The following is a 461,373-nucleotide window of genomic DNA, read 5'->3' as shown; positions in this document are numbered from 1 at the left end:
ATCCCGCCCACGTACCGCTCCCCTCGTCACACCTGCTCACATTTGCCGCCTGAGGCGACAACTGCGAACAAGTGCGACGAGTTACGGACGCGCGACGGGTTGGCGCGGAGATCACTCGAACCGGTGAGGCGGCCAACGGCCGCACCGCGCCTGCCGTTTGGCTACTTCTCGACCTCGGCGGCGAGCTTGGCGAGCAGGGCGTCGTAGATCCGGCCGAGCCCCTTGGGCGCGAAGGTCTTCTCGAAGAAGCCGCCGACACCGCCGGCCCCCTGCCAGGTGGTGACCACGACGACCCGGGACTTGCCCTCGCCGGCCGGGGTGACGCGCCAGGTGGTGACCATGGAGGAGTTGCGGTCCTTCTCGACCAGCTCGCCGTCGGTCGGCTCGGTGACCTCCAGCAGGCAGTCGCGGACGCGCTTGCTGGTGGCCTGGAGCTTCCAGTGCACGAGGGTGCCCTCGCCGTCGCCGCCCTCCCGGACCTCGTACTCGCTGAAGTGTTCGGGCAGCAGCTTCTCGCGGGTGCCGCTGTAGTCGGCGAGGGTGTCGAACACCGTCTCCGCGTCCGCTGCGACGATCCGCTCCGTCGTCGCCTCGACCTGCGCCATCGGGTTCCTCCAGGGCCTGGTTCTCGGGTTCGGGGCAAGCCAACCACCCCGCCGCCCGGCCACCAAATCGGGGGGCGCGAAGCGGCCCCGCACGACTCGTCCGCACGATCAAGGGAACAAGTGTTCTATTGTGTCGAACAGTGCTACCGAGGAGGCCGCAATGCGCTGGGAGAACCTCACGGGCTCCGACCACGCCCGGACGGCGGACACCGCGCTGTTCGGCGCGGACGCCGTCACCACCCGCACCTTCGACATGCCCGAGTTCCGCGGCATCACCTTCCACGAGGTGCGGGCCCGCTCGATCCTGAACCGGGTGCCGGGGGCCTCGCGCATGCCGTTCGAGTGGACGGTGAACCCCTACCGGGGCTGCACGCACGCGTGCGTGTACTGCTTCGCGCGCAAGACGCACAGCTATCTGGACCTCGACACGGGGCTCGGCTTCGACTCCCAGATCGTCGTCAAGGTGAACGCCCCCGAACTGCTGCGCCGCCAGCTGGCATCGCGCCGCTGGCAGGGCGAGCACGTCGCGATGGGCACCAACGTCGACTGCTACCAGCGCGCGGAGGGCCGCTACCGGCTGATGCCGGGCATCATCGAGGCCCTCACCGAGCGGGCGAACCCCTTCTCGATCCTCACCAAGGGCACGCTGATCCTGCGCGACCTGGACCTGCTGACCCGGGCCGCCCGGGTGACGGACGTGGGCATCTCGGTCTCGGTCGGCTTCACCGACACGGACCTGTGGCGCACCGTGGAGCCGGGCACGCCCGCCCCGGAGCGCCGGCTGGAGGTCGTACGGGCCCTCGGCGAGCGCGGCATCGGCTGCGGGGTGCTGATGGCTCCGGTCATCCCCTTCCTCGGCGACGAGCCGGCCCAGCTGAGGGCCACCGTGCGGGCCATCGCCGCGGCGGGCGCCACCTCGGTGACGCCCCTGGTGCTGCACCTGCGCCCGGGCGCGCGCGAGTGGTTCATGGTCTGGCTCCAACAGCACCACCCGCACCTGGTCCGCCGCTACGAACGGCTCTACGCCGACGGCGCCTACGCCCCGAAGTGGTACCAGCGCCGGATCACCCGCCAGGTGCACGACCTGGCCCGCGAGTACGGCATCGGACCCGCGCGCGCGGGGATGCCCCGGCGCATCGCGGAGCCGCAGCCCGCGCGGCCGGCCGGATCCGCGGCCACCGAGCCGGTGCAGTTGTCGCTCCTCTGAGGGCCTTGGGCACGAGCCCCGGATCGAAGAAGCCCGAGTAGCCGAAGAAGGCCGAGTAGGCGCATTGGAGGGCATCTTCCGACCCGATCGGGTCAAGTAGGGACCCGTCTCGTTCTTCCGTAGGCGCTCGCCGGGACCATCCGGCGAGGACCGCGACCCGCGCGGACCGCAGCCTCTCCGTCCTGGGAGTCCTGGGAGAACGCCATGAGACAACGCGCAGCCGTGCTGTGCGGCGCCGCAGTCATCGCCGCCGGGACCGTCACCGCCGTCCCCGCCGAGGCGGGCGCACCGCACCCCGTGTCCGCGGCGCCCGCGGCGGCGGCCCCGCACTGGGAGAAGTGCGCCACGGAGGACTACCCGACGCTCCAGTGCGCGTCCCTCAAGGTGCCGCTCGACCACGCGCGTCCGCGCGGGAGGCAGATCACGCTGGCGCTGTCCCGCGTCCCGCACACTGCCGGGACGTACCAGGGCCCCCTGCTGGTGAACCCCGGTGGCCCCGGCGGCAGCGGGCTGACGCTGGCCGGGTTCGTGGCGTCGTCGCTGCCCGCGAAGGTGGCCGCCCAGTACGACGTCATCGGCTTCGACCCGCGCGGCGTGGGCAGGAGCACTCCCGCGCTGGACTGTCTGCCGGGTCACTTCGACCCGGTGCGTCCCGACTCGGTGCCGGGCACGCCGGACGTGGAGCGGGCCAACCTGAAGCGGGCCGAGGCCTTCGCCGATGCCTGCGGCGACAAGTACGCGGACGTGCTGCCGTACATCGACACGGTCAGCGCCGCGCGGGACGTGGACGCGATCCGCGCGGCGCTCGGCGCCGAGAAGCTCAACTACTTCGGCTACTCGTACGGCACCTACCTGGGCGCCGTCTACGCCAAGCTCTACCCGCAACGGGTGCGGCGGCTGGTCCTGGACTCCGTAGTCGGGCCGGACGACGTCTGGTACGACGCCAACCTCAACCAGGACCTCGCCTTCAACGACCGCCACCGGGCCTTCCTGGCGTGGATCGCCGGGCACGATGCTGCCTACGGTCTGGGCACCGACCCCGAGCGGGTCGAGGCCGCCTGGTACGCCATGCGGGAGGCGCTGGCGAAGCGGCCCGCGGGCGGAAAGGTCGGCGCCTCCGAACTGGAGGACACATACCTGCCCGGCGGGTACTACAACGGCTACTGGCCCTACCTGGCCGAGGCGTTCGCCGCGTACGCGAACGACGAGGACACCGGCCCGCTGGTCGAGGCGTACGAGAACTTCGGGGCCCCGGACGCCTCCGGGGACAACGGCTACAGCGTCTACACCGCGGTGCAGTGCCGCGACGCCGACTGGCCGCGGGACTGGGACGCGTGGCGCGACGACAGCTGGGGCCTGTACGAGAAGGCACCCTTCATGGTGTGGAACAACGCCTGGTACAACGCGCCGTGCGCGTTCTGGCCCACACCGTCCCGGCAGCCGGTGGATGTCGCGGGCGGCGAGCTGCCCCCGGCCCTGCTGTTCCAGGCGACCGGCGACGCGGCCACGCCGTACGAGGGCGGCGTCACCGCGCACCGGCTGCTGCGCGGCTCCGCCCTCGTCGTGGAGGAGGGCGGCGGGAACCACGGCATCACGCTGAGCGGGAACGACTGCCTGGACGAGCACCTGGCCGCCTACCTGACCGACGGCACCGTGCCGCACGGCGACGGGGGCGAGGCGGACGCGGTGTGCCCGGCGCTGCCGGACCCGAAGCCGCTGGAGTCCAAGGCGGCTTCGACGTCCTCGCGGGGTTCGACCCTGCACGGGCTGCTCGGCTTCCGCGGCTAGCCGCCCGTTCGCACACCCCCTCGGGAGCGTTGTCAGTGCCGTGGTCCACGATGGACGCATGAGTGAGCTGACCAGGATTCCCGCTCCCGAGGGCGTCGCGCCCGCCGCGCAGTACGCCCATGTCGTCCTCGGCACCGGGCGGTTCGTGGCCGTCTCGGGGCAGCTCGCGCTGGACGAGGACGGCAGGGTGGTCGGCGCGGGTGACCCCGCGGCCCAGGCCCGCCAGGTCTTCGAGAACCTGCGCCGGTGCCTGGCCTCGGCCGGTGCGACCTTCGACGACGTGGTGAAGCTGACGTTCTTCGTCACGGACATGGCCCACATGGGCGCGATCCGCGCGGCCCGCGCCGCGCACATACCCGACGACCGGCTGCCGGCCGCCTCGGCGGTGCAGGTGGGCGCGCTGGTCCGGCCGGAGTTCCTCATGGAGATCGAGGCGTTCGCGGTCGTGGCGCCGTGAGCGGCCCGCAGGCGCGCGTGCGGGTGCGGGAGATGGTCCTCGCGGACTGCGACCGCGTATCCGTGATCCGGGTCCGGGGCTGGCAGAGCGCCTACCGGGGCCTGATGCCGCAGCCGCACCTCGACGCGATGGACCCCGCCGCCGACGCCGAGCGGCGTCGCAACCTGTTCGCCCGACCCCCCGAGGGCCTGGTGAACCTGGTCGCCGAGGACGAGGGCGGCGAGGTCGTCGGCTGGGCCTGCCACGGTCCCTACCGGGACGGCGAGGTGCGCACCGCGGACGCCGAGCTGTACGCCCTCTACGTCGACGCCGGACGGCTCGGCACGGGCGTCGGGCGGACCCTGCTCCAGGAGTCGGTGCGCCGGTGCGAGCGTGCCGGGCACACCCGCATGCTCCTGTGGGTGCTCAAGGGCAACACCCGCGCCCGGCGGTTCTACGAGCGGGCGGGCTTCCGTCCCGACGGCGCCGAGGAGCCGTTCGCAGTGGACGGCGTCGCGGTACCCGAGGTGCGCTACGCCCGGCCGCTGCGCGGCTGACGGCCGTCACCGCTCGGTCGCCCGCCGTCCGCTCACCGCTGTCCCGGGATGCGCGCCAGCGCCCGCACCGCCGCCTCGGCCAGCGCCGGGTGGGCGAGGGCGTCGTTCAGGACGGGTACGGCGCGGTCGTCGCCGAGGGCGCCGAGGCCCTCGACGCAGGCGAGCGCGACGCGCCGGTACGGGTCGTGCGGGCGCAGCCGCCGCTTCAGCGTGGTGATCAGCGCGGGCACCGACTCGGGTGCCCGCAGCTCGGCCAGCAGCCGCACCGGATGCAGGGCGTAGGCGACCCGCAGTTCGTTGGTGGCGAGGGCCGCGGCCGCGCGGGCGGTGCGCGGGTCGCCGAGGCGGGCCAGGGCGTGGGCGGCCGAGGCGCAGCGCGGCGGGTCGCGGTGGTTCAGCAGGAGCACGAGCGATTCGAAGGCCCGCCGGTCGCCCGCCACGCCCAGCCGGAAGGCGGCCAGTTCCCGGGCCCACAGCGGGTGTCCCGGCTCGGTGAGCACGGCGGCCAACTCGTCGTGGTCCCCGGTCGCCACGAGCCGGTCGTACTCCGCCCGCGCCCCCGGGGCGCCCGACGCCGCCGCCTCGGCCCGTAAGCGCTCCGTGAGCGCTCGCAACTCTTCGTCCATGACACCGAGGTTAGGGGCGTCACACCGGGCGTGGGACCTACATCACGAACACCGGGGGCTGGCGCGCTCGTTACCCGCGGGTTAACCTCAGACGAGCGGGTCACCCACCCGCAGCAACTCCTCACGGTGGTCTGGTGACGCAACCACCGGGAGGGCAGTCGGTCCGGTACCTCGGGTACCGCATCGGGACTCGGCCTCGGGACAGGGCCGGTCACAGGCCGCCGGACGCGTGCGCGCGCTCCACGACGGCACCGGGCGTGTGCGCCGTTCGAGCCCGGCAACACCCGCACTCCTCTCCTTCCCTTCTCACGCACCCGGTGCGCCGCGACGGCGCGTGGGGGCGCGTTCCCGTCGTCACCCCTCATTCCTGGAGTCCCGCGATGGCCACTCCCCTGTCCGACACCCCTCTGTCCCCGCTCCAGACGATCGCCGTCGTCGGCCTCGGCACGATGGGCACCGGCATCGCCGAGGTCCTGGCCGGGGCCGGCCGCGAGGTCGTCGGCATCGACGTCAGCGAGGCGCAGGCCGTCAAGGCGGTCGCCGCGCTGGAGACCTCCACCGCCCGTGCCGTCGAGCGCGGGCGGCTGACCGAGCAGGAGCGCGCCGCCGCCCTGGGCCGCGTCCGGACCTCCACCGACCTGCGGGCGGCTGCCGACGCCGACCTGGTGATCGAGGTGGTTCCGGAGTCGTACGAGATCAAGCAGCGGGTCTTCCGGGAGCTGGACGGGATCGTGCGTCCGCAGACGATCCTGGCGACCGGTACCAACGCGCTGTCCGTCACGCGGCTGGCCGCGGACTCGGCCCGCCCGGAGCGGGTGCTCGGCCTGCACTTCTTCAACCCCGCCCCGGCGATGAAGCTGGTCGAGGTGGTCTCCTCGGTGCTGACCGCGCCCGCCGCCGTCACGGCGGTCACCGACCTCGCCCTGGACCTCGGCAAGGAGCCGGTGGCGGTCGGGGACCGGCCAGGTTTCGTCGCGGACGGCCTGCTGTTCGGCTACCTCAACCAGGCCGCGGCGATGTACGAGGCGAACTACGCCTCCCGCGAGGACATCGACGCCGCGATGCGCCTCGGCTGCGGCCTGCCGATGGGGCCGCTGGCGCTGCTCGACCTGGTGGGGGTGGACACCGCGCGCACGGTCCTGGAGGCCATGTACGCCGCCTCTCGGGACCGCCTGCACGCCCCCGCGCCGATCCTCAGGCAGCTCAGCGAGGCGGGCCTGACGGGGCGCAAGGCGGGGCGGGGCTTCTACACCTACGAGGCGCCCGGCAGCGCGGTCGTGGTGCCGGATGCGCTGACCCCTGCCGAGCGCGGCGCCGAGCTGACCGGGCGGCCGGTCCGGGCGGTGGGGGTGGCCGGTTCGGGCACCATGGCGTCCGGCATCGCGGAGGTGTTCGCCAAGGCCGGGTACGAGGTGGTGCTGGCCGCCCGCAGCGCGGAGAAGGCGCAGACGGCCAAGGCCCGGATCGGCAAGTCCCTGGCCCGGTCCGTCGACAAGGGGCGCATGACCGCCGAGGCGGCCTCGCGGACCCTGGAGCTGATCACGCCGACGGGCACGTACGACGACTTCGCCGACGTCGACCTGGCCGTGGAGGCCGTCGCCGAGGACCTGGAGGTCAAGCGGCAGCTGTTCGGCACCTTGGACAAGGTCTGCAAGCCCGGCGCGGTGCTGGCCACCACCACGTCCTCGCTGCCGGTCGTCGCCTGTGCCCGCGCCACCTCGCGCCCGCAGGACGTGATCGGCATGCACTTCTTCAACCCGGCCCCGGCGATGAAGCTGGTCGAGGTGGTGCGCACCGTGCTGACCGCCGACGACGTGCACGCCACCGTCCACGAGGTCTGCGCCAAGGTGCGCAAGCACGCGGTGGACTGCGGCGACCGGGCCGGGTTCATCGTGAACGCGCTGCTGTTCCCGTACCTCAACAACGCGGTCAAGATGGTGCAGGAGCACTACGCGACCCTCGACGACATCGACGCGGCGATGAAGCTGGGCGGCGGCTACCCGATGGGCCCGTTCGAGCTGCTCGACGTGGTCGGACTCGATGTGTCGCTGGCCATCGAGAAGGTCCTGCACCGGGAGTTCCGCGATCCGGGGCTGGCGCCCGCACCGCTGCTCGAGCACCTGGTGGCCGCGGGCTGCCTCGGCCGCAAGACGGGCCGCGGTTTCCGCGAGCATGCCCGGCGCTGAGCGACCGGGCGACTGGTTCAGGCCCGAGGAGGACTGGGGCGGGCTGCTCGATCCGGCCGGGTCTCCCCCGCCCCGCGCGGGCGGGGGGACCCCCGGTCACGCGCATGATTGCGCCCGCATGCAGTACGTTCGGGTCATGTCCCAGCCCGCCAAGTCCTCACGTACCTCAGCCACGTCCGACGCGCCGGAGAGCGCGGCCGGCAACCGAGCCGCCGCCCAGCGGCTCAAAATGCGCCGGGAACTGGCGGCGGCGGCGATGGAGCTGTTCGCGACCAAGGGGTACGAGGCGACCACCGTCGACGAGATCGCGGCCCGCGCAGGGGTTGCCCGCCGTACCTTCTTCCGCCACTTCCGCTCCAAGGAAGAGGCGATCTTCCCGGACCACGACGACACCCTGGTGCGCGCCGAGGCGGTGCTCAACGCGGCGCCCGCGCACGAGCATCCGCTCGACACGGTGTGCCGGGGCATCAAGGAAGTCATGAAGATGTACGCGGCCCGGCCGGAGATCTCGGTCGCCCGCTACAAGCTGACGCGCGAGGTGCCCACCCTGCGCGAGGCGGAGATCGCGTCGGTGGCCCGTTACGAGCGCCTGTTCACCCGCTACCTGCTGGGCCACTTCGACGAGCACGCGCACGACGACGACGCCAACGACGACCCGCTGCTCGCGGAGGTCGCGGCGTCCGCCGTGGTCACCGCGCACAACCACGTGCTGCGGCGCTGGCTGCGGGCGGACGGGCAGGGCGAGGTGGAGGCGGAGCTGGACCACGCCTTCGCGATCGTGCGGAAGACCTTCGGCACGGGCATCGGGGCGGGGCGCGGCACGGCCTCCACCGCCCGTCCCGCCGCCTCCTCGGCCTCGGTGCAGGGCGAGGTGCTCGTGACGGTGGCGCGCACCGACGCGCCGCTGCACGAGGTGATGCGCACCATCGAGCAGGCCCTCAAGGAGCGCTGACCGCCCTTCCCGCACCTGTGACGACGGCCACCCATCGGGTGGCCGTTTTTGCATGTCGGCGTCCCTTTTTCACCCTCGGCGGGAGATGATTCGATCGATCATCGCTCATCTGTCACGTAAAGATTTCATCTGAGAGCATTTTCTGGCACTCAGTGCCTTGCGGGGTGACACGCGGTGTCATACGTTGAAGGTGTTCGGGCTGTCCCCGCACCTCATCCCCTGCGCGCCCGAACGCCTGCGTCACAGGCACACACCCTCACCTCAGCAGCACCGACGTAACCCTCAGCGCCCCGCCCTCAGGGCGCTCACCGCCGGAGGCAACACCGTGACCGTGAAGGACATCCTGGACGCGATCCAGTCGCCCGACTCCACGCCGGCCGACATCGCCGCACTCCCGCTCCCCGAGTCGTACCGCGCGATCACCGTGCACAAGGACGAGACGGAGATGTTCGCGGGCCTCGAGACCCGCGACAAGGACCCCCGCAAGTCGATCCACCTGGACGACGTGCCGGTGCCCGAGCTGGGTCCCGGCGAGGCCCTGGTGGCCGTCATGGCCTCCTCGGTCAACTACAACTCGGTGTGGACCTCGATCTTCGAGCCGCTGTCGACGTTCGGCTTCCTGGAGCGCTACGGCCGCACCAACGAGCTGGCCAAGCGGCACGACCTGCCGTACCACATCATCGGCTCCGACCTCGCGGGCGTCGTCCTGCGCACCGGCCCCGGCGTCAACGCCTGGCAGCCGGGCGACGAGGTCGTCGCGCACTGCCTCTCCGTCGAGCTGGAGTCCTCCGACGGCCACAACGACACCATGCTCGACCCGGAGCAGCGCATCTGGGGCTTCGAGACCAACTTCGGCGGTCTCGCCGAGATCGCGCTGGTCAAGTCCAACCAGCTGATGCCGAAGCCGGACCACCTGAGCTGGGAGGAGGCCGCCGCCCCCGGCCTGGTGAACTCCACCGCCTACAGGCAGCTGGTCTCCCGCAACGGCGCCGGCATGAAGCAGGGCGACAACGTCCTCATCTGGGGCGCCAGCGGCGGACTCGGCTCGTACGCCACCCAGTTCGCCCTGGCCGGCGGTGCCAACCCGATCTGTGTCGTCTCCTCGCCGCAGAAGGCGGAGATCTGCCGCGCGATGGGTGCCGAGGCGATTATCGACCGCAACGCCGAGGGCTACCGGTTCTGGAAGGACGAGCAGACCCAGGACCCCAAGGAGTGGAAGCGCTTCGGCAAGCGCATCCGCGAACTCACCGGCGGCGAGGACATCGACATCGTCTTCGAGCACCCCGGCCGGGAGACCTTCGGCGCCTCCGTCTTCGTCACCCGCAAGGGCGGCACCATCACCACCTGCGCCTCGACCTCGGGCTACATGCACGAGTACGACAACCGCTACCTGTGGATGTCCCTGAAGCGCATCATCGGCTCCCACTTCGCCAACTACCGCGAGGCCTGGGAGGCCAACCGCCTCATCGCCAAGGGCAAGATCCACCCGACACTCTCCAAGGTGTACTCCCTTCAGGACACCGGCCAGGCCGCCCACGACGTCCACCGCAACGCCCACCAGGGCAAGGTCGGCGTGCTCTGCCTGGCGCCCGAGGAGGGCCTGGGCGTGCGCGACCAGGAGAAGCGCGCGCGGCACCTCGACGCCATCAACCGCTTCCGGAACATCTGAGGGCGGCGGAGGCCACACATGACTGAGCGTCAGAAGGACCGGCCGTGGCTCATGCGCACCTACGCCGGTCACTCCACGGCCGAGGCGTCCAACGAGCTGTACCGGCGCAACCTCGCCAAGGGCCAGACGGGTCTGTCGGTCGCCTTCGACCTGCCGACCCAGACCGGGTACGACTCCGACCACATCCTCGCCCGCGGCGAGGTCGGCCGGGTCGGCGTGCCGGTCGCGCACCTCGGTGACATGCGCCGGCTGTTCCAGGACATCCCCCTGGAGCAGATGAACACCTCGATGACCATCAACGCCACGGCCATGTGGCTGCTGGCGCTCTACCAGGTCGTCGCGGAGGAGCAGGGCGCGGACATCACCAAGCTCCAGGGCACGACCCAGAACGACATCGTCAAGGAGTACCTGTCCCGGGGGACGCACGTCTTCCCGCCGGGGCCCTCCCTCCGCCTGACGACCGACATGATCGCGTACACGGTCTCCCACCTCCCCAAGTGGAACCCGATCAACATCTGCAGCTACCACCTGCAGGAGGCGGGCGCCACGCCGGTGCAGGAGATCGCGTACGCGATGTCCACCGCGATCGCCGTCCTCGACGCGGTGCGCGACAGCGGTCAGGTGCCGCAGGAGCGCATGGGCGACGTGGTCGGCCGCATCTCCTTCTTCGTCAACGCGGGCGTCCGCTTCGTCGAGGAGATGTGCAAGATGCGCGCCTTCGGCCGCATCTGGGACCGCGTCACCCGCGAGCGCTACGGCATCGAGAACCCCAAGCACCGCCGCTTCCGCTACGGCGTCCAGGTCAACTCCCTGGGCCTGACCGAGGCGCAGCCGGAGAACAACGTCCAGCGGATCGTGCTGGAGATGCTGGCGGTCACGCTCTCCAAGGACGCACGCGCGCGTGCCGTGCAGCTGCCGGCCTGGAACGAGGCACTGGGCCTGCCCCGCCCCTGGGACCAGCAGTGGTCGCTGCGCATCCAGCAGGTGCTGGCGCACGAGAGCGACCTGCTGGAGTACGAGGACATCTTCGAGGGTTCGAAGGTGATCGAGGCGAAGGTCGAGGAGCTGGTCGAGGCGGCCCTCGCGGAGATCGAACGCATCCAGGAGATGGGCGGCGCGATGGCCGCCGTCGAGTCCGGCTACCTCAAGTCCCAGCTGGTCGCCTCGCACGCCGAGCGCCGGGCCCGGATCGAGTCCGGCGAGGAGAAGATCATCGGTGTCAACGCCTTCGAGGGCACCGAACCCAACCCGCTGACCGCCGACCTGGACACCGCGATCCAGACGGTCGACCCGGCGGTGGAGGCCCGCGTCGTCGCCTCGCTGCAGCGCTGGCGCGACACCCGCTACCAGCCGCCCTTCAACCACCCGCGCCCCTGCAAGGCGCTGGAGAAGCTGAAGGAGGCCGCGCGCGGCACCGGCAACCTCATGGAGGCCACCCTGGAATGCGCCCGGGCCGGCGCCACGACCGGCGAGTGGGCCGGGGCGCTGCGCGAGGTGTTCGGCGAGTTCCGCGCACCGACCGGAGTGTCCTCGGCACCGGTCGCGGTCACCGCGGAGGAGGGCTCGGCCCTGTCGGCGGTGCGCCGCAAGGTGGAACTGACGGCGAAGGAGATGGGCGTCGGCAAGCTCCGCTTCCTGGTCGGCAAGCCCGGCCTTGACGGACACTCCAACGGCGCCGAGCAGATCGCCGTGCGGGCCCGTGACGCCGGGTTCGAGGTGGTCTACCAGGGCATCCGGCTCACTCCGGAGCAGATCGTGGACGCCGCCCTGGCGGAGGACGTGCACGCGGTGGGCCTGTCCATCCTGTCCGGCTCGCACGCGCAGCTGGTGCCGGACGTACTCGAACGGCTCCGTGTGGCGGGTGCCACAGACATCCCGGTGATCGCCGGTGGCATCATCCCGAACGGTGACGCCGAGGAACTGCGGGCCGCGGGAGTGGCCGCGGTCTTCACCCCGAAGGACTTCGACATCACCGGCATCATCGGCCGGATCGTCGACGAGATCCGGAACGCGAACAAGCTCGACCCCCTGGAGGTCCCCGCATGACCACGGTCAACCGTCTCCGCCCCCGGCGCTCCTGCCTGGCGGTCCCCGGAAGCAATCCCCGCTTCCTGGAGAAGGCCCAGGGCCTCCCCGCCGACCAGGTCTTCCTCGACCTGGAGGACGCCTGCGCCCCGCTCGCCAAGCCCGAGGCGCGGCACACCATCGTGAAGTTCCTCAACGAGGGCGACTGGACCGGCAAGACCCGCGTCGTGCGCGTCAACGACTGGACGACCGAGTGGACGTACCGGGACGTCGTGACGGTGGTGGAGGGCGCGGGCCCGAACCTGGACTGCATCATGCTCCCGAAGGTCCAGGACGCCCAGCAGGTCGTCGCCCTGGACCTCCTCCTCACCCAGATCGAGAAGACGATGGGCTTCGAGGTCGGCCGGATCGGCATCGAGGCGCAGATCGAGAACGCGCGGGGTCTCAACAACGTCAACGAGATCGCCCAGGCGAGCCCTCGCGTGGAGACCATCATCTTCGGCCCGGCCGACTTCATGGCGTCCATCAACATGAAGTCCCTGGTCGTGGGCGAGCAGCCGCCCGGCTACCCCGCGGACGCCTACCACTACATCCTGATGAAGATCCTGATGGCCGCCCGCGCCAACGACCTCCAGGCGATCGACGGCCCCTACCTGCAGATCCGCAACGTGGACGGCTACCGCGAGGTCGCGCAGCGCGCCGCCGCCCTCGGCTTCGACGGCAAGTGGGTGCTGCACCCGGGCCAGGTCGAGGCGTCCAACGAGATCTTCTCGCCCTCCCAGGAGGACTACGACCACGCCGAGCTGATCCTGGACGCGTACGACTACTACACGTCGGAGGCGGGCGGCAAGAAGGGCTCCGCGATGCTCGGCGACGAGATGATCGACGAGGCCAGCCGCAAGATGGCCCTCGTCGTCTCCGGCAAGGGACGCGCCGCCGGTATGCGGCGCACCAGCAAGTTCGAGATCCCGGAGGCGTGACGGCCATGCAGTTCGGACGCACCTACGAGGAGTTCGAGGTCGGGGCGACGTACAAGCACTGGCCGGGGAAGACGGTCACGGAGTACGACGACCACCTGTTCTGCCTCCTCACCATGAACCACCACCCGCTCCACATGGACACCAACTACGCCGAGAAGACGACGGACTTCGGCAAGAACGTGGTGGTGGGCAACTACATCTACTCGCTCCTGCTCGGCATGTCCGTCCCGGACGTCTCCGGCAAGGCGATCGCCAACCTGGAGATCGAGTCGCTCAAGCACGTGGCGCCGACCTTCCACGGCGACACGCTCTACGGGCAGACGACCGTCCTCGACAAGTGGCCGTCCAAGTCGAAGGGCGACCGCGGCATCGTCCACGTCGAGACCAAGGGCTACAAGCAGGACGGCACGCTCGTCTGCGTCTTCCGCCGCAAGGTGATGGTGCCGACCGAGACGTACGTCAAGGAGCGCGGCGGCGAGCAGCCGGGCCGCCCCGAGCTGAAGGAACAGGGGAAGTAAGCGATGGCCCGTCTCGCCCAGACCGCCGGTCTGACCGACGTCCAGCAGGAGATCCTCTCCACCGTCCGGGACTTCGTGGACAAGGAGATCATCCCGGTCGCCACCGAGCTGGAGCACCGCGACGAGTACCCGCAGGACATCGTCGACGGACTGAAGGAACTCGGCCTGTTCGGCCTGATGATCCCCGAGGAGTACGGGGGCCTGGGCGAGTCGCTCCTGACCTACGCCCTGTGCGTGGAGGAGATCGCCCGCGGCTGGATGTCGGTGTCCGGCATCATCAACACGCACTTCATCGTGGCGTACATGCTCAAGCAGCACGGCACGCGGGAGCAGAAGGACCACTTCCTGCCCCGCATGGCCGCGGGCGACATCCGGGGCGCCTTCTCGATGTCCGAGCCGGCGCTGGGCTCCGACGTCTCGGCGATCTCCTCCAAGGCGGTGAAGGACGGCGAGGAGTACGTCCTGAACGGCCAGAAGATGTGGCTGACCAACGGCGGTACGTCGTCACTGGTGGCCGTTCTGGTGAAGAGTGACGAGGGTCACCCCGAGGGCACGGCCCCGCACAAGTCGATGACGACCTTCCTGGTGGAGAAGGAGCCCGGTTTCGGCGAGGTCCGCCCCGGCCTCACCATCCCCGGCAAGATCGACAAGATGGGCTACAAGGGCGTCGACACCACCGAGCTGATCATGGACGGCCTGCGCATTCCGGCCAATCGGGTGCTCGGCGGCGTCACCGGCCGAGGTTTTTACCAAATGATGGACGGCGTCGAGGTCGGCCGCGTCAACGTGGCGGCCCGTGGCTGCGGCGTCGCTCAGCGTGCCTTCGAACTCGGTGTCCAGTACGCCCAGCAGCGTCACACTTTCGGCAAGCAGATCGCCCAGCACCAGGCCATCCAGTTCAAGCTCGCGGAGATGGCTACCAAGGTGGAGGCGGCGCATGCGATGATGGTGAACGCTGCACGCAAAAAGGACTCGGGCGAACGAAACGACCTGGAAGCGGGGATGGCCAAGTACCTCGCCTCCGAGTACTGCAAAGAGGTCGTGGAGGACGCCTTCCGGATCCACGGCGGATACGGCTTCTCCAAGGAGTACGAGATCGAGCGCCTCTACCGCGAGGCGCCGATGCTGCTCATCGGTGAAGGCACCGCCGAGATCCAGAAAATGATCATCGGCCGCCGACTGCTCGAAGAGTATCGATTCCAGGGTTAGATGTCCGGATACGGGGTGTTTTCTTGGAGAAGAAGGTCACACCCCGTAGGCAGTGTTCGGCCGCCGACTCGGCTTCCTGGCTTACCCAGTTGCGGCGCGGAGCCGCTACGATCGCCGGAAAGCCGCCGTCCCCCGTCATAGCGCGGCATCATCCGCTACGAAGGTCATCCATGCCCCACAGCCAAACCTCTGCACCTCGCGACAGCCTCGCCGGCGTACGCCTCGCGCGCGGAGCATCGCCGTGGCTTCTGCCGACCGTCGCCACCGCAGCCGTCAGCCTCCTGCGGGCCCGCCGTTCCGGCGCCGCCAAGGCCGTCGCCGTCCCCGCCACCGCGCTCGCGGCGGGGATGCTGTGGTTCTTCCGCGACCCCGAGCGCGAGATCACTCAGGGCCGGGTCGTCTCGCCCGCCGACGGTGTGGTGCAGAGCATCATGCCGTGGAAGGACGGCCGCACCCGCGTCGCGATCTTCATGAGCCCGCTCAACGTCCACGTCAACCGCGCCCCGCTGGCGGGCACGGTGACGTCGGTCGAGCACGTGCCGGGCGGCTTCGTTCCCGCTTTCAACAAGGAGAGCGAGAACAACGAGCGCGTCGTGTGGCACTTCGACACCGAACTCGGCGACATCGAGATGATCCAGATCGCCGGCGCGGTGGCCCGCCGCATCGTCCCGTACGTGCCGCAGGGCACCAAGGTCGAGCAGGGCGAGCGGGTCGGTCTGATCCGGTTCGGCTCCCGCGTCGACCTGTACCTGCCGGAGGGTGTCGAGGTGGATGTCGAGGTGGGCCAGAAGACGGTGGCTGGGGTGACTCGAATTGACCGTGGTTGATCCGCAGACCCAGGCCGGATGGGTGCCGGAGGCCGACGAGGTGGACGACGAGGAGGAGATGCCGCTCTCGCTCCGCCTGTCGATAGCCGACACGCTCACGCTCGGCAACGCCACGTGCGGCTTCATGGCGGTGTACTTCACCACCACCGGCATCCTCATCCCCCACCTCATGGGCAGCGACGAGTCGGGCATGGCCCGGCACAGCGCGGCCACCGCGGTCATCCTGATGCTGTGCGCGGCGATCTTCGACCTGTTCGACGGTCTGGTCGCCCGCAAGCTCCGCTCGTCCCCCATGGGCGCCGAGCTGGACAACCTGTCCGACCTCATCAGCTTCGGACTGGCCCCGGCGTACTTCGTCCTCGTCTACGGCATGGTCGCGGACGACGCCTACCAGCGGGTGGCGGCGGTGGGGGCGATCGTGGTGCTGCTGGCGGTGGTGCTGCGGCTCGCGCGGTTCTCCTGCGTGACGGTCAAGGACGGCACGTTCCAGGGCATGCCGTCGCCGTTCGGCGCGCTGACCGTGGTGTCGATCGTGCTGCTCGAGCTGCCGTTCGTGGCCACGCTGCTGGCGATCCTCGGCACGGCCTGGCTGATGGTGAGCCGGGTGGAGTACCCGAAGCCGCGGGGGCGCCTCGCGGTGGCGATGCTGTCGTGGATCGTCCTGTCGATGGGGCTGCTGGCCGGGTGGGCGTTCGACGCGCCGAGCGGGCAGTTGCTGTTGCAGACGGGGTGTGCGTTGCAGTTGGTGATGGGGGCGGTGATTCCGCTGTTCGCCACCGCTCGCCGGGTGAACAATTTCCGTGACAATCGGCGGGAGGCGCGGGCGGCGCAGTTGCCGTAGCGCTCCGCTGGGAACGGCCCCGGACCCGGGTTGGGTTCGGGGCCCTGTCTTTTTGTGCGCGACCGACGCCGGAGCGGGCGTCCCTGGGGGCTCCGCCCCCAGACCCCCGGGCCTATGCCCACCCACCACCCGACTCGGTGGGGACATGGGTGAGGTTTTCAGCCCGGGACTCGCCTACGCCAGGAAGTCCCGCGCGATCCCTTCCGCCACCCGCTCCAGGATCGGCCCCGCGTCCGCGATGCACTTCGCGACGTCCGGCTCGACATCCGTCAGCGGGTACGCCCGCCGGATCCCCGCCCGCCCCAGCGTCTCCGCGGGCAGCGCGAGACGCCCGCACACCGCGACGACCTCCTTGCCCGCGGCCCGGGCCGCAGCCGCGACGCCCGCCGGTGCCTTCCCGTGCAGGGTCTGCTCGTCCAGCGAGCCCTCCCCGGTGATCACCAGGTCCGCCCGGTCCAGCGCCGGCGCGAAGCCCAGCACGTCCAGCATCACCTCGATGCCGGGCCGGAACCGCGCCCCCAGCAGCATCGCGCCGAACCCGATACCGCCCGCCGCGCCCGCGCCCGGGGACGCGGCGTACTCGGCGGCCCGCGCGCCCACGCCCTCCGTCCGCTCCAGCACCTTCGCGAAGTGCGCGAGGGCCGCGTCCAGGGCCGTCACGTCGTCCGGCGAGGCCCCCTTCTGCGGCCCGTAGACCGCCGGGGCGCCCTTGGGCCCGGTCAGCGGATTGTCGACGTCGCTGGCGAGCACCAGCTCCACGTCGGACAGGCGGGGGTCGAGGCCGGACAGGTCGGCCGAGGCCAGCCCGGCGAGGCCGCCCCCGCCCGGCGCGACCGGCTCCCCGTCCCCGCCCAGGAACCGCGCGCCCAGCGCGGCCAGCATCCCGGCGCCGCCGTCGGTGGTGGCACTGCCGCCGACCCCGAACACGATCGTCCGCGCCCCCGCGTCCAGCGCGGCCCGCAGCAACTCGCCCGAGCCGTACGTGGACGCGGTCAGCGGTGCGAGGACGCCTTCCGGGAGCCGCTGGAGGCCGCTGGCCTCCGCCATCTCCACCACCGCGGTGCCCTCGCGCAGCGCGTACGCCGCCGTCACCCCGTCACCGAGGGGACCGGCGACCCGTACCTCCCGGCGCTCGAACCCGGCCGCGACCGCCGCGGCCACCGTGCCGTCGCCGCCGTCGGCGACGGGCAGCGCCTCGACCTGGACGTCCGGCACGACGCGGCGCAGTCCGGCCGTGACGCGCTCGGCGACCTCGACGGCCGTCAGCGAGCCCTTGAACTTGTCCGCGGCGACGAGTACCCGGCGGGTCCCGTCCACAGCAGCGTCAGCCACCTTGCTCTCCCCTTGCTCTTCGAGCCTTGCGCACGTCAAGGCAGTCGCGCCGCTGCGACCCTAACCGGAGGACGCCCGTGCCGTCATGCCCTGCCCACACCGTGGAACCGGCCGTACGCCCGTCCCGGGAGTGGGCCGGGCCCGGGCGCGGGCTCGTTACGCTTCCGGGATGACCACTGCTGACTACGCCACCTACATCGCCGGTCTGCCCCGTGTCCTCGCCGGTGCCGCCGCGGTCTTCCGGGACGCCGGGGGCCGAGTGCTGCTCGTCGAGCCCAACTACCGCGCGGGATGGACCCTGCCGGGCGGGACCATCGAGTCCGACGCCGGGGAGACCCCGCGGCAGGGCGCGTGGCGGGAGACCCTGGAGGAGATCGGCCTCGACGCGCGGATCGGCCGGCTGCTCGCGGTGGACTGGGCGAGCGGGGCGGGCAGGCCGCCGATCGTGGCGTACCTGTACGACGGCGGGGTCCTGTCGGAGGACGACCTCAAGGCGATCCGGCTGCAGGAGGAGGAGCTGCTGTCCTGGCGGCTGGTGCCGCGCGGGGAACTCGGCGACCACCTGCTCGGTTCCCTGCACGGCCGGGTGCTGGCCGCGCTGGACGTGCTGGCGGACGGCTCCGGCACGGCCGAGCTGGTCGACGGCGTACGGGTCGACCGATAGCCGTTCGCCGTCCCCACCCCGGCGTCCTACCCTCGACCGCATGACCGGCAAGCCCCTCGTCGCCATCCTCAGCGGTGCCGGCGTCTCCACCGACTCCGGCATTCCCGACTACCGCGGTCCGAACGGGCTGTGGCGGCGCGACCCCGAGGCCGAGAAGCTCGTCACGTACGCGTACTACATGGGCGATCCGGAGATCAGGCGGCGCTCCTGGCTGATGCGGCGCGACAGCGCGGCACTGCACGCCGAACCGAACGCGGCGCACCGTGCGGTGGCCGAGCTGGAGCGGCGCGGGGTGCCGGTCCGCGTGCTCACGCAGAACGTGGACGGTCTGCACCAGCTCGCCGGGGTCAGTGCCCGCAAGGTCCTCGAACTGCACGGCACCGCGCGCTCCTACGTGTGCACCGGCTGCGGGGCCCGTGGGCCCATGGCGGACGCCCTCGCCCGGATCGAGGCCGGGGAGGACGACCCGCCGTGTCTGGAGTGCGGCTCCGTCCTGAAGCCGGCGACCGTGATGTTCGGCGAGCGCCTCGACCCGGTGGTGCTGGGCGAGGCGGCCGCCATCAGCAAGGCGTGCCAGGTGTTCGTCGCGGTCGGCACCAGTCTCCAGGTGGAGCCCGCCGCCGGACTGGCACGCGTCGCCGTCGAGCACGGGGCCCGGCTGGTCGTCGTGAACGCGGAGCCCACGCCCTACGACGACCTGGCCGACGAGGTGGTCCGGGAGCCGATCGGCACCGCCCTGCCCGCGCTGCTGCGCGGGCTGGGCTGAGCCGCGACGGTCGCGAGGACGGTCAGAACAGGGTGTCGGCGAGGCGGTCGACCTGGTCGACGTCCGAGGACCAGCAGTAGAGCACGACCTCGTCGGCGCCGATGTCCCGGAAGGCGTCGACGGCGGCGCGGATCTCCCGTGCGGTGGTGAGCAGGCCCTTGGCCATGTACTCGGCGCGTCCGGTGAAGGCGTAGTAGTCGCGGAGGTTGTGCCGGGCCCGCTCCACCGTGGCGTCGGGACCCAGGGCGACGCTCGCCTGGGCGACCAGACGCGGTCGGCCCGGACGCTCGTACGTCCGCCAGACCCCCTCGACCTGGCGGAACAGGCCGGACATCTGCGCGGCGGGCAGCGCGGCGCCGAGGAAGCCGTCGCCGAAGCGGCCGACCCGTTCCAGGGCGGCGGAGGCGAAGCCGCCGAACAGCACCCGCGGCCCGCCGGGTGTGGCGGGGCGGGGTCCGATGGGGCCGACGTCCCCGCCGTAGGGCTCGCCGTTCCAGGTGCGGCGCAGGAGGGTCATCTGCTCGTCGAGGCGGCGGCCCCGGCGGTGCGGGTCGATGCCCGCGGCGAGGCAGTCGTCGGCCCGCCCGCCGACTCCGATGCCGAGGGTGAAGCGGCCGCCCGACAGGCGGTCGAGGGTCGCGGTCTGCTTGGCGAGCAGCGCGGTGTTGTGGAGGGGGGCGATGAGCACCTCGGTCTGCAGGCGGATGCGGGAGGTGGCGCCCGCGAGGGTCGCGAGGGTGATCAGGGGTTCGGGGTTGTCGAAGACGAGCCGGTCGAGCAGGCCGAGCGTGCTGAAGGGGAGCGCGTCGGCGCGCCGAGCCCATTCCGGCAGCAGGGCGGAGTTGTCGACGGGCGGGAGAGCGTGGTCTTCGAAGTCCGGTGAGGGTAACGGGCCCGGCGACGCGCGGGCAACGCGTTTTCGCCGGGGCCGTGTCTAGAACAGCGGCTCCGGTGCCGCCGCGCCGCGTTCGAAGTCCAGCAGCCGCTGCTTGCGCTCCAGGCCGCCGCCGTAGCCGGTGAGGTCGCCGCCGGCGCCGACGACGCGGTGGCAGGGGACGATGATGCCGATCGGGTTGCGGCCGTTGGCGAGGCCGACGGCGCGGGAGGCGGCCGGGTTGCCGAGGACGGCGGCGAGTTCGCCGTAGGTGCGGGTCTCGCCGTAGGGGATCTTCTGGAGCTGCGCCCAGACCGTGCGCTGGAACGGGGTGCCGTTCAGCCGCAGGCCGAGGGTGAAGTCCTTGAGTTCGCCGGTGAAGTAGGCCTCCAGTTGCTCCTCGGTCTCGGCGAAGGGGCGTTCGTCGCGTGCGCCGAAGGTCTCCTCCGGCGGGCGGTGGCGCTGGTCGGTCATGTAGAGGCCGCACAGGGCGCCGTCCTCGGCGACGAGGGTGAGTGCGCCGTAGGGGCTGTCGATCACGGTGTGCTGTTTCACGGGTTTCGCTCCGGCTCCTCGAACGGGCTCGAACGGACTCATAGGTCTCATAGGACTCGTAGGACTCATACGGGCAGGAAGTTGATCGGGTGGTCGTCGGTCGCCCAGAGGTACTGGACGGCGTACGCCCGCCAGGGCCGCCAGGCCGCCGCGCGGGCGGTGAGCGCGGCCGGGGTGGAGGGCAGGCCCAGTTCGGCGGCGGCGCGGCGGATGCCGAGGTCGGTGGGGAGGAAGGCGTCGGGGTCGCCGAGGGCGCGCATGGCGATGACGTCGGCGGTCCAGGGGCCGAAGCCGGGGAGGGCGAGGAGCCGGGCGCGGGTCTCGGCCCAGTCGGACTCGACGCCCAGGTTGAGCGAGCCGTCGGCCAGACGGGCGACCAGGGTGGTGAAGGTGGTGCGGCGGGTGCGCGGCATCGCCAGGGTCTCCGGGTCCACCGCGGCCAGCGCCCCGGTGGACGGGAAGAGGTGGGTCAGGCCGCCCTCGGGGTCGTCCACCGGATCGCCGTGCGCGGTGACCAGGCGGGCGGCGTGGGTGCGGGCGGCGGCGGTGGAGACCTGCTGGCCGAGCACGGCCCGGACGGCGAACTCCGCCTCGTCCACGGTGCGCGGCACGCGTCGGCCGGGGGCCTTGTCGACGAGGGGGGCGAGCAGCGGGTCGGCGCGCAGCTGGTCGTCGATCGCCGTCGGGTCGGCGTCCAGGTCGAGCAGGCGCCGGCAGCGGCTGATGGCGACGGTCAGGTCGCGCAGGTCGCTGAGGGTGAGGCGGCAGGCGATGTGGTCGGGGTTCGGGGTGAGGGCCACGATGCCGTGACCGTACGGGAGGCGCAGGGTGCGCCGGTACGCGCCGTCCTTCCACTCCTCCACGCCGGGTACGGCGGTGGCTGCGAGGTGGCCGAAGAGGTTGTCGGGGTTGAGCGGGGTACGGAAGGGGAGGCGCAGGGACAGGGCGCCGGGGGCGGTGGGCGCCGGGCGGTTCCTGGGGACGCGGGTGCGCAGTTCGCTCGGGGAGAGGGCGTAGACCTCGCGGACCGTGTCGTTGAAGGTGCGGATGGAGGAGAAACCGGCCGCGAAGGCGATGTCCGCCATGGGCAGCGGGGTGGTCTCGATCAGCAGCCGGGCGGTCTGGGCGCGCTGCGCCCGGGCGAGCGCGAGGGGACTCGCGCCCAGTTCGGCCAGGAGCTGGCGTTCGACCTGGCGGGTGCTGTAGCCGAGGCGGGCGGCGAGGCCGGGTACGCCCTCGCGGTCGACGACGCCGTCGGCGATCAGGCGCATGGCGCGGGCCGTGAGGTCGGCGCGCTGGTTCCACTCGGGCGAGCCGGGGCTGGTGTCCGGGCGGCAGCGCTTGCACGCCCGGAACCCGGCCTGCTGGCAGGCCGCCGCGCTCGGGTAGAAGGTCATGTTCCCGGGCTTGGGCGGCACCACCGGGCAGCTGGGCCGGCAGTAGATGCGGGTCGTCAGGACGGCTGTGAAGAACCAGCCGTCGAACCGCGCGTCCTTCGACTGCACGGCGCGCACGCAGCGCTCGGTGTCGGTGTGCATTCCCGTCTGCATACGTCCAGGATGGTGCACCCGCCGGGCTCGGGCTGGCGAGAATCCGACATCGACGTGCCCCGTGCTGCGGTCCCGCGGATCACTCCGGGCGCCACGCCGACTCGCGCAGCAGCCGCAGGCCGTTCAGGCCGACCAGCACGGTCGAGCCCTCGTGGCCCGCGACCCCGAGCGGCAGCGGCAGGTGGCCGATCAGGTCCCACAGGACGAGGACGGTGATGCAGACCCCGGCGACGGTGAGGTTCTGGACGACCAGCCTGCGGGCGCGCCGGGAGAGGTCCACGACGGCGGGTACGGCCGTCAGCTCGTCGCGCACGACGACCGCGTCGGCGGTCTCCAGGGCCAGGTCGGAACCGGCCCGGCCCATGGCGACCCCGGCGTGCGCGGCGGCCAGCGCGGGGGCGTCGTTGACGCCGTCGCCGACGAAGAGCACCTTGTGCCCGGCCCGCTGCCGCTCCCGTACGGCCTCGACCTTGTCCTCGGGCAGCAGTCCGGCGCGGACGTCGGTGATGCCGGTCGCGTCGGCCACGCGGGCGGCGGCGGCCGCGTGGTCACCGGTGAGCAGGGCGGGGGCGGTGCCGGTGAGGGCGGTGAGGCGGGTGGCGGCCCGGGCCGCGTCGGCGCGGAGGCGGTCGGTGAGGGCGAGGGTGCCCAGGAGGGTGCCGTCGCGGGTGACGCGGACGGTGGTCTCGGCGCCCGCGGCGCCCTCGGTGGGATCGGCGCGGCCGACGTGTACCGTGCGGCCGTCGATCACGGCCGTCACTCCGCGGCCGGGAGCCGCCGTGAAGTCCTCCGCGGGTGCGATGGTCAGGTGCCGGGCGCGGGCGGCGGCCACGATCGCGCGGGCCAGCGGGTGCTCGCTGGGGTGCTCGGCCGCGGCGGCGAGGGCGAGGAGGGCGTCCTCGTCCACGCCGCGACCGGGCAGCGGGCGTACGGCGGTCACCTCGGGGGTGCCCTCGGTGAGGGTGCCGGTCTTGTCGAGGGCGGCGGTGTCGATCTCGCCGAGGCGTTCCATGGCGACCGCCGACTTGACCAGGACGCCGTGCCGTCCGGCGTTGGCGATGGCCGAGAGCAGCGGCGGCATCGTCGCGAGGACGACCGCGCACGGCGAGGCGACGATCATGAAGGTCATGGCGCGCAGCAGGGCGTCCGTGAGGTCGGCGCCGAAGGCGAGGGGGATGCCGAAGACCGCGAGGGTGGCGACGACCACGCCGACCGAGTAGCGCTGCTCGATCTTCTCGATGAACAGCTGGGTCGGGGCCTTGGTGCGGGACGCCTCCTCGACCAGGGTGACGATCCGGGCGATGACCGAGTCGGCCGGGTCGCGCCCGACGCGGACGCGCAGCGCGCCGGTGCCGTTGAGGGTGCCGGCGAAGACGTCGTCGCCGGGGCGCTTGAGGACGGGCAGGGACTCGCCGGTGATGGTGGCCTGGTCGACCTCTCCGGCGCCCTCGACGACCGTGCCGTCGGCGCCGATGCGCTCCCCCGGCCGGACCAGGACCAGGTCGCCGACTGCGAGGTCGGCGGTCGGGACGGTCTCCTCGGTGCCTTCTCGCAGGCGGGTCGCGGTGGTGGGCGCGAGGTCGAGCAGGCCGCGCACGGAGTCGGCGGTGCGGGCGGTGGCCAGGGCCTCCAGGGCGCCGGAGGTGGCGAAGATGACGATCAGCAGGCCGCCGTCGAGGACCTGCCCGATCGCTGCCGCGCCGAGCGCCGCCACGATCATCAGCAGGTCGACGTCCAGGGTCTTCTCGCGCAGCGCCCGCAGCCCTTCGAGCGCGGGCTCCCAGCCGCCGGCGGCGTAGGTGAGCGCGTACAGCGGGCCGTACGTCCAGGCGGGGGCGCCGCCGAGGTCGAGGGGCAGGGCCAGGAGGAACGCGACGAGGGACACGAGCGTCCAGCGGGCCTCGGGCAGGGCGAGGACGCGGGTGCGACGGCGGGGCGCCCGGCGGACGGACGCGGGGACCGGGGTGGGGGCAAGCGTGGTGGACACGCGGCACACCATACAGGAACAGATGAAGACTCATTCATGCGTTCATGTGTAGTGAGTAGGATGAACCGCATGGGTCACGGAGCCGCCACCACCGCGCAGGACGCCGCACGCGTGCGGCTGGACGCGGACAACGTCGCCAAGGTCGCCACCACGCTCCAGGCCCTGTCCACCCCCTCCCGGCTGCTGATCCTGGCCCGGCTGCGCGAAGGCCCGCTGCCCGCCACCGAGTTGGCGGCGGAGGTCGGCATGGAGCAGTCCGCCTGCTCCCACCAGTTGCGGCTGCTGCGCAACCTGGGCCTCGTGGTGGGTGAGCGACGTGGCCGGTCGGTGGTCTACGCGCTGCACGACGACCATGTGGCGGGGCTGCTCGACCAGGCCGTGTACCACGTGGAGCACCTGCGGCTGGGGATCAGCGACACGGCTGAGTGAGCAGCCGCCGCATGGTCTCGGCCGCGCGGACGGCGGCGTCCGCGCAGCAGTTGTTGAAGAGCACGTGCAGTTCGTCCGTCTGCCGGGCGGCGCGCCGCAACCGGGGCACCCAGGCGGCGAGTTCGGTCACGTCGTAGTCGTACCGGAAGCGGTCCTCCTTGCTGCCCCTCCCCCAGGCCGCGCTGCGGCCGTGGAACCGTACGACGGCGAGGGAGGGCCGGGTGACCGGCGCGATGGGCGGCAGGGAGCCGGGCAGCCGCTGGGCCATGTCGGTGCCGACGGCCGACGCGCCGAGAGCGGACAGCGACGCGCGGGTGGCCTCCGCGCGCTCCGGCTCCCACCACCCCGGATGGCGGAACTCCACGGCGAGCGGCCACCCCTCGGTACGCAGGGCGCACGCTTCGAGCGTCGCCTCGGCCGGGTCGCCCGGCGCGAACCACGGCGGGAACTGGAACAGCACGGTGCCGAGCCGCCCGGCCTTGCGCAGCGGCTCGACCCCCTCGGCGAAGCGCCCCCACACCTCGTCCAGCAGGCCCTCGCTCGCCCGCCCGCGCCTGAGCGGGCCGGGGTCGGTTCCGCGCAGGTCCGCGGGCAGGGACTCCGCGCGCGTGGGGTGGCCGGTCAGCAGGGAGAACGCCTTGACGTCGAAGCGGAAGCCGTCCGGTGTGCGCTCCACCCACAGCTCGCTGTTGCGCCGGCTCGGCAGCGCGTAGTACCCGGCGTCCACTTCGACGACGGGCAGCCGCGAGGCGTAGTGCCGCAGCCGCCCCTCCGCGTCCCGGCGCCCGCGCGGGTACCAGCCGCTCGCCAGGAGCTGCCGGTCCGTCCACGAACAGGCGCCGACCAGAATGTCACCCATGGGAGCCCGGTTACCCCGGGCTCCCGTCGCGATCCGGGCCTATTCCGTCGCCGTGGGCCGCCGCGAGGCCCGCGTCGCGTCCCGGACGTCGGTGAGCGGGCGCAGCCGGTAGGTGTACGCGTAGTCCCGGTCGGCGAAGAGCTTGAACTCGTCGTGGGTGTGCGCGCCCCAACTGTTGTCGCCGCCGACACCCATCTGACGGTGGTTCAGGCGCAGGACGACCTCGTCCCTCGGGGTGAGCTGGTAGTCGTGCCGCACTCCGGCCGAGAGGTCCTCCGGCGTGAAGAAGGAGGCGTTGGCCTCCAGCAGGGGTTCGCCGGAGACGAGCAGGCCCACGCCGTTGCGGTCGGTGAGGGCGATCCAGCGGACGTCGGTCTTGTTGCCGTTCTCCTGCGGGCGGATGTACGGGGTCCACTGCTCGGCGACGGTCCCGGAGTACCGGCCGACGTCCGTACCGTCGTTGCGGTCCCAGTGGTTCTCCTCGGGGCCGCGGCCGTACCAGTGCACGCGGTCCAGGCTCCGCGGCAGGAACAGCATCGTGCCGACCTCGGGGATGTAGGGCAGGTCGGCGGCGCCCGGGTGCAGGGTGTTGTCGACCTTGACCTCGCCGTTGCCGAACACCGTATAGGTGGCGGTGTACGTGGACTTGACCGAGGTGGGGAGCGTGCCGCTGACCTTGATCTCGACGGCCCGGTCGCCGAGCGCGCGCACGGCGATGCCGGTGACCTCGCGGCGGGCGCCCGCGTCGCGCCAGGTCTGGTTGCGGGTGTGCTGGCCGTTGCCCTTGTCGTTGTCGGTGGGCGCGCGCCAGAAGTTGGGCACGGGCCCGGAGGTGATCAGCCGGGTGCCCTTCGCCTCGTAGGAGGTGAGGGTGCCGGTGCGCTTGTCGACGGTGACCGAGAAGCCCTTGCCGCTGATCCTGACGTCCTGCTCGCGGTCCTCGTGGCGCAGGGCCGGGACACTCTCCAGAGGGGCCGGGCGCACGGCGGGGGCGCCGCTCTCGACGGGGAGCTGCTGCCGGGCCACCTCGAACCCGGCCTTCGCCCACGGGGTGGACTCCTTGGTGGTGAAGGAGAGGTGCAGGAAGTACTCGGTGCCCGGGGCGGGGCGGTCCGGCAGGCGTACGGGGACGGTGATGTCCTTGCTGGAGCGCGGGGCCACGTCCAGCTGGTCCCGGGTCAGCTTCCCGCGCCGTACCACCTCGCCGTCGGCGACGAGTTCCCAGTGGCCGTCGAACTCGCGCAGGCGGGTGAAGAGGTACTCGTTGGTGAGGGTGACCGCGCCGGGTCCGCCGCCGGAGGTGCGGGCGGCGTTGATCGCCTGGTAGACGCGCTTGACCTCGGCGGCCTTGCCGGTGTGGCCGCGGTCGGCGGTGACGATGCCGTCCGCGACGAAGGCGCCGTCGTTGGGGTTGTCGCCCCAGTCGCCGCCGTAGGCGAGGAACGTCTTGTCCCCGGGCCGCTTCCGCTCGCTCTTCACGGTGGCGGCGTCGAACCAGAACCGCACGCCGTCGTCGCCGGGACCGCGGCTGTCGGAGGCCAGTTCGGCGGCGCCGAGGGCGCGGGCGTAGACGCGGGCGCGGCGGATGGTGCCGCTGAACTCCCTTACCTGGTTGTCGGCGTCGGTGGCGAGCGCGAGGGGCGCGGTGTTGCTGCTGGGGCGCCGGTCGGTGGTGCGGGTGGCCCGTTCGACGCCGTCGACGTAGAGGGTCAGGGTCCCGGCGTCGGCGTCGAAGACGCCCGCGAGGTGGTGCTCGCGGCCGGTCCAGTCGTCCGGCACGGTCCACGTCGCGGTGATCCACTGGCCCGCGGAGTGGATGACGAACTCCAGGGTCCGGCCGTTCTGCTTGAGCGCGTACTGGGTGTCGCCCTTGGCGAGGATCGGCTGGTGGTAGCCCGTCACGTGCGGGGTGACCCAGGCCTCCAGGGTCAGTGAGCCCGTGAGGTCGAGGCTGTCGTCGCGCTCGAAGACGGTGATGCCGGACAGGCCCTTGTCGCGGTCGAGGGTGCCGCGGGTGGCGAGGATCTCGCCGCGCAGCCCGGCGGGCCCGGCCTCGGTGAGCAGCGTGCGGGCGGGCACGGGCTCGTAGAGGGACTGGTCGACGAAGTCCCAGATCCAGCCGCCCTGGAGCACGTCGTACCGGCGGACGATGTCCCAGTACTTCTTGAAGTTGCCGGTGGAGTTCCCCATCGAGTGGGCGTACTCGATCATGACGTACGGCCGGGTGTCGGAGGTGTCCTTGGCGCGCTGCTCGACGCGCTGCGGGCTGTCGTACATCTCCGAGCGGATGTCGCTGACGCCGGGGCGGTCGTCGCCCTCGTACTGGATGACGCGGGTGTCGTCGTAGGAGCGGATCCAGTCGTGCATGGCGGTGAAGGTGGAGCCACCGCCCGCCTCGTTGCCCAGCGACCAGATGACGACCGAGGCGTGGTTCTTGTCGCGGTGCACCATGTTCTGGGCGCGCGCCACGCAGGCGGCGGTCCAGTCGGGGTGGTCGCCGGGGTACTCGTCGCGGATGCCGTGGGTCTCCAGGTTGGTCTCGTCGACGAGGTAGAGGCCGTATTCGTCGGCCAGTTCCAGCCAGTACGGGTTGTTGGGGTAGTGCGAGGTGCGGACGCTGTTGATGTTCATCCGCTTGATGATCCTGATGTCCTCGACCATGTCCTCGCGGGTGAGCGCGGTGCCGCGGGAGGGGTGCATCTCGTGGCGGTTGGTGCCGCGGAAGGACACCGGCTCGCCGTTGATCCGCATCAGCCCGTCCTTGAGCGCGAACTCGCGGAAGCCGACCCGGTGGGACACGGTCTCGGTCACCTTGCCCGCGGGGTCCCGCAGGCGCAGGACGGCCGTGTAGAGGTTGGGGTGCTCGGCCGACCAGAGCGCGGGCTTCGGCACGGCCTTCGCGGCCCGTACGGTGACGTCCTCGCCGGCGCGGGCCGTGCCGACGTCGACGGGCTGCTCAAGCGGCCGGGACCAGACGGCGTGGCCGCGCGCGTCGTACAGCTGGGTCTCGACGGTGTAGCGCCCGGTGCCGCCCTCGCCGTACGCCCGCACGCTCGCGGTGACGGCCAGTTCGCCGCCGGTGTAGGTGGCGTCGAGGGGGGTGTCCAGCTTGAAGTCGCGCAGGTGGACGGCCGGGGTGGAGTAGAGGTGGACCGAGCGGAAGATGCCGCTCACCCGGATCATGTCCTGGTCCTCCAACCAGTCTCCGTCGGAGTAGCGGTAGACCTCGACGGCGATCTGGTTGGTGCCCGGCTTGAGGTGGTCGGTGATGTCGTACTCGGACGGCGTGTAGGAGTCCTCGTCGTAGCCGACCAGTTCGCCGTTGATCCACACGTAGTGCGCGGACTTGACGCCCTCGAAGTGGAGGAAGGTGCGGCGGCCCTGCCAGTCGCGGGGGACGGTGAAGGTGCGCCGGTACTGGCCGACCGGGTTGTAGCGGGTCGGCGCGGCGGGCGGCTGCGGTTCCTCGCCGAGGCCGTTGGGGCCCCAGTACGGGTAGGTGATGTTCAGGTAGATGGGGAAGTCGTGGCCGTGCAGCTGCCACACGGAGGGGACCGGGATGGTCTCCCAGTCCCCGTCGTCCACGTCGGTGCGGTGGAAGTCGGCGTCGCGGTCCTCGGGGCGGTCGGCGTAGGCGAACTTCCAGCTGCCGTCCAGGCTGAGCCGGTAGGGCGAGCGGGCACGGTCACCGGCCAGCGCCTGCCGGACGTCCGCGTAGGGCGTGAGCGTGGCGTGCGGTGGCTGGGTGCCGAGGCGGAAGACTCCGAAGTCGTTCCACTCCGGGGGCCCGTCGGCGGCCGCCCGGCGTCCGGCCGCCCGCGCCGTGAGGGGCGTCGCGGACAGGGCGAGGGCGCCGAAGACGGCGGCGCCGCCCTCCAGGAGGCGGCGGCGGCTGACGACCGGGCGGGCAGGGCTGGGGGGACGGGCCGGGGACTGGGCGGGTGACACGGGCGAGTGCGGCATGACCGTGGCCTTCCGTGGGCTTCGGGGGCGGCTCAACGCACGGTGCTGTGAGAGCAGTTGCCGTGGGGGTGTATCACAACTGCCGGTGACGCGGCGACTACTGAGTCAGGGGTCACCCTAGAACCCGAACACAACCGAATCAATTACCCCGTCGGTCTTTGTTCGTTCCTGGTGGAGGGGTCTGGGTCAGGGTTGCCCATTCGACGGTGCGCTCGCACCAGCGGTCCAGCAGGACGCGGTCGTGGCCGACGGCCAGCAGTCCCGCTCCGGTCTCGGCCCGGTAGTCCTCCACGACCCGGACCAGGGCGGCCGTGGTCGAGGCGTCGAGCATCGCCGTCATCTCGTCGCACACCAGCCAGCGCGGGCGCAGCACCAGGGCTCGGGCGAGGCAGGCGCGCTGCAACTGGCCGTCGCTGACCTCGTGCGGGCGCCTGGTCAGCAGGTCGGCGGTCAGTCCCACGGTGGCGGCCAGTTCGGCGACCCGGTCGGCGGCCCCTTCCCGTCGGCCGGTGGCGCGCAGCGGTTCGGCGATCACGTCGGCCAGCGCGAGCCGGGGGTCCGCGGAGAGACGGGCCTGCTGGAAGACGACGCCGAAGGCGGTGCGCTGTTCCCGCGGGGCGCGGTGCCGCCAGTGCCGTACGGGGGTGCCGTCGAGGAGGAGTGTCCCGGCGTCGGGCCGGTGCAGCAGGGCCGCGACGCGGGCGAGGGTGGACTTGCCGCAGCCGCTGGGGCCGAGCAGCCCGACCGCCTCCCCCGGCGCGACGGTCAGGGAGACGTCCCGGAACACGGGCGTGTTGCCGCCGTATCCGGCGGTGACGGTGCGCAGTTCAAGCACGGTCGGCGGCCTTTGTGAGTACGGCGTGCGGGTGGTGGCAGGCCACCTGGCCGCGCAACGGGGGCAGGGCGGCGCAGGCGTCGGTCGCCCGGTCGCAGCGGGTGGCGAAGGCGCAGCCGTCGGGGAGGGCGCCGAGTTCGGGCGGCAGGCCCGGGATGGGCGCGAAGGCACGGTCGGGCAGCGCGTCGAGCAGGCCGCGGCTGTAGGGGTGGCGCGGGCCGGGGGTGCCGAAGAACGCGGTGGCTTCGGTGAGTTCGACGATGCGGCCGGCGTACATCACGGCGACGCGGTCGGCGATGCGCTCGGCGGCGGCCAGGTCGTGGGTGATCATCAGCAGGGCACGGCCGTCGTCGGGCCCGGCGCCCCCGCCCTCGGCCTGGTCGACATGGCGCCGCAGCTCGTCGACCGTGCGGTCCACCAGGTCACGGTCGAGCCCGGTGGTCGGCTCGTCGGCGAGCAGCAGGGGCGCGTCGCCGACCAGGGCGAGGGCGGTGGCGGCGCGCTGGGCGAGGCCGCCGGAGAGTTCGTGCGGGTGGTGGTCGAGGTGGTCCACCGGGAACGCGGCGCGCTCGGCGGCGGCCTCCGCTGCCGCGCGCAGGGCCCTGCGGCCGCCGCGGGTCCCGGTGAGTTCCGCGACCGTCTCCTCCAGTTGCGCCCGGATGGTGCGGACCGGGGTGAGGTGGGCGGCCGGGCTCTGCGGGACGAGGCCGATCCGCCGGCCCCGCACCGTGCGGGCGAGGGTCCGCTCGTCGGCGGCGAGCAGGTCCAGGTCGCCGAGGAGCGCGCGGCCCGCGGTCTGCGCGTTGCCGGGCAGCAGCCCGAGCAGGGCGGAGGCGAGGACGGACTTGCCGCAGCCGCTCTCGCCGATCAGGGCCAGGCACTCGCCGGGCGCCACGTCGAAGTGGGCGTCGGTGACGGCGGCGACCCGGCGCCCGCCCGGCATCAGGAAGCGCACCGACAGACCGCGTACCGACAGCACGGGGGCTCGCTCGGTCACAGCATCAGCTCCGATCGGCGACGGGGGTTGATCCGCTCCCGCCAAGCGCCCGCGAGCCCGGCGACGGCGAGGGTGGGCACGATGATGAACAGGCCGGGGAAGAGCGTCGGCCACCACTGCCCGGCGAGCAGCGAACCCCGGGCCTCCTGGATCAGGTTGCCGAGGCTCGCGGTGTGGGTGGGCAGCCCGAGGCCGAGGAAGGACAGCGCCGACTCGTGCCACATGGCGTGCGGCACCATCAGTACGGCGGCCAGCGCGGCCTGCGGCAGCACGCCCGGCAGCAGGTGCCGGACCGTCACCCGCCACCGGGAGGCGCCGCCGGAGACGGCCGCGTCGATGTGCGGACGGGCCCGCAGGGACAGCACCTCGGCGCGGACGATGCGCGCGGTGGACAGCCAGTGGGTGAACGCGACGGAGGCGACCACCGGCCAGACGCCGGGCCGGAACATCGCGACGATGAAGATGCCCAGCAGCAGGTGGGGCACGGAGGAGAAGGCGTCGACCACCCGCATGACGCCCCGGTCGACCCAGCCGCCCAGCGCCCCTGCGGTGGCGCCCACGGCGGTGCCGACGACCGTCGCGGTCAGCGCGGCAGCCACCCCGACGAGCAGCGAGACGCGCAGGCCGTACACGCAGCGCAGCAGCAGGTCGCGGCCGACGTCGTCGGTGCCGAACGGGTGGGCCCAGCTGGGGGCCTCCAGCTTGGCGGCCAGGTCGACGGCCTGCTGGTCGAGCTGCACCAGCGGGGGCACGAGCAGCACGGCGAGCACCGTCGCGGTCAGCAGCACGGCGGAGGTGTGCAGGCGCAGGGTGCGGGTGGAGCGGCGGTCGCCGCCGCGGGAGCGCCACACGGTGCCGGTCTTCCCGGCGGCGACATCAGTCATGGACTTCACATCTCACTGAGCTTCACCCTCGGGTCGAAGAGTCCGTAGAGCAGGTCGGCCAGCAGGTTCCCGGCGAGTACGGCGGCGGTGGCGAGGGTGGTCAGAGCGGCGAGCAGCGGGAAGTCCACGGCCGTGGCGGCCTCGACGGTGGCGGCGGCGATGCCCGGCCAGCTGAAGACGCTCTCCACCAGCAGGGCGCCGGTGATGAGTTCGGGAACGCGGGAGCCGATCAGGGTGAGCACGGGCAGCAGCCCCGAGCGCAGGGCGTGTCCGAGCAGGACGGTGCCCTCCCCCAGGCCGCGGGCCCGCGCGCCGCGCACCGGGTCCTCCGCGAGGGCGTCGGCGACGCCCTGCCGCACGTACAGGGTGAACCAGGGCAGTTGGGAGACGGCGAGGACACCGGCGGGCAGCACGATGTGCCCCGCGACCTGCCCCGGGGTGACCTGTTCGCTGGCGGTGTCGGTCAGACCGCCGGCGGGCAGCACGTCCCACTGGAGGGCGAACAGCCACACGGCGAGCAGCGCGATCCAGAAGACCGGCGCCGCCTCCAGGGTGTACGCGAGGGAGGTGACCGCCCGGTCCAGCATCGAGCCGGGTCGGCGGGCGGCCAGCACGCCGAGGAGCGTGCCGAGGGCCACGGCCACGGCGAAGGCGACGGCGCACAGCAGCGCGGACCAGGCGAGCCGCTCCCCGATGACCTGCGTCACCGGCTGCCGCAGCACGCTGGAGTGGCCGAGGTCGCCGGTGAGCGCGGAGGTCAGCCAGTGCCACCAGCGGACGACGAAGGACTCGTCCACCCCGAGGTTCTCGCGCAGCCGGTCCAGGGTCTCCTGGTCGGCGCCGAGCGCGGCGGTGCCGGCGTACGCCTTGACCGGGTCGAAGGGCGAGGCGGCGGCGATCGCGAACACGCCGAAGGTGACGACGAGGACGACGGGGACGGCGAACAGCGCGCGCCGTCCCGCCAGCCGTGCCATCGCGCCCCAGGGCAGTCGTCGGGCGGGGCGGATCACTTCTTCGGCTGCCAGTCCTGGATGTTCCACCAGGGCCCGCTGGCGAAGCCGTGCTCGTGCGGCTCCAGTTGGGTGGTCAGCCCGTCCCAGCGGTCGGCGAGGACGTAGAGGTGGTCGATGTGGGTGAGGAAGGTGTAGCCGGGGTCCGCCACGAGGGCCTGCTGGATCTTCTCGTAGGCGGCGGCGCGCACCTTCGGGTCCTGGCTGCGGCGCCCGCTGTCGAGTGCCTCGTCCACGGCCGGGTTGTCGTAGTGGGCCATGTTGTTGAAGCCGTCGCCGGCGAGTGCGGAGTGCAGCAGGGTGTAGAGGCCGAAGTCGGGGTCGCCGACGCTGCCGAAGCCCGCGAGGACCGCGTCCGACTTCATCCGCGGCTCGATGACCTCCCAGGTGGCGCCCTCGACCTTCACCTCGATGCCGGCCTTCTTGGCGTCGGAGGCGTAGGCGAGCGCGTGGTCCTGGCGGACCTTGTCGCCGGAGGGGTAGTAGAGGGTGAAGGAGGCGCGCTGTCCGTCCTTGGCGCGGATGCCGCCGGAGCCGGTCTTCCAGCCGGCCTCGTCCAGGAGGCGCTTCGCCCCGGCGAGGTCGTGGGGGCGCTCGATGCCGCTCTCGTACCAGGGGTCGTCGACGGGCAGCGGTCCGTACGCCGGCCGGCCCGCGCCGTCGAGGATCTTGTCGACCATGGCCTGCCGGTCCACGGCGGCGTCCAGGGCCCTGCGGATCGCGCGGTCACCGGTGACCTTGCCGGATGTGGGCAGGGTGACGGCCCGGAAGTCGTAGGACCTGGCCCGGTAGGTCCGCCTGCCGTCGTCCTTCTCGAAGGTGGCGGCGAGGTTGGGCGGCAGGACGGCGCCGTCGAGGTCGCCGGAGCGCAGCCGGGTGGCGCGTACGTTGTCGTCGGCGATGACGGCCATGGTGAACGACTTCACCGCGGGCTTGTCGCCCCAGTAGTGCGGGTTGGCCTTGAAGCCGAGCTTCTCGCCCTTGCTCCAGCTGGTGAGCACGTAGGGTCCGGTGCCGACCGGTTTGGTGTTGAAGTCGCCGGTGTTGGGGTCCTGTCCGCCCGCGATGTGCTCGGGGACGATGGGCAGGACGGTGCGGGCGGCGAAGGGCGTGTAGGGGTACTTGAGCGTGAAGACGACGGTGTCGTCCCCGCTCGCGCGGACGCCCTTGACGGCGTCGAGTTCACTGCGGGCGGTGTTGTTGGTCTTCTCGTCGAGGACGGTGCGGTAGGTGTACACCACGTCCTGGGCGGTCAGCGGTTCGCCGTCGCTGAACTTCACGCCGTCGCGCAGGGTGTACGTGTACGTCCGGCCGCCGTCGGTGACCTTCGGCAGCGCGGTGGCGAGCGCGGGCTTCAGCTTCAGGTCGGTGTCACGGGCGAGCAGCCCGTCGAAGATCTTGGAGTTTCCGTCCTTGCCGTAGCCGAGCAGCGGGCTGAGGGTGTCCGGCTCCGAGGCGACCCCGATCACGACGGACTCGGCCGCCTCGGCGTCGCCGTCCCCGCCCGAGTCGGAGGGCGCGGAGCAGGCGGTCGCACCGGCGGCGAACGCCACCGCGGCTGCGGCACTCCGTATCGGAAGTCTCCGATCGGTCCGACGGGTCCAACGGGTCCGACGGGCTGTCATGTCTCCCCCACGCTTGTTGTCGATGCGGGGCTATTGCACATCACTTGCAATAAAGCGTCAAGCCGGGTGGGAGAGCGCGCTGCGGCGACGGCTCGCGGACTCGAGGGCCCGGGTACGCCTCACACGGAGCCGATGCCCGCTCGGTGGCAACGGGCGGCGAGCCGAGCCGTGCAGGGCTGGCACATCTCCCAGTCGTCCTTTCCGGGGGCGGCCGCGGACACCGAACCGCTGTCGACGACTCCCGCGGCGAGGAAGTCCGCCATGCGCGTGTGGGCAACGGTGTAGGACGGGGCCTGAGAATGTACGTTCCTCCCGCACAGGTCGCAGGTGCCGACGACGGCATGCGGTGTCACGTTGGCCGGCCAGCGCCCGAAGACGTGCTCCCAGGCCGCGGCGGCGAACAGCACACCACCGGACGGGTCCACCGCACCGTTCCCGGCGGGCCGGGAGCCGTGAACCGCGTGGTCCCGCGCCTTGTCGCGGTCGAAGACGAAGAACTCGCCGCAGTCCTCGCAGATGCTCCACGCATGGCGCTGGCTCGCCGTGACGTGCAGGAGTTCGCCGAAATACCGCAACTGCTCCTGCTCGCTGAGCAAGTCGACCATGCCCTTGGTCAGCGAGAAGGCCGATTCCCAGTAGGCCTGGGACAGCACGATCGCCCGCGTCGGGAGGTAGTAGGCGTGCGTGCGCTCGAGCGGGTCGTTGCAACAGTCGCAGAGGCCGACGGCCCCGGTGCCGGCTGTCTTGCGACGGAACAGCCTGTCCTTGATCCACCCCACGGTGCGGCTCCTCTCGGTCGCCGCGAAACTACCCCGCGCGGGATTGTTCGGCGTGCTGGAGCGGCCTGCTGAACAATCCGCCCGAACGCCGCCGCGAGGATGTGCGCGGTGCTCAGCCCACCCGCGCCGCGAACGCCTCGTAGGCCCGGGCGTCGAAGAGGACGAAGCGGACCTCGGTGACCGCTGTCCGCGTGGCCCGTACCGTCTCGACGGCGATGCGGGCCGCGTCGTCCAGGGGCCAGTGGTAGACGCCGGTGGAGATGGCGGGGAAGGCGACCGTGCGGGCGCCCAACTCGTCGGCGGTGCGCAGGGATTCGCGGTAGCAGGAGGCGAGGAGGCCGGAGCGGTCCTCGGTGGCGCTGTGCACGGGGCCGACCGTGTGGATCACCCAGCGCGCGTCCAGGTCGCCCGCGGTGGTGGCGACCGCACGGCCGGTGGGCAGGCCCTTGCCGAGGTGCCCCGCGCGCAGTGCGCGGCACTCCGCCAGGATCGCGGGGCCGCCGCGCCGGTGGATGGCGCCGTCGACGCCGCCTCCGCCGAGGAGGGAGGAGTTGGCGGCGTTGACGATCGCGTCGGCGCTCTCGCGGGTGATGTCGCCCTGGACGAGGGTGATGTCGGTCATGTCTGCCTCAGCCGCCGCCAGACGGCCTTCGCCGCGTTGTGGCCCGACATGCCGTGGACGCCGGGGCCGGGCGGGGTGGCCGAGGAGCAGATGAAGACGGCCGGGTGCGGGGTGGAGTACGGGAACAGGGACAGCTTGGGGCGCAGCAGGAGTTGCAGGCCGGAGACCGCGCCGGAGGCGATGTCGCCGCCGACGTAGTTGGCGTTGCGGACGGCGAGTTCGGGCGGGCCGGCGGTGGCGCGGGCGAGGACGCGGTCGCGGAAGCCGGGGGCGAAGCGCTCCAGTTGGCGCTCCATGGCGTCGGTGAGGTCGCCGGTCCAGCCGTTGGGGACGTGGCCGTACGCCCAGAAGACGTGCTTGCCCTCCGGGGCGCGGGTGGGGTCCACGACGCTGGGCTGCACGGTGATGAGGAACGGCCGCTCGGGGGCGCGGTCCGTGCCGGAGGCGGCGTCCAGGGCGGCGCCGATCTCCGCGCTGTCGGCGCCGATCTGCACGGTGCCCGCACTCCGCGGTGCCTCGGCCGTCCAGGGGACCGGGCCGTCCAGCGCGTAGTCGATCTTGAAGACGCCGGGGCCGTACCGGTAGTTCGCGTAGTGGTTGCCGAGTCCGGCGATGCGGGCCAGGGCCGTGGGCGAGGTGTCGAAGACGTACGCCCGCGCGGGCGGCAGGTCGTCCAGGCGCTTGACCTCGTAGTCGGTGTGCACCGTGCCGCCGAGGTCCTTCAGGTAGGCGGCAAGGGCGTCCGAGATGGACTGGGAGCCGCCGCGGGCCACGGGCCAGCCGCGGGCGTGTGCGGCCAGCGCGAAGACCAGGCCTATGGCGCCGGTCGCGAAGCCGCCGAGCGGGGCCATGACGTGCGCGACGAGCCCGGCGAAGAGGGTCTTGGCCTTCTCGTCGCCGAAGCGGCGCATCAGCCACGTCGACGGGGGCAGGCCGACCAGTCCGAAGCGGGCGAGGGTGACCGGGTCGCGGGGCAGCGCGGTCAGCGGCAGGGACATGAAGTCCCGGGCCAGGTTGTCCCACCTGGGCAGGAAGCGCTCGACCAGCCTGCGGTACGCACCGGCGTCGCGCGGCCCGAAGGACGCGGCCGTCTCGCCGACCGAGCGGGACAGCACGGCGGCCGAGCCGTCGGGGAAGGGGTGCGCCATGGGCAGCCCGGGGTGCAGCCACTCGAGGCCGTACCGCTGAAGGGGCAGGTCGCGGAAGGCCGGGGAATTGATGCCGAGCGGGTGCGCGGCCGAGCACGGGTCGTGCCGGAAGCCGGGCAGGGTCAGCTCCTCCGTGCGCGCGCCGCCGCCCACGGTGCCCTGCGCCTCGAACACGGCGACCGAGAAGCCGCGGCGGGCCAGCTCCACGGCTGCGGTCAGTCCGTTCGGCCCCGCACCCACTACGACCGCATCGAGCATCGACGGCACCTTCGGACCCCTTCGTCTGCCGATGGCCACTGGGGATCAGGATATGCCCGGGGTCCGACAGCGCGCGGTCGCGGGTGGGCGGGGCCGCGGGCCCGGTGCCCTACCGGCGTTCGGCGCACGGACGGCCCAGAGGTCAGGCGGCCGCCGCGGCGCGGAACGTGCTGGGGCTGATGCCCTTGTGGCGTTTGAAGGCGGCGCTGAAGCCGAAGGCGTCGGCATAGCCGACGGACCTGGCGACCTGGGCGATGCTGAGGTCGGTGTCGGTCAGCAGCGCCTCGGCGTCGGCCATCCGGCATTCGGTGAGGTAGGCGAGCGGCGGGCGGCCCATCAGCTCGGTGAAGCGCTTGGCGAACAGCGCCCGCGAGACGCCCGCTTGACCGGCGAGCGACGCCACCGTCCAGGACCGGTCGGGCCGGCCGTGGAAGGCCCGCAGCGCGGGGGCGAGCACCGGGTCGTCCAGACCGCGGTACCAGCTGGGCGCGTCGGCGCCCGCCCGGTCGAACCAGGTGCGCAGCGTGCACACCAGGGCCCAGTCGAGGAGCCGGTCCATGAGCGCCTGGGAACCGGCCGAGAGCCGGGCGGCGTCGGCGGCGGCCGTCTCCAGCCAGGCGCAGACCTCGGCGTCCTCGCTGACGACCAGAAGGGGCGGCAGGGCGCGCAGGAGCCGCTCGTGGCGGTGGCCCGAGGCGCGGTAGGCGCCCACGACCAGCGCGGTCGCCCCCTCGGGGTCGGCGCCCCAGCGGATGCCGCCGAGTTCCTCGGCGGTGCACTCGGCGTCCGTGAAGCACGCGATCTCGTACTCGGCGTGCGGGCGGTCGGGCGTGGTGGGCCGGTCCGCGAGCAGGAACGGCGCCGGGCCGCGCACGATGGCCGTGTCGCCCGCGCCGACCGCCCGCCGGGTGCCGTCGGGCAGCAGCAGGGTGCCGCCGCCGCGCAGCACGCTGACCATGGTGAGCGGCGCACCGTCGGTGAAGCGGACGGACCAGGGCGCCGTCAGGACGGCGTGGCTGACGACCGAGCCCTCGGCCCGGATGCCGCTCAGCAGTGACGTCAAGGGATCCATACCGCCACCGTAGACGATCTCACATGTTTCCCAGACTTTCTCCCATGGATCATCTACTCGGCCGCGGCTGTACTGGACGCGTCGCAACGGACCGAGACCAGCCGGGAGACCCCGTGACACAGCCCAGCAGCCAGGCCAGGACCGCCCTCGTGGTCGTCGCGCACCACCGCGCCGACTCCCTCACCGCCCACACCGCCCGCCGCAGCGCCGACCGGCTGGAGGCCGCCGGATACCGCGTCGACCTGCTCGACCTGCACGCCGAGGGCTTCGACCCGCGGATGAACACGGAGGACCAGCCGGACTGGGGCGACCGGGAGAAGGCGTACTCACAGGAGGCGCGGGCCCATATGCGGCGCGTCCTGGACGCCGATGTGATCGTCGCCGTCTTCCCGGTGTACTGGCAGAGTGTGCCCGCCCTCCTCAAGGGCTGGATCGACCGCGTGTGGAACTACGGCTTCGCCTACGGCCGCAGCAAGCCGCGCCTCGCGGGCAAGCGGATGCTGTGGCTGGGCCTGGCCGGTGCCACCGCCGACGATCCGGTCACCGAGGGGATGCACGCCCTCCTGGAGGCCAACCTCAGCGAGGGCATCGCCTACTACTGCGGCTTCGCCCACTCGGCCGTCGGCCTGCTCACCGACGCCGAGGAGCGCCCGCAGCGCGTGGACGCGGCGGGCAATCTGCTGGTCGGCGACGCGGTCGCGGGGGCCGAGCGGGAGGCGCAGTACGCGGACTTCGACCGCCGTGCGCGGGAGTTCGTGGAGAAGTTCCTCGCCGAGGAGGGGGTGACGGCCTGACGGCGCCGGGGGCCGGCGCGGGCGGCAGCGCCGGGGATCAGGCCTCCCCCGCCAGCAGGGCCACCACCCGGCGGGCCGTGGCCGCGTCGCGGGCGGCGGTGAACGGTAGTTCGTTGCCCCCCGTGATGCGGAAGGGCTCGCCGGTGCGGGTCAGGTGGGTGCCGCCCGCCTCCTCGACCAGGAGGAGACCGGCCGCGTGGTCCCACGCCGCTTCCCAGGAGAAGGCGGTGGCGTCGGACTCGCCGCGGGCGACGGCCAGGTACTCCAGGCCGGCCGAGCCGCAGGGGCGGGGGGCCACGCCCGGGGTGCGCAGGGCGAGCAGGTCGCGCTTCTGCTCCTCGGTCGTGTAGTCCGGGTGGGACGTGGCCACCCGCAGCTCGCGGCCGGGCTCGGGCGGCCCCGCGTACAGCCGCTCGCCGTCCAGGAAGGCGCCCCGGCCCCGTACGGCCGTGGCGAGCCGGTCGTCGGCGGGGGCGTAGGTCCAGGAGGCGTGCACGGTCCCGCGGTGGGCGAGCGCGACCAGCGTGCAGAAGCCCTCCTCGCCGCGCACGAACTGCCGGGTGCCGTCGACCGGGTCGACGATCCACACCGGCGCCTCGCCGCGTATCGCCCCGTACGACGCCGGGTTCGCGTGCACCGCCTCCTCGCCGACCACCACCGAGCCCGGCAGCAGGCGGGCCAGGACCTCGGTGAGGTACAGCTCGGCCTTGCGGTCGGCGTCCGTCACCAGGTCGTGCGGGCCGGCCTTCTGGTCGACCTCGTGTGCCGCGAGCCGGCGCCAGCGCGGCATGATCTCCTGCGCGGCCGCCTTGCGGACGGCCTCCTCCACGTCGTCGGTGTGCCGGGCGAGAAACTCGTCGATGGTTTCGTTGTTCTCGATCATGACTCCATGAGAGCACGCGCCACTGACAATCCCCACCCGGGTGGTGTACTCCGGGTGGAATCGCGACGAACACCCGGCGTGGGCGTCAGCGGGGGCCGGTGGGCGTCAGCGGCCGACCGCGTACCCCTGCATGCCGCGCGGGTTCGCCGCCGCCGACAGCACGCCGGTCTCCGGGTCCCGCGCGACGGCGCACAGCCGGCCCTCCGACCACGCCTCGCCCACCGTCACGTCGTGCCCGCGCCGCCGCAGCTCCTCGACGACCTCCGCCGGCATCCGGGACTCCACGGTGACGGAGCCCGCCCGCATGCCGCGCGGGAAGAAGGAGCCGGGGAAGCTGTCGGTGTGCCAGTTCGGGGCGTCGACGGCGCCCTGGAGGTCGAGACCGCCGCGCACCCGTTCCCGCAGCGCGACCGCCAGGAAGAAGTGCGTCTGCCACTGGTCCTGCTGGTCGCCGCCGGGGGTGCCGAAGGCCAGGACCGGCACCCCGTCGCGCAGGGCGATGGACGGCGTGAGCGTGGTACGCGGGCGGCGGCCCGGCGTGAGCGAGTTGGGCAGGCCCTCCTCCAGCCAGGTCATCTGGAGCCGGGTACCGAGCGGGAAGCCCAGTTCGGGCACGACGGGGTTGGACTGGAGCCAGCCGCCGCTGGGCGTGGCCGAGATCATGTTGCCCCAGCGGTCCACGATGTCCAGGTGGCAGGTGTCGCCGCGGGTCCCTCCGTCGGCGGCGACGTCCGGCTCCCCCGGCACCGGGGACGTCGGACTCTTGGCGACCGTCGGCTCGCCGACCCCGAGGGCGTCGAGGCCCTCCCCCTCCACGGCCGCGACGAGGGCGTGCGCGCTGAGCCGCGGGGTGCGCCCGCCCGGGGCGCCGGGCCGCAGTTCGAAGGACGCCTTGCCGTCGACGAGTTGCCGCCGGACCGCGTTGTACTCGGGCGACAGCAGGTCGTCCAGCGGCACCCGGTCCGCGCCGTCCGCGTCGCCGTACCAGGCCTCCCGGTCGGCCATGGCCAGCTTGCAGCCCTCGACCAGCAGGTGGACGTAGTCGGCGCAGCCGTAGGCGGGCAGTTCGGGCGGGAGCAGCGCCAACTGCTGGAGCAGCACGGGGCCCTGGCTCCAGGGGCCGGCCTTGCACAGGGTCCAGCCGTTCCAGTCGTACGTCGCCGGGGCCTCGTAGTGGGCGGACCAGCCGGCGAGGTCGGCGGCGGTCAGGGTGCCGGTGTGGCGTGCGCCGCTGGTGTCCAGGGTGGGCCGCCCGGCCTGCCGGACGAGGGCCTCGGCGATGAACCCGGAGCGCCAGATCTCCCGCGCCGCGTCGATCTCCGCCTCCCGGCTCACCTCCTGGCTCACCTCCCGGCCCGCCTTCGGGTCCGCCGCGTCGGACGCCTCGGCCAGCAGCCGCTTCCAGGTGGCGGCGAGGGCCGGGTTGCGCAGCAGCTCGCCGGGGCGGGGCGGGCGGCCGTCCGGCAGGTAGACCTCGGCGGAGGAGGTCCACTCCGTCTCGAACAGCTCCCGGACGGTCTGCACGGTCTCCGTGACGCGCTCCACGGGCGCGTGCCCGTGCTCCGCGTAGCCGATGGCGTACTTCAGCACGTCGGCCAGTGACCTGGTGCCGTGGTCGCGCAGCAGGAGCAGCCAGGCGTCGAAGGCTCCGGGCACGGCCGCGGCGAGCGGTCCGGTGCCGGGCACCAGGTCGAGTCCGAGCCCCCGGTAGTGCGCGACCGTGGCCCCGGCCGGTGCCACGCCCTGCCCGCACAGCACCCGCACCTCGCCGCCCGCCGGCGCGAGCAGGATCGGAACCTCTCCGGCGGGTCCGTTGAGGTGCGGTTCGACGACGTGCAGCACGAAGGCTCCGGCCACGGCGGCGTCGTAGGCGTTGCCCCCGTCCTCCAGCACGGCCATGGCGGACTGCGAGGCCAGCCAGTGGGTGGAGGACACCATGCCGAAGGTGCCCTGGAGGGTGGGACGAGTCGTGAACATAGCGCCTCTCACCTCGCTGTTTACGTGTCGCGGCCCGACTGATGGGCACTCAGGACGCGTCCTGGGGAGAATCTGGGGAGTTTGCGCCGCGGCCTCCTCCCCCCGCTCCCCCAGAAGGCTATCGATCGCCCTGCGCCCCGTCTTCCCCGCCTCCGGCACGAAGTGGGCGTAGTAGTCGGGAGTGATGGTCGTCGACGTCCACGCCGACGATTGGGCGCGCAGGCGTGGTCCGGTTACTCGGAAGGGTCACCGGCGGAGGGGCAGCGGAATGCCGCCCGGGGCGGGCTCGTAGCAGCCGCGGATGGCGAATGACGGGAGCGGCGTGGTGTCACCTGGCGACCATCGGGTGACCGCTCCTCGGCCGGGCGATTTGTCAGGTCCCGGGGGATGGGAGACCGCGACGGCGAGCAATCAGCCGCCACACCCTCGCACCTCACCCGAACCGCGCCGGAAGGACATGTCAGGACCGCCACCCCACCCAAGGCTCCGACCGCATCAGGGGGCAAGGGCGTCGTCTCCAACCAGTCCGACAGCGGCAACTGGCTCGAAGCGTGCAGCGGGATGGGCGAGGACTGTTTGAACCTGAACGTGTGCGGGGGCCGGATCATACAGGCGCGGCACGCATAATATGGCGTCGCGCGGGTGGGTCAATATCTGTGGCCGGGGGTTCAGATTTCAAAGGAGCATGCGGATAGATTCTCTGCCGCAATAAGCAGCGTGGCGTTCTTCACCGCGCAGTGGCTGCTGTGGCGTGCTACTGTCGGTGTCAGTTGCAGTTGTGGTTCCCGAAACTTCAAGTGCTCCGGTCGGCTCTATGCCCCTGGAAGCGCTTTTGTATCTCCGGTCTTTTTCCGGACGGGGTGATCATCGCGGCGACACGGGGTTCGCACGGTGCGGATCCCGTATGCACTGCCCCAAAGGAGAAATGACATGGCTGCTGGTACCGTGAAGTGGTTCAACGCGGAAAAGGGCTTCGGCTTCATCGAGCAGGACGGTGGCGGCGCTGACGTGTTCGCCCACTACTCGAACATCGCCGCCCAAGGCTTCCGCGAGCTGCTTGAGGGCCAGAAGGTGAGCTTCGACATCGCGCAGGGCCAGAAGGGCCCGACGGCCGAGAACATCGTTCCCGCCTGACGCTGACTGTCACACACTTGTAGCTGGGGCCCGCATCCTTCGGGGTGCGGGCCCCAGCTGCATGCGTTTCCCGCAGTGATTCCACCTGTGGACTACAGCGCAGTGGATGCTCCGAATATCAGGCCCACAGCGCACCCAATCATTCCAGCGCCTGCGCCCGCACAATCATTCTGTTGGCCAGATGCGCTTTCAAGACCCACCGGTCCATTCTTGCGATTCTCCGTGCTGCTCATTGCCTCGGAATTCCTTGATATGTGCCGCATCAAGGAAGGTTCCGCATGAACCGCACACGCACGAACGACCGCTATTCCCGCGCCCGTAATGGCGGTGTCGACTCCGGAAAGGGTGGCAGCCGCTTCACCTCGTCGGCCGCGCGCCGGCCGGCCGGTCCGAACCGCTCAGGCGGTTACGGCCGTCGGCCCGCCGCCGTCCAAGGGGAGTTCGCTCCCCCTCGGACGATCACCCCCGCGCTGCCCGCCGTGGAGGGCTTCGCCGATCTCGACATGCCCGGTGAGCTGCTGGCCGCACTCGGCTCGGCCGGCGTCACCGTGCCGTTCCCGATCCAGGCCGCGACCCTGCCGAACTCCCTCGCCGGCCGCGATGTCCTGGGCCGCGGGCGTACCGGCTCCGGCAAGACGCTCGCCTTCGGCCTGGCTCTGCTGGCCCGTACCGCCGGGCAACGCGCCGAGGCACGGCAGCCGCTGGGGCTGATCCTCGTACCGACGCGGGAGCTGGCGCAGCAGGTCACCGACGCGCTCACCCCGTACGCCCGTTCCATGAAGTTGAGGCTGGCCACGGTGGTGGGCGGGATGTCGATCGGCAGGCAAGCATCGGCGCTGCGCGGTGGCGCCGAGGTCGTCGTCGCCACCCCGGGACGCCTCAAGGACCTCATCGACCGTGGCGACTGCCGACTGAACCAGGTTTCCATCACCGTCCTCGATGAGGCCGACCAGATGGCCGACATGGGCTTCATGCCGCAGGTCACCGCCCTGCTCGACCAGGTCCGCCCCGAAGGCCAGCGCATGCTGTTCTCCGCCACCCTCGACCGCAACGTCGACCTGCTCGTGCGCCGCTACCTGACCGATCCGGTCGTGCACTCCGTCGACCCCTCGGCCGGCGCCGTCACGACGATGGAGCACCACGTACTGCACGTCCACGGTGCCGACAAGCACGCGACCACCACCGAGATCGCCGCGCGCGACGGCCGTGTGATCATGTTCCTCGACACCAAGCACGCCGTGGACAGGCTGACCCAGGACCTGCTCAACAGCGGGGTACGGGCCGCCGCGCTGCACGGCGGCAAGTCGCAGCCGCAGCGCACCCGCACCCTGGCGCAGTTCAAGACCGGACACGTCACCGTGCTGGTGGCGACCAACGTCGCGGCGCGCGGTATCCACGTCGACAATCTCGACCTCGTCGTCAACGTCGACCCGCCGACCGACCACAAGGACTACCTCCACCGCGGCGGGCGCACGGCCCGCGCCGGCGAGTCCGGCAGCGTCGTCACGCTCGTCACCCCGAGCCAGCGACGCGGCATGGTCCGCCTCATGTCGGACGCCGGGATCCTGCCGCAGACCACCCAGGTCCGCTCGGGCGACGAGGCCCTCAGCCGGATCACCGGAGCCCAGGCACCGACCGGCATCCCGGTCGTCATCACCGCACCGGTGGCGGAGCGCCCCAAGAAGCGCGGTGCCACCTCCCGCGGCCGACGCCGCCCCGCCTCGGCGACCCGGCGTGCCCCCGCACCCCAGTCCACTGCCGGTGCGGCCGCCTAGAACCGTCCTGATCAGGAACCCCGCCCGTCTGCGCAGGAGGCACTCTTTGATGTTCGGACAGTTGCAGGATCGCTCCGTAACCGCTCGCCCATTGCACGGCACGGTGGCCGACGTCATGGACGCGGCAGGACCGCAGGTCTGGTACGACATGACCGTCGAGGTGGCGCTGTCCGTGATGGCCGCCGCCCGTGCGGAGCACCTGGTGGTGTGCGACGAGGATGCCCGGTGCGTAGGCCTGGTCACCCAGGCGCGGCTCACCGCCGTCCGGGACAGCTCCCGATACACCGACCGGCTCCGCCTGGGAGACATCACCGACGGCAGCGATCCCTTCGTCTCACCGTTGGCCACGAGGGAAGAAGCCGAGGACGCGGTGCCTTTGGGGCGGCTCGGGCTGGTGCCCGTGGTCGACAACCACGGTAACGCCCTGGGCGTCCTCACTCTCTCCCGCTGAACCGCCGGACGGCGGGTCGGTCCCGTCTCCTCTCCTGCCTGTGAGGCATCATGCGCTGTGTCATTGCCCGCTTCCCGTTCGACCTGACCAAGAGCGGCGTGCTGGAATCGATGAAGGGCATCAAACCCGAACCGGTCACCGGCGAGTCCGTGATCATCGGACGACGCCACTACCCCGCCAAGCAGGTCGGCCAGGTCATCACCCGCCAGGACCGCCGCGACTTCAGCGCCGGCGAGGTACTGAGGGCCATGGCCCTGCTCGGCTTCACCTGCCGCACCCTGCCCAAGGCCGCCCCCGCGCGCATCGACAGTCCGTTGCAGCAGGCTGCCGCGTTGCTCGGCGCCCCGCTGACCGTCTGACGGACGCGACAGGCGCGCGCTGACGCCAGAACAGAGGTGTGGGCCCGACCGGTGCGCCGGTCGGGCCCACACCGCATGCCGCACGCTCCGGTCGGTGTGCGAGTGGGGCGTCGGCACCGTGACGCAGGGACGATTCCTGCCGATGTTGGCGTGGTCGAGACGCCGCAGAACGGCCTCGCCCATCGGTCCCCAGATGGTAGACCGGCCCCCTTCGGCTAGCCTCTCCTGGACAGCCAGCAGGTGCGCCATACTGCGGAACGCGGCGCGGCGTCTCTCACCCCGAGTGGCCTCGGCCTCGTCGCAGAGACCGCTACCGCGCCTCCTCCCCCAGCCAATCGACGCGATGACGCCACGCACCGGTGCGGGCTCCGTACTGCTGGTTCCGGTTCATGGCCGACGGCTCAGCAAATGCGTGAGAGGACAGTTACGCGATACCCGCGTTCATGCAGGTCAGTCTTCCGGCATCTCGGCCCACACCCGGGCGGCCATTGCCTCGGCCTCGTCCTGCGGTGTCCCCGCCCGTACCAAGATGATCCCGCGAGACTGGTCCGGGAACGTGACCTCCCGCATTGCCGTACCCAACGGGCCCGTCGGATCGTCCGACATGGCGCCTCCCTTCGGCGGCTACCGCCCACGCTAAAGGGACGCTTCCCAGAAGACGAGGACCCTCGCCCAGACGGAGGACAGCCCTGGGTCGCAGAGAACAGGGCATCATCTGCCATCTGATGGACACCCAGCAGCACGATTCCGGCAAGGACGCCCCACGGGCCCCCTTCTGCTCCATGGAACTCACCATGGACAGCGCTTAACCCTGGTGTTGGCCGTAGAGCCCGGCCCGCCAAGTACTCCTTGCGGGCGGAACGGTACACGCGTCGGCACACCCCCGACGTCGAGGGCGGAAGTCTGTATCGATGTCTCCCGTGACACCTCCGCCCCCGGCGCTGGCATCAGCCCGTCCCGACCTCTCCCCCACCGATGTTTCCCACCTGCCGACGCGCCGCACTCCCGCGTGTCCGACATGGAGGTAATCAATTTCGAACCAGTGATGGGTGCCGGGGTGAGCCGGGCTGACGGGCCGCAGCCGAGGCACAAGCCCCGGTCAGACAGGATGACAGGATCAGACGTCGACGATCCAGAGACCGGGTCGCCCTGATGGACACGACGAGCGTCAAAGTCACAACCCTCCGCTCAGCCACATCCATAGCCTGCGACAGCGACAGGCAGTACCTCGAAGGTCTCGTATCAGGGCTCGCGCCCCGACCGCCGACACGGTGGTCCTGGTCGTCTCCGAACTGGTCACCAACGCCTTGCGCCACGGCACCTGCCCCATGGACCTGACCGCGCACCCGGACAGCATCGAGGTGGCTGTGCACGATCACGCCTGCGCGCCCCCGACCTGAACGAGGGCACCGGACGCTTCGGCTGGCCCATGGCCAACCGCCTCACCTGGAACGCTCCCTGTCGGCCGACCTGCTGCCCCCAGATCGCGTCGCTCACCCGAACCGTCCCGGCTGCAAGGACGTCCAGGTAGGCACCGAGCACGATGCCGGGATCCGCCGGGAGTTCGTGGAATGGCGAAGTACGCGTCAGCCGGCCCGAAGACCGACCGCCAGCGTCAGTTCAAGGACCCGGTGTGGCGATGCGAGGTCCGGAAACAGCTCCCGCAGCTGCGACATCCGGTACCGGACTGTCTGGGGGTGCACGAACAGCGCCGCTGCCACCTCGTCCCGCCTGCCCTGGTGCAGCAGCCACGCCCGCAGCGTTTCCTCCAGCCGCCGTGCGGTCGCGACAGGCAAGGTGCGCAACGGTGCGAGGGCTCGGGCACGCAGGTCTGCGAACGCGTCCACGTCGGCACTCAGCACCAGCTCGGGCAGGTGGTCCTCGGTGTCGCGGATATCAGAGGAGAGGGAGCGCGCGCGTGCGGCTCGTGCGTATGAGGCGGACGCACGAGTCCATGGCCGGGCCGGGCCGACCACGGCGGTGCGGTCGGTCAGCTGCCGCAAGAGATGTGGTCGGTCGGCATCGGGGACGAGCAGCACACCGGTGGCGTCCGGCAGATCGTCGAGGACGAGGGTGCTCGGGTCGAGCGCGCGGTAGGCAGGCCGGGCCTGGGCGGCGGGCAGCAGGACCGCCGTCAGCGTAATCGGAGGCTGCCATCCGGCCCGTTGAGCAGAGGCCAGCAGCACGTCCGGGCTCGCGCCGGCGAGGAGGTCGCGGGCCAGGTGTTCCAGGTGGCGCTCGTGGGCCCTGCCCCGGGCGGCCAGTTCGTCGGCGTGGCCCGCGGCGCTCGCGGCGGAGAGCTCGTCGATGTAGGCGAAGGTCAGCTCGGCGAACTTGGCGACCTCGGCGGCGGGCAGACCTGCGGACACGGCGCCCGCTGCCAGGCATCGCCAGGCCACGCGGGCGCCGACGCGGTAGGCGCTGAGCAGAGCGTCCATCGAACGGCCGTCGCGCACCTCGCCGCGGCCCAGCTCGTAGGCCGCGTCACCGCCGTCGCCGCCCGTGGCGTTCCCGCTCGCGAGGTCCAGGTAGTGCCCGAGGGCGGTGCGAACGGCTCGGCGGATGGTGCCGCCCATGCTGCCCGAAAGGGCGTTGGCGTAGGGAGGGACCTCATCGATGATCGCCTGGACGACCTCCTCGGCGGTGGCCTTCAGCGCGGCCCGAAGGGCGGTGACCGTCGCCTCATCCAGGGCCAGCTCGCTGGCCCACTGGGTTACACGACTCACGTTTTTATTCCCTGCGAACAATTCCACCCACCAGATTCACGTCCTACGGTCAGGACTTTACGCCCTGAGACGCAGCAAGCTGGAGTCATGACGAGTGCAGCCCTTCGCAGCAGGGCGTGGAAACTGCTGGAGATGGTCACGACGCCGCTGCTGCCGTCGGACTACCTCGACCTGGTCAGCCCACTGCGTGCGGGCGCTGACCTGCGGGGGCGCATCGAGGCCGTGCACCCCGAGACGGATGACGCCGCGACCGTCGTGATCAGGCCGGGACGGGGCTGGCGCGGCCACACAGCCGGTCAGTACGTGCGGATCGGGGTCGACGTCGACGGGGTGCGCCTTTGGCGTGCCTACTCCCTCACCTCACCGACGAACCGGCGGGACGGCCGCGTCACGATCACCGTGAAGGCGATCCCGGACGGCAAGGTCAGCAACCACCTGGTCCACAGGGCGAAACCGGGCACGCTGGTCCAGCTCGACCAGCCGACCGGTGACTTCGTGCTGCCGCAGACCAAGCCCGCCAAGGTGCTCTACCTGACGGCCGGCAGCGGCATCACTCCCGTGATGGGCATGCTGCGCGACACCGAGTTCGACGACGTCGTCATGGTCCACTGCGCGCCGCAGCCTCAGGACGTCATCTTCCGCGACGAGCTGCACGACCTGGCCGCGGACAAGAAGCTGCTGCTCACCGAGGTGCACACCGACACCGACGGCATACTCGACATCGCCCGTCTCGGTGAACTCGTACCCGACTGGGCCGAGCGCGAGACCTGGGCCTGCGGGCCCGCAGGTTTGCTCGACGCCGTCGAAGAGCACTGGACGGAGCACGGCGTACAAGAACGCCTGCACACCGAGCGCTTCCGCCCCAGCATCGTCGTCGCCGGTGACGGCGGCGAGGTCACGTTCAGCGCCACCGGCAAGACCGTCGACGCGGACGGCGTCACGCCGTTGCTGGACGTCGGCGAGGAGGCCGGCGTGCTCATGCCCTCCGGGTGCCGCATGGGCATCTGCTTCGGCTGCGTCACCCCGCTCAAGGCGGGCGCCGTCCGCGACCTGCGCACCGGCGAGCTCACCGAGGCCGAGCCGGGCGTCCTCATCCAGACCTGTGTGTCCGCCGCGGCGGGCCCCTGCGACATCGAACGGTAGGAGCACATTGACCGCCATCGACCCCACCGCCCATCTGACCGCGGAGCAGATCGAGGAACTCGGCCGTGAGCTGGACGCGATCCGCGACGAGGTGATCGCCGGCCGAGGCGAGAAGGACGCTGCCTACATCCGCAAGGTGATCTCGGCGCAGCGCAAGCTCGAGCTGGTCAGCAGGGGCGTCCTGCTGTTCTCGATCTTCCCGCCCGCGTGGCTGATCGGCACCGCCGGTCTGTCCGTGGCGAAGATCATGGACAACATGGAGATCGGCCACAACATCCTGCACGGCCAGTGGGACTGGATGCGCGACCCGAAGATCCACTCCACGACCTGGGAGTGGGACCACGTCTCGCCGGCCGACCAGTGGAAGCACTCGCACAACGAGCTGCACCACACGTACACCAACGTGATCGGCAAGGACAACGACCTCGGCTACGGCATCATGCGCGTCGACGAGGACCAGAAGTGGCACCCGTTCCACCTCGGCCAGCCGCTGTGGAACTTCATCAACGCCTGCTTCTTCGAGTACGGCATCGCGGCGTACGACCTGGAGCTCGGCAAGAACCTGAACAAGCGCCGCCGCAAGAACCCGGAGTTCCGCGCGCGGGCCAGGGCAGTGGGCCGCAAGATCCGCAAGCAGGTGCTCAAGGACTACGTGATCCACCCGCTGCTGTCGGGCCCGTCGTTCCTGCCCACGCTCGCCGCCACGTTCACCGCGAACCTGGTTCGCAACGTCTGGTCCCACTCCGTGATCATGTGCGGGCACTTCCCCGAGGGCGTGCAGGTCTTCGAGCGCCGGTCGATCAAGGGCGAGACGCGCGGCCAGTGGTACCTGCGCCAGATGATGGGCTCGGCGAACATCAGCGGCAGCAGGGCCATGCACTTCATGACGGGCAACCTGTCGCACCAGATCGAGCACCACTTGTTCCCGGACCTGCCTAGCAACCGGTACGCCGAGGTCGCGGTGAAGGTGCGCGCGCTGTTCGAGAAGTACGAGCTGGAATACGTCACCGGGCCGCTGCCCAAGCAGGTGTTCTCCGCGTGGCGCAAGGTCTTCCGGCTCTCTCTGCCGAACAAGAAGCCCGAGGTCAAGACGCCGGACCGTGAGCAGGAGCTCGTCGCCGCCTGAATTTACCCGCGCCTGGCTCACGAACCCGAGGTCAGGCGCCCTTGTCCGCAGGGGAATCTGCGGGCAGGTCAGCTGCGGGATGCCCGGCGCAGCGCTCGTCACCGGGCCGCCCGGGCCAACCCGGTGGGCCGGTGACGAGGCTGGACATCCGGACCGACTCGTCGCCGGGTTTCACCTCGTGCACATCGGCGTCCGCCCCCGGACACCTGCCCGGGTGTTGCTCAGGCGTCGATGATGACGGGGATGATGAGGGGCTTGCGGCGATGGGTGCGGAACGCCCAGTTCGCCACGGCGCGGGCCACGAGCTGTTCGAGCTGGCGCGCGTCCCCGACGCCTTCCTCGGCAGCGGTGGCCAGCGTCTTCTCGATGACGGGGATGACCGGCTCGAAGGTGGCGTCGTCGTGGACGAAGCCCCGGGCCAGGAAGTCGGGCGCCTCGGCGAGGGCGCCGGTGTCCGCGTCGACGATCGCCACCACCGTGACCACACCTTCGGCGGCGAGGGTGAGACGGTCCTTGAGGGACGCCTCGGTGGCACCGCCGACCTCCATGCCGTCCACGTAGACGTTGCCTGCGGGAACCTTGCCACTGACGGACGCCCGCCCGTCGACCAGGTCGACGACGACGCCGTCCTCGGCGATGACCACCCGGTCGGGGTCCACACCGGTGCGGATGGCGAGGTCGCCGTTGGCCCGCAGGTGGCGCCATTCGCCATGCACGGGCATGACATTGCGGGGCTTGACGATGTTGTAGCAGTAGACGAGTTCGCCGGCGCTGGCATGCCCGGAGACGTGCACCTTGGCGTTGCCCTTGTGGACCACGTGGGCACCCCACCGGGTGAGTCCGTTGATCACCCGGTAGATGGCGTTCTCGTTGCCGGGGATGAGGGAGCTGGCGAGCAGGACGGTGTCGTCCTTGCCGATGCGGATCATGTGGTCCCGGTTGGCCATCCGTGACAGCGCGGCCATCGGTTCACCCTGGGAGCCGGTGCACACCAGAGCGATCTTGTGATCCGGGAGCTTCTCCAGCTCCTTCGTGCTCACGACCAGACCGGAGGGGACCTTCAGATAGCCCAGGTCCCGGGCGATGCCCATGTTGCGGACCATCGACCGGCCGACGAAGGCGACCTTGCGGCCGTGCTGGTGGGCGGCGTCCAGGACCTGCTGGATGCGGTGCACATGGCTGGCAAAGCTGGAGACGATGACCCGGCGCGGCGCGGTGCGCATCACCTGCTCGATCGCCGGGTTCAACTCCCGCTCGGAGGTGGTGAAGCCGGGTACTTCGGCGTTGGTGGAGTCGGTGAGGAACAGGTCCACGCCCTCCTCGCCGAGGCGGGCGAAGGCACGTAGATCGGTGATGCGGTCGTCGAGAGGGAATTGGTCCATCTTGAAGTCGCCGGTGTGCAGCGCCATCCCGGCCCGGGTCCGGATCGCGACCGCGAGGCTGTCCGGGATGGAGTGGTTGACCGCCACGAACTCGCAGTCGAAGGGCCCGAAGCCACGCCGGTCCCCCTCCCGCACCCGCACCGAGCGCGGCCGGATGCCGTGCTCCTTGAGCTTGGCCTCCAGGAACGCCAGCGTCAGCTTGGAGCCGACGACCGGGATGTCCCTCCGCTCGCGCAGCAGATACGGCACGCCGCCGATGTGGTCCTCATGACCGTGGGTGAGGACCACCGCCACGATGTCGTCCAGCCGGTCCCGGATCGAGGTGAAGTCCGGCAGGATCACGTCTACGCCGGGCTGGGTCTCCTCGGGGAACAGAACCCCGCAGTCGACGATGAGCAGCTTGCCGGCGTGCTCGAACACGGTCATGTTTCGGCCGATCTCACCCAGGCCGCCCAGGGCGACAACCCGCAGCCCTCCTTCGGGAAGGGGAGGGGCGGCTTTCAGTTCGGGGTGTGGATGACTCATACCCTGACGGTACCCGGAGAGCGGGACAGGATGATCCCTTACCTCCTCCCGACAGGGTCGGGGCGCGATGGTGTGGTCTCGGGTGGGCACGAGCGTCCCGTCCACGATCGGTATGGTGCCCTTGTCGAAAGACCTGTGCGGCCGGAGCGCGATCATCGGCCCGAGATGGTCGATGATCCGGGTCAGAGACCCGACCCCGGGACCTATATATGCCGAAGGTGCCCTGGAGGGTGGGGCGGGTCGTGAAGTGCATACCTGACCTCGGTGCTTCTGTACGTCGACGGACCCGTGCAGCAGCGCATCGGGTCGCGGGGAGAATCCGCACAGAACGAGCGCGGGACCGTCTCCGCACGCAGGGCAGACCCGCGCCACCGACCGGCACCATCCCCCCTCACCAGGCCGGATTCGTCACCCCGGGCATGCGGCGGAACCCCGTGACGCACGGGGCGTCTCCGAGGCTGCTGAAGGGCGGTGCGGGCGCCATCCGTTTCAGAAGTCGCCGCTCTTGATCCGGTCGAAGGACGCGAGGAACTCCGGTGGCCCGTAGGCCAGTTCGGTGAAGACGCCGAAGTCACCGACCGTGTCGGCGTAGGAGAACCGGGCATCTCCCGACCGGCCCGACATCGCTACGGAGTGACCGTGGGCCGCCATCCCGGCCACCGTCTCCTCGAACTGCTCGAGGCCGCTCAGCAGGATGCAGACGTGGTGCAGCCCGGGGCCTCTGCTGTCGAGCCAGTCCTTGAATATGCTCTCGCCGGAGTCGTGCCGGATCAGCTCGATCATCATGTCGCCTGAGTAACCGAACGCGCAGGAGAACTGGAAATCTGCCGACCGGCCCCGATATGTCTTCTCGGTCACCTCCGCGGCCAGGTTCTCCCACACGAAGAAGCGCTTTATCCCGAACATCGTGGAGAACTTCTCGACCGCTTCGTCGAGGTCCTCCACGACATATCCGAGCTGCTGGATCCGGCCTTCCGGAAAGGCAGGTATGAGGAAGGTCACCGCGTTCCCACCAGCTGTTCTGTGACGCTCTTCAGGCGCAGCGCGTCCTCGGCGTCAAAAGCCTTCTTCCCGAGGTCGACCGGCTTCTTCTTCCAGCGCGCGACGAAAGGCTCGGCGGGCGGATTGTCGAGGAGCTCCACCATGGGCTTGATCGCCTTGTCCACGGGGGTCGCCGCGACGGCGAAGGTGGCCTTGGTCATCAGCCTGAGGGGAAGCGGCAGGGAGGCGGGCATGCCGGTGGAGACCACCCCGGGGTTGTAGCCGATGTACGTCACCGGGCCGCTGCCGTGCGTCGCCGCGAAGCCGACGCCCAGCAGGTCGTTGGCGCGGAAGGACTGCAGCGTCGCCTTGTTGCCGCTGTAGCCGCGCTCGAGCTGGAGATTGTCCCAGTGGACCGCGCCGAGGCCGACGCCCGGCGTGCCCACGTTCATGATCACGGGCTGTTTCGTGCACTGGAGCGCGTCCAGCAGGCCGTAGCTGAGAACGAACCGGCTGAGATAGGCGAGCGCGAAGCTGTGCTCGAATCCTTCCGGTGTCACCGAGCGCTTTCCGAAGAGTTTGTAGCGCTGGGCGCAGAGGACGAGTTTGTCCACGGACGCATAGGTGTTCTCGATTTCCTCGATCAGCCGCCGGGTGGCCGCGACAGAGGTCAGATCGACGGAGAGGAAGTGCGCCCGGTCGGCGGCGGAGATCTTGCGTGCCTCCTCGATTAACGCTTCACCCTTGGCCCGTGTGCTGCCGATGGCCAGGACCCTCGCACCCGCCTTCAGGTAATGCAGGGAGATTCCCCTCCCCAGGCCATCCGTTCCGCCCGTGACGACAACCGTCTGCATGGATTTTCTTCCTTCCGTGACAGGAGCCCGAACCGCAAGTCATCTCATGGTGACAAGGTCAGCGTAGAAGCTCTTGGGATACGATGTCAACGTTTGATGACCTGAGGAGTACCGCTATGGCAGCCGCCCCACAAACACACAAACGTGATCGCGCCGCGACCCGCGCGGCCCTGCTCGACGCGGCGCGCGTGCGCTTCGCCCGGCTGGGCTACGGCGGGACGACCATGCGCGACGTCGCCCAGGACGCCCATGTGGATCCCGCGCTCGTCTTTCGCTACTTCGGCTCGAAGCGCGCCCTGTTCGAGGAGGCGTGCGTGGATCACCAGGTCCTCGGGGAGATCATGTCGGGGCCGCTGGACGCCTTGCCCGCGGGCATGCTGAAGTCCGTCGTCTTCCAGGAGTGGGAGCAGTTCGCCGGCGAGCACCCCCTGGTGATGCTGCTGCGCTCGCCCTCGCACGCCCCCGCACGGACCCGTCTGGAGCAGGAGGCGCAGGCGGCCCACATCGAGGAGCTGATCAAGCAGGTCAAGGGCGAGGACGCGGCGCTGCGCGCGGAGATGCTGGTCGCCTGCCTGCTGGGCATGGGCATCATGCGCAGCGCCTTGTGCTCCCCCGCGCTCGGCTCGGCCACCCTGGAGGACGTTCTGCCGTACTTCGAGGGCGTCACCCGCGTCCTGATCGAGAACGCCGGTGACGCCCCGGCCGAGAGCGGCCGGGGCGACGGGCCCGGGACGTCCTGACCGCGCTGCGGCCGACCGCGCCCCGGGCCGGGCGCCGGTGCGACGGATGGGCTCAGACGATCGCCTGGGCGAAGCGGAAGAAGCCCTGAGGGTCGTACGCGCGCTTGACGGCCGCGAGCCGCTCGTAGTTCTCCGCGTAGTACGACCGCTTCCAGTCCCGCAGGGCGGGGTCGATGTAGTTCTGGTAGGTCTCCCCCAGGGAGTAGGGGTTCGTCGCGGCGAACCCGCCGTCGATCCAGGCCCGCACGGCGTTGCGCTCGTCCCGGTTCGGGTTGGCCGCCGTGGTGCCCACCGTCCAGTTCAGGGTGAACTGCGCGTCCCGGTGCACGTAGGCCGTCGCGGTGCGGTCCAGCGTGTTGGCCCGGCCACCGAGGGCGAGGGCCTGCACGAACCGGAGCTGGCCCGCGCGTGGTGAGGCGGTGAAGGCGGAGAGCACCTCGCTGATCCCGGCCCTCGGCAGGCCCGTCCCGAAGAGCCTGCTGCGGTCCAGGATGTACCCGCCGCGCGGCATCACCGCCTCCGGCGAGTAGCCCACCGTGTGGCACTGGGCGACCGTCTTGTCGGTGCACCCGAACCAGTCCAGCATCCCGTTCAGGAAGGTGAACCGGTTGCTGGTACGGCTGTCGGGGGCGCGCCCCACCCCGGCGGCGAGCGCGTCCAGGAGCGGCGTGAGTTCCTCGGGCGAACCGAGGAAGGAACCGTCGACCCAGACGGCCGGCTCGGCGCCGCCCGGGGCCGTGTCGAGCTGGCTGACGATCCAGCGGGACCCCAGCTTCCAGGGGGTCGTCGGCATCCACTGCTGCCAGGCCGTTATCACCCGCTCCACGTCGCTCCAGGCCCACGACAGCCGGAAGTTCACCATGTCCGTGGCGGCCGCGGCGCGGCGCTCGTAGCGGGTGACGATGCCGAAGTTGCCGCCGCCACCGCCGCGCAACGCCCAGAACAGGTCGGGGTGTTCGGTCGTGGAGCAGGTCACCGACCGGCCGTCGGCAAGCACCACGTCGGCGGAGACCAGGGCGTCGCAGGCCACCCCGAAGGATCGGGTCTGCCAGCCGATGCCGCCGCCGTGGAGGAAGCCGCCCGCCGCCACGGAGCCGTGCAGCCCGCTCGCCAGGGCCTGTCCGTAGGGGGCGAGCGCGGCGAGCGCGTCGACGGTCTGCGCTCCCGGGCCAAGCGCCGTGGTGTCGGCTCCCGGCACGATGGAACGCAGTCTCGACACGTCGATGACCAGGCCCGGAGTGGTGGAGAAGCCGCCGAAGCTGTGGCCGCCGCTGCGCGGGACCGCCGGGACGTCGTGCTGCTGGGCGAAGGCCAGACAGAGCCGGATGTCGGCGACGCTCTCGCAGTAGGCGACGGCGGCCGGGGCCGAGGCGTCGTACATGCTGAAGTACACCTGCTTGGCCTGCGCGTACCCGCTGTGGGACGGCAGGACCAGGTCCCCGTCCAGCCGGCCGCGCAGTCCGGTCCAGTCGGCGCGCGACGCGGCGGCCGCGGAGGAACCGACCGGTCCCGGCAGGGTTGCGGATGCGGCCAGGGCGAGGCCGACGGCCCCGCCGCGCAGGACCTGCCTTCGTGTTGCCATGACTGTGACTCTCCCGTCGTCGGATACGGCGGCGGCTCTCCCGCCGACACCGTCCGAACCTCCCACCGCCCGGTAAGTCCTTTCTAAAACAGGCCCGTCGGGCACCCGGCCCCCCGGCACGGAGCGGTAGAGGCGCGCTTTAGGGCCCGCACGGAGGCTGGGGGCGAGTGGAAGCGCGAGGGCGCATCGACGCGCCCGACGACGCGGCCGGGACCGACCCCGGCGCGAGGAGGAGGGACATCGGATGGGACGAGAAGCCGGCCGGACGGCCCACGACATCGAGGAGCTCAAGCAGTTCGTCGTGGTCCACTCCCGGACCCAGCGGCTGCCTCCGGACCTGTGTGAGGAGGTACTGGCCCGCATCGGGCACGACGGCGAGGGGCCCGGCTCCTGGACCGGGGAGTGGGCCGCCGCGGCGCGGGAGCTGGCGGCGCGGGACCTGCTGCTGGAGGCCTGCCAGTGCTGGAACACCGCGCGGTTCCCCTACGTCGACGGTCCCTCGCGCGCGCAGGCGCAGGCGGCCTGCTCCGAGACCTTCACGCGGTGGAGCGGCACCCAGGAGACGCCCGTCGAGCGCATCGAGATCAGCGTGCCCGACGGTGACGGCGACGGCGGCACGCGGTCCTTCGTGGCCCTGGCGTCCGGGCTCTCCGCCGCTCTGCCGCGTCCCCTGCTCGTGGTGACGGGCGGCATCGTGAGCGTCAAGGAGCAGTGGGCGCCCGCGCTGCTCCTGGCCGAGCAGCTCGGCCTGGCCATGGTCGCCACCGAGCTGCCCGGTGTCGGCGAGAACCGGCTGGTGTACGGCAAGGACAGCTGGCGCATGCTCTCGGCGCTGCTCGACACGCTCGCGGACCGGGCCGACGTGAGCCGCACCTACGCGTCGGCCATGAGTTTCAGCGGTCACATGGCGCTGCGCGGTGCCCTGCACGACCCGCGCATCCGCGGGGTGGTCACGGCGGGCGCACCGGTCAGCGGCTTCTTCACCGACCGCGACTGGTACGACCGCAGCGTGCCGCGCATCACCAAGGACACGCTCTCCCACCTGACGGGCATCCCCCGCACGGAGCTGTTCGACGCGCTGCGCGACTGGGAGCTGCGGCCCGGTGAACTCTCGGCGCTGACCATCCCGGTGGGATATGTGGTCAGCCTCCGCGACGAGATCATCCCCGGGTCGGATCCGCAGACCCTGAAGCGGTACGTCCCCGACCTCACCCTCGCCGAGCACGACGACGTGCACGGTTCGCCCGCACATGTGGAGGAGACCCGGACCTGGACGGTGCAGACGGTGCTGCAGATGCTGCGGACCGCCGCGAGCCCGCGGACCTGACGCCGGAAGAACGGCCCGGGCTCCGGCACATGTCGTGCCGGAGCCCGGGCCGTTCGTCGTTCACGCGGCCGGTTCGTCCGCCAGCCGCTGCCGGAGGTGGCCCACCAGCGCGGCGGGGGTGGGGTGGTCGTAGACCGTCGCGACCGGCAGGGGCAGCCCGGTGGCCCGGTGGAGGCCGTTGCACAGTTCCAGGGCGGTGAACGAGGAGAACCCGATCTCCAGGAAGGTCCGGGCGTCGTCGAGGTGCTCCGAGGCGTCGAGGCCGAGCGCCTGCCCCACGTGCGCCCGCACCAGTTCCGCGAGCCGCCGTTCCTGCTCCTCGCCCTCCAGCTCCGCCAGCCCGGCGCGCAGTTCCGCCTGGTCGGCGAGGGCTTCCGGGCCGTCCGCCGCCCCTGGTCCGGCCAGTCGGCCGCGAGCCTCGGGCAGGTCGCGGTACTGGGCGCCCGTACCCCACCGCATGGCGTGCGCGAGGTGGTCGTCCCAGTCGATGTCGGCGACACCGATGACCGGGCCGTGGGCGGCACCGGCAGGGCCGAGGAGGTTCGGCAGGCAGGCCAGCGCGCGTGCGGGATCGAGGTCCCGCAGCCCGCCCCGCGCCGCCGTGCCCCGCGCGTCGGACTCCCGCGGCCCCCAGGCCAGGAGCGTGGCCGGCAGCCGTCGCGCCTGCCGGTGCCGGATCAGGGTCTCGGCGTACGCGGCGTCGACGGCGGCGTGCCAGGAGCGCGGGTCGCTGCCGGTGAGCGCCGCGAAGTCGGCGAGGACGAAGAACCCCGTCAGCGGCAGGTCCAGGGTGCACTCGTGGAGACGGCGCAGCGCGGCCCCTCCCCCGGTGTGCACGACGACGCTCACGGCCGGCCCGTCGCCGGTCTCCGTGAGGACCGGGGCGAGCGCGGCGCGGTCGGACGGGTCGGCCACGTCGAGCCGCACGCGCGCCCCGCGCGTCTCGAGTTCCGCGCGCAGCGCCTCCCCCGCGCCGGTCTCGGACGCGAGGAGCCGGAAGTGACGGTGGCCCGCGTCGGCGAAGGCGAGGGCGGCGGCCTGTCCCGCGGTGGTGTCGGGCTCGGTGACCAGAACCGTCCCGTCGGTTTCGGCCGTGTCCCGCTCCGCCGCCGCGGGCCAGGGCACCCGCGCCAGGCGACGGACGTGGCGCCCCGAGGGCCGTACGGCGACCTCGTCCTCACCGTCGGCCGCCGCGAGGACGCGCTTGAGCTGGGCGAGGGTGACGGGGTCCAGGACGGCCGGGAGGTCGATCGTGCCTCCCGCGCCCTCGGCCGGCCGAAGACCGGGGAGGCGGCCGAGCCCCCACAGGTGTCCCTGCGCGGGGTCGGACGACGGGTCGCCCGGCCCGGTGGAGACGGCTCCGCGGGTGAGGGTCCACAGCGCGAGGTCCGCCCCGAGGGCCGCCAGCGCCTCCATGATCCGGCTGGTCAGGGCGACTGCCGCGGGGATCGCGGGGTGCTCGGGGTGCGGGCCCTTGGCGGCGGCCGGCGCGCACAGCACGCCCGCCACCTCGCCGTCCCGGCCGAGCCGCTCCAGCGCCTCGCCCAGCCGCTCGGTGACCGAGGCGGGCTCCTCGTCGGCGTCCGCGGCGAACGGCGCCACCCGTACTCCGGCCTCCGCCAGCGCCCGGTACAGGTCCGAGTGCTGGTCGTCGTCCTCCTGCCCGGGCTCGACCAGCAGCCAGCAGGAGTCACCGGCCGGGGCACCCGCCTGCAGTCCGGTGCTGGTCTCCGGCAGCCGCCTCCACTGCCACGCGTACGTCCATTCCCGCTGGCGGCGCCATCCGGCCAGGGTGGTCTGGAGCCGCGCCAGTAGTTGCCGCTCCTCGTCGCGGGCGCCGAACGTACGGGCCAGGAGGGCCGGATCGCCGTGTTCCACGGCCGACCAGAACGCCTGGTCGCCCGAGGAAGTCCACCCGTCGTCACCCGGTCCTGATGCCTGCCGGGGCTCGGCCTCCAGCCAGTACGGGCGGTGCTGGAAGGCGTACGGCGGCAGCCGCAGCCGACCGCCCGGGGCGTCCTGGCCGGTCGCCGCTCCGGGCAGCAGTGGCCCCCAGTCCACGTCCGTGCCGTGTGCCCAGGTCTCCCCGAGGGCGAGCAGCAGGGTGTCGGGTTCGGCGCGGTCGCGGCGCAGGGTGGGGACGAGCGTGAGCGGTTCGGCGTCCAGGCAGTCACGGGCCATCGCGCTCAGGACGGCGTCGGGGCCGATCTCGACGAACAGGCGCACCCCCTTCTCCTCCAGGGTCCGCACCCCGTCGTAGAAGCGGACGGCGTGCCGGACGTGCCGGGCCCAGTACTCGGGACTCATCAGCTCGTCGGCGCCCGCCACCCGGCCGGTCACATTGGAGACGACGTCGATGTCCGGCGTCGCGTACGTCAACCGGGCCGCGGCTGTGCGCAGTTCGGACGCGGCGGACTCCATGTGCGGCGAGTGGAAGGCATGGCTGACGCGCAGCCTCTTGGTGCGCCTGCCCTTGCCGCGCCAGACCTTGACCAGTTCGGCGACGGCGTCGGCGTCGCCCGAGACCACGGTGGCGGACGGCCCGTTGACCGCGGCGACGACCACCCTGCCGTCGTACGGGGCCAGTGTCTCCAGCACCTCGCTCTCCGGCGCCTCCACGGCGGCCATCGCGCCTCCCGCGTCCGCCGCCTGCATGGCCCGTCCCCGCGCGGCGACGAGCTCGCACGCGTTGTCCAGGTCGAAGACACCGGCGACATGCGCGGCGGCCAGCTCGCCGATGGAGTGGCCCATGACGAAGTCGGGACGCAGGCCGGTGCTCTCCAGCAGCCGGTACAGCGCGACCTCCACGGCGAACAGGGCGCACTGCGTGTAGAGCGTCTGGTCGAGCAGTCCCGCCTCGGGCGAGCGGGGCGCGGCGAACACGATGTCGCGCAACGGGTGGTCGAGGTGCCGGTCGAAGCGGGCGCACAGGTCGGCGAACAGCTCGCGGAAGCCGGGCACGGCGTCGCTCAGTTCCCGCCCCATGCCCAGCCGTTGGCTGCCCTGGCCGGTGAAGAGGAAGCCGAGCCGGGCGTCCTTGTCCGCGTCGCCCGTCGCCGTGGTGGGGCCGCTCTCGCCGCCGGCCACGGCCGCGACGGCGCGCAGCAGCCCCTCCTGGTCGCGTCCGACGACGACCGCGCGGTGGTCGAAGGCGGTCCGTGCGGCGAGGGCACGGGCCACCTCGCCGGGCTGCGGCTCCGCCCCGTCGTCGGCCCGGCCGCGCAGGTGGTCGTGCAGTCGCCGCGCCTGGGCCCGCAGGGCGGTGGCGTCCCGGGCGGACAGCATCCACGGCACGGTGGTCGCGGGTCCGGCCGACGCGGCGGTGGCGGTGGCGGGCGTCTCGACGCCGGTGGTGGCAGTGGTGGTGGCCGTGGCTCCAGTGGCGGCGGGCTCCGCGGTCTTCGGGGCCTTCGGGGCCTTCGGGGCCTGTTCGAGGACGACGTGGGCGTTGGTGCCGCTGATGCCGAAGGAGGAGACGGCGGACCGCCGGGGCCGGTCGCGGTCGGGCCAGGGCCGCGCCTCGGTCAGCAGCCGTACCTGCCCGGCCTCCCAGTCGACGTGCGGCGTCGGCTCGTCCACGTGCAGCGTCCGCGGCAGCATGCCGTGCCGCATGGCCTGCACCATCTTGATGACTCCGGCGACACCGGCCGCGGCCTGGGTGTGCCCGATGTTCGACTTCACCGACCCCAGCCACAGGGGCTGTTCGGCCTCCCGCTCCTGGCCGTAGGTGGCGAGCAGCGCCTGCGCCTCGATCGGGTCACCGAGCGTGGTGCCGGTACCGTGCGCCTCCAGGGCGTCCACGTCGGCGGCCGTCAGACCGGCGTCGTCCAGGGCCTGCCGGATCACCCGCTCCTGCGAGGGGCCGTTGGGGGCGGTGAGGCCGTTGCTGGCGCCGTCCTGGTTGACGGCGGTGCCGCGGACGACGGCCAGGACCTCGTGTCCGTTGCGCCGCGCGTCGGACAGCCGCTCCAGCAGCAGGACACCGACGCCCTCGCCGAAGCCGGTGCCGTCCGCGGCCGCGGCGAACGCCTTGCAGCGGCCGTCCGCGGCGAGCCCGCGCTGCCGGCTGAACTCGATGAACACGCCCGGCGTGGACAGCACCGTGGAACCGCCCGCGAGCGCCAGCCCGCACTCTCCCCCGCGCAGTGCCCGCACCGCGAGGTGGAGGGCGACGAGCGACGACGAGCACGCGGTGTCGACGGACACGGCGGGGCCGCGCAGCCCCAGGACGTACGACACCCGGCCCGACGCGACGCTGGCCGCGCTGCCGTTGCCGAGGAACGGCTCGTACTCCGGCGGCACCGTGTGCAGCCGGGCGCCGTAGTCGCCGTACATGATCCCGGCGAAGACGCCCGCGTCGCTGCCGCGCAGGTCCGTCGGGTCGAGTCCGGCGTCCTCCAGCGCCTCCCACGACGCCTCCAGCAGCAGCCGGTGCTGCGGGTCCATCGCGGTCGCCTCGCGCGGGCTGATGCCGAAGAACGGGGCGTCGAAATGGTGGGCGTCGTGCAGGAAGCCGCCGTGCCGGGCGTAGAACGTGCCGCTGCGGTCGGGATCCTCGTCGTACAGGTGGGCGAGGTTCCAGCCGCGGTCGACGGGGAAGTCGCCGATGCCGTCCGCTCCGGAGCGGACCAGGGACCACAGGTCGTCGGGGGTGCGCACGCCGCCGGGGTAGCGGCAGCTCATTCCGATGATCGCGATCGGCTCGGTCGCGGCGGCCTCGACCTCCGCGAGGCGCTTGCGGGTCTTGTGGAGGTCCGCCGTCACCCACTTCAGGTAGTCGGTGAGCTTCTCTTCGTTCGTCGGCACGTCGTCATCTCTCCGTTCAGGTCGCTCGCCGCGCTGGAGGTCCGCGAGGTGGGGGCACGGGTGGGGGCGGTCAGTGGACGTTGCGGCCCAGTTCCTTGTCGATGAAGTCGAAGATCTCGGAGGCCGTGCCCGTCTCGATGCGCTCGGCGGCGTCCACGTCACCGGCCTCCTCGGGGCTGGTCCGCTCCTCCCACTCGGAGAGCAGCCGGCGCAGTCGCGCGGCAACGGCGGTACGGTCGCCGGACTCGGCCGCCGCTCCGTCGTCTACGGCCGCCTCGCCCAACAGGGATTCCAGGCGGTCCAGTTCCGACAGGAGCGATACGGCGGGCGCGTCGTTCGTCCGCGAGGCGAGACGGGACCACAGGTGGTCGGAGAGTTCCGTCGGCGAGGGGTGGTCGAAGACGAGCGTGGCCGGCAGCCGTAGCCCGGTCGCCGCGTTGAGCCGGTTGCGCAGCTCGACGCCCGTCAGCGAGTCGAAGCCGAGGTCCTTGAAGGACTGATCGTCACCGAGACCGCCGGGCGAGTCGTGCCCGAGGACCGCCGCCACCGTGTCGCGCACCAACTCCAGTACCATCGTGTGCTGTTCGTCCTCGGACCGGCCCGCGAGCCGCTCGGTGAACGACCCCGCGCCCGCCGCGGCAGCGGACTCCGCCCGCCGCTCCACCGTGCGGACCAGTCCCCGCAGCATCGGGGAGAGCACCCCGGCCCGTGCCTGCGCCCGGAGCCCCGCGGGGTCCGTACGCAGCGCCACCAGGACGGGCGGGTTCTGCGCGGCACCGGCGATGGCCTGGTCGAAGAGGGCGAGTCCTTCCTCCTCGGACATCGGGACCAGGCCGCTCCGGCCGAGTCGCGCGATCGCGTCCTCGTCGAGGTGCTGGGTCATGTCGCTGGTGGTGTGCCAGAGGCCCCAGGCGAGGCTGGTGGCGGGTTGGTGGTGGGTGTGGCGGTGGGTGGCGAGGGCGTCGAGGAAGGTGTTGGCGGCGGCGTAGTTGGCTTGGCCGGTGTTGCCGAGGTGGCCTGCGGCGGAGGAGTAGAGGATGAAGTGGGTGAGGGGGGTTTGGAGTTGGGTGGTGAGGTGGTGGAGGTGGTAGGCGGTGTTGGCTTTGGGGGTGAGGGTGTGGGTGAGGTGGTGGGGGGTTTGGTGGTGGAGGAGGGCGTCGTTGAGGGTGCCGGCGGTGTGGATGATGGCGGTGAGGGGGTGGGGGTTTTGGTGGGTGAGGGTGGTGAGGAGGGTTTTGAGGGTGTGGGGGTTGGTGGTGTCGGTGGCGGTGATGGTGACGGTGGCGCCGAGGGTGGTGAGGTCGTGGTGGAGTTGGGTGGCGCCGGGGGCGTGGGGTCCGCGTCGGCTGGTGAGGTGGAGGTGTTTGACGTGGTGGTGGGTGACGAGGTGGCGGGCGAGGAGGGCGCCGAGGGTGCCGGTGCCGCCGGTGATGAGGACGGTGCCGTCAGGGTCGAAGCCGGTGGGGGCGTCGGTGGGTTGGGTGTTGGTGTCGGTGGGTTGGGTGCTGGTGTCGGTGGGTTGGGTGGGGGTGAGGTGGGGGGTGGTGAGGGTGTTGTTGTGCCAGGCGAGTTGGGGGTGGGTGGTGAGGGTGGTGGTGTGGGGGAGGTGGGGGGTGGGGTGGGTGTCGGTGTCGAGGAGGGTGATGCGGTCGGGGTGTTCGGTTTGGGCGGAGCGGGTGAGTCCCCAGATGGCGGCGTGGGCGAGGTCGGGGGTGGGGGTGGTGGCGTGGGTGGTGAGGATGGTGAGGTGGCTGTGGGTGTAGTGGGGGGTGGTGAGCCAGTGTTGGAGGGTGTGGAGGGTGTGGGTGGTGAGGTGGTGGGTGGCTTGGAGGGGGTCGCCGGTGGTGGGGGGCAGGTGGAGGATGGTGTGTTCGGGCAGGGGGGCGCCGTGGGTGAGGGCGTCGGTGAGGGTGTCCAGGTCGGGGTAGAGGGGTGTGTCGTCCGGGAGTCCGGGCAACGCCTCACCGATCACGGCACGGGTCGGGGGTGTTGAGGGCTCGGCTTCCTCAGCCACCTCAACCCACTCGCAGGCCAACAACGGGGCACGGTGCGCGTTGCGCGCCAGAGCGGCCAGTTGGGCGGCATCGGCCTCACGCGTGACCAGCGCCTCGATGTCCATGAGGGCGCTTCCGGACGCGTCGGTGAGCGTGATACGAGCCGTTCCGTCAGCACCCAGGGTCGCCTGCACCCGCGCGGCGTCGGCGCCCGTGCCGTACACCCGCACTCCCGTGAACTCATAGGGCAGGCGCAGCTCTTCGCCGTCGCTTCCCACCAGCAGGGAGTGGAGTGCGGTGTCGAGGAGGGCGGGGTGGAGGGTGTGGCCGGTGGTGGGGGTGTTGGGGGGGAGGGTGGTTTCGGCGTAGATGGTGTTGTGGTGGCGCCAGGCGTGGTGGAGGCCTTGGAAGGTGGGGCCGTAGTCGTATCCGAGGGTGGTGAGGTGGTGGTAGAGGTGGGTGGTGTTGAGGGGTTGGGTGTGGGTGGGGGGCCAGGTGGTGGGGGGTTGGGGTGTGGGGGTGGTGGGTGGTTGGGGGGTGAGGGTGGCGGTGGCGTGGCGGGTCCAGGTGGTGGGTTGGTGGGGGTCGGTGGTGTGGGGGTGGGTGTGGATGGTGATGGTGTGGGTGCCGTGTGGGTCGGGGGGTGTGAGGGTGAGTTGGAGGGTGAGGGTTTGGTCGGGGGTGAGGGTGAGGGGGGTTTCGAGGGTGAGGGTGTCGAGGTGGTGGTGGCCGAGGTGGTTGGCGGCGTGGAGGGCGAGGTCGAGGTGGGCGGTGCCGGGGAGGATGACGGTGCCGTGGACGGCGTGGTCGGTGAGCCAGGGGTGGGTGGTGAGGTTGAGGCGTCCGGTGAAGAGGGTGGTGTGGTCGGGGAGGTTGATGGCGGCGCTGAGGAGGGGGTGGTGGGTGGGTTGCTGGCCGAGGGTGGTGGCGTCGGTGGGGGTGGTGGTGGGGGTGTGGAGCCAGTAGGGGTGGTGTTGGAAGGGGTAGGTGGGCAGGTGGGTCCAGGTGGGGGTGGTGGGCCAGGTGGTGGGGTGGCCGTGGGTGTGGGTGGTGGCGAGGTGGTGGGTGAAGGTGTGGTGGTCGGGGGTGTTGCGGCGCAGGGTGGGGGTGGTGGTGTGGGGGTGGGTGTCGAGGGTGTGCTGGATGGCGGTGGTGAGGACGGGGTGGGGGCTGGTTTCGATGTAGTGGGTGTGGCCTGTGTTGTTGAGGTGGGTGAGGGTTTGGTGGAAGAGGACGGGGTGGCGGAGGTTGTCGGTCCAGTAGTGGGCGTTGAGGGTGGTGGTGTCGGTGATGTGCTGGGCTTTGAGGGTGGAGTGGAAGGCGATGGTGCCGTCGGTGGGCTGGGGGGTGATGGGGGTGAGGGCGGTGATCAGTTCGTGGTGGAGGGTGTCGACGTGGGGGCAGTGGGAGGCGTAGTCGACGTCGATGGTGCGGGCGCGGATGTCGCGTTGTTGGGCGGTGGTGACGAGGGTGTGGATTTGGGTGGGGTGGCCGGAGACGACGGTGGCGGTGGGGGCGTTGTGGGCGGCGATGTGGACGTCGTCGAGGCCGAGTTCGGTGATGAGGGTGGTGGTGTGGTGGGCGGTGGTGGGCAGGGAGGCCATGGTGCCGGTGCCGGCGAGGCGGCGCAGGATGCGGGCGCGGCGGGCGACGATGAGGGCGGCGTCGTCGAGGGTGAGGGCGCCGGCGATGTGGGCGGCGGCGATTTCGCCCTGGGAGTGTCCGATGACGGCGTCGGGCTGGATGCCGTGGTGCTGCCAGAGGCGGGCGAGGCTGACCATCATGGCCCACAGGACGGGCTGGATGACGTCGACGCGTTCCAGGCCGGGGGCGTCGTTTTGTTGGAGGATGACGTCGGTGAGGTTGTAGTCGGTGTGGGGGGCCAGGGCGTGGGCGCAGGCGGTGAGGTGGTGGGCGAAGACGGGGGAGTGGTGGTAGAGGTCGGCGCCCATGCCGGTCCACTGGGAGCCCTGTCCGGGGAAGACGAAGACGGTTTTGCCGGCCAGGGTGTGGTGGGTGACCAGGTGGGGGTGGGGGCGGTCGGTGGCGAGGGCGTCGAGTGCGGCCAGGAACTGGTCGGGGGTGTCGGCGGTGACGGCGGCGCGTTCCTCGAACGCGGTCCGCCCGTGGGTGAGGGTGTGGGCGACGGCATGGATGTCGAGACCGTCCCCCGCCTGACGCGCGTGAGCGGCCAGGCGCGCGGCCTGCTCCCGCAGAGCCGCGGGCGTTTTCGCCGACAGCGGCCACACCACCGGCCCCTGCGGCACCACCCCGGCCACCACACCGGACTCCTCCACCGGCTCTGCGGGTGCCTGTTCGAGGATGACGTGGGCGTTGGTGCCGCTGATCCCGAAGGAGGACACCCCGGCCCGCCGCGGGCGGCCCGCCTCCGGCCACTGCCTTGCCTCGTCCAGCAGCCGGACCTGGCCCGACTCCCAGTCCACGTGCGGGGTCGGCTCGTCCACGTGCAGGGTCCGGGGCAGCATCCCGTGCCGCATCGCCAGCACCATCTTGATCACACCCGCCACACCCGCAGCAGCGAGAGTGTGGCCGACGTTTGATTTCAACGAGCCGAGCCACAGGGGCTGTTCGGCGTCCCGGTCCCGGCCGTAGGTCGCGAGCAGCGCCTGCGCCTCGATCGGGTCACCCAGCTTGGTACCCGTACCGTGCGCCTCCACCGCGTCGACCTCGGCGGGAGCCAGCCCCGCGGCCGACAGGGCCTGCCGGATCACCCGCTCCTGCGACGGACCGTTCGGCGCCGTCAGACCATTGCTCGCACCGTCCTGGTTCACCGCCGAACCCCGGACCACCGCCAGCACCTGGTGCCCCCGCCGCCGCGCGTCCGACAGCCGCTCCAGGATCAGAACGCCCACGCCCTCGCCCCACCCGGTGCCGTCCGCGGAGGCCGCGAAGGCCTTGCAGCGGCCGTCCGGGGACAGGGCGCGCTGGCGGCTGAACTCGATGAAGTTCGTCGGTCCCGACATGATCGTGGCACCGCCGACGAGCGCGCGGGAGCATTCGCCGTTGCGCAGGGCCTGGGCGGCGAGGTGCAGGGCCACCAGCGACGACGAGCACGCCGTGTCCACCGTCATCGCCGGCCCCTCGAGGCCCAGCGTGTAGGCCAGCCGGCCCGAGGCCACACTGGTCGTGTTGCCCGTCGAGATGTAGCCCTCGTACCCCTCGGGTATCTCCTGGAGACGCGAGGTGTAGTCGCCGAAGATGACGCCGGCGAAGACGCCCGTGTCACTGCCGCGCACCGTGGTGGGGTCGATCCCGGCGTGCTCGAATGCCTCCCAGGCGGCCTCCAGCAGCAGGCGCTGCTGAGGGTCGGTGGCCACGGCTTCACGCGGGTTGATGCCGAAGAAGGCCGCGTCGAATCCGTCCACGCCGTCGATGAACCCGCCCTGCCGGACATAGGACTTGCCGGGTGTGTTCGGATCGGGGTCGTAGAGGCCGTCGAGGTCCCAGCCCCGGTCCGTAGGGAACGGCCCGATGGTGTCCGTGCCGTCCTCCAGCAGACGCCAGAGGCCGTCCGGTGAGGTGACGCCGCCGGGCAGGCGGCAGCTCATCCCCACGATCACCACCGGGTCGGTGTCGTCGGCGCGTTCCGCGCCCGCTGCCACCGCGCCGGTGACCGCGCCCGATGCCGAGTCGTCGTCACCGATCAGCTCACGCCGCAGGTGCGCGGCGAGGGCGGCAGGCGTGGGGTGGTCGAAGACGAGGGTCGCGGGCAGGCGCAGGCCGGTCGCGGCGTTCATGCGGTTGCGCAGTTCGACAGCCGTCAGGGAGTCGAAGCCCAGGTCCTTGAAGGCACGTCCCGGTTCGAGTGAGCTTCCCGCTCCGTGGCCCAGGACGGCTACGACCTCGTCCCGGACGATGCCGTGCAGGAGCCGGTCCTGTTCCTCGGAGCCGAGGCGCGCGAGCCGTTCGGTGAGGGACGCGGCTCCGGCAGCCGTCGCTCCGGCGGCGGCGCGGCGTCCGCTTCGGCCGCCGCCCTTGACCAGCGAGCGGAGTACGGAGGGGAGTCGTCCGGCGTCAGCGCGCTGCTTCAGGGCGTTCCGGTCCACTCGTGTCAGGACCAGGTCGGTGCGGCCCGACAGGAGCGCGGCGTCGAGGAGGGCCAGACCGTCCTCGGCGGTGAGCAGGCCGAATCCGCTGCGGGTGATGCGGTCGCGGTCGGCCTGTCCCAGCGCCGCACCCATCCCACCGTCCTGACCCGACTGATCCCACAACCCCCACGCCACCGACGTACCCACCAACCCCTGCGCACCCCGCCACCGCGCCAGCACATCCAAGAACGCGTTCGCCGCCGCGTAGTTCGCCTGTCCCGGACTGCCCACCACACCGGCCACCGACGAGAACAACACGAACGCCGCGAGGTCGTGCCCACGGGTGAGTTCGTGCAGGTTCCACGCCGCGTCCACCTTCGGCCGCAACACCTCCGCCAACTGGTCGGCCGACAGCGCCGAAACAGTGGCATCACGTACGACACCCGCCGTGTGCACCACCGCAGTCAGCGGATGCTCCTCCCCCACCGACCCCAGCACACCAGCCAACGCCTCCCGGTCCGCCGCATCACACGCCTCCACCCGAACCCGGGCACCGGCCTCCTCCAACTCCGCCACCAACTCCCGCGCCCCAGGAGCCTCCACACCCCGCCGACTCGTCAGCAGCAGATGCCGCACCCCGTGCTCGACCACCAGATGCCGCGCCACCAACGCACCCAACGACCCCGTACCACCCGTCACCAACACCGTCCCGTCGCCGTCGAAGGGACGCGGCACCGTGAGGACGACCTTGCCGGTGTGCTTGGCCTGGCCCAGGTGGCGGAATGCCTCGGGTGAGCGGCGGATGTCCCATGCCGAGACCGGGAGCGGCCGCAGGGCACCGCTGTCGAACAGCCCGACCAGCTCGGTGAGCATCTCCTGGATGCGGTCGTGTCCGGCGTCCAGCAGGTCGAAGGCCCGGTAGTCGACGCCGGCGTACTGCGCGCCGACGGTCTCCGGGTCGCGGATGTCGGTCTTGCCCATCTCCAGGAAACGCCCACCGCGTGGCAGCAGCCGCAGCGACGCGTCCACGAACTCGCCCGACAGCGAGTCGAGTACGACGTCCATGCCTCGTCCGCCGGTGTACCGGGTGAAGGTCTGCTCGAAGTCGAGCGTCCGGGAGTTGGCGATGTGGTCCTCGTCCAGGCCCTGTCCCCGCAGGGTGGCCCACTTGCCGGGGCTCGCGGTGCCGAAGACCTCGGCGCCCGCGTGCCGGGCGAGCTGGACCGCGGCCATGCCCACGCCGCCGGTCGCGGCGTGCACCAGGACCGATTCACCGGCCTGGAGCCCGCCGAGGTCGAACAGGCCGTAGTAGGCGGTGAGGAAGACGATCGGCACGGCGGCGGCCTGCGCGAACGTCCATCCCCGCGGAATCCTGGCGAGATAACGCTGGTCGGTGATGGAGACGGGACCGACGCCTTCGGTGAGCAGCCCCATCACCCGGTCCCCGGGCCGCAGACCGGTGGCGGCGGAGACGGCGGAGCCCACCTCCAGGACGACGCCGGCGCCCTCGCTGCCGATCGGAGCATCGCCCGGGTACATCCCGAGCGCGATGAGGACGTCACGGAAGTTCAGGCCCGCCGCGCGCACCGCCACCCGCACCTCGCCGGGAGCCAGGGGACGCTCCGCACCCGGGTTGGGCACGAGAGCGAGGTTCTCCAGGGTGCCCTTGGCACTGACATCGACGCGCCACGGCTCGTCCGGTCCCGGTACGGCGAGACCGGTGCCGTCGGCGGCGGGCGTGACGCGGGCGACGAGCAGCTCGTCGGCCCGGATGGCGGCCTGCGCCTCGTCGGAGGCCGCCAGGCCACGCAACGCCGCCCTGAGGCCGTCGGCCGTCGTCGCGGCGTCCACGTCCACGAGCGTGAAACCGTCCGGGACCTCCGCCTGTGCCGCGCGCACGAAGCCCCACAGGGCCGACGCGGCCGGGTCGCCCACGACGTCACCGGGCTGCGCGGCCACCGCGCCCGAGGTCACGACCATCAGCCGGACGGCGCCGAGCCGGTCGTCCGCGCGCCACGCCTGGAACAGGGTGAGCAGGCGAGCCGTGGCGGTGTGCACGGCCCCGACCGGGTCGCCACCGTCGGCCGACTCGGTACGGCACGGGACGAGGACGGCGTCCGGAAGCTCGTCACCGGCGTCCACGGCGGCGACGAGGGCGGCGACGTCCTCGTACGCGGGAAGGTCCGGGAGTACGGGCAGCTGGGCGCCCAGCGTCGCCCAGCGCGGTGCCTCGGCCCCGGCGTCGAGTCGACTGCTCTGCCAACTCAACTGGAACATCGCGTCGTTGATGCCATCCACCGCTCCGCGGAGCTGCTCGGTGGACACCGCGCGCAGCGTGAGGGCGTCGATGTGGGCGACGGGGGCGCCGGTGGGGTCGCTCAGGTGGAGACTGACCGTGTCCCCGGACTCGTCCACGGGCGTCAGCCGGACCCGCAGAGCCGTGGCACCGGTCGCATACAGACCCACACCCGCGAAATTGAACGGCAGCCGCACCTCCTCCACCGCTCCCCCACTCGGCGCCGCCAACGTATGCAACGCGGCATCCAGAAGAGCCGGATGAATCCCGTACCCCGACACCTCACCAACCCCCGGCAACACCACCTCCGCAAACCACTCCCGCCCCTGCCGCCACACCGCGCTCAACCCCTGGAACAGCGGACCGTACTCATAACCACGCCCCGCCAACCGCTCATACAGACCCGCCAACTCCACCGGCTCAGCCCCCGACGGCGGCCACACACCCTCCACCGCCTCCGGCACACCAACCACCGGACTCAGCACACCCGTCGCATACCGCGTCCAACCCCCCTCACCGGAACGGCCGAACACCCGCACCCCACGCCACCCACGCTCATCAGCCTCACCGACCGACACCTGCACCATCACCGACGACCGCTCCCCCAACACCAACGGAGCCTCGACCGTCAAATCCTCCAACCGGCCACAACCCACATAGTCCCCGGCATGCAACGCCAGCTCCACAAACGCCGTGCCCGGCACCAGCACCGCACCACCCACCACATGATCCGCCAGCCACGGATGCGTGGACAGCGAGATCCGGCCGGTGAACACGGTCAACCCGTCCTCGGCCAACGCCACCGCCGCACCCAGCAGACCATGACCCGCCGAAGCCTGCCCCAGACTCTCCACATCACCGGCACCCGACGCCGCATGCAACCAGAACCGCTCATGCTGGAAGGCATACGTCGGCAACTCCGCGACACCGGTCGAGGAAGCCTGCGGCCAGGTGACGGGCAGGCCGTGGCAGTGCGCGGCGGCCAGCGCGAGGCGGAACGCATGAGCCTGCCCGGTGCGCTGGAGCGGAACGGCCACCGCCTCGTCGGGCAGGAGGGTGGTCAGGACGGCGTCCGGGCCGAGTTCGACGAACACCTTCCCGCCCAGCTCCCGGGCCTGCTCGAGTCCGGCGGCGAAACGGACCGTGCCGCGCAGCTGTGCCACCCAGTACGAGGGATCGGCCAGCTCCTGCGCCGAGGCGACCCGGCCGGTCACGTTCGAGACCACCGGCAGACGCGGAGCATGAGCGGTGACCTGGGCTGCGGCCTGCGCGAACTCCTCCAGTGCCGTATCCATGTGCGCGGAGTGGAAGGCGTGACTGACGTGCAGGGCCTTCGTGCGCCGGCCCAGCGCCTCGAAATGCGCGGCGACCTCGGCGACTTCTTCCGTGTCGCCGGAGACGACCACGGACTGGGCGGCGTTGACCGCCGCCAGCGACACCCCCTCACGCCCCTCCAGAACCGCCGACACTTCGTCCTCCGAAGCAGCGATCATCACCATCGCCCCGCCGGGGCGGGCGGCCTGCATCAGCCTGCCCCGCGCCCCGACCAGCCGGCACGCGTCCTCCAGCGACCACACCCCCGCCACATGGGCGGCAGCCAGTTCACCGATGGAGTGCCCCAGCAGTACGTCCGGGACCAGGCCGTGGTGCTCGGCCAGCCGGAACAGGGCGACCTGCAACGCGAACAGGCCCGCCTGCGCATACCGGGTCTGGTTCAGCAGCTCCGCATCCGTGCCGAACACCACGTCCTTCAACGCGACCGGCAGCTCGAAGTGGTCGCACACCTCGTCGAACGCGGCGGCGAACACCGGCTCGCCCTGATACAGCTCCCGCCCCATCCCGGGACGCTGCGCACCCTGACCGGTGAACAGGAACACCGTCCTGCCACCGGTCACCGCCCCGCTCACCAGGGACGGGTGGGCCTCACCCGCGGCCAGTGCCTCCACCCCCGCGACCAGATCCGCCCGCGTCTGCCCCAGCACCGCAGCCCGCAGATCGAAACGGGCCCGCCCGTGCGTGAGAGTGCGCGCGACGGCCACCGCATCCAGACCCTCACCGGCGTCGCGCGCATACGCGGCCAGCCGGACCGCCTGCTCCCGCAACGCTTCGGGTGTCTTCGCCGACACCGGCCACACCACCGGTCCGGCGGTCTGCGTAGCCGGAGCCTCCTCCGTCCCGCCCTCCTCGGCGGGCTCCTCGACAGGGGCCTGCTCCAGGATCACGTGGGCGTTGGTGCCGCTGATCCCGAACGAGGACACCCCCGCCCGCCGCGGGCGACCCGACTCCGGCCACTGCCTCGCCTCGTCCAGCAGCCGGACCTGGCCCGATTCCCAGTCGACGTGCGGGGTCGGCTCGTCGACGTGCAGGGTCCGGGGCAGCACCCCGTGCCGCATCGCCTCGACCATCTTGATCACACCCGCCACACCCGCGGCGGCGTTGGTGTGGCCGATGTTGGACTTCACCGAGCCCAGCCAGAGCGGTTCGGCGTCCTTGTCGCGTCCCTGACCGTAGGTCGCGAGCAGCGCCTGCGCCTCGATCGGGTCACCCAGCGTGGTACCCGTACCGTGCGCCTCCACCGCGTCCACCTCGGCCGGGGCCAGCCGGGCACTCTCCAGGGCCTGCCGGATCACCCGCTCCTGCGACGGACCGTTCGGCGCCGTCAGACCGTTGCTCGCACCGTCCTGGTTCACCGCGGAGCCCCGCACCACCGCCAGCACCCGGTGCCCCCGCCGCCGCGCGTCCGACAGCCGCTCCAGGATCAGGACACCCACGCCCTCGCCGAACCCGGTGCCGTCGGCGGCGGCCGCGAAGGCCTTGCAGCGGCCGTCCGGGGAGAGCCCGCGCTGCTTGCTGAACTCCACGTAGAGGCGGGGGGTGGGCAGCACGGTGACGCCGCCGGCGAGCGCGACGCCGCACTCCCCGTTGCGCAGCGCCTGGGCGGCCAGGTGCAGGGCGACCAGGGAGGAGGAGCACGAGGTGTCGACCGTGACGGCGGGGCCTTCGAGGCCGAGGGTGTAGGCGAGTCGCCCGGAGACGACGCTGGTGGTGGTGCCGGTCAGCACGTATCCCTCGTACTCGGCGGGCAGTGCGCGGCCGGTGGGGGCGTAGTCCTGGCCGATGGCACCGATGAAGGCGCCCGTCCGGCTGCCCTTGAGCGTGTCGGGGGCGATGCCCGCGTGCTCGAAGGCCTCCCACGCGGTCTCCAGCAGCTGCCGCTGCTGCGGGTCCATCGCCTCGGCCTCGCGCGGGCTGATCCCGAAGAAGTCCGCGTCGAAACGGTCGGCGTCGTGGAGGAAGCCTCCCTTCGTGACGTAGGAGGTGCCCGCGTGGTCGGGGTCGGGGTCGTACACCTCCTCCAGGTTCCAGCCCCGGTTCGATGGGAACTCGGAGATGCCGTCGCCGTCCTGCTCCAGCAGCCGCCAGAGATCGCCGGGCGAGGTGATGCCACCGGGGTAGCGGCATGCCATTCCGACGATGGCGATCGGCTCCTGTTCCCGGGCCTCGGCTTCCTTCAGTCGCCGGCGCGTCTGGCGCAGATCGGCGGCAGTGCGCTTCAGGTAGTCCCGAAGCCTCTCCTCGTTGTCCACGGCCTTCCCCATGTCGCGAGGACCGTTCGCCGGGTTCTGAGCAACGTTCGCCATGCGAATTCCACTCCTGGGTACGACAGTTACGGCTGGTGAGCGGCGGCGGTGCGCCGTGGGGACAGGAACTCAGCCGTTTCCGAGTTCCTGGTCGAGCGCGTCGAAGAGTTCGTCGTCGCTCGCCGTACCGAAGTCCCGTGTCTCGTCGACGGAGTCTTCAGCGTGGTGCAGGTCGTTCCACTTCCAGAGCATCGCCTGGAGGCGCGCGGTGATGCTCCCGTACGCCTCGTCGTCGGGCTGGATGCCCGGTCCGAGTTCGGCGAGCGCGGCCTCGATCTGCTCCAGGTCGCCCACGATCCGCGTCGCCGGGTCCGCTTCTTCGGGGACCAGTGCGGTGCGCAGATGCCGGCCGAGCGCGGTGGACGTGGGGAAATCGAAGACGAGGGTGCCGGACAGCCTCAGGCCGGTCGCCTTGCCGAGGCGGTTGCGCAGTTCGACGGCGGTGAGGGAGTCGAAGCCGAGTTCCTTGAAGGCCCGGTCCGCTTCGATACCGGCGGTGTCGCCGTGGCCGAGCACGGCCGCCGCTTGTTCGCGTACCAGCTCGACGAGCAGTTGGACTTGCTGGTCCGCGGTACGGCCGGTGAGCCGATCGGCCCAGTTCGTCTCCGTGGCGGCCGCGCTCGCCGCCGTCCTGCGCGGCGCGGCGCGGCGCGGGGCCTGCGCTCCGACGAGGCCGCGCAGCAGGGGCGGCGTGTCGCCTCCGGCATCGCCCTCGGCGCGGGTCCGCAGTGCGTCGAGGTCGAACTGGACGGGGACGAGGACCGGTTCGTCGGTGTGCAGTGAGGTGTCGAAGACGGACAGGCCCGTGTCGAGCGGCAGGGGGACGACGCCGGAGCGTCCGAGCCGCTGCCGGTCACTGCTTTCGAGGGCGCCCGCCATGCCTCCGGCCTGCTCCCACAGGCCCCATGCGAGGGAGGTGCCGGGCAGTCCCTGGACGCGGCGGAGTGTGGCCAGGGTGTCCAGGAAGGTGTTGGCGGCGGCGTAGTTGGCCTGGCCTGCGGCGCCCATGACGCCTGCGGCGGAGGAGAACAGGACGAATGCCGCGAGGTCGTGTCCGCGGGTGAGTTCGTGCAGGTTCCACGCCGCGTCCACCTTCGGCCGCAGCACCTCCGCCAGCTGGTCGGCCGACAGCGCCGAGACCGTGGCATCGCGTACGACACCCGCCGTGTGCACCACCGCAGTCAGTGGATGCTCCTCCCCCACCGACCCCAGCACACGGGCCAACGCCTCCCGGTCCGCCGCATCACACGCCTCCACCCGAACCCGGGCACCGGCCTCCTCCAACTCCGCCACCAACTCCCTTGCTCCAGCGGCCTCCACACCCCGCCGACTCGTCAGCAGCAGATGCCGCACCCCGTGCTCGACCACCAGATGCCGCGCCACCAACGCACCCAACGACCCCGTACCTCCCGTCACCAGCACCGTCCCGTCCTGGTCGAGGGAGCCCGGCAGGGTCAGGATCAGCTTTCCGGTGTGGCGGGCCTGGCTGAGGAAGCGGAGGGCGTCGGGGGCCCGGCGCACGTCCCACGCCGACACGGGCACGGGGCGTACGGCGCCGGACTCGAAGAGTTCGACCAGGTCGCCGAGCATCTCGCGGATGCGCTCGGGCCCGGCGTCGAGGATGTCGTACGCGCGGTACGTCACCCCGTCGTGCGCGAGCGCCACCTCGTCGGGCGAGCGCTTGTCCGTCTTGCCCATCTCGAGGAAACGGCCGCCGGGGCCCTGGAGTCGCAGCGAGGCGTCCACGTACTCGTTGGCCAGGGAGTTCAGGACGACGTCCATCGTGCCCGTCCCGGAGGCCGAGCCCAGGGAGGTGCGGAACTTCTCCTCGAACTCCAGGTCACGCGAGCTCGCGATGTGCTCGTCGTCCAGGCCCTGTCCGCGCAGCGTGTCCCATTTGGCGGGGCTCGCCGTGCCGTACACGTCCACGCCCCAGTGGCGGGCGAGCTGCACGGCGGCCGTGCCCACGCCGCCGGTCGCGGCGTGCACGAGCAGCGACTCCCCCGCCTTGATCTCGGCGAGGTCCGCCAGACCGTAGTAGGCGGTGAGGAAGACGACGGGCGTCCCGGCGGCCTCGGCGAAGGTCATGGCCCGCGGCATGCGGACGACGAGACGGGCGTCGGTGACCGTGACCGGCCCGGTGCCTTCCAGGAGGATGCCCATGACCCGGTCCCCGGGACGTACCCAGGAGACGTTGGCACCGGTCTCCAGGACCACGCCCGCGCCCTCGCCGGCCACCGCCCGGTGGTCGCCGGGCACCATGCCGAGCGCCGTCAGCACGTCACGGAAGTTGAGGCCGGAGGCGCGCAGCGAGATACGTACTTCGTCGGGACCGAGCTCGCGCAGGGCGTCCTCGTGGGGCCGCAGGGCGAGTTGGTCCAGCGAGCCGGTGCCCTCCAGGGCGAGCCGCCACGGCACGGCGGCCGTGTCCGCTGTCTCGTGGGTGGGTTCTGGGAGGAGTCCGTCCGTCGTCCGCCGGGCCAGACGGGGGACCTTGACCGCTCCCTGGCGCACGGCGAACTGGCCGTCGTCGGCGAGGCCCTCGATGTGGGCGGTCACGGCGGCGAGCAGTGCCGGCGCCGAGTCCTGGTGCGCGTCGACGTCGGCGAGGAGGAAGCGGTCCGGGTTCTCCGTCTGCGCCGACCGCAGCAGCCCCCACAGCGGGGCGTGCACCAGGTCGAGGGCGGCTTCCCCGTACTCGACGCCGACCGCGTCGCGCGTGCAGACGAGGAGCCGTGCGTCCGACAGCCCGGGGGCGTCGAGCGCGATCCACTCCTGGGCCAGCTCGAGCGCCGTGGCCGCCACCTCGTGCACCGACTGCCGTACGTCGTCCGGCAGCCGCTCGGCGCCGAAGGAGGCGACGACCGCCTGCGGTGCCGCTCCGGCGTCCTCCGCGACGGCGGCCCGGAGCTCCGCCGGTCCTGCGTACTGCCTCACCCTCACGCCTGCCTCGGCGAGCGCGGGAGCGATTCCCAGGACGTCCGGGCCCAGGAGGGCCCAGTCGGCGGTCGGCGGAGTGGGGCCGACCGGAACCTGCGCCCGGACCCATTCCGTGACGAACACCGGTTCCTTCGCCTCGGACTCGCCGGCGCCCAGTGCCGCCAACTGGGCCGCGGGTACGGCTCGTGTTGTCAGTGCCGCGATGTGGGCGACGGGGGCGCCGGTGGGGTCGCTCAGGTGGAGACTGACCGTGTCCCCGGACTCGTCCACGGGCGTCAGGCGGACCCGCAGAGCCGTGGCACCGGTCGCAAACAGACCCACACCCGCGAAATTGAACGGCAGCCGCACCTCCTCCACCGCTCCCCCACTCGGCGCCGCCAACGTATGCAACGCGGCATCCAGAAGAGCCGGATGAATTCCGTACCCCGACACCTCACCAACCCCCGGCAACACCACCTCCGCAAACCACTCCCGCCCCTGCCGCCACACCGCGCTCAACCCCTGGAACAGCGGACCGTACTCATAACCACGCCCCGCCAGCCGCTCATACAGACCCGCCAACTCCACCGGCTCAGCCCCCGACGGCGGCCACACACCCTCCACCGCCTCCGGCACACCAACCACCGGACTCAGCACACCCGTCGCATACCGCGTCCAACCCCCCTCACCGGAACGGCCGAACACCCGCACCCCACGCCACCCACGCTCATCAGCCTCACCGACCGACACCTGCACCATCACCGACGACCGCTCCCCCAACACCAACGGAGCCTCGACCGTCAAATCCTCCAACCGGCCACAACCCACATAGTCCCCGGCATGCAACGCCAGCTCCACAAACGCCGTCCCCGGCACCAGCACCGCACCACCCACCACATGATCCGCCAGCCACGGATGCGTGGACAGCGAGATCCGGCCGGTGAGGAGGGTGGTGTCGTCTTCGGGGTGGTGGAGGGCTGCGGTGAGCAGGGGGTGGTCGGTGGTGTCCAGGCCGTGGGCGGTGGCGTCGCCGGTGTGGGTGGTGGCGGTGAGCCAGTAGCTTTCGTGCTGGAAGGCATACGTCGGCAACTCCGCGACGCCGGTCGTGGAAGCGAGCGGCCAGGTGACGGGCAGGCCGTGGCAGTGCGCGGCGGCCAGCGCGAGGCGGAACGCCTGGGCCTGCCCGGTGCGCTGGAGCGGAACGGCCACCGCCTCGTCGGGGAGGAGGGTGGTCAGGACGGCGTCCGGACCGAGTTCGACGAACACCTTCCCGCCCAGCTCACGCGCCTGCTCAACACCGGCAGCGAAACGCACCGTGCCGCGCAGCTGCGCCACCCAGTACGACGGATCGGCCAGCTCCTGCGCCGAGGCGACCCGGCCGGTCACGTTCGACACCACCGGCAGACGCGGAGCATGAGCGGTGACCTGGGCTGCGGCCTGCGCGAACTCCTCCAGCGCCGTATCCATGTGCGCGGAGTGGAAGGCGTGACTGACGTGCAGGGCCTTCGTGCGCCGGCCCAGCGCCTCGAAATGCGCGGCGACTTCGGCGACTTCTTCCGTGTCGCCGGAGACGACCACGGACTGGGCGGCGTTGACCGCTGCCAGCGACACCCCCTCACGCCCCTCCAGAACGGCTGATACTTCCTCCTCGGTGGCGGCGATCATCACCATCGCCCCGCCGGGGCGGGCGGCCTGCATCAGCCTGCCCCGCGCCCCGACCAGCCGGCACGCGTCCTGCAGCGACCACACCCCCGCCACATGGGCGGCGGCCAGTTCACCGATGGAGTGCCCCAGCAGTACGTCCGGGACCAGGCTGTGATGCTCGGCCAGCCGGAACAGGGCGACCTGCAACGCGAACAGGCCCGCCTGCGCATACCGGGTCTGGTTCAGCAGCTCCGCATCCGTGCCGAACACCACGTCCTTCAACGCCACCGGCAGCTCGAAGTGGCCGCACACCTCGTCGAACGCCGCGGCGAACACCGGCTCACCCTCATACAGGTCCCGCCCCATCCCGGGACGCTGCGCACCCTGACCGGTGAACAGGAACACCGTCCTCCCACCGGTCACCGCCCCGCTCACCAGGTGGGGATGCGGCTGCCCCGCTGCCAACGCCTCGACAGCCGACGCGAGTTCTTGCCGATCAGCGCCCACGGCGACGGCGCGCAGGTCGAAGTGGGCGCGCCCGTGCGTGAGGGTATGCGCGACGGCCGCCGTATCCAGATCCTCACCGGCGTCGCGCGCGTAGGCGGCCAGCCGGCTCGCCTGCTCCCGCAGCGCTTCGGGTGTCTTCGCCGACACCGGCCACATCACGAACCCGTCCGCACCCTGCTCGGGCTCCTGGGCGGAGGATTCGTCGGCGGGTGCCTGTTCCAGGATCACGTGGGCGTTGGTGCCGCTGATCCCGAACGAGGACACTCCCGCCCGCCGCGGGCGACCCGATTCCGGCCACTGCCTCGCCTCGTCCAGCAGCCGCACCCGCCCGGACTCCCAGTCCACATGCGGGGTCGGCTCATCCACGTGCAGGGTCCGGGGCAGCACCCCGTGCCGCATCGCCAGCACCATCTTGATCACACCCGCCACACCCGCGGCGGCCTGCGCATGCCCGATGTTGGACTTGACGGACCCCAGCCAGAGCGGCTCCGCGTCCTCGGCGCGGCCTTGGCCGTACGTGGCGAGCAGCGCCTGCGCCTCGATCGGGTCACCCAGCGTGGTACCCGTACCGTGTGCCTCCACCGCGTCGACCTCGGCGGGAGCCAGCCCCGCAGCCGACAGGGCCTGCCGGATCACCCGCTCCTGCGACGGACCGTTCGGCGCCGTCAGACCATTGCTCGCACCGTCCTGGTTCACCGCCGAACCCCGGACCACCGCCAGCACCCGATGCCCGTTGCGCCGGGCGTCGGACAACCGCTCCAGGACCAGGACACCCACACCCTCGCCCCACACCGTGCCGTCGGCACCGTCGGCAAATGCCTTCACCCGGCCGTCGACGGCCAGGCCCCGCTGGCGGCTGAACTCCACAAAGGTCGTCGGTGCGGCCATGACGGTGACGCCTCCGGCCAGGGCGAGCCGGCACTCCCCGCCCCGCAGCGCCTGGGCGGCCAGGTGCAGGGTGACCAGCGAGGAGGAGCACGCCGTGTCCACCGTCACCGCCGGACCCTCCAGACCGAACACGTACGACAGGCGACCAGACAGGACGCTGCCCGCGCTGCCCGTGCCGAGGTAGCCCTCCAGGTCCTCGGGTGCCTTGCCGACGCGGATGCCGTAGTCGTCGTACATGACACCGGCGAAGACACCCGTGTCGCTGCCGCGGACCGAGGCGGGGTCGATGCCCGCGTGCTCGAACGCCTCCCACGCCGCCTCCAGCAGCAGCCGCTGCTGCGGATCCGTCGCCAGCGCCTCACGCGGACTGATCCCGAAGAACCCGGCGTCAAAGCCGTCCGCACCATGCAGGAACCCGCCCCGCGACACGTACGACGTCCCCGGATGATCCGGATCCGGATCGAACAGCCCACCCAGATCCCAGCCCCGGTTCACCGGGAACTCCGACACCGCGTCCCCGCCCTCGGACACCAGCCGCCACAACCCCTCCGGCGAGGACACCCCACCCGGCAGCCGGCAGCTCATCCCCACGATCACCACCGGATCCGCCGCCACATCCACACCCGCACGGGGCACCACAGCCCCAACCGACGACACACCGTCGCCTACGAGTTCCGCGGCCAGGTGGGTGGCGAGGGCTTCGGGGGTCGGGTGGTCGAAGACGAGGGTCGCCGACAGGCGCAGGCCGGTCGCGGAGTTCATACGGTTGCGCAGTTCTACGGACATCAGGGAGTCGAAACCCAGGTCCTTGAAAGCTCGTGCAGGGTCCACTAGATCGGTGGAGGCGTGACCGAGTACGGAGGCCACCGCCTCCTGGACCACGTCGAGCACGGCGCGTCGCCGTTCGTCCGTGGTGAGTCGCGCGAGGGCCGTCACGTCAATGCCGACCACGGAGCCAGAGGTCTCGGTGCGGTGGCCGGACACCACGGCCCTGCGGGTGCTGCCACCGCGGATCAGCCCGCGCAGTACCGGGGCCAGCAGTCCGGCCTCGGCCTGCCGGTGCAGTGCGGCCTCGACGACGCGAGCGGCGACGACGGCGGATTCGCCACCGGTGACGGCGGTGTCGAGGAGTGCGAGTCCCTCCTGAGCGTCGAGGGGAGCGAATCCGCTACGGGCGATGCGGTCGCGGTCGGCCTGTCCCAGCGCCGCGCCCATGCCACCGTCCTGACCCGACTGATCCCACAACCCCCACGCCACCGACGTACCCACCAACCCCTGCGCACCCCGCCACCGCGCCAGCACATCCAAAAACGCGTTCGCCGCCGCGTAGTTCGCCTGTCCCGGACTGCCCACCACACCGGCCACCGACGAGAACAACACGAACGCCGCGAGGTCGTGCCCACGGGTGAGTTCGTGCAGGTTCCACGCCGCGTCCACCTTCGGCCGCAACACCTCCGCCAACTGGTCGGCCGACAGCGCCGAAACCGTGGCATCACGTACGACACCCGCCGTGTGCACCACCGCAGTCAGCGGATGCTCCTCCCCCACCGACCCCAGCACACCAGCCAACGCCTCACGGTCCGCCGCATCACACGCCTCCACCCGAACCCGGGCACCGGCCTCCTCCAACTCCGCCACCAACTCCCGCGCCCCAGCAGCCTCCACACCCCGCCGACTCGTCAACAACAGGTGCCGCACCCCGTGCCCGACCACCAGATGCCGCGCCACCAACGCACCCAACGACCCCGTACCACCCGTCACCAACACCGTCCCGTCGCCCACGTCGGCGAAGCCGGACGCTGTCGCGGAGGGGTGCTCCGGGAGGCGAGTGAGACGCGGCACGTAGGCCCGACCGTGGCGGAGTGCCGACTGGGGTTCTCCGCCGGCGAGGACCGCGGGGAGCAGAGCCAGGGACGCCTGATCGTCGTCGCAGTCGACCAGTACGATCCGTCCGGGCTGCTCTGACTGCACACTGCGCAGCAGCCCCCATGCGGCTGATGCGGCCAAGTCGGTGGGTACCACGTCGCCTGTCACGAGGTCGGCTCCGCGGGTCACGACCAGCAGACGCGCCGCCTCCAGCCGGGGGTCGTCGAGCCACTCCTGCACCTGCGCGAGCAGTCCAGCCGTCCGGGTGTGCACCGTCTCGGGCAACGAAGCACCGTCGTGCGTCCACAGCAGCGGCAGGACCGCGGCATCGACGCCCGCCTCCGCGAGAGCGGCGACGTCGGGGTACTCGGTGAGCTCCGTGAGGTCCGCGTTCCCCTCCATCAGCTCGGACGCCGCGAGGGACGGCGCGGCGAGCACACCCCACTTCTCTCCGGCCGGTATGCCGCCCGGCGCGAGCGTGGTGGACGTCCAGTCGAGGCGGGTCAGGCCGGGACCACGCCCGCGTGCGGAGGCGAGACTCTTCGGCGCCTCCCGCAGGACGAGCGAGTCGGCCGTCAGGACGGGCGCGCCCGAGGGGTCCACGGCTCGGCACCGGAAGGCTCCGGCAGCGCTGTCCGCCGGCGTCCAGTGGACGCGCAGTGAGTCGGCGCCCGTGGCGTGGAGACGGACGCCCGTGAGAACGAACGGGAGCATCGGTCCTTCCGTCGCCGTGTCCCGCGTCGTGGCCAGGGGGTGCAGCGCGGCGTCGAGAAGGGCCGGGTGAATGCCGTAGCCCGAGACCTCTGTGCCGGACGGCAGGTCGATCTCCGCGTACAGGTCGTCTCCGTCCTGCCAGAGAGCCGTCATCCCCTGGAAGACCGGGCCGTACTCGGTGCCGAGGTCTGCGACGCGCGCGTAGAAGTCGCCGAGGTCGACGGCCCGCGCGCCCGCGGGCGGCCAGTTCCCCCGCACGACGGTGTCTTCGCGGCCGATGTCTCCTCCGGTGACGAGGGTGCCGGTGGCGTGCCGGATCCACGTGCCGGACGGGGACTGCGCGGAGAGCCGGAAGGTGTGACGTCCGGCCGCCTCCGCGGTCTCGACGACCAGCTGAAGGCTGACGTGGTCCTCCTCTTCGAGTACGAGGGGGGCTTCGATCGTCAGCTCTTCCAGGTGGTCGCAGCCGACGTAGTCGCCGGCATGCAGCGCCAGCTCCACAAACGCCGTGCCCGGCACCAGCACCGCACCACCCACCACATGATCCGCCAGCCACGGATGCGTGGACAGCGAGATCCGGCCGGTGAACACGGTCAACCCGTCCTCGGCCAACGCCACCGCCGCACCCAGCAGACCATGACCCGCCGAAGCCTGCCCCAGACTCTCCACATCACCGGCACCCGACGCCGCATGCAACCAGAACCGCTCATGCTGGAAGGGGTAGGTCGGCAACTCCGCGACGCCGGTCGTGGAAGCGAGCGGCCAGGTGACGGGCAGGCCGTGGCAGTGCGCGGTGGCCAGCGCGAGGTGGAAAGCGTGGGCCTGTCCGGTGCGCTGGAGGGGGAGGGCCACCGTGTCGTCGGGGAGGAGGGTGGTCAGGACGGCGTCCGGGCCGAGTTCGACGAACACCTTCCCGCCCAGCTCCCGGGCCTGCTCGAGTCCGGCGGCGAAACGGACCGTGCCGCGCAGCTGTGCCACCCAGTACGAGGGATCGGCCAGCTCCTGCGCCGAGGCGACCCGGCCGGTCACGTTCGAGACCACCGGCAGACGCGGAGCATGAGCGCTCACCTGCGCTGCGGCCTGCGCGAACTCCTCCAGCGCCGTATCCATGTGCGCGGAGTGGAAGGCGTGACTGACGTGCAGGGCCTTCGTGCGCCGGCCCAGCGCCTCGAAATGCGCGGCAACTTCGGCGACTTCTTCCGTGTCGCCGGAGACGACCACGGACTGGGCGGCGTTGACCGCCGCCAGCGACACCCCCTCACGCCCCTCCAGAACCGCCACTGCTTCCTCCTCGGAGGCGGCGATCATCACCATCGCCCCGCCCGGGCGGGCGGCCTGCATCAGCCTGCCCCGCGCCCCGACCAGCCGGCACGCGTCCTCCAGCGACCACACCCCCGCCACAAACGCGGCGGCCAGCTCACCGATGGAATGCCCCAGCAGCACGTCCGGGACCAGGCCGTGATGCTCGGCCAGCCGGAACAGGGCCACCTGCAACGCGAACAGGCCCGCCTGCGCATACCGGGTCTGGTTCAGCAGCTCCGCATCCGTGCCGAACACCACGTCCTTCAACGCCACCGGCAGCTCGAAGTGGCCGCACACCTCGTCGAACGCCGCGGCGAACACCGGCTCGCCCTCATACAGCTCCCGCCCCATCCCGGGACGCTGCGCACCCTGACCGGTGAACAGGAACACCGTCCTGCCTCCGGTCACCGCCCCGCTCACCAGGGACGGGTGGGCCTCACCCGCGGCCAGTGCCTCCACCCCCGCGATCAGATCCGCCCGCATCTCACCCAGCACCGCAGCCCGCAGGTCGAAACGGGCCCGCCCGTGCGTGAGAGTGTGTGCGACGGCCGCCGCGTCCAGATCCTCACCGGCGTCGCGTGCGTACGCGGCCAGCCGGGCCGCCTGCTCCCGCAGCGCTTCGGGTGTCTTCGCCGACACCGGCCACATCACGAGCCCGTCCGCGTCCTGATCGGGCTCCTGGGCGGAGGATTCGTCGGCGGGGGCCTGTTCCAGGATCACGTGGGCGTTGGTGCCGCTGATCCCGAACGAGGAGACACCGGCCCGGCGGGGACGGTCGGTCTGCGGCCACTGCCTCGCCTCGTCCAGCAGCCGCACCCGCCCGGACTCCCAGTCCACATGCGGCGTCGGCTCATCCACATGCAACGTCCGGGGCAGCACCCCGTGCCGCATCGCCTCAACCATCTTGATCACACCCGCCACACCCGCGGCGGCCTGCGCATGCCCGATGTTCGACTTCACCGAGCCCAGCCACAACGGCTCCGCGTCCACACCCCGGTCCCGCCCATAGGTCGCCAGCAGCGCCTGCGCCTCGATCGGGTCACCCAACCGCGTGCCCGTACCGTGCGCCTCCACCACGTCCACCTCGGCCGCGGTCAGCCCCGCGGCCGACAGAGCCTGCCGGATCACCCGCTCCTGCGACGGACCATTCGGCGCGGTGAGCTGGCTGCTGGTGCCGTCCTGGTTCACCGCGGAACCCCGCACCACCGCCAGCACCCGATGCCCGTTGCGCCGGGCGTCGGACAGCCGCTCCAGGACCAGGACACCCACACCCTCGCCGAGCCCCGTGCCGTCGGCGGCGCCCGCGAAGGCCTTCACGCGGCCGTCGGGGGCGAGTCCCCGCTGACGGCTGAAGTCCTGGAGTGTGCTGGGCGTCGCCATGACGGTGACGCCGCCGGCCAGCGCGAGCCGGCACTCCCCGTTACGCAGTGCCTGGGCGGCCAGGTGCAGGGCGACGAGCGACGACGAGCACGCCGTGTCCACCGTCACCGCCGGACCCTCAAGACCGAAGACGTACGAGACACGACCGGATGCCACACTCCCCGCGCTGCCGTTGACGACGTATCCGGCGAGTCCGTCGGGCAGTTCCGCGGAGTGCAGGCGGACGCCGTAGTCGTCGTACATGACACCGGCGAAGACACCCGTGTCGCTGCCGCGGACCGAGGCGGGGTCGATGCCCGCGTGCTCGAACGCCTCCCACGCCGCCTCCAGCAGCAGCCGCTGCTGCGGATCCGTCGCCAGCGCCTCACGCGGACTGATCCCGAAGAACCCCGCGTCGAAGGCGTCGGCCTCCTGGAGGAAGCCGCCGCTGCGGGCGTAGCAGGTGCCGGAGCTGTCGGGGTCGGGGTCGTACAGGCCGGTGAGGTTCCAGCCGCGGTCGGCCGGGAAGGGCGAGATGGCGTCCGTCTCGTCGGTCAGCAGCTCCCACAGGCCCTCGGGCGAGGTCACTCCGCCCGGCAGCCGGCAGCTCATCCCCACGATCGCGATCGGCTCCTTGGCGCGGGCCTCGCTCGTGCGCAGGCGCTCCCGCGTCTCGTGCAGCTCAGTGGTGACGCGCTTGAGATAGTCGCGGAGCTTCGCTTCGTTCGTGTTCGCCATCTGCAGCCATTCCCTCGGGCGGTCGTGGGGGGGCGGTCGTGGGCCAGGAACTCGGGAGTGTCAGGAACGGGACGCCGTGGCGGCGCGGCCCCGCGGCATTGGCAACATCGCTGAATCGGCTAAGGGACCCCTTGGTGGGCTCTAAAGCCCGGTGGGCGGCTCCGCGGGTTCTTAGGTCGGCTTAAGACCGGGTCCGGACGATGGGCCGGGCAGCGCCCCCCGCTGCCGTGGCCCCTGTGTGTCACCGCACCTGTGTGTCAGAGCGCCTGTGTGTCACCACACCCGCGTGTCACCGCACCTGTGTGCCACCGCCCTTGCAAGTCATCACCACTGTGGGAGAGGACCGGATGGACGGCTCGGAGACTCGGATTCTTTCGGTCGGTACGGCCCTGCCCGGACCGCTCCTCGACAACGCCGCGTTGGCCCGGCGGTTCGGTATGGACGAGATCTGGGAGCAATGGATCGAGGCCTTCATCGGCGCGAGCACCCGGCATCTCGCCGTCGACCTGGAGAGTGGGGAGGTGGTCTCCTCGCTGACGGAACTGGGTGAGACCGCCGCGCGGCGGGCGTTGGAGAACGCCGGTCTGGAGCCGGGTGACGTCGACGTGATGGTGCTCGGGACCGCGATGCCGGACCAGTTGATGCCGACGACGGTGAACATGATCGCCGACCGGCTCGGGATCAACGAGGTGCCGACGTACCAGCTCCAGTCGGGCTGCACGGGCGCGGTCCAGGCGATGGATCTGGGCCGGCAGATGCTCCTCACCCCTGGTCGGCGGCATGCGCTGGTGATCGGTGGCGAGGTCTGTGCGAAGCACTACGACCTGTCCGTCGACGTCAAGAAGCTGGCGCCGGACGAGTTGGTGAACCTGCTGCTGTTCGGGGACGCGGCCGGTGCCGCGGTGCTGACCACGGACGAGGCGCCGCAGAGCCTGGTGATCCGCGGGCTGATGAACCGGCTGACGGGCCTGGGGCGTCCGCCGGGCCAGACGGTGGACTGGTTCGGGCTGATCGACCGGGATTCGGCCCGGCAGGCGGTGAGCGAGGACTACAAGGCCATCGAGGAGTCCGTGCCGGTGATGTCGGCGGAGATCCTGCGGGAGCTGCTCGACGACCTGGGCTGGACGGAGACCGATGTCGACTACCTGCTGCCGCCGCAGCTGTCGGTGAAGATGACCGGCCGCATCGTCGAGGAGCTGAACGTGCCGGGCGCGGAGGAGGTCAGCTGCGTGTCGGAGATCTCCAACACCGGTAACGCGCTGCCCTTCTTCCAGCTGGAACAGCTCATCCCGCAGATGGCCGAGGGCGACCGCGCCATCGGCATCGCGGTGGAGTCCAGCAAGTGGATCAAGGCCGGTTACGCCCTGGAGAAGGTCTGAGAGGTCGGCTCCCATGACTACAACAGCCATCCCCGAAAGTACGGACGCCTTCGCGGAGTTGCAGAAGCTGGGCGACGCCGACCGGCTCGTCGACGAGCTTCCGCGGGCTCTCGCCCTGGTGGGCTCGGTGAGCGAGGACGAACTGCCGCGGGCCGGGCGACTGCTCGCCGGTCTCGACGAGGACCGGGTGCGGCGGGTCCACCCCGGGCTGCCGACCGTGCGGATCGCGGTCACCGGGCACAGCACGCTCAACGCGCTGCTGCCCGCGTTGGTCGCGCAGTGTGCGCGGCACGGGTTGTGGACCCGGCCGCAGCTGTCCGACTTCGACGGTTACGTCTTCGACCTGACGGATCCGTCGAGCGAGCTGTACGCCCGCGATCCGGATCTCGCGCTGTGTGTGCTGGACGCCCGGGTGGTGCTGGACAAGCTGCCGAGCCCGTGGAGCGTGCAGGATCTGGCCGATGTCCTGGACGCGGAACTGGGTCTGCTGGAGGGGTTGGTGGCGCGGTTCGGTGCCACGGCGCGCGGCACGCTCGTGCTCAACACGCTGCCCCTGCCGCACGCGCTCACCGCCCAGTTGGTCGATCTGCGGTCACGGGCCCGGGCCGGCGCGCTGTGGCGGGAGGCCAACGCGCGGCTGCTGCGGCTGGTGGAGGAACACCCGCGGCTCGTCGTGCTGGATCTGGAGGCCGTGAACGACGCGGTGCGGGACCGGCCGACGGTCGCGGACACCCGGCTGAGCCTGTACGCGAAGGCGCATCTGTCACCCGAGACGCTGGGCTCGTACGCGCGTGAGGCCGGCCATCTGGCCCGCATGATCACGGGTCGGCTGCGCAAGTGCCTGGTCCTGGACCTGGACAACACGGTGTGGGGCGGCGTGCTCGGTGACGACGGGCCGGAGGGCATCGAGGTCGCCGACACCTACCGCGGTGAGGCGTTCCGCGCGTTCCAGCGGGTGGCGCGGCAGATCGCGTCGCAGGGCGTGCTGCTGGCGGCGGTGAGCAAGAACGACCTGGAGCCGGTGCGGGAGGTGCTGCGCGGGCATCCGGGGATGACACTGCGCGAGGAGGACTTCGTCCGGGTCGTCGCCAACTGGCGTCCCAAGCACGAGAACCTGCGCGAGCTCGCGGCCGATCTCAACATCGGCGTCGACAGTTTCGTCTTCGTGGACGACAGCCCCTACGAGCGCGGTCTGGTGCGCCGGGAGCTGCCCGAGGTCGCCGTCGTCGATGTCGACGAGGAGCCGGCGCTGCACGGTGAACGGCTGTTGCGGGACGGCTGGTTCACCGTGCGGGAGCTGACCGGTGAGGACCTGAGGCGTCCGGAGCGGTATCGGGACGAGCTGGTGCGCCGGGACTTCCTCAACGACTTCGACTCCCTCGACGACTATCTGCGGGAGCTCGGGGTGACGGTGCGGCTGGCCGCGGTCGGGGAACGGGATGTGGCGCGGATCTCGCAGATCACGTTGCGCACCAACCAGTTCAACATGACGGGCCGTCGGCTCCAGCCGGAGGACGTGCGTGCGTGGTGCGCGGACCCGGCGCGGCTGCCGTTGGCCGTGCAGGCCGCGGACCGGTTCGGCGACAACGGCGTCGTGGGCGCGGTGTTCCTGCGTTTCGAGGGCCGCACCGCGGTACTGGACAACTTCCTGCTCAGCTGCCGGGTGTTCTCGCGCGGGATCGAGCAGACCTGTCTGTCGGCGGTGCTGCGGTACGCCAAGGACCGCGGTGCGCGGGAGGTGACCGGGAGTTACGTGCCTACGGCGAAGAACGGCAAGGTGGCGGACTTCTACGAGCGGGCGGGCTTCGCAGCGCTCGACACCGGCCCGCACGGGGCGACGTTCCGCCACGACCTCGGCGTGATCGCCGATCCGCCGGAGCATGTGGCGCTCGTCGAGGACTTCGGCGAGCACAGTCCGAGCGACGAGGGAGACAACTGATGCGCAGTGTGGACGAGTTCGTGTCACTGGTCAGCGTCGAGCTGGGCATTCCGGTGACGCGGGAGACCGTCGGAGTCCCGTTCGACGCGCTGCCGAAGTGGGACTCGGTGCATCTGCTGTCCCTGCTGGTGCTGATCGAGCGGGAGACGCAGCGGCGGATCGCCGTCCCGGACGCCCTGGAGTCGACGAGTCTGCTGGATCTGTACGAACTGGCGGTCACCCCGTGATCCCCCCGGTCCTGACGCCGCCGGGTGCCGACACCGCCGTTCCGCCCGCTCCGGTCTCCGGAGCCACCGCGACGGTGGAACCGAGTCCCTGGCTGACGGTGCGGCCCGGGGCGGAGGCCGGGCTGAGACTGTTCTGCCTGCATCACGCGGGCGGCGCCGCGTCCTGGTTCCGGGACTGGCAGGCACGGCTGGGGCCTGAGGTGCAGGTCCTGCCGGTGCAGTTGCCGGGCCGGGAGCGGCGGGTGCAGGAGCCCCGGGTGCGGGACATGGACGTGCTCGTGCGCGAGCTGGACCGGGAGCTGGACCCGTATCTGTCGCAGCCCGAGGTGCCGTACGCCCTGTACGGGCACAGCATGGGTGCCCTGGTCGCCTACCGGCTGGCGCGCCACCGGGCCGCCGAGGGCCGCTCGATGCCGGTGGTACTGCTGGCGGGCGCTCATCCGGCGCCGCAGCGGCCGCAGCGGCTGCGGGAGGTGCCGGAGGTGTCCGAGGGCGAGCTGGTGGAGTGGCTGGTGGGCATCGGCGGGCTGTCCCGGCAGCTGCTGCACCACTCCGAGTGGCTGCGGTGGGCGTTGTCGCTGGTCCGGGACGATCTGGCGCTGTGTGCGAGCCATGATCCCGGGGACGTGGACCGGCTGCCGCTCCCGCTGCACGTGTTCACCGGCCATGACGATCCTCTGGTCACCGCCGGGGACGCGGAGGCCTGGGCCGAGCTGACGTCGGTCTCCTGCGACGTGCACCGGCTGCCGGGTGGGCACTTCTTCCCTCGCGACGCCGGCGTGGACGACTTCTTCGACCGTCTGTCGGGCGTCCTGTCCCACGGGACGCCCTTCGATCACCGTTCTCTTTCCGGAAGGACCTCTCCATGAATGCGAAGACGCCGATCGTCCCGGACCCGCCGGTCGCGCCGGACCGTACGGTGGTGATCGCCGGCGGGGGCCCGACCGGCATGATGCTCGCGCACGAGCTGGGGCTCGCCGGTGTGCCGGCGATCGTCCTGGAGCGCGAGGAGGTGATCGGCGACCACTCCCACAATCTCGGTGTGCATCCGCGGGCCGTCGAGGCCTTCGCACAGCGCGGCCTGCTGTCGGAGTTCGGCGACGACTTCGAGTCGTGGCCGAGGCTGCACTTCTCGATGCTGTGGCTGGACGTGCCCCGCTCCGGTGACGACTTCACCGTGATCATCGAGCAGCGCCTGCAGCAGGAGGTCCTGACCCGGCGTGCGGCCGAGCTGGGTGTGGAGGTGCGGCGCGGTCACGAGGTCGTGGGCGTGGAGCAGCGCTCGGACGGCGTCACGGTGACCGTGCGCTCGGGCGGCGAGGGCGGCGACGTCTACACGATCGAGTGCCGTTATCTGGTGGGCGCGGACGGCCCGCTCAGCACGACGCGGGAGGTCGCCGGGTTCGACTACGAGGAGAGCCCGCTGTCGTACTACGGCATCTTCGGTGACGTGAAGCTGCCGGAAGGTGCCGAGGCGGGCTTCGTCACGGACGTCAACTCCCGTGGGATCTTCTGCATCTGGCCGTTCCAGGAGAACGTCATCCGGGTCATGTCGATCGAGTTCGACGCCCGGCCCGACGATCCCTCGACGCCGGTGACACTGGAGGAGCTGACGAGCAGCATCCGCCGTGTCACCGGCGAGGAGATGAAGTTCCACGAGCTGCGCTGGGCCCACCGGTACGGCGGTACGACCCTGCACGCGCGCGACTACCGCAAGGGCAACGTCTTCCTGGCCGGGGACGCCGCGCACCGGCATTTCGTGCACGCCAACCACGGCCACAACACCGGGATCCACGACGCCGTGAACCTGGGCTGGAAGCTCGGTGCCGACCTCAACGGGTGGGCTCCGCGGGAGCTGCTCGACAGCTACAGCGCCGAGCGGCACCCGGTGGGCGAGCGGGCGTGCGGGCACGGTCAGGCGCAGTTGGAGATCATGCAGAGCATGGAACGGTCGCCGGGACTGCGCCGGCTGGTCGGTGAGCTGATCGAACTGGACGACGCGAACCGGCACTTCGTCACCCGGGTGACGAACGTGCGGTACCCGCTGTGGGACGCGGACGCGGCCGACGCGGCCCACCCGCTGCTGGGTGGCCGGGTCCCCGGCGCCCTTCTGGAGGCGGGCGGGCAGGACACGCACCCGCTGCACGCGGCGCGCGGCGTCCTGTTCGACCTGACGCCGGGCGGCGATGCCCCGGCCGCCGCGATCGCCGCGGACTGGAGCGAGCGGGTGTCCGTCGTCCCGGCCGGGCCGGTGGAGGGCGTCGACGCCACGGCCCTGCTGGTGCGCCCCGACGGATTCGTGGCCTGGGTCGGCGTCGACGACGTGCTCGACGGGTTGCCCGAGGCGCTGACCAAGTGGTTCGGGCTGCCCGGCTGAGCGGCGGCACCCGCCGGCCGGCGGGGCGGGGTCACAGCCTCGCCCCGCCGACCAGCAGAGCGGTGTCGGTGAGCACGGCCTGGTGCACGTCGCGCAGGGACTGGCAGGGTTCGAGGCCCAGTTCGCTGCGGAGGGTGTCCCGGGCCTTCTGGTACACGGCGAGCGCCTCGGCCCTGCGGTCCGAGCGGTACAGGGCGATCATCAGGTACCGGTAGAAGGCCTCGCGCAGCGGATGGTCGGTGACCAGGGAGTAGAGCCGGCCGATGACCTCGCGGTGGCGTTCGAGTTCGATACTGGACTCGACCAGCAGTTCGATGCACTCCAGGCGGACTTCGTTGAGCCGGGCCGCGTAGCCGTAGATGATCGGGCCGTCGCACAGGTCCAGCAGGGCCGGTCCGCGCCACAGCGCGAGCGCCCTGCCCAGGACGTCGGCGGCCTCGCTGTGCCGGCCCTCCCGGGCGCGGCGCCGCCCCAGCTCGACGAGCTGCTGGAATTCACGGGCGTCGAATTCGTCCCCGGCCAGAGTGAGCATGTAGCCCTGCGGTGTGGTGACGATCGGGTTGCTGTCGCACCGCGATTTCTTGAGGGTCTTGCGGAGCTGGGATATATAGACGTGGAGTGCGGCGCTGGCCCTTCGTGGTGCTTTGTTTCCCCACAATTCGGAGATCAACCTACCTGACGGCACGGTCTCATTGACACTGGCGAGTAACGCCGTGAGCAGAGTCTCGACTTTACGGGCCCCGATGGTGACCACGCGTCCCTCGTCGACTATGCGTAGTGTCCCCAGGATCTCGTAGCGCATTTCGTTCCCCCATCTTGAGATCTTCAGGTGCTCAGTCGTACGTCTCATTGTCTCCGTGCCCGCACGCGCGAGCCAACCCCACCCCTCCCCCTACAAACCCCTGAAGAGCCCCTGGCCAAAGGTTGCCGCCACGTTGCCGCCTCATCAACAAAGGAAAAACCCCGGTATCTACTACGGATACCGGGGTTTTCCTTGTCGTCCTGCCGAGAACAGACGCCTCAGGCAACCTGATTGAGGGGAATCCTGAGCTGCGGCGGTAGATCCTGCCGGCGAGCGATGTTGAGTTTCCGATAGACGCGGGTCAGATGCTGTTCAACCGTGCTTATCGTGACATGCAGTTGTGCCGCGATCTCCCGATTGGTGTGTCCGAATGCCGCGAGCGCGGCCACGCGCCGTTCGGACTCGCTGAGCTTCGACTGGGCGTCGTTCTCGCCCTCGAAGCGCACACTGGGGCCGCGGAGCTGTTCGGCGAGTTCCACGGCTCCGCACTCCTGGGCGAGCCGCCAGGCGCGTTGCAGAACGGACTCGCTCAGGTTCCGGTCGCCGGTGCTGCGGTGCGCATGGCCGAGATCGGCCAGTGCCCTGGCCAGTTCGTAGACGTTGCCGGACTTCTGCAGCTCCCCCACGGCGCGGGTCAGCAGCCGCCGCCGCATGGGGGCCTCGGCCGTCGAGGCGCGCAGGCGCAGGGTCATGCCCCGGGTGAGGGAGTTGCTGACCTCGACGCCGGAGGCCTGCTCGGTGATGAGCCGCTCGGCCTCGTTGTCCTCGCCCAGCCGCAGCCAGGCTTCGGCGGCGTCGATCCGCCAGGGGATCAGCCCCGGTTTGTCGATCCCCCAGGCGACCGTACGGCCCCCCACGCACAGGAAGTCGTCGAGGGCGGCCTGGGCGTGTCCGATGGCGAGGAGATAGCGGCCCCGTGCACGCAGGTAGCCGAGTCCGTCGAGGGTGTGGTGGACGCGTTCGGGCAGGCGCCGGCCCAGGTGGCGGGCCGCCTCCTCGTAGCGTCCGGTCGCCGTGGCGGCCAGGATGCGGCCGGCGACGGGGCCGGCGACGAAGACGCTGTCGGTGCCCATGGGGACGTCGGCCAGGGCCTCGGCGGCCTTCTGGTCGGCCTCGGCGAACCGGCCCTGGAGCAGCAGGACTTCGGCGTGGACGGCGTTCACGGCGGCCTGCCAGCCCGGCGCCCGGCGCCAGTCGGCCTCCTCGCTCAGGGTCTCGCACCAGCGGGCCGCCGCGTCGGTGCGGTCGGCGAAGGCGAAGGCCTTGACGGCGTTCAGCATGCCGGGCAGCCCCATGTCGCTGATGTGGGACCGGGCGCTGAGGGAGCTGCCGGCCACCCGGGGCGCGGGCCCGTCGCCGGTGCCCCAGCCCGGCAGGGTCCACAGTCCCGTCGTGACCAGCAGCGCGGGTTCGGCGGCGCCGTGCGCGAGGCTGACCCACAGCTCCCGCTCGGCCTCGTCCAGGGCGACGGTGGGCCGCGCGCCCCGCGGGGGGCCCGGGCGCCGGGGGGTGTGGTGCGTCCGGTCCACGACGGGCGCCTCCCGGACCTTTCTGAGTACGGTCCGGCCCCGGGCCACGGCCGCACCCAGCCGCCGCACGGTCAGGGCGCTCTCGGTGACGTATCCCCGGGCACGCGCCATCCGGGCCAGGCTCTCCAGGGAGAGCGCCGGCAGGTCGTGGCGGCGCGCGACGGTGAGGGCCTGGTCGAGGAGGGGTTCGGCCGCCGTGGGGTCGACGCGGTGGACGACTTCGGCGAGCCGGATCTGGATCTCGGCGCGTCGCGCGTCGTCGCCGCACCTGTCCAGCGCGGCTTCCAGATAGCGGACGGCCTTTGCGGCGAGGTCTCCGCCGAGGGCGCTCTCCGCGGCCTCCACCAGCACCTGCAAGCCCCACGCGAGCCCGTCGTCGCCGCAGGCCACGAGGTGGTCCGCGACGACCGGAACGGCCTCGCCCTCGTCGCGCAGGAGTTCCGCGGCCCGTCCGTGCAGCATGGCGAGCCGCTCGGCCGGGAAGGCCTCGCGAACGGCTCTCTCGACGGCGGGGTGCCGGAAGGAGGTGCCGGTGACGAGACCGGCGGCGCGCAGACAGGCGACGCCCTGTTCGGCGGTGTGCCGGTCCATCTCCAGCAGCCGGCTGATCCGGGGCACGGAGACGGAGGGGCCGAGTACGGCGAAGGCGGCCGCCGCGTCGGCGATGTCGGGGCCGCTCACCGCGAGGCAGGCGTGCACGGCCTGGGCGAAGGGGCCTCCCCGGTGTAATCGCAACGGGCTGTCGATGGGCTCCGCGGCGCGTTCCCTGCGGAATTCCTCGATCGCGGCGCGCACCAGAAGGGGATTGCCGCCGCTGAGCGCGCACAGTTCGTCCACGGCGCGGCTCGACGCCGCGGTGTCGGGCTGGTCGTCCACCAGACGCCTCACACCTGCCCGGCCGAGGGGACCCACGGCCAGCCGCACGAAAGCCGGCTGGCGCAGCATCTCGGCCTCGAACAGGCTGTCCTGCGGCTTCTGATGCAGGGGAATCGTCAGCAGAAAGGAAACCCGTGATCCGCGCGAACGGCGCAACAGGTACTTCAGGAAGTGCAAGGACACGTCGTCGACGTGATGGAGATCGTCCACGGCGATGACGACGGGACGGGACTTGGCGAGTTCACTCAAGGAGAGGAAAACGCTGTGCATCAGCGGCGGCCAGCGCACGTCGTCGACACGGAATTCCCGTGGGCCGTCCGCCGCGCATTCCGTGGCCACTCGCACCAGTTCCGCCAGTCTGGTACCGGCCTCGTCGGGAATGCCCACGTCTTCCATCAGCTGGCGCATTATGCCGAAGGGGAGCCTGCGTTCCTCGTACGAGCCGGTGGCCGCGAGCACCAACCCGCCGCGGCGCGCGGCTTCTTCGACGCCCATGTGCAGCAACTGGCTTTTGCCGCACCCCACGGGGCCCTCGATGAGTATGACGGTGTTCCGGGGACGTCGTTCCGAGTCGACGAACATCTCCGCCAAGGTACGTACTTCGGCGTCGCGTTCGATGAACCTCATGAACACCCCTCCGCGATACGAGTCCGTGGACACGTCCACAACGGCACCCGGTGCCCCCGGAACGTCCTAGGCAACGTACCACGAGAATCTGTCAGGAGCTGACAACTCTTGGGTAAGGCAACCGTCAAGGCACACGTGATCAGTCACAGCATGTGAGGAATTCGGAATTCGCTATTCCTGATGCCCCGCCCGGCGCCCGGGCGCCCGCGTCACGCATCGGCTTTAGGACCCGCCAAGGCCCTCTTTGGCCCCCCGGCGGACCCTGCTCAGGTCGGTCGACGCACCTGTCGGACCAAGATCGCCGTGCCCGCGCGCGGCAGCCAAGTCCTCCTCAGATCAAGGGCGGTTGAGCGTGAACTCCAGTGTGCCCGGACTCCCCGCGACCTCTGCCGAAGAGGCGAACCGAGACCCGCGTCTGCGAGCGATCGCCGTCATCGGCATGTCCTGCCGACTGCCACAGGCGCGCGACCTGGACGCCTACTGGCAGCTGCTGCGCTCCGGGACGAACGCCATCACGGAGACACCGCCCACGCGTTGGGACGCCGAGGCACTCCACGACAGCGAGTTCGCCACCCCGGGCAAGGTGACCACCCGGTATGGCGGGTATCTCGACGACGCCGACGTCCGCGGCTTCGACGCGGCCTTCTTCGGTATCAGCCCCCGCGAGGCCCAGGCCATGGACCCGCAGCAACGCATACTGCTCGAACTGGCCTGGGAGGCGCTGGAGGACGCCCGGATCGTCCCCGCGAGCCTCGACGCCACCGCGACCGGCGTCTTCGTGGGGTCGATGTGGGACGACTACACCACCCTGCTGCGCGACAGCGGACTGGAGTCCATCACCCGGCACAGCCTCATCGGCACCCAGCGCAGCGTCCTCGCCAACCGCATCTCCTACCACCTGGGTCTGACCGGCCCCAGCCTCACCGTCGACAGCGGCCAGTCCTCCAGCCTCGTCGCCGTGCACCTGGCCGTGGAGAGCCTGCGCCGGGGCGAGTCCTCCCTCGCCATCGCGGCCGGTGTCACCCTCAACCTGGTCCCGGAGAGCACCGTCACGGCCGGCAAGCTCGGGGGCCTCTCCCCCGACGGCCGCTGCTACACCTTCGACTCCCGCGCCAACGGCTACATCCGCGGCGAGGGTTGCGGCGTGATCGTCCTCAAGCCTCTCGCCCAGGCGCTGGCCGACAACGACCCTATCCACTGTGTGATCCGCGGCAGCGCCGTCAACAACGACGGGGGCGGCGCGAGCATCGCGACACCGCGCGCCGACGCCCAGGAGCGCGTCCTCCGACTCGCCTACGCCGATGCCCAGGTGCCCGCCGACCAGGTGCAGTACGTCGAACTCCACGGCACCGGCACGCCCGTGGGCGACCCCGTGGAAGCGGCGGCCCTCGGCGCCACGCTGGGCGGTGAGCGCGACGCCGACGACCCGCTGCACGTCGGCTCCGTCAAGACGAACATCGGTCATCTGGAGAGCGCCGCCGGGATCGCCGGGCTGATCAAGACGGCGCTCAGCATCAAGCACCGGACCCTCCCGCCCAGCCTCAACTACGAGTCGCCCAATCCGCACATCCCCCTCGACGAACTGCGGCTGCGGGTCCGGACCGAGACCGGTGCCTGGCCGCATCCCGAGCGGTCACTGATCGCCGGTGTGTCGTCGTGGGGCATGGGCGGCACCAACGCGCATGTCGTCCTGGAACAGGCCCCCGCCGAAGTACCCCGTGAAACGGTCCGGGTGGTGCCGGAAGGGCCGGTGGTGTGGCCGCTGTCGGCGAAGACCCCTGCGGCTCTGCGGGAGCAGGCCCGGCAGCTGGCCGCTCACGCGCGTCAGGCCGGGGACGGTCTCGACATCCATGCCGTCGCCCACACGCTGGCCCATGGGCGGACCGCGTTCGAGGAACGCGCCGCCGTCACCGCCGACACCCCCGACCAGTTCCTGGCCGCACTCGACGCCCTCGCCACCGACCGCCCCCACCCCCACCTGGTCACCCACCACACCCTGGACGGCAAAACCGTCTTCGTCTTCCCCGGACAAGGCTCCCAGTGGACCGGCATGGGCGCCGACCTCTACCACCACTCCCCCGTCTTCGCCCACCACCTCACCGCCTGCGCCCACGCCCTGGCCCCCCACACCGACTACAACCTCACCGACGTCATCCTCCAACAAAACGACGCCCCCGGCCTGGAACGCGTCGACGTCATCCAGCCCGTCCTGTGGGCCATGATGGTCAGCCTCGCCCGCCTCTGGCAGCACCACGGCATCCAGCCCGACGCCGTCATCGGACACTCCCAGGGCGAAATCGCCGCCGCCCACATCGCCGGCGCCCTCACCCTCGACGACGCCGCCCTCATCGTCGCCCGCCGCGCCCGCATCCTGCGCCGCCTCGCCGGCACCGGCACCATGGCCTCCCTGCCCACCACCGCCCACCACACCACCACCCTCATCACCGAACTCGGCCTCGACGACGTCCACATCGCCGCCCACAACGCCCCCACCGCCACCGTCGTCTCCGGCCACCCCACCCAAATCCACACCCTCGTCACCACCGCCCAACAACGCGACATCCGCGCCCGCACCATCGACGTCGACTACGCCTCCCACTGCCCCCACGTCGACACCCTCCACCACGAACTGATCACCGCCCTCACCCCCATCACCCCCCAACCCACCGACGGCACCATCGCCTTCCACTCCACCCTCAAAGCCCAGCACATCACCGACACCACCACCCTCAACGCCCACTACTGGACCGACAACCTCCGCCACCCCGTCCTCTTCCACCAAACCCTCACCCACCTCAACAACACCGGCCACACCCACTACATCGAAACCAGCCCCCACCCCGTCCTCACCACCGCCATCCAGCACACCCTCGACACCCACCCCCACACCACCACCCCCACCCTCCGCCGCAACACCCCCGACCACCACACCTTCACCCACCACCTCGCCACCACCCACACCCACGGCCACCCCACCACCTGGCCCACCACCCCCACCTGGACCCACCTCCCCACCTACCCCTTCCAACACCACCCCTACTGGCTCGACGCGGGATCCGTGCGGCAGGTCGAGCGCAACCGGGGCGGCATGGCCGTGGAACCGACCGCTGACGCCCCCGACGCCCAGGCTCCGGTCTCCCTTCTCGCCCAGCGGCTCGCGGGCGAGGAGTCCGTGGAGGAACAGCTCCGCATCGCGCAGGATCACGTACTCAGCCATGTCGCGTCCCTCCTCGGGCATGTCACTCCCGAGACCGTCGACTCCTCGCGCCCCTTCAAGGAACTGGGCTTCGACTCCCTGGCCGCTGTCGAGTTCAGGGGCCGACTGGGCTCGTCGGTCGGCCTGGCCCTGCCGGCGACCCTCACGTTCGACCACCCCACTCCCAGTGCGGTAGCCGGGTACCTGCGCGGCCGACTGCTGGGCGAAGAGGCCGACGGTGTGTCGTCGGTTGGGGCTGTGGTGCCCCGTGCGGGTGTGGATGTGGCGGCGGATCCGGTGGTGATCGTGGGGATGAGCTGCCGGCTGCCGGGTGGGGTGTCCTCGCCGGATGGGTTGTGGCGGCTGGTGTCCGAGGGCGGGGACGCGGTGTCGGAGTTCCCGGTGAACCGGGGCTGGGATCTGGGTGGGCTGTTCGATCCGGATCCGGATCATCCGGGGACGTCGTACGTGTCGCGGGGCGGGTTCCTGCATGGTGCGGACGGCTTTGACGCCGGGTTCTTCGGGATCAGTCCGCGTGAGGCGCTGGCGACGGATCCGCAGCAGCGGCTGCTGCTGGAGGCGGCGTGGGAGGCGTTCGAGCACGCGGGCATCGACCCCGCCTCCGTCCGCGGCAGCGACACCGGCCTCTACGTCGGAGCCACCTCCCTCGAGTACGGGCCCCGGCTGCACGAAGGGGCGCAGGACCTGGACGGGTACCTGCTCACCGGCAGCACGACCAGCGTCATCTCCGGTCGTGTCTCGTACGCCTTCGGTCTTGAGGGTCCGGCGGTGACGGTGGACACGGCGTGCTCGTCGTCGCTCGTCGCCCTGCACCTGGCCGCCCAGGCGCTGCGGGGCGGGGAGTGCCGGCTCGCGCTGGCCGGAGGCGTCACCGTCATGTCCACCCCCGGCATGTTCGTGGAGTTCAGCCGTCAGCGTGGGCTCGCCCCGGACGGCCGGGTGAAGGCGTTCGCCGACGGTGCCGACGGCACGGTGTGGGGCGAGGGCGTGGGTGTCCTGGTCCTGGAGCGGCTGTCGGACGCCCGGCGCAACGGGCATCGGGTGCTGGCGGTGGTCCGCGGTTCCGCGGTCAATCAGGACGGTGCGAGCAATGGTCTGACGGCGCCGAACGGCCCGTCGCAGGAGCGCATGATCCGGCAGGCCCTGTCGGCCGCCCGGCTGACCCCGGCCGAGGTGGACGTGGTGGAGGCGCACGGCACGGGTACCACGCTGGGTGACCCGATCGAAGCGCAGGCGCTGCTCGCGACCTACGGCCAAGGCCGCGGTGAGAACGCGGAGCCGCTCTGGCTGGGGTCCGTCAAGTCCAACATCGGGCATGCGCAGGCCGCCGCGGGTGTGGCGGGTGTGATCAAGATGGTCGAGGCGATGCGGCACGGGATGCTGCCCCGGACGTTGCATGTGGACGAGCCGACCCCGCATGTGGACTGGGAGTCCGGGCGGGTGCAGCTGCTGGATGAGGCGAGGCAGTGGCCGCAGACCGACCGTCCCCGCCGGGCTGGTGTCTCCTCGTTCGGGATCAGCGGCACCAACGCCCACGTGATCCTGGAACAGGCCCCCGCCGACGAACCCTCCGCCCAGGAGCCCGAGCAGGATGCGGACGGGCTCGTGATGTGGCCGGTGTCGGCGAAGACACCCGAAGCGCTGCGGGAGCAGGCGGCCCGGCTGGCCGCGTACGCACGCGACGCCGGTGAGGATCTGGATGCGGCGGCTGTCGCACACACTCTCACGCACGGGCGGGCCCACTTCGAGCTACGGGCTGCGGTGCTGGGTGAGACGCGGGCGGATCTGATCGCGGGGGTGGAGGCACTGGCCGCGGGTGAGGCCCACCCGTCCCTGGTGAACGGGACGGTGACCGGTGGCAGGACGGTGTTCCTGTTCACCGGTCAGGGTGCGCAGCGTCCCGGGATGGGGCGGGACCTGTATGAGGGTGAGCCGGTGTTCGCCGCGGCGTTCGACGAGGTGTGCGGCCACTTCGAGCTGCCGGTGGCGTTGAAGGACGTGGTGTTCGGCACGGATGCGGAGCTGCTGAACCAGACCCGGTATGCGCAGGCGGGCCTGTTCGCGTTGCAGGTCGCCCTGTTCCGGCTGGCCGAGCACCACGGCCTGGTCCCGGACGTACTGCTGGGGCACTCCATCGGTGAACTGGCTGCCGCCCATGTGGCGGGGGTGTGGTCACTGGAGGACGCGTGCCGGCTGGTCGGGGCGCGGGGCAGGCTGATGCAGGCCGCCCGCCCCGGCGGGGCGATGGTGATGATCGCCGCCTCCGAGGAGGAAGCAGTGGCGGTTCTGGAGGGGCGTGAGGGGGTGTCGCTGGCGGCGGTCAACGCCGCCCAGTCCGTGGTCGTCTCCGGCGACACGGAAGAAGTCGCCGAGGTCGCCGCGCATTTCGAGGCGCTGGGCCGGCGCACGAAGGCCCTGCACGTCAGTCACGCCTTCCACTCCGCGCACATGGATACGGCACTGGAGGAGTTCGCGCAGGCCGCAGCGCAGGTGAGCGCTCATGCTCCGCGTCTGCCGGTGGTCTCGAACGTGACCGGCCGGGTCGCCTCGGCGCAGGAGCTGGCCGATCCCTCGTACTGGGTGGCACAACTGCGCGGCACGGTCCGTTTCGCCGCCGGACTCGAGCAGGCCCGGGAGCTGGGCGGGAAGGTGTTCGTCGAACTCGGCCCGGACGCCGTCCTGACCACCCTCCTCCCCGACGACACGGTGGCCCTCCCCCTCCAGCGCACCGGACAGGCCCACGCCTTCCACCTCGCGCTCGCCACCGCCCACTGCCACGGCCTGCCCGTCACCTGGCCGCTCGCTTCCACGACCGGCGTCGCGGAACTGCCCACCTACCCCTTCCAGCACGAAAGCTACTGGCTCACCGCCACCACCCACACCGGCGACGCCACCGCCCACGGCCTGGACACCACCGACCACCCCCTGCTCACCGCAGCCCTCCACCACCCCGAAGACGACACCACCCTCCTCACCGGCCGCATCTCCCTGACCACACACCCGTGGCTGGCGGACGACGCAGACGCGGGCCGGGCTCTGCTGATGGAACTCGCTCTCCACGCGGTTCACGAGACGGATGGCGACCACCTCGAACAGTTCACCATCGAGGTACCTCTCGACCTCACGACTCAGGAAGCCGTACGCGTCCAGGTGGCGGTCGGCGCGCCGGACGACGCCGGTCGGCGTCAGGTCACCGTGCATTCCAAGGGAGAGGAGTGGGTCCGGCACGCCGTCGGTACCCTGTCCACGTCTCCCGCTGCGGCTCCCGAACCGATCTCGACATGGCCGCCCGCCGGGGCCGAGCCGATCGACTTCGAGGACTTCCCCGGACTGGACAACGTCTGGGGCAAGGCCGAAGACATCTACGCGGAGGTCTCGATCCCGGAGGACACGGAGATCACCGGCTTCGGCGTCCATCCCGTCCTCCTCGCGGCGGCACTTCGTTCCGCCGCGGTCGTCCGGCCTGTCGTTCCGACGACCGCTCGCGGACTTCAGCTCGTCGCCACGGGCGCGACCGCACTGCGCGTGCACTGGTCTCTGGCAGGCGACACCGCCAGGCTCGTTGCGACCGATCTCTCCGGCCTCCCAGTCCTGGCAGCGGACGCCGTCTCGCTCGACACCGACACGACCGGCCTGTCTCCGGCCAGGCGTAGGCAGGAAGACCGTCTGTACGTCACCGAGTGGGTTGAGGTGGCTGAGGAAGCCGAGCCCTCAACACCCCCAACCCGTGCCGTGATCGGTGAGGCGTTGCCCGGACTCCCGGACGACACCCCCCTCTACCCCGACCTGGACACCCTCACCGACGCCCTCACCCACGGCGCCCCCCTGCCCGAACACACCATCCTCCACCTGCCCCCCACCACCAGCGACCCCCTCCAAGCCACCCACCACCTCACCACCCACACCCTCCACACCCTCCAACACTGGCTCAACACCCCCCACTACACCCACAGCCACCTCACCATCCTCACCACCCACGCCACCACCCCCACCCCCGACCTCGCCCACGCCGCCATCTGGGGACTCACCCGCTCCGCCCAAACCGAACACCCCGACCGCATCACCCTCCTCGACACCGACACCCACCCCACCCCCCACCTCCCCCACACCACCACCCTCACCACCCACCCCCAACTCGCCTGGCACAACAACACACTCACCACCCCCCACCTCACCCCCACACCCACACCCACCGACACCAGCACCCAACCCACCGACACCAGCCCCCAACCCACCGACGCCCCCACCGCCTTCGACCCTGACGGCACCGTCCTCATCACCGGCGGCACCGGCACCCTCGGCGCCCTCCTCGCCCGCCACCTCGTCACCCACCACCACGTCAAACACCTCCACCTCACCAGCCGACGCGGACCCCACGCCCCCGGCGCCACCCAACTCCACCACGACCTCACCACCCTCGGCGCCACCGTCACCATCACCGCCACCGACACCACCAACCCCCACACCCTCAAAACCCTCCTCACCACCCTCACCCACCAAAACCCCCCACCCCCTCACCGCCATCATCCACACCGCCGGCACCCTCAACGACGCCCTCCTCCACCACCAAACCCCCCACCACCTCACCCACACCCTCACCCCCAAAGCCAACACCGCCTACCACCTCCACCACCTCACCACCCAACTCCAAACCCCCCTCACCCACTTCATCCTCTACTCCTCCGCCGCAGGCCACCTCGGCAACACCGGCCAAGCCAACTACGCCGCCGCCAACACCTTCCTCGACGCCCTCGCCACCCACCGCCACACCCACCACCAACCCGCCACCAGCCTCGCCTGGGGCCTCTGGCACACCACCAGCGGGATGATCGACAGTCTGGCCGCAGAGGACGTGGAGCGCTGGGCACGCCATGGCCTGCCCGCGATGACACCCGAACAGGGGCTCGCCCTCTTCGATGCCGCCATCGCCGGGGACGCACCGGTGGTCCTCGCCGCCCGGATCGACAAGGCGGCGCTGAGCGAGCGCGCCGCCTCGGGACTGCTGCCCCCGATGTTCAGCTCTCTCGTCCGCACGAAGGTGCGTCGGACCGTCACCGGGACGTCGTCCTCCCCAAGCGACCTGAGTTGGGCGGAACTGACGGCCCAGCTGCTGCCGGCTCAGCGGCGCGAGGCGGTCGAGAAGACGGTCCGGTCCGCCGTGGCGACGGTGCTGGGACACGCCAAGACGACGGTCGTCCCGATCGACCGTTCATTCAAGGAACAGGGATTCAGCTCGCTCAACGGGGTAGAGCTTCGCAACCACCTGAGCCGCGTGACGGGGCTGCGGCTGCCGACGACCCTCGTCTTCGACCACCCCACCCCCGCGGCCCTGGTGGCCTACGTCCTCGACCAGGTCTCCCCCGACGAGGATGCGGCCACGTCACAACAGCTCGACGCGGCTGTCCGGAGGCCGCACGGCACCGATCCCGACGACCCCATCGTGATCGTCGGGATGAGCTGCCACCTTCCCGGCGGGGTGTCGTCGCCTCAGGAACTCTGGCAGCTTCTGTCCGAGGAGCGGGACGCGATCTCCGAGTTCCCGACGAACCGCGACTGGGACATCGCCAACCTCTACGACCCCGACCCCGAGGTCCCCGGTCGCTCGTACACGAACAAGGGCGGCTTCCTCCACGATGCCGACCTGTTCGATCCGCAGTTCTTCGGCATCAGCCCCCGAGAGGCGCTGGCCACCGAGCCGCAGCAGCGTGTCCTGCTCGAAACCGCCTGGACCGCGCTGGAGAACGCGCACATCGCTCCGGACACCCTCAAGGGCACGGACACGGGCGTGTTCATCGGCGCGATAGCCCAGGAGTACGGTCCCAGCGCCGTCAACACCCCGGCGGAGACGGAGGGTTACCGCATCACGGGTACGACCATGAGTGTGGCCTCGGGCCGGCTGGCCTACACGCTGGGCCTCGAGGGGCCGGCGATGACGGTGGACACGGCGTGCTCGTCGTCGCTGGTGGCCCTGCACCTCGCCGCCCAGGCCCTGCGCAACGGCGAGTGCGGCATCGCCATCACCGGCGGCGCCACGGTCATGGCGAGTCCGGGTCACTTCATCGACTTCAGCCGCCAGCGAGGACTGGCCGTCGACGGCCGGGTGAAGGCGTTCGCCGACGGTGCCGACGGCACCGTGTGGGGCGAGGGTGCGGGTGTCCTGATCCTGGAGCGGCTGTCCGACGCCCGGCGCAACGGACACGAGGTCCTGGCCGTCGTCCGCGGCACCGCCGTCAACCAGGACGGCGCCAGCAACGGCCTCACCGCCCCCAACGGCCCCTCACAGGAGCGCATGATCCGGCAGGCCCTGACCTCCGCCGGGCTCACCACCGCCGACGTCGATGCCGTGGAGGCGCACGGGACCGGCACCAAGCTGGGTGACCCGATCGAGGCGCAGGCGCTGCTCGCGACGTACGGCCAAGGCCGCGGCGAGAACGCGGAGCCGCTCTGGCTGGGGTCCATCAAGTCCAACATCGGGCATGCGCAGGCTGCTGCGGGTGTGGCGGGTGTGATCAAGATGGTGCTGGCGATGCGGCACGGGATGCTGCCCCGGACGCTGCATGTGGACGAGCCGACCCCGCACGTCGACTGGGAGTCGGGCCAGGTGCGGCTGCTGGACGAGGCGAGGCAGTGGCCGGAGGCGGGCCGCCCGCGGCGGGCCGGGGTGTCCTCCTTCGGGATCAGCGGCACCAACGCCCACGTCATCCTCGAACAGGCCCCCGCCGAAGAACCCCGTGAAACGGTCCGGGTGGTGCCGCAGGGGCCGGTGGTGTGGCCGCTGTCGGCGAAAACGCCCGCGGCTCTGCGGGAGCAGGCCGCGCGCCTGGCCGCTCACGCGCGTCAGGCCGGGGACGGTCTCGACATCCATGCCGTCGCCCACACGCTGGCCCATGGGCGGACCGCGTTCGAGGAACGCGCCGCCGTCACCGCCGACACCCCCGACCAGTTCCTGGCCGCACTCGACGCCCTCGCCACCGACCGCCCCCACCCCCACCTGGTCACCCACCACACCCTGGACGGCAAAACCGTCTTCGTCTTCCCCGGACAAGGCTCCCAGTGGACCGGCATGGGCGCCGACCTCTACCACCACTCCCCCGTCTTCGCCCACCACCTCACCGCCTGCGCCCACGCCCTGGCCCCCCACACCGACTACAACCTCACCGACGTCATCCTCCAACAAAACGACGCCCCCGGCCTGGAACGCGTCGACGTCATCCAGCCCGTCCTGTGGGCCATGATGGTCAGCCTCGCCCGCCTCTGGCAGCACCACGGCATCCAGCCCGACGCCGTCATCGGACACTCCCAGGGCGAAATCGCCGCCGCCCACATCGCCGGCGCCCTCACCCTCGACGACGCCGCCCTCATCGTCGCCCGCCGCGCCCGCATCCTGCGCCGCCTCGCCGGCACCGGCACCATGGCCTCCCTGCCCACCACCGCCCACCACACCACCACCCTCATCACCGAACTCGGCCTCGACGACGTCCACATCGCCGCCCACAACGCCCCCACCGCCACCGTCGTCTCCGGCCACCCCACCCAAATCCACACCCTCGTCACCACCGCCCAACAACGCGACATCCGCGCCCGCACCATCGACGTCGACTACGCCTCCCACTGCCCCCACGTCGACACCCTCCACCACGAACTGATCACCGCCCTCACCCCCATCACCCCCCAGCCCACCGACGGCACCATCGCCTTCCACTCCACCCTCAAAGCCCAGCACATCACCGACACCACCACCCTCAACGCCCACTACTGGACCGACAACCTCCGCCACCCCGTCCTCTTCCACCAAACCCTCACCCACCTCAACAACACAGGCCACACCCACTACATCGAAACCAGCCCCCACCCCGTCCTCACCACCGCCATCCAGCACACCCTCGACACCCACCCCCACACCACCACCCCCACCCTGCGCCGCAACACCCCCGACCACCACACCTTCACCCACCACCTCGCCACCACCCACACCCACGGCCACCCCACCACCTGGCCCACCACCCCCACCTGGACCCACCTGCCCACCTACCCCTTCCAACACCACCCCTACTGGCTCCACACCCCCACCACCACCCCCACCGACGCCACCACCCTCGGCCAGCAACCCACCCACCACCCCCTCCTCAGCGCCGCCATCAACCTCCCCGACCACACCACCCTCTTCACCGGACGCCTCAACCTCACCACCCACCCCTGGCTCACCGACCACGCCGTCCACGGCACCGTCATCCTCCCCGGCACCGCCCACCTCGACCTCGCCCTCCACGCCGCCAACCACCTCGGCCACCACCACCTCGACACCCTCACCCTCGAAACCCCCCTCACCCTCACCCCCGACCAAACCCTCACCCTCCAACTCACCCTCACACCCCCCGACCCACACGGCACCCACACCATCACCATCCACACCCACCCCCACACCACCGACCCCCACCAACCCACCACCTGGACCCGCCACGCCACCGCCACCCTCACCCCCCAACCACCCACCACCCCCACACCCCAACCCCCCACCACCTGGCCCCCCACCCACACCCAACCCCTCAACACCACCCACCTCTACCACCACCTCACCACCCTCGGATACGACTACGGCCCCACCTTCCAAGGCCTCCACCACGCCTGGCGCCACCACAACACCATCTACGCCGAAACCACCCTCCCCCCCAACACCCCCACCACCGGCCACACCCTCCACCCCGCCCTCCTCGACACCGCACTCCACACTGTCCAGATCCTGGAGGGCGGCAAGGAACTTCGGCTCCCCTTCACCTGGAGCGGCGTCACCGTCTACGCGGAAGGGGCGACGGCACTGCGGGTTCAGCTCGCCGCGAAGGGCGAGCACGCGGTCACCGCACTGTTCACCGACGCGGCAGGCATGCCGGTGGCCTCGATCGAGGAGTTGACGCTACGTCCCGTCCCCAAGGAACAGTTGGCTCAGCTGCGGCAGAACCAGAGCAACGCGAACTCTCTCTTCACCGTCCGCTGGCAGGAGGTGGAAGAATCCACCGCCCCGGAGCCGAAGAACATCGCGGTGATCGGTGAGGCGTTGCCCGGACTCCCGGACGACACCCCCCTCTACCCCGACCTGGACACCCTCACCGACGCCCTCACCCACGGCGCCCCCCTGCCCGAACACACCATCCTCCACCTGCCCCCCACCACCGGCGACCCCCTCCAAGCCACCCACCACCTCACCACCCACACCCTCCACACCCTCCAACACTGGCTCACCACCCCCCACTACACCCACAGCCACCTCACCATCCTCACCACCCACGCCACCACCCCCACCCCCGACCTCGCCCACGCCGCCATCTGGGGACTCACCCGCTCCGCCCAAACCGAACACCCCGACCGCATCACCCTCCTCGACACCGACACCCACCCCACCCCCCACCTCCCCCACACCACCACCCTCACCACCCACCCCCAACTCGCCTGGCACAACAACACCCTCACCACCCCCCACCTCACCCCCACCCAACCCACCGACACCAGCACCCAACCCACCGACGCCCCCACCGGCTTCGACCCTGACGGCACCGTCCTCATCACCGGCGGCACCGGCACCCTCGGCGCCCTCCTCGCCCGCCACCTCGTCACCCACCACCACGTCAAACACCTCCACCTCACCAGCCGACGCGGACCCCACGCCCCCGGCGCCACCCAACTCCACCACGACCTCACCACCCTCGGCGCCACCGTCACCATCACCGCCACCGACACCACCAACCCCCACACCCTCAAAACCCTCCTCACCACCCTCACCCACCAAAACCCCCACCCCCTCACCGCCATCATCCACACCGCCGGCACCCTCAACGACGCCCTCCTCCACCACCAAACCCCCCACCACCTCACCCACACCCTCACCCCCAAAGCCAACACCGCCTACCACCTCCACCACCTCACCACCCAACTCCAAACCCCCCTCACCCACTTCATCCTCTACTCCTCCGCCGCAGGCCACCTCGGCAACACCGGCCAAGCCAACTACGCCGCCGCCAACACCTTCCTCGACGCCCTCGCCACCCACCGCCACACCCACCACCAACCCGCCACCAGCCTCGCCTGGGGCCTCTGGCACACCACCAGCGACATGACCCAGCACATGAGCGCGACCGACGCCCTCGTACTGGCGCGCAACGGTGTGCTGCCGATGTCCGAGGAAGAAGGGCTCGCCCTCTTCGACCAGGCCATCGCCACCGGGGAACCCGTCCTGGTGCCGGCGTCGATCAGCACGAACCAGGTGCGGGCCCGTCTGGAGTCGGGCGACGCGGTGTCGCCGCTGCTCCAGGGGCTGGTGAAGGTGCGCCCCCGGCTGCGGTCGGCGGCGACTGCCGCGGACTCCTCCGAGGAGGTGTCGGCGCCGCTGCCGCAGCGGCTCGCCGCGGTTCCGGCCGAGGAACGGCTCCCGGTGCTGCTGGACTTCGTACGGGAGCAGGCGGCGTCGATTCTCGGGCTCGACGGCGTGGAGGCGGTCGTCCCGCATCGCGGGCTGATGGATCTCGGGTTCGACTCGCTGACGGCCGTGGAGTTGCGCAACCGGCTCGGGCGGGCCGCCGGTCTGCGGTTGCCGACGACGCTCGTCTTCGACCATCCGACCGCGCAGGGCATCGCGTCGTTCGTGCTCGAAGAACTCTCCCTCGGCGAGGAGACCGGGAGTGGCTCGCCGCGGGCACTGCTCGACGGCGTCGCCTCGCTGGAAGCGGCCCTGCTCTCCGCGGAGCCGGACGACACCACGCGCGAGGAGCTGGCCGCACGGCTCCAGTCGCTGTTGCTGGGGCTGACCGACCGCGGCGATGCCCCGATCGCGCGTATCGGCGAAGCCTCGGACGACGAGATCTTCGAGTTCATCGACAACGAGCTCGGTCTCTGAGCGACAGGAAAAGCGGGAGCGACGGGTCCGAGGAGACCGCCGCACACACGGAGGCCGCCGGATGTTCCGGCGGCCTCCGTCGTTTCGTGCCCCGCGGGCGGTGGAGCGAGGTCAGCCGACCCCCGCCACGTGTCCGTCGGGACGGATCAGCACGGACCGGATGTCCTCCCAGCCCTCGCGCTCCTCGACCGGCCAGCCGTGCACGACATGCACGGCTCCCGGAGCCGCGGCCGGCACGGAGGACGCGGCCCCCGCCTCCGTGCGGACGAGCAGCACGTGGGCGGCGTCCTTCAGGTGGTCGAACAGGCGGCTCGTGGCACCCCCGTCCAGCTTCAGGGCCAGGTCGGGGACGCGCGTGCCGACGAGCGGGTGGGCGTCGGAGCCGGAGGGGGGCGGGTAGGCGTAGTCGAGCGCCGTGATCTGCCCGGCCAGGTACTGGTTGACCTGCGGGAACTCCAGAAGACGGGAGAAGAGGTCGCGCAGGTGCTGACCGCCGGGGGTGAAGTCGAAGACCATCGTGGTCTGCGCCAGGGTATTGGCGATGACGGCCTCTCCGACGGGATGGCGTTCGTCGTGGTACGTCTCCAGGATCTCCTCACCGGCGTCGCCGCGTGCCACCGCGGCGAGCTTCCAGCCGAGGTTGGTGGCGTCCTGGAGGCCCGTGTTGAGTCCCTGGCCGCCGAACGGGGAGTGGACGTGCGCGGCGTCCCCGGCGAGCAGGACCCGACCGGTGCGGTACCGGGCGGCGACACGGGCGGGGTTGCCGACGCGGGAGAGCCAGGTCGGCGAGTGGGCGCCGCAGTCGGTGCCGGTGAGGCGGAGGAGGACCTCGCGAAGTTCCTCGAAGGAGACGGGTTCCTCCTTGGTGACCCGGCTGGACTCCCGGTCGCAGACCATGATGCGGTGCCGGCCGGTGTCCGGGACGATGCCGCCCATGAACCAGCCGAGCCTGCTGCCGTCCGGTGCCGGAAAGTGCCGTATGCCCAACTGGCCCATCCAGGACGGGGGTTCGGCGAGTGTGACGTCGGCCAGGATGTAGGTGGCGGTGGTGCTGCTGCCGGGGAAGTCGATGTCGGCAAGCTTGCGCACCGCGCTGTGGGCGCCGTCGCAGCCGACGACGTAGCGGGCGGAGACGCTCTCGCCGTTCTCCAGTTTCAGGCGTACGCGGTCGGGTTGGGTGGTGAGTCCCACCACGGCGTTTCCTCGTTCGACGGTGACGCCGAGGTCACCGAGGGCCTCCTCGATGACCTCTTCCACGACGTTCTGGCGCACCGACAGGCCGTAGGGGTGCGTCGTGTCGAGTCCGGCGAGCTGGAGCCAGGGCAGCAGGCCAGCCACGTTCGCCACGGGGAGCTTGCGGGAGCGTTCACCGGCGACCCGGTCGAGCAGGCCCCGCATATCGAGGATCTCCAGGCTGCGGGCCTGGAGGCCGAACGCCCGGATGTAGGGGCTGCGTTCGGTGTCCCGCTCCAGGACCCGGACACTCGCGCCGCCGACGGTGAGTTCTCTTGCCAGCCAGAGGCCGACGGGACCGGCTCCGACGACGGCGACGTCCACGATGTCTTGTTCACTGGGCACTGAGGCTCCCGAGGGTCGGTGGGTCGGATCGGCCACAGGCTAGGGAGCGGTTCTAAAGGCCTGGAAAGGCCACGGAGTCGGGGCCTGGGCGGTCGTCCCGGCCGGTGGTGCGGCCGCACAGCAGTGCGACGCCGCGCGCGGCGACGACGGCTCCGGCCAGGGCCCCCGCGGTGCCCGGGATGCCGCCGTCGAGACGCTCGCCGAGGAGGGTCAGGCCGATGAGGCAGGAGAGCACGGGGTTGGCGAGCGTGATGAGGACGAGGGGCGCGCCGAGGCCGCCGCGGTAGGCGACCTGGGAGAGGAGGACTCCGGCCAGGGCCAGCGGCGGGACGAGGGCGGCGGACAGCGCGGTGGCCGGGTCGAGGAGGGCGTCGGGGCCGTCGTGGAGGACGGCGACGGAGAGGTTCTGGATGAGCGCCGAGCCGCCGGCGAACGCGACACCGGCGGCGACGGCGGTGCGGAGGCTGTGCGCGGGGTCGCGGGCGAGCAGGGCTATCGCCGCCGCGCAGGCGCCGGCCAGCAGGCAGGTCCGGGGCAGGTCGAGGAGGTGTTCGGCCGTGGGGTGCTGGGCCGCGGTGGCCGGGAGCAGGGCGGCCAGTCCGGCGAGGGCGAGGGCGACTCCCCGCCATTCGCGGCGTGCGACCCGGCGCCGGGCGAGGGCGGCGCCCATGGGCACGGCCAGGACGACGGAGAGGGCGCCGAGCGGTTGGACGAGGCTGAGCGGGCCGTAGCAGAGGGCCGCCACGTGGAGGAGGCCGCCGACGAGGTTGAGCCCGAGTGCCGTCAGGCCCTGGCCCCGGCGGAGGAGAGCGCGTCCGTCGCGCAGAAGACCGTGTTCGTCGCGGAGAAGACCGTGTTCGTGGGGAGAGGACCCCCGGCCGTGGCCGAGGTGACCGCTCGTGGTGGCCGTCGTACGGGCGGCGAGACGCTCCTGAAGGACGGCGCCGACCGCGTAGCAGGCGGCGGAGAGGACCGACAGGACGACGGTTGCTGCGGTGGTGTTCATGCCTCCCCCACTGGGCTGGTGCGCGCCGGACGCGCCGGGTGCGCCGGACCGCCGGATGCTTTCGTGGCCACGCGACCCCGACGGCGGGGGATGCGGAACGAGCGGAGCCCGGCGACCGGCCGGGGGATGTACCGGTCGCCGAGCCCGTTCTTCGCGCCGCCCCGTCCCCACGAGCCGGCGCGAAACCGGACGCCCGCCTCCGCTGGGCGAGCGGTCCAGGTCCCGGGGCGCGAGGCCCCGGGCGTCCGCGGTGCGGCCCGGACAGTGGGCCGGACCGGTGGCGTGTCCCGCGTCAGACGTGTACGGCGGTCTCGCCCGTGGCGCTGGAGCCGCGCCGGGTGAGCAGGGCGAGCAGCGCGCCGCACCCGGCGATGACGGCGGAGATGGTGAAGGCGAGGCCCATGCCGCTGATGAAGCAGTCGTGGGCGATGTCGGCGATGGTGTCGGCGACGTTCCGAGGGGACCCCTCGGGCACCGGTGCCAGACCGATGGAGACGGCGTCCTTCATGGCCTCCTGCTGTTCTCCCTCGACCTGCGGCAGGCCCGCCGCCGACCACTTGTCGGGGAGGCTGTCGCCGACGCGGGAGGCCATCACGGCACCCAGGACCGCGGTGCCGAGGCTGCCGCCGACCTGCATGGCGGCCTGCTGGAGTCCGCCGGCGATACCGGCGTGCTCCTCGGGGGCGTTGCTGACGATGACGTCGGTGCTGGCGACGATGACGGGGGCCAGGCCGAGGCCGAGGAGCACGAACCACAGGGACATCGAGAGGGTGCTGGCGTCGGTGTCGAGCGAGCCGAGGCCGAGGATCGCGGCGCCGGACAGGGCCATGCCGCCGGCCAGCGGGATCTTGGGGCCGTACTTCGCCATGAGCGCGCCGCCGAGCGGTGAGCCGACGATCATCATCGCGGTGACGGGCAGCAGGTGGACACCGCTCTCGACCGGGCTCATGCCGTGCACGTTCTGCAGGTAGAAGGTGATGAAGAACAGGCCGCCCATGAAGGCGAAGGCCATCAGGACCGTCACGACGGTGGCGGCGGACAGGGACACGGAGCGGAACAGTGCGAGCGGGATGAGCGGGTCGCGGGCCTTGGACTCCCGGAGGACGAAGAGGAGCGCGAGGACCAGGGACGCGGCGAGCAGTCCGAGGGTCTTGGCACCGCCCCAGCCCCACGCCTCGGCCTTGATCAGGCTGAAGATGAGGCAGAACATCGACCCGGACAGCAGGATGACGCCGGGGAAGTCGAACATCCCGCCCGAGGCGGCCTTCTCGGCGGGCGGCTTGCGCAGGACGAGCATGCCGAGCGCGAAGGCCACGACGCCGACGGGGATGTTGAGGAAGAAGACCGACTCCCAGTTGACGTGCTCGACGAGCAGACCGCCGACGATGGGGCCGGCGGCGATTGAGGCGCCGATCACCGCTCCCCAGATGCCGATGGCCATGTTGAGCTTCTTCGCCGGGAAGGTGGCGCGCAGCAGGCCGAGTGCGGCCGGCTGGAGCAGGGAGCCGCACATGCCCTGGAGGACGCGGAAGGCGATGACCAGGCCGGGGCTGCCGGACAGTCCGATGGCGGCCGAGGTGGCGGCGAATCCGGCGACTCCGACGAGGAACGTCTGCCGGTGGCCGAAGCGGTCACCGAGCTTGCCCGCGGTGATCAGCGAGACGCCGAGCGCGAGCAGATAGCCGTTGGTGATCCACTGGATCTGCTCCAGCGTGGCACCGAGGTCCTGCTGAATGGCGGGGTTGGCGACGGCGACGATCGTGCCGTCCAGGGTCACCATCATGGCGCCGATGCCGACGGTGAAGAGCGTGAGCCAGGGGTGACCGCGCAAGCCCTTCCGCTGCGGGCCGGGCTCCGTCTCGGCGGTCTTGTGTAAGGAGGAGGTCTGGGCCATGACGGCTCCGATTCGTGTCATGTCGTGACAGACAGCGGGGGCAACTGCCTGAGAAGATATGGCAGTCACTGACAAACGTCAATCTCTGCTAGTAGACAGTCGTTGCCAGGAATTTCTGGCATGATGGTGGGGGCGGCCATCACGAGGTGGCCCGCGACAGGCGTCCTGACTACGGGGGTTCAGGCGACGTTCCGAGCCATCGGCGAAGTTGAGGAGCTGGCGACAGGTGAGACTGGAAGCTGACGCGGGAGAACCCGGACTGCGGGCACGAAAGAAGCAGCTCACCCGCGACGCGCTGATCCGCTCGGCGATCGGCCTGTTCACGGAGCAGGGTTACGAGCGCACCACGGTCGACGAGATCGTCGCCGCCGTCAACGTCTCGCAGCGCACGTTCTTCCGGTACTTCAACGGCAAGGAGGACGTCGCCCTCGCCCCCGTCACCGAGATCGACGAGCGCGTCCTCGAACTTCTCTCCGAACGCCCCCCGTCGGAACCGCCGTTGGAGGCACTGCGCCGCTCGGTGCGGGAGACCTGGGCCGGGGTCAGGGAGCAGACCGAGCGGATCAGCGGGGTCACCGCACTCGCCCGGATCCTGCGCATCGTCGAGACCGCGCCCGGCCTGAGCGCCGCGCACGCCCAGCGCACCATGGCGTTCGAGGAACGCCTCGGCCGGGAGATCGCCCGCAGAGAGAACCTCGACTACGACTCCGACCCCCGTCCCAAGCTGGTGGTGGCCATCTTCACCGCGGTGACCCGGGTGGCCAGCCGCTGCTGGGGACTCGACGAGGACGCCGACCTCGACGCCGTCGCCAAGACCATCGAGGAGCACTTCGATCTTCTGCTGCCGACCCTGGAAGGGCCCTGGTCCCCCGGGGCCGACCAGGGTCACGGCAGCTGAGTGCGCCGTCCGGCGGCACCGCGGCAGAGTGCTCCGCCGGGCCGACGGCTCCTCGGCTCTCACCCCCGTCCTCTCAGTTGCTCCCGCAGCCGACGCTCGACCGCGGTCAGCGGCAGCTCGGGACAGAGCCGCTCGGGGTGGTACGGGGCGGGTCCGGCGAGGTCCGGCGGCGGCTCCGCCTCCGGCAGCGGCGGGATCCAGACCCAGAAGCTGCCGTAGTCGACCAGGGCCTCCCAGATCGCCCGGAGGCAGCGGGCACCCGGCGATCGCCTCTCAGGCGCCATTACCTCACGCTCCTCGCTCACGGCGGCGTTGTCGCGGCAGTGCCTTCGCAGGCAGCACCGTGCCGGTCGGCGCTTAAGCCGCGCTGAACGTCCGAGCGACCCCGCCGGGACGCGTGGATCGCGTGGATCGCGTGGATCGCGTGGATCGCGTGGATCGCCGGGAATCATCGACGGAGGAGATCATGTTCGACGAGCGGTCCGTGTCGGTGCACCGCCTCACCGCGATGACCCGGCACAGATTCCAGCTGGTGTGCTTCCCGCCGGACGGCCGGCTCACCGTCATCCACCGCACCGCGGCCCAGGCACTCGCGCCCTCCACCGAGGTCCTGACCGTGCTTCACGCGCCGTCCCGTACCGCGCCGTCCTGTGCCGCGCCGTCCTGTACCGCGCCCTCGGCGACGGACGCGGAACCGTCCCCCGCGCTGTGCGACCTGATCGCGGCGGAGCTGGCGGTGCGGCTCGACCGACCCACGGTCCTGTTCGGGCAGGGGCCGGGCGCGGTCGTCGCCCTGGAGGTGGCGCGCAGGCTCGAACTGGCCTTCCTGATCGACGGCATCCGCGGCGCACGGCTCGCGGCCCTGCTGGTCTCCTCGCAGCCGGCCCCGTGCGGTCGGCCACGCGCCGAGGAGACCACGGTCAACTGCCCCATCGGCGTCCTCCACGGCGACGCCGACCCCCGGCTCCGCCACGACGAGGCGGTGGACTGGGCACACCACGGCAAGCAGCGGTTCGACCTCCATCTGCTGCACGGCGGCAAGGACTACTTCGCGCACCGTCCGGCCGAACTCGTCAACGCCCTGTCGGACTACCTGCTCATGCTCGGCTGACGCGGCCCGGCGGAGCCGTTTGGCGGGATTTTAGACGCGGTTGCGACCGTGTCCGCATGAACTCAGCCGTACGCAACGCACGGAACACGGAGGCCTGGATCCGTCGGTTCCACCAAGGCCCCGACGACGGCCCGCGCCTGATCTGCCTGCCGCACGCGGGCGGCAGCGCCAGCTTCTACCACCCGTTGTCGGCCGCCGTCACCCCCCACGTCAGCGCCTACGCGGTGCAGTACCCGGGGCGGCAGGACCGCCGTCACGAGCCCTGCATCGACAGCATCCCCGAGCTCGCCGACGCGCTCTTCGAGGTGCTTGAGCCCTGGGCGGACCGCCCGCCGGCCCTGTTCGGCCACAGCATGGGCGCCACCCTCGCGTTCGAGGTCGCCGTGCGGATGGAGGAGCGCCTCGGCACGCCGCCCGCCGCGCTGTTCCTGTCCGGCCGCCGGGCGCCCTCCCGCTTCCGTCCCGAGCGCGTCCACACCCTCGACGACGCGGGGATCATCGACGAGCTGGCCACCCTGAGCGGCACCGACCCCCGTGTGCTGCGCGAGCCGGAGATCCTCGACATGGTCCTGCCGATGCTGCGCAGCGACTACCGCGCCATCGAGACCCACCGGGGCCGGCCGGGCGACACGGTCTCCTGCCCCATGACCGTCCTCACGGGGGACAGCGACGAGCGGGTCTCCGTGGAGGAAGCCGCCGCCTGGGCGGACCACGCCCGTGGCGGCTTCCGTCTGCGGACTTTCCGGGGCGGCCACTTCTACCTCAACGACCATCTCCGCGAGGTCGCCGCCATCCTCACCGACTCGCTCGCCGTCGCCCGGGCGGTCTGAGCGCGCCGCTCGCTCACTCCCCGGTGCCGGGGCCGCCGTCGAACTCCTCCAGCCCTTCCTTGATGCCGGTCAGCACGTCGGCGGCCTCGGCACCGTCGATCACCCGGTGGTCGAAGGCCAGGCTGAGCCTCATCACCTTCGCGACCTCCACCCGACCGTCCCGGGCGACCGGGCGGTCGGTCGCGCGTCCCACACCGAGCGTGATCGTGGTGCCGCCCACCGAGTGGAAGCCGTCCACGGGCCGGTGGCCCAGGGAGGTGACGGCGTAGGTGCCCATGAAACGGTCCCTGGTCGCCAGCGGCCGGACCGTCCGCCGGAACAGCGCCCGGCCCACCGGGCCGGGCAGCCGGTGCAGCATGCGCACCCCCTCGAACTCCGGAGCGCGGTCGGGGTCCACGTCCTTGAGGTGCTCCAGCTTCTTCTGGATGTCGAGCAGCTCCAGGCTGTCCAGGCCCGGCAGGACCGCGGACAGCACGACGCGTCGGCCGCCCATCGTCTTGTCGAGCGTGACCTTGGCGTTGGCCGCGCCGTACCGGGCGATCGTCGGCCGCAGCCGGCCCCTGATGGCGGCGTTCGCCTCGGGGTGCGCCGCCAGCACCCTCGACGACACGTGCAGCACATAGCCGAGGATCGAGTACGACTGTCCCGATTCCCGTGCGGCGGCGCGATGGCGTACGACCTGCGTCATGTCCACCTCGGTGTCGAGGAAGACGGGCGAGAAGGAACGGATCTCCCGCAGGAAGTGCAGCGTGTGGCGGCGCTGCGCCGCCACGGGTACGGCCGCCGTCCCCTTCCCCCCGGACGCTCCGGACCCGGTGTCGGACCTCTCGACCACGGTGTCGGCCACGGTCCTCTCCTCTCGTACAGAGATCAGTTCAACCGTCCGGGGAAGGGTCTCCGACCCTTCTTAAGCCGTTCTTGGCCGCCGTCGGACGCGGCGGACGGCGACCTGCCCACGGCCCTCGGGCTCCTGCCGTTTTGGGCCGCGCAAAGGACAGCTTTAGTCGCGTCCACCACGCTCGGCCGCATGAGAGGGGAGCCCATGAACGAAGGCGGCAGGTCGGAGTCAGGACTGCCCATCGAACCGGTGTACGGGCCCGACGCCCTGGAGGGCTGGGACGCGGCCGGGAAGCTGGGCGAGCCCGGGAAGTATCCCTTCACGCGGGGCGTGTACCCGTCGATGTACACGGGTCGGCCGTGGACGATGCGCCAGTATGCCGGTTTCGGCACGGCGACGGAGTCCAACGCCCGGTACAAGCAGCTGATCGCGAACGGCACGATGGGCCTGTCGGTCGCCTTCGACCTGCCCACCCAGATGGGCCACGACTCCGACGCGCCGATCGCGAGCGGCGAGGTCGGCAAGGTCGGCGTGGCCATCGACTCCATCGACGACATGCGGGTGCTGTTCGGCGGGATCCCGCTGGACAAGGTCTCCACGTCGATGACGATCAACGCCCCGGCCTCCCTGCTGCTCCTGCTCTACCAACTCGTCGCCGAGGAGCAGGGCGTGAGCGCCGACCGGCTCACCGGCACGATCCAGAACGACGTGCTGAAGGAGTACATCGCGCGCGGGACGTACATCTTCCCGCCCAAGCCCTCCCTCCGCCTGATCGCGGACATCTTCAAGTACTGCAAGGCCGAGATCCCGAAGTGGAACACCATCTCGATCTCCGGCTACCACATGGCCGAGGCGGGTGCCTCGCCCGCGCAGGAGATCGCGTTCACCCTCGCGGACGGCATCGAGTACGTGCGCACCGCGGTCGCGGCCGGCATGGACGTGGACGACTTCGCGCCCCGCCTGTCCTTCTTCTTCGTGTCCCGCACGACGATCCTGGAGGAGGTCGCCAAGTTCCGCGCGGCCCGCCGGATCTGGGCGCGGGTGATGAAGGAGGAGTTCGGCGCGCAAAACCCCAAGTCGCTGATGCTGCGCTTCCACACCCAGACCGCGGGTGTGCAGCTGACCGCCCAGCAGCCCGAGGTGAACCTGGTGCGCGTCGCCGTGCAGGGTCTGGGCGCGGTCCTGGGCGGCACGCAGTCGCTGCACACCAACTCCTTCGACGAGGCCATCGCGCTGCCCACCGACAAGTCCGCGCGCCTGGCCCTGCGCACCCAGCAGGTCCTGGCCTACGAGACGGACGTGACGGCCACGGTGGACCCGTTCGCCGGGTCCTACGTCGTGGAGAAGATGACCGACGACGTCGAGGCGGCCGCCCTGGAGCTGATGGGCAAGGTCGAGGACCTGGGCGGCGCGGTCAACGCCATCGAGCACGGCTTCCAGAAGAGCGAGATCGAGCGCTCCGCCTACCGCATCGCCCAGGAGACCGACTCCGGTGAGCGGGTCGTGGTCGGCGTCAACCGCTTCCAGCTCGACGAGGAGGAGCCCTACGAACCCCTCCGCGTCGACCCGGCCATCGAGGCCCAGCAGGCCGAGCGGCTGGCCAGGCTCCGCGCGGAACGCGACCAGACGGCCGTGGACTCCGCACTGACGGCCCTGAAGAAGGCCGCCGAGGGCGAGGACAACGTCCTCTACCCCATGAAGGACGCCCTCCGGGCCCGCGCCACCGTCGGCGAGGTCTGCAACGCGCTGCGCGAGATCTGGGGCACCTATGTGCCTTCCGACGCGTACTGACCACGTGCGCCGACCCCACGCGGCGACCGCAGGCCCGGCCTCCGCCCGCAGAGGACCGGTCGTCCAAGCCTTCAAGCACCGTTCCGACAGCAGCGCATGACGTCCCGACACCAGATGGAGGGTGATTCACCGTGGAGCAGCAGGCGAACGTGATCCTGCGAGGGGGCGGCCCCCTCGTGCCCGACGAGGAGCGGATCCGCTACGTGGCGGACCCCACCGAGCGTCTCAAGCTCTTCCTCGGCAACCGGTACGAGCACTACCAGCCCACCACTGCCCGGCAGCGGCACAGCGACGGCCGCGAACTGCTCGTGTTCAAGTGGGTCTACCGCACCTACGTGGCCGAGTAGCCCCCGCGTCCCCGCCGTCAGGCGCAGCGCAGTCCGGTCAGTTCCTCGGAGCGTGCCCAGATCCGACGGGCCTCGTCGGTGCTCCGCAGTCGGCTGTAGAGCTTCTGGCGCCCGGGCGGGCCGCCCAGCCGGCCCGGGCCGCCGGGGCCGTAGAGGGCTCCGCGTTCGGCCTGCGGCGACGTGGCGGCGTACAGCGCGGGGAGCTGCGCGGTGCGGACGGTGCCCAGGAGGATGCCGCGGGCGGACAGGACGCGGATGACCCGTACGCCCAGGGTGTCCTTCGCGCGGCCCACTTCGGGGCGGGCGGCGAGCAGGCTGGTGGGCGCGACGCCCGGGTGGGACAGGTTGCTGGTGATGCCCCAGTCACCGGCGGCGCTGCGGCGGTCGAGTTCCAGGCCGAAGAGGCCGAACGCGATCTTCGACTGGCTGTAGGCGCGCATGCCGTCGTAGGAGCGTTCCCAGTTCAGGTCGTCCCAGTTGACGGCGTTCCGGTTGGCCGCGACGCTGATCTGCGAGGTCACCCGCGCCCGGCCGGCCCGCAGCAGCGGCAGCAGGTGGGCGACGAGGGCGAAGTGGCCGAGGTGGTTGGTGCCGAACTGCAGCTCGAACCCGTCCTCGGTCGTCTGCCGCGCGGGCGGTGTCATGACGCCGGCGTTGTTGACCAGCAGGTGGATCGGGCGGTCCTCCGCCAGCAGGGTCTCGCCCAGCGCGGCCACGGAGGCGAGCGAGGACAGGTCGAGCGTGCGCAGGGACACCTCCGCGCCGGGCGCCCGCGCCCGGATCGCCTCCAGCGCCGTCTCGCCCTTGCGCGGGTTGCGGACCGGCAGGAGCACCTCCGCACCGGCGGCCGCGAGGCGGGTGGCGATGCCGAGCCCGAGGCCGTCGCTCGCGCCGGTGACGACCGCGCGCCGGCCGGTCAGATCGGGGACGGTGATGTCGAAGTCGGTGCGTGGCATGAGCTGGCTCCTGGGGGTGTCGTTGCTTCCCTCGTCGTGTCGTCACTTCCACCATGACCGGATCCGGCGACGGGATGCAGGGTCTGCCGATCCCCTGATCGGGCGGCCGAGGTTGGGGCTGCCTCATGTCTTTACGCAGGTCAGCGCCGGTTTCCCGGGCAGTCGGCGGGCGCCCGGGGCGCCGTAAGGGGGGATCGGCGGTCCGTGGCTGCGCCGCCGCGGCTGCGGGAGAAAGGGCGATAGAAAGGGAGGGGGAAGCGGCACAGGACGAGAGGGCCTCATGGAGATCGACCGGAGCGGACTCGCCGCCTTCCTGCGGCGCCGGCGGGAACTGCTGCAGCCGGAGGACGTGGGACTCCCGCGGGGACCGCGCCGCAGGACCAGCGGCCTGCGGCGCGAGGAGGTCGCGGCGCTGTGCCACATGTCGACCGACTACTACGCGCGCCTGGAACGGGAGCGCGGCCCGCAGCCCTCGGTCCAGATGGCCGCCTCGATCGCCCAGGGTCTGCACCTGTCCCTGGACGAGCGCGACCACCTGTTCCGCCTGGCCGGACACAACCCGCCCGTGCGCGGCGCGGCCGGCGAGCACGTCGGCCCGGGTCTGCTGCGCATCCTCGACCGCCTGGCCGACACCCCCGCCGAGATCGTCACCGAACTCGGGGAGACCCTGCGCCAGACGCCGCTCGGCGTGGCCCTGACCGGAGACACCACCCGGTACACCGGACCGGAGCGCAGCATCGGCTTCCGCTGGTTCACCCTGCCGGCCACCCGCGCCCTGTACGCGCCGGAGGAACACGCCCTGCTCTCCCGCATGTTCGCGTCCGGGCTGCGCCAGGTCGTCACGCTGCGGGGACCCGGCTCCCGGGCCGCCCACTACGCCGACCTGCTCCTGGAGCGCAGCGAGGAGTTCCGCACCCTGTGGGAGACGCACGAGGTGGGCGTCCGTCCCGGCCGGGTGAAACGCTTCCGCCATCCCGAGGTCGGCCTCCTCGAGCTGGACTGCCAGACGCTGCTCGACCCGGACCAGTCGCACCTGCTGCTCGTCTACACCGCCACCCCCGGTACCGAGAGCCACGACAAACTGCGCCTGCTGTCCGTCATCGGCGCCCAGCCGATGGGCTGACCGCACCGCGTACGCGCAGACTCTGTACGAACTCCGTTTTCCCGTTGTATGACTTCTCCCTATGTGATGGCGGAGGCGTTTACCCGGGGCGCACGCCTCGGATGTCGATTGACAACGTTGTCCACAGGGAGAGGGTCCGTGCTCGTCATGCCTGACAGATCCAAGAGACCGCCGATACGGTCGTCTTCCCGCCCCCGAGCCCTGCGGACCACGGTCGCCGCGGTGCTCGCCGGGGCGCTCGGCCTGGCCGCGCTGACGGGCGGCGGCACCGCCGTCGCCGTACCCGCCGCCCAGGCCGCCTCCTCGGCCGACGCGGCGTCCGGCGGGACGGACTACACGAAGCTCGTCGACCCGTTCGTGTCCACCGCGGGCGACGACGGCAACGACCTCCCGGGCGCCCAGGCACCGCACAGCCTGGCGAAGGTCAACCCGATGACGACCCCGGGCCGCAACCACTCGGGGTACGACTACAACGAGGACCACATCGCCGGGTTCACCGCCACGAACCTGGACGGTGTGGGCGGTTCGGGCGGCGGCGGCGACCTGCTGGTCGTCCCGACCTCGGAGCGGTACGACAGGCGTCCGGCCACGAGCACCTACGCCCACCCCTACAGCCACGACGACGAGTCCGCGTCGCCCGGCTCCTACCGGGTGGGCCTCGGGTCCCCCGCCGGGACCATCGACGCCGAGATGACCGCCACGACGCGCACGGCGCTCGAAAGGTACCGCTTCCCCGCCGGTTCGCGGCCCCAGCTCGTCCTCGACCTGGCGAACAACTTCACCAGCCGCACCCGCGCGACCCTGGAAGCGACGACGCTGAAGGACGGCACCACCGCGATCAGCGGGCTCGTCGCCGGGTCCTTCAACGGCGCCTCGTACCGCCTGTACTACTACGCCACCACGAACGTCCCCGTGACCTCGCTGCGCAGTTGGGGCGACGACGGCGCGCTGAGCGACGCGCCCACGCGGGACGGCACAGACACCGGCGCCGTGCTCGGGTTCGACGAGGCCGACGGCGACGACATCGAGCTGCGCGTCACGCTCTCGCCGATCAGCGCCGAACAGGCCGCGACCGACCAGCACCACGAGGTGGCGGGCCGTGACTTCGCGGACGTGCGCGCGCAGACGAGGGCGGATTGGAACCGCACGCTCGGCGCCGTCGCGGTGCAGGCCTCGAAGAAGGCCGACCCCGACTCGACGCTCACCCGGCAGTTCTACACGCACCTGTACCGCATGTACGCGCTGCCGGTGAACGCCACCAGCACCAGCGGCACCTACCGCGGCGTCGACGGCGCGGTGCACAAGGCGAACGGCTTCACGTACTACGACGGCTGGTCGACCTGGGACGACTTCCGCAAGTACTCCGTGGCGGCGTACATCGACCCGGCGACCTACCGGGACATGGTGCAGTCCGCGGTCATCCTCTTCGCCGACGCGCACGCCGCGGGCAAGAGCCTCGGCAGCCTCACCCACTCGGTGCCGACCGTGCGCTGGGAACGCTCGGCGGTGGTGATCGCCGACGCGCTGTCGAAGGGCTTCAAGGACTTCGACCGGCTCGACGAGGCGTACCCGGCGCTGAAGTCGTACACCGGGTACTACACCGGGACGCAGCTGCGGCAGGGCTACATCGCCGGTGATCCCGGTACGACGGTGCAGCGCGGCTACGACCAGTGGGCGCTGTCCGTCATCGCCGACGCGCTCGGCGAGGACGCGGACGCGAAGAAGCTGCGCGGGCAGGCGACCATGGCGATCGACAACCTGGTCAAGCCCGGCGCCTGGACGGCGGACGACGGCACCGAGGTCGGTCTGCTCACCCCGCGCGACGGCGAGGGCGACTGGCAGGGCGCCGACCACGAGAAGTTCGAGGAGGCCCGGCTCTACCAGGGCACCCTGTGGCAGTACCACTGGTACGACGCGTACGACATGGGCGGCCTCATCGAGGCCATGGGCGGCGAGAAGGCCGGCCGGGCCGCGATCCGGCACATGTTCGGCGAGGACTCCGACGCCGACGACGGCTCCACCATGCTGCACTCCAACGCCAACGAGATCGACCTCCAGGCCCCCTACCTCTTCAACTACGTCGGCGAGCCGAGCCTGACCCAGAAGTGGGTCCGCGCCATCTACACCGGTGAGACCTGGAACCGGTACATCGCGACGGGCTCCACGAACGAAGCCCCCAGCTCGGGCGGCGAGTTCAGGCCGCCGGTGAAGACCAAGGTCTACGAACTGGCGCCGGACGGCTTCCTGCCGACCATGGACAACGACGCCGGCACCATGTCGACCATGTTCGTCGCCGCCGCCCTCGGGCTGTTCCCGGTGACCGCGGGCTCCAGCCAGTTCCAGATCGGCAGCCCGTTCTTCGACTCGACGACGATCCGGTACGCCAACGGCGCCACCTTCACGGTCGACGCCGACGGAGTCTCGCCCACCGACTACTACGTGCAGCGCGCGACGCTGAACGGCAAGCGGTTCTCCAACACATGGCTCGACTACTCGCAGATCGTCGCCGGCGGCACCCTGAAGTTCGACATGGGCTCCGAGCCGTCGTCCTGGGGCTCCCGCACCGAGCCCGCGTACTCGCTGAACACCGACGCGGGTGGCGACGGTGACGGCTCCGCGCCCGGCAAGGGCACGACCGTCGTCTCCGCCCGCCCGGAGACCGTGGACACGGCCGCGGACGGCACCGTCAAGGAAAGCATCGAGCTTCGGCTGTCCGGCCGGGCGTCGTTCGCCGCACGCGAGGGCACCAGCCTCACTGGGACCGGCGCGGCCGGCATCACCGGCCTCCCGGACGGCGTGCGGGCCGACCTCAGGGTCACCGGCAGACGCACCGCCTCGCTGAAGCTCACCGGCGCCACCAAAACCGACGCGCGGTTCGGCATCACCTTCCGCGACCGGGCCTTCCCGCACGGCATCCCGGCCTCCACGGTGACCGGCACCGGCGTGTCCGTGACCGACCCGCTGGTCGTCTCGGCCGCGCCGGTGCACCGGAAGAACCTCGCCGCCCTCGCCGACGAGGCGTCCCTGGTGCGCGAGGGCAACTACTCCGACGGCTCCTACGGCATCTTCCGCGCGGCCCTGGAACGGGCCCGGACCGTCCTCGCGGACCCCGCCTCCCCGACCGGCACGCTGATGGCCGCGCACGACGCGCTGCGGTCCGCGATCGACGCGCTCACCCTGGACGAGGGCGGATACGCCGTCCTCCAGGCCGAGGACCCCGACCGGATGGAGGGCCCCAGCCTCGTGAAGGAGGCGTACTACTCGGACGGCGACCTCGGCGGCGTCACCGAGGGCGCCTGGGAGCAGTACACGGACCTCGACTTCGGCGGCGTCGCCCCGCGGAGCGTCTCGGTGCGCTACGCCAACTCCCAGGCACCGACCGCGAAACCGAGCAGCGTCGACATCCACGCCGGGGACGCCGACGGCCCCGTCGTCGCCACCGTCTCCCTGCCCGGGACCGGCGGCTGGCAGTACTACACCACCGTCCAGGCGGCCGTCACCGACCCGGGGGCCCTGCTGGCGGCGTCGAGCGCGACGTTCGTCTTCCACGCCCCGCCGGGGCAGCAGTGGGTGTCCAACTTCGACTGGCACCAGTTCTCGCCCCAAGCCGCCCCGTCGTCCTCCCCGGTCACGACCCTCGCCACGCTCACCACCGCCAACGCCACGGCAACCGGCGGCGGTTCGCTCCCGCTGAAGCTCTCCGGCGGCGTCTTCGAGAACGTGACGAACGGCGCGTGGGCCGAGTGGCGGGACACCGGCCTCGGTGACGGTGCCGACACCGTCACCGTCCGGTACGACAAGCCCCGGTCCCGCGCGGCGTCGGACTCGCACATCGAACTGCGGCTGGGCGCGAAGGACGGCACGGCGGCCGTCGACATCCCCCTCGACTACACCGGCTCGGGCTGGGGAACCGTCGCGACCACGAGCGTGCGGCTCGACCCGGACACCTTCGACGGCTCCCAGGACGTGTTCGCCGTCTTCGTCTCCAGCACCCAGACCGAGGCGCAGCCCTACGTCGCCAACGTGTACGCGCTCACCCTGACGCGGGAGGCGGACGCCCCGGTGGTGTTCGACGCCACGGCGTTCGAGGCGAACAGCGGCGGCGGACTGAAGAGCGAACCGGCCAGCTGGAGCGACGCGGGTTCCGCCACCAGCCTCGGCGGCACCTACGACGGCGCCTGGCTCGACTACGGCGACATCGACTTCGGCGACTCGCCCAAGAACACGCTCACCCTCACCTACGTCAACAACTCCGCCCGCTGCGGCACAGGTTCCGCCGTCCATCTGTACCTGGACTCCTTCGACCCGGACGCCCCCGGCACGCCGTACGCGACCGTCCCCCTGCCGGTCACCGGCAGCGCGTGGTCGTCGGGCGGGACGACCAGTGTGACCCTGCCGAAGGGGATCACCGGCACGCACGCGGTGCACCTGCGGCTGACGACCAACGCCGACTCCTCGCACCCGTACGTCGCCAACCTCGGCCGGATCACCTTCGACCACGTCGAGGCGCCCGCGGAGACGGACCTGTCCGCCCTGCGCAAGGCGATCGAGCGGTACGAGGGTCTCGCCGAGGACGCGGACCGGTACGGCACGATCGACTTCGGGGTGTTCCGGCGTGAACTCGCCGCCGCCCGCGACCTCCTCGGCGCCGAGGACGCCACCCAGCTGGAGGCAGATCTGCGGACCCGGAGCCTGACCCTGGCCGCGAACCAGCTGGTGCCGCTGCCGAGACTGCGGCTGGACAACCTGGTTGACACCGCGTCCGTCCTCGGCAACGAGCGCTACACGGACGCCTCGTGGCGTGCGTTCACCACGGCGCTCACCGCGGCGAGGACGGCCCTGGCGGACGGCTCGGCCCCGGACCGCACCCTCGGCGAACGGTACGCGGCCCTCGACCGCGCCATGTCCGCCCTCACCACGAAGCGCAGGACGGTACCGGCCGCGCCCGGCGCGGTGTCCGCGACCGCGTCCGGCACCGGCGTGCAGGTCACCTGGTCCGCGCCCGGCGACGACGGCGGTTCGCCGGTCACCGGCTACGAGATCACGCTCAGCGGCGGCCACCAGGTCGAGATCGCCGATCCGGACAGCCGGAGCACGGTGTTCACCCGGCTGAAGGACGGCACGTCGTACACGGCGCGGGTCCGGGCCGTGAACGCCCTCGGCGACTCCCCCTGGAGCGCACCGACGCAGCCCGCGGTCACGGGCGAGCACAAGCCCCAGGCGCCGACCGTCACGGGCGTGGTCACCGACGGCGAACAGGTCAGGGTGACCTGGCGGGCCGCGAGCGACGGCGGCTTCCCGGTCGTCGGCTACACCGTGGCCCTCGACGACGGAACGACGGCGCACGTGCCCGGCACCACCGGCTCCGCACTGCTCACGGCCCGGGGCGGGGCGGCGAAGGCCCACACCGCCACCGTGGCCGCGGTGACCGCGGCCGGGCGCTCGGACGACCCCGGCACGGCGGCCGCGACCACGGCCACCACCGCCTCCGACCCGGCGGACTACGAGCCGTCCCCCTTCCCGGACGACGTGCTCGACGCCGCCTACCCCTCGGACTCGTGGCCCGCGACCGACGACGGCGGCGACTACTTCAACCGGCTCCTCGGCGGCTTCGACGACCTCGGCTCCGCCACCCTCGGCGCCAACGAGAAACTGGCCGCGGGCACTTCACCCACCGCCGAGAACGACACGATCACCGTCGCCGTCAACAACGCGGCGACGCGGAAGCAGGTCGAACGGGCCGAGGTGGACGCGTCCAACAGCGCCACCGTCACGATGGCCGACGGCCTCGGCTCCCGGCTCGGCCCGCTGTACAGCGAGGCGCTGAAGGCCGGAGAGCTGCCCAAGACCAGCGCGCTGTTCTCCCGCGTCACCGAGAACCTCGACACCCACGACGCGGCGAAGAACCACTACGGGTACCTGCGCCCGTACGTGCGGCTCGGCTTCGCCGGGGACGGCGGCGCGATCTACGAGTCGCCCAACAGCTCGTACAGCGGCCTCGCGGGACAGGGCTCGTACCCGAGCGGCCACACCTACGGCGGCTACGAGGCCGGGACCATTCTCGCCACCCTGCTGCCCGACCTGGCACCGTCGATCCTGGCGCGCACCTCGGAGTACGGGGACAACCGGATCGTCCTCGGTTTCCACTACCCGCTGGACGTCATGGGCGGCCGCGTCACCGCGCAGGCCACCGTGGCGCACCGCTGGGCGGACCCCGCGTTCGAGAAGCTGCTGCGGCAGGCCCACACCGAGATCGAGAACGTACTGCTCGCGCGGTGCGAGGAGGAGGGCTACGGCGACACCCTCACGGCCTGCGCGGGCGACCCGTACGCCGGGCTGAGCACCGCACAGGACGTGGACCTGTACACACGGCGCCTGACCTACGGGTTCTCGCAGACCGGCGAGGCCGGGCAGGCCCTCGACGCGCCGTCCGACGCGGCGGCCCTGCTGATCACCGCCTTCCCGGATCTCACCGCCGAGCAGCGCGCCCAGGTCCTGGAGCAGACCGCGACGGACTCCGGGTACCCGCTGGACCTCACCGCGTCCGGCGGACCGGCCTGGCAGCGGATCAACCTGGCGGCGGCGATGGCGGCGGACGTGGTCGTGAACGCCGACGGGTCGGTCACGGTGACCGACTTCTCGGACGCGACCAGGGCCAGTGTGGCCGACGCCGCCACGCTCACCGTGGGAGGCGTGGCGCTCGACGGCTTCGATGCGGATGTGCGCACGTACGTCGTGGACTGGCCGGAGCACGGGAGGATCCCGGCCGTCGGCGCCGTACCCGCGGCGTCGGGCGCGCGGGTGAAGGTGGTCGGCGGCAGCTCCACCGTCTCGTCCTCGCAGCGCGGCTTCACCACCCGCACGATCACGGTGACCTCGGCCAACGGCGCGCACACCCGCACCTACACGGTCGGCTTCCGGCCGACGGAGCGGCACCCGCACCGGCCGGGCGCGGCCCGGGACTCCGGCGCCGGTACGGCCGTGGGCGGTGGCGGCCTGTGGACACCGGCCCGTGAGTGGGAACCGACCGCGGGATGACCGCGGGATGACCGCGGTGGACCGCCGCCATCCGGGTACGTCCGGGCGGCGGCGGTCCGTCGTTCTCAGGTCGGAGTCGGCTCCTCGGTGCGAGGTCCGTTGCCCTCCTGGGCGCGGCGCAGCGCGTCCTCGTCGGTGCGGGCGTCGTAACCGACGAGTCCGGGCAGCGCGGCGGTGAGCAGTCCCACGGCCGCGAGACAGGCCACCCCGCCGGTCCAGACCGCCGGGCGGGCGCCGGTCCACCCGGCCATCGCACCGGCGCGGACCTGGCCGAGCTGCGGTCCGATGCTGTAGGAGAGCACCTCGATGCCCGCGAGCCGGCCGCGCAGCCGGTCGGGGATGGTCTGGTTCCAGATGGTGGTGCGGCCCAGACCGCTCAGCATGTCCCCGGCTCCGGCCAGCGCGAGGCAGGCCAGCACCAGCCAGACGTTCGCGGTCCAGCCGGCCGCCGCGATGGCCAGCCCCCAGCCGGCCGCGCCGCACACCACCAGCAGGCCGTGGCGCCGGGTCCGGGAGACCCAGCCGCTGGTCAGGCTGACCACCAGCGAGCCGACGGCTCCCGCCGAGTACATCAGGCCCAGCGCCCAGTCGGCGTCGAGTTCGTCGGCGAGGAAGGGGAAGATGGTGTTCGGGAAGGCGAAGAGCATCGCCGCCAGGTCGATCGCGTAGGTGCCCAGCAGGACGGGCCGCGACCAGGCGTACCGGGCGCCTTCGGCGATGCCGCGCAGGGACGGTTTGGCCGCGTGCTCGACGGGCGGCACCGGCGAGAGCCGACGGCACATCAGGACCGAGGCGCAGAAGCAGACCACGGTGGTGGTGTACGCGGAGACGTTGCCCGCGTAGGCGACCACGAGGCCGGCCAGGGCGGGCCCGGCGATGGCTCCGGCCTGCCAGCGCAGCGCGTTCAGGGCCGCGGCGGCGGCCAGTTGGCCGTGCGGCACGATCCGGACCAGCAGCGAGTCGAGTGCGGGGCGCTGGAGTCCGGCGAGCGCGGCCACCCCGCCCGCGACCACGTACAGCGGCCAGAGCAGGGGCCGCGGCAGCAGCGCGTTCACGAGCAGGACGGCGGCCAGGAGGCCCAGGCCCGCCTCGGTGAGCACGATGACCCTGCGCCGGTCCACGGCGTCGGCGAGCGCCCCGCCGTAGAGCCCGAACACCACCAGGGGGACGAGTTCGACGGCGCCCATGACGCCGACGGCGAGCGGGGAGCCGGTCAGTTCCTTGATCTGGAGCGGGAGGGCGATCAGCGCCATCACGCTTCCGAGGTAGGTGACCAGTCCCTGCACCCACAGGAGCCGGAAGTCGCGGGAGGAGCGCCAGGGGGCGAGGTCGGGCAGCAGTGCGGTGAGCTTCGGGGTCATGGCCTTGCTTCGCTGTCTTCGGTGACGGTCGCCGTCGCGGTGGCAGTGACGGTGGCAGTAGCAGTGGCGGTGGCGGTGGCCGTCGTGTGGTGGCGTCCGATCGGCAGGACGAGGGGCCTGCCGGAGACCGGGTCCTCGATGACGCGGCTCTCCATGCCGTAGACGGACCGTACCGTGTCCTCGGTCATCACCTCCTCCGTATTTCCGGCGGCGTGCAGCCCGCCGGCGGCCAGGGCGATGAGCCGGTCCGCGTAGCGGGCGGCGAGGTTGAGGTCGTGCAGGACCATGACGATGGTGGTGCCGCGGGTCCGGTTGAGGTCGGTGAGCAGGTCGAGGACCTCGATCTGGTGGCTGATGTCGAGGAACGTGGTGGGTTCGTCGAGCAGCAGCAGGTCGGTCTGCTGGGCCAGCGCCATGGCGATCCACACCCGCTGGCGCTGACCGCCGGAGAGTTCGTCGACGGCGCGGTCCATCAGGTCGGTGGTGTGGGTGGCCTCCAGCGCGGCGGCGACGGCCTCGTCGTCCTTCGCCGTCCAGCGGGAGAAGGCGCGTTGGTGCGGGTGGCGGCCCCGGCCGACCAGGTCGAGGACGGTGATGCCCTCGGGGGTGACCGGCGACTGGGGCAACAGGCCGAGGGTCCGGGCGAGTTCCTTGGCCGGGGTGCGGTGCACCTCCCTGCCGTCCAGGACGACGCGTCCGGCGCGCGGGGCGAGCAGCCGGGACATGGAGCGCAACAGCGTCGACTTGCCGCAGGCGTTGGCTCCGACGATGACCGTGATCCGCCCGGCCGCGAGGGTCAGGTCGAGGCCCTCGATGACGACGCGGTCGCCGTAGCCGAGGGTGAGGTCCTCGGTGGACAGGGTGTGGGACGCGGTCACAGTGAGCCTCCGGCCCGGTTGGTGCGGACGATCAGGTAGACGAGGTAGGGCGCGCCGAGGACGCCGGTGACGACGCCCACGGGATAGCGGGTGTCGAAGGCGTACTGGCCGGTGAAGTCGGCGACGAGGACGAGCAGGGCGCCGACCAGTCCCGCCGGGACCAGCAGGGAGCCGCCGGTCCCCACCAGCCGGGCGGCGATCGGGCCGGAGAGGAAGGCGACGAAGGCGATCGGACCGGCGGCGGCCGTCGCGAACGCGATCAGCCCGACGGCGGCGACGATCACGACGACGCGGGTGCGTTCGACGCGGACGCCGAGCGCGGAGGCCGTGTCGTCGCCGAGGCTCAGGGCGCGAAGGTTGCGGGCCCGGGACAGCAGCACCGGGCCGAGCACGAGCACCGCGAGGACGGTGGGCACGGTCTCGTCCCAGGTGGTGCCGTTGAGGCTGCCGGTGAGCCAGCGCATCGCCTCCTGGAGGTCCCACTCCCCGGCCTGCGACAGGACGTAGGAGGTGACGCTGTCGAGCAGGGCGGAGACGCCGATGCCGATGAGGATGAGCCGGGTGCCGGCCACCCCGTCGCGGAAGGCGAGGGTGTACACCAGCAGCGCCACCCCGAGCGCGGCGGCGATCGCCACGACCGACACCTCGGTGCCGCCCAGCGAGAAGACGACGATGGCGATGGCGGCCGCGGTGCTCGCGCCCGCGCTGATGCCGATGATGTCGGGGCTGGCGAGCGGGTTGCGGAGCATGGTCTGGAAGGTGACTCCGGCGATGCCGAAGCTGAGTCCGGCGCTCAGCGCGAGCACCGCGCGCGGCAGCCGCAGTCTGCCCACGGTGAAGGAGGCGCCCGGCACGTCCTCCCCAAAGACCACGCGCAGCACGTCGTGGGCCGGGTAGAAGGTGTGCCCGGCCATGAGGGAGGTGACGAAAGCTGCGGCGACGAGGGCCAGCAGGGTCAGGACGAGGAGTCGGCGCCGCAGGGCGCCGCGGACGCGGGTGCGGGTGACGGTCCGCAGCGTGGACGGGGCGTCGACGGCGGGGGCGCTCACAGGGATCTGACCTTCTGTCGACGGACGATGTGGATGAAGAACGGGGCGCCGAGAATCGCGGTCAGGATGCCGACGTCGATCTCGGCGGGCCGTGCCACGACCCGCCCCAACACGTCCGCCGCCGTGAGCAGGACGGCACCGCCCAGTGCGGACAGCGGCAGCAGCCAGCGGTGGTCGACGCCGGCCAGGAGACGGCAGGTGTGCGGCACCAGGAGGCCGACGAAGGCGATCGGTCCGGCGACGGCCGTGGACGCGCCGCACAGCACGACCGCGCCGAGCGCTGCGACGGCCCGTACGAGGGCCACCCGTTCGCCGAGCCCGGCCGCGAGGTCGTCGCCCAGGGCCAGGGAGTTGAGGGCGCGGGCGCTGGCGAGGCAGAGCACGAACCCGACGGCGAGGAAGGGCAGCACGCTGCCGAGCTGCCCGTAGGAGGCACCGCCGACGCCGCCGATCTGCCACAGCCGGAAGGTGTCGGAGATGTCGTTGCGCGGCAGGACGACCGCGCTGACCAGCGAGGTGAGCGCGGCCGAGATGGCGGCACCGGCCAGGGCCAGCTTCAGCGGGGTGGCGCCGCCGCGGCCCAGTGAGCCGACGGTGTACACGAAACCGGCGGTCAGCGCGGCGCCGCCCATCGCGACCCAGATGTATCCGGAGGCCGAGGCGAGCTGGAAGTGGGCGATGGCGGTGACGACGGCCAGGGAGGCGCCCATGTTGACGCCGAGGATGCCGGGGTCGGCGAGCGGGTTGCGGGTGACGCCCTGCATGACGGTGCCGGACTGCCCCAGGGCGGCGCCCACGACGACGGCCAGGAGGGTGCGCGGGACGCGCTTGGCGACCGCCGCCTCCTCCAGGGTGCGGTCCGCCCCGCCGAGGGCCGCCCAGACGTCGGACCAGGCGACGTCGCGGGAGCCGAGGGCGAGGGAGGCGGTCATGACGACGAGCAGGACCGCGGCGAGGACGAGGAGCCAGATCACGCGTACGCGCGCCGAACGCCGGATCGGCAGGGCGTTCGGCGCGCGCAGGGTTCCGGTGGCGCTCACGCGGCCTTGTCCGCGGCCGCGGCGAGCGCCTTCACGTAGTCGTCCAGGACGTACGGGATGGACAGCGGCGTGGGGTTGGCGGCCGTCGCCAGCGGGGTGCTGCCGGGCAGCAGGTAGATCGAGCCCTGCTCGACGGCGGTCAGCTTGGAGGTGAGCGGGTCGTTCTTGAGTGCCTTGAGGAGTTCGCCCTTGTCGTCGCCGTAGCCGGTGACGATGTCGACGTCGTTGAAGTCGTCGATGCGCTCGGCGCTCTTGGTGAGCACGAACTTCTTGGTGTCCTCGGACGGCCCGGAGACGCTGGCCGGGATCTTCATGCCCAGGTCGGTGAAGAACTGGGTGCGGGTGTCGTGGGTGGTGTAGAAGCCGACCTCGCTGACGTCCTTGGAGGACACGTGGGTCATGAACATCGCCGACTTCCCCTTGATCCGGGGGTACTTGGCGACCGTCTCGGTGATCTGCCCCTCCAGGTCGCCGATCAGCTCGTCACCCTCGTCGGCGAGGCCGATGGCCTTGCTGTTCAGCCGGATGATGTCCCGCCACGGGGTCGCCCAGGCGGCCTCGGGGTAGGCCACCACGGGCGCGATCTCGCTGAGGGTCTCGTAGTCCTGCGCGGTCAGCCCGGAGTACGAGGCGAGGATGACGTCGGGCCGGGTGTCGGCGACGGCCTCGAAGTCGATGCCGTCGGTCTCGTCGAACAGCACCGGTGTCTTGGCGTCGAGTTCCTTGAGCCGTGCCTCGGTCCAGGGCAGTACGCCGTCCCCGTCGTCGTCGCCGAAGTTGGCCTTGGCCATGCCGACGGGGACGACGCCGAGGGCGAGCGGCACCTCGTCGTTGGCCCAGTTGACGGTGGCGACGCGCTTCGGCTTGTCGGGGATGACGGTGGTGCCGAGCGCGTGCTTGATCGTCACGGGGAACTGCCCGGGGGCGTCCGCGCCGGCGGCGTCGGCCTTGTTCTCGTCGTCCTGGCCACCGCACGCGGTGAGGCCGAGCAGCAGGGCCGCCGCGAGGGCGAGTACGCGAAGGCGGGGTGTTCTCATCGACCCGGTGTTCACTTTCGGGGAGTTGGGCACGGGAAGTCGGACAGGGCCAGTTAGGTAAGGCTTACCTGAACGTGCCCGCTCAGACTAGGCAGCCCGCGCACCCCTAGCAATCGAGCCTTTTCGACACCGCTTGTAGCGATCGGGACACCGATCGGGACACCGATCGGGGCATCGCACGGTCGGCGTGCCCCGCCCTCAGCGCGCCCGGAACCGGCCCGGGGTGGTCCCCGTCGTCCGCCGGAAGGCCGCCCCGAAGGCGCTCGCCGAGCGGTAGCCCACCGCGTCGGCCACCACGTCGACCTCGAACCCGCGCGCCAGCAGGTGCACGGCGTGCTGGGCCCGTACCGAGGCGACCCAGCGGGCGAAGCTCGTGCCCGTCTCGGCCCGGAAGGCGCGGGTCAGGGTGCGCGCGGAGCAGCCGAGGGCGGCGGCCCAGCCGGTCAGGGTGCGCTGGTCGGAGGGATCGGCGCGGACCGCGTCCACGATCGGCCGCAGCAGCGCGGACGTGGGCAGCTGCACCAGCAGCGCCCTGGGCGAGGGCCGCAGGACGTCGAGCACCATGGCCTCGGTGACGTCCCGGGAGCGCGGGGACAGCTGCGGCTCCCCCAGCCGGTCGAGGAGCAGCCTGAGCAGCGGGGTGATGTCCACGGCCACCGGCTCGTCGGGCAGTGCCGAGACCGTGCCGTGCCGGAAGAAGTGGGCCCGGTAGGAGGTACCGGCCACGGCGGAGGCCGAGTGCAGTCGCCCCGCGGGCATCCACAGGCCGAGCGTCGGGGTGATGCACCAGACCGTGGAGTCGACCACGGCGGTGGACGCCCCGTGCGCGTTCCACAGCAGTTCGTGCCACGGGTGGGAGTGCTCGTTCCAGGCGGTGTCGTCGGTGACGACCTCCTCGTACCCCTGGATGACGAAGGAGACGTCCACCGCGCCGGCGGCGAGCGCCGGAAGTTCCCTGGTGACACGCATGCGGCCCAGGCTAACCGGAGTCGGGAACGGACCCGTCCGCCCCTTCGGTGGCTCGGTGCCGGCGCGGTCCGGAAATGGGTGTGGGAACCGATGGACGCCCGCGCGGTGCGTCGCCGACGCTGCTGCGGTGTCCTTGTTCTGGAGAATCTCGCTGTTCAACTCGGTGGTGCTGGTCGCCGCGACCGCGTTGCTGCTGGGACCGGTCACCGTGTCGACGCCCGTCCTGCTCACCGAGGCCGCGATCCTCACGGTGGGCCTGGTGGTGATCCTGGTCGCCAACGTCCTGCTGCTGCGGATCGGCCTCGGGCCGCTGCGCCGGCTCGCGCACGCCATGACCACGACCGACCTGCTGCGGCCGCGGGTCCGCCCGAAGGTCGACGGCGACGGCGAGATCGCCGCGCTGATCACCACCTTCAACACCATGCTCGACCGGCTGGAGGCCGAGCGCGCGCTGAGCGCCGCCCGCACGCTGAGCGCGCAGGAGTCGGAACGCCACCGGGTCGCCCAGGAGCTGTACGACGAGGTGGGGCAGACCCTCGCCGCCGTGCTGCTGGACCTCAAGCGGGTCGCGGACCAGGCGCCCGGCCCGGTGCGCGAGCAGCTCTCTCAGGTGCAGGAGACGACCCGGGCCAGCCTGGACGAGATCCGCCGCATCGCCCGCCGCCTGCTCCCGGGGGTCCTGGAGGAGCTGGGTCTGAGCAGCGCCCTGAGGTCGCTGTCGGACGAGTTCACCGGGCCTTCGCTGACCGTGCGCCACGCGATCGCCCCCGGCCTGCCCGCCCTCGGCGACAACGCCGACCTGGTGCTCTACCGGGTCGCCCAGGAGGGTCTCACCAACGCGGCCCGGCACTCCGGCGCCCGCCTGGTGGTGCTCACCCTGGCGCGGGCGGGCGACGCCGTGGAGCTGCGGGTGCGCGACGACGGCCGGGGCTTCGACGGCTCCGGTGGGGCCGCCGAGGGAGCCGGCATCCGCGGCATGCGCGAGCGCGCCCTGCTGATCGGCGCCGATCTCGTGGTCGCTCCCGCGCGCGGGGGCGGCACCGAGGTACGGCTGACCGTCCCGGTGGGCGACCGGGTGGCCGCCCGGATCGGGTGACCCCCGGACCGGCGCGCGGCCGGGGCGGGGCCGCGCGGGAACACACCGGCCGGGCGGGCTGTTGTCCCCGGATGCGGAACGGAGGCGCAACGGTGCACGGTGAGTACAAGATCCCCGGCGGCAAGCTGGTCGTCGTGGACGTGGAGGCGGAGAAGGGCGTGCTGCGGCACGTGCGCGTGGCGGGCGACTTCTTCCTGGAACCGGACGAGGCGCTGGACGCCGTGAACCGCGCCCTGGAGGGCGCGCCGGCGGACACCGACGCGGCGGGACTCGCCGCGCGGATCGACGCGGCCGTGCCCGAGGGCACCGTCATGTACGGGCTGACCTCGGAGGGCGTCGGCATCGCCGTGCGCCGGGCGCTGGCGCACGCCACGGACTGGACGGACTACGACTGGCAGCTGATCCACGAGGGGCCCCAGGCCCCCGCCCTGCACATGGCCCTCGACGAGGTGCTGACCGCCGAGGTCGCCGCGGGCCGGCGCCCGCCGACGCTCAGGGTGTGGGAGTGGGGCGCCCCGGCGGTGATCATCGGCAGTTTCCAGTCGCTGCGCAACGAGGTGGACCCCGAGGGCGCCGCCCGGCACGGCATCGAGGTGGTGCGCCGCATCTCCGGCGGCGGCGCGATGTTCGTGGAGCCCGGCAACACGATCACCTACTCCCTGTCGGTGCCGGAGTCGCTGGTGCAGGGCCTCTCCTTCCAGGACAGCTACGCCTACCTCGACGACTGGGTGCTCGGCGCGCTCGGCGAGATGGGCATCCGCGCCTGGTACCAGCCGCTGAACGACATCGCCACCGACCAGGGCAAGATCGCGGGCGCCGCCCAGAAGCGCGTCGTGGGACCCGGGGGCGGCCCCGGTGCCGTACTGCACCACGTGACCATGTCGTACGACATCGACGCGGACAAGATGCTCCAGGTGCTGCGGATCGGGCGGGAGAAGATGTCCGACAAGGGCACGCGGTCCGCGAAGAAGCGGGTGGACCCGCTGCGCCGGCAGACCGGACTGGCGCGCGAGGCCGTGATCGAGCGGATGATCTCCTCCTTCGCCGGGCGGTACGGGCTGACCCAGGGGAAGGTGACGGACGAGGAGCTGGCCCGGGCCCGGGAGCTGGCCCGCGGGAAGTTCTCCTCCACCGAGTGGACCGCCCGCGTGCCCTGAGGCACATCTTGCCCCCTAGGCCCTGCCGCGCACCGCGACCAGGCCCGACTCGTAGGCGAACACCACGAGTTGGGCCCGGTCGCGGGCGCCCAGCTTGGTCATCGCGCGGCTGATGTGCGTCTTGGCGGTCAGCGGGCTGATCACCATGTGGGCGGCGATCTCCTCGTTGCTCAGACCGCGCGCGGCGAGCGCGGTGACCTCGCGTTCCCGGCGGGTGAGGCAGTCCAGGCCGGGTGCGGTGGTCCGGTCCGGGGGCCGGGCGACGAACTCGCCGATCAGGGTGCGGGTGACCGACGGGGAGAGCAGCGCCTCGCCGTGCGCCACCACGTCGATGGCCTGGAGCAGGTCGGCGGGTTCGGTGTCCTTGAGGAGGAAGCCGCTGGCTCCCGCCCGCAGCGCCTCGAAGACGTACTCGTCCAGTCCGTAGTTGGTGAGGATGACGACGCGTACGGCGGCGAGGGCCGGGTCGGCGGCGATGCGGCGGGTCGCCTCGATGCCCGTCATCACCGGCATCTGCACGTCGACCAGCGCCACGTCGGGCACCTCGGCGCGCACCAGCGCCACGCCCTGCTCCCCGTCGGCGGCCTCGCCGACCACCTCGATGCCCTCCTCGGCGTCGAGCAGCGCCCGGAACCCGGCCCGCATCAGTGCCTGGTCGTCGACGAGCGCGACCCGCAGGACGCCGCTCATACCGTCTCCCCCAGCGGGAGCCGTGCGTGCACCGAGAAGCCGCCCTCCGCGCGCGGGGCGGCGCGCAGGGTGCCGCCGAGGGCGCTCACACGTTCGTGCATGCCGGTCAGGCCGGTGCCCGGCACCGGCGGGCGGGCGGGGTCGGCGGCTCCGTCGTCGTCCACGGCTATCGTCAGCTCCCCCGCGGGTCCGTTCCTGTCTCCCATGGCCTCCCCCGTGTTCCGCGTGCCGTAGTCGATGCGGACCCGCACCTTCGCCGGTCCGGCGTGGCGGGCCGCGTTGGTGAGGGCCTCCTGCACGATGCGGTAGGCGGCGCGGTCCAGTGCCCGGGGCAGCGGACGTTCGTCCCCGGTGACGGCCAGGTCGACGGCGAGTCCGGCCGCGCGGGCGCGCTCGACGAGCAGGGCCGGGGTGCCGGTGGGTTCGTCGGCCCGCAACACCTGGAGGGCGGAGCGCAGTTCGCGCATCGCCTCGCCACTGGCCTCCTGGATGGCGAGCAGCGCGGGCGGCACCTCGTCGCCGCGTTTGCGGGCGAGGTGGACGGCGACTCCCGCCTGGAGTTTGACGATGGAGATGCTGTGCGTCAGCGAGTCGTGCAACTCCCGGGCGATCCGCAGCCGTTCCTCCCCGGCGCGGCGCAGGGCCGCCTCCTCCCTGGTGCGCTCCGCCTCCAACGCCCGCTGTTCGGTCTGGCGCAGGTACGCCTGCCAGTTGCGGTCGGCGAGCCCGGTCACGACGGCGCACAGGAACCAGCCGGCGAGCAGCCCGGCCCGCTCGGCCACGTTCTGCGTGCCGGGGCCGGTGGCCACGTATCCGGCCAGGAACACGGCGCTGCCGACCGCCGCGACGCCCCGGTGGCCGACCCGGGCCGCGGTGTGCACGGCGCCCAGGACGGGCAGCGCGGACAGCGGACCGGGGTGCGCGTGCACGACGTACGCCGTGCCGAGGACGGTGGCGACGGCGAGCACCGCGCGCGGGGCGGCGCGGTGGAAGGCCAGCGCCGCCGAGGCGAGGGCGACGAGCAGGTGGTCGAGTGCCGTGGTGTCCTCGTCGAAGGCGGCGACCGTCATGCCGAGCGCGCCGACCACGGCCGCGAGGACCACGTCGGCGAGCCGTTCGCGATCGATCCGACGCCCGCTCATGTCGGCACCCTATGCGTCGCCGTGGGCCGCCGCGTCGGCCCTGTGGACGGCTTCGGGACTACTCCCGGCGAAGTAGTCGGCCGCCGGCCGGGCCCCGGCGGCGCAGCGCCGATCGCCTCCGGCCGTACGACGACTCCGCCCGCCCCCGGGGCGCAGGCTGTCGCTCATGCCCACACCCTTCCGTCACACCGAACCGCTGCCTCCGAAGTCCGCCACCGGCCGCGTCGCCGAGGTCTACGCACAGGCCGCGCGGGACTTCGGCATCCCCGAACCCGCCCCTTTCGTGGTCCTCTCCTCGGCGCCCGCGCTCGTCGCCCCGGCCTGGGCGCTGATGCGCGAGTCCCTGCTCGCGGGCCCCGGCGACCGGACCGGCAAGGAGGTCGCCGCCTTCGGGGTGTCGCAGGCCAACAGGTGCCGGTTCTGCGTGGACGCGCACACCATGCTGCTGCACGCCACCGGCGACCACGCCCTGGCCGAGCGGCTGGCCCGGGGGGAAGAGCCGACGGACGAGCGGCACGCGCGCGTGCTCGACTGGGCGCGGCGCACCCGGGTCCCGGGCGCCGCGCGGGAGCCGTATCCGTTCCCGGCCGAGGAGGCTCCCGGCTACCTCGGCACCGTGCTGGCCTTCCACTTCATCAACCGTGTCGTGTCGTCCCTGGTGACCGAGAGGCTGCTCCCGGCCGACGCCCAACGGCTGCGGCCGGTACGGAGCCTGGCGGGCCGGTCGCTGTCCCGCACCGTGCGCCGGACCGCCGTGCCCGGCGCCTCCCTGCCCCTGCTGGACGGCCCCGGCCGGGGACCGGCGTGGGCGGCGGGGACTCCGGTCGGCCCGGCGTACGCGGCGCTCGCCACCGCCGCTTCGGCGGGCGCCGGTCTCCTGGACGCCGACGACCAGGACCTCGTGCGCGTCGCGGTGCGCGACTGGGACGGCTCCCACCCGCCCGTCGGCTCCGACCCGTTCCCCGACCGGCGGGAGCGGCCCGGCGCACGGCTGGCGCTGCTGGCCGCGCTCGCGCCGTACCGGATCACGGACGCGGACGTCGCGGCGTGGCGCCGTCCCGAGCACACCGACCACTGCCTGGTCCACCTCGTCGCGTACGGCGCGTTCGCCGCGGTGGACCGCGTCGAGACCGCCCTGACCGCCCCGGCCACTCGCCCCACCACTCGGGAGACCTCATGACCGTCACCGCCAACCCCCGCCAGGCCGAGGCCTGGAACGGTCCCGTCGGCACCCACTGGGCCGCCCATCAGGCCCGCTACGACGCGATGCTGGCCGGGGTGAACGACGCCCTGTTCGGCGCGGCGGCCGTCGCTCCCGGCGACCGTGTCCTCGACGTCGGCTGCGGGGCCGGTGCGACGACCCGGATCGCGGCCCGGCTCGCCGCCCCCGGGCACGCGGTCGGTGTCGACATCTCCGCGCCGCTGCTGGAGCGGGCCCGGGCCAGCACCGCCGCCGAAGGCCTCGCGAACGCGGCGTACGAGTGCGCGGACGCGCAGGTGCACCGGTTCCCGGCGGACGGTTACGACGTGGTCGTCAGCCGGGGCGGTGTGATGTTCTTCGAGGACCACACCGCCGCCTTCCGCAATCTGGCGCGGGCCCTGCGGCCGGGCGGGCGGCTCGCGTTCGTCTGCCCGCAGCCGCCCGGGGAGCACTCGGAAGAGGCCCGGGCGCTGGGTCTGTTCGCCCGCCTCGTCGGCGAGGAACCCGGCCCCGAGGCGGTCGCCGCACGCGGCGCGATGGCCTCGCTCTCCGACCCGGAACGCGTCCGGGACGTCCTGTCCGGGGCCGGGTACCGCGAGGTGACGGTCGCCCCGGTCACCGTGGAGACGGTGTGGGGCCGGGACGTCGCGGACGCCGTCGACTTCCTGCTGTCCCGCTTCCCGGGCCGCCCCCTTCCGGCCGGACGGCTGGCCGAACTGGAGGCGGCGCTGCTCCCCCACGCCTCGGACACCGGCGTACGGATGCGGGCGGGCGTGTGGCTGGTGACGGCCGTACGGCCCTGAGCGACACCGTTCGTCTCCGTCACCGACCGGCCACGCACCGAGTTCGGCCTTCCGCCCCACGGGGACTCGTGTGACACTGGCGTCCCGTCCGCAGTGCGGGCACCCTCCGCACCGTCCCCCACGAGAAGTGCGCCGTGCGTTCTCTTCCCCTGCCGCTCGCCCTGACCGCCCGTCTGGCGCCGGTCGCCGTGCTCGCCACGGCGGGCTGGGCGCTGTCGTCCGGGCCGGACACGTCACCGGCCGCGAAGGACAAGACGCCGCCCGACACCACGAACCGCTCGGCGTCCGCACCGGCGACACAGGCGGCGACGAAGACGTACGCCGCCGCACCGGCACCGTGCGAGGCCCTGGCCGGCAAGACGGTCACCTCGCTGGTGCCGGGCGCCAAGGCGGCCGGCAAGGAGATCCCGTCCACCGACAGCGCGGTGCGCCGCACCTGCTCCTGGAACGCGCTCAAGGGCTACGACTACCGCTGGCTGGACGTCTCCTTCGAGGTGATGGAGACGGACGACGCGGCGCGGAAGTCGTACAAGGAACGGGTCGCCGACCGCGGCGGCGGCGGTGCCGTCCCGGGCCTCGGCGACAGCGCCTACTCGGTCGTGAACCTCACCACCGAGGACAAGCAGCAGACCCGCGAGGGCACCGTACTGGTCCGCGCGGCCAACGCCCTGGTCATGATCACGTACAACGGCAGCGACTTCGAGTCGAAGAAGGCCCCCGGCACGACCGAGATCAACAAGGGCGCCATCAAGGCGGCCAAGGAGGCCGTGGCCGCCTTGCAGGACCGCTAGGGCCGAGCGGCGGGGCCGGCGGTCCCGGCCTTCGGCCGCGTGGCGGGCAGCAGCATCAGGGCCAGGTAGAGGAGCAGGGACGTGCCCAGGCCCACCGCCCAGCCGTAGTCGGCCAGGGGTTCGAGGAACGGTACGGGGCGGCCGTCGACCAGCGGGTGGAAGTCGGCGCCGCCGATGGCCAGGACGCCGCCGACGGCGAAGGCGAGCACCGCGCGCCAGTTCCAGCCGCCGCTGTACCAGTAGCGTCCGCCCCTGCGGTACAGGTCGACGAGGTGGAGGCGGGCGCGGCGCAGGATCCAGTAGTCGGCGATGAGGATGCCGGCCACCGTGCCGAGCAGTCCGCCGACCAGGCCGAGCCAGGTGAAGATGTAGCCCTGCGGGTCGGAGTACAGCTTCCAGGGGAAGATCAGCACGGCCAGGACGGACGTGATGAGCGCGCCCGCCCGGAAACTCACCTTGCGCGGGGCGACGTTGGAGAAGTCGAAGGCCGGTGAGACCAGGTTGGCCGCGATGTTCACGGACAGGGTCGCCACCAGGACGGTGACGAGGGCGAAGAGCAGGCCCACCACGTTGTCCGTCTTCGCGGCGAGTTGTACCGGGTCCCAGACGGGTTCGCCGTAGACCGCCTGGGAGCCGGAGGTGACCATCACGGAGAGGAACGCGAACAGGGTCATCGTCGTCGGCAGGCCGAGGGCCTGGCCGCGGGTCTGGGCCTTCTGGCTCTTCCCGTAGCGGGTGAAGTCCGGGATGTTGAGGGACAGCGTGGACCAGAAGCCGATCATGCCCATCAGGGAGGGCCAGAACAGCTTCCAGAAGTCGCCGCCCCAGCCCAGCCTGGACGGCTGGTCGAAGAGGGGGCCGAAGCCGCCCGCCTTGTCGGCCATCCACCACAGCATCACGAAGGCGCCGACGAGGACGAAGGGCGCCGCCCAGTTCTCGAAGCGGCGGATGGTCTCCATGCCCCGGTAGATGATGGCGACCTGGAGCGCCCAGAAGATCGCGAACGACAGCCACATCGTCCAGGCGTAGCCGCCAAACGTCGCCGCGTTCGTCCAGCCGTCGCCGATCAGCTTCCCGGCCAGGAAGTAGATCGCCTCGCCGCCGATCCAGGTCTGGATGCCGAACCAGCCGCACGCCACCAACGCCCGCACGACGGCGGGCAGGTTGGCGCCCCGGATGCCGAAGGAGGCGCGGGCGAACACCGGGAAGGGGATGCCGTACTTGGGTCCGGCGTGCCCGGTGAGCAGCATGGGTGCGAGCACGATCAGGTTGGCCAGGGCGATGGTGAGCACCGCCTGCTTCCAGTCCATGCCGACCGCGATGAGACCGGAGGCGAGGGTCCAGGAGGCCGTGTTGTGGGCCATGCCGACCCACAGGGCGGAGAAGTTGTACGTGGTCCAGGTGCGCCCCTCGACGGGGACGGGCAGCAGGTCCTCGTTGGCGTAGGGGCCGCTCGGCGGCGCGGAGCCCGGGGAGAGCTCCACGCGCCCGTCGGGCAGGGTGACTTGGGTGGACGGCGGTATGGCCGTGGGCGCGGTGTCGGTCATGGGCAGGCCAATCATGCGGTGGGACGGGAAAGGCCGTGCGGGCGGTGCCGAGGGGGGGTGCGCGGGTGCGCCCTGGGGCCCGCCCCGGAGCGCGGGGCGGGCAGGGTGGGGTCAGGCGTTGACGGCCGGGATGACCTTGGTGCCGTAGGCGTCGATCACGGCTTCCTGCGCGTCGTGCATGTCGTACAGCGCGAACTGGTCGACGCCGAGGGCGCGCAGGGCGGTCAGCTTCTCGATGTGCTTCTCGACCGGTCCGATCAGGCAGAACCGGTCGACGATCTCGTCCGGCACGAATTGGGTGTCGGGGTTGCCGCTGCGCCCGTGGTGGGCGTAGTCGTAGCCCTCGCGGGCCTTGATGTAGTCGGTGAGTTCGTCGGGCACGGCCCCGGTGTGGGCGCCGTACTTGGCGACCAGGTCGGCGACGTGGTTGCCGACCATCCCGCCGAACCAGCGGCACTGCTCAAGCGCGTGGGCGAGTGCCTCGGGCGAGTCGTCGGCGGTGACGTAGGCGGGGGCGGCGACGCAGACGGTTACCTCGGAGGGGTCGCGTCCGGCGGCCTCGGCGGCGTCGCGGACGGCCTTGACCATGTACTCGGTCAGGTAGAGGTCGGCGAGCTGGAGGATGAAGCCGTCGGCCTCCTCGCCGGTCGTCTTCAGGGCCTTGGGGCCGTACGCGGCCATCCACACGGGGACCTCGGCGCCGGGCCTGACCCACGGGAACCGGACGACGGTGCCACCGCCGAGGTCGGCCTCCTCTCCCCTGCCCAGCGCGCGGATGACCTTGATGGCTTCGCTGATGCGGGCGAGGGTGTTGGGTTTGCGTCCCGCGACCCGCATCGCGGAGTCGCCGCGGCCGATGCCGCAGACGGTGCGGTTGCCGAACATGTCGTTGAGGGTGGCGAAGGTGGAGGCGGTCACCTCAGGGGTGCGGGTGCTCGGGTTGGTGACCATCGGGCCGATCTTCAGGGTGCTGGTGTTGGCCAGCACCTGGCTGTAGATCACGAACGGTTCCTGCCACAGCACGGCGGAGTCGAAGGTCCAGCCGTGGCTGAAGCCGTTGTGCTCGGCCCGTTTCATCAGCTCCACGACGCGGGAGGCCGGCGGGTCGGTCTGCAGGACGAGTCCGAAGTCCATGGGCACCACTCCTAGTTCAGGTACTGACAGGTGGCGCGCGGGGTGTAGACGCCGTGGCCCTTGCGCCCGGTGTACTCCCGCTCGGTGACGACCGGTTCGCCGCGCGAGAGCACGGTCTCCACCCGGCCGGTGATCCGCCGCCCCTCGTACGCCGAGTAGTCGACGTTCATGTGGTGGGTCTCGGCGGAGATGACCTGCTCGGCGTGCGGGTCGTAGACGACGATGTCGGCGTCCGCGCCGGGCGCGATGGTGCCCTTCTTCGGGTACAGGCCGAACATCCGGGCCGGGGTGGCGCAGGCGATCTCGATCCAGCGGCGGCGGCTGATGTGCCCGTCGACGACGGCCTGGTGGAGCAGGTCCATGCGGTTCTCGACGCCCGGCATCCCGTTGGGGATCTTGGAGAAGTCGCCCCGGCCCAGCTCCTTCTGGCCGCTGAAGCAGAAGGGGCAGTGGTCGGTGGAGACCACCTGGAGGTCGTTGGTCCTCAGGCCCCGCCACAGCGCCGCCTGGTGCTCCTTCGGCCTCAGCGGGGTGCTGCACACGTACTTGGCGCCCTCGAAGCCGGGCTCGGCGAGGTTGTCGGTGGACAGGAACAGGTACTGGGGGCAGGTCTCGCCGAAGACGGGCAGCCCCTCGTCGCGGGCCCGGGTCAGCTCCGCCACCGCCTCCGTCGCCGAGACGTGCACGACGTACAGCGGCGCCCCGGCGACCTGCGCGAGCCGGATCGCGCGGTGGGTGGCCTCGGCCTCCAGGAGGGCCTTGCGGACCTCGCCGTGGAAGCGGGGGTCCGTCTCGCCGCGGGCGAGGGCCTGCTCGACGAGGACGTCGATCGCGATGCCGTTCTCGGCGTGCATCATGATCAGGCCGCCGTTCTCGGCGGCGCGCTGCATGGCGCGCAGGATCTGCCCGTCGTCGGAGTAGAAGACGCCGGGGTAGGCCATGAACTGCTTGAAGGAGGTCACGCCCTCCTCCACCAGCAGGTCCATCTCCTTGAGCGTCTTCTGGTTCACGTCGGAGACGATCATGTGGAAGGCGTAGTCGATCGCGCAGTTGCCCTCGGCCTTGGCGTGCCAGGCGTCCAGGCCCGAGCGCAGGGAGTGTCCGACGCTCTGGATGGCGAAGTCGACGATGGTGGTCGTGCCGCCCCAGGCGGCGGCGCGGGTGCCGGTCTCGAAGGTGTCGGCGGCGTAGGTGCCGCCGAAGGGCATCTCCATGTGGGTGTGCCCGTCGACACCGCCCGGAATGACGTACTTGCCACTCGCGTCGATGACCCTCTCGGCGGTGAACGTCTCGGCGGCCGGGGTGCCGGTCGCGGCGAGGGCGGCGACGCGGCCGTCCTCGATCAGGACGTCGGCGTGGATCTCGTCGGACGCGGTGACGACGAGGCCGCCGCGGATGACGGTACGGCTGCTCATGCTGCTGTTCCCTCCTGTCAGGGGCCCCGGCGGGCAGGTCAGGGCGCGGTCAGCGGGGAGTACGCGCCCGGCGCGCGGTCGCGGTAGAACTGCCAGCGGTCGCGGACCTCGCGCAGCTTGCCCATGTCGAGGTCGCGGACGACGAGTTCGGTCTCCTTGTCGCTCGCGACCTCGCCGACGAACTGCGCCTCGGGGTCGACGAAGTACGAGGTGCCGTAGAAGTCGTTGTCGCCCAGCTCCTCGACACCGACCCGGTTGATGGCGCCGACGAAGTACTCGTTGGCCACGGCGGCTGCCGGCTGCTCCAACTGCCACAGGTAGCCGGACAGACCGCGGGAGGTGGCCGACGGGTTGAAGACGATCTCGGCGCCTTCCAGGCCCAGCGCCCGCCAGCCCTCCGGGAAGTGCCGGTCGTAGCAGATGTAGACGCCGACCTTGCCGACGGCGGTGTCGAAGACCGGCCAGCCGCTGTTGCCGGGGCGGAAGTAGAACTTCTCCCAGAAGCCGCGCACCTGCGGGATGTGCGTCTTGCGGTACTTGCCGAGGTAGGAGCCGTCGGCGTCGATGACGGCGGCGGTGTTGTAGAGGACGCCGGGCTGCTCCTCCTCGTACATGGGGAGCACCAGGACGATGCCGTGCTCGCGGGCGAGCCGCTGGAAGCGCTCCACGGTCGGGCCGTCGGGGATGCTCTCGGCGTAGGCGTAGAACTCGGGGTCCTGGACCTGGCAGAAGTACGGTCCGTAGAACAGCTCCTGGAAGCACATGACCTGTGCGCCCTGGGCGGCGGCGTCGCGCACCGCCTGTTCGTGGACCTGGATCATCGATTCCTTGTCGCCCGTCCAGGCGGTCTGGAAGAGCGCGGCACGGATCACTCGGCTCATCTTCGGCCTCCACTCGCTGGGTGTCCGGTGAGCCTAGGAACCGCGGACGGCCCAATTGAGTGGCACGGTGTCACGTCTGCGGGGGTCGGGCATTGCACGGTGTCACCCCTGTTGCGCGTCGTGGGCGAGGAGCGCGATGTGGACGGAGGCCGCCTGCTCGAAGTCGTCGAGGTCGACGCCGAGGCGGCCCTGTATGGCCTCCAGGCGGCGGTAGAGCGCGGGCCGGGAGACGTGGTGGAGCTGGGCGGTGCGGGACTTGTTGCGGCCGGTGGCGAGGTAGGTGCGCAGGACGGGCAGCAGGTCCTGGTCGGGGCCGCGCAGCAGCCCGTCCAGCTCCCGTTCGGCGAAGGACTGCACGTGCGGGTCGTCGCGCAGCAACCGCACCAGGCCGCGCAGGTGGACGTCGCGCAGGCGTACGACGGGCGGCAGGTCCAGGGCGGTCGCGGAGTCCGCGACGGCGTCGGCGACGTGCTGGGCCTCGCGCAGACCCTCCGGTACGCCGGCCCAGTCGGCGCGGGCCTCGGCGGCGGCGACCACGGCGTGGCGGGAGTCCGGTTCCGCACGCAGCCGGGTCGCGAAGTGGGCGGTCAGGGCGCGGGCGTCCTGGTCGGGGGCGAGGCTGAGCAGGACGGCCACGCGGTCGTCGGCGAGCCCGGCGGCGATCCCCGGCAGTCCGAGCCGACGCAGCACCCGGGCCGGGCGGGCGGCGTCCCGCTCGTGGACGACGAGGGGGACGAAGACGCGCCGGTTGACCGGCAGTCCCGCGGCGCGCGCCCGGGGCAGCAGTTGCCGCGCCGGTACGGCCCCGCTGACCAGGTCGGTGAGCAGGCTCCGCGCGGACTGCTCCTCCCAGGAGTCCCAGGAGCCCGCGCACGCGGCCCCGTGGGTGCCGTCACCGGCGAGCATGCGGTGCAGGACGAGGGCCTCGGCGGCGCGGTCGGCGAGCAGCCGTCCGGCGGCCCGGTCACCGCCGTAGCCGCACAGCACCAGCCGCCCCCAGCGCTCCCCGCGGCAGCTCAGTTCGGCGCGGAGCCAGCCGTCGGCGGACCCGGCACCGGCCTGGCGGGCGATGCGTTCCCAGTCCCGCAGGACGTCGTCGACGGCCGCCCGCTCCCCCGCCGTGGCGAGGACGCGGTGGGCGAGGTTGGTGACGACGACCGGGCAGCCGGCGTGCCGGGCCACCTCGTCGAGCAGGCGCTGCACGGGGGCGCCCGCGGTGATCAGGCCGGTCAGTTCGGTGCGTACCGCCTCGGAGAGGCTGACGGCGGCGAACTTGCGCCGCAGCAGCCGGGACTGCACCTCCTCGGTGAGTTCGGCGAAGGGGAAGGGCCGGTGCAGGACGACCATGGGCAGCCCGCAGCGCTCGGCGGCCCTGCGCATCCCGTCGGGCGGGGCGGGGAAGGCGCGGCCGAGGCCGAGCACGACGGCCGCGGCCTCGGCCCGGTCCAGGGAGCGGATGTACTCGCCCTGTTTGTCCTCGTCACCGGCGAGGAGCACGCCGGTGGTCAGGACCATCTCGCCGCCGCTGAGCATCACGCCGACGTCGGCGGCCTCGGCGACGTGCACCCAGCGCACCGGCCGGTCGAGCCGGTGGGCGCCGGCCACCACCTCGGGCTGTCCGGCCCGCACCCGTTCGAGGCCGAGCACCTGACGGACCGACAGGGCCGGCTCCCAGGGCTCCCGGGGCTGCTGGGCCGGGGTCGCGGGGACGGTGGTCATGGCGGCGCCTCCTGGGCTCGGGACGCGGAACGCGGCGGTCAGACGCTCCGCAGGGCGCGTTCGAGGATCGCGGCGCCCTCCTCGGCCTCCGCGACGGTGAGGGACAGCGGCGGGGCGACGCGCAGCACGCTGGTGCTGTGGCCGCCGCCCTTGCCGACGAGCAGTCCGCCGGCGCGGGCCGCCTCCAGTACGGCGGACGCGGCCTCGGGGGCGGCCTCGTCGGTGCCGGGCCGGGTCAGCTCGACGCCGATCATCAGGCCGCGCCCGCGCACCTCGCGTACGTGCGGCACCTGGGCGGCGACGGCCCGCAGCCGTTCGATGAGGAGTCCGCCGACGCGGCGGGCGTTGCCCTGGAGGTCGTGCTCCAGCAGGTGGTTGAGGTTGGCGAGGCCCGCGGCCATGGTGAGCTGGGTGCCGCCGAAGGTGGAGATGCTGTTGGCGTCCAGGCAGTTCATGATCTCGGCGCGGGCGATGACACCGCCGATCGACGTGCCGTTGCCGATGCCCTTGGCGAAGGTGACGATGTCCGGCGGGCCGCTCCTGCCGTGCGCCTGCCAGCCCCAGAAGTGCTCGCCGGTGCGCCCCCAGCCGGTCTGCACCTCGTCGGCGATCCACAGGATGCCGCGTTCGTGCAGCACCTCGCGGAAGGCGGCGTACAGGCCGTCCGGCGGGGAGGTGAAGCCGCCGACGCCCTGGACGGGTTCGGCGATCAGCGCGGCGGGGGCGCGGGTGTGGCCGAGAAGGTCCAACAGGTCGTCGACGCAGGCGTCGATGAACTCCCGGTCCTCCAGGTGCGCGTAGGGGCCGCGGGTGCGCACGCCGCCGTGGACGTAGAGGGTCTGGAGCGGGGAGAGGGAGGTCGGGGACCAGCCGCGGTTGCCGGTGATGCCGACGGAGCTGAAGGAGCGGCCGTGGTAGCTGTTGCGCATCGCCAGGATCGTGTTGCTGCGCCGGTGGGTGGTGGCGAGCAGCAGGGCGGTGTCGTTGGCCTCGGTGCCGGAGGTGGTGAAGAAGACACGGGCGTCGGGGATGCCGGACAGCTGGGCGACGCGTTCGGCGAGTTCGACCATCGGGCGGTTGAGGTAGAGGGTCGAGGAGTGGATGATGCGCCCGGCCTGCTCGGCGACGGCCTTGGTCACTTCGGGCAGGGCGTGCGCGGTCATCGTGGTGAGGATGCCGCCGAAGAAGTCGAGGTACTTGTTGCCCGCGGCGTCCCAGACGTGCCGGCCCTCGCCGTGGGTGATCTCCAGCGGGTCCTCGTAGTAGAGGGCGAGCCAGTCGGGCAGGACGGCGCGGTGGCGGGCGTGGAGGTCACGGTTCACGGCCGCACCAGCCCCTCGTAGGCGTCGGGGCGGCGGTCGCGGTAGAAGGCCCACTGCTGCCGCACCTCGTCGATGAGGTCGAAGTCCAGGTCGCGGACGACCAGCTCCTCCTTGGTGTCGCTGGCCCGCTCGCCGACGAACTGCCCGCGCGGGTCGACGAAGTACGACGTGCCGTAGAAGTCGTTGTCGCCGTACTCCTCGACTCCGACGCGGTTGATGGCGGCGACGAAGTACTCGTTGGCGACGGCCGCGGCGGGCTGTTCGAGCTGCCACAGGTGGGCGGAGAGGCCGCGGTGGGTGGCGGACGGGTTGTACACCAGCTGGGCGCCGCCGAGGCCGAGTTGGCGCCAGCCCTCCGGGAAGTGCCGGTCGTAGCAGATGTAGACGCCGACCTTGCCGACGGCGGTGTCGAAGACGGGCCAGCCCAGATTGCCGGGGCGGAAGTAGAACTTCTCCCAGAAGCCCTTGACCTGCGGGATGTGATGCTTGCGGTAGGTGCCGAGGACGGTGCCGTCGGCGTCGATCACGGCCGCGGTGTTGTAGTAGAAGCCGGACTGCTCGACCTCGAAGACGGGGACGACGAGCACCATGCCGGTCTCGCGGGCCAGCGCCTGCATGCGGCGGACGGTGGGGCCGTCGGGCACGGGTTCGGCCCAGCGGTAGTGCTCGGGGTCCTGGACCTGGCAGAAGTAGGGGGCGTTGAAGACTTCCTGGAACCCGATGACCTGCGCGCCCCGCCGGGCGGCCTCGCGGGCGTGCTCCTCGTGCTTCGCCACCATGGACTCGGTGTCGCCGGTCCAGGTGGCCTGGACGAGAGCGGCACGTACGACGTTGGCCATGAGCTGCTCCTTCGACACGACGTCAGAGCCTCTACGCCCGTAGAGCAGGCCGTAGAGGGACGAACGTAAGCCTGGCCCCGGGGGCTTGCCAAGACCATCGTCGTCAAGGCGCGGTGTCGATCGTGTTTCGCACTCCTGTGGGTGAGTGCCGCCGCCTCAGGCCAACGCGGGCGCGCACCTGCCCACCAGCTCGTCCATGGACAGCCCCAGCGCACCGGCCAGCGCGGCCACCGTGAAGAACGCCGGGGTCGGCGCCCGGCCGGTCTCGATCTTACGCAGCGTCTCGGCGGAGATGCCTGCCTGGGCGGCGACCGCCGTCATGCTCCGCTCGCCGCGGGCCGCGCGGAGCAGGCGCCCGAGCTGCTCGCCGCGCTCTCGCTCTTCGGGGGTCAGAGGGGTGCGTACCATGTCGTCATTCTAATACCGGTTTCCCGTACCGGTCATGCCCCGCGGCCGATCGGTCGCCGCCACGCGCGTCCCCAATTAAAATACCGGTATAGTAATTGGCATGGTGGAACTGAAGACGGACACATCGATCGACGCCATGCACGCGGCCGGACAGGTCGTCGCGCGCGCCCTGACCGCCGTACGGCAGGCCGCGGACGTGGGCGTGTCCCTGCTGGAGCTGGACGCGGTGGCGCACGAGGTGCTGCGGGAGGCGGGCGCGGGCTCGCCGTTCCTCGGCTACCGGCCCTCCTTCGCCCCGACGCCGTTCCCGGGCGTCATCTGCGCGTCGGTGAACGACGCGATCGTGCACGGCATCCCGGACGGCTACCGGCTGCGCGACGGGGACCTGGTCTCCATCGACTGCGGCGCCCTCCTGGACGGCTGGGCGGGCGACTCGGCGCTCAGCTTCGTGGTGGGCACCCCGCGCCCGGCCGACGTGACGCTGATCGAGACCGCGGAGCGAGCCCTGGAGGCGGGCATCGGGGCGGCCGTCGTCGGCAACCGCATCGGCGACATCGCGCACGCCATCGGCACGGTCTGCCGGTCGGCCGGTTACGGGATCATGGAGGACTTCGGCGGCCACGGCATCGGCCGGCACATGCACGAGGACCCGGGGGTGCCCAACGAGGGCCGCCCGGGCCGCGGGCTCCCGCTGCGGCACGGCATGGTCCTCGCCATCGAGCCCATGCTGACCGCCGGCGGCCGCGACGACTACCACGCGGCCCCCGACGGCTGGACCCTGCGCACGAACGACGGCTCCCGCGCGGCGCACGTGGAGCACACGGTGGCCATCACGGACAGCGGCCCACGCGTCCTGACGTCGAGGGACGGCCTCTGAGAGACGACGCGACCGGGGCGGGGGCCCTCCGCCCGCCCCGGTTCCCGGCATGCCCGGCGGAACAGAACGTGTCATGTTGGGCATGACCGCACGCCTGCCGGGTTACCCGGCCCCGGCACGTCGATCAGCGATGCAGCGGAGGTCCGGACACGATGACCAGCGGCTACATGGGCCCGGAGGGCGACCCGTTCGCGGAATTCCTGGCACGCTTCTTCGGCGGGCCAAGGCCCCGGCAGATCGACATCGGCCGGCTGCTCAGCCAGCCCGCCCGGGAGCTGGTGCGCGGCGCCGCCCAGTACGCCGCCGAGCACGGCAGCCGCGACCTGGACACCGAGCACCTGCTGCGGGCCGCGCTCGCCACCGAGCCGACCCGGGGGCTGCTCAGCCGGGCCGGTGCCGACCCCGACTCGCTGGCCTCGCAGATCGACGAGCGGACCGGCCCGGTGCAGCACCCGCCGGGCGAGGTCCCGCCGCCCACGTCGCTCTCGCTCACCCCGGCCGTCAAGCGCGCCCTGCTGGACGCGCACGAGCTGGCGCGCTCCACCGGCACCGGGTACATCGGCCCGGAGCACGTGCTCAGCGCCCTGGCCGCCAACCCGGACTCGGCCGCCGGGCACATCCTGAACGCGGCCCGGTTCGCGCCCTCGAACCTGCCCACGGAGACGCCGGAGGCCGCGAAGGCCCGTACCGAGAGCGCGCGGACCACGAACACGCCGACCCTCGACAAGTACGGCCGCGACCTCACCGATCTGGCCCAGCAGGGGCGGATCGACCCGGTGATCGGGCGCGAGGAGGAGATCGAGCAGACCGTCGAGGTGCTCTCCCGGCGCGGCAAGAACAACCCCGTCCTGATCGGTGACGCCGGTGTCGGCAAGACCGCGATCGTGGAGGGTCTCGCCCAGCGCATCACCGACGGCGACGTGCCCGACGTGCTGATCGGGCGCCGCGTGGTCGCCCTGGACCTGACCGGCGTGGTCGCGGGCACCCGCTACCGGGGCGACTTCGAGGAGCGGATGAACAACATCGTGGGCGAGATCCGCGCCCACTCCGACGAGCTGATCATCTTCATCGACGAGCTGCACACCGTCGTCGGCGCCGGCGGGGGCGGCGAGAGCGGGTCGATGGACGCCGGGAACATCCTCAAGCCCGCCCTGGCCCGCGGCGAGCTGCACATCGTGGGCGCCACCACGCTGGAGGAGTACCGCAGGATCGAGAAGGACGCGGCCCTCGCCCGCCGCTTCCAGCCGATCCTGGTGCCGGAGCCCACCACCGCCGACGCGATCGAGATCCTGCGCGGGCTGCGCGACCGCTACGAGGCCCACCACCAGGTCCGCTACACCGACGAGGCGCTGGTCGCGGCCGTGGAGATGTCCGACCGCTACCTCACCGACCGTCGCCTGCCCGACAAGGCCATCGACCTGATCGACCAGGCGGGCGCCCGGGTCCGGCTGCGGGCGCGCACCAAGGGCACCGACGTGCGGGCCCTGGAGCGCGAGGTCGACCAGCTGGTGAGGGACAAGGACCAGGCGGTCGCGGACGAGCAGTACGAGCAGGCGACCCAGCTGCGGGACCGGATCGTCGGGCTGAAGCAGCGGATCACCGAGGCCACCGGCGACGGCCAGGCCGACGAGGGCCTCGACCTGGTCGTGGACACCGAGTCCATCGCCGAGGTGGTCTCCCGGCAGACCGGCATCCCGGTCAGCAGCCTCACCCAGGAGGAGAAGGACCGCCTGCTGGGCCTGGAGTCCCACCTGCACGAGCGGGTGGTCGGCCAGGAGGAGGCGGTCCGGGTCGTCTCCGACGCCGTGCTGCGCTCCCGCGCCGGGCTGTCCAGCCCCGACCGGCCCATCGGCAGCTTCCTCTTCCTCGGCCCGACCGGCGTCGGCAAGACCGAGCTGGCCCGGGCGCTGGCCGAGGCGCTGTTCGGCAGCGAGGACCGGATGGTCCGCCTCGACATGAGCGAGTACCAGGAGCGGCACACCGTCAGCCGCCTGGTCGGCGCCCCGCCCGGCTACGTCGGGCACGAGGAGGCCGGTCAGCTCACCGAGGTGGTGCGCCGGCACCCGTACTCGCTGCTGCTGCTCGACGAGGTGGAGAAGGCGCACCCGGACGTCTTCAACATCCTGCTCCAGGTCCTGGACGACGGGCGGCTGACCGACTCGCAGGGCCGGACGGTGGACTTCTCCAACACGGTCGTCGTGATGACCAGCAACCTGGGCTCGGACGTGATCACCCGGCGCGGTGCCGGGATCGGCTTCGGCGCGGGTGGCGCGGAGGCGGACGAGGAGGCCCGGCGCGAGCAGGTGCTGCGTCCGCTGCGGGAGCACTTCCGGCCCGAGTTCCTCAACCGGGTCGACGAGATCGTGGTCTTCCGCCAGCTCAGCGGCGAGCAGCTGCGGCAGATCACCAGCCTGCTCCTGGAGCAGACCCGCCGCATGGTGCACGCGCAGGGCATCACCGTCGACTTCACCGACGCGGCCGTGGACTGGCTGGCCGAGCGCGGCTACCAGCCCGAGTACGGCGCCCGCCCGCTGCGCCGCACCATCCAGCGCGAGGTCGACAACGAGCTGTCCCGGCTGCTGCTCGACGGGCGGGTCGCGGAGGGCGGCCGGGTGACGGTCGACGTCGAGGACGGGCGGCTGGCGTTCCGCACGCCGGAGCGGCCCGTCCCCGAACTCTGACTGCTTCTGCCGTCTACCTCTGCCGTACCGGTTCGACGACCATCGCGGAGCCGCCGCCGCGCCGTACCGTCTCGGCCGCGGCCAGCCACTTGCCGTTCGCCAGGCGCTGTACGGCGGTCGCGGCGCCGATCTCGGGGTTGGGTTTGAAGGAGTGCCCGAGGGCCTCCAGTTCCGCCCGGACGCCGCTGTCGTAGAGCCCGGGTTCCAGCTCGGTCTGGGCGGCGTTGCGCTGGCTGGCGCGCGGGGCGGCGATCGCGTCGACGAGCGGGAGTCCGCGGTCGAGGAAGCCGGTGAGGGTCTGGAGCACGGTGGTGATGATGGTGGCGCCGCCGGGCGAGCCGAGGGCCACGACCGGCCGGTGGTGCCGGTCCAGGACGATCGTCGGCGCGATCGAGGAGCGCGGGCGCTTGCCGGGCCCGGGCAGGTTCGGGTCGTGGACGGCCGGGTTGGCCGGGGCGAAGGAGAAGTCCGTCAGCTCGTTGTTGAGCAGGAAGCCGCGCCCCGGCACGGTGATGCCGCTGCCGCCGGTCTGCTCGATGGTGAGCGTGTAGGCGACGACGTTGCCCCACTTGTCGGCCGCCGTGAGGTGCGTGGTGTTCTCGCCCTCGTACGTGGTCGGCGCGGCGGTGCCGCCGCCCGCGCAGGGGGCCGGGTGCCTCGGGTCGCCGGGGGCGAGCGGGCTGGTGAGCACCGCGTCGTCCTTGATCAGGCACGCGCGCGAGTCGGCGTACCGCTGCGAGAGCAGCTCCTTCGCCGGTACGTCCTCGAAAGTGGGGTCGCCGACCCAGCGCCCGCGGTCGGCGAACGCGATGCGGCTGGCCTCGATGAAGCGGTGCAGGTATCCGGCCTTGTCCGCGGCGGAGAGGTCGGTGCGCTCCAGGATGTTGAGGGCCTCGCCGACCGTGGTGCCGCCGGAGGAGGAGGGCGCGATGGAGTAGACGTCCAGGCCGCGGTAGGAGGTCTTCGTCGGCGGCTGGAGCTTGGCCGCGTAGGCCGCGAGGTCCTTGGCGGACAGGTCGCCGGGGCGGGCGTTCCAGCCGGAGTCGGGGTCGACGGGCGGCTTGTTGACGGTGTCGACGACGTCCTCGCCGAGTTCGCCGTGGTAGAGCGCGCCGACGCCCTCGCGGGCCAGCTCGCGGTAGGTGCGCGCCAGGTCCGGATTCTTGAACGTCGAGCCCACGACCGGGAGTTCGCCGCCCGGCAGGAACAGCTCGGCGGTGTCCGGGAAGTAGCGGAACCGCTGCTCGTTGGAGGCGGTCTGGGAGCGGAAGGTCTCGTCGACGGTGAAGCCGTGCCGGGCCAGGCGCTCGGCGGGCTTCAGCACGGAGGAGAGCGTGCGGCTGCCCCACCGGTCGAGGGCCGTCTGCCAGGTGGCGGGCGTGCCCGGGGTGCCGACGGCCAGGCCGCTGGTGACGGCGTCGGCGAAGGCGAGCGGCTCGCCGTTCTCCGTGAAGAGCTTCTCGTCGGCGGTGAGCGGCGCGGTCTCGCGGCCGTCGATGGTGCGTACGGTGCGGGACTTGGCGTCGTAGTAGACGAAGTAGCCGCCGCCTCCCACTCCGGCCGAGTACGGCTCGGTCACGCCGAGCGCGGCGGCGGTGGCCACGGCGGCGTCGACGGCGTTGCCGCCCTTGCGGAGCACCTCGATGCCGGCGGCGGAGGCGTCCCGGTCGACGCTGGAGACCGCGCCGCCGTACCCGACGGCGACCGGGGTCTTGGGGGCCGCGGGCCTGCTCTGGGGCGTGGGTGGCGCGGCGGCCCCCACCGAGACCACCACGGCGGCCGAGACCGCCAGGACCGTCAGATTCCGTGCGACAGGGTGACGCATCCGCACCTCCAGGGAAAGGCCGTTCGGGCAGCTTAGTTGATCGTCATGGCCGCGTCAGGAGCACACGGCGAGCCCCGGCGTGCCGGGGCACCACGCCCGGTCGAACACCGGTACGCCGACGCCCGCTAGCATGCGCGCCCATGACTGACGACGTACGCAACATCGTCCTGGGTGTGCTCGCGGCGGGCATCAGCGCCACGCTGGGCTGGCTCGCCCGCACCTATCTGTGGAGGCGGAAACTCCGCCGCAAGCAGGCGTTCTTCGGGCTGCCGGACAGCTCCGAGTCGCTGCTCGTCGTCAACCGGGACCCGGCCGCCTCCGAACCGGCCGTCCACCGCTTCGACGTCTTCGCGCTGCTGGAACTCTCCGCGCTGATCAAGGACTGCGGCGCGCACGCCCAGGTGGTCACCCAGGACATGGTCGCCCAGGGCTTCGGCGAGCGTACGGAGTTCTGTGTGGGCGGCCCCGGTTCGAACCGGCGCATGGTCGCCCACATGGCGGCGATGCTGCCCGGGGTGCGGATCAACGTCGACCCGGAGCCCGGCCCGGACCGGGGCGCCTTCCAGATCGGCAGCGAGCGCTACCGGCTGGAGGCGGGGGTCACGGAGTACGTGCTGCTGGCCCGCCTGACCGCCGGGGACCGGCGCGAGGCCCGGCCCGCGTTCCTGTTCTGCGGCCAGCGCGCGATCACCAACCAGGCCGCCACCCGCTACCTGGCCCGGCACCACGAGAAACTGGCCCGCAAACACGGCAACAACTCCTTCGTGCTGCTGCTCAAGGTGGTCAACTCGCAGGCCTACGGCCCGGACGTGGTCGAACTGGTCGGCGACGTCACCCGGGCGGCGACCAGCCCCCTGCCGACCCCGGCCCCGGCCTCCCGCACCTCCCACCGGGCCTGAACACCCGGCCACTCTTCTCCCTCGCGGACGGCGCGGACCGTCACATGCCCGCGGTCGCGGTCACGACAGGTGCCGGATGATGTCGGCGACGGCCCGCGGCCGCGACAGGAACGGGTGGTGGGCCGCCTCCACCTCGACCACGTTGCCCGCACGGCGGGAGAACTCACGCTGCGCGGCCACCGGGGTGCCGCGGTCCTCGGTACACACCACGTACGTCGTGGACACCTCGTGCCACGCCGCCGCCCGGACGGGCTGCTGCGTCACGGCCAGCGTCTGCCGGACCAGAAGGGCCGCCGCGTCGCGGGCCAGGTCCGGCGGGCAGTCCTGGACGAACGTCTCGGCGAACAGCTCCGGCCGGGCGCCGAACGTACCGCCGTCGGGATCGAAGTCCAGGAATGGTGGGGGTACGTCGGCTCCGAACGTCGACAGGGACTCGCCGGGCTCGGGCAGGTAGCTCGACACCAGCACCATGTGGCGCACCGCTTCCACACCTGCCGCCGCCTCGGCGGCGACGATTCCGCCGTAGCTATGCGCCACGACCACGGTCGGCTCGTCTCCCCCGGTCAGGACCGCGCGCACCGCGGCGACGTCCTCGGCCAGCCCGGGGCCGTCCGGCCCGGCCGGCCGGTCACCCTCACCGCAGCTCGACAGCGCCGGGGCAACGCTGCCGATACCGTGCTCGCGCAGCGCCGAGGCCGCCAGGTGCCACCACCACGCCCCGTCACGAACACAGGCCCCGTGCACGAACACCACGCGCATCTCTTCCTCCTTGAATCCGGACGCAGGCTCCGCGATCAACGGTAGACGTAGCTCCAGTTACGTGAAAAAGTGCGCCGATGGGTCGACACAAGCAGCCCGAGATCCGCGACCGAATCCTCGACGCCTGCGTCGACCACGCGCTCGTGCACGGGCTTCCCGACCGCCTCGAGCCGTTCGCGGCGGCCTCCGGCACCTCGGCCCGGATGCTCATCTACCACTTCGGGACCAGGGACGCGTTGCTGCGGGAAACCCTGAGACGGGCACGGCGGCGCCAGCGCGACTTCTTCGGCGAGCTGGTCTCCCCGAGGCCCGAAGAGCCCTATCCGAGCACGCTGCGAAGGGCTTGGCGGGTCATGACCGGCCCGGCGGGCCGGCCGTACCTCACCATGTTCGGCAGACTCCGTGAGAACGCCGAGCAGCAGTTGTGGCCGGGCTTCCGCCGCGAGTCCACCACGGACTGGCTGCGGCCGTTCGAGGACGGCATGCGCAGCGTCGGCCGTCCTGAACTCGCCACCCTCGTACTGGCGGTCGTCCGCGGTCTCATCATGGACATCGAGACCACGGGTGATGTCTCGCGAGCCGACCGGGCCTTCGAGGACTTCCTCACCGCACTGGTCCTCGTCGCCGAGACTCCCGCGACGGCTGGGGAGCGCCACCCGGCCTGAACGGCGGCTCTACACGGGCGGCGAGCCGGTGGCGGGCCGCAGCGAGCCGATGGCCGTCAGCGGTCAGGACCGGCGCCCCCCGCGCCGTCGGCCGCCGCCGTACTGGCGCGCACGACCAGCACGGGCTCGACGGAGGCGGGTTCCGGCGCCGCGTGCGGATCCGCGATGTGCCGCAGCAGGTGGGCGACGGCGAGGGCGCCCATCTCGGCGAACGGCTGGGCCACCGTGGTCAGCGACGGCGAGCAGTACTCGGCGAGGGCGATGTCGTCCACCCCGACGACCGAGACGTCCTCCGGCACCCTGCGGCCCGCCTCGTGCAGGGCCCTGATCACTCCGAAGGCCATCTCGTCACTGGCCACGAACACCGCGGTGACGTCGGGGATCCTGCCCAGGACCAGCCCGTTGCGGTACCCGGAGGCAGGGGTCCAGTCCCCCTCCAGCACCGGCGGCACGGACAGTCCCGCCTCCTCCAGGGTGTCGCGCCAGCCGGCGCGGCGGCTGGCCGCGTCGAGCCACTCCTGGGGCCCCGACACGTGCCAGACGGTCTCGTGGCCCAGCTCGATCAGGTGCCGGGTCGCCAGGCGGGCCGCCAGGGTCTGGTCGACGGCGACGATCTCGGTGGCCGGCGTCCTCGATCCGTCGACGGTGACGGTCGGCACCGAGCGGGTGAGCCGCTCGATCCGCGGGCTCACGTGCACCAGCGGCACCGAGAGGATGACCCCCTCGACGTCCTGCTCCGCCAACCGGGACAGCGCGCCCTCGATGGCCGCGGTGTCCAGGGACGCCGTGGCGGCGGTACTGACCGCGTACCCGGCCTCGCGCGCCGCGGCCTCGATGCCGAAGAGCAGGTTCGCACGGGAGTAGAAGGTGGTCCGCAGCGTCACGACGCCGATGGTCCGGCTGCGGCCCGACGACAGCGTCCGCGCCGCGTTGTTCTTGCGGTAGCCGAGTTCCTCGACCGCGGCGAGCACCTTGGCGCGGGTGCCGTGCTGGACGTTGGGATGACCGGCCAGGGTGCGGGAGACCGTCTGGGCGGAGACTCCGGCGAGCCGCGCCACGTCGGCCATGCCGGGCTGCCGGACGGCGGTGTCGTCGGCCGTCCGCCTGCTCACGGGCGTCCGGTCGGCCGCCGACGTTTCCGATGACATCGCTCGCCTCTCCACGAAAACCGCGGCCGGAGCCGCCGTCCCAGGTAATGGTCCCGCCCCGGAGTCTAGCCAGGCACGACCCATTGGCATCGATAACATCCTCTGCCATAGTTCCGCCAACGCGGACCTCGCGCGGACCAGGTTTCTCTGAAGACGCCTCTGTCGACACGGAGAAGGGCTAGCGGCAACGAGATGGCAGCGACCACACCGAAGCGAGCGGCCAGAGTGAACACCCCGACAGCCTCATCATCTCCCCCACCGGGACGCGGACGACTGCCGCGCCCCGGTGCCGTCGTCGCGGCGCTGGGCCTCACGGCCGGTCTGCTGTCGACCGCCGCCCTGCCCGCGGGCGCGGCCCCGCCCCGGGCCGCCTCGGCCCCGGCGCCCGGGACGGCCACACCGGTGGAACTGAGCCGGGGCGGGCTGACCGTCGCCGTGGCGAAGGAGTTCCCGCAGGTCATCTCCTACCGGCTGGGGCAGCGCCGTCTCGGCGGGCAGGCAGCGGCCCTGGACAGCTTCACCGTCAACGGCGAGACCCACCGCGCGACCACCACGGTGAAGGCGAAGGGCAGCAGGGCGACCTACACCTCCACCTTCGAGGACCTGCCCGGCCTCACCATCACCTCCACCCTCACGGTCACCGCGGAGACGACGGTCGTCTTCGCCGTCGAGAAGATCTCCGGCGAGGCCGCGTCGAGCGTGCGCACCCTCGCGATACCCGGTCAGTCCCTGGTCTCCGTCGACTCCGCCGACCCGGGCGCCAACCTCGCCCGGACGAAGATCTCCACGGACTCGACGACGACCGCCGACCGCTTCATCCCCGTCACCGGCGACACCGCCCCGGACAAGGCGCCCGTAGGCACCCCGTACGCGTTCGTCGGCAACGCGCAGTTGTCCGCGGGCGTCATCACCAACGCGACCGAGGACTCGCCGCAGGACGACAACACCAACGGGAACACGCGCCTGTGGTCCCGCATCGTCGACGCGGGCGAAGGGCGGCGCCGGGCGGAGCTGTCGGTCGGCACGTACACCTACCACCCCGAGGGCGCCACCGATCCGCGCGTCGACACCTTCGAGCTGCCCCGGGCGACGGTGGTCCTCGCCGCCGACGCCAACCGGGACGGCACCGTCGACTGGCAGGACGGCGCCCTCGCCCACAGGGAGCACATGCGCCGCCCGCTCGGCGCCGACCGGGTGCCCGAACGCGTGGTCCAGCGCATCCCGTTCAACTTCGCGAGCCAGGCCACCAACCCCTTCCTGAAGACACTGGACAACACCAAGCGCATCTCCATGGCCACCGACGACCTCGGGCAGTGGGTGCTGGAGAAGGGGTACGCGAGCGAGGGCCACGACTCCGCCCACCCCGACTACGGCGGCAACGAGAACGTCCGCGCGGGCGGCTGGAAGGACCTGAACCGCCTCACCCGGACCGGCGCCGACTACAACGCGGACTTCGCCGTGCACGTCAACGCCACCGAGGCCTACGCACAGGCGAAGACCTTCAGCCAGGACATGGTCGAGGGGCAGCCGAACGGCTGGGACTGGCTCAACCAGGCGTACCACATCGACCAGCGAAAGGACCTGGGCACCGGCGCCGTCCTCGACCGGTTCAAGCGGCTTCGCGAGGAGGCGCCGGGCATCAGGACCGTCTACATCGACGCCTACTACTCCAGCGGCTGGCTGGCCGACGGTCTCGCCGCCGAGCTGCGCAAGATGGGCTTCGAGGTCGCCACCGAGTGGGCGTACAAGTACGAGGGCTCCTCGGTGTGGTCGCACTGGGCCGCCGACAAGAACTACGGCGGCGCCACCAACAAGGGCATCAACTCCGACATCGTCCGCTTCATCGCCAACTCCGACCGCGACGTGTGGAACGTCGACCCGCTGCTCGGCGGCGCCAGCGTCGTCGAGTTCGAGGGCTGGACCGGCCAGGACGACTGGAACGCCTTCTACCGGAACATCTGGACCGACAACCTGCCGACCAAGTTCCTCCAGCACTTCCAGGTGCTGGACTGGGACCGCGGCAGGTCCGCGCGGCTCACCGGCGGGGTGAGCGTGAAGTCCGTCGACGGCGAGCGGCGCATCTCCATGGACGGCAGCACCGAAGTCCTCAGGGGCGACACCTACCTGCTGCCCTGGCAGAACGCCGGGAAGGGCGACGGCACCTCGTCGCCCCGCGACGCCGACAAGATGTACTTCTACAGCGCCTCCGGCGGCGAGCACATCTTCGAACTGACCGAACAGTTCGCGGACCGCGAGGACTTCACCCTCTACGCGCTCACCGATCAGGGCCGGGCGAAGAAGACCCGCGTGACGGCCCACGACGGGCGGGTGAACCTCACCGCCGAGAAGGGGCAGCCCTACGTCCTGGTGCCGGACGGCGGCAGGGCAGCGCCGCACCGGAACGCCCACTACGGCCAGTTCACCGGCCTGTCCGACCCCGGCTTCAACGGCGGGGACCTCGACGACTGGAACGCGCGGGGCGGCGCCGAGATCGTCCGGGCCGCCAACGGCGACAACGTGGTCCGCCTGGGCGACGACGCCTCGGGCCTCACGCAGCGGGTCCGCGGTCTGACGCCGGGCCAGCGGTACACGCTCGGCGCGGACGTCGAGATCGGCCCCGGCGAGCGGCGGGAGACGACGCTGCGGGTGCGCGGCGGCCGGGACACGGAGGCGAGGACCTTCGACATCACCCCGGCCAGGAACCGGATGGCGTCCGACGAGAAGCGGGACACCTACTCCCAGCGGGCCTCGGTCTCCTTCACCGCGCCGCCCGACGGCACGGTCACCGTGGAACTCGGCGCCGTCGCCGGTGGCGCCCCGGTCGTCCTGGACGACGTACGCGTGATGGCGGACACCACCACCCCGCTCCCCCGCTCCGAGGACGGCACCGTCGTCGCCCACGAGGACTTCGAGGGCAACCAGCCCGGCTGGGGACCGTTCGTCAAGGGTGACGCGGGCGGTGTCACCGACCCCCGGACCAGCGTCAGCGACCTGCACGCGCCCTACAGCCAGAAGGAGTGGAAGAACACCTACTCCCCCTACGACTCCGGCACCTTGCGGGGCAAGGCCGTCGACGACGTGCTCACCGGCCGGCACTCGCTGAAGTCCCACGCCGAGAACACCGGGCTGGTCCACCGCACGACCCCCGCGACGGTGCCCTTCCAGGAGGGCCACAGGTACCGGGTCTCCTTCTCCTACCAGACCAACATCGAGGGGCAGTGGGCCTGGGTCACCGGCGCCGACCGGGTCGCCGACGGGAAGACCGCCTCCCGGGACATCACCCGTGACGTGCTGGCACCGGCCCTGGACACGGCGGCCTACTCCCGGGAGATCGTCGCCGGATGCGGGGACACCTGGGTCGGACTGCGCACGCTGGGCAGCGCCCGGGGCACCGATCTCGTCCTCGACGACTTCACCGTCACCGACCTGGGCGAGGCGGAGACCGGGGCCGCCTGCGCCGGTGTCACCGCGCCCTCCGGCGCCGAGCTGAGCCCCGGAGTGCCCGGGGAGTACGTCACGACGTTCACCAACCACGAGTCCACCGACGCCGACAATGTCGGCATCGCCCTCCAGGGGCTGCCGGAGGGCTGGAAGGCGGAGGTGAAGGAGAAGGACGGCAACCTCTTCGCGAGCGTGCAGCCGGGCGCGACCGTGCGCACCACCTGGCTCCTCACCCCGCCCGTCGGCACGGCCGACACCTCCGCCGCCTGGAAGGTGACGGCCACCTACGCCCATGCGGGCACCACCAGGACCGTCTCGTCCGAAGCGCGCGCCGCGGTGACCGCGGAGCCCGTTCTCGCACCGGGTTCGATGACCGCGACCGCCGACTCGGAGAACGGCTCGTCGGGGGCCGGTGAGGGGCCGGTCTCCAACGTCCTCGACGGTGACGCCGGCACCATCTGGCACACCGACTACACCGCCTCCCAGGCGCCGTATCCGCACTGGGTGACGCTGAGGCTCGGCGGCGCCGCCGACATCGACGGGTTCGGGTACCTGGGACGGCAGAGCGGGGGCCAGAACGGACGCGTCGCCGGCTACGAGGTCGCCGTGTCGGACGACGGCGAGGACTGGACGACGGTGGCCCGCGGCACCCTGAAGGACGTCCCGCAGACGCAACGCGTCTCCTTCGACCGGGTCCGCGCCTCCTACGTGCGGTTCACCGCGCTCGACGCGCTCAACGGGCAGCCCTACGCGGCCGCCGCGGAGCTGCGCGTGTACGGCGTGCCCGTGGACCTTCCCACCGGTTACCCGCCGGGGGAACGCCCCGTCGACGCCCGCTGAGCCACCGGCCGTGTGCGGTCCGCTCTCCCGAAGTGGCGGGCCGCACACGGCCGCCCCTGCTCAGGCCGTCAGTCGAAGGTCTCGACGTACTCCTCCGACGGCCCGAGTCCGGCGCGGTCGCGCAGGGCGAGGCGGTCGCCGAGGCGTTCGAGTTCCAGCACGGTCAGGGTGTTGTCGCCGGGACGCAGGAGCGGGCCGGGCAGGTAGAGCGTGGTCTGGGGTCCGATCTCCCAGTAGCGGCCCAGCAGGGTGTCGTTGACCCACAGGAACCCCTTGCCGAACCCGGGCAGGGCGACGAAGGTGTCCGCGGGCTCGGCCACGGAAAGGACCGCGGTGGCGAACCCCGCCCGGCCGTCCGAGGGGGCCGCCGCCATGGCTCGTGCCGTGTCCCGCGGGGTCCACGCGTCGAGCGGCAGCGGGCGCGACGTCCAGCCGTGCACCAGCCGGCGCTCCACCTGGACGCCGCCGAGGATGCCCTTGCCCTGGCCGAGCAGCGGCCCGTAGTTGATCCGCCCCTGGTTCTCCACCAGCAGCGCCAGCCGGACCCGCGCGCCGGTCCCGGAGACGGTGAAGGAGGCGCTCTCGCGGTCCAGTACGGCGACGGGTGTGTCGTCGACGAACACCTGGGCGCGGTCGTTCAGCCCCGTGACGGTCACCTCGTGGTCCCCCGGGGGCAGCAGCGGCTCGGCCTCGTAGAGCACCAGGCCGGAGGCCAGAGACAGTTCCTCGAAGCTCGGCGGCAGCGGTGCGGCCACCGGCTCGGACACCGCGCGCAGCGCGTCGAGCAGGCCCGCGTGCGGGGTGACCGGCAGCTCACGGGGGGCCAGCAGCGGTGGGTCGGCCGGGAGCGGGAGCCGGGGTGCGGCGCCGTCGAGCGCGGTGAGCCTGTCCCGCAGGGCGAAGAACTTCGGGGTCAGGGCACCGTTCTCGGCGATGGGGGCGTCCGAGTCGTAGCTGGTGACGGTGGGCTGGATGCCGTCGCCGTCGTGGTTGGCGCCCGCCCACAGTCCGAAGTTGGTGCCTCCGTGCGCCATGTAGAGGCTCACGGATCCGCCTTCGTCGAGGATGCCGCCGAGGTCCTCGGCCGCGCTCGCCGCCGACCGGACGTGGTGCTTCTCGCCCCAGTGGTCGAACCAGCCGTTCCAGAACTCGGCGCAGAAGAACGGCTCCCCGCTCCGGCGCGCACGCAGCAGCGCCGCGGCCTCGGCGGGACGCGAGCCGAAGGTCGCCGCCGCCAGCTCGCCGGGCAGGGCTCCGCCGTCCTGCATCAGCGGGGTCGGCCCGTCCGCGGTGTAGAGCAGTTCGGTGATGCCCCGGGCGACCAGGGCGTCCCGGATGTGGCGGACGTAGCCGTGGTCGTCGCCGTAGCTGCCGTACTCGTTCTCGATCTGCACCGCCACGACCGGTCCGCCCCGGTCGGCCTGGAGGTCCGCGACCCGGGGGATCAGCGCGTCGAACCACCGGTCGACCGCTTCGAGGAAGGGTCCGTGGGACGTACGCAGCCGCATGCCGGGGGTGCCGGTCAGCCAGGCGGGCAGACCGCCGTTGTCCCACTCGGCGCAGATGTACGGGCCCGGCCGCACGACGACGTCGAGGCCCTCGGCCTGGGCGAGCCGGACGAAGCGGTCCAGGTCGCGCGGGCCGTCGAAGCGGATGTCGCCGCGGGTGCGTTCGTGGAAGTTCCACGGGACGTAGGTGTCGACCGTGTTCAGGCCGAGGGCGGCCAGCCGCCGGAGCCGGTCGGCCCAGTGTCCGGGATGGACCCGGAAGTAGTGCAGCGAGCCCGCCAGAACGCGGTGCGGCTGCCCGTTCCGCAGCAGGCTGCCGTCGGCGTGGGTGAGGGTGGATCGCTGCACGGTTCCTCCTTGACCGTCGATGGCTGTGACTATGGCAGACGATGTTATCGATGCCAATCGTCGTCCAGACGCGATCAACAGGAGGAGGCGCGGGTCGGCGCACACTCCTTCCGGTGTGTGCGCCGACCGGTCGTGCTCAGCAGGCGCCGAGGTCCTCCCAGACGCCCCACTGGCCCGTGGTGCCGGGCTCCTCGCCCGTCACCCACCACTTGGCGCGCCAGGTGTGGCCGTCGTGGGCGACGGTCTCGCCGCCGTTGTAGACGCTCCCGGCGTTCCAGGCTCCGGCGGTGCAGTCGCCCGGCTGGTCGCCGCCGCCGTCGTCTCCTCCGCCGCCGTCCCCGCCATCGTCGTCACCGCCGCCGATGTTGACGTCGATGCAGGCGTAGAAGGCGTTGGCGGTGTCCGCGATGTTCCATACCGCGAGCACCTTCTGCCGCCCGCTGAACCCGCCGAAGTCCAGCGGGTGGCTGACCGAGGCGGGCGGCAGGGCGCCGTGCCCGTCGAACTGGGCGATCTTCCGGTCGCCGATGAAGTACTGCCAGTTGCTGGTGGCGTGCCGTGCCTCGATGGTCCAGGTGAAGGTGTGCGTGGTGCCGATCGGGGTGACCCGCCAGCCCTTGCCGTCGTCGTCCAGGTCGGCCCACCGGGCGTCCCCGCCACTGCAGTTGCGCAGTCCCTTCGGGCCCTCGACGCTCGCCGGTTCCCACTTGATCTGGCCGCACTGCACCACCCGGTTGGCGCACTGGTCCTGTCGGCTCCCCGGTGAGACCACCCAGCCGTGGGCGCTCGCCGTGGGGGCGGGCAGGCTCAGGGCCACCACGGGAGCGACCAGCGCTCCCACGGCGGCGGCCGTCCTTCTTTTCATGCGCATGACATCACTTTTCCCTTCGGTCCGCGTCGAATCAGCCTGCCCCGGCTTACGACGGTGCCGATGAGGCAACCCCGCCCGCAGGTCTAGACCTGCACACGTAGGTCTAGACCTTAGCGAAGGAGTGGGGGCCGTCAAGGGGGTGGGCGCCGCGCCAACTCCCAAGTCCGAGGGGCCCCTTGTGCCGGGCGGCCCCGTGTAGTGGGCTGTGCGCCATGAAGAAGAGAAGCATGGCGGCCCTGACCGCGATCGTGGTCGTGGCCTCCCTCGTCGCGGCGGCGCCCGGTCAACGGGCCGTGGCCGCCGGCTCCGGACCCGGCGACACGGTGCGATCCGCCGAGTCGACCCTGGTCAACGGCGTCGACCTCGACACGGTGACCATCCCCGAGTTGCAGGCCCGCATGGACCGCGGGTCACTGTCCTCGCTCAAGCTGACCCTCGCCTACCTGCGGCGGATCAAGGCCGTCAACCCGAGGATCAACGCCGTACTGCGCACCAGCCCGACGGCACTGCGCCAGGCGGCCGCCAGCGACCTGAGACACCGCCTCGGCAAGTCCCGGGGCCCGCTGGACGGCATCCCCGTCCTGCTCAAGGACAACGTGAACACCCGCGACATGCCGACCACCGCCGGGTCGCTGGCCCTCGCCGGGAGCCCACCGGACACCGACGCGGACCTGGTCGGGAAGCTGCGGGTGGCCGGCGCGGTGATCCTCGGCAAGACCAACCTCTCCGAGTGGGCCAACTTCCGCGCGGCGAAACCGACGTCGGGCTGGTCGGCGGTGGGCGGGCAGACCAACAACCCGTACGTCCTGGACCGCAACCCCTGCGGCTCGTCCTCCGGTTCGGCAGCGGCGCTCGCCGCGTCGCTGGCCCAGGTGGCGATCGGAACCGAGACGGACGGCTCCATCGTGTGCCCCGCCGGGATGAACGGCGTGGTCGGCCTCAAGCCCAGCCTCGGAGTGGTCAGCCAGTCGGGCGTCGTACCGATCTCCGCCGAGCAGGACACCGCGGGACCCATGGCCCGCAACGTGATCGACGCCGCGCTCACCCTCTCCGTGCTCGGCGGCCCTGACACCGTGCGCGCCGACGGCGCCGCGAGTCTCGCGGACGCGGTCGGCCGTCCCGGCAGCCTGCGCGGCAAACGGATCGGCCTGTGGCGGCTGCCGTCGCTCGGCGCCGAGGTGGACGCCCTCATGACCCGTACCGCGCAGCGGCTGACCGCCGCGGGGGCCGAGGTCGTCGAGGTGGACCTGCCCTACCAGGAGCGGCTGGCCGAACTCGAGTTCCCGGCGCTGCTGAGCGAGTTCCACCGGGACATCGACGCCCACCTCCCCACCCGCGGCGGACCGCAGGACCTGGCCGAGCTGATCGAGTTCAACCGCACGCAGCCGCGGGAGCAGACCTGCTTCGCCGGCCAGGAGCTGTTCGAACAGGCGCTGGCCGCGCCGCCCACCACCGACCCGGGGTACCGGGCGATGCGCGCGGAGTTGACCGACCTGTCCCGGCGGTCCATCGACGAAGTCATGGCAGCGCACGAGCTGGATGCCATCGCCTCCCCGGCGAACCCGCCCGCCTGGACCACCGACTGCGCGCGCGGCGACAACGACGTGATCCCGTCCTCCACCCCCGCCGCCGTCGCCGGGTACCCCTCGCTGTCCGTGCCCGCCGGCTTCGTCGGCGAGCTGCCGGTGGGGCTGCTCCTCATGGCCGGCGATCGCCAGGACGCCGAACTGCTGTCCCTGGGGGCGGCGGTGGAGCACCGGCTGGACGCCTGGCGGGCGCCCCGGTATCTGCCCTCGTCTCCGTCCGGCACCGCACGCTGAGCCGACCGGCGAGCGCGCGTCGTCGAGCAACGCCTCGACGCGGTCGCTCGCCGGTATGCAGCTGACCTTCTCCTCGCCCGCGAGCAGTGATCTCCGGCTGCACCCTGCGTAGTCCCCCGTGCGTTCGTGTCGTGTCCGCTCCGACCACCGCAACGTATCGAGACGAAGGGCACGAATGCGACCGACACGCACCTTTCGATCATTACCCCTATTTAAGGCGGGCTTTGCGGAAGGCATGACGACGGGCGACGGCGGCGACGGCCTCACGGTGCGCGCTACGACCCGCGCTTCGCCTCACGCCTCGGCGACTTCCCCGTACAACTGGGAGAGTTCGGGTACGCCGACCTCCGCCCACGCGTGGCCGTTCGCCACCACGTCGAACTCCCGGCCGGAGGCCAGCCGGACGACCGGCTGCCCGTCGGAGCGGATGGTCCAGGCGGCGCCGGGCACGGTGCGCACGATCACGGTGCCGAGGTACAGACCGGCGTCGTTGCCTAGCCAGGTGAGGATCTCCTCGTCGCTGCGCCAGCGTGGCAGCACCTGGTCCAACTGCTCCAGGGAGAGCGCGGAGTCGTCGAGCCTGACCCCCTCCCGCAGCGCCTGCGAGCGCAGCAGATCACAGTCGGCGAGCAGCTCGCCGATGCCCTCCGCGTCGTGCGCCCGGGGATCTTCGCGCCGCTTGCCCAGGAAGGGGAAGTTCATACCTCCACACTGTCATTCGTACCGCCAGGTGCACCACAGGGCACGCGGAAGTGGGCGCGGCGTGGGCGGCATGCGCGGGGTCTGCGGCTTGCTCGGCGTCTGCGGCTTGCGCGGCTACAGGTCCAGGTCCACGACGACCGGCGCGTGGTCCGAGGCGCCCTTGCCCTTGCGCTCCTCGCGGTCGACGTAGGAGTCGGTGACGGCCTTGGCGAAGGGCTCGTTGCCGTACACCAGGTCGATGCGCATGCCGCGGTTCTTGGGGAAGCAGAGCTGGCGGTAGTCCCAGTACGTGAAGGGGTGGTCGTACTTCAGCGGGCGCGGGACCACGTCGGACAGGCCGGCGCCGCGCAGGGAGGCGAGGGCGGCGCGCTCGGCGGGGGTGACGTGGGTGGCGCCCTCGAAGGCCGAGCGGTCGTATACGTCGTCGTCGGTCGGCGCGACGTTGTAGTCGCCCAGCACGGCGAAGGGGCGGTCGCCGGAGGCGTCGCCCTCGACGGCGGCGCGCAGGGCCTCGAACCACTGAAGCTTGTAGGCGTAGTGGGGGTGGTCCACCTCGCGCCCGTTCGGCACGTACACGGACCAGACGCGGGCCGGGCCGCAGGTGGCGGAGATCGCGCGGGGCTCCTGGACACCCTCGTAGCCCGGGTCGCCGGGCAGGCCCTTGACCACGTCGTCGAGGCCGACGCGGGAGAGCACCGCCACCCCGTTCCACCGGCCGGTGGCGTGGACCGCCGCCTCGTAGCCCGCCTCGCGCAGCTCGTCGAAGGGGAACTGCGCCTCGGCGACCTTGGCCTCCTGGAGGCACAGCACGTCGGTGCCGCTGCTCTCCAGCCAGGCGAGCAGCCTCGGCAGGCGGGCGGTGATCGAGTTCACGTTCCAGGTCGCGATGCGCATGTCCCACAACCTACCGGGCGGGACTGACAACGCGGTCCCGCCCTGGTCGGAGCCTCAGAGCCGCGCCGAGTCGCCGGGCGTCAGCCGCAGGTGCTCGGAGCCGCCCAGCTCGCCGATCTGGCGGTCGTAGATCGGGCGGGCGAGGTCGGTGAGGAGCGCGTCGTGGATGTCGTAGGCCCGCTGCGGCCTGACCTCGCGCACGTACTCGATCACCTCGGCGATCTTGTTCCAGGGCGCCATCACCGGCAGCATCAGCGTCTCGACCGGACGGTCGGGGACGGTGAGGGCGTCGCCGGGGTGGAAGACCTTGCCGCCGTCCACGAGGAAGCCGACGTTGGTGACGCGCGGGATGTCCGGGTGGATCACCGCGTGCAGCTCCCCGTGGACCTGTACGTCGAAACCGGCGGCGGTGAAGGTGTCGCCGTGGCCGACGGTGTGGACGCGGCCCGGGAACGCCGCCGAGATCTTCTCGGCGACCGACCTCAGCGTCCAGATTTCGGCGGCCGGGTTGTCCTCCATGGCGGCGCGCAGCCGCAGCTCGTCGAAGTGGTCCGGGTGCTCGTGGGTGACGAGGATCGCGTCCGCGCCGAGGGCGGCGTCCTCCTCGCTGAACCCGCCGGGGTCCAGGACGAGCGTCTGCCCGTCCTTCTCGAGGCGGACACAGGCGTGCGACTTCTTGGTGAGCTTCATGACTCCATCCTGCCGCCGCGCGCCCGCACCCCGCCCGAGGGGCTCACTCCGGTGGTGTCGTCTCCTCCCGGATGACCTGCTGGGCCACCCGGAACGCGCCGTTCGCGGCCGGTACACCGCAGTAGACGGCCGCCTGGAGCAGTACTTCCTTGATCTCGCCCGGGGTGAGGCCGTTGCGCAGGGCGGCCCGGAGGTGGGGGGCCAGCTCGTCCAGGTGGCCGCCGGCGACGAGGGCGGTGAGGGTGACGCAGCTGCGCGAGCGACGGTCGAGACCCGGACGGTTCCAGACCTCTCCCCAGGCGTACCGGGTGAGGAGCTCCTGGAAGTCCCCCGAGAACTCGTCCGCCTGCGCGAGCGCCTGGTCGACGTGCCCGTCGCCGAGGACCTCGCGGCGCACCTTGAGCCCCGCGTCGTACGGATCGGGCCGTCCCTGTGCCTGCGGCGGCACGGCGGGGGCGGCGGCGATCTCGGCGATGGGCGCGGTCTGCGGCGGCTGGGCCGGTGCCGGCTGGACGGACGCGGCGGCGGGCCCGGCGACCGGGACGGGATGTGCGGCGGGGTGGACCGGGACGGCGATCTGGCCGGTGGAGGTGGCGTCGGGGGCGGCCTGCCAGGCGGTGGTGAAGTGGCGCACCAGCAGGTCGGTGACGGCGGCGGGCTGCTCGACCGGGACCAGGTGGGAGGCGCCGGGGACGACCGCGAGGCGGGCGTCGGGGATGCCGGCGACCAGGGTGCGGGCCTCGGCGGGCCCGGTGACCTGGTCGTCGGAGCCGACGAGGACCAGGGTCGGGACGCCCACCCGGCCCAGCTCGCCGCGGACGTCGAACGCGGCGAGGGCCTCGCAGGCGGAGATGTAGCAGCCGGGGTCGGTGGTCCGCACCATCTGCACGGCCCACTCGGTGATCGCGGGCTGGGCGGCCGCGTACCCGCCGGTGAACCAGCGCTCCGGGGAGCTGCGGGCGATGGGGTCGAGCCCGTTGGTGCGCACGATCACGCCGCGCTGGCGGAACTCGTCGGCGGTACCGAACCGGGGCGAGGCGGCGATCAGCGCGAGGGAGGCGAGCCGCTCGGGGTGGCGCAGGGCCAGCTCGATGCCGACGGCGCCGCCGAAGGCGCACCCGGCGTACCCGAAACGCTGCACGCCGAGCCCGTCGAGGGTGGCCAGCAGACGCGTGGTGAGCTCGGCGACGGACCCCGCCGGGTGGGCCGGGGCACCGCCGTGTCCGGGCAGGTCGAACCGGAAGACCCGCCACTGCTGAGCCAGTTCGGGCACCTGCCGGTCCCACATGTGCCACGTGGTACCGAGGGACGGTCCAAGGATCAGAACCGGAGCGTCTTCCGGCCCGTCAAAGCGGTATTGCAGGATGTTGGGTGGTGTCTCGCTCACGCCCAGACCCTCTCACGTCTCACGAAATCTCACACAGCCCGGGGAGGCCGGCGGCTCCATGCACCCGCGGCTCGACTCGTCGGGCACCGCCGACGGCCTCGTCGATCGAGTCTGACCTTTCAGTGTGTACACGCGCGCCTGACGCAGCGTGACCTGCCGACCGCACTCTCTCCTGGTCCTCGCGTCGACGCGCTGCCTCCTCCATCAGTACAGCTGCTAGCTGTTCCGAGTTTGCAGCAAGGCATGTGGTGCCGTTCTGAAGGACGGGTCGAGGTAGCGGGAGACCTTTCGGGCCGCTCCGATCGCCACCTGAGAACCACCCTCGGGAAACGCCGCCGAAGGCACGCACGCCCCTCCGCCTCACCGTGCAGGCCATCCCATGTGGTGGTGGCTTAGCGGAGGTTTTCCACGTCTGGCTTCACTTACCACTTCTTCGTAGTCTTCACGTTCGTGTGCCCGGCCCACCGGGCCAGGATGTGATCCGGCACGCCGTTGTTGGCAAGGTGGTGAGGCAGGAGGCACGAGCGTCGTAGAGACGTACTCTGCGCAGGCCAAGAACCTCCATGAGCCGGTACGCGCGCCTGCGGAGTTGCCTGATCGTGAAAGCCCTCCCCGGTCTCGTGCACCACGACGTACCCGCAGTCCGAGTAAGAAGTGATTTCGGGGGCGGTGAAGGTGGGGCGCCGTAGGAGATCTCGTGGGGTGAGCCGAAGGGGTCGTTGAAACGGGCCAGGCCCAGTACCTGCCGCTCGGCGCGGTCCTGCGGGCCCACCCCGCAGAGCAGAGCCTCACGTGCCACCGTCAGCCGCAGCGGATGCGCGTGCCGGGCACGCCCTTCTTCCGGACCCTGTTGTTCGAGATCTTGAGGTGGTGTGGGCAGACCGAGGCTGGCTCTCAGTCGACGCGGCGGTGAACGTGGCACGTCGAAGACCGTGCCGGACTCCGACGCATCCGCCTCCACGACCTGCAGCACTCGACCCTGCCCCTACTTCTGGAGCAGGACATCGACCTCGTCGTAATCAAGGAGTTGTTGGGCCACGCCCACATCGGCGTCACCGTCGGCGTCTACGCCCACGTAGGACTCCGCCTCCAACGCCAAGCCATGGTTACCCTCGGCCCGACCGACGACGACCCTGCCCCCCCGTAGCCCGTCGTCCTCTGACGTCGTCAAACGTCGCAGAGCCCTCATCGATAGCGATGTCGATGAGGGCTCTGTCGCGCTCCTACCAGACTTCGGCAACCCAGTCGCATGTCACGGAGAAGTATTCGGAACATCCCACCCGGCTCACTCCGCTACGACCCGACGTCAGACCGACGGTTGAGCATTCGACTGAGGCTGTTGGCCTGAAGTGTTGACCTATGAGTGCGGGCAATCAACTACCGCCCCCTGGGCTTTCCCACTGCGCCCTGTTCACTCCGTCCGAATCCGGCACTACGGCGCACCAATCACCCATCAATCTGTCCGCCAGCATGAGTGAGAAACCCTCATCCATAACCTCGGAGAGCGTATCGGCGCCACCGGGGTAGGCCCGATAGGGCAACTCACCGGGCAGCAGCGGGGCTACGAAGGCCGTGAAGTCGTCCTCCAATATCTCAAGCCTAGGTCGCAACACCGGATCGATACTGACGCAAACCAGTGAACGTGGTCGCATGAGTCGGGCCAGCTCGGCTACGTTCTCCCGACTTACGCGGAACCATCGGCACCCGGAGGCACCGTACGCCCAGCGCTCGCACAACAAGGTGAAGCGCTCGGAGACCTTCGCCACCGTCTCCCAAAAGTTCTCGTCCGCTATGGCACCAACGGGATTCGAGATCGCTGTCGGCTCAGGAACTGCGTCGCGCCACTGGAGAATCGCGTCCTGGCAATGGAGTCTTGCCAGATCAGTGGCTACCGCTCGCGTCGTGAAAAGGTGTATAGCCCCATCCCATCCCGACTCAATCTGAAGCCGCCCCGGGATGGAAAGCTGACAATACGGACCGCGCCCCGCTGCCATCCCCTCGGCAAGATCAATCGCCTGCGGGAACCGGACCTCCGCGCCGTTGCGAAGGCCGAGGTGCCTGTCAGGAAGGGGTTCATTCACCAGTAGCTCGCCGACCTCTAGGAGGTCAATGCCACTCTTCGCGATCACCGCTCCGAGCACCTGGCGCAGTGCTGCCACATACGAACTCCAGGCACCTGCGTCTGCCAACTCCTCTCTCACTCGCTCACTGCGAGGGCTAATGATCAATTCCTTGCTCATTTCGCCAGCCATGTCAGCCCTCGCAGCTCTCCTTTAGGCCCGATGTCCAGTCCGTAGGTTCCATCTCGAGCCGAGTCCTTAGTCGACTGGAAGGGATTCCGAAAATTCGCCCCCTTGAACACGGCATCCTTATTGTGGCCGGTTCGGTCGAAGGTGATGTACCGAGGCTGACCGCCCCCCGCCTTCTTGTTCTCCCAGATCGCGGTCTTACCTGCGGACACCTGCTTGGTCTTGGTGTATCCCAAGTACTTGGCAATGTCGTCGCCTTGCGCACGTGTGAGCGCGTTGAGATTGCAGCTGCTGTTATGAACGAGTACCGGGGTCTCACCGGCCAGCACATAGTACGTGTGCAGGTCGTCGACTGTGAAGTTGTAGGTTTTCGCCCGCTTGGAGAACGGACGGTTGGCAGTGACGATCACCGTTTCACCGTCGTCGGTGAGGAGCGTCATGCCCTTTCTGAGGTCGCGTGCTTCTACCCAGTCCTTCTTGGATGGGGACCAGAAGGGATGTTCGTGTGTGGCGGTGAGTTTTTCTATGCCATTCTCTGTGGCTATAGAGAGCTCGTTGAATTTCTTATCGTTCTCGGTGACGATGAGTTGTGTGACGCGGCGAGGTCCTGATTCTCCCGTCAGCGGGTCGGCGGCTTGCACCTTGTCGCCGACTTTCACATCTTCGATGTCTTTAGTGCGCCCGTCTGCCATCAGTACGTCTGTTCCCGCTAGGAAACAACGGGTGCAGTCGTATTTGACACCCTTCCACTTACCCACGCGGGCGGCCAGGAGTATGTCGAACCCGATGTTTCCGCAGATCGGGCAAGTATCGAGCGTGTCGATGTTTTTGACATGCTTCCAGGTACCGTAATATTTCCCGATCTGCGCGCACAGATCGTTCATGCTGAAGGTACAGCGTTCCCTGAGGTGCAGTTCGAAGCTCAGGTTGTACCCGAGGATATTGCCCCACTGGCCGATCTTGTTCTGAACGAATTGAAGACTCGGGTACTTGCCCCAGTACTTTTTCACCAGCTCCATGGGCGGCGGAGGTGCCTGGCCGTCACCCAGGTCCGTCACGCTGGGAGCACCGTTCCTGTTCTCGGTTGTGCCGCTCTCGCCGCCTCGGCCGGCGGTCTCCTTGTCGGAGTCTGCCGGGTCGCCGTGGAAGGCATCCGGATCCTTGTCCAGGGGGTTCTGTCCGAACCCGCCGCACACGTCCTTCGGGCAGAGGCCGTCGGGGTCGCTCGACGTGGCGGGGTTGTTGTTGGCGTAGGTGTAGCCGTTCAGCTGCTGAGAGCTGGTGAGGTTCATCACCGGATCGACACTGATGAAGCGTCCGATTGCCGGGTCGTATTCTCTGGCGCCGAGGTGTGTGAGCCCGGTGTCGGTGTCCTGTGTTCCTCCGACGAATCCCTTGTCGCCGACCCATGGACGGTTTTCCGGGGTCCGGGGTGCACCGAAGAGGGTGGTTTTGCGTCGGGTGACTATTTGTGCGGCGTCGGCGGTGATCTGGGTGGTGTTGGTGCCGTGGTGGTCGTTGACGAGGAAGGTCAGTTTGCCGTTGGTGCGTACGGCGATGGTTTTGTCTTCTGCCGTGTAGTAGCGGGTTCCGGTGACGTTTCCGGTTTTGTTGAGGTGGAGTTCGTTGCCGCCGGGCAGGTACAGGGTGGTGCCTGTCGTGTCGCGGCGGATGATGCGCTGGCCGTCAGGGTCGTAGAGGTACTGGCTGACGTCGGTGTCCTGGGTGACGGACTTGAGGTGGCCTTCGTCGTCCCATTGCAGGGACTGGGGCGCGGCCGTGCCGACCTTCCGGGTTTTGGTGTTGCCTGCCTCGTCGTAGGAGAAGGTCTCTTCGTGTGCATTGGTGCCTGTCTGGGTCACCTTGGGCAGGTTGTGCTTGCCGACCGTGGGGGCAGCGTAGGTGCGCACGGTATCGGCAGTCGGACCGGATGTGGTCTTGTGCTGGGTTTCGGTTTTCCGGTTGCCGACGGCGTCGTAGGTGTAGCTGGTCCAGTAGGCGTCCTGCCCACCGACGACCGTGTTGGACGGGTCGGTGGCGCATTGTGCGCCGGTGTTCGTCCAGGCTTCGGTGACGCGGGTAAGAGCGTCGAGAGTAAGGCACTGCGTGTCGGTGGTGCGGTTGGTGTCCTGGCCGTAAGCGGCGGCGATGGAGGTGACGTTGCCGGCGGGGTCGTAGCTGTACTTGGTGTCTTCGACACGCTGGGGTGCGACTTCTCGGTCGGTGTAGGCGCGTGTCAGGTCGCCGGTGTGCTCGTCGTATTCACTGGTGACCCACAGGTGCTGAGCGAATTCGCCGTACTCCTGCCGGGTGTTGCGTCCGTAGTGGTCGTAGGTGTTGGCCGAGACGAGTTGGGCGTCGGGCACTCCGACGGTTTTGAGCAGCCCCGAGGTGGCGGTGTAGGTGTTACTGACGGTTTCGCTTGGCAGGCCGCCCATGGCGGGCTGCTTCGTCCACATCACCTGGCCGGTGTTGAGGTTGTAGGAGGTGGTCCACTTGTAGGTGCCTGCCAGGCTGCCCTCGCTGGCCGGGATTGTGACCTGGGTGATGACCGGCTGGTAGAGGCTGTTGTACGAGGTGATGGAGGACTCGTATGCCTCTCCGTCGATGTAGCGGGTTGCCTTGGACAGCTGTCCCTTGGCGGGGGTGTCGTAGGTCCACGTGGCGAGCGTGGTGGTGCCCTTCTTCAGGGCGGTCCTGCGGCCGAGGACGTCGTAGTCGGTGTGCAGCGTGATCTGGCGGGCGTCCTTGGTGTCAGTGACTCGGTCGCCCTGGTCGTAGGTGGTGACCGCTGCACCCTTGTCGGGGTCGTTGCTGGTGGTCTGACGGCCGCGTACGTCGTAGCCGTACGTCCACGCGGCCCCGGATGGATCGGTGACCTGCTTCAGCAGTCCGCGGTGGTCGTAGGTGTACTTGGTCGACTGGGACGCGGTGCGCTCGGCGTTGGTGTACTCCTTGAGCTCTGTGGTGCGGCCCAGGGCGTCCACGACCGTGGTGGTGGCGGTCCCGCCCTTGGGCGGGACGACGGTGGTGGTGTCGCCTGTGTAGGTGGTGACGGTTCGCTTCGTTTCGTCACCGAACTTACGTGAGATCACCGTGGTGATCCGGCCAGCGCCGTCGTACTGGACATCGGTCGAGGCGGGATACTTCAGCTCCTGCCCCGTCACCAGGATCGGTTCTGCCGCACCCTCGGTGTAGTAGGTGCCGGAAGAGCGCCAGGCGAGGCCACGGGTGTCGTAGAAGGTTTCCGAGACCAGGCGGCCAGAGCGGTCGGGTGACGTCGCTTGCGTCTGTATGTCGCGCAGGAGCCCGTCGGCAAAGGCATATGTGGTCTCGTACTGTGAGTCGAAGGTGAGGGTCCTGGTGGTGGTGACCGTCGGGCCGTCGGCGCGGACCTGATAGGTGAAGTCGTAGTTCGGAGAGTCCGGGTAGGTTTCCGCTGAACGGGTGGGCAGCCATACCTTGCGGACCCGGCCGAGTCCGTCGTATGCGGTGGTCGTGACCTTGCTGTTGGCGTCCTTCACCTGCGTGGGCTGACCACGGAGGGGCTCGAGGCTTGTGGTGGTCGTGTGTCCGAGCGGGTTCGTCACGAGCGACTGGGTGGGCACTTCACCGGTGGTCGGCGTGTAAGCGCTGGTAGTCACCTCGCCGTAGGCATCCCCAGCGGCGGTGGCCCGTCCGTAGACGTCGTAACAGAGTTGGTCCTTGGCCGTCCCGCAGGTGCTGGGCACCGAGGAAACGGTGTCGTAACCGTCCCCCTTGCCATTGATGCGGTCGGTCTTGGTGACCAGGCCCTTGGTCGGTGCAGCGCCGAGGGCACCGTTGTCGTAGAAGGCGCGGGTGTCGTCGATGACGTCGTCGGGGCGCGTGATGGTGGTGCTGGTGCACTCCTTGGCCAGGGTTTCCGTTCGGGCCACCATGGTCAGGAGGTGCTTGCCCGTGTTGCGGGCGTAGGTGGTGAGGGTGCACCGTTCGTCGCCGCCCTTGGCGGCGTCTCCGGTTTCCGAGACGGACTTGACCATGCCGTACTGGTCGAACTCGGTGGTCTTCTCGGTGACGCGTGTGCCTGTGGAGACGGAGGTTCTGCTCGTGACCTTTTGGGTGCCCGTCTTGCGGGACTCGAGAGCGGGAAGGCCCGTCCGGGTGCGGGTGGCCGCCGGTTCGGAGCGCCATGGGATGTACGAGGTGGCGGAAACCAGTTTGGTGGTGTCGTCGCCGTTGTAGGTGGCTTGCTCCCGGATCATGCCGGCGAACTGTGTGCGGTCGGTGACGGCGGTACCGGCTGAGTCCTTGACGTCCTGGCCATCGACGCCGCGGAAATAGCGCGTCTCGGACAGCGTCTTGGCGTCGTACCCCGCTCCGGTGCGGACCTGTACCCTGCCGTATCCGCGGGGGACGGAGTAGGTGCGGTCTTCTGCCTTGGTGAGCTCGTCGGTGCTCTTGGTCCAGGCGGCGCCTCCCAGGTAGGAGTAGGAGGTCACTTTGTCCGGCGTGGAGGCGAGGTTGTCGCCTTCGATGATCTGGGTGGCGACGTACGAGTTGAACCAGTCGTCCTTGGCGTCGTCGCCTTCGAAGGCCCACTTGACGTGGTAGCAGCGTGTGGAGTTGCTGTCGTCCGTGGCCGGCAGGGTGGTGACGGTGCAGTCTGGTTCGGAGTAGTTGACCGCGACGGTGCCGCCCGCCTCGGTGGTGATCTGGTACAGACGGAGACGGACGAAGGGGGCCAGGCCGTCACCGAGCTTGTCGACGCGGTTGGCCTTCTGTTCGCCGGCGAAGGTGACCGGTGGCAGGCTGACTGCGCTGCCTGCCTTGCCCGTGCGGGTGATGGACTCCAGCCACATGGGAGTGGAGACGCCGTCGCCGGATGCGGGGAAGCCCTGCTCAAGCGCCCAGGAGTCGACCTCCTTGTAGGCGCCGCCGGTGAGGACCTTGGTGGTGATCGTCTTCAGGCGCTTGCGTGACCAGAAGCTGGGTGAGTACTGGTCCTTGCACTCAGTCGCGTCCGGTTTGCAGTACAGGTCGAAGGGGACGTCTGGCCAGTTCGTGGCGTTGGTCTCGTTGAATGTCGTGCACGCTGACAGGCATCGTTCGTCCACCCCGAAGTGGACTTGTCCCATGGCCTTGCCGGAGAAGACGGCGTCGTCGCGCAGGCCGTAGTCGATGTGGTCGAGGTAGGCGGAGCGGTCGTAGGGGGTGACGGTGGCCTTGCCGGTGGTCTCGGAGACGTTGCGGCCGTAGTTGTTGGCCTCCTGCTTCCAGTAATAGGCCATCGCGTTGCCGCGGACGTCGACGACGTAGTCGAGCTGCCAGCGCCATGCCTGCTGGCACCACGCGTCGGCGAAGGCTGCCTTGTAGCAGGGCTCGCCCTCGTGATTGCCGAAGACTGGCACCGTCAGGGCTGAATTGGTCTCCGGGTCGTCCTTAGTCTTCGGATCGTCCGTATCGTCGCCGTGGTCGCTCCAGCCCGGCAGGTGGTTGAGGCCGAAGTAGTACTGGGTTCCGTCAGTGGTGGTAATGCGCCAGTGCTCACCGGCGCCGTCCTTGCCCGCCGTGCCCTTGTCGTCGTTGGCAGCTCCCGTGAGCTTCTCCACCTTCTCGCCGGCATCAGACTCCGGATGCCAGCCCTTGCCTTGCTCGTAGACGAGCTCGGTGGTCTTGCCGCCCAAGGAGAGGGTCGCGTTGTCGTTGTACCAGCACAGGTCACCGACCCTGGTCGTGTTGGTGGCGTCCTTCTTGTCGTCGTTGCAAGGCTTGTAGCGACGCTCGATGTAGCCCGGCTCCCAGGCCCAGCCGTCGCCCAGCCAGGACGGCTGGTTGTTGGACGCTGCCGTCTTCCCGTCCACGGACTGCGAGCTGTAACCGAGGCTGATGGTGGGCTGCATGCCGCCCGGAACCGAGGGAACGGTGATCGGATACGCCCAGTTGAACGAGCCCGTCGCACCCCCTGCCGACCAGGAGCCCGAAGGCGTCAGCGACGTCGCCTTGTAGTTCCCCGTAGGCCCGGCGGCCTCTGCCGTGGCAGCAAGTACCGTCGGTTCCGCCGTCCGGCTGTCAGCTGCCTTGAAAGTGACGGGGGCGGTCAGCGCGCCTGCCGTGGTGTCGTTGGTGGTCGGCAGCTCCGTCTGAGTGCGGCACTTGGAGACGTGAGGCGTGGTCAAGGCGCACGACGGTAGTCTGACCAACCGCAGGCGTGCGGCCCAGTCGCCGCCGTAGGCGCCGCGGAAGGAGGAGTAGTCCACCTTCACAGTCGCCGATCCCTGCTTGGTGCTGGTGTCGATGCGTCTGGCGGACAGCAGCACGCCGTCGACGCCTGCCTCTCGTGTCTTGTCCCGATCGGCGACTGACACCCGTACCTTGGCGGGCAGCTCGCTATGGGTACGAGTGGTACCAGGTGCTTCGCCGATGGACACCGGCAGCTTGCCCGCGCGTCGGACTGTGTCCTCGCGTGGCATGACATCGGCTGAACCTGCAGCCGGCCAGGAAACCGTGGCCGGCTTCCAGGCGTGTTGCTTGGCCGCGTCCGGGCGCTTCCTACCGCCGATGACGACAGATTCGACTGGGACTGCCGGTGGCTGTCTCAGCCTGGGTAGATCGACCCCGGGTTTCGCCTCGGCTGCTACTACGGCAGCTGGCGGCAGCACTCCAGTGATCACGGCTGCAGCCAGAATCATCACAAACCCACGCATGCCGGAACGGCTCACGCCCCACCCCTCACCCTCACCAAAATTCCGCCAGACATTAACAGGAGATCCACTTCCTCCACCAGACCCTTCTTGAATGTTGACTACACCTATCGGAAATTACATATACAGAGAGGCCAATTCAGAATCGACACCGAAATAAGGACAACTAGCCATGACTCCACCCTGTCAGCCCGTCAATTTGCCCACTATGCCCCGCCACACGGGGCTTCATCCGACCCTCGAATCACCATCTGCCGCGCCATCTGGGCGAGCGGACAGGCAGCATCCAGATATAGAGTCGCGGCCACGTTCTTCACGTTTGAAAGGGTGGTGTGGTGATTTCGCCACGTGATAGACATGCGCACGGTTCTTGGCGTAGACGGTTTCTGGCCATTTCTCTGGCGACGGCCGTCGCCGTTCCAATGGCACTGAACGTCCCCTCGGCCTCCGCGGTCCCGTCTTCGCCGACTGCCACTGCTGGAACCGCCTCGGATCCGGTGGCGGACGGGTCGAAGAGCGAGGAGGACTACGCGCTCGAGCAGGCCGTTGCCACGGGGCAGCCCTACGAGCTGCTCTCGGCGCGGACCGAGTCCTCGGACACCTGGGCCCTGCCCGACGGCACATGGTCGGTGAAGCGGCACGGCACGCCGGTACGGATGCTGCGGGACGGCGCCTGGGTTCCGACCGACCCGACGCTCGCGTTCACCGGTGACGGCAGGGTGGCACCGAACGCGTCAACTGTCGCTGTGTCCTTCTCCGGCGGCGGGTCCGGCGCGCTACTGACGGGTGTCAAGGACGGTCGGACGCTGTCGCTGACGTGGCCGAAGCCGTTGCCCAAGCCGACGCTGGCGGCGAACGTGGCCACGTACAGCGAGGTCTTGCCAGGTGTCGATCTGCAGCTCAAGGCCGAGGTGGAGGGCTTCTCGCAGCTGCTGGTCGTCAAGACACCCGAGGCAGCGCGCAACCCGGATCTCAAGACCCTCACCTACGAGCTGGACACCGTGGGCGTGACGGTATCGACAGACTCCGAGACGGGCAGTGTCACGGCGACGAACCCGGCAGGACAGACCGTCTTCACGAGTCCGTCGCCATTGATGTGGGACTCGACGACCATCACCTCGGCAGATGACACACTCAAGACGGCGGCCATGTCCGCGGCCGAGGGGGAGGCGCCCGCGGACCAGTTCGTGCCGCCGCCCGGCGCGCAGGATGCGCAGATGGCCACCACGGTCGACGGCGACACCCTCAACATCACACCGGACCAGGAACTGCTGACCGGAACGGACACGCAGTACCCGGTGTACATCGACCCTTCCTGGTCCTGGGGTGAGCGGCAGAACTGGACGCGGGTCTACAAGGCGTATCCCAACACCTCATTCTGGAACACCAAGGACGTCGTCCGGGTCGGCTACGAGGCCCAGACAGGCGGATCCAACCGTGTGTCCAGGTCGTTCTTCCAAATGGACGTCGGCGACCTCAAGGGCGCCAAGGTCAAGTCCTCCACCTTCCGCGTCCGCAACACATGGTCCTGGTCATGCCAGGACCGCCCCGTCCAGCTCTGGCACGTGGGATCGATCTCCAAGAAGACCACGTGGAACCGGCAACCCGCGAAGTACACCCGTCTGGACACCGTCAATGACTCCAAAGGGTGGAGCCCGGAGATCGAGGGCTGCGGAGCCGGCAACCTGGAGTTCAACGCAACCTCCAAGGTCACCGAGGCCGCGTCCAATGGGTGGGCCAGCATCACGTTCGGGCTGTACGCCGGGGACGAGACGGACACCTACGGCTGGAAGAAGTTCGACGCGAAGACCGCCACGCTCGAGACCGTCTACAACTTCCCGCCTAAGGCTCCCGAGAAGCTGGGCACCAATCCGAACACGTCATGCAGCAGTGGCGGCCTGATCGGGAACAGCAAGATCAGCCTCTATGCGACGGTCAAGGACAAAGACGCCGGCAATCTGACCTCCCGCTTCCAGGTGACCAAGTCCGGCAGCAGCACCCCCGTGGTGGACAAGACCATCCCAGCCTCCAATGGCAAGGTCGCCACCCTGTCAGTACCAGACGCGGACCTGCCCACCGGCAGCTACACCTGGCGGGTGTCCGCCAAGGACAAGGACGGCGCAACATCCAGCTGGTCGAAGACGTGCAAGTTCACCGTGGACCGCACCCGCCCCTCCAAGCCACCCATCATCACCTCGCAGAACGAGCAGTTCCCGCCAGGTGACAACGGATGGCCTGAACAGACCGGCCAGGCACGCAGCAGTGGCACATTCACCTTCTCCGCCAACGGCGTCACGGATGTTGCCCACTACGTCTGGTGGACCGACCACGACCCCACAGTCCGCGACGCCAAGCCCGGTGTACCAGCCACCGTCAACCCGCCCAGCTACGGTCCGCACTTCATCTACGCCTACAGCATGGACAAGGCCGGTAACCGGTCCGACACCGCCACCTACCTCTATTACGCCGCCCGCTCCAAGGATCGCGACATCCCCGGCGACCTGAACGGCGACACCAACCTCGACATCTGGAGCACCGACTCCAACGGCACCCTCATGACCTACGCAGGCCAGGGCGCCAGAGAGTTCGCCACCGCCACCAACGGCGGCGACCACTCCTTCGCCGACGCCGTCGTCGGCTCCCGCGGTGACTGGGGCCAGGACGGATACAACGACCTCGTCGCCCTCGAATACGACAGCAACGAAGAGCGCAGCAGGCTCAGAACCTACGCGAACAACGGAACAGGCGTCATCGACGACGACCCGACCGAGTTGAGCGTCGAATGCCCGGTCAAGAACCCCGACCTCGGCTGCGACTACGGCGACGACTGGAACGGCGACGACCACTGGCACAACGCCGAACAGGTCATCTCCGCCGGTGACCTGAACGGGGATGATCAGCCCGACCTCCTGGTCAAACAGGGGAAGCAGCTGTGGGCCTACTACGGCAACCGCCGCACCGCGATGCTCGACAGCAGCCGCCAGCCCGTGCTTGTCGGAAACGGTGACTGGGACCAGTTCACCGTGGTTGCCCCCGGCGACCTCAACAACGACAGCACTCCCGACCTGTGGCTGCGGCACAACAGCACCGGCGACCTCTACCGCACCTATGGCGCCAAGGGACCAGACGGCTACCTCGACCCGACCACCTGGGGCACCGCGAACACGCGCGTGAAAGTCGGAACCGGCTTCAAGTCCTCGGTCTACCCCACAGTCGGCTCCGTCGGTGACATCGACAATGACGGCTACGCCGACCTGTGGACCCGTAAGAGCGACAACACCATGCACGGATGGCCCGGGAAGGCACCAGGCACAGATGGCGTCACTCTCGGCCCGCCGTACCTCATCGAAGGCATCACCGGCGGGACACGTATACCCGCTGGTACCTCCCTCGGAGCCGGCCAGTCCTACAGCTCACGCTCGATGAAGCTCACCATGCAGGACGATGGCAACCTCGTCATCACCTCTCGGGCCGGAAAGGTCGTCTGGGAGGCCGGCACCGACGGCAACATCGGTGCGAAGGCCCAGATGCAGACCGACGGAAACCTGACCGTCATCAGCTCCACCGGCGCCAAGCTCTGGAGCACCAACATGGTCCAGAAGGCCGAAGACGGCCCAGGAACCGTGACACCGGGCCTCACCGACAACGGCTACGCCATCCTGCAGGACCGAGGCAACCTGGTGCTGTACAACGCCAAGGGCCAGTCCCTGTGGGCAACCGGCTCCGTCATCAGACACGACTACAACAACGACGGCCGCAGTGACATGGCCGACTGGTACGACTACAGCGACGGACACGACGAACTGCACGTCTTTCCCGCCCTGTCCGACGGCACCTTCAACAACCCCATTCACGCCTGGGACACGGCCGCCGGCAACTACTGGGCGGATCACATGAAGCGCGTCACCGGCGACTTCAACGGCGACGGCATCGGCGACGTGGCGGCCTTCTACGGTTACGACACCGGCCAAGTAGCCCTGCGTACCTGGCTCGGCAAGGGAGATGGCAGCTTCTCTTCTCCCTTCGCCTCCTGGAGCACGAAACCCGGAAACTGGAACTTCGACCACATCTACGCGCAAGCTGGCGACTTCAACGGCGACGGCCGAGACGACATCGCCGCCTGGTACGCCTACGGTGACGGCAGCGACAAGCTCTACACCTTCACAGCCAACACCAAGGGCGGCTTCAACACCCCCTTCAGCTCGGTCTACCGCGCAGAAGGATGGACCGCAGAGCGCATGAAGTTCGCCACCGGCGACTACAACGGCGACGGACGCGACGACCTCGGTGCCCTCTACGGATACGCCGACGGACACGTCAAACTCATCACCTTCCCCACCAAGCCCACCGGCGGCTTCAACGAACCCATCCACGGCTGGGAATCGACCGGCTGGACCTTCTCCAACGCCAGCATCTACTCCGGCGACTTCAACGGCGACGGCCGAGACGACATCGCCAGCTGGTACGACTACGGCGACGGACACGACGCAGTCATCAGCTTCAACCCCAGCGGAGCAGACGGGAAATTCGGCAACCGCCAGGAGATTCTCAACATCACGGCCGGCTCCTACGAACGCTCCCGCATGCAACTCGTCACCGGAGACTACAACGGCGACGGACGCGATGATCTCGCCACGGTCTACGGCTACTCCGACGGACGCGTCAAAACCATCACCTGGACAGCAAAGGCCGACGGCACCCTCAACGGCTCACTCCACAGCTGGGAAGCGCCAGCCGACACCTGGACGTTCACCCGCATGCACATGATCGAGAGGTACACCCCCGCCTGAGCAGCACGATCGCCCCTGGCCGACGAACTCGCCAAATTCGCTGAAGCGAAGCAGGGTCGCCGACTGGAGCGAACAACTGCCACGGATTGACAGGAGCCCACTGTGCTCCACTTCCCTCGCTTCCGATGCTCGAGAGCGAGGGAAGTAGTGCACACCTCGATCCCGATGCCCGACGGCAAACCCGTCGAAAACCACTACATGGGAAGCCCGCCGGAATGGTTCCGACGGGGCTTCGGCGTAGCGCTTGCTATCACATCTCTGTCACCAACTGGCCGGACGCTCCGGTACCGGAAGGACCTGACCTGCGAATTCGATCCTTACTGGACCGACGCAGACGCCCTCGGACGGTCTCTACAACCTGTGCCATGTGGTACCCAGTGAGGGACCGAGGATCAGGACCGGGGCCTCTTCTGGCCCGTCAAAGCGGTATTGCAGGGTGTTCGGCGGTGTCTCACTCACGGCTCCGACCCTCTCATGTCTCACGGACGCCCCTCTAACGCGGGGGTGCGGGACACGGGTCTAACCGGGTTGAAGACCTCGCGGGCGGGACATCTCGACCGAGGTCACCCCCAGGCCGGTGCCCGTCTTCCCTCTCCGTACGCGCCCCTCCTTAAGCGCCCATCGCATCCACTCCTCGACGTGATCCTCGGTGAGATCCTTGAGCCATATGTGCCCGAGCCTTCCGCGGACCCGGGCCAATGTCATCGTGTAGCTGTAGGCAGTGCTCTCTTCCAGGTCTTCTGCCTTCATGGCCAGCCACTGATCGAGCCACTCGTCCACCGTGACCTGACTGAGCGGTGCCCGCTCTGCCTCGTAGCGACGATGCACGATGCTCGCGTACTCCGCCTTCGCCTCCCTCAGCGTGCCGAAGGTACGCGGCACCTGCTTTCGCTTCCCGGTGACCGGATCAGGGCCTGCGTCGACCACAAAACGGTACCGAACCTTCCCCTTGGCATCAGGGACGAGCTTCTTGATCGGACAGGAGAGAACTGCCCGCTTCCCTTCAGTGTCGGAGCTTCTCTGGAACAGAGAAGTCGCCAGGGCTTGACGAACCACTCCGAGGGTTGCCGTGATCGCCGGTTTGGCCAACCGGCGATCATGGTCTATGTTCCGCTCACCGTCGGCCGGGACCGGCCTCCGCAGTCCCGCAAGAGTCCGTGCGCGTGCCAGCCCCACTGGTAGGACTGCGATGGTCCGCCCACTGCTCCCCGGAGCTCCGCACTCGGCCGTCCAGGGCGATCTTGTCCTTGCCGCGCATGGAGAGGGCCAGGAGCCTCGCATCGAAGCCAAACCTGTCCGGACCGCGCTCCTCTTCGGAGCGCGGCTCCCCCGCCGGCGGCGAGCCGACAGCGTCGGCATCCGGGGTTGACGAGCGCTCCCTCACCTCTGGCCGACCCCTTCCCGCATGTTGACGGGAGCGGCACACCTGACGTGGACCACCCTGCCCCTCCTGGGGCGACCGCTGTGGGTTGCGAGCCGACCCGGCCGCCGAGCAGGACCAGTATCGCCGGCACGATGGCCACGCGAACGATGAAGGTTATGACCTGTTGGCGGGTCTCACCCAGCCGGGGTCCCAGACGTTCTCCGCTGCCACCTACCAGGACACTTTCGGCGGCCCCCCTTCCGGCACCGCACGCCGCGGCCCTCCGGCTGACACGCAGGCGTCGGCGATCGAGTCCAGGGACACGACTGTCCGCCACCCTCGCCACTCGGGCTCAGAGGGACCTCGTTGGCCTGTGCACCCAGGACTCCTGCATCTCGGCTGCTCCCTTCTTTGCCCGGCCTGACCACTTTGACAATACGGAGGAAGTCTCCGTATCGTCGGGGGCCTAATCGGAGATGCTCTCCGTTTTATGTCTCATCTGGAGGGCCAGTCGTGTCAAGCCGTCAGATGCTCCTGTGCATGCAGTTCACCAGCGGCTACGGAGCCGAACCCGGGGCGTGGCGTCTTCCTGGGGCGAACCTGCGCAGCTATACGGACATGGACCAGTTCGTGCGGTACGCGCAGGCAGCCGAGCGAGGCAAGATTCAGCTGCTGTTCTTCGCGGACACTCCGGTTCTGGATGTGGACCTCGAACAACAGGTCCCGCACTTCGCGATCGATCCGTTGCTGGTCATGACATCCATCGCGCGGGAGACGGAGCGGATCGGGCTGGTCTCCACCGCCTCCACCACCTTCAACGAGCCCTACAACCTCGCCCGCCAGTTCAAGGCGCTGGACGTGATCAGCCACGGCCGGGCCGGCTGGAACGCGGTCACCACATCCGACCCCGCCGCCGCGGCGAACTTCGGCCGCGCTGTCCCGCCGCGCGCGGAGAAGTACGAGCGGGCCCACGAGGTCGTGCAGATCGTGCAGGCGCTGTGGGGCAGCTGGGAGAAGGACGCCTGGGTCCTGGACGTGGACGGCAAGCGGTTCGCCGACATGGACAAGATCCAGCCGGTCGGCCTCCAAGGCCGCCACGTCGCCTCTCGCGGTCCGCTGCCCATCCCGCCCTCCGAGCAGGGCCAGCCGGTCATCTTCCAGGCGGGCGGCGGTAGTTACGGCGTGGAGCTGGCCGGCCGCTACGCCGACGGCGTCTACGCCAACCCCTACACCATCGAGGACGGCCGGGCCCAGCGCCAGGCACTGCGCGATGCCGCCGAGCGCGCCGGACGCGACCCGGACGAGGTGAAGATGTTCGCCGGCTTCATGCCGGCCATCGCTGCCTCCCGCCGGGCCGCCCTCGACCGGCGGCGGTTCCTGGACGAATCCGTGGACCTGCGCCAACGCGTCCGCTACCTCGGCGCCATGATCGGCCTGCCGCTCGACCACGGGCAGATCGACGAGCCGCTGACCAGGGATCAGCTGGCCGACGCCGTACCCAGTCCGCACGACCCGCGCTCCGCCCGCGCCCTTCAGGTGGCACGGGAGGGTTGGACGCTGCGTGACGTGCTCGCCCACGGCGTCATCGACTACCACCCGGTCGTGGCCGGCACCGCCGAGGACGTGGCCGACCACATGCAGCAGTGGTTCGAGGCCGATGCCTGCGACGGCTTCTCCCTGGCCATCGACGGCTACCACGACGGCGTCGACGCCTTCGTGGACCGGGTCGTCCCCCTCCTGCAGGAACGCGGCCTGTTCCACCTCGACTACGAAGGCCCCACCCTGCGCGACCACCTCCACGCCCGCGAGCAGTACGGTCTCGACACGCGCGTCTCGGAAACGGCGGCCCGGTGATGTCCACCAGCGCGTCTCTGCGATCCGGCGCCACGGCGCAGCAGGCGTTCCGGGACGTCATGGCCGCCGTGGCGTCTCCGGTCGCCGTGGTCACCGCCCTGGACGGCGGCCGCCCGCACGGCACCACGGTCAGCGCCTTCGCGTCCCTGTCCCTGACGCCGCCCATGGTGCTGGTGTCGCTGGACGAACGCTCGCGTCTGCTGGCGATCGTCCGCCGCAGCGGCCGCTTCGGCGTCAATGTCCTCGGTGCGCACCAGGCCGATCTGGCCTCCGTCTTCGCCCGCTCCGGACCCGACAAGTTCGACGGAATCGACTGGTCGCCGAGTGGGGGGGGGGCTGCCCCGGCTGCCCGATGCCGCGGCGTGGATCGTCGCCGAGGTGGACGACTGCGTCGACGCCGGCGACCACACCGTCCTGCTCGCTCACGTAACGGCCGCGGAGCCGGGTCAGGGTTCCCTGAGACCGCTCACGTATCACCGGCGCTCTTTCGGCACTCATACACCACTGACCCAGTGACCGTGCGGCACGACGAGGAAGGCATGGGATCCAGGGCCGATCACGGGCCCTGGGCATGGGGCGGCGCTGCGTGCCCTGCTGCGTCCAGCACACGGCGCCGCGGACGATCATCACCGAGAACCTGACCGGACCGCTCGGTACCGGGCACACCAACGAAGCAAGGAGCAACGATGCCGACCCTGGGAATCATCGGAAGCGGCAACATCGGGGCCGCGATCGCACGACTGGCGGTGGCCGCGGACATCGAAGTGGTGATCGCCAACTCACGCGGCCCCGAAAGCCTGACAGATCTCGTCGGGGAACTGGGGCCGCGCGCCACGGCCGGCACCCTCGAAGAGGCCGCCCGCGCCGGAGAGGCGACCGTACTCAGCATTCCCCTGACCGCGTACCACGACCTGCCCGCCGGCCTCCTGACGGGCAGGACCGTGCTGGACACCGGCAACTACTATCCGCACCGCGACGGCCGGATCGCCGAACTCGACTCCGAGGAAGTGACCACGGCCGAGCTGGAGCAGCAGCTCCTGCCCGGCGCGCTGCTGGTCAAGGCGTTCAACAACATCCTGGCCCACCACATCCCCCAGCTGGCCCGGCCCGCCGGGGCTCCGGACCGTAGCGCCCTGCCCATCGCCGGCAACGACCCCGACGCGAAGGTCCTGGCGGCCGAGCTGATCGGTCGGCTCGGCTTCGACACGGTGGACGCCGGCACCCTGGACGAGAGCTGGCGCTTCGAGCCCGAGGCCGGCGCCTACACCCACATCTACCTGGCAGATCCCGACGTGCCGGCCGAGCGCATCATGCAGGCCCCTGCGGCGCCGCTGCCCGCCGGCAAGCTCCAGGAGGCGCTGCGGACGGCCCAGCGGGTGAAGGTGGCCGCGCGCACCTTCTGACAGCGTGTGTCCGGGCAGCGCCGTAACACCTTGCGCTGCCCGCAGACCTTGGCCCCGACGTCGGCGACGTCGGGGCCAAGGTATTGGGAGTGGAGGGCGTGCTGCTCGACGGTCGACGTGCGAGTCGGGGCACCCCCGGAGGGGCTCACATGAACAGGGCCCGGCTCAGGCGGACGCCGTACTCCGCGTCGGGGTTGGTCCGGGCGTCCCCGACCCTTTCCTGGATCGCGGCGACGGCCAGGTCGCGCCGCTTGGGCAGGCGCCCGGCCTCCGCGGCCGCCAGCGCACCCGGCATCTCCTCGCGGGTGAGGTCGGTGCAGTAGCACGGCGCACCCGGCTGCTGCCGCCACGAGTCCGCGAGGGTCCCGGCGTCGAAGGCGTCGAACCCGGTGTCCTCGACCAGTGCCATGGCCACCTGACGGTCCCGATCGCGGTCGGCGGCGACGGGGACGGCGATACGGCCGGGGCTCCCCGCGGGCGTGTCCTTGGCCGCGAACGAGTGGGAACCGATCGCGTTCCACGCCTTGGCGATCGGCCGGCCCAGCTGTCCGGTGACCCACAGGCTCTCGACCTGACCGGCGTCGACGGCCTCGATCCGGCTGTCCCGCGCCGGGTAGTAGTTCGACGTGTCGATGACGACCGCGTCGGCCGGCACGTCGGCGATCAGTGACGCGACCTGCGGAAGACGGTGCAAGGGAATCGAGAGGATCACGACGTCGACGTCCTCGACGGCTTCCGCCGCCGTCACCGCGCGCCCGCCCGTGGAGAGGACGTCAGCCTCGATCGTGTGCGGGCCGCGCGAGTTGGCCACCTTCACCTGATGCCCTGCCACGGCCAGCCGCCGGGTCAAAGTCTTTCCGATATGCCCTACGCCCAGAATGCCGATCTTCACGATGCTTCTCCTTACCTCGAGTTCGGTCGCGAGAGGCCACCGACGCCGCGTCCGCGGTGCCCCAGTGGCAGCCCAGCCGGCAGGCCGCGCGCCCGAGGGGTGGGGCGCCCAGCGGTGAGCTCTCGGGAGAGCGCCCCGCGCCAGAGCGCCACGCTTCGGCCTGCGGTTACGCGGGGTCTTCGCCGCCCCCGGGAGCTGTTTCCGTCGCGGGCGTCTCCCACCCGGTGCGCATGAGGGAAACGAGCGCGTCGGGGGAAGATTCGTCGGCCATGGCGGCACCTCGGGCCCAGGCGGTGGCCAGCGTGCTGAGGAACAGGTCGCGTCCCCGTACCCAGGGCTTGGCACCGCCGTCGCGCTGTGCCGCGCGGAGGAAGTCCTCGGTGGTCGTGACGAAGCCCTGACAGGTGATCGCCAGCGGGGACGTGCCTTCCGCCAGTGCGGCCCGCAGGGGCTCGGGCAGGCCGTCGAAGGCGGTCACCCATTCGCCCAGCGCCTGAAGCCACTGTGCGAGCGCGGCGCGGGAGTCGGTCACCTCGCGCCGGATGGCGTCCCGGCGGGCCTCCAGTTCTTCGTCGCGGGCCTGCAGCAGGGCAGCCAGCAGTGCCTCCCGGTTGGGGAAGTGCCGGTAGAGCGTGCCCGGACCGACACCGGCCCGCTTGGCGATGGCATCCATGGAGCCGGTGATGCCCTGCTCGGCGAAGAACTCCTCCGCGACCTCGAGGATGTGCGTGCGGTTGCGCTGCTTGTCCGTCCGCTGCCGACGCTCGCCGGTGGCTGCCTCACCCATGTCGTTGCACCTCCCGTTGACAATGCGGAGACTGTCTCCGTATCGTCTTCCGTGAAACGGAGACTATCTCCTTATCGGGTCCGATGCTACCGCCGACCTCGGCAGACATCCGCTGATCCCAGGGCAACCCGGCGCGGCACACAGGCCGTGCCGACGGCCGCCGGGGCGGCATACCCCCACGCGACAGCTCCCCGGCCCAGGCCCACCGGCCCGGGCGCGTGCAGCCGGACCCCACCGGCGCGCACCGACGGCATGGAACGCGCACGGCCCTTCGCACACCCAGCAACACGGAAGAGATCACATGTCCCCCGACAAGACTCCGGCGCCGGCCGCCGCAGACGCACCGCCACCGACCCGCAACGACGACAGACTGGCCTCCCAAGACGTCCTCGTCATCGGGATCTTGATGGTCTCCGCGTTCACCGTCCTGCTGAACGAGATGCTGCTGGGAGTCGCACTTCCCACCCTGATCACCGATCTCGACATCACTCCCACCACGGGACAGTGGCTCACGACGGGTTATCTGCTGACCCTGGCGATCCTCATCCCGGCCACCGGCTTCCTCCTGCGGAGGTTCACCCTCCGTACGATCTTTCTCGGCTCGCTGTCCCTGTTCACCCTGGGCACGGCCATCGCCGCCGCAGCCCCGGGGTTCGGCGTGCTGTTCACCGGACGCATCATCCAGGCGGCGGGCACTGCCGCCCTGATGCCCCTGCTGATGGCCACGACGATGCGCCTGGTGCCCCCGCACCGGCGAGGCCGGACGATGGCGCTGGTCACCGGTCTGACCGCGGTGGCGCCCGCGGTCGGCCCGGCAGTATCCGGTCTGGTGATCTCCCAGCTCAGCTGGCGGTGGCTGTTCATCCTGGTCCTGCCCGTCGTCCTGGCCGGGCTGGCCCTGGGCGCCGCCAAGCTGCGCAACATCACCACTCCGGAACCGGTCAGGCTGGACGTGCTGTCCCTCGTCCTGTCCGCCATCGGGTTCGGCGCCCTCGTCTACGGCCTGTCCACGATCGGCGAGTCGGCCTCCGGCCACGCACCGACAGCCCCCTACATCCCGGTCATCATCGGGTTTCTCGCCCTGGCGGTCTTCGTCCGTCGGCAGACCGTGCTGCAGCGCAGCGACAACGCCTTCCTCGACATGAGGATCTTCCGCACCCCGTCGTTCACCGTGCCGCTGCTGGTCATGCTCGTCGTCGCGCTGGTCGGGTTCGGCACCACGATGGCCCTGCCGCTGGTCCTCACCAACGTCGCGGGCCTGACGACACTCCAGATCGGCCTCTTCCTGGTCCCCGGCGGAGCCCTGATCGCCCTCGTCTCGGCCCTCGGCGGACGCATCTACGACCGCTACGGACCGCGCCCCCTGGCCATCCCCGGATCGATCATCTGGACAGGCTCCCTGTGGTTCCTGAGCCGAGCCGACGAGAACACCGGAGTCACAGCGCTCCTGGCCGCCTACCTCGTCCTGTCGGCCTCCCAGGCCCTCATGTGGGCCCCGATGACGACGGCCGCACTGTCCTCCCTGCGCACCGAGCTCTACCCGCACGGCACCGCGGCGTTCAACACCGCCCAACAGCTGGCAGGCGGCGCAGGCGGCGCTGTCCTGATCTCGGCCTACACCATCGGCTCTCACGCCAAGGACGCGGGAGCACTGAACCTGGCCCAGTCCGTCTCGGCGGCACAAACCGCCTTCACGACGGCGGCGGTCATCGGTTGCCTCGCGATCATCGGCACCCTCTGGGTCCGCAGAACCGCAGCCACCCCCCAGCCGCCGGCGTCTCCACCGAGCAACGCCCCCGTCAATGCCACCGCAGTGTCGACAGTGTCGTCGGCCACGGACTGACAACCCCGGCGCAGACGCCGACACACCGGCGAGGAGCCGCCACTTGAAGCGGGTGGCTCCTGGCGCTGGCAGCCAACGAACCCCGCGTACTGCACCGAGCCGACCCTCGATGACCTGGGAGCCGCTTGTGCCGCGGCCGACCGCAACGAGGCCCGGCGCAAGCGGAACCGCCAGACGCCACGCTTCGCCGCTCCCACCTCCACGCCCACGCTCGAGGAGACCGTGGAACCAACCACTCCCCTCGCCACTGACACGCCCGCCCCTCCGGCCGGCCCCGAGCCGCCCTCTGGAAAGGAACCTCTTGTCCACCACCGCCTCCCTGTTTACCGAACTCGTACGCGTCAGGCACTCCCCGCGGCAGTTCCGGCCGACGCCGCTGTCCCCTGCGGACATCCGCGGCGTCCTGGAGGATGCGCAGACCGCCCCCTCGAACAGCAACACCCAGCCCTGGACGGTGCACGTAGTCTCGGGTGCCGCCCGGGACGCCTTGAGCAAGGAACTGCTCAAGGCGTACGAGGACGGCCGGGACTCGGCGGACTTCACCGGCGACTACGGCGACGGCGTCTACCTCGAGCGGTCCTATCAGCACGGCGCCCGTGTCTACGGGGCGCGAGGCATAGCGCGCTCCGACATGGAGGGCAGGAACGAAGTGATCCGCGAGAACCTGCGTTTCTACGATGCGCCCCACGTCGCCCTGCTCTTCATGCCACAACTCGGCGACGGGGTCCGGACGGCCGGTGACATCGGCATGTACGCCCAGAACTTCCTGCTCTCGCTGACCGCACGAGGCTTCCACGGCATCCCGCAGGCCGTCCTCGGCGTGTACGCCGACACGGTCCGGGCGGCGCTGGACGTCCCCGACGACCTCAAGCTGCTCTTCGGCATCTCCTTCGGCATCGGCGACAAGACGTCACCGATGTACGACATCGGCATGGGACGCATCCCGCTGCAACAGAGTGTGGTCCTGCACGACACCCCCGGAGTCCTCGACGAGCAATAGCTGTTTCCCTCACGAGGCGGGCCCGGGGCGGGGAAGTAGGTGGTGTCTGCTGGGGCGTAGGCCGCTGCTACGGGGGTGGACGGCAGGCAGCCCTTCCCGGAGTCACAGTGCTGGCGCCCTACCGGGTGGGCCGCACCATCGCCCCCGGTGAGCGGAAACATCTCGGACCGGGGCCGGGTCACGGTCAGCTGCGTTGCCGGCGAACGGCGCCAACGTTTGCGTCAGCGTCGAACCGCAGTGGCCAAATCGTCCGCCCACGGTGGATTCGCACCGGGGACCGAAACCGTCAGGGCGGCGACTTGGGCGGCGAACGAGCAGGCATCAGCGACGTCTTCGAGGGTCAGTTCATCGAGTCGGCCGCCCAGGTGTCCGGCATCGGCAAGGCGGTGCAGCAGGCCCGCGGTGAAGGAGTCGCCGGCACCGACGGTGTCGATGACCACCGCAGGAGGGGCTGGGACGGTGACGCGCGCACCGTCGAGGGACGCGAGGGCGCCGCGTCCGCCGAGGGTGATGACGACGAGGCGCGCGCCTGCGGTGTGCCAGGTGTCGCAGGCTTCTTCGAGGCCGGCACCGGGCGCCAGGAAGGTGCAGTCGTCTTCGCTGAGGCGGAGGATGTCCGCGACGGCGCACCAGTGGGCCAGCCGTTCGCGGTAGGCGGAGGGCGGTACGAGCAGGGGGCGGACGTTGGGGTCGATGGATACGGTGGTGCGCTCGCGCACCTGAGCGAGGTGTTCCTCGATTCGGCTGCCGCCGGGTCGGCGGATCAGCGCGAGAGAACCCGTGTGCAGGCAGACGGCCTCGTCGTTCCGCGTCGCGGCGAGTTCGCTGTCGGTCCACTGCCAGTCGGCGGCGCCGTCGGCATGGAAGCCATAGGTGGCTTGGCCGGTCGCGTCGAGGTCGGCGACGGCGAGCGTGCTGGGCTCGGAGGTGGTCACGCTGCTGGTCAGGTCGACGCCGGAGGCGTTGAGGCGGGCGCGGAAGAGGGTGCCGAAGGCGTCGTTGGAGAAGCGTCCGAGGAAGCGGGTGGGGGTGCCGAGCCGGGCGAGGGAGACGGCGGTGTTGGCCGGGCCGCCACCGGCCAGCGCCCGTAGGGCCAGACCGTCGGGATCGGACCGGTCGCGGTCCTCGAAGATGTCGGCGACGCACTCGCCGAGGACGTCCACGCTGCCGGGGGACCCGGGTCGGGCCATGGTGGCTGTCTGCCTCTCAGGTAGGGCGCGGGGCGTAGCCCCGCGCCACGGAACGCAGCCCGCGGGCCGGTAAGGGCGTGGGGTGCTGTGATGGCCATGTCTGCCGCACACGGTGCGAGGTCACGGGGCCTGTCAGTGTGCGGGTGCGTCAGCCTTCGGGCCGCGTGCGGCCCAGGGCATCAAGTACGCTGTGCTGTCGGGGGCGCCGACTGGGCTTCCTGCCTGATGTCCTGCGGGGTCAGGTTCCAGGCCGCGACGGCGAACTCGCTGCGCCCTGCCCCTGTCGTACGGGCCTGCAGCCGCCACGGTCCGTCGGTGGACGGGTAGAACCTCAGGGTGAGGACCTGCTCGTCGGCCAGGTAGACCTCGGCTATCGAGCGGTCCACGATCACACGGAGTTCGACGGGGGCGCCGGGGCGTGCCGCGGCCGGGCACGGTGCGGTGTAGGCCCCGCCCCGTGCCCGCGTGTCCGGTGAGGCGTGGGTGCGGTCGACGGCGAGGCGGCCTGCCGTGGGGTCGAGGCTGATGTCGAGGTACTCGGAGCCGTCGGTCGACGTGATCAGGCGCAGCCCGCTGATACCGGTGGTGTCCGGGACGAGGGTGGCGGTGAGGTCGAAGGTGTGGCTGACCTCGCCGAGTTCGGCGGGCTCGGTCCGGATGACGTGTCCGGTTCCGTGCAGGACGCGCGGGCCGCGCAGGGCCAGCAGTTCGCGGGCGGGGCGCTGGGCGACCGTGCCGTCGGCGGTGAGGCTGACCTCTCGGGGGAGCGTGAGGACGCCTGCCCAGCCCGCTTCGTGCGCCCAGGCGTCGTCCCGTGCTTCCCAGGCCCAGCCCCACATCAGCCAGCGGTCTTCTCCTGGGGCCTTCAGCAGGGCGGGGGCGTAGAAGTCGGGACCGTGGTCCAGCGGCACGAGGGCCGTGGCCGCCGTGAAGCGTCCGTCTTTCTCCTGGCCGGTGATGACGCTGGTGTGGCTGGGGCCGCCCTGCGGGGTCCAGTCGCTGAGGATCAGAACACTTTGGTCGCCGAAGGTGGCGTACTGGGGGCATTCCCAGCCGACCGGGCCCGTGCCGGTCGTGGCGTCGCTGGTGTGGAAGGGGCCGCGGTAGGTCCAGTGTTCCAGGTCGTCGGATTCGTACAGTTGCGCCGCGGCGCGGCCGTCGTCGAGGGCGGAGCCGACCAGCATCCGCCAGCGCTCGTCCTGCCGCCAGACGTAGGGGTCCCGGTACATGATGGTGCCGGCGGGCGGTTCGGGGATGAGCAGGTGGGGACGTTTGGTCCAGGTTCGGCCGTTGTCGTGCGACTCGGCGGTCGTGATCGGCTGCCACCAGCGGTCGTTGTGGTGGGCGGAGTAGAAGGCCAGGATGCGGCCGCCGGTGGAGACGGCGTTGCCGGAGTAGCAGCCGTCGGCGTCGTGCCCGCCGGGCGTGGGGGTGAGGGCGACGGGGAGGGGTTCCCAGGTGATCAGGTCGGGGCTGCGGTAGTGGCCCCAGTGCATGTTCGCGTGCTGGGGGCCGTGCGGGTTGTACTGGAAGAAGACGTGGTAGTGGCCGCCGTGGAAGACCAGGCCGTTGGGGTCGTTGATCCAGTTGCGGGGCGGTCGCAGATGGACGGTGGGCAGGTGGGGGTCGGCAGGCGACGTGGACACACGGGGCCTTTCTCAGGGCGTGCGAAGCGCACGGAAGTCATGAGGACGAGGCGGGATCGCAAGTGCGGTGCGGGGGTCAGCCCTTGACGCCGGTGGAAGCGATGCTGTTGACGAACGACCGCTGGAACGCCACGAACAGGGCGAGGATCGGCACGGTGATCATGGAGGAGTAGGCCATGATCTGGCCCCAGCCCACGTTCAGCTGGAAGAAGTAGGAGATGCCGACCATCACCGGTCGCAGCTCTTCGCTCTGTACGACCATCAGCGGCCACAGGTAGGAGTTCCAGGCGGGCAGGAAGGTGAGGATGGCGACGGTGGCGACCGCCGGGCCGGACAGCGGCATCACGATGCGCCGGTAGATGGTGAACCAGCCGGCGCCGTCCATGATCGCCGCTTCGTCGAGTTCCTTGGGGATGCTCTGGAAGAACTGGTGGAAGAAGAAGATCGAGAAGGCGTTGGCGACGAACGGCAGGATCTGCACCTGGTAGGTGTCCATCCAGCCGGTGGTCCACTCCAGGTGGAAGCCGTTCACGCGGAGCAGCGGCAGCTGGTTGACCCACCACACCAGCGGCAGCGCGAAGGTCTCGAACGGCACGATAAGGGTGGCGATGACCGTCGTCAGGACGAGTTTGCGGCCCGACCACCGCATCCGCGCGAGGGCGAAGGCGGCCAGGCTGTTGACGACGATGCCGAGCACCACGGTGATCGACGAGATCAGCACGGAGTTCAGCAGGAACTGTGCCGCCGGGACCCGTTCGAACATGCCGGTGTAGTTGTCCAGCGACAGGGCGCCGACCGGCAGGAAGGCGCGCAGTGAGCCCAGGTCGCCGAAGATCTGGTCGTCCGATTTGAACGACGAGACCAGCATGAAGAGGAGCGGCAGCGCGAAGACCAGGGCCAGGACGATGCGGCCGGCGTGACCGCCGAACCGCTTGAGGAGGGAGGTCATGTCAGTCCTTCTCCCGGGTCAGGAAGCGCTGGACGAGCGACACGGTCAGGACGAGTACGAAGAAGATCAGCGAGATGGCTGCCGCGTAGGCGGTCTGCTGCTGGTCGTAGCCGGTGCGTACGGCCTGGTAGACGACGGTGGTGGTGGAGTCGAGCGGACCGCCCTGCGTCATGACCCTGATCTGGGTGAAGAGGCTGAACGCCGCGATCGTGATGGTGACGAGCACGAAGGTGCGCGTGGCGCGCAGCCCCGGCCAGGTGACGTGGCGGAAGCGGTGCCAGGGTGTGGCGCCGTCGATCTCGGCGGCTTCGTACAGCTCTGCGGGGATGGTCTGCAGGCCGGCCAGCCAGATGATCATGTGGAAGCCGACGCCCTGCCACACCGACATCAGGATGATGGCGGGCATCGCGGTGGAAGGGTCGCCCAGCCAGTCCGGGCCCTGGAAGTGGCCGAGGGTGAGTGTCGAGATGACGTGGTTGACCAGGCCGTCCTTGCGGTAGAGGAAGGTCCACAGGAGGGACACCACGACCATCGAGGTGACGACGGGCAGGAAGTAGACGGTGCGGAAGAAGTTGACACCTCGCACCTTCGCGTTGACCAGCAGGGCCAGGACCAGGGCGAGGCCGGCCTGGAGCGGGACGACGACGGCGGCGAAGTACGCGGTGTTGCGCAGGGACTTGTAGAAGACCGGGTCTTCGAAGAGCCGGGTGAAGTTGCGCAGGCCCACGAAGCGGGCCGGGGTGGGCGAGATGAGCCTCGCGTCGGTGAAGGCCAGGGCGAAGGCGAGGGCGACCGGTACGACGAGGAAGACGATCAGCAGCACGACGGCCGGGGTGGCCATGCCGAGGGCGGTGAGGCTCTCACGGCGACGGGTGTTGGTCGTTCGGGTTCGCCGGACCGGGCGCAGCCGCTGAGGGGCTGCGGTCTTGGTGGTCACGGTATCTCCAGGGAGCCGGTCCGGTTCGGGCGGCGCGGTCGGGGACCGAACCGGACCGGGGCGGGTCAGCCTGCGTAGTTGTTGTTCGTCTTCAGGTTGTTGTCGATGTTCTTCGCGGCCTGGCCGAGAGCGTCCTCGGGGTCGGCGCCGGCCAGGATGTCCTGGGCCGCCTTCTGGAACTCGGTGGAGATGTACGGGTAGGCCGGGGTGACCGGTCGCACCGTGGCGTACTCGCGCGCGAACCGGACGAGTACCTCGAACTTGCCGCCCAGCTGGTAGTCCGCGATCTGCCGCGCGGCGGCGTCCGTGGCGGGGATGGTGCTGGTGGCCTTGGCGTAGTCGACGAAGTACTTGGTCTGGCGCGAGAACTTCAGCCACTCCTGCGCGCCGTCCTTGTTGGAGCAGGTGGAGCTCATCGCCCACTGCCAGGAGGCGCCGCCGATCTTGGGCCCGTTGCCGAAGTCGACCGGCGGGATGATCGCCAGGTCGTCGCCGAGCTTGTCGGCGTTCTTGGCCGCGTTCCAGCTGCCGTCCCACTGGATGGCGTTCTTGCCGGCCAGGAAGTCCTTGTTGGGGTCGGCTCCGGACTTCTTCGCCATGTAGCCCTTGGCCACAAGCGAGCGGAACCAGGTGCCCCACTCGACGGCTTCCTTGCCGTCGAGGCTGCCGGAGGCGGTCTTGTATCCGTCGCGGTCGATGAGGTCGCCGCCGAAACTCTGCAACTGCGGGGAATAGGCGTACGGCCACCACTCGCCGCTGCCACCGGTGCCCATCTCCAGCGGGTACGCGAAGTTTCCGCTCTTCTTCAGCTTGGCCAGCGCGGCGTCGAACTCGTCCTTGGTCCAGGGCTTGTCCATGGTGGGTATGCGGATGCCGTGCTCGTTCAGGACGGACTTGCGGGCGAAGAAGGCCAGGGAGACGTCGTAGAAACCGAAGGAGTACAGCTGGTCCTTGTATGTTCCGACGGTGCTGGCGAGCTGGTCTTTCACCGGCACCTCGCTGCCGGCGACGTCGATGGGGGCCAGGTAGCCGCCCCAGGCCCAGTTCGCCACGTTGGGGCCGTCCACGTCGAGCAGGCAGGGCAGCTTGCGGGCCGAGGCGGCTGCCACGACGGAGTTGTTGTAGTCGGTCTGCGGGAACGACTGGAGCTCGACCGTGTACTTGTCCTGGGATTCGTTGAAGTCCTCGATGATCTTCTTGACGACATCGAGTTCGGTTGAGTTGCCGGCGTTGTGCGTCCACAGGGTCAGCGTGTCGCCGCTGGCTCCGGACGAGTTCCCGCCATTGCCGGACGCGCACCCGGCGACGAGCGCGGTCGCCGCCGCGGCGGCTACACTCGCAAGCGCGAGGCGCCTTCTTCTGAACACCACGAGGTTCCTCCATCTCACGGAGGCGGGTCTTGCAGGACCCGCCCTTGGCGACCGGTTGCGACGGTCGCCGTTCTTGGTGGCCGTCCCGCCGTCCGCGCCGGAATCATCGGAGCGGGCGGCGGGACGGCTGTCTTCGGATGCCGGTGTCACTCCCCGGCGGGGCACCGAGGGAGGCGCGCTCCCGCAGTGGCATGGGCACGCGGTGTACGGCCGCTTCGAGCGGCCCGCCGCGGAGGATCAGCTCCACGGCGAGGCGTCCGAGCTGGTAGTGCGGCAGCTTCAGTGTGGTGAGGGCCGGACGCAGCACGGACGCGATGTCCTGGTCGTCGAAGGAGATCACCGAGACGTCGCCGGGCACCGACAGCCCCGCCTCACCGAGCGCCTGGTAGGCGCCGAAGGACACCCGGTCGGCCAGGCACACCAGCGCCCGGGGACGGGTCCCCGCTGCCAGCAGGGCGGACACCTCCCGGTAGCCGTCCAGCGTGTCCCAGTCGCACTCGATGACGCCGTCCAGGTGGGCGCCGCCCTCGCGCAGTACTTCCTCCAGGCCGCGCATGCGCTCGTTGCCGGCGATGATTCCCTCGGGCGTGGCCGGGACGGCCTGGTGGCCGCCGATCGCCCAGATGCCCCCGGTGTGGCCGGCCGCGAGCAGGGCGCGGGCCGCGTCCCGGCCGGCCTCCAGTTCGTCCGGGACGACGGAGGGGGCGTCGAAACCCGGGGCCAGGCAGTTCAGCAGCACCACCGGGCGGCCGAACAGCTCCTTCGGCGGGGTCACGTAGCGGGTGAACATGGATGCGTAGATCACGGCGTCGACCTGGCGGTCCAGCAGGGCGTGGACCAGGGACGACTCGGCGGCGCGGTCGCCGCCGGCCTCTGTGATGAACAGCAGGTGGTCCTGCTCGCGGGCGGCCTCCATGGCGCCGCGGATGACGTCGCCGGCGAACGGCGTGGTGGTGATCCGGTCCGATACGAGCCCGATGGTCTGCGTGGACTTCGTCCGGAGGCTGCGCGCGGTGACGTTCGGACGGTAGCCCAGTCGCCTGGCCGCTTCCAGAACCCGTTCCCGGGAGGCGTCCGAGATGCGCATGTCGGTGCGGCCGGACAGGGCGAACGACGCGGTCGTCGGCGACACGCCCGCCTCACGGGCGACGTCGGCCATGGTCACGCGGCGTTCGGACATCAGTGGATCAGCTCCGCTCGGCTAAATCGGATTAGCAGGACGCGATGAGAGTGCTCCACCTGTCATGCGCTGTCAACACCCCGGACATCCCGCCTACGTAACAGTGGCGATCTATGGCGATTCATCCGCTGTTGGGCAACGCGAAGTTGAGACCCGTGTGCGTTAGCTCTTGCTTTAGCGGAGACAGCGCGCGAACCATGCCGACCCATCACCTAAATCGAATTGGCACCCCGTCAGGTCGCCGTCCGTCACCCATCCCAGGAGCCAGCATGAGGAGAAGAACCGCGCTCGCGGTCGTGTCCGCCGCCGTCGGCGGCGCCGTCGTGCCCCCCTCGTTCTCGCCCGCTTTCGCCGCCGCCGGCGGTCGGTCCGGCCCGCAGAAGCCCACCGCCCGCTGGGACTTCGACGAGCGGTCCGGCACGGTCGCCCGCGAGGCGGTCTCCGGATCGGCAACCCCGGTGGAGTACGTCTTCAACGACGCCCGGTACAAGCCCGACAGCGACCCCGTACGCCGCCGTGGCGTACGCGGCCGGGCCCTGTACTTCGACGGCTACTCCACCTACGTCACCGCCGAAGGGCCGGGCAAGCTCGACCTCGCCGACGGCGTGACCGTCGACGTGTGGATCGCCCCGTACGCCTACGAGCACGGCATCGACGGCAAGCCCCAGGCCCTGGTCAACCAGCACGACCCGGACGCCAGGACCGGCTTCCTGCTCGGCCTGCGCCGCTTCGGGCAGATCGTCTTCCGGCTCGGCTTCGGCACCGACCTGATCGAGGTCAAGGGCGCCCCGGACCGTCCGGCCGCCAAAGGCCGGTGGAGCCACGTCGCGGCCACCTACGACCCGGCCGCCCACCAGCTGCGCCTCTACCTCGACGGCCGCCTGATCGGCACCGCCACCACCCCGGACCAGGCCCCCGAACCGGCGCCCGGCGAGCCTCTCCTCATCGGGAAGCACAACCAACCGATCCTGCTCAACGGCGAGTTCCACGCCAATATGTACATGGGCCTGATGGACAGCCTCGTCATCCGCCCGGGCGCCCTGGACGACGCGACGGCGCAGCGCGAGCACGCGGAGAAGACCGCCGCCCTGCCCGGTCACCGCGTGCCCCGCCCGGACCTGGCCCCCCACCGGGCGCGCTTCGACGGCGACCGGCACCGCCCCCAGTTCCACATGCTGCCGCCCTGGCACTGGATGAACGAGCCGCACGCGCCCGTGTACTTCAAGGGCAAGTACCACATCTTCTACCAGCACGACCCGCTCGGACCGTTCTGGGGTCAGATCCACTGGGGGCACGCCGTCAGCACCGACATGGTGCACTGGCGCGACCTTCCCATCGCCCTCGCCCCCGCCGCGGACTCGCCCGGCCCGGACGGCATCTGGTCGGGCTCCGCCTGCGTCGACGGCGACCGCGGCCCGGTCCTCTTCTTCACCGGCGGCGACGACCGCCTGCCCTACCGCCAGCGCACCGGCCTCGCCCTGTCCACCTACCAGGCCGACGGTGACACCGACCTGCCCACCTGGACGATGCGCTCCGAACCGGTCACCGAAGCCCCGGCCGGTCTGCCGGCCGGCCCGGGAACCGCGTGGGCGGAGAACTTCCGCGACCCGTTCGTCTGGGAGGAGGACGGCGTCTGGTACCAGCTCGTCGGCAGCGGCATCGTCGACTACGACGGCGCTCAGGTCACCCGCAAGCATGGCGGAACCGCTCTCCTCTACACGGCCCGCCGGCCCGAGGGGCCCTGGACCTACCAGGGCCCGCTGCACTGGAACGACCTCGCCAAGGTGCCCGAGCCCGGTGAGGTGTGGGAGCTGCCGGTGCTCCTCCCGCTTCCCGGCCCCCGCGGCCGGCGCACCGGAAAGCACATCCTGCTGATCTGTCCGTGGTGGGAGGGGTTCAACCCGAACGCCGTCAAGCACACGTACTACTGGATCGGCACCTTCGACAAGCGCGAGCACCGCTTCGTGCCCGACCACGCCGAGCCCCGCGAGTTCGACTTCGGCGAGCACTTCACCGGCCCCTCCGGCTTCGTCACCCCCGACGGCCGCTCCGTGGTCTTCAGCATCACCCAGGACCGCCGCACCGAGCAGCAGCACGCCCAGTCCGGCTGGGCCCACAACGCCGGCATGCCCGTGTCCCTCTCCCTGCGCCAGGACGGCAGCCTCGGGATCGAACCGATCGCCGAGGCCGCCGGTCTGCGGGGCAAGCGACTCGCCCGCATCCGGCAGACCTCGGTGGCGGAAGCCAACCGGCGGCTCGCCGGAGTCTCCGGCGACCTGCTCGACATCAGCGCCGTCATCGAACCGCGCGGCGCGCGCACGATCACCCTGGCGGTCCGGGCCAGCGCCGACGGCACCGAACAGACCCTGCTGACCTACGACACGGCCGAGCACCGCTTCCTGATCGACCGCGGTCGCTCCAGCCTCGACCCGGACGTCCGCAAGGGCGTCCACGGAAGCAATGTCGCACTCGACGGCGGGCGCCTCGCACTCAGGGTCCTGCTCGACCGCTCGATGCTGGAGGCGTACGTCAACGGCACCCACAGCATCACCAGCCGCGTCTATCCCACCCGCGAGGACGCCACCGGCCTGCGGCTGACCAGCGAGGGCGGATCGGCCCGTGTCGTGTCCCTGGACGTCTGGCGCATGAACGGCGCCTACGACACGCCGGCCGTGCCCGCCGCGTACGACCCGCCGCGCCCGGCGGACGTCGACGCGCTGCCCAACCACGACTTCGCCACCGGCGACCTCACCGGGTGGACCGTCGTCTCGGGTACGACCTTCGGCGACGCCAACGTCACCACCCGCACCGACTGGGGCTGGGGCGGCCCCTTCTACCAGGCCGAGACCGAAGACGACCCGGCAGGCCACCACCTGTGGGGCTTCAACCCCTCCGCAGGCGGCGACGGCGCCACCGGCGTCCTGCGCTCCACCACCGTGCTCCTCGGCGGAGACGGGGTGATCGACCTGCTCGTGTCCGGAGGCAACGACCCCGACCGGCTCTACGCGGCCGCCGTCCGCGCCGACGACGGCAAGGTCCTGGCCAAGGCCACCGGCCGCAGCACCGAGCAGTACCGCCGCGTCGTCTTCGACCTCTCCGCCCACATCGGCGACCGGATCTACATCGAGGTGGTCGACCGGGCCGACGGGGGCTGGGGTCACATCAACGTCGCCGACGTCAACGTCCCCGTCCGGCGCTCCTGACCCCCGATTCCGGCCCGATGCACGCGCCGACGGGCGGACCGTGCCGCGCCGAGGGCCGAGGTCCTTTCCGCCCGATCAACCCAACCCCACACCCACGGAGGTTCCCATGCGAACCCGTGCACCATCGAGAGCCGCGACCAGACACAGTCTGGTGCGTCTGCTGCTCGCACTCGCGATATGCCTGGGCCTGACATCACCCCTGATGACGCAGACCGCAGACGCGGCCGAGACCAGCCTGTCCAACCCCGACTTCGAGTCCGGCGACCTCAGCGGCTGGACCATCACCGGAACCGCCTTCACCGGAGCGGTCACCGACGACCCGGGCTGGGGCTGGGGCTGCTGCTTCAACCAGCAGGGCTCCTACCACCTGTGGGGGTTCGCCGCGGGCGGTGACGCCGCCACCGGGACGGCGACGTCCGAGCCGTTCACCCTGACCGGTACCGGCATGGTCAGCGCCTTGGTCTCCGGCGGCCGCAACGAGAACGACCTCTACGCGGCCCTGACAACCCTCGACGGAACCATTCTGCACAAGGCCACCGGGACCGACGACGAGGCGTACCGCCGCGTCACCTGGGACGCCCGCGAGCACCTCGGCGAGCAGTTGCGCGTCACCGTCGTGGACAAGGCCACCGGCGGCTGGGGCCACATCAACCTCGACGACGTCCGCGTCGGCACCGATCCCGCACCCGATCCCGCTCAGCGGGGACTCGCCGCCCACTGGGACTTCAGCGAGGGGAAGGGCACCACGACCAGGGAGAAGGTCAGCCAGGCCGCCGACCCCATCAGCTACGTCTTCAACGACGCGCAGTACAAGCCCGACAGCGACCCGCTCTGGCGCCCGAAGGACGAAGCCGACGGGGTACTCTCCGGCGCCCTGTTGTTCGACGGCTACTCCACCTGGGTCACCCGCGCCGCAGCCCAGACGCAGCTGCCCACCGACGGCCTGACCGTCGAGGCGTGGGTCGCACCGCGTGCGTTCGAGTGGGGAGACGAAGGCAAGCCGTCCGCCGTCGTCAACCAGCACGACAAGGCGGCCAAGCGGGGCTTCTCCCTCGGTGTCGGCCGGCACGGCAGGTGGCAGTTCGGCATCGGAACCGGCGACGCGTGGCACGAGGTGACGGTCCCGAAGCAGGCGGCCCTGGCCGCGGGCGAGTGGGCGCACCTGTCCGCCGTGTTCGCGCCGGGCGAGGGAGCGATCAGGCTCTTCCTCAACGGCGAACAGGTCGCCCAGACCACCGTTCCCACCGGCGCACGACTGGCCAAGGCCGACGTCCCCCTGATCATCGGCCGTCACAACCAGCCCGCCATCATCAACGGTACGTTCGCCGTCAACATGTTCAACGGGCTCATCGACGAGGTGAAGATCCACAACAGCGCCCTCACTCCGGCGTCGGTCACAGCCGGTCACCAGAAGGACGTACAGACCTTCGCGGGCGGAACCACCCCCAAGGCCCGGATGGAGATGGACCGCTCCCGGTACGACGGTGACCGCTACCGTCCCGGCTACCACTTCACCGCCCCGAACCACTGGATGAACGAACCCCACGCCCCCATCCAGTACAAGGGCAAGTACCACCTCTTCTACCAGCACAACTCCCACGGCCCCTACTGGCACAACATCGCCTGGGGACACGCGGTGAGCGAGGACCTGGTCCACTGGCGCGACCTGCCCGTCGCCCTCGCGCCCACCGAGGACAGCGTGGCCCCCGACGGGGTCTGGTCCGGTGACGCCGCCTACGACGAGAACGGCGTGCCCGTCCTGCTGTTCACCGCCGGCAACGACTCCCGGCGCCCCAACCAGGCGACCGGCCTCGCCCGCCCCGTCGACCCCGACGACAGCGACCTGGTCGAGTGGAAGATGCACCCCACCCTCGTCACCAGCCAGACCGCCGACCTGAACGTCGGTGCCGGACGCAAGGTCCGCTTCGGCGACTTCCGCGACCCCTTCGTCTGGAAGGAGGGAGACACCTGGTTCCAACTGATGGGCTCCGGCATCCAGACCACCGACGGCAAGGACGTCGGCGGCACCGCCCTCCTCTACACCTCCAAGAACCTCACCGACTGGACCTACTCGGGCCCCCCTGATGACCGGTGACGTGGCGGCCCACCCCAAGACCGGCCAGGTCTGGGAGCTGCCCACCTTCCTGCCCATCGGAAAGGACGCCCAGGGCCGCGAGCGCCGGGCCCTGCTCGTCAACCCGGCCTTCCCCGCCGGCCCCGGCGAGTACAGCAGCAAGTACGTCTACTACTGGGTCGGCACCTGGGACGCCCAGGCCCGCCGCTGGTCCCCCGACACCACCGAACCCCGGCTCATGGACTACGGCGACCACTTCACCGGCCCCAGCGGAACGGTGGACGACAAGGGCCGCTCCCTCGTCTTCAGCATCGCCCAGGACCGCCGCACCGAACGCGCCCACTACGACGCCGGCTGGGCCCACAACGCGGGCCTGCCCATCGAACTGTCCATGCGGCCCGACGGCGACCTCGGATTCCGCCCCGTGGAGGAGGTCTCCCGCCTCCACACCGGCGAACCGCTCCTGAACATCAGCACGCCGACATCTCTCACCGACGCCAACACCCGACTGGCCGGCATCAAGGGGGACATGCTCCACATCAAGCTCACCCTGGAACGCGGCAGCGCCGACACCTTCGGCCTCGACGTGCTCCGCAGCCTCGGAGACGAAGAACGCACCCGCCTCTTCTACGACGCCCCCGCCGGACAGCTGGGCGTCGACCGGACACGCTCCGGGAACAACTCCAGCGCCGAACCCGGCTTCGGCATCCACAAGGGCCCGCTGGCGCTCTCCAACGGCACCCTGACGCTCGACGTGTTCCTCGACCGTTCGATGGTCGAGGCGTACGCGAACAACCACAAGTCCATCACCACCCGCGCCTACCCCTTCCGCCAGGACTCCCTCGGCCTGCGCCTCTTCGGCGACGGCAGCACCGTCAAGTCCATGACCGTCTGGAAGATGGGCAACATGACCGACTGATCCAGGTGCACAACCACACACTGGGACGACAGCCCGGCCCATAACGGCCGGCGCAGCCCCGAGCTACTGGGCTCGGGGCTGCAGGCGTTCATTCGTCGCGCAGTTCACGGCTTGAACAGCGTCCTGCTCGGCGACGGCGAGGGACCCGGACACGAAGTCCGAGGAGAACAGGATCGAGCACCTCCCGACCGAGAAGGAACCTCCCGCGGACGAGAAGTACTCGTGGATCAGATCTCCGCTCGGCCATCCCCGTGCCTACGCCTCCGCTTGGTCCTAGCGGCGGCCGGCCACACCGGGCGAGCGAATGGGCCGACGCCCCCGGCCGCCCTCTCGAAGACCAGCTCGCCGAAAAGGATGCTCCCCGGCGGAGCCTCGGTCTATCACCGGCGCTGTCACGGACGCCCGTGACACCAGGCCAACACCGTCGTCTGCTTACTGACTTCAGCTGGTCCAGATGAATCTTGACGAGCTGAAGTCAGTAAAGCCTGACGTAGCCGGGCTCGTCGCCTACCGCGCGCTGCAGACTGGAATGATGCCATCCCATACACACACCTTGGTCGGGGTCCTCTGCGATCAGAGCATGCAGCGCCTGTTTTTGCTCATCCATTTGACGTCGGCTGGATGAGCGTCACGGACTCTGATCTCCATACTTCCCAGCGTACGACCAGCCCTCTGGTGGGTGTCATGGCCGGGTGGGCCTAACCAAGTGGCCGACCTCTCGGGCAAAGCAGCGATTGAGGCGTGGGCCTATCTCGCAGATTCCCGATGCGGCGTTCGTAGTAGTTACGGGAGTGCGGATCGACGCCCACACGGACATCCCCCGCGACAGTGATGCAGCCGTGGCTTCGCCACAGGCCGGGATCGCCAGTTCAGCTGCCGATGGCCAGCCAGTCGATCCTGTCTCCCGCACTCACGCAGCCCGGCCACACTCGGAGGGGCACGCACCCTCACACGGACGGACAAGCGCGTGCGATCGCAAATCAGGCACCCGGGAAAGTCACGTCCATACGGACTGCACGGGGCCGCCGACCGCATCGTGCGCGCCAGCGCGTTCACTCTCACAGAGAAGCCGCACCGGAGTGCTCCGATGCGGCTTAGCCGTCTCACGGATCCGCGCAGAGATCCCGTCAGGACGGACCTCGGTGGAGCCTCGCCCTATCACCCTCGTGTCACACCGCAATCACCAACTGGGCAGACGGTCCTGGACCAAGACACTCTGACCTGCAATTTCCTGCCCGCGCTGGACTGCCGTAGACGTCCCTGGACGGTCTCTACAACCTGTGCCATGTGGTACCCAGTGAGGGACCGAGGATCAGGACCGGGGCCTCTTCTGGCCCGTCAAAGCGGTATTGCAGGGTGTTCGGCGGTGTCTCACCCACGGCTCCGACCCTCTCATGTCTCACGGACGCCCCTCTAACGCGGGGGTGTGGGACACCTGTCTGAGCAGGTTGAAGACCTCGCGTGCTGTGTCTCGCTCGAGGCATCGGATGATCTCGCGCCGGGTCTTGCCCTCCTGGGTGCGGCGTTCGTGGTACGCCTGGGTGCGTGGGTCGTGACGTAGCCGGGTGAAGACGATGCGGTGCAGGGCGGCGTTCGCCTGGCGGTCGCCGCCGTGGTGGTGATCAGGAGAGTGGCAGCGCTGTCCGGGCCGATGCCCATCGGTTCGAGTAGCTGTGGGGCGTGGTGTTCGACGAGCCGGGTCAGGCGTTGGTTGAGCTCGTCGATCTGAGCCGTGAGCTGTTGGATGCGCTCGGCGAGCATGCGCAGCGTCATGTGGCTGGCCCGGGTAACCGCGTCCTCGTCGTTCCCGCCGTCGTGCGGGGCGAGGCGCGCGCAGGTGCGGAACAGCTCGGCGTTGCCAAGGCTGGACATGCGTTCCCGCAGGGCGGGTTCGGCGATGACCAGGATGGCCTTGCGCTGGTTGATCGCCTGGGTGCGGGCCTTGACCGCGGGGTCCTTGGCGAGCTTGAAGATCCGGGTGCTGTGCACGGGACCGTCGACGGACTTGGCCCGGGCACGGGCACGACCGCTGAGCACGGCCCGCGCGGCGGCCTGCGCGTCGAACGGTCCGACTTGCCGAGCAGCCGGCGGGTCGACCGGTCGGGCCGGTTGACTTCGAACACCTGGACGTGCTGAGCCAGCAGGTAGCGGGACAGGCCCGCGCCGAAGGTGCCGGTGCCCTCCACGCCGGCCCGGCGCACCGTCCCCCGCTTGCGGCCCCAGACGAGCAGTTGTCGGTAGCCGGCCGCCGTCGCCGGAAAGGACTCGGTGCCCAGGACGACCTCGCGCCGAACCGGCGGATCCGTGCAGGAGGTGCTGCTGTGCCGGGTCGTCATGGTTCGCCTCCAGCGTGGTGACGTGCTGAGTAGATGGCACCGGGCTGCTCGGGCGGTCTGAACTGTGATGGCGCCTGGTCGTTGGCAGGGCCCCTATGGGGACACGCCCTGTGGCTCGGTGACAGCAGAAACCATCCCGCAACGACAGTCGACAGGCCCGTGACTGGACACTGCGGTCAAAGATGACCCCCGCCCGGGACGGCACACCGCGCAACCGTCCCACCGCTCCCGGTACAGAGGCATGACTCGATCACCGCCGGATGACTTCGGCCGAACCGATGCTCACCCTGACTGAGCGCGCCGACAAGGAGTTGACTCACGTCCCGTGATCAGCACCCGATGACCAACCCACCGGAAGAGGACTCCTGGATCTGCCTTGACGTGCGGCCCCGGTCACTCGCGACCAGGGCCACCACTCCGATGACCATCGGATGCCGACATGAGCGAGGCCCACAAAGGGCCAGGTCAGGTTCTATTCCCGGGCCTACGGACCCGCACATCTCGACCCGGAGCGTCACGGTGCGAGCGGCTGGCGCACCCGCCTGCCCACCAGTCCGACGGCCCGCGCCGACCGAGGCAGTGGCGCAGGGTCACCTCGGGAAGCCGCCGAGAGGAATCGGCACGAAGGGGCACGACGACATAGGTAGTAATGACATTCATTTTCATGTACCGTCTGTCCCGCTTACCAATCGCACCCGGAGGTCCTCATGGCCGTACCCAAACGCAAGATGTCGCGCAGCAACACCCGGCACCGCCGCGCGCAGTGGAAGGCCACGACGCCGCAGCTGGTGACAGTCACGGTGGACGGCGTGCCGTACCTCGTTCCGCAGCGCCTGGCCAAGGCGTACGAACGCGGTCTCCTCCGTCCGGAAGGCTGACCCCGGCATGGCCCACGGCCCCTCGCGGCGCCTGCCCGTCACCGTCCTGTCCGGGTTCCTCGGCGCCGGCAAGACCACCCTGCTCAACCACGTCCTCGCAAACCGCGAGGGCCTGCGCGTCGCGGTCATCGTCAATGACATGAGCGAGGTCAATATCGACGCCGCCCTGGTGCGCGGCGGCGAGGCGGCTCTGTCCCGCACCGAGGAACGCCTGGTCGAGATGACCAACGGGTGCATCTGCTGCACCCTGCGGGATGACCTGCTGGAGGAAGTGGACCGGCTGGCGCGCGAGGGGCGTTTCGACTACCTCCTCATCGAGTCGTCCGGTATCTCGGAGCCCATGCCGGTGGCCGCCACCTTCGCCTTCGCCCGCGACGACGGCGCCACCCTCGGCGACCTGGCTCGGCTGGACACGATGGTCACGGTCGTGGACGCCGCCAACTTCCTGCCCGAACTGGCCAGCGGCGACGAGCTGACCGAACGGGGTCTGGACCAGTACGAGGACGACGAACGCACGGTCAGCGACCTACTGATGGACCAGATCGAGTTCGCCGACGTCATCGTCCTCAACAAGCTCGACCTCGTCGAGTCCGCTGCCGCCGAGCAGTTGCACGCCACCTTGGCGCGTCTCAATCCCGCCGCCCGCATCGTGGCTGCCGAACGAGGCCGTGTACCCGTCGGCGAAGTGCTGGGCACCAGCCGCTTCGACCTGGAGCGGGCCCAGCAGGCACCGGGCTGGGTCAGGGAACTCAACGGCGACCACGTCCCCGAGACGGAGGAATACGGCATCTCGTCGACCGTCTTCCGCTCCGGAAGGCCCTTCCACCCCGGGCGGCTGTGGACGTTCGTGACGGAGGCCCTGGACAGCGGCGCCTACGGGCAGATCCTCCGGTCCAAGGGCTTCTTCACCCTCGCCAGCCGCCCCCTTGTGACGGGACTGTGGTCGCAGGCCGGTTCGGTGGCCCGCTTCGAACCCTCCTCCGCTCGCGACGCCGACAGCCCCTACGCTCAAGAACTCGTCTTCATCGGAACCCAGCTGGACGCGGAGCCGCTGCGGGCGGCCCTGACCGACTGCTTCATGCGGGAAGGCGAAGCCCTGCCCGCTTCCGACCCGTTCCCCGTCTGGGACACCTACGGCTTCGACGATAGCTGCGCGCACGAGCACGACCCCCTCGCCACCGTGACGGAGCGCTGAAACTCCGGGCCGGGCGGTGGTCGCAGCCACGGCACCGTCCGGCCCGGTACACACCCGTGTCAGAGAGGCCGCTCATGGACGACAGGAAGAAGCCGCGCCTGGGGACGGTGCAGGAGACCCTCCTCATACCGCTGTATGCCCGCGCCGTGGAGAACCGCAAGGAACACGCACTACTGAGGGACCCACGGGCCGAAGAGATTGTCGCCTCGATCGACTATCCCTTCGGACGCTTCGACGAACTCCCGAGCCTTACCGGTGCGTTACTGCGAACCCGTCTTTTCGACCGATGGGTGAATGACTTCCTGTCCGCGCACCCCGACGCCACCGTGGTCGAGATCGGCACCGGGCTCAACACCCGCCATGAACGCGTCGACAACGGCCGCGCCCGTTGGTACGAACTCGACCTGCCCGACGTGATCGACCTGCGTCGGAACTTCTTCACGGACAGCCCCCGACGGACGATGATCGCAGCCTCGGCGACGGACCGGGCGTGGGCCGCAGAGGTGGCCTCGCACACCACCGGGCCGTACCTGTTCGTCGCGGAGGCCGTACTGCCCTACCTGCACGAACCCGAGGTGCGCGGGGTCATCGACCTCCTCGCCGACCACTTCCCCGGTGCCCTGCTGGCCCTGGACACCGCCGGCCCCGGTTTCTTCGACACTCAGGAACAGCATGACGCCCTGAGCAAGGTCGAGGCCCGTATGCACTGGTACTGCCCTGGTCCGGTCCAATTGATCGACTGGCGGCCGGGAGCACACGTACTGGCGTCACACACCCTCACGAGCCTGCCCGAGGACCTGGTGGCCCAGTTGCCACTCCCCTACCAGCAGATGGTGTCCGCCATGGCCGCGCAGCGGCTCCCCCAGGCCGAGGGCTACCGGCTCAACCTTCTGCGCCTGCCCTGATACATGCAGGCACGCTCAGCGGGAGATCCGGCCATGACTCCGCCGAGTCATGGCCGGACTCGGTGCCCGTCGCGCGAGCGGCGCGGCTACCAGGAGGACTTGGTGACCCCGGGCAGGAAGCCGGCGTGGGCCTGCTCGCGCACGCGGACGCGAGACAGGCCGAGCTTCCGCAGGTGACCGCGCGGCCGCCCGTCCACGCTGTCCCGATTGCGTACTCAGGTGGCGCTCGCGTTGCGGGGTTGGCGCCGCAGTTCTTCCGCGGCGGCCTGGCGTTCGGCGTCGGTGGAGGACGGCCGGCGGATGACGGTGCGCAGTTCGTCCAAGGCGTGCCCGAGACGTTCGTCGGTGATCTCGTACCGCGTACGGCGCCCGTCTGGTAGGGCCACCACGAGGCCACCTTCCCGCAGGCACACGAGGTGGTTCGACAGCCGGGTGCGGGACACGCCCAGGGTGTCGGCCAGATCGGCGGGATACGAGAGCGCATCCCGCGAGAGCGACTGGACTCGACAACGAATCGGATCGGCGAGCCCCTGGCCGAACCTGGTCAGCACCTCGATGGCGGCGGCGACACTCAGCGTGCCGTGAGCGTACACATGGTCCTGTCGCACAGAGTCTTGTGAAGTGATGGTCTCTACCACGCGTCAGAGCAGCGCGCTCTGGGGGACGGCGGCACACCAGCCGCATCCCGGACGGCGGTCGGAAACTCCTGGGCGGCGGCGTCCCGCACGGCCGCGGTCGGATCCGAGGCTCAGCCGGTCGCGCGGCGGACGATCAGGACGTGGTCGGTGACGGTGGCGGTCTGTCCGCCCGGACCGGTCGCCCGGCGGTCTTGCACGCAGGTTTGCTCGACGGCCCATCCAGCGGTGGGCAGGCCGATGTCGGCGTGGACCTCCTCCGGCGTGGGGAAGTGTGTGTCCCGGTCCTGGTTCCAGGACCAGGGAGCGAGAGAGCCGTGGTCGACGACAACGAGCCGTCCGCCCGGTCGCAGTGACTCGGCCGCGATGCGCAGGATGGTGCCCCGGGGAAGGTCGTACGGCGTGTGGAAGTACTGCGCCGAGACCAGGTCGAACTCTCCCTCCGGGAACGTCCGGGCCAGGTCGTGACACTCGGCCGAGACAAGCTCGTCGAATCCCTGGGCACGAGCGACGTCGGTGAGCCGGTCCACAGCGGTCGGAGAGATGTCGACCGCTGTGACCTGCCATCCGCGGGTGGCGAGCCACAGGGTGTCTCCGCCGGTCCCGCACCCGAGATCGAGCGCGGTTCCTGGCGGGAGCCCGCCCGCGACCTCCTCCAGTACCGGGTTCACCCGGGTGCCCCAAGGGGCGCCGTCGTCGGCTCGCTCACGGTAGAGGCTGTCCCAGAACTCGCCGGCTGTGGACGCGGCGAGTTGCTCCGCCATGGGTCCTTGGGGTTGCTGTGCCATGACGACTCCTGTTCGATCGTTCCGCCCGTCGAAGGGCGCGGCGGCGTCCCAACTGTCTCCGGAAGGTCGGCCTCGCCGCCAAGTTCCTTGCCGCTCCGGCAAGACGGGCCCGGTTCCCGCTGCCGAAGGGTGCCTGGGCCACGCGGACCGCGGTCAGCCCGTGGCGTATCTCAGGTGCGGGGCGACGCTGCGGAGCTTCTCGCAGGTCTCCTCGATCTCGCGTTCGGGGCTGGACTGAGCAGTGACTCCCGCGCCCGCGCGCAGCCACGTCTCGTTGCCCTCATTGATGAGGGTGCGCAGGACCAGGGCGGCGTCGAGGGCGCCGCCGGTGCTTCCCCGGAAGACCGCGCCGCCGTACAGACCGCGGGGTCCCTCCTCGTGGCGGGCCAGTGCCTGGAGGGCGGAGCTTTTGGAGACGCCGGTGGCGGTGATCGCGGGGAAGAGGGAGGCGAAGGCGTCCCACGGTCCGGCGTCGGGCCGCAGTCGGCCTGTCAGCCGCGAGGCGAGGTGCTGCACCGAACCGCGCGGCCGGACGGTCATGAACTCCTCCACAGCGACGGACCCGGGCTCACACACGGCCGCCATTTCGTCCCAGGCCAGGCGCACGGACACGGCGTGCTCGTGTATCTCCTTGGGATCGGTGAGCAGTTCCGTGCGCAGGCGCTCGTTCTCCGCCGGGTCCGTACCGCGGGCGCGGGTGCCGGCGAGCGGCTGGGTGCTGACGCGGCCGTTCTCCCCCACCTCCAGGACCGTCTCCGGGCTGAACCCGGCCGCCCGGTAGCCGCCGAGATCCAGTAGGTAGGAACGGGCCGGTGTGTTGGCTCGGCGGCCGGCGAGGTACGTGGCGGGGAAGTCCACGGGTGGTCCGGCGGGCAGCGGAACCTTCCGGGAGACGACGGCCTTCTCCAGGAGCCCGGCACGGATGTCCTCGACCGTCCGGGACACCGCGCCGCCGTAGGCGGCGGTGCCGGCCGCGATGATCCGCTCGGTCACGTCCGGAGTCGTCTCGTCCGGTGGGAGCTGCCGGGTCGCCGGCTCCGCCAGCAGGTCGGCGACCTTGCGAAGCCACGCCTCGTCCACCGCGCGGACCACGGTCCGGTCGCCGGTGAGGGTCACCTCGACGGACGGGATCAGTGCGTGCAGCAGAGGTCCGTCACCAGTGGCCGCGGGGTCGGCGTGGAGGAGGTGGGCGAGCTCGAAGGCCGCCCAGCCGTAGAAGGGACGTCCGCCGTCGTGCGCACCGTGCGCCGAGGACAGGGCGCTCAGTGCGTCGGAGAACACCGTCAGTGGCCTGTCGTCGGTGGGGGAGGTCCAGGTGCGCCCCGCCGCCCGCGCGGTAAGGGTGGCCGGGTGCGCGGTGAGGTCCATGGCGGAACCGGCCGCGAAGTGCCAGACACCGCCCGCTGCCTCGTAGACCATGTACTGGTCGGCGAGAGCGGCTTGGGCCAGGCGGGTCGCGGCGGCCGCGAGGTCACGGCAGGGCTCCAGGGTGGTCGAGTGTACGAGTGCCGGAACGGAACTCGCCCATGAGTCCCACATGTTCCTCGAACCGGTGTTCATCGTGTCGTGCCTTCCCTCTGACGCTGCGGCTGTGTCCGGTGGGGCGCTGGTGCGGGGCCTGGGGTCACGTCCGTGCCGCCTCCAGCCGCCAGCCGTGGGCCCGTGCCCGCCGCTGCCAGAAGGACGCGTAGGTTCCGCCTGCGGTGACCAGGTCGTCGTGCGTGCCTCGCTCGGTGATCTCGCCGTCCTCCAGGACCAGGATCTGGTTCGCGTGCACGACGGTGCTCAGCCGGTGCGCGATGACCAGCAATGTCTTGCGGTCGGCCAGGGTGCGCACAGCCTCGGCGAACAGCGCCTCGTTCTCCTGGTCGAGCGCGGCGGTGGCCTCGTCGAGGACAAGGATGGGTGCGTCCTTCAGCAGTGCGCGGGCGATGGACACGCGCTGGCGCTGCCCGCCGGACAGCCGGGCGCCTCCCTCCCCCACCCTGGTGTCCCAGCCGTCGGGCAACTCCGCGATCACCCGGTCGAGGCCGGACAGAGCCGCGGCTTCGGCCAGTTCGTCCGGGGTGGCGTCCGGGGCCGCGATCCTGACGTTCTCCTCAATGCTTCCGTCGAAGAGGTAGACGTCCTGGAAGACGAGGGACACATGGGCGGCCAGGTCGTCGGCCGCGATCTCGCGGACGTCGACGCCGCCGATGCGGACGGTGCCCTCCGTGGTGTCCCGGAAGCGGGCGATGAGGCCGGCGACCGTGGTCTTGCCGGCGCCGGAGGGCCCCACCAGGGCGGTCATGCTGCGCTCGGGCAGACGGAAGGTCACGTCATTCAGGACCGGGCGTGCCGAAGCTCCGTCGGCCGTCCCGTCGCCGTAGCGGAAGCCGACCCCGGTGAACTCCACACTGGCGTCGCGGGGTGTCTTCGGCTCGGCGGGCTGGGGGAACGGCGGTTCATCGAGGACGGCACCGAGGCGTTCCAGGGTGTTGCGGGCGATGCGCATGCCCGCGCCGGCCTCGGCGGCGGACGACACGCTGTCGATGAGGCGGACGAGCAGGACCAGGAGCGCCAGCAGGGTGGGCACGGTGAGCGACCCGTCGAGCTGCCAGGACACCCCGAGTGCGAGCAGCAGGGCGAACACGAGCCGGGTGGCGAAGGTGAAGGAGACCAGGCCGGGCAGGCCGCGCGCGATGAGCCGCCGGTCGGCGCGTGCCTCGGCCACCAGGGCGTCGTCCAGCGCTCCGTAACCTTCCGCGGTCCGGCCGAACGCCCGCAGGACCGGCTGGTTGCGGGTGTACTCCAGCACCCGGTCGGCGGATTCACCGATCGCGGCGTCGCGGCCGAGGTCGAGTCGGCGCATCAGTGCAGTGCTGGCCTGCTGGACGGCGAACAGCACGGGCGTGCAGACCAGGAGCACCAGGGCGGTGCGGACGTCGAAGAAGAAGGTGGCGATGACGAGCGTCGCCGGGGTGAGGAGAGAGGTGATGAAGGGGCGCAGCAGGTGGGCCGGTGTGCTCATCACCTGGATGACGTTCTGTCCGGCGAGCCTGCTGAACTCGGCCGTGCGGCCGGCGGTGAACCAGCCCAGCGGCAGGCGCAGGGCCTGGTCGGCCATCCGGCGGTGCAGCGTCCGGGAGAGCTGGGAGCCGACGGTGAACCCGCCGCTCAGTGCGGCGCCCTGGAGCGCCGCGTAGGCGAGTACGCAGCCGGTGAACGCAGTCAGCCAGGGCCAGACGTCGTCGGGGTCCGTGCCGAGCAGGGCCTTGAGAACGGGCACGAGGAGGGCGAAGGCGACGCCCTGGAGGACGGCCGCGCCGGACTGGAGGATCAGTAGCCGGTTCAGTGGGCGGGAGCCTGTCGGTCCCAGAACGCGGTAGAGCTGTCGGATCATCGTGCACTTCCTTCGCGGATGTCGTCCGCCGCGCGGTCGGCCCCGACGGGCGCGGGCCGGTGGTGCGGTGTGCCGTCGCTCTTGGACGGGCCCGTGGTGCGCTGGGCCTCCCACAGCGCGGCGTAGCGGCCCTGGGCGGCCAGCAGGTCGTCGTGTCGCCCCTGTTCGGTGACGCGTCCGTTCTCCAGGACCACGATCCGGTCGGCGGAGCGGATGGTCGACAGGCGGTGGGCGATGACGAGGAGGGTGCGGCCGGCCGCGAGCGCGGACAGCGCGTCCTGGATCAGTGCCTCGGAGTGCGGGTCGGCGTACGCCGTCGCCTCGTCGAGGACGAGAACGGGGGCGTCGGCGAGCAACGCCCGTGCGATGGACAGGCGTTGAGCCTCTCCGCCGGAGAGGGTGACGGTCCTGCCGAGTTCGGTCGCGTAGCCGTCGGGCAGCTGCGTGATCCGGTCGTGGATGCGGGCGGCGCGGGCGCACCGCTCGACCTCCTCGTCGGTGGCGTCGGGGCGACCGAGGCGGATGTTGTCGGCGACGCTCGCCCGCAGGAGCCGAACGTCCTGGAGGACGAAGCCGACCCGGCGGTACAGCTCGGTCGCGGGAACGTCGCGGAGGTCGACGCCGCCGAGGGTCACCGTGCCGGCCGTGACGTCGTGGAAGCGGGGCAGCAGCGACGCCAGGGTGGACTTGCCGGAGCCGGAGGGTCCCACCAGCGCGGTGACCGTGCCGGGGGCGAGGTCGAGATCGACGGCGCTGAGGACGTCGGTCTGCCCGTCGTAGGAGAAGGACACCCCGCGCATCGAGATGTGGTGCCCCTCGGGCACGGCGGGGTCGGTGGGCTCGGGGAGGGTGGGGGCGTGCAGCAGCTCCGTGATGCGTACGGCGGCGGCCTGACCGGCCCGGATCTGCTGGATGCGGGGCCCCACGACACCCATGGGTGCGGCGACGGCGGGGCCGAGCAGCAGGAAGGGGACGAGTTCGGCACCGGTCATCCAGTCCTGGTTGACGAACAGCGCGCCAAGCACGGACAGGAGCAGCAGGACCACGGCCGGTGCGACCATCAGGATCGCGGCGGTGGAGCTGACCAGGGTGGACCGGACCCAGCCGGAGAAGAAGTCGGCGAAGCCCTCGGTGGCGCGGACGAAACGCTCGTGGGCCTTGCGCCCGCGCCCGAAGCTCTTGAACACGGCGATGCCGGACGCGAACTCCACGGCGGCAGCGGAGATCCGGCCCACCGCCGCACCGAACTCGGCCATCTGCGCGGCCGCGCCCGCCATAGCCCGGCTGAACAGGAACACGCCCAGCAGCAGGGGCACCACGCTGACAAGGGCGAGACGCCAGTCGACCGTGAACAGGTAAGCCAGTGCCAGAAGCGGGGCGGTGAGAACTGCGACGACATCGAGCAGCGTGTGGGCGAACAGCGTGTGCAGCGCGCTCACGTCGTCCTGCACGGCCTGCTTTACCTCGCCGGTGCCCCGGTCGACGAGTCGGCCGAGCGGCAGCCGCCCGATGTGCCGGGCGAGCCGGCGGCGGAGGGTGAGCTGGAGGTCGTTGTCGGCGATGTGGGCGAGGGCGCCGGCCGCCGTGCCGCACACCAGGGCGACGAAGCCGGACGAGCAGGCCAGTACCACCAGCGGCCACAGGGCGTCACCGTCGGCCGGGGACCGGCCGGTGAGTCGCTCGGCGATGCGGGAGACGGCGATGAAGGGGACCACTCCGGCGAGGGCGGCGACGGCCTGGAGGACCACGGCGAACGCCAGCCGCCCGCGAACGGGCTCGGCGAGCGCGCGCAGCGGGGGCGGGGAGACGCGAGTGCCCGTGTCGCCCGCAGCGGCGTCCGGGGCTGCCGGTGCCGGGCCGGGCTCGGGCGGTTGTGACTTCACTTGACGAGTACTCCGATTTCGGGGATGGGCCTGCCGCCCGCCTCGGTGATGCGGCGGCTGGTCATGCCGGCCTCGCGGGCCAGTCGGGCGACGTCGAAGGTGTGCCAGTCGTAGGTGTCGGAGACCTCGCGCACGGTGCGGCCGTCGCGCAGCACCTTCCAGGTGGTGGTGAAGCGCATGGCGTCGCCCTCGGTGGGTGCGCCGCCGATCCACCACTCGTACGTCTGGCGTCCGATGGTCTCCCTGAGGGACATCACGGGTGGGATGACGCGGGGCGAGGACACGCCCATCAGCTCCACGACGATGGGCGCGCCGTCCGGAAGACGGTCCGCGAGCCGTTTCCACAGCGCGACGCGTTCGGGGACGGTGAGATGACCGGCCACGCCGAAGATGACGACGGCGGAGAGCCGTTCGGGCAGGACGAGGTCCTGGGCGGCCCCGTCGACGACGGTCACGCGCCTGCGCAGGTCCGGGTCGCGGGCGATCCGGGAGGTGAGCATGGCGCGCATGGTGGCCGACGGTTCGGCCGCGAGGATCTCCGCTTCGGGCAGGGCGGAGGCGATCACCTCGGTGACGCGGCCTGTACCCGCGCCGATTTCCAGGACGGGTCCGTGGGACACGTCCAGTCCGGTGAGAACGTGGGTCAGCGGGGGGCCGCTGCTGGCGGTGTGCCGCGTGGCGACCAGCTCGTAGAACTCGGCCGAGGTCGAGTAGTAGTCGATCACGACATCCTCCGGGTGGGGGCGGGCGTGGCGGGTCGTGTGCGGGTGGGCGTGCGGCGCGGCGTCGGGCTCGCCGCGTGGTCACGGTTCACGGGGTGCTCGGCCAGGTGTGTGCGCCGCCGGTGGTCAGCGAGGGGTCCAGCCTCCGCAGTACGGTGGCGACGACCTCGCGGCGCCGGGGTGTGAGGTAGAAGTGGTCGCCGGGGAAAGCCCGCACCTCGGTGCGGGCGGTGGTGAGGTCCGCCCAGCCGCCTGCCCGGTCGCGGCTGCGTTCCTCGCCGAGTTCGGGGTCCGCGCTGCCGGTCAGGACGTGCAGGGGGCAGGACAGCGGCGGCCGGTCCGCCGGCCGGTAGGTCTCGATGATCCGGTAGTCGTGGCGTACGGCCGTCAGGACCAGGGATCGCAGCCCGGGATCGTCCAGAACCTCCCGGCTGGTGCCGCCGAGTCGGGCCAGTTCGGCGCTCAGTGTCTCGTCGTTCTGACGGTGCAGGTGTCCGGTCACCGCGGTGCCGGGAGCGGCCCGGCCGGACGCGAACAGCCGGCGTGGGCCGGGGACTCCGCGGCCGGTGAGTTCGTGGGCCAGTTCCCAGGCCACGGCGGAGCCCATGCTGTGTCCGAAGAGGGCGTACGGCCGGTCGATCAGCGGTTGAAGGGCGTCCGCCACCGCACCCACCAGCTCATGCATGTCGGCCGCCTCGGTGTCCTCGAAGCGGTCCTCGCGGCCGGGGTACTGGATGGCGAGGAGTTCGACCTCTGGGGGCATCAGTGCCGCCCAGGGCCGGTAGAAGCCCGCGGTGCCGCCCGCGTGCGGCAGGCAGACGAGCGTGTACCGGGGGGCGGATCCGCCGCTCCACCGCCTGATCCAGGGGCTGTCGGCCCGGGCTGCGCGGGCGGAGGGCCGCGTGGACGCATTCGGTGGGACGGTCACCAGGTCACCCTCAGTTCTTCGAGGCCGAAGGTGGCCGAGTCGTGCTTGATGACGACGTCTTCCCGGTCCCCGGCGAGGCGGAGGGTGGGGATGCGGCGGATGAGTGTCTCCAGGGCGACCTCCAGCTCCAGCCGGGCCAGGTGCTGTCCGACGCACTGGTGGACGCCGTAGCCGAACGCGACGTGGTGGTTGTCGGTGCGGTGGAAGTCGACCCGCTCCGGCTCGTCGAACTGCTCGGGGTCGTGGTTGGCCCCGGCCAGGAGGGCGATGACGCCGTCGTCGGCGGGGATCGTCCGGCCGGACAGGTCGATGTCCTCGGCGACCACGCGCAGGGGAATGGAGTCGGCGACGGACAGGACACGCAGGAGTTCGTCGACGGCTGCGGGCATGAGGGAGGTGTCGCGGCGCAGTTCCTCCATCAGCTCCGGCTGGTCCAGGAGGAGCAGGGTGCTCAGGGCGATCATGCTGGTGGTGGTCTCGCGGCCGGCGTTGATGGTGATGCCGAGGGTGGACAGCAGCTGGTCCATGGTCACGTGGCCGGGGACGAGCTGCTCGGTCACGAGCTTGGAGATCAGGTCGTCGCGGGGCTCCTCCCGCCGCTTGCCGACCAGTTCGGCGAGCAGGCCGAAGAGGCCACCGAGGGCTTCGGACACCTGTTCGGCGGTACTGTTCCGGGAGCCGGAGATCCGGGTGACGTCCCGGAAGAACTCCAGGTTCTCGCCCGGGATTCCGAGCAGTTCGCAGATCACCGAGGTGGAGACGGCGTTGGCGTACGCGGAGACGAAGTCCGCGGGGCCGCCGGCCGCGAGCATGCTGTCCAGGATCTCGTCCACCCGTGCCTGTACGGCGGGGCGCATCGCCCGGACCCGGCGCACCGTGAACACCGGCAGGAGCATCCGCCGGTACTTGGTGTGCTCGGGGGCATCGGTCCGGATGAAGGGACGGAACCTGGCCCCGGCCTCCTGTTCGCCCTCGCCGAGGGCCGGAAAGTTGGGGCGGCGGATGTCGGCACTGACACGGGGGTCGGAGAGCAGTTCGCGGACGTCGTCGTACCGGGTGACCACCCAGGCGTCCTTCTTGGTCGGCAGGGTGACGCGGGCGACCGGGTCGTGGGTGCGCAGGGCGGCGTACTCCGCGGGCGCGGCGAAGGGGCAGCCGCGCTGGATCGGGAAGTCCCGGGGCGGGGCGGCGGATTCCGGCGCGGCAACCGTGCCGAGTGGGCCGGAGGCGTGGGACGCCGTGGAGGTCTCTGGGCTGTTCATGGGGTGTCCTAGCCGTCGGTGGAGGAGGAGACGAGTGAGGTGGTGGTGCGCGAGGCGTCCGGGCCGTCGGACGAGGGCCGCGCGTGCGGCAGTTGCGGTTCGGCTGCCGGGCCGGGGCTGCCCGGTGCCCGGGTGAGCACGGCCAGCGGGGGTGCTCCGGGGCGGGTGGGCAGGGCACGTGCCGCCATGCCGGACTCGGTCGCCACGTCCTTCAGTCCGAAGGGCGCCCAGCGGTAGGAGTCGCGCACCTCGCGTTCCGGTCGGGCGGCGCCGTCCCGGTAGACCCGCCAGGTGGAGTGCAGGCGCATCACTGAGGCATCCGTCTCCTCAGGTGCTCCACCGAACGACCACTCGTAGCGATGGCGGCCGGCTCTGGTGGTGGCGAGCCGGGTTTCGGGAAGGGGCAAGGGGCTCTCGAACTGCATGAGTTCGACGACCACCAGCCCGCCGGGCGCGAGCCGTCGGATCAACCGCCGCCACAGCCCGGCCCGCTCCTCGGCGTCGAGATGGCCGAGGACTCCGCAGAGCAGGACGACGCTGATCCGGTCCGGGAGTTCCAGGTCGGGAGCTGAGTCCGCGGTGACGGTCACACGCGTGCGCAGGACCTCGTCGCTGAAGACCCGGCTGGTCAGCACGGCGCGCATGCCGACCGACGGTTCGCAGGCGATGACCTCCGCGTCCGGCCGGGCCCGGACCACGGCCTCGGTCACCAGGCCGGTGCCCGCGCCGATGTCGACGACCGGCCCGGTGCTCAGGTCGGCGTCGGCGAGGAGGGCGGCGATCGCGGGGGCGCTGGAGGTCGAGGTGTGCTCAGTGGCGACGAGGTCGAAGAACTCGGCCGACGGAGAGTACGCGGCGGCGTCCTCGGGTCGGGACGGAGCGGTCTGCGGTGAAGGTCCGACTCGCTCCCCGGCAGGAGCCGGCCGGTTGCCGGGAGGGGAGGCCGGTCCGGGGCGGGACGTTGTCCCGCCTGAGAATCCCTCCGGCACAGGGAAGACGTCGCTGACCGCCAAAGGCCGGGGCACGGCCGGCCGAACGATCTCGGGTGGCCCGAGCCGGGCCGCGAGGTCGGTCCAGATACGGCACACGGCCAGGTCGTACTGGCCCGCGCGCAAGGCGTCGCCGCCCTGCACGACAGCCTCGCGGAGTCCGTCGAGGGCCGTGCCGATCGCTTCGGGCCACAGGTCGGAGAAGACCGTACGGAAGGACCCCGTGGTGCCGACCACAGCCGTGGTCCCGAGCCCGAGTCGGCCGGTGCCCGGACCGTCCAGGACGAACCGCCGGTCCGCGTCACGCCCGATGTGCAGCCGAGGGCTCCACAACACGGGACCGTGGGTGTCGGCCAGGGTGAGCACTCCGCCCTCGGTCCCGACGGAGATCCGGTGCCAGTGCAGGGCGTGGTTGTCCCGGTCGGACGGGTCGAGCTGGTGGTGCACCCGCAGGGTGAGGGGCACGCCGGCGAACACGCCGTGCAGGGAGCGGAACGGCTGCGGTCCGATCTCGGCGGGCAGCGGTGCCGGGTCCGCGAACCGCCAGGGCCGCAGCGTGCCCATCGCCTGACCGAGGATGTCCACCAAAGGGTGCATCAGGTGGACCGGGGTGGCGGCGTCCACGAAGAGCGGCCGCTGCTGTGCGACGAGCCGACGGGCCGCCTCGGCGAAGGAGCGGACCGGGGCGACGTGCGGATAGTGGGTGTTGAGGCGGTACTGCACTCCCCGCTTGCGGGCGTGTTTGAGGTTCCCCGTCAGCTCGGTGAGGTGGACGGGATGCTCCTGGAGGACGTGGATGCCACGGTCCATGAGTGCCCGGGCCAGCTCGGTTCCCCGGCCGCCCGAAATGGAGGAACTCACCGCGACGCAGGCGGCGTCGATGCCCGCCGGAAGATCGTCGACCTCCGTGAAGAACGGGACGCCGAGGCTCTGGGCGTACGCCCGGGATGCTGCCGAACCCCGGCTCAGGATTCCAGTCAGGACGTATCCGGGGCGCCGGCGTACCGCCTCTGCGTAGAAGCGCCCGAAGTTGGTGCCGCAGACCAGTACGCGCAGCGGCGACGCTTCGCTCACAGCACACCTTCTTCCACCTGGTCGGCACCGGCCGCCGCGCCGGTGAGCCGGAAGTCGGCGGCCCCATGTGCCCGCAGGTGCCCGACCACGGTGTCCGGGTCCAGGACGTCGCAGGCGAAGTGCACGCCCGCCGGGACCTCGCCCCGCAGTACCGCGTCCACCGCCAGCGCTCCCACGGCCGCCGTGAGGTGGTAGCTGCTGGACGCGCGCAGGGTCAGTCCCGCGGCCAGCGGCCGTCCGGACGCGGTGCCCGACAGCGCGAAGTCCATGACGTAGTACGGCTTGCGTCCGGCCAGGTCGAGGTCGGCGGCGAGGATCAGCCGGTCCGCCAGCTCCGCCGGGTCGTCCCCGGCGGCGAGGCGGCCCGGCAGCCGGTTGAGCAGGGCGCGTACGGCGGGGCCGGGGTGGACGTTGTACCAGTCGAGCCGGTCGAGGCCTAGAGCGGTGGCGAGGCGTTCGCTCTCGCCACTGAGGTAGGGCTGCACGGCGACCCGGCCGGGGAACGCCTCGTGTTCCGTGTCCTCGGCCGTGCGAAGGACGCGTGACACGCGCCGCCCGCCGCGGACGGCCGCCAGCGCCTCGCCATAGGCCGCGCCGTCCGCGCCGCCGGAGGTGAGGGACAGCATGAGATCGTGCGCCACCGTCGGCGAACAGGTCTCCAGGCCGCCGCAGTACGCGGTCAGAGCGGTGGCGCCGTCCAGTCCCTGCCCGGCCAGCCAGCGCGGCAGCATGCTCGACAGTCCGGGCAGCGCTCCCGCCGAGAGGACGACGGTGCGGCCGCCGCGGGCGGGGTCGCCGTCCTTGAGGAGGTCTTCGGCGGCCGGGTCGTCCCCGGCCACGTCGACGCAGTGGGCGCCTGCGGCGAGTGCGGCGGAGGCCACCGTGGCGCGCAGCCGGTAGGTGGGGCCGACGCAGTTGAGGACGATGTCGCAACCGGCGGTGAAGGCGCGCAGACCGTCCGGGTCGGTGGCGTCCGCCCACACGGTCTCGTCATGGCCGGTGGGGTCCTCCTCGGCGACCGCGCTCAGGGCCGACGTAGTACGGCCGCCCAGACGCAGCCCGGTGACACCGAGTGCGCGCAACTCCCTTACAGCGGACCGGCCGACCGCCCCGGAGGCACCGAGGACCCCGATCACAGGCTTGGTCATCGGGTGATCGCCCCCTGGGTCAGCCCGTCGAGGGTCTTGAGGATGCCGGGTGCGTGTTCGACGGACAGGCAGCTGTAGTGATCGCCGCCGATGTCGACGATGTCGAGGTCGCCCAGGGACAGTTCCTCCCAGTAGGCGGTGACGGCGTCCTTGCTGCCGGGGAAGGGGTATGCCCCGTCGTGGCGCAGGAAGGTGATGTCGCCCGCGTAGGGCTCGGCGTCGTAACGGGTGATGGCGAAGACGCTCTGCCGGAAAGCAAGGAAGAGCCGCGTCATGTGGTCGGGTTCGTAGGTGCCGGCCGAGGCGGGCACCGCCTCGCACATCCGCGCGATGCGGGTGGCCCGGGGAACGTCGGCGAGTCGTCGGAAGCAGGCCGCGACGTCCTCGAACTCCTCGGGCAGCGCGGCGAGTCCACCGTCCGGCAGCACACCGGGACTGGCGGCGAGGACGGCGTCGGCCGCGGCGGCCACCCGATACTGGTCGCCCGGGAAGCCGAGGTCGGCCGGGTCGATGCCCATCATGACGGCGAAGGAGTACTCGGCGAGGAGTTCGTCGTCGAGCCGGAAGCGGGGGCTGTGGCTGCTGATGACGGTGAGGCTCTCCACCTCCGCCCCGGACTCGGCCAGGTTGCGGGCCACCTCGGTGGCGATGAGGCCGCCCAGGCAGTAGCCGACGACATGGAAGCGGCTGCGGCCGTCTGTCGTCAGGGCCCGTGCATAGTCGGCCGCCATCTGCTCGATGAGTCCCTCCGGTGGCGCGTCGAGGAATCCGTTCAGGTCCGGGACCTCCACGCCGACGACCTCGGCGAGGCCCGGTGAGCGGCGCCTGATCTCGGTGATCAGCGCCCGGTACGGCATGATCGTCGCGGTCCCCGCATGTACCAGGACGGTCGTCGGCTCGTCGTCGGAGCGGGTGCCGTGCAGGTGGATCACCGGGTCCGTGCGTACGGCCTCCGTCGCGGGCGCGTCCTCGGCGCCGGCCAGGCCGCGCAGGAACCCGGCGAGACCGGCGACCGTGGGGCGGCGCAGCATGTGGCGCAGGACGACCTCCCACTCCAGGTCGGCCGCCTGCGGTACGCGTTCGCGCAGCCGGCCCACCATGCGGGCAACAAGGAGTGAGTCGCCGCCGAGGTCGAAGAAGTCGTCGTTGCGGGTGACACGTTCGACCGCGAGGAGTTCCGTCCACAGCTCGGCGAGGCTGTTCTCCAGCTCGTCCCTCGGCTGCTCGTCCACGACGACCGGTGCGCTCTCGCGGGGCAGCCAGGTCCGCAGCCGCGCACGGTCGGTCTTGCCGTTGGCCGTGCGGGGCAGGGTGTCGACGACCTGCCACACCGAGGGGAGCATGTACTCCGGAAGCCGGGTGGCCGCCGTACGAGCCAGCTCGCCCACGGGGACGTGGTACCGGTCGTCCTTCATCGTGGCGAAGAAGACCTCCTGGCCGGTGAGCGCCAGGGGGTCTCGGGCGTCGGGCAGTGAAGTGACCTCGGACGCCTCGTGGGTGTCGAGAAGTTCGCGCCACTGGGTGTGGGTGAGGAAGGACTGTCCGGTGTGCTCGCGCACGTCGGTCCAGGTACGGCCGGCGACCTCCAGGAACTCCATGGAGACGAGCAGCGGGAGGTTCTCGTCGCGGGTGTTCTCCACGAACACGAGTTGTCCTCCGGGAACGAGCAATTCCCGCAGTCGGCCCACGGCGGCGTCCGCGTCGGCGGCGGCGTGCAGCGTGTTGGCGCAGATCACCACGTCGAAGGTGTTGGGCAGCAACTGCTGGGCGCGTGGGTCCTCGTCGACATCGAAGCGCTGGTAGCGGACCCACGCGTGGTCGGCGAAGCGCTCACGGGCCTCGTTCAGGAAGAACGCGGAGGCGTCGGTGAACAGGTAGTCGACGCCGTACTCGGCGAGGACGGGCACCAGTTCGCCGGTGGTGCCACCGACACCGCCGCCCACTTCGAGGACGCGCAGCCGCTCCTCGCCGGTATGGCCAGCGGCGATCTCGCGCAGCGCGGCGACCACCGCCCGGTTGAGGTGCCGGATGGCTAGGTTGTCGCGGTAGGCGGCGTCCGCGGCCTCCGTGGCCGCACCGGGAAAGAGCAGCTCCTGAATGCCCGTCTCGCCGGAGACCAGCTCGGGCAGCCGCTCGGCACAGGTACGCATGACGGTGAGCAGCTCCGTGCTCCAGCCGACCTCGTGCTCCAGCACCGCGGCCCGCTGCCAGCGGCGCTCCCTCTCAATGTCGGAGACGGGGACAAGGCCGGTGTAGGTGTCGTCCGTGACCCGGTGGGTGAGCCTGTCCCGGGCGGCCAGGGCGCGCAGCCAGCGCCGCACGATGTGCCGGTGCCGGGGCGTGGCGCGCAGGGCCGCGCCCACTTCCTCCGCCGTGCGCGACGCGTCGTCGGCGAACGTTCCGGAGGCGGCGAGGGCGCGCGTCATCTCGGCGATCGCCACTTCGTCGAGGGCGGCCAGGAAGTCGGTGAGCCGCTCGGCCTCGACAGCCGCGGAGGCTTCACGTACGGCGTCGGCGGCAGCTGTCCGCGCCTGGGCCCGCCTCGCCGCAGCGGGCTCGCTGCCGTCCCTGGTGGGCGCTCCGGAAGGACCGGCCGCCCCACCGTCCTTGCGGGCCGTCTCCACGAACGCGGCCAGGCGCCGTCCGCCCGCCGCGGAGTCGTCGACGACGACCGCGCCCGCCGCGACCGCCGGGTGGGCCTGTACGGCGGCCTCCACCTCGGCGAGCTCGACCCGGTATCCGCGGATCTTGACCTGGGCGTCCTCGCGGCCCAGGAACTCGATGGTCCCGTCGGGCAGGTAGCGCCCGAGGTCGCCCGTGCGGTACAGCCGTCCTCCAGTGATCGGGTCGGTGAGGAACCGCTGTGCCGTGCGCTCCTCGTCGCCGAAGTAGCCCAGGGCGACGCCCGCGCCGCCGATGTACAGCTCACCCGGCACCCATTCGGGCCGGGGCCGCAGGTGCCGGTCGAGCACGGCGAACGTCTGGTTGGTCAGGGGCTTGCCGTACGGGATGCTCGGACGGGCCGTGTCCACGTCGCCGACCGGGTGGGCGATGGACCAGATGGAGCCCTCGGTGGCGCCGCCGAGCGAGATGATCTCCAGCCCCGGCAGGAGTGCGCGCGCCTGGTCGGGCAGGGCGACCGGTATCCAGTCACCGGATATCAGCGCGAGCCGCAGCGATGCGTCGTCGGCAGGGGGCTCGGAGCGGAGCCAGTCGCACAGCATGTGGAGCTGACCGGGGACCGAGTTCCACACGGTCACCCCGTAGTCGCGGACGAGTTCGGCCCAGTGGGAGGGGTCGCCGCGCCGGTCGGCCGCGGGCAGCACGAGGGTGGCACCCACCGCGAGCGGCCCGAACAGGTCGTAGACGGACAGGTCGAAGCCGAGTCCCGCGATGCCGAGGACGCGGTCGCGACCGGTGACGGCGTAGCGGCGGTTGATGTCCTCGACGGTGTTGAGGGCGGCGCGGTGACTGATCATCACGCCCTTGGGCGTGCCGGTGGACCCCGAGGTGTAGATGATGTAGGCGAGGTCGTCCGGGTCGCGTCGGGCTCCTCCCGCGTCCGGCGTGGCCGCGGTGTCCTCGGGGAGGAGGTCGACGGCGACAGCCGTGACGTTCTCCGGCAGGTCGTCGATCTCGGCGAGCCAGGACTGGGTGAGGACCGTGCGGACGCCCGCGTCCGCGATGATCGTGTCCCGGCGGGCCGGTGGCTGAGCGGTGTCGACGGGCAGGTAGGCGCCGCCCGCCATGAGGGTGCCGAAAACCGCGACGACCTGCTCCCAGCCCTTGTCCGCCCAGATCGCCACGGGTTCCCCGGGACGCAGCCCGGTTGCCGTCAGCGCCTCGGCGAGAGCGCTCGCGCGGGACACGAGCTGACGGTAGGTGAGAGCGAGTTCGAAGGTCCGGACGGCGATCGCGTCCGGTGTGGCCCGCGCCTGGGCGAGTACGGGTTCGTGGAGCAAAGCGTCCGGCAGGGGCCCCTCGGTCGCGTTGACCGCGCGCCTTCGCGCCGCCTGCGCCTCGGGCAGCGCGATGTGGGCCGGTGCGTCCCAGACGGCCTCACCGGCTTCGCCCTCGGCCGACAGCGACCGTACAAGTGACGTGTACGTCTCGAACATGGCGTCGGCCACCCCGTAGGCGAGCACGCCCTCCCGGATGTCCCAGGACAGGCTCAGCGCGTCACCGCGGTGCATGACCTGGCAGTCGAGCCACACCTGCGGCGTCCGGGTCACGGCGTACGTCACCTCGGGGGGAACACCCTCGGAAGTGGCGCCGGCGCCCAGAGCGCTGGTGAAGACGACCGGCATCAGTACCGGCGCGCCGGCCCTGCGGGAGAGCTCGGCGAGCACCTCCGAGCCGGTGAACAGCGGATGCGCCAGGTCCTCGAGGAGCTGCTCCCCCACGGCCCTGGTCCGTTCGGCGAAGCCGGCCGGGGCATCGAGGTCGACGGCGAGGAGTTCGAGCGAGGTGAAGTCGCCGATGAGACGGTCGATGTCCTCGTGCAGGGCGGGCCGGTCGACGGTGGGCACGTTGAGCGTGAAGCGGCTGGTCCGTGACCAGGCGCCGACCGTCTCGGCGTACGCCGTGAGCAGGGCGGCCGACACGGTGAGCCCGCGCCGCGCGGCCCGCTCGGTGAGGCGGTCCCGGTCGGACGCGGGGAGCAGGATCTCCAGCCGACGGAACGTCACCGGGTCATCGGGAGCCGGAGTGCGGCCGGTCTCCCCGGGACCGCTCACCGCGGCTTCCCATGCTTCGGCGAGGGGCAGTTCGGGGGCGGGCGGCAGGGTGTCGAGGCGTCCGGTCCAGTAGGCGCGGTCGCGGGTGTGCGCGTCGCTGTCGGCGAGGGCACGTCGGGCCAGGACGTAGTCGCGGAAAGTGATCCGCGGCACGTCGGAGAGGGCGACGCCGCCGTATCTCCGCTGGAACTCGGCGAGCAGGATGCGCAGGCTGGCGTGGTCGACGACGAGCATGTCGAAGGCCAGGTGGAGTACGGCCCGCTCGGCGGTCCGGCTCACGTGCACGTCGAAGAGCGGCCACTGGTCGGTGGGTGCCTCGCGGGTGGCCAGACGCCTTCGGGTGCGCTCCAGCTCCGTCTCGGCGGTGCCCGCCGGGAGCGCGGTCAGGTCGTCGGTCCCGACCACGAGCGCGGGCACGTCGGGCAGGACCCGCTGGTAGCCGTCGTGGTGGACGACGGCGCGGAGCATGTCGTGGCGCTGGACGAGTTCCCACCACACGGAGGTGACGCGGTCCACGTCCAGGTCGGGGTATTCCAGTTCGACATAGGCGTGGCAGCCGACGCCCCCGTAGGCGTAGGCGTCGGTGCGGCCGATGAGGTAGGCGGCCTGGATGTCCGTCAGAGGGAAGGGTTCGTGGCGGTTGTCGGGGTCGGCACGCAGGGCCGGTTCCCCGGCCTCCAGGTGGCGCAGGATGGCGTCCTTGTGCGTGCGCAGTTCGGCTCGGTGCGTGTCGGTGAGCCGGCCTTGAGGGGCCCGGAAACGCAGTTGTCCGTCCTGGGCCCACAGCACCACGCCGTCGTCGGCGTAGCGGGCCAGCAGTTCAGCGATGTTCACAGCTCTCCGGTCTCGTAGGCGGTCTCGTGGGCCGCGAGCGTTCGGTTGACGTCCGCGGCGAGCGCGGCGATGGTCGGTGTGGCGAAGAAGCGGCGGACGGGCACGGTGGCCCCGAGGCGGCGCTCGATCGCGGTCAGCAGGCGCAGTGCGGTGAGGCTGTCGCCGCCGGCGGTGAAGAAGTTGGCGTTGCGGTCCGGGGACCAGTGCGACAGGTGCTCGTGCCAGAGGGCGGCGAGGGCCTCTTCGGTCTCGCCCCGTGGCGGTTCGGCGCCGGCGGACACCGCCTGCGGGCCCACCATGCCGGCCAGGGCTCCCCGGTCGACCTTGCCGTTCGCGGTGAGGGGCAGGGCGGGCAGGAGGAGGATGCGGGACGGGACGGCGTAGACCGGCACCCGTTCCGCCAGCAGGGCGAAGAGTTCCTCGGTGAGTTCGAGGCCCTCGGGAGCCGGTGTGCCGGGCCCGGCGGGAACCGGCTCGGCGGCGGGCGCGCCGCCCGTGGTGGGTTCCTGCGGTACGGCGAACGCGACCAGGCGCTTGGCGGTGCGCTCCCCCACGGCCACGACGGCGGCTCGCGCGACGGCCGGGTGCGCTTCCAGGGCGGCCTCGATCTCTCCCGCCTCGATGCGGTGGCCGGCGATCTTCAGCTGGCTGTCGAGCCGGCCGAGGAACTCCAGCAGTCCGTCGCCCCGGAATCGGCCCAGGTCACCCGTCCGGTACCAGCGCTGCCCGTCCTGCTCGACGAACTTGTCGGCGGTGCGAGCCGGGTCGCCGAGGTAGCCGCGGGCCAGTCCCGCGCCGCCGATCCACAGTTCGCCGGGCGTCCAGTCGGGGCAGTCCCGGCCGTCCCGGTCGACCACGCGGTAGTGCTGCCCGGTCAGGGGACGTCCGTAGGGGATGGAGACCCACCGGGGGTCCAGCTCGGTGACGGTGAGCGTGTTGGACCAGATGGCGGCTTCCGTGGCTCCGCCCATGGCGACGAAGGAGCAGGGCCGCGCGGTCCGGGCCCGCAGCCGGGCGGGCAGGTCGAGGCCGATCCAGTCACCGGAGACCAGTGCGGTCCGCAGCCCTGCGATCCGGCCGTCTTCCCCGGCCTGTTCGGCGGCGTCCAGCAGCAGGTCGAGCAGGGCGGGCACGGTGTTCCAGACGGTCACGCCGTAGCGCTCCACCAAGCTCGGCCAGCGGGCCGGTTCACGGCGCTGGTGTTCGGTGGGCAGCACGAGGGACCCTGCTGCGGCGAGGAGCCCGAAGACGTCGTACACGGACAGGTCGAAGTCCAGCGCCGACAGGGCGAAGGCCCGGTCGTTGTCGGTGATCCCGTGCCGGGCGTTGATGTCGGCGATCGTGTTCCAGGCCGCTGCGTGGGTGATCTCGACGCCCTTGGGCTCGCCCGTGGAGCCGGACGTGAAGATCACATACGCGAGCGTCTGCGGGGATGCCTCGCAGGGTGCGGGCAGCGGCTCGCGGTCCTGCGTGTCCGCGAAGGACAGGCCGCGGGGGCCGGTTCCCTCCTGGGTGGGCCAGCTCCCCAGGACCACCTCGAATCCGGCGGTGGCGTGCACCCGTGCCAGCCGTGCGGCGGGCTGGTCGAGACTCAGGGGAACGTAGGCGGCGCCGGCGGCGAGGACGCCCAGGACCGCCGCGATCTGTTCCGGGCCCTTGGGCAGGGTGACCGCGACCAGGTTCCCCGGACGTACGCCCGCGTCACCGAGTGCCGCGGCGATGCGCAGCGCCTGCCGGGCGAGGGACCCGTAGGTCACCTCCTGACCGGCCGTCGTGACGAGGGCGGTACGGCCGGGGGTGGCGGTCGCGTGGGTGAAGAACGCCTCGTGCAGCAGGCGTGGAGCCACCGGTGCAAGGGCGGCCTCCCGAGCCGTAGCGGTCCGCCGTTCGTACTGGGAGGCCGGCAGCAGGTCGGGGAGCGGTGCCTCCCAGTCGCCTGCGACGACGTGTCGCAACAGGCGTTCGTAGGCGGCGAACATCGCGTCCAGGACGCCTTCGGAGAACAGTTCCTCGACGGCGTCCCAGGTGACGACCAGGTTCCCGGACTCCTCGGTGACCTGGTTGTCCAGGCAGACCTGCGGGGACTGGGAGATGCCCCAGACCTTCGCGGGCAGGCCGGTGCCCGGTGCGGCCAGCGTCGCGTCGCCGACGCCGATGGCGCTGGTGAACACCACGGGCGCGGCGGCGTCCACCGTGCCCGTGTGCCGGCCGAACTCCCTCAGCAGCCAGTCGATCGGCACGTCGGCGTGGTCGAGGTCCTCCGCCTGACGGCGTTGCAGCGCCGTGGCCGCCGCCGGCCAGGACGTGCCCTCGCGCCGGTGACCGGCGAGGGACAGGGAGGTGAAGTCGCCCAGCACCCGGTGGATGTGGGGATGGACGTCACGCCGGTTGAAGAGGGTGAGGGTGACGGTCAGGGCGTCGGTCCCGCTCCAGGTCGCCAGGACCTCCGCGTACAGAGAGAGCAGGACGGTGGAGGGGGTGAGGCCGCGCCGGGCCGCGTCCCGCTTGACGGCCTGCCAGTCCTCGGCGGGCAGGCTCAGCCGGCGCCGGGTGAAGACGGGCGCTTCGAGCGTCGCGGGGTCGCGGTCGAAGGGCAGGGCGGGAGGCGGCGGCAGTTCGGACAGGCGGGACTGCCAGTGGGCACGGGCGCGCGCGGACGACTCGGGGTCGGAAGAGAGGCGGGTCAGGTAGTCGCGGAACGTCACGTCGACGGGTGGCAGTTCCCGGTCCGGGTCGGCGTAGAGCGCGTTCAGTTCGGCGTAGAGCGTGGTGATGGAGAGCGCGTCGAGCACGAGGTAGTCCAGGCCGACGCCGACCCGGGTGCGTACCTCAGCGTCCTCATCCCCGGCGTCCTCGTCCTCGTCTTCGCGATATCGCACCGCCTCGATCGCGAAGAGCGGCCACCGCGCGGGATCACGGACCTGGCGGGACAGGCGCGCGCGCAGGTCGGCCAGCGCCTCGGCCGTGCCGCCGGCACGGGCTTCCTCCACCGGGATGCGCACCGGCGGCACCTCGGGCAGGACCCGCTGGTGCCCGTCCTCGACGACGGCGCGGAGCATGCCGTGCCGTCGGACGAGGGTGTTCCAGGCGCGCTCCAGCCGGTCCAGGTCGACGTCCGTGCCGTCGAACTCCGTGTAGTGCCAGGTGCCGACGCCGCCGAGGGTGAAACGGGGATCCCGGCCGGTGTGGTAGGCGGCCTGGACGTCCGTCAGCGGGAAGGGTTCATGGGCGTGGTCCGGGTCGGGCACGAGGAGGGTGGCGGTGGCCGGTGCCCGCTCGTCGTCGGCGGTCACCGCGGGGTGCAGCGTCTCGCAGAAGTGCTGGAGCACGGGGCGGGCGAAGAGGTCGGCCACGCGCGCGCCGGGGAATCCGGCGACGCGCAGCCGGCCGATCATACGGGTCGCGACGAGCGAGTCGCCGCCCAGCAGGAAGAAGCTGCTCTCGCGACCCACCTCGGCCACGTCGAGCAGGTCGGCCCACTCGGCCGCCACAGCCGTCTCCACGGGACCGACCGGCACGGAAACGCGCGGTTCATCCTGTCCGGCGGCCTCGGTCAGCGCTTGGCGGACGGCGGCCCGGTCGAGTTTGCCGTTGGCGGTCAGCGGCAGGTCGCGCAGGACGAGGACGCGCTCGGGGACCATGTAGGCGGGCAGCCGGTCCGCCGCCCGGAGACGGACCTTCTCCGGGTCGGGTGCCTCGCCACTGGCGGCCACGGCCGCGGCGAGGTGGCGCGCCGGTGTGTCGAGGACGGTGGCGACCGCGTGCAGGACGGCGGGGTCGTCCTCCAGCGCGGACTCGACCTCGCCGAGTTCGATGCGGTGGCCGCCGATCTTCACCTGATGGTCGACGCGGCCGAGGAACTCGATCACTCCGTCGGGCCGGTAGCGGGCCAGGTCGCCGCTGCGGTACCAGCGTTCGCCGTCGTACTCGACGAAGCGCTCCGCCGTGCGTTCGGGGTCCGCACGATAGCCGTTCGCCACCCCGGGGCCGCCGATCCACAGCTCGCCGGGGACGAGATCGGGGCAGTCGCGCCCGCGTCCGTCGACGATTCGGGCCCGCATGTTGCGCAGGGGAACACCGTAGGGGACGGACTTCCAGGCCGGGTCGGTCTCCTCCACCTCGAACACCGTGGAGTGCACCGCGGCTTCCGTCATGCCGCCGAGTGCCACGAAACGGCAGCCGGGTACAAGGGCCCGCAGTCTGCGGGGCTGGTCGAGTCCGACCCAGTCCCCACCGAGCAGCACCATGCGCAGGGAGTCGCCGAGCCCGTCGTCCTCGCCTGCGGCCATCAGCAGGTCCAGCAGGGCGGGGACGCACTGCACCAGCGTCACCCCGTGCGTGCGTACCAGCCGCGCCCAGTGGTGCGCGTCGCGGCGGTGCTCCTGTCCCACGGTCACCACCTGGCCGCCGAGGGACAGCGGGGTGAAGATGTCCCAGGTGGCGAGGTCGAAGTCCAGCGCGGAGATGGCGAGCGTACGGTCCGCGGGGCCGAGTCCGAGCTGCTCCTCCATCGCCTCGACGGTGTTGACGACCGCCCGGTGCGACACCTCGACGCCCTTGGGCAGTCCCGTCGAGCCGGACGTGAACAGCACGTAGGCGGGCAGGGCGGGATCCGGCTGGACGACCGGCGCGGGTTCCGCCTCCCACGCGTCCTCCAGAAGCAGCACCGGAGCCGAGGAGACGTCCTCGCACAGGTGGGCGTGGTCCCGGTCGGTGAGCACGGCGGACGCGACGGCCACGGAGTGGATGCGTGCCCGGCGCACGGCGGGTTGTTCCACGCCGACGGGGGCGTAGGCCGCGCCGGCGGCCAGGATGCCGAGGACCGCCGCGATCTGGTCGGCGCCCTTGGGCAGGGTCACCGCGACGGTGTCTCCCTCCCGCACGCCGTGGGCGCGCAGCAGCGTGGCGATCCTCCGTGCCGTGCGGCCGAGTTCGCCGTAGGTGAGCGTGTCACCCGTCGTGCGGACGACCGCGGTGCGGTCCGGTTCGGTCTCGGCGAGCCGGAAGAAGCGGGTGTGCAGGGCGCGGTCCGGGGCCGGCGTGGAGGGCAGGGCCGCCACCGCGCGCCGGGGCAGGACGTCGGGGGCGAGCAGGCCGTCCACCGGACGGGCCCAGGCGTCGGGGCCCGTCACGAGACGGGTGATGAGGCGGCGGTAGGCGTCGAAGGCGGCGTCGGGCACGCCGGCCTCGAACACGCCGTCGCGCACGTCCCAGTTGAGGAGGAGACCGCCGTCGAGTTCGGTGACCTGCGCGTCCAGGTAGACCTGCGGCCCCTGCGAGATGATCCAGGAGGGGCGGCCGAAGGACTTCTGCACGTCCTGCTCGAAGATCTCCCCCAGTCCGATGGCACTGGTGTACACGACCGGGGCCAACACCGGGGCCCCCTCGGCGCGCGCCAGGTCGCGCAGCACCTCCACCCCGCCGTACGCGCCGTGGGAGATGCCTTCCTGCAGGCGTTCCTGAAGGCCGCGGGCCTGCCGGGAGAAGGGGAGGGGGGCACTCATGTCCGTGTCGAGGAGGACCGAGCTGCTGAAGTCGCCGACCAGACCGGCGACGTCCTGGGTGAACACCTCCCGGTCGAACAGCGGGAGGTTGAGCAGAAAGCGTCGGCTGTCGCTCCAGGCGGCGATGACCTCGGCGAAGGCGGTGGCGAGCGCGGCGGCGGGGGTGAGGCCGTGCCGGCGCGCCGCACTGATGAGCGCCGCCTTGTCGGCGGGGCCCAGCCAGTGGTGCAGGCGGCGGGAGTGGGTGAGCGCGGCGTCGTCGGCACTCACCGGCGTCAGCGGGTCGACGGTCGTCGGCAGGCGCGGAGCGCGGGGCAGGTCCGGCAGTCGCTCGCGCCACCAGGCGGCGTGCTGCTCGCGTTCCGCCTTTCGTCGGGCGTCGTGCTCCGCCAGGTATCGGCGGTAGTCGATGGCGAGTTCACGGGGCTGGTCGCCGGGAGACTCGTAGAAGCGGCGCAGGTCGGTCAGGAGGACCCGCAGGCTCAGCGCGTCGCCGGCCATCATGTCCAGGTCGATCTGCAGCCGGGTCCGGCCGTCGGGGAGCAGACAGAGGGCCACGCGGAAGACGTCACCGGAGGTGATGTCGGGGCGCGCATGGGTGTTGCGCTCGCGCAGCAGCTCCAGCTCGGCCTCTGCATCGACGGCGGTGTGCTCGCGCAGGTCGTGGACAGTGAGAGACGTGGCCGGAGAGCCGAAACGCTGCCGTCCCTCCTCGTCGAAGACCGCCCTCAGCATGCCGTGCCGCAGCACGAGCGCCCGCACGGCGGTGTCGAGCCGAGCGGGGTCGACCTCGTGGCCGTCGAGTTCGACGTAGAAGTGCGCGGCGACGCCACCGAGGGGCTGTCCGTCCTGGCGGCCGATCCAGTAGGCGTGCTGCATCGTCGCCAGTGGGAACGTCTCCGTCCGCCCTTCCGCCGTCACCGCGTCGAGCGGGACGGGTGGCGCGGTGGCGGATGCCTCGGCGCGTTCCTCCCGCCCCAGCAGGGCCGTCCACGCGGCCAGGGTCGGGGTGCGGGTGAGGTCCTGGAAGGTGACCGTGCTGCCTTCGCGCCGCCAGGTGCCGACCAGGGACATCAGGACCAGTGAGTCGAGACCGAGTTCGAAGAGGTCCCGGTCGTCGTCCAGCTCATGGGGCGCCATCCGCAGTGCGTGTGCGACCGCTTCGCGCACTGTGTCCGACATATGAAGGTTTCCGTCACCTTCCGCTGTCCGCGCCTGGACGGCTGCTTCATCGCTCACTGAGGGGCCTTCCGGTCGGATGGGGTGGCCAGTTGAGGGGCGGCGTCTGAAACGGGACTCTCGCCCGCCAGGCCGAACACCACTCTAGATTGAAATGATTATCATTTCTAGACTTCACATCGTAGTCACACAACGGGCCTTGGCACCAGGGCCCGATACCGACGGAGAGAGGGCGGAACCACATGGTCGAGAAGCAGATTGGCTGGTCGGAGGCGGAAGCAGCGCGCTACCGGGCCGTCGGCCACTGGCAGGGGGTCACCTTCGGTACCCGCCTGCGTCAGGCGAGCACCGACCATGGGGGCCGTGTCGCCCTGGTCGACGGGGACCGGCGGTGGACCTATACGGATCTGGACACCGAGGCCGACCGCGTCGCCCACGGACTGCGCGCGCTCGGTATCGAGCGGGGTGACCGCGTCGTCGTCCAGCTCCCCAACCGCGCCGAGTTCGTACTCGTCTGGTTCGGACTGCAGCGCCTCGGGGCAGTCCCGGTCCACGCCATGCCCGGCCACCGGCGCCGGGAGATCGGTCATCTGGTGCGCGTGTCGGGTGCGGTGGCCTGTGTGGTGCCCGACCTGCACGCCAGGTTCGACCACCGGGAGTTGATGCGCGAGGTACGGGCGGAGCAGGGGCCGGGCGGCTCGCTCCGGACAGTCGTCGTGGTCGGCGATCCCGGTTCGCAGAGCGGCTTCGTCCCGTTCGAGGCACTGCGGGCAACCCCGCTCCCCGTGCCCGGTCGTACCACGCCGGACGCCCTTCCGGCGCCGGTGTCCGACGACGGCGGAGCGGGCCCCGCCGACGTCGCCCTTCTGCTGCTGTCCGGCGGCACCACCGGCCTGCCCAAGCTCATCCCGCGGACGCACGACGACTACGCCTACAACGCCCGCGCCTGTGCCGAGGTCTGCGCCCTCGACGAACGGACCGTCTACCTGGCGGTGCTGCCGGTCGGGTTCAACTTCACCTTCGCCTGCCCCGGTGTGCTGGGCACCCTCATGGCCGGGGGGACCGTCGTACTCGCTCCGGATCCCAGCCCGCAGACGGCGTTCGCGCTCGTCGAGCGCGAGGGCGTGACCCTGACCTCCCTGACCCCGCCGCTCGTCACCCACTGGGTGGACGAGGCCGCCTCCGGTTCGTGGGACCTCAGCAGCCTTTCGGTGGTGCAGGTCGGCGGGGCGCGGCTGCCGGAGGAACACGCCCGCAAGCTCGGTCCGGCGCTCGGGGCGACCGTGCAGCAGGTCTTCGGCATGGCGGAGGGACTGATCAACCTCACACGCCTCGACGACCCCGAGGACCTCGTCTGCGCCACCCAGGGCCGTCCCGTCTCCCCCGACGACGAGATCCTGGTGGTGGACGCCGACGGCGGGCCTGTGCCTGACGGGGCGGCGGGCGAACTGCTCACCCGGGGCCCGTACACGTTGCGCGGCTACTATCGCGCCGAGGATCACAACCGCACGGCGTTCACTCCGGACGGCTACTACCGCACCGGCGACGTGGTGCGTCGGCTGCCGACCGGACACCTCGTAGTAGTGGGCCGCATCAAGGACCAGATCAACCGCGGCGGCGAGAAGATCGCGGCCGTCGAGGTGGAGGAGCAGCTGCTCACGCATCCGGCGATCACGGCCGCGGCGTTGGTGGGTGTGCCGGACGAGCGCCGGGGCGAGCGGACCGTCGCCTTCGTGGTGTGCGACGGCGAGGCCCCCGGCGCGCGGGAGGTGGCCGCCCACTTGAGGGAGCGAGGGCTGGCCGGATACAAGACCCCGGACGACGTCGTCCAGGTGACCGGCCTCCCGCTGACCGCGGTCGGAAAGGTCGACAAGGCCGCGCTGGCGCAGACACTGCTCCGGCCGTAAGGCGTGTCGCGAAGGAGCGCCCACTGGGCGGGGCGCTCCTCCCGACGACCGTAAGACGCCGCTCATTCCCGGCTACTCCGGCACGGTGAGGGCGGGACCGTCCTCGCGGGCGAGCAGTCCTCGGCTGACGGGGTGCTCGGGGTCCACCAGCACGCGGTCAGCAGGACCGGCTTCGACGACCCGGCCCGCGTCCAGGACGACGACCTGCTCAGCGCGGGTGGCGACGGCTGTCAGGTCGTGCGTCACCATGACGACCGTCAGGCCCAGTGTGCGCCGCAGCGAGTCCAGCAGGTCCAGGACCTTGTCCGCGGTCTCCGGATCGAGCGCCGAGGTGATCTCGTCACAGACGAGAGCACGCGGCTCGGCGGCCAGCGTCCTGGCCAGTGCGACGCGTTGGCGCTGCCCGCCTGACAACTCCCCGGGCCGGCGCGTCAGTACGTCGGCTCGCAACCCGACCAGTCCCAGCAGCCGTACGGCCTCTTCGGACGCCTCCCGGGCCGACCTGCTCCGCAACCCCCTGAGTGGGCGGGTGAGCGCGTCGGCCACGGACTCGCGCGGGTTGAGGGCCCCGCGGGAGTCCTGCGCGACGAGTTGCACGGCAGCCCCGCGTCCGCGCGGCGCGCTTCCCTCACGCCACTCGACGCTCCCCCGTACCGGCGGGTGCAGTCCCACGAGACATCGGGCGAGGGTGGTCTTCCCCGAGCCCGACGCACCCACGACGGCGGTGCAGGAACCCGCCGGAACGGTGAGGGAGACATCGTGCAGCACGCAGACCCGCCCGTGGACGGCGTGCAGACCCCGTGCGGAAAGCCCGCCCGAGGCGGCGAAGCCCGCGGCAGTGTCGCGGGGGGCCGCGGAGCGGCGGGCGGTGACCTCGGGGATTCTGGAGAGCTGGACGGCCGACGCCGCCCCGGGCTTCCGGCACGCGATGATCCGGCCCTGTTCCAGACGGATCACGTCGTCCGCCACGGACGCGATCCACGCCGGGTCGTGGCTGACCAGCAACGCGGCGCGGTCCCCCTCGGAGAGGGCCTCGGCCAGCAGACCGCGCATGCCGTCCGCAAGGACCGGGTCCAGGCCGCTGGTGGGCTCGTCGAGGACCAGCAGGCTGGGCCGGCCTGCCAGCGCCAGGGCGAGGGCGACCCGCTGGGCCTGTCCCCCGGACAGTTGCCGGGGCAGCCGTCGCCGGAACGCTCGGTCGGCCGGCAGCCGCACGGACGACAGCAACTCCCCGACCCTCGCGAAGACGTCGGCTCTCCCCGTCACGGACGAGCGCAGCCGCACCGCCTCGGCGATCTGCGTGCCGATCCGAAGCGCGGGGTTGAGTGACGAGGCCGGGTCCTGCCCGAGGAACGACACCACCCGGCCGCGCAGCCGGCGGGCATCCGCCCGGTCGAAGGGATCGAGGCCGGCCACCCGGACGGTTCCGCCGCGGATCTGCAGGCCAGGGCGGACATGACCGAGCAGACTGTGCGCCAGGGTGCTCTTGCCCGATCCCGATCTGCCGACGATCCCCAGCACCTGCCCGTGCGCCACCGAGAAGCCGACGTCGTGCACGACGGGCGGCCCACCGGCCGTGGGGCCCAGCGTCAGGGCGTTGGTCTCCGCGAGCCGACCGGCGCCGAGGAGGGAAGCGGTGGCACGGCGGCCGGTCATGCGGCTCCCCTCCCCACGGTGTCGGCCAGCCGCCCGGCCAGCAGGCCGACACAGACGGACAGCAGCACCAGCAGCAGCGCCGGGGCGAGGAACGGCATGGCGGCCAGCGTCGCACCCGGAACGTTCTCACTCACCATGCGCCCCCAGTCCGGCATCGCCCCGCCCGGTCCAAGGCCGAGGAACCCCGCGGTGGCAGTGAGGTGGAGGGAAGCGACCAAGCGCAGGGCGGTGTCCATCAGCGCCGGTCCGGCGATGTTGGGCAGCACGTCGTGGCGCAGTACGGCCCGCCGCGTGTCGCCCCGGGACCGGGCGGCCTCGACGTACCCGCTGCTGAGTACCGTGTCCGCCGCGGCGCGCAGCACGCGGGTCGAGAACGGGGCGGTGGCGAGGGCGACGGCGGCCACCAGGGCCGTAGCGCTGCCGGGGAACCCCGCGGCGAGGACGAGGACGACCAGGAGAGCGGGGAGGACGGCCAGGACGTCGACGCAGCGGAGCAGCAGGTCGCCCAGTCGGCGGGAGACCATGGCCGCCAGAACACCGGCGGCCAGCCCGACGGCTCCGGCCGCGGCCGTACCCGCCAGCGCGGTGAACACGATGGTGCGGCCGCCGCTGAGCACCCGGCTCAGTACGTCCCGGCCCAGCACGTCTGTGCCGAGGAGGAACTGGCCGTCGGGCTGCTGGAAGGGCGCGGCGAGCTGCGCGGTGGGACTGTGCGGAGCGGCCAGCGGTCCCAGCAGGGCGAGCAGGAGGACAAGCAGGGTGCCCGTCCCGGTGAGCAGTGGTGGCCGGCGACGGTGGAGGGGGCCCGTCCGGGCGGTGCGTGCCCGCCTCCCCGATGGTGTGAGGACGGTCGTCATCGGCCATGTCCTTCCCGCGCGCCCAGCAGGCGGGCGCAGATGTCACCCGTCAGCAGCACCGCGAGCATCACCCCGGCGAGTACCGTGGCGATGCCCTGCACCATGGGTATGTCCCGTGCCGCGACGGCCAGTTGTAGTTCCCTACCGATGCCCGGGTAGTCGAAGACGTTCTCCACCACCACCGCCGAGCCGACCAGCGCCCCTGTGGTGAGAGTGAGCGCGTGGACGGCGGGACCCGCCGCGTTGGGCAGGATGTGGCGGACAGCGAGCCGTACTCCGCGTACTCCGTTGAGCCGTGCGGCTTCGCAGTACGGTGTGGCCGCCGCGTCCGCGACGGAAACCCGCAGAAGCCTGGTGGCCACCGCGAACCCGACTGCGCTGAGCGTCAGTACGGGCAGGATCAGCGCCTGCGGCACATCGAGGGGCGTACCTCCCAGGGGGATGACGGACACACGCGGCAGGAGCTCCAGCCACACCGCCAGTACCGCGACGAGCAGCGCGGCGATGACGAACTCCGGTACCGCGGCGAGGACCTGGGCGGCCGTCGAGACGAAGCGGTCGGCACCGCCCCCGCGCAGTCCGGTCCACAGGCCCAGGAGCGCGGCCAGTGGCGCGGTGACCGCGAGCGTCAGCCCGGCGAGGAGCAGGCTGTTGGGCAGGCGAGTGGCCAGGACGTCGGTGACCGGCCGCTCCCCCACGAAGCCACGGCCCAGATCCCCCCGGACCGCGCCTGCCACCCAGTCCGCGTACCGTTCGGCGGCCGGCCGGTCCAGCCCTAGTTCGGCGCGGACCTCGGCGCGCTGCGCATCGGAGGCGTCCATCCCGGCGACCGCGCTGACCGCGTCGCCCGGAAGGACCGCCGTGGCCGCGAAGATGGCGGCCGACAGCACGACGAGCAGGACGGCCGCCCCCACGAGGCGACGGCCGACGAACGCGATCAGGCTCACGCCAGCGACGCCTGCGAGAAGCCGGGGAACTGCTCGAAGAGATCGTCACGTATCCCGCGGACCCCCTTGGCCTGGGCGTTCAGGTTCGGCTTGAAGACCGGCAGCACCTGGTTGCCCTCCTCCCAGCGCTTACGCTGCGCCTGCGTTCCCAACTTCCTGGCCTCGGCCTGGTCGCTCTCGGCGCGGGCCTTCGCCACGAGGGTGTCGGTCGCGGACTCCTTCCAGCCGAACGCCGACGGCGATCCACCCGCCGTGCTCATCTGGTAGGTCGAGAGTGCGGGGATGGGCATCTGGTACGAGCCCGCCAGCGGCAGCGCCGCGTAGGCGGGGAAGTCCGCGTAGAGCTGTCCCGCCGGCAGTTCACGCACCGACGCCCGGACACCGACCTTCTTCAGGTCTTCGACGAAGAGGGTGGCCATCTCGACCATGCCCGGCGTCTCCGGCCCGGTCGTCAGCGCGACCTTCATCCCCTCGGCTCCGGCCTCCTTGAGCAGCGCCCGAGCCCGCTCGGGGTCGTGGGCGCGCTGGGGCAGGCCCTCCGCGTAGTCGGGGAAGCCGATGGAGGGCAGGTCGTTGCCGACTTCGGCGTTGCCGTAGAACACCGTGTCCACCATGGCCTGCCGGTCGACCGCGAGCTTGAACGCCTCGCGCACTCTGGGGTCGTCGAAGGGCTTGACCTTCATGTTCATCTGGAAGGACAGGCCGACCAGGTACGGGCTCCTCGTGGGAAGGAGTTCGACGTTCCCGTTGTCCCCGAGTGTGCGCGCGGTGACGGGTGAGAGGTCGTGTGCGAAGTCGATCTCCCCGCCGGTGAGCGCTCCGGCCCTGGCGGTCGAGTCGGCGATCGACCGCAGCTCCAGTCCGTCCAGGTGGGGTACGTGGCCGTAGTGGTCGTCGTAGCGCTCGAACGCCGCACCCTGGCCGGCCGTGAACTCGGTCAGCCGGAAGGGGCCGCAACTGGGCATGCCCTTGCGGAAGTTCTTGGTGCCGTCCTTGACCACCAGGAAGTTTCCCTGGCAGAGGATCATGCGACCGTCGGCGATGGGCCGCAGGGTGGGCAGTACGACCTTCAGGTCACCGTCGGCCTTGGCGTGCGCGAGGTCGAAGTTGGCGGCGGCGAGCCGGTACACGGGCAGTTTGCTGTTGGCCGCGAGGGCGCTGAGGGAGTGCAGGACGTCGGCAGCGGTCAGCTCGGAGCCGTCGGTGAAGCGGACGCCGGGCCGCACGTGCAGGGTGTAGGCCGACAGATCGTCGGCGATGTCGATGCCCTTGAGCACGCCGTAGCGCACCCCGTCGGGCCCGCTGGGGTCCAGGTTGCCCAGGGTGCCGTGCCAGGCCCGGGCACGCACCAGGTCGAGAGCGGACGGGCCGTTGAAGAAGTCGAGCGTCTCGGAGGCGCCGCCTCCGACGAAGGCGGCCCGCAGCGTGCCGCCCGAGCGGGGCGACGAACCCGGTCCGGACTTGCGGTCGGACGCGGTCTCGTCGGTGGAGCACGCCGCCAGCAGGCCGGGGCCCACCGCCATAGCCGCGGCGCCGGCGGCACCACGGCGGAGGAAGGCGCGGCGATCGATCTGTCTGGACATGCTTCTCCTTGACGTTCTGCTGAGCTGATCAAGAAGCCGTGGCACATACACGGCGTGTGAAGTAGGACCCAACGGGAGACGGCGACCGGCAGGTCAGCAGCGCTCGGCGGCACGACGTACCGCTTCCGTCACGTCTGGGCATCTGGAGCGTCCCGCAGCACTCGTGGACTACCACGATGCTCGTGGACTACCGCAAGGCCAGGGCGCCAGCCGGGCAGGCCCACACGGCCTCACGCACCGCGTCCGACTGGGACGCGGGAGGCTCCCCGTCCAGGACCAGCACGAGCCCCTCCTCTTCGTCCTGGTCGAAGACGCTCGGCGCGGCGAGCACACACTGCCCCGCCCCCACACACCGATCCCGCTCGACACTGATCTTCCGGGCTTCGGACGCCCGGCCTGCCACGGTCATGAGGGCCCCTCCCTGCCGCCGTCCACGCGACCACCTGTTCGACAGTGAGACAGTAGTCGGCAATGACTTCCATATTCAACTAGCGCCGCAACTCCGGCCGCGGGCACCCCGGGGCTCCATCCGCCAAAGCCCCACCCGTTCTTGAATCTCTTATGGAAATGATTACCATGTGCGTCATCACTTTGGAGGTGGGCAGCCTGCGCGAAACATCCGCAACACAGCTGCCGGCCCCGTTGCGTCCGACACGCCAACGGACGGCCGTGATGACCGCACTGCACCAGCGAGCCGGCTTCACCTCCGCGCAGGAGTTGCATGAAGCACTGGAAGCCGACGGCATCACCATTGGTCTGACCACGGTGTACCGGACTCTCCACGCCTTGGAACGGTCTGGACAGCTCGACGTCGTACGGGAGAAGAGCGGGGAGCGGCTGTACCGGCCCCGGCCCGCCGACGGACACCGCCACTATCTCGTCTGCCGTGACTGCGGCCTGAGCGCAGAGGTCGAGGCCGGCGTGGTCGAACGCTGGGCGGAGAGCGTCGCCGAAGGCATGGGCTTCACCGAGGTCGAGCACACAGTGGAACTGACCGGTGTCTGCGACAGGTGCGGCCTCACTCGGATCACTCCGGGCCCGGGCTCCGCGGAGCAGCGCGCTTGAACAGCGTCCAGCTCGCGACCTGGTGACCTTGCGGACGCGGCCGAGCGGGTCGTAGGTGGTGGTCGTGACGACGCTGTCCGGCAGGAGTGCGAGGCCGGCCTGAGGCGTCTGGGGCTGGACCGGATCTCGTCCACCAGCTCCGCCAACGTGCCCCAGGAGTCCTCGAGTCGCCCCCTCGCCGCCCGGGCCCGTCTCGGCGCCCGGCCCCTTGGACCGCGTCGGCGGTCACGCGGTTCCGGGACGCCGTACCGGCTCGCGGTCGTGCGCTCCGCCTCCGGTCAGGCCACCAGGTTGACCGGGATGCTGTCGAAGCCGCGGTTGCCGAGGCCCGGGTGGCGTACCGCCTCAGCGGCGGGCTCCACCTTCGGGAAGCGGGCCAGCAGCCGGCCGAACACCACCTCGGCCTGGAGCCGGGCCAGGTGCGCGCCCAGGCAGTGGTGGATGCCGGCCGCGAAGGAGAGGTGGCCGTTCTCCTTGCGTGCGACGTCGAAGGCGTCCGGGTCGTCGAAACGCTCCGGGTCGTGGTTGGCGGCGCCGAGCATCATCATCACGCCCTGGCCGGGCTTGAGGTCGGTGCCCGCGAAGCTGAGCGGCTCCAGCACGGTGAACACGTCGAACTGGGACGGCGAGTCGAAGCGCAGCATCTCGTCGACCGCCGAGGGCAGCAGCCCGGGGTCCTCGGTCAGGCGCAGCCGCGACTCCGGGAAGCGGAACAGCGCGTCGAGTCCGTTGCCGATGAGGTTGGCGGTGGGCGTGTTGCCCGCGCCGAACAGCAGCAGCGCGGTGGCGATCGTCTCGGTCCGGTCCAGCGCATCGTCCGAGGTGCTGGCGAGCCGGCTGAGCAGGTCGTCCTGCGGGCGCTGCTGCCGCTCGGCGATGAGGCCGCCGAGGTAGGTGGCGAGGTGTGTCTGGGCGGCGACGCCGCGGTTGATCTCCGCGGGACCGGAGGCCGGTTCCATGAGCAGGCCCAGCTCGTGGATGACCGGGACCAGTTCGGCCCGGTCGGCCTCCGGGATGCCGAGCAGGTCGCCGATGGTGCTGACCGGCAGCGGCATCGCGAGTTCGGTCATCAGGTCGGCGCCGGGGCGCTCCGCCAGCCGGTCGAGGAGGCCGTCGACGCGCCGGGTGACGCCGTCGCGCAGCGCCTCCACGTGCCGTCCGGTGAAGGCGGAGCTGACGATCCGTCGCAGCCGGGTGTGCTGGGGCGGGTTGGTGAGGATCATGCTCTGCTGCATCAGCTCCATGACGCCCCGCAGGTCGTCCTTGGAGACGTCCTTGAGCTGGAGCTTCAGCCACTCGTCGCCCTTGCCGAGCGAGCGGTTGCGCAGCGCCGCGTTGCAGTCGGCGTGCCGGCTGAGCACCAGGGTGCCGTCGCCGGTGAGCAGCGCGGGCGCCGTGTCGCGGAGCTGGTGGTAGAGGGGGTAGGGGTCCTCCACCGGTTGCATCATGATCGTGTAGAAGAGCTGTTCGGCTTCGGCGTCGGCGCGAGCGACGACGGGCTCCGCGGGGGGCCTGCCGGCCATGAGTTCTCCCTTCGCTGTTCGGAGGATGCGGGGTGGTCAGCTGTCGGTGAGCTGTGTGCGCAGCTGGTGCTTGAGCACCTTCCCCATCACTCCGCGGGGCAGGGCGTCGACGAGCTGGAAGCGGGTGGGGATCTGGTGCGGCTCGAGCCGCTCGGCGAGGGCCGCCCGTACGGCGGGCAGGTCGTCGTCGGCGAGCACCAGGACGGCCGCCAGTTCGACCCGGTCGGTGCCGGCGACGGGCACGCCCAGTACCGCGGCCTGTTGGACGCCGGGGCACTCGTACAGCGCTGCCTCGGTGTGGATGGTGGAGACCAGCTTGCCGTCGACGGTGACGGCGTCGGCGGCCCGGTCGAACAGGTGGAGTTCGCCCTCGCTGTCCAGGTAGCCGAGGTCGCGGGTGCGGGTCCAGTCGTCGGTGAGCTGCTGGTCGCGCTCGGCGCCCTCCAGGAAGAGGCGCTTGGGCGCGCCGCAGCGCAGCCAGATCTCGCCGATCTCACCGGTGGCGACGGGGTTGCCGTCGGCGTCGGCGACCAGCAGTTCGGAGCCCTCGCCGGGGCGGCCGACGCAGAACGGCCGGGCCACGTCGAACGTGGTGGCGATCACCGCGGGAACCGCCTCGCGGGCCGCGTACACCGAGGTGACCCGGGCGTTGGGCATCATCCGCTTCAGTGCGGAGGCGGTGGCCGGCGGCAACGGGGCGGAGGCGGTGGCCAGTGTCTCGACGCAGGACAGGTCGTGGGTCTCGTGGATCTTCCCGGCGACCATCTGGATGCCGATCCACGGGGTGAACATCACCGAGACGATCTGGTACTGCTCGATCAGTTCGGCCATGCGGTTGACGTCGTTGACCGGGCAGAGAACCAGGGTCGCCGGGTTGGTCAGGGCGATCGCCATGGTGGTGGCGCTGGAGGTGGTGCCGAGCGGGATCGGGGCGAGCAGCGGCTTCGGCTTGCCGAGTTGCTTGAAGCCCTCGGGGCCGCGGCCGAAGGTCAGGTTGCCGTGCGGGGTGGCGATCGCCTTGGCCAGTCCGGTGGTGCCGGAGGTGTAGAGGATGTCGGCCAGGTCATCGGGCCTCAGCTCGGCCTTGACGGGGGTGGAGTCGCCGCTGTCGACCTCGTCGACGCGGGCGGCCCAGCCCTCGAAGCCTTCCGGCACCGCGACGTCATGACCGCGGATCAGGCCGGTGACCTGGCACTGGGATATCCGGCGGTTGAACTCGGCGGCGGAGATGTCCCTGTGCATGTGCACCGCGGTGGCACCGGCGTTGACGATGCCGAGGTAGGCGATCGCGTAGTCGATCCAGTCGAGGCCGCCGAACAGCAGGGCGATCCGCTCGCCGCGGGTGGTGCCCCGGTCGAGCAGGCCGCGCGCGACGGCGTTGGCCCTCTCGTACCACTCGCCGTAGCTGAGTGTCCGTTCGCCGTTGATGTTCACGACGATCTGGTCGGGATGGATCTCGGCGCGCAGCCGGAGCAGGTCGGGAACGACCAGCGCGGGTGTGGCGACGGACATGTGCATACCCCCAAGGCCCTGGGATTGTCGGCGGGCCGACGCTACCCAGGGGGCCCGGCCGCCCGACGCGCAGGATTGAGCAGCTGAGGGAATCGGTGGAGACGGCCGTGCGGTGGTTCGGGGGACGCGAAACGGGCCCGCCGCGGCTGCGGCGGGCCCGTGGGCCGGGGCGGGTCAGCCCTGGCTGATGCAGAACGGGTGGCCGGCCGGGTCCAGGAAGACCCGCCAGCGCTCGCCGCCGGGCTGGGTCTCCGGCTTGGCGGCGCCGAGCTCCCGCACCCACTTCTCGGCCGCGTCCAGGTTCTCGGCGGAGAAGTCGAGGTGGAACTGCTGCGGGACGCTCTGCCCGGGCCACTGCGGAGCCTGGTAGTCGGCGACCTTCTGGAACCCCATGGCCGGGCCTCCGTCGCCGTCGAGGCCCGCGAAGTCGTCGGACTTGTAGGAGATCTTCAGACCGGTCAGTTCCGAGTAGAACTCGGCCAGCTCGGTGGGGTTCGAACAATCGAGGGTGACACCGTAGTACTTGGTCAGCGCGGGCACGCCATAACTCCTTCGGGCGGGGACATGGATTCAGATGTGACCGAAACACTGCGCACGACATCCGTCGGCTCGGATCAGGGATCGGCCAGCCGATAATGACACGATTTCAGAACTGCCGTGGCCACAAAGGGCAATGTACGAGACCTCCCATTCGATTCGGCCGAAGTGTTCGAGGCTTGGCCGCTTGCCGAAAGCCACACGTGTTCTCCGGCGGCCGGCTCGGAACGCGCGAGAAGGGCCCCGGAATGAATAACCGCACTCGACCGTCGACCGGGGCATGCCGCCCACCTCGGGGCTAGCCCTGCAGCTGGGCGAGCAGTTCGGGGGTGTAGAGCTCGGAGACCGGGCGCACCCCGGCCACCGTGTCGAAGTACCGCTGGGTGAGGTCCTCGCTGGTGCCGACCGCCCGCAGCAGTGCCAGGCGCTTGTCGCGGGCGTCGGCCTGGGCGACCAGCAGGGTGCCCTGGTACGGGGGCGTCAACTGGGCGACCAGCTCGGTGCCGTAGGCCTCCAGTGCGGCGGTCAGCCGGACCTCGTCGTGCAGGTCCCCGGCGATCGCGTCCACCAGCAGTTCCGCCTGGAGGAAGGCGTCGCCGATGCCGCGCGCGGTGATCGAGTCCTTGTGGTGGGCGGCGTCGCCGACCAGCGCCCAGCCGGGGCCCGAGGTTTCCCGGAAGTAGTTGCGCTGGTCGCCGGTGCCGCGCAGCCGTTCGGTTCGCTCGGCTCGTTCCATCTGCGCGAACAGTGCGGGGGCATTGACCTTGACGCCCTCCAGGTAGGCGGCGTAGGCGTCGGTGCGGACCTCCTCGAAGCGGTCCTGCGGGAAGTACGCGGAGATCAGCACCGCGTCGTTGGTGGGGACGGCGGAGATCCAGCCGCGTTCGCCCTCGTACAGCTCGAAGTCGGTCTTCGGGCCGTCCCAGAAGGTGTAGTAGGCGCAGGTCAGCCGCGGGTGTTCGACGGTGGTGCGGGCGCCGACCAGCTCGGCGACGGTGGACCGCATGCCGTCGGCGCCGACCACCAGCCGGGCGCGTTCGACGGTGGACCGGCCGCCGGAGGCGGTGCAGCGCACGCCGACCACCCGGCCGTCCTCGACCAGCAGTTCGTTGACGCCGCAGTGGTCGCGGAACTCGACGCCGGCGGCGACCGCGCCCTCGACCAGTATCTCGTCCAGCAGGTGGCGGCGGGGGGCGTACGAGGCGTGCACCGTGCCGTTGGGGCCGGCACAGCCGGCCAGGCGGACGTCCTCGATCTCGTAGACGGTCCGGTCGAGCGGTGGACAGCCGGTGGCCTTGACGGCGTCCAGCAGGCCCCAGCGCTCCAGGCGGGACACGCCGGGTTGCTGTATGTACAGCGTGGAGAGGGTGTCGGTCCGCAACGCCGCCCGGTCGAGCAGCAGGACCCGGTAGCCCTGCCTGGCGAAGAGCATGGCCGTCGGCCCGCCCGCGCATCGCGCGCCCACCACGATCACGTCCCACTCCACGACGAGCCACCTCCCGCACCGGTCCGGGCGTGCACGGTCTGTGCCGCGCCCACTTGCGGGTCCGACCGTACGCAGCGCGGGAGTCCGGCTCCGCCCACTTTTGAGCGTGCCGCGGCGGTGGCGGCGACCGCGAACGACCGGGCGTCGGTTGTCATGGCATCCCCGCCAGAGCGACAAGTGAACACTTGCGTTCCCAATTCGCCGCACGGTAGGGTCTCAGATTAGTGAACCAAGTAGTACCTTAATTGCAGGTCGAGGTGCCGATGACCGAGCCGGACCCTTCCCCACGCACGGCCTCGGCACGAAGGGCGGGCCGCCGCGGCGGCACGACTCCCGCCCTGCTCGCCGTCGCACGGCTCATGGCGGTGCTCGACGGGTTCGGCAGGTTCGAACCGCCGGGGCGCGATCGTCCCGGCGTACGGCGTGGCCTGCCCGGGCCGTACGATCCCGCCGGCCGCGGAGGTGACGCCGGGGAGCGGGACCCGGTACCTCTCGACGTCGGCGGCCTTCGGCGCCGCCGCACCCTTCGCTCCGGACGCGAACCCGGGTGCGAACGCACCGATCCGCTTCGCCGCGACAGGCCGCGCCCGGGGCGGGCCTCGACGGGTCCGGCTCCGTTGCCGGATCGCGGACGTCTCCGCGCTGCGGCGAGCGATCCCGGAACGGGGCCCGGAGCACGGCCCGGAGGGCCGGGAGTGTCCGGCCGGCTACCGGTCGGCGAGTTCCTGGCGCAGGACCCGCTTGAGCACCTTGCCGGTGATGCCGCGCGGCAGCGCGTCACGGGCCTCGACCAGGACGGGCAGCTGGTGCGGGTCGAGCAGCCCGGCGAGGAAGTCGGGCAGTTCACCGGCGGCCGCCGGATCCTCCAGTACCACGACCGCGGCCGGGCCCGAACCCGCGGCGACCACCGCGGCCTCGCGGACCGCCGGGTGCTCGTAGAGCGCGGCTTCGACGGCCACCGAGGAAACCCGCACCCCCGCACCGTCGACGAGGACGTCGTTGCCGCGGTCGAACAGGTGCAGCCAGCCCTCCTCGTCGAGGTGGCCGAGGTCGCCGGTGCGGATCCAGCCGTCGATGCGCACCTCGGCGTCCCGCCGGGCGTCCAGGTAGCGGCGGTCGGGCGCGGCGGAGCGCAACTGGATCTCGCCGACCTCGCCGAGCGGCAGTTCGGTGCCCTGGGCGTCGGCGATCCGGACCTCGGTGCCGCGGGCCGCCCGGCCGAGGGTGCCGGGGCGGGCCGGGTCGAAGGTGTTGACGACCACCGCGGGGACGGCCTCGGACTGCGAGTACGCGGTGTTCAGCTCCGCGGCGGGGAACAGCTTCAGCAGTCCGCGGCTGAGCGCGGGGGCGAGCGGGGCGGAGGCTATCGCCACCCGCTCGACGCAGCTGAGGTCGTGGCGTTCGCCGATCCGGGCGGCCAGCATCCGCATCGCGATCCACGGGGTGATCATCACCGAGCCGATCCGGTGAGTGCTGATCAGCTCGGCCATCCGCTCCACGTCGTCCACGGCGACCAGCACCAGCGCCGACGGCGAGGTGACCGCGATGATGGCCACCGTGGTGGCGCTGGAGGTGGTGCCCAGCGGCATCGGGGCGAGCAGCGGGGTCGGGTTCTCGAACTGCAGCAGGCCCTCGGGGCCGCGCCCGAAGGTGAGGTTGCCGTGCGGGTTGGTGAAGGCCTTGGCCGGCCCGGTGGTGCCGGAGGTGTAGAGCACGTCGGCGATGTCCTCGGGGGCGAGTGGCACATCGACCGGCGTCTCGTCACCGCTGTCCAGTGCGGACAGCTCGGCGCTCCAGCCGGTGAAACTCGCGGGCGGGCGCAGCGGGCCGCCGTGGATCACCCCGACGACCTGGCACTCCGCCAGTCGGCGTTCCGTCTCGCGTTCGCCGAGCCGGTCGCTGAGGTGGACGGCGGTGGCGCCGACGCCGAGCACGGCGAGGTAGGCGACCGCGTACTCGGCCCAGTCCATGCCGCCGTACAGCAGGCCGATCCGGCGGCCCTTGGTGACACCGGCGGCGAGCAGGCCGTGGGCGGTGCGGTCGACCCGGCGCTGCCAGTCGCCGTAGTTCAGCGCGTCGGCTCCGTCGATGTTGAGTGCGACACGGTCCGGATACCGTTCGGCCCGCCGGCGCAGCAGATCGGTGACTCGAACCACGGTGCTCGCTCGTTCCATGTCGGCTCCTCCACCGCAGGGCTGGAAATGCCACGCTACGAAGCCGCCGTCTCGATATCTGCTCAGAATTGCGCGACTGCCGGGGTGCCCCCGGCATATCGTCGAGAGGTTGGCGAACCCAGCGCATTTATTCGGACCGACCGGAGAGAGTTGATCATGACTGAGATTGCCAAATCCGCGTGGGAGACCTCCTCCTGGGAAGAATCCAACTATTTCGAGCCCGCGGACGGTCCGCCGCTTATCCGCGCCGATGTGAAGCGCGTCTTCCACGGTGATGTGGAGGGCACCGGCGAGGCGGTCCTGCTGTGCTGCCGCCCGGACGAGAAATCGGCCGGATACGTCTCCACCGAACACATCGTCGCCACTCTCGCGGGGCGTTCCGGCACCTTCGTGGTGCAGCACGGCGCGTCGATGGGCGACGACCGGCCGCAGACCCTCGGGTTCGTGGTCCCGAACTCCGGCACCGGTGGCCTGACCGGCCTGAGCGGCACCTGTGCCTTCGGTCATGACGAGGAGGGGAAGGCGTACTTCCGCCTCGAGTACCAACTGCCGTGAGACGACGCCGGCCCCGCACCGGCCACGGCCGGCGCGGGGCCGTTCCGCGTTCAGCGCGCGATGATCTCCAGGGCCACCGCGGGTCGGCCGCCGAATCGCCGGCCGACCAGCTCGGCGAAGGCCTTCATCGGCTCGGCGACGCTGGTGACCGGCGGATTGAGGCCGCCCAGGTAGGCGCTGTGGGCCTCCAGCGAGGCGATGCCCGCCTCCAGGTGGTCGGTGACGTCGACGGCGTGGGTGGGCTGCGGGGAGTTGGCCATCGCGACGTGGGTGACGCCTCCCCAGGGCTCCAGACCGAGGTCCTCGAAGATCCACCGGTTGCCCGCGTCACCGACGGCGTCCAGGAGGGCGTGCGCGGTGTGCCGGTGGTCGGGGGTGTTCCACTTGCCGGTCGAGGTGGTCTCCCGGCCGTTGAAGCCGAGGATGAAATCGGGTCGGTGGCGGCGGATCGCGGCGGCCATGTCCCGGCGCAGGCCCAGCCCGTACTCGATCTCGCCGTCGCGGTAGTCCATGAACTCGACCTCGGACACCCCGACGATCTTCGCGCTGGCCCGCTGCTCGGCCTCGCGGACCACCGCCGACTCGGCCGGGGCCAGGCCGTCGATGCCGGCCTGGCCCCTCGTCACCAGGAGGTAGGTGACGCTCTTCCCGGCGGCCGTCCAGGCGGCGACGGCACTGGAGGTGCCGAACTCGATGTCGTCCGGGTGGGCGACCACCGCGAGGGCGCGGTTCCAGTCGTCGGGCAGGCTCTGCAGATCCTCATCGGTCATCGTGACACTCCCGCGGTTGGCAGCTGACGGTTGGTCGGTGCGGTCGGCCCGAGGTGGAGGTCCGCCCGGATCTCGTCGAGCAGGCCGGCCGCGTGGTCCTTGAGGTAGAAGTGGTCGCCGTCGAACTCGCGGATCCGGAAGGCGCCCGCGGTGACCTGCGCCCAGGCCGCCAGCTCGGCCGTGTCGGCCTCCGGGTCGTCCCGCCCGACGAACGCCGACACCGGGCATTCCAGGCGGGGCGCGGGCAGCGGCGTGTAGGTGTCGTTCAACTCGAAGTCGGCCCGTAGCGTCGGCAGGAACAGCCGTACCAGGTCGGGCTGTTGCAGCACGTCCGAGGGGGTGCCGTTGAGCCGGGCCACCTCGGCGAGGAAGTCCGCGTCGTCGAGCCGCGCGTAGGACGCCCGGCGCGAGGGCAGGTGCGGGGCGCGTCGGGCCGAGACGAACAGCCGTACCGGGGCGGGCAGACCGAGCGTCACGAACCGCCGGGCCAGTTCGTAGCAGACGGCGGCGCCCATACTGTGCCCGAACAGCGCGTAGGGCCGGTCGATCTGCGGCGCGATCAGTTCCGCCAGTGGGCCGATCGCCTGCTCCATCGTCACGTACGGCAGCTCGCGGATGCGGCTCTCCCGGCCGGGCAGCACCACCGGGCGGACCTCTATGCCGGGGGCGAGCGCGGCGCGCCAGGGGTGGAAGAACGCGCCTCCGCCGCCGGCGTGCGGCAGGCAGAACAGCCGGATCTCCGCCTCGGTCCCGCTCACGTCATACTCCCTCGTTGGCGAAGACCACGGCGGAGTGGAAGCCGCCGAAGCCGAAACTGTTGGACAGCGCGAACTCGGCGGCCAGCGGTACGGCGGTGGTGCCGGCGAACCGCAGCCGAGGCTCCACCGGGTCGGTGAGCCACGGGTTGGGGTGCGCGAAGCCGCCGGCCAGTTGGGCGACCGTGGCGACCGCCTCGACCACCCCGGCCGCGCCCAGGCAGTGCCCCGTCAGCGCCTTGGTGGCGTTCACCAGCGCGGGGGCGTCGGGGCCGAGTACGTCCAGCAGGGCGGCGGCCTCGGTGCGGTCGCCGAGCGGCGAGGCGGTGCCGTGCGTGTTGACGTAGCCGATGTGGCCGGGTGCGGCTCCGGCCCGTTTCAGGGCGCTCCGCATCACCTCGGCCTCCACCCGCTCGCTCGGGTCGGCGAGGCTGTTGCCGCTCAGCCGCAGCGCGTGCCCGGCCAGCCGGGCCAGCACCCGGGCGCCCCGGCGGCGGGCGCTCGCGGCGCTCTCCAGCACCACCGCGGCGGCGCCGACCCCGTCGGTGAAGCCGCGATGCGTCCGGTCGAACGGGCGGCAGGGCGGTTCGTGGTCGGTGCCGGTGCCGGTGGCGGCGGGCGTCATCGCGCCCAGCGCGCGGTAGGCCTGTCGTTCCAGCGGGGCGAGTTCGGTGGGCGCGCCGAGCACCAGGCAGGCGTCCACCGCTCCCGCGTCGAGCATCCGGGCGGCAGTGATCAGCGCGACGTTGCCGCTGGCGGACGCGCCGCCGACGGTGCAACCCTCGCCGCCGATACCGAGGATCTCACTGACCACGCCGACCTGATCGGTGTCCTGCATGTGCAGTGCGTACCGGCCGGGCACGGCGGCGGGACGGTCCCGGTAGCGCTCGCCGGCACGGTGCGCACCCGCGCCGGTGAGGTTGTTGCCGGCCACCACCAGGCCCAGCCGCTCGGGTGGCGGGGCCTCCTCGGCGAGTCCGGCGCGCGCCCAGGCCTCCGCGGCGGTCAGCACGGAGACCTGCACGGCGAGCGGGGACCTGGCCGCCGTCCTGGCCGCCTTCCGTGGCACCCACTCGCCGCGGGTCCGGCGTTCCGTGAGCAGGGCGGGATAGTCGAAGGGCGGCAGCGGCGCGCCGGGTGAGTCGGCGTCCCGGTCGGCGGCGGGCAGCAGGGCGCTGCGACCGGCCCGCAGCGCGTCGGTGAAGGCCTCCAGGCCCGCGCCCGCCGCGCAGTGCACGCCGAGGCCGGTGACCACGACGCCGCCGGGGGTCACGCGGAGTGCCGGGCGAGCAGGGCGACCAGCGAGCGGATGTCCCGGGTCTGCTGGAACTCCATCACGGGCACGTCGATGCCCATGTCCTCCATGGTGAGGGTCACCACCTCGGCCCGGTCGATGCTGTTGCAGCCCAGTTCGGCGAGGCTGTTGTCGAGGGTGACGGTGGAGGTGTCCAGGTCGTACACCACGACGCCGAGATTGCGCCGGACCGCCTCGAAGATGCCGCTGTCGTCCATCTCGTTGTTCTCCTAGACCCACTCGTAGGTGCGGTGGTACCCCTCGGTGCCGCGGTACGCCAGCAGCGGCTCCCGGCCGGGGCGGGCGTCGAGGAAGCGGCGGTAGCGCTCGACCTCGATCTTGCGGTTCTCGACCGGGACCAGGCAGCGGCTGTTCTCGGCGAGCAGCTCGGTGTACTCGGCGAAGTCCAGCGGGACCCGGGCGTTCAACCGGCCCGGGATGTCCAGCTCGGCGAGCGCGGCGCGGGAGCCGTCGTCGATGAGCCCGCTGAAGAATTCGGAGGCGCAGCCCGAGCCGTAAGAGAACAGGCCCACCCTGGCGGTGCCCCGGGACGGGGCGTTGTCGATGAGGCTGGCCAGGGCCAGGTAGACGGAGCCGGAGCAGAGGTTGCCGACCTGGCCCGGGTAGACCAGTGAAGGCGCCACCCGGGCGGCGAAGTCCGCCTCGATGACGTCAGGGGTGGCCCGGACTCGTTCCCGCATGAGTTTGCGGTGTGCGGCCTTGACCAGCCCGGCGAACGGGGTGTGCAGGGCGAGGTGGTCGAAGGTGGCCCGCAGGTCGACGCCGTCGACCTTGCCGCAGTAGTCGGCGAAGCTGTTGGACAGGCAGTCCAGGTAGGCGAAGAGCGAGCCGTCGACGTCGGCGATGTCGTAGTCGGGCATCGGCCGCGCCGAGTCCATGGTCTCGTAGGCGTGCGCGCCGAACGCGCCGAGGTCCAGGGCGAGGACCCGGGGGTCGTCGCCGAGCAGCATGGCGGCGGCACCGGTACCGGTGGCGGGTTCCGCGTAGCCGGCCCGGGCGTCCACCATGGACACGTCGGTGGCGATCACCAGGGCCTTGGCGCCCGGGGAGACGCCGGAGGCCAGGTAGCCGGCGGCGATCTGCAGGGCGCCGGTGGCGGCGTAGCAGGCCTGCTTGACCTCCATCACCCGGCACTTGGGGCTCAGGCCCAGGAACTCGTGGACGTACGAGGCGATCGACTTGCTGAAGTCGACGCCGGACTCGCTGGAGGTGAGGATCAGTTCGATCCGCTCCTTGTCCTGCGGGGCGAGCCGGCCCACGATCGGGGCGGCCGCGTTGACGGCGTTGGTGATCGGGTCCTCGCAGGGCAGGGCGATCGAGCGGGCGGACATCATCAGGTGGCCGATCCGCTCGTGGTCCAGGCCGCGGCCCTCGAACAGGGCGGCGGTGGACAGCTGGGCGAAGCCGGCGTGGACGTTCAACGCCTCGATACCGATCCGGGCGGTCATCGGTGCTTCACCTCCACCAGGAAGTCGATCAGGGCGTCGATGTCGGGCACGGTGCTGAAGCGGGCCATCGGCTCGCGCACGCCGAGCGCGTCGATCAGCGCCATGATGATCTCCACCCGGTCCACCGAGTCCGCGCCGAGTTCCTTGAGATGCTTGTCGCCGGTGATCTGCTCGGCGGGCACCTGGGGCAGGATGGCGGCGACGGTCTCGTGCACCAGGGCGGTCACAGCGGCGCGGTCGGTGTCACTGCGCTGCGGCATTCGAGCCCTCCAGTCGTACGTGCAGGGTGCAGACCGCCAGGCAGCGGCCGCTCGCGGCGTCCTCGACCACCGCGTTCCAGCGTTCCTCGGCCGGGTCGTCGCGGCGCCGCCAGGAGCGCAGCCGGATCCGCAGCACCGAGTCGGCGTCGGCGTTGCCGAGGTAGCAGAGCTGGTGATCCAGCACCGTCCGATCGAGGAATCTACGGTCGGCACGTCCCTGGTTCCGCCACATTTTGAGCAGGGCGCCGTCGATGATGGAGAAGTACGAGGCGAAGTACAGGAGTCCGACGCCATTGATGTCGCGGGTGATGTCGATCGGGTACTCGACCTCGTCCCCGGCCACCAGCTCCTCCCAGTCGGGGTCCTGCGGGTCGTGGAAGGTCTGCCGGGCGCGGGCCGAACCGTACGCGGCCCGCGGCGAGTAGGCGGCGGGCAGCTGCGGCAGGTGGGCGTGCCGGAAGTCGGCCGGCGCGGAGGTGATCAGCCCTTCGTTGCTGCCGGCGTGACTACGGGTGACCCAGCGGTTGAAGTTCTGCACGTACAGGCAGTCGGGCTGCCGGGCCGCGAAGAACTCGTCGGGGTCCAGGCCCTGTTCGGGCTTGGTCTCGGAGCCGGGCGGGACCCGGCGGATCCGGTGCAGGGTCAGCACCGACTCGCTGCCGTAGCCGAACACCCGCGAGGTGGTCTCGATCCGGTCGCCGAAGGTCAGCGCACCGGGGTGAAGCTGCCCGCCGGAACGGACCCTGAAGTAGTAGAAGGAGAGGTAGGTGGGCAGGCCCTGGTCGTTGACCGCGTTGAACGCGTCGGTGCCGCAGACCTCACTGACGGTCTCCCAGGTCCAGTCGCCGACCTGGCCGACGAACAGCGAGTTGTGCCCGCACATCCCGGGTTTGACGGTGATCAGCCGGCCGACGGAGCCGTCGGCGGCCCGCCACACCTCCGGCCGCAGCAGCGAATCCTCGATCCGGGGCATCACTGCGCCCCCTTCCCCGTGGTCGGTGTGTCGTGCTGGGAGAGGAACGCGGTGAGAACGGAGTTGAACTCGTCCGGCCGGGTGAGCGCCGGGAAGTGGCCGGCCCCGTCGATCTCCGCGTACCGGCAGCCGGCGATCCCCTCGCGCAGCAGCTGCGTGGTCTTCTGCGGGATCACCGTGTCGTAGCGGCCCTGCACGACCAGCGTCGGCACCGCGATCAGGGGCAGCCGGGACAGCATGTCCGGCTCGGTGGCGAACACGTCCAGGTAGCGCAGCCCGGTCTGCGGGTCCATGCTCTCGGAGCGCAGCAGCACTCCCTCCAGGTGGCGGCGTCGCCGCTCGTCGGGAGCGTCCGCGCCGTCCGCGGCGATCCTGTCGAAGTCCTCCTTCAGCACCACGTCCAGGCGGTTGACCTCGCCGACCCGGTTGGCGCACTTGTAGGAGCTGCAGATCAGGGTCAGCGAGGCCACCTCGTCCGGGTGCTCCAGCGCGTAGGTCTGCGCGGTCAGGCCGCCGAACGAGGCGCCCGCGAGGTGCACCGGTCCGGTCGCGCCGAGTTCGCGCAGTGCCGCCCGGTGCACCTCGGCGAGGCCGCGCAGGGTCAGGTCGGCGGAGGCGTTCGTGCGGCCGACGCCCGGGGCGTGCAGCACCACGACCCGGTAGCGGTCGGACAGGTCCGCGAACTGGTGGCGGAACACGCCCGCCCCGATGTTGAACGGGTGGATGAACAGCAGCGTCGGCCCGTCGCCCGCGATGAAGGCCTCCACCTCGCCGCCCTGCGGGACGCCGACGATCCGGTGCTCCACCGGCGCGCCGAAGTCCTTCAGCACGCCCAGGTTGTCGTCCTTCGCCCGGACGCCCTCACGCAACGCCGCCTTGATGTCCTCGGGCACCCCCTCCGCCCTGTGGTACGCCGCCCGCGCGGAGGGTGCGGCCGGATCGACCGGGATCAGCTCGACCGGCGCCGGGCCGGAGCGGTACAGCCGGGCCAGCCGCTTGCCGATCTCCCGGATGTCCGGGGTGGCGGTGCCGACCGGGACCGCCAGCCGGATCAGCGGCGCCGTGCCCGCCCCGGTGGCCAGGTGCGGGCCGCCCCGGACGCCGGTGTGCTCGTAGATCCAGTCCAGGCAGGAGGGGACCGGGTGCTCGAAGTCCGCGAACTGCTTCATCGCGCCGGTGTCCAGCAGCACGCAGTGTCCGGCCGCCGGACCGATCACGGGCAGACCGGCCCGTGACAGCAGGTTCCACAGCATCTTGACCGCGGCCCGGCGCCTGCCCACCTGCTCGGCGACGCCGCCGGAGTCCGCCAGGGCCGCCGCGATCTGCCGCCGTCCCGCCAGGTTGACCTGGTGGCCGCGGGTCGACACCTGCTCCCGCAGCAGCTCGGCCAAGTCCGGGCGGGAGGTGGCGACCAGGCCGCCGAAGTCGATGCCGAAGTCCTTCGACAGGCCCATCGTCACGGCGTCGGCGGTGGCCAGCAGGTCGGCCGTCACCTTCCATATGCTCCGGCCCTGATGTCCCTCCTCGTACTCCACCACGGCAGCCGCGTTCTCCAGCGCCCGGGTGGCGTCGAGCACCAGCGGGATCCCGGCCGCCACCGCGATCCGGCGCACCTCTCGCAGGTTCGCCAGCGAGATCGGGTAGCCGCCCTGGGCGTTGTCGCTGAGTTCCAGGCAGATCATGGACACCCCGCCGGGCCGCTCCCCAAGGATCCGCCGCAGGGTCGTCAGGTCGACGTCCCTGAACGGCCCGGTCCTGGTGACGGGCCGGCAGTCGGACAGCGCGACCGGCTCGAAGCCGTTGTCGGCGAGGCTCATCAGCAGCGTCGGAAACAGCCCGTTGTGCACCACCGCCCGCCGGATCCCGGGCCACGTACGGCACAGCAACGCCTCCGCCGTCCGCCCCGACGGGGTCGGCACCACGCAGTCGAAGTCCAGCCACGGCACCCGGGGCAGGCCCTGCGCCCCGAGTTCCAGGCCCGCCGCCATCGCGGTCAGCCGGGCCATCCGCTCGGTCACCGCCGGGGTGGCCAGCTCGGCCCATGAGTCGGTGATCATGTCGAACCGCACCGCGGAGGTGGGCAGGGTGATCGGGTTGTGTCCGTGCGGCGAGCCGCTGCCGGTCGGCTGCGCGGCGGCGGCGCGCGGCGGACGCCTCGCAGCGGGGGCCGCGGTCGGCTCGGGGGCGGCGGGACGGACGAGGGCCTCGGACCCGGACGCGCGGTCGGATCCGGCGGTGGAGCCGGAGCCGGACTCGGCGTTGGAGACGGCGTCCGAGTCGGCGTCGGAGTCGGCGTCGGAGTGGGGCGTGGCGGTCGCGTCGTCGAGAGCCTCCGGTGCGGTGGTGTCCAGGTCCGGGTTGGCGATCATCAGGATCACGTCGGCGACCGCGCTGCGCCGCTCGTCGTCCGGCTGGCACAGGTAGATCGTCGAGTTGGTCGGCCGGAACTTGTTCTTGAACTGGAAGTTGCTCTCGCTGAAGATGCCGACCGACCGCAGCTCGGACAGTCCCTCCTCCACCTCGGGCGAGGCGTTCGGGGACTCGCCCGCCTTGACGCCGAAGCTGGCGCCGAAGCTGAAGATCTCGACGCCCTCGGCCGCCAGCCTCTCGATGATCCGGACGATCGCGAACTCCAGGCCGCCGAGCGGCGCCTCCTTCGGGTAGAACTCCAGGTCGAGCAGCCAGCCTGGCTCCGACGGGATCTTCGTCACGATGACCGCGCTGGCCAGTTCGCCGTCCACCCGGGTGAGGAACATACGGTGCCGCTCGGCGAGCTGTCCCCGGCCGATCTCTTCACTGACCACCGCCACGTAGGGGTTGACCATCTGCTTGGTCTCGCCCCAGCGGTTCATCAGCGCCACGATCTCCCGGTCGACCGCGGGATCGCTGCCCACCCGGTACTCGTCGGTGGTGCACTCCCCCGCCGCGGCGAACCGGTTCACCATGTAGCGCAGCCGGCGCATCCGGCTGCCCTCCATGGTGAAGGTGCTCAGATCGTCCAGTCGCTGCACCGCGCCGAACGGCGTGGCGCTGAACGGCTGACCGGCCACCGACTCGATGTGCTCCACGGAGAGGAAGTTGGGCCGCAGGCCGTGCCGGTCCGCGTAGGCGACGTACTGCTCGATCAGCGTCGGGAAGTACTCGCGGGAGCCCACGTAGCTCCACGCGAACAGCATCCCGCCCTTGCGCGAGAAGTTGAAATAGCCCTCCTGCTCGGCGCCGAGGAACATCAGCGGGGCGATGTCACGCCCCGCCAGGCCGCCCTCCTTCGCCCACCGCGCGTCGACGTCCGCGACCACCGCCGCCAGCTCCGTCCGCTGTGGCAACCCCCGCTTGCGCAGCACCGTCCAGCCGCCGGACGGCTGCTCCGCCCGCTCCTCGGCCGCCGCCGGGGCGACGGGCTGTTCCGGGCCGGCCGCCGTCGACGACAGCGCCTCGCGCAGGCCGCCGGCCGTCGCCTGGCCGTACTCGGCGAGCAGGTGCCCGGTCAGGGCCGACACCGTGGGGTGGTCGAACATCAGCGTCTTGCGCTGGGCACCGAAGCGCTTTTCCAGGGCGCTCACGGTGCGCAGCATGTCGAAGGACGTCAGGCCGTCGTCGGCGAACGACACGCCCGGGGTCAGGGTGCGGCCCGAGAGCGTCGAGATCAGGTCGACGAGCAGCTCCTGCGGGTCGGGCGCGGACTCGACGGACGGCGTGCGGACGGGAGCGTGAACGGGGTCGGACTCCATGGCGGCCACCACCGCGGCGGTCAACTGCTCCACGTCGTCGTAGTCGTAGAGCTCGGACGCCTTGAGGTCGAGGCCGTAGCGGTCGTTGAGGCCGCGGACCAGTTCCATCCGGAAGATCGAGTCGAGGCCGAGGTCGGTGAACGAACTGGTCATCAGGATCGTCGCCGGGTCCAGGCCGAGGATCTCCGCCAGCCGTGAGTGGATCAGCCCCGCGACCTCCTCCCGCACCGCCGCCGACACCTGGCCGACGACAGGGGCGGGGGCCGGGGCCGGGACGGAGGTGGGAGCCGGGGCGGGAACAGGTGCGGGTGCGGGGTCGACGACCGGGCCGTCCGCCGGAGGAGTTGCGGTCGTGGTGGAGACCAGCTTGATGCGGCCGCCCGTGGTACGGGCCTGGGTGACGCCAGGTGTCACCGCAGTGGCGGACGGCTCAGCGGTCGCCGGGGCTTCCGGTGCCGGAGAGGCGGTGCGGGGGGTGAACCAGTGGCGTACGGGATTGAGGGGGAAACCGGGGAGCGGGAGGCGTCGCGGGCGGGTGGCCGGCCAGTGGGACGCCCATTCGGTCCGGCCGGTGTCCAGCCACTCGCGGGCGGCGGGGTCGGAGGGGCCGTCGATCCGCTCGCCCGCTGCCACGGCGACGAGCCGGGCCAGCAGCGAGTCGCGGTCGGCCGCCGTGAGGACCACGCGTTCGGCGTGGGCGTCGCGTCCGGTCTGCAGGGTCCAGGCGACGCGGTGGGGCTCGGAACCGGGGTCGGCCTCCAGGTGCCGGGCGAGTGCCGCCGCGTACTCACGCAGCGCGGCCGCGGTCGGCGCGGAGAGCGGGAACAGCCGCGCGACGGGCGGAAGTTCGGTGAGGGCCGGTGTCTCGTCGCGGTACTCCTCCAGCACCACGTGGGCGTTGGAGCCGCCGAAGCCGAAGGAGCTGACGCCCGCCCGGCGCACGGTCCGGCCGGTGCCGTCGTCGATGCCCGCCCAGTGAGTGGTGCGGTCGTTGACGTAGAAGGGGGTGCCGTCCAGGCGGAGGTACGGGTTGAGTTCGGTCAGGTGCAGGGTGGCGGGCAGTTCACGGTGCTTCATGCTGAGCAGGGTCTTCAGCACACCCGCGATGCCGGACGCGGCCTCCAGGTGGCCGATGTTGGTCTTCACCGCGCCGAGCGCGATGTGCGGCCGGTCGGCCGGCGGCAGGCCCGCTTCGGCGGACAGCTGGGCGAAGGCCCGCTTCAGGCCCTCGGTCTCCACCGGGTCGCCGAGCGAGGTGCCGGTGCCGTGCGTCTCGATGTGGCTGACGGTGTCCGGCGACAGCGCGGCCCGGTGGTACGCCTGGACCAGCACCTGCGCCTGGGCCTCGGGGTTGGGGGCGGTCAGCGAGGTGGAGCGGCCGCCGTGGTTGACCGCGGTGGCCCGGATCACGCCGTGGATGTGGTCGCCGTCGGCCTCTGCCCGGTCGAGGCGCTTGAGCACCACCGCGCCCGCGCCCTCGCCGCGCACGTAGCCGTCGGCGGCGGCGTCGAAGGTCTTGCACCGGCCGTCGGGGCTGAGCATCCCGGACTTGGTGAACGCGGTGAACAGGCCCGGACTGAGGGTCGCGTTGACGCCGCCGGCGATCGCGAGGTCGCAGTCGCCGTCCAGGATCGCCCTGGCGGCCCGGTGGATCGCCACCAGCGCGCTCGAGCACGCGGTGTCCACGGCCTCGCTGGGGCCGCGCAGGTCGAGCAGCCGGGAGATGCGGTTGGCGAGCACCGCGTGCGACAGGCCGGTGGCGGTGTGCGCCTGGACCGGGACGCCGTTGCTGCGCATCAGGTCGTCGTAGTCGGTGGTGGAGACACCCGCGAACAGGCCGGTGGCGCTGCCCGCCAGCTCGGACGCCCGGTAGCCCGCGTTCTCCACGGCCCGCCACACCACCTCCAGGAACAGCCGCTGCTGCGGGTCCATCAGGCCCGCCTCGGTGGCGGAGATCCCGAAGAAGGCGGCGTCGAAGTCGGCGATGTCCTCGAGGAATCCGCCGCGCAGTTCCCGGGTCTCCGGGTCCTGCCGCAGGTCGGTGCGGTCGGCGGGGACGGGACCGACGAGGTGGTCCCCGGCGGCCAGGTGCCGCCAGAACTCGTCGAGGTCGGACGAGCCGGGCAACCGGCCGGCTATGCCGACGACCGCGATGGGCGCCGGGCCGTAGGGCTGCTCCGGGTCGGGGTCCGGGTTCGGGGCGGTGTCCGGGTCCGAGGCGACGACCGAGGCGGCGGGCGCGACCGGCTGGGGCGTCGCCACCGCGACGGGCACGGTCGTCTCCGTCTCCGGTGCCGGTGCCGGCTCTTTCGCGGGAGCCGTCTTCGGACCGGCCGCCCGGGATATCTCGTCCGCGTGGTGCGTCACCAGGTGGCGGGCGAAGTCCTCGAGGGTCGGGCATTCGAACAGGACGGTGGGCAGCAGGTCGAGACCGTAGATGTCGTTGACGTCCACCGAGAGCTGGGTGATCGTGATCGAGTCGAAGCCGGAGTCCAGGAGCTCGGCGTCCATGTCGACCTCGTGCTCGTCCACCAGCAGGAACCCGGCGGCGATCCGGCGCAGCTCCGCCCGCACCGCGAGATCCGGGTCGACCGCCGCGTGGACGGGCGCCGGCGCCGGAGCGGACACCGGTACGGGAGCAGAGGCGGGAGCGGACGCCGAGGCGGAGGCGGGCGCGGCCTCGGGCGCCGGGGAGGCCGTGGGGACCGCGGAGGCCGGGGAGGCCGCGCCCTCGACAGCGACCAGTACCGGCTCCTCCCCCGCCAGGGCCTGGCAGAACACCCGCAGGCCGGTCTCGGTGGTCATCGGGAGCATGTCCCAGCGCTGGGCGTACAGCCGGAGGGTCGCCTGGTCGACCCGCATACCGCCGTCCTTCCACAGCGGCCAGGCGATGGCGACGGTGCGGCCGTTCCGCAGGCCTCGCGCCCGCAGGCGTTCCCGGGCCTCGGCGAACCCGTTCAGGTAGGCGTTGGCGTAGGCGTAGTCGACCTGGCCGAGGTTGCCGACCTCACCGGCCAGCGAGGAGAACACGGCGAAGAAGTCGAGCGGCTGCTCGCCGATCGCGTCGTCGAGGTGGGCGACGGCGAGCTTCGGGGCCAGCACGGCCTCGACCGCGGCGCGTTCCTTGCCGACGGCGCGGCCGTCGTCGACGACACCTGCGGCGTGGACGACGCCGTGCAGTGCGCCGTACAGGTCGATGGTCTCCTCGACCACCAGGCGGATCTGCTCGGAGTCGGTGACGTCGGCGCGCTCCCACTGCACGGTGACGCCGTTGCCGGCGAGTTTGTCGAGGCGGTCGCGGGCGTCGCGGTCGGGTCCGGTGCGGGTGACCAGGACCAGGTTGAGCGGGCGGCCGTGGACGGCCATGAACTCGGCGACCCGGACGCCGAGGGCTCCGGTGCCGCCGGTGATCAGGTATGTGCCGCCGGGGCGGAGCGCGAGGTCGGCGGGTTCGCCGTCGGTTGCCGGGGTGAACTCGGCGAGCCGGCGCAGCAGCCGGGTCCCGTCCTGGTAGCCGGCCTGGACCACCGGATCGTCCGCGGCGGGCGCGGTGAGCTCGGCGAGGATCCGTCCGGCGGTGTCCCCTTCCGCGCCGACCGCGAGACAGCTGCCGGTGAAGCGGCTGTGCTCCACGGCGAGGCTGCGCAGTGCGGCGGCGACGGCGGTGTGCTCGGGCTGGGCGTCCAGCGGCGCTCCGCGGTGTGCGTAGACGGCGCGCAGCGGGGTGCCCGTGGGAGCGGTGGTCAGCAGGGCGGTGCAGGACCACAGCAGGGGGAGGAATCCGGCGTCCGGTCCTGCGCTGTCGGCGTCGGCGGCGACCACGACCGCTTCCGGCAGCGCGCCGGTCTCGGCGAGCCGGGCGGCGAGCCGTCGCAGGTCCTCGCGGTCGCCGGTGGCGACCGTGTACCGGTCCGTCCCGGTGGCGGCGAACACGGCGCCGGGGCGGGCCAGGACGCACCGGGTGCCGCGCCCTTCGAGCCGTCGGGCGAGTTCGGCGCCGTGCTCCTCGTCCAGCGCGACGATCAGCACCGTCGACGGGAGCGGGGCCGCGGGGGTGGAGAGCGGGGCGGGTTCCCAGACCGGGCGCAGATAGCGGCAGACCGTGGCGGGCTCGGCCGGTGGGGCGGGCGCGTGGGTGACGGGAAGCGGCTCGGCGGCGTAGTCGGGCAGCCAGTGGCGGCTGCGCTCGAACGGGTAGGGCGGCAGCTGGACCCGGCGGGGGTACGGCGCGGGCCAGCAGACGTGCCAGTCGACGGGCACGCCGGCCGTCCAGAGCCGGGCCAGCTTGGGGAGTTGCCGCTTGGCCAGGATGGTGGCCACCAGCGCGGCCCCGTCCTCGTCGTCCAGCAGCGACCAGCCGCCCGAGTCCCCGCCGACACTGCCCACGACCACGTCGGCGTTCCGCGTGCCGCTGACGAAGTCACGCAGTTTGGAGGCTAGTTGCGCGGTGTCGGTGGCCAGTACGGCGATCCGCTCGGCCATCTCGCGCCGCCCGATCTGGCTGGTGCGGGCCAGCGCGGCCAGCGGCAGCTCGGCACCCTCGGGGGTGGCGAGCAGTCCGGCGACCCGCTCGGCGTAGCGGACCAGCTGTCCCCGGGTGCGTGCGCTGAGCAGGAAGAGCTGCTCGCCGCCGGGCAGTCGGGGTGCCGCGGGGGCGGTGCGGGGGCGGTATTCCTCCAGCACCACGTGGGCGTTGGCGCCGCCCGCGCCGAAGGCGCTGACACCGGCCCGCCGGGGGGACCCGTCGGCGGGGGCGGGCCAGGCGACGGTCTCGCGCGGCAGGTAGAACGGCGAACCGGCCAGCGGGATCTTGGGGTTGACGTTCTCCAGGTTGACGCACCGGGTGATCCGGCCGTGCTGGAGCTGGAGCAGCGCCCGGGTGAGTCCGGCGATGCCGGCCGCGCCCTCCAGGTGGCCGATGGCTGCCTTGACCGAGGAGACCGCGCAGCGGAACTCGTCGGGAGACGCGCCCAGTTCCTCGAAGGCCCGGGTGAGGCCGCCGATCTCGATCGGGTCGCCGAGGGCGGTGCCGGTGCCGTGTGCCTCCAGGCTGCCGATGGTGCGCGGGTCGACGCCGGAGCGGCGTACCGCCTCGGCGATCAGCGCGGCCTGCGCCTGCGGGTTGGGGACCGTGTAACCACCGGTCTTGCCGCCCGCGTTGACGGTGCTGCCCTTGATCACGGCGAGGATCTCGTCGCCGTCGCGCTCGGCGTCGGCGAGCGGCTTGAGCAGTACCGCGCCGACACCCTCTCCTGGTACGAAGCCGTCGGCACGCTCGTCGAAGACCTTGCAGGCGCCGTCCCCGGCCAGCATGTTGAGCGCGGACAGCGACACGTGGTGCGCGGGGTGCAGGATCAGGTTGACGCCGCCCACGACGGCCATCCGGCACTCGCCGCGGCGCAGGCTCTCGACGGCGAGGTGGACCGCCGTCAGCGAGGAGGAGCAGGCGGAGTCGACGGCGAAGCTGGGGCCCTGGAAGTCGAAGTGGTAGGAGACCCGGTTGGCGACCGACCAGTACGCGGAGTGCGCGCCGGAGAGTTTGCCGCGCGCCCAGCCGGTGGCGGCGAGCCGCCCGTACGAGCCGTACATGACACCGGCGAACACGCCCGTCATCGTCTCGTGCGTGGAGCTGCTGAGGTAACCGGCCCGGTCGAGCAGGTCCCAGCAGGTCTCCAGGAAGAGGCGTTCCTGCGGGTCGATGTCACCGGCGTCGCGCGGCAGGATGTTGAAGAAGGCCGGGTCGAACTTGTCGATGTCGTCGAGGAATCCGCCCCACCGGCTGTAGCTGCGGTCGCTGCGGCCGCGCTTGGCGTCGAAGGTGAGCCGCCAGTCCCAGCGGTCGGCGGGAACCTCGGTGATGGCGTCCCGGCCGTCCTCCAGGTTGCGCCAGAAGGTCTCCACGTCCGGCGCGCCCGGGTAGCGTCCGCTGACGGCGATCACCGCGATGTCGGCGGCCCCGTCCCGCGCTGCCGGGCGGCTCGCGGCAGACTCCGCGGCAGGCACGGGCGGTGCCGACTGCACGACCGGGGCGGGCGTGGATACCGGGGCTGCGTCCGCGACGGGCGGTACCGGCTGCGCGGATTCGGCCGGTGGGGCGGATTCGGCCGGTGGCGCGGCGGGACGGAGCAGCGCGGTCAGCCGCTCGGCGCGGTCGGTGCGCAGGTGGTTGGCGAGCTGTTCGATGGTGAGATGCTCGAACAGGAGGGTGGCGGGCAGCACCCCGAGGTCCTGCTCCATCCGGTACACGATGTTCTGGCCGACCAGCGAATCGATCCCGTACGTCTCGAAGGTCGCGTGGTCGTCGAATTCGGCGGCACCGAACTTCAGCACCTCGGCGAAGACCTGCCGTACGTAGCCGCGGACCTGGGCCGCGGTCAGCGCCGGTGTCTGCTCGGCTGTCACGTTCAACTCCCGTTCGCTCGTCACCAGGCACTGCTCGAGTTGGTCCTCGGGGGTGCCGGGGATGCCGCGCACCCCCGTCACCCGGAATCCGGCTTCGGTGAGGGCGGCCCGCCACTGGGCGGGTCCGAGCAGCGCCGAGTCCGGGAGACGGCGCTGCGGGTCCTCGAATCGCCACCAGCCCTCGGTGAGGCCGAAGGTGAGGGTGACGAACTCGGAGGAGCTGGTCACCTCGTTCACGGCGAGCACCCCACCGGGGCGCAGCAGGGTGCGGACGTTGGCCAGGGTGCGGCCGATGTCCCGGGTGGCGTGCAGCACGTTGGTGGCCAGCACGACGTCGGCGCAGTGCGGCTCGAAGCCCTGTGCGGTGGGGTCGCGCTCGATGTCCAGCAGCTCGTAACGCGTGCCGGGGGCGCGGTGGTTGGCTTCGCCGTGGCGCAGGAAGGCCGGCGAGACGTCGGTGTAGCGGTATGCGGTCGGCAGGCCGGCCGCGGCGCAGGCGGCCAGCACGTGGCGGGTGGCGGAGCCGGTGCCGGCGCCGATCTCGATGATCCGCAGCGGCCGCTCGCCGCCGGTGAGCCGCTGCGCGGCGCCGACCACCTCGGCGGCCATCAGCCGGTGGAAGTGCTCGGCGCCGGGTCCGTCGGCGTAGACCGGTTCGACGAGGGCGGGCGAGCCCTTCGGGAACAGCACCTCGGTGGCGGCGACCCGGCCGGACAGGATGCCGGGGAGGCCGGCCACGCATGCCCGCAGCAGCGTCAGGTGCGGCGCCATCGCGGGGTGGGCGGCGGCGAACTCGGCGACCGGCAGCCGCTGCGGATCGCGCAGGGCGCGCCGGAAGGTCAGCGTGCCGTCGCCGTCCAGGGTGGCCGCGCCGGCCCGTTCCAGCACCCGTAGTACCGCGCCCAGCACCGAGCGGTTGCGGCCCTCGGCACGGAGCCGGTCGGCGAACTCCTCGAACGTCGTCGGCTCCTCCAGCGGCGGCAGTTCCGGCAGTGCGGCGAACTCGGCGCGGAGCAGGTCGGCGGCCACCACGTCGAGTGCGGCGAAGCCGGCCCGGGCCCGGGCCAGCGCGTCGTCGGCCTCGGCGCGGACGCCGAGCCGGGCCAGGCCGCGTCCGTCGGCTTTCACCACCACGGCCTGCGGCAGGCCGGCGGCGAGTACCCGGTCGAGCGCGGCGAGCCCCTCGGCGGGTTCGATCGAGCCCACGCCGAAGGCGGCCAGCCGCTCGCCGTAGCGCTCGTCGGCGACCACCCCGACGCTGCCCCAGAAACCCCAGTTGAGGACCCGCACGGGGTACGGGGCCCGGGAGTCCAGCCACTGCGCGTAGGCGTCCTGGAAGGTGCTGGCCGCGGCATAGGCGGCCTGGCCCGCGGAATCGGTGAAGGAGATCGCGGAGGAGAACACCGCGAGCAGGTCGAGCCGGTCCTCGCGCAACGCGTCGGCGAACGCGGCGGTGCCCGCCACCTTGGGCGCGAGCACCTCGCCGAAGGTCTCCGGGTCGGCGTGCAGCAACGTCCGGTCCCGCAGGTCTAGGGCGGCGTGCACGGCCCCGTTCAGGGGGCCGAAGCGGGCCCGGGCGGCGGCCACCGCCCGGTCGAGCTGCGCCGGGTCGGCGGCGTCGGCCCGGAAGTAGGCGGCTTCGCCGCCGAGTTCGGTGATCTCGGCGAGCGCCGCGTCGATCGCCGGGTCCTGGGCGCGTCGGCCGATCAGCGCCAGGCGAGCCCGGTGTGTCCCGGCGAGGTGGCGAGCGAGGGTGCGGCCGAGGCCGCCCGCTCCGCCGAGGATCACGTACGCGCCGCCCTCACGCCAGGGCGGTTCGCCGCCGGTCGGCCGGGTGGCGCGCAGGGTGCGCCGCAGGCGCTGCCCGTCGCGCAGCGCGATCAGCCGGTCGGCGGCGGGTTCGCGGGCGAGGAGCACGGCCAGTTGCCCGGGGACGACCCGGGTGGTCCCGGCGTCCACGCAGCCGACGGTCCAGCCCGGGTACTCGGCGGCGGCGGTCGCGCACAGGCCGAGCAGTCCGGCCGCGTGCGGTAGCGGCGGCTCGCCGTCGGTCACCGCCACGGCGCCGAACAGGACGGTGCGGACGGTGAGTGCGGTGTGCGCCGCGCCGAGCCCCAGCAGCCGCTGAACCAGTTGGAGCATCGCCGGCACGCTCCGGTCCTGCTCGGGCCGGTGGGTGGGTGCCGGGTCGGTGAGGAAGTAGACGAGGTCGGGGACCTCGGTCACCGCGTCGAGGTCGTGGTAGCCCACGGTGCGGACGTGGCGGTCAGGGTGGACGTCGGTCAGCGCGGTGGCGAGGGCGCCGGCGGCCTCGGGGTGGCAGATCAGCACCGTGCCGCCACCCGCGGCCTGCGCCGGGGCGGGCCCGGCATTCTCCCAGACCGGCCGGAAGACCCCCGGGCCCTCGGGCTCCGCGGTGGCGGCGGCAGCCGGGAGGGGCTCGGCGGCGACCGCGGCCGCCGGGCGGGGCACCGCGCGCAGTGAGACGCCGTCGAACCGGACGCACAGCATCCCGGTTCCGTCGGTCAGCGACACGGTGAACTCGTCCTTGCCGGTGCGCCTGGCGTGCGAGTAGCGCGCCGCTTCGGGCGAGCGCAGCACCGTCACCCGGTCCACGGCGAACGGCAGCAGCATCTGCGGTCCGTCCGCGTCGAGCAGCGGGGCGAGCACCTGCAGCCCGGCGTCCAGCACCGCTGCCCGCTCCTGCCACCCGGCCGTCCCGTCGGCGGGACGCAGCGTGCCCAGGGTCTCGCCGCCGCCGACCCGCACCTGCTCCAGGCGGCGGAACGAGGGCCCGTAGGCGATGCCCGCGGCGTCGAACGCCCCGTACAACGCGTCGGCGTGCCGCACCTCTTGGCAGGCCTCCGCGGTCCGGCGGAGGTCGAGCGGCGGCTCGGCGGCGAACGCGGCCTCCTCCTCGGCGGTCAGTACCGCGAACTCGCCGCGCACACAGGGGCCGTCCGATCCCGCCGCCTCCAGCCGGAAGGACCGGCCCGCCGCCGACTCCTCCCCCGCCAGCCGCAGCCGACGCGGCTGTGACAGCTCGCACGGCCGCAGCCAGCGCACCGCGGACAGCCGGTACGGCGGCACCGCGAGGTCGGCGGCCAGCGCGAGCGCCGCCGTGCCGGGCAGCACCGGGCGGCCCGCCACCCGGTGGTCGGCGGCGACCGGGTCGTCGGGGCGCACCTCCGTGACGCTGTCGGCACCGCCGCCGGGGCCCGCGGGCCGGGCCGATTCGCGGGGCGTGTGCGGCGTCGGCTCCTGGCTCGGGCGGTCGTCCGCCGCGCCGGACGGCACCGCGTGGTCGGCGGCGGCCGGAACGGTAATCCAGTAGTGCTCCTGCGCGAAGCGGTACGTCGGTACCGCCACCCGTCGCCCGCCGGCCGTGAGCGCCGCCCAGTCGGGGCTGTCCCCCCGTACGTACGCGGCGGCCGCCCGTACCAGCGGGTCCTGCGAGTCGGCGGTCTCCTCCAGGTCCGGGCGGCCCGCGAGGTAGCAGCCGGGGCCGTCCTGGCCCGCCGACAGCTTGCGCAGTTGCTCCAGGAGTTCCTCCCGGTGACCGGTGACCAGCGCGGCGCGGACCGGCAGATGGGCGCGGCCCAGCGCACGGGTGTAGGCGATGTCGGCGGGTTCCAGCGCGGGGTCGCGTTCCACCGCCTGCGCGAGGTCCGCGGCGACCTGGGTGAGCGCCTCGGACGTACGCGCCGACAGCGGGACCAGGTGGCGGGCCGCCGTCGGCCGGCGCTCCGGGGCGGGGCGTGCGGGCGGTTCGGCGAGCACCACGTGGCAGTTGGTGCCGCTGAAGCCGAAGCTGCTGACCGTGCCGACCCGGACACCGTTCGCACCCGGCTCCCACGGCGTCGGTTCGCGGACCACCCGAAGGCGGCCGCCCGCCAGGTCGAGCTCGGGGTTGGCCTCGGCGAAGCCGGGCAGCGGGGGCAGCGTGCGGTGGCGCAGGGCCAGTACGACCTTGAGCAGCCCGGCGATACCGGCCGCCGTGGTGGTGTGGCCGATGTTGGCCTTCACCGAGCCGAGAGCGGTGAAGCCCGGCCCGTCGGGACCGCCCAGCACCTGGTTGAGCGCCTTGACCTCGATCGGGTCGCCGAGGTTGGTGGCGGTGCCGTGCGCCTCCACGTACCCGATGTCTCCGGCCTCCACGCCGGCCCTTCGGTGCACCGCGCGCAGCAGTTCGGCCTGCGAGGTGGCGCTCGGCGCGGTGATGCCGTTGGTGCGGCCGTCGCCGTTGACTCCGCTCGCCTTGATCACCGCGTGGACCCGGTCGCCGTCGGCGAGCGCCGCACTCAGGTTCTTCAACACCACCGCGCCGACGCCCTCGCCGAGCACGATGCCGTCTGCCCCGGCGTCGAAGGGGACGGACCGGCCGGTCGGCGAGAGCATTCCGACCCTGCTGCTCCACACCTGCATCTGCGGCGTCGTCATGAGCGCGACGCCGCCCGCGACGGCCAGCTCGCAGTCGCCGCCGCGGATCGCCTCGCAGGCCAGGTGGACGGCCGTCAGCGAGGAGGAGCACGCGGTGTCGACCGTCATCGTCGGGCCGCTCAGGTCGAGCAGGTAGGCAATCCGGGCCGCCAGGATCGCCATGTTGTTGCCGAGGAACGCCTGCCCGGTGTCCGCCTGGCCGGCCGCACGCAACAGGTGGTAGTAGTCACCGCCGCCGGCCCCCACGTAGACCCCGCACCGGAGCCGCTCCGCCGGGCCGGCGTAGCCCGCGTCCTCCAGCGCCGTCCACGCCTGCTGCAGGAACTGGCGCTGCTGCGGGTCCATCGACTCCGCCTCCATCGGAGACAGCTGGAAGAACCGCGGGTCGAAGCCGCTGAGATCCGGCAGCAGTGCCGCCCACCGGCTGTACGAGCGGTCCGGGACGCGCCGGTCCGGGTCGAACCAGCCGGTCCCCCAACGGTCCTCCGGCACCGGGGAGATGCTGGTCCGGCCGGCGACCAGGTTCGCCCAGAACGCGTCCAGGTCCTCGGCGTCCGGGAAACGTCCGGCCACACCGATGACTGCGATGCCGTCGGTGTCATCGGCGTCGTGCGCCGGTGGCCGCGAAGGGTTCGCGGCCTCGGTCCGGGCCGGAGTACCGCGCAGCGGCCGGAGGGTCACCCGGCCACCGGTGGCAGGGGCGACCGGGGTGGCGGGGGCGGCAGGGGTCGCAGGTACCGGCGCAGCGGGCTGCACCGGCGGTACGGCGGGCGGTTCGGTCGCAGGCGGCGGCTTCGGCGCGGCAGACACCGGGGCGGCGGCGGGCTCCGAAACGGGCGCAGAGGCAGGGGCCGGGGCCGGGGCGAGCGCCGAACGGTGCAGGGCGCGGGCCTGCTCCGCGGTCTCCAGGACGTGCGCCGTCAGCCGGGCCACCGTGGGGTGGTCGTAGACGGCGACCGAGTCGATCTCCAGGCCGAAGCGCTGGTTCAGGCTCCGCACGATCTCCACCGCGCCGATCGAGTCCACGCCCAGCTCGCTGAAGCTGAGCTGGCGGTCGATCTCCTCCTCGGTGGCGTACACGATCGCGCAGAGGGTGGCGACCACCAGCCGCTCGACCTCCGCCGGGTCGGGAAGCGCGGCCTCGGGGGCGTCGACCGGCCGCGCCGCCACCTCGACGGTCGGGGCAGGGGCGGGGACCGGCGCCGCTTCGGGCACTGCGTCCGGCGGGGCGGCCGGTGCCCCGGTCGGCGCGGCAGCGGTGGCCGTCGCGCCGTAGTCGCGGACCTTCCGGAAATGCTCCCGTACCAGGTCCAGGGAATCTCCCCCGAGCACCCGCTCGTGCATCCGGGCCTCGTGCTCGACGATCTCCGGCAGCCGGGCGAGCAGCCGGCCTGCCAGCTCCGCCTTGACCTCGGCGACCGCCTCGGCGGGCTTGGCGGCGATCGAGCGGGCCAGGTCGAGGGCGGTCGGCAGTACGTCCGCCGCCGGGACGACGGTCACCGAGGCGCCGCGGCGGGCGAGTTCCTCGCCGCGGTAGCTACGGCCGGTGAGGAACATCTCGGTGGCCAGGGTGCCGCCGAGGCGCTGCTCCAGCACCAGGGTGGCGCCCATGCCGGGCGTGAAGCCGTACTTGAGGAAGTTCGCCCCGTAGGCGCCGTCTTCGGCGAGTACCACCAGGTCGGCGTAGAGGCCGAAGGCGAGGCCACCGCCGGAGGCCTGGCCGCGCATCGCGGAGACCACCGGGCGGCGGCAGCGCAGGAGGCCCTCGTAGACGAACGGGGTGTCGGTGAACCGGGTGTGCTTCTCGGCCAGCTCTTCCAGGGCCTTCGGGGTGGCACCGAGGTTGAAGACGGTCTCGGTGCCGGTGAGCACCACGGCGCGGATGTCGTCGCGGGTGTCGATCTCAGCGAAGACCGCTTCCAGCCCGTGCGTCAGCTGGGCGGTGAACATGTTGCGGTGGGTGTGGTCGCGCATGGTGACCAGCGCGATCCCGTGTTCCAGGACCCGCAGTTCGACCTCGTCGCCGTGGTACGGCTCGACCGTCCGCGGAACGGCCGGTGCGGGTGTCGGTACTGGTGCGGCGGCCGGTGCCGGTGTGCCGACCGGTGCCGGTGCCGGTGCGGGGCTGACGGCTTCGCCGTTGCGACGCTGCCAGTCGCCCAGCCAGTACCGTTCCTCGCGCAGCGGCGGCACCGGCAGCGACACCCGGCGCGGCGCGGGGCCGGTCGGTACGCAGTCCGCCCACGGCACGTCGGCCCCGGCGCTCCAGGCCGCCGCCACCTCCTCCAGCCGTCCGGCACGTACGAGTTCGGTGAGATCGGCGCGCGCCTCGGCACCGTCGGCCCTCTCGTGCCCCCAGTACTGTCCGGTCCCGGGGGTGGCGCCGCTCAGGTAGCGGTCGAGGGCGGCGAGCAGCTGCTCGTGGTCGGCGGCGAGGACGGCGAGGCGGCTGCCCAGCTGGTCGCGGCCGACCCGCAGGGTGTGGGCGAGGGCGGCGAGCGGGACGGCGGGCCGCGGCCCGGTGTCGAGCCGTGCGGCGAGCTGGTCGATCGACCGGTCGCCCTCGGCCGGCACCTTCCGGCCGAGGCCGGGCCGGTGCTCTTCCAGGACCTTGCGGACCAGCGCCAGGCCGGTGCGGTCGACACCGAGGTCGACCAGCGGCTCGGCGGGGTCGACGACGTCGGCCGGGACGCCCAGCACCTGGGCGACCGCGTCGGTGAGGACCCGGCGCAGTTCCGCGGCGACCGCGGCGGTCGGCTGCTCCGCCGGCCCGAGCAGCGCGGTCCGGATCCGTTCGGCGTACTCCCGCAGGGCGTCCGCGTCGCGCGCCGACAGCACGATCAGCTCCCGCCCGCCGTCGGCCGCCTGTTCGGCGGGGGCGCGGTACTCCTCCAGCACCAGGTGGGCGTTGGAGCCGCCCGCGCCGAAGGCGCTGACTCCGGCCCGGCGGGGTGAGCCGTCGGCGGGGGCGGGCCAGGCGGTGAGCTCGCGTTGCAGGTGGAACGGGGTGGCGGCGAGGTCGATGGCCGGGTTGACCACGTCCGCGTGCAGTGAGGGAACGAGCCGGCGGTGCTTCAGCTGGAGCAGGGTCTTGGTGACACCGGCGATTCCGGCGGCGCTCTCCAGGTGGCCGATGTTGGACTTCACCGACCCGATCGCGCAGCCGGCCGATCCGGTGTCGGCCGCGGCGAAGGCCCTGCGCAGGCCGTCGATCTCGATCGGGTCGCCGAGTGCGGTGCCGGTGCCGTGCGCCTCCAGGTACCCGATCGCGGACGGCGGCAGACCGGCGGCGTCCAGGGCCTCGCGGATCAGCGCGGCCTGCGAGGTGGGGCTCGGGACGGTGAAGCCGCTGGTCCGCCCGGTGTGGTTGAGCCGGGTCGCCCGGATCACCCCGTAGATGTGGTCACCGTCGGCCTCGGCCTTCGCCAGCGGCTTGAGCAGGACCGCGCCGACGCCCTCGCCGGGCACGTAGCCGGTGCCGCCCGCGCCGAAGCTGCGGCAGCGGCCGTCGTCGGAGAGGAAGCGGCCCTGGGCGAGCTGCAGGTACTTCTGCGGGTGGGCCGCGACGTTCACGCCACCGGCCAGCGCCATCTCGCACTCCCCTCGGCGCAGGCTCTCGACGGCGAGGTGAATGGCCGTCAGTGACGAGGAGCAGGCGGTGTCGACGGCCATGCTGGGTCCGGCCAGGTTCAGCGTGTAGGAGACCCGGTTGGCGACGGCGGCGTGCATCGCGGTCGGCTGGACGCCGTCCTCGGCGCCCTGCTGCAACTGGTAGTGGTTCCACATCACGCCGGCGAACACGCCGACGGGGGCGGCGGTGGTCCGGGACGCCGGGTGGCCGGCGTCCTGAAGGGTCTGCCAGCAGGTGGTGAGGAACAGGCGTTCCTGCGGGTCCATCCGTTCGGCGTCGCGACGGGAGATGCCGAAGAACGCCGGGTCGAAGCGGTCCATGCCGTCCAGGAACCCGCCCCAGCGGCCGTAGGTGCGACCGGGCCGGCCGTGCTCCGGGTCGTGGATCGCCGCGTGGTCCCAGCGATCCCTGGGCACCTCGGTGATGCAGTCGCGGCCTTCGGCGAGCAGCCGCCAGAACGCGTCGACGTCGGCGGCCTGCGGATACTGTCCGGCCAGCCCGATGACCGCGACGGCGTCCGGACCGTACCGGTCCGACGCGGCCGCCGTGTCGGGTCCGTGCCCGTCCGGTGCTGCGGTGTGCGCTACGGCGGGAACGCCGTCGGCATGCGGTTCCGCGAGGCCGCCGTCAGCATGCGGTTCGGCTAGGACGCCGTCGGCGAGTGGCAGGCGGTCGTCGGGCCGGGCGGGGTCGGCGTGGGTGACGACCAACCGGCTGTCGCCGGTTGCCAGTGCCCGCTCGAACAGCTCGACGCCGGTGCCGGTCGGCAGCGGGCTGGCGCCGTGGGTGCGGGCGGCCCGCTCGGTGACCTCGGCGTCGACCCGCATGCCGCCCTCGGCCCACAGCGGCCAGTCGACGGACACGCTCCGGCCCGGCCGGGCGGCCAGGTAGTGGTCGACGTAGGCGTTGGCGTAGGCATAGTCGCTCTGGCCGGGGTTGCCGATGACGGCGGACAGCGAGGAGTAGGCGGCCAGGAAGTCCGGGCGGTCGGCGCGGGTGGCCTCGTCGAGGTGGCGGATGCCCGAGGTCTTCGGAGCCAGCACCTCGCGGATCTGCTCGGGCCGCTTCGTCAGGAAGATCCCGTCCCGGACCACCCCCGCGCAATGCACGACCCCGTCGATCCTGCCGTACAACTCCCGTGCGGCTGCGACGAGTTCGCGGACCTGGGCGGCATCGGTGACATCGGCGGTCCGGTACCGCGCGTCCGCGCCGTAGCGCTGCCACTCGCGCATGCGCGCCAGCAGCGCCTCGCCGGGCGCGGAGCGGCCGGACAGCAGGATGCGGGCGCGGTGGGTGCGGGCGAGGTGTTCGGCCAGCATCGGTGCGAGGCCGCCGCCCCCGCCGGTGATCAGATAGACGCCGCGCTCGCGCAGCACCGCTTCCCCGCTCGGCGTGGCGCTTTCCACCGCCTGGAAGCGCTGGGCCCAGCGCTCCCCGTCCGCGTGCCGGACCTCGCTCTCCGCGGACGGATCGGCGGCCTCGGCGCACAGCAGCACGGCAAGCTCGGCGGGACGGGCCGCGGCGGCCACCTCGACGGTGCGGACGGCCAGCGCGGGCAGCTCGGCCGTCACGGTCCGGCCGAGCGCGGCGATCGCCGCGTACTCCGGCTGCCGCCGGTGCGCGAACAGCACCGCGCGCACCCGGGTGGGCCGCCGTTCGCTCGCCGCCGCGCAGGCCGCCCACGCGGCGACCGCGACGTCGGCGGGGCCGACGGCCGATCCGCCGAGTCCGGTGGCGTCCAGCAACGTCCAGGCTCTGCCGGGACGTTCCGGAAGCTCGCTGAGCCGGGCGCCGAGCTGCGCCCGGTCGCCGGGGTCGACCGCGACGACCAGCCCGCCCGTGGCGGCGGCCCGTTCGGTCAGCGTGGCGAGGAGCGCCGGGTCGGCGCCCAGCACGGCGAGGTCGGTGGCCACCGTCCGTACGGGGTGCGCGACCCGCTGCCAGACCGGGCGCAGCAGGTGCGCCCGGTGCGGGCGCGTCGGCTCGGCGGGCTCCGTAGGCTCCGTGGGCTCGGCGAACGCGGGCGCCCGCGGGGCGGTTTCGGAGGGTGCCGGTGCCCGATGAGCGGCCGGGTCGGGCGCGCCGTAGGTCTCCTCCAGGTGCCGGGCCAGCCCGTCCACCGTGGTGTGTTCGAACAACAGCGTCGGGTAGAGCGCGGAGCCGACGACCTCTTCGAGGTCGGTGCTGATCTGCAGCATGTCGACGGAGCTGAGGCCCATGTCGTAGAAGCCTGCCCCGTCGTCGACCGTGTCGGCGCCGCGGTCGAGCAGCCGGGCGATCCGTTCCCGCAGCCAGTGCCGGTAGTCGGCGGCGGGCGCGGCCGGGGTCCGCGGGTGGGCGGCGACGGACCGCGGCTCGTCGGTGGTCTCGAGGAGCAGGTCGCGGATCGACTCGGGGCGGCGGATGCGCTTGCACGTGAGGCGGTCGAACTCGGCGACGGTGCGGCCCTGCCCATCGTGCAGCGAGAAGGTGCTGCGGAACAGTTCGCCGGACGGGGTGAGCTCCTCGGGCTGCGGCACGTGTACCAGGAACGCGCCGTGCAGCGGGCCGTGCGCGCGGAACCGGTCGACGAACATCGGGATGAACGGCTCGGCGGCGGTGATCTCGCGCTGCCCGTACGCGACGATGGTCGCGGCGTCCATCTTCGCCGGGTGCAGCAGGAACGCGCGGTCCTCGGCGGTCTCCGGGAGGATCAAGGAGAGTTCGGCCAGCAGGTGGTCCGCGCCGATGTGCATCGGGCCGGTGCACTGCATGGCCGCGCCGTGCACGATCTCCCGGGAGCGGGTGTGCGCGTACATGTCCGCCATCGACCGGGTGCGGACGGCGTCCGCCACCAGTGGGGCGGCGTCCAGGTCGGGAACGGCGGACGGGCCGGCGGGGTGCAGTTCGGCGCGGATGTTCTCCCGCCACTCGCCGTATGGTTCGTCACCGCGCAGCCAGCGGCTGGTGCCGGTGACCGGGCGGACGCCGTCCACCGGCTCGCCGATCACCACCCGGATCTCCCGGTCGTGGCCCTCGGCGGTGGCGATGGCCTCGGCGAAGACGATGCCGCGCAGTTCGACGGTGGCGGGGTCCGTGCCCCGGGCCGCGAGGACCCGCAGCACGATGTCGAGGAAGGTGACTCCCGGCATCACCGACACCCCGTGCACCCGGTGGTTCTGCATGATGAAGTCGCCGTGCCGCAGCACGATCCGGCAGTCGATGGTGGGGTCGCTCATCGGTGGGTCCTCTCCGGGATGCCGAGGACAACCCCTGCGGCGGAATCCGGTTCGAAGTGCAGGTCGAGGATCGAGGTGGCGCGGACCTCCCGGGCGGGCGCCTCGGGTGCGGGCGAGGGGTGCGCCGGGCGGTGCGCGTCCGGCGCCTCCAGCCAGAGCCGGCGGCGGTCGAAGACCGGTCGGGGCAGCGGGCGGCGGCTCGGCGGGTGCTCGGCGACCGCCGCCTCGTCGGGCTCGCTGACGATCAGGTGGGCGTTGGTGCCGCCGAGCCCGAAGGCGCTGACGGCGGCGACCCTGGGACGGCCGGGGTCGGGCCAGTCCCGCAGGGTGGTGTTCGGGTAGAACGGGGAGGCGGCGAAGTCGAAGCGCGGGTTGGGGTTCTCGCAGTGCAGGGTCGGCGGGAGCTGTCGGTTCCGCAGCGCCAGCACCGCCTTGACCAGGCCCGCCGCCCCGGCCGCGCTGAGCAGGTGGCCGATGTTGGACTTGACGCTGCCGATCGCGCAGAAGCCGCGCGCGTCCGTGGTCTCCCGGTAGACGTCGGTGAGCGCCCGCAGTTCGATCGGGTCGCCGATCATCGTGCCGGTGCCGTGCGCCTCGACCATGCCGACGCGGTCCGCGGACATCTGGGCGGTGGCCAGCGCCCGGCGGATCGCCTTGCCCTGGGCGACCGGGTTCGGGGTGGTGAGGCCCATGGTGCGGCCGTCGTTGTTGACGGCCACCGCGTCGACCACCGCGAGCACCCGGTCGCCGTCGGCGAGCGCCCGGGCGAGCGGCTTGAGCAGCACCAGTCCGCAGCCCTCACCGGGCACGAAGCCGTCGGCGTCCCGGTCGAAGGTGGCGCACCGGCCGGTCGGCGAGAGCGCCCGTACGGCGCTGAACTCCAGGTAGGGGCGCTCGTCCAGCAGGATGTCCACGCCTCCGGCGAGCGCCAGCTCCGACTCGCCCTCCAGCAGGCTCCGGCAGGCGAGCTGTACGGCGGCGAGGGCGGAGGAGCAGGCGCTGTCGACGACCAGGTTCGGGCCGTGCAGGTCGAAGTGATGGGCGACCCGGGCGGCCAGGAAGTTCTGGTCGCCGCCGAGTGCGGCCGGGCCGGAGCGCAGACCGATCCGCCGGCCGTAGTCGCCGAGCCGGGCGCCGACGAACACACCGACCTCGCGGCCCTGCAGTTCCTCGGTCCGGTACCCGGCGTCGGCGAGGCAGTTGACGGTGCCTTCGAGGACCAGTCGGACCGCCGGGTCGAGGCAGCGGGCCTCTTCCTCGCTCATCCCGAACCACTCCGGGTCGAAGTCCTCGATGCCGTCGACGAACCCGCCCCACCGGCTGACGCTGCTGCCGATCCGGTGCTCCGGCCGGTACAGCGCCCGGTGGTCCCAGCGGCTCGGCGGGATCTCGGTGATGCTGTCGCGGCCCGCCGCCAGGGCCGACCAGAAGGCGTCCGGGTCGGGCGCGCCGGGGAACCGGCAGTCCAGGCCGATGATCGCGACCCGGCGGTCGACGGGCTCCCGTGCCGGGACGGGGGGCGTGGCGGTGGCCGGCTGCGGACGAACGTTCGTCACCGCGGCCGGCCCCTGCACCGGCCCCGGGGGTGACGCCGCGTCGACGGCCGCCCGGTCCAGTCCGGCCTTCCGTAGATACTCGGCGAGCCGATCAAGCGTCTGGTGCTCCAGCAGTACAGCTGGTTCGAGGCTGCTGCCGGTCTGCTGCTCGATCAGTTCCACGAGTTCGCCGAGCATCACCGACTCCACGCCCAGGTCGGCGAAGGGCGCGGTGGGGTCCAGGTCGGGCAGCGGGATCTCCAGCGCCTCGGAGAACAGGGTCAGCAGCCAGTCCGGCGGCGCGTCGGAGAGCGTCGGGACAGCCGTGGCGGCCGTAGCGGCCGTGGCCGCTGTGACTACCGTGGCCGCTATGGCCGCTGTGGCCCCCGGTGCGTCCACGGACGTCGCCGTGCGGTGCGCGTGCAGCAGGGTCTCCTGGTCGAAGCGGCCGGGCAGCGGCACGACGGGCAGCAGTTGGGCGGGCAGCGTGCCGACGAGGACGGCTTCGAGGACCCGCAGCCCCTCCTCGACGGTGATCGCGTCCAGACCGGCCGGTGCGCAGCCGTCCGGCTGGTCGGCGCCCATGCCGGTGCCGAGCCAGGTCGGCCAGTGCACGCTGTGGAAGCGGGTGCGGCCGGTACGGGCCCGGTCGGCGAGGTACTCCAGGTGGGCGTTGGCGGCGGCGTAGTCGACGACGCCCGCACCGAGGCGGGGCAGCAGGGTGCTCGCGGAGGACATCATGACGAAGAACTCGGGCTGGTCGGCGACGCACAGCCGTTCCACCTGATCGACGCCCTCCGTCTTCGGCCAGAAGACCTCGGCGATGTCCGCGACGGCCTTGCGGACGAAGGAGGGCCGGCCCCGGCTGGGCAGTCCGGCGCAGTGCACCACGCCGCCGATCGGGCCGAGCGAGCCGCGCACCCCGGAGAGGAACGCGCCGAGGCCGGCGTCGGTGGCGAGGGCCTCGCCGTACACCATCACCTGTGCGCCGGCCCGCTCCAGTACCTGCACGTTGCGCACCGCGACGGCCTCTCGGTCCGTCAGCCCGGGCGCCGCCCAGCGGTGTCGTGGTGGCAGCGGGTGGGCGGCGGTCAGGGCGAGGCGGCGGGCGCCCCGTTCGACCAGGCGGCGGGCGACCTCCGCGCCGATGCCCCGGGTGCCGCCGGTGACCAGGTAGACCTTGGCCGGGTCGGCCGGGAACTCGGCCGGGGGCGGGGTCGGCACCGGTTCCAGTACGGGGACGAGCCGTTTCCCGCCGCGGAGCCTGACCTCGGCGGTGGGCTCGCGGCCCGCCCATTCGGCGAGCAGTCGCCGGGCCAGTTCGGCGGGCCCGGCGTCACTTTCGACGACGGTGGCGCGGACGGTGCGGTACTCCGCGCCGAGCAGCCGCACCACGCCCGCCAGGCGGCGGCCGTCCGCGCCGTCGCGGTCGCGCACCGCGTGCACGATCCGCAGCGGGGTGCCGGGACGGCGGGCCAGCAGGCGCTGGAGGGCGGCGAGCCGGGCCGTCCACGGGCCGGGGTCGGCGGCGGGGCGGTCGAGTTCGCTCAGGTCCAGCCAGCCGGTCAGGTCGGGGTGCCGGTCGGCGAGCCCGTCCAGCAGTGCGGCCGCGTCCCGCTCACCGGTGAACCCGGCGTCGCCGTCGGCGGGTCCGCCCTCACGGACCGGGATCACCCGGTCGCGTCCGAAGGCCTCGGCGACCTGCCGGGCCGTCTCCCGGGAGCTGTCGGTGTACACACACACGAGCCGTCCGGTCACCGGTTCGGGCCTGGGCGGTTCGGCGCTGCGCCAGCTCTTGGTGAGGAGCAGCGGCCGCCGTCCATCGGGTTCCTGCACGGGTGCGGCCTCCACGCTCTTCGCGGGCTCGGGCCAGTAGCGGCCGCGGGCGAACGGGTAACTGGGCGCGGCGGCCCAGCGGGGCCGGTCGCCGGTGTGCAGGCGGGACCAGTCGACCCGGCCTCCGGCCGTCCAGTGCCGGGCGAGCGAGAGCAGGTCGCCGTGCGACCCGTCGGCGGGGAGCGGTCCGGTGGGGGCGTCGGCCCCCGGTGTGCGGCCGCGGACCACGCCGTCGCTGTCGCCGTCCAGGAAGCGCAGCAGTTTCGCGCGCAGCTCGGCCGGGTCCTCGGCGATGGCGGCGAGGCGTTCGCGCAGCGGTTCGCGACCGGACTGCGTGGTGTGCGCGAGGTCGGCGAGCGGCGGCAGCTCCGGGCGGGCCAGGAACTCGGCCCAGCGTCCGGCCAGTTCCCTGAGCCGCTCTTCGTCGCGGGCGGACAGTACGAACAGGTGCGGTCCGGCCGGGCGGTCCTGCCGGGCGGCGGCCGGCTCCGGGAGGTACTCCTCGATCACCAGGTGCGCGTTGGCCCCGCCCGCGCCGAAGGCGCTCAGTCCGGCCCGGCGCGGAGCCGCAGTGCCGTCGGCGGCGCGGCGTACCGGCCACGGCGCGGCCTCGTGCTGGACGGCGAAGGGGCTGCGTGCCCAGTCGATGTCGGGGTTGAGCTGCTCGGCGTGCAGCGAGGGCACGAGCCTGCGATGCCGCAGTTGCAGCAGCACCTTGGTGAGCCCGGCCAGTCCGGCGGCGGCCTCCAGGTGGCCGATGTTGGACTTCACCGAACCGATCGCGCACGTCCCCGCCTCGGTCCCGGCGAACGCCCGGGCCAGACCGTTGATCTCCACGGGGTCGCCGAGCGCGGTGCCGGTGCCGTGCGCCTCCAGGTAGCCGATGCTGTTCGGCTCGACGCCCGCGTCGCGCAGCGCCGCGGTCACCAACTCTCCCTGTGCGACCGGGTTCGGCACCATGTAGCCGCTGGTGCGGCCACCGTGGTTGGCGGCGGTGCCGCGGATCACGCCGTGGATCCGGTCTCCGTCGGCGATCGCCCGGGCCAGCGGTTTCAGCAGCACCACCCCGACGCCCTCGCCGGGTGTGAAGCCGTCACCGCCCGCGCCGAAGCTGCGGCAGCGGTGGTCGCTGGACGCCATCCGCAGGCGGTGCTGCTGGCGGAACTTGTGCGGGTGGACGGACAGGTTCACGCCGCCGACCAGCGCGGCCTCGCACTCGCCCTGGCGCAGCGCGCGAACGGCCAGGTGAATGGCCGTCAGGGAGGCCGAGCACATGGTGTCGACGGTCAGGCTGGGGCCGTTCAGGTCGAGGAAGTACGAGACCCGGTTGGCGATGCCCGCGAGTGCGGAGCCGGTGTCGGCGGCCGGGCCGACGAGTGACTGCTCGACGCCGAGGAACGGATACTCGTTGTACATCGCGCCCGCGTACACGCCGACCCGTCCGCCGTGCTGCTCGCGCAGCCGGGCGCGGGTGTAGCCGGCGTCCTCCAGCGCCTCCCAGGCGACTTCGAGGAAGAGGCGTTCCTGCGGGTCCATCAGCACCGCGTCACGCGGCGAGATGGCGAAGAACAGCGGGTCGAATTGGTCGATGCCGTCCAGGAACGCGCCCCACATCAAGTCCACCGGCCAGCCGGGGCGGTGTCGTTCGGCGGGCAGCGGCCCGATCGCGTCGTATCCCTGCTCCAGCAGGTGCCAGAACCGGTCCAGGTCCGCCGCCTGCGGATAGCGGCCGGCCATGCCGACGACGGCGACGGCCGTGTCCGCGGGCAGGTCACCGGTGGGCTCGGGCCGGTCCCCGGCGGGCTCGGTCCGGCCGCCGGGAGCCGGTGTGCCGGCGGGCTGCCAGGGGCCGTCGGCGCGGGCGGCGAGTTCGGCGGCGACACCGGCCAGGTCCTGGTGCTCGTAGAACAGGGTGCGGGAGACGGGCCCGGTGAAGTCCTCGGCGAGGCGGGCGTTGAGCTGGCCGACCACGTACGAGGTGAGGCCGTAGTGCTCCAGCGGCACCAGCGGGTCGAGCCGCTGGACCGGAATGCCGGAGGCGTCGGCGTAGACGTCGAGCACGTACCGGCGTACGGCGTCGTCCACCTCGGCAGCGGATGCCGCCACGGGTGCGGGGCGCGCGGGCGCGCTCAGGCGGTGCTCCTCCCCCGCGAACACCGTGCCCGGCAGCGGCACCCGGCGCAGGCCGGGCGCCCACAGGGCGTGCCAGGCGACGGGGGCGCCACGCAGCCACCCGGCGGCCGCGGTTTCGGCGTCCGCCGGGACGAGTTCGGGGACCGCAGGACCGGGCCTCACCACGGCATCCCTCAGCGCCGGGTGGCTGCGACCGGCGGCGAACTCCGCCAGCGCGGCACGGACTTCGCCGCGGTCGGCGGTCACCACGGCGAGGCGGTGCGGCATGGGGACGCGGCCGTCCTGCAAGGTGAACGCCAGATCGGCGAGAGCGGGCGGGGCGCCGTTCTCCAGGTGTGCGGCGAGCCTGCCGGCGGCGAGCCGCAGGCCGTCGGCGGAGCGTGCGGACAGCACCACCGCCTGCCGGTCGGGTGCGCGCCCGTCGGCAGCGGCGCCGGGCGTGGGCTCGTCGTCGGCGGATGTCGCGGCCCGCAGCACCGCGTGGGCGTAGGCACCCGAGGCGCTGACCGCGTTGACCACGGCACGACGGGCGGTCGCGCCCGACGGCCACTCCTCGAGGCGCTCGGGGAAGCGCAGAGGCAGCTGGTCCCAGTCGACGAGGTCGCTGCGCCGCTCGGCGGTGAGCGTCGGGGCGATTTGGTCGTGCTCGAACTGGAGCAGCACCTTGAGCAGTTGGGACAGGCCCGAGGCGGACTCCAGGTGGCCGATGTTCGGCTTCACCGTCCCGGCCATCACCGGGTTGCCGGCGAACACCGACTCGAATGCCTCGAGTTCGGCGGCGTCGGCCACGCCCGCTCCGGCCGCCGCGAGTTCCACGTAGTCGACCTGGACGGGAGTGACCCGGGCCCGGTCCAGGGCCGCGCCGACCGACCCGGCCAGCGCCTCCGGACTGGGCACGCCGAAGCGTCCGCCGCCGCCGGCGTGGCCGATCCAGGTGGCCTCCAGTACGCCCCGGACGGTGTCGCCGTCCCGGGCGGCGGACGCCGCCGGGCGCAGCAGGACGGCGGCCACGCCTTCGCCGGGGCACCAGCCGGAGCTGTCGGCGGCGAAGGCCCGGACCGGTCCGCCCTCGGCGAGCAGTCCCGCCTCGGCGAGCAGGGCCAGGTGGTAGGGGTGGGCGACCAGGTTGGCCGCGCCGACCACGGCGGCGTCGCAATCGCCGCTGCGCAGGGCCTCGACGGCGAGGTGGAGGGCCGTGAGGGACGAGGAGCAGGCGGTGTCGACGGCGACGCTCGGCCCGTCGAAACCGAAGTAGTGCGAGATCCGGCCGGGCATGTCCGCGGCCAGGGCGGACACCCGGGCGGCGGCGTCCGCGTCCCAGGTCTCCTTGCCGCTGTGCTGGTGGTCGTGCCACATGGCGGCGGTGAAGACGCCGACCCGGGGCGCGGCGGCGCGCAGCGATTCGGCGGTGTGGCCGGCGTCCTCCAGGCAGGTCCAGACGGTCTGCAGCATCAGGCGCAGTTGCGGGTCGAGCGCGGCGGCCTCGACCGGGGCGACGTGGAAGTGCAGGCTGTCGAAACCGTCGATGCCGGTGAGGAAGCCGCCGTGCAGTCGGGCGGGCAGCCGGCTGTCCTCGGCGATCCCCCTTCCGGCGGGCAGGGGGCCGACGGCGCACTGGCCGGTGCTGAGCTGCCGCCAGTACTCCTCCAGGTTCTCGGCGCCGGGGAAGCGTCCGGCCATGCCGACCACCGCGACTTCGGCGGTCTCCGGTTCCTCGTCGACCGTGGCCCGTGCCGGCTGCTCGGCGTACGGCGGCAGCAGGTGCGCGGTGCTGGGCCGGTCGACGCCGCCGCCCATGAAGGAGTGCAGGAAGACGTGGCCGTCGTCGAGGGCGAACTGGTCGCGGATGTCGTCGAAGGTCAGTGTGCCGACCGGGCACAGTCCGATGCCGCACGCGGCCTGCCCGGTCATGAGCAGCTGGCCGATGTACCCGGCCTCCAGCGTCAGAAAGCGCTCGGCGACCTCCTGGTAGAGCGGGGCGATGCCGCGGGTCTGGCCGATCAGGAAGATCCCGAACGCGGACCGGTCGAACACCGGCCGGTTGTAGTAGAAGTGCACGGCGCGGTCGATCCGCGGCTCGGCGTTGACCAGTTCCAGCGCGTGCCCGCGCGGGTCGTAGTAGTAGACGCCGCCGGCCAGCCCGTCGACGGTGTCCGGTTTGACGTGTACGTACGTCTGCACCGAGTAGGTGTCCCCGGCCGACGGGTACAGGCGGCGGGTGCCGTCTTCCACGGGGGCCTCGCGCAGCAGGCCGAGCAGCCGGGCCAGCGCCTCGGCGGGCAAGGGGGCGTCGCGGTAGTCGCGGCGGCTGCCGCGCCACTCGTAGTGGGCCGGGTGGAGCGGCGTCTCCGCCAGCGCGACGCGTCGTACGCCGGGTGCGGGGCGCCGCAGGTTCCAGGCGGCGGCCTTGAAGGCGTCCCGCTCCTCGGGCGAGAAGAGGTCCACGGTGCCGGGGCCCGCCTCCGGTTCCGGCGTTACGGGAGCGGCGGGTGTGGTGGGTACGGCGGGAGCGGCGGGTACGCCGGGTGCGGCGGCCGGTTCGGGCTCGCCCTGGAGGCCGAGGCGGCCGGCGAGGATCCTGGCGATGCCGGCGGCGGTCGGCTCCGAGATCAGCGCCGAGACCGGCACCCGCTGCCGGTACCGCTTCCGCAGCCCGGCCGAGACCTGGACCATGGTGAACGAGGTGGCACCCTGCTCCCAGAGGTCCCCCGCCGGGTCGAGGGTGTCCACGCCGAGGTGCCGGGCGAACATCGCCGCGATCTCCCCGGCGAGCCCGGCCTGGCTCACGGCCGCGGGTACGGGACCGGTGACGGCAGTGGGCGGCGCGGCGGGCTCGGCGGCCGGTGCGGCGTCCAGCGGCCAGGGCAGCGCCTTGCGGTCCAGCTTGCCGTTGGCGGTCGCCGGGAAGGACGGCAGCAGCGCCACGAAGTTCGGCACCATGTACCCGGGCAGGGCCTCGGCGGTGTGGGCGCGCAGCTCGGCGGGGGTGACGGCAGGGGCGGCCGGGTCGGTGACGACGTAGGCGACGAGTTTGGTGTCGCCGCTCGCCGCCTCGCCGTCGCGCAGCACGGCCACCGCCTCCTGCACGGCGCGGTGCGCGCGCAGCCGGTGCTCGATCTCGCCGAGTTCGACCCGGTGGCCGCGGATCTTCACCTGACGGTCCCCGCGTCCGGCGATCCGCAGATTGCCGTCGGGCAGCCACAGCGCCCGGTCGCCGGTGCGGTACATCCGCTCGCCGGGGCCGTCGACGAAGGGGTCGGGCAGGAACAGCTGGGCCGTCAGCGCGGGCTGGTTGCAGAAGCCGACGGCCAGGCATTCGCCACCGGTGTACAGGTCGCCCTCGACGCCGATCGGGCAGGGTTCGAGGTGTTCGTCGAGCACATAGTGCCGGGTGTTGTCGATCGGCTTGCCGTAGGGGATGCTGCGCCAGCCCGGGTCGACGGTGGTGACCCGGTAGACGTTCGACCAGACGGTGGTCTCGGTGGGCCCGCCCATGGCGATGGTCTCGGCGTTCGGGAACGCCTCGCGGATCGCTCCGGGCAGCGCCAGCGGGATGAAGTCACCGGCCAGCGCGACGATCCGCAGGTGCGCGGCGGCGGGGTCGCCGGTGTCGGGGGTGAGCAGCGGGGTCAGCTGGTGCAGGGTGGTGGGCGCCGAGTTCCAGAGTGTGACCGGCTCGGTGAGCAGGATGTCGAGGAGCAGTTCCGGGTCGCGCTGCTGCGTCTCGTCGGCGAGGTAGACGCCCGCGCCGCAGCCGAGCAGGCCGAGCATGTCGAAGACGGACAGGTCGAAGCTGAGCGAGGTGACGGCGAGTCCGAGGTCGGACGGGCGCAGCTCGAAGGTGCGACGGCAGAAGTTCAGCAGGTTGCGCACCGAGCGGTGGGCGACCTGGACGCCCTTGGGGGTGCCGGTGGAGCCGGAGGTGAAGATGACGTAGGCGGTGTCGTCCCGGGTGCCGCGGGTCTCCGGATCGTCCTCGGGGGCGGCCGGCCCGGTGATCACCGGGTCGGTGTCGGTCTCGACGGTGGTGACCCCGTCGGGCAGCGGCACGGCGAGGGTGTCGGAGGTGGTCAGCACGGTGGTGGCGCGGGCGAGTGCGAGCATCGTGGCGACCCGGGTGCCGGGCAGCGCGGGGTCGATCGGCAGGTAGCCGGCGCCGGCCTTGAGGATGCCGTGGAGGGCGGCGACCATCTCGGGTCCGCGCCGGATCCGCACGCCGACCAGTTGCCCGGGGCCGGCACCGGCGGCGATCAGCCGGTGGGCGATCCGGTTGGCGCGGCGGTTGAGTTCGCCGTAGGTCATGGTGCCGCCGAGCCAGCGCAGGGCCACCGCCTCGGGGGTGCTCGCGGCCTGCCGCTGGAACAGCAGGTGCACGGGGCCGTCGTCGGGCACCGGGACGGTGGTCTCGTTCCAGGCGTACAGCACGGTGTGCCGTTCCTCCGCCGTGAGCCCGCCGGAGGGGGTGCCCGTCCAGGTGGCGTCGTCGGCGAGCAGCCGCAGGTCGTTCTCGAAGGCGGCGAACATCCGCTCGGCGAGGGCGGCCGGCAGGTCGGCGGGGACGATGTCCCAGCAGTAGCGCAGTTCGTCGCCCTCGGCGACGGCGACGCTGTCCAGGGCGCAGCCGGGGGTGCTGGTGAGCCATTCGCCCTGGCGGACGCCGGCCGGCAGCGGCCGGTCGGTGAGGTCGACGAGGGCGGTGTAGACCACGGGGTAGGCGGCCTCGCTGCCGCGGAGTACCTGGCGGCGCATCTCGGTGAGGCCGCCGGAGCCGCCCTGGGTGAGGTCGGCGTCGAGGACGCGGCGGTACTCGGCGGCGGCCGCGGTGAGCGGGAGCCCGGCGGGCGCGGCGGTGACCCAGGTCATGAAGGAGTGCTCGCCCGGGCGGGCGGCCCCGGCGGTGTCCGGCCAGAGCACCACGGGCAGCGCGTAGGGCTGTTCGGTGTGGCCGGAGACGGCCCGGGTGAGCGCGGCGAGCAGCAGGTCGTCGGGGTGCAGGCCGTGCTCGGCGGCGCGGCGGGTCAGTTGGCGGTAGCCGTTGATCCGGCCGGCCAGGCGGGTGCGGCCGCGGCCGTCCCGGGCGAGGGCGCCGGGCGGGCCGAGTTCCGGTCCGGCGGGGAGTTCGGCGAGCCGCTCGCGCCAGTAGCGGGCCTGCTCGGCGACGGTCCCCGCGGCGACCGGGTCGGGCCCGGCCGGTACCGGCCGGGCGGCCGGGTCGGCGTACAGCCGCCACAGGTCGCGGTAGAGGAGGTGGATGCTCAGACCGTCGGCCACCAGCAGGTCGAAGGCGCAGTGCACGACCGAGAGCCCGCTGTCGTCGCGGGTCACCCGTAGGTCGAACAGCGGCCAGCCGCCGAGCGGGAAGGGCTGGTTGGTCATTTCCTCGCGCATCGCCGCGCGCAGTGCCGGATGCGCGGCCGGATCGCCGGCCTCGATCACCGGGATCCGCCACTGCGCGGGCCCGTGCCGCCGGTCGGTCACACCGTCGGCGGCGAAGGCGGCGCGCAGCACCGCGTGGCCGTCGACCAGACGCCGCAGTGCGTCGGCGAGCGCCTGGAGGTCGAGTGCGTCGGCCTCGAAGCTCTGGTAGCACTGGCAGCCTTCCGCGGGTCCGTCGGCGGCGGCTGTGCGGGCGACCAGGTACGCCTCCTGGAGGGGGCGGGGCGGACGCGGCTCTGCGGCGGCTTCGGTGCAGGCGGCGGCGAGGGCGTTCCCGAAGGCCGCGAAGGCGGTCTCCACGGCGCCGGGGGCGAACCTGGTGGGGTCGATGTCCCAGCGGTAGCGCAGGGCGCCGTCCTGTTCCCACATCTGGTGGTCGAGGGCGACGTCGGTGGTCTGGCTGACCCCGTACTCGATGGCCGCCCCGAAGCCGCCTGCGACACCGGGCGGCGGGCCGACGTCGAGCAGGCTGGTGAAGACGACGGCGGGCGCGGGTTGGCCGGTGCGCTGTCCGCGCAGCGCCTCGACTCCGGAGACCAGGCCGTGCCGCAGGTGTTCGCCGAGGCGGGCGTGGACGGCGGCCGCCTGCTCGTCGAGGGTGTCGTCGGCCTCGCGTTCCAGGACCAGGACGGCGGTCGAGGTGAACGGGCCCACGAGGTGCTGGGTCCCGGCGGCCAGGTAGGGGCGGTGGCTGGTGGTGACCACCAGGGCGGTGCGCCGCTGCGGAGCCCGGCGGTCCAGCGTCTCGGCGAACAGGGCGAGCACCAGGGCGGTCGGCGAGACGCCGAGCCGGAGGGCCCGCGCGGTCAGCGCCTGCCACTGGTCGGCGGGCAGTTCGGCGTCGAGCGGGCGGCGTTCGCGGCAGCCGTCGGCGGGGGCGGCCGCGGGGGCCGGGGCGACCAGGCCGGGCCCGGGCGGCAGCCCGGCCAGCTCCGCGTCCCAGTAGGCGAGGTCGGCGCGGTGGGCGTCCGAGCCGCGTTCGGCCAGCAGGGCGGGCACCAGCTCGGCGACGGAGGGCCCGGCGGCGGGCAACGGCTGCTCCGGATGGTGGTAGCGGCGGTGCCACTGCTGGAGCAGCACCGCGTAGCCGTGGCCGTCGGTGATCAGGGTGTCGAGGCTGAGGTGGACGATGTCGGGGCCGGTTTCGGTGCGGGTGACCTCCACGGCGAACAGCGGCCATTCGCCGGGCCGGTAGCAGCGGTGCGAGAGGCGGGCGCGGACGGTGTCGCGGTCCTCGGCGTCGCCGGGTCCGTGCACGGGCATCCGCCAGTCGTCGGCAGCTGGGCGGATGTGCTGGAGGCCGTCGTCGTCGACGACCGCGCGCAGCATGCCGTGCTGGTCGATCAGGTCCTGCCAGGCCTGACGCAGCCGACCGGGGTCGAGGTCGTGGACGGCGAACTCGCGATACAGGTGGCAGCCGACCGTCTCGCCGCCCAGGTCGCTTCCCTTGGCGACCAGGTAGGCCTGCTGGAGGTCGGTGACCGGGAACGGCTCCCGCTCGTCGGTGCGGATGCCGGCGGGCGGCCGCGGGGCGGTGTCGGCGCTCTTGGCCGCCACCGTCGCGGTCAGCTCGTCGAGGGTGGCGGCCGCGAGCCGGGCCGGCGGCAGGTCGAGGCCGAACTCGCGTCGTATGCCGGCCCACAGCCGGGTCAGCGCCAGCGAGGTGAGGCCCCAGTCGGCCAGTCCGCCCGGTGGCAGCGCTGTCGCTCCGTCCGGGCGCACCTCGGCCAGCAGCCGGTGCAGGATCCGAACAGCCGTCAGCCCGGTCTCGTTGCTCGTTTCCACGTGAGTCCCGTCTCAGCGCGGGGCGGCCCGGCCCCCGGGGTGCTCGCGCAGGAAGTTCAGCGCGAGTTCGCCCAGTCGGCCGCCCAACTTGAAGAGTGAGATGTGATCGCCGGTCGGCTCGACGCTGAGCGTCGCGTTGGGCAGCCTCCGGGCCACCTCGGCCGACCCGAGCGGATTGGCCGTGGTGTCGTCCTCGCTGGTGACCACCAGCGTGGGGTGGTCGACGCCGACCAGCAGCGGGTTGACGTCGATGTCGGTGATCGCGCCGTTCACACGGCAGTAGCGGTAGAACAGTTCGGGGGTGGCGAACGGGTAGAGCACGAGGTGCGCGAGGTCGGGCGGGGTGCCGCCGAGCATGGTGCCCAGGAAGACCGCGTGCACGGCGGTGGCGGTGGCGCGGTCCTCGGCGGCCATCGCCATCAGGGCCTGGATGTTGCGGTGGTGGTCCAGCTTCGGCGATTGCGGCCCCAGCTCGTACGCGCCGTGCCAGAGGCTGAGCGAGTCGATCCGCTCCGGGCTGCGGCGGGCCGCGGCGAGCGCGATCACGCTGCCGCCGCAGAAGCCCAGCAGGTGGGCCGAGCGGATGCCGAGGTGGTCCATGACCGCGAAGACGTCCTCGGCCTGGGCCCCGGTGTCCCACTCCAGTTTGTCGAAGTCGGGTTCGTCGGCGAACAGGCCGCGGGTCTCCCAGGTGACGACGCGGTACTCGTTGCCCAGCAACTCCAGCCAGCCAACGCACAGTTCGGCCGGCATCCCGCAGGCGGAGGCGATCAGGACCGCGGGCGCGTCCGGGTCGCCCGCCGTGTAGACGGGCAGCCGGGCGCCATCGGGGGCGACGGCGTCGTGGTCGGTTCGGAACCTGTCGAAGGATGCGGCGGCCACCCGGTCGGCGATCCCGCTGATCTCGTCGGGGCCGTCCGGGAGGTCGTCCAGCTCGGACCGGCCCAGGGCCGGTCCGAGCCGTTCGCCGATGATCCGTTCGAAGACGCCGCTCTCCCCGTCCGGGGCGGCCGGCCCGACCGCCAGCGGGACGCCGAGCCGTTCGGCGAGCGCGGCCAGCAGTTCGGCGCGCGGGCCGGCCGGCACGGTCACCCGGGCGGGCGGGTCGAGGCGCGCGGCCAGCGCCCGCACACCGTGCACCGCCTCGGCGAGTGCCGTCGCGGCGGCCCGGGCCTGGTGCTCCGTCATCGGCTCGTACGCCTTCCGGTCGGTTTCGGTCGGTGTCAGCGGGTGGTGAACGGGTGGCCGAGGGTGGTCCGGGTGGCCATCCGGTTGTGGTCGTACCGGTTCTCGCCGCCGACCAGTACGGCGCCGTAGCGCTCCAGCGAGACCGTGCCCCCGTACTCCTCGATCTGCTCGGTGTCGGGGTAGACCCGTACCGAGGTCGGCACGTACCGGCCGGCGAAGCCCAGGCGCATCTCGTCGGTCTTGCCGCTGTGCGGCAAGGAGGCGTGCATCAGGGTCGACCAGAACATGATCGCCTCGCCGGGGCGCATCACCATCGACACCGCCTGCGACTCGTCGGGCTTGAAGTCGGCGTCGACCTGCAGCTCGCGGTAGTCGTAGCCGAAGAAGCCGCGGCGGACGCCGCCCTTGTCCACCTGGTTGATGGAGTCCGGGCTGTAGTGCATCTTCTTGGTCTCGTCGTAGTTCATCCGGGTGTGGCTGCCGGGGATGAACTGCAGGCAGCCGGTGTCCTCGTTGGCCTCCGTGAAGGCCGTCCACACCGTGATGGTGCCGCCGAAGTCCTTGTGCTCGTCGGGCCACAGGATCTGCGGCACACCGGAGGCGTTGGCGAAGGTGTCGGCCTGGTGCCAGTCGGTGCCCTCGTCGCCCGGGTACTTGGGGAAGAACTCGCTGCGCCAGCACAGCACGTCGGGTCCGAGCACGCCGGCCACGCGGTCGACGATCTCCGGCCGGCAGATGTGGTCCGCGAGGAACTCCGAGTCCAGGTGCCGGTCGTAGTTGGAGATGTTGGTGTTGCCGGACTGCGCCGCCTCGTCCTGGTAGACCGCGTTGCTGCGGTCCATCAGCCGCAACCGCTCCACCCGCCAGCGGCGCTGCATCTCCTCGATCTCGTACACCTTGAACGGGCCGAAGTAGCCGCGCTCTTGGAAGCTCGCGCGCTCCTCGGGCGTCAGCGTGAAGCCGCTGGTCACTTCAGGCACGGTGATGCTCCTCTCGTCACTCACTTCGAGTCCTGCGCGTCCACGCAGGCGGACAGGTTGCGGACGGTCGCCGCGTCGAGTTCGGCGCCGGTCAGGGACAGCTTCCAGCGGCGGTTGACGGAGGCGATCACCCGCATGAACGCCAGCGAGGTGGCGCCGTTCTCGAACAGGTCGTCGTCGAGGCCGATGCCCGGCCGGGCCAGCACCTCGGTGACGATCGCGTCGACCTGCTGCTGCGTGGGCGTCAGCTCCGCCCCGCCGCCCACCGGTCCGGCCGGAGCCTGCCGGTGCGGCAGGGCGGGCAGCGCCGAGCGGTCGACCTTGCCCTGCGCGGTGATGGGCACCTCGGTGATCAGCCGGTACGCGGAGGGCCGCATGTGCTCGGGAAGCGTGTCCGCGGCCCGGGCGGACACCTCGGCGACCAGCCGGCCCAGCGCCGCGTCGTCGATCTCGGCGTCCGGCGGCGGCACCAGGTAGGCCGTCAGGCGGACGTCGCCCTCGCCGTGGTCCTGCGGGACGACGATCGCCGAGGCGAGCCTCGGGTGGTCGGCGAGCAGCGCCTCGATCTCGCCGGGTTCGATCCGGAAACCGCGGATCTTGATCTGGTCGTCGGCCCGGCCGACGTACAGGTACTCGCCCTCGGCGGTGCGCACCGCGCGGTCGCCCGAGCGGTACAGGCGCACCGCGTCGGCGCCGGTGCCGACGGTGCGGAACCGCTCGGCGGTCAGTTCGGGGCGCCGGTGGTAGCCGCGGGCCACGCCGGTGCCGCCGACGTACAGCTCACCGGGGGTGCCGTCGGCGACGGGGGCGCCGTGCTCGTCGAGCAGGTGCAGGGTGACTTCGGGCAGCGGGCGGCCGATGGGGCTGACGCCGGGCTCGTCGAGGTCGGCCCTGGTGATCGCACGGGCCGTCACGTGGACCGTGGTCTCGGTGATGCCGTACATGTTGACCAGCGCCGGGCGTTCGTCGCCGTAGCGGGCGAACCAGGGCTCCAGCAGCTTCACGTCCAGGCGCTCCCCGCCGAACACCACCAGGCGCAGCGCGGGCAGCGTCGCGGTGGTCGCGCCCGCCAGGCGGCGGAAGGCGGACGGGGTCTGGTTGAGCACCGTGACGCCCTCGTCCGCGAGCAGCTTGTGCAGCAGCCCCGGGGAGCGGACGGTCTCGGTGCCGGCCACCACCAGGCGGCCGCCGTGCAGCAGCGCGCCCCACAGCTCCCAGACCGAGAAGTCGAAGCTGATCGAGTGGAACAGCGTCCACACGTCGTCGGCGCGGTGGTCGACCAGCTCGGCGGTCTGCTCGAACAACCGCACCACGTTGCGGTGCTCGACCAGCACGCCCTTGGGGACGCCGGTCGAACCAGAGGTGTAGATGACGTACGCGAGGTCGCTGTCCCGGGACTCCTCGACCGCGGCGGGCGCTGCCGGCGCCTCGGTGTCGCGGTCGAGCCAGACCACCGGGACGGCAGCGTCCGTGAGGCGCTCGGCGACCCGGGACACCGAGACCACCGCGGAGACCTGGCTGTCGTCGAGCAGAAAGGCGACCCGGTCGGCGGGGTAGGCCGGGTCGACGGGCACGTACGCGGCCCCCGCCTTGAGTATGCCGAGCAGGCCGACCACCAGGTCGGCGCTGCGGTCGACGCACAGACCGATCAGCCGGCCGGGGCCGGCGCCGCCCGCCCGCAGCCGGGCGGCCACCGCGTCGGACTCGTCGTCGAGTGCGCGGTAGGTGAGGGTGCGGTCAGTCCCGCTCACCGCCACGCGGTCCGGTGTCCTGGCGGCCTGGACTGCGAAGAGTTGGTGCAGCGTCTTGCCGGAAACCATGGCGGATCTCCCATCCGGTACGGGTTCGCGGGGCGGGCGGCCGAGAGCCCGCGGGGGTGGTCAGCCCTGGTCGGCGGTGGTCTTGGTGGCGTACATGCCCCAGTGCTGGGGGGTGAGGGACAGGTCCCGCAGGCTGCCCTGGACGAACATCCGCTCCCAGCCGCCGCCGCCCTTCTCCTCCGGGATCCACTGCTTGGTGAACACCTCGCGCGCGGCTGGCATGGTGCGCGCCCGAAGGCCCATCAGGTTGTAGTAGGAGCTGAGCTTGCGCAGGTGGATGAACCAGTGGATCCGGTCGGACAGGCCGAACGCCTCCTCATAGAGGAAGATCGTGGCCTCACCGCCCAGCGAGGCGTTCCAGCTCTCGGTCAGCGCGCGGGCGAACTCCCGTCCCTCGGCCCGGAACTCGTACTTCAGCTCGCCGGTGCGGTGCATGATGATGCCGGCGTTGGCGGAGTGCAGCAGCTCGTCCGGCTTCTGCGAGGTCTGGTGCTCCGCGGTCGGCACCACGAAGCGGTCCAGGCCACCGTCGTCGACCACCGAGGACAGTTCGCTGTCGGACGTGCCGTACATCCCGAAGCTCTGCGGGATCAGCACCGTCTCCTTCAGGCCGCCGTCCAGGAACATCCGGTCCCAGGAGCCTCCGCCGCGCTCCTCCGGGATGCGGTTGCGGAACATCACCTCGCGCCAGCCCTCGTCCCGGGAGCCCATGCTGACGAGGGTCTCGTAGGCCTCCAGGGAGCGCATGTGCAGGAGCCAGTGCAGGGTGTCCTTGGTCCCGAAGGTCTCCTCGTAGACGAAGGTGGTCGCGACCCCGACGTACTGGGTGTTCAGGTACTCGGAGAGCTCACGGGCGAACTGCCTCCCCTCCGAGCGGAATTCGGCCCGCAGCTGCCCGACACGCTCGACCACGACGCCGGCGTTCGCCGAGTGCAGGATATCCGCGACCGGAAGGGACGTCTGCTGCTGTGCGACCGGGGTGGAGAATTCGGAATCGGCCTTCTCGGTCATGAAAGGGCTCCTCGGTGAATGGTTCGGATTTCTGCTGCCGCACAATTAGGCCGTTTTTCCGGAGAACGGTGCAGCTCACTATTGAGCAGGCCGGAAACTTAGCGGGCCAGCGAGGAGAAACGGTCTTGGAGGACCCGGGCCGCGCCGGCCATCAATGCCTCGGCGACGGCGTCCACATGGCGATTGCGCCAGTCGGCGAGCGCGGTCCCGGCGGCGAAGCGGTTGAACGCGCCGATCGCCGGGCCGGTGTGGATCTGGTAGTTGACGCGCTCGGCGGGGTCGCCGCGCATCGCCATCCTGGTGCTCTGCACGAAGTACCAGCGGAACACCAGCGCCATCCGGTGTCTGGGGTCCTGCTCGGCCCGCTCGACCTCCTGCGGGCGGCCCGCCCGCAGGTAGTACTCGCGGGTCTCCTTCCAGACCTGTTCGAGTTCGCGGTGGAACCAGCCGTCCTCGATGGTCCGCCGCAGCTTGGCGTCGATCTCCTCCAGGCCGTCGTACTGGCGGTACGCCTGGTACAGCTTGTTGGCGCGCGCCGCGAACAGCGTGCCGCGCCGCAGCACCTGCACCCGCGCTCCGATCTCGAACATGTCGCCGGCCGGGGCGTACCCGGTGTCCTGGATGTCGGCCTGCGCCAGCAGGTCCTTCACCGCGTCGGAGGTGCCGGCCTGCGGGGTGCACTGGTTGACCGATCCGGTGACCACGAAGTCCGCGCCGAGCACGAACGCCGCCGCCAGGCCCTCCGGCGCGCCCAGCCCGCCGGCCGCGCCGACCCGGATGCCGTCCGGGTAGCCGCGCTCGGCCACGATCCGGTCCCGCAGGCCCGTCGTCGCGGGCATCAGGGTGTAGGCCACCGCGGCGTCGCTGTGCCCGGCCGAGTCGGCCTCCGCGCACACCTCCCCGGCCAGCGGCAGCGCGCGGCCCGCCTCTGCCTCCGCGGCGGTCAGCAGCCCCTCGGCGAGCAGGGCCCGTACCAGCGTCTCCGGCGGCGGCTCCATGAACGCCGTCGCCACCTCGGGCCGGGACACCTTGGCCAGCAGCCGGTTCGGCGCCACCGCCCCGCCGGTGCCGTCCCGGTGCGCCCCGCTCAGCCGGTACAGCACCAGCGCCCGGGTCGGCTGGGTGAAGCCGGACGCCTCGACGAACCGCACCCGGTGCCGCAGGAACAGCCGTACGGTGGCCTCCTCCAGCGGCGGGTCGTGCAGTGCGTGCAGCAGGTTCATGCCGAAGCCGCCGTCCGGGCCCAGCTCGGCGCGCAGGGTGGCGATCGCCGCCTCGATCCGCTCGGTCCGCAGCCCGCCGGTGCCGAAGTACCCGAGCAGTCCGGCCCGCGCCATCCGGGCCACCAGTTCGGTGGAGGCGATGCCCTTGTACATCGATCCGGCCAGGTAGGCGTAGCGCACCCCGTAGTCGGCCCGGAACGCCGCCGAACCCAGCCGCTCCGGGGCCGCGCCGGTCGGACCGGCGGCGGGGGGACCGGACACGGGCGTCGCCGTACCTCCGTCCGCTCGGGCACCGGCCTGCGAGGGCTCCGACCCGGCGGCCGTGGCCGCGGCGGGTGCGGCGGGTGCGGCAGGCGCGGGCGCGGCGGGCGCGGGCACGGCGGGTGCGGGCACGGTAGACGCGGGCACGGCAGCTGCGGGTGCGACAGGCGCGAGGCCAGCAGGCCCCAACCCGGCAGACGCGGGCACAGCAGGTGCAAGCCCAGCAGGCGCGGGCACAGCAGACGCGAGCCCAGCCGACGCGGGTACGGCAGACCCGGGTACGGCAGACCCGGGCACAGCAGGCGCGAGCCGGGCAGACGCGGCCCGCCCGGCGGTGGGCGCCCCGTCAGGAGTTGCTGCGGCCGCGGCAGGTGCCGGGGCGCTGCCCGCGGCGGGCCGCGTTTCCGCCGCCGCCGAACAGTTCGCCGCGTCCTTCACCGCGGCGTCCCACAGTCCCGTCAGTACCCGTCCCGGCCCCTGTTCGACGACCCGGTCGACTCCCCGCGACCGCAGGTGGCCCATGCTCTCGGACCAGCGGACCGCGCTGTGCACCTGCGCGGCCAGCAGCCGGCCGACCTCGCCGGGGCCGTAGGGCCGGGCGGTGACGTTGGCGATCACCGGGATACGGGGGTCCCGCAGCTCGAAGCCCGCCAGGAAGGCGGCGAACTCGCGGGCGGCGTCGGCCATGTAGCGGGAGTGGAAGGCGGCGCTGACCCGCAGCGGGACGCAGCGGCCGGCGCCCGCGGCGGTGACGGCCCCCGCGGCGCGGCGCAGCGACTCGACGGGCCCGGAGAGCACCACCTGCTCGGTGGAGTTGAGGTTGGCGAGGTCGACGTCGTCGATGCCGGCCTCGGCGAGCAGGTCGACGATCCGGGCGGCGCCGGGGCCGACCACGGCGGTCATCGCGCCGCCGGTGGCGCGGCCCATCAGTTCGCCGCGGCGGGCCACCAGGGCGAGTCCGGTCTCGAAGTCGAAGGCGTCGGCGGCGAGCAGCGCGTTGTACTCGCCGAGGCTGTGCCCGGCCAGGTAGTCGGGGGCGGGTTCACGGGCCGCGTGGGCGCGACGGGTCAGCTCGTTGACGACGAACAGCGCGGGTTGCAGGTAGCGGGTGTCGGTGAGGCGTTCGGCGGCGTCACCGAGACAGAGTTCGCGCACCGAGAAGCCGAGGATCCGGTCGGCGGCGGCCATCGCGTCCGGGTAGCGGTCGAACAGCTCGCGTCCCATGCCGCGGCGCTGCGCGCCCTGGCCGGGGAAGAGCCATGCGCTCTGCCGGGTCATGAGGCTCCCTCCCACGGGAAGCGCTGCCGTTCGGCGAAGTCGGCGATGCGGCGGCCGACACCGTCGGAGGACATCAGCCGGGCGAACTCCTCGATCGCGGTGCGCTCGACCTCCGGTGTGATGATCCACATCTTGGCGAAGTACCGCTTCAGGTCGCCGACCGTGGTGCCCTCCATCTTGGTGACCCGGAAGGCGAGTCTGCGCAGCGCCGGCTGGAGCTGGTCCGCCAGCTGGTCGACCAGTCCGGACGACAGCGCCTGATCGGCCGTCACCGGCAGGGTGCTCAGGCTCATCGCGTACGCCTTCTGGAAGCCCGTGCGGCGGATCAGGAACGGGGCGACGCTGCACGGCAGCAGGCCCCACAGCGCCTCCGGCAGGCTGAACGTGGAGCGGGGCGTGGCGAGCACGAAGTCGCTGGCGGCAACCAGGCCGACACCGCCGCCGGCCACCCGGCCGTCGACGGTGGCGACCACCACCCGCGGGATGAGGGAGAGACGTTTCAGCAGGCCGAGGAAGTCGGCGCCCCCCTGCGCCGCCCGCTCCCGGTCGGGGCGGCCTTCGGCAGCCGCCCCGAGCAGGTCCATTCCGGTGCAGAACACGCCGTCGCCGCCGGTCAGCACCACCACCCGGCAGTCCGGGTCGGCCTCGGCCGCATCGAGTGCCGCGTGCAGTTCCCGGATCATGGTGGTGTCGATGCTGTTCTGCGCGTCCGGGCGGTCGAGGGCGACGGTGAGGACGCCCGGCGTGCCGGAGAGTCGGATCGTGCGGTGATCCGTGCTCAGGTCCATCTGCTCAGCTCCATCGATAGCGCCGGTGGAAGTTTTCGATCCGGTCCAGCACGAGGTGCTCCCTGCCGTGCAGCGCCGGGTCGTAGACGTCCGCGTACGGCGACACGTCGAGGACCGTGTCCTGCACGCCCGCAGCACCCTCGGCGGTGTGCTTCGCCAGCCGGTCGTAGTCCTCGACGGACAGCTGATGCCGGGCGTCCAGGCGCTCGGCGGTCCGGTACTCGGCGAGCAGGGCGGGCGCCCCGGCGCCCACCACCCCGCTGTAGAACTCCGAGGCGCAGCCGGACCCGTACGAGAACAGACCGACCCGGCGCGGCTGGCTGAAGTCGCCGTGCTCGATCAGCGAGAGCAGGGCGACGAACAGGCCGGCCGCGTAGGTGTTGCCGATCCGGGCCGGGTTGACCAGCGAGGCGGCCATCCGGGTCTGGAAGTCGGCCTCGATGGCGTCCGGGTGCATCCGCTTGATGCGGCGCATCAGGTGCCGGTGGGCGCCCTTGACCATCCCGCCGAACGGGGTGTGGAAGGCCAGCTGGTCGAAGGAATCGACGATGTCGGCTCCCGCGACCGACTCCCGGTAGTCGGCGAAGGAGCGCTCCAGGCACTCCAGGTAGGCCAGCAGCGAGAGGTCGGAGTCGCCGGCCGCCAGGTCGGGCCGCGGGCGGCAGGTGTCCATCACCTCGTAGCTGTAGAGGCCGGCGGCGCCGGGGTCGAGGTCGAGCACCTCGGGCTCCGGGCCGAGCAGCAGGGCCGCGGCGCCGGCGCCGTGGGACGGTTCCCAGTACGGCATGCCGAGCACCGAGCCGCCGGCGTCGGCGGCGATCACCAGCGCACGGGCCTGCGGGCGCGGGCTGCTCGCCAGCAGGCCCAGCGCGGTGCGCAGCGCGGCCGTGCCGCCGTAACACGCGTGCTTGACCTCGAAGGAGCGGCAGCGCCTGCCGAGGCCGAGGTAGTGGTGCACGTAGGTGCTGATGGGCTTGCCGAAGTCCAGGCCGGACTCGGTGCCGACGATCACCGCCTCGATGCTGTCGCGCTGCTCCCCGGTGAGCCGGTCGAGGATCGGCCTGGCCGCGTTCACGGCGTTGGTGACCGGGTCCTCGCACGGCAGGTTGACGGACTTCTGGACCATCATCAGGTTGTCGAAGCGGCCCAGGTCCAGTCCGCGCGCGTAGAACAGCTGCCGGACGTCCAGGGCGGCCCGTCCGACGTAGGCGTTGGCGGCCTCAACTCCGACGGCCATGCAGCGGCGCCCAGAGGGTGTCGGTCATCGTGCCGTCGAGTACCGTGCGGTGCCAGCCGCCGCCGTCGCCGTCGGCGACGACCTGGGAGGCCATCAGGCGGCGCAGCTCCGGGTCGCTCTCCTGAAGGGCCATCAGCTCGTGGTAGGCGTCCGGTGAGGCCAGGTGGATCAGCAGGTGCAGGCGGTCCTGCTGGCCCCACATCTCCTCGTAGAGGAAGGCGGTGGCACGGCCGACCATCGCCTCGGAGACGTGTCCGGCCCAGTCGAACCAGAACTTCCGGGCCTCCTCGCGCAGCGCGTACCGGACCTGGAGACGGCGGTGCACGGTGAGCGGGGCGTTCACGGAGTGCAGCAACTTCTCGGGAGCGAGCCGGGACTGGTAGCGGGCCGGCGGCTGGAAGGTGGCCAGCGGGTGGTCGTCGTCCTCCTCGTGGTGGCTCAGGCCGTGCTGCGGGCAGATGATCGTCTCGGTCATCGAGCCCTCGACGAACATCCGCTCCCAGTTGCCCCCGCCCTTGGTGGGCAGCCGGTCGTTGGTGGACACCTCGGCCCACTTCTTCGAGTGGTCGACCATGTCGAGCATCCGGCGGTAGTCGCTGGGCTCCTTCAGGTGCAGCAGCCAGTGCAGCCGGTTCTGGGTCCCGAACAGCTCCTCGAAGGCGAAAATGGAGACGTAGCCGACCTGGGCGTTGTTGATCAGGTCGACCAGGTCCGCGGAGAAGGTCATGCCCTCCTCGCGGAACTCGTTCTTCAGCTGTCCGACCCGGTGGATCAGGAATCCCGCGTCGGCAGAATTCAGCAGTTTGTCCAACGGCACCGTGGTCTGGTGGAATGCCGGCCTGATCCTGGGTAGCGTGCTGGAATTCTCTGCGGCCGTCACGTTGCCCGCCTCCTTTTCCACGGAAATTGACTGGTCATCCCCGACGATCACTACCGGATTACGTTAAGAGCACGCAGTGGATTCCTGCTGCTCAATTCTGCGCAGGGTCGGCCGGTGCCGAGGGGCGGTCCGACCAGGCGGCCAGTTCCACGGCCCGCAGGTCCTCGTCGGAGCGCTGCTCGACCTTCGCCATGGTCCAGCGCAGGGTGGGCGCGGCCATCACCGAGGTGAGTACGGCGACCAGTACGACGATCGAGTACATCGCGCTGCTGAGCACGCCCAGCCTGAGGCCGATGGTCGCGACCACCACCTCGACCGCCCCGCGGGCGTTGAGCCCGGCGCCCAGCGCCAGGCCCTCCCAGTGCGTGAGCCGGCCGAGCCGGGCGCCCAGGTAGGCGCCGGCGAACTTGCCGCCGACGGCGAGCAGCAGCACCACCGCGGCGGCGGCCAGCGTCGCGGGGTCGCCCAGCACCGTCAGGTCGACCTTCAGGCCCGCTCCGGCCAGGAAGATCGGGGCGAACACGGAGAGCGTGACGGTCCGCAGGGGGGCCAGCCGCACCGCCGTCTGGCGGGACGGCGAGCTGAGCAGGCAGCCGACCGCGAACGCGCCGAGTGCCGACTCCAGGCCCAGCGACTGACTGCCGGCCGAGGCGGCCAGGATCGCCGCCACGGTGATCGCGATGACCGGCCCGGAGCCCTCGGCCTTCTCGGCCCGCCCCAGCGCCCCGCGCAGCAGCGGCCGGGCGGTGATCACCGCGGCCAGGAACAGCAGCAGGTGCCCCACACTGGTGAGTACGTGACCGGTCGTGAGGGCGCCCGCCGTCATCGCGGTGACCAACGACAGCAGGACCCAGGCGATCACGTCCTCGCCGGCCGCTGCGGCCAGCGTCAGCTGGCCGATGTCGCGGTGCAGCATGCCGAGGTCGGTCAGTGTCTTGGCGATCACCGGGATGGCGCTGACGCCCATGACCACACCGATCAGCAGCGCGAACGAGGAGCGGTCGGCGTGCGGGCCGAGTAGCACGGCGGGCAGCAGCAGGCCGGTGGCGACGCCCAGGCCGAGGGGCAGCACCAGCGCCGCGGTACTGACCGAGATCACGGTGCGCGGGCGGCGGCGCAGCATCCGCAGGTCCAGGTGCGCGCTGGACACTCCGATGAACAGCAGTACGCCGAACGTGCTTACCGCGTCCAGCAGTTGGGACTGGGAGACGTCGGCCGGCCACATCCAGTCGAAGGTCGCGGGCGAGAGGTGTCCGAGCACCGTCGGACCGAGCACCACGCCGCTGAGCAGTTCGCCCACCACACCCGGCAGGCCCACCCGGCGGGCCAGTTGGCCCATGCCGGAGCCGACGAGCAGCAGAACCGCCAACTGCGTGAGAAACAGCAGGGTCTGATGCTCGCTCATGTTCGGCCTTCTCCCCCTGAGGCGGTCTTCCAGAGCCTCAAGGGTTGGCGTCGCGAGTCGTGCCCAGCCGCTCAGAAGTGAGCATCGGCCGGCAGCCGGCCCTCGATGTAGTCGCTCAGTCGCCGGTCGTCGACGGCGAGCGAGCCCTGCACCGTGCCGACCAGCCCGGCCTCCCGGAAGCGCTTGAGGAACAGGCCGACCCGGGAACGGGTGGTGCCGACCATCTCGGCGAGCTCCTCCTGGGTGATCCGGGCCGGGATCACCACCAGTCGGCCGCGGGGCCTGCCGATCTGCTGGGAGAGCAGCAGCAGCCGGGCCGCGAGGCGGCGCTCGCACTCCAGCGTCACCATGTCGACGATGATCTTCTGCTGCTCGATCACCCGCTCACCGAGGTGCCGCACGTACTCGGGCAGCAGCCCCTCCTCGGCCAGCACCGAGAGGAACCGGTCGCCCGGGATCTGCCGCAGGGTCGCCGGTTCCAGTGCGACGGCGGCGTCGGAACGTTCGCTTCCGAGCAGCCCCAGTTCGCCCAGGACGTCGCCCGCCCCGGAGATGTAGAGCAGACATCGCTTGCCGCTCCCGGTGACCATCAGCGTTTTGACCTGCCCGGTCTCGATCACGTATATGTGCTGGTCCTGGCCGCCGTCCGTGTACACGTGGCCCCGCCGGGGCACCGTCAGGGTCGGGGTGTCGTGCAGCCGCGTGGCGCACAGCGCGCGCAGCTTGATGCGGAAGCGGGCCGAGTCGGTGTCGGCCGGCCCGGCGGCACGCCGTACGGGGACCGCGATGACGGTCGGACGGGTCCGTTGGTGCTCCAGTGTTGCCCTCATCTTCAACCTCGAATCGCCTGGAAGACGGCACAGAAACGTCACTCCGGCCTGGACAGCCCGGCCCGAGGACGCGTCGGGATGGTGTCTGAGATCGCCCTGATGTACGGATCGGCGAGGCGCGGGGGCAAGCATAGGAAAAGATTCGGCCGACACCAATGCCCGCGCACACTCATTCGACGCGGGCAGGTCGGCGGCCGCGGCGGCCCGCGACCCGACTTCCCACGATGCTCAATCCAGCGCAGAAACGCCCGGTCCGGCCGGTCTAGGTTCGGGGCGCTCGGGCGTACCCGCCGGAACGAGCCGATCCGCCAAGGAACGGAGACTGCCCCGTGAATGACCGGTCATCACAGCCCGGCGCACCGTCCGGTTCCGAGGACCCGAAGGTCCTGCCGACCGGACCGCGGGTCGACCCCTACGCGCTGTACTCCGACCTGCGCGCCGAGGGCGTCGTCCACACCATCCGCGAACCCAACGGCCTCCACCGCCGGCTCGTGCTGCGCTACGCCGAGGCCCGCGACGTCATGAACGACTCCCGTTTCGCCAAGGACCCGGGCCTGGCCTGGGACCAGCTGCGCGACGCCGGCTACGTCAAGGGCGAGCGCGACAACCGCGCCGACTACCTCTACCACCTGGTCAACACGGACCCGCCGGACCACACCCGGCTGCGCAAGCTGATCAGCAAGGCGTTCACCAACCGCCGGATGGAAGCGATGCGTCCGCGTGTGCGGGAGATCGCCGAGCAACTGCTCGACGGTCTCGCCGACCAGCAGCGGGTCGACCTGATCGAGGACTACGCGCACCCGCTGGCCACCACTGTCATCTGCGAGATCCTCGGCGTGCCGAACGCCGACCGGGAGACCTTCCGGATCTGGGCCACCGCCATGCTCACCGCCCCGGACGCGGTGGTGGACGGTGCGCTCACCCCGCAGGAGGGCTATGCGGCGATGCAGTCCTTCTTCACCGAACTGCTGGCCCGCCGCCGTGAGGAACTGAAGGACCTCGCGGAGAGCGACGTGGACACCAGCGACCAGCAGCCCGATGTGATCACCGGCCTGATCGTCGCCCGTGACGAGGGCAACCGGCTCACCGAGGTCGAGATGGTCTCCACCGCGATGCTGCTGCTCAGCGCCGGCCAGGAGCCGACCGTCAACCTGATCGCCAACGGCACCCTGGCACTGTTCGACAACCCGGAGCAGTTCGCCCTGCTGCGGGCCAAGCCCGACCTGGTCGCCTCCGCGGTGGAGGAGTTCCTCCGCTACGACCCTCCGGTGGAGCTGTCCACCATGCGGGTCTCCACCGAGGACGTCGAGGTGGCGGGCACCACGATCCCGGCCGGCAGCGTGGTGACCGTCTCCATCGCCTCGACCAGCCGCGACGAGCGGCAGTTCGAGAACCCCGACCAGCTGGACATCACCCGCACCGACAACCCCCACCTGGCCTTCGGATACGGCCTGCACCACTGCCTCGGCGCCCCGCTCGCCCGGATCGAGGGGCAGGAGGCGATCGCGGCCCTGGTCGACCGCTACCCGAACATCTCGCTCTCCGGCACCCGGGACGAGCTGCGCTGGCGCCCCACCCGGATCATGCGCGGCCTGGTCGAACTGCGGGTCGAGCTCGGCCCTCGGTCCTGACCCGCACCGGATGGCAGAGCGAGGGCTCCGGCCGGGCACGCGCGAGGCCCATGTGTGGACCGCGCGCGTGCCCGGCTCGGACCGCGACGCCGCGGTCCGGGCGGGGCTTGCGCTGCTCGCGCCCGCCGAGCACGAGCGGCTGACCCGATTCCGCTTCGCCCGGGACCGCGCCCAGTACGCGGTGGGGCACGCCCTGCTGCGCACCGCGCTGACCGGCTGGCATCCCGAACTCCCCCCGCTGTATTGGGAGTTCCGCAGCACCTGGCACGGTCGTCCGGAACTGGCGGGCCGCGCGGCGGAGACCGGGCTGAGGTTCAACCTCTCCCACACCGCCGGCGCGGCCGTCTGCGTGGTGACCCACGGGACCGACTGCGGCATCGACGTCGAGGAGACCGCTGCGCACCGCACCCGTCGGCTGCCCGGTGTGCTCGCCCCCGCCGAGGCCGCCGCACTCGCCGCGCTGCCCGTCGGCGGACAACCCGACGCCCTCCTGCGGTACTGGACCCTGAAGGAGGCCTACACCAAGGCCCTCGGCCTGGGCCTCGCCCACCCGTTCAACCGCTGCGACTTCGGCGCGCTGTCCGGCACCGGGACCATCACGATGGCCGCCGACACCACGGGCCAGTGGCAGTTCCAGCAGTGGCGGCCGGGACCGGGCCACATCGCCGCGCTCGCCCTGCGCCGCGGCGCGGGCGCCGCCGATCTGGTGGTGGTCCACCACGGCGACGCCCTTGCCGGCTCCGGTCAGACCTTGGCCACGTAGCACGCCAACCGGGTCTCGTGCACGGTCAGTTGGCCCGAGCCGCTGTGCACCAGCAGCCCCTCGTCGGAGAAGCGCTTCAGGAAGTACCCCACTCGGGAACGCGTGGTCCCCACCATTTCCGAGAGTTCCTCGTGCGTGACCCGCCGCTCCATGCGCAGCTCGACCCCCTGCCGCCGGCCCACCTTCCGAGCGAGATCGAGAAGTGTCACGGCGAGCCGCTGCTCGCAGTTCATGGTCACCATGTTGGCGATCAGGCGCTGCTGCGAGCACAGCTGCTCCATCAGGTGCAGGGCGAACTCCTCGGCATTGTCCAGGTCCTGGAGAACCGCCGCCACGTGCGCCGCCGACAATTTGCGCAGCACGCTCCGCTTCATTGCCGTCGCGGTGTCCATACGCATTCCCTGAAGGATTCCCAGCTCGCCGAAGAATTCCCCCTCGACGCATATGGAAAGCAGGCAACGCTTACCGTCCAGGGAGCCCGAAACAATCTTTACCTGACCCTCTTCGACCAGGTAGAGGCTGTTGTCGCACTGCCCGCTGGAATACACGTTCTCCCCGCGCCCCAGCTGCACCGCTGGGGCCGATCCCCCGCTCCCCGTCATTCTGTCCCGCAGTGTCTCCCAAAGAGACATGGACGTGGACACGAACATATACTTCCCCCCTAGCATACGGTGGACCCGTCCGTCACTCAAACCAAGTTTGGGTCAACAATGACGTTGAAAACCCCCGTTCCACCCTCCCCCGAACCCAATTTGCCCCACGTACTCCGGGAAAAAACCTCGCCGCAGATACCACCGGCGCCGCCCGGCCGGATCATCGACTGAAATAGAAGAAGAATCCGACCGCCATGCGCGACAACACCCAGGTCCGGGCGCCGCGTCGCTGCCCGGCGGGCGGAGCACCCGTCACCCGACCGGCAAACGTGACGTAGGTCACATATCATCGACGGTTTTCCGCGGCGCCGAGGTGACGGCGCGGGGTCGGGACTCAACCGGTCCACCGACACCTCCGAGGCGCGGGCGCCGGCCGCACCAGGCTGACCGGACCGGAGCGCGCTCCTCCGTCAACTGGCCGACCGTGCAAGGCTGGTGGAACGCCGCACGGCCGCGTGGCGGGCGCGTACGAGGACCCGGCCGCGAGGACCGCATCGCCGGGGACCGGGCTACTGACCGGCGAGCCGGAAGGCATGGCCGCCCGACGCCCCGCCGGGGCCAACTCCGAATGTGTGCCCGGCGGTTGTGTCCAGGCGCCCGCCGCCGTCGACCGATGGGGACCCGGGCCGTCCCGGACGGGCACCACGGGCCGGACCCGGGCGTCGACGCCCGCGGTGCGTCGGCAGGTCTTCGGTGCCGCCGAAGCACGGACAGCGCGGGGGCGTTCCTCGCCGGGGTACGTGTTACGCCTTGACGGCCGGGATCGGGTGCACGGTCATCGGGAGTGCGCTGGCCCCCATGATGCCCTTGCACACCTCCCGCACCGGACGGCCGGGCACCGGCCGGAGTTCGAAGCGGGGCACCACGGTGGCCAGCGCGAAGGCCATCGTCAGGTTGGCCATCGATTCCCCGGCGCACAGACGGGTGCCCGCGCCGAAGGGCATGAACATCTCGCGGCGGGGCTGCTGGGGGTGCCCCGGTGCCCACCGGTCGGGGTTGAAGGTGTGGGGATCGGCGTAGACGGCCGGGTCGCGGTGCAGGGCGGTGAGGCTGGTCAGCAGTTCGGCCTCGGCGGGGAACGCGAAGCCGCCGACCTTCACGGGCCGGGTGGTGCGCCGCATGTCCATCCAGCCCGGACTGCGCAGCCGCAGGGTCTCGTTGATGACCTGGCGGGTGTACACGAGGCGGCTCAGGTCGCGCATGGTGGGGTCCCGCCCTTCCAGCACCTCGGCGAACTCCTCGCGCAGTCGCCGGGCCGCCGTGGCGTGCTGGGAGATCTCGTGGAAGGCCCACCCCAGGGCGTGTCCGGTGCTGTCACCGCCGGCGATCAGCATGGACAGCACCTCGTCGCGCAGTTCGCCCGCGCTCATGGGCCGGCCGTCCGCGTCTCGGGCGGCGACCATGCTGGACAGGATGTCCCCGTGGTCCTGAGGGTCGGTCTGGTACCGGTTGATGATCGAGGCCAGTGCCTCTTCGAGCCGGTCCCGTGCCCGGATGAAGCGCCGGTTGGCCGGGGTGGGCAGCTTGTCCACCAGGTCGCTGGGGACCACGCTCCGGACGCCGACGCCGGCGATGAAGTCGGCGATGGTGTCCCGGATGGTGTCGGCATCGCCGGTCACCTTGTCCGAGGAGAACAGCGCGGTGTTGATTAGCGCGTTGGCCAGGGCGTCCATCTCCCGGGCCATGTCCACGACGACACCGGGCCGCCAGGAGTCGACCTGCGCCTTGATGCCGCCCAGCAGGGCGTCCACGTCGTACCCGGGGTGCTCGTGGTTGAACGCCGGCTGGACCATCCGGCGCTGGCGCAGGTGGAAGGCGCCGTCGGAGCTGCCGAGCCCGTTGCCGACCAGCGGGCGCACCTTGCTGAAGAACTGCCCCCGGGCGAAGGTGTCACCGCCGTCGCCGAGTATCTCGCGGGCCATGAGGTGGTCGTTGACCAGGAAGGTGGGAGTGCGGCCCATGCGCAGCCGCAGCACGGGCCCCTCGGAACGGACCCGCTCGAAGAAGGCCAGCCTCTGGACCGCCACGGCCGGTCTGTGCCCGGCCAGCGGGAAGCCGCCGGATGCGACTGGCACAGAACCGACACCCTGATCCGTACGACCCGACATCAGCTAGCTCCCGTCGTCTTCTTCCACTGGAACAGGAAGTGCTCGCCCGACGCCGCGCCTCAACTGCCGGGCTTCCGAGCGCAGTTCGAAGTTAGCCCGGGCCGGTGGCCGCCCGGCGTTCAGAATTGAGCAGTGGCACCGGAATCCGGCGGTCGCGCGCGGGCCCGGCCGGGACGGATGGCGATCCGACGCCGCACGGCGCCGACGGCCCGGCCCGTGCCCGGTCGCGGCGCCGCACCACTCGGCCGGACCCGCCCGCGTCGACGGAACGCCGACCGGGAGGGGCGGGGTTCGGACCGTCGCAGGTGGCTCCGTAAAGGCTGGTCAGCGCCGTCGTGGCACGTTCACCCGCCCGGTGCGGGTCGAGGCCGGCCCGCCCCGGCGGTACGCAGGAGTCGACCTCCCCCGGTGGCCGTCTTGTGCTTGACTGACACCATGGCCCGAGACGAAGAGACCATCGAATTCGCTTCGGCGGCGGAGCTGCAGGAATGGCTCTCCCGCAATCATGCCGCGTCCGGCGGGTTCTGGCTGAAGCTCAAGAAGAACGCCGCGGGGGAAGGCGCCCTGACGTACGCCGAGGCCCTGGACGTGGCACTGTGCTACGGGTGGATCGACGGCCAGAAGGGCAAGTTCGACGAGGCCCACTGGCTCCAGAGGTTCACGCCGCGGTCGGCCCGCAGCCGGTGGTCCAAGGTCAACCGGGAGAAGGTCGCCGCCCTCACCGAGCAGGGCCGGATGGAACCGCCGGGCATCGCCGAGGTCGAGCGGGCCAAGGCGGACGGACGCTGGGAGGCGGCCTACGCGGGCTCCAAGTCCGCCACCGTCCCGGACGACCTGGCGCAGGCGCTCAAGGCCAATCCGGCCGCCGCCGAGTTCTTCAAGACCCTCGACAGCCAGAACCGCTACTCCATCCTCTACCGGGTGCAGGACGCCAAGAAGCCCGAGACCAGGGCCCGGCGCATCGAGAAGTACGTCGGCATGCTGGCCAACCACGAGAAGATCCACGGGTGACCGCACGACGGGCACCCGGAAGCGAAGAAGGCTCGTGTACGTAGGCGCGGTGCCTACGGTCCTGGCGGCTACCGGCGGACGATGGGCATGATCAGCTCGTCCACCACGGACACCAGGTAGTCGTCGGGAACCGGGGCCGAGTCGCTCAGGAAGCGCTGCACCAGCATGGCGGGCCCCAGTTCGGCGACCAGCGGGCTGAGCCGGCCGGAGCGGACCTCGCCGCGCTGCACCCCACGCTCCAGGATCAGTTGGAAGACGTTCTCCCGGGGCTGGAAGACGCGCTCCTGCACCAGGCGGACCAGCGGCCTGTCCCGGTCGATCTCGGCCAGCAGACTCTGCACCGCGCGGCCGACGGAGGAGTTGAGGACCTCCGCCTTCTGCCGCATGTGCTCGACCAGGTCGTCGCGGACGTTGCCCGTGTCGGGTGCGTCCTCGCGGGCGGGCAGGGAGTAGTCGAGCGTGTCGACGACGAGTTCGGCCTTGCTGGGCCAGCGCCGGTAGAGCGCCGCCTTGCCCGTCCGGGCGTCGGCCGCCACTCGGTCCATGGTCAGTCGGGCGTAACCGACGTCCTCGAGCTGGGAGATCACCGCCGAGTAGATGGCGCGTTCCAGGTCCTTTCCCCGCCGACGGCTACCCGTCGGCTTCCTGGGCTGACTCCGTCCGCCGACCGTTGTGTCGGCAGCCAGTTCGGCTCCGGGCACGGCATCCCCACTTCCTGGACGACCCCCCAACCGACCACATGGTGAACGATTGCGTTCCCTACTCGCCACTGCTACAGTGCCGAACAGTGAACACCATCGTTCCCTAAGTTCCCAACATCTTCCCGGATAAGGGTACCAAATGGCTGTTAGCACCCCCGCAGTCGCAGCCCCGGCGAGCCCGCCCCGGCTAGCGCATCGCACCGGCCTCATGCTGGTTGTCATCGCGATCGCCCAGCTCATGGTAATCCTCGACGCCACCATCGTGAATGTGGCGCTTCCCAGCATGCAGACGTCCCTGGGCTTCTCCACGGAGAACCTGTCGTGGGTGGTCAACGCCTACACCCTCGCGTTCGGCGGCCTGTTGCTGCTCGGCGGCCGGGTCGGTGACCTCCTCGGCCGCCGCCCGGCGTTCATCGGCGGGATCCTGCTGTTCACGCTGGGATCCCTGCTCGGCGGCCTCGCCCAGAACTCCGGATGGCTGCTGGGCATGCGCGTCGTCCAGGGCGCCGGCGCCGCCATCGTCGTCCCCACGGTGCTGTCCCTGATCGCCACCGGTTTCCCGACCGAGCGGGAGCGCAACCGGGCCTTCGCGGTGTTCGCCGGTGTGTCGGGCGCGGGCGGTGCGATCGGCCTGGTGGCGGGCGGGTTGCTCACCGAGTGGGTCTCCTGGCGCTGGGTCCTGCTGGTCAACGTGCCCATCGGTGTCGCGCTGTGCCTGGCCGCGCCGCTGTTCATCGGCAAGTCGCCGCGCAGCGAGGGCCGGTTCGACATCGGCGGCGCGATCACCTCCACCGGTGGCGTGGCCCTGCTCGTGTACGGCTTCATCCACGCCTCCGAGAGCGGCTGGCGGGAAGCCACCACGATCGGCTCCTTCGTCGGGGCCGTGGTCCTCCTGGCGGCGTTCGTCATGATCGAGAGCCGCACCTCGCAGCCGATCATCCCGTTGCGCCTGTTCGCCAGCCGCAACCGCTCGGGCATCTACGCCCTCGGAGTGGCGATGATGGGCTCCCTGATCGGGATGTTCTTCTTCCTCACGCTCTTCTTCCAGAATGTGCTGGCCTACAGCCCGCTCAAGACCGGCCTGGCCTTCCTGCCGCTCAGCGTCTCGATCATCATCGTCTCCGGCGTGATGATGCAGCTGATCCCCAAGATCGGGCAACGCCTGCCGCTGGTGGCGGGGACGGTCCTGATCACGGCCGCGCTCCTGTGGCTGTCGGCCATCTCCGCCGACAGCGCCTACCTCAGCGACCTCCTCGGCCCCATGCTGCTGTACGGGTTCGGGGCGGGCATGGTGTTCATGCCGATGACCATGGTCGGCGTCTCCGGAGTGGAGATGCGGGACACGGGGGCCGCCTCGGGTCTGCTCAACGCCACGCAGCAGATGGGCGGTTCGCTGAGCCTGGCGGTCATCATCACCGTCTACGGCGCCGCGACGAGCGACGCCACGGGCGACGCCGCGCACGTCCTGGCCAAGGGCGCCTCGGCCGGGTTCCTGGTCGCGGCGGCGATCACGATCGTCGCGCTGGCCTGTGTGGTCCTCCTCGTCCGGCCCGTCGCGGAGGACGCCGCGGCGGGGATGATGCCCGGCGCGGACGCCGGCGCCGAAGCGGAGCCCGGGCTCACGGCGGACGGCTCGGCGTCGGCTCCGTCGGCCGAGAAGCCGAAATAGCCGCCGCTGGGAAGACGGCGGGGCGGGGCGGGTCTGCGGACCCGCCCCTTCCGCTGTGTGTCGTCCCTCCCGCAGGGCCCGGTCAGGGATTCCAGTAGACGGTGCTGAACGTACGGTCGAAGCGACCGGCCTCCAGGTCCGCACGCTGGATTCCCCACTGGACGTCCGCGCCTTCCCGATCACTGATGTTCGGGTTCCAGTGGGCCAGCAGAACCCAGTCCTCGACGGCACCCGACACCGGCTCATCGCCGCCCCAACGCCCCCGTTTCGCCTGGCGGACGGCGCGGCTCGCGACGATCTCCAGCGGGTCCGGGTCGGAGTCCTCCTGGTCCGCGTATCCGCCGATCTGCAGATGCCCTCTTCTGCCAGAGGTGTCGCACCAGACAGTGACCAGCTCGTCTGCGTGCGGAAACCCGGGAAGTGAGTGATACGGCAGGTCCGGTTCGGTTCTGGCTCTCAACTCGCCCTGCGGATACGAATCGACGATCTTCTGATCGTAGTCATCGCCGGGGTAGCCGTTCCAGGTGTTCTTCTCGCGTTCCTCGACCGGTGTGCCGGCCGGGACGTAGATGGCCTGACCGCAGTTGCCGTCGCCGTCCGTTTCGTCGAGTGAGGCGAAGAGCAGCAGGCGTCCGTCGGGCGGCAGAGAGAGGTCCGTCGCGTCCTTCGGCAGCGCGGCGAAGTCGACGGACGCGAGGTACGGGTGCTCAGGGTCCGGGACCTCGGCGGGCAGCAGCAGCGGCCCGCCGAACCTGCCCGCGACCAGCCCCTCCCCACCGACGGTGAGGACCGCACAAGGCCGGACGTGGCCGATCCACCGGTCCACCTCTTCAGCCGGCAGCGGGTCTATGTCCTCCCACGGGTACCCCTGCTCAACTGCCCGCGTACGAAAGGGAGACAGCATCCCTCGAAGCTCATCATCCGTCACACCAGCGACTGTAGCTCCCGCCACCGACAACCCGTGGCCCCCCGTGGCCAGCCGCCGCCGACGCTCGTTGCGGTGCGGAGGGGGCAGGCCGGTCACCGTTGCTGAAGTGCCCCTCCCCGGCGACGCACTCGCAACCATGGTGCCGGTACCGGTTGGCAATCAGGTGTGAGGTGCGTGTCACGGACATACTCCCGGTGGGAAGAAGGCGCCGCGAGGATGGCTGGAGTGATGTGCGGGGTGGCAGAGCGAGGCCGCCTGTCGGCGGTTCGTGTGGCGTTCACTTGACCGTGAAGAGGTCACACGAACCGCCGGCGCCCCCGGGGGGGGCGACGGAGGTCAGCCGAGCGTGAGGGCACGCTGTGCGGTGACGACGCGGGACGAGCGCGCCGTCGCGAAGGTGTAGCTGCCGGGGATGAGCGTCGTCGCTCCCGACTTCCAGACGGTGAGGTCCTGGGCCGGGACCGTCAGGCTGAGCCGTTTCGTGCCGGCCGCAGGAAGTGTGACCTTCTGGAAGGCGACCAGACGGCGCGGTTCGGCTGCCGCCGAGGCGGGGAGCGTGGCGTAGACCTGGACGACTTCGGTGCCCTGACGCCGTCCGGTGTTGGTCACGGTGACCTCGACGGTGATCTGCTCGGCGGCCGCGTCGTACGTCGCTTCCAGGGAGCCGTGGGCGAACGTGGTGTAGGACAGGCCGTGGCCGAAGGGGAAACGGGGTTCCTGCTTCCTGGCGTCGTAGAAGCGGTAACCGACGCCCGCGCCCTCGTCGTAGGCGACGGTGCCGTTCGTGCCCGGGTAGGTGGCGGGGGAGGTGCCGGGGCCCTGGGTGGCGTCGGCGGGGAAGGTCACCGGAAGGCGGCCGGCCGGGTCACTGTCGCCGAAGAGGACGGCGGCCAAGGCGGTGCCCGCACCGCGGCCCGCGTACCACGCCTGCACCACGGCCGCCACGTCGTTCAGCCACGGGGTGGCGACGGGGCCGTCGGTGTTGAGTACGACGATCGTGCGCGGGTTGGCGGCGGCCACGGCCTCGATGAGCTGGTCCTGGTCGCCGGGCAGCGCGTACCCCGCGTGGTCCATGCCCTCGCCGGCGACCCGGTTGACGAAGACGACGGCCGCGTCGGCCGCACGGGCCGCCGCCACCGCGGCGGGAATGAGGGACTCCGGCTGCCAGCCGAAGGTGAGGCCGCAGGTGCCGGGCTCCGCAGTGGCGTTGGTGTAGGTGATCTCCACGCTGACGGCACGTCCGGCGGTCAGTTCGATGGTGCCCTGGAGCGGATAGTCGTAGGGGCCGAGGAAGAAGCGGGCCATCTGCCGGGTTCCGGAGACGACCGTCCTGCCGTCGATCTTCAGCGAGGTCGTCCCGGAGGGCAGCAGGGAGAAGCGGTGGAGGCCAGTGACGGTCGGGACCAGGGTGCCGGTCCACCTCGCCGACCACACCGCGGGCAGAGCGTCGACGGGTGCGGTGGTGAAGTCGACGGTGGTGTCGGTGCGGGTCGTGACGGGTGTGCCGGTGCCGTCCGGACCGGTGTAGTAGCTCGCCGTCAGGCCGGCCGCCCCGGTGGGGGTACGCAGGACGGTGGAGGGGACCGTGGTGAGGGGGAGGTCGCCCTTGGTCCCCTGGGCGTGCGTGACCTTGACCGAGCTTCCGGCGCGGGCCCGGATCGCGTCGAGCGGGGTGGTCCACGTACCGGGATCGACGTAGGTGGAGCCGGACACGCCGGTGAAGGTGTCGGGCCCCGCCGGGCCGATGACGGCCAGCGACTTCACCGCGCCGGTGAGCGGCAGGGCCGCGGAGCGGTTGGCGAGGAGCACCGTGGAGGCGACGGCCGCCTCGTGCGCGAGGTCCTTGTGCGCCTGAGTGCTCACGTTGTCCGCGGGGGCGGGGACCGGGTGGTCGAAGAGGCCGTTCGCGAACATGGTGACGAGGATGCGCCGGGCCGCGTCGTCGAGCCGGGCGGCCGGTACGGCGCCGCCGGTGAGGGAACCCACCGGGATCTGGACAGCGCCGGGGCCGAGTCCGGCGAGGTCCATGCCGGCCCGGGCGGCGGCGACCTGGTCGTCGCCGGCCCAGAAGTCGGGCACGGTGTAGCCCTGGAGGCCCATGCCCTTCTTCAGGTCCTCGAACAGGCCGGTGTGCCGTGTCGCGAAGGTGCCGTTGATCTTCGGGTAGGCCATCATCACCGAGGTGGCGGGGGCGGCGGCGATCACGCGGCGGAAGGGCGCCTGGTAGTACTCGTGGAGCGCGCGGTCGGACACCTTGGTGTCGATGAAGAAGCGGTCGACTTCCTGGGTGTAGGCGGCGAAGTGCTTGAGGGTGGCCGCCATGTGCTGGGACTGGATGGCCACGGTGAGGGCGGCGCCCAGGCGTCCGGCGAGTACCGGGTCCTCGCCCATGGCCTCGGCCTGACGGCCGAAGTGCCAGGTCCGGGTCAGGTCGATGGTGGGACCGAGGGCGTTGTTGTACCCCTTGGCCCGGCCCTCGGCGCCGATGGCCTTCCCGATCCGGCCCGCGAGCGCCTCGTCGAAGGTGGCCGCCTGGGCCACGGGTACGGGGAAGGCGGTGACGCCCGTCTCGCCGCGCAGCCCCGCGGAGGCGTCGACCATGGTGAGGGCGGGGATGCCGAGGTGGGCCACGGCGGCGAAGTCGCAGCGTACGAGGGCCTCTTTCTCGCCGGCCGTCATGCGGGCGAGCAGTTCGGTGGCCCGGTCCTGCGCCACGGACCGCGGCGCGGCGATCGCTCGGTCGGTGACCGCGGGGGCCATGCTCGCGGCCAGGGCCGTGAAGGCTGCGGCGGATAGGAACGTTCGTCGGTTCACAGGCTCTCCGGACTGAGGTGGCGGCAGTGCGACGCGCCGCCGCGGGTTGGGGGGAGGTGGGGCCGGCCGAGGGGTCAGGTCACGGCCGGCCCCGGCTCGATGGGGCTCCAGGATCAGTCGCGTGGTCGCGGAGCTCCGAGGGTTCGCATTCCCTTTTTCGCTTCCGTGCGCCACGGCCGTATTCAGCCATGAAATGCTTCCCAGCAGGCTGGAAACTATGACCTCCTCCGAGGCAAGGTCAACCCTCCGGGACCTTCTCTTTTAAAGAGGCTCTCACCAGCAGGTTTCCACCCTTGGCTTTTGAATGGCGCCCTGAAATTTCAATTGAACGGGCCGATGAAATCCTTCGTCATCGACGCCCTGGATGATCTGAATTCACAAGACAAATAGCAGCCCGACGCATCGCGTCAGGCCGCCGCTCCGAGTTCCGCGGTGTCCAGGACATGGTCGCCCGGCCCGAGGGCGAGGGGTGCACAGCCGGGGAGTTCCACTGTGGCCGTACAGCCCTCCGGCACCGTGATGTCGGCCGTCATGCCGGTGGGGGTGAGTCCCCAGGACAGTGCGGCCGTCCCGTAGGGCGTGTCGTGGCGTACGCGGGCCCAGGTGATGCCGCCGCCCGGGCGGGGGCGGAAGGAAAGCCGGCGGTAGCCGGGAGCGGTGGCGCTGATACCGCCGACCACCCGGTGCAGCCAGTCGGCGACGGCTCCGAGCGCGTAGTGGTTGAAGCTGGTCATGCCGCCCGGGTTGAGGGTGCCGTCGGGGCGCAGACTGTCCCAGCGCTCCCAGATCGTGGTCGCGCCCATGGCCACGGTGTAGAGCCAGGAGGGGCACTCGGTCTGCAGCAACAGCCGGTAGGCGACGTCGAGGTGACCGTTGTCGGTGAGGGCGTCGCAGATGAGTGGGGTGCCAACGAAGCCGGTGGAGATGCGCGCGCCGTCGGCGAGCACGATCTCGGCGAGGCGGTCGGCGGCCGGTCCGCGCTGTTCGGGCGTGAGCAGGTCGAAGGCGAGGGCGATCGCGTACGCGGTGGCGCTGTCGCTGGTGAGGCGGGCCGAGGGCAGGACGTACCGGTGCCGGAAGGCGTCGGCTGCCTCGGCGGCGAGTGCCGCGTACCGTTCGGCGTCCGCATCGAGCCCCAACTCCGCTGCGGCCGAGGCGAGATGCCGGGCGGAGTGGGCGAAGTAGGCGGTGGCGACGAGGTAGCGGTCGGTGCGGCCCGCGGCCGGGTCGTCGGGTGGGGCGGCCGGGTCGAGCCAGTCCCCCAACTGGACGCCGGTGTCCCACAGGCGGGTCGGACCGGCGAGGCGTTCGACCAGCTCGACCCACCTTTTGGCCATGGGGTAGTGGCGGCGCAGGAGTTCCAGGTCGCCGAAGCGCTGGAAGAGCGTCCAGGGCGTGAGGGTGGCGACGTCTCCCCATGCGGCGCCGGGGTGGATCGGCGTCCACATCGGCTCGCCCGGGATGACCGGGACGTACCAGGGGATCGTGCCGTCCGGGAGCTGTTCGAGGCCGACGTCGGTGAGCCAGGAGTCGAGCAGGCCGGTGCAGTCGTACAGGAAGCTCGCCGTGGGGGCGAAGACCTGGATGTCGCCGGTCCAGCCGAGGCGTTCGTCGCGCTGGGGGCAGTCGGTGGGCAGGTCGACGAAGTTGCCGCGCATGCTCCACACGACGTTCTCGTGCAGGCGGTTGACCAGTGGGTCGCTGCACTCGAACCATCCGGTGCGGCGCATGTCCGTGTGGTGGACGCGGGCGGTCACCTGACCTGCCGTCAGGTCGCCCGGCCAGCCGGTGATCTCGGCGTTGCGGAAACCGTGCAGGGTGAAACGGGGCTCCCAGGTCAGCGGTCCCGCGCCGGAGAGGATCAGGGTGTCGACGGACGTCGCCTCACGCAGGGGGCGAGTGGCCAGCTCGCCGTCCTGGAGGACTTCGGCGTGCCGCAGGGTGAGGGTGGTGCCGGCCGGTCCGTCGACGGTGACCCGGAGACGGCCGACGAGGTTCTGCCCGAAGTCGAGCAGGTGGCGCCCGTCGCCGGTACGGGTGACGGTGACCGGGGCGATCTCCTCGGTGCAGCGCACGGGCGGCCCGAGAGGAGCGACGAGGGTGCCGGCATCTCGGGCACCCGTGCGGACCGGCGTCCAGTCCCCCGTGCCGGCCGCGGACGGTGTGGCCCACGCGGGATCGTGCAGGCGGGCGTCGAAGGTCTCCCCCTCGTACAGGCCGCTGGTGAGGATCGGCCCGGGCGCGGCTTTCCACGTTCCGTCGGTGGCGACGACATGGGTGGTGCCGTCGTCGTACTCCACCTCCAGTTGGGCGATGAGGGACTGGTCGGTGCCGTAGATGTTGCGGGTGCCGCCGTCGAAGCCGTACTTGCCGCGGTACCAGCCATCGCCGAGCCAGGCGCCGACGGTGTTCGCGCCCTCGGTGAGGTGGGCGGTGACGTCGTGGGTGCGGTAGCGCAGCCGATGCGGGTAGACGGTCCAGCCGGGTTCCAGCGCTTCGTCGCCGACGCGGCGGCCGTTGATCTCCACCTCGTACAGGCCGTGGGCGGTGACGTAGAGGCGTGCGCGGGCGACGGACCGGTCGAGACGGAAGTCCTTGCGCACGCGGGCCGGGCGGCGCTCGTCCTCGGGGTCCTCGTCCCAGTCGGCGCCCACGGGTACGGCCTGCCAGTCGGCGGCGTCGAGGAGCCCCGCCTCGACGTCTGCCGGTGTGCTCCACTCCGAGGGGCCTGCGGCGTCGGGGGTCCAGACGCGGACGCGGACGGTGGCGCGTTCCCGGGACGTGAGCGGGTCGCCGGGCCACGGCACGAGGACCTGCTCGGCGCCGTCGACGCGCCCGGTGCGGCGGATGCCGCCACGGCGTTCGAGTTCCAGCTCGTACGACACCTGGCGGCCGGCGCCCGCGGGCAGGGTCCAGGTCAGCCGGGGAGAGGCGACTCCGATGCCGAGTCCGTCCGGCAGGTGTTCGAAGCTGACCGGGGAGGGCTGAGGGGGGAGCAAGGGGCGGCCCTTCTTTCACGTGTGGTCACATTCGGGAGCGGGTGGGCGCGGCGAACTCCCCGGAGCCGAGGGCCGGGGAGACGGCGGGCCGGTGCGAGGACTGGGTCAGCCCTTCAACGCTCCCGAGGTGAGACCCTTCATGACCTTCTGGTTGAGGAAGAGGTAGATCAGGAGGGTGCCGAAGACGTTGATGCAGATGGCCGCGAAGAGGGGGCCGTACTGGGTGGCGCCGAAATCACCGGTGAAGTTGAGCAGGCCGACCTGGATGGTGCGCAGATCCTGGTTGTTGGTGAAGGTCAGCGCGATGAGCAGGTCGTTCCAGATGAAGAAGAACTGCACCAGGCCGACGGTGAGCAGGGCGTTGCGGACCAGGGGGAGGCTGATGGTCCAGAAGGCGCGCAGGATGCCGGCGCCGTCGATGGTGGCGGCCTCGAACAGCTCGCGGGGGACGCTCCGGTAGTAGGTGGCCATCATGAAGACGGTCAGGGGCAGGCCGGTGCCGGTGTAGGTGAGGATCAGCGGCCACAGGGTGCCGGACAGGCCGGTCTGGAAGTACACCGTGAACAGGGGCAGCAGGATCATCTGCGGCGGGACCATCATGCCCGCGAGGAAGACCAGCAGGGTGAGGCTGCGGCCCTTCCACACCATGACCTGAAGGGCGAAGCCGGCGGCGGTTCCCAGCAGCAGCATCAGCGCGAGCGCGGGGACGACGGCGAGCAGGCTGTTCTGTACGTAGAGGCCGATGTGGCCGGTGGTCCACGCTTCGGTGTAGTTGCCCCACTCCCAGGTGGTGGGCAGGCTCCAGGTGGAGTTGTTCAGGTAGTCGTCGTTGGACTTCAGGGAGGTGAGGAACATCCAGATCATCGGGTAGACCTCGACGACCAGCAGGAGAGCGACGACGACCTTGACCCAGAGGCGGCTTACCGGACGGCCGCGCCCGGGCCGCGGGGCACGCACAGGCGCGTGCCCGGAGCCGCCTGCGGAGGTCTTCACGGGTGTGTCGATGGTGGCCATGCCTTTCAGCCCTCCGTGAGGTCGCGCCGCGAGACGCGGTAGACGACCAGGCTCACCAGCAGGCACACGACGGTCAGCAGCAGGGCGATCGTGCTGCCGTAGCCGTAGTCGCTGTAGGTGAACGACGTCTGGAACATGTACAGGGTCAGCGGGGTGGTGCCCGTGCCCGGGCCGCCGCCCGTCAGCGCGACGATCGAGTCGAAGACCTTCAGCGTGCCGTTGATGCTGAAGATCAGTGAGGACATCAGGACCGGCAGGGACAGCGGCAGCACGATGTGGCGGACCAGCCTGAGACCCGTTGCTCCGTCGAGGCGGGCCGATTCCAGGACCTCGTCGGGGATGTCGACCAGGCCGGCGAAGAGGAGTACGGCGTAGAAGCCCATGGAGCGCCAGATGTCCATGGCGATCAGGACCCAGAAGGCGCTGCCGGCGCTGCCGAAGAAGTCGACGGACTCGATACCGACGGCGTTGAGGAGGGAGTTGACCGGGCCGGTCTGCGGGGCGACCTGGAAGAACTTCTGGAAGAGCAGGCCGACGGCGACGGTGGGCAGCACGACCGGGAAGAACACCAGGGTGCGGACGAGCGCCGAGGCGCGCTTGAGGAAGAAGACGTAGAGCAGCGCCAGGAGATACCCGGCGACCACCTGGCCGGCGGTGACGACGACGGCGTACTTGAGGGTGAACCAGAGGGCGTCGTGGACGGCCGGGTCGTCGAGGAGGCGGGAGAAGTTGGCGACGCCGTTTCCGGTGAAGCCGTTGATCGTGTTGCCCTTGGTGAAGGAGTACCCGAGCGACCACACCATCGGGACCAGCATGATCAGGGAGTAGACGAGGAGGGCGGGACCGAGCAGGAGCGCGATGGCCCTGCGGTCACCGAGTACGCGGTGCATGGGTGGGTGTCCACTTTCTTCGGGGGACGGGGACGGCCCGCGCGCGGCGGGGCGGGCAGGAGCGTGTGGGCCGTCCCCGGCCGGTCACTGGGCGGCCAGTGCGTCCTGAACGGTCCGCATGAACTGCTCGGGGCTCGTGCTGCCGCTGACCAGGCCCGCCGCGTTCTGCTGGCTGACGGTGGTGGCCTTGGTGCTGAACAGGGCCTCGAACCAGAGCACGTTCTGCTTCGAGGCGCTGATGGTGTCGCGCACCTGCGTGGTGACCTCGTTGGCGTCCTTGACCTCGGTGTTCACCTTGAAGCCGGAGATGGAGCCGTGGTCCTTCAGCGCGGTGGAACCGTAGTTCTTCGCGATGCAGGAGACCCAGTCGCCGGTCTTCTTCTCGAAGGACTTCGAGGCGAAGGCGATGCCCAGGCCTACGTTGGACGGGTACTGGTCGACGGAGCCCTTGCCCCCGGTCACGGCCGGGAAGGGCATGAAGCCGGTGGTCTCCGCGCCGATCTTGTTCTGCTCGTCGTCGGAGAGGTTCGCCAGTGCCCAGCTGCCCATGTAGAACATGGCGGCCTTGCCGGTGAGGAACTGGTTCATCGCCGTGTCGTAGTCGATGGAGCCGACGCCCTTGCCGAAGTAGCCCTTCTCGCCGAGGGCGGCGACCTCCTCGGCGGCCTTCACGTACTCCGGGTCGGTCAGCTTCGCCTTGCCGTCCGCCACCTTCTGCAGGGCGTCGGGGCCGAGGCTGCGGTAGAGGTAGCCGCTGATCAGGCGGGTGAGCGGCCAGCCCTGCTGACCGGATGCGGAGAACGGCTGGACGCCCTTCGCCGCCAGCTTCGCCGCGGCCGACACCAGCTCCGCCCAGGTGCCCGGCACCTTGATCCCGTTGTCCGCGAAGACCTTCTTGTTGTAGAAGATGCCCTCGATGTTGTACTCGTACGGCAGGACCTGGAGTTCCCCGCCGTACAGGGCCTTGATGGTGGAGACGGCGGCAGGCTCCAACTGGTCGAGAACGCCCAGCTCCACGAGCTTCGCCTCCAGGTCGGCGACCTTGCCGGACTTGGCCAGCTGCTGGGTGAGCGCGGGGGCGTTGCCGGCGGCGAACTGCACGGGCAGCGCGTCCTGGCCGGCCAGCAACTGGAGCTTCTGGTCCAGGCTCGCCTGCGGAACGGTCTCCACCTTCAGCGGCAGGGCGTCGTTCGCGGCCTTGCAGGCGTCCTTGGACATGCTGGTCAGCGCCGTCTTCACGGTGGTGTTCTCGGTGACGCTCAGGTAGTCGAAGTTCTCGGGAGCGGAGGAGGAACCGCCTGCCCCGCCGCCGCCGCAGGCGGTGGCGAGCAGCGCGAGCGAGGCGGTGCCGGCGGTGAGCAGGCTCAGTCGCGCACGACGGGCGCGGGAGGTACGAAGGGGCACGGAGGACTCCCAAGGATCTGACGAGCGGGGCGAGGTGCGGGAAACAGCGCCTGGGGCGAAGTACGGGGCCCGCCAGCACGCGGGCAGCGACTCGGCAGAGCGTGTAAAACGTTCTCCACGACGAGTGGGCAACACCCTGCACCGCTCCCCCGCCACCGTCAAGACACAAGCAGGTAACACCCCGGTGATGAACGAAGGGCTTGACGGACAGCGGGGAGTAACGTGTAGACCGTTATACCTACGCCTACTCACTTCGGGACGTGGACCATGGACGGGGCTTCCGCAGCCAAGCCGAACAAGCGCGTGACCATCACCGATGTCGCCCGGCACGCCGGGGTGTCCACGGCCGCCGTCTCCAAGGTGATGCGCAATGCCTACGGCGTGAGCGAGGCCATGCGGGAGAAGGTCCAGGCGGCCATCGCCGACCTGGGCTACCGTCCGCACGCGGCGGCGCGAGGGATGCGCGGCCGGACCTACACCATCGGTGTACTGCTGGACAACGTCCGCAACGCGTTCTTCGCCGACATCCTCGACGGCATCCGGGACGAACTCCGCCACACCGACTACACGGTGCTGATCGGCGCGGCCGGCTTCGACCCCGAGGAACAGGCCAGGACCATCCGTTCCCTGGTGGACCGGCAGATGGACGGACTGATCCTCATCGCCCCGGGGACACCGCGCGCGGAGGTGCTGGACACGGCCGCGTCGACGCCGACCGTGGTCATCGGGCACCACGACGCCTCGGACACCTACGACTCGGTCGTCGACGCCGACGACCTCGGCGCCGGTCTGGTGGTGGATCATCTGGTCTCGCTCGGCCACCGTGACATCGCCCTGGTCTCGGCCCCGGGCACCCGGGCCAACAAGTGGAAGCGCACACCGGAGGCGGTCCTGAGCGAGGGCTATCTGCACGCGATGGAACGGCACGGACTCGACCGGTTCGCGCGGGTCCACCACACCGCCTACTCCGACGACGGCGGCTTCAAGGCGGGCATGACACTGCTGACGGCCGACCGTCCGCCGACCGCCGTGATGACCGGTGCGGACGTCGCGGCACTGGGCGTCTACCGCGCCGCGCACGAACTCGGGCTGCGCATCCCCCGGGACCTGTCGCTCGTCGGCTACAACAACACCGCGCTCGCCGCCCTGGCGCCCGTGCAACTGACCAGCGTGGACCAGGCGGGACACACCATGGGCTCCGCCGCCGCGCGGATGCTCGTCGAGCGCGTCGAAAGCCGAAGGGACAGACCCATGCAGACCACGATGACCCCCCGTCTGGTGGTGCGCTCCACCACCGGCGCCCCGCAGGGACGCTAGGCCGTGGACCGGCGGCCGGCCGTCGCTCCCACGGCGCACCGCGAACGTGGCTCCGGCGGAGCGACGGCGGTGGCCGGACCCGTCGGCCGCCCACGTCCCCGGGTCGGCATCAAGGACGTGGCGCGGGAGGCAGGCGTCTCGCTCGGTACCGTCTCCAACGTCCTCAACCGGCCCGAGATCGTGTCCGAGGGAACGCGTTCGCGCGTCCTGGAAGTGATCGACTCCCTCGGCTACGTCCGGGCCGAGGGCGCCCGGCAGTTGCGCGGATGGGCCTCCCGGGTGATCGCCGTCATGGTGCTCGACATGGCCAATCCGTTCTTCACCGCGCTCGCCTCCGGGGTGGAACAGGCCGCCCGTGAGGCGGACCTCGGCGTCATGGTCTGCACGGGCGCCCACGATCCGGCCGAGGCGGCACGTCACCTGTCGCTGATCACGTCGCACCAGGTCCGCGGTGCCGTGCTGGCCTCCGGCGAAGGAGTCGGGCGCACCGTCGCGGCCTTCCGCCGCAACGCCGTCCCCTTCGTCGTGGCCGACCAGTGCGCGCCCCAGCCCGCGGCGTGCGCGGTCGGAATCGACGACGTGGCGGGCGGCCGGGCCGCGGTACGGCACCTGCTCGAGCGGGGCCACCGCTCCCTCGCCTACGTCAGCGGCCCCGACCGCCTCCAGCAGGTGAGGGACCGCCGCCGCGGCGCCCTCACCGCGATCGGCGAGTCCGGCCTGACGTCCACCGCGCTGAGAGAACTGTCCTGCGACGCCCTCACCGTGACGGCCGGCAAGGACGCCGGGCACCGCGTCCTCGGTCTGCCCGAGCGGCCCACCGCAGTCTTCTGCGCCAACGACCTGCTCGCCCTCGGCGTCCTGCAGGCCCTGTACGAGGCCGGCCTCAGAGTGCCGGACGACATCGCGGTGGTGGGATACGACGACATCGAATTCGCCGCGTCCGCCGTGGTACCGCTCACCTCGGTACGACGACCGGCGTCCGTCATGGGACGGCAGGCCGGCCGCCTGCTCATCGAGGACACGGCCCACGGAATCAGGCACACACACCGCCACGTCGTGCTGCAACCCGAACTGGTCATACGCCGGTCGACGCTGGCGGCTCCCGCGCGCTGACGGGGTCGGCTCGGGGCCGTGGGGAGCGTGTGGGGGAACGATGACGGGTACGGCGGAGAAGACGAGCACGGCGAAACTCCGGCCGACGGTACGGGAGGGTCGACCGCGGAGACGGTGATCATCTTCGGCTCTCGGAGAGAGACGTCGAGCGAGAACGCGCCGACGGGCCCCGTCCGAGCATGCGTCCTGCCGGGCGGCGCTGCCCACCCCCACCGTCATTCACGTTACGGATGGATTCCATCCGTCATGTGGATGAGGTCCTCCGTTCGCGTGCGGGCACCTCACTCATCCCCCGGTCTCGTCGGCCATCCGCCTGCCGACCCGGGCGGCGGTCTCCCGTAGCCAGATGTGGGCCGCGTCGTGGGTGTGCACGGGGTGCCACCACAACGCCTCCCGCAGCGGCACCGCCTCGTAGGGCGGCTCCACCACGCGTACGGCGGCGAGCGGGGCGAGGAGCCGGGCGAGACGCGCCTGGATCAGGGCGATGCGCCGGGTCCCGCTGACCAGCAGCGGCATGATCTGGAAGCTGTCGACGGAGACCTCGACGCGGGGCTCGATGCCCAGCATGCCCAGCTGGCGGACGGCCGGGGCGTCGTAGGTGCGCTGGTAGGTGACCCAGGGCAGCCGGGCGAGGTCTTCCCGGGTCAGCCGGTCGTCGACGCTCGGGTGGTCGTCGGCGACGAGGAAGACCCACCGGTCCTGGTAGAGGTCGGTGGCGGGGAAGTCGCTGATGACGCCGTGCGGCATGAGCAGGCCGTCGGTGGTGCTCAGCAGGGTGTCCGTGGCGTCCACCACGGTGGTCGGCGTCTGGGCGAAGCGCAGCCGGATGCCGGGGGCCTCCTGATGCACGACCCGGGCGAGTTCGGCGCCGAAGACGGCGACCGCGTAGTCGGACGCCACGAGCTTGAACTCACGGCTCTCCTTGGCCGGGTCGAAGTCCGCCTGGCTGGCGAAGAGCCGTTCCAGCAGGTCGTAGGCGGTGGACGCACGGTCGAGGAGGACCTGGCCGAGGGCGGTGAGTTCGTAGTGGCCGCCGACCCGGGCCAGCAGGTCGTCGTCGAAGTGCCGGCGCAGGCGGGAGAGTGCCGCGCTCATCGCCGGCTGGCTGAGGCCCACGCGCTGTCCGGCGCGGGTTACGTTGCGCTCTTCGAGGAGAGCGCGCAGAGCGACGACGAGGTTGAGGTCCAGGCGACTGAGATTCACGGCGACTTTTCTCGTTGTTCGGCGATGACCTGCGGAAATTTGACTTATGGATGGCTGTCATCCATGGAATCTATTTCCCTGATCGCGGGTGGCGAGTCCAGATTAGTGCCATCGCAATCAGGAGGACATGTCTGTGAAACCTGAAGCCGCGTCCGCCCTCTTCGCCGGACCCTTCGCCCTCGCCACCCTTTCGGCCCCCGAGGGGGCCCCGTTCCCCGCTCTCGTCACCCCCGACTCCCAGGTGATCGACCTGCGAGACGCCCTGGACGACGCCGACTTGAGCGTGCGGGACCTCCTGAACGACTGGGAGGCGGTGCTGCCCCGGTTGTCGGCGCTGACCGGAGACAGCGCGGCACGACGCGCGCCGGTGACCGACTTCCGGGTGCACGCGCCGGTCGAGCCGCGCCAGGTGTTCCAGTCCGGCGCCAACTACCGGCAGCACGTCATCGACCTGCACGTCGCCCACCGTGCGCCCGGTGACGAGCGGCCGGAGGCCGAACGGCGCGCGGAGGCCGCGGAGATCATGGACCGGCGGGCGGCCGAGGACCTGCCGTACGTGTTCATCGGCCTGCCGAGCGCGATCACCGGCCCGTACGACGACGTCGTGCTGCCCGCATGGGCCGAGAAGCCCGACTGGGAACTGGAACTGGCCGCGGTGATCGGCCGCCCGGCCTACCAGGTGTCCGTCGAGGAAGCCCTGGACCACGTCGCGGGCTACACGATCGCCAACGACCTGACCGACCGGGCCACCGTCTTCCGCCGGGACATGCCGCAGATCGGCACCGACTGGCTGCGCAGCAAGAACGCCCCGGGCTTCACGCCGCTCGGCCCCTGGATCGTGCCCGCCGCCTCGGTCGGGAACACGGGCGACCTGCATCTGACGCTGAAGCTGAACGGCGAGACGATGCAGGACGAGTCGACCAAGGACATGATCTTCGACGTGGCGCGGATGGTCTCGTACGCCTCGCAGACCGCCCGGTTGCTCCCCGGCGACCTGGTGCTCACCGGCTCCCCGGCCGGCAACGGCATGCACTGGGGCCGGCTGCTGCGCGACGGCGACGTCATGGACGCCTCCATCACCGGGCTCGGCGCCCAGCGCACCCGCTGCGTGGCGGAGGTGGCCCGATGACGCTGGACCGCACGGACCCCGCGGGCTCGGTCGCCCGGGCCGCGAAGGACTGCTCCAACTGGGGCCGCTGGGGGCAGGACGACGTCCTCGGCACCCTCAACTTCCTCGACGAGGCCAAGCGCCGCGAGGGTGCCGCGCTGATCCGGCGGGGCGTCAGCTTCTCCCTCTCGCAGCGCTTCGACATCAACGGCCCGCAGAAGGGCTGGCGGCGGCGCACCAACCCGGTGCACACCATGCTCGACACCGGCACGGACGCGGCCCTCGGCAACCAGGGCCTGCCGCACGGCATCGGCGGCGCCGACGACGTCATCGCGATGCCGCTGCAGTGCTCCACCCAGTGGGACGGGCTCGGCCACATCTTCGACCACGGCAAGGCGTGGAACGGCCGCCCGGCCGAGCAGGTCGTCACCTCCGACGGCGACCTGGTCACCGGTATCGAGCACATGGCGCCGCACGTCGCCGGACGCGGGGTGCTCCTGGACGTCGGCCGGGTCGTCGGCGAGGACGGGGAACTGCCGGACGGCTTCGCGATCAACGAGGAGCACCTGACCGCGACCGCCGAGGCACAGAGCGTGGCCGTGGGGCGCGGCGACATCGTCCTCGTCCGCACCGGGCAGCTGTCCCGGGTGCGCCGCGACGGCTGGGGCGAGTACGCGGGCGGTCCCGCCCCGGGGCTGTCGTTCACCACGGCCGGGTGGCTGCACGGCAGCGAGATCGCCGCGATCGCCACCGACACCTGGGGCTTCGAGGTCCGTCCGAACGAGTTCGAGCACGCCTTCCAGCCGCTGCATCAGGTCGCCATCCCGCACATCGGCCTGCTGATCGGCGAGATGTGGGACCTGGACGCCCTGGCCGAGGACTGCGCGGCCGACGGCGAGTACGCCTTCTGGCTCACCGCCGCACCCCTGCCCATCACCGGCGCGGTCGGCTCGCCCGTCAACCCGATCGCCGTCAAGTAGACAGCGGAACAAGGGAGTTCCCCATGAGCAAAGCCCGTAAGGTCCTGGTGATCGGCGGAGGCGCGGCCGGCAACGCCGTCACGATCCTGCTGCGCCGCGCCGGGTACGCGGTGGACCTGGTCGAGGCCAAGGACGACTGGAACGCCACCGCCGGCTCCGGCATCACCCTCCAGGGCAACGCCCTGCGCGTCCTGCGCGAACTCGGCGTCTGGGAGCAGGTGGAGGCATCCGGCTTCGGTTTCGGCTCCGTCGGCATCACCGCCCCCGACGGCACCGTCCTGCACGCCCAGGACGACCTGCGCACCGGCGGCGACGACCTGCCCGCCACCGTCGGCATGCAGCGCCCCCGGCTCCAGCAGATCCTCATCGACGCCGTGCGCGCCGGCGGCGCCACCGTCCGCCTCGGCACCACCGCCGAGATCCTGGACCAGGACGCGGACGGTGTCTCCGTGCGCCTCTCCGACGGCACCGAGCATCGCTACGATCTCGTGGTCGCCGCCGACGGCCTCGGCTCCCGCACCCGCGCCGCGATCGGCATCACCGACAAGCCGGAACCGACCGGCATGGCCATCTGGCGCATCGCCGCCCCGCGTCCGGCGGGCGTCGTCCGTACCGACCTCGCCTACGGCGGCCCGGCCTACATCGCCGGCTACTGCCCCACCAGCGAGACGACCCTGTACGCGTACGTCGTAGAGGCCAACCGTGACCGCGCGTCGATCCCGCCGGAGTCGTACGCCGACGAGATGCGGCGCCTGACCTCCTCCTACGGCGGCCACTGGCCGGAGATCACCGAGCACATCACCGACCCGGCGAAGGTCAACTACACCTGGTTCGACCGGCTGCTGGTCGAGGGCTCCTGGCACCGCGGCCGGGTGGTGCTCGTCGGCGACGCCGCGCACTGCTGCCCGCCCACTCTCGCCCAGGGCGCCGCGCTGTCCCTGGAAGACGCCTGGGTGCTCTCGCAGATGCTGACCGGTTCCGACGCGTGGGACGACGCGCTGCTCCAGGCGTACTACGAGCGGCGGATCGCCCGCGTCCGCCCGGTCGTGGAGGCGTCCGTGCAGGTCGGGCAGTGGCAGCTCGACGGCGTACGCGACGCCGACGTGCCCGGCCTGATGGGCCGCACCATGACCCTGCTCCGGGAGTTGCCGTGACCGCCGAGAACGCGCCCACCGCCGTGACCGCGCCCACCGTGGACGTGCACGCCCACGTCCTGCTGCCCGAGGTCGAGGCGCTCGTCGCCGGCCTGCCCGGCCACGCCGAGGCCAAGGAGCTGGACGCCCGCCGCAACGGCCCCGCCGCCCTCGCCGTCAGCGGCCCCATGGTCCGCGAGCGCATCCCGCGGCTGACCGACGCCGACGTGCGCCTGGCCGCGATGGACGCCCAGGGCGTGGACGTGCAGCTGGTCAGCCCCTCCCCCTCGCACTACCACTACTGGACCGACGAGGACACCGCCGAGAAGCTGTACCGGCTCGCCAACGAGGCGACGGCCGCGCACTGTTCGGCCGCCCCCTCGCGGCTGCGCGGACTCGGCCTGGCCCCGCTCCAGCACCCGGAGCAGGCGGTCCGCGCCCTGGACCACGCTCAGGAGCAGGGCCTGGCCGGGGTGGAGATCTCCAGCCACGCCCCGGGACGCGACCTGTCCGACCCGGCCTACGAGGCCTTCTGGACCCGGGCCGGGGAAACCGGCGCGCTCGTCTTCCTGCACCCCTTCGGCTGCACCCTGGACGAGCGACTGGACCAGTGGTACCTGTCCAACACGGTCGGACAGCCCACCGAGAACGCCGTCGCGCTGTCCCACCTGATCTTCTCCGGGGTGCTCGACCGCCACCCGGGGCTGACGCTGATCGCCGCGCACGGCGGCGGGTACCTGCCCACCCACATCGGCCGCTCCGACCACGCCTGGTCGGCCCGCTCCGACGCGGGCGCGGGCTGCGCGCACCCGCCCAGCAGCTACCTGAAGCGGCTGTACTTCGACTCGCTCGTCCACGACCCGCACGTCCTGCGCGAGCTGATCCGCGTCGCCGGAGCGGACCGCGTCCTGCTCGGCTCCGACTTCCCCTTCGACATGGGCACCGAGGACCCGGTCGCCGCCCTGCGCGCCGCGGACCTGTCCGACGCCGACTTCCACGCCGTCCGGGGCGGCAACGCCGCCGCCCTCCTCCGGAAGGACTGATCATCATGCGCCTGCTCACCCACCTGCGGCACGTCGACCTCGCCGTGCCCGACTACGACAAGCAGCTCGACTTCTACTCCGGCGTCTGGGGCCTGACCAAGGTCGCCGAGGACTCCGGCATCTCCTTCCTGGCCGCCGAGGGCTCCCCCGAGCAGTACGTCGTCCGGCTCCGCAAGGCCGAGGAGAAGCGCCTCGACCTCGTCTCCTACGGTGCCGCGTCCGCCCCGGACGTCGACACCCTCGCCGAACAACTCCTCGCGGGCGGCGTGCAGTTGATCTCCCAGCCGGGCAAGGTCGACACCCCCGGCGGCGGGTACGGCTTCCGCTTCTTCGACGTCGACGGCCGCACCATCGAGGTGTCCGCCGACGTCGAGGTCCGGCAGCACCGCAGGATCGAGGAGAAGGAGTCCATCCCGGTCAAGCTCTCCCACGTGGTCCTCAACTCCCCCGACCTTAACGGCACCCGCGAGTGGTACGAGCGCCACCTCGGCTTCGCCCTCTCCGACACGCTCAGCTCGCCGCACATGGGCGAGGTCATGCACTTCATGCGGATCAGCAACCAGCACCACTCCATGGCCATCGCCCAGGGCCCGCACACCGCCCTGCACCACGTCTCCTTCGAGATGCGCGGCATCGACGAGTACATGCGCGGCTCCGGCCGCGTCATCCGCGCGGGCTTCAAGAAGATCTGGGGCCCGGGCCGGCACATGGCGGGCGACAACACCTTCACGTACTTCCTCGACCCGCACGGCAACACCGTCGAGTACACCACCGAGCTGGAGAACCTGGACGAGGACACCTGGCACCCCCACGTCTACGACTTCTCCCAGCCCGAGGTCACCGACCAGTGGGGCACCGCCAACCCCATGAACGAACTCGTCGCCAAGGAGTCCTTCAACGACCCCGACCGCGGCGTGTTCGTCGCCCCGCCGGTCTGACCCGCTCCCCGTACGCCGGGGACGCGGCGGCGGCGTCCACGCCCTGACTCCCGCCGCCGCGTCCCCGGCCCCGCTCGCCCCCTTCCTCACCCCCCCACGGCTCCCGCATCAACGACGATCGAAGGAACCGCCCCGATGACCCCTCGCACGACCCCGCTGTCCCGTCGCGGCCTGCTGGCGGGCGGCGCGGCCGCCACCGCGCTCGCCGTCACCCCGCAGGCCGCCGCCGCGCCCCGCGCCGAGCCACGCGACAAGTCCCGGCCGGGAAAGGGCACGGTCGTGCACCTGCTGGGCACGGCGGGCGGCCCCCCGCCGTACGGCGAACGCATGGGCATCGCCTCCGCCGTGACCGTCGGCACCGACACCTACCTGGTGGACTGCGGTCGGGGCGCCGTGACCCAGTACCTGCGGGCGGGACTGTCGATGCCGGCGCTCAAGGGGATCTTCCTCACCCACCTGCACGCCGACCACATCGTCGACTACTTCGACTTCCCGCTGCTGTGCGCCGGTGTCATGCCGCCCCAGCCCGGACTCGGCGGCACGGTGCGCGTATGGGGGCCGGGACCGAGCGACACGGTCACCGCGGGTCCCGTCACCCCCGCACAGCCCGCGCCCGGCATCGTCGAGACCACCCGGCGCGCGAACGCCACCTTCGCCGCCTCCACCAACGCCTTCGTCGCCGAGGGCTTCGGCATCGACCCCGTCTCCATGCTCGACGTGACCGAGCTGTCGGCCCGGCCCGGCACGGTGGTGACCGTCCTCGACACGCCAGCGCTGAAGGTGACGGCGACCCGGGTCCCGCACGGCAACATGTCCCCCGCGTACGCCTACCGGTTCGACACCGCGGACGGCTCCGTCGTCTTCTCCGGCGACACCAGCCGCAGTGACGACCTCATCGCCCTGGCCCGCGGCTGCGACCTGCTCGTCCACGAGGCCGTCGACGCCGCGTGGTTCGAGGAGACCGGCCTGCCCGCCACCGTCGTCGAGCACATGCGCGAGGTCCACACCGACATCGCGGAGGTGGGCGCGATCGCCGCCGCCGCGGGGGCGCGCCAAGTAGTCCTCAGCCACCTCGCGCCGGCCGACCCGACCCAGTTCCCCGACCGCGAGTGGACCGCGGCGGCCCGCGCCTCCGCCCGCGCGGCCGGCTACCGGGGCCGCCTCACCGTGGGCCACGACCTCATGCGCATCCCACTCTCCTGATCACACTCCGCTGGAGCCGCACCATGCGTTTCGCCGCATACGAACACCGACACCACCACCGGGTGGCGGTCGTGGAAGAGGACGGCACCCTCTTCCCCCTGCCGGGCGTCACCTCGCTCACCGCACTGATCCAGCAAGCCGACGGACTCCCCGGGTTGCTCGCCGCCGGCGCCGCTGCCCTGGACGTCCCCCCGGGCCCGCATGTCTCCCAGGTCCGGTTGCTGCCTCCGCTGCGGCCCGCGTCCGTGCGGGACTTCGTGACCTTCGAGGAGCACGTGGAAGGGGTGCGCCGGTCCGTGGAGGGCACCGGCGGCGTCCCCGAGCAGTGGTACGCGGCCCCGACGTTCTACTTCACCAATCCGCACGCGATCTACGGCCCCGGGGACGGCGTCCCCGTACCCCCCGGTTCGGCCGTGCTCGACTTCGAACTCGAAGTGGGCGCCGTGGTCGGCCGGGAGGGCCGCGACCTCACCGCCGAGCAGGCCCGCGACCACATCGTCGGCTACACCGTCTTCAACGACTGGTCCGCGCGGGACCTCCAGGGCGCGGAGATGAAGGTGGGCCTCGGCCCGTGCAAGGGCAAGGACACCGCCACCACCCTCGGCCCGTACCTGGTCACCGCGGACGAGCTGGAGCCGTACCGGGACTCCGAAGGCTTCCTGCGCCTGGCCCTGACCGCCGAGGTCAACGGCGAGAAGGTCGGCGAGGACCTGCTGTCCAACATGAGCTGGACCTTCGAGGAGATGACCGCCTACGCCTCCCGGGGCACCCGCGTCGTCCCCGGCGACGTCCTCGGCTCCGGCACCTGCGGCAACGGCGGCTGCCTCGCCGAACTCTGGGGCCGACGCGGCGAACAGACACCGCCGCCCCTGAAGCCCGGCGACACTGTCACCCTCACCGTCGAGGGCATCGGCACCCTCACCAGCACCGTCGTCCCCGGCGTCGAGCCCGTCCCGCTCCCCACCGGCCGGCGCCGCTCCCGGGAGCGGCCGTGAGCGACCTGCACCCCAAGAGGCTGCTCGGCAAGGTCGTCGTCGTCACCGGCGCGGCCCGGGGCCAGGGCGCCGCCGAGGCCGAGGCCCTCACCCGGGAGGGCGCCCGGGTCATCGCCACCGACGTCACCGAAGCGCCGGGCTGCCGGCCCCTGGACGTCACCCGCGAGCAGGACTGGGCCGAACTCGCCGCCGAGTTGCGGGAGTCGTACGGGCAGGTGCACGGCCTGGTCAACAACGCCGGCATCACCTGGCGGGCCCGCCTCGGCGACGTACGCCCCGAGGACATGGCCCGCGTCCACGCGGTCAACGTCACCGGCCCGCTCCTCGGCATCCAGCACCTGGCCCCCCTCATGCCGCCGGGCTCCTCGGTCGTCAACGTCGGCTCCTCGGCGGCCCTCACCGCGCACTACCCGGTCGCCTACACCACGAGCAAGTGGGCACTGCGCGGCCTGTCGAAGACTGTTGCCCTGGAGCTGGGCCCGCGCGGCATCCGCGTCAACACGATCCACCCCGGCTACATCGAGACGGAGATGACCGCCTCCGCCGCGCCCGCCTTCCGCGAGGCCAACATCCGGGAGACGCCGCTCGGCCGCACCGGCACCGTCGGCGAGGTGGCACCCCTGGTCGTGTTCCTGCTGTCCGAGGACGCGTCGTTCATCAGCGGCGCGGAGATCCCGGTGGACGGCGGCATGACCGCGCACGGCGGCGTCAAGTCCGTCTCCGACGCCCTGCGCGAGGGAACGCCGTGAAGCGGCTGGACGGCAAGGTGGCGCTGATCTCGGGGACCGCGCGCGGCCAGGGCCGGGCCGCCGCGCTGCGGTTCGCCGCCGAGGGCGCCCTCGTGGTCGGCGGCGACCTGCTGCACGAGGGGGCCGTGGAGACCCAGCGGCTCATCGCCCGCGAGGGCGGCACCGCCCTCACCCCCGGCCCGCTCGACGTCACCGACGAGCAGTCCGTCCGTGCCTGGGTGGACGAGGCGGTGGAGGCGTTCGGCGGCATCGACATCGTGTACGCGGGCACGGGCGCCGTGCGGTTCGGCGCGATCGACAGCCGGCCGTACGAGGACTTCGCGTTCACGATGCGGGCCGAGCTGGACTCGGTGTGGCTGACCGTGCGGGCGGCCTGGCCGCACCTGCTGCGCAGCCGCGGCTGCGTCCTGACCGTCGGCTCGACCGCGGGACTCACCGGTTCCCTCACCAACCACCGGACGGCCCACTCGGCGTCGAAGGGCGCCGTCATCGCGCTCACCCGCCAACTGGCCGCCGAGGGAGCACCGCACGGCGTCCGGGTGAACTGCGTGAGCCCCGGGGTGATCGACACCGAGGGCTCGCGCGGCAACCTGCTCGCCGACGACCACCCGATGAACGACATCTGCGGTCACATCCCGCTCGGGCGGCTGGGCCACCCCGACGACGTCGTCAACGCGGCCGTCTTCCCGGCCTCCGCCGAGGCCGCCTACATCACCGGCGCCCACCTCGTCGTGGACGGCGGCTGGTCCACCGTCCTGCCCGGCGCCCCGAACCGAAAGGCAGTCCGCACGTGAACAAGGTCCGCGCCGGCGCCGCCGAGGCGGTCGCCGACATCCCCGACGGCGCCTCGCTCGCCGTCGGCGGCTTCGGCCTCGGCGGCGTCCCCGAAGTCCTGATTGGCGCCCTGTACGAACGGGGCACGAACGGCCTGAAGGTCGTCTCGAACAACTGCGGCGTCGACGGCCGGGGACTCGGCATCCTGCTCTCCGCGGGCCGCATCGCCCGCGTCACCGGCTCCTACGTCGGTGAGAACAAGGAGTTCGCCCGCCAGTACCTCGGCGGCGAACTGGAAGTGGAACTGACCCCGCAGGGCACCCTCGCCGAGCGGCTGCGCGCCGGTGGCGCGGGCATCCCCGCCTTCTACACCCCGGCCGGCGTCGGCACCCAGGTCGCGAACGGCGGGCTGCCGTGGCGCTACGCGCCCGACGGCACCGTGGCCGTCGCCTCCCCGCCCAAGGAGACGCGCGACTTCGCCGGCCGCCCGTACGTCCTGGAGCACGGCATCACCACCGACTTCGCCCTCGTACGGGCCTGGCGCGGCGACCACCACGGCAATCTCGTCTTCCGCCGGGCCGCCGCCAACTTCAACCCCCTCGCCGCCATGGCCGGCCGCGTCACCGTCGCCGAGGTCGAGGAACTCGTCGAACCGGGCGCGCTCCGACCCGATGAGATCCACGTGCCCGGGATCTACGTTCAGCGGGTCGTGGCGCTCACCGCGGTCCAGGCCGCCGACAAGCCCATAGAGAAGAGGACCGTACGCCCATGAGCTGGACCCGCGAGCAGATGGCCGCCCGGGCCGCCGCCGAACTCACCGACGGCTCCTACGTCAACCTGGGCATCGGCCTGCCGACCCTGATCCCCGGACACCTCCCGCGTGGCGTCCACGTCGTCCTGCACTCCGAGAACGGCATCCTCGGCACCGGCCCCTACCCCACCGAGGACCAGGTCGACCCCGACCTGATCAACGCGGGCAAGGAGACCGTCACCGTCCTGCCGGGCGCCTCCTTCTTCGACTCGGCGCTCTCCTTCGGCATGATCCGGGGCGGCCACATCGACACCGCCGTACTGGGCGCCATGCAGGTATCCGCCCGCGGCGACCTCGCCAACTGGATGATCCCCGGCAAGATGGTCAAGGGCATGGGCGGTGCCATGGACCTCGTCCACGGCGCCCGCCGCGTCATCGTGCTCATGGAACACACCGCCAAGGACGGCACCCCCAAAATCGTCGACGAGTGCACCCTCCCCCTCACCGGCGAGCGGTGCGTCCACCGGATCATCACCGACCTCGGCGTCCTCGACGTCACCCCCCAGGGCCTCGCCCTGGTCGACACCGCGCCCGGCGTCACCGTCGAGGACATCACCGCCCGCACCGGCACCGCCCTGGAGGTGGACAGCGTCTCCGCCGCGTGCTGACCGGCGGCCGAGAGAGTTTCTCCACGAACCATTGACACGGGGGAAACACCCTCCGAATATAGTCCGTACGCCAATGATTGGCGTACGGACCATCGGAACGGGTCTGACCTCCTCCGCTCCCGATGTCCTCCCGAGCCGACTTTTGGAGGCCAGATGCCCGTCCTCACCTCTCCACTCCACATCGCCGTAGTCGGAGGCGGTATCGGCGGACTGGCCGCCGCGTTGGCGACCGCCCGCGCCGGCCATCGTGTGACGCTCGTGGAGCGGGCCGCCCGCTTCGGCGAGATCGGGGCCGGCCTGCAGCTCGCCCCGAACGCCTCCCTCGCCCTCGACGAACTCGGCGTACTGCCGGCCGTCCGGGCAACCGCGGTAGCCCCGCCACGGCTGGTCATGATGGATGCCCTGACCGGTGACGAGGTCACCTCCCTCGATCTGCGCGGCTCGGCCTACACCGACCGCTTCGCGCACCCGTACCTGGTCACCCACCGCACCGACCTGCACGCCGCACTGCTGACCGCCTGTCAGGAGCACCCCGCTGTCACGCTGCGCACGGGACACACCGTCGCCGAGGCGGACCAGGACGGATCCGGGGTACACCTGCACTTCGCGGAGGGCCACGCCCCGCTGACCGCCGACGCGGTCGTCGCCGCGGACGGACTGCACTCCCGGCTGCGCCAGGTACTGGTCGGTGACGGGGAACCGGTCTGCTCGCGCTACGTCGCCTTCCGCGGCGCCCTGCCCACCGGGAAGATGACCGGCCGGATGTCCCAGCACGCCGCCTCGGAAGCGGTCATGGTGTGGGCCGGGCCGCGCATGCACCTGGTGCAGTACCCCGTACGTCGCGGCGAGCTGTACAACCAGGTCGCCGTGTTCGAGAGCGACCACTACATGCCGGATTCCGACGACTGGGGCACCGAGGCCGAGCTGGAGGAGCGCTTCGCCGGTGCCTGCGAGGCCGTGCGCGACGCGCTGCCGCTCGTCTCCCGCGACCGTCGCTGGCCGCTGTACGACCGCGCCCCGATCAGCACCTGGGTGCACGGCCGGATCGCCCTCCTCGGAGACGCCGCCCACCCCATGCTCCAGTACCTCGCGCAGGGCGCCTGCCAGGCGCTGGAGGACGCCGTGGCGCTCGGCCAGGCCCTCGGCCGGAGCGCGGACCCCGTCGAAGCCTTCGCCGCCTACGCGGACCGGCGTCGGGAACGGGCGACTCTCATCCAGACCAACGCCCGCCGCTTCGGCGAGATCTGCCACCTCGAAGGTATGGGAGCCACCCTGCGCAACATGCTCCTGGCCTCCCGCGGCCCCGAGGCGTTCGACGACATCTCCTGGGTGTGGACCCCCACCCCCGCACCTGCTCCCGCCCTGTGATCCGGCTCGCGTAGGAGGACACCATGACCACCGACGAACTCGCCTACAAGGCCCTGGAGGGTCTGGGAGCCGCCCCGCTGTGGCGCTTCTACGGCAACCTGTTCCCCGCCCAGCCCAAGAGCCGCGCCGTCCCCTACCGCTGGGACTGGCGCGAACTCCGCCCGCATCTCCTGCACTTCTCCAAGGCTCTGTCCCTGGAGGAGGCCGAACGACGGGTCCTCATGCTCGTCAACCCCGGCCTCACCGACCCCCCGGCCACGGTCAACACCCTATACGCGGGCCTCCAGATCATCCTGCCCGGCGAGACCGCACAGGCACACCGGCACACCTCCAACGCCTTCCGCTTCATCCTCGAAGGCGACGGTGCCTGGACCACCGTCAACGGCGAGCGGGTCTTCATGGCCCCCGGCGACCTCCTGCTCACTCCCGGCTGGCACTGGCACGACCACACCCACGAGGGCGACGCGCCGATGATCTGGCTCGACGCACTCGACTACCCTCTGGTCAACGCCCTGGAAGCCGGCTTCTACGAGCAGTACCCGCAGCGGCTCCAGCCCGTGACCAAGCCCGACGACGCCGGCAGCCGCCAGTTCCTGCACGGCCGGCTCACCCCCGCCTGGCTCACCCAGGACGGCCCCAACTCCCCCGTCACCCGGTACACCTGGCAGGAGACGGAGCGCGCCCTGGACGCCGTCGCCGACACGGCCGACGGCAGCGACGTCGACGGCGTCGTCCTGGAATACACCAACCCCTGGACCGGCGGCCCGGTCATGCCCACCATCGGCTGCCGCGTCCAGCGGCTGCGCCCCGGCTTCGAGGGCGCCGGCCGCCGCCACACGGCGTCGACCGTCTTCAACGTCGTCCGCGGCGAGGGTGCCACGATCGTCGACGGCGAGCGGCTGGAGTGGTCCGAGCACGACACCTTCGCCGTCCCCGGCTGGGCCTCCTACCGGCACGTCAACACCTCGGCCTCCGCGGACGCCGTCCTCTTCTCCTACAGCGACGAGCCGGTCATGCGCTCCCTCGGCCTCTACCGCACCGAAGACGCCGACCCCGGCGCCTGACCCTCCCACCCGACACCCACAAGGAGGCCAGCATGCGTCTGGCACTGTTCAACAAGGGACGCCTCGGACTCGTCGTCGGTGACGACCTCGTCGACGTGACCGACCAGGTCGCCGGAGCCGACACCGCCGGCCCCGTCGGTGCGCTCCAGCGGTACGTCGAGGCGGCCGCCGACGGGGAGACGGCCCGTTTCGAACCAGCCGGCCGGCCCCGCATCCCCCTGGCCGAAGCGGTCCTGGAGGCCCCGCTCCCCCGCCCCGGGAAGATCATCGGCGCGCCGGTCAACTACCTCGACCACAAGGCCGAGATGGAGTACACCACCTCGGTCGCCGACCTCGGCGTCTTCCTCAAGGCGAACTCCTCCGTCATCGGCCCGGGCCAGGACGTCCTCCTGCCCTACGCCGACAAGCGCACCGACCAGGAAGGCGAACTGGGCGTCGTCATCGGCCGCACCGCCTCGCACGTGAGCACGGACGAAGCCCTGGACCACGTCTTCGGCTACACCTGCGTCCTGGACATCACCGTCCGCTCCGGCGAGGACCGCTCCACCCGCAAGTCCTTCGACACGTTCACCCCGCTCGGCCCCTGGATCGTGACCGCCGACGAGATCCCGGACCCGGACGCCCTCGACCTGCGCTGCGACGTCGGTGGCACCACCCGGCAGCGCACCAACACGGCGGACCTCATCTTCGGCGTCCGCGAACTGATCGCGTACACCTCCTCCGTCATGACCCTGCACCCGGGCGACGTGATCGCGACCGGCACCCCGGCCGGAGTGGGACCGCTCAGCCACGGAGACCGCGTGGTCCTGGACATCGAGAAGGTCGGTCGCCTGGAGGTCGGTGTCGACGGCTCCCGTGCCCTTCCCTACGACCGGCGCCCCGGCCGCCGCAGCCGCTGACCACGCGGTCGCCGCCGGGGTGGTGCCGGCACTCGTAGACTCCCCACACCGGCCGTCCCCCGGCCGGCACCACCCCGGCGACCGACGGACGGAAGACTGTGGCGCACGCACTGGAACTGCACAACTACGTCGGACACCTGATCCGGCGCGCGGAACAGGTGCACACCGCCCTGTGGTACCGACACGTGTCCAGGGAGATCACCTCCCAGCAGTTCGCCGTCCTCAACACCCTCAGCCGCGACCCCGGCATCGACCAGCGCACCCTCGCCCGCTTCACCTCACTGGACCGCTCGACGGTCAACCACATCGTCCGCCGCCTGACCGACCAGCACTACATCAGTCAGGTACGCGACGAGGAGGACCGCCGACGCACCCTGCTGAGCCTCACCGATCAGGGAGCGGAACTACTCGACTCCCTGATCCGTCCGGCCGAGGCCGTCAACGAGCAACTGCTCGACGCGCTTCCCGGTGACGAACGCGAGCTGGCCGTCGACGTCCTTCGCAAGATCGCGTCGCTGGACGCCGAGGCACTCGGCGACGGCCCGTGAGCTCGGTGAAGCGCGGGACGTCCAGGTGGCGAGGAAGAACTCACGTCACTATGGGCGCGGAGTTCGGCGAGCCTCCACGCAGGCCCGGCGCTCCGTCCCCTCTTGCGGGTCCCGACCAGCAACTGCCGGTAGCCGGCCGCCGTCGCCGGAAAGGATTCGGTTCCCAGGAGTCTCCCGAGCGAGGAGATCACGGCGGCGACATGCAACTCGCCGTGCGTGTCCACGCCCGGGACGACCTCGCGCCGAACCGGGGGTCCGTGCTTGAGGAGGTGCTGCGCTGTCGGGTCGTCATGGTGGTTCGCCTCCTGCGTGGTGACGTGCTGAGTGGATGGCACCGGGCTGCTCGGGCGGTCTGCACCGTGAGGGCGCCTGGACTCGGCAACGCCCTTATGGGGACACACCCTGTGGCCCAGTGACAGCGGGCACCGTCCCGCAACAGGAGTCGACAGGCCCGTGACTGGACACTTCGAGCAAGGGACTCACTGCGATTCGCTCCGGGGAGGGCGAGCGCTTGGCGTCGCCGGGCCGAGGTGGGCTGTCAAGGCTGTTGTGCCCCCCGCGGGCCGCCGAGCGCGTGGGCCCAGGCCAGCAGTTCGGGAGCGTCCAGTGTCGGTAACCACTCGTCGGCCCGGGTGGCGCCGTCGCCCTGCGGCCGGGGACCGACGCCCAGGACCCGCAGGCTTGCCCGGCGGGCTGCTTCCACACCGGTCAGGGAGTCTTCCACCGCCAGTGCCCTGTGCGGGGGGACACCGCAGAGCCGGGCCGCCACGGCGTACACGTCGGGATGCGGCTTGGGGCGTACGCGGTCCCCGGTGTCGGGGACGACGAGGTGCTGGAAGTGCGCGAGCAGCCCGGCCCGTTCCAAGCTGCCTTCGACCACCACCCTCGGGCAGTTGCTGGCCACCGCCAGCGGCAGGCGGCCGGAGAGCAGCCGTACGAGCCGGACCGCACCCGGCATCGTCACCGGTTCTTCGGTGACCAGTGCCAGGAAGTGGTCGAGAAGCGCGGCTGTCAGGTCCTCGGTCAGTTCGGGTTTGTGCACGGACTGGGCCATGAGCCGGCCACAGTCCTCGTAGTGCAGGCCAAGGGCCCGCTCCGCGAACCCGGGCGGTGGCTGAAGGCCGTGCTCCCGGAAGGCCCGGCTGCGAGCCTCCTGCCAGTGGCGTTCGCTGTCCATGAGGGTGCCGTCGCAGTCGAAGACGACGGCTTCGGGCGACCAGTCGAGCAGATCGTGGTCCGTGGTGGTCACTGGGCCTCCCATGCTTTCGCATGTATGTGGCATTCCTGTCTCCACAGGAAACGGAAAGATAGTTTCCGCTACGTTATTTCCATCCAGGCAAATCGGGCAATAACCCTTTTCGGTGACGCGATGGGTGCCGGAAGCAGGCGTATGGCTGTGCGGCGACCTGTATGGCGCTGCCGCTGAGAGCGTCAACGCCGCGCGCCTGTCCGCCGGTTGGCACGCGCGCTTGACCGTGCGCGGCTCGGCGTGTCGTGCTCCCTTTACCACTCGCACGCGTTCGCATTCGAAAGAACTGTGTAATTGCCGTCAGAAAGTGCGCGTTTGGGCTCCGGGCGTACGCTGGCGCACTAAATTCGTGGCCCGACATCAAAGCAGACGAGGGCGGACGGAACGTTGCAGGAACGGGCGAAGGCAACCCGCAGATCACTGCTGGAAGCGGCAGCCCAACTGTTCGCCGAACGGGGGTACGCGGCCACCAGCGTCAACGACATAAGCGCGAGGTCGGGCCGGACCAGCGGCGCGGTCTACTTCCACTACACCGGCAAGGAAGGAATCGCCGTCGCCGTCGTCGAGGACCGGTTCGCCACCTGGTCCCAGCTCGCAGCACGCTACGGCGACGAGACCGTCCCTCCACTCGAACGGCTCGTCGCCCTCAGCTACGACGTCGCCCACGCCCTCACCCGGGACCCCATGACGCGTGCCGGTGCCCGTCTGTGGACCGAGCGCACCGTCATCAAAGCTCCCGTCCCGGACCCCTTCGCGCTCTGGACCGCCGCCACCACACGACTGCTCGCGCAGGCCCGGCTGGCAGGGCACGTCAACGAGGGCGTCCGCCCCGCCCGCACGGCCCGCACCCTGGTGCCCGCGTTCTTCGGCCTGTGCACCCTCACCGAGGCACTCGGGGGCACGACCGCCCTCGACGACCGCCTGACCGACTGGTGGCACCTGACTCTCCCCTCCCTCCGGACAGGCCGGTGAGACACATACTCCGGAAGGGCACGCCGACCCGGTGCGGCGGTCGTGGACCGTCCGGCACCGTCGGAGACGGCGCGACGACATTCACGAGCCTTCCCCGGGCTCACCACCTACGCGATCGCCCACCGCGCCACGCTCACCGGGTCTACCGGGAACCATGGGGCGTTGCCGGCCGGCAGGCGGAATCCCTCGGCACTCTGCGTCGCGCGCCACTCACGGACGATTGTCTTGGTTGGCCACTGCACGAACGGCCTCAGACCCTCTCGTGCAGTCGCTGCCCATGGTTCCTCAGCGACTGCACGGTCCTCGCCGGCTGCCTCGCGTTCTGCGCCGCGGGTCTGTTGAACGGAACGTCGACGCCGCACGTCTGCCGTGTCAGGCCCATCATGGCTCCGTCTGGACCTGGTCACCGGCCTGTTACTCCGACCACCGCCGAGGACCAACTGCTCCGCTCGACGCCGGGGTTCGACCCCTGCGGTCCGCGCCGGCGGGCAGGGTCTACGCTGCGACCGGTGGCCACCGCATGATCTCCGGTCTTCACCCACCGATGACCAACGGTGGCCGCACCGTCTCCGCCGGCCGTCCCGTGTCAGGAGGACATGTGCAACGTGGCGAAGTCTGGTGGGCCGAGTTCGACGAGCGGCGGCTGGTCGTCCTGCTGTCGGGAGACGACGCGGCCGGGATCCGGGTGATGCAGGTCGTCGCTCCGGCGGGCGTCGACATCAGCGGTCTGGGGGTCGAAGTGGCAGTGGGCGCCGCGGAAGGACTGCCCTTCGAAGGGGTGCTGCGGATCGCGATCCCGCGTCCGGAACTTACCCCCTGCACGTGGCTGACCACCGTGTCCCGGGACGACCTGATCGAGCGGGCGGGCGCCCTGTCCGCGGCGAAGCTCAGCGAGATCGAGGATGCCCTCCGACTCGGCGGACTCGCGTAGGCCGAGAAGGTCCGCGGGCGCTCCTGCGGCCCGACAGCCCGGTTCTTCGGCTCATCAGGCTGCACGGACCCCCACGCCGAGTGTCCTGAGCTGCTCGATGACCGTGTCGTGAGGATCGGCGTCGGTGATCAGTCCGGTGATCTTCTCCCACCGTGCTGCGCCTGCCGGGCGAGTCCGCCGGCGCCGACCAGGACGTCGCCACCGCCCGCCGCCGCGGGCTGCCCGTCTACCACGACGTCGCCGAGATTCCGCGCCGCACCCCGCAGGAGACCAGGTGAGGAGCCGCCCGGGTGTCGACACCCCCGATCACCGCGGACGCACCGGTCTCCACCTCGCCGGACGCGACCTCACCCGCAACCCCGACGTCCGGATACGCGACGTCGAACTCACCTCCCAGGGCTGGCACGTCCTGCGCCGCACCACCTTTGACTACCGGCGCCGCGACGGACGGTGGGAGACCCAGCAGCGCGAGACCTACGACCGCGGCAACGGCGCCGTCGTCCTGCCCTACGACACCGAACGCGGCCGCGTCCTGCTCACCCGCCAGTTCCGCTACCCCGCCTACGTGAACGGCCATCCCGACGGCATGCTCATCGAGGCGGCGGCCGGACTGCTCGACGCCCAGGACCCGCACACCGCGATCCGCCGCGAGAGCGCCGAAGAACTCGGCATCGGACTCGGCCCTCTCACCCACGTGCTCGACGCCTACATGAGCCCGGGCTCCGTCACCGAGCGCCTCCACTTCTTCGCCGCCCCCTACACCCCGGCCGACCGGACCGGCACGGGCGGAGGAGTCGAGGAGGAAGGCGAGGACATCGAAGTCCTCGAACTCCCCTTCGCCGAGGCCCTCGCGATGACCCGCGACGGACGTATCGCCGACGGCAAGACCGTCATGCTCCTGCAATGGGCTGCCCTGTCCGGGCCCTTCGCCCGACAGTAGAACGGCCGCCCGTTTCAGGCCACGTGCGGTACAGCTGAACTGCCCCTTCTACCCTCGTTGTTCGGTTTTCTTGACTACTTCATGCCGTTATGGTCGATTATTTATTTGCCTTATGACAACTACCTGGATGGGAGAGTGACTGCGCCTGGGATCGGCGTGAACATGTCCGGCTCCTGGTCGGGAGTCAGCGCGGTCGGGCCGGCGCGTGCCCTGGAGGACCACCTGGCCGATCCTCGCCGGGCTCTCCGTCCGCGCGCGGTCAGGAGGCCGTACGCCGGTGCGGCGGCGTGATGGCGTACAGGTCGAGGATGTCCGGCCGGGGTGCGACGCCCGGTCCGCCGGCGCGTACCCAGGCCGCGATGTCCTCGGTGGCGTCCGGGTCGTTGACCAGCCCCAGCCAGACGGACCGGGCTCCGGCGGCCCGGCCCCGCGCGGAGGGCTGTACGACGACGACGTTGGCCTGTTCGCAGACGTCGAGGCAGTCGGAGACGCGTACCGGTGCCGCGGCGCGCAGGCGTTCGATCTGGGCCGCGTGGTCGACGCCGGTCACCTTGGGGCTGCCGCAGCAGCAGTCGCGGCACACGACGATGCGGCAGGGTACGGGGCGGCCGTGGGCCGTCGCGGGCCTCGCGTCCTCTGGCGTTCGTCCGGTCGGCGTTGCGGGCATGCGGTGCCGTCCCTCTCTCCGGGGAGATCCGCCCCGGTGGTCCGTCGAGGAGGCGACCGCGTGAGTCTCCTGGCTCTCGGGTCGATGCTCGTCCCGGCCTTCCCACCCGTTGCCGGGCAGTGGCCAGTCGGGACTCGCTCGCCGATCACAGTGGCGGGACCGCGCCGGATTCACACCGGCTTCCTCGTTCCGCCGTCGCCTTGTCGCCGGCCATCATGCCATCCCGGGAACTCCGTCCCACCCGCCCGGTATTGGCCGTCAGTCCGTCTCCTGTTCGTGCGGGGCGGTCGCGGGCGCGTGGGTCGGGCGGTCCCGTCCGCCGTCACGGCCCGACACCGCCACGACGACGAGCCCGACGACGACGGCCGCGGCGGCGACCCGGCCTGCCCCCCGCATCCACCACCCGGGCCGGGCCGCGCCACCGCGCCCGCGGGCGGAGCCCAGCCGTTCGGCCCGCCGGGCCGGTCGCAGCAGGCGGAGCAACAGCAGTGCCGCGACCGGCAGTTGCAGCAGCCACAGGACGGTGCGGGGCCATTCCCCGTACCAGACGTTGGTTCCGTACAGCAGCGTGTGCCACACGCTGAGCACGTAGACGACGATCACGAAACGGTGCAGCCGCCGCCAGGTGTTCGCTCCGATGCGGTGCCGGACGTAGAACAGCAGCCCCAGCGGGATCGCCAAGTACAGGGCGCCCTGGCCGAGCGGGATGGCGATCCGGCCGGTTCCGGAGTCGTACCAGCCCGGCACGAAGGTGTCCGCGAAGCCCACCCAGAGCCGTTCCGCCCAGTCCACCTCCGTCTCGTAGCGCACGAGTTCGGCCGCGAACATCAGCGCGTGCGCCGCCATCAGCGCCATGGTCGTCAGGCTCGTGGTGCGGTGCCAGCGCTCCAGTACCTGCCGGGAGACCGGCAGCCGGGTGGGGCGTGGTCCCGACAGCAGCAGGCCGAGCATGACCGTGCCCCAGGCCCACAGCAGCCCCGACCATCCGAACGCCTGGCTGAGCAGGTACATCCAGTACGTACCGGGATCGTCCATGAACGGCATGACCGCGACGGTGTCCGAAGCACCCGATTCCATGCGGGCGTACAGGAGCGCGAAGACGAGCGCCGTGACCACCACCGCCGCGGTGGCGTCGGGCAGGGCGGACCGCAGGTCGCCGCGCAGCGCGACGCGGTCACCGGGAGGACGTTGCCGCCCGGGCGGGTCCGCCGACCCGTCTTCGTCCGGCCTCGCGTCTGACAGCATCGGGCCTCCCGGGCACGGACTATCGCGGGGGTGGTGCGCATGTGGCGTGGGGCAACAAGTCTGGCTGAAGGGGCGGCGATCCTCCGAGGTGTTATCCGGCCAGAGCCATCACGCGGCCGGCTCCGCCCGCCCTTTCGCCCGTCGATCGGGGAAACGTAGGATCGCCTGGTCATCGCCGCGACGGGAGACAGGAAGCCGGTGCGAATCCGGCACGGTCCCGCCACTGTGACCGGGGAGCGCCCCTCCGACATGCCACTGCGCACCGCGCGGGAAGGCGGAGGGATCGTCGATCCGGGAGTCAGGACACTGGTCCGTCGCGGGCCCGATCCGAGGAGCGCGGACTCCAGGAGGCTTCACGTGTCCCAGTTGTTCACCCCTGCCCGCACACGCGGGTTCCTCCGTGCCACGGCGGCTGCCATGGCTCTTTCGTCGGTGCTGCTGGCCACCGGCTGCGGTTCGCCGGAGCAGAGCGGCCAGGACGCGAAGGCCACCGCGGCCGTGCCCGCGGGCTTTCCCGTCACCGTCGACAACTGCGGCGTGAAGACGACGTACGACAAGCCGCCGTCGCGGGTGGTCACCATCCACCAGCACCCGGCGGAGCTGATGCTCGCCCTCGGCCTGAAGGACCGCATGGTCGGTACGGCCTTCCCCGACTCCGCCGTCCTGCCGAGCCTCGAGGAGGACTACGAGGCGATCCCCGAACTGGCGGAGAAGGAACCGTCGTTCGAGAGGGTGCTGGACGCCGAACCGGATCTCGTCTACGGCGGCTACGGCAGCGCCTTCGCCGAGAAGGAGGGCCGCTCCCGCGAGGCGTTCGCCGACGCGGGCATCGACACCTATCTCAACCGTGAGTACTGCGGCAAGAGGCGGGTGACGATGAAGGACACCTACGACGAGATCCGCACCATCGGCAAGATCTTCGGTGTCCCGGACCGGGCCGACCAGCTCGTCGCCGACCTCGAAGGCCGCGTGGGCAAGGCGGCCGCCGAGGTCGAGGCCGAGCCCGAGGTGCCCGTCTTCGTGTACGACAGCGGCGACAAGGCCGCCTTCACCGCGGGCGGCAAGAGCCTCGGCACCGAACTGATCCGGCTGGCCGGCGGCGAGAACGTCTTCGCCGACCTCGACGACGTCTTCGGCGACGTCTCCTGGGAGCAGGTCATCGAGCGCAGGCCGGAGGTCATCGCCGTCTACGACTACGCGGGCGCCGGAAGCGTCGAGCAGAAGAAGAAGTTCCTGCTGTCCCAGTCCGCGCTCGCCGACGTGCCCGCCATCAGGAACAAGCGATTCGTCGTGCTGCCGCTGACCGCCACCCTGGTCGGCATCCGCTCGGCCTACGCGGTCGACGACCTGGCCCGCGGACTGCACCCCGAGAGCTTCCGGTGACCCAGGCCGCCGCCACCGACACGTCCGCCGAGCCGGTGGTGCGACGCCGGAGGACCACCGAGCCGGGGCCGGGCCGTACGAGGTCGGGCATCACGCTGCTCGTACTCACCGCCCTGCTCATCGTCTCCGCCACGGCCGGCCTGGCGATCGGCTCCGTACAGGTGCCGCCCGGCCAGGTGTGGGGCATCGTGACGCATGCGCTGGGTGCCGACTGGCACGAGCCGGACTGGTCGCGGGCCCGGGAGACCATCGTGGTGGACGTGCGGGCGCCGCGGGTTCTGCTCGGTGCCGTCACCGGAGCCGGGCTCGCGGTGGTCGGCACCGCGCTGCAGGCCCTGGTGCGCAATCCGCTCGCCGAGCCCTACCTGCTCGGAGTGTCCTCCGGGGCGTCCCTCGGCGCGGTCACCGTGATCGTGTTCGGCGTCACCGTCTTCGGACCGGCCTCCCTGTCGGTGGCCGCCTTCGTGGGCGCCCTGGGCGCGCTCCTGCTCGTCTACGCCACGGCCCGCACCGGCGGACGCATCACCTCGTCGCGGCTGGTGCTGTCCGGGGTCGCGATCGCGGCGGTGCTCACCGCGCTGCTCGATCTGCTGCTGCTCACCACCGACCGGGGCAACGAGGCCCGCGCGGTCCTCGCCTGGACTCTGGGCGGCCTGGGCGGGGTCGACTGGGGCACGCTGTGGCTGCCGAGCACGGCCCTGCTCCTCGGTGTCGGCGTCCTCATGGTGCAGGCCCGCAATCTGAACCTGCTGCTGACCGGCGAGGAGGCGGCCACCACGATGGGTCTGGACGTGGCGCGGTTCCGTGCCCGGCTGTTCGTCCTGCTCTCCCTCGTCACGGGAGTGCTGGTCGCGGCGGCCGGACCGATCGGGTTCGTCGGCCTGATGATGCCGCACATCGTGCGCCTGTTCGTCGGCGGCGACCACCGCCGGGTGCTGCCGACGGCGGCGCTCGGCGGGGCGGTCTTCCTCATCTGGGCCGACATCGCCGCGCGGACGGTCGCCGCCCCGATGGAGATACCCGTCGGTGTGCTCACGGCCCTGTGCGGCGGGCCGTTCTTCCTGTGGCTGATGCGCCGGGACGCCCGGCGCGGCACGGACCGAGGAGTGGCATGACCGCGTCCGACCTGAGCGTCGACGGGGTCACGCTCACCGCCGGGGCCCGTCACCTGGTGCGCGACGTCTCCCTGACCGCCCGTCCGGGCGAGACCATCGGGCTCGTCGGCCCCAACGGCAGCGGCAAATCAAGCCTCCTGCGCGCCGTCTACCGCGTCCTGCGCCCCGACACCGGCCAGGTCCTCGTCGACGGAGGCGACGCCTGGTCGCTGCCGGTGCGGCAACTGGCCCGTACGGTGGCGGCGGTGGTCCAGGACTCGGCGGCCGACTTCGACCTCGCCGTCCGCGAGGTCGTCGCCATGGGCCGCACCCCGCACAAACGACTCCTCGCCGGTGACACCGCCGAGGACGCCGAACTCATCGACGGCGCGCTCCTCGCGGTCGACGCCCGCCACCTGGCCGACCGCCCCTTCGACCGGCTCTCCGGCGGCGAGCGCCAGCGCGTCCTCATCGCGCGCGCCCTGGCCCAGCGGCCCACCCTCCTGGTCCTCGACGAACCCACCAACCACCTCGACGTCCGGCACCAGCTGTCGGTGCTCGGCACCCTGCGCCGCCTGCCCACGACCGTCCTGCTCGCCCTGCACGACCTCAACCTGGCCGCCTACTACTGCGACCGCCTCTACGTCCTGCACGACGGCGAAGTCACCGCCTCCGGCCCACCCACCGAGATCCTCACCCCGCGGCTCCTGGCCGAGGTCTACGGAGTGGCGGCGGAAGTCGCCACCCACCCGCGCACGGGCGCCCCGCAGGTGACGTTCCTCCCCGAGGAGCCGCGCGTCTGAAGGACCCACTCGGTACGGGCCGGGGCGGCGAGGTGACCCGGGGGCTGCTGCGGGAGCGGCCGGGTTCCGGTCACCCGGCCCGTTCGGGAATCGTCGGGAGCACCTTCTCGGCGATGTCCAGGAGGGCGCTGTCGTCCGGGAGGGCTCCGGAGTCGCTCCACACGGTGATGTCGTAGTAGCCGCCCTGGTCCTTCGCGTCGAGGGCGACGGACAGGGACCGGGCCAGGGGGCCCTGTCCGACCGGTCCGCCGGAGCTGCCGCTCCCCAGGTCGATCTCGATGCTCATGGTGTGGTCCGAGGCGAGGACCGCGGGCCGGCCGAGGACGGAGAGCGTCTTGACGTCCGTCTCCTCGCCGTACTTCATCAGCTTGACGTACTGGGCGATCGACAACTGGTTGTACGTGACCGAGACGTGCACGGTGTACGTGTCGAACTGGACCTCGGCCGACGGCTGGGCGATCTTCCCGTCGGTCAGCGGGGCCGTGTTGCTGGTGCCGGACGCCACGGTCGCGGTCTCCGCGGGCGTTCCGAGGAGCTGGGCCAGGTCGGACCGGTTGAGCGCCGTGCACAGCTCGCCGCCGGTCACGGCCCGGGGCGTCTTCTCGTAGGCGCCCGGCAGTTTCTCGTCCTCCCCGCTCGCACACGAGGCGGCCGACGGCGTGCCCTCGTCCTCGCCGGGCAGCAGGTCCGGGCCCAGCCACGCGGCCGCCCCGAGCGCCGCGAAGACGGCCACGGCCGCGAACGCCTGGCCCCACGCGTTGGGTTCCTTCTCAGGAGCGGTCGGGGCGACGACCGCCGGGGCCGGGGCCGCCGGGGCCGGGGCCGCCGGGGCGGGGGCCGTCGGCGCGGGGGCGCGGCGTGCGCGCAGGGCCCGGACCACCGTGTGGATCCGCACCGCGGTGAACACCAGGAACGCCAGGCCGATCGCGGCCGCCACCCCTTCGCCGTCGCGATGGGCGAGGTACATGATGCGCACGCCGAAAACGGACCCGACCACGATGAGCAGCGGCTCGCGGACCCAGAAGGGCAGGAGACGGACGAGGAAACCGAGCATCCGGCGATCTCACCAGGCCAAGATCACGTTTGCTGTGACGGAAGCCATAGTTCCGGCTCGGTACTCAACCGTGATGAAACGGGGCCCGCGCGGCGATTCCCTCCCGTCGTCGCCATCACCCCGTTGCGCTTCTGACTGGCGCATCAGTCAGGGGCTCAATGAGGCGTTGTATCTGCGGGTTCCTTCTCCGGCGATGTTGAGTTTTCCGCAACACGTGTCTAAGGTCGTGGCCCGTGGAAACCGACGACGTCCTCGACGGCGCACCGACCGCCGCCATCGCCGCCCGCGTCCGCGGGGTCATCGCGGCCGCGGGCGTCAGCCAGCGCGAGTTCGCGCGCCGTGTCGTCATGGATCCGTCCAAGCTGTCGCGTTCGCTGAGCGGCACCCGCCGCTTCACGGCCGCGGAGCTGGCGCGGATCGCCGACGAGGGTCGGGTGGACGCGGGCTGGCTGCTCGGCGCCCGGGCCCGCGAGAAGGCGGCCGTGGAACCGTCCACCGGGGTCGAGGGCGGGCGGCCGCTCCAGATCGTCCGCGAGACGGTCCGGCTGATCGCGGAGCACGGTTTCCACGCGGTGCGGGTCGCCGACATCGCCCGCGCCTGCGCCACCAGCAGCGCCGCGATCCACTACCACTTCCCCGGCCGCGCCGAACTCCTGGAGGCGGCCGTGCGCTGGTGCATGGACGAGGACACCGCGCGCCGTGCCGCCCGGCTCGCCGAGGCGGACGACGCGGCGGCGGAGCTGCGCCAGCTCATCGCGCTTCAGACGCCGCGCACCGCGCAGCAGCGCCGCCAGTGGGCGGTGTGGCTCGACCTGTGGGCCGAGGCCGCGCGCTCGACCGCGGTGGGCCGACTGCACTCCGAGTACTACCGGCAGTGGCGGGAGACCGTCGCCGACGTCGTACGCCGAGGTGTCGCACAGGGCGTGTTCCGCGCCGGGCTCGATCCGCGGGCGGCGGCCCTGACGCTCACCGCGCTGATCGACGGCCTGGCGACGCACGTCCTCTCGGTGGGCGGGCCCTCGTCCGCCGCCGCCGCGGACGCGATGCACGCGGCGCTGACCACCCATGTCACCGACACGATTCTGGCCCCGTAGTCCGCAACCGTCCCTCAGCCCCTCAGCCCCTCAGCGACAACAGCCCCGATCCCGGGAGTTCCCGTATGCCCATGACCGAGAACGTCATCATCACGTGCGCGCTCACCGGCGCCGGCGACACCGTCCGCAAGAGCCCCCATGTGCCCGTCACCCCGGAGCAGATAGCCCGCAACGCCGTGGAGGCGGCCGACGCCGGAGCGGCCGTCGTGCACATCCACGTACGCGACCCGGAGACCGGCGCTCCGTCCCGCGACCCGAAGCTGTACCGGGAGGTCGTCGAGCGCGTCAAGGAGACCGGCACCGACGTCGTCATCAACCTCACCGCGGGCATGGGCGGCGACCTGGTCATCGACCCGGACGACCCGCTCACCCACCTCCCCGGCACCGACCTCGTCAGCGGGCTGGACCGGCTTCCGCACGTCGAGGACCTGCTCCCGGACATCTGCACGCTGGACTGCGGCTCGCTCAACTTCGGCGACGGCTCGAACCTCTACGTCTCGACGCCCGACATGCTCCGCGCGGGCGCGCGGCGCATCCAGGAGCTGGGCGTACGGCCCGAGCTGGAGATCTTCGACACGGGGCAGCTCTGGTTCGCCAAGCAGTTGCTCGCGGAGGGCCTGCTCGACGACCCGACGGTGTTCCAGCTGTGCATGGGCATTCCGTGGGGCGCGCCCGCGGACCCCGGGGTGCTCCAGTCGATGGTCAACATGCTTCCGGACGGGGCGCGTTGGGCGAGCTTCGCGCTCGGCCGGATGCAGATGCCGTGGGTCGCGCAGTCGATCCTGCTCGGCGGTCACGTCCGCGTGGGCCTGGAGGACAACCTGTACCTCGGCAAGGGCAACAAGGCGACCAACGCCCAGCTCGTCGAGCGGGCGGTGACCATCACCGAGTCGATCGGCGCACGCGTCGCGACGCCGGACGAGGCCCGCGCCACCCTCGGTCTCAAGCCCCGCAAGTAGCCCGCAGGTCCGCCCGCTCGACAAAGGATCCCCTCATGACCTCACCCGAGAACGTCCGCCGCGTCGCCTGCGTCGGTGCCGGAGTCATCGGCGGCGGCTGGGTCGCCCACTTCCTGGCCCGCGGCTACGACGTGACCGCCTGGGACCCGGCGCCCGACGCCTCGCGGAAGCTGCGCCGCCTGGTCGACGCGGCCTGGCCGACGCTCACCCTCCTCGGCCTCGCCGAGGGGGCGTCGACCGACCGGCTCACCGTGGCCGACACCCTCGAACAGGCCGTCGCCGACGCCGACTTCGTCCAGGAGAGCGCCCCCGAGAAGCTCGACCTCAAGCGTGATCTGCTGGCCCGGCTGGACGCGGCGACGCCGCCCGGCGTGGTCATCGCCTCCTCCACCTCCGGCTACCCGATGACCGACATGCAGACGGCGGCCGCCGACCCCACCCGCCTGGTCGTCGGGCACCCGTTCAACCCGCCCTACCTCATCCCGCTGGTCGAGGTCGTCGGCGGCGAGCGCACCGACCCGGCGGCGGTCGCCTGGGCCGCCCGCTTCTACGAGGTCGCGGGCAAGTCCGTCATCACGATGGACAACGAGGTACCGGGGTTCATAGCGAACCGCCTCCAGGAGGCCCTGTGGCGCGAGGCGCTGCACATGGTCGCGAACGGCGAGGCGACGGTCCGGGACATCGACCTGTCGATCACCGAGGGCCCCGGGCTGCGCTGGGCGGTGATGGGGCCGATGCTGACCTTCGCGCTCGCGGGCGGCGAGGGCGGCATGGCGCACATGCTGGACCACTTCGGCCCGTCCCTGAAGTCGCCGTGGACGCGCCTGGCAGCACCGGAACTGGACAAGGAGCTGTACGACGCCGTGGTGGCGGGCTGCGACGAGGCGGCGGACGGCCGCTCCCTCGTGGACCTGGTGGCCGAACGCGACCGGGGCGTCGTCCAAGTACTGCGCGCCACCGGCCGCCTGGACCGCGCGGAGGACCCGCGATGACGCAGCTGCCTCTGCTCCGCAGCACGGTCGGCTCGGAGTGGATCGACTACAACGGCCACATGAGCGAGGCCTTCTACGTCCTCGTCTTCGGTCACGCCACGGACGCGCTGATGATCGAGGCGGGCCTGGACTCCGGGTACCGCGAGTCCACGGGCTGCTCCCTCTACACGGTCGAGTCCCACATCCGCTATCTCCGGGACGTGCCGGAGGCGGCTCATCTGGCCGTCCGTACACGCGTGTTGGGCGCGGCGGCCCGCAAGGCGCGCTTCGGGCACGAGATGTACGTGGTGTCCGGACCGGAGTCGGCTCCGGCGCCCGACGCGGCCCCGGTGGCGACGACGGAGCTGCTGGCGGTCCACGTCGACCAGCAGGCGGGCCGGGCGGCCGAGTTCCCGGACGCGGTACGGCGCCGCTTCACCGAGCTGACCGAACCGGCTCCGGACTGGGCGGGCCGCTCGATCCCCGCCGTGGCCTAGACCTATTTTGTCTAGACCTCTTGCCCGCCCGTGACGCGCAGGCTACGTTTCCCGCTGTTCGGAGTCCTTCAAGTTTCCTTCAATTCCCTTGACGAGCAAGGCTGGAAGGAGCATGCCCGCATGCAGGACCGGAGTCTGTCCAGACGGACCGTTCTCGCCTCCGCGACCGTGGTCGCCGCGAGCACGGCGGGCGCCGTGGGGGTGACGGCCACCCCCGCGGCCGCGCACGGGCGCGACCACCGCCTCAAGAAGATCATCTCCAGGATGAGCATCGAGGCGAAGGTCGGCCAGCTGTTCGTCCCGTACTTCTACGGTACGTCGGCGACTTCTCCCAGCCAGTTCGACCAGGAACGCAATCTCAGGGAACTCGGCGTCCGCACCCTGGCCGAGCTGATCGCCAAGTACCACATCGGCGGGGTCATCTACTTCTCCGGCTGGGCGAACAACATCCAGGACCCCCGCCAGGTCGCGGACCTGTCGAACGAAGTGCAGCGGGCCTCCCTCGCCCTGCCGACTCCCATCCCGTCCCTCATCTCCATCGACCAGGAGCACGGGGCGAACGTCCGCATCGGCAGCGGCGCCACCCAGTTGCCGGGCGCGATGGCGCTCGGCGCGGGCCGCTCGCTCTCCGACGCGCGCACCGCCGGGCGGATATCGGGCACCGAACTCGCCGCCCTGGGCATCCACCAGAACTTCGCCCCGGTCGCCGACGTCAACGTCAATCCGGCCAACCCCATCATCAACGTCCGTTCCTTCGGCGCCGACGCCCGCCAGGTCGGTCGGATGGTGGCGGCGCAGGTGACGGGGTACCAGCACGCCGGCGTAGTGGCCTGCGCCAAGCACTTCCCGGGCCACGGGGACACCGGACAGGACAGCCACACCGGGCTGCCGGTGATCACCCACACCCGCGAGGAGTGGGACCGGATCGACGCCCCGCCGTTCAGGGCCGCGATCGCCGCCGGTGTCGACTCGATCATGACCGCGCACCTCCAGGTCCCCGCGCTCGACCCCAGCAACGAGCCGGCCACCCTGTCGCCCGCGATCCTCCAGGGCGTGCTGCGCGACGAACTCGGCTTCGACGGCGTCATCGTCACCGACGCCCTCAACATGCAGGGCGTGCGCACCAAGTACGGCGACGACCGCGTGCCCGTCCTCGCCCTCAAGGCGGGCGTCGACCAACTGCTGTTCCCGCTGGACATCGACGTCGCCTACCACGGCGTCCTGGCCGCCGTGCGCGGCGGGGAGATCACCGAGGACCGGCTCGACGCGTCGGTCCTGCGGATCCTGCGCATCAAGGACAAGGTCGGCCTGCTCAGCGGCAGCCCCTACACCTCCCGCGGGGAGGTCGACCGGGTCGTCGGTGCCCGCGGGCACCGGCTCGCCGCCGCCCGGATCGCCGAGCGCACCACCACCCTGCTGGTCAACGAGGACGAGGCGCTCCCGCTGCGCCGCGAGCAACGCAAGCTGCTCGTGACCGGCGCAAGCCCGGCCTTCCCGACCGACGACACCCGCACCTCGGTGCCCGAACTGGCCACGGCGTTCGAGGAGCTGGGCTACCGCACCACCCACCTGGCCACCGGCCGGGAGCCCGACGCGGCGAAGATCGACGAGGCCGTGGCCGCCGCACGGGGACGGGACGCGGTGATCGTCACCACCGACAACGTCGGCGCCACCAGCGCCCAGCGCACCCTGGTGTCCCGGCTGCGCGCGACGGGCGTCCCCGTCGTCCACCTCGCGGTGCGCAACCCCTACGACATCGCCCACCTCGGCGACGTCCCGGCCTCGCTGGCCTCCTACTGCTGGACGGAGGTCGAACTGCGCGCCGCCGCCCGGGTGATCGCCGGCCGGGCCGAGCCGCGCGGCACGCTGCCCGTGCCCGTGCAGCGGGCCGACGACCCGACCCGGGTCCTCTTCCGCACCGGGCACGGCCTGTCGTACGACGACTGACGCGCGCGGGCGTCGGGGACCCGCGGGCCTGTCATGCGACCGGGCGTTCCAGGGCCACCTCCGGCTGGTCGCTCTGGGACTCGCCGTTCTCCGGCTGGTCGCTCTCGGACTCGTCGCTCTCGCCCAGGAAGCCGCCCGACTGGTGCTGCCACAGCCTGGCGTAGGCGCCGTCCGTGGCGAGCAGTTCCTTGTGGGTGCCCTGTTCCACGACGCGTCCGCGGTCGAGGACGACGAGGCGGTCCATCCCGGCGACGGTGCTCAGACGGTGGGCGACCACGAGTGCCGTGCGTCCGTCCATCAGCCGCCACAGGGCGTCCTGGACGAGGAGTTCGCTCTCCGAGTCCAGGGCGCTGGTCGCCTCGTCGAGCAGCAGGATCGGGGCGTCGCGCAGGACGGCCCTGGCGAGGGCGACGCGCTGGCGCTGGCCGCCGGACAGCTTCACCCCTCTCTCCCCCACCAGCGTGGAGAAGCCGTCGGGGAGCTGTTCGGCGAACTCCGTGACGTGCGCGGCCGCGGCGGCCGCGTGGATCTCCTCGTCGGTGGCGCCCGGCCTGGCGAAGGCGATGTTGTCGCGCAGGCTGCGGTGGAACATGGCGGGTTCCTGCGGGACGTAGGCGATCAGTGACCGCAGGTCGGCCTGGCGCATCCGGCTGATGTCCTGGCCGCCGATCAGGATGCGTCCGTGGTCGATGTCCGACATGCGCAGCAGGAGCCGGGTGAGTGTGGTCTTGCCGCCGCCGGACCGGCCGACCAGGCCGATCCTGGCGCCCGCGGGCACGTCCAGGCCGAGTCCCCGGAAGATGGGCTTCGTCCCCGCGTGGGCGAAGGTCACCGCCTCGAAGCGGACGCCGGTGTCCCGCGGCGCGAGGGGTTCGGGCGCTTCGGCGTCCAGCACGGTGGGCGGGTCGAGGAGCAGCTCCGTGAACTGGGCGGCCTCGGTCATCGAGCTTTCCAGCCGCCGGTAGATCTGGTTGAACTCGAACATGATCTGGGTGGCGTTGGAGTAGTAGGTGAAGGCGACGACGACCTCCTCCACTCCCTGGCCCGGACCGCCGAAGGCGATGGCGACCAACAGGCCCAGCACGTTGGTCAGGACGGACATCGGTGCGATCAGGGTGTCCACGCGCAGGTTGCCGTAGTCCCACGACCTGAGGGTCAGGCGGCGGGAGTCCGCGACCCGGCTGCGGTGTTCGGCGGCCTCCCGCTGCTCGGCCGCGAAGGCGCGGATGGTCTCCATGTTCATGAGGCTGTCGGCGACATGGCCGGAGACCCGGGCGATCGCGGCCTCCCGGTCGTTGACGAGCCGCTGGCGACGGCGGATCAGCGGCGTCGCGGCCGCCACCGTCAACGCGATCATGACGAACAGGCCGACGACGAGCATCGGTTCGTAGCTCCACAGCACCACGGCACCGAACAGCAGGGGCACGAGGCTGCCCACGATCCGGTACGTCACGGTGTCGACGAAGTCCTCGAAACGCTTGCCGTAGCTCAGCACCCGCTTGGTCAGGGAACCGGCGAAGTTGTCGTGGAAGAACGCGGCGTCCTTGGCGAGGAGTTCGTCCATGCCGCTCACGTACAGGTGCTCCATGCCGAGCGCGTCCACGCGGTTCAGGCAGTGCTGCCCGACCCGCCAGACGGCCTCGGCGAGCAGCAGCGTCACACCGAAGCCCAGCACGTACGGCAACGCCGGGCCGAGGGCGAGACCGCCCTCGTCGGCGGCCTGTCCGGCCAGCTTGGCGATCAGCAGCGGGGCGACGTAGCGGATGCCGATGTTGCCCACGGCCGGCAGCAGCAGCGCGGGCAGGGCCAGTCGCCGCAGTCGCCGCAGCTCCCGGCCGTAGTGGCGCAGCGCCAGGAGGACCGCGCTCCTGCCCGGCGCCGGTCCTCGCGTCTGTGTTGTCCCCATCACACTCCCGGAGTTTCGGAAGCGGGAAGTTTCCCGTCGGACGGGGTACGCAGTCCAGGCATTTACGGCGGACCGTCGAGAACCGGACACCGTGCGGCCCGCCTTGGGCGCAACGTGACATTGTATGGTGAGGGCCAATTGGCTGGTCGGACGCAGGAGCACGGATGCCGCATCTCAAGTCCCAGGCGATCTCCGTCCAGACCCATCTGCGCGATCAGGTCGCCGACGCGCTGCGGGCCGCCCTCATCGCCGGTGACCTGCGTCCCGGTGTCGTCTACTCCGCCCCCACCCTGGCCGCGGAACTCGGCGTCTCCGCCACTCCGGTGCGCGAGGCCATGCTGGACCTGGCCCGGGAGGGGCTGGTCGAGGCGGTGCGCAACAAGGGCTTCCGCGTCACCGAGATGACCGAGCGGGACCTCGACGAGTTCACCGAGATCCGGACGCTGATCGAGGTTCCCACCGTGGGACGCGTCGCCGCCACCGCGACCGTCGAGCAACTGGAGGCGCTCCGGCCGCTGGCGCGGCAGATCGTCACCGCGGCCCGCGAGCACGACGTCCTCAAGTACCTCGAAGCCGATCACCGCTTCCATCTCGAACTGCTGCGCCTGGCCGGCAACCACCATCTGGTGGAGGTGGTGGCCGGCCTGCGCAAGCGTTCCCGCCTGTTCGGGCTGAGCAGCCTCGACGAGGCGGGGCGGCTGGTCGCTTCCGCCCAGGAGCACGTCGACCTGCTGGATCTGATGGTGGCCGGCCGCGGCCGGGAGGCCGAGGAGTGCATGCGCCGCCACCTCGCGCACGTCCGCACGCTCTGGGCGGACGGCGCCGCCGAGCCCCTCAGAGAGTGAAACCCGCCGGGTAGGGATCCGTGGGGTCGAGCAGGTACTGCGCGGTGCCGGTGATCCAGGCGCGGCCGGTGACGGACGGCAGGACGGCCGGGCGGTCCCCGACCGTCGTCTCCCCCAGGACCCGCCCGACGAACCGGGAGCCGATGAAGGACTCGTTGACGAAGTCCTGACCGGCCGGCAGCAGACCGCGGGCGTGCAGTTGCGCCATCCTGGCGCTGGTGCCCGTGCCGCAGGGCGACCGGTCGAACCATCCCGGATGGATCGCCATGGCATGCCGTGAGTGCTCCGCGGTCGATCCGGGGGCCTCCAGGTAGACGTGGTGGCACACATCGATCTCCGGATTCTCCGGGTGGGACACCGGGTTCTGCTTGTTGACCGCGTCCATGACGGCCAGTCCGGCGTCGAGCAGCCGCTGCTTGTGCGCCCGCTCGAAGGGGATGCCGAGGTCGTCGGTGCGGACGAAGGCGTAGAAGTTGCCGCCGTAGGCGATGTCGTAGCGCACCGCCCCGTATCCGGGGACGTCGACGACCTGGTCGAGTGCGTGGCAGTACGAGGCGACGTTCTCCAGGGTCACCGACTCGGCGTGGCCCTCGCTCACCCGCACCCGGGCCGTGACCAGGCCCGCCGGGGTGTCGAGCCGCACCAGGGTCTCCGGCTCGGTCACCTCGACCATGCCGGTCTCGACGAGGACCGTCGCGACGCCGATGGTGCCGTGCCCGCACATCGGCAGGCAGCCGGAGACCTCGATGAAGAGCACGCCGTAGTCGGCGTCGGGCCGGGTGGGCGGCTGGAGGATGGCCCCGGACATCGAGGCGTGGCCGCGCGGTTCGCACATGAGCAGGGTGCGCAGGTGGTCGCGTTCGGCGACGAACCGCTGCCGTTTCTCGAACATCGTCGCGCCGGGCAGGACGCCCACACCGCCCGTGATCACGCGGGTGGGCATGCCCTCGGTGTGCGAGTCGACGGCGTGGTAGCAGACCGTCGAGCGCATCGTCAGTTCACCCCGGCGTCGACCAGGGCCCGGGTGGCGGCCCGTACGACGGCCTCCGTCTCCGGGGCCAGCGGCTGTCGGGGCGGGCGGCAGACCCCGCCGCGGCGGCCGGTCAGCTCCTGGCCGAGCTTGATGGCCTGGACGAACTCCGTCTTGCTGTCCCACCGCAGTACCGGGTGCAGCCGACGGTAGAGCGGCAGTGCGGTCTCCAGGTCGCCCCGGACGGACGCCTCGTACAGCGCGAGACAGGCGCGGGGGAAGACCTGCGGGTACCCGGCGACCCAGCCCTTGGCACCGGCGAGGGCGACCTCCAGCACGGTGTCGTCGGTGCCGATCATGAGGTCGAGGCCGGGCGCCAGCTCGGAGATCTCGTAGCAGCGCCGGACGTCGCCGGAGAACTCCTTGACCCCGACGACGAACCCCTCGGCGTGCAGCTTGGCCAGCAGGTCGGGGCGCAGGTCCACCTTGGTGTCGATGGGGTTGTTGTACGCGGTGACGGGCAGGCCCACCGAGGCCACCCGTTCGAAGTGTTCGAGCACCGCGCGGTCGTCGGCGCGGTAGGCGTTGGGCGGCAGGCACATGACCGCCTGGCAGCCCGCGTCCTTGGCGAACCTGGCGTGCCGCTCGGCCTCGCGGGAGCCGTAGGCGCCGACGCCCGGCATGACGGTGAACCCTTCGGGGGCGTTCGCGACGGCGGTCTCGACGACGCGGTCGCGTTCCTCGTACGTGAGGGTCTGGTACTCGCCCAGGGAGCCGTTCGGCGCGACGCCGTGCATTCCCTGCTCGGCGAGGTGGGCGACGCTCTCGCCGTAGGCCGCGAAGTCGACCGAGAGGTCGTCGTGGAACGGCAGGCTGGTCGCGACGATGACGCCGTGCCAGGGCTTGCGGGTCTCGCTCATGAACACTCCTTTTCGGTTTCACCGTTGTCCGTCGATGCCGGTGGTGCCGTCGGTGCTGTCGGTGCTGTCGGTGCTGTCGATGCCGACGGCGCCGTCGGTGCTTCGTCGAGGTCGGCGAGCGCCCCGAGGGTGACGGGGGTCGCGACGAGGCGTTCCGCGGGCTCGTAGGCCCGCCCTCGCGCCGTGAGGCAGTGCACGGCGGGCCCGCACATCCGGCCCTGGCACCAGCCCATGCCCGCCCGGGTCAGCTGCTTGACCTGCCGGTGGTCGTGGGCGCCGTCGGCGCGGGCGGTGCGGATCGCCCCGGCGGTCACCTCCTCGCAGCGGCACACGACGGTCTCGTCGGTCAGCCACGAGGGCCAGGCGGGAGGAAGCGGGTGGGCCAGGGCCATCGCCCGGGCGAAGGCCCGCTGCCGGGTCACCGCCGAACGCAGGGCGGCCAGGCGCTCGTTCGCCGGTACGGCGGTGGCGCGGGAGTCGGCGAGGACCGACCGGGCGGCCAGCCGGCCCTCGTGCACGGCGAGGGCCGCCCCGCCCACACCGCAGGTCTCCCCCGCGGCGTAGACACCGGGGACGGTGGTGCGCTGGCCGCCGTCGACCGCGACGACCGCGTTGCCGTCCGCCGAGTCGGTGAGGGCGCAGCCGAGGGGGACGAGCAGGTCGAGCTGGGGTGCGAAGCCCCAGCCGACGCCCACGGTGTCCACCTCGACGCGCCGTTCCGTACCGGGGCGGGGGCTGCCGTCCGGCGCCAGCGAGGCGATCCGCACCGAGGTCACGCGTGCGTCGCCGTCCGCGGCGACGATCGCCGTGCGCGGGCGGAGGGGGACGCGGTGGCGCAGGAGCGCGGCGGCGTACCCGGCGCCCTCGGCCCACTTGCCGGGGTTGCGCAGCAGCGGGCCGGGGTGCCGCAGCCACGCCTTCAGGTAGGCCGCCTCGCACACCGCGACGACCTCGACGCCGCGCGCCGCGAGTCCGGCGGCGACCGGCAGCAGGAACGGGCCGGTGCCGCCCAGCGCCACACGGCTTCCGGCCGCCACTCCGCCGCCCTTGAGCAGCGCCTGGAGCCCGCCGACGGTCAGCACCCCGGGCAGGTCCCAGCCCGCGAAGGGCAGTTGACGGTCGTAGGCGCCGGTGGCGAGCAGGAGCCTGGGCGCCCGCAGGACGAGGGCGGTCTCCCGCGGTGCGTCGCGACGGTCGACGGCGTGGACCGCGAACCCGTCGCCGTCACGGACGGCGGACCACACGCTGTGTTCCAGGCGCAGGTCGAGCCGACCCGCCGTCCGGTGTGCGGCCAGCGCCTCGCACAGGGCGCGGTACCGACGCAGTCCGTGGTGCAGGTCGTCGGTCGGGACGGCCGCGCGAGCGTGCTCCGGCGGGTGCCGCCAGTACTGGCCGCCGAGGGCGGTGCCGGAGTCCACCAGCACGACGCGCAGTCCCCCGGCCAGCGCCGTGGCCGCCGCGGCCATGCCGGCCGGGCCCGCGCCGACGACGACGAGGTCCGCGGGGTCAGTCATCGTCGCCCTCCTCGGTCGTGACGGTCATTCCCGGCCGGGCCGGGACCAGGCAGGCGCGCTGTCCGCGGGCTCCGTCGACGGTGACGAGGCAGTCGAAGCAGACGCCGATGCCGCAGAAGACGCCACGCGGGCGGTGGCCGACGCGGGTGGTGCGCCAGGCGAGGCGGCCCGTGGCCACGAGGGCCGCGGCGACGGTCTGCCCCTCGACGAACGGCAGGGGCTCGCCGTCGACGACGATCTCGCTCACTGGGGAGCACCTCCGGCGGTCAGGAAGCGGTCGGGGAGAAGACCGGTGTGGGCGGCCGGATCGGCGCCGCGCCAGGGGCGGCCGAGCAGGTGGGCCGTGACGAGCGCGCCGGTCCCGGGCGCGAGGCCGATGCCCGCCCCCTCGTGACCGCACGCGTGGACGACGCCCGGCACGCGCGGGTCGGGTCCCACCACCGGCAGGTGGTCCGGGCAGTACGGCCGGAACCCGCGGTAGGCGCGCATCAGATGGACTCCACGCAGGAACGGGAAGAGCCGGCACGCCTGGGCCGCGAGTCTGGTGACCACGGCGGTGTTCATCGTGGTGTCGAAGCCGACGCGTTCCCGGCTGGCGCCGATGAGGATCGTGCCGCCGCGCGTGCCCTCCACGACGCACGAGGTCTCCAGTCCGGCGTCGGAGGAGGCCACGTTGGCGACGTAGTCGGCGGAGTAGACCTTGTGGCGGACCATCGGCGGCAGGGGTTCGGTCACCAGGACGAAGCCGCGGCGCGGCAGCACCTCGACGGGAGCGCCGAGCCGTCGGCCGACCTCGCCGCCCCAGGTCCCGGCGGCGTTGACGACGGCGTCGGCGGGCAGCAGGTCACCGGCGGCCGTCCGGACGCCGGTGACCTGGCCGTCCGGGCCGGTCACCGCTCCGGCCACCTCCCCCGCGTGGAAGCGCGCGCCGCGCCGTACGGCGGCCCGCAGCAGGGCGGCCGCCGCCAGCACCGGCTGCACCTGCGCGTCCTGCGGGTAGTGGACGCCGCCGGGGAGGTCGGGCGCGAGGTGGGGTTCGAGGTCCCGCACCCGGTCCACCTGCTCGGCGCGGACCCCCGCCGCCTCCTGCCGGGCGGCGAACTCCTGGAGCGCGGTGAGGCCTTCGGTGCCGCTCGCCACGACCAGGCCGCCCTTCGCCTCCAGTTCGAGGGTGTCGGGGCCCAACTCCCGGCCCGCCTCGTCCCACAGCGTGCGGCTCAGCCGGGCCAGGTCGAGTTCGGGGCCGGGTTCCTTGTCGGACAGGAGGACGTTGCCCTCCCCGCGGCTCGTCGTCCCGGCGCCCACGGGTCCGCGGTCGGTGACGGTGACGTCCATGCCCGCCGAGGCGGCGTGGAAGGCGCAGGCGGCTCCGACGACTCCGGCGCCCACGACGACGACCTTCAGGGTCAACGGCTCCTCCTCCGGCGCACGCACCGCACTGTGCAATGTCACATGCCATGGGTGAGGCTATCCATCCGGCAGGCGGAAGACAACGCCCCTTCCCCGCCCGGCTCCTCCCCGGCGGTCGGAGAGGGTCAGAGATCGACTCGGGTACCCAGGCCGGTCAGGGCGCCGACCGGGTCGAGGTCGGGGGTGCCGCGCGGCCACCAGTCCTCGCGGCCGGGCTCCGACTCGTACGCGTACCAGAGCCCCGCCCGGCCGAGTCTGAGCTGGACATGGCCCCGGGGGTGGGTGAGGTGGTTGCGCCAGGGTCGGAACGCGGGGAGATCGGCGGCGAGCAGCAGCGGGCGGGCGCGGTCGAAGCGGCCGGCCGGCGGGTCCCAGGGCTCCTCCAGGACGTCGAGGCCCTCCGGTCCGCCCTGCCGCCAGGCGGCGACGGCCCGCGCCAGCTCCGCCGTGTCGCGTCCGGCGGCCGAGGCGAGGGAAGCGTAGAGCGCGCGGGTGCCCGCGGTGAGGCCGGAGCCGGGGCGCGCGGCGGCGAGCCGGACGGCGTCCTGCCACAGCGTCAGCCCGCCGACGGGATCGCGTCCCGTGGTGAGCAGGGCGTGGGCGCGGGCGGCCGCGTCGGTGGCCAACTGGTCCAGCGCGAAGGGGTCGGGGCCGCCGGGGGCGGCCGGGTAGGCCGGTGGCTGTTCGGGATGCGGGGGCGCGGGCAGCGGCGCCGGGAGGGGCGGCAGGGCGCGCGGGGTCAGCGCCTCACCGGCCCGGACGCCGGGCAGGGGCGCCGGTCCGCGGTCCTGGGCCGCCCGCGCCGCGCGGGCCGCGTTCCGCCGGGACAGGGCGTCGAGCAGCGCGCGTTCGCCCCGGCCGCGCAGCAGGAGCAGGACGAAGGGGTCGGCGTCGAGCAGACGTGCCGTCTGGTAGCAGAGGGCGGCGGCGTGCTTGCAGGGGTGGCCGGAGTCGGGGCAGCTGCACTGCGGGGTGAGGTCGCCGGGGCCGGGGAGCAGCGGGACGCCGTGGACGGCCAAGTCGGCCAGGGAGTGCGGAAGTTCCTTGTCGAGCAGGGCGGCGATGTGTCCGGGCCGTTCGACGGCGGCGTCCAGGAACCGGTCCCAGTCGGCGTCGCCGAGCGTCCGCAGCCGCACCTGCACCCGGTACGGCCGGGCGCGGCTGCCCTGGACGTAGGCGAGGACCAGCCCGGGTGTCACGGTGATGGCGTCGACGTGTCCCCGCTCCGCGTATCCGCGACCGCGCTCCAGCCGGGCGGCGTCCAGGGCGCCCTCCTCAAGCGCGGCCACCCACGCGTTTCCCCACCACGTCCCGGCGAAGCCCTCGTCCGCGGCCCGCGGCGGCAGCGCGGGAAAGGTGCGCCGGAGGTCGCCGTCACGCTCCGGGGCCGCCATCGAACGGGGAGCGCGAGGTCGCGCGGGCGGCGCGGTGGCGTCGGCGAAGGCACGGCCGCGCACCGCCGCCGGCTGCTGCTGCGGGCGCCGCGACCTCTCGACGCCGGGTCCCGGACCTTCCGGGTGCGGCACGGGTTCGGTTCCGGGGGAGGTGGGCGGGGTTCCGGCGGCGGGGTCTGCACCGGGTGAGGAGTCCGGCTCCGGGTGCGGGTGCGAGTGTGGCTCCGGGTGCAGGTGCGGGTGCGGGTGGGCGGCCGCCCGGCCCTCGGCGGCGGCTTCAGGGGTGGTGGGCGGGGCTCCGGCGGCGGGGTCCGTGTCGGGCGCCACCGACGACCGCTGCGGGTGCCGCGACCACTCGGCCCCGGGGCCCGGACCTTCCGGGCGCGGCGCGGGTTCGGCTCCACGGGAGGTGGGCGAGGTTCCGGCGGCGGGGTCCGCGCCGGGTGAGGAGTCCGGCTCCGGGCGCGGGGCCGGGCGCGGGTGGGCGGCCGCCCGGCCCTCAGCGTCGGTCGCGGCGGCGGCTTCCGGGGAGGTGGGCGCGGCTCCCGCGACGGGGTCCGCGCCGGGCGCCACCGACGACCGCTGCGGGTGCCGCGACCACTCGGCCCCGGGTCCCGGACCTTCCGGGCGCGGCGCGGGGGCGGCTCCGCGGGAGCTGGGCGAGGTTCCGGCGGCGGGGTCCGCGCCGGGTGAGGAGTCCGGCTCCGGGCGCGGGTCCGGGTGCGGGTGGGCGGCCGCCCGGCCCTCGGCGTCGGGTGCGGCGGCGGCTTCCGGGGAGGTGGGCGCGGCTCCGGCGACGGGGTCCGCGCCGGGCGCCACCGACGACCGCTGCGGGTGCCGCGACCACTCGGCCCCGGGTCCCGGACCTTCCGGGCGCGGCGCGGGGGCGGCTCCGCGGGAGCTGGGCGAGGTTCCGGCGGCGGGGTCCGCGCCGGGTGAGGAGTCCGGCTCCGGGCGCGGGGCCGGGTGCGGGTGGGCGGCCGCCCGGCCCTCGGCGTCGGGTGCGGCGGCGGCTTCAGGGGCGGTGGGCGCGGCTCCGGCGACGGGGTCCGCGCCGGGCGCCACCGACGACCGCTGCGGGTGCCGCGACCACTCGGCCCCGGGTCCCGGACCTTCCGGGCGCGGCGCGGGGGCGGCTCCGCGGGAGCTGGGCGAGGTTCCGGCGGCGGGGTCCGCGCCGGGTGAGGAGTCCGGCTCCGGGCGCGGGGCCGGGTGCGGGTGGGCGGCCGCCCGGCCCTCGGCGTCGGGTGCGGCGGCGGCTTCAGGGGCGGTGGGTGCGGCTCCGGCGGCGGGGTCCGTGCCGGGCGTCGGGTCCGGCTCCGGGTACGCGACTGCCCGGTCCCCGGGGGCGGAGCCACCGGCCGACTCCCCGGCGGGCGGGGCCTCCTCGGCCGGGTCCGTCTCCGGGGGCAGCCGGAAGGCACCCGCGGCGAAGTCCCGTACGGCACGGGCGCGGACGTCGGCGGTGTCCGAACCGTCCGCCCGCCGTTGACGACCGGCCGGACGGGACGACCGCCGCGCGTGCGCCGCGCTCTCGGCCGACGCCCCGCCCTCGGACGCCGCGTCCGCCTTCGCCTTCCGACGGGCCGCCCGCAACGCCTCGCGGGCCACGTCCGCCGGGCGGGCGGCCCCGGCGCCCACGGAACCGGGGAGTGACGCCTCGTCGGGAACGCCTGGGCTGCCCGGGCCGTCCGCCTCGGCCATGTCGTCGGACCGGCCGGTCTTCTCGCCGGGCGGGTCCGACTCCCCTACGGGCCCCGGGTCTCCCGAGCCGGTCGGATCGGCCGGGTCTGTCGGGACCGCCGGGTCGGCCGCATCTTCCGGTTCCCCACGCACCCCGCGCCCCGGCACGCCTGCCGACCCGGCCGGATCCACAGGAACCTGCCGCCCCGGCGGCGGCACGTCTGCGGCGTGGGCGGCAACGGGCTCGTCGGGGGTGCCGGACGGCGCGGCAGGGCTGTTCGCAGGGTCGTACGCGCCCGTCTGCCGTGCCGTGCGTGCGTTGCGCAGGGCGGCACGGGCGATGTCCCCGGGGCGCGGCGGGGTGTGCTCCCCCGGCTTCCGGCCCGAGTCGCTTACCTCTCCCCGTGCCGGGGCCGACGGAGCCGGGGCGGGGGGCGACGACGGCGACGGGGCCGACGATGCCGCCCCGCGTTCCCCGTCGGTGCCGCCCGCAGCCTCCCCGCGCTCGCGTGCCTCCCGCAGGGCGCGGCGGGCCTCGTCGGCGGGCCGGGGGCTCATGCGGGCCTCCGCAGGGACACGAGGTCGGACAGTTCACGGGCCGTCAGTTCGGTGAGGGCCGACTCCCCGGAGCCGAGGATCGCGTCGGCCAGGGCCCGCTTGGACTGGAGCATCTCGGCGATGCGGTCCTCGACCGTGCCCTCGGTGATGAGCCGGTGGACCTGGACCGGCTGGGTCTGTCCGATGCGGTAGGCGCGGTCGGTGGCCTGTTCCTCCACCGCCGGGTTCCACCAGCGGTCGAAGTGCACGACGTGCCCGGCGCGGGTGAGGTTGAGGCCGGTGCCGGCGGCCTTCAGGGACAGCACGAGGACGGGGGTCGCCCCGCTCTGGAAGCGGTCCACCATCCGCTCCCGCTCCGGCACCGGCGTACCGCCGTGCAGCAGGTCGACCGGGACCGCGCGGGCGGCCAGGTGGGAGGCGATGAGGCGGGCCATGCCGACGTACTGCGTGAAGACCAGCGCCGAGCCGTCCTCCGCGAGCACGGTGTCCAGCAGCTCGTCCAGCAGGGCGAGCTTGCCCGAACGCGCGGTCATCCGGTCGGCGCCGCCCGGCGAACGCTCCTCCTTGAGGAACAGCGCGGGGTGGTCGCAGATCTGCTTCAGCGAGGTCAGCAGCTTGAGGACGAGGCCGCGCCGGCCCATGCCCTCGGCCTCCTCGATGGCGAGCATCGACTCGCGCACCACCGCCTCGTACAGCGCGGCCTGTTCGCGGGTGAGCGGGACGGGGTGGTCCGTCTCGGTCTTCGGGGGCAGCTCGGGGACGATGCCGGGGTCGGACTTCTTGCGGCGCAGCAGGAAGGGGCGGATGAGGCGGGCGAGGCGCTCCACTGCCTGGTCGTCCTCGCCGTTCTCCACCGCGCGCGCGTGCCGGGCGCGGAAGGACTTCAGGGGGCCGAGCAGGCCGGGGGTGGTCCAGTCGAGCAGCGCCCACAGCTCGGAGAGGTTGTTCTCCACGGGCGTGCCGGTCAGCGCCACCCGCGCCGGGGACGGGATCGTCCGCAGGGCCTTCGCCGTCGCCGAGTACGGGTTCTTCACGTGCTGGGCCTCGTCCGCGACGACCATGCCCCAGGGCTGCTCGGCCAGGGTCGTGGCGGCGGACCGCATGGTGCCGTAGGTGGTGAGGACGAAGCCGCCGGCCAGGTCGTCGAGGGTGCGCTCGGGGCCGTGGAAGCGGCGGACGGGGACGCCGGGCGCGAACCGCTCGATCTCCCGCTGCCAGTTGCCCAGCAGGGAGGCCGGGCAGACCACCAGGGTCGGTTCGGTCCGGGCCCGCCGCAGGTGCAGGGCGATGACGGTGACGGTCTTGCCGAGGCCCATGTCGTCGGCGAGGCAGCCGCCGAGGCCGAGCGACGTCATGAGGTCGAGCCAGGCGAGCCCGCGCAGCTGGTAGTCGCGCAGCGTGGCGTGCAGGCCGGGCGGTGCTTCGGCGGGCCGCACGCCCGCGGTGAGCCGGTCGCGCAGGGCGGCCAGCGCGCCGACGGGCACCACGTCGACCGTCTCGCCGTCGGCCTCCGCGCTGCCGGTGAGGGCGACGGAGAGGGCGTCGACCGGGTCGAGCAGGCCGAGATCGCGCTTGCGGGCCCGGCGGACGAGCGCCGGGTCGACCAGCACCCACCGGTCGCGGAGCCGGACGACGGGGCGGTGGGCCTCCGCGAGGGTGTCCATCTCGGCCTCGGTGAGCGGGTCGCCGCCGATCGCGAGCTGCCAGCGGAACTGGAGGAGGTCCTCGCTCTCGAAGAAGCCCGTGCCGTCGGTCGCGGAACCGGGTGCGGTCCTGATCACCGCGGTCGCGGTGAGGTCCTGGGCCAGGTCGCGGGGCCAGTGCACGGCGACCCCGGCGGCGGCGAGCCGTCCGGCCGCCACCCCCAGCAGGTCGGTGACCTCCTCCTCGGACAGGGCGAGCACGTCGGGCACGTCCTGCTCGGTGAGGCGGTCCAGCGGCGGCCAGACCCGGGCCGCGCGCCGTACCGCCAGGGCGGTGTCCACGCGCGCGCGGGCGCCGAAGGCCGCGTCGGCCACCCCCGACCACAGGTCCGCCGCGTCGGCGACGAGGGTGGGGTCGGCGAGGCTGTGCACCTGGACGACGGCCGCCCCGGCGTTGCGCAGGCCGCCGTCGCCGCCGTCACCGCTCCCCGGGGCGCCCTCCCCGTCCCGGTCGAACAGGTCGTACGCCGACAGGTCCAGGCGCAGCGAGATCCGCACGCCCGCGTCCATGCCGGCGGCGACCTCCGCGGCCCAGTCGTGCGCGTCGGGCAGACGCTGGGCCTCGCGTGCGGCGAACGGGCGGCCCGTGGCGTGGGGTGCGGCCGGGGTGCGGGGCAGGGTGTCGGCGACCGCGTCCAGGAACGCGCGGACCAGCGCTTCCGGCTCCGGCAGCCGGATCGGGCCCGGGCCTTCGAGCGGGACCGCGTGGCCCTCCGGGGGCAGGGCGGCGGCCACGGCCCGCAGGTGGGCGATGTCGTCGGGGTCGAGCGGACCGGCCCGCCAGGCGTCGTGTCCGGCCGCGGTCAGGCCGGGCAGCAGCCGGCCGCGCGCGGTGAGCCGCAGGGCGTGCAGGGCCGCCGCGCCCCAGCATGCGGTGGCCGGGTGGGCGGCCGGGTCGTGCCGGGCGCGCACCAGCAGCGGCAGCGCCTCGGTGAGCGGCAGCGACAGCGCGGGAGCCGTCCCGCGCCGCACCCCGGCGCCGTGCCGCCGCACGACGGTCAGCTCCGTGGGGCCGCCGGGCCGGTCGCCCTCCGCCTCCTCGGCGACGGGGCCGCCGGCGGGGTCCCAGAAGGCGATCCGTCCCTCGCGCGGGAGTGGCGCGGGCAGGAAGACGGCCGCGAGCCGGACGGGGACGGACGCCGTCGGCGCCTCGGCCCGCCTCGTCTCCGTCACGGCCACGTCACCCATACGTCCTGTCACCTCCCGCCCGTCTGCCCGATCCAGATGTCTTCGACTCTACGGGCGGGGTCTGACAATCGGCTCCGACGGCCTGCCGCCGGGCACCGGGGCCACCGGTCCTACGGAACGGTGTGCGAGACGACGTACACCATCGGGTAGTCCGGGTTCTCCATGTTCACGACGACGTCCTGGGTCGGCGCCGGGTTCTCCTGCTCGTTGACGACACCCCACCAGGAGCCGGACCCGCCGAACTCCCAGCCGGTGACCCGCTGGGCGCGGTCGCTGATCGCGATCCTGCCCTTCTTCAGCGCGTCCCGGTCGACTCCCAGGCCCGCCAGGAAGACGTCGAGTCCGGCAGCGGTGGTCTCGAACTGGACGTAGAGCCGGCTGGTCTTCCAGTTGTTCGTCTCGTAGTACGCGACCTCTTCGGAGGGCACCGGGACGGGCACCTCGTAGATGCGGCGCTGCAGCTTGGAGGGCCAGCCCTCGGTCATGCCGGTCGCCGCGTACTTCGCCTCCTTGTCCCGCCCGCTGTCCCGGCTCTGGCTCGCGGAGATCGCGAGGTAGCCGGCCGGGACGCCGATGAGCAGCACGATGGTGATCAGGGTGAGCGCGCGCCGGCGGATCATGTGCCGACGGCCCTCCGCGGCCGGACCGGTCGGCTCCGGAGGGCCGGGCTGGTGGGGCAGGGATTCCGTCACAGCGACTCCTGGGACGTGCGGCGGGCCTCGGCGTACCGCTCGTAGCGCTCGTAGCGCTCCACCCGGCGCCGCTTGGCGCGGCGGAACCGGCGGGCGACCAGCCTGGCCAGGTCGGCGGCGCCCACCATACCGGCCTCGGGGCCGAGCTGGGCCCGGACGATACGGGCCTCGGGACGGTAGCCGCGGCCGGTCAGCTGGCGCTTGAAGGCGTCGCGCGCGGGACCGATCAGCAGGTCGTCGGCGGCGCTGACGCCACCGCCGATGACGAAGCAGGACGGGTCGAGGGCCGCGGCGAGGTTCGCGATGCCGACGCCGAGCCACTGTCCGATGTCCTGGAGCAGCTCGACGCACATGGCGTCGCCCTCGCGGGCCAGTTCGGTGATCATCGGGCCGCTGATGTCGCCGATGCTGCCCTTGACGTGCTCGATGATCCCGTAGGCCACCGGCGAGTCGGCGGCGGCCATCTCGCGGGCCTCCCTGACCAGGGCGTTCCCCGAGCTGTACTGCTCCCAGCAGCCGCGGTTGCCGCACGGGCAGCGGTGGCCGCCGGGGACGACCTGCATGTGCCCGAACTCGCCGGCGACGCCGTACTTGCCGCGCTTGACCTGGCCGTCCTCCAGGATCGCGCCGCCGATGCCGGTGCCGAGCGTGATCATGACGAGGTGGTCCTCGCCGCGCCCGGCGCCGAAGCGCCACTCGGCCCAGGCCGCGGTGTTGGCGTCGTTGTCCACCAGGACGGGGACCGCGAGGCGGCCGGCGATGCGGTCGCGCAGCGGTTCGTTGCGCCAGGACAGGTGGGGGGCGAACAGCACGCGGTTGCGGTCGGCGTCGACCCAGCCGGCCGCGCCGATGCCGACGGCGTGCACGTCGTGCCGGTCGGAGAGGTCCAGGACCAGCTCGACGATCGTGTCCTCGACGACCTTCGGGCTCTTGGACTTGTCCGGGGTCTCCGTGCGGAGCTTCTCCAGGATGTTGCCGTCGGCGTCGACGACGCCCGCCATGACCTTCGTGCCGCCGATGTCGATGCCGACCGTGGGCACGCGGGGCGCCGTCAGGTGGGAGCGGCGTTCCCTCGTGCCCACGGTGCGCAGGACGGGGGCGCGGCGGGAGCCGATGGGGGCGGTGAAGTCGCGGTAGGTGCTCATCGGGTGCGATTGTGCCGCACGGGTGTGCCGGGTGCCGAATGGGACAGGGGGTGGGTGCAACGGTTCTTTGCCGGGTGCGGGTGCGTCGTGGCTGGTCGCGCCCACGCCGCGGAGCCGCAAACAACACAGCCCGCGCCCCTAGCGGCGTTCCAGTTCATGGCGTAGATCGTCCAGCTCCGTTCCACCGGCCATCTGCTGGGTCAGCTCGTCCAGTGTGACCTCGTCACGCATCTGATTGGCCACCATCGTGCCCCGTTTCAGCAGCACGAACCGGTCCCCCACCAGGTACGCGTGGTGTGGGTTGTGGGTGATCAGCACGACGCCCAGGCCCTGGTCACGTGCCGCCGCCACATATTTGAGGACCACACCCGACTGCTTCACCCCCAGTGCCGCCGTCGGTTCGTCGAGGACCAGGACCTTCGCGCCGAAGTACACGGCGCGGGCGATGGCCACGCACTGGCGCTCGCCGCCGGAGAGGGTGCCGATGGGCTGGTCGACGTCGCGCAGGTCGATGCCCATGCGCAGCAGTTCCGCGTGGGTGGTGCGGCGCATGTGGTCGACGTCCATGCGCTTGAACGGGGCGACGCCCTTGCGCGGCTCGGAGCCGAGGAAGAAGTTGCGCCAGACCGGCATGAGCGGGACGACGGCCAGGTCCTGGTAGACGGTGGCGATGCCGCGGTCCAGGGCCTCGCGCGGGGAGGACAGACGGGTCTCCTCGCCGTCCAGGCTCAGCGTGCCGCCGTCGTGCTGGTGCAGCCCGGAGATGATCTTGATGAGAGTGGACTTGCCCGCGCCGTTGTCGCCCAGGACGCAGGTGATCTCCCCGGCGTGGACCTCCAGGGTCACGCCTTCGAGGGCGCGTACGTTGCCGTAGTTCTTGCTGACGCCGGACAGCTCGACGAGCGCCGTGCGGCCTTCGGTCTGCGTCATGTGGTGGCCTCCGCGCGCTTGCGGACCCAGGCGTTGAGCAGGGTCGCGAGGAGCAGCATCGCTCCGAGGAAGAACTTGAACCAGTCGGGGTTCCACTCGGCGAAGACGATGCCCTTGCTGGTCATGCCGAAGATGAGCGCGCCGACCGCCGAGCCGACGGCGCTGCCGTAGCCGCCGGTGATCAGACAGCCGCCGATGACGGCCGCGATGATGTAGATCAGCTCGTTGCCGACGCCCTCGCCGGACTGGACGACGTCGTAGGAGAAGAGCAGGTGCTGGCCCGAGATCCAGGCGCCGAGGCCCACGCCCATGTAGAGGCCGATCTTGGTCCTGGTGACCGGGACGCCGACCGCGCGGGCGGCGTCCTTGTTGCCGCCGACCGCGAAGATCCAGTTGCCCGCGCGGGTGCGCAGCAGGATCCAGCTGGCGACGGCGACCAGGGCGAGCCACCACAGGATGGTCACCTTGAAGCCGACGCCGCCGATGGTGATCGTGGAGGCGAAGACGTCGCGGGCGGAGGGGAAGCCCTCCATGTCGGCGATCGACTTGGTGGAGACGGTGCCGTCGATGAGCTTGGTGAAGCCCAGGTTCAGGCCGGTCAGCATGAGGAAGGTGCCCAGCGTGATGATGAAGCTGGGGAGTTTGGTGCGGGTGAGCATGAAGCCGTTGAAGGCGCCGATCGCCAGGGTGACCAGCAGTGACACGCCGACGCCGACCCAGACGTTGGCGGTCATCTGGTAGCTGAACATCGACGACACCAGCGCCGAGGAGGTGACCATGACGCCCGCGGACAGGTCGAACTCGCCGCCGATCATGAGCAGCGCCACCGGGACGGCCATGATGCCGATCGTGGAGGCGGCGTAGAGCACCGTGCTGAGGCTGGCGGCGTGCAGGAAGCTGTCGGCGAAGAACGCGAAGAAGACGAAGACGGCGATCGCGCCGACGACGGAGCCCAGCTCGGGGCGGCCCAGGAGTTTGCGCAGCGGAGAGGTCCGCAGAAGCCGTTCGTCGGCCTCCTTCACCTGCGTGGCGTTCATCGGGTGCCCCGCTTCGTGTAGTCGGCCAGCGCGGCGGCGTCGTCCTTGGTGATGATCTGCGGCCCGGTGAGCACCGGACGGCCGCCGCCGAGGACGTCGGCGTTGTACTTGTACAGCCACAGCAGGTCGACGGCCTCGTAGCCCTGGAGGTAGGGCTGCTGGTCGACGGCGAAGCCGAGGGTGCCGTCCTCCAGCCCGGCCGCCACCTTGGCGTTGAGGTCGAAGGTGTCGATCTCGGCCTTGCTGCCGGCGCCCTGCTTGGCCTTGACTGCGGTGTCGGCGTAGGGGGCGCCGAGGGTGACCACGGCGTCGACGGACGTGTCGGTCTGGAGCTTGGCCTCGATGGCGGACTGCACGTCCGGCATGCTGGTGCCGTTGACGTAGAGCCGCTGGACCTTGCCGTCGAAGGTCTTCTCCACGCCGTCGCAGCGCTGTTCGTGGCCGACGTTGCCCTGCTCGTGGAGCACGCAGATCGCCTGCTCGCGGCCCCGCTGGTTCAGTTCCTCGCCCACGGCCTCGCCCGCGATCGTCTCGTCCTGGCCGACGTGGGTGAGGGCGCCGAACTCCTTGGACTCCGCGGAGCCGGAGTTCACCGTGATCACGGGGATGCCCGCCTTGTGCGCGCGGGCGAGGGCGGACTTCATCGCGTCGGGCTTGGCGAGCGTGACGATGATGCCGTCGACCTTCTTGTCGATGGCCGCGTTCACGAGCTGGGCCTGCTGCTGCGCCTCGTCGTCGTGGGAGTAGAGGAAGTTGATGTTGTCCTTGAGCGCGGCCTGCTCGGCGCCGCTCTGGACGATGTCCCAGAAGGTGTCGCCGTCACCCGAGTGGGTGATCATCGCGAAGGTCCAGCGGGGGGTGTCCACCGCCGCCCTGCCCTCGGCCGACGCGGCCTTGCGGGCGTCCTCGGCGCGCTTGCCGCCGGTGCTGCTGCAACCTGCCAGGGACACCGAGAGTGCCCCTGCCAGCGCGATGCCCACCCATGTCCGAAACCGTGCCACGAGGCCGTGCCCTTCTTGCTGTGCCGTGCTGTGCGTGCGGGGCCTGTCACCACCCCGACCGGGTTCTGGAAACCCCAAACGCCCCATTGTCCGACACACAAGCGGAGCCTTTGCCTCCGGGGACCGGCCGAGGGTCACATTGTCCGGACATTGCGACGAACCCGCACGGTGGAAGCCGCCGCCGGGAGCCGTCGGTGGCGGCCGCCGCCGGGAGCCGCGTGAGCCGCCCCCGGACGCGGTCGCTCAGGACCGCACGAGCAGCTGGAACTCGAAGGAGTAGCGGGACGGCCGGTAGGTGTGGGTGCCGAACTCGACCGCGCGTCCCGTGTCGTCGAAGGTGATGCGCTCCATCGTGAGCAGCGGGGCGCCCGCCTCCTCGGCGAGCCGCTCCGCCTCACCGGTGGTGGCGGCGCGGGCACCGATGGACTGCCGGGCGCTGTGCAGGGTGATCCCGGCGGCGCGCATCAGCCGGTAGAGGCCGGTGGCCTCCAGCTGCCCGGTGTCCAGGTCGACGAGGCCGGGCGGCAGGTAGTTGCACAGGTACGCCATCGGTTCGCCGTGCGTCAGCCGCAGCCGCTCGATGCGGTGCACGTCGCTGTCCTCGGCGACGCCGAGCGCGGCGGCGATCTCCGCGGTGGCCGGGACGACGGTGTTGACCAGGACCTTCGTGGCCGGGCGCTGGCCCGCCGCCTCCAGGTCGTCGAAGAGGCTGCTGAGTTCCAGGGGGCGCCGGACCTTGCTGTGCACGACCTGGGTGCCGACGCCGCGGCGGCGCACGAGCAGGCCCTTGTCGACGAGCGACTGGATGGCCTGGCGGACGGTGGGCCGGGACAGCCCGAGCCGCGCGGCCAGCTCGATCTCGTTGCCCAGCAGGCTGCCGGGGGTCAGCGCGCCGTGCTCGATCGCGGCCTCCAGCTGCTGCGACAGCTGGAAGTACAGCGGCACGGGGCTGCTGCGATCCACGCTGAGGTCCAGCGACACGGTCGGGTCCACTTCTGGTTTCGGCACGGGCCGAGCGTAGCTCCGTGCGCAGATGACGGGAAGTTGTGTAGTTCGATTGTCCGGACATACGCATTGACAGGGAGCGGCTGTGAGCCCACTTTGATTCCATGCGCATCGGGGTCATCGGAACGGGCCGCATCGGTACCGTTCACGCCAACACGCTCAGCCGCCACCGCGACGTCGGGTCCCTGATCCTCACGGACGCCGACCTCGCGCGGGCCCAGGACCTGGCGCACCGGCTGGGCGAGACGGCGGCACCGGGAGTGGACGAGATCTTCCAGTGGGGCGTGGACGCGGTGGTGATCACCACGGCGACACCGGCCCACGCGGAGCTGATCGGACGGGCGGCCCGCTCCGGGCTGCCGGTGTTCTGCGAGAAGCCCATCGCCCTCGACCTGCCCGGCACGTTACAGGCGATCGCCGAGGTGGAGGCCGCCGGGACGATCCTCCAGATGGGCTTCCAGCGCCGCTTCGACACCGGCTACACCGGGGCCCGGGAGGCGGTGCGGTCCGGGCGGCTCGGCCGGCTGCACACCGTACGGGCGGTGACGAGCGACCAGACCCCGCCGCCCGCCGAGTACCTGCCGCAGTCCGGCGGTCTCTACCGGGACACGCTCATCCACGACTTCGACGTCCTGCGCTGGGTGACCGGGCGGGAGGTCGCCGACGTGTACGCCGCCGGGTCCGACGCCGGTCCGCCGATGTTCCGCGCGGCGGACGACGTGGACACGGGCGCGGTGCTGCTCACGCTGGACGACGGCACGCTGGCGACGGCGACGGCGACGCGGCTGAACGGGGCGGGGTACGACGTCCGCATGGAGCTGGCCGGGGAGCTGGACCAGATCGTCGTGGGCCTGGACGACCGTACGCCGATCGCGTCCACCGAGCCGACCGGTCCCCCGGCCGCCGACAAGCCGTGGACGGGTTTCGTGGAGCGCTTCGGGCCCGCCTACGAGGCCGAGCTGAACACGTTCGTGCAGGTGGTGCGCGGCGAGCGGGCCAACCCCTGCGACGGGCGCGAGGCGCTGCAGGCCCTGCGGATCGCGGAGGCCTGCGACGTCTCCCGCCGCGAGCGCAGACCCGTACGGCTGGCGGAGGTCCCCGAGACGCTCCCCTCCTAGTCTTCTGAGTCAGGAATTCTGTTCAGATGTATAGGGTTGTGGGGTGGCGCGTACTGGGCGGCCGAAGGCCGAGTTGGTCCTGTCGGATGAGGAACGGGCTGCGCTGGAGGGATGGGTGCGGCGCCGTTCCACCCCGCAGGCGTGGGCTTTGCGGTGCCGGATCATCCTGGCCTGCGCGACCGGTGCGTCGAACAAGGACGTGGCCGCCCAGCTCGGTTCGACACCGCATGCGGTGGGCCGCTGGCGGAAGCGGTTCGTCGAGCACCGGATCGCCGGGCTGGGTGACATGCCCCGCTCCGGCGGGCCCCGGACGGTCACCGACGAGCAGGTCGCCGCTGTGGTGACCAAAACGCTGGAGACCGCGCCGAAGAACGCCACCCACTGGTCGACGCGGGCGATGGCCACGGAGATGGGCCTGTCGCAGTCGACCGTGTCGCGGATCTGGCGGGCGTTCGGCCTGCAGCCGCACCGCACCGAGACCTTCAAGCTGTCCACGGACCCGTACTTCGTTGACAAGGTCCACGACGTCGTCGGCCTCTATCTGGACCCGCCCGAGCGGGCCTTGGTGTTCTGCGTCGACGAGAAGTCGCAGATCCAGGCGCTCGACCGGTCCCAGCCGGTGCTGCCGATGATGCCGGGTGTCCCGCAGCGGGTCACCCATGACTACGTGCGCGCGGGCACCACCACACTGTTCGCGGCCCTGGAGGTGGCCACGGGGAAGGTGATCGGCTCCCTGCACCGCCGGCACAGGGGCACAGGCCAGGGCGCCGATCAGCTGGTCCGCGACGGCCATGGCGGGTGAGAGGTCCGGCTCCTGGTCCAGCGCGTCGGCGGTCAGGAGGCCGAGGGTGACGGCGAGCAGGAAGCAGGCGAAGTCGACGACCCAGTCGCGCGCGGTGCGCCGGGGACGGCCGCCGGGCCGCCGGGGCTGCGGGTACAGGTCCTCGACCAGCGCCGCCGGCAGCACCCAGCGCCGTTTCGCGAAGGCCGGGGGCACGGTGGGCTGCTCGTCACTGTTCACAGTCGACAAATCTACGCAGGAGCGGTGCCCGGAACCGCCGGTCGGCGGGGACCGTCGACCAAAGTCGCGCGAGCGGCGACTTTGGGCGCGCGCTGCGCGTGCGCCGGCTCCTTCCGTCGGGCAGGACTCGCCCCGCGGCCGATGTGTGTGGGGGGACCGCGGGGCGAGAGTCGGGATCATGAAGCAACTGTTGGAGTTCCTGGGTTTCCTCGCCGTGCTCCAGGGCGCGATGGGCCTGGTGCACGAGTTCACCGACTGGAACGTCGGTCTGGTGCAGCGGATCGGCGTCCTGGACGGCTACGAGGTCTACGCGAGCGTCGTGCTGCTCGCCCTCGGCGGCGCGCTGTTCGCCGCCGCCGAGAGCCGCAAGGCCCGGTGAGTCGGCGGGCCGGTTCTCAGCAGCCGTGGTCGACGAGGTCGAACGACGCGTAGTGGTCGGCCGTGTAGTAGTCCTCCTGGTTCTCCTCACCGGTGACGATCCGGCGGGCGCCGCGCGTGTCGGAGCCCGGCGTGATCACCGTGTACTCGTGGTAGTACCCGGAGGACTGGCTGGGCAGGATGCCCTCCCGGTTCTGGAAGACGGTCCCGTCCTGCTCGAACGGGTAGGGACCGCCCTGCTCGATCAGGTCGAGCGTGTCGTGCGCCTGGGAGGGCAGGTCGCTGTAGCAGATGTCGCCGACCGCCGCGGGGGCGGCGCCGGCCGTGGTCGCGGAGACGGTGCCGCCCACGAGGAGGGCGGACAGGACTGCGGCTGCTGCGCCGAGCCGAGCGGCGCGTGGGGGGAATCGCATGCGCTCATGATGACGCGCGTAGACAGTGGCATGTCAATGACAAGACGGTGGAGTTTCCCGGGACGTCATATGTGTTTTCCGCGTGTTCACACCACTGTTCGACACGGGCGGGGCACCGCTCAGGTCGACGTCCGTTCACCGCCAGCACGGGCACGGCGACCCGGCTGGGATGGACCCATGAACACGAACACGCACACGAACCCACTCGCCACCGCCACCGCTCCCCTGACCGGCCGCACAGCACTCGTGACCGGCGGCAGCCGGGGCATCGGCGCGGCGACCGTCCTGCGGCTGGCACGGGAGGGCGCGGACGTGGCCCTCACCTACGTGAACGGCAAGGACGCGGCCGAGGACGTCGTACGGGCCGTCCGGGCGCTGGGGCGCCGGGCGGTGGCCCTGCGCGCCGACTCCGGCGACGCGGACGAGGCGGCGGGGGCGGTCGAGCGGGCCGCCACGGCGCTCGGCGGCGGCCTCGACGTACTGGTCAACAACGTGGGCCTCGGACTGCTCGGCCCGCTGGAGAGCCTCTCCCCCGCCGACGTCGACCGGCTGCTGGCGGTGAACGTCCGCGGCGTCTTCCTCGCCTCGCAGGCGGCCGCGGCCCGCATGACCGGGGGCGGGCGGATCATCACCGTCGGCACCTGCATGACCCAGCGGGTGCCGGGGCCCGGCGGGACGCTGTACGCGACGAGCAAGTCGGCGCTGATCGGGCTGACCAAGGCGCTGGCCCGGGAGCTGGGCCCGCGCGGGATCACGGCGAACATCGTGCACCCGGGACCGATCGACACCGACATGAACCCGGCGGACGGCCCCTACGCGGACGGGCAGGCGGCCATGACGGCGCTGGGCCGCTTCGGCACGGCGGACGAGGTGGCCTCGACGGTGGCGTACCTGGCGACCGCCTCGTACGTCACCGGCGCGGAGTTCGCGGTGGACGGCGGCCACGCCGCGTGACCCCTTGCGGACATGCGCGCGGGGCGCACCGGTGCTGTCCTGCCGGTGCGCCCCGCGGGTCTGTGCCGAGCGGCGGGTCAGCCGCCCAGTTCCTGGTGGCGGGCGGCGAGGCGGGCCGCGCCGTCCTCGGTCAGGGAGCCGAACAGGCGCAGCCGGGAGATGCCGCCGTCGGGGAAGATGTCCACGCGCGCGTGGGTGCCGACGGCCGTCTCGGGCAGCACGAAGCGGTGGTTGGTGTCGGGCTGCATCCGGGTGCGCGTGAGCACCTCGCGCCACTCGCCCGCCTCGCCGTCCTTGACGGAGACGGACGCCCAGCCCGCGCTGTTGCCCTTCAGGTACGCCGTGTCGATCTCGATGGCGCGGATCTGGGCGCGGTCCACCAGGCGGTACTGGATCCAGTCGTTGCCCCGGTCGCGGCGGCGGCGGGTCTCCCAGCCGTCGTCCATCTTGCGGGAGCGGCCCGGCTGGATGGTGTTGGTGGCCGGCGAGTAGAAGAGGTTGGAGGCGTCCTCGACCTGGCCGCCGTTCTCCAGGGCGACCACGTCGAAGGTGCCGAGGGCGGTGAGCCAGGCGGGGTCCGGGACGACCTCGCCGTACACGCGCAGGCGGGCGATGCCGCCGTCCGGGTGCTGCTTGAGGCGCAGGTGGGTGAAGCGCTGCTCGGCCGAGACGGCGAACCCGTTGGCCGCGTGGCCGCCGACCGCGGTGCGCGGGACGAGGGTCGTCCACTTCACGTCGTCCGCGAGCAGTTCCTCCGGCGACGGGGAACCGGCGACCGAGGCGCCCTCGACGGAGACGGCCTGCGGGTAGTTGCCGCGGAAGTGGGCGGTGTCGACGACGATGCCGCGGATGACGCCGGGGGCGCCGAGGCGGATCAGCGCCCAGTCGTGGTCCTCCTCGGTGGGCCAGGGCTGTTCGGCCGAGACGCCGCGGCGACGGCGGGTCTCCCAGCCGTCCATGACCTTGCCCTTGTGCCCGAAGTGCTCGGGGTCGAACTCGGCGGGCCCGGGCACCAGCAGGTTCTCGCGCTGGGCGAAGAACTCGTCGTTGGCGGCGACGACACCCGCGCCGAGCTGCCGGTCGGCAAGGTTGGCGTACTGGGTGAAGGGAAGGTCGGCGGTGCGGTAGTCCGCGTACGGGTCGCCGCCTCCGTAGGGCTGGGCGTCGCCGGTGAAGCTGGCCAACGAGGTGTTCTGCTGGGCCGTCACGGTGATCAGGTGTTCCTTTCGGGGCTGTTCGGGGGGTACTGGATTCAGGGAGTGTCCGGGCACGTCAGGCCCGGTCGAGGAGCTGTCCCTTCGGGTCGGTGAACGCGCCGTCCGCCACGACGCGCGTGCCGCGCAGCCAGGTGGACTTCACGACGCCGTACAGGGTCTTGCCCGCGTACGCGGTGACGCGGTTGCGGTGCTGGAGGGCGGCCGGGTCGACGGTGAAGGTCTCGTCGGGGGCGAGGACGGCGAAGTCGGCGTCGTGTCCGGCCGCGATGGCGCCCTTGCGGCCGTCGAGACCCACCTGGCGTGCCGTGTTCACGGACATCCAGCGCACGATGTCCTCCAGCCCCAGACCGCGCTCGCGAGCCTTGGTCCACATGGCCGGCAGGCTGAGCTGGAGCCCGGCGATGCCGCCCCAGGCGGTGGCGAAGTCGTCGGTCTTCAGGTCGGCGGTGGACGGCGAGTGGTCGGTGACCACGCAGTCGATCGTGCCGTCCGCCAGCGCCTGCCACAGCAGATCCTGGTTGGCGGCCTCGCGGATGGGCGGGCAGCACTTGAACTCGCTGGCGCCGTCCGGCACTTCCTCGGCGGTGAGGGTGAGGTAGTGCGGGCAGGTCTCGACCGTCACCCGCACGCCGTCCGCGCGGGCCTCGGCGATCAGCGGCAGGGCGTCGCTGGAGGAGAGGTGCAGGACGTGCACACGGGCGTTGAACCGCTTGGCCTGCGCGAGCAGGGTGGCGATCGCGGTGTCCTCGGCGTCGCGCGGGCGGCTGGCGAGGAAGTGGGAGTACTTGGGGCCGCCCTGCTGCGGGGCGGCGGCCAGGTGGTGCGGGTCCTCGGCGTGCACGATCAGCAGGCCGTCGAAGGCGGCGATCTCCGCCAGGGACCGGGCGAGCTGCTCCTGGTCGAGGTGCGGGAACTCGTCCACCCCCGACGGCGACAGGAACGCCTTGAAACCGAAGACACCGGCCTCGTGCAGCGGGCGCAGGTCCTTGACGTTGTCCGGCAGGGCGCCGCCCCAGAAGCCGACGTCGATGTGCGCCTTGTCGGCGGCGACCTCGCGCTTGGTGCGCAGGTTGTCGACCGTGGTGGTCGGCGGGATGGAGTTGAGCGGCATGTCGACGAGGGTGGTGATGCCTCCGGCGGCCGCGGCGCGGGTGGCGGTCCAGAAGCCCTCCCACTCGGTGCGGCCGGGATCGTTCACGTGCACGTGGGTGTCGACCAGGCCCGGCAGGACGACATGGTCGCCGACGTCCTCGAGCCGGGCGCCGTCCGGGACGGGGGCGTCGTACGGCAGGACCGCCGTGATCTTCTCACCGGTCACCGCGATCGACGCGGCGCGTGTCCCCTCGGGGGTGATGACGCGCGTCGAGCGCAGCACCAGTTCAGCTCCGGACACCCGAAACCCCTCTTTCTGCCGCCGAGTTTCTTCAACGTTCTGTTGAAGTCTCCTGTCGAAGGAGTCTTCATTCCCGCCTCCGTGCCGTCAAGAGGCACCCTTTGTGCGGGCACGCCCACGGCTCAGCCCTGGACGTTTCCACAAAGCGGAATTAGAATTCCAGCAAGCAGAACGTAGCTACGTACAAGCCGGTAGTCAACCGGCCGCCGGGTACGCTTCTTTCCTCCCGCCAGCCCCGAAAGGAACGTGCCGTGCCGACGTCCAGCGCCAGCACCACCGACTCCGCCAGGTCCGCCACCGGCGGCGTCCAGTCCCTGGAGCGCGCCTTCGACCTGCTCGAACGGATGGCGGACGCGGGGGGCGAGGTCGGCCTGAGCGAGCTCTCGGCGAGCAGCGGGCTGCCGCTGCCGACCATCCACCGCCTGATGCGGACGCTCGTGGCCTGCGGGTACGTACGCCAGCAGCCCAACCGGCGCTACGCGCTCGGCCCCCGCCTGATCCGCCTCGGCGAGTCCGCCTCCCGGCTGCTGGGCACCTGGGCGCGCCCGCACCTGGCCCGCCTGGTGGAGGAGACCGGCGAGACGGCGAACATGGCCCTGCTCGACGGGGACGAGATCGTGTACGTCGCCCAGGTGCCGTCCAAGCACTCGATGCGGATGTTCACCGAGGTCGGCCGGCGCGTCCTGCCGCACTCCACGGGCGTGGGCAAGGCGCTGCTCGCGGACTTCCCGGCGGACGAGGTGCGGGCACTGCTGGGCCGTACCGGCATGCCGGCCGCGACCGACAAGACGATCACCACTCCGGACGGCTTCATCGCGGCGCTCGAGGAGGTGCGGCGCCAGGGTTACGCGATCGACGACAACGAGCAGGAGATCGGCGTCCGCTGCCTGGCCGTCTCGGTGCCGGACTCCCCCACCGCCGCGGCCATCTCCATCTCCGGCCCCGCGGGCCGTGTCACCGAGGCCGCGACCGACCGGATGGTGCCCCTGCTCCAGCAGGTGGCGGCGGAGCTGTCCCAGGCCCTGCTGACCTCGAACGGCTCGAACGGCAACCCGGCCGCCTGACGCGCCTTTCCCCGCGCGGGGCTCAGCGGCGCGGCGGGTCCCCGAACAGCTCCACGGCGTGACGGACCTCCGTCAGCCCGGGCCCGAGAGCGCTGACGGAGCCGATCGCACCGGCTATCAGCAGCAGGGAGCGGCGCAGCCGCGGCGCTTCGGGGACGCCGTGGCCCGCCATGGCGGCGAGGTCGGCCAATTCGTCCTCGGCGATCTGGCGGTCCGGGAAATCGGCGGGCAGCAGGGCGAGTTGGCGGCGCAGCCGGGACACGGCGGTCCGCAGCGCCACCACCCTCACGTCCTCGTCGCCGACGGTCACGTGCCTCTGCCCCAAGCTCCGCAACACAGCCCTCCCCGCCCTCCCCCTCGCACCCCGTTGTGCGCGGGCCAGTAAACGCCACCTCGCACCGCGCGCGCCACCGCGCGGACCGAAATTCAGTCTCCGGAAAGTCCCCGGAAATCCCGCGCACGCCGGAGCGTTTGGCGGGCGGTCAGGTATGCAAGGGGCATGACCGACAACGAGGCCCGGACAGAAGACCAGGTGGGCGAGCGGGTGGCGGGGCTGCTGCTGGCCGCCGGGGGCGGCCGACGGCTCGGCGGACGCCCCAAGGCACTGCTCGAACACCGTGGACATCCACTCGTCGAACACGCGGTCGGCGTTCTGCGTGCGGCCGGCTGCACCCGCGTGCACGTCGTCCTGGGGGCGCGCGCCGAGGACGTACGCGCGCGGGCGGCGCTCGACGACTGCGTCCTCGTGGACAACCCCGACTGGGAGCAGGGCATGGGCTCGTCGCTGCGGGCCGGGCTCGCCTCACTGACCGGGACCGGGGCGCGGGCGGCCCTGGTCAGCCTGGTGGACCAGCCCGGCATCGGCGCGCGGGCGATGACCCGGGTGCGGGCCGGGTACCGGGACGAGGCATCGCTGGTGTCGGCGGCGTACGCGGGCGTGCGCGGGCATCCCGTGCTGCTCGGCGCCGCGCACTGGGCGGGGATCGCGGCGACCGCCACCGGGGACCGGGGTGCCCGCGCCTATCTGAGGGAACACGAGGCGGAGATCGCTCTCGTCGAGTGCGGGGACGTGGCTCGGCCGTACGACATCGACACCGAGGCGGACCTGGTCCACCTTGAGTGAGGGAGGTGGCACCGAGCGCCACCTTCCCTCGACCCGGAGAATCTCGACATCAACAAACCATTGAAGTTCCACGATGAGGAAACTACTATCCACTGACCAGAAGCACTCCGCTGCACGGCGAGTGCGTAATGCCCCATACGCACCCTCTGGCACCCGGTGCCACCGCTGAAGGAAGTGACAGCTCATGTCCGCACCAGCGCCGTCCACGCTGGCCATCGTCGACGCCGAGCCCCTGCCCCGGCAGGAGGAGGTCCTCACCGATGCGGCGCTCGCCTTCGTGGCCGAGCTGCACCGGCGGTTCACGCCCCGGCGTGACGAGCTCCTCGCCCGCCGTGCCGAGCGCCGCGCCGAGATCGCCCGCACCTCCACGCTCGACTTCCTTCCGGAGACCGCCGCGATCCGCGCGGACGACTCCTGGAAGGTGGCCCCCGCTCCGGCCGCGCTGAACGACCGCCGTGTCGAGATCACCGGCCCCACCGACCGCAAGATGACCATCAACGCGCTCAACTCGGGCGCGAAGGTGTGGCTCGCGGACTTCGAGGACGCCTCCGCGCCGACCTGGGAGAACGTGGTCCTCGGCCAGCTCAACCTGGCCGCGGCCTACACCCGCACGATCGACTTCACCGACGAGCGCACCGGCAAGTCCTACGCCCTGCGCCCGGACGCCGAGCTGGCGACGGTCGTCATGCGCCCGCGCGGCTGGCACCTCGACGAGCGCCACCTCCAGGTGGACGGCCGCCCGGTCCCCGGCGCCCTGGTCGACTTCGGCCTGTACTTCTTTCACAACGCCCAGCGTCTGCTGGACCTCGGCAAGGGCCCGTACTTCTACCTCCCGAAGACGGAGTCCCACCTGGAGGCCCGCCTCTGGAACGAGGTGTTCGTCTTCGCGCAGGACTACGTCGGCATCCCGCAGGGCACGGTGCGCGCCACCGTCCTGATCGAGACGATCACGGCCGCGTACGAGATGGAGGAGATCCTCTACGAACTGCGCGACCACGCCTCCGGGTTGAACGCCGGGCGCTGGGACTACCTGTTCTCCATCGTCAAGAACTTCCGTGACGGCGGCGCCAAGTTCGTGCTGCCGGACCGCAACGCGGTGACGATGACCGCCCCGTTCATGCGGGCGTACACCGAACTCCTCGTCCGCACCTGCCACAAGCGGGGCGCGCACGCGATCGGCGGCATGGCGGCCTTCATCCCCTCGCGCCGGGACGCCGAGGTCAACAAGGTCGCCTTCGAGAAGGTCCGTGCCGACAAGGACCGCGAGGCCGGGGACGGCTTCGACGGCTCCTGGGTCGCCCACCCCGACCTGGTCCCGATCGCCATGGAGTCCTTCGACAAGGTCCTCGGCGACAAGCCGAACCAGAAGGACCGCCTGCGCGAGGACGTCGACGTCAAGGCGGCCGACCTGATCGCGATCGACTCCCTGGACGCCAAGCCGACGTACGCGGGCCTGGTCAACGCCGTGCAGGTCGGCATCCGCTACATCGAGGCGTGGCTGCGGGGCCTGGGCGCCGTCGCCATCTTCAACCTGATGGAGGACGCGGCCACCGCCGAGATCTCGCGCTCGCAGATCTGGCAGTGGATCAACGCGGAGGTCGTCCTCGACAACGGCGAGCAGGTCACCGCCGACCTGGCCCGCAAGGTCGCCGCCGAGGAGCTGGCGAACCTCCGCGCCGAGATCGGCGACGAGGCCTTCGCGGCCGGCAACTGGCAGCAGGCCCACGACCTGCTGCTCACGGTGTCGCTCGACGAGGACTACGCCGACTTCCTGACGCTGCCCGCGTACGAGCAGCTGAAGGGCTGACGCCGCGCACTTGCCCGCGCCCCCGGTGCCGAGGATCGGCACCGGGGGCGCGGGCGTGTGTCAGCCCAGGTGAACCGACCAGTCCTGCTCGGCGGGCGGCTTGCCGTGCAGGTCGGGAACCCGCTTGAGCCAGTCGGGCCGCCCCCGCCGGGTGCGCGCCGCGCGGGCGGCGTTCTCGGCGGCGAGTTCCTCGCGGCTCGGGAAGCCGGTGGGCAGCCACTGGTGGGAGGCCCGCACGCGCGCGTGCAGGTAGTCCACGTAGGCGGCGCGTACCTTCTCGGGCGTGTCGAGATCGTCCTCGCAGGTCAGCCAGGCCTCCGGCACCCGGCCCACCACCTCGCGCAGCAGCTCCCGCGTCACCTTCGGCGCCAGCTCGGCGTCGGCGGCGGGGAGGTCCGGGGCGTAGTGGCCCAGCGCGTGATGGCGGAAGTCGTACGCCTTCTCGGGCGGGGAGGCGCCCCAGCGGTGGTGGAAGACGAGGGCCGCGCCGTGGTCGATCAGCCACAGGCGCGGGGGCACGGTGCCGAGGGTGGGCCAGACCATGAGGTTGGAGCTGTGCACCGTCCGGTCGACGTTCACGGTGAGGGCGTCCAGCCAGACGACCCGCCCGGCCTCGCGTGCGTCCACCGGGAACACCTCGGCCAGCTCGGGCGTGAAGTCGGCGCCGCCCGACAAGTAGTCCATGCCCAGGTTGAGCCCCGCGCTGGCGTGCAGCAGGTCCCGCACCTCCTGGTGCGGTTCGGCCTCCGCGAGCGCCGGGTCGAAGTGCGCGAGCACCAGCTCCGGCACCCGCAGCCCCAGCTCCCGGGCCAGCTCCCCGACGACCACCTCGGCGACCAGCGCCTTGCGGCCCTGCGCGGAGCCGGTGAACTTCAGCACGTACGTCCCGAAGTCGTCGGCCTCGACGACGGCGGGGACGGAGCCGCCGGAGTGCAGGGGCTCGACGTAGCGGGTGGCGGTGACTTCGGTGAGCATGGGACGAGCATATGGACGCACACGCCCGAACGCGGAACGCGCCGACCGGCAGGCACGTTCAAGCCATCCCGGAGCGACCGCGGAGGAGCTCCACACCGTCCCCTTCGAGGTCGTCGCAGTACGTCGCGCGGCCGGTCATGGCCATCACGAGGGCCATGGTCGGACCGGACACCACGGGCCCGGAGCCGGTCGTGAAGGGGCCGTCGGTCGCGGCGAGTCGCAGGCCCGCGATGCGCTTCTTGGCGACGACCACCATGTCCGAGCCCCGGTAGTACTCGGCCACCCGTGTGACAACGTCGATCGGATGGTCGCGCCGGATGCCCAGCGGACGCCGTATGTCCTCGCCGTGCACGAGCGTCTCGCCCAGCATGGCGATGACGGGCAGGGGCGGCTTGGTCGTGCTCGGGACGATGTGCCGGAACCGCGCGAGTGTCTCGGTCGGAGCCGCGCCCAACTGCTCGGCCAGCCGCACGGCGACCTGCTTGTCGAAGTCGAACCGGCAGCGGATCACCCCCGCGAACCAACGCACGGAGTTGAGGCTCGCGCCCGCCGTGAGATGCGCCAGTACCTCGCGCACGGTCAGACCGGCGCACAGCGACGGCGTCGCCCACTGCTCCTCGGTCAGCTCCGCGAGGTCGGAAGCCAGCGCCGCTCGCTCCGTACGGATCAGGGGCCACACGTCGGCCTGACGGCCGCGTTCCGCGGTCATTTCCGGATCAGTCATGTGCAGGAGACTCCCACCCCCGTCCGAAGTCATCGCCCGCGAGCGATCTTTCGCCACGAGGCGGCAGGTCCAGCTCCGCGCGAACCGTCTTGCCGACGGGTACGCGGTCGAACACGCCCCACCGGTCCGCCAGCGCGTCCACGAGCAGCAGCCCGCGCCCGTGCTCGGCCTCGGGGGCCGCCGTGACCGTCGGGCGGCGCTCACCCCGGCTGTCGGAGACGTCGATCCGCAGCGTGTACGCGTCCAGCCGCAGCAGCACCTCGATGTCGCGCCCCGGCACCCGCCCGTGCGTCACGGCGTTCGCCGCCAGCTCCGCGACGAGCAGCGCGGCCGTGTCGGACACCGCCGAGCCGTACGGGACGCCCCACGCGTCCAGACGGTGCAGGGCGAGGTGGCGGGCGAGTCGTGCGCCGCGCGGGGTGGAGCTGCACCGCTGGACGAACACACGCGCGGTGACCGGGAGTCGGGGGGTGGGGGTTGGTCTCATGCCGCCCATCCCACCTGCGGCGACGCCGTCCCACCAGATCAGCGACCGGTACGCACGGTGAGCGTACGGGTGCGGACGGTGGACAGTAGGAGTAACCGTCCGTGACCATGGGCCCGTTGAGTGGGCGTGACGGGTGGGAGGTGTCCCGGATGACGGACGGTACGGGCGGCGCGGGTGAACCGGAGGCGTCGGACAGCCTCAAGGCGTTCGGCGAGGTCGTCAAGGCGTTCCGCAAACGGGCGGGGCTGACCCAGGAGGAGTTCGCGCCGAGGGTGCGGTACTCGGTGCCGACGGTGGCGTCCATCGAGCAGGGGCGGCGGTTCCCTCCGGCGGACTTCGTGGAGCACGCGGAGGAAGCGCTTGACGCCTTCGGGGCGCTGCGAGGTGCGGCACGGCATCTGTCGCGGCAACCGGGGCTGGCGAGCTGGTTCCGGCAGTGGGCGCGGTTCGAGGCGGAGGCGGTGAGTCTGTATACGTATGAATGCCGGTTGATTCCGGGGCTGTTGCAGACGGAGGCGTACGCGCGCACGCTGTTCACGAACCAACTGCCGCCACTGGGTGACGATCAGATCGAGGCACAGTGGGTGGCACGGGCAGAACGACAACGGCTGCTGAGGGAGCGGCCGAACACGGCGTTCAGCTTCATTCTGGAGGAGCACTTGTTCCTGCGGCGCATGGGCGGGGCGGAGGTCACACGGGAGCTGATCGACCACGTGGTGGAGCTGGCCGAGCTGCGGAACGTCGAGGTACAGGTGATGCCCTTGGTGCGGAACGCCCACGCGGGGTTGGCCGGCCCAATGCAGCTCCTGGAGACGCCCGACGCACGCTGGTTCGCGTACAACGAGGGTCAGCGCGGAGGCATGTTCGTCCCCGAGCGGAAGGAGGTCAGCGTCCTCCAGATGAGGTATGCCAGGATGCGGTCACAGGCTCTCTCCCTCGACGACTCCCTGAGCCTGTTGCGGCAGATGCGAGGAGCCCCATGAGCACTACGGAACTGGTCTGGTTCAAGAGCACGTACAGCAGCAGCGGCGACGGCGACTGCGTCGAGGTGGCCTCCTGCCCCGACACCATCCACGTCCGTGACTCCAAGGTCCGGGACGGAGACCAGCTCACCGTCTCCCCCACGGCGTGGACCCGCTTCCTCACGTACACGACCGACGCCTGACACCAGCACCTGCGAAATCGCCCCCCGAACCGCACCACCGCCGTCAGCCACTGGCTGACGGCTGACTCGATGCCTGGCTGCGCGATGCGCCGGGACCAGACGCTTGGAGAGATCAGCACTCACGGCCGGCATCATGCCGTTCGCACATCAAGTCACGTGGGGCGGGCCTTCTATGCCTTGCCTGATGCGGCCGATCTGGCGGCCTGCTCGATCTTCTCGCAGTAGGCGGTGCGGGCGTCCTCATCGATCTGCGTCTCGTGTTCGGGACGCATCCCGGTTCGGCCGTCGACGCCTTCGCGCAGGATGTCGGCGTGCCCGGCATGTCGGTTGGTCTCGCCGAGCACGTGGACCAGGATGGCGAACAGGTTCGTGTTGGAATAGGGCTCCGGCCACCACGGCACGTGGCCGGGGGCATCGAGGGCAAGCTCGTCGATCGTCGCGTCGGAGTGTTCCCACGTGCGCCGATAGAACCCGATGATCTGATCGCGCGCCTCGTCCTCAGCCGCCCACAGATCGCTGCCATCGTGGTCCTGCCACCGGGACAGCAGTTCCGGGGACGGCCGGCCGAAGACCTCGCCGAAGTACCTGGCCTCGACACTGGCCACGTGTTTGACCAGGCCAAGGAGGTTGGTCCCGGTCACTGTCAAAGGTCGGCGGGCGTCGTATTCGGACAGGCCGTCGAGTTTCCAGAGCAGCGCCTTGCGGTCCCGCCGCAGTCTCCCGTGCAGCGTGTCCTTCGCGAATTCGTCGATCATGCGGCACGAGCCTGCCATGGGCCACTCGTGGCCTCAAGATCCCATACGTGGACCGCAACGACCGGCAGAGCCGAAGCCTGCCACGGCCAACGCCCCGAGCTACTCAAGAAGCTCGCGGAACTTGCCACGTGAGACGACCTCTCAACCGTTAAGGCGGCCTCGGGCTGCTTCCTCGTGGGCAACGAGTTCATCCGGAGTGCCGACGAACGCGGGTCCGCACCCGCTCGGCAGGCGTTCCACCACCATGGCAACGGCTTCTGCGGCTGTATCCGCGGGCCCCACGGTCTGCGAACGCAGAGGTCCCGAGACCCAGTAACCGCCGTCGGCTGCGGGCTGGATGTAAGGGATGTCCCACGTCCACCGTCGTTCGGTGCACCGACTGAAGTGCAACTCGCCCATGCCCGTCCAGGGGAACAGCTGCCGCAGGCTCGGTTCGGCGTAGGCAAGGTCCAGCAGCTCCGGACGCACGCGTCCGTCAGCGCGGACCGCTCGCCAACCCGCTTCGACTCTGTGTTCGCTGGATGGATTCGTTGTCATCGAGTCATCGTCCACGCCGCGCCCTCGGCGTCACGAGGTGGGACCTGGGCTTGGACCCTGCCCACCTCGTGGCGGGTGGCGGGCCGCTGGATTTTCGAGCAGGGGGTCGGTCGGCCGGGGCAGGGGTGCCGAGTCAGCTCGGCACGTCCTCCCGTCGCCGGTCGTCGCCGAGCGCGGCGGGGAGGGCGTTGTCGATGAGGACCGCGGCGATGGCGGCGGCGGGGAAGGCGTCGGCGTTGAGGACCCGGGTGCGGGCCGCGGCGCCGTCGATGAGGAGCGCGAGCTGCTCGCCGAGCTGTTCGGGGTCGGCGGCACCGGCTTCGCGGGCGGTGTCGGCGAGCCGCCCGGCGACGGCCTTCTTGTACTCGCGTGCGTACTGGGACGCGGGGTGCTCGGGGTCGTGCAGTTCGACCGCGGCCGCGATGTAGGGGCACAGCGGGGTGGTGGGGGGGACGTCGAAGACGGCGAGGAGCCGTTCGCGGGGCGTGAGGTCGGTGCGGTCGAACACGCTGGACAGAACGGAGGGGTCCTGGAGAAGGGCCGGCCCGACGTGTTCATGGCCGGCGACGACGTTCGGGCCAAGGCAACCGTGGCGGCGTTCGTCGAAAGCCTCGGGATGCGCCCGCTGGACGTCGGCGGCCTGAAGATGGCGCACTGGCTGGAAGGAGCGGGCGTGGTCACGGTGGGCCTCGCCAACCACGGGGTGGGGAACCTGGACTTCTCCCTCGGCATCACCGCACTGCCCGCCTGACGGGACGGGGTCACGCCACCGCAGGACGGAACGCTCCGCCCGGAACCCCACCCGGGCGGAGCGTCGACATGCTCCCCGGTCAGCCGTCCGCCGCGCTCCCCCGCACGGCACAGGACCGGCTGTTCTCCCAGCCCCATCCGTCACCGTCCGGGTCGGAGGCGCTGCCGTTCACGCAGTACGGGTAGCCGTTGGGCGCGGTACCGCCCGTGCTGCCATCGTCACCGCCGCCGTACACAGTGGCCCTCTTGGACGTGGCCACGATGCCGTTGCTGCCGTTGAAGAAGCGGTTGCCCCAGCTGGTCAGCGAGTTCGGGTCGAAGCCGTTGACCATGTCGAGGTACTCGACCCCGCCGCCGTTGCCGCTCCAGGACCAGCCGATGTAGCCGACGCCGAGGGACTGGGCCGTCGCCATGATGGCGTCCTCGTCGGGGTTGCCGTCGCTGTGCTGGTCGCCGAACTCGCCCACGACGACGGGCAGTCCGTTGCCGACGAAGGCGTTGAGGTAGTCCCGCACCTCGGCGGCGGTGTCGTAGACGCCGTACATGTGGACGGAGAAGACGGTGTTGCGGTCGGGGTCGGCGGCGAACACCGAGGCCGCGTTGGACCGCATCGTGCCGGACCAGTCCTGGCCCCAGTTGGGCGCGTCGACCATCAGGGCGTGGTCGAGGCCGGCGCCGCGGAGCTTGGCGATGGCCGACTTGGTGGCGCCGGTCCAGGCGGTGTGGTTCGTATTGCCGAAGGGCTCGTTGCCGATGTTGACGACGACGTAGTCCTCCTGGCCCTCCAGCGCGCCCTTCACGCTGATCCAGTAGTCGGCCGCCTGGTCCAGGCTGGTCGCGGCGCCGTCCTCGCCGTACCCGGTGGTGTCGTGCACCTCCAGGACGCAGATCACCTTGCCGGCCTTGCACTGGCCGATGAGCGCGGAGACCTCGGACGCGCTCGTCTTCGTCCAGCGGCCGCCGCTGCTCAGCACGACGCGGACGGTGTTGGCGCCCTTGGCCGCGATGTCGGCGATGGAGCCGGTGCGGTCGGGGTACCAGGTGTAGGCGTGGTTGACCCCGCGCATGACGAACGCGTTGCCGTTGCCCTCGACGACACGTCCGTTGCTGACATGGATACCACCGGCCGCGGCCTCCGCCCTGCCGGTGAAAGGCCCGGCGAGCGAGAGCAGCAGGCCGAGAACGGCGACGAACGCCATCCCCGCGGTCGCGACCAGCGTGCTTCTTGGCTTGCGCATGCGTCTCCTCCGATGATGGACATGTTCCTGACAACGTTGTCTCAGTACGAGACCCGCTTGACCGGTTAATCGAGGAGGACCGTAAGGGCGTCCGACATGCCTGTCAATCGTCTCCGCAGGGACACATCCGCAGGTGGGTTCCGTGAGCAGTGGGCTGTTCGGCGTCGATCAGCACGTTTAGCGGTTTAGGTGTTCAGTAAAAAGAAGGGGCGCGACATGGTGTCGCGCCCCTCATGCCGTGCCCGTCCGGTCCGACGCACCGCCGCCGTCTACGGACGAGGCGAAGCCGTCGACGCCCGCGGCACCAGTGACGGTGTGGCCACCGGCCGGGACGCCACGTCCTTGCCCGCCAGCACGTCGAACAGCACCCGCGCGACCTGCGCGCCGAAGCCGTGCACGTCGTGACTCATCGCCGACAGGGTCGGATGGGTCAGCCGGCACAATTGGGAGTCGTCCCACGCGAGCAGCGACAGGTCGTCCGGCACGGAGACGCCCATCTCGGCGGCGACGCCGAGTCCGGCGACCGCCATGATGTCGTTGTCGTAGAGGATCGCCGTGGGCCGCTCGGCGGACAGCAGCAGGGAGCGGGTGGCGCGTGCGCCGTCCTCGCCCGAGAAGCCCGTCTCGACGTGCGGACCGCGGTCTAGGCCGAGTTCGCCCATGGTCCGCTCGAACGCGGTCGTCCGGATGGCACTGTGCCCGAGTCCCCGGGGACCGCCCACGTGCGCGATGCGCCGGTGTCCCAGCACGGCCAGGTAGCGCACCGCCTCGGCGACGGCCGCGGCGTCGTCGGTCCACACCGACGGGAACCCGCCGGTGAGGGACGGGTGGCCGACCGCCACGGCCGGGAGGCCGATCCGTCCGAGCGGACCGATCCGCGGATCCTCCTGATGGAAGTCGACCAGGATCGAACCCCCCACCTGCCGTTCCCGCCACCAGCGTTCCTGGAGCCCGATCTCCTCCTCCAGCGAGCCGACCAGGCGCAGCAGCAGCGAGCAGTCGCGCTCGGCCAGCACGCTCTCGATGCCGGAGACGAACTCCATGTAGAAGGGCTCCAGGCCCAGCAGTCGGGCAGGCCGGCAGATCGCCAGCCCGACGGTGTCCACCGACTGGCGCGACAGGCTGCGGGCCGACGAGTTCGGCGCCCAGCCCAGCTGCCGGGCCGCCGCGAAGATCCGCTCCCGAGTGGCGTCGGAGACGCCCGGCTTGTCGTTGAAGGCCAGGGACACGGCGCCCTTGGACACACCGGCGGCCGCTGCGACGTCCTTGATGGTGACGCGTACCGACGAGGTGCTCACGCCGGTTCCACACAGAACAGAGCCGCCCGTACGGCGTTGGCCCCGGCCTCGGCCGCGCCCGTGACCCGCAGGCGGAGCTGCTCGCCGGGGAGCAGGGTGCGCAGTCCGGTGTCGCAGACCGCGTCCGGCCCGAGTCGGTCGGCCTGCAGGAGGAGGTCGCGTACGAGGGTGTGTGCGGTTACCACGACCTCGACATTACCGGTCCCGGGACCCACCCGGGACTCCACGGCCACGTCGTAGTGCGGTACCGGGTAGGCGAACTCCCGGTCCGTGACGGAGAAGTGCACGCTGCGCAGCTCCTCGCCGTCGGCGACGAGGAACTCCTTGGTCGACCGCGGGGCGGGGGCCAGGTCCTGCGGCACGGTCCGCCGGTGCACCGAGCGGGCGGCGACGGTCACGTCGACCAGGTGCTCGGCCACCTCCGTGCCGTCCGCGCGGAGCCTGCGCAGGGTCACGCGCGCCTGCCAGGGTTCGGCGGACTGGTTGACGAGGGCGAGTACGGGGACTGCGTCGTCGCCGTCACCCGGCTGGAGCGTGAGGAGCCGGTCCGCGTAGACCCGGCGCAGCTCGTGGTACAGGGGTTTGAGGCGGCCGTCGCCGTCGATGGCCGCCCAGGAGCTGACCGGCCAGCAGTCGTTGATCTGCCACACGACGGTGCCGGCGCACACGGGCCAGTGCGAGCGCCAGTGCTCGATCCCGGTGGCGATCGCGCGGGCCTGCACGAGCTGGGTGAGGTAGTGCCATCGGTCGAAGTCGTCCTCGGGCAGCACGAAGTGGCGTGCCACGCCCCGGTTCAGCTTGCCGTTGCCGTCCTCGGCCTTCTGGTGGTGCAGCATGCCGGGCGAGTCGGGTGCGAGCCGTTCACCGGGCAGCGCGCGTCGCAGGGTCGCCATGGCGGGCGGCGCCTGCCAGCCGAACTCCGACACGAAGCGGGGCACCGAGTCGCGGTACTCGGTGTAGTCGCGGCGGTTCCAGACCTCCCACGAGTGGTGGGTGCCGTGGGCCGGGTCATTGGGGTGGTGGTCCCAGGAGCCGGACCAGGGGCTGCCCGCGGCATAGGGGCGGGTGGGGTCGAGTTCGGCGACGATCCGCGGGAGCAGGTCCAGGTAGTAGCCGCCGCCCCAGGAGTCGCCGCGCAGCTCGGGCTCCCAGTCCCAGTCGCAAAAGCCCCAGAGGTTCTCGTTGTTGCCGTTCCACAGGACCAGTGAGGGGTGCGGCATCAGCCGGACAACGTTGTCGCGCGCCTCGGCCTCGACCTCGCCGCGCAGCGGCTGCTCCTCCGGGTAGGCGGCGCAGGCGAAGAGGAAGTCCTGCCAGACCATGAGGCCCAGTTCGTCGCAGGCGTCGTAGAAGGCGTCGTCCTCGTAGATGCCGCCGCCCCAGATCCGCACCAGGTCCACGCCCGCGTCGGCGGTCTGGCGCAGCCGGGTGCGGTAGCGCTCCGGGGTGATCCGGGACGGGAAGACGTCGTCGGGGATCCAGTTGACCCCACGGGCGAAGACGCGTTCGCCGTTGACGACGAGGGTGAATCCGGTGCCGTGCCGGTCCGCCGAGCGGTCCAGTTGCACCGTCCGGAAGCCGATCCTCCGGTGCCAGGTGTCGAGGGGGTCGAGGGGGTCGAGGGGGCGCTCTTCGGACTCGGGACCGGCTTCGACGAGCGCGATGTCCAGGTCGTAGAGGGGCTGGTCGCCGTAGCCGCGCGGCCACCACAGGGCGACGCCGGGCACCTCGAGCGTCAGCACGGCGTGCGTCCCCTCCACCACGCCGCGCGCCTCGGCCAGGCCGTCCCCGACGGTGGCACGCACGGCGAGCGGGCGGGCCGTCCCCCGCACGGTCCGCTCGACCTCCACGCGCACCTCGACGCGGCCGGTACCGCCGTGGACCGTGACCAGCGGGCGTACGTCCGCCAGCCGGGCCGTCGACCAGCGCTCCAGCCGGACCGGGCGCCAGATGCCGGCGGTCACCAGGGTCGGACCCCAGTCCCAGCCGAAGCCGCACGCCATCTTGCGGATGTACTGGAACGGCTCGGGGTAGACGTTGGGGCGCTCTCCCGTCAGTGCCCGCACCGAGGCGGCCTCGTCGTAGGCGGAGGCGAACTTCACCGCCAGGCGCCCGTGGTGGCCGGTGACGTCGAATCGGTATCGCCGGTGCATGTTGCGGGTGCGGCCCAGTTCCCGCCCGTCCAGGGTGATGGTCGCGGCGGTGTCGAGGCCGTCGAAGACCAGGTCCGTCCGCTCGTGCTCCGCCTCGGCGGTTTCGGTGGCGCTCAGGTCGCGGAGGTAGGTCCAGTCCCGCTGTCCGATCCAGGCCACGTCGGGTTCGTTGACGCCGAGGAAGGGGTCGGGGATCAGACCGGCCGTGAGCAGATCGGTGTGCACGCAGCCGGGGACCTGGGCGGGCAGCAGGTTCTCGCGGTGGCGGAGTTTCCAGCCCTCGGTGAGCGGGGCGACTTCCTTCATGTACGGCTCCTTCGGCGGAACGGGCCCGTTGTCGTGGGCAACGCGGCTCAACCTAACCCCAGGGTAGTGAACCGGTCTAGCCCTCATTGCCTGACGGGAGCGCAGGTGCCTATCGCCCAGGATCACCGTTGACCGAAACCCTTGTTTCACCAGAGGTAACGATTGGGTATCGCGAGCGAAGGACGAGCTTTACCGGTTCACGAGCGGCTGACATAGTCGCCGTCAACCACCACCGGAGCCCGAGCCGTAATCCTTGGAAAGGAGCTGGGCACATGGGGAAGAGGACGCTGAGCGTCGCACTGCTCGCCACCGCGATGCTGACCGTCGCGGGGTGCAGCGGAGGGGGAAGCGCGGACGCCGGCGAAACCGCCGCCGCGCCGGTGAACCCGGACGGCGTCTCGGGGGACATCACCGTACTCACCAATCGCACCGACCTGGTCGAGGACGGGACGATGAAGAAGTACGCCGCCGAGTTCAACAAGACCTACCCCGACGTGAAGGTGAAGTTCGAGGGCCTCACCGACTACGAGGGGGAGGTGAAGATCCGCATGAACACGGAGGACTACGGCGACGTCCTGCTGATCCCGTCGGCGGTGGCCAAGGGCGACTACCCCAAGTTCTTCGCACCGCTCGGCGAGACCTCGTCGATGAAGCCCAAGTACCGCTTCACCGACAAGACCGAAGTCGGCGGCAAGACCTACGGCATCGCCACCTTCGGAACCGCCAACGGCCTCGTCTACAACAAGGCACTGTGGAAGAAGGCCGGGATCACCGACTGGCCGACGACGACCGGGCAGTTCCTCGACGACCTCAAGGCCGTCAAGGACAAGACCGGAGCGACCCCGTACTACACCAACTTCAAGGACGGCTGGCCGCTGGAGAGCCCCTGGACCAACGGCGTCGGCTCGATCAGCTGCGACTCCCAGGCCTCCGACAAGCTGGCCTCCATGGATGAGCCGTGGGCCGAGGGCAACGACCTCAACACCCTCGACACCCTGCTCCACGACATCGTCCACCAGAAGCTGTCCGAGAAGGACCCGGCCACCACCAACTGGGAGAGCTCCAAGACCCTGCTCGCCAAGGGCAAGGTGGGCAGCATGATGCTCGGCTCCTGGGCGATCAACCAGATGCGGGACGCGGCCGGGACCGCCGGACAGAACCCCGACGACATCGGCTTCATGCCGGTCCCCTCCCAGAAGGACGGCACGTTCTGCGCCACCCTGGTCTCCGACTACCAGCAGGCCGTCAACATCCACTCCGACCACAAGGAGGCCGCCCGGGCGTGGATCGACTGGTTCACCGAGAAGTCCGGCTACGCGGCCAAGGAGGGTGCCGTCTCCGCCCTGAAGGCCGAGGGGATGCCGGCGACACTCAAGGACTACGTTGACAACGATGTCAAGATGATCGAGCGGTCCGAGGCGAAGACGGCCGACGTCAACGCCGTCGACAACGCCTCCGAGATCGGGCTCAACAAGCCCGACTACCGCAAGAAGCTCATCGACATCGCCCGCGGCGCCACCGACGGGTCCCTGGAGAGCTACTTCGACGACCTGAACAAGCGCTGGTCCGAGGCCAGGCGGACCGTCGGCTCCTGACCCCGGCACCGCCTGAACCCAGCACCTGCCGGGTCCCTCCTTCCCCGCCTCCCCGGTGGGGACGGGGACCCGGCGCTCCCAGTGCCCTCAGCGGACGACGAAAGGCCCTGGCTCCGCGATGATCCGAACCGCTTCCACCGCCTCACCACCCTCCCCGGCCACCGAGCCGGGCCCGACGCGCAGGCAATCCTCCCGGCACCGCGCACGGGCCGGCGCCTCGTGGCGCGACCGGCCGCTGCGCAAGCTCACCCCGTGGCTGTTCTTGCTGGCACCCCTGGCCCTGCTGATCACGTTCACGTACGTGCCGGTGGGCAACATGATCTACTACAGCTTCACCGACTGGGACGGTGTCAGCCCCGACCGCGACTACGTCGGTGCGGAGAACTACACCGAGATCTTCACCCGCCCCGAACTGCTCCGGGTGTTCGCGGTGAGCTTCTACTACCTGGCGGCGTCCGCCGTACAGATCGTCGTCGCCCTGTACTTCGCCGCCGTCCTCAGCTTCGACCTGCGCTTCCGGAACCTGCTCAAGGGCATCCTCTTCTTCCCGTACCTGATCAACGGCGTCGCCATCGGCTTCGTCTTCCTGTACTTCTTCCAGGACGGCGGCACGCTCGACTCGGTGCTGTCCTGGTTCGGCGTCGGCACGGACCACGCCTGGCTGGGCAGTCCCGAGTCGGCCAACACCTCCATGGCCGGGGTGTCCGTGTGGCGCTTCACCGGCCTGAACTTCGTGCTGTTCCTCGGCGCGATCCAGTCGATCCCCGGTGAGCTGTACGAGGCCGCCCAGTTGGACGGCGCGAGTCGCTGGCAGCAGTTCCGGCACATCATCGCGCCCAGCATCCGGCCGGTGCTGAGCCTGAGCGTCATCCTGGCCATCTCCGGCTCGCTGTCCGTCTTCGAGATCCCGTACATCATGACCGGCGGCGCGACGGAGACCTCGACGTTCGTCATCCAGACGGTGAAGTACGCCTTCCAGTTCAACAAGACCGGCCTGGCCTCGGCCTGTGCCGTGGTGCTGCTGGCGATCATCCTGGTGATCACCTGGATCCAGCGCCGCCTCGTGCCCGACGAGAAGGTGGATCTCGTATGACCCTCACGGCCCCCGCCCGCCCGCAGGAACGGCCGCGCCGCCGTCCGCGCATCAGCACGGCCCTGACGTACCTGTCCCTGGTCGTCGCGTCCGCCGTGGTGCTGCTGCCGCTCCTCGTGGTCTTCCTGACCTCGCTGAAGTCCTACGGGGAGATCTCCGACGGCCAGGGCGCGCTGGCCCTGCCGGACGACTGGCTCAACTTCTCCAACTACGCCACGGCGTTCAACGACGGTCACCTGCTGCAGGCCTTCGGCAACACGGCCTTCATCCTGCTGTTCTCCATCACCGGCACCGTGATCATCGGCTCGATGACCGCGTACGCCATCGACCGCTTCGACTTCCGCTTCAAGAAGCTCGTCATGGCGCTGTTCCTGATCGCCACGCTGGTGCCGGCGGTGACGACGCAGGTCGCCACGTTCCAGGTCGTCAACAGCTTCGGACTGTTCAACACCCGCTGGGCCCCGATCCTGCTGTACATGGGCACCGACATCGTGGCCATCTACATCTTCCTGCAGTTCATCCGCGGCATCCCCCGGTCCCTCGACGAGGCGGCGCGGCTCGACGGCGCGAACTCCTTCACCATCTACCGGAAGATCATCTTTCCGCTGCTGAAGCCGGCCATCGCGACCGTGGTCATCATCAAGGGCATCACCACGTACAACGACTTCTACATCCCGTTCCTCTACATGCCCAACGAGGATCTCGGGACCATGTCGACCGCCCTGTTCCGATTCAAGGGCCCCTTCGGGGCACACTGGGAGAACATCTCCGCCGGGGCCGTCCTCGTCATCGTGCCGACCCTGGTGATCTTCCTGTTCCTCCAGCGCTACATCTACAACGGCTTCGCCCAGGGGGCCACGAAGTAGCCCGACGGTCACAGCCCCGCGAGGAGATCGGCGAGCGGGGCCGGTGGCCGGTCGGTGCCGAGGGCTTCCACCAGGAGGCTGCCGTAGCGGATCTTGCGGCCCTTCCTGGTGCTGAGGAAGCGGCGCAACTGCTGCTCCCGGGGGCGGCCGTGCTGGGCGGGCTGGGCCAGGAAGGTCTGCCAGGGGCGGAGTTCGTCCTCGGACCGTATGACCTCCTCGACCCGCTCCGGGCCCAGCGCGCGGATCATCTCGTCCTCCAGGTCGGCCACGCAGACGTAGAAGTCGCGGGCCGCGCCCGCCCGCTGCCAGCCGCGGTCGTAGAAGGGCTCCTCGCGGGCGTCGCAGAGGCCGGTCAGGCGCAGGCCGAGGCCGGGCGGGCCGAGCAGACCGGCGTAGCGGCCGACGCTCATCGCGCCGCCCATGGACACCACGGCCACGCCTTCGGCGCTCAGGTCGCGGTCCTCTCGGGCGGCCAGGGCCTCGACCGCCGCGAGGTCGCTGGGGCCCTCCAGCAGCACCGCCGTCCGCAGGCCGAGGTCCGCCGCCAGCTCCGCCGCCGTGTCCGAGGCGCCGCCCGCCGCCCAGCGGGCCAGCTCGTCCCGGAACGCGTCCATGTCCGCCATGCGGCGAGTGTGCACCACCGGGGTGCGGCACGGCACGGGATTTCCGGGGAGGTGCGCGGCGGGCCGCCGCTCACGCCCCGCGCAGCGGGTTGGGCAGGGGGAGATAGCGGGCGTCGGCGCCGTCCGCGCCGGTCCAGCGCAGCAGCAGGTTGGTCTTGGCGGGGAGGGCGGGGGCGGTGAGCAGGGCGGGGATCTCGGGGAGGTCGTGGCGGGCCAGTTCGCGGCGGACGGCGGGCCAGGGGTCGAGGCCGGGGTGGTGTTCGGCGAGGGCGGCGGCGATCTCGTACAGGTGGTTGACGACCAGGCAGTAGACCAGGCGCTCCCAGCCGGCCGCCCGGGGGGTGTCCGGCAGCAGTTTGACGCCCTCCGCGTCCCGGAACAGCGCCTGCACCGGCATGCCGGTGGCGTCCACGGCGACCAGGGTGTTCTGCAGGTGCGCCTCCAGGACGACGCCGTCGTCGGCGAAGGCGGTCAGGACGGGCGGGACGACGGCGGCGAGGTACGCCTCCCACCAGGCCGCCGGGTCCGCGGCGGCCGTGAGCGGGCTGCCCGGGAAGCCCTCCACGAGGGCGGCGGCCAGGAGCGGGGTCGCGCCGGGCAGCAGGTGGGCCCGCAGGCCGTCGCGGACGACGACGGCCAGTTCCTCGAAGGCGAAGTCCGCGGTGCGGTGGCCGCGGTCGCCGAGCCAGGCAGCGGGGGGTCCCACGGAGCCGAAGGCCTCGGTGACCGCGGTGTCGGTGCGGCGCAGTCGCATCAGGTCGTGGCGCCACAGGCGGCGGATGTCGTTGGTGACGCGCACGTCGAGGCTGAACTTCAGGAACAGGTCCTGTCCGGGCAGGTACTCGGGCGCGTACACGGTGCGGATCGCGGCCGTCGGCCAGGCGAAGAAGCCGGTCGTGCCCACCCGGACGAGCCGGCCGTCGGCGAAGGCGGGGGCGAGGGCCGGTGCCGTCAGCTCCAGCTGCCAGGGGTGGGCGGGCAGCAGGCGGTAGCCGGGCGGGGCCTTGCCGAGGGCGTCCAGGGCGGCGGTGTCGCCCTCGTCGACGACGGTGTCCTCGCGCACGGCGAGCAGCGTCAGCGGGAAGCGGGCGTGCGCCTCGGGCGCGTACGGCAGCCACCCGGCGTGCGGGCCGCCGCCGCGTGCCTTGGGGGCGGGGTGGTGGGTGTGGCCGGTGAGCAGGGCCTGCTCGGAGCGGAGGTACGGGTCCGCGGGCGGGGTGGCACGCGCGCGTGCCGTCAGCAGGGCGGCCACCGCGTCGCGGCTGTCGGTCATCTCGGTGGGCAGTTCGTGATTGGGCACACCGGTGTGCCGGCGCAGGGCCTCGGCGACGAGCTTCACCAGTTCGGCGTGGTCGACGCGGTGCCACCCGTCCGCCGTGCGGACCTCCGGTTCGGCGGGCCGGCGGCCCCGGCGCACCCGCAGCAGTCTGCCGCCGGGCAGCCGGTACACGGGGCGTTCCCCGGGGCCCGGCAGGGGTTCGGCCACCTCGCGCAGCAGGCAGTTCAGCAGCGGTACGGCCGCGTGGGCGTCGGCGCGGCGCGCCACGTCGTCCCGGGAGTCGGCGCCGGTGGGCGGGGGCAGGAGATCCACGCGTTCCACTCGTTCCCTACGGTCGGTCCATGGCGGAGAGGACGGAGACGATCAGTATGTCTCTCGTCATGACCCTCGTCGGCGCTCCGCCGTGACGCCCTACCTGTAGTCCTACCCGTGCCCGTGTCCCTTCCGTTTCCGTTTCCGTATCCGTATCCGAGGAGCCAGCCCGTGCATCGTCCTCCCAGCGCAGCGGCCGCGGTCGCCGACGAGGTGGCGGCCGTCCGCCCCGACCTGGTCGCCCGGTTCACGGCCGAGGAGCCCGGGGCCCGGGCGGCCGTGCTGTCGCGGCTGTGGCGTGCCCTGGCCTTCGAACCGCTGCCGTGGATCGAGGGCCGGGAGCGGTCCGGGGACGGGCTCGTCCTGCGCCTGCGGGACGGCCGTCGGCTGTCCGGACCGGCCGCCGACCCGTACCGCACGGACGCGTACGTGCCGGTCGTCCGGCTGGACGAGGTCGCGTACGACGACCCGGAGCGGCTGATGACCGACCTCGCCGTACCGCACTCGGCCGCCTTCGCCGCCGAACTCGGGCACAGCGCCGCGTCGTTGGCGCTGTCGCGCGCGGCGCAGCCCCGGGCGGTGCGGGAGGGGGCGCCGGAGAATCACCCGGACGAGTGGCCGGACAGCGACTGGGGCTGGGAGCGCCGGGTGGTCGACGGTCACCCGTACCATCCGGGCTGCCGTGCGCGGCCGGGGTTCTCGGTGGCGGAGCAGCTGGCGTACGGGCCCGAGCACGGGCCGGTGGTGGAGCTGGGGCTCGTGCCGGTCCCGGCGGCGGAGTGCCTGGTGACGGGGGTGTGGCCGCGGGAGCTGCGGGACGGGGCGCGGGTGCTGGTCCCGGTGCATCCGTGGCAGGCCGCGCACGTGCTCAAGCAGTCGTGCGAGGCCGGGCCCGCAGCGCGTCCGCTGATGTCCCTGCGGACCCTCGCGCTGCCCGGCCCCGTGCACGTCAAGACCGCGCTGAGCGCCCGGCTGACGTCCTCGGTGCGGGACATCTCGGTCGCCTCGGTCGCCGCGTCGGGGGACCTGTCGGCGTTCGGGGAGCGGCTGGCGGGGCGCCTGGACGGCCTCCTCCACGTGACCCGCACGCCGGGCGCGGCCACCGCCCACTCCCCCGACCTGGCCGCCGTACTGCGCGAGTCGCCCCGGGTGTACGCCGCGCCGGGCGAGCACGTCGTCCCGGTGGCGGCACTGGCGACCACCGGACTGCCGCGCTCCGCCGCGTGGCTCGCCGCCTTCGCCCGCCTCGCGCTCACCGTCGGGCTGCGCGCGCTGGAGCTGGGCGTGGCGCTGGAGGCCCACGGCCAGAACCTCCTGGTCGTCCTCTCCGCGACGGGCGACCCGGTACGCCTGGTCTACCGCGACCTGGCCGACATCCGCGTCTCCCCGGCCCGCCTGGCCCGGCACGGGATCGCCGCCCCCGGCCTGCCCGCCCGCATCCTCACCGACGAACCGGTAGCCCTGCGCCGCAAGTTGTTCGGCTCGCTGGTGGGCGGCGCGCTGGCGGCGACGGCCGGTTCGGGCCCGGCGCTGCGCGAGGCCCTGGAGACCGCGATGCCCGACCTGCCCCGCACGGAGGACACCGTGCCCCTGCGCGAGCGGCCCCTGCCGGTCAAGGCGCTGACGGCGATGCGGACTTCGCCGGGCAGCGCGGGTGATCTGTGGTCGGAGTTGCCCAATCCGCTGTGGTGGAGGTGAAGTCGGGGCATCGGCGCGGTCTCGTTTTGGAACGCGAGACCACTGATCAATAAGATCCGCCGATGATCACAAGAACACGGCTGGCGGCGGGTGCCTGTGCCCTGCTCGCCGCGCTGGTGGCCGGGATGGCGTTCCCGGCCGGGGCGAGTGCCGGGGAACCCACGGGTGAGGACGCGCCGAAGGTCGACCTCGTGCTCGACGTCAGCGGTTCGATGCGGACGCGGGACATCGACGGCGGTACGCGCATGGCGGCGGCGAAGCAGGCGTTCAACGAGGTGCTCGACGCGACGCCGGAAGAGGTGCAGTTGGGCATCCGGACGCTCGGTGCGGACTACCCGGGCGACGACCGCAAGACCGGCTGCAAGGACACCGCGCAGCTCTACCCGGTCGGCCCGCTGGACCGCACCGAGGCGAAGACGGCGGTGGCGACCCTGTCGCCGACGGGCTGGACGCCGATCGGGCCCGCGCTGCTCAAGGCGGCCGACGACCTCGACGGCGGCGACGGTTCCAAGCGGATCGTGCTGATCAGCGACGGCGAGGACACCTGCGCCCCGCTGGACCCGTGCGAGGTGGCCCGCGAGATCGCGGCCAAGGGCATCGGGCTGACCATCGACACGCTGGGGCTGGTCCCCAACACCAAGATGCGGCAGCAGCTCAGCTGTATCGCCGAGGCGACCGGCGGCACGTACACCTCGGTCGAGCACACCGAGGAACTGACCGACAAGGTCAACCAGTTGGTGGACCGGGCGGCCGATCCGGTGGTGACACCGGTCGCCACCGAGGGTGCCGACGCGTGCGCGAAGGCGCCGACGCTGAAGTCGGGGCTGTACACCGACCGCGAGGAGTTCGGGCAGCAGCGCTGGTACCGGGTGGACGTGGCGCCGGGCCAGGAGCTGCGCGCCTCCGTGAGCGTGGGCGCCGACCGGGCCGTGAACCCGTCCTACGGGGTGCTGCTGCGGGCGGTGACCGTGCACGGCCGGGAGATCGTGCGCGGTGAGGCGGCGGGCAACGGCCGCACCGACGTGCTCTCGACGGGGCTGCGGTACCCGAAGGCGGAGAGCGACGACGACGATGACGCGGCGGCCGAGGCCGTGTGTCTGCAGGTGACCAACTCCTTCTCCGTGGCCTCCGGTGTGAAGACCACGCCCGGTCTGCCGCTGGAGCTGACCGTCGACGTCGTGGACGGTCCGGGCGACTCCGACGACGTGGCCGCCTTCGGCCTCGGGCGCGGCTGGTGGCTGCTCGGCCTGCTGGTGCTGGTCGGCTTCGTCGCCGGTCTGCTGTGGGGCTGGCTCTCGCGCTGGCGCTTCGCGATCTGGAGGACCAACTGATGCGACTCACCCGAGCGTTGAGCGCGGCCGTGGTGCTGCTCGGCCTCGCCGCGGCTCCCGCGGCGGCCGACTCCTCGCCCTCCGCGAGCCCTTCGGGGGACGGTGACGCGCCGACCGCGGCGGGCACCTCCTTCCGTACGGCGGCCGAGTTCGAGCAGGGGCAGGTGGCCACGGCGAACGGCGCCGCGGGCGACTACCTGTACTGGTCGTTCCCGGCCGACGCCGGGCAGCGGCCCACCGTGAAGGCCACGGTGAAGCTGCCCGAGACGCACGCCGCCCAGACCTGGCGGGTCGACGTGTACGACGGCCTGCGCCGCCGCCAGGCCTGCCAGTGGGGCGCCCAGGCCCGCACCGCGGACGCGGGCACCTCGTCCGTCGAGCTGGCCTGCGTCCTGCGCACCGTGCGCGCCTGGACCGAGCCGTGGGCCAACGACCCGCTGCCGGGCACCTACTACGTCCGGCTGACGGCGGTGAACGTGCCGGCCTCCGACCTCGGTGTGCCGGTCTCCGCCGAGGTCCGGGCGGACTCCAAGGACATCGGCGGGGCCGCGGCGGTGGACGGCTCGCTGGCCGAACCGCTGGTGCCGGGCATCGCGGTGACGTCCGGCGCCGGGGCGGGCGACGAGGAGGACCGCGGCGCCGTGCTGTCCGCGATCGAGCCGGAGGACGGCTGGTCGTCGGGCTGGTGGTCGGACCGCTGGGTGTGGAGCGGGATCGGGGCCGTGCTGGCCGCGCTCGCGGGCATCGGCGGTTACGCGCTGACCCGCGGTTCGGGACGGCCGTCCCGGGTGCCGCCGGGCGCCTGACGCGCCCTCGGGAGGCCCGCTTCGGCGGGCCTCCCGCCGTTTCAACCCTCCCGCAGCGCCTTGGCCGCCGTGCCGTCGCCGGTCACCTCGACGCGGCCGTCGCGGACCGCCTCCCGCAGGCCGGTCTCGCCGCGCCCGAGGGCCACGCAGGTCGCGGCGTCCAGCACGAGCCGGGCATCGGGCTCCCCGGGCGCGGACCCCTCGCCGTACACGGGCCCGGCCGCCGGGTTCTCCGACGGGCTCGCCGCCGCGTCGGCGTACAGGTGGAACGTTCCCTCGTCCAGCCGGACCTCGACGAGTCCCTCCCCCGCCCCGGCCTCCCGCAGGGCGCGCAGCAGGGGCAGCGCGAACCAGTGCGCGCGTACGGCGTCCGTGGGCCGCCGCTCCCCCAGCTCGCCGGCGCCCCACGCGCCGAGCGCCTCCAGGACGGGCAGCAGGCCGCGTCCCCGCGCGGTGAGTTCGTAGACGTACGCCGCGCCGGGCGGGGGCAGCCGTCGCCTGGTCGTCAGTCCCTCGCGCTCCATGTCCTTGAGCCGTGAGGCGAGGACGTCCGTGCTGACGCCGGGAAGGTCGGCGTGCAGGTCGGTGTAGCGCCGCGGACCGGCGAGCAGCTCCCGGACGATCAGCAGGGTCCAGCGGTCGCCGACGGCGTCGAGCGCGCGGGCGGCGGAACAGTACTGGTCGTAGCTACGGCGAGGGCGAGGTGACATGCGACGCAGTGTAGACAAGTTGTTGGACTTTCCAAGCTGCTACTTGGTAAAACCAAGCAACACCAGATTCCGGAGGGGAAGCCGCGCATGGAGTTCCGGCAGTCGAACAAGCTCAGCGAGGTCTGTTACGAGATCCGCGGCCCGGTCATCGAGCACGCCAACGCCCTGGAGGAGGCGGGGCACAGCGTGCTGCGCCTGAACACCGGCAACCCCGCCCTCTTCGGCTTCGAGGCGCCGGAGGAGATCGTCCAGGACATGATCCGCATGCTGCCGCGGGCGCACGGCTACACGGACTCGCGCGGCATCCTCTCCGCCCGCCGGGCCGTCGCCCAGCGCTACCAGGCGCTCGGCCTGGAGGTGGACGTGGACGACGTCTTCCTCGGCAACGGCGTCTCGGAGCTGATCTCCATGGCCGTGCAGGCGCTGCTCGAGGACGGCGACGAGGTGCTGATCCCCGCCCCCGACTTCCCCCTCTGGACGGCGGTGACCACCCTCGCGGGCGGCAGGGCGGTGCACTACCTCTGCGACGAGCAGGCGGAGTGGTACCCGGACCTGGCCGACATGGAAGCGAAGATCACCGACCGCACCAAGGCGGTCGTCATCATCAACCCCAACAACCCCACTGGCGCCGTCTATCCCAAGGAGATCGTCGAGGGCATCCTCGACCTCGCCCGGCGGCACGGCCTGATGGTCTTCGCCGACGAGATCTACGACCAGATCCTGTACGACGACGCCGTGCACCACTCGGCCGCCTCCCTCGCCCCCGACCTGGTGGTGCTGACCTTCTGCGGCCTGTCCAAGACGTACCGGGTGGCGGGCTTCCGCTCCGGCTGGCTGGTGGTGACGGGGCCGAAGCAGCACGCGAAGGACTACTTGGAGGGCCTGACCATGCTGGCCTCCATGCGCCTGTGCGCCAACGCGCCCGCCCAGTACGCCATCCAGGCCGCGCTCGGCGGCCGCCAGTCCATCCGCGAGCTGACGGCCCCCGGGGGACGGCTGCACGAACAGCGGGACGTGGCCTGGGAGAAGCTCAACGAGATCCCCGGTGTCTCCTGCGTCAAGCCCAAGGGCGCGCTGTACGCGTTCCCGCGCATCGACCCGGCCGTCCACAAGATCCACGACGACGAGCGGTTCGTCCTGGACCTGCTGCTGCGGGAGAAGATCCAGGTGGTGCAGGGGACGGGCTTCAACTGGCCCTCCCCCGACCACTTCCGCATCCTGACGCTGCCCCACGCGGAGGACCTGGAGGCGGCGATCGGGCGGATCGGGCGCTTCCTGAGCGGGTACCGGCAGTAGCGGCCGGGCCTCAGCCCTTCCGGGTGAAGCGGACGCCCAGGTCGCAGGGGGTTTCCGGGTCGGACGTGGCGCACAGGGCCTCGCCGTCGTCGACGACCGTCAGGGTGAGCCGGCAGGGCTCGTCGGACGGTTCGGTGAAGGACAGACCGATCTCCGAGCCCGACCGGGCCCCCGGCGAGGTCATGTACAAGCCGTCGCCGTCATCGGCGAAGAAGGCCCAGTCGCCGTCGGTGTGCCCGCCCGGACAGCCGGTACCGGCGAGCTTGCCCGAGTTCAGCCCGGACGCGGTGAAGGCGCGGTCGGCGGACAGGGCGAGGGCCGTGTCGTCGCCGGCCCGCCAGGCGCCGGTGACGCGGTCGGCGGGGACCGAAGCGGTCCGGGCGCCGGTGTCGTCGCACGCCGTGGCCGCCGGCAGGCTGATCAGCACGGCCACCGTCCAGCGGACGGCGGGTGCGAAGGGTGTCTTGAGCACGGGGGGATCCTAGATCCGGGTACCCGCCGGGGGCCGAGTCGGTTCCGTGGGCCATGCTGCCCATGTGACACCGTGCTGACGAGCACGGCGGAAAGGCGGAAGTCCATGGGTGATCTTTTTCTGGTCCGGCACGGTGAGACCGAGTGGTCGCGCTCCGGGCGGCACACCGGGCTGACGGACGTCCCGCTGACCGAGAAGGGGCGGGAGCAGGCGCGGAGTCTGGTGCCGTTGATCCGGTCGCACCGGATCGGGGCGGCGTTCGTCAGCCCCTTCCAGCGGGCCCGGGAGACGGCCGAGCTGATCGGGCTGCACGGGGTGCGCATCGAGCCGGACCTGCACGAGTGGGACTACGGCGGCTACGAGGGGATCACGACCGTCGAGATCCACCGGAGCCGGCCGGACTGGTTCCTGTTCACGGACGGGGTCGCACCCGGGCCGCCGGACCATCCCGGGGAGACGCCCGAGCAGGTGGGTGAGCGGGCCGACCGGGTGCTGGCCACGGTGGAGGCCGCGTTCGCCAACACCGAGGGGTGCGTGGTGCTGGTGGCGCACGGGCACTTCCTGCGCGTGCTGACCGCCCGGCACCTGGGCCTCCCGGCCTCGCACGGGGCGCTGTTCCAGCTGGGCACGGGCACGCTGTGCCGACTGGGCACGGAGCACGGGCGGCCGGTGATCGCCGCCTGGAATGTCAGACCCCCGTCGTAGTCTTCGAAGGCGTCACCGGTGAGCCGTGAAGAGAAGGGGGGCACGCCGTGGCACTGTCGCCCACCGCCGCGCAGCGGCGTGTCATCGAGGCCGCCGATCCCGTCACCGGACGGCTGAGGGGTACACCGGCCCAGCTGGCGGCGCTGGTGAAACGGGGGCTCGCCTTCCGGCATCCGCGCCCGCCGCACGACCACTTCCTCACTCCGGCCGGGCACCGGATACGGGAGGCGACCGACGCGCCGGAGGAGTCAAAGAGACCGGAGCCCGCCGGAGCCCCGGACGCCGGGGGTGTGTTCGCCGCGCGGGTCGGCGGGGAGGAGGCCGCCCCGGGCGACGCGGGGCCCGCGCGGCTGCGGGAGGTGCGCGGCGCCTGGCAGGGGCTGCTGGAGCTGCGCCGGATGACGCATCCCGATGGGAGCACGGAGCGGCCGTGCGCGTGGGAGCGGTCGCATCTCGTGCGGGCCGCCGCGCTGGCCCTGGAGGCGGCCGGGCACCGTCCGGCCGGACCGGACGGCGACGCCGGGTACCGGGTGCGGGCGACACCGCAGCCGGAGGCCGTCGCCGTGTACGAACCCGACGGTGCCGCGCTGCGGGACTGCGCGGCGACGCTGGAGCGGGCGGGCTGGCAGGTCGGGGAGCACACCGAGCCGCGCACGCGGGCCCGCTATCTGCTGGCCTCCCCGCGGAAGGTGTGACGCCCACATGCCAAGATCGATCCGTCCGTACGTGTGCGAAGAGAGGCAGCAGCGGTGAGCGAGCCGTTTTCCGTACCGGTGACCGTCCGCGGGTACGAGACCGACACCCAGGGCCACCTGAACCAGTCGGTGTACCTGAACTACGCCGAGCACGCCCGCTGGTCGATGCTCCAGGCGGCCGGGATCCGGCAGGCGGACCTGGTCGCCCGCCAGGTCGGTCCGGTGGCCCTGGAGACGACGATCCGGTTCCGGCGGGAGCTGCTCGCCGGTGACGAGGTCACGGTGAGCTGCGCCTTCGAGTGGGGCGAGGGCAAGACCTTCCGGATCCGGCAGCTCATCACCAAGGCGGACGGCACGGTCGCCGCCGAGGTCGAGGCCGTCGGCGGGCTGATGGACCTGAGCGAGCGCCGGCTGGTGCCGGACCCCAGACAGCGTTTCAAGGAACTGGCCGCGGAGCCGGGCCTGTTCGGACTGTAGGCCCGGCTCCGCCGCCCGGTTCCCGGCGTCACTTCATCGCCGCCTCCCGGGACGACTCGGTGATCTCGTCGCCCGCCTCCATCGGGTGGGTGACGTCCTCCGCGTCGCGTTCCCGGCCGCCTATGTGGTTGAAGACCAGGTTGAGCAGGACCGCGGCCACACAGCCGGTCGAGATGCCCGAGTCGAGGATGATCCTCGCGTTCTCCGGGAACGAGTGGTAGAACTCCGGCGCCGCGATCGGGATGATGCCGACGGCCAGCGAGACCGCCACGATCAGGACGTTGTTGTCCTTGTCCAGGCTGGCCCGGACCAGGGTCTGGATGCCGCTGGCCGCGACCGAGCCGAAGAGGACCACGCCGGCGCCGCCCAGGACCGGGCGCGGGACGACGGCGATGAGTGAGGCCGCCATCGGGCACAGGCCCATCAGGACCAGGAAGCCGCCGCCGACCGCGACGACGTAGCGGCTGCGGATCTTCGTCATCGCGACCAGGCCGATGTTCTGCGCGAAGGCGCTGCACATGAAGCCGTTGAAGACCGGGCTCAGGGCGGAACCCAGGGTGTCGGCGCGCAGACCGGCCGCGATGGTCTTCTCGTCGGCCGGGCGGTCCACGATCTCGCCGAGGGCGAGCATGTCGGCCGTGGACTCGGTCATCGAGACCACCATCACCACGCACATGGAGATGATCGCGGCGATCTGGAACTGCGGTGCGCCGAAGTGGAACGGCGTCGGGAAGCCGACGACGTCCGCGTCCGCGACCGGACCGAAGTCCGTGACGCCGAACGGGATGGCGACGAGCGTGCCCGCGATCAGGCCGAGCAGTACGGCGATCTGCTTGACGAAGCCGCGGGTGAAGCGGCGCAGGAGCAGGACGATGGCGAGGGTGATCCCGGCCAGGCCGAGGTTGGTCGACGAGCCGAAGTCGTCCGCGGTGGGGCTCGGTCCCTGTGCCCAGCCGAAGGCGACCGGCAGCAGGGATATGCCGATCAGGGTGATGACGGTGCCGGTGACGACCGGCGGGAAGAAGCGGATCGCCTTGCTGAAGAAGGGGGCGGCGAAGAAGCCGAGGAGTCCGGCGACGATGACCGCGCCGAAGATGATCGGCAGCGCGTCGGACTTGTCGTCGGTGGAGGCGACCACCGCGGTCATCGGGGCGACACCGGCGAAGGTGACGCCGTTGACGAAGGGCAGCCGGGCGCCGATCTTCCAGATTCCCAGGGTCTGGAGGAAGGTCGCCAGGCCCGCGGTGAACAGGCAGGCGCCGGTGAGGAAGGTCAGCTCGGTGGCGCTCAGGCCGATGGCCGCGCCGACGATCAGGGGCGGGGCGACGACCCCGGCGTACATGGCGGCCACGTGTTGCAGGCCGGTCGTCGCCATTTTGAGTGGCGGGAGTTTCTCGTCAACAGGGTGGTCGGCCACGGCGGCGTTCCTCCGGTCGTTTACACGTCGGCTCTGACGTGGGTGTCAGGGAGGTGGAGCTAGTGGTGGTCGTGCGGGACCGGGACGGGACCGTTCGGGGGAACGGGCGACCGCTCCGGGGCGTGCGCGCTGAGGCGCACGCCCCGGAGCAGGTCACCGTGGACCCCGCTCGGGTCCACGGTTACCGGCCGGGAGCCGTCCCTCCCGGCCGGAGATCAAGTGGTGTTCTGTTGTACGGGTGTTGCGCGGCGTTCAGTCCTGCGCGGCGATCCGCGCCAGCCGCCGTGCCTCGTCCCGGGTGGAGCGGGCGAGGGCGTCCTCGTCGGCCGTGAGCAGCCTGCCGTCCTCGACGATCTGCCGTCCGTTCACGAACGACGCCGTGACCGGGGCGGGCGCGCCGAGGACCAGGGCGGTCACCGGGTCGGCGATCGAGGAGTGGGCGAGGGTGTCCATGCGCCACAGCACCAGGTCGGCGAGCTTGCCCGCTTCCAGGGAGCCGGTCTCGGCGGACCGGCCGAGGACCCGGGCGCCGCCGTGGGTGCCCAGCCTGAGCGCCTTGCGGGCGTTCAGCGCGGCCTCGCGGTGGGCGCCGAGGCGGTTGATCAGCAGGGCGTTGCGGAGTTCGGTGTGGAGTTCGCCGGATTCGTTGGAGGCGGTGCCGTCGACGCCGAGGCCGACCGGGACGCCGGCGGCGAGCAGGTCGGGGATGCGGGCGATGCCCGCGGCCAGGCGGGCGTTGGAGGACGGGCAGTGGGCGACGCCGGTGCCGGTGCGGGCGAAGGCGGCGATGTCGGAGTCGTTCATGTGGACGCAGTGCGCCATCCACACGTCGTCGCCGAGCCAGCCGGTGGACTCGAAGTAGTCGGTGGGGCCCATGCCGAACAGTTCGTGGCAGAACTTCTCCTCCTCCACGGTCTCCGAGCCGTGGGTGTGCAGCCGCACGCCGAGCCGTCGGCCCAGCTCGGCGCCCTGGCGCATCAGTTCGGTGGAGACGGAGAAGGGCGAGCAGGGGGCGACGGCGACCTGGGTCATCGCGTCGAAGGAGGAGTCGTGGTGTTCCCGGACGGTGGCCTCGGTGGCGGCGAGCGCGTCGTCCAGGCTCTCCACCGCGAAGTCCGGCGGCAGCCCGCCGTCGGACTCGCCGCGGTCCATGGAGCCGCGGGCGAGGGTGAAGCGGACGCCGATCTCGCGGGCGGCGCGGATGATCGCGCCGGACAGGTCACCGGCGCCCCGCGGGTGGATGTAGTGGTGGTCCGCGGCCATGGTGACGCCGCCGCGGGCCATCATGGCCAGGGAGCCCTGGGCCGCCGCGTACGCCATCGGCTCGTCGAGGCGCGCCCAGGTCGGGTACAGGGCGACCAGCCAGTCGAACAGGTTGTGGTCGGTGGCCAGGCCCCGGGTGAGCCACTGGTAGAAGTGGTGGTGGGTGTTGACCAGTCCGGGGGTGGCCAGGTGTCCGGTCGCATCGATCCGGCGTACGACGTTCTCCAGGCCCTCGGGTGCCCCGCCCGCGCCGACGGACTCGATCCGGTTGCCGGCGAGCACGAGGTGACCGGAGGCGTATTCGGTGTCGCCCGCGTCCACGGTGGCGATCGCACAGTTCTCGATGACGGTGCGTCCGGGTGCCGATGATGCTGCCATGCTGCTTCCTTGCCTTTCGGTGGGGCCCGTGGGCGGGGAGTCGAGTACCCGACGGGGAGGGCACGGCAGGACCCTAGGAGGATTTGAGTGCCGGGACCGGGTGGCGGCTCCGGGTGCCGAGATGGTGGAAGAACAGGTTGAGGGCGACCGCGACGATCGCTCCGGCGCTGATGCCGGAGCCCAGCACGGTCTGGGCCCAGGCGGGGAACTCGGCGTAGAAGGTGGGCGCCGCCAGCGGGATGATGCCCGCGCCGAGCGCCACGGCGACCAGGATGATGTTGGAGCTGTCGTCGAGCCCGGCCTCGGAGAGCGTACGGATGCCGCTGACGGCGATGGAGCCGAACAGCACGATGCCCGCGCCGCCGAGCACCGGCATCGGGACCAGGGAGACGACCGCGCCGAGGACCGGGAAGGCGCCGAGGACCAGCAGGGTGGCACCGGCGACGGCGACGACGTAGCGGCTGCGCACCCGGGTGAGGGAGACGACGCCGACGTTCTGGGCGAAGGCTGAGGTGGGGAAGCCGCCGAAGACGGGGCCGACCAGGGTGGCGAGGCCGTCGGTGCGCAGGCCGCGGGTGATGACCTTGGCGTCGGCGCGGCGGTCGCAGATCTCACCGAGGGCGAGCATGCCGGCGGACGACTCCGTCATCAGGACCAGCATGACGATGCACAGCGACAGGATGGCCGCGGGCTGGAACTCGGGGGCGCCGAAGGCGAAGGGCGTGGGCAGCGCGGCGACCGGCGCGGACCTCAGGGCGCCGAAGTCGGCCATGCCGAAGGGGATGGCGGCCAGGGTGCCGATCAACAGGCCGAGGAGCAGGGCCACTTGCTTGACGAAGCCCCGGCCGAATCGCTGGGTGACGAGGATGACGGCGAGGGTGAACGCGGCGAGCGCGAGGTTGCGCATCGAGCCGAAGTCGGCGGCGGTCTTGTCGCCGCCCTGGGCCCAGCCGACCGGGACCGGCATCAGCGTGACGCCGATGAGGGTGATGACGACGCCCGTGACCAGCGGCGGGAAGAAGCGCAGGAGTCGGCCGAAGAACGGGCCGACGGCGAGGCAGAAGACTCCGGCGACCATCACCGCGCCGTAGACGGCGGGGAGTTGGCTGCCCTTCGCGTTGGTCTCGACGATGGCGAGGATGGGCGCGATGCCGGCCGAGGAGGCGGCGTTGACGAACGGCAGGCGGTTGCCGACGAAGCCCTTGACGCCGAGGGTCTGGAGCAGGGTGGCGACGCCCGCGATCAGCAGGGAGGCCGCGATCAGCCGGGTGCGGCCCTCGATGTCGAGTCCGCAGGCCTGGCCGATGATGAGCGGAGGAGTGACGACGCCCGCGTACATGGCGGCGATGTGCTGGAGCGCGGCGGGGACGAGCCGCGAGGGGTGGAGCTTCTCGTCGACCGGGTGCACGGACGTGACGGCGTCCTCGGTGTGCACCGGCGGGGTGGTGCCAGGGCCGGTGGCGGGCCCTTTCGCAGGCAGTGCCATGGTGTTTCCTCCGGTGTGGCGCGCCACCGGCCCCGGGGGGCGGGGCCGGTGGCGGGCCTGCCGCGTCAGAGGTTGGTCATGTCGACCGGGATGAGTTGCTCGGCGCCGTCGCGCAGGATGGTGGCCTCGATCAGGCCGTAGGGGCGGTCGGCGGCGTAGTACACGGCGCCGTCCTTGGCCTCGTTGTCGATCCCGAAGGGCGACAGGTCCGAGCGGAAGTGGTGCTTGTTGGGCATCGAGAAGCGGATCTCGTCGACCTCGTCGCGCGAGTTGAGCACCCGCACGCCCATCTCGAACAGGGTCTGCTGGAGCGAGTACGAGTAGGTCTCGGCGAACGCCTGGAGCGCGTGCTTGCGCACCCCGTTGTACGAGCGGTCCCAGTCCGGGGCGTGCGAGTCGACGCCGTCCCAGTTGTGCCGCCACCAGGTGGAGACGGTGGTGGCGAGGATCCGGTCGTAGTCCTCCTTGAGGGTGGTGTACTTGTCCTTCAGGTAACCGAAGAACTCGGAGTTGGTCGAGTTCAGGACGGTCAGGTCCTTGAAGCCGGAGAGCACCTGGATGCCGTGGCCGTCGTAGGTGATCTGCGCGACGCGGGTCTCCTGGCCGGTGCGGACGAAGGAGTGGGCGATCTCGTCGGCGCCGACGAAGCGGGCGCCGCCCTTCGACGTCTCGATCCGCTCCCAGCCGTACTCCTCGATGCGGATGCGGGCCCGGTGGATCGGGTCGTTGTTGTCCACGAAGTGGCGGGCGAGCTTGACGCCGAGGTCCTCGGCGCTCTCGATCCCGTGCTCCTTGGCGAAGGCGAACACCGTGTTCTTGGTGGTGTCGGTCGGCAGGACGTTGGCGTTGGAACCGCTGCGGTGGACCTCCTCCATGTCGCCGGACAGGGCGACGGAGACGTTCAGGTCCTTGATGTGGTGCGTGTCGCCGTCACGCGTGATCTTGACGACGCGGTTCTCTGCCTTGCCGTACTGGTTCTGTCCCAGGACGAAACGGGTCATGGTGTCGGTCAGCTCCCTCGGTAAACGGAGTAGCCGAACGGGTTGAGCAGCAGCGGAACGTGGTAGTGCTCGCCGGGCACCACCGCGAAGGTGATGGTGACCTCGGGGAAGAACACGGGCCGGCCGTTCTCGCTGTCCCGGAGCGCGGGGGCGTCCTGCTGGGCCGCGGCTTGTTTCTTGGCGAAGTACGTCTCGGTGTCGAAGTCGAGCCGTACGTGTGTGGTGCCCTCCGGCAGGGCCGGGAGGTCCTTGCACCGGCCGTCGGCGTCGGTCGCGGAGCCGCCGAGCTTCTGCCAGTCCGCGTCGCTGCCCGAGCGGGCGGCGAGGTGGACGGCGACGCCCTCGGCGGGGCGGCCGACGCTGGTGTCCAGGATGTGCGTGGACACGGAGGCGGTGGTGCTGGTGCTCATGGTCGGGCGTCCTGTTCGACGAGTCGGGTCAGGCGGATGCGGTTGATCTTCCCCAGTTCGGTGCGGACGATCTCGCGCTCCTGCTCGGGCGAGTTGCCGATACGCTCCTTGACCGCGTCCCGCATCTGCTCGCCGGTCCGGCCGGTGGCGCAGATGAGGAAGACGTGGCCGAACTTCTCCTGGTAGGCCAGGTTGAGTTCGAGCATCTCCGCCTTGAGTTCCTCGGCGGCGCCGGCCATGCCCGCCTGTTCGCGGGACGAGGTCGCATCGCCCGGCTTGGGACGGCCGATCGGCGGGTGTCCGGCCATCGCCTCGGCGAGGTCCTCGGCGCTCAGCTCGGCCATGGCGGCGTCGCTGGCGGCGTACAGGTCCTCGGTGGTGGCGAAGGGGCGGGCGGCGAGCAGGTGCCGGGCCCACGCCGTGGAGGCGCACGCCTCGTGGAGTTCGGCGCGTGCCGAGGACTCCTCGAGGGTGTTGAAGCGGGCCAGGCCCGACGCGGAAGTGGACGTCACGGGAGCCTCCGTGGCCTTGTGCTGAGCGGGCGTGCCGATAGCTAACGCCCTCGGAAACAACGCGTCAACACTTTGTTGAAAATTCGGTGTTACGAAAGCCGCCGTCCGGTTACCGGACGGCGGCTCGTGATGTGGGGCTCCCGTGCAGGTCAGGTGCCCTTCTCGCGGTTGAGGTAGTTGTACACCGTGAAGCGGCTGACGCCGAGGGCGCTCGCGACGGTCTCCACGCCGTGCCGTACGGCGAAGGCGCCGCGCGCCTCCAGGGCCCGTACGACCTCCTGTTTGGTCCTGCGGTCCAGGTCGGCCAGCGGCCTGCCCTGCCGGCGTTCCATGGCGGCCAGGATGTGGTCCAGGGAGTCGGCGAGCTGGGGCAGGCGTACGGCGACGACGTCGGCGCCCTCCCAGGAGAGCACGACGTCCTCCAGGCCGGCCTCGTCCGGCGGCAGCATCTCGCCACCCATGGCGTCGACCAGCGGCTTGACGGCCGCGATGAACGGCTCCTCGGCGGGGCCGGTCACCGCTCGCCCTCCTGCTCGGCACCGTCCGGGACCACGTTGACCTGGAGCGAGATCCGAGTGGCGCCGGCCTCCAGGGAGCGGCGCAGCAGCGCGTCCACGGCGGTGAGCACCCGGTCGGCGCCGCCCTCGGCGGTATTGCCGAACGGGCCGACGTCGACCGCGTCCAGCTCGGCGGCCTCGACGACCTCCCGGGCCACCACCGCGTGCGCGGGCGCCTCGTCCAGGTCGAAGGGTTCGGTCGTGAACTCCACTCTCAATCGCACGCGGTCAACCTAACGCGGGGTGACCGTATTGCGCCGCCCCCTCTTGACAAGGGCCGCACTCCACCGGCAATCTTCCGTTACGTAGAAAAGAACTTCCGTAATGCGGAATAAGATCGAAACGGAAGGGAGCGCGGCACCCGATGGGCTTCGCAGATCAGCGCTTCAACGTCAACCTGTCGATCCTCTTCACGGAACTCCCGCTCCTGGAGCGCCCCGCGGCCGCCGCCGCGGCCGGCTTCACCGCGGTCGAGCTGTGGTGGCCCTGGATCGACTCGCCCACCCCCGAGCAGTCCGAGCTGGACGCCCTGAAGTCGGCCATCGAGGACGCGGGCGTCCGGCTCACCGGCCTGAACTTCTACGCCGGGCGGCTGCCCGGACCCGACCGCGGCGCGCTGTCGCTCCCCGGCGAGGAGTCGGACCGCTTCCGCGCCAACATCGACGTGGCCGCCGACTTCGCCCGGTCGCTGGGCTGCACGGCGCTCAACGCCCTGTACGGCAACCGCGTCGAGGGCGTGGACCCGGCCGAGCAGGACCGGCTCGCGCTGGAGAACCTGGTCCTCGCCGCCCGCGCGGCCGACCGGATCGGCGCGATCCTGCTGATCGAGGCGCTCAACGAGCCCGAGTCGCCGCTCTACCCGCTGGTGTCGGCACCGGCCGCGATCGAGATCGTGGACAAGGTCAACGAGGCCACCGGGCTCGGCAACGCCAAGTTCCTCATGGACCTCTACCACCTGTCCATGAACGGCGAGGACCTGCCGCAGGTGATCGACGCCTACGCCGCGAAGACCGGCCATGTGCAGATCGCCGACAACCCGGGCCGCGGCGCCCCCGGTACGGGCACCCTCCCGCTGGAGGAGCTGCTCGACCGCCTGAGGAAGGCCGGGTACGACGGCTGGGTCGGGCTGGAGTACAAGCCCGGCGACGACCCCAGCGCGCAGTCCTTCTCCTGGCTGCCGGCCGAGGCCCGCGCGGCCCGCTGAGCGCCACCCCGCAGGAATCTCCACAGATTTTCAGAGAGGCACCCATCATGAGCACACTCCCCAAGGTCGCCTGGGTCGGTCTCGGCATCATGGGCTCCCCCATGTCCGAGAACCTGATCAAGGCGGGTTACCAGGTCACCGGCTTCACCCTGGAGCAGGAGAAGCTGGACCGCCTGGCCGCCGCCGGCGGCACCGCGGCCGGCTCGATCGCCGAGGCCGTGCGCGACGCCGACGTGATCGTCACCATGGTGCCCGCGTCGCCGCAGGTCGAGGCCATCGCCTACGGCCCCGACGGCATCCTGGAGAACGCGAAGTCCGGCGCGCTCCTGGTCGACATGTCCTCGATCACCCCGCAGACCTCGGTGGACCTCGCGAAGGCCGCCAAGGACAAGGGCCTGCGCGTCCTGGACGCCCCGGTCTCCGGCGGCGAGGCCGGTGCCATCGAGGCCGTGCTGTCCATCATGGTCGGCGGTGAGCAGGCCGACTTCGACGAGGCCAAGCCGCTCCTGGAGGCGCTCGGCAAGACCATCGTGCTGTGCGGCCCGCACGGCTCGGGCCAGACCGTGAAGGCCGCCAACCAGCTGATCGTCGCCGTGAACATCCAGGCGTGCGCCGAGGCCGTGGTCTTCCTGGAGAAGTCCGGCGTGGACCTGAAGGCCGCCCTGGACGTCCTCAACGGCGGCCTGGCCGGTTCGACCGTGCTGACCCGGAAGAAGGACAATTTCCTCGCCCGTGACTTCAAGCCGGGCTTCCGCATCGACCTGCACCACAAGGACATGGGCATCGTCACCGACGCCGCCCGCAACGTCGGCGCCGCGCTGCCGGTCGGCGCCGTGGTCGCCCAGCTGGTCGCCTCCCTGCGTGCCCAGGGCGACGGCGGCCTGGACCACTCGGCCCTGCTGCGGGCCGTGGAGCGCCTCTCCGGCGCCCAGGTCTGACGCACCGCCCCGAGACCTCCGGGTGGCGCCGCCGCTGACACCTGTCATGTCGCGCCCGAGCGGCGGCGCCGCCCGGAACCCACTTCAACAAACTGTTGACGTGCCATCGTCCCAAATCTAGGCTCCACGAAGCGGAAATGAATTTCCGCTGAACCCTCGCTCAGCAGGTCACGGAAGGTCCACGATGTCGCAGCGCGTGCTCACCACCGAGTCCGGTGCCCCGGTCGCCGACAACCAGAACTCCGCCTCCGCCGGCATCGGCGGCCCGCTCCTGATCCAGGACCAGCACCTCATCGAGAAGCTCGCCCGCTTCAACCGCGAGCGCATCCCGGAGCGCGTGGTGCACGCCCGCGGCTCCGGCGCCTACGGCCACTTCGAGGTGACCGACGACGTCACCGGCTTCACGCACGCCGGCTTCCTGAACACGGTCGGCAAGCGCACCGAGGTCTTCCTGCGCTTCTCCACCGTGGCCGACTCCCTCGGCGGCGCGGACGCGGTCCGCGACCCGCGCGGCTTCGCGGTGAAGTTCTACACCGAGGAGGGCAACTACGACCTCGTCGGCAACAACACCCCGGTGTTCTTCATCAAGGACCCGATCAAGTTCCCCGACTTCATCCACTCGCAGAAGCGCGACCCGTTCACTGGTCGTCAGGAGCCGGACAACGTCTTCGACTTCTGGGCGCACTCCCCCGAGGCCACGCACCAGGTGACCTGGCTGATGGGCGACCGCGGCATCCCGGCGTCGTACCGCCACATGGACGGCTTCGGCTCGCACACCTACCAGTGGACGAACGCCAAGGGCGAGTCCTTCTTCGTCAAGTACCACTTCAAGACCGACCAGGGCATCCGCTGCCTGACCGCCGACGAGGCCGCCAAGCTCGCGGGCGAGGACCCCACCTCGCACCAGACGGACCTGGTGCAGGCGATCGAGCGGGGCGTGTACCCGTCCTGGACGCTGCACGTGCAGCTGATGCCGGTGGCCGAGGCGGCGAACTACCGCTTCAACCCGTTCGACGTGACCAAGGTGTGGCCGCACGCCGACTACCCGCTCAGGCGCGTGGGCAAGCTGGTGCTTGACCGCAACCCGGACAACGTCTTCGCCGAGGTCGAGCAGGCCGCGTTCTCCCCGAACAACTTCGTGCCGGGCATCGGTCCCTCCCCCGACAAGATGCTCCAGGGCCGTCTGTTCGCCTACGCGGACGCGCACCGCTACCGCCTGGGCGTCAACCACACCCAGCTCGCGGTGAACGCCCCCAAGGCCGTGCCCGGCGGCGCCGCCAACTACGGCCGCGACGGCCTGATGGCGGCCAACTCGCAGGGCCGGCACGCCAAGAACTACGAGCCGAACTCCTACGACGGCCCGGTCGAGACCGGCCGGCCGCTGGCGGCCCCGCTCGCGGTCTCCGGGCACACCGGCACCCACGAGGCGCCGCTGCACACCAAGGACGACCCCTTCGTGCAGGCCGGTGCGCTGTACCGGCTGATGAGCGAGGACGAGAAGCAGCGGCTGGTCGCCAATCTCGCCGGCGGCCTGTCCCAGGTCTCCCGCAATGACGTCGTGGAGAAGAACCTCGCGCACTTCCACGCGGCCGACCCCGAGTACGGCAAGCGCGTTCAGGAGGCGGTCCGCGCCCTGCGCGAGGACTGACCCACCGGCTCGCGCACGGAACCCGGCGGGGAGGCCGGGGCCGTGTGCGCGGCCCGCGCAGGCACCGAAGCGGCCCGGATGAGGGGTGACCGCAAGGTGCCGGCGCGGGCAGGGCGAGGACCGCGGCGGCCAGCGAGCCAGTGCGGTGGTGAAGGGCACGGACGCTTCTCCTACGACCTGAGGGGAGGAGCCGTTCCGGCCCGTCGCACCGCCGCGGTCCCAGCCACCCGCCTCTCTTGCCGAGAGGCCCCACAAGCCCCGTCCGGCGGCGCGAACGACCTGTCGCGCCCAGCCTCGCGCCGCCGGACGGACACCACGTGAAGAACCTTCACCGGCTGGGAAGCGCCGGATGCGGACGGTCCCGCATCCGGCGCTTCTCGGCGTTCACCGGGTGCGGATTCCGCTCCCGCGCAGCAGCCTGGAGGCATGGCAACGGCACACCCACCCGAGCATCCGCACATCGTGGTCCACTCCCCCGCCCTGGACGGCTCCCGCCGGGTCACCTCCGGAGAGGAGACGCTGGGCGTCGCCTCGCACATCGACGACGTCGCCGAACTGCTGCGGCTGGCCGACCTGTACGTGACCGACGTCGAGTCGAGCGACCTGGTCGAGTGGCAGGGCGGCGGCCCCGAGGACTGGCCGGGGCTGCACGAGCACCACGGCGGCGGAGAGCGGGCGTAGGAGTCCCCCGCAGCGGGCACAACCCCGGCACAACACGGGGCGCACGGGGGTGGGGTCGTGGACGGTGTCACGGAGATCGGGTGGGAACCGCACCAGATCGCGCTGCTGGGCGGCGGGCCGCCGGGCGCCGTCACGGTGGCGTTGGTCGCCCTGCACCTGCTGGGCGCCGTCGAGACCGGCCCGCGCAGGACGCTGTGCGCGACCGGACCGGAGCCGGAGGGCCTGGGCCCGTTCGAGGGCACCGTGCTGGACTGTCTGCACGAGCCGCTCACCGCTCGTGAGCTGGTCCGGCACCCGGACGTGCGCCTCGCCGTGGCCCTGACGCGCATCCCGCTCGCCGAGGACGGGCTGCTGGGCCACCCCTGGCTCAGGCCGACCCGCGGTGCCCGTCGGCGCGTGGAGTTCTGGCGGGAGCGGCACCCGTTGCCGGCGGTCAGGCACGGGCTGACGGACGACGACACGCTGCTCGCGGTCGCCCTGCACGGCGATGCCGCCCTGCGCCTGCTCCTGCCGCGCTTCGCACTGCGGGCCGGGCTGACGGCCCCCGGCGCCCCGGCCGACGGTGTGCGCTTCTCGCTGGGCCGGGGCAGATTCCTGAGGTGGCGCGACGCGTACGAGGACTCGGTCTCGGGCGGCGGCGACGGCTCGGGCCACGGGGACCACGCGGTCGGCGGCTCGGGCGGCGGCGGCTCGGACTGAGCGCGCACACGGAAGAGCGGCCCGTCCCCCTGGGGAACGGGCCGCTCTCGCGGCTCGGCGCCGGGTCCGTCAGACCTTCAGGGTCCTGATGGCGGTCGGGGCGTGGCCGGGCTCGGTGGCCACCTCCTCGAACTCGACCACGTTGGAGATGTCGTTCGAGCCCGACATGGAGATGTTGGTGACGCGCTCCAGGATCGCCTCGACGACGACCGGCACCCGGTGCTCGGCGGCCAGCTTCTTGGCCTGCTCCAGGGCCGCGCCCAGCTCGTTCGGGTCGGTCACCCGGATCGCCTTGCAGCCCAGGCCCTCGGCGACCTTGACGTGGTCGACGCCGTAGACGCCCAGCTCGGGCGAGTTGATGTTCTCGAACTCCAGGTTGACCTGGAAGTCGATGTCGAAGGCCCGCTGCGCCTGGCGGATCAGGCCCAGGTAGGAGTTGTTGACCAGGACGTGCACGTACGGGATCCGGTGCTGCGCGCCGACGGCCAGTTCCTCCAGCATGAACTGGAAGTCGTAGTCGCCGGAGAGCGCCACGACCTGCGCGTCCGGGTCGGCCTTGGCGACGCCGAGGGCGGCGGGGACGGTCCAGCCGAGCGGTCCCGCCTGGCCGCAGTTGATCCAGTGCCGCGGGCGGTAGACGTGCAGCATCTGGGCGCCGGCGATCTGGGAGAGGCCGATGGTGGAGACGTACCGGGTCTCCGGGCCGAAGGCCTTGTTCATCTCCTCGTAGACGCGCTGCGGCTTGATCGGGATGTCGTCGAAGTGGGTCCGGCGCTGGAGGGTGGCCTTGCGCTCCTGTGCGGAGGCGGCCCACGCGGAGCGGTCGGGCAGCCTGCCGGCCGCCTTCAGCTCCTTGGCCACCGCGACGAACAGCTCCAGGGCCGCCTTCGCGTCGGAGGCGATGCCGTAGTCCGGGGCGAAGATCTTGCCGATCTGAGTCGGCTCGACGTCGACGTGGACGAACTTGCGGCCGGCCGTGTAGACGTCCAGCTTGCCGGTGTGGCGGTTGGCCCAGCGGTTGCCGATGCCGAGGACGAAGTCGGACTCCAGGAAGGTCGCGTTGCCGTAGCGGTGCGAGGTCTGCAGGCCGACCATGCCGGCGTTCAGCTCGTGGTCGTCGGGGAGCAGGCCCCAACCCATCAGGGTCGGGACGACCGGGGTGCCGGTCAGCTCGGCGAACTCCACGAGCAGGTCGGCGGCGTCGGCGTTGATGACGCCGCCGCCGGCCACGATCAGCGGGCGCTCGGCGGCGTTCAGCAGGCCGATCGCCTTCTCGATCTGGGCGCGGGTGGCGACGGGCCGGTAGACCGGGAGCGGCTCGTAGGTCTCCGGGTCGAACTCGATCTCGGTCGTCTGGACGTCGATCGGCAGGTCGATCAGGACCGGTCCCGGACGGCCGGAGCGCATCAGGTGGAAGGCCTGCTGGAAGACGCCGGGGACCTGCGCGGCCTCCAGGACGGTGACCGCCATCTTGGTGACCGGCTTGGCGATCGAGGCGATGTCGACGGCCTGGAAGTCCTCCTTGTGGATCACCGCGGTCGGCGCCTGGCCGGTGATGCACAGGATCGGGATCGAGTCGCCGATCGCCGAGTACAGGCCGGTGATCATGTCGGTACCGGCCGGTCCCGAGGTGCCGATGCAGACGCCGATGTTGCCGGGGTGGGTGCGGGTGTAGCCCTCGGCCATGTGCGAGGCGCCCTCGACGTGGCGGGCCAGGGTGTGCTGGACGCCGCCGGACGCCTTGAGCGCCGCGTAGAAGGGGTTGATCGCCGCACCGGGCACACCGAACGCGTCGGTGACGCCCTCGCGCTTGAGGATCTCAACTGCCGCTCGGGCAGCGGTCATACGAGCCATCGAGTACTCCTGATCCGGCTGTCGGATTCGCACTCCCGTCGCGCCCCGCGGTGAGCTTCTTCCGTAGCAACTTCCGTATAGCGAAATTTGTTTTCTACGATCTGGAAGTAATGTAAGTGGGCGGCCGGGGGCCGTCAAGAGAGGACGATGGGGGTCATGTCCGAGACCATCTCGGTGTGCTGCACCGCCTGCGGGCGCCGGCACCGCTACACGTCACCGTCGTATCCCTGTGCGTGCGGGGCGCCCGTCGCCCCGGAACTGGACCCGCGCGGGGCCGCGACCGCGGTCACCCACCGGGCGTGGGACGAGGAGTGGATCGGGGTGCGCTGTGCGGCCTGCGGGACCGAGAGCCGGTGGCCGCGTCCGGAGCTGGGCTGCCCCTGCGGGACGGTGCTGTGCGTGCCGGTGGACCCCGCCGCCACCGGCCGGTCCGGGCGCACCCCGGGGTCACGGGTCCCGGCGCACCGGGCCGTCCCGATCCGCACCGCCCGCGACGCGGTCACCGCCGCCGTGCTGTATCTGCGCGGGCTGGGCCACCGGGACGTGCGCCGCGCCGACCAGCGCCCCCTGGCCGGCATCGGCCTGGCCGCGCCCGGCGTCGCCGTCCAGGTGGACCCGACGGTGGGCCCGGCCTCGGTGCGGGACGTGGAGTGCCTGTGGCTGACGGCGATGGCGGATTCGGCGCGGGGCGTGTACTTCTCGCTCGCCGGGTACGCCGAGGACGCCCGGGTCCGTGCCGACCTGCTGGACGTCGCGCTCTTCGTGCTCGACCCGTCGGGCGTGCCGCGCCCGGCGAACGCGCCGGCCGTGGCGCTGGACGCCACGGCCGGCTGGGAGGAATCGGGCTGAGCGGCTACCGCGCCGCGTGCCCGAAGGCCGTACCGACGGCCGGGAGGCCGCCCTGACCCGGCTGGTACACGGTGGGCGCGGCATTGGGCTCACCGAGGGTCACGTTGGACATCGGCAGGGCGTACAGCGCGCCGGTGGCGGTCGGACCGTAGGGCATGCCGACGTAGAGGTGGGTGCCGGTGAAGTGGATGCTCGAACCCAGGCGCTGGTTCGCGCCCGGCGCGCCGGGAATGCCGTCGCCGTCGCCGGACTCGATCCACTTGTCGTTGGCGCCGGGCGCACCGAGCATCGAGAAGACGTGCACGGCGCCGGAGGAGGCAGCCGAGCCGATCGCCTCGTCCGGGACGCCGACGGCCATCTTCATGGTCGCCTCGGTGCTCACCGCGCGCGGCGCGGTGTTGATCGCCGTCAGGGTGGAGCCGAAGTGGTCACCGGCCTCGGAGGTGCCGGAGACGTCGTCGTCACCGGTGCCGGAGGAATATCCCTCGAGCTGGGTGTAGGCGCCGGCCGCGGTGACCCGGAAGGTGGTGACGCCGCCCGTCTCCGCCTTGCTGACGCCGTCCACGTTCAGGGCCTCGCCCGGAGAACCGACCGCGAGGATCGATTCGTCGGCACGCGCCGCGCCCGACGGGCGGTACGGCGCGAGGGCCAGGGCGGCGCCGAAGCGGTCCCCGGCCTCGGCACCGCCGGAGACGGTGTCCAGATCCTGGTCGAGACCGAACAGCGGGGTGGGCCGCTTCTCGCTGTTCAGCGTGTGCGAGAAGACCACGAGGTTGCCGGCGGCCGCGTCGGTGCCGATGGTCTCCTGAGGCGCTCCGATGGCGAGGTGGTTGGCGTCGGCGGCCAGCACGGCGCCGAAGCCGTCGTTCGCCTCCACCGCACCGGGGACGTCCAGCTTGTCCTGGTGCACGGAGACGTTGGTGCCCCCGCTCACGTAGAACGCCTCGCCTGCCCCGGCCGCGCCGCTCAGGCCCTCACCGGGCACGCCGATGACGACGAAGGGTTCGCCGGCGGCGCTGGTGCCCGCGACCATCGCCTGCCCCATCAGGTCGCCGCTCTCCGGTGTGGAGGCGCTGATGGAGCCGTTGCCCGCGGCCTGCTGGAAGTGGGCGTCCTGGGTGGCGCCGGTACCGATGCCACCGGGGGCGCCGAACAGGACGTCGGCCATGCCCGCGTCGACGGCGTCGCCGAGGTTCTCGCCCGGGGTGCCTACGGCCAGGTCCGTGCAGCCGTCCTCGTCGTAGTCGACGGTGTCGATGGCCTGCCCGAAGAGGTCGTTGGCCTCGGCGCCGCCCGGGACCCAGTCGAGGTCCTGGTCGATCTGAGCCGTGCCCCTGCCTCCGCCGTAGACGACGCGGACCAGGCCCGCCTTGGCGTCGCCGCCGACGGTCGCCTCGGGGTCGGCCACGGCTATGTCCTCGACGCCGTCGCAGTTGAAGTCGGTGATCCGGTTGGCTCCGGCCTTGGCGGCCACCCAGGAGCCCAGGTCGTCGACGCGGGCCACCACGCCGCCGGTGCGCGTCTCGGCGGCGTCGATGCCGAAGCAACCGCCCTGGTAGGAGCGGCTGCTGAGGGCGACCAGCTGCTTGGTCCCGTTCACGGTGCGCACCAGCGGACCACCGGTGTCGCCCATGCACGCCGCCGCGCCGTCCCGGCCCGTCACCGTCGCGGTGGTGGCCTCGGAGGCGTCCACCGAGAAGACCCCGGTGTGCAGGTTCAGCGGAGCCCACTCGGTCTTGCTCCGGCCGTAGCCGGCCAGCGTCAGCTCCTCACCCGTGGTGGGCGCGGCGGTGGCCAGTGCGACGGGCGTGATGTTGGTGACCGGGCGGTTCAGCCGGGCCAGGACCACGTCGCGGTCGGCGCGGGGCACCAGCTCCACGACGGTGCGGACGGCGCCGCCGGTGCCCGTGAGGTTGGCACGGCCGATGGTCGCCGTGGTGGTCAGGGCGGGCTTGCCCGCCGGTACGGCAAGGCTCGCGGCGGGGTCGTCGGCGAAGCAACTGGCCGCGGTGAGGAGCCAGTCGGCGTCGACCAGGACGCCGGAGCAGCCGCGGTCGTGGTCGCCGACGATGATCTGGGCGGCGTAGGCGTGGGTCGTGTCGGAGTCGGCGGCGGCCGGACCGGTCACGGCCGCCGCGGGTCCGGCGGTCAGCGCGATCGGTCCGGCGACCAGGGCGGTGGCGAGTACGGTGAGACGCAGGGGTCTGGGACGCGGCATGTGTCTGCTCCTTGCCGGAGTCGGTGCGGTTGCTGCAGGTCGGGTGGGCTGATCGCCCCTCGCTGCCGTGGAGGCGCCGGTCACTACTTGGACGTCCTGATCTCCACCAGCATGTGGGGGCGTCCCTGCTCGTCGGCGCTCTCGCCCACCGCCTTCCACGAGTTGGCGGGGACGTCGACGGACGTCTCCTCCTCGCCGACGGTCAGGTCGACCTGGGTCGCGTACTCGTTCGTCTTCACGCCGTAGACGGAGGGGATCTCCATCGTCAGCCAGCCGCTGTCCCCGGTGACTTCGAAGCAGACGCTCGACTTCTCGCGCGAGTAGACCTCCAGCTGACCGGTCCCGGGCGCGCAGGCGGCCAGGACGATGTGTCCGTCACCCCTCTTCAGGACGATGCCCTGCTCCTCCAGGACCTTGTCCGCCTGCGGGTAGGCGAAGTCCTCGACGGCGTAGCCGGGTGCCTCGTCGGCGACCGCGCGCACGGAGGCGCCGGCCCGCCCGGCCGAGTCGTCCGCGCCGGCCACCACCACTGCCGCCAGTGTCCCCGCGGCGACCGCGACGGCCGCGATTCGCGCCAGGAAACGCCCCTTGGACCACGAGGCCCCGTTACGTGCTCTGCTCTTCATTACCGTCCTACGGGTCGATGCGAACGCAATGTCCGGTACGCGTTGCGGAACGGGCGGCACTGGACGGCCTCAACTCGCCCTCGAAACCCCCCGGATGGATCCGCCACCGGACCGCTCGCAGGGGTCCCGGGACGCACCCGTACCCCTGCGGCTCCCCGATGGAAGTCGGCCCGAATAGTTTTGTCCAACGCTTTAATCGCCACAAAAAGGTCACCCCACACAACCCCCGCGTGACCTGCATCACTCGCGAAAAGGTTGTGCTCTCGATCATGAAGATTCTGCGCTTTTCCCGTGGAACAGTAGTGACTGTTTTCCGCTATCCCTGCCAGAGCAATTCTCGCGAATTATAATTCGCCAATTTTTTCTCCACGGAATAGGGGTGGCGATTCGGTGACGGACAGGTAATGTTTCGCCGCGCAACGTGTGAAGCTGACCTGGCGTCAGCTTTGCCGTACTGCACCAGCGTTGGACGTTTCGTCCTCCATCACACTCGTGTATCCCGTACGGGAAGGATGCTCACTTTGTCAGCGTCACTGTGGAGCAGACGCCGCATACTCACCACCATCGCCGGGACGGCCGCCGTACCCGCCCTGCCCGGCATGACGTTGCTCGCCGCCGGGCCCGCCCGGTCCGCCGAGGGCGACGCCGGAGACACCGACACCGATCTGCCGGACACCGACCGGGGCAGGGCGGTGTGGCAGTACAAGATCGGTGGCGTCGCAGTCCGCGAGGCGGCGGCCGCCGCCCTCGTCGGCTCCCAGGCCGCCGTCTCCACCTTCCTCACCAGTGAACTCCCCGTCGCCCAGGCGGAGGACAACCGCTTCGCGGTGCTCACGGGCCTCCCGCACGCGGGCAAGTCCACCCAGCAGTCCGCCGAGGCCGCGCTGACCGCGGGCGACGCCGCCGTCAGCGCCTACCTGACCGACGGATACGTCGAGCCGGTGACGACCGACCTGCGGGTCGCGGTGCTCACCCTCCTGAACAACAGCGGCCCCGCGGTGGCCCGCGAGGCCACCAAGGCCCTGGACACGGGCACCGCCCAGGCCATGCGCACCTTCCTGGACGAGACGCAGTACACGGCGCAGGCCGAGGACGAGCGGGTCGAGGTCTTCACGATCCTCAACACCGCCTCCCCCGAGGTGAAGAAGTACGCCGAGCAGGCCCTGGCCGACGGGACACCCGAAGCCATCCACCGCTTCCTGGTCTCCGGTCAGTTCATCGCCCGGGCCCGCGACGAGGAGAGCGCGACGATCGAGCAGCTGGTCGCGGTGGTGGAACGCGAGGGCAAGCAGGCGAGCCTCAAGTCGGAGCAGGCAGTGGCCGCCTCGGACCGGGCCAAGAAGGCCGCTGAGGAGGCGAAGGCCGCTGCTCAGAAGGCGGCCGCGGAAGCCCTGGCCGCCAAGGAAGACGTCCGCAAGTCGGCGCGCGCCGCCAACAACGCCGCCAACGCCGCCCGCGGCGCGGCCAATGCCGCCAACACCGCGATCGCCGCCTCCCGCACGGCTCAGGCCGCCTCGGGCCGGGCCGCGCGGGCCGCCCAGGCCGCCGCCGCTGCCGCCGCGGCGGCGGGCGGGGCGGCCTCCCGCGCCTATGGCGCGGCCATCGCCGCGTCCAAGGACGCGTCCAAGGCCTCCGCCGCGCGCAGTGCGGCCGAGGGTGCCCGCAACGCCGCGCGCCGCGCGCGCACCGCCGCGAAGGCCGCCGACCACGCCGCGGTGGCCTCGCGTCAGTCCTACGCCGCCGGTGCCGCCGCCGCGGGCGCCGCGCAGAACGCCGCCGTCGCCGCGAACGAGGCCGCGAACGCCGCCGCTTCGGCGGGTGTGGCCACGTCCCAGGCCGCCGCCGCCCGGCAGGCCGCCGCCGAGGCCAACGCCGCCGCCGCACGCGCCACCCGGGCCGCCGGTACCGCCCGGAGCCTTTCCGACCGGGCCGCAGCCGCGGCCGCGGTCGCGCGGGACGCCGCCAACAGCGCCGCCGACCACGCCGACGCGGCCGCGGACGCGGCCGACGAGGCGGCCGCGCACGCCGGTGAGGCGGTCGAGTACGCCAAGCGTTCCACCGCCTACGCCGAGGCCGCGGTCAAGGCCGCGACCACGGCCGCCGACGCGGTCGAGGAGGCCAAGGCCGTGGAGGCCGCCGCGCGTGAGGCGGAGACCGCCCGCATCACCCAGGACACGGAACTCGGCGTCCTGGAGGCCAGGCTGAGGGCGCAGGCCGAGATCGACGACGCCAAGCAGGCCGACAACCGGCGCACCCTGTCCGACCAGACGGCCACGGAGACCAAGGACGCGATCGCGGCGGCGGAGGCGGCCCTGGAGGCCGGCGACACCGCCCAGGCCCTTGCCGAGGGCCGCAGGGCGGCCGTACGGCTTCTGGACTCCGCCGGCAGCTGGACCCGTGCCGCGGCCGAGTTCGCCCTCGCCGGCGGCGACCAGGACCTACTCAACTGGGTCGGCGCCGACCGCCTGCTCGCCCAGCGCCAGGACGACCGGGAGACGGTGCTGACCGTCGCCGAATCGGCCAGGCCCGCCGTCGCCGAAGCGGCCCACCGGGCACTGGCCGACGAGAACGAGGACGCCCCCACCGAGTTCCTCGCGACCGGCGTCGTCGAGGCCGCGGCCACGGACAACCGGGTGACCGTGTTCTCCGTCCTGAACGAGGACCCGGGCCAGGCGGTCAAGGCGAAGGCGGAGGCGGCACTCGCGGACGGCAGCGCCCTGGCGCTGCACCGCTTCCTCAACGTGGAACTGGCGGAGGCCGTCAAGCAGGACGACCAGGTCGAGATCTTCCGCCTCCTCGACTCCGGCGGCCCCTACATGAAGTCGGCCGCGGAGATCGTGCTGGAGGGCTCCGCGCGCATGCGGCGGTACTTCGTCGCCCGCGACAAGTTCTACATCGCCCGGCTCGACGAGGATCACGCCACCCACGTGGCCGCCATCCGCGCCACCATCGCCCACGCCGCGAAGGTCGCGGCGAAGGCGCTGGAGGACGCGGCGCTGGCGTCGAAGGCGGCGGCCGAGGCCCGGCAGGCCGCCGAGGAGGCCTCCGACTGGGCGGCGAAGGCGAAGGACCACGCCTCCGACGCCGCCGACGCCGCCGACCAGGCCAAGGCCAACGCGGACGCCGCCGACCGGTCCGCGTCCGACGCGGCCAAGTCCGCCGCCAGCGCGTCGCAGGCGGCAACCGTGGCCCGCGGTGCGGCCCGGACGGCGAACTACTCCATGCGGCAGGCGGCGGCGTCCGCCCGGGCGGCCGTCGCGTCCGCCGCCGAGGCACAGGCCTCCGCCGCCAGCGCCCGGGCCTCGAAGCTGCAGGCCGGTGCCGACGCGGCGGCGGCCGCGGACGCCGCCAGCGAGGCGAAGGCCATCGTGGCGGCGAAGCGGAAGGCGGAGGCCGCCGAGAAGGCGCGCCAGGCCGCGGAGAAGGCCGCGCGGGACCAGCAGAACGGGTCCAACCCCTCCCAGACCTCCGACCAGGACAAGCCCTGGTACTACGACTGGGAGCTGTGGCCGGAGGACATCGGTTCGGCCAAGCAGTGGGCGACGGTCACCGGGCACTGGAGCACGATCGCGGGCGGCGCCGGCGTCGTCCTCGGTGTGGGCGCCCTGCTCTTCCCGCCCGCCGCACCGGCCCTGCTGGCGGCGGCCGGCGCGGTCGGGCTCGTGTCCTGGGGACTGCAGGGGACGAGCGCGCTGCTCCACGGCATCGCCGACAACTGGCAGGGCAGCGACTTCCACAGCGCGCTCGGCATGTTCGCGGTGGGCGGCATCTTCCTCGGCAAGGGGAAGCTGCTCAGCAAGTTCGGCGGCCTGGCCGACGTCGCGGAGAACGTCGGTGCGAAGATCTCCGGTGCGGTGAGCGACGCCACGACCACGGTCGTCGGCTGGCTGACCTGGTAGCGGACGCACACAACCGGCTCGGGTGGGACGGGATATGATCCCGTCCCACCCGATGCCGCCATCGCAGCGGTCCGCGGCGGCCCGGAGGAGGGAAGTGCCCATGCTGACGCCCGACATGTCCGTCACCCAGTGGTGGATCATGGCCGTCGTGTCCGGCATCGCCCTCACCCTGGCCGCGCAGTCGCTGGCCACGAAGAGGTGGCAGCGCATCGCCGCGGTACTGCCGCCGCTGGCGGGCGCCGCGGTCATCGGCGGCCAGTCCCTGGCCCGGGACAGCGATGTGAAGCAGGCGCTCTTCCTGTTCACCCTGGTCGCCCTCGTCCTGGTGGTGCTGCGGCTGGTCTACGCCAAGTACTTCGCCCGTCAGCTCGCCCTGCACCGCGCGGGCCGGCCGGCGGACGAGGTGACCAAGGGCCAACTGGCCGTCTTCCTGTTCGCCTTCGTGGCGACGACGGTGCTGGTGGCCCTTCTCATCGGCTGAGCCCTCCCCCTCCCGGCCGTGTGACGCCTCCACCGCCTCCCGACAGCTGAGGACCGCCCGTGCTCCTGCCGCTCGCCGTGTTCGCGCTCCTGGTCTGCGACCTCGTCCTCACCTGCGTGCTCCTGCGGTGGCTGCCCGTGCGCCGGGAACGGTGGATCGCGGCCGTGGCGCTCCCCGCCGCGGCCGCGCTGACCCTCGTCCTCGGGGCCGGTGTGCGGGTGCCGTGGCAGGCGGCGTGCGCGGCGTGCGCCGGCTTCCTGTTCGGGACGGTCCTGGCGCTCCTGCCGTTCCGGGGCTGGGTGTCGTCGTGGACGCTGCCCGTGACGGGGTCGGCGCGCCTGCGCTGGTCCGAAGTGCTGCTGGTGCTGCTGGGTTCGCTGACCCCGCTGTCGACGAAGCGGACGGACGCGGCCCAGCGCAAGGCGTTCGCGGATCGCGAAGTGGTACGGGAGCGCGGCCCCTTCCCGCATCCGATGGGTGCCGCGCTCCTCGTCCTGCCGGTGCTCTGCGCGGTGAGCGCGGGGTGGGCGGCCGGCTGACGCAGGTGGTCGGGCGCCGGTACGGGTGTGACCGCCCCGGAGAGGCGCATCAGTGGTCCCGCGGTGGCTGCGGGGCACCGTAGCGCTCCCGCAGTTCCACCTTGCGCACCTTTCCGGAGACGGTCATCGGGAAGGAGTCGAGGAGCTGGAGGCGGCTGGGCACCTTGTAGTGGGCGAGCTGCCCCTCGCAGTAGGCGCGGACGTCCTCCAGCGTGAGCGGGTCGGCCGCGTCGCGCGGGACCACGCAGGCCAGCACCTCCTCGCCGTAGCGCTCGTGCGGTACGCCGACGACCTGGACGTCCGCGATCTTCGGGTGGCCGTACAGGAACTCCTCCACCTCGCGCGGGTAGATGTTCTCGCCGCCCCGGATGATCATGTCCTTGATGCGGCCGACGATCTCCACGTACCCGTCCTCGCGCATCACCGCGAGGTCGCCGGTGTGCATCCAGCGGCCCGGGTCGATGGCCTCGGCGGTCTTCTCGGGCTCCTCCCAGTAGCCGAGCATCACGCTGTAGCCCCGGGTGCGCAGTTCGCCCGCCTCGCCGCGCGGCAGGGTCACGCCGGTGACCGGGTCGACGACCTTGACCTCGATGTGGGGCAGCACGCGGCCGACGGTGCCGGTGCGGTGTTCGAGGTCGTCGTCCATGCGGGTCTGCAGGGAGACCGGGGAGGTCTCGGTCATGCCGTAGCAGATGGAGACCTGCTCCATGTGCATCTCGGCGACCACCCGTTTCATCACCTCCACCGGGCAGGGCGAGCCCGCCATGATGCCGGTGCGCAGGGAGGTGAGGTCGCAGGAGGCGAAGTCCGGCAGGTTCAGCTCCGCGATGAACATGGTCGGGACGCCGTACAGGGACGTGCACCGCTCCCGCTGCACCGCCTCCAGGGTCGCCACCGGGTCGAAGGACGGGGCGGGGATGACGACGCAGGCGCCGTGGGAGGTGGCGCCGAGGTTGCCCATGACCATGCCGAAGCAGTGGTAGAAGGGCACCGGCAGGCAGACCCGGTCCTGCTCCGTGTAGCCGACCGTGCGGCCCACCCAGTAGCCGTTGTTGAGGATGTTGTGGTGGGAGAGCGTGGCGCCCTTGGGGAAGCCGGTGGTGCCGGAGGTGTACTGGATGTTGACCGGGTCGTCGCAGCTCAGCTCGGCGGCGAGCGCCTCGACGCGTTCCTGCGGCACCGCGGCGGCGCCCGCGGTGAGCGCCTCCCAGGACGGGTCGCCGATGTAGACGGTCTCGCGCAGTGCGGGGCAGCGGCCGCGGACCTGGTCCACGATCGCCCGGTAGTCGCTGCTCTTGTGGGCGAGCGAGGCGACCAGCAGGGTGATGCCGGACTGCCGGAGGACGTACTCCAACTCATGGGCGCGGTAGGCCGGGTTGACGTTCACCATGATGACGCCGATGCGGGCGGTGGCGTACTGGACGAGGACCCACTCGGGGCAGTTGACCGCCCAGATGCCGACCCGGTCGCCCTTGGTGACGCCCTTGGCGAGCAGTCCCCGCGCCACCTCGTCGACGGCGGCGCCGAACTCGGCGTAGGTCCAGCGCCGCCCGGACGGCACGTCGACCAGGGCCTCGCGGTCGGGGTGGGCGGCGACGGCGCGGTGGAGGTTGGCACCGATGGTGTCGCCGAGCAGCGGGGTGGTACTGGTGCCGTGGGCGTAGGAGAGTCCGGTCACCGGAAGTCCTCCTCGCGGTACTCGTTCGCGGAACCGGCCGCCGTGGCCTCGCGCAGCTCGATGCGGCGGATCTTGCCGGAGACGGTCTTGGGCAGGTCCCCGAACTCCAGGCGGCGCACCCGCTTGTAGGGGGCGAGGGTCTGGCGGGAGTGCTCGAAGAGCACCTTCGCGGTGTCCGGTCCCGGCTGCCACCCGGCCGCGAGCACGATGTACGCCTTCGGCACCGCGAGGCGCAGTTCGTCCGGGGCGGGCACGACGGCGGCCTCGGCGACCGCCTCGTGCTCCAGCAGGGCGCTCTCCAGCTCGAAGGGGCTGATCTTGTAGTCGCTGGCCTTGAACACGTCGTCGGCCCGGCCCACGTAGGTGAGGTAGCCGTCCGCGTCGCGGGCGCCGATGTCGCCGGTGCGGTAGTAACCGCCGGCCATCGCCTCGGCCGTGCGGTCCGGGTCGCCGTGGTAGCCGGTCATCAGGCCGACGGGGCGCTCGGACAGGTCCAGGGAGATCTCGCCCTCGTCGGCGCCGGGCGCGCCGGTCACCGGGTCGAGCAGCTCGACGCGGTAGCCGGGGCTGGGGCGGCCCATCGAACCGGTCTTCAGGACCTGGCCGGGGCTGTTGGAGACCTGGACGGCGGTCTCGGTCTGCCCGAAGCCGTCCCGGATGGTCCGCCCCCACAGGCGGCGTACCTGCTCGATCACCTCGGGGTTGAGGGGCTCACCGGCGGCGACGACCTCGCGCGGCGGGGTGGCGAGCCGGGTGAGGTCGGCCTGGATGAGCATGCGCCACACGGTCGGCGGGGCGCAGAAGGTGGTCACCCCGGCCCGGTCCATCTCGGCCATCAGCCGGGTCGCGTCGAACCGGGTGTAGTTGTACAGGAAGACGGTCGCCTCGGCGTTCCACGGCGCGAACAGGTTCGACCAGGCGTGCTTGGCCCAGCCGGGCGAGGAGATGTTCAGGTGCACGTCGCCGGGTTTCAGCCCGATCCAGTACATGGTCGCCAGATGCCCCACCGGGTAGGACACGTGGGTGTGCTCGACCAGCTTGGGCCGGGCGGTGGTGCCGGAGGTGAAGTACAGCATCAGCGGGTCGTCGGCGGCGGTGGGGCCGTCCGGGGTGAAGGCGTCGGAGGCCGTGTACACGTGCTCGTAGGCCCGCCAGCCGGGTACCGGACCGTCTCCGCCGCCGACCGCGACGCGCGTGTAGTCGCCGGGCACGTCGTCGAACTTCCCGGTGTCCTCGGCCCGCACGATCACATGCCGCACCCGGCCCCGGTCGACGCGGTCGCGCAGGTCGGCGGGGCCGAGCAGGGTGGTGGCCGGGATGACGACCGCGCGCAGCTTCATCGCGGCCAGCGCGGTCTCCCACAGCTCCACCTGGTTGCCGAGCATCACGAGGATGCGGTCCTCCGGGCCGACACCCCACTCGCGCAGGCGGTTCGCGACGCGGTCGGAGCGGGCGGACATCTCGGCGAAGGAGACCCGGACCTCGCGGCCGTCCTCCTCGACGACGTGCAGGGCGGTGCGGTCGTTGCCGTCGGCGATGACGTCGAACCAGTCCAGGGCCCAGTTGAAGTGCTCGGGGCGGGGCCACCGGAAACCCTCGTAGGCGGCGGTGTAGTCCTCGCGGTGTTCCAGCAGGAAGTCCCGTGCGCTGCGGAACAACTCCGTGGCCGTCGTCATCTGTCCTCCTCGGTGCCGGACCTTGCCGGGCGGCTCCGTGCCATCGTCTAATCCGTGATGTGGGTCTCACTACCCCCGAACGGGGGTGTGCGTCCCAGGACGGCGGTAGCGAGGGAGGACGGGACGAGTGGCGGTGGACGCGGCGGACGCGGCCCAGATCCGCAGCGCGCTGGCGCGGCTGCGCCGCACGACCGGGCTGCCCGTCGCCTTCGGCGGTCTGGTGGAGTCCGGGCGGCGCCAGGTGCGCATCAGCGAGCTGAGCGGCACGGCCACGACGGCGCTCAGCGCGCTGGCGGTGACGGCCGGAAACGGACTGGGCGGCCGGGCGGTGGCGCTGTCGCGGCCGTGCGCGGTGACGGACTACTCCGTCTCCCGGCAGATCAGCCACGAGTACGACCTGCCCGTCGCCGCCGAGGGCCTGCGCTCGGTCCTCGCGGTGCCGGTGGTCGTACGGCGCCGGGTGCGGGGCGTGCTGTACGGAGCGCTGCGCACGGCCCAGCCGCTGGGCGACCGCACGCTGGGCGCGGCGGTGGCGGCGGCACGGGACGCGGAGCAGGCGCTGGTGCTGCGCGAGGAGGCGGACGAGCTGCTGGCGGCGTCCGCGCCCGTGCCCGGTCCGGCGGGCGGGGCGGCCTGGGAGCAGGTGCGGGAGGCGCACGCGGCGCTGCGGGCGCTGGCGCCGCGGATCACGGACCCGGCGCTGCGGGACGAACTGCTGCGCGCGTGCGGCCTGCTGGTGGCGGGGGACGGCCCCGTCCCTGGGCCCCGGCTGGCGCCGCGCGAGGTGGACGTGTTGGCCTGCGTGGCCGCGGGCGCCACCAACGGGGAGGCCGCCGAGCGGCTCGGGGTGGGCGCGGAGACCGTCAAGAGCTACCTGCGCTCGGCCATGCGCAAACTGGGCGCCCGCACCCGCACGGAGGCCGTCGCGTCCGCCCGCCGGACGGGGTGGCTGCCGTAGTACGCGGCCCGGTCCGGACTTTTCCCGGCGGTGTTTGTTTTCGGTACCCCGGTGTTTGTTGTTCGGGTCACCTCGCCGTCCCCCCGTAATGCAATGCGCCGTTGCCTAATATTGGCCCGGACACGACACACGGAGGGGAGCGGTCACCGTGCCACGGGACTTCGCGGACGCTGCCGGAAGCCGCTCCGACCTGGTCATCGGGCGGGAGGAGTCGTTCGGCGCGGCGCGTGAGCAGCTCACCCGGGGCGGCAGTGTGTTGCTGCACGGGCCCGCCGGAATTGGAAAGTCGACGGTGCTGCGCGCCCTGGCCGCGGAATATGCCCCTACGGCGCACACCGTGTTGCGCTGCTCGGCCACCGAGTCCGAATCCCATCTCCCCTTCCTCGCCCTCGCCGACCTCCTGGGCCTGGTCCTCGACGAGGTCTCCCCCGCCCTGCCCGCCGCCCAGCGCACCGCGCTGGAGTCCGCGCTGACCGGCCGCGGCGAGTCCACCCTCCAGCGCGACGGCCTCGCGCTGCGCCTGGCCGTGCTGTCCGCGCTGCGGGCCCTCGCCGTCGCGGGGCCCGTCCTCGTCGTCGCCGACGACCTCCAGTGGCTCGATCCGGCCAGCGCGGAACTCCTCGGCTTCGCCGCCCGCCGCCTGGGCGACACCCCGGTGCGGCTGCTGTGCGCGGTGCGCACGGAGGGCCCCGAGACCGAGGACGCGGAGTACGACCGCCAGCTGCGCGCCTCTCCGCCGGACACCCGCGCGGTGCGCCTGGGGCCGCTGACCCGCGCCCAGGTGTCGACGCTGCTGGACGGACGCGGCTACGCGGGCCTGCACCGTTCCACGGTCCGCGACATCCACCGCACCAGCGGCGGCAATCCGCTGTTCGCCCTGGAGCTGGGCCGGGCGCTGGCCGAGAGCCCCGCGGCACCGCGCCCGGGCGAGCCGCTGCCGGTGCCGACCTCGCTGCGCGCCCTGGTCCTGTCCCGCCTGGAGATGCTGTCGGACGAGGCGCGCCGCACCCTCCTGGTGGCCAGCGCCGGTGCCCGTCCCACCCCGGCGCTGCTGCACGCGGCCGGGCGGGAGAACGCCGAGACGGAGACCGCGCAGGCGGCGGCGCTCGGGCTGCTGGCACCCGACCCGGAGGGCCCGACCGTACGGTTCGCGCATCCGCTGATCTCGGCCGCGCTGTACGCCGAGGCCCCGGCGCCGGAGCGGCGGGCCGCGCACGCCGCGCTGTCCACGGCCGCCTCCGACCCGATCGAGCGCGCCCGGCACCTGGCGCTGGCCACCACCGGCACCGACCCCCGGGTGGCGGCCCGGCTGGCTCAGGCCGCGGCGCTGGCCCGGGACCGCGGGGCGCCGTCGGTGGCCGCCTCGCTGGGGCTGCTCGCCGCCCGTCACACCCCGGCGGACGGCACCCCGGGCCCGGACGAGCGCCGGTTGACGGCCGCCGAGGACGCGATCACCGCAGGCGAGCAGGACCTGGCCCGGGACGTCGCCCGCGAGGTGCTGACCCGGGCCACCGCGCCCGGTGAGCGGGTACGGGCCTGGATGGCGGTGATCGAGGCGGCCGGGCAGGCGATCGGCGAGGTCGACGCCGTCTTTCCGCAGGCCCTGGCCGACGCGGGTGACGACCCGCGGCTGCTCGCCCTGGTCCACTACCAGCTGGCCTGGCGGTCCCTGGTGGTGCAGGGCGACTTCGCCCAGGGCCGCGAGGAGGCCGCGCACGCGGCCCGGCTGGCGGCGCGGGCCGGGGACCGGCGCACCGAGCTGCTCGCGCTCGCCTTCCAGGCGCAGTCGGAGACGCTGATGGGCCATCCGGACGCCCCGGCGACCATCCAGCGGGCGCTCCAGGAGCCGCAGGACCCGCGGGTGGCCTGCCATCACAACGGGGCGGGCTCCTCCCGGTTCCGGTGGCTGGTGATGAGCGACCGGCTGGCCGAGGCGCGGAGCACCGTCACCGCGCTGCTGCGCGAGGTGCGCCGACGCGGCATGGCCGAGAGCGAGGTCCACTACCTGCGTTTCCTCGCGGAGACCGAGCTGCACTCCGGCCACTGCGGCCGGGCCCTCGAACTGTCCCGGGAGTCCCTGACCCTGGCGCGCGACGCGGGCCTCGGGGAGGGCGCGGGCGCGATGCAGGCCGCCCTCGCTGAAGCCGCGGGCGGCGACCCGGACCGTGCCCTGGAGCTGGCGCGGGAGGCGGTGCGGCGGGCGGAGGGGGACGGCGACGCCGTGTACCTGTCGCGGGCGCTGGCCGCGCTCGGCCACGCGCACCTGGCGGCGGGCGACGCGGCGGCGGCCGTGCGGGTGCTGCGGCGGGTGCGGGAGCTGGAGGCCGGGGCGGGGATCACCGATCCGGCGCGCGGCCGGTGGCAGGGCGACCTCGCGGAGGCCCTGGTGCGCACCGGGGAACCGGCCGAGGCCATGGACGTCATCGAGGTCACCCGGGCGCACGCGCTGCGGCTCGGGCGCCAGAGCGTGCTCGCGGTCCTGGACCGGTCCGAGGCGCTGGTACGGGCGGCGCGGGGCGAACACCGGGCGGCCGTGGCCCGGTTGACGTCGGCGCGGGAACGACTTGCCGGGCTGGGGTTCGGCCTGGAGGAGGCCCGGGCGGTCTTCGCGCTGGCCGAACTGCACGCCGAACGGCCGGGCCGGGCCCCGGAGTCGGCGTCGTACGACGAGGCGGCGCGGCTGTTCCGGCGGTGCCGGGCGCTGCCCTGGCTGCGGAGGGTGGAGGCGGCCGTCGCGGCGCGGGCGGCCGGGGCGCCCGCGGTGCCGGCCGTCGAGCCGGACGGTCTGGCGGGGCTCGCCGCGATGGAGCGTCAGGTCGCCTCGCTCGTGATGGAGGGCGCGACCAACCGGGAGATCGCCGCCCGGCTGTTCGTCAGCGTCAAGACCGTCGAGGCGACCCTGACCCGGGTCTACCGCAAACTGGGCATCCGGTCCCGGGTCGACATCGTCCGGCTGGCGGCGGGCCGGCGTCCCGACTGAGACCGGCCTTCCCGGCGACCGTCGGGTTTACCGGCGGTAAACCGAGGGTTTTCCCTGCCCGCCGCCGTTAGGGGGTTCCCTCATTGGGTGGTCCGGACCGCCGGTTCTAGCGTGAGCACGTGCCGCTCGCCCGGGCATACGGGGATCTGTCCCGAGACCCCCGTGCACCCCCCACGCCCGTGCGCCCCCACCGGCAACCACCTGAGGAGACTCGTGTTCGGGCTCACTCGTTCCAGACCGGCCGCCGTTTGACCCCCTGAGTTCCCCTCAGGCGCAAGACCGGGGGGCGTTGCGGGCCTCCACGAGCGGCCCGCAGCGCCCCCTCTCCATGTCAGTCCCGTACGGTCCCGAAGCGGATGTCGTACGGGGTTTCGGCGTGCAGCGTCGCGAGCATCCGCCCGCCCTCGGCCGCGATCCCGTCCCGCTGCCTCTTCGAGGGGCGGCCGAAGACCTCGACGACCAGGGCGTCGTCCTCCAGCTTCCACAGTCCGGCCACGAAGCCGTCGACCAGCAGGACGCGGTAGGCCTGGTTCTTCTTCCAGGTGCGGCCCTTGTGCTCGGGCGGGACGACGCGCTCGCGGTCGGCGTGGGAGAGGAGCAGGTTGTCGAACTCGGGCAGGAAGCGCGGCGGGGCCGGGGTGTCCGGGTCGGGGCGCGGTGCGTCGGGGAGGTCGAAGAGTTCGGTGCCGCCCGGGCCCCGGAAGGTGACGAGGCGGGGACGGAGCCGTTCGAAGGCGTCCCGGAGCCGGGTCAGGCCGGACCAGGTCTGGGTGTCCCTCACCGACGCGGGTCCGAACGCGGCGAGGTAACGCAGCACGGTGTCGTCGGGTGCGGGCGCCTGCCGCGCGGGGCGGCCGAGCCAGTGCTCGGCGGTGGTGAGCGTGACCTGGCCGCTGCGGCCCCACAGTCCGCGCGGCGTCACCTGGACGAGCGGGAGCCGGCAGCGGGCGGCGACGGACAGGGCCTGCGGGTCGGCGTCGGGCCACTCGGCGCCGAGGGCCTCGCGCAACTGCCCCGGGGTGCGCGGCTCGGCCTCGACCAGGTCCCGGGCCAGGCGGGCGAGCCGGTCCAGGTCGACGCCGGTCAGGCCCTTGCGGAAGGTCCGCAACTCCCGTTCCCTGGCGGCCTGCACGAGGGGCCGCAGGGTGAGGCAGTCGTCGGCGGTGTGGGTGTGGATGGTCGAGCGCAGGGTGACGAGCCGGGCGACGCGGCGGTCGGCCATCGGCGCGGACAGGTCCTCGGGTGTGAAGCCCTCCAGGCGGGCGGCGAGCGCGTAGTACGGGGGTTTGACGTTCTGGGCCTGGAGCCCGACCAGGTGCGCGACGGCGGCCTCGGCGGACATCGCCGCCCGGCGCAGCAGCAACTGGCGGGCCAGGGTGGCGCGGTTGAGGGCCCGGATGCCGAGGACGGGGGCGGTCGTTCCTGCCTGGGTCGTCATGCCGGGCACGCTAGCGGGGATCGAGGACGGATCATGTCCTCGATCCCCCAGACCCCCTCGATCCCAGATCCCCTCGTTCCCCTCGATCCCCGGGCCGCTCAGTCGCCGCGGCCCAGCTCCACGGCGAAGCGGGCGCCGGCCAGCAGGGACAGGTGCGAGACCCACAGCCACACCAGGAAGACGACGACACCGGCCAGGGAGCCGTACAGCCGGCCGTAGGTGCCGATGCCGGAGGCGTAGAGGGAGAAGGCCGCCGAGGAGGTCAGCCACAGCAGGGCCGCCAGGGCGCCGCCGGGGATCGCCTGCCGGCTGCGGCGGGCGGGGGCGGGGCCGGTGCGGAACAGGACCAGGACCAGCAGCGCGACCAGGCACAGCAGCAACGGCCAGCGCAGCAGGGACCAGGCGGTGGTCGCCGTCGGTCCGAAGCCGGACCACCGGCCCAGGGCCCGGGCCAGCGGCCCCGTCAGGAGCAGCACCAGGGCGCTGGCGACGAGCAGCCCGAGCAGGCTCAGCGCGGTCAGCACGATGCGGTGCAGCCGGTGCCACAGGGGGCGCCGGTCGGGCACGCCGTGCATCTCGTGCAGGGCACGCCGGAAGACCGCCAGATAGCTGGTGGCGGACCACAGCGCGCCCGCGCCGCCCGCGACGGCGACGGTCAGGGCGGCGGAGCGCTCCGTGGCCGCCTCGTGCAGGGTGCGGTGCAGTTCGGCGCCGGACTGGGCGGGCGCCCAGGACGTCACGTCGGCGAGGAGCCGGTCGGTCAGGTCCGGGGCGACCAGGCCGATGAGGGACGCGGTCGCGACGAGGGCGGGCACCAGGGCGAGGACGGCGTAGTAGGTGAGGGCGGCGGCCCAGTCGGAGTCGTTCTCGTCCCACATGCCGCGCGGCACCCGGCGCAGGGCGCCCGTCCACGGCACGGAGCGGTCCCGCAGCCGGGTCAGGCGCGTCTCCAGGTACGCCGTCATCGCGCACGCCGCTCGCGGTCGGACCGTACGCCCAGGCGGACGTGGGTGCTCAGCGGGTGCGGCGCGAGGGAGGCGCGGGCCTCGTCGAGCGGGCCGCGGGTGAGCCGTTCCAGGACCGGTCCGGGCTCGGCGCCGGGTTCCAGCAGCACCCGTACCCGGGCCGCGGAGCGCTTCTTTCCGGCGGGCAGGTGTACGTGGGCGCGGTCGACGCCCTCGGTGGCCTCCGCGCGCCGGGCGACGGCGTCGGCCAGCGCACGGGAGCGCAGGGTGAGGGACGGTCCGGCCAGCGGCAGGCGGCGTCCACCACCGCGGAACTGGGTGAGGAACCAGGCGAGGCACAGCAGCAGCACGCACGCCGTGCCCGCGACTACGGCCGGCGTCCACCAGCCGTGCCCGCGCAGGTCGGCGAGGCCACCGCGGTCCAGCAGCACCGTCCCCGCGTCCGCGGTGGGCCACCGTCCGGGCAGTCGCCCGGCGACCGCGTCCGAGATGAGCACCGCCCATCCGCCACCGGCCAGCAGGGCCGCCCCGGCCAGCGCGAGCAGCGTGCGGTTGACCACGTTGCGCAACGGGTTCACGAGCCGTTCCCCTCCACTCCGTGCCCCTGGACCGGGCGGTCTCCACCGTCCACTTCGTCCTCCCCGAGCGGCACGGACACGTCCGGCGCCGTAACTGCCCGCCCCGGCGCCTTTCCACCGTCCGAGCCGGAACCGCCCACTCGCGCGGGCGCGCCTGTGGTGTCTCTCGGGCTCGGCGCCCTCTCTCCCGGCCCCGGCACCTTCGCCGACGGCGGACCGTCCGGGGCTGCCGCCCGGCCCGGGGCCGCCGGGCCCCGCGCCGCCTCCACACCGGCCCAGCCGGGGCCGGTCGCCTCCGCGGGCCCGCCGGTCGTTTCCGGTGGGTTCGGTGCCGTGGGGCCCGGTGGGCGCCAGTGCGGGGTCGGGCGCAGGGTGATGCGTGGCTTGAGGCGTCGGGGCAGGCCCAGGGTGGTGAGGGTGGCGTCGGTCGTGATGCGCAGGGCGGTCCGGGCCGTGGGGCGGTCGCCGAAGGCCAAGCGGGCCCGCAGGCGTACTCGGCGGCGGCCGCAGCGCACCCGGACGTGGGTCACGCCGGGGACGGCCGACGCGGCGTCCCGTACGAGTTCGGCGGCGGCGGTGCGGTCCAGTACGGCCCGCTGGCCCTGCCGTCCCGGCACCGGTGCCATGGGGAGCACGCCGCGCCGGCCCGGGGTGAGGGCGAGGCACAGCAGCCAGGCGCCCAGGACGGCGGCGACGGCGCCGCCCGCGACGACGCCGGTGTCCCCGGGGCCGTGCGTCGCCAGCCAGTCGACCGCGTCGGTGCGCGGGCCCGCCGGACGCCGGTCGGCGAGGTGCACGGACAGGACGTCGAAGAGCAGGAGCGCGCACGCCGCCGACGCCGCCAGGGCGACCAGCGCGGCGGGGGTCCGGCGGGCCGACCAGGGGCGCGGGGCCCGGCCGCCGGGCGGGCCGTCCTCGTGGGCCGGGGACGGGAGCGGGGCGGCCCGGTCCGCGGACAGGGACTGGACGCGGACGGTCGCCGCCCGCACCGTGAGGCCGCTCAGCTCGGCCACCCGGGCCGCCGTCCGGCCGCGGACCCGCTCCCCGCTCTCCCCGAGCACCGTCGGATACGGGAGCCGCACGTCGACCGAGACCTCGGCGCGGTCTCCGCGTACCGTCGCCGTGCCGTGGGTGACCCGGACGCGCCGCCCGGCGAGGTCGGTCTCGGTGGCGGCCCGTTCCGCGATCCGGCGCACGGCACGGTCGGCGACGACGGTCCGGCCGCGCTCGGCCGGTGCCGTGCGGGCGGCCCGCCCGGCGGCCTCGGTGCCCGTCACCGGGTCCGCCGGTCGCCGGGGGCCAGGAACTCGCGCCAGTCCGTGCCGTTGTCCACCAGGCGCCCCAGCACCGCGCCGACCGCGCCCAGCGCGGCCACCAGCAGGAACGCGCCGAAGCCGCCGAACCACCCGGCGAAGGCCAGCGCCATGCCCACCAGCATGCCGATCACCGCTCTGCTCATCACACACCTCCGCCTCGAAGCCTGCTCCGGATCCCGCCCGTCACTCCACGCGCGCCTCCACCGGACGCTCGGGGTCCTCGTCGTCCGGCAGGTGGACGTCGTTGACGGTGATGTTGACCTCGACGACCTCCAGGCCGGAGATCCGCTCGACCGCGTCGATGACGTTCTCCCGCACGTCCCGGGCGAGGTCGGCGATGGGCACGCCGTACTCGACGACGAGGTCCAGGTCGATCGCGGTCTGCCGCTCGCCGACCTCGACCTTGACGCCGCGGCCGACGTTCGGCCGGCCGCCGGGCACCCGGTCGCGGACCGCGCCGATGGTGCGGGACAGGCCGCCGCCCATGTCGTACACGCCGGGGATCTCGCGCGCCGCCATGCCCGCGATCTTGACGACCACGACGTCGGCGATGGACGTGCGGCCCCGGGTCGCGGCCGGTTCGGCGGCGCCGGTGCGGCCGCCGCTCACGGTCGTCGCGCCGCCCTGCGCGGTCCGCCCGCTCTTCTCGGACCTGCTCTCGATCGTGGTCGTCTGCGCTGCCGTCGTCATGGTGTCCTCCGTCAACCGTGGCTGTTCGGGCTTCTGGGCGTTGGACACTCCGGGCCGTCCGGCGTTACGCGGTTCCGGGGATTTCTTTTCTCCGTGTTCTCGCGTAACACCGGGGGCAGTCGGTGTGTCCAAGGTCGGGAACGGTGGAGTGGGAGGGAGTACGTGTGCCGGGCGACGACGGACTGCTCGCGGTGCGGGCCGCCGAGGGCGACGAGGACGCCTTCGAGGCGCTCGTGCGGCGGCACGCCCCGGGGCTGCTGCGGCTCGCGGCGAGCATGCTGGGCAGCCCTTCGGAGGCGGAGGACGCGGTGCAGGACGCGTTCGTCAGCGCGTGGCGCAGGCTCCCCGAGTTCCGGGGGCAGTCGGCCTTCGCCACGTGGCTGCACCGCATCGTCGTCAACCGGTGCCTGAACATGCTGCGTTCCCGGCGTCCGGTGACCGATCTCGACAGCGTGCCCGAACCGGCGGCGCCGGACCACGCCGCCTCCCCCGCCCGCGCCGCCGAGTCCCACGCCGCCGCGGTGGCGCTGGGCCGGTCGCTGGCCGAACTCTCCCCGGAGCAGCGGGTCTGCTGGGTGCTCAGAGAGCTGGAGGGCCAGTCGTACGAGACGATCGCGGAGACGGTCGGGATCAGCCTGGAGGCTGCCCGCGGCCGGGTGTTCCGCGCACGACGCTGCCTGACGGAGGCGATGACCGCATGGCGATGAACAGCGGCGCGGGGCTGCCCGGCACCGGTCCCCGGTCCGGCGGCGCGGACGGGCACGCCGAGGACGAGCGGCTGGCCTGCGGGCGGCTGCTGTCCGAGGTGTGGGAGGCCGGCGACGACGGGGAGGACGGCGCGGGCGGACAGGACCGGGACCCGCACCTGCGTGCCTGCCCGCACTGCTCGGCGGCCGTGCGGCAGCTGGACCTGCTCGGCGCCGCGGTGCGCGGGGCGGGCGGCGGCCGGGAGCCGGGGTGGGACGCGGGGGCGCTGACCGACCGGGTCATGGACGTCGTACGGCTGGAGCTGCGGCCCGGGCGGCCGCTGCCGCTCGGGGAGCGCACGGAGGACCTGTGGGTGCGGGAGGCGATGGCCGCCAAGGCGCTGCGGGCCGCCGCCGAGACCGTGCCGGGGGTGCGGGCGGGCTCGTGCCGGATCCGGCCCGCCGAGTCGGACGGCTCCCCCTCACGGGGCCCCGTGAACGTGCGGCTGGAGGTCGTGGTGCCGCTCACGCCGCACCTGCGCGGCCTCGCGGAGGAGGTCAGGCGGCGGGTGCGCGGGGCGGCGGACGACGCCCTGGGGCTGCCGGTGGACCACGTGGACGTGCACATCACCGACGTGACGGACGCGCTCGGTGCGGACGAAGGGAAGCAGCCGTGACCACTGCCGCCACCGAGCGGGACGCACTCGCCGACACCGTCGCGCGGGTCGCCGCCGACGTGCCCGGCGTCGCCTTCCTGCGCCCGGGACTCGTGGACCTGCTCCGCGCCCCCGCCCGGACCGGGCCGCCGCGCGCCGCCGGGCGCACACCCGCGGGCGTGCGGGTGAGCCGGGCCTCGGGGGCGGAGCCCTGGGAGGTGGACGTCCAGATCGTCGTCCACCGCGACCACCACGCCCTGACCGTCGCCCGCGCGGTGCGCGACGCGGTGACCGCAGCGCTGTCCGGGGCGGTGCCCGGGGCCCGGGTGACGGTGACCGTGACCAACGCGGTGTGAACGGCCGGACCGGTCAGCAGGTGCTCCGGTAGGGCAGTCGGGGCAGGAGTTCGGACCAGCGGGCGGGGGTGAGGTCGCCGCCCGTGCGGTCGCAGATCCGGCGGAGCGCCTGGTCCGTGTCCAGGGTCCAGATTCTGGCCGTCAGGTCGGTGCCCGCCGAGGCCAGGGTGTCGCCGCCGGGCGCGAAGGCGACCGACGTGACGGTGTCGAGGTGGCCGGTGAGCGCGTTGCCGAAGGCGTCGGCGTGGGCGGGGTCGGCCACGTTCCACAGCCGGACCGTGTGGTCCTCGCTGCCGCTGGCGAGGGTGCGGCCGTCCGGCGCGAAGGCGACGGAGGTGACGCCGCCGCGGTGCCCGGTCAGTTCGCCGCCCAGGGGGCGGGGGCGGCCGGGGTCGGTGACGTCCCAGAGCCTGGTGGTGCGGTCCCGGCCGCCGGTGGCGAGGACGTGGCCCTCGGGCGCGAAGGCGACGGCGTTGACCCAGTCGCCGTGGGCGGTCAGGGGTTCGCCGACGGGCCGGGGCCGGTCGCGGTCGCGTACGTCCCACAGCCGGGCGGTCTTGTCCTGGCTGCCGGTGGCGAGGGTGTGCCCGTCCGGGGCGAAGGCCACGGAGCCGACCCAGTCGGTGTGGCCGGTCAAAGGCGCGCCTACGGGGCGTACGTCGTCGGGGTCGCGCACGTCCCACAGGCGGACCCGCTCGTCGACGCCGCCGGTGGCGAGGGTGCGGCCGTCCGGGGAGAAGGCCGCGGTGAGGACGCCGCCGGGGTGGGCGTCGGGGACGGTGGCCGCGGGGCCGGGCCGGGCCGGGTCGGAGACGTTCCACAGGCGCAGGGTGCCGTCCTCGGCGCCGGACGCGACGGTGCGGCCGTCCGGCGCGAAGGCCGCGGTCAGGACGGGCGCCTCGTGGCCGGTGAGGGGGCGCGGCAGCGGGCGCGGGGGCCCCGGCCTGCCCACGTCCCAGAGCCGGATCAGGGCGTCGTCGGTGCTGGCGGCGGCGAACAGCCTGCCCGTGGGGTCGTAGGCCACGGAGGTGAGCGGGTTGGTGAAGTCGGTCAGGACGCTGTCCGGCAGGTGCCACACGCGGACGCCGTGGTCGGCGCCGGTGGTGGCGAGGGTGTGGCCGTCCGGGCCGTAGGCCAGGTCCCACAGGCCCTCGGTGTGCCCGGTCAGCGGTTCGCCGATGCGGTGCGGGTAGGCGGGGTTGGCCACGTTCCACAGGATGACGGTGTCGTCCTGCGCGGCGCTGGCCAGCGTGTGCCCGTCCGGGCTGAACTCCACCGACCACACGGCGGAGGTGTGCCCGGTCAGCGGTTCGCCCAGCGGACGCGGGCCGCTCGTGCCCGACACCTTCCACAGGCGCACCGTGTCGTCGTATCCGGCGGTGGCGAGGGTGTCGCCGTCCGGGGAGAACGCCACCGACCAGACCGCCGCGTCGTGGGCGTGCCGAGGCTCGCCGAGTGGGACCGGTCCGTCGGCGCCGTCCGGGCGCCACAGCCGTACGGTCCCGGTGTGCCCGGCGGTGGCGAGGGTGCGGCCGTCGGGGGCGAAGGCGACGTCCCGGACGCTGCGCGCGTCGGCGCGGGCCGGGTCGCCCACGGGTGCGGGCCGGGCCGGGTCGCTCAGGTCCCACAGGCGCAGGGTGCCGTCGTCGCCGACGGTGGCGAGGGTGCCGCCGTCGGGGGCGAAGGCGACGGAGGTGACGGACGTGCCCCCGTGGCTGACCAGCGGCTCGCCCAGGGGCCGGGGCCGGTCGCGGTCCCGGGTGTCCCACAGCCGGATGCCGCCGCCGTGCCCGGCCGCCACCAGCACGGCGCCGTCCGGCGCGTACGCCACCGCGCCCACCGGGCCGCCGGCGATCCGCAGCGGCTCCCCGAGCGGCTCGCCGGACCCGGCCGTGTCCCACAGCCGTACGGTGCCGTCGTGGCCGCCGCTGGCGAGGGTGCGGCCGTCCGGCGCGAAGGCCACGGCGCTGCCGATGTCGTCGTGTCCGGGCAGCCGGGTGGACAGTACCCGGCCCGCGTCCGTGGTGAGCGCGGTGCGCAGTTCGGGGGTGGTGCGCATGCCGAGCGCGGCGACGTCCAGCCGGGCGGACAGGGCGGCGTTGGTCTCGCGCAGCCGGTCGGCCTCCGCGGTGATCCGGCCGAAGACGGCCTCGTCCCGCTCGGCCTGGGCGGTGGCCCGCGCCCGGAGCGCGACGACGGCGGTGCCCGAGGCGATCAGGACCAGCAGCGCGAGGACGGCCGACAGTCCGCGTCTGAGCCACACCGCGCGCCGCCGCCGGTGGAGCGAGGCGGCCAGGAACTCGCGCTCCACCGGCGTCAGTTCCCCCGGCGCCGGTTCCCCGCCCCGCTCGTCGCGCGCGAACGCCTCGCGGGCGGCGGCCAGCCGTGAGCCCGCGTAGAGCGCGGCGGTCTCCCGGCCGAGGGTCAGCCAGGTGCGGGCGGCCTCGGAGAGCGCGCGGTGGACGCGGAGCCGGTCGCGTTCGGCGTCGATCCAGTCGCGCAGCCGCGGCCAGGCGGTGATGAGGGCCTCGTGGGTGAGTTCCACGGTGCCGTCGTCGAAGGTGAGCAGCCGGGCCGCGACCAGCCGGTCCAGGACGGCGCGGGTGCCGTCGGGGTCGCCGAGGTCGAGTTCCGCGTGCTCGGCGGGGCGCCGTGTGTCGGGGGTGCCGTCGCCCGGGGCGACGAGTCGCAGCAGGATCCGGCGCGCGAGGTCGGCCTGGGGCGCGGTGAGTTCGCCGTACACCTCTTCGGCGGTGCGGACGACGGCACCGCGCAGTCCCCCGGCCGCCTCGTAGCCGGTGACGGTGAGGGTGCGGCCGGTGCGGTGCCGCCAGGTCTCCAGCAGCGCGTGCGACATCAGCGGCAGTCCGCCCGGCGCGTCCTCCACCTCGTCGAGCAGCCGGGTGGTCAGGGCGCGTTCGACGACCAGCGAGGCCGCGGCGGCGGGCCGGACGACGGCCTCCCGCAGCTCCTCCCGGCTCATCGGACCGGCCAGCAGCGTCGCGTCCTGCAACGCGGCGGTGAGCCCGGGGTGTTCGGCGCACCGGCCGAGGAAGTCGGCGCGGACGGCGACCACCACGCGCAGCCGGCTGCCGGGGCCGGTGGCGGTCAGGAGCCGGTCGACGAAGGCGTTCCGCTCGGCCGGGTCGGCGCAGAGGGTGTACAGCTCCTCGAACTGGTCGACGATCAGCCAGGTGTCGGCGTCCGTGTCCGGCACGGGGTCGAGCCGGTCCGCGTGGGTGGTCGTCGGGGCCGCGCCGGGGGTGAGGATGCGGACGGCCGCGGGGGCGGCGGGTGCGTCGGCGCCGGTCGAGGGGGCGCGCAGGCGGGGGATCAGACCGGCCCGCAGCAGGGAGGACTTGCCGCTGCCCGAGGGGCCGAAGACGGCGGTGAAGCGGTGCCGGCGGGTGAGTGCGTCCAGCCGGTCCACCAGTCGGTCGCGGCCGAAGAACAGGGCCGCGTCGTCCGGTTCGTAGCGGGCCAGACCGCGGTAGGGCGGGCGGGCCTCCTCGTCGGCGGCGGCGAGTGCGGCGGCCTCCGCGCTCGCGTCCCGCCAGCGCCGCTCCCACTCCCCTACGTCGCCGCCGCAGACGTCGACGTAGGCGAGGGTCACCGCGAGGGTGGGCAGTTGCCGTCCGGCGGCCGCCTGCGACAGGGCGGTCACCGAGAACGGGACCTTCTCGGCCATCGTCCGGTACGTCGGTCGCCCCACCGCGTCGCGCAGGGCGCGGAGTTCGGCGGCGAACCGCTCCACCGGTCCGGCCGCGGGGTCCAGCCGTCGTTCCCGGCGCCCCACTCCGTTTCCGCTCACGTGTGCCCCGCCCCGCCGTCGCTCTCGGTCCCCGTCCGGGCGCCCACGGTAGGGAGGCGCGGCGGCGGGCGGCAAGCGCCGGGCTGTTCATCGGGGGGTGGCGCACGGGGAGTTCACGGTGTCTTCACGCGAGGTCCGCACGGGTCGGGCCCGCCGCGCGGGGCCCGCCGCATTGTTCAGGGGCGCGCACGGGCTGCTGAACAACGGTTCCCCGCGGTGGAATCGGTGCTCGGGGGAGTGCGGGGCGGCACGGCCGCCGGGTCCGTCACGGCCGCGCCGCCCCGCGCCCGTCGCCCCCCCCTCCGGAGGCGACTCCCCTCACCTGTCGCCCCCGTCCGAAGGCGGCGCCCCGTACCCGGAGAAGGCCCATGAAGGAAGTGATCCGATGACCACCGAGGCGACCCGTCGGCCGCGGAGCGTGACGCTGGCGGTGGTGCTGGTGATGCTGGGGAGTCTGGTCGCGGCGACGACGGCGGCCGGCCCGCAGGAGGCGGCGGCCCTGGTGCTCCTGCTGCTGGCGGTCTGCTTCTGGTTCGCGGTCCGGGCCGGCCTCGGTCGGCGCCGCGCCCGGACCGCGGTGAGCTGTCTGACCGCGGTGATCCTGGTCGTCGCCGCCCCGTTCGCCCTCGACGATCCGCTGTACGGCGGGACCACGCTGCTGCTCGCCGCGCTGCTCGCCGTCCCGGGCGTGGTCCTGCTGTACCGGCCGCCCGCCGAGGCGTACGTGCGGGCCCGCAGTGGGCAGCGCGACGGGAAGTTCACGCGATGAGCGAACCGCCGCACGGGGAACCGGTCCAGCCCCCCGACGTGCCTCCGGAGCCGGGCCACGGCGAGTTCTGGGACCCCGGGCGCGACCACGGGCGGGTGGCTCCCCGGGAGCCGCGCGTGCCCGATCCGCTTGCCGTGGCCGTCGGCAACGCCTCGCTGCTCGGCGCGGGCTACCTGATCGCGGGGCGCCGGGCGCTGTTCTGGGCCGCCGCGGTGGTCACCGTCGCACTGGTGTGGCTGACGTACACGACCGCCGAGACGTGGTGCGAGCTGCTCGTGGCGCTGTGGTGGGCGGCGGTCGTCGCCCACGGCTGGTGGCTCGCGCGGCGGCACCCGGCGGCCGGGCCCCGGCGCGGGCAGCGGCTGCTCGCGCTGGCCCTCACCGTGCCGGTGCTGGCGGCCGCCGGGTGGGTGCGGTTCGATGCGCACGGGGTCGAGGACGAGGTCGCGGACGCCCGCGCGGACGGGGACTGCGGGGCCGCGGTGGCCGCTCAGGACGGGGTGGCGTTCCGGCACCGGCTGGTCGCCGCGCCGTTGGCGGCCCGGGGTGACGCGGTGGTCGAGGCGTGCGAGCGGCTGGACACGGCCGGGGGTTATCTCAGCGGCGGACTCACCGGTGACCTGGACTCGCTGGAGACCGGCTTCCGGCGGCTCGGCGCGGTGCTCGGCGAGCCCGGCAACGAGCGGACCGTCCGGGCGACGCTGGACCGCTTCCTCGGCGGGCTGCCCACCGACGACGGCTGTCTGACCGTGAGCATCGCGGACTGGCTGCGGGAGCACGCGCCCGGCCCGAAGGACCTGACCGGCCCCGCCTCCGCCACCGCCGCCCGGACAGCTCCCCAGGCGCTGATGGACTGCGCCGACGGTTTCATGTTCACCGAGGACTGGCCGGACGCGCGCGAGCGCTACCAGCGGCTGCTCGACGAGTACCCCGAGGACGCCCACGCGGACGCCGCCCGCAAGGGGGTCGGGAAGGCGGGCCTGGCGATCGAGCTGGACCGGATCACCGAGCTGGTCGCGGCGGCGGACTCGATGGGCTCCGGCTACTGCCGGAAACCGGCGAAGTACTCCCAGGCCCCCGCCTACCGCGAGGGCCGGACCCGTGCCGTGTTCGTCGGCGACACCGAGTACACGGACAAGCTGCCCGAGGCGTGGCGGACCGACACCGCCCACGCCTCCCTGGTGGTGTGCACCGGCGAGGCGGAGGCCGGGGACGTGGTCGAGACGTGCCAGTACCGGGACCACAACGGCGGCATCGGCAGTGTCAGGTTCAACAAGCTGGCGGTCCGGGTGAAGGGCTACGCGCTGCGGACCGGGAAGCTCGTCGTCGACCGCACGGTGCAGCTGGGCGGCGAGAGCTGTCCCGGCATCGTCCGGTACTTCGACGCGCTGCCGTCGCGGATGGCCGTCACGCCCTCGAACGGGGACGTGCGCGACGCCTTCGGGCCGGTGGTCGGCCGCTGACCGGGCCCCCGCGCGGTCGCTGTCGCGGGGGTTGCCGGTGCGGGGGTTGCCGGTGCGGGGGTTGCCGGGCCGTCGGCGGGGCACCCGGGGGCACTGTGCACGGACGGGACGCAATCCTGGTGACCGGCTGGTTCAGCTTCCTGCACGGGGAGGCGACGGCCGGGGACGTGCTGGCGCTGGCCCGGGTGGAGCGGGTGCTGCGGGAGGCGGGGCTGGCGTACGACGTCGTGTGGAGCCCCGGTTTCCGCGCCGACGGCACGCACTTCGACGACGTGGACCCGGCGGCGTACTCCCGGCTGGTGTTCGTGTGCGGGCCGGTGCACGGGCCGCAGGTCGAGGAGTTGCACCGGCGGTTCGCGCACTGCGTACGGATCGCGGTCGGGGTCTCCGTGGTCGATCCGCACTCCCCGGCCGTTACCGGCTTCCACCGGGTGCTGGCCCGCGACGGCGCCGGGTCCGGCCCGGGCCCGGACCTCGCGGCCCGCGCTCCGGCGCTCCCCGCGGTGCCCGTCGTCGGGGTGGTGCTCACCCACGGGCAGCAGGAGTACGGGGGCAGGCGGCGGCACGAGGAGGTCGCCGCCGTGCTGACCCGCTGGCTGTCCGGCCGGGACTGTGCCCGGCTGGAGCTGGAGACCCGGCTCGACGCGCACGACTGGCGGCTGTGCGGCACACCGGCCCAGTTGGAGTCCGTACTGTCCCGACTCGACCTGGTCGTCACCGACCGGCTGCACGGGCTGGTCCTGGCCCTGCGGGCCGGGGTGCCGGTCCTGGCGGTGGATCCGGTCGAGGGCGGCGCGAAGGTGACGGCGCAGGCCCACGCCTGCGGCTGGCCGGCGCTGGTCGCCGCGGAACGGCTGGCCGGGGCGTCCGCGGCGGGGATGCTGGAGCTGTGGTGGCAGTGGTGCCTGGCCGACGGGCGGGCGGAGGCGGCGCGGATCGGCGCGGGTTTCCGGGCGGCCGACCCGGTCCGGGACTCGGCCGACGACCTGGTGGCCGCGCTGCGGACCGCGTCGGGCGACGGCGGCGCGGCGGTGCCGGAGCCGCCTCGCGGTTAGCCCCGGGCGGCGGGTGCCGCGCGGGTCAGCCGGTGTAGCTGCGGGCCGTGGAGTCGCGCTGGGCGGGTTCCAGTGAGCGCAGGCGGGCCTCGACCTCCGGCGGCAGCACCCGGCGTTCGCGCAGCACCCACGGCAGGGCGGCCGTCGCCTCGGCGAAGGCGCGCAGGGACGCGGTGTCGCGGGGGACGGTGCGGGCCAGGTGGAGGGTGCGGCGCAGGGCGGGGCCGACCGGGCGGCGCAGCCAGGTGAACCACAGGGTGTTGCGGATGCCGTGCGCCCTGCGCACGGTGGAGTCCCGCACCCCGGAGGGATGGTGATGGATCGTCAGCTGGTCGGCGTACGTCAGCCACCAGCCGTTGGCGGCCAGGTCGGCGGCGAGCAGCTCCTCCTCGCCGCCCAGCCACAGCCGGGGGTGGAAGCCGCCCGCGGCGCGGAAGGCGTCGGTGCGCAGGACGGTCGCGGCGGCCAGGAAGGAGCCGAGCGCCGGTCCCGGGAGCCAGTCGGGGCGGGGCACGGGCGAGTCGCGCAGTTCCGCGACGATCGGGTCCTCGGTGCCGTCCGGTTCGACCAGGATGCGGGCGGTGACCGAGCCGACCGCCGGGTACCGGTCGAGCAGGTCGGCGGCTCCGGCCAGCGAACCGGGCGCCCACCAGGAGTCGTCGTCGCAGAACGCGACGTACGGGGTGGTGACCTGGCGAACGGCCAGGTTGCGGCCGACGGCGCCGAGGTTGCGGCCGGGGCGCAGGAGCCGTACGCCGGGGTGGTGGCGGGCGACGGCGGCGGCCGTGCCGTCGGTGGAGCCGTTGTCGGTGACGATCACCTGGGGTTCTTCGGGGAGTTCGGCGAGTCGGTCCAGGGTGCGCAGGAGTTCGGGGCACCGGTTGTGGGTGATGACGACGACGGTGGTCCGGGGGTCCGTCATGAGGCCGCTCCGTCGCCTTCGTCGAGGAGGCGGGCGGCCCGTTCCACGTGCGGCGGCAGGGGCCTGCGGGCCCGCAGCGCGGCGGGCAGGCGGGCGAGCGTCTCGCGCAGGGCGTGCCGGGCGTGCGGGTCGCGGCGGGCGTCGGCGGCGAGGGCCCGGGTGCGGGCCAGGGCGTGCGGGAGGGGGCGGCGCAGCCAGGCGGTGAGGAGTTCGTTGCGGCGTACGACTGCCGGGCGGCCGGTGCGGGGGCGGGGGTCCGGGTGGTGGTGGGCGACCACGTCGGGGCAGTGCGTGACGCCCCAGCCGCGGGCGGCGAGGTCGTAGGCGAGCAGGGTCTCCTCGGCTCCGAAGAAGAGCAGCGGGTGGTAGCCGCCCGCGTCGAGGTAGGCGGTGCGGCGGGCGACGGCGGCGCAGCCGAGGAAGCCGAGCACCTGGG

Annotated in this window: 315 protein-coding genes, 11 pseudogenes and 2 riboswitches (2 of these 328 only partly in view); of the genes and pseudogenes, 140 read left to right on the top strand and 186 right to left on the bottom strand. The window is 71.9% G+C overall.

Going from position 1 to position 461,373, the window contains the following annotated elements; all coding sequences use genetic code 11:
• Both ACGH52_RS32145 and ACGH52_RS32140 read right to left on the bottom strand, forming a co-directional pair.
• On the bottom strand, positions 1-11 hold the start of the coding sequence (locus tag ACGH52_RS32145; protein WP_399944425.1) for an MFS transporter. It extends 2,446 nt beyond the left edge of the window; 11 of the gene's 2,457 nt are visible here — the first part of the coding sequence; its start codon is at positions 9-11; its stop codon lies beyond the left edge, outside the window.
• A gap of 150 nt (positions 12-161) precedes the next feature.
• Entirely contained in the window at positions 162-605 is a 444-nt protein-coding gene (locus tag ACGH52_RS32140; protein WP_059302693.1) for an SRPBCC family protein, read from the bottom strand.
• A 160-nt stretch (positions 606-765) separates the two neighbouring features.
• On the opposite strand from ACGH52_RS32140, the gene ACGH52_RS32135 reads away from it, so the two are divergent.
• The 4 genes from ACGH52_RS32135 (at position 766) to ACGH52_RS32120 (ending at position 4,593) form a co-directional block, all read left to right on the top strand.
• On the top strand, positions 766-1,812 hold the full coding sequence (locus ACGH52_RS32135; RefSeq protein WP_399944422.1) for an Rv2578c family radical SAM protein: 1,047 nt from the start codon (positions 766-768) through the stop codon (positions 1,810-1,812).
• Between the two features lie 204 nt (positions 1,813-2,016).
• Positions 2,017-3,600 (top strand): alpha/beta hydrolase, encoded by a 1,584-nt coding sequence (locus ACGH52_RS32130; protein ID WP_399944420.1) that lies wholly within the window; start codon positions 2,017-2,019, stop codon positions 3,598-3,600.
• Positions 3,601-3,658: 58 nt separating this feature from the next.
• Entirely contained in the window at positions 3,659-4,057 is a 399-nt protein-coding gene (locus ACGH52_RS32125) for a RidA family protein (protein ID WP_121703796.1), read from the top strand.
• The gene (locus ACGH52_RS32120) at positions 4,054-4,593 is read left to right on the top strand and encodes a GNAT family N-acetyltransferase (protein ID WP_399944416.1); all 540 of its coding nucleotides are present in this window, start codon (positions 4,054-4,056) and stop codon (positions 4,591-4,593) included. Before ACGH52_RS32125 ends, ACGH52_RS32120 begins: the two co-directional genes overlap by 4 nt.
• Before the next feature lie 32 nt (positions 4,594-4,625).
• Here the strand turns inward: ACGH52_RS32120 and ACGH52_RS32115 are convergent, their stop codons facing one another.
• The gene (locus ACGH52_RS32115; RefSeq protein ID WP_076977185.1) at positions 4,626-5,219 is read right to left on the bottom strand and encodes an adenylosuccinate lyase; all 594 of its coding nucleotides are present in this window, start codon (positions 5,217-5,219) and stop codon (positions 4,626-4,628) included.
• Positions 5,220-5,599: 380 nt separating this feature from the next.
• On the opposite strand from ACGH52_RS32115, the gene ACGH52_RS32110 reads away from it, so the two are divergent.
• From ACGH52_RS32110 to pssA, 9 genes are all read left to right on the top strand, one after another.
• On the top strand, positions 5,600-7,405 hold the full coding sequence (locus ACGH52_RS32110) for a 3-hydroxyacyl-CoA dehydrogenase family protein (RefSeq protein ID WP_076977184.1): 1,806 nt from the start codon (positions 5,600-5,602) through the stop codon (positions 7,403-7,405).
• Between the two features lie 136 nt (positions 7,406-7,541).
• Positions 7,542-8,357: a TetR family transcriptional regulator gene (locus tag ACGH52_RS32105; RefSeq protein ID WP_059302708.1), complete on the top strand. Its 816-nt coding sequence runs from the start codon at positions 7,542-7,544 to the stop codon at positions 8,355-8,357.
• 331 nt (positions 8,358-8,688) lie between these two features.
• Positions 8,689-10,026, top strand: a complete 1,338-nt coding sequence (ccrA, locus tag ACGH52_RS32100) for a crotonyl-CoA carboxylase/reductase (RefSeq protein ID WP_193777821.1) — start codon at positions 8,689-8,691, stop codon at positions 10,024-10,026.
• 18 nt (positions 10,027-10,044) lie between these two features.
• Positions 10,045-12,072, top strand: a complete 2,028-nt coding sequence (locus tag ACGH52_RS32095; RefSeq protein ID WP_210976253.1) for a protein meaA — start codon at positions 10,045-10,047, stop codon at positions 12,070-12,072.
• Positions 12,069-13,031 carry a CoA ester lyase gene (locus ACGH52_RS32090; RefSeq protein ID WP_059302684.1) on the top strand — a complete coding sequence of 321 codons (963 nt, stop codon included), beginning with the start codon at positions 12,069-12,071 and terminating at the stop codon, positions 13,029-13,031. The genes ACGH52_RS32095 and ACGH52_RS32090 overlap by 4 nt, the downstream gene beginning before the upstream one ends.
• A 5-nt stretch (positions 13,032-13,036) precedes the next feature.
• On the top strand, positions 13,037-13,549 hold the full coding sequence (locus ACGH52_RS32085) for a MaoC family dehydratase (RefSeq protein WP_059302683.1): 513 nt from the start codon (positions 13,037-13,039) through the stop codon (positions 13,547-13,549).
• 3 nt (positions 13,550-13,552) lie between these two features.
• Positions 13,553-14,758 (top strand): acyl-CoA dehydrogenase family protein, encoded by a 1,206-nt coding sequence (locus tag ACGH52_RS32080; protein ID WP_076977181.1) that lies wholly within the window; start codon positions 13,553-13,555, stop codon positions 14,756-14,758.
• Positions 14,759-14,928: 170 nt separating this feature from the next.
• Complete coding sequence (locus ACGH52_RS32075) at positions 14,929-15,585, top strand: phosphatidylserine decarboxylase (protein WP_059302681.1); 657 nt, start codon at positions 14,929-14,931, stop codon at positions 15,583-15,585.
• Between the two features lie 22 nt (positions 15,586-15,607).
• Positions 15,608-16,426, top strand: a complete 819-nt coding sequence (pssA, locus tag ACGH52_RS32070; RefSeq protein ID WP_030178550.1) for a CDP-diacylglycerol--serine O-phosphatidyltransferase — start codon at positions 15,608-15,610, stop codon at positions 16,424-16,426.
• A gap of 174 nt (positions 16,427-16,600) precedes the next feature.
• Here the strand turns inward: pssA and ACGH52_RS32065 are convergent, their stop codons facing one another.
• The gene (locus ACGH52_RS32065) at positions 16,601-17,743 is read right to left on the bottom strand and encodes a glycerate kinase (protein ID WP_399946947.1); all 1,143 of its coding nucleotides are present in this window, start codon (positions 17,741-17,743) and stop codon (positions 16,601-16,603) included.
• A gap of 184 nt (positions 17,744-17,927) precedes the next feature.
• Between ACGH52_RS32065 and ACGH52_RS32060 the strand changes: the two genes are divergently transcribed.
• Both ACGH52_RS32060 and ACGH52_RS32055 read left to right on the top strand, forming a co-directional pair.
• Entirely contained in the window at positions 17,928-18,422 is a 495-nt protein-coding gene (locus tag ACGH52_RS32060; RefSeq protein ID WP_121700679.1) for an NUDIX hydrolase, read from the top strand.
• Positions 18,423-18,462: 40 nt separating this feature from the next.
• On the top strand, positions 18,463-19,188 hold the full coding sequence (locus tag ACGH52_RS32055; protein ID WP_121700678.1) for a Sir2 family NAD-dependent protein deacetylase: 726 nt from the start codon (positions 18,463-18,465) through the stop codon (positions 19,186-19,188).
• Positions 19,189-19,210: 22 nt separating this feature from the next.
• On the opposite strand, the gene ACGH52_RS32050 is transcribed toward ACGH52_RS32055, so the two are convergent.
• The 4 genes from ACGH52_RS32050 to ACGH52_RS32035 form a co-directional block, all read right to left on the bottom strand.
• Entirely contained in the window at positions 19,211-20,023 is an 813-nt protein-coding gene (locus ACGH52_RS32050; RefSeq protein ID WP_399946944.1) for an LLM class flavin-dependent oxidoreductase, read from the bottom strand.
• A 99-nt stretch (positions 20,024-20,122) separates the two neighbouring features.
• Complete coding sequence (locus ACGH52_RS32045) at positions 20,123-20,617, bottom strand: methylated-DNA--[protein]-cysteine S-methyltransferase (protein ID WP_121700676.1); 495 nt, start codon at positions 20,615-20,617, stop codon at positions 20,123-20,125.
• Positions 20,618-20,682: 65 nt separating this feature from the next.
• Positions 20,683-22,155, bottom strand: a complete 1,473-nt coding sequence (locus ACGH52_RS32040) for an AlkA N-terminal domain-containing protein (RefSeq protein ID WP_399946941.1) — start codon at positions 22,153-22,155, stop codon at positions 20,683-20,685.
• 91 nt (positions 22,156-22,246) lie between these two features.
• Complete coding sequence (locus ACGH52_RS32035; RefSeq protein WP_193777434.1) at positions 22,247-24,166, bottom strand: heavy metal translocating P-type ATPase; 1,920 nt, start codon at positions 24,164-24,166, stop codon at positions 22,247-22,249.
• 57 nt (positions 24,167-24,223) lie between these two features.
• On the opposite strand from ACGH52_RS32035, the gene ACGH52_RS32030 reads away from it, so the two are divergent.
• Positions 24,224-24,583, top strand: a complete 360-nt coding sequence (locus ACGH52_RS32030; protein WP_121700950.1) for a metalloregulator ArsR/SmtB family transcription factor — start codon at positions 24,224-24,226, stop codon at positions 24,581-24,583.
• Here the strand turns inward: ACGH52_RS32030 and ACGH52_RS32025 are convergent.
• The 11 genes from ACGH52_RS32025 to ACGH52_RS31975 form a co-directional block, all read right to left on the bottom strand.
• Positions 24,564-25,442 (bottom strand): DUF72 domain-containing protein, encoded by an 879-nt coding sequence (locus ACGH52_RS32025; RefSeq protein ID WP_121700947.1) that lies wholly within the window; start codon positions 25,440-25,442, stop codon positions 24,564-24,566. The genes ACGH52_RS32030 and ACGH52_RS32025 overlap by 20 nt on opposite strands.
• A 39-nt stretch (positions 25,443-25,481) precedes the next feature.
• Complete coding sequence (locus ACGH52_RS32020) at positions 25,482-29,405, bottom strand: glycoside hydrolase family 2 TIM barrel-domain containing protein (RefSeq protein ID WP_399944405.1); 3,924 nt, start codon at positions 29,403-29,405, stop codon at positions 25,482-25,484.
• 139 nt (positions 29,406-29,544) lie between these two features.
• Positions 29,545-30,240, bottom strand: coding sequence for an ABC transporter ATP-binding protein (locus ACGH52_RS32015; RefSeq protein ID WP_399944402.1), 696 nt, complete (start codon positions 30,238-30,240; stop codon positions 29,545-29,547).
• On the bottom strand, positions 30,233-31,237 hold the full coding sequence (locus ACGH52_RS32010; protein WP_399944399.1) for an ABC transporter ATP-binding protein: 1,005 nt from the start codon (positions 31,235-31,237) through the stop codon (positions 30,233-30,235). Before ACGH52_RS32010 ends, ACGH52_RS32015 begins: the two co-directional genes overlap by 8 nt.
• Positions 31,234-32,121, bottom strand: coding sequence for an ABC transporter permease (locus tag ACGH52_RS32005; protein ID WP_399944396.1), 888 nt, complete (start codon positions 32,119-32,121; stop codon positions 31,234-31,236). The genes ACGH52_RS32010 and ACGH52_RS32005 overlap by 4 nt, the downstream gene beginning before the upstream one ends.
• 5 nt (positions 32,122-32,126) lie before the next feature.
• Complete coding sequence (locus ACGH52_RS32000; protein WP_076977170.1) at positions 32,127-33,095, bottom strand: ABC transporter permease; 969 nt, start codon at positions 33,093-33,095, stop codon at positions 32,127-32,129.
• A gap of 32 nt (positions 33,096-33,127) precedes the next feature.
• Positions 33,128-34,756, bottom strand: coding sequence for an ABC transporter substrate-binding protein (locus ACGH52_RS31995; protein ID WP_399944393.1), 1,629 nt, complete (start codon positions 34,754-34,756; stop codon positions 33,128-33,130).
• 119 nt (positions 34,757-34,875) lie between these two features.
• A complete protein-coding gene (locus ACGH52_RS31990) occupies positions 34,876-35,535 on the bottom strand; it encodes a hypothetical protein (protein ID WP_399944390.1) in 660 nt (219 codons plus the stop codon).
• 112 nt (positions 35,536-35,647) lie between these two features.
• Positions 35,648-36,157 carry an O-acetyl-ADP-ribose deacetylase gene (locus ACGH52_RS31985; protein WP_076977167.1) on the bottom strand — a complete coding sequence of 170 codons (510 nt, stop codon included), beginning with the start codon at positions 36,155-36,157 and terminating at the stop codon, positions 35,648-35,650.
• Entirely contained in the window at positions 36,154-37,563 is a 1,410-nt protein-coding gene (locus ACGH52_RS31980) for a phytoene desaturase family protein (RefSeq protein WP_399944387.1), read from the bottom strand. Before ACGH52_RS31980 ends, ACGH52_RS31985 begins: the two co-directional genes overlap by 4 nt.
• Positions 37,564-37,705: 142 nt before the next feature.
• Complete coding sequence (locus ACGH52_RS31975; protein WP_076977165.1) at positions 37,706-38,635, bottom strand: AraC family transcriptional regulator; 930 nt, start codon at positions 38,633-38,635, stop codon at positions 37,706-37,708.
• Between the two features lie 113 nt (positions 38,636-38,748).
• Here ACGH52_RS31975 and ACGH52_RS31970 point away from each other — a divergent pair, with 113 nt between their 5' ends.
• Positions 38,749-39,429, top strand: a complete 681-nt coding sequence (locus tag ACGH52_RS31970; RefSeq protein ID WP_076977164.1) for an NAD(P)H oxidoreductase — start codon at positions 38,749-38,751, stop codon at positions 39,427-39,429.
• A 37-nt stretch (positions 39,430-39,466) separates the two neighbouring features.
• On the opposite strand, the gene ACGH52_RS31965 is transcribed toward ACGH52_RS31970, so the two are convergent.
• On the bottom strand, positions 39,467-40,312 hold the full coding sequence (locus tag ACGH52_RS31965; protein ID WP_121703410.1) for an inositol monophosphatase family protein: 846 nt from the start codon (positions 40,310-40,312) through the stop codon (positions 39,467-39,469).
• 105 nt (positions 40,313-40,417) lie between these two features.
• Entirely contained in the window at positions 40,418-42,289 is a 1,872-nt protein-coding gene (locus ACGH52_RS31960; protein WP_399944382.1) for a gamma-glutamyltransferase family protein, read from the bottom strand.
• A 930-nt stretch (positions 42,290-43,219) separates the two neighbouring features.
• On the opposite strand from ACGH52_RS31960, the gene ACGH52_RS31955 reads away from it, so the two are divergent.
• The 4 genes from ACGH52_RS31955 (at position 43,220) to ACGH52_RS31940 (ending at position 46,008) form a co-directional block, all read left to right on the top strand.
• Positions 43,220-43,423 carry a cold-shock protein gene (locus ACGH52_RS31955; protein WP_023586105.1) on the top strand — a complete coding sequence of 68 codons (204 nt, stop codon included), beginning with the start codon at positions 43,220-43,222 and terminating at the stop codon, positions 43,421-43,423.
• A gap of 278 nt (positions 43,424-43,701) precedes the next feature.
• Positions 43,702-45,198, top strand: coding sequence for a DEAD/DEAH box helicase (locus ACGH52_RS31950; RefSeq protein ID WP_121703413.1), 1,497 nt, complete (start codon positions 43,702-43,704; stop codon positions 45,196-45,198).
• A gap of 115 nt (positions 45,199-45,313) precedes the next feature.
• Positions 45,314-45,649, top strand: a complete 336-nt coding sequence (locus ACGH52_RS31945; protein WP_374103207.1) for a CBS domain-containing protein — start codon at positions 45,314-45,316, stop codon at positions 45,647-45,649.
• Positions 45,650-45,699: 50 nt separating this feature from the next.
• Positions 45,700-46,008, top strand: a complete 309-nt coding sequence (locus ACGH52_RS31940; protein ID WP_059302660.1) for an SCO5918 family protein — start codon at positions 45,700-45,702, stop codon at positions 46,006-46,008.
• Positions 46,009-46,458: 450 nt separating this feature from the next.
• Here ACGH52_RS31940 and ACGH52_RS31935 read toward each other — a convergent pair whose 3' ends face one another.
• On the bottom strand, positions 46,459-46,614 hold the full coding sequence (locus ACGH52_RS31935) for a hypothetical protein (protein WP_365867069.1): 156 nt from the start codon (positions 46,612-46,614) through the stop codon (positions 46,459-46,461).
• 665 nt (positions 46,615-47,279) lie between these two features.
• Here ACGH52_RS31935 and ACGH52_RS31930 point away from each other — a divergent pair.
• Positions 47,280-47,408: a hypothetical protein gene (locus tag ACGH52_RS31930; RefSeq protein ID WP_399944377.1), complete on the top strand. Its 129-nt coding sequence runs from the start codon at positions 47,280-47,282 to the stop codon at positions 47,406-47,408.
• A 186-nt stretch (positions 47,409-47,594) separates the two neighbouring features.
• Here the strand turns inward: ACGH52_RS31930 and ACGH52_RS31925 are convergent, their stop codons facing one another.
• Positions 47,595-48,734: a helix-turn-helix domain-containing protein gene (locus ACGH52_RS31925; protein ID WP_210976269.1), complete on the bottom strand. Its 1,140-nt coding sequence runs from the start codon at positions 48,732-48,734 to the stop codon at positions 47,595-47,597.
• Positions 48,735-48,821: 87 nt separating this feature from the next.
• Here ACGH52_RS31925 and ACGH52_RS31920 point away from each other — a divergent pair, with 87 nt between their 5' ends.
• On the top strand, positions 48,822-49,877 hold the full coding sequence (locus ACGH52_RS31920; RefSeq protein WP_121703416.1) for a ferredoxin reductase: 1,056 nt from the start codon (positions 48,822-48,824) through the stop codon (positions 49,875-49,877).
• Between the two features lie 7 nt (positions 49,878-49,884).
• Complete coding sequence (locus tag ACGH52_RS31915) at positions 49,885-51,003, top strand: acyl-CoA desaturase (protein WP_076977156.1); 1,119 nt, start codon at positions 49,885-49,887, stop codon at positions 51,001-51,003.
• 221 nt (positions 51,004-51,224) lie between these two features.
• Here ACGH52_RS31915 and ACGH52_RS31910 read toward each other — a convergent pair whose 3' ends face one another.
• From ACGH52_RS31910 to ACGH52_RS31895, 4 genes and pseudogenes are all read right to left on the bottom strand, one after another.
• The gene (locus ACGH52_RS31910; protein ID WP_399946939.1) at positions 51,225-52,910 is read right to left on the bottom strand and encodes a ribonuclease J; all 1,686 of its coding nucleotides are present in this window, start codon (positions 52,908-52,910) and stop codon (positions 51,225-51,227) included.
• Between the two features lie 63 nt (positions 52,911-52,973).
• Positions 52,974-53,090 (bottom strand): annotated as a pseudogene (locus ACGH52_RS31905) (IS5/IS1182 family transposase); the annotation flags it as partial.
• Positions 53,091-53,399: 309 nt separating this feature from the next.
• Positions 53,400-53,912, bottom strand: a complete 513-nt coding sequence (locus tag ACGH52_RS31900) for a VOC family protein (RefSeq protein WP_121703417.1) — start codon at positions 53,910-53,912, stop codon at positions 53,400-53,402.
• Positions 53,909-54,745 (bottom strand): SDR family NAD(P)-dependent oxidoreductase, encoded by an 837-nt coding sequence (locus ACGH52_RS31895; protein WP_399944371.1) that lies wholly within the window; start codon positions 54,743-54,745, stop codon positions 53,909-53,911. The genes ACGH52_RS31900 and ACGH52_RS31895 overlap by 4 nt, the downstream gene beginning before the upstream one ends.
• A gap of 116 nt (positions 54,746-54,861) precedes the next feature.
• Between ACGH52_RS31895 and ACGH52_RS31890 the strand changes: the two genes are divergently transcribed.
• The gene (locus ACGH52_RS31890; RefSeq protein ID WP_059302652.1) at positions 54,862-55,485 is read left to right on the top strand and encodes a TetR/AcrR family transcriptional regulator; all 624 of its coding nucleotides are present in this window, start codon (positions 54,862-54,864) and stop codon (positions 55,483-55,485) included.
• Between the two features lie 52 nt (positions 55,486-55,537).
• Here ACGH52_RS31890 and ACGH52_RS31885 read toward each other — a convergent pair whose 3' ends face one another.
• Positions 55,538-57,067: an FAD-binding oxidoreductase gene (locus tag ACGH52_RS31885; protein ID WP_059302651.1), complete on the bottom strand. Its 1,530-nt coding sequence runs from the start codon at positions 57,065-57,067 to the stop codon at positions 55,538-55,540.
• Between the two features lie 244 nt (positions 57,068-57,311).
• On the opposite strand from ACGH52_RS31885, the gene ACGH52_RS31880 reads away from it, so the two are divergent.
• The gene (locus ACGH52_RS31880; protein WP_121703419.1) at positions 57,312-58,394 is read left to right on the top strand and encodes an alpha/beta hydrolase; all 1,083 of its coding nucleotides are present in this window, start codon (positions 57,312-57,314) and stop codon (positions 58,392-58,394) included.
• Positions 58,395-58,454: 60 nt separating this feature from the next.
• Here ACGH52_RS31880 and ACGH52_RS31875 read toward each other — a convergent pair.
• The 3 genes and pseudogenes from ACGH52_RS31875 to ACGH52_RS31865 all read right to left on the bottom strand — a co-directional run.
• Positions 58,455-63,182 (bottom strand): annotated as a pseudogene (locus ACGH52_RS31875) (type I polyketide synthase); the annotation flags it as partial.
• A gap of 88 nt (positions 63,183-63,270) precedes the next feature.
• Positions 63,271-75,180, bottom strand: a complete 11,910-nt coding sequence (locus tag ACGH52_RS31870; protein ID WP_399944366.1) for an SDR family NAD(P)-dependent oxidoreductase — start codon at positions 75,178-75,180, stop codon at positions 63,271-63,273.
• A gap of 69 nt (positions 75,181-75,249) precedes the next feature.
• Positions 75,250-87,117 (bottom strand): SDR family NAD(P)-dependent oxidoreductase, encoded by an 11,868-nt coding sequence (locus tag ACGH52_RS31865; RefSeq protein ID WP_399944363.1) that lies wholly within the window; start codon positions 87,115-87,117, stop codon positions 75,250-75,252.
• 347 nt (positions 87,118-87,464) lie between these two features.
• Here ACGH52_RS31865 and ACGH52_RS31860 point away from each other — a divergent pair, with 347 nt between their 5' ends.
• Genes ACGH52_RS31860 through ACGH52_RS31840 form a run of 5 tightly spaced genes read left to right on the top strand, consistent with a single transcriptional unit; the run spans position 87,465 to position 93,039 of the window.
• Positions 87,465-88,496, top strand: a complete 1,032-nt coding sequence (locus ACGH52_RS31860; RefSeq protein WP_210978221.1) for a 3-oxoacyl-ACP synthase III family protein — start codon at positions 87,465-87,467, stop codon at positions 88,494-88,496.
• A gap of 13 nt (positions 88,497-88,509) precedes the next feature.
• Positions 88,510-90,435 (top strand): HAD-IIIC family phosphatase, encoded by a 1,926-nt coding sequence (locus ACGH52_RS31855; RefSeq protein WP_399944360.1) that lies wholly within the window; start codon positions 88,510-88,512, stop codon positions 90,433-90,435.
• Complete coding sequence (locus ACGH52_RS31850) at positions 90,435-90,662, top strand: hypothetical protein (protein ID WP_059303111.1); 228 nt, start codon at positions 90,435-90,437, stop codon at positions 90,660-90,662. The genes ACGH52_RS31855 and ACGH52_RS31850 overlap by 1 nt, the downstream gene beginning before the upstream one ends.
• Positions 90,659-91,531: a thioesterase II family protein gene (locus ACGH52_RS31845; RefSeq protein ID WP_399944357.1), complete on the top strand. Its 873-nt coding sequence runs from the start codon at positions 90,659-90,661 to the stop codon at positions 91,529-91,531. Before ACGH52_RS31850 ends, ACGH52_RS31845 begins: the two co-directional genes overlap by 4 nt.
• A complete protein-coding gene (locus ACGH52_RS31840; protein ID WP_399944354.1) occupies positions 91,528-93,039 on the top strand; it encodes an FAD-dependent monooxygenase in 1,512 nt (503 codons plus the stop codon). The genes ACGH52_RS31845 and ACGH52_RS31840 overlap by 4 nt, the downstream gene beginning before the upstream one ends.
• A 31-nt stretch (positions 93,040-93,070) precedes the next feature.
• Here the strand turns inward: ACGH52_RS31840 and ACGH52_RS31835 are convergent, their stop codons facing one another.
• Positions 93,071-93,841: an AfsR/SARP family transcriptional regulator gene (locus ACGH52_RS31835; RefSeq protein WP_059303114.1), complete on the bottom strand. Its 771-nt coding sequence runs from the start codon at positions 93,839-93,841 to the stop codon at positions 93,071-93,073.
• A 218-nt stretch (positions 93,842-94,059) separates the two neighbouring features.
• A complete protein-coding gene (locus tag ACGH52_RS31830; protein ID WP_399944351.1) occupies positions 94,060-96,873 on the bottom strand; it encodes an AAA family ATPase in 2,814 nt (937 codons plus the stop codon).
• Positions 96,874-97,312: 439 nt separating this feature from the next.
• Between ACGH52_RS31830 and ACGH52_RS31825 the strand changes: the two are divergent.
• Together ACGH52_RS31825 and ACGH52_RS31820 are read left to right on the top strand one after the other, a co-directional pair.
• A pseudogene (locus tag ACGH52_RS31825) lies at positions 97,313-104,539 on the top strand (type I polyketide synthase); the annotation flags it as partial.
• Between the two features lie 73 nt (positions 104,540-104,612).
• Complete coding sequence (locus ACGH52_RS31820; RefSeq protein WP_399946936.1) at positions 104,613-110,975, top strand: SDR family NAD(P)-dependent oxidoreductase; 6,363 nt, start codon at positions 104,613-104,615, stop codon at positions 110,973-110,975.
• A gap of 111 nt (positions 110,976-111,086) precedes the next feature.
• Here the strand turns inward: ACGH52_RS31820 and ACGH52_RS31815 are convergent, their stop codons facing one another.
• The 3 genes from ACGH52_RS31815 to ACGH52_RS31805 form a co-directional block, all read right to left on the bottom strand.
• Complete coding sequence (locus tag ACGH52_RS31815) at positions 111,087-112,553, bottom strand: FAD-dependent monooxygenase (RefSeq protein ID WP_399944349.1); 1,467 nt, start codon at positions 112,551-112,553, stop codon at positions 111,087-111,089.
• Positions 112,554-112,605: 52 nt separating this feature from the next.
• Complete coding sequence (locus tag ACGH52_RS31810; RefSeq protein ID WP_121701279.1) at positions 112,606-113,559, bottom strand: hypothetical protein; 954 nt, start codon at positions 113,557-113,559, stop codon at positions 112,606-112,608.
• Between the two features lie 292 nt (positions 113,560-113,851).
• Entirely contained in the window at positions 113,852-115,453 is a 1,602-nt protein-coding gene (locus ACGH52_RS31805; RefSeq protein WP_121701280.1) for an MFS transporter, read from the bottom strand.
• Positions 115,454-115,679: 226 nt separating this feature from the next.
• Between ACGH52_RS31805 and ACGH52_RS31800 the strand changes: the two genes are divergently transcribed.
• Complete coding sequence (locus tag ACGH52_RS31800; protein ID WP_076978253.1) at positions 115,680-116,351, top strand: TetR family transcriptional regulator; 672 nt, start codon at positions 115,680-115,682, stop codon at positions 116,349-116,351.
• Between the two features lie 59 nt (positions 116,352-116,410).
• Here the strand turns inward: ACGH52_RS31800 and ACGH52_RS31795 are convergent, their stop codons facing one another.
• Entirely contained in the window at positions 116,411-116,635 is a 225-nt protein-coding gene (locus tag ACGH52_RS31795; protein ID WP_076978252.1) for a DUF6059 family protein, read from the bottom strand.
• A 182-nt stretch (positions 116,636-116,817) separates the two neighbouring features.
• Between ACGH52_RS31795 and ACGH52_RS31790 the strand changes: the two genes are divergently transcribed.
• Together ACGH52_RS31790 and ACGH52_RS31785 are read left to right on the top strand one after the other, a co-directional pair.
• Entirely contained in the window at positions 116,818-117,462 is a 645-nt protein-coding gene (locus ACGH52_RS31790) for a thioesterase II family protein (RefSeq protein ID WP_121701281.1), read from the top strand.
• 56 nt (positions 117,463-117,518) lie between these two features.
• The gene (locus ACGH52_RS31785) at positions 117,519-118,292 is read left to right on the top strand and encodes a thioesterase II family protein (RefSeq protein WP_121701282.1); all 774 of its coding nucleotides are present in this window, start codon (positions 117,519-117,521) and stop codon (positions 118,290-118,292) included.
• A gap of 13 nt (positions 118,293-118,305) precedes the next feature.
• On the opposite strand, the gene ACGH52_RS31780 is transcribed toward ACGH52_RS31785, so the two are convergent.
• Positions 118,306-119,139, bottom strand: a complete 834-nt coding sequence (locus ACGH52_RS31780) for a 2-oxo acid dehydrogenase subunit E2 (protein WP_253191579.1) — start codon at positions 119,137-119,139, stop codon at positions 118,306-118,308.
• Positions 119,140-119,319: 180 nt separating this feature from the next.
• Between ACGH52_RS31780 and ACGH52_RS31775 the strand changes: the two genes are divergently transcribed.
• Together ACGH52_RS31775 and ACGH52_RS31770 are read left to right on the top strand one after the other, a co-directional pair.
• Positions 119,320-120,921 carry a methylmalonyl-CoA mutase gene (locus ACGH52_RS31775; protein ID WP_399944342.1) on the top strand — a complete coding sequence of 534 codons (1,602 nt, stop codon included), beginning with the start codon at positions 119,320-119,322 and terminating at the stop codon, positions 120,919-120,921.
• 131 nt (positions 120,922-121,052) lie between these two features.
• The gene (locus ACGH52_RS31770) at positions 121,053-121,268 is read left to right on the top strand and encodes a DUF5988 family protein (protein WP_059302481.1); all 216 of its coding nucleotides are present in this window, start codon (positions 121,053-121,055) and stop codon (positions 121,266-121,268) included.
• A gap of 17 nt (positions 121,269-121,285) precedes the next feature.
• On the opposite strand, the gene ACGH52_RS31765 is transcribed toward ACGH52_RS31770, so the two are convergent.
• Positions 121,286-122,224, bottom strand: coding sequence for an SDR family oxidoreductase (locus ACGH52_RS31765; RefSeq protein WP_399944339.1), 939 nt, complete (start codon positions 122,222-122,224; stop codon positions 121,286-121,288).
• Between the two features lie 280 nt (positions 122,225-122,504).
• Here ACGH52_RS31765 and ACGH52_RS31760 point away from each other — a divergent pair, with 280 nt between their 5' ends.
• Together ACGH52_RS31760 and ACGH52_RS31755 are read left to right on the top strand one after the other, a co-directional pair.
• Positions 122,505-123,347, top strand: coding sequence for a helix-turn-helix transcriptional regulator (locus ACGH52_RS31760; RefSeq protein WP_076978248.1), 843 nt, complete (start codon positions 122,505-122,507; stop codon positions 123,345-123,347).
• A 147-nt stretch (positions 123,348-123,494) separates the two neighbouring features.
• On the top strand, positions 123,495-130,385 hold the full coding sequence (locus ACGH52_RS31755) for a glycoside hydrolase domain-containing protein (protein ID WP_399944335.1): 6,891 nt from the start codon (positions 123,495-123,497) through the stop codon (positions 130,383-130,385).
• Between the two features lie 65 nt (positions 130,386-130,450).
• Here ACGH52_RS31755 and ACGH52_RS31750 read toward each other — a convergent pair whose 3' ends face one another.
• From ACGH52_RS31750 to ACGH52_RS31725, 6 genes are all read right to left on the bottom strand, one after another.
• The gene (locus ACGH52_RS31750; protein ID WP_210974864.1) at positions 130,451-131,746 is read right to left on the bottom strand and encodes an MFS transporter; all 1,296 of its coding nucleotides are present in this window, start codon (positions 131,744-131,746) and stop codon (positions 130,451-130,453) included.
• Positions 131,743-132,624, bottom strand: coding sequence for an ABC transporter ATP-binding protein (locus ACGH52_RS31745; protein ID WP_399944330.1), 882 nt, complete (start codon positions 132,622-132,624; stop codon positions 131,743-131,745). The genes ACGH52_RS31750 and ACGH52_RS31745 overlap by 4 nt, the downstream gene beginning before the upstream one ends.
• Positions 132,621-133,673 carry an iron chelate uptake ABC transporter family permease subunit gene (locus ACGH52_RS31740; protein WP_210974866.1) on the bottom strand — a complete coding sequence of 351 codons (1,053 nt, stop codon included), beginning with the start codon at positions 133,671-133,673 and terminating at the stop codon, positions 132,621-132,623. The genes ACGH52_RS31745 and ACGH52_RS31740 overlap by 4 nt, the downstream gene beginning before the upstream one ends.
• Entirely contained in the window at positions 133,670-134,713 is a 1,044-nt protein-coding gene (locus tag ACGH52_RS31735; RefSeq protein WP_399944327.1) for a FecCD family ABC transporter permease, read from the bottom strand. The genes ACGH52_RS31740 and ACGH52_RS31735 overlap by 4 nt, the downstream gene beginning before the upstream one ends.
• Positions 134,710-135,750, bottom strand: a complete 1,041-nt coding sequence (locus ACGH52_RS31730; RefSeq protein ID WP_399944324.1) for an iron-siderophore ABC transporter substrate-binding protein — start codon at positions 135,748-135,750, stop codon at positions 134,710-134,712. The genes ACGH52_RS31735 and ACGH52_RS31730 overlap by 4 nt, the downstream gene beginning before the upstream one ends.
• Positions 135,751-135,948: 198 nt before the next feature.
• Entirely contained in the window at positions 135,949-136,719 is a 771-nt protein-coding gene (locus tag ACGH52_RS31725) for a helix-turn-helix domain-containing protein (protein WP_210974869.1), read from the bottom strand.
• Between the two features lie 127 nt (positions 136,720-136,846).
• Between ACGH52_RS31725 and ACGH52_RS31720 the strand changes: the two genes are divergently transcribed.
• Positions 136,847-137,815 carry a HAMP domain-containing sensor histidine kinase gene (locus ACGH52_RS31720; protein WP_171987597.1) on the top strand — a complete coding sequence of 323 codons (969 nt, stop codon included), beginning with the start codon at positions 136,847-136,849 and terminating at the stop codon, positions 137,813-137,815.
• Positions 137,816-137,907: 92 nt separating this feature from the next.
• Positions 137,908-138,972: a lipoate--protein ligase family protein gene (locus ACGH52_RS31715; RefSeq protein WP_076978242.1), complete on the top strand. Its 1,065-nt coding sequence runs from the start codon at positions 137,908-137,910 to the stop codon at positions 138,970-138,972.
• A gap of 15 nt (positions 138,973-138,987) precedes the next feature.
• On the opposite strand, the gene ACGH52_RS31710 is transcribed toward ACGH52_RS31715, so the two are convergent.
• Positions 138,988-139,662 carry a response regulator transcription factor gene (locus ACGH52_RS31710; protein WP_076978236.1) on the bottom strand — a complete coding sequence of 225 codons (675 nt, stop codon included), beginning with the start codon at positions 139,660-139,662 and terminating at the stop codon, positions 138,988-138,990.
• Positions 139,659-140,804: a sensor histidine kinase gene (locus ACGH52_RS31705; protein ID WP_399944319.1), complete on the bottom strand. Its 1,146-nt coding sequence runs from the start codon at positions 140,802-140,804 to the stop codon at positions 139,659-139,661. Before ACGH52_RS31705 ends, ACGH52_RS31710 begins: the two co-directional genes overlap by 4 nt.
• 166 nt (positions 140,805-140,970) lie before the next feature.
• Between ACGH52_RS31705 and ACGH52_RS31700 the strand changes: the two genes are divergently transcribed.
• From ACGH52_RS31700 to ACGH52_RS31690, 3 genes are all read left to right on the top strand, one after another.
• Entirely contained in the window at positions 140,971-141,984 is a 1,014-nt protein-coding gene (locus tag ACGH52_RS31700; protein WP_121702730.1) for a carboxymuconolactone decarboxylase family protein, read from the top strand.
• On the top strand, positions 141,981-142,808 hold the full coding sequence (locus ACGH52_RS31695) for a class I SAM-dependent methyltransferase (protein WP_059302491.1): 828 nt from the start codon (positions 141,981-141,983) through the stop codon (positions 142,806-142,808). Before ACGH52_RS31700 ends, ACGH52_RS31695 begins: the two co-directional genes overlap by 4 nt.
• Positions 142,809-142,942: 134 nt before the next feature.
• Positions 142,943-143,599, top strand: a complete 657-nt coding sequence (locus tag ACGH52_RS31690) for a hypothetical protein (RefSeq protein ID WP_059302492.1) — start codon at positions 142,943-142,945, stop codon at positions 143,597-143,599.
• Here the strand turns inward: ACGH52_RS31690 and ACGH52_RS31685 are convergent.
• The 8 genes from ACGH52_RS31685 to ACGH52_RS31650 form a co-directional block, all read right to left on the bottom strand.
• The gene (locus tag ACGH52_RS31685) at positions 143,596-145,146 is read right to left on the bottom strand and encodes an NCS1 family nucleobase:cation symporter-1 (RefSeq protein WP_171987595.1); all 1,551 of its coding nucleotides are present in this window, start codon (positions 145,144-145,146) and stop codon (positions 143,596-143,598) included. The genes ACGH52_RS31690 and ACGH52_RS31685 overlap by 4 nt on opposite strands.
• 111 nt (positions 145,147-145,257) lie before the next feature.
• Entirely contained in the window at positions 145,258-146,280 is a 1,023-nt protein-coding gene (locus tag ACGH52_RS31680) for a TIGR03842 family LLM class F420-dependent oxidoreductase (protein ID WP_399944312.1), read from the bottom strand.
• An 11-nt stretch (positions 146,281-146,291) separates the two neighbouring features.
• Positions 146,292-147,695: a dihydropyrimidinase gene (gene hydA / locus ACGH52_RS31675; RefSeq protein WP_399944310.1), complete on the bottom strand. Its 1,404-nt coding sequence runs from the start codon at positions 147,693-147,695 to the stop codon at positions 146,292-146,294.
• A gap of 38 nt (positions 147,696-147,733) precedes the next feature.
• Positions 147,734-148,576: a nitrilase-related carbon-nitrogen hydrolase gene (locus tag ACGH52_RS31670; protein WP_059302496.1), complete on the bottom strand. Its 843-nt coding sequence runs from the start codon at positions 148,574-148,576 to the stop codon at positions 147,734-147,736.
• 102 nt (positions 148,577-148,678) lie between these two features.
• Entirely contained in the window at positions 148,679-150,295 is a 1,617-nt protein-coding gene (locus ACGH52_RS31665) for a PucR family transcriptional regulator (RefSeq protein WP_210974874.1), read from the bottom strand.
• Between the two features lie 38 nt (positions 150,296-150,333).
• Entirely contained in the window at positions 150,334-151,617 is a 1,284-nt protein-coding gene (locus ACGH52_RS31660; RefSeq protein ID WP_210974875.1) for an aspartate aminotransferase family protein, read from the bottom strand.
• On the bottom strand, positions 151,614-152,456 hold the full coding sequence (locus ACGH52_RS31655; protein ID WP_059302499.1) for a nitrilase-related carbon-nitrogen hydrolase: 843 nt from the start codon (positions 152,454-152,456) through the stop codon (positions 151,614-151,616). Before ACGH52_RS31655 ends, ACGH52_RS31660 begins: the two co-directional genes overlap by 4 nt.
• A 156-nt stretch (positions 152,457-152,612) precedes the next feature.
• Positions 152,613-152,864, bottom strand: a complete 252-nt coding sequence (locus ACGH52_RS31650) for a helix-turn-helix domain-containing protein (RefSeq protein WP_031035683.1) — start codon at positions 152,862-152,864, stop codon at positions 152,613-152,615.
• Between the two features lie 100 nt (positions 152,865-152,964).
• Here ACGH52_RS31650 and map point away from each other — a divergent pair, with 100 nt between their 5' ends.
• Complete coding sequence (map, locus tag ACGH52_RS31645) at positions 152,965-153,741, top strand: type I methionyl aminopeptidase (RefSeq protein ID WP_059302500.1); 777 nt, start codon at positions 152,965-152,967, stop codon at positions 153,739-153,741.
• 152 nt (positions 153,742-153,893) lie between these two features.
• Positions 153,894-156,422 (top strand): ATP-dependent Clp protease ATP-binding subunit, encoded by a 2,529-nt coding sequence (locus tag ACGH52_RS31640; protein WP_076978225.1) that lies wholly within the window; start codon positions 153,894-153,896, stop codon positions 156,420-156,422.
• 13 nt (positions 156,423-156,435) lie between these two features.
• Here the strand turns inward: ACGH52_RS31640 and ggt are convergent, their stop codons facing one another.
• Entirely contained in the window at positions 156,436-158,247 is a 1,812-nt protein-coding gene (gene ggt, locus ACGH52_RS31635) for a gamma-glutamyltransferase (protein ID WP_399944303.1), read from the bottom strand.
• Positions 158,248-158,387: 140 nt separating this feature from the next.
• Between ggt and ACGH52_RS31630 the strand changes: the two genes are divergently transcribed.
• On the top strand, positions 158,388-159,146 hold the full coding sequence (locus ACGH52_RS31630) for a hypothetical protein (RefSeq protein ID WP_121704513.1): 759 nt from the start codon (positions 158,388-158,390) through the stop codon (positions 159,144-159,146).
• 60 nt (positions 159,147-159,206) lie between these two features.
• On the opposite strand, the gene ACGH52_RS31625 is transcribed toward ACGH52_RS31630, so the two are convergent.
• Positions 159,207-159,905: an alpha/beta hydrolase gene (locus tag ACGH52_RS31625; protein WP_399944300.1), complete on the bottom strand. Its 699-nt coding sequence runs from the start codon at positions 159,903-159,905 to the stop codon at positions 159,207-159,209.
• 77 nt (positions 159,906-159,982) lie between these two features.
• Here ACGH52_RS31625 and ACGH52_RS31620 point away from each other — a divergent pair, with 77 nt between their 5' ends.
• Positions 159,983-160,570 (top strand): TetR/AcrR family transcriptional regulator, encoded by a 588-nt coding sequence (locus ACGH52_RS31620; protein ID WP_210974892.1) that lies wholly within the window; start codon positions 159,983-159,985, stop codon positions 160,568-160,570.
• Positions 160,571-160,626: 56 nt separating this feature from the next.
• Here ACGH52_RS31620 and ACGH52_RS31615 read toward each other — a convergent pair whose 3' ends face one another.
• Complete coding sequence (locus ACGH52_RS31615) at positions 160,627-161,718, bottom strand: LacI family DNA-binding transcriptional regulator (protein ID WP_121704516.1); 1,092 nt, start codon at positions 161,716-161,718, stop codon at positions 160,627-160,629.
• A gap of 225 nt (positions 161,719-161,943) precedes the next feature.
• Between ACGH52_RS31615 and ACGH52_RS31610 the strand changes: the two genes are divergently transcribed.
• Positions 161,944-165,999, top strand: a complete 4,056-nt coding sequence (locus ACGH52_RS31610) for an endo-alpha-N-acetylgalactosaminidase family protein (protein ID WP_399944296.1) — start codon at positions 161,944-161,946, stop codon at positions 165,997-165,999.
• Positions 166,000-166,067: 68 nt separating this feature from the next.
• Here the strand turns inward: ACGH52_RS31610 and ACGH52_RS31605 are convergent, their stop codons facing one another.
• A complete protein-coding gene (locus ACGH52_RS31605; RefSeq protein ID WP_399944293.1) occupies positions 166,068-167,855 on the bottom strand; it encodes a glycoside hydrolase family 35 protein in 1,788 nt (595 codons plus the stop codon).
• Between the two features lie 136 nt (positions 167,856-167,991).
• On the bottom strand, positions 167,992-168,726 hold the full coding sequence (locus ACGH52_RS31600) for a lytic polysaccharide monooxygenase (protein ID WP_399944290.1): 735 nt from the start codon (positions 168,724-168,726) through the stop codon (positions 167,992-167,994).
• Positions 168,727-168,938: 212 nt separating this feature from the next.
• Here ACGH52_RS31600 and ACGH52_RS31595 point away from each other — a divergent pair, with 212 nt between their 5' ends.
• On the top strand, positions 168,939-170,546 hold the full coding sequence (locus ACGH52_RS31595) for an amidase family protein (RefSeq protein WP_399944286.1): 1,608 nt from the start codon (positions 168,939-168,941) through the stop codon (positions 170,544-170,546).
• Between the two features lie 294 nt (positions 170,547-170,840).
• On the opposite strand, the gene ACGH52_RS31590 is transcribed toward ACGH52_RS31595, so the two are convergent.
• The 4 genes from ACGH52_RS31590 to ACGH52_RS31575 all read right to left on the bottom strand — a co-directional run bounded on the left by ACGH52_RS31590 (position 170,841) and on the right by ACGH52_RS31575 (position 174,219).
• The gene (locus ACGH52_RS31590; RefSeq protein ID WP_399944283.1) at positions 170,841-171,248 is read right to left on the bottom strand and encodes a DUF6278 family protein; all 408 of its coding nucleotides are present in this window, start codon (positions 171,246-171,248) and stop codon (positions 170,841-170,843) included.
• 114 nt (positions 171,249-171,362) lie between these two features.
• Positions 171,363-172,142, bottom strand: a complete 780-nt coding sequence (locus tag ACGH52_RS31585) for an exodeoxyribonuclease III (RefSeq protein WP_123627076.1) — start codon at positions 172,140-172,142, stop codon at positions 171,363-171,365.
• 54 nt (positions 172,143-172,196) lie between these two features.
• A complete protein-coding gene (locus ACGH52_RS31580; protein ID WP_121704522.1) occupies positions 172,197-172,832 on the bottom strand; it encodes an MBL fold metallo-hydrolase in 636 nt (211 codons plus the stop codon).
• A gap of 43 nt (positions 172,833-172,875) precedes the next feature.
• The gene (locus ACGH52_RS31575) at positions 172,876-174,219 is read right to left on the bottom strand and encodes an alpha/beta fold hydrolase (protein WP_399944278.1); all 1,344 of its coding nucleotides are present in this window, start codon (positions 174,217-174,219) and stop codon (positions 172,876-172,878) included.
• Between the two features lie 931 nt (positions 174,220-175,150).
• Between ACGH52_RS31575 and ACGH52_RS31570 the strand changes: the two are divergent.
• Positions 175,151-175,366: pseudogene (locus ACGH52_RS31570) on the top strand (tyrosine-type recombinase/integrase); the annotation flags it as partial.
• A gap of 226 nt (positions 175,367-175,592) precedes the next feature.
• Here ACGH52_RS31570 and ACGH52_RS31565 read toward each other — a convergent pair.
• Both ACGH52_RS31565 and ACGH52_RS31560 read right to left on the bottom strand, forming a co-directional pair.
• Positions 175,593-176,378, bottom strand: coding sequence for a hypothetical protein (locus ACGH52_RS31565; protein WP_399944275.1), 786 nt, complete (start codon positions 176,376-176,378; stop codon positions 175,593-175,595).
• Positions 176,379-176,455: 77 nt separating this feature from the next.
• A complete protein-coding gene (locus ACGH52_RS31560) occupies positions 176,456-182,920 on the bottom strand; it encodes a polymorphic toxin-type HINT domain-containing protein (RefSeq protein WP_399944272.1) in 6,465 nt (2,154 codons plus the stop codon).
• A gap of 566 nt (positions 182,921-183,486) precedes the next feature.
• Here ACGH52_RS31560 and ACGH52_RS31555 point away from each other — a divergent pair.
• Positions 183,487-187,941: an FG-GAP-like repeat-containing protein gene (locus ACGH52_RS31555; RefSeq protein WP_399944269.1), complete on the top strand. Its 4,455-nt coding sequence runs from the start codon at positions 183,487-183,489 to the stop codon at positions 187,939-187,941.
• A 360-nt stretch (positions 187,942-188,301) separates the two neighbouring features.
• Here ACGH52_RS31555 and ACGH52_RS31550 read toward each other — a convergent pair.
• Positions 188,302-188,400 (bottom strand): annotated as a pseudogene (locus ACGH52_RS31550) (3-oxoadipate enol-lactone hydrolase); the annotation flags it as partial.
• A gap of 60 nt (positions 188,401-188,460) precedes the next feature.
• The gene (locus ACGH52_RS31545) at positions 188,461-189,030 is read right to left on the bottom strand and encodes a hypothetical protein (RefSeq protein ID WP_399944266.1); all 570 of its coding nucleotides are present in this window, start codon (positions 189,028-189,030) and stop codon (positions 188,461-188,463) included.
• An 814-nt stretch (positions 189,031-189,844) separates the two neighbouring features.
• On the opposite strand from ACGH52_RS31545, the gene ACGH52_RS31540 reads away from it, so the two are divergent.
• From ACGH52_RS31540 to ACGH52_RS31525, 4 genes and pseudogenes are all read left to right on the top strand, one after another.
• The gene (locus ACGH52_RS31540) at positions 189,845-191,158 is read left to right on the top strand and encodes an NtaA/DmoA family FMN-dependent monooxygenase (protein WP_399944263.1); all 1,314 of its coding nucleotides are present in this window, start codon (positions 189,845-189,847) and stop codon (positions 191,156-191,158) included.
• Positions 191,158-191,436: pseudogene (locus ACGH52_RS31535) on the top strand (flavin reductase family protein); the annotation flags it as partial. The gene ACGH52_RS31540 and the pseudogene ACGH52_RS31535, both read left to right, overlap by 1 nt.
• A complete protein-coding gene (locus ACGH52_RS31530; RefSeq protein WP_399946933.1) occupies positions 191,396-191,674 on the top strand; it encodes a flavin reductase family protein in 279 nt (92 codons plus the stop codon). The pseudogene ACGH52_RS31535 and the gene ACGH52_RS31530, both read left to right, overlap by 41 nt.
• A gap of 170 nt (positions 191,675-191,844) precedes the next feature.
• Entirely contained in the window at positions 191,845-192,561 is a 717-nt protein-coding gene (locus tag ACGH52_RS31525; RefSeq protein ID WP_121704524.1) for an NADPH-dependent F420 reductase, read from the top strand.
• 145 nt (positions 192,562-192,706) lie between these two features.
• Here the strand turns inward: ACGH52_RS31525 and ACGH52_RS31520 are convergent, their stop codons facing one another.
• On the bottom strand, positions 192,707-193,453 hold the full coding sequence (locus ACGH52_RS31520; RefSeq protein ID WP_399944260.1) for an NADPH-dependent F420 reductase: 747 nt from the start codon (positions 193,451-193,453) through the stop codon (positions 192,707-192,709).
• Positions 193,454-193,619: 166 nt separating this feature from the next.
• Entirely contained in the window at positions 193,620-194,240 is a 621-nt protein-coding gene (locus ACGH52_RS31515) for a TetR/AcrR family transcriptional regulator (protein WP_076977110.1), read from the bottom strand.
• 301 nt (positions 194,241-194,541) lie between these two features.
• Here ACGH52_RS31515 and ACGH52_RS31510 point away from each other — a divergent pair, with 301 nt between their 5' ends.
• Together ACGH52_RS31510 and ACGH52_RS31505 are read left to right on the top strand one after the other, a co-directional pair.
• The gene (locus tag ACGH52_RS31510) at positions 194,542-196,083 is read left to right on the top strand and encodes a DHA2 family efflux MFS transporter permease subunit (protein ID WP_399944257.1); all 1,542 of its coding nucleotides are present in this window, start codon (positions 194,542-194,544) and stop codon (positions 196,081-196,083) included.
• A gap of 301 nt (positions 196,084-196,384) precedes the next feature.
• The gene (locus ACGH52_RS31505) at positions 196,385-197,083 is read left to right on the top strand and encodes a nitroreductase (protein ID WP_121704527.1); all 699 of its coding nucleotides are present in this window, start codon (positions 196,385-196,387) and stop codon (positions 197,081-197,083) included.
• 221 nt (positions 197,084-197,304) lie between these two features.
• On the opposite strand, the gene ACGH52_RS31500 is transcribed toward ACGH52_RS31505, so the two are convergent.
• From ACGH52_RS31500 to ACGH52_RS31475, 6 genes are all read right to left on the bottom strand, one after another.
• Positions 197,305-198,273: a carbohydrate kinase gene (locus ACGH52_RS31500; protein WP_121704528.1), complete on the bottom strand. Its 969-nt coding sequence runs from the start codon at positions 198,271-198,273 to the stop codon at positions 197,305-197,307.
• Positions 198,274-198,452: 179 nt separating this feature from the next.
• Positions 198,453-199,919: a glycoside hydrolase family 32 protein gene (locus ACGH52_RS31495; RefSeq protein WP_399944253.1), complete on the bottom strand. Its 1,467-nt coding sequence runs from the start codon at positions 199,917-199,919 to the stop codon at positions 198,453-198,455.
• Positions 199,920-199,995: 76 nt separating this feature from the next.
• Complete coding sequence (locus ACGH52_RS31490; protein WP_399944250.1) at positions 199,996-200,868, bottom strand: carbohydrate ABC transporter permease; 873 nt, start codon at positions 200,866-200,868, stop codon at positions 199,996-199,998.
• 1 nt (position 200,869) lies between these two features.
• Positions 200,870-201,805 carry a carbohydrate ABC transporter permease gene (locus tag ACGH52_RS31485; RefSeq protein ID WP_121704530.1) on the bottom strand — a complete coding sequence of 312 codons (936 nt, stop codon included), beginning with the start codon at positions 201,803-201,805 and terminating at the stop codon, positions 200,870-200,872.
• A gap of 65 nt (positions 201,806-201,870) precedes the next feature.
• A complete protein-coding gene (locus tag ACGH52_RS31480; protein ID WP_399944246.1) occupies positions 201,871-203,175 on the bottom strand; it encodes an ABC transporter substrate-binding protein in 1,305 nt (434 codons plus the stop codon).
• A gap of 103 nt (positions 203,176-203,278) precedes the next feature.
• On the bottom strand, positions 203,279-204,355 hold the full coding sequence (locus ACGH52_RS31475) for a LacI family DNA-binding transcriptional regulator (RefSeq protein ID WP_399944243.1): 1,077 nt from the start codon (positions 204,353-204,355) through the stop codon (positions 203,279-203,281).
• A gap of 269 nt (positions 204,356-204,624) precedes the next feature.
• Between ACGH52_RS31475 and ACGH52_RS31470 the strand changes: the two genes are divergently transcribed.
• The 3 genes from ACGH52_RS31470 (at position 204,625) to ACGH52_RS31460 (ending at position 210,551) form a co-directional block, all read left to right on the top strand.
• A complete protein-coding gene (locus ACGH52_RS31470; RefSeq protein ID WP_399944239.1) occupies positions 204,625-207,558 on the top strand; it encodes a GH32 C-terminal domain-containing protein in 2,934 nt (977 codons plus the stop codon).
• A 202-nt stretch (positions 207,559-207,760) separates the two neighbouring features.
• The gene (locus ACGH52_RS31465; protein ID WP_399944237.1) at positions 207,761-209,653 is read left to right on the top strand and encodes a LamG-like jellyroll fold domain-containing protein; all 1,893 of its coding nucleotides are present in this window, start codon (positions 207,761-207,763) and stop codon (positions 209,651-209,653) included.
• Positions 209,643-210,551, top strand: coding sequence for a GH32 C-terminal domain-containing protein (locus tag ACGH52_RS31460; protein WP_399944234.1), 909 nt, complete (start codon positions 209,643-209,645; stop codon positions 210,549-210,551). Before ACGH52_RS31465 ends, ACGH52_RS31460 begins: the two co-directional genes overlap by 11 nt.
• 1,280 nt (positions 210,552-211,831) lie before the next feature.
• Here the strand turns inward: ACGH52_RS31460 and ACGH52_RS31455 are convergent.
• Positions 211,832-211,930: pseudogene (locus tag ACGH52_RS31455) on the bottom strand (3-oxoadipate enol-lactone hydrolase); the annotation flags it as partial.
• Positions 211,931-212,231: 301 nt separating this feature from the next.
• Here ACGH52_RS31455 and ACGH52_RS31450 point away from each other — a divergent pair.
• The 4 genes from ACGH52_RS31450 to ACGH52_RS31435 all read left to right on the top strand — a co-directional run bounded on the left by ACGH52_RS31450 (position 212,232) and on the right by ACGH52_RS31435 (position 215,865).
• Positions 212,232-212,687: a hypothetical protein gene (locus ACGH52_RS31450; RefSeq protein WP_399944231.1), complete on the top strand. Its 456-nt coding sequence runs from the start codon at positions 212,232-212,234 to the stop codon at positions 212,685-212,687.
• Between the two features lie 907 nt (positions 212,688-213,594).
• Positions 213,595-213,765 carry a 50S ribosomal protein L32 gene (rpmF, locus tag ACGH52_RS31445; RefSeq protein WP_007387878.1) on the top strand — a complete coding sequence of 57 codons (171 nt, stop codon included), beginning with the start codon at positions 213,595-213,597 and terminating at the stop codon, positions 213,763-213,765.
• Between the two features lie 7 nt (positions 213,766-213,772).
• The gene (locus ACGH52_RS31440; protein WP_399944228.1) at positions 213,773-214,960 is read left to right on the top strand and encodes a GTP-binding protein; all 1,188 of its coding nucleotides are present in this window, start codon (positions 213,773-213,775) and stop codon (positions 214,958-214,960) included.
• A 74-nt stretch (positions 214,961-215,034) separates the two neighbouring features.
• Positions 215,035-215,865 (top strand): class I SAM-dependent methyltransferase, encoded by an 831-nt coding sequence (locus ACGH52_RS31435; protein WP_399944225.1) that lies wholly within the window; start codon positions 215,035-215,037, stop codon positions 215,863-215,865.
• Positions 215,866-215,951: 86 nt separating this feature from the next.
• On the opposite strand, the pseudogene rpsN reads toward ACGH52_RS31435, so the two are convergent.
• The 13 genes and pseudogenes from rpsN to ACGH52_RS31370 form a co-directional block, all read right to left on the bottom strand.
• Positions 215,952-216,182 (bottom strand): annotated as a pseudogene (gene rpsN, locus ACGH52_RS31430) (30S ribosomal protein S14); the annotation flags it as partial.
• An 81-nt stretch (positions 216,183-216,263) separates the two neighbouring features.
• Positions 216,264-216,416: pseudogene (locus tag ACGH52_RS31425) on the bottom strand (transcriptional regulator); the annotation flags it as partial.
• A gap of 197 nt (positions 216,417-216,613) precedes the next feature.
• Positions 216,614-217,288 carry a class I SAM-dependent methyltransferase gene (locus ACGH52_RS31420; RefSeq protein WP_399944222.1) on the bottom strand — a complete coding sequence of 225 codons (675 nt, stop codon included), beginning with the start codon at positions 217,286-217,288 and terminating at the stop codon, positions 216,614-216,616.
• A 153-nt stretch (positions 217,289-217,441) separates the two neighbouring features.
• Complete coding sequence (locus ACGH52_RS31415) at positions 217,442-218,848, bottom strand: salicylate synthase (RefSeq protein WP_399944220.1); 1,407 nt, start codon at positions 218,846-218,848, stop codon at positions 217,442-217,444.
• 64 nt (positions 218,849-218,912) lie between these two features.
• Positions 218,913-220,670 (bottom strand): ABC transporter ATP-binding protein, encoded by a 1,758-nt coding sequence (locus ACGH52_RS31410; protein WP_399944217.1) that lies wholly within the window; start codon positions 220,668-220,670, stop codon positions 218,913-218,915.
• Positions 220,667-222,553 carry an ABC transporter ATP-binding protein gene (locus tag ACGH52_RS31405; protein ID WP_399944214.1) on the bottom strand — a complete coding sequence of 629 codons (1,887 nt, stop codon included), beginning with the start codon at positions 222,551-222,553 and terminating at the stop codon, positions 220,667-220,669. The genes ACGH52_RS31410 and ACGH52_RS31405 overlap by 4 nt, the downstream gene beginning before the upstream one ends.
• Positions 222,550-223,278 (bottom strand): class I SAM-dependent methyltransferase, encoded by a 729-nt coding sequence (locus tag ACGH52_RS31400; RefSeq protein WP_399944211.1) that lies wholly within the window; start codon positions 223,276-223,278, stop codon positions 222,550-222,552. The genes ACGH52_RS31405 and ACGH52_RS31400 overlap by 4 nt, the downstream gene beginning before the upstream one ends.
• 85 nt (positions 223,279-223,363) lie before the next feature.
• The gene (locus tag ACGH52_RS31395; RefSeq protein WP_399944208.1) at positions 223,364-224,203 is read right to left on the bottom strand and encodes a thioesterase II family protein; all 840 of its coding nucleotides are present in this window, start codon (positions 224,201-224,203) and stop codon (positions 223,364-223,366) included.
• Positions 224,200-225,465: a cytochrome P450 gene (locus tag ACGH52_RS31390; protein ID WP_399944205.1), complete on the bottom strand. Its 1,266-nt coding sequence runs from the start codon at positions 225,463-225,465 to the stop codon at positions 224,200-224,202. The genes ACGH52_RS31395 and ACGH52_RS31390 overlap by 4 nt, the downstream gene beginning before the upstream one ends.
• Before the next feature lie 8 nt (positions 225,466-225,473).
• The gene (locus ACGH52_RS31385; protein ID WP_399944202.1) at positions 225,474-227,528 is read right to left on the bottom strand and encodes a Gfo/Idh/MocA family oxidoreductase; all 2,055 of its coding nucleotides are present in this window, start codon (positions 227,526-227,528) and stop codon (positions 225,474-225,476) included.
• Positions 227,525-228,676: a saccharopine dehydrogenase NADP-binding domain-containing protein gene (locus ACGH52_RS31380; RefSeq protein WP_399944199.1), complete on the bottom strand. Its 1,152-nt coding sequence runs from the start codon at positions 228,674-228,676 to the stop codon at positions 227,525-227,527. The genes ACGH52_RS31385 and ACGH52_RS31380 overlap by 4 nt, the downstream gene beginning before the upstream one ends.
• On the bottom strand, positions 228,673-234,246 hold the full coding sequence (locus ACGH52_RS31375; protein WP_399944196.1) for an amino acid adenylation domain-containing protein: 5,574 nt from the start codon (positions 234,244-234,246) through the stop codon (positions 228,673-228,675). Before ACGH52_RS31375 ends, ACGH52_RS31380 begins: the two co-directional genes overlap by 4 nt.
• Positions 234,243-240,932, bottom strand: a complete 6,690-nt coding sequence (locus tag ACGH52_RS31370) for an amino acid adenylation domain-containing protein (protein ID WP_399944193.1) — start codon at positions 240,930-240,932, stop codon at positions 234,243-234,245. The genes ACGH52_RS31375 and ACGH52_RS31370 overlap by 4 nt, the downstream gene beginning before the upstream one ends.
• A gap of 239 nt (positions 240,933-241,171) precedes the next feature.
• On the opposite strand from ACGH52_RS31370, the gene ACGH52_RS31365 reads away from it, so the two are divergent.
• Positions 241,172-242,836, top strand: a complete 1,665-nt coding sequence (locus ACGH52_RS31365) for a (2,3-dihydroxybenzoyl)adenylate synthase (protein ID WP_399944190.1) — start codon at positions 241,172-241,174, stop codon at positions 242,834-242,836.
• Between the two features lie 72 nt (positions 242,837-242,908).
• Here ACGH52_RS31365 and ACGH52_RS31360 read toward each other — a convergent pair whose 3' ends face one another.
• From ACGH52_RS31360 to ACGH52_RS31340, 5 genes are all read right to left on the bottom strand, one after another.
• Positions 242,909-244,492 carry an ABC transporter ATP-binding protein gene (locus tag ACGH52_RS31360; protein WP_399944188.1) on the bottom strand — a complete coding sequence of 528 codons (1,584 nt, stop codon included), beginning with the start codon at positions 244,490-244,492 and terminating at the stop codon, positions 242,909-242,911.
• The gene (locus tag ACGH52_RS31355) at positions 244,489-245,349 is read right to left on the bottom strand and encodes an ABC transporter permease subunit (protein WP_399944185.1); all 861 of its coding nucleotides are present in this window, start codon (positions 245,347-245,349) and stop codon (positions 244,489-244,491) included. The genes ACGH52_RS31360 and ACGH52_RS31355 overlap by 4 nt, the downstream gene beginning before the upstream one ends.
• Positions 245,346-246,296, bottom strand: coding sequence for an ABC transporter permease (locus tag ACGH52_RS31350; protein ID WP_399944182.1), 951 nt, complete (start codon positions 246,294-246,296; stop codon positions 245,346-245,348). Before ACGH52_RS31350 ends, ACGH52_RS31355 begins: the two co-directional genes overlap by 4 nt.
• Positions 246,293-247,879, bottom strand: a complete 1,587-nt coding sequence (locus ACGH52_RS31345) for an ABC transporter substrate-binding protein (protein ID WP_399944179.1) — start codon at positions 247,877-247,879, stop codon at positions 246,293-246,295. The genes ACGH52_RS31350 and ACGH52_RS31345 overlap by 4 nt, the downstream gene beginning before the upstream one ends.
• A 187-nt stretch (positions 247,880-248,066) precedes the next feature.
• Positions 248,067-248,288 (bottom strand): ferredoxin, encoded by a 222-nt coding sequence (locus ACGH52_RS31340; protein WP_399944176.1) that lies wholly within the window; start codon positions 248,286-248,288, stop codon positions 248,067-248,069.
• 152 nt (positions 248,289-248,440) lie between these two features.
• Between ACGH52_RS31340 and ACGH52_RS31335 the strand changes: the two genes are divergently transcribed.
• On the top strand, positions 248,441-248,944 hold the full coding sequence (locus ACGH52_RS31335) for a Fur family transcriptional regulator (protein ID WP_399944173.1): 504 nt from the start codon (positions 248,441-248,443) through the stop codon (positions 248,942-248,944).
• Between the two features lie 278 nt (positions 248,945-249,222).
• On the opposite strand, the gene ACGH52_RS31330 is transcribed toward ACGH52_RS31335, so the two are convergent.
• The 5 genes from ACGH52_RS31330 to ACGH52_RS31310 all read right to left on the bottom strand — a co-directional run bounded on the left by ACGH52_RS31330 (position 249,223) and on the right by ACGH52_RS31310 (position 256,176).
• Positions 249,223-250,467: a cytochrome P450 gene (locus tag ACGH52_RS31330; RefSeq protein ID WP_210974906.1), complete on the bottom strand. Its 1,245-nt coding sequence runs from the start codon at positions 250,465-250,467 to the stop codon at positions 249,223-249,225.
• 36 nt (positions 250,468-250,503) lie between these two features.
• Positions 250,504-251,979: a class I adenylate-forming enzyme family protein gene (locus tag ACGH52_RS31325; RefSeq protein ID WP_121704536.1), complete on the bottom strand. Its 1,476-nt coding sequence runs from the start codon at positions 251,977-251,979 to the stop codon at positions 250,504-250,506.
• Between the two features lie 174 nt (positions 251,980-252,153).
• The gene (locus ACGH52_RS31320; RefSeq protein ID WP_238697006.1) at positions 252,154-252,519 is read right to left on the bottom strand and encodes a VOC family protein; all 366 of its coding nucleotides are present in this window, start codon (positions 252,517-252,519) and stop codon (positions 252,154-252,156) included.
• 295 nt (positions 252,520-252,814) lie between these two features.
• Positions 252,815-254,002 (bottom strand): NAD(P)/FAD-dependent oxidoreductase, encoded by a 1,188-nt coding sequence (locus tag ACGH52_RS31315; RefSeq protein ID WP_399944168.1) that lies wholly within the window; start codon positions 254,000-254,002, stop codon positions 252,815-252,817.
• 707 nt (positions 254,003-254,709) lie between these two features.
• Positions 254,710-256,176: a class I adenylate-forming enzyme family protein gene (locus ACGH52_RS31310; protein ID WP_210974908.1), complete on the bottom strand. Its 1,467-nt coding sequence runs from the start codon at positions 256,174-256,176 to the stop codon at positions 254,710-254,712.
• 156 nt (positions 256,177-256,332) lie between these two features.
• On the opposite strand from ACGH52_RS31310, the gene ACGH52_RS31305 reads away from it, so the two are divergent.
• Positions 256,333-256,731, top strand: coding sequence for a DUF3224 domain-containing protein (locus ACGH52_RS31305; protein WP_157901380.1), 399 nt, complete (start codon positions 256,333-256,335; stop codon positions 256,729-256,731).
• 50 nt (positions 256,732-256,781) lie between these two features.
• Here ACGH52_RS31305 and ACGH52_RS31300 read toward each other — a convergent pair whose 3' ends face one another.
• From ACGH52_RS31300 to ACGH52_RS31210, 19 genes are all read right to left on the bottom strand, one after another.
• A complete protein-coding gene (locus ACGH52_RS31300; RefSeq protein WP_059300314.1) occupies positions 256,782-257,501 on the bottom strand; it encodes a PIG-L deacetylase family protein in 720 nt (239 codons plus the stop codon).
• Positions 257,498-258,259: a thioesterase II family protein gene (locus ACGH52_RS31295; protein ID WP_059300315.1), complete on the bottom strand. Its 762-nt coding sequence runs from the start codon at positions 258,257-258,259 to the stop codon at positions 257,498-257,500. Before ACGH52_RS31295 ends, ACGH52_RS31300 begins: the two co-directional genes overlap by 4 nt.
• A 1-nt stretch (position 258,260) precedes the next feature.
• Positions 258,261-259,529, bottom strand: a complete 1,269-nt coding sequence (locus tag ACGH52_RS31290; RefSeq protein WP_210974909.1) for a beta-ketoacyl synthase N-terminal-like domain-containing protein — start codon at positions 259,527-259,529, stop codon at positions 258,261-258,263.
• Entirely contained in the window at positions 259,526-259,768 is a 243-nt protein-coding gene (locus tag ACGH52_RS31285) for a phosphopantetheine-binding protein (RefSeq protein ID WP_059300317.1), read from the bottom strand. The genes ACGH52_RS31290 and ACGH52_RS31285 overlap by 4 nt, the downstream gene beginning before the upstream one ends.
• A gap of 12 nt (positions 259,769-259,780) precedes the next feature.
• Positions 259,781-261,019, bottom strand: a complete 1,239-nt coding sequence (locus ACGH52_RS31280) for a hydroxymethylglutaryl-CoA synthase family protein (protein ID WP_210974910.1) — start codon at positions 261,017-261,019, stop codon at positions 259,781-259,783.
• Complete coding sequence (locus ACGH52_RS31275) at positions 261,016-261,279, bottom strand: acyl carrier protein (RefSeq protein WP_076977089.1); 264 nt, start codon at positions 261,277-261,279, stop codon at positions 261,016-261,018. Before ACGH52_RS31275 ends, ACGH52_RS31280 begins: the two co-directional genes overlap by 4 nt.
• A complete protein-coding gene (locus tag ACGH52_RS31270; RefSeq protein WP_059300320.1) occupies positions 261,263-262,252 on the bottom strand; it encodes an LnmK family bifunctional acyltransferase/decarboxylase in 990 nt (329 codons plus the stop codon). The genes ACGH52_RS31275 and ACGH52_RS31270 overlap by 17 nt, the downstream gene beginning before the upstream one ends.
• Entirely contained in the window at positions 262,252-283,674 is a 21,423-nt protein-coding gene (locus ACGH52_RS31265) for an SDR family NAD(P)-dependent oxidoreductase (protein WP_399944161.1), read from the bottom strand. The genes ACGH52_RS31270 and ACGH52_RS31265 overlap by 1 nt, the downstream gene beginning before the upstream one ends.
• Entirely contained in the window at positions 283,671-296,399 is a 12,729-nt protein-coding gene (locus ACGH52_RS31260) for an amino acid adenylation domain-containing protein (RefSeq protein ID WP_399944158.1), read from the bottom strand. The genes ACGH52_RS31265 and ACGH52_RS31260 overlap by 4 nt, the downstream gene beginning before the upstream one ends.
• 12 nt (positions 296,400-296,411) lie before the next feature.
• On the bottom strand, positions 296,412-297,587 hold the full coding sequence (locus ACGH52_RS31255; RefSeq protein ID WP_210974913.1) for an alpha/beta fold hydrolase: 1,176 nt from the start codon (positions 297,585-297,587) through the stop codon (positions 296,412-296,414).
• 35 nt (positions 297,588-297,622) lie between these two features.
• The gene (locus tag ACGH52_RS31250; protein WP_198538661.1) at positions 297,623-298,567 is read right to left on the bottom strand and encodes a chlorinating enzyme; all 945 of its coding nucleotides are present in this window, start codon (positions 298,565-298,567) and stop codon (positions 297,623-297,625) included.
• Positions 298,568-298,587: 20 nt separating this feature from the next.
• On the bottom strand, positions 298,588-300,387 hold the full coding sequence (locus ACGH52_RS31245) for an amino acid adenylation domain-containing protein (protein ID WP_210974914.1): 1,800 nt from the start codon (positions 300,385-300,387) through the stop codon (positions 298,588-298,590).
• 60 nt (positions 300,388-300,447) lie between these two features.
• On the bottom strand, positions 300,448-301,398 hold the full coding sequence (locus ACGH52_RS31240) for a DUF6039 family protein (protein WP_121704345.1): 951 nt from the start codon (positions 301,396-301,398) through the stop codon (positions 300,448-300,450).
• A gap of 98 nt (positions 301,399-301,496) precedes the next feature.
• Positions 301,497-304,160: an ACP S-malonyltransferase gene (gene fabD, locus ACGH52_RS31235; protein ID WP_399944152.1), complete on the bottom strand. Its 2,664-nt coding sequence runs from the start codon at positions 304,158-304,160 to the stop codon at positions 301,497-301,499.
• Entirely contained in the window at positions 304,157-304,948 is a 792-nt protein-coding gene (locus ACGH52_RS31230; RefSeq protein WP_076977082.1) for an enoyl-CoA hydratase-related protein, read from the bottom strand. Before ACGH52_RS31230 ends, fabD begins: the two co-directional genes overlap by 4 nt.
• 4 nt (positions 304,949-304,952) lie before the next feature.
• On the bottom strand, positions 304,953-306,185 hold the full coding sequence (locus ACGH52_RS31225; RefSeq protein ID WP_399944148.1) for a hydroxymethylglutaryl-CoA synthase family protein: 1,233 nt from the start codon (positions 306,183-306,185) through the stop codon (positions 304,953-304,955).
• Positions 306,169-307,002: a DUF6039 family protein gene (locus ACGH52_RS31220; RefSeq protein ID WP_361463290.1), complete on the bottom strand. Its 834-nt coding sequence runs from the start codon at positions 307,000-307,002 to the stop codon at positions 306,169-306,171. The genes ACGH52_RS31225 and ACGH52_RS31220 overlap by 17 nt, the downstream gene beginning before the upstream one ends.
• Positions 307,003-307,156: 154 nt before the next feature.
• On the bottom strand, positions 307,157-308,470 hold the full coding sequence (locus tag ACGH52_RS31215; protein WP_399944145.1) for a cation:proton antiporter: 1,314 nt from the start codon (positions 308,468-308,470) through the stop codon (positions 307,157-307,159).
• Positions 308,471-308,541: 71 nt separating this feature from the next.
• A complete protein-coding gene (locus ACGH52_RS31210; RefSeq protein WP_059300332.1) occupies positions 308,542-309,300 on the bottom strand; it encodes a Crp/Fnr family transcriptional regulator in 759 nt (252 codons plus the stop codon).
• Positions 309,301-309,629: 329 nt separating this feature from the next.
• Here ACGH52_RS31210 and ACGH52_RS31205 point away from each other — a divergent pair, with 329 nt between their 5' ends.
• Both ACGH52_RS31205 and ACGH52_RS31200 read left to right on the top strand, forming a co-directional pair.
• Entirely contained in the window at positions 309,630-310,931 is a 1,302-nt protein-coding gene (locus tag ACGH52_RS31205) for a cytochrome P450 (RefSeq protein WP_399944141.1), read from the top strand.
• Between the two features lie 10 nt (positions 310,932-310,941).
• Positions 310,942-311,694 carry a 4'-phosphopantetheinyl transferase superfamily protein gene (locus ACGH52_RS31200; protein ID WP_121704342.1) on the top strand — a complete coding sequence of 251 codons (753 nt, stop codon included), beginning with the start codon at positions 310,942-310,944 and terminating at the stop codon, positions 311,692-311,694.
• Here ACGH52_RS31200 and ACGH52_RS31195 read toward each other — a convergent pair.
• Entirely contained in the window at positions 311,676-312,266 is a 591-nt protein-coding gene (locus ACGH52_RS31195; protein WP_171987471.1) for a Crp/Fnr family transcriptional regulator, read from the bottom strand. The genes ACGH52_RS31200 and ACGH52_RS31195 overlap by 19 nt on opposite strands.
• An 824-nt stretch (positions 312,267-313,090) precedes the next feature.
• On the bottom strand, positions 313,091-314,422 hold the full coding sequence (locus ACGH52_RS31190; RefSeq protein ID WP_399944138.1) for a cytochrome P450: 1,332 nt from the start codon (positions 314,420-314,422) through the stop codon (positions 313,091-313,093).
• Positions 314,423-314,890: 468 nt separating this feature from the next.
• On the opposite strand from ACGH52_RS31190, the gene ACGH52_RS31185 reads away from it, so the two are divergent.
• A complete protein-coding gene (locus tag ACGH52_RS31185; RefSeq protein WP_059300336.1) occupies positions 314,891-315,466 on the top strand; it encodes a YdeI family protein in 576 nt (191 codons plus the stop codon).
• Positions 315,467-315,534: 68 nt separating this feature from the next.
• Here the strand turns inward: ACGH52_RS31185 and ACGH52_RS31180 are convergent, their stop codons facing one another.
• Positions 315,535-316,053 (bottom strand): TetR/AcrR family transcriptional regulator, encoded by a 519-nt coding sequence (locus ACGH52_RS31180; RefSeq protein WP_399944134.1) that lies wholly within the window; start codon positions 316,051-316,053, stop codon positions 315,535-315,537.
• A gap of 322 nt (positions 316,054-316,375) precedes the next feature.
• Here ACGH52_RS31180 and ACGH52_RS31175 point away from each other — a divergent pair, with 322 nt between their 5' ends.
• Positions 316,376-317,836 carry an MFS transporter gene (locus tag ACGH52_RS31175; RefSeq protein ID WP_247699943.1) on the top strand — a complete coding sequence of 487 codons (1,461 nt, stop codon included), beginning with the start codon at positions 316,376-316,378 and terminating at the stop codon, positions 317,834-317,836.
• A gap of 82 nt (positions 317,837-317,918) precedes the next feature.
• On the opposite strand, the gene ACGH52_RS31170 is transcribed toward ACGH52_RS31175, so the two are convergent.
• From ACGH52_RS31170 to ACGH52_RS31145, 6 genes are all read right to left on the bottom strand, one after another.
• Entirely contained in the window at positions 317,919-318,860 is a 942-nt protein-coding gene (locus ACGH52_RS31170; RefSeq protein ID WP_399944130.1) for a DUF1963 domain-containing protein, read from the bottom strand.
• Positions 318,861-319,100: 240 nt separating this feature from the next.
• Complete coding sequence (locus ACGH52_RS31165; protein WP_399944128.1) at positions 319,101-321,578, bottom strand: glycoside hydrolase family 3 protein; 2,478 nt, start codon at positions 321,576-321,578, stop codon at positions 319,101-319,103.
• A 407-nt stretch (positions 321,579-321,985) separates the two neighbouring features.
• A complete protein-coding gene (locus ACGH52_RS31160; RefSeq protein WP_399944125.1) occupies positions 321,986-324,577 on the bottom strand; it encodes a family 78 glycoside hydrolase catalytic domain in 2,592 nt (863 codons plus the stop codon).
• A 105-nt stretch (positions 324,578-324,682) separates the two neighbouring features.
• A complete protein-coding gene (locus ACGH52_RS31155; RefSeq protein ID WP_399944122.1) occupies positions 324,683-325,591 on the bottom strand; it encodes a carbohydrate ABC transporter permease in 909 nt (302 codons plus the stop codon).
• A gap of 5 nt (positions 325,592-325,596) precedes the next feature.
• On the bottom strand, positions 325,597-326,481 hold the full coding sequence (locus ACGH52_RS31150; RefSeq protein WP_399944119.1) for a carbohydrate ABC transporter permease: 885 nt from the start codon (positions 326,479-326,481) through the stop codon (positions 325,597-325,599).
• A gap of 84 nt (positions 326,482-326,565) precedes the next feature.
• Complete coding sequence (locus ACGH52_RS31145) at positions 326,566-327,885, bottom strand: ABC transporter substrate-binding protein (protein WP_399944117.1); 1,320 nt, start codon at positions 327,883-327,885, stop codon at positions 326,566-326,568.
• Positions 327,886-328,152: 267 nt separating this feature from the next.
• Here ACGH52_RS31145 and ACGH52_RS31140 point away from each other — a divergent pair, with 267 nt between their 5' ends.
• Both ACGH52_RS31140 and ACGH52_RS31135 read left to right on the top strand, forming a co-directional pair.
• Positions 328,153-329,202, top strand: coding sequence for a LacI family DNA-binding transcriptional regulator (locus ACGH52_RS31140; protein ID WP_399944114.1), 1,050 nt, complete (start codon positions 328,153-328,155; stop codon positions 329,200-329,202).
• Positions 329,203-329,271: 69 nt separating this feature from the next.
• Positions 329,272-330,315 (top strand): LacI family DNA-binding transcriptional regulator, encoded by a 1,044-nt coding sequence (locus tag ACGH52_RS31135; RefSeq protein ID WP_399944111.1) that lies wholly within the window; start codon positions 329,272-329,274, stop codon positions 330,313-330,315.
• Positions 330,316-330,600: 285 nt separating this feature from the next.
• Here ACGH52_RS31135 and ACGH52_RS31130 read toward each other — a convergent pair whose 3' ends face one another.
• Positions 330,601-331,518 carry a LysR family transcriptional regulator gene (locus ACGH52_RS31130; RefSeq protein WP_210974923.1) on the bottom strand — a complete coding sequence of 306 codons (918 nt, stop codon included), beginning with the start codon at positions 331,516-331,518 and terminating at the stop codon, positions 330,601-330,603.
• 127 nt (positions 331,519-331,645) lie between these two features.
• Here ACGH52_RS31130 and ACGH52_RS31125 point away from each other — a divergent pair, with 127 nt between their 5' ends.
• The 15 genes from ACGH52_RS31125 to ACGH52_RS31055 all read left to right on the top strand — a co-directional run bounded on the left by ACGH52_RS31125 (position 331,646) and on the right by ACGH52_RS31055 (position 345,739).
• Positions 331,646-332,647, top strand: a complete 1,002-nt coding sequence (locus tag ACGH52_RS31125) for a fumarylacetoacetate hydrolase family protein (protein WP_399944108.1) — start codon at positions 331,646-331,648, stop codon at positions 332,645-332,647.
• Entirely contained in the window at positions 332,644-333,606 is a 963-nt protein-coding gene (locus tag ACGH52_RS31120) for a cyclase family protein (protein WP_121704329.1), read from the top strand. Before ACGH52_RS31125 ends, ACGH52_RS31120 begins: the two co-directional genes overlap by 4 nt.
• A 23-nt stretch (positions 333,607-333,629) precedes the next feature.
• Positions 333,630-334,760 (top strand): FAD-dependent oxidoreductase, encoded by a 1,131-nt coding sequence (locus ACGH52_RS31115; RefSeq protein ID WP_076977068.1) that lies wholly within the window; start codon positions 333,630-333,632, stop codon positions 334,758-334,760.
• Positions 334,761-334,783: 23 nt separating this feature from the next.
• Entirely contained in the window at positions 334,784-335,782 is a 999-nt protein-coding gene (locus ACGH52_RS31110; RefSeq protein ID WP_399946930.1) for an amidohydrolase family protein, read from the top strand.
• A 5-nt stretch (positions 335,783-335,787) separates the two neighbouring features.
• Entirely contained in the window at positions 335,788-336,720 is a 933-nt protein-coding gene (locus ACGH52_RS31105; RefSeq protein ID WP_399944104.1) for a VOC family protein, read from the top strand.
• A 135-nt stretch (positions 336,721-336,855) separates the two neighbouring features.
• Complete coding sequence (locus ACGH52_RS31100) at positions 336,856-337,923, top strand: MBL fold metallo-hydrolase (protein WP_399944101.1); 1,068 nt, start codon at positions 336,856-336,858, stop codon at positions 337,921-337,923.
• A 23-nt stretch (positions 337,924-337,946) separates the two neighbouring features.
• Positions 337,947-338,918, top strand: coding sequence for a fumarylacetoacetate hydrolase family protein (locus tag ACGH52_RS31095; RefSeq protein WP_399944098.1), 972 nt, complete (start codon positions 337,947-337,949; stop codon positions 338,916-338,918).
• On the top strand, positions 338,915-339,667 hold the full coding sequence (locus ACGH52_RS31090) for an SDR family NAD(P)-dependent oxidoreductase (RefSeq protein ID WP_399944095.1): 753 nt from the start codon (positions 338,915-338,917) through the stop codon (positions 339,665-339,667). Before ACGH52_RS31095 ends, ACGH52_RS31090 begins: the two co-directional genes overlap by 4 nt.
• Positions 339,664-340,461 carry an SDR family NAD(P)-dependent oxidoreductase gene (locus ACGH52_RS31085; protein WP_399944092.1) on the top strand — a complete coding sequence of 266 codons (798 nt, stop codon included), beginning with the start codon at positions 339,664-339,666 and terminating at the stop codon, positions 340,459-340,461. Before ACGH52_RS31090 ends, ACGH52_RS31085 begins: the two co-directional genes overlap by 4 nt.
• Positions 340,458-341,213, top strand: a complete 756-nt coding sequence (locus tag ACGH52_RS31080; RefSeq protein WP_076977061.1) for a CoA transferase subunit A — start codon at positions 340,458-340,460, stop codon at positions 341,211-341,213. Before ACGH52_RS31085 ends, ACGH52_RS31080 begins: the two co-directional genes overlap by 4 nt.
• Positions 341,210-341,860 carry a CoA transferase subunit B gene (locus tag ACGH52_RS31075; protein WP_121700961.1) on the top strand — a complete coding sequence of 217 codons (651 nt, stop codon included), beginning with the start codon at positions 341,210-341,212 and terminating at the stop codon, positions 341,858-341,860. Before ACGH52_RS31080 ends, ACGH52_RS31075 begins: the two co-directional genes overlap by 4 nt.
• 153 nt (positions 341,861-342,013) lie before the next feature.
• Positions 342,014-343,228: an FAD-dependent monooxygenase gene (locus tag ACGH52_RS31070; RefSeq protein WP_399944087.1), complete on the top strand. Its 1,215-nt coding sequence runs from the start codon at positions 342,014-342,016 to the stop codon at positions 343,226-343,228.
• 23 nt (positions 343,229-343,251) lie between these two features.
• Complete coding sequence (locus ACGH52_RS31065) at positions 343,252-344,292, top strand: cupin domain-containing protein (protein WP_121700963.1); 1,041 nt, start codon at positions 343,252-343,254, stop codon at positions 344,290-344,292.
• Between the two features lie 32 nt (positions 344,293-344,324).
• Positions 344,325-345,191, top strand: a complete 867-nt coding sequence (locus tag ACGH52_RS31060; RefSeq protein WP_210974935.1) for a fumarylacetoacetate hydrolase family protein — start codon at positions 344,325-344,327, stop codon at positions 345,189-345,191.
• A 98-nt stretch (positions 345,192-345,289) separates the two neighbouring features.
• On the top strand, positions 345,290-345,739 hold the full coding sequence (locus ACGH52_RS31055) for a MarR family transcriptional regulator (RefSeq protein WP_210974936.1): 450 nt from the start codon (positions 345,290-345,292) through the stop codon (positions 345,737-345,739).
• Positions 345,740-346,277: 538 nt separating this feature from the next.
• Here the strand turns inward: ACGH52_RS31055 and ACGH52_RS31050 are convergent.
• Complete coding sequence (locus tag ACGH52_RS31050; protein ID WP_210974937.1) at positions 346,278-346,988, bottom strand: HAD family phosphatase; 711 nt, start codon at positions 346,986-346,988, stop codon at positions 346,278-346,280.
• Positions 346,989-347,375: 387 nt separating this feature from the next.
• Between ACGH52_RS31050 and ACGH52_RS31045 the strand changes: the two genes are divergently transcribed.
• From ACGH52_RS31045 to ACGH52_RS31030, 4 genes and pseudogenes are all read left to right on the top strand, one after another.
• Positions 347,376-347,960: a ScbR family autoregulator-binding transcription factor gene (locus ACGH52_RS31045; RefSeq protein WP_121701273.1), complete on the top strand. Its 585-nt coding sequence runs from the start codon at positions 347,376-347,378 to the stop codon at positions 347,958-347,960.
• Between the two features lie 598 nt (positions 347,961-348,558).
• Complete coding sequence (locus ACGH52_RS31040) at positions 348,559-348,891, top strand: type II toxin-antitoxin system PemK/MazF family toxin (protein WP_399944081.1); 333 nt, start codon at positions 348,559-348,561, stop codon at positions 348,889-348,891.
• A 152-nt stretch (positions 348,892-349,043) separates the two neighbouring features.
• Positions 349,044-349,169: pseudogene (locus tag ACGH52_RS31035) on the top strand (DUF4406 domain-containing protein); the annotation flags it as partial.
• Positions 349,166-349,831, top strand: coding sequence for an NUDIX domain-containing protein (locus ACGH52_RS31030; protein ID WP_399944078.1), 666 nt, complete (start codon positions 349,166-349,168; stop codon positions 349,829-349,831). The pseudogene ACGH52_RS31035 and the gene ACGH52_RS31030, both read left to right, overlap by 4 nt.
• Before the next feature lie 259 nt (positions 349,832-350,090).
• On the opposite strand, the gene ACGH52_RS31025 is transcribed toward ACGH52_RS31030, so the two are convergent.
• On the bottom strand, positions 350,091-350,498 hold the full coding sequence (locus tag ACGH52_RS31025; protein WP_399944075.1) for a (2Fe-2S) ferredoxin domain-containing protein: 408 nt from the start codon (positions 350,496-350,498) through the stop codon (positions 350,091-350,093).
• Positions 350,499-350,560: 62 nt separating this feature from the next.
• Positions 350,561-350,687: riboswitch (cobalamin riboswitch) on the bottom strand.
• A 69-nt stretch (positions 350,688-350,756) separates the two neighbouring features.
• The gene (locus ACGH52_RS31020; RefSeq protein WP_076977039.1) at positions 350,757-351,743 is read right to left on the bottom strand and encodes a ferric reductase-like transmembrane domain-containing protein; all 987 of its coding nucleotides are present in this window, start codon (positions 351,741-351,743) and stop codon (positions 350,757-350,759) included.
• Positions 351,744-351,930: 187 nt separating this feature from the next.
• A riboswitch (cobalamin riboswitch) is annotated at positions 351,931-352,052 on the top strand.
• A 108-nt stretch (positions 352,053-352,160) separates the two neighbouring features.
• Here ACGH52_RS31020 and ACGH52_RS31015 point away from each other — a divergent pair.
• From ACGH52_RS31015 to ACGH52_RS31005, 3 genes are read left to right on the top strand one after another with little or no spacing between them, the layout of a single operon-like run.
• Complete coding sequence (locus ACGH52_RS31015) at positions 352,161-353,126, top strand: ABC transporter substrate-binding protein (RefSeq protein ID WP_399944072.1); 966 nt, start codon at positions 352,161-352,163, stop codon at positions 353,124-353,126.
• Positions 353,123-354,241, top strand: a complete 1,119-nt coding sequence (locus ACGH52_RS31010) for a FecCD family ABC transporter permease (RefSeq protein ID WP_374103176.1) — start codon at positions 353,123-353,125, stop codon at positions 354,239-354,241. Before ACGH52_RS31015 ends, ACGH52_RS31010 begins: the two co-directional genes overlap by 4 nt.
• Positions 354,238-355,023: an ABC transporter ATP-binding protein gene (locus tag ACGH52_RS31005; protein ID WP_399944069.1), complete on the top strand. Its 786-nt coding sequence runs from the start codon at positions 354,238-354,240 to the stop codon at positions 355,021-355,023. The genes ACGH52_RS31010 and ACGH52_RS31005 overlap by 4 nt, the downstream gene beginning before the upstream one ends.
• A 70-nt stretch (positions 355,024-355,093) precedes the next feature.
• Here ACGH52_RS31005 and ACGH52_RS31000 read toward each other — a convergent pair whose 3' ends face one another.
• Positions 355,094-356,077: a DUF6215 domain-containing protein gene (locus ACGH52_RS31000; protein ID WP_210974941.1), complete on the bottom strand. Its 984-nt coding sequence runs from the start codon at positions 356,075-356,077 to the stop codon at positions 355,094-355,096.
• A gap of 233 nt (positions 356,078-356,310) precedes the next feature.
• Between ACGH52_RS31000 and ACGH52_RS30995 the strand changes: the two genes are divergently transcribed.
• From ACGH52_RS30995 to ACGH52_RS30975, 5 genes are all read left to right on the top strand, one after another.
• Positions 356,311-357,171 (top strand): TetR/AcrR family transcriptional regulator, encoded by an 861-nt coding sequence (locus tag ACGH52_RS30995; RefSeq protein WP_121701717.1) that lies wholly within the window; start codon positions 356,311-356,313, stop codon positions 357,169-357,171.
• Between the two features lie 65 nt (positions 357,172-357,236).
• Positions 357,237-358,130, top strand: a complete 894-nt coding sequence (locus tag ACGH52_RS30990; RefSeq protein ID WP_076977035.1) for a 3-keto-5-aminohexanoate cleavage protein — start codon at positions 357,237-357,239, stop codon at positions 358,128-358,130.
• A gap of 35 nt (positions 358,131-358,165) precedes the next feature.
• Positions 358,166-359,122, top strand: coding sequence for a 3-hydroxyacyl-CoA dehydrogenase NAD-binding domain-containing protein (locus tag ACGH52_RS30985; RefSeq protein WP_399944064.1), 957 nt, complete (start codon positions 358,166-358,168; stop codon positions 359,120-359,122).
• Complete coding sequence (locus ACGH52_RS30980) at positions 359,119-359,598, top strand: thioesterase family protein (protein ID WP_399944061.1); 480 nt, start codon at positions 359,119-359,121, stop codon at positions 359,596-359,598. Before ACGH52_RS30985 ends, ACGH52_RS30980 begins: the two co-directional genes overlap by 4 nt.
• Before the next feature lie 120 nt (positions 359,599-359,718).
• The gene (locus ACGH52_RS30975; protein WP_399944058.1) at positions 359,719-361,545 is read left to right on the top strand and encodes a glycoside hydrolase family 3 protein; all 1,827 of its coding nucleotides are present in this window, start codon (positions 359,719-359,721) and stop codon (positions 361,543-361,545) included.
• Between the two features lie 31 nt (positions 361,546-361,576).
• Here ACGH52_RS30975 and ACGH52_RS30970 read toward each other — a convergent pair whose 3' ends face one another.
• A complete protein-coding gene (locus ACGH52_RS30970; protein ID WP_121701721.1) occupies positions 361,577-363,451 on the bottom strand; it encodes an ABC transporter ATP-binding protein in 1,875 nt (624 codons plus the stop codon).
• Between the two features lie 164 nt (positions 363,452-363,615).
• Here ACGH52_RS30970 and ACGH52_RS30965 point away from each other — a divergent pair, with 164 nt between their 5' ends.
• A complete protein-coding gene (locus ACGH52_RS30965) occupies positions 363,616-364,296 on the top strand; it encodes a GntR family transcriptional regulator (RefSeq protein WP_121701722.1) in 681 nt (226 codons plus the stop codon).
• On the opposite strand, the gene ACGH52_RS30960 is transcribed toward ACGH52_RS30965, so the two are convergent.
• The 13 genes from ACGH52_RS30960 to ACGH52_RS30900 all read right to left on the bottom strand — a co-directional run bounded on the left by ACGH52_RS30960 (position 364,286) and on the right by ACGH52_RS30900 (position 381,422).
• A complete protein-coding gene (locus tag ACGH52_RS30960; RefSeq protein ID WP_076977030.1) occupies positions 364,286-365,287 on the bottom strand; it encodes a proline racemase family protein in 1,002 nt (333 codons plus the stop codon). The two genes, ACGH52_RS30965 and ACGH52_RS30960, sit on opposite strands and share 11 nt — an antisense overlap.
• Positions 365,288-365,289: 2 nt before the next feature.
• Positions 365,290-366,186 carry a dihydrodipicolinate synthase family protein gene (locus ACGH52_RS30955; protein WP_210974946.1) on the bottom strand — a complete coding sequence of 299 codons (897 nt, stop codon included), beginning with the start codon at positions 366,184-366,186 and terminating at the stop codon, positions 365,290-365,292.
• Positions 366,183-367,700, bottom strand: coding sequence for an FAD-dependent oxidoreductase (locus ACGH52_RS30950; protein ID WP_399944051.1), 1,518 nt, complete (start codon positions 367,698-367,700; stop codon positions 366,183-366,185). Before ACGH52_RS30950 ends, ACGH52_RS30955 begins: the two co-directional genes overlap by 4 nt.
• Positions 367,693-367,947, bottom strand: a complete 255-nt coding sequence (locus tag ACGH52_RS30945; RefSeq protein WP_059300377.1) for a (2Fe-2S)-binding protein — start codon at positions 367,945-367,947, stop codon at positions 367,693-367,695. Before ACGH52_RS30945 ends, ACGH52_RS30950 begins: the two co-directional genes overlap by 8 nt.
• Entirely contained in the window at positions 367,944-369,104 is a 1,161-nt protein-coding gene (locus ACGH52_RS30940) for an NAD(P)/FAD-dependent oxidoreductase (protein ID WP_374103179.1), read from the bottom strand. Before ACGH52_RS30940 ends, ACGH52_RS30945 begins: the two co-directional genes overlap by 4 nt.
• Positions 369,105-369,235: 131 nt before the next feature.
• A complete protein-coding gene (locus ACGH52_RS30935) occupies positions 369,236-371,323 on the bottom strand; it encodes an SWIM zinc finger family protein (RefSeq protein ID WP_399946927.1) in 2,088 nt (695 codons plus the stop codon).
• Between the two features lie 1,418 nt (positions 371,324-372,741).
• Positions 372,742-375,636 carry a DEAD/DEAH box helicase gene (locus tag ACGH52_RS30930; protein WP_399944048.1) on the bottom strand — a complete coding sequence of 965 codons (2,895 nt, stop codon included), beginning with the start codon at positions 375,634-375,636 and terminating at the stop codon, positions 372,742-372,744.
• A 110-nt stretch (positions 375,637-375,746) separates the two neighbouring features.
• On the bottom strand, positions 375,747-376,328 hold the full coding sequence (locus ACGH52_RS30925; RefSeq protein WP_107487871.1) for a sugar kinase: 582 nt from the start codon (positions 376,326-376,328) through the stop codon (positions 375,747-375,749).
• On the bottom strand, positions 376,325-377,473 hold the full coding sequence (locus ACGH52_RS30920) for an ROK family glucokinase (protein WP_059300381.1): 1,149 nt from the start codon (positions 377,471-377,473) through the stop codon (positions 376,325-376,327). Before ACGH52_RS30920 ends, ACGH52_RS30925 begins: the two co-directional genes overlap by 4 nt.
• Positions 377,474-377,611: 138 nt before the next feature.
• Positions 377,612-378,403, bottom strand: a complete 792-nt coding sequence (locus ACGH52_RS30915; RefSeq protein ID WP_059300382.1) for an ATP-binding cassette domain-containing protein — start codon at positions 378,401-378,403, stop codon at positions 377,612-377,614.
• Positions 378,400-379,440 carry an ABC transporter permease gene (locus ACGH52_RS30910; RefSeq protein WP_121703656.1) on the bottom strand — a complete coding sequence of 347 codons (1,041 nt, stop codon included), beginning with the start codon at positions 379,438-379,440 and terminating at the stop codon, positions 378,400-378,402. The genes ACGH52_RS30915 and ACGH52_RS30910 overlap by 4 nt, the downstream gene beginning before the upstream one ends.
• A complete protein-coding gene (locus ACGH52_RS30905) occupies positions 379,437-380,441 on the bottom strand; it encodes a sugar ABC transporter substrate-binding protein (RefSeq protein WP_076977022.1) in 1,005 nt (334 codons plus the stop codon). The genes ACGH52_RS30910 and ACGH52_RS30905 overlap by 4 nt, the downstream gene beginning before the upstream one ends.
• Positions 380,442-380,684: 243 nt before the next feature.
• A complete protein-coding gene (locus ACGH52_RS30900) occupies positions 380,685-381,422 on the bottom strand; it encodes a myo-inositol degradation transcriptional regulator (RefSeq protein ID WP_121703674.1) in 738 nt (245 codons plus the stop codon).
• A 128-nt stretch (positions 381,423-381,550) separates the two neighbouring features.
• On the opposite strand from ACGH52_RS30900, the gene ACGH52_RS30895 reads away from it, so the two are divergent.
• From ACGH52_RS30895 to ACGH52_RS30885, 3 genes and pseudogenes are all read left to right on the top strand, one after another.
• Positions 381,551-382,564 carry a Gfo/Idh/MocA family oxidoreductase gene (locus ACGH52_RS30895; RefSeq protein ID WP_059300386.1) on the top strand — a complete coding sequence of 338 codons (1,014 nt, stop codon included), beginning with the start codon at positions 381,551-381,553 and terminating at the stop codon, positions 382,562-382,564.
• Between the two features lie 43 nt (positions 382,565-382,607).
• A pseudogene (locus tag ACGH52_RS30890) lies at positions 382,608-383,315 on the top strand (IS630 family transposase); the annotation flags it as partial.
• A gap of 448 nt (positions 383,316-383,763) precedes the next feature.
• A complete protein-coding gene (locus tag ACGH52_RS30885) occupies positions 383,764-383,964 on the top strand; it encodes a hypothetical protein (protein ID WP_399944041.1) in 201 nt (66 codons plus the stop codon).
• A gap of 16 nt (positions 383,965-383,980) precedes the next feature.
• Here the strand turns inward: ACGH52_RS30885 and ACGH52_RS30880 are convergent, their stop codons facing one another.
• The gene (locus tag ACGH52_RS30880; RefSeq protein WP_059300390.1) at positions 383,981-384,376 is read right to left on the bottom strand and encodes a ribonuclease domain-containing protein; all 396 of its coding nucleotides are present in this window, start codon (positions 384,374-384,376) and stop codon (positions 383,981-383,983) included.
• 177 nt (positions 384,377-384,553) lie between these two features.
• Between ACGH52_RS30880 and ACGH52_RS30875 the strand changes: the two genes are divergently transcribed.
• Complete coding sequence (locus ACGH52_RS30875) at positions 384,554-385,330, top strand: SDR family oxidoreductase (protein WP_121703661.1); 777 nt, start codon at positions 384,554-384,556, stop codon at positions 385,328-385,330.
• Between the two features lie 77 nt (positions 385,331-385,407).
• Here ACGH52_RS30875 and alc read toward each other — a convergent pair whose 3' ends face one another.
• Positions 385,408-386,538 (bottom strand): allantoicase, encoded by a 1,131-nt coding sequence (alc, locus tag ACGH52_RS30870; RefSeq protein WP_399944036.1) that lies wholly within the window; start codon positions 386,536-386,538, stop codon positions 385,408-385,410.
• A 64-nt stretch (positions 386,539-386,602) separates the two neighbouring features.
• Positions 386,603-387,940, bottom strand: a complete 1,338-nt coding sequence (gene allB, locus ACGH52_RS30865) for an allantoinase AllB (RefSeq protein ID WP_059300393.1) — start codon at positions 387,938-387,940, stop codon at positions 386,603-386,605.
• A gap of 251 nt (positions 387,941-388,191) precedes the next feature.
• Between allB and allR the strand changes: the two genes are divergently transcribed.
• Positions 388,192-389,004: an allantoin degradation transcriptional regulator AllR gene (gene allR, locus ACGH52_RS30860; protein ID WP_059300394.1), complete on the top strand. Its 813-nt coding sequence runs from the start codon at positions 388,192-388,194 to the stop codon at positions 389,002-389,004.
• 22 nt (positions 389,005-389,026) lie between these two features.
• On the opposite strand, the gene ACGH52_RS30855 is transcribed toward allR, so the two are convergent.
• The gene (locus ACGH52_RS30855) at positions 389,027-389,341 is read right to left on the bottom strand and encodes a DUF5955 family protein (RefSeq protein ID WP_076977014.1); all 315 of its coding nucleotides are present in this window, start codon (positions 389,339-389,341) and stop codon (positions 389,027-389,029) included.
• Between the two features lie 162 nt (positions 389,342-389,503).
• Here ACGH52_RS30855 and ACGH52_RS30850 point away from each other — a divergent pair, with 162 nt between their 5' ends.
• Together ACGH52_RS30850 and aceB are read left to right on the top strand one after the other, a co-directional pair.
• Complete coding sequence (locus ACGH52_RS30850; protein ID WP_399944031.1) at positions 389,504-390,127, top strand: NTP transferase domain-containing protein; 624 nt, start codon at positions 389,504-389,506, stop codon at positions 390,125-390,127.
• A 184-nt stretch (positions 390,128-390,311) separates the two neighbouring features.
• Positions 390,312-391,934 carry a malate synthase A gene (gene aceB / locus ACGH52_RS30845; RefSeq protein WP_399944028.1) on the top strand — a complete coding sequence of 541 codons (1,623 nt, stop codon included), beginning with the start codon at positions 390,312-390,314 and terminating at the stop codon, positions 391,932-391,934.
• A 60-nt stretch (positions 391,935-391,994) separates the two neighbouring features.
• On the opposite strand, the gene ACGH52_RS30840 is transcribed toward aceB, so the two are convergent.
• The 3 genes from ACGH52_RS30840 to ACGH52_RS30830 are packed head-to-tail and all read right to left on the bottom strand — an operon-like array spanning position 391,995 to position 394,120.
• On the bottom strand, positions 391,995-392,909 hold the full coding sequence (locus ACGH52_RS30840; RefSeq protein WP_399944025.1) for a HipA family kinase: 915 nt from the start codon (positions 392,907-392,909) through the stop codon (positions 391,995-391,997).
• A gap of 58 nt (positions 392,910-392,967) precedes the next feature.
• Positions 392,968-393,633, bottom strand: coding sequence for a maleylpyruvate isomerase family mycothiol-dependent enzyme (locus ACGH52_RS30835; RefSeq protein ID WP_210974956.1), 666 nt, complete (start codon positions 393,631-393,633; stop codon positions 392,968-392,970).
• On the bottom strand, positions 393,626-394,120 hold the full coding sequence (locus ACGH52_RS30830; protein ID WP_121703675.1) for an ATP-binding protein: 495 nt from the start codon (positions 394,118-394,120) through the stop codon (positions 393,626-393,628). Before ACGH52_RS30830 ends, ACGH52_RS30835 begins: the two co-directional genes overlap by 8 nt.
• 149 nt (positions 394,121-394,269) lie before the next feature.
• On the opposite strand from ACGH52_RS30830, the gene ACGH52_RS30825 reads away from it, so the two are divergent.
• Both ACGH52_RS30825 and ACGH52_RS30820 read left to right on the top strand, forming a co-directional pair.
• Positions 394,270-395,103, top strand: coding sequence for a Scr1 family TA system antitoxin-like transcriptional regulator (locus ACGH52_RS30825; RefSeq protein ID WP_399944020.1), 834 nt, complete (start codon positions 394,270-394,272; stop codon positions 395,101-395,103).
• On the top strand, positions 395,100-395,285 hold the full coding sequence (locus ACGH52_RS30820; RefSeq protein ID WP_076976998.1) for a DUF397 domain-containing protein: 186 nt from the start codon (positions 395,100-395,102) through the stop codon (positions 395,283-395,285). Before ACGH52_RS30825 ends, ACGH52_RS30820 begins: the two co-directional genes overlap by 4 nt.
• 170 nt (positions 395,286-395,455) lie before the next feature.
• Here the strand turns inward: ACGH52_RS30820 and ACGH52_RS30815 are convergent, their stop codons facing one another.
• From ACGH52_RS30815 to ACGH52_RS30805, 3 genes are all read right to left on the bottom strand, one after another.
• On the bottom strand, positions 395,456-396,040 hold the full coding sequence (locus ACGH52_RS30815; RefSeq protein ID WP_399944017.1) for a DinB family protein: 585 nt from the start codon (positions 396,038-396,040) through the stop codon (positions 395,456-395,458).
• 141 nt (positions 396,041-396,181) lie between these two features.
• Positions 396,182-396,577 carry a DUF6193 family natural product biosynthesis protein gene (locus ACGH52_RS30810; RefSeq protein ID WP_399946924.1) on the bottom strand — a complete coding sequence of 132 codons (396 nt, stop codon included), beginning with the start codon at positions 396,575-396,577 and terminating at the stop codon, positions 396,182-396,184.
• A gap of 133 nt (positions 396,578-396,710) precedes the next feature.
• Complete coding sequence (locus ACGH52_RS30805; RefSeq protein ID WP_399944014.1) at positions 396,711-397,085, bottom strand: hypothetical protein; 375 nt, start codon at positions 397,083-397,085, stop codon at positions 396,711-396,713.
• Positions 397,086-397,133: 48 nt separating this feature from the next.
• Here ACGH52_RS30805 and ACGH52_RS30800 point away from each other — a divergent pair, with 48 nt between their 5' ends.
• Entirely contained in the window at positions 397,134-397,328 is a 195-nt protein-coding gene (locus tag ACGH52_RS30800; protein WP_399944011.1) for a hypothetical protein, read from the top strand.
• Positions 397,329-397,407: 79 nt separating this feature from the next.
• On the opposite strand, the gene ACGH52_RS30795 is transcribed toward ACGH52_RS30800, so the two are convergent.
• The 3 genes from ACGH52_RS30795 to ACGH52_RS30785 form a co-directional block, all read right to left on the bottom strand.
• Positions 397,408-398,565, bottom strand: a complete 1,158-nt coding sequence (locus ACGH52_RS30795) for a cellulase family glycosylhydrolase (RefSeq protein ID WP_399944008.1) — start codon at positions 398,563-398,565, stop codon at positions 397,408-397,410.
• A gap of 269 nt (positions 398,566-398,834) precedes the next feature.
• Positions 398,835-399,863 (bottom strand): LacI family DNA-binding transcriptional regulator, encoded by a 1,029-nt coding sequence (locus ACGH52_RS30790; protein WP_076976996.1) that lies wholly within the window; start codon positions 399,861-399,863, stop codon positions 398,835-398,837.
• Positions 399,860-402,322, bottom strand: coding sequence for a glycoside hydrolase family 2 protein (locus ACGH52_RS30785; protein WP_210974962.1), 2,463 nt, complete (start codon positions 402,320-402,322; stop codon positions 399,860-399,862). The genes ACGH52_RS30790 and ACGH52_RS30785 overlap by 4 nt, the downstream gene beginning before the upstream one ends.
• A 272-nt stretch (positions 402,323-402,594) precedes the next feature.
• On the opposite strand from ACGH52_RS30785, the gene ACGH52_RS30780 reads away from it, so the two are divergent.
• The 3 genes from ACGH52_RS30780 (at position 402,595) to ACGH52_RS30770 (ending at position 405,876) form a co-directional block, all read left to right on the top strand.
• Positions 402,595-403,917: an ABC transporter substrate-binding protein gene (locus tag ACGH52_RS30780; RefSeq protein ID WP_399944003.1), complete on the top strand. Its 1,323-nt coding sequence runs from the start codon at positions 402,595-402,597 to the stop codon at positions 403,915-403,917.
• Between the two features lie 118 nt (positions 403,918-404,035).
• A complete protein-coding gene (locus ACGH52_RS30775) occupies positions 404,036-405,010 on the top strand; it encodes a carbohydrate ABC transporter permease (RefSeq protein ID WP_399944000.1) in 975 nt (324 codons plus the stop codon).
• A complete protein-coding gene (locus ACGH52_RS30770) occupies positions 405,007-405,876 on the top strand; it encodes a carbohydrate ABC transporter permease (protein ID WP_076976992.1) in 870 nt (289 codons plus the stop codon). Before ACGH52_RS30775 ends, ACGH52_RS30770 begins: the two co-directional genes overlap by 4 nt.
• An 8-nt stretch (positions 405,877-405,884) precedes the next feature.
• Here ACGH52_RS30770 and ACGH52_RS30765 read toward each other — a convergent pair whose 3' ends face one another.
• Both ACGH52_RS30765 and ACGH52_RS30760 read right to left on the bottom strand, forming a co-directional pair.
• Entirely contained in the window at positions 405,885-406,499 is a 615-nt protein-coding gene (locus ACGH52_RS30765) for a TOPRIM nucleotidyl transferase/hydrolase domain-containing protein (protein WP_076976991.1), read from the bottom strand.
• Between the two features lie 70 nt (positions 406,500-406,569).
• Positions 406,570-408,099 (bottom strand): IucA/IucC family protein, encoded by a 1,530-nt coding sequence (locus ACGH52_RS30760; protein WP_399943996.1) that lies wholly within the window; start codon positions 408,097-408,099, stop codon positions 406,570-406,572.
• Positions 408,100-408,261: 162 nt separating this feature from the next.
• Between ACGH52_RS30760 and ACGH52_RS30755 the strand changes: the two genes are divergently transcribed.
• From ACGH52_RS30755 to ACGH52_RS30745, 3 genes are all read left to right on the top strand, one after another.
• A complete protein-coding gene (locus ACGH52_RS30755) occupies positions 408,262-409,788 on the top strand; it encodes an IucA/IucC family protein (RefSeq protein ID WP_121700612.1) in 1,527 nt (508 codons plus the stop codon).
• A gap of 62 nt (positions 409,789-409,850) precedes the next feature.
• On the top strand, positions 409,851-411,119 hold the full coding sequence (locus ACGH52_RS30750) for a VWA domain-containing protein (protein ID WP_121700611.1): 1,269 nt from the start codon (positions 409,851-409,853) through the stop codon (positions 411,117-411,119).
• Complete coding sequence (locus tag ACGH52_RS30745; protein ID WP_399943993.1) at positions 411,119-411,925, top strand: hypothetical protein; 807 nt, start codon at positions 411,119-411,121, stop codon at positions 411,923-411,925. Before ACGH52_RS30750 ends, ACGH52_RS30745 begins: the two co-directional genes overlap by 1 nt.
• 41 nt (positions 411,926-411,966) lie before the next feature.
• On the opposite strand, the gene ACGH52_RS30740 is transcribed toward ACGH52_RS30745, so the two are convergent.
• Positions 411,967-412,635, bottom strand: a complete 669-nt coding sequence (locus tag ACGH52_RS30740; RefSeq protein ID WP_076976986.1) for a winged helix-turn-helix transcriptional regulator — start codon at positions 412,633-412,635, stop codon at positions 411,967-411,969.
• A gap of 87 nt (positions 412,636-412,722) precedes the next feature.
• Between ACGH52_RS30740 and ACGH52_RS30735 the strand changes: the two genes are divergently transcribed.
• Positions 412,723-413,931 carry a pyridoxal phosphate-dependent aminotransferase gene (locus ACGH52_RS30735; RefSeq protein WP_121703325.1) on the top strand — a complete coding sequence of 403 codons (1,209 nt, stop codon included), beginning with the start codon at positions 412,723-412,725 and terminating at the stop codon, positions 413,929-413,931.
• A gap of 10 nt (positions 413,932-413,941) precedes the next feature.
• Here the strand turns inward: ACGH52_RS30735 and ACGH52_RS30730 are convergent, their stop codons facing one another.
• On the bottom strand, positions 413,942-414,403 hold the full coding sequence (locus tag ACGH52_RS30730; protein WP_399943988.1) for a hypothetical protein: 462 nt from the start codon (positions 414,401-414,403) through the stop codon (positions 413,942-413,944).
• A gap of 105 nt (positions 414,404-414,508) precedes the next feature.
• Here ACGH52_RS30730 and ACGH52_RS30725 point away from each other — a divergent pair, with 105 nt between their 5' ends.
• Genes ACGH52_RS30725 through ACGH52_RS30715 form a run of 3 tightly spaced genes read left to right on the top strand, consistent with a single transcriptional unit; the run spans position 414,509 to position 416,280 of the window.
• On the top strand, positions 414,509-415,108 hold the full coding sequence (locus ACGH52_RS30725) for a histidine phosphatase family protein (RefSeq protein WP_059300417.1): 600 nt from the start codon (positions 414,509-414,511) through the stop codon (positions 415,106-415,108).
• A gap of 47 nt (positions 415,109-415,155) precedes the next feature.
• Positions 415,156-415,803: a hypothetical protein gene (locus ACGH52_RS30720; protein WP_399943985.1), complete on the top strand. Its 648-nt coding sequence runs from the start codon at positions 415,156-415,158 to the stop codon at positions 415,801-415,803.
• 54 nt (positions 415,804-415,857) lie between these two features.
• Entirely contained in the window at positions 415,858-416,280 is a 423-nt protein-coding gene (locus tag ACGH52_RS30715; protein WP_121703322.1) for a thioesterase family protein, read from the top strand.
• Between the two features lie 28 nt (positions 416,281-416,308).
• Here ACGH52_RS30715 and ACGH52_RS30710 read toward each other — a convergent pair whose 3' ends face one another.
• From ACGH52_RS30710 to ACGH52_RS30675, 8 genes are all read right to left on the bottom strand, one after another.
• Complete coding sequence (locus ACGH52_RS30710; protein ID WP_121703321.1) at positions 416,309-417,697, bottom strand: nucleobase:cation symporter-2 family protein; 1,389 nt, start codon at positions 417,695-417,697, stop codon at positions 416,309-416,311.
• A 252-nt stretch (positions 417,698-417,949) separates the two neighbouring features.
• Positions 417,950-419,338, bottom strand: a complete 1,389-nt coding sequence (locus tag ACGH52_RS30705) for an 8-oxoguanine deaminase (protein WP_399943980.1) — start codon at positions 419,336-419,338, stop codon at positions 417,950-417,952.
• Positions 419,339-419,411: 73 nt separating this feature from the next.
• Positions 419,412-420,824 carry a nucleobase:cation symporter-2 family protein gene (locus tag ACGH52_RS30700; RefSeq protein WP_076976980.1) on the bottom strand — a complete coding sequence of 471 codons (1,413 nt, stop codon included), beginning with the start codon at positions 420,822-420,824 and terminating at the stop codon, positions 419,412-419,414.
• A 65-nt stretch (positions 420,825-420,889) separates the two neighbouring features.
• A complete protein-coding gene (pucL, locus tag ACGH52_RS30695) occupies positions 420,890-421,825 on the bottom strand; it encodes a factor-independent urate hydroxylase (protein WP_059300423.1) in 936 nt (311 codons plus the stop codon).
• Positions 421,826-421,833: 8 nt separating this feature from the next.
• Positions 421,834-422,235: a hydroxyisourate hydrolase gene (uraH, locus tag ACGH52_RS30690; protein WP_076976979.1), complete on the bottom strand. Its 402-nt coding sequence runs from the start codon at positions 422,233-422,235 to the stop codon at positions 421,834-421,836.
• Positions 422,232-422,747: a 2-oxo-4-hydroxy-4-carboxy-5-ureidoimidazoline decarboxylase gene (gene uraD / locus ACGH52_RS30685; protein WP_059300425.1), complete on the bottom strand. Its 516-nt coding sequence runs from the start codon at positions 422,745-422,747 to the stop codon at positions 422,232-422,234. The genes uraH and uraD overlap by 4 nt, the downstream gene beginning before the upstream one ends.
• A 149-nt stretch (positions 422,748-422,896) precedes the next feature.
• Positions 422,897-423,265, bottom strand: a complete 369-nt coding sequence (locus ACGH52_RS30680; RefSeq protein WP_003972719.1) for a helix-turn-helix domain-containing protein — start codon at positions 423,263-423,265, stop codon at positions 422,897-422,899.
• Complete coding sequence (locus ACGH52_RS30675) at positions 423,262-423,528, bottom strand: hypothetical protein (protein WP_059300426.1); 267 nt, start codon at positions 423,526-423,528, stop codon at positions 423,262-423,264. The genes ACGH52_RS30680 and ACGH52_RS30675 overlap by 4 nt, the downstream gene beginning before the upstream one ends.
• A 140-nt stretch (positions 423,529-423,668) precedes the next feature.
• Between ACGH52_RS30675 and ACGH52_RS30670 the strand changes: the two genes are divergently transcribed.
• From ACGH52_RS30670 to ACGH52_RS30650, 5 genes are all read left to right on the top strand, one after another.
• Complete coding sequence (locus ACGH52_RS30670; RefSeq protein WP_121703319.1) at positions 423,669-424,508, top strand: TIM barrel protein; 840 nt, start codon at positions 423,669-423,671, stop codon at positions 424,506-424,508.
• Between the two features lie 47 nt (positions 424,509-424,555).
• Positions 424,556-425,446, top strand: coding sequence for a 2-hydroxy-3-oxopropionate reductase (locus ACGH52_RS30665; protein ID WP_121703318.1), 891 nt, complete (start codon positions 424,556-424,558; stop codon positions 425,444-425,446).
• A gap of 184 nt (positions 425,447-425,630) precedes the next feature.
• Positions 425,631-427,094, top strand: a complete 1,464-nt coding sequence (locus ACGH52_RS30660; RefSeq protein WP_399943972.1) for a catalase — start codon at positions 425,631-425,633, stop codon at positions 427,092-427,094.
• Positions 427,095-427,520: 426 nt separating this feature from the next.
• Positions 427,521-427,775 carry a hypothetical protein gene (locus ACGH52_RS30655; RefSeq protein WP_059300430.1) on the top strand — a complete coding sequence of 85 codons (255 nt, stop codon included), beginning with the start codon at positions 427,521-427,523 and terminating at the stop codon, positions 427,773-427,775.
• Positions 427,776-427,832: 57 nt separating this feature from the next.
• Positions 427,833-428,474, top strand: a complete 642-nt coding sequence (locus ACGH52_RS30650) for a TIGR04222 domain-containing membrane protein (protein WP_121703316.1) — start codon at positions 427,833-427,835, stop codon at positions 428,472-428,474.
• A gap of 69 nt (positions 428,475-428,543) precedes the next feature.
• On the opposite strand, the gene gcl is transcribed toward ACGH52_RS30650, so the two are convergent.
• Positions 428,544-430,328: a glyoxylate carboligase gene (gcl, locus tag ACGH52_RS30645; RefSeq protein WP_076976972.1), complete on the bottom strand. Its 1,785-nt coding sequence runs from the start codon at positions 430,326-430,328 to the stop codon at positions 428,544-428,546.
• 147 nt (positions 430,329-430,475) lie between these two features.
• On the opposite strand from gcl, the gene ACGH52_RS30640 reads away from it, so the two are divergent.
• A complete protein-coding gene (locus ACGH52_RS30640) occupies positions 430,476-431,177 on the top strand; it encodes a hypothetical protein (protein WP_121703314.1) in 702 nt (233 codons plus the stop codon).
• Between the two features lie 4 nt (positions 431,178-431,181).
• Here ACGH52_RS30640 and ACGH52_RS30635 read toward each other — a convergent pair whose 3' ends face one another.
• The gene (locus tag ACGH52_RS30635) at positions 431,182-433,395 is read right to left on the bottom strand and encodes a S1 family peptidase (protein ID WP_399943966.1); all 2,214 of its coding nucleotides are present in this window, start codon (positions 433,393-433,395) and stop codon (positions 431,182-431,184) included.
• Positions 433,396-433,478: 83 nt separating this feature from the next.
• Entirely contained in the window at positions 433,479-434,021 is a 543-nt protein-coding gene (locus tag ACGH52_RS30630) for a hypothetical protein (RefSeq protein WP_238696890.1), read from the bottom strand.
• Positions 434,022-434,533: 512 nt separating this feature from the next.
• Here ACGH52_RS30630 and ACGH52_RS30625 point away from each other — a divergent pair.
• The 3 genes from ACGH52_RS30625 (at position 434,534) to ACGH52_RS30615 (ending at position 438,940) form a co-directional block, all read left to right on the top strand.
• Complete coding sequence (locus tag ACGH52_RS30625; protein ID WP_399943963.1) at positions 434,534-437,920, top strand: ALF repeat-containing protein; 3,387 nt, start codon at positions 434,534-434,536, stop codon at positions 437,918-437,920.
• 100 nt (positions 437,921-438,020) lie between these two features.
• A complete protein-coding gene (locus ACGH52_RS30620; protein ID WP_059298535.1) occupies positions 438,021-438,401 on the top strand; it encodes a hypothetical protein in 381 nt (126 codons plus the stop codon).
• A gap of 59 nt (positions 438,402-438,460) precedes the next feature.
• Entirely contained in the window at positions 438,461-438,940 is a 480-nt protein-coding gene (locus ACGH52_RS30615) for a hypothetical protein (RefSeq protein ID WP_210977960.1), read from the top strand.
• A 49-nt stretch (positions 438,941-438,989) separates the two neighbouring features.
• Here ACGH52_RS30615 and lbuL read toward each other — a convergent pair whose 3' ends face one another.
• On the bottom strand, positions 438,990-440,618 hold the full coding sequence (lbuL, locus tag ACGH52_RS30610; RefSeq protein WP_210977961.1) for a linear/branched/unsaturated fatty acid:CoA ligase LbuL: 1,629 nt from the start codon (positions 440,616-440,618) through the stop codon (positions 438,990-438,992).
• Positions 440,615-442,294 carry an isobutyrate:CoA ligase IbuL gene (gene ibuL / locus ACGH52_RS30605; RefSeq protein WP_210977962.1) on the bottom strand — a complete coding sequence of 560 codons (1,680 nt, stop codon included), beginning with the start codon at positions 442,292-442,294 and terminating at the stop codon, positions 440,615-440,617. Before ibuL ends, lbuL begins: the two co-directional genes overlap by 4 nt.
• A gap of 127 nt (positions 442,295-442,421) precedes the next feature.
• Between ibuL and ACGH52_RS30600 the strand changes: the two genes are divergently transcribed.
• Positions 442,422-443,252 (top strand): LuxR C-terminal-related transcriptional regulator, encoded by an 831-nt coding sequence (locus ACGH52_RS30600; RefSeq protein WP_399943958.1) that lies wholly within the window; start codon positions 442,422-442,424, stop codon positions 443,250-443,252.
• A gap of 148 nt (positions 443,253-443,400) precedes the next feature.
• On the top strand, positions 443,401-446,232 hold the full coding sequence (locus tag ACGH52_RS30595; RefSeq protein WP_399943955.1) for an AAA family ATPase: 2,832 nt from the start codon (positions 443,401-443,403) through the stop codon (positions 446,230-446,232).
• A gap of 331 nt (positions 446,233-446,563) precedes the next feature.
• On the opposite strand, the gene ACGH52_RS30590 is transcribed toward ACGH52_RS30595, so the two are convergent.
• From ACGH52_RS30590 to ACGH52_RS30565, 6 genes are all read right to left on the bottom strand, one after another.
• Positions 446,564-447,670 (bottom strand): winged helix DNA-binding domain-containing protein, encoded by a 1,107-nt coding sequence (locus ACGH52_RS30590; protein WP_399943952.1) that lies wholly within the window; start codon positions 447,668-447,670, stop codon positions 446,564-446,566.
• A gap of 98 nt (positions 447,671-447,768) precedes the next feature.
• Positions 447,769-448,635, bottom strand: coding sequence for a YihY/virulence factor BrkB family protein (locus ACGH52_RS30585; RefSeq protein ID WP_076976959.1), 867 nt, complete (start codon positions 448,633-448,635; stop codon positions 447,769-447,771).
• Positions 448,632-449,213: a hypothetical protein gene (locus tag ACGH52_RS30580; protein WP_399943949.1), complete on the bottom strand. Its 582-nt coding sequence runs from the start codon at positions 449,211-449,213 to the stop codon at positions 448,632-448,634. Before ACGH52_RS30580 ends, ACGH52_RS30585 begins: the two co-directional genes overlap by 4 nt.
• A complete protein-coding gene (locus ACGH52_RS30575; protein ID WP_399943946.1) occupies positions 449,210-450,490 on the bottom strand; it encodes a DUF6286 domain-containing Asp23/Gls24 family envelope stress response protein in 1,281 nt (426 codons plus the stop codon). The genes ACGH52_RS30580 and ACGH52_RS30575 overlap by 4 nt, the downstream gene beginning before the upstream one ends.
• Positions 450,487-450,672 (bottom strand): hypothetical protein, encoded by a 186-nt coding sequence (locus ACGH52_RS30570; RefSeq protein WP_059298512.1) that lies wholly within the window; start codon positions 450,670-450,672, stop codon positions 450,487-450,489. Before ACGH52_RS30570 ends, ACGH52_RS30575 begins: the two co-directional genes overlap by 4 nt.
• Positions 450,673-450,712: 40 nt before the next feature.
• Positions 450,713-451,219, bottom strand: a complete 507-nt coding sequence (locus ACGH52_RS30565) for an Asp23/Gls24 family envelope stress response protein (protein ID WP_399943942.1) — start codon at positions 451,217-451,219, stop codon at positions 450,713-450,715.
• A 164-nt stretch (positions 451,220-451,383) separates the two neighbouring features.
• Between ACGH52_RS30565 and ACGH52_RS30560 the strand changes: the two genes are divergently transcribed.
• The 3 genes from ACGH52_RS30560 to ACGH52_RS30550 are packed head-to-tail and all read left to right on the top strand — an operon-like array spanning position 451,384 to position 452,917.
• Positions 451,384-451,926, top strand: a complete 543-nt coding sequence (locus tag ACGH52_RS30560) for an RNA polymerase sigma factor (protein ID WP_076976956.1) — start codon at positions 451,384-451,386, stop codon at positions 451,924-451,926.
• On the top strand, positions 451,917-452,582 hold the full coding sequence (locus tag ACGH52_RS30555; protein WP_399943938.1) for an Asp23/Gls24 family envelope stress response protein: 666 nt from the start codon (positions 451,917-451,919) through the stop codon (positions 452,580-452,582). Before ACGH52_RS30560 ends, ACGH52_RS30555 begins: the two co-directional genes overlap by 10 nt.
• The gene (locus ACGH52_RS30550) at positions 452,579-452,917 is read left to right on the top strand and encodes a DUF3168 domain-containing protein (RefSeq protein WP_121700474.1); all 339 of its coding nucleotides are present in this window, start codon (positions 452,579-452,581) and stop codon (positions 452,915-452,917) included. The genes ACGH52_RS30555 and ACGH52_RS30550 overlap by 4 nt, the downstream gene beginning before the upstream one ends.
• A 13-nt stretch (positions 452,918-452,930) precedes the next feature.
• Here ACGH52_RS30550 and ACGH52_RS30545 read toward each other — a convergent pair whose 3' ends face one another.
• Positions 452,931-456,728: a WD40 repeat domain-containing protein gene (locus ACGH52_RS30545; RefSeq protein WP_399943935.1), complete on the bottom strand. Its 3,798-nt coding sequence runs from the start codon at positions 456,726-456,728 to the stop codon at positions 452,931-452,933.
• Positions 456,729-457,113: 385 nt separating this feature from the next.
• Between ACGH52_RS30545 and ACGH52_RS30540 the strand changes: the two genes are divergently transcribed.
• The 3 genes from ACGH52_RS30540 (at position 457,114) to ACGH52_RS30530 (ending at position 460,015) form a co-directional block, all read left to right on the top strand.
• Positions 457,114-457,497 carry a hypothetical protein gene (locus tag ACGH52_RS30540; protein ID WP_399943932.1) on the top strand — a complete coding sequence of 128 codons (384 nt, stop codon included), beginning with the start codon at positions 457,114-457,116 and terminating at the stop codon, positions 457,495-457,497.
• On the top strand, positions 457,494-458,960 hold the full coding sequence (locus tag ACGH52_RS30535) for a tol-pal system YbgF family protein (RefSeq protein WP_399943929.1): 1,467 nt from the start codon (positions 457,494-457,496) through the stop codon (positions 458,958-458,960). Before ACGH52_RS30540 ends, ACGH52_RS30535 begins: the two co-directional genes overlap by 4 nt.
• Before the next feature lie 119 nt (positions 458,961-459,079).
• Complete coding sequence (locus ACGH52_RS30530) at positions 459,080-460,015, top strand: polysaccharide pyruvyl transferase family protein (protein WP_399943926.1); 936 nt, start codon at positions 459,080-459,082, stop codon at positions 460,013-460,015.
• Between the two features lie 25 nt (positions 460,016-460,040).
• On the opposite strand, the gene ACGH52_RS30525 is transcribed toward ACGH52_RS30530, so the two are convergent.
• A complete protein-coding gene (locus ACGH52_RS30525) occupies positions 460,041-460,937 on the bottom strand; it encodes a glycosyltransferase family 2 protein (protein WP_399943923.1) in 897 nt (298 codons plus the stop codon).
• Positions 460,934-461,373, bottom strand: the 3' portion of a protein-coding gene (locus ACGH52_RS30520; protein WP_399943921.1) for a glycosyltransferase family 2 protein. 496 nt of this gene lie beyond the right edge of the window; the window shows 440 of its 936 coding nt (coding positions 497-936); the start codon falls outside the window, past its right edge; it ends in the stop codon at positions 460,934-460,936. Before ACGH52_RS30520 ends, ACGH52_RS30525 begins: the two co-directional genes overlap by 4 nt.

The organism is Streptomyces sp. BBFR25 (genome assembly GCF_044590125.1).
GTDB classification, from domain to species: Bacteria; Actinomycetota; Actinomycetes; order Streptomycetales; family Streptomycetaceae; genus Streptomyces; species Streptomyces canus_D.
The sequence above is the reverse complement of the archived record's forward strand: the minus strand, read 5'-3'. Positions and strand labels throughout refer to the sequence as shown.

Excerpts from the sequence above, each read along its gene's own strand:
- ACGH52_RS31935 (WP_365867069.1), bottom strand. The coding sequence starts at position 46,614 with ATGTCGGACGATCCGACGGGCCCGTTGGGTACGGCAATGCGGGAGGTC.
- ACGH52_RS31245 (WP_210974914.1), bottom strand. The coding sequence starts at position 300,387 with ATGGTTTCCGGCAAGACGCTGCACCAACTCTTCGCAGTCCAGGCCGCC.
- ACGH52_RS31150 (WP_399944119.1), bottom strand. The coding sequence starts at position 326,481 with ATGCACCGCGTACTCGGTGACCGCAGGGCCATCGCGCTCCTGCTCGGT.
- ACGH52_RS30835 (WP_210974956.1), bottom strand. The coding sequence starts at position 393,633 with ATGACTGATCCGGAAATGACCGCGGAACGCGGCCGTCAGGCCGACGTG.
- ACGH52_RS31960 (WP_399944382.1), bottom strand. The coding sequence starts at position 42,289 with ATGTTCACGACTCGTCCCACCCTCCAGGGCACCTTCGGCATGGTGTCC.
- ACGH52_RS30555 (WP_399943938.1), top strand. The coding sequence starts at position 451,917 with ATGGCGATGAACAGCGGCGCGGGGCTGCCCGGCACCGGTCCCCGGTCC.
- ACGH52_RS30820 (WP_076976998.1), top strand. The coding sequence starts at position 395,100 with ATGAGCACTACGGAACTGGTCTGGTTCAAGAGCACGTACAGCAGCAGC.
- ACGH52_RS31305 (WP_157901380.1), top strand. The coding sequence starts at position 256,333 with ATGACTGAGATTGCCAAATCCGCGTGGGAGACCTCCTCCTGGGAAGAA.
- ACGH52_RS31410 (WP_399944217.1), bottom strand. The coding sequence starts at position 220,670 with ATGATCCGACAGCTCTACCGCGTTCTGGGACCGACAGGCTCCCGCCCA.
- ACGH52_RS31115 (WP_076977068.1), top strand. The coding sequence starts at position 333,630 with ATGAGCAAAGCCCGTAAGGTCCTGGTGATCGGCGGAGGCGCGGCCGGC.
- ACGH52_RS30895 (WP_059300386.1), top strand. The coding sequence starts at position 381,551 with ATGCGCATCGGGGTCATCGGAACGGGCCGCATCGGTACCGTTCACGCC.
- ACGH52_RS31345 (WP_399944179.1), bottom strand. The coding sequence starts at position 247,879 with ATGTCCAGACAGATCGATCGCCGCGCCTTCCTCCGCCGTGGTGCCGCC.
- ACGH52_RS31070 (WP_399944087.1), top strand. The coding sequence starts at position 342,014 with ATGCCCGTCCTCACCTCTCCACTCCACATCGCCGTAGTCGGAGGCGGT.
- ACGH52_RS30590 (WP_399943952.1), bottom strand. The coding sequence starts at position 447,670 with ATGACGACCCAGGCAGGAACGACCGCCCCCGTCCTCGGCATCCGGGCC.
- ACGH52_RS30920 (WP_059300381.1), bottom strand. The coding sequence starts at position 377,473 with ATGAGCACCTACCGCGACTTCACCGCCCCCATCGGCTCCCGCCGCGCC.
- ACGH52_RS31680 (WP_399944312.1), bottom strand. The coding sequence starts at position 146,280 with ATGGACTTCGGACTCGTCCTGCAGACCGACCCGCCGGCCTCCCGCGTC.
- ACGH52_RS31240 (WP_121704345.1), bottom strand. The coding sequence starts at position 301,398 with ATGACCGAGAAGGCCGATTCCGAATTCTCCACCCCGGTCGCACAGCAG.
- ACGH52_RS31855 (WP_399944360.1), top strand. The coding sequence starts at position 88,510 with ATGACTACAACAGCCATCCCCGAAAGTACGGACGCCTTCGCGGAGTTG.
- ACGH52_RS31750 (WP_210974864.1), bottom strand. The coding sequence starts at position 131,746 with ATGACCCCGAAGCTCACCGCACTGCTGCCCGACCTCGCCCCCTGGCGC.
- ACGH52_RS31360 (WP_399944188.1), bottom strand. The coding sequence starts at position 244,492 with ATGACCGGCCGCCGTGCCACCGCTTCCCTCCTCGGCGCCGGTCGGCTC.
- ACGH52_RS31440 (WP_399944228.1), top strand. The coding sequence starts at position 213,773 with ATGGCCCACGGCCCCTCGCGGCGCCTGCCCGTCACCGTCCTGTCCGGG.
- ACGH52_RS31380 (WP_399944199.1), bottom strand. The coding sequence starts at position 228,676 with ATGACCAAGCCTGTGATCGGGGTCCTCGGTGCCTCCGGGGCGGTCGGC.
- ACGH52_RS31835 (WP_059303114.1), bottom strand. The coding sequence starts at position 93,841 with ATGCGCTACGAGATCCTGGGGACACTACGCATAGTCGACGAGGGACGC.
- ACGH52_RS30640 (WP_121703314.1), top strand. The coding sequence starts at position 430,476 with ATGGGGGTCATGTCCGAGACCATCTCGGTGTGCTGCACCGCCTGCGGG.
- ACGH52_RS31390 (WP_399944205.1), bottom strand. The coding sequence starts at position 225,465 with ATGAACAGCCCAGAGACCTCCACGGCGTCCCACGCCTCCGGCCCACTC.
- ACGH52_RS31655 (WP_059302499.1), bottom strand. The coding sequence starts at position 152,456 with ATGGCCAACGTCGTACGTGCCGCTCTCGTCCAGGCCACCTGGACCGGC.
- ACGH52_RS31885 (WP_059302651.1), bottom strand. The coding sequence starts at position 57,067 with ATGGCAACACGAAGGCAGGTCCTGCGCGGCGGGGCCGTCGGCCTCGCC.
- ACGH52_RS31265 (WP_399944161.1), bottom strand. The coding sequence starts at position 283,674 with ATGAGCGACCCCACCATCGACTGCCGGATCGTGCTGCGGCACGGCGAC.
- ACGH52_RS31580 (WP_121704522.1), bottom strand. The coding sequence starts at position 172,832 with ATGAAGCTCACCAAGAAGTCGCACGCCTGTGTCCGCCTCGAGAAGGAC.
- ACGH52_RS31975 (WP_076977165.1), bottom strand. The coding sequence starts at position 38,635 with ATGGATCCCTTGACGTCACTGCTGAGCGGCATCCGGGCCGAGGGCTCG.
- ACGH52_RS31215 (WP_399944145.1), bottom strand. The coding sequence starts at position 308,470 with ATGAGCGAGCATCAGACCCTGCTGTTTCTCACGCAGTTGGCGGTTCTG.
- ACGH52_RS31060 (WP_210974935.1), top strand. The coding sequence starts at position 344,325 with ATGCGTCTGGCACTGTTCAACAAGGGACGCCTCGGACTCGTCGTCGGT.
- ACGH52_RS31310 (WP_210974908.1), bottom strand. The coding sequence starts at position 256,176 with ATGGAACGAGCGAGCACCGTGGTTCGAGTCACCGATCTGCTGCGCCGG.
- ACGH52_RS31490 (WP_399944250.1), bottom strand. The coding sequence starts at position 200,868 with ATGACCTCCCTCCTCAAGCGGTTCGGCGGTCACGCCGGCCGCATCGTC.
- ACGH52_RS30830 (WP_121703675.1), bottom strand. The coding sequence starts at position 394,120 with ATGAGACCAACCCCCACCCCCCGACTCCCGGTCACCGCGCGTGTGTTC.
- ACGH52_RS31515 (WP_076977110.1), bottom strand. The coding sequence starts at position 194,240 with ATGGGTGAGGCAGCCACCGGCGAGCGTCGGCAGCGGACGGACAAGCAG.
- ACGH52_RS30990 (WP_076977035.1), top strand. The coding sequence starts at position 357,237 with ATGCCCATGACCGAGAACGTCATCATCACGTGCGCGCTCACCGGCGCC.
- ACGH52_RS31755 (WP_399944335.1), top strand. The coding sequence starts at position 123,495 with ATGCCTGACAGATCCAAGAGACCGCCGATACGGTCGTCTTCCCGCCCC.
- ACGH52_RS31810 (WP_121701279.1), bottom strand. The coding sequence starts at position 113,559 with ATGAACACCACCGCAGCAACCGTCGTCCTGTCGGTCCTCTCCGCCGCC.
- ACGH52_RS31985 (WP_076977167.1), bottom strand. The coding sequence starts at position 36,157 with ATGACCGACATCACCCTCGTCCAGGGCGACATCACCCGCGAGAGCGCC.
- ACGH52_RS32125 (WP_121703796.1), top strand. The coding sequence starts at position 3,659 with ATGAGTGAGCTGACCAGGATTCCCGCTCCCGAGGGCGTCGCGCCCGCC.
- ACGH52_RS31830 (WP_399944351.1), bottom strand. The coding sequence starts at position 96,873 with ATGAGGTTCATCGAACGCGACGCCGAAGTACGTACCTTGGCGGAGATG.
- ACGH52_RS30840 (WP_399944025.1), bottom strand. The coding sequence starts at position 392,909 with ATGCTCACCGAAGTCACCGCCACCCGCTACGTCGAGCCCCTGCACTCC.
- ACGH52_RS32055 (WP_121700678.1), top strand. The coding sequence starts at position 18,463 with ATGACCGGCAAGCCCCTCGTCGCCATCCTCAGCGGTGCCGGCGTCTCC.
- ibuL (WP_210977962.1), bottom strand. The coding sequence starts at position 442,294 with ATGACGACGGCCACGGAGTTGTTCCGCAGCGCACGGGACTTCCTGCTG.
- ACGH52_RS31420 (WP_399944222.1), bottom strand. The coding sequence starts at position 217,288 with ATGGCACAGCAACCCCAAGGACCCATGGCGGAGCAACTCGCCGCGTCC.
- ACGH52_RS30540 (WP_399943932.1), top strand. The coding sequence starts at position 457,114 with ATGACCACCGAGGCGACCCGTCGGCCGCGGAGCGTGACGCTGGCGGTG.
- ACGH52_RS31230 (WP_076977082.1), bottom strand. The coding sequence starts at position 304,948 with ATGGACCTGAGCACGGATCACCGCACGATCCGACTCTCCGGCACGCCG.
- ACGH52_RS32005 (WP_399944396.1), bottom strand. The coding sequence starts at position 32,121 with ATGACTGATGTCGCCGCCGGGAAGACCGGCACCGTGTGGCGCTCCCGC.
- ACGH52_RS30625 (WP_399943963.1), top strand. The coding sequence starts at position 434,534 with ATGCTCACTTTGTCAGCGTCACTGTGGAGCAGACGCCGCATACTCACC.
- ACGH52_RS30960 (WP_076977030.1), bottom strand. The coding sequence starts at position 365,287 with ATGCGCTCGACGGTCTGCTACCACGCCGTCGACTCGCACACCGAGGGC.
- ACGH52_RS30800 (WP_399944011.1), top strand. The coding sequence starts at position 397,134 with ATGGCCGGCGACGACGTTCGGGCCAAGGCAACCGTGGCGGCGTTCGTC.
- ACGH52_RS30630 (WP_238696890.1), bottom strand. The coding sequence starts at position 434,021 with ATGAAGAGCAGAGCACGTAACGGGGCCTCGTGGTCCAAGGGGCGTTTC.
- ACGH52_RS31275 (WP_076977089.1), bottom strand. The coding sequence starts at position 261,279 with ATGCCGCAGCGCAGTGACACCGACCGCGCCGCTGTGACCGCCCTGGTG.
- ACGH52_RS31595 (WP_399944286.1), top strand. The coding sequence starts at position 168,939 with ATGAAGAAGAGAAGCATGGCGGCCCTGACCGCGATCGTGGTCGTGGCC.
- ACGH52_RS30780 (WP_399944003.1), top strand. The coding sequence starts at position 402,595 with ATGGGGAAGAGGACGCTGAGCGTCGCACTGCTCGCCACCGCGATGCTG.
- fabD (WP_399944152.1), bottom strand. The coding sequence starts at position 304,160 with ATGACCCGGCAGAGCGCATGGCTCTTCCCCGGCCAGGGCGCGCAGCGC.
- ACGH52_RS32135 (WP_399944422.1), top strand. The coding sequence starts at position 766 with ATGCGCTGGGAGAACCTCACGGGCTCCGACCACGCCCGGACGGCGGAC.
- ACGH52_RS31435 (WP_399944225.1), top strand. The coding sequence starts at position 215,035 with ATGGACGACAGGAAGAAGCCGCGCCTGGGGACGGTGCAGGAGACCCTC.
- ACGH52_RS32075 (WP_059302681.1), top strand. The coding sequence starts at position 14,929 with ATGCCCCACAGCCAAACCTCTGCACCTCGCGACAGCCTCGCCGGCGTA.
- ACGH52_RS30660 (WP_399943972.1), top strand. The coding sequence starts at position 425,631 with ATGTCGCAGCGCGTGCTCACCACCGAGTCCGGTGCCCCGGTCGCCGAC.
- ACGH52_RS32095 (WP_210976253.1), top strand. The coding sequence starts at position 10,045 with ATGACTGAGCGTCAGAAGGACCGGCCGTGGCTCATGCGCACCTACGCC.
- ACGH52_RS31340 (WP_399944176.1), bottom strand. The coding sequence starts at position 248,288 with ATGACCGTGGCAGGCCGGGCGTCCGAAGCCCGGAAGATCAGTGTCGAG.
- ACGH52_RS32025 (WP_121700947.1), bottom strand. The coding sequence starts at position 25,442 with ATGGGTGACATTCTGGTCGGCGCCTGTTCGTGGACGGACCGGCAGCTC.
- ACGH52_RS31600 (WP_399944290.1), bottom strand. The coding sequence starts at position 168,726 with ATGCGCATGAAAAGAAGGACGGCCGCCGCCGTGGGAGCGCTGGTCGCT.
- ACGH52_RS31665 (WP_210974874.1), bottom strand. The coding sequence starts at position 150,295 with ATGACCACCGTCCCCGCGACCCCGGCCCAGCAGCCCCGGGAGCCCTGG.
- ACGH52_RS30965 (WP_121701722.1), top strand. The coding sequence starts at position 363,616 with ATGCCGCATCTCAAGTCCCAGGCGATCTCCGTCCAGACCCATCTGCGC.
- ACGH52_RS31840 (WP_399944354.1), top strand. The coding sequence starts at position 91,528 with ATGAATGCGAAGACGCCGATCGTCCCGGACCCGCCGGTCGCGCCGGAC.
- ACGH52_RS31025 (WP_399944075.1), bottom strand. The coding sequence starts at position 350,498 with ATGCCCGCAACGCCGACCGGACGAACGCCAGAGGACGCGAGGCCCGCG.
- ACGH52_RS30885 (WP_399944041.1), top strand. The coding sequence starts at position 383,764 with ATGAAGCAACTGTTGGAGTTCCTGGGTTTCCTCGCCGTGCTCCAGGGC.
- ACGH52_RS31185 (WP_059300336.1), top strand. The coding sequence starts at position 314,891 with ATGGCCCGAGACGAAGAGACCATCGAATTCGCTTCGGCGGCGGAGCTG.
- ACGH52_RS30585 (WP_076976959.1), bottom strand. The coding sequence starts at position 448,635 with ATGACGGCGTACCTGGAGACGCGCCTGACCCGGCTGCGGGACCGCTCC.
- ACGH52_RS32080 (WP_076977181.1), top strand. The coding sequence starts at position 13,553 with ATGGCCCGTCTCGCCCAGACCGCCGGTCTGACCGACGTCCAGCAGGAG.
- ACGH52_RS31790 (WP_121701281.1), top strand. The coding sequence starts at position 116,818 with ATGTTCGACGAGCGGTCCGTGTCGGTGCACCGCCTCACCGCGATGACC.
- ACGH52_RS31685 (WP_171987595.1), bottom strand. The coding sequence starts at position 145,146 with ATGACCGACACCGCGCCCACGGCCATACCGCCGTCCACCCAAGTCACC.
- ACGH52_RS30570 (WP_059298512.1), bottom strand. The coding sequence starts at position 450,672 with ATGAGCAGAGCGGTGATCGGCATGCTGGTGGGCATGGCGCTGGCCTTC.
- ACGH52_RS32140 (WP_059302693.1), bottom strand. The coding sequence starts at position 605 with ATGGCGCAGGTCGAGGCGACGACGGAGCGGATCGTCGCAGCGGACGCG.
- ACGH52_RS31730 (WP_399944324.1), bottom strand. The coding sequence starts at position 135,750 with ATGAGAACACCCCGCCTTCGCGTACTCGCCCTCGCGGCGGCCCTGCTG.
- ACGH52_RS30620 (WP_059298535.1), top strand. The coding sequence starts at position 438,021 with ATGCTGACGCCCGACATGTCCGTCACCCAGTGGTGGATCATGGCCGTC.
- ACGH52_RS30825 (WP_399944020.1), top strand. The coding sequence starts at position 394,270 with ATGACGGACGGTACGGGCGGCGCGGGTGAACCGGAGGCGTCGGACAGC.
- ACGH52_RS31095 (WP_399944098.1), top strand. The coding sequence starts at position 337,947 with ATGCGTTTCGCCGCATACGAACACCGACACCACCACCGGGTGGCGGTC.
- ACGH52_RS32000 (WP_076977170.1), bottom strand. The coding sequence starts at position 33,095 with ATGGCACGGCTGGCGGGACGGCGCGCGCTGTTCGCCGTCCCCGTCGTC.
- ACGH52_RS31335 (WP_399944173.1), top strand. The coding sequence starts at position 248,441 with ATGGAAATGATTACCATGTGCGTCATCACTTTGGAGGTGGGCAGCCTG.
- ACGH52_RS31980 (WP_399944387.1), bottom strand. The coding sequence starts at position 37,563 with ATGCTCGATGCGGTCGTAGTGGGTGCGGGGCCGAACGGACTGACCGCA.
- uraH (WP_076976979.1), bottom strand. The coding sequence starts at position 422,235 with ATGAGCACCAGCACCACCGCCTCCGTGTCCACGCACATCCTGGACACC.
- ACGH52_RS31585 (WP_123627076.1), bottom strand. The coding sequence starts at position 172,142 with ATGCGCATCGCGACCTGGAACGTGAACTCGATCACCGCCCGCCTGCCG.
- ACGH52_RS30975 (WP_399944058.1), top strand. The coding sequence starts at position 359,719 with ATGCAGGACCGGAGTCTGTCCAGACGGACCGTTCTCGCCTCCGCGACC.
- ACGH52_RS31630 (WP_121704513.1), top strand. The coding sequence starts at position 158,388 with ATGACTGACGACGTACGCAACATCGTCCTGGGTGTGCTCGCGGCGGGC.
- ACGH52_RS30735 (WP_121703325.1), top strand. The coding sequence starts at position 412,723 with ATGGAGTTCCGGCAGTCGAACAAGCTCAGCGAGGTCTGTTACGAGATC.
- map (WP_059302500.1), top strand. The coding sequence starts at position 152,965 with ATGGTGGAACTGAAGACGGACACATCGATCGACGCCATGCACGCGGCC.
- ACGH52_RS31650 (WP_031035683.1), bottom strand. The coding sequence starts at position 152,864 with ATGGTACGCACCCCTCTGACCCCCGAAGAGCGAGAGCGCGGCGAGCAG.
- ACGH52_RS30930 (WP_399944048.1), bottom strand. The coding sequence starts at position 375,636 with ATGGGTGACGTGGCCGTGACGGAGACGAGGCGGGCCGAGGCGCCGACG.
- ACGH52_RS31325 (WP_121704536.1), bottom strand. The coding sequence starts at position 251,979 with ATGTCCGTCGCCACACCCGCGCTGGTCGTTCCCGACCTGCTCCGGCTG.
- ACGH52_RS30950 (WP_399944051.1), bottom strand. The coding sequence starts at position 367,700 with ATGACTGACCCCGCGGACCTCGTCGTCGTCGGCGCGGGCCCGGCCGGC.
- aceB (WP_399944028.1), top strand. The coding sequence starts at position 390,312 with ATGTCCGCACCAGCGCCGTCCACGCTGGCCATCGTCGACGCCGAGCCC.
- ACGH52_RS30725 (WP_059300417.1), top strand. The coding sequence starts at position 414,509 with ATGGGTGATCTTTTTCTGGTCCGGCACGGTGAGACCGAGTGGTCGCGC.
- ACGH52_RS31120 (WP_121704329.1), top strand. The coding sequence starts at position 332,644 with ATGACGCTGGACCGCACGGACCCCGCGGGCTCGGTCGCCCGGGCCGCG.
- ACGH52_RS31620 (WP_210974892.1), top strand. The coding sequence starts at position 159,983 with ATGGGTCGACACAAGCAGCCCGAGATCCGCGACCGAATCCTCGACGCC.
- ACGH52_RS31540 (WP_399944263.1), top strand. The coding sequence starts at position 189,845 with ATGCAGTTCACCAGCGGCTACGGAGCCGAACCCGGGGCGTGGCGTCTT.
- ACGH52_RS31125 (WP_399944108.1), top strand. The coding sequence starts at position 331,646 with ATGTCTGTGAAACCTGAAGCCGCGTCCGCCCTCTTCGCCGGACCCTTC.
- ACGH52_RS31705 (WP_399944319.1), bottom strand. The coding sequence starts at position 140,804 with ATGAGCGGGCGTCGGATCGATCGCGAACGGCTCGCCGACGTGGTCCTC.
- ACGH52_RS31175 (WP_247699943.1), top strand. The coding sequence starts at position 316,376 with ATGCTGGTTGTCATCGCGATCGCCCAGCTCATGGTAATCCTCGACGCC.
- ACGH52_RS30985 (WP_399944064.1), top strand. The coding sequence starts at position 358,166 with ATGACCTCACCCGAGAACGTCCGCCGCGTCGCCTGCGTCGGTGCCGGA.
- hydA (WP_399944310.1), bottom strand. The coding sequence starts at position 147,695 with ATGAGCAGCCGTACCGTCATCCGCGGCGGCCTCGTCGTCACCGCGTCC.
- ACGH52_RS31670 (WP_059302496.1), bottom strand. The coding sequence starts at position 148,576 with ATGAGCCGAGTGATCCGTGCCGCGCTCTTCCAGACCGCCTGGACGGGC.
- ACGH52_RS30655 (WP_059300430.1), top strand. The coding sequence starts at position 427,521 with ATGGCAACGGCACACCCACCCGAGCATCCGCACATCGTGGTCCACTCC.
- ACGH52_RS31460 (WP_399944234.1), top strand. The coding sequence starts at position 209,643 with ATGACCGGTGACGTGGCGGCCCACCCCAAGACCGGCCAGGTCTGGGAG.
- ACGH52_RS30795 (WP_399944008.1), bottom strand. The coding sequence starts at position 398,565 with ATGCGCAAGCCAAGAAGCACGCTGGTCGCGACCGCGGGGATGGCGTTC.
- ACGH52_RS31625 (WP_399944300.1), bottom strand. The coding sequence starts at position 159,905 with ATGCGCGTGGTGTTCGTGCACGGGGCCTGTGTTCGTGACGGGGCGTGG.
- ACGH52_RS31210 (WP_059300332.1), bottom strand. The coding sequence starts at position 309,300 with ATGAGGGCAACACTGGAGCACCAACGGACCCGTCCGACCGTCATCGCG.
- ACGH52_RS32035 (WP_193777434.1), bottom strand. The coding sequence starts at position 24,166 with ATGGTGTGCCGCGTGTCCACCACGCTTGCCCCCACCCCGGTCCCCGCG.
- ACGH52_RS30775 (WP_399944000.1), top strand. The coding sequence starts at position 404,036 with ATGATCCGAACCGCTTCCACCGCCTCACCACCCTCCCCGGCCACCGAG.
- ACGH52_RS31500 (WP_121704528.1), bottom strand. The coding sequence starts at position 198,273 with ATGGCCCGACCCGGGTCCCCCGGCAGCGTGGACGTCCTCGGCGAGTGC.
- ACGH52_RS31100 (WP_399944101.1), top strand. The coding sequence starts at position 336,856 with ATGACCCCTCGCACGACCCCGCTGTCCCGTCGCGGCCTGCTGGCGGGC.
- ACGH52_RS30810 (WP_399946924.1), bottom strand. The coding sequence starts at position 396,577 with ATGACAACGAATCCATCCAGCGAACACAGAGTCGAAGCGGGTTGGCGA.
- ACGH52_RS31285 (WP_059300317.1), bottom strand. The coding sequence starts at position 259,768 with ATGGACGACAGCGGCATCTTCGAGGCGGTCCGGCGCAATCTCGGCGTC.
- ACGH52_RS31785 (WP_121701282.1), top strand. The coding sequence starts at position 117,519 with ATGAACTCAGCCGTACGCAACGCACGGAACACGGAGGCCTGGATCCGT.
- ACGH52_RS32130 (WP_399944420.1), top strand. The coding sequence starts at position 2,017 with ATGAGACAACGCGCAGCCGTGCTGTGCGGCGCCGCAGTCATCGCCGCC.
- ACGH52_RS30850 (WP_399944031.1), top strand. The coding sequence starts at position 389,504 with ATGACCGACAACGAGGCCCGGACAGAAGACCAGGTGGGCGAGCGGGTG.
- ACGH52_RS31590 (WP_399944283.1), bottom strand. The coding sequence starts at position 171,248 with ATGAACTTCCCCTTCCTGGGCAAGCGGCGCGAAGATCCCCGGGCGCAC.
- ACGH52_RS30740 (WP_076976986.1), bottom strand. The coding sequence starts at position 412,635 with ATGTCACCTCGCCCTCGCCGTAGCTACGACCAGTACTGTTCCGCCGCC.
- ACGH52_RS30535 (WP_399943929.1), top strand. The coding sequence starts at position 457,494 with ATGAGCGAACCGCCGCACGGGGAACCGGTCCAGCCCCCCGACGTGCCT.
- ACGH52_RS30745 (WP_399943993.1), top strand. The coding sequence starts at position 411,119 with ATGCGACTCACCCGAGCGTTGAGCGCGGCCGTGGTGCTGCTCGGCCTC.
- ACGH52_RS32105 (WP_059302708.1), top strand. The coding sequence starts at position 7,542 with ATGTCCCAGCCCGCCAAGTCCTCACGTACCTCAGCCACGTCCGACGCG.
- ACGH52_RS31155 (WP_399944122.1), bottom strand. The coding sequence starts at position 325,591 with ATGGCCACCATCGACACACCCGTGAAGACCTCCGCAGGCGGCTCCGGG.
- ACGH52_RS31700 (WP_121702730.1), top strand. The coding sequence starts at position 140,971 with ATGCCCACACCCTTCCGTCACACCGAACCGCTGCCTCCGAAGTCCGCC.
- ACGH52_RS30700 (WP_076976980.1), bottom strand. The coding sequence starts at position 420,824 with ATGGCACTGCCTGCGAAAGGGCCCGCCACCGGCCCTGGCACCACCCCG.
- ACGH52_RS31955 (WP_023586105.1), top strand. The coding sequence starts at position 43,220 with ATGGCTGCTGGTACCGTGAAGTGGTTCAACGCGGAAAAGGGCTTCGGC.
- ACGH52_RS30525 (WP_399943923.1), bottom strand. The coding sequence starts at position 460,937 with ATGACGGACCCCCGGACCACCGTCGTCGTCATCACCCACAACCGGTGC.
- ACGH52_RS31280 (WP_210974910.1), bottom strand. The coding sequence starts at position 261,019 with ATGACCGCCCGGATCGGTATCGAGGCGTTGAACGTCCACGCCGGCTTC.
- ACGH52_RS31000 (WP_210974941.1), bottom strand. The coding sequence starts at position 356,077 with ATGCTCGGTTTCCTCGTCCGTCTCCTGCCCTTCTGGGTCCGCGAGCCG.
- ACGH52_RS31465 (WP_399944237.1), top strand. The coding sequence starts at position 207,761 with ATGACGCAGACCGCAGACGCGGCCGAGACCAGCCTGTCCAACCCCGAC.
- ACGH52_RS31365 (WP_399944190.1), top strand. The coding sequence starts at position 241,172 with ATGGTCGAGAAGCAGATTGGCTGGTCGGAGGCGGAAGCAGCGCGCTAC.
- ACGH52_RS31105 (WP_399944104.1), top strand. The coding sequence starts at position 335,788 with ATGCGCCTGCTCACCCACCTGCGGCACGTCGACCTCGCCGTGCCCGAC.
- ACGH52_RS32060 (WP_121700679.1), top strand. The coding sequence starts at position 17,928 with ATGACCACTGCTGACTACGCCACCTACATCGCCGGTCTGCCCCGTGTC.
- ACGH52_RS30910 (WP_121703656.1), bottom strand. The coding sequence starts at position 379,440 with ATGAACGCCACGCAGGTGAAGGAGGCCGACGAACGGCTTCTGCGGACC.
- ACGH52_RS31880 (WP_121703419.1), top strand. The coding sequence starts at position 57,312 with ATGGGACGAGAAGCCGGCCGGACGGCCCACGACATCGAGGAGCTCAAG.
- ACGH52_RS31560 (WP_399944272.1), bottom strand. The coding sequence starts at position 182,920 with ATGCCACGCGAGGACACAGTCCGACGCGCGGGCAAGCTGCCGGTGTCC.
- ACGH52_RS31765 (WP_399944339.1), bottom strand. The coding sequence starts at position 122,224 with ATGCCACGCACCGACTTCGACATCACCGTCCCCGATCTGACCGGCCGG.
- ACGH52_RS31225 (WP_399944148.1), bottom strand. The coding sequence starts at position 306,185 with ATGGCCGTCGGAGTTGAGGCCGCCAACGCCTACGTCGGACGGGCCGCC.
- ACGH52_RS31510 (WP_399944257.1), top strand. The coding sequence starts at position 194,542 with ATGTCCCCCGACAAGACTCCGGCGCCGGCCGCCGCAGACGCACCGCCA.
- ACGH52_RS32110 (WP_076977184.1), top strand. The coding sequence starts at position 5,600 with ATGGCCACTCCCCTGTCCGACACCCCTCTGTCCCCGCTCCAGACGATC.
- ACGH52_RS31270 (WP_059300320.1), bottom strand. The coding sequence starts at position 262,252 with ATGCCCCGGATCGAGGATTCGCTGCTGCGGCCGGAGGTGTGGCGGGCC.
- ACGH52_RS31065 (WP_121700963.1), top strand. The coding sequence starts at position 343,252 with ATGACCACCGACGAACTCGCCTACAAGGCCCTGGAGGGTCTGGGAGCC.
- ACGH52_RS32040 (WP_399946941.1), bottom strand. The coding sequence starts at position 22,155 with ATGCACACCGACACCGAGCGCTGCGTGCGCGCCGTGCAGTCGAAGGAC.
- ACGH52_RS31015 (WP_399944072.1), top strand. The coding sequence starts at position 352,161 with ATGGCTCTTTCGTCGGTGCTGCTGGCCACCGGCTGCGGTTCGCCGGAG.
- ACGH52_RS31890 (WP_059302652.1), top strand. The coding sequence starts at position 54,862 with ATGGCAGCCGCCCCACAAACACACAAACGTGATCGCGCCGCGACCCGC.
- ACGH52_RS32020 (WP_399944405.1), bottom strand. The coding sequence starts at position 29,405 with ATGCCGCACTCGCCCGTGTCACCCGCCCAGTCCCCGGCCCGTCCCCCC.
- ACGH52_RS31760 (WP_076978248.1), top strand. The coding sequence starts at position 122,505 with ATGGAGATCGACCGGAGCGGACTCGCCGCCTTCCTGCGGCGCCGGCGG.
- ACGH52_RS30955 (WP_210974946.1), bottom strand. The coding sequence starts at position 366,186 with ATGAGCGAGACCCGCAAGCCCTGGCACGGCGTCATCGTCGCGACCAGC.
- ACGH52_RS31860 (WP_210978221.1), top strand. The coding sequence starts at position 87,465 with ATGGACGGCTCGGAGACTCGGATTCTTTCGGTCGGTACGGCCCTGCCC.
- ACGH52_RS31415 (WP_399944220.1), bottom strand. The coding sequence starts at position 218,848 with ATGAACACCGGTTCGAGGAACATGTGGGACTCATGGGCGAGTTCCGTT.
- ACGH52_RS32085 (WP_059302683.1), top strand. The coding sequence starts at position 13,037 with ATGCAGTTCGGACGCACCTACGAGGAGTTCGAGGTCGGGGCGACGTAC.
- ACGH52_RS30705 (WP_399943980.1), bottom strand. The coding sequence starts at position 419,338 with ATGGCAGCATCATCGGCACCCGGACGCACCGTCATCGAGAACTGTGCG.
- ACGH52_RS31965 (WP_121703410.1), bottom strand. The coding sequence starts at position 40,312 with ATGATCGAGAACAACGAAACCATCGACGAGTTTCTCGCCCGGCACACC.
- ACGH52_RS31695 (WP_059302491.1), top strand. The coding sequence starts at position 141,981 with ATGACCGTCACCGCCAACCCCCGCCAGGCCGAGGCCTGGAACGGTCCC.
- ACGH52_RS31995 (WP_399944393.1), bottom strand. The coding sequence starts at position 34,756 with ATGACAGCCCGTCGGACCCGTTGGACCCGTCGGACCGATCGGAGACTT.
- ACGH52_RS31725 (WP_210974869.1), bottom strand. The coding sequence starts at position 136,719 with ATGCGTGTCACCAGGGAACTTCCGGCGCTCGCCGCCGGCGCGGTGGAC.
- ACGH52_RS31615 (WP_121704516.1), bottom strand. The coding sequence starts at position 161,718 with ATGTCATCGGAAACGTCGGCGGCCGACCGGACGCCCGTGAGCAGGCGG.
- ACGH52_RS31200 (WP_121704342.1), top strand. The coding sequence starts at position 310,942 with ATGGCAGAGCGAGGGCTCCGGCCGGGCACGCGCGAGGCCCATGTGTGG.
- ACGH52_RS30970 (WP_121701721.1), bottom strand. The coding sequence starts at position 363,451 with ATGGGGACAACACAGACGCGAGGACCGGCGCCGGGCAGGAGCGCGGTC.
- ACGH52_RS30665 (WP_121703318.1), top strand. The coding sequence starts at position 424,556 with ATGAGCACACTCCCCAAGGTCGCCTGGGTCGGTCTCGGCATCATGGGC.
- ACGH52_RS31475 (WP_399944243.1), bottom strand. The coding sequence starts at position 204,355 with ATGTCCGAACGCCGCGTGACCATGGCCGACGTCGCCCGTGAGGCGGGC.
- ACGH52_RS30880 (WP_059300390.1), bottom strand. The coding sequence starts at position 384,376 with ATGCGATTCCCCCCACGCGCCGCTCGGCTCGGCGCAGCAGCCGCAGTC.
- ACGH52_RS30765 (WP_076976991.1), bottom strand. The coding sequence starts at position 406,499 with ATGGCGGACATGGACGCGTTCCGGGACGAGCTGGCCCGCTGGGCGGCG.
- ACGH52_RS31020 (WP_076977039.1), bottom strand. The coding sequence starts at position 351,743 with ATGCTGTCAGACGCGAGGCCGGACGAAGACGGGTCGGCGGACCCGCCC.
- ACGH52_RS31640 (WP_076978225.1), top strand. The coding sequence starts at position 153,894 with ATGACCAGCGGCTACATGGGCCCGGAGGGCGACCCGTTCGCGGAATTC.
- ACGH52_RS31330 (WP_210974906.1), bottom strand. The coding sequence starts at position 250,467 with ATGGCCGGCAGGCCCCCCGCGGAGCCCGTCGTCGCTCGCGCCGACGCC.
- ACGH52_RS32090 (WP_059302684.1), top strand. The coding sequence starts at position 12,069 with ATGACCACGGTCAACCGTCTCCGCCCCCGGCGCTCCTGCCTGGCGGTC.
- ACGH52_RS30980 (WP_399944061.1), top strand. The coding sequence starts at position 359,119 with ATGACGCAGCTGCCTCTGCTCCGCAGCACGGTCGGCTCGGAGTGGATC.
- ACGH52_RS31950 (WP_121703413.1), top strand. The coding sequence starts at position 43,702 with ATGAACCGCACACGCACGAACGACCGCTATTCCCGCGCCCGTAATGGC.
- ACGH52_RS30785 (WP_210974962.1), bottom strand. The coding sequence starts at position 402,322 with ATGAAGGAAGTCGCCCCGCTCACCGAGGGCTGGAAACTCCGCCACCGC.
- ACGH52_RS30875 (WP_121703661.1), top strand. The coding sequence starts at position 384,554 with ATGAACACGAACACGCACACGAACCCACTCGCCACCGCCACCGCTCCC.
- ACGH52_RS31525 (WP_121704524.1), top strand. The coding sequence starts at position 191,845 with ATGCCGACCCTGGGAATCATCGGAAGCGGCAACATCGGGGCCGCGATC.
- ACGH52_RS30635 (WP_399943966.1), bottom strand. The coding sequence starts at position 433,395 with ATGCCGCGTCCCAGACCCCTGCGTCTCACCGTACTCGCCACCGCCCTG.
- ACGH52_RS31910 (WP_399946939.1), bottom strand. The coding sequence starts at position 52,910 with ATGAGTCATCCACACCCCGAACTGAAAGCCGCCCCTCCCCTTCCCGAA.
- ACGH52_RS31870 (WP_399944366.1), bottom strand. The coding sequence starts at position 75,180 with ATGGCGAACGTTGCTCAGAACCCGGCGAACGGTCCTCGCGACATGGGG.
- ACGH52_RS31370 (WP_399944193.1), bottom strand. The coding sequence starts at position 240,932 with ATGTCGGACACAGTGCGCGAAGCGGTCGCACACGCACTGCGGATGGCG.
- ACGH52_RS31920 (WP_121703416.1), top strand. The coding sequence starts at position 48,822 with ATGACGAGTGCAGCCCTTCGCAGCAGGGCGTGGAAACTGCTGGAGATG.
- ACGH52_RS30915 (WP_059300382.1), bottom strand. The coding sequence starts at position 378,403 with ATGACGCAGACCGAAGGCCGCACGGCGCTCGTCGAGCTGTCCGGCGTC.
- ACGH52_RS31355 (WP_399944185.1), bottom strand. The coding sequence starts at position 245,349 with ATGACGACCGTCCTCACACCATCGGGGAGGCGGGCACGCACCGCCCGG.
- ACGH52_RS32030 (WP_121700950.1), top strand. The coding sequence starts at position 24,224 with ATGGGTCACGGAGCCGCCACCACCGCGCAGGACGCCGCACGCGTGCGG.
- ACGH52_RS30670 (WP_121703319.1), top strand. The coding sequence starts at position 423,669 with ATGGGCTTCGCAGATCAGCGCTTCAACGTCAACCTGTCGATCCTCTTC.
- ACGH52_RS31470 (WP_399944239.1), top strand. The coding sequence starts at position 204,625 with ATGAGGAGAAGAACCGCGCTCGCGGTCGTGTCCGCCGCCGTCGGCGGC.
- ACGH52_RS31775 (WP_399944342.1), top strand. The coding sequence starts at position 119,320 with ATGAGAGGGGAGCCCATGAACGAAGGCGGCAGGTCGGAGTCAGGACTG.
- ACGH52_RS30750 (WP_121700611.1), top strand. The coding sequence starts at position 409,851 with ATGATCACAAGAACACGGCTGGCGGCGGGTGCCTGTGCCCTGCTCGCC.
- ACGH52_RS31075 (WP_121700961.1), top strand. The coding sequence starts at position 341,210 with ATGAGCTGGACCCGCGAGCAGATGGCCGCCCGGGCCGCCGCCGAACTC.
- ACGH52_RS31140 (WP_399944114.1), top strand. The coding sequence starts at position 328,153 with ATGGACGGGGCTTCCGCAGCCAAGCCGAACAAGCGCGTGACCATCACC.
- rpmF (WP_007387878.1), top strand. The coding sequence starts at position 213,595 with ATGGCCGTACCCAAACGCAAGATGTCGCGCAGCAACACCCGGCACCGC.
- ACGH52_RS30815 (WP_399944017.1), bottom strand. The coding sequence starts at position 396,040 with ATGATCGACGAATTCGCGAAGGACACGCTGCACGGGAGACTGCGGCGG.
- ACGH52_RS31940 (WP_059302660.1), top strand. The coding sequence starts at position 45,700 with ATGCGCTGTGTCATTGCCCGCTTCCCGTTCGACCTGACCAAGAGCGGC.
- ACGH52_RS31710 (WP_076978236.1), bottom strand. The coding sequence starts at position 139,662 with ATGAGCGGCGTCCTGCGGGTCGCGCTCGTCGACGACCAGGCACTGATG.
- ACGH52_RS31865 (WP_399944363.1), bottom strand. The coding sequence starts at position 87,117 with ATGGCGAACACGAACGAAGCGAAGCTCCGCGACTATCTCAAGCGCGTC.
- ACGH52_RS30565 (WP_399943942.1), bottom strand. The coding sequence starts at position 451,219 with ATGACGACGGCAGCGCAGACGACCACGATCGAGAGCAGGTCCGAGAAG.
- ACGH52_RS31850 (WP_059303111.1), top strand. The coding sequence starts at position 90,435 with ATGCGCAGTGTGGACGAGTTCGTGTCACTGGTCAGCGTCGAGCTGGGC.
- ACGH52_RS31530 (WP_399946933.1), top strand. The coding sequence starts at position 191,396 with ATGTCCTCGGTGCGCACCAGGCCGATCTGGCCTCCGTCTTCGCCCGCT.
- ACGH52_RS32115 (WP_076977185.1), bottom strand. The coding sequence starts at position 5,219 with ATGGACGAAGAGTTGCGAGCGCTCACGGAGCGCTTACGGGCCGAGGCG.
- ACGH52_RS31255 (WP_210974913.1), bottom strand. The coding sequence starts at position 297,587 with ATGACGGAGCACCAGGCCCGGGCCGCCGCGACGGCACTCGCCGAGGCG.
- ggt (WP_399944303.1), bottom strand. The coding sequence starts at position 158,247 with ATGCGTCACCCTGTCGCACGGAATCTGACGGTCCTGGCGGTCTCGGCC.
- ACGH52_RS31300 (WP_059300314.1), bottom strand. The coding sequence starts at position 257,501 with ATGACCGATGAGGATCTGCAGAGCCTGCCCGACGACTGGAACCGCGCC.
- ACGH52_RS31805 (WP_121701280.1), bottom strand. The coding sequence starts at position 115,453 with ATGGCCCAGACCTCCTCCTTACACAAGACCGCCGAGACGGAGCCCGGC.
- ACGH52_RS31895 (WP_399944371.1), bottom strand. The coding sequence starts at position 54,745 with ATGCAGACGGTTGTCGTCACGGGCGGAACGGATGGCCTGGGGAGGGGA.
- ACGH52_RS31945 (WP_374103207.1), top strand. The coding sequence starts at position 45,314 with ATGGACGCGGCAGGACCGCAGGTCTGGTACGACATGACCGTCGAGGTG.
- pucL (WP_059300423.1), bottom strand. The coding sequence starts at position 421,825 with ATGACCCGTTTCGTCCTGGGACAGAACCAGTACGGCAAGGCAGAGAAC.
- ACGH52_RS31005 (WP_399944069.1), top strand. The coding sequence starts at position 354,238 with ATGACCGCGTCCGACCTGAGCGTCGACGGGGTCACGCTCACCGCCGGG.
- gcl (WP_076976972.1), bottom strand. The coding sequence starts at position 430,328 with ATGGCTCGTATGACCGCTGCCCGAGCGGCAGTTGAGATCCTCAAGCGC.
- ACGH52_RS30770 (WP_076976992.1), top strand. The coding sequence starts at position 405,007 with ATGACCCTCACGGCCCCCGCCCGCCCGCAGGAACGGCCGCGCCGCCGT.
- ACGH52_RS31795 (WP_076978252.1), bottom strand. The coding sequence starts at position 116,635 with ATGGCGCCTGAGAGGCGATCGCCGGGTGCCCGCTGCCTCCGGGCGATC.